The organism is Atribacter laminatus, assembly GCF_015775515.1.
Lineage (GTDB): Bacteria > Atribacterota > Atribacteria > Atribacterales > Atribacteraceae > Atribacter > Atribacter laminatus.
Genome location: NZ_CP065383.1, coordinates 692,057 through 1,153,429 on the forward strand (window position 1 = coordinate 692,057; position 461,373 = coordinate 1,153,429).

General features: G+C 38.2%; 398 protein-coding genes, 12 tRNA genes, 1 rRNA gene, 1 other RNA gene, 4 pseudogenes, 2 riboswitches and 1 other annotated feature. Of the genes and pseudogenes, 135 read left to right on the plus strand and 281 right to left on the minus strand.

All coding sequences use genetic code 11. The features are described 5' to 3' along the window. Positions 1 to 398 precede the first annotated feature (398 nt). The 32 genes from RT761_RS03345 to RT761_RS03500 all read right to left on the minus strand — a co-directional run bounded on the left by RT761_RS03345 (position 399) and on the right by RT761_RS03500 (position 37,763). Entirely contained in the window at positions 399 to 1,091 is a 693-nt protein-coding gene (locus tag RT761_RS03345; protein ID WP_218112670.1) for an L-ribulose-5-phosphate 4-epimerase, read from the minus strand. A 32-nt stretch (positions 1,092 to 1,123) separates the two neighbouring features. Next, positions 1,124 to 2,077, minus strand: a complete 954-nt coding sequence (locus tag RT761_RS03350; protein ID WP_218112671.1) for a sugar-binding transcriptional regulator — start codon at positions 2,075 to 2,077, stop codon at positions 1,124 to 1,126. A 3-nt stretch (positions 2,078 to 2,080) separates the two neighbouring features. Next, positions 2,081 to 3,064 (minus strand): alpha-ketoacid dehydrogenase subunit beta, encoded by a 984-nt coding sequence (locus RT761_RS03355; protein ID WP_218112672.1) that lies wholly within the window; start codon positions 3,062 to 3,064, stop codon positions 2,081 to 2,083. After that, positions 3,057 to 3,974: a thiamine pyrophosphate-dependent dehydrogenase E1 component subunit alpha gene (locus RT761_RS03360; RefSeq protein ID WP_343073769.1), complete on the minus strand. Its 918-nt coding sequence runs from the start codon at positions 3,972 to 3,974 to the stop codon at positions 3,057 to 3,059. The genes RT761_RS03355 and RT761_RS03360 overlap by 8 nt, the downstream gene beginning before the upstream one ends. A 1,024-nt stretch (positions 3,975 to 4,998) precedes the next feature. Further along, positions 4,999 to 5,394 carry a DUF1667 domain-containing protein gene (locus tag RT761_RS03365; RefSeq protein ID WP_218112674.1) on the minus strand — a complete coding sequence of 132 codons (396 nt, stop codon included), beginning with the start codon at positions 5,392 to 5,394 and terminating at the stop codon, positions 4,999 to 5,001. Then, complete coding sequence (locus RT761_RS03370) at positions 5,357 to 6,613, minus strand: NAD(P)/FAD-dependent oxidoreductase (RefSeq protein ID WP_218112675.1); 1,257 nt, start codon at positions 6,611 to 6,613, stop codon at positions 5,357 to 5,359. Before RT761_RS03370 ends, RT761_RS03365 begins: the two co-directional genes overlap by 38 nt. Next, entirely contained in the window at positions 6,597 to 8,051 is a 1,455-nt protein-coding gene (locus RT761_RS03375) for an NAD(P)/FAD-dependent oxidoreductase (RefSeq protein WP_218112676.1), read from the minus strand. Before RT761_RS03375 ends, RT761_RS03370 begins: the two co-directional genes overlap by 17 nt. 208 nt (positions 8,052 to 8,259) lie before the next feature. Further along, positions 8,260 to 9,036 (minus strand): HAD-IIA family hydrolase, encoded by a 777-nt coding sequence (locus RT761_RS03380; RefSeq protein WP_218112677.1) that lies wholly within the window; start codon positions 9,034 to 9,036, stop codon positions 8,260 to 8,262. Between the two features lie 398 nt (positions 9,037 to 9,434). Beyond that, a complete protein-coding gene (locus RT761_RS03385; RefSeq protein ID WP_218112678.1) occupies positions 9,435 to 10,427 on the minus strand; it encodes a LacI family DNA-binding transcriptional regulator in 993 nt (330 codons plus the stop codon). Positions 10,428 to 10,504: 77 nt separating this feature from the next. Next, complete coding sequence (locus RT761_RS03390) at positions 10,505 to 11,548, minus strand: zinc-dependent alcohol dehydrogenase (protein WP_218112679.1); 1,044 nt, start codon at positions 11,546 to 11,548, stop codon at positions 10,505 to 10,507. Positions 11,549 to 11,550: 2 nt separating this feature from the next. Then, the gene (locus RT761_RS03395) at positions 11,551 to 12,681 is read right to left on the minus strand and encodes a (Fe-S)-binding protein (protein ID WP_218112680.1); all 1,131 of its coding nucleotides are present in this window, start codon (positions 12,679 to 12,681) and stop codon (positions 11,551 to 11,553) included. 3 nt (positions 12,682 to 12,684) lie between these two features. Further along, entirely contained in the window at positions 12,685 to 14,127 is a 1,443-nt protein-coding gene (locus RT761_RS03400) for an FAD-binding oxidoreductase (RefSeq protein ID WP_218112681.1), read from the minus strand. Positions 14,128 to 14,146: 19 nt separating this feature from the next. Then, positions 14,147 to 15,148 carry a Gfo/Idh/MocA family protein gene (locus RT761_RS03405; RefSeq protein ID WP_246465287.1) on the minus strand — a complete coding sequence of 334 codons (1,002 nt, stop codon included), beginning with the start codon at positions 15,146 to 15,148 and terminating at the stop codon, positions 14,147 to 14,149. Beyond that, positions 15,141 to 16,670, minus strand: coding sequence for a xylulokinase (gene xylB / locus RT761_RS03410; protein ID WP_218112683.1), 1,530 nt, complete (start codon positions 16,668 to 16,670; stop codon positions 15,141 to 15,143). The genes RT761_RS03405 and xylB overlap by 8 nt, the downstream gene beginning before the upstream one ends. Positions 16,671 to 16,680: 10 nt before the next feature. After that, positions 16,681 to 17,514, minus strand: a complete 834-nt coding sequence (locus tag RT761_RS03415) for a carbohydrate ABC transporter permease (RefSeq protein WP_218112684.1) — start codon at positions 17,512 to 17,514, stop codon at positions 16,681 to 16,683. Beyond that, positions 17,514 to 18,416 carry a carbohydrate ABC transporter permease gene (locus tag RT761_RS03420; protein ID WP_218112685.1) on the minus strand — a complete coding sequence of 301 codons (903 nt, stop codon included), beginning with the start codon at positions 18,414 to 18,416 and terminating at the stop codon, positions 17,514 to 17,516. The genes RT761_RS03415 and RT761_RS03420 overlap by 1 nt, the downstream gene beginning before the upstream one ends. A gap of 48 nt (positions 18,417 to 18,464) precedes the next feature. After that, positions 18,465 to 19,805: an ABC transporter substrate-binding protein gene (locus RT761_RS03425; protein ID WP_218112686.1), complete on the minus strand. Its 1,341-nt coding sequence runs from the start codon at positions 19,803 to 19,805 to the stop codon at positions 18,465 to 18,467. A 505-nt stretch (positions 19,806 to 20,310) separates the two neighbouring features. Further along, entirely contained in the window at positions 20,311 to 20,940 is a 630-nt protein-coding gene (locus RT761_RS03430) for a C-GCAxxG-C-C family (seleno)protein (RefSeq protein ID WP_218112687.1), read from the minus strand. Positions 20,941 to 20,991: 51 nt separating this feature from the next. After that, positions 20,992 to 21,642 carry a C-GCAxxG-C-C family protein gene (locus tag RT761_RS03435; RefSeq protein WP_218112688.1) on the minus strand — a complete coding sequence of 217 codons (651 nt, stop codon included), beginning with the start codon at positions 21,640 to 21,642 and terminating at the stop codon, positions 20,992 to 20,994. A 53-nt stretch (positions 21,643 to 21,695) separates the two neighbouring features. After that, positions 21,696 to 23,363, minus strand: a complete 1,668-nt coding sequence (gene ilvD / locus RT761_RS03440; protein ID WP_218112689.1) for a dihydroxy-acid dehydratase — start codon at positions 23,361 to 23,363, stop codon at positions 21,696 to 21,698. Between the two features lie 15 nt (positions 23,364 to 23,378). Continuing rightward, on the minus strand, positions 23,379 to 24,155 hold the full coding sequence (locus tag RT761_RS03445; RefSeq protein WP_218112690.1) for an SDR family NAD(P)-dependent oxidoreductase: 777 nt from the start codon (positions 24,153 to 24,155) through the stop codon (positions 23,379 to 23,381). 93 nt (positions 24,156 to 24,248) lie between these two features. Next, the gene (locus RT761_RS03450) at positions 24,249 to 25,400 is read right to left on the minus strand and encodes a sugar ABC transporter substrate-binding protein (protein ID WP_218112691.1); all 1,152 of its coding nucleotides are present in this window, start codon (positions 25,398 to 25,400) and stop codon (positions 24,249 to 24,251) included. Positions 25,401 to 25,505: 105 nt separating this feature from the next. Continuing rightward, positions 25,506 to 26,477, minus strand: a complete 972-nt coding sequence (locus RT761_RS03455) for an ABC transporter permease (RefSeq protein WP_218112692.1) — start codon at positions 26,475 to 26,477, stop codon at positions 25,506 to 25,508. A gap of 11 nt (positions 26,478 to 26,488) precedes the next feature. Then, entirely contained in the window at positions 26,489 to 28,051 is a 1,563-nt protein-coding gene (locus RT761_RS03460) for a sugar ABC transporter ATP-binding protein (protein ID WP_218112693.1), read from the minus strand. A gap of 46 nt (positions 28,052 to 28,097) precedes the next feature. Continuing rightward, the gene (locus RT761_RS03465) at positions 28,098 to 28,760 is read right to left on the minus strand and encodes a cyclase family protein (RefSeq protein WP_218112694.1); all 663 of its coding nucleotides are present in this window, start codon (positions 28,758 to 28,760) and stop codon (positions 28,098 to 28,100) included. A 19-nt stretch (positions 28,761 to 28,779) separates the two neighbouring features. Then, positions 28,780 to 29,805, minus strand: coding sequence for a 4-hydroxy-2-oxovalerate aldolase (gene dmpG / locus RT761_RS03470; protein WP_218112695.1), 1,026 nt, complete (start codon positions 29,803 to 29,805; stop codon positions 28,780 to 28,782). Beyond that, entirely contained in the window at positions 29,802 to 30,692 is an 891-nt protein-coding gene (locus tag RT761_RS03475; protein ID WP_246465227.1) for an acetaldehyde dehydrogenase (acetylating), read from the minus strand. Before RT761_RS03475 ends, dmpG begins: the two co-directional genes overlap by 4 nt. A gap of 50 nt (positions 30,693 to 30,742) precedes the next feature. Further along, positions 30,743 to 31,525, minus strand: a complete 783-nt coding sequence (locus RT761_RS03480; RefSeq protein WP_218112696.1) for a 2-keto-4-pentenoate hydratase — start codon at positions 31,523 to 31,525, stop codon at positions 30,743 to 30,745. A gap of 324 nt (positions 31,526 to 31,849) precedes the next feature. After that, positions 31,850 to 32,521 (minus strand): response regulator, encoded by a 672-nt coding sequence (locus tag RT761_RS03485; RefSeq protein WP_218112697.1) that lies wholly within the window; start codon positions 32,519 to 32,521, stop codon positions 31,850 to 31,852. Between the two features lie 15 nt (positions 32,522 to 32,536). Beyond that, positions 32,537 to 34,630 carry an ABC transporter substrate binding protein gene (locus RT761_RS03490; RefSeq protein ID WP_218112698.1) on the minus strand — a complete coding sequence of 698 codons (2,094 nt, stop codon included), beginning with the start codon at positions 34,628 to 34,630 and terminating at the stop codon, positions 32,537 to 32,539. 473 nt (positions 34,631 to 35,103) lie between these two features. Then, positions 35,104 to 36,426 (minus strand): hypothetical protein, encoded by a 1,323-nt coding sequence (locus RT761_RS03495; protein WP_218112699.1) that lies wholly within the window; start codon positions 36,424 to 36,426, stop codon positions 35,104 to 35,106. Between the two features lie 722 nt (positions 36,427 to 37,148). Further along, a complete protein-coding gene (locus tag RT761_RS03500) occupies positions 37,149 to 37,763 on the minus strand; it encodes a C-GCAxxG-C-C family protein (RefSeq protein ID WP_218112700.1) in 615 nt (204 codons plus the stop codon). Between the two features lie 342 nt (positions 37,764 to 38,105). On the opposite strand from RT761_RS03500, the gene RT761_RS03505 reads away from it, so the two are divergent. Beyond that, complete coding sequence (locus RT761_RS03505) at positions 38,106 to 38,756, plus strand: peroxiredoxin (RefSeq protein WP_218112701.1); 651 nt, start codon at positions 38,106 to 38,108, stop codon at positions 38,754 to 38,756. 95 nt (positions 38,757 to 38,851) lie between these two features. On the opposite strand, the gene RT761_RS03510 is transcribed toward RT761_RS03505, so the two are convergent. Together RT761_RS03510 and RT761_RS03515 are read right to left on the minus strand one after the other, a co-directional pair. Beyond that, positions 38,852 to 39,367, minus strand: coding sequence for a DUF2284 domain-containing protein (locus tag RT761_RS03510; RefSeq protein ID WP_218112702.1), 516 nt, complete (start codon positions 39,365 to 39,367; stop codon positions 38,852 to 38,854). Positions 39,368 to 39,842: 475 nt separating this feature from the next. Then, the gene (locus tag RT761_RS03515) at positions 39,843 to 41,813 is read right to left on the minus strand and encodes an HD domain-containing phosphohydrolase (RefSeq protein WP_218112703.1); all 1,971 of its coding nucleotides are present in this window, start codon (positions 41,811 to 41,813) and stop codon (positions 39,843 to 39,845) included. Positions 41,814 to 42,078: 265 nt separating this feature from the next. On the opposite strand from RT761_RS03515, the gene RT761_RS03520 reads away from it, so the two are divergent. Further along, a complete protein-coding gene (locus RT761_RS03520; RefSeq protein ID WP_218112704.1) occupies positions 42,079 to 42,774 on the plus strand; it encodes a response regulator in 696 nt (231 codons plus the stop codon). A gap of 414 nt (positions 42,775 to 43,188) precedes the next feature. On the opposite strand, the gene RT761_RS03525 is transcribed toward RT761_RS03520, so the two are convergent. After that, the gene (locus RT761_RS03525) at positions 43,189 to 46,788 is read right to left on the minus strand and encodes a hypothetical protein (protein ID WP_218112705.1); all 3,600 of its coding nucleotides are present in this window, start codon (positions 46,786 to 46,788) and stop codon (positions 43,189 to 43,191) included. 382 nt (positions 46,789 to 47,170) lie between these two features. Between RT761_RS03525 and RT761_RS03530 the strand changes: the two genes are divergently transcribed. The 4 genes from RT761_RS03530 to RT761_RS03545 are packed head-to-tail and all read left to right on the plus strand — an operon-like array spanning position 47,171 to position 50,654. Then, a complete protein-coding gene (locus RT761_RS03530) occupies positions 47,171 to 47,794 on the plus strand; it encodes a zinc metalloprotease (RefSeq protein WP_218112706.1) in 624 nt (207 codons plus the stop codon). Between the two features lie 46 nt (positions 47,795 to 47,840). Beyond that, complete coding sequence (locus tag RT761_RS03535; protein WP_218112707.1) at positions 47,841 to 48,602, plus strand: SDR family oxidoreductase; 762 nt, start codon at positions 47,841 to 47,843, stop codon at positions 48,600 to 48,602. A 59-nt stretch (positions 48,603 to 48,661) separates the two neighbouring features. Continuing rightward, the gene (locus RT761_RS03540) at positions 48,662 to 49,294 is read left to right on the plus strand and encodes a cyclase family protein (RefSeq protein ID WP_218112708.1); all 633 of its coding nucleotides are present in this window, start codon (positions 48,662 to 48,664) and stop codon (positions 49,292 to 49,294) included. Next, entirely contained in the window at positions 49,284 to 50,654 is a 1,371-nt protein-coding gene (locus tag RT761_RS03545) for a glucose-6-phosphate dehydrogenase (protein ID WP_218112709.1), read from the plus strand. Before RT761_RS03540 ends, RT761_RS03545 begins: the two co-directional genes overlap by 11 nt. A 16-nt stretch (positions 50,655 to 50,670) precedes the next feature. Here RT761_RS03545 and lptC read toward each other — a convergent pair whose 3' ends face one another. The 3 genes from lptC to RT761_RS03560 all read right to left on the minus strand — a co-directional run bounded on the left by lptC (position 50,671) and on the right by RT761_RS03560 (position 53,482). After that, positions 50,671 to 51,261 (minus strand): LPS export ABC transporter periplasmic protein LptC, encoded by a 591-nt coding sequence (gene lptC, locus RT761_RS03550; protein WP_218112710.1) that lies wholly within the window; start codon positions 51,259 to 51,261, stop codon positions 50,671 to 50,673. Positions 51,262 to 51,443: 182 nt separating this feature from the next. Then, the gene (locus RT761_RS03555; protein ID WP_218112711.1) at positions 51,444 to 53,162 is read right to left on the minus strand and encodes an FAD-dependent oxidoreductase; all 1,719 of its coding nucleotides are present in this window, start codon (positions 53,160 to 53,162) and stop codon (positions 51,444 to 51,446) included. A 44-nt stretch (positions 53,163 to 53,206) separates the two neighbouring features. Next, complete coding sequence (locus RT761_RS03560) at positions 53,207 to 53,482, minus strand: hypothetical protein (RefSeq protein ID WP_218112712.1); 276 nt, start codon at positions 53,480 to 53,482, stop codon at positions 53,207 to 53,209. Positions 53,483 to 54,028: 546 nt separating this feature from the next. Here RT761_RS03560 and RT761_RS03565 point away from each other — a divergent pair. The 5 genes from RT761_RS03565 (at position 54,029) to RT761_RS03585 (ending at position 59,667) form a co-directional block, all read left to right on the plus strand. Continuing rightward, complete coding sequence (locus RT761_RS03565; RefSeq protein ID WP_218112713.1) at positions 54,029 to 55,075, plus strand: substrate-binding domain-containing protein; 1,047 nt, start codon at positions 54,029 to 54,031, stop codon at positions 55,073 to 55,075. A 68-nt stretch (positions 55,076 to 55,143) separates the two neighbouring features. Then, entirely contained in the window at positions 55,144 to 56,658 is a 1,515-nt protein-coding gene (locus RT761_RS03570) for a sugar ABC transporter ATP-binding protein (RefSeq protein ID WP_218112714.1), read from the plus strand. A gap of 41 nt (positions 56,659 to 56,699) precedes the next feature. Then, entirely contained in the window at positions 56,700 to 57,662 is a 963-nt protein-coding gene (locus RT761_RS03575; protein WP_218112715.1) for an ABC transporter permease, read from the plus strand. Between the two features lie 18 nt (positions 57,663 to 57,680). Beyond that, a complete protein-coding gene (locus RT761_RS03580; RefSeq protein WP_218112716.1) occupies positions 57,681 to 58,667 on the plus strand; it encodes an ABC transporter permease in 987 nt (328 codons plus the stop codon). 37 nt (positions 58,668 to 58,704) lie between these two features. Next, positions 58,705 to 59,667, plus strand: a complete 963-nt coding sequence (locus tag RT761_RS03585) for a sugar phosphate isomerase/epimerase family protein (RefSeq protein ID WP_218112717.1) — start codon at positions 58,705 to 58,707, stop codon at positions 59,665 to 59,667. A gap of 46 nt (positions 59,668 to 59,713) precedes the next feature. On the opposite strand, the gene RT761_RS03590 is transcribed toward RT761_RS03585, so the two are convergent. From RT761_RS03590 to RT761_RS03645, 12 genes are all read right to left on the minus strand, one after another. After that, positions 59,714 to 60,619: a PfkB family carbohydrate kinase gene (locus RT761_RS03590; protein WP_218112718.1), complete on the minus strand. Its 906-nt coding sequence runs from the start codon at positions 60,617 to 60,619 to the stop codon at positions 59,714 to 59,716. Positions 60,620 to 60,673: 54 nt separating this feature from the next. Then, entirely contained in the window at positions 60,674 to 61,816 is a 1,143-nt protein-coding gene (locus RT761_RS03595; RefSeq protein WP_218112719.1) for a uroporphyrinogen decarboxylase family protein, read from the minus strand. Between the two features lie 40 nt (positions 61,817 to 61,856). Beyond that, positions 61,857 to 62,837: an ABC transporter permease gene (locus RT761_RS03600; protein WP_218112720.1), complete on the minus strand. Its 981-nt coding sequence runs from the start codon at positions 62,835 to 62,837 to the stop codon at positions 61,857 to 61,859. A gap of 24 nt (positions 62,838 to 62,861) precedes the next feature. Beyond that, positions 62,862 to 64,376 (minus strand): sugar ABC transporter ATP-binding protein, encoded by a 1,515-nt coding sequence (locus RT761_RS03605; protein ID WP_218112721.1) that lies wholly within the window; start codon positions 64,374 to 64,376, stop codon positions 62,862 to 62,864. 135 nt (positions 64,377 to 64,511) lie between these two features. Beyond that, positions 64,512 to 65,483 (minus strand): substrate-binding domain-containing protein, encoded by a 972-nt coding sequence (locus RT761_RS03610; RefSeq protein WP_218112722.1) that lies wholly within the window; start codon positions 65,481 to 65,483, stop codon positions 64,512 to 64,514. A gap of 172 nt (positions 65,484 to 65,655) precedes the next feature. After that, entirely contained in the window at positions 65,656 to 66,921 is a 1,266-nt protein-coding gene (locus RT761_RS03615) for a uroporphyrinogen decarboxylase family protein (protein ID WP_218112723.1), read from the minus strand. Positions 66,922 to 66,965: 44 nt separating this feature from the next. Beyond that, positions 66,966 to 68,030: a hypothetical protein gene (locus RT761_RS03620; RefSeq protein WP_218112724.1), complete on the minus strand. Its 1,065-nt coding sequence runs from the start codon at positions 68,028 to 68,030 to the stop codon at positions 66,966 to 66,968. A gap of 279 nt (positions 68,031 to 68,309) precedes the next feature. Continuing rightward, positions 68,310 to 68,750 (minus strand): type II toxin-antitoxin system RatA family toxin, encoded by a 441-nt coding sequence (locus RT761_RS03625; RefSeq protein WP_218112725.1) that lies wholly within the window; start codon positions 68,748 to 68,750, stop codon positions 68,310 to 68,312. Positions 68,751 to 68,755: 5 nt separating this feature from the next. Continuing rightward, on the minus strand, positions 68,756 to 70,018 hold the full coding sequence (locus tag RT761_RS03630; protein ID WP_218112726.1) for an aminotransferase class III-fold pyridoxal phosphate-dependent enzyme: 1,263 nt from the start codon (positions 70,016 to 70,018) through the stop codon (positions 68,756 to 68,758). Between the two features lie 54 nt (positions 70,019 to 70,072). Further along, entirely contained in the window at positions 70,073 to 70,978 is a 906-nt protein-coding gene (locus RT761_RS03635; protein WP_218112727.1) for a hypothetical protein, read from the minus strand. Next, positions 70,968 to 71,327: a bactofilin family protein gene (locus tag RT761_RS03640; RefSeq protein ID WP_218112728.1), complete on the minus strand. Its 360-nt coding sequence runs from the start codon at positions 71,325 to 71,327 to the stop codon at positions 70,968 to 70,970. The genes RT761_RS03635 and RT761_RS03640 overlap by 11 nt, the downstream gene beginning before the upstream one ends. Continuing rightward, positions 71,305 to 72,072, minus strand: coding sequence for a type III pantothenate kinase (locus tag RT761_RS03645; RefSeq protein ID WP_343073770.1), 768 nt, complete (start codon positions 72,070 to 72,072; stop codon positions 71,305 to 71,307). The genes RT761_RS03640 and RT761_RS03645 overlap by 23 nt, the downstream gene beginning before the upstream one ends. Positions 72,073 to 72,806: 734 nt before the next feature. Here RT761_RS03645 and RT761_RS03650 point away from each other — a divergent pair. Continuing rightward, entirely contained in the window at positions 72,807 to 73,973 is a 1,167-nt protein-coding gene (locus tag RT761_RS03650) for an IS481 family transposase (RefSeq protein ID WP_218110800.1), read from the plus strand. Positions 73,974 to 74,244: 271 nt separating this feature from the next. Here the strand turns inward: RT761_RS03650 and RT761_RS03655 are convergent, their stop codons facing one another. The 13 genes from RT761_RS03655 to RT761_RS03715 all read right to left on the minus strand — a co-directional run bounded on the left by RT761_RS03655 (position 74,245) and on the right by RT761_RS03715 (position 86,934). Then, on the minus strand, positions 74,245 to 74,757 hold the full coding sequence (locus tag RT761_RS03655) for an ECF transporter S component (RefSeq protein ID WP_218112730.1): 513 nt from the start codon (positions 74,755 to 74,757) through the stop codon (positions 74,245 to 74,247). 161 nt (positions 74,758 to 74,918) lie between these two features. Further along, positions 74,919 to 75,842, minus strand: a complete 924-nt coding sequence (locus tag RT761_RS03660) for a P1 family peptidase (RefSeq protein WP_218112731.1) — start codon at positions 75,840 to 75,842, stop codon at positions 74,919 to 74,921. Positions 75,843 to 76,022: 180 nt separating this feature from the next. After that, positions 76,023 to 76,649 (minus strand): zinc ribbon domain-containing protein, encoded by a 627-nt coding sequence (locus RT761_RS03665; protein ID WP_218112732.1) that lies wholly within the window; start codon positions 76,647 to 76,649, stop codon positions 76,023 to 76,025. A 1-nt stretch (position 76,650) separates the two neighbouring features. After that, positions 76,651 to 76,944, minus strand: a complete 294-nt coding sequence (locus tag RT761_RS03670) for an FmdB family zinc ribbon protein (RefSeq protein WP_218112733.1) — start codon at positions 76,942 to 76,944, stop codon at positions 76,651 to 76,653. An 88-nt stretch (positions 76,945 to 77,032) separates the two neighbouring features. After that, entirely contained in the window at positions 77,033 to 78,661 is a 1,629-nt protein-coding gene (gene groL, locus RT761_RS03675) for a chaperonin GroEL (RefSeq protein ID WP_218113395.1), read from the minus strand. 17 nt (positions 78,662 to 78,678) lie between these two features. After that, complete coding sequence (gene groES, locus RT761_RS03680) at positions 78,679 to 78,969, minus strand: co-chaperone GroES (protein ID WP_218112734.1); 291 nt, start codon at positions 78,967 to 78,969, stop codon at positions 78,679 to 78,681. A gap of 462 nt (positions 78,970 to 79,431) precedes the next feature. After that, positions 79,432 to 80,751: a sigma-54-dependent transcriptional regulator gene (locus RT761_RS03685; RefSeq protein ID WP_218112735.1), complete on the minus strand. Its 1,320-nt coding sequence runs from the start codon at positions 80,749 to 80,751 to the stop codon at positions 79,432 to 79,434. A 145-nt stretch (positions 80,752 to 80,896) separates the two neighbouring features. Further along, positions 80,897 to 81,901, minus strand: coding sequence for a Gfo/Idh/MocA family protein (locus tag RT761_RS03690; protein ID WP_218112736.1), 1,005 nt, complete (start codon positions 81,899 to 81,901; stop codon positions 80,897 to 80,899). Then, positions 81,898 to 82,776, minus strand: a complete 879-nt coding sequence (locus tag RT761_RS03695; RefSeq protein ID WP_218112737.1) for a PIG-L family deacetylase — start codon at positions 82,774 to 82,776, stop codon at positions 81,898 to 81,900. Before RT761_RS03695 ends, RT761_RS03690 begins: the two co-directional genes overlap by 4 nt. A 12-nt stretch (positions 82,777 to 82,788) precedes the next feature. Continuing rightward, entirely contained in the window at positions 82,789 to 83,583 is a 795-nt protein-coding gene (locus RT761_RS03700; RefSeq protein WP_218112738.1) for a sugar phosphate isomerase/epimerase family protein, read from the minus strand. A gap of 55 nt (positions 83,584 to 83,638) precedes the next feature. Further along, positions 83,639 to 84,808, minus strand: coding sequence for a M24 family metallopeptidase (locus RT761_RS03705; protein ID WP_218112739.1), 1,170 nt, complete (start codon positions 84,806 to 84,808; stop codon positions 83,639 to 83,641). A gap of 18 nt (positions 84,809 to 84,826) precedes the next feature. Beyond that, positions 84,827 to 85,855, minus strand: a complete 1,029-nt coding sequence (locus RT761_RS03710; RefSeq protein WP_246465289.1) for a phosphotriesterase family protein — start codon at positions 85,853 to 85,855, stop codon at positions 84,827 to 84,829. 62 nt (positions 85,856 to 85,917) lie between these two features. After that, positions 85,918 to 86,934: a LacI family DNA-binding transcriptional regulator gene (locus RT761_RS03715; protein ID WP_218112741.1), complete on the minus strand. Its 1,017-nt coding sequence runs from the start codon at positions 86,932 to 86,934 to the stop codon at positions 85,918 to 85,920. A 406-nt stretch (positions 86,935 to 87,340) separates the two neighbouring features. On the opposite strand from RT761_RS03715, the gene tpx reads away from it, so the two are divergent. Further along, positions 87,341 to 87,880 carry a thiol peroxidase gene (gene tpx / locus RT761_RS03720; protein ID WP_343073771.1) on the plus strand — a complete coding sequence of 180 codons (540 nt, stop codon included), beginning with the start codon at positions 87,341 to 87,343 and terminating at the stop codon, positions 87,878 to 87,880. 1,295 nt (positions 87,881 to 89,175) lie between these two features. Here the strand turns inward: tpx and RT761_RS03725 are convergent. Next, positions 89,176 to 89,769 (minus strand): fasciclin domain-containing protein, encoded by a 594-nt coding sequence (locus RT761_RS03725; RefSeq protein ID WP_218110978.1) that lies wholly within the window; start codon positions 89,767 to 89,769, stop codon positions 89,176 to 89,178. Between the two features lie 489 nt (positions 89,770 to 90,258). On the opposite strand from RT761_RS03725, the gene RT761_RS03730 reads away from it, so the two are divergent. Both RT761_RS03730 and RT761_RS03735 read left to right on the plus strand, forming a co-directional pair. Beyond that, positions 90,259 to 91,548, plus strand: a complete 1,290-nt coding sequence (locus RT761_RS03730; RefSeq protein ID WP_218112743.1) for an efflux RND transporter periplasmic adaptor subunit — start codon at positions 90,259 to 90,261, stop codon at positions 91,546 to 91,548. Between the two features lie 4 nt (positions 91,549 to 91,552). Then, on the plus strand, positions 91,553 to 92,764 hold the full coding sequence (locus RT761_RS03735) for an ABC transporter permease (RefSeq protein WP_218112744.1): 1,212 nt from the start codon (positions 91,553 to 91,555) through the stop codon (positions 92,762 to 92,764). 56 nt (positions 92,765 to 92,820) lie between these two features. On the opposite strand, the gene RT761_RS03740 is transcribed toward RT761_RS03735, so the two are convergent. Further along, positions 92,821 to 93,645, minus strand: coding sequence for a hypothetical protein (locus tag RT761_RS03740; protein ID WP_218112745.1), 825 nt, complete (start codon positions 93,643 to 93,645; stop codon positions 92,821 to 92,823). A 540-nt stretch (positions 93,646 to 94,185) separates the two neighbouring features. Here RT761_RS03740 and RT761_RS03745 point away from each other — a divergent pair. Both RT761_RS03745 and RT761_RS03750 read left to right on the plus strand, forming a co-directional pair. After that, positions 94,186 to 94,434 carry a glutaredoxin family protein gene (locus RT761_RS03745; RefSeq protein ID WP_218112746.1) on the plus strand — a complete coding sequence of 83 codons (249 nt, stop codon included), beginning with the start codon at positions 94,186 to 94,188 and terminating at the stop codon, positions 94,432 to 94,434. Further along, complete coding sequence (locus tag RT761_RS03750) at positions 94,431 to 94,832, plus strand: ferredoxin-thioredoxin reductase catalytic domain-containing protein (RefSeq protein ID WP_218112747.1); 402 nt, start codon at positions 94,431 to 94,433, stop codon at positions 94,830 to 94,832. Before RT761_RS03745 ends, RT761_RS03750 begins: the two co-directional genes overlap by 4 nt. 39 nt (positions 94,833 to 94,871) lie before the next feature. Here RT761_RS03750 and nifS read toward each other — a convergent pair whose 3' ends face one another. Beyond that, the gene (gene nifS / locus RT761_RS03755; RefSeq protein ID WP_218112748.1) at positions 94,872 to 96,056 is read right to left on the minus strand and encodes a cysteine desulfurase NifS; all 1,185 of its coding nucleotides are present in this window, start codon (positions 96,054 to 96,056) and stop codon (positions 94,872 to 94,874) included. Then, a complete protein-coding gene (gene nifU, locus RT761_RS03760) occupies positions 96,053 to 96,889 on the minus strand; it encodes a Fe-S cluster assembly protein NifU (RefSeq protein WP_218112749.1) in 837 nt (278 codons plus the stop codon). Before nifU ends, nifS begins: the two co-directional genes overlap by 4 nt. Positions 96,890 to 97,295: 406 nt before the next feature. Between nifU and RT761_RS03765 the strand changes: the two genes are divergently transcribed. Then, a complete protein-coding gene (locus tag RT761_RS03765) occupies positions 97,296 to 98,594 on the plus strand; it encodes a class II D-tagatose-bisphosphate aldolase non-catalytic subunit (RefSeq protein WP_218112750.1) in 1,299 nt (432 codons plus the stop codon). 366 nt (positions 98,595 to 98,960) lie between these two features. Here RT761_RS03765 and RT761_RS03770 read toward each other — a convergent pair whose 3' ends face one another. The 6 genes from RT761_RS03770 to RT761_RS03795 form a co-directional block, all read right to left on the minus strand. Next, the gene (locus RT761_RS03770) at positions 98,961 to 99,914 is read right to left on the minus strand and encodes a 1-phosphofructokinase family hexose kinase (RefSeq protein ID WP_218112751.1); all 954 of its coding nucleotides are present in this window, start codon (positions 99,912 to 99,914) and stop codon (positions 98,961 to 98,963) included. After that, positions 99,905 to 101,245, minus strand: coding sequence for a hypothetical protein (locus RT761_RS03775; protein WP_218112752.1), 1,341 nt, complete (start codon positions 101,243 to 101,245; stop codon positions 99,905 to 99,907). The genes RT761_RS03770 and RT761_RS03775 overlap by 10 nt, the downstream gene beginning before the upstream one ends. Positions 101,246 to 101,430: 185 nt before the next feature. Further along, entirely contained in the window at positions 101,431 to 102,279 is an 849-nt protein-coding gene (locus RT761_RS03780; RefSeq protein WP_218112753.1) for a phosphatase PAP2 family protein, read from the minus strand. Between the two features lie 97 nt (positions 102,280 to 102,376). Beyond that, positions 102,377 to 104,086: a ferrous iron transporter B gene (locus tag RT761_RS03785; RefSeq protein WP_218112754.1), complete on the minus strand. Its 1,710-nt coding sequence runs from the start codon at positions 104,084 to 104,086 to the stop codon at positions 102,377 to 102,379. Next, positions 104,083 to 104,355 carry a FeoA family protein gene (locus RT761_RS03790; protein ID WP_218112755.1) on the minus strand — a complete coding sequence of 91 codons (273 nt, stop codon included), beginning with the start codon at positions 104,353 to 104,355 and terminating at the stop codon, positions 104,083 to 104,085. The genes RT761_RS03785 and RT761_RS03790 overlap by 4 nt, the downstream gene beginning before the upstream one ends. A 28-nt stretch (positions 104,356 to 104,383) precedes the next feature. Then, the gene (locus RT761_RS03795; protein WP_218112756.1) at positions 104,384 to 104,818 is read right to left on the minus strand and encodes a Fur family transcriptional regulator; all 435 of its coding nucleotides are present in this window, start codon (positions 104,816 to 104,818) and stop codon (positions 104,384 to 104,386) included. Between the two features lie 389 nt (positions 104,819 to 105,207). Further along, positions 105,208 to 105,462 (plus strand) — a binding site (T-box leader). An 86-nt stretch (positions 105,463 to 105,548) separates the two neighbouring features. Here RT761_RS03795 and ilvD (RT761_RS03800) point away from each other — a divergent pair. From ilvD (RT761_RS03800) to leuD, 7 genes and pseudogenes are all read left to right on the plus strand, one after another. After that, positions 105,549 to 107,204 carry a dihydroxy-acid dehydratase gene (ilvD, locus tag RT761_RS03800; RefSeq protein ID WP_218112757.1) on the plus strand — a complete coding sequence of 552 codons (1,656 nt, stop codon included), beginning with the start codon at positions 105,549 to 105,551 and terminating at the stop codon, positions 107,202 to 107,204. Positions 107,205 to 107,220: 16 nt separating this feature from the next. After that, positions 107,221 to 108,888: a biosynthetic-type acetolactate synthase large subunit gene (gene ilvB, locus RT761_RS03805; RefSeq protein ID WP_218112758.1), complete on the plus strand. Its 1,668-nt coding sequence runs from the start codon at positions 107,221 to 107,223 to the stop codon at positions 108,886 to 108,888. Between the two features lie 20 nt (positions 108,889 to 108,908). Then, positions 108,909 to 109,394 (plus strand): acetolactate synthase small subunit, encoded by a 486-nt coding sequence (ilvN, locus tag RT761_RS03810; protein ID WP_218112759.1) that lies wholly within the window; start codon positions 108,909 to 108,911, stop codon positions 109,392 to 109,394. A 55-nt stretch (positions 109,395 to 109,449) separates the two neighbouring features. Then, the gene (gene ilvC / locus RT761_RS03815; protein WP_218112760.1) at positions 109,450 to 110,442 is read left to right on the plus strand and encodes a ketol-acid reductoisomerase; all 993 of its coding nucleotides are present in this window, start codon (positions 109,450 to 109,452) and stop codon (positions 110,440 to 110,442) included. Between the two features lie 13 nt (positions 110,443 to 110,455). Next, a pseudogene (locus RT761_RS03820) lies at positions 110,456 to 111,991 on the plus strand (2-isopropylmalate synthase); the annotation flags it as partial. A gap of 99 nt (positions 111,992 to 112,090) precedes the next feature. Then, a complete protein-coding gene (gene leuC / locus RT761_RS03825) occupies positions 112,091 to 113,356 on the plus strand; it encodes a 3-isopropylmalate dehydratase large subunit (RefSeq protein ID WP_218112762.1) in 1,266 nt (421 codons plus the stop codon). A gap of 99 nt (positions 113,357 to 113,455) precedes the next feature. After that, positions 113,456 to 113,950 carry a 3-isopropylmalate dehydratase small subunit gene (gene leuD / locus RT761_RS03830; protein WP_218112763.1) on the plus strand — a complete coding sequence of 165 codons (495 nt, stop codon included), beginning with the start codon at positions 113,456 to 113,458 and terminating at the stop codon, positions 113,948 to 113,950. 64 nt (positions 113,951 to 114,014) lie between these two features. Here leuD and RT761_RS03835 read toward each other — a convergent pair whose 3' ends face one another. The 7 genes from RT761_RS03835 to RT761_RS03865 all read right to left on the minus strand — a co-directional run bounded on the left by RT761_RS03835 (position 114,015) and on the right by RT761_RS03865 (position 119,714). Beyond that, positions 114,015 to 114,305, minus strand: a complete 291-nt coding sequence (locus RT761_RS03835) for a substrate-binding domain-containing protein (RefSeq protein WP_281388059.1) — start codon at positions 114,303 to 114,305, stop codon at positions 114,015 to 114,017. Between the two features lie 14 nt (positions 114,306 to 114,319). Further along, positions 114,320 to 115,039 (minus strand): LacI family DNA-binding transcriptional regulator, encoded by a 720-nt coding sequence (locus RT761_RS03840; protein WP_218112764.1) that lies wholly within the window; start codon positions 115,037 to 115,039, stop codon positions 114,320 to 114,322. A gap of 133 nt (positions 115,040 to 115,172) precedes the next feature. Further along, a complete protein-coding gene (locus RT761_RS03845) occupies positions 115,173 to 115,688 on the minus strand; it encodes an SAM-dependent methyltransferase (RefSeq protein ID WP_218112765.1) in 516 nt (171 codons plus the stop codon). 483 nt (positions 115,689 to 116,171) lie between these two features. Next, positions 116,172 to 116,265: transfer RNA gene (locus tag RT761_RS03850), tRNA-Ser, on the minus strand. Between the two features lie 102 nt (positions 116,266 to 116,367). Then, entirely contained in the window at positions 116,368 to 117,150 is a 783-nt protein-coding gene (locus RT761_RS03855) for a FliA/WhiG family RNA polymerase sigma factor (RefSeq protein WP_218112766.1), read from the minus strand. Between the two features lie 102 nt (positions 117,151 to 117,252). Beyond that, positions 117,253 to 118,491, minus strand: coding sequence for an ROK family protein (locus RT761_RS03860; RefSeq protein WP_218112767.1), 1,239 nt, complete (start codon positions 118,489 to 118,491; stop codon positions 117,253 to 117,255). A 287-nt stretch (positions 118,492 to 118,778) separates the two neighbouring features. After that, the gene (locus RT761_RS03865; protein ID WP_218112768.1) at positions 118,779 to 119,714 is read right to left on the minus strand and encodes an NAD-dependent epimerase/dehydratase family protein; all 936 of its coding nucleotides are present in this window, start codon (positions 119,712 to 119,714) and stop codon (positions 118,779 to 118,781) included. Positions 119,715 to 119,878: 164 nt separating this feature from the next. On the opposite strand from RT761_RS03865, the gene RT761_RS03870 reads away from it, so the two are divergent. Then, positions 119,879 to 120,937 carry a 3-isopropylmalate dehydrogenase gene (locus RT761_RS03870; RefSeq protein WP_218112769.1) on the plus strand — a complete coding sequence of 353 codons (1,059 nt, stop codon included), beginning with the start codon at positions 119,879 to 119,881 and terminating at the stop codon, positions 120,935 to 120,937. Positions 120,938 to 120,992: 55 nt separating this feature from the next. On the opposite strand, the gene RT761_RS03875 is transcribed toward RT761_RS03870, so the two are convergent. The 8 genes from RT761_RS03875 to RT761_RS03910 form a co-directional block, all read right to left on the minus strand. Further along, positions 120,993 to 121,856: a hypothetical protein gene (locus RT761_RS03875; protein ID WP_218112770.1), complete on the minus strand. Its 864-nt coding sequence runs from the start codon at positions 121,854 to 121,856 to the stop codon at positions 120,993 to 120,995. A gap of 2 nt (positions 121,857 to 121,858) precedes the next feature. Further along, positions 121,859 to 122,362 (minus strand): glycogen-binding domain-containing protein, encoded by a 504-nt coding sequence (locus tag RT761_RS03880; RefSeq protein WP_218112771.1) that lies wholly within the window; start codon positions 122,360 to 122,362, stop codon positions 121,859 to 121,861. A gap of 102 nt (positions 122,363 to 122,464) precedes the next feature. Next, positions 122,465 to 123,043: an RNA polymerase sigma factor gene (locus tag RT761_RS03885; RefSeq protein ID WP_218112772.1), complete on the minus strand. Its 579-nt coding sequence runs from the start codon at positions 123,041 to 123,043 to the stop codon at positions 122,465 to 122,467. Positions 123,044 to 123,049: 6 nt separating this feature from the next. Next, positions 123,050 to 124,246 carry a tetratricopeptide repeat protein gene (locus tag RT761_RS03890; protein WP_218112773.1) on the minus strand — a complete coding sequence of 399 codons (1,197 nt, stop codon included), beginning with the start codon at positions 124,244 to 124,246 and terminating at the stop codon, positions 123,050 to 123,052. After that, on the minus strand, positions 124,243 to 124,932 hold the full coding sequence (locus tag RT761_RS03895; RefSeq protein WP_218112774.1) for a tetratricopeptide repeat protein: 690 nt from the start codon (positions 124,930 to 124,932) through the stop codon (positions 124,243 to 124,245). Before RT761_RS03895 ends, RT761_RS03890 begins: the two co-directional genes overlap by 4 nt. Before the next feature lie 8 nt (positions 124,933 to 124,940). Beyond that, positions 124,941 to 126,023 (minus strand): LptF/LptG family permease, encoded by a 1,083-nt coding sequence (locus RT761_RS03900; RefSeq protein ID WP_218112775.1) that lies wholly within the window; start codon positions 126,021 to 126,023, stop codon positions 124,941 to 124,943. Positions 126,024 to 126,514: 491 nt separating this feature from the next. After that, positions 126,515 to 127,036 (minus strand): chromate transporter, encoded by a 522-nt coding sequence (locus RT761_RS03905; RefSeq protein ID WP_218112776.1) that lies wholly within the window; start codon positions 127,034 to 127,036, stop codon positions 126,515 to 126,517. Beyond that, positions 127,033 to 127,581, minus strand: a complete 549-nt coding sequence (locus RT761_RS03910; protein ID WP_218112777.1) for a chromate transporter — start codon at positions 127,579 to 127,581, stop codon at positions 127,033 to 127,035. The genes RT761_RS03905 and RT761_RS03910 overlap by 4 nt, the downstream gene beginning before the upstream one ends. A 27-nt stretch (positions 127,582 to 127,608) precedes the next feature. Here RT761_RS03910 and RT761_RS03915 point away from each other — a divergent pair, with 27 nt between their 5' ends. After that, on the plus strand, positions 127,609 to 128,262 hold the full coding sequence (locus RT761_RS03915; RefSeq protein WP_218112778.1) for an IMPACT family protein: 654 nt from the start codon (positions 127,609 to 127,611) through the stop codon (positions 128,260 to 128,262). A gap of 43 nt (positions 128,263 to 128,305) precedes the next feature. Here RT761_RS03915 and RT761_RS03920 read toward each other — a convergent pair whose 3' ends face one another. The 41 genes from RT761_RS03920 to RT761_RS04120 all read right to left on the minus strand — a co-directional run bounded on the left by RT761_RS03920 (position 128,306) and on the right by RT761_RS04120 (position 173,981). Next, on the minus strand, positions 128,306 to 129,589 hold the full coding sequence (locus tag RT761_RS03920; protein ID WP_218112779.1) for a HAMP domain-containing sensor histidine kinase: 1,284 nt from the start codon (positions 129,587 to 129,589) through the stop codon (positions 128,306 to 128,308). 8 nt (positions 129,590 to 129,597) lie between these two features. Beyond that, complete coding sequence (locus tag RT761_RS03925) at positions 129,598 to 130,296, minus strand: response regulator transcription factor (protein ID WP_218112780.1); 699 nt, start codon at positions 130,294 to 130,296, stop codon at positions 129,598 to 129,600. Positions 130,297 to 130,300: 4 nt separating this feature from the next. Continuing rightward, on the minus strand, positions 130,301 to 131,050 hold the full coding sequence (locus tag RT761_RS03930; RefSeq protein ID WP_218112781.1) for a ZIP family metal transporter: 750 nt from the start codon (positions 131,048 to 131,050) through the stop codon (positions 130,301 to 130,303). 95 nt (positions 131,051 to 131,145) lie between these two features. Further along, positions 131,146 to 131,658, minus strand: coding sequence for a biotin transporter BioY (locus RT761_RS03935; RefSeq protein WP_218112782.1), 513 nt, complete (start codon positions 131,656 to 131,658; stop codon positions 131,146 to 131,148). Positions 131,659 to 131,693: 35 nt separating this feature from the next. Next, on the minus strand, positions 131,694 to 132,500 hold the full coding sequence (locus tag RT761_RS03940; RefSeq protein WP_218112783.1) for a biotin--[acetyl-CoA-carboxylase] ligase: 807 nt from the start codon (positions 132,498 to 132,500) through the stop codon (positions 131,694 to 131,696). 251 nt (positions 132,501 to 132,751) lie between these two features. Further along, positions 132,752 to 133,807, minus strand: a complete 1,056-nt coding sequence (locus RT761_RS03945; RefSeq protein ID WP_218112784.1) for a lysylphosphatidylglycerol synthase transmembrane domain-containing protein — start codon at positions 133,805 to 133,807, stop codon at positions 132,752 to 132,754. 44 nt (positions 133,808 to 133,851) lie between these two features. Continuing rightward, positions 133,852 to 134,967, minus strand: a complete 1,116-nt coding sequence (locus RT761_RS03950; RefSeq protein WP_218112785.1) for a lysylphosphatidylglycerol synthase transmembrane domain-containing protein — start codon at positions 134,965 to 134,967, stop codon at positions 133,852 to 133,854. A 284-nt stretch (positions 134,968 to 135,251) separates the two neighbouring features. Further along, positions 135,252 to 136,214: an adenosylcobinamide-phosphate synthase CbiB gene (cbiB, locus tag RT761_RS03955; RefSeq protein WP_218112786.1), complete on the minus strand. Its 963-nt coding sequence runs from the start codon at positions 136,212 to 136,214 to the stop codon at positions 135,252 to 135,254. Next, a complete protein-coding gene (cobC, locus tag RT761_RS03960; protein WP_218112787.1) occupies positions 136,211 to 136,807 on the minus strand; it encodes an alpha-ribazole phosphatase in 597 nt (198 codons plus the stop codon). The genes cbiB and cobC overlap by 4 nt, the downstream gene beginning before the upstream one ends. Next, positions 136,804 to 137,691 (minus strand): GHMP family kinase ATP-binding protein, encoded by an 888-nt coding sequence (locus tag RT761_RS03965; RefSeq protein ID WP_218112788.1) that lies wholly within the window; start codon positions 137,689 to 137,691, stop codon positions 136,804 to 136,806. The genes cobC and RT761_RS03965 overlap by 4 nt, the downstream gene beginning before the upstream one ends. 6 nt (positions 137,692 to 137,697) lie before the next feature. Next, positions 137,698 to 138,459 carry an adenosylcobinamide-GDP ribazoletransferase gene (gene cobS / locus RT761_RS03970; RefSeq protein ID WP_218112789.1) on the minus strand — a complete coding sequence of 254 codons (762 nt, stop codon included), beginning with the start codon at positions 138,457 to 138,459 and terminating at the stop codon, positions 137,698 to 137,700. Beyond that, positions 138,459 to 139,004 (minus strand): bifunctional adenosylcobinamide kinase/adenosylcobinamide-phosphate guanylyltransferase, encoded by a 546-nt coding sequence (gene cobU, locus RT761_RS03975; protein ID WP_218112790.1) that lies wholly within the window; start codon positions 139,002 to 139,004, stop codon positions 138,459 to 138,461. The genes cobS and cobU overlap by 1 nt, the downstream gene beginning before the upstream one ends. Next, the gene (locus RT761_RS03980; protein ID WP_218112791.1) at positions 138,988 to 140,019 is read right to left on the minus strand and encodes a pyridoxal phosphate-dependent aminotransferase; all 1,032 of its coding nucleotides are present in this window, start codon (positions 140,017 to 140,019) and stop codon (positions 138,988 to 138,990) included. Before RT761_RS03980 ends, cobU begins: the two co-directional genes overlap by 17 nt. A gap of 35 nt (positions 140,020 to 140,054) precedes the next feature. Continuing rightward, positions 140,055 to 142,475 (minus strand): DNA gyrase subunit A, encoded by a 2,421-nt coding sequence (gene gyrA, locus RT761_RS03985; protein WP_218112792.1) that lies wholly within the window; start codon positions 142,473 to 142,475, stop codon positions 140,055 to 140,057. A gap of 30 nt (positions 142,476 to 142,505) precedes the next feature. Beyond that, positions 142,506 to 144,413 (minus strand): DNA topoisomerase (ATP-hydrolyzing) subunit B, encoded by a 1,908-nt coding sequence (gene gyrB / locus RT761_RS03990; protein WP_246465300.1) that lies wholly within the window; start codon positions 144,411 to 144,413, stop codon positions 142,506 to 142,508. 87 nt (positions 144,414 to 144,500) lie between these two features. Continuing rightward, the gene (locus RT761_RS03995) at positions 144,501 to 144,818 is read right to left on the minus strand and encodes a DciA family protein (RefSeq protein ID WP_218112793.1); all 318 of its coding nucleotides are present in this window, start codon (positions 144,816 to 144,818) and stop codon (positions 144,501 to 144,503) included. Next, positions 144,811 to 145,905 (minus strand): DNA replication/repair protein RecF, encoded by a 1,095-nt coding sequence (gene recF / locus RT761_RS04000; RefSeq protein ID WP_218112794.1) that lies wholly within the window; start codon positions 145,903 to 145,905, stop codon positions 144,811 to 144,813. The genes RT761_RS03995 and recF overlap by 8 nt, the downstream gene beginning before the upstream one ends. A gap of 3 nt (positions 145,906 to 145,908) precedes the next feature. After that, positions 145,909 to 147,021 carry a DNA polymerase III subunit beta gene (gene dnaN / locus RT761_RS04005; protein ID WP_218112795.1) on the minus strand — a complete coding sequence of 371 codons (1,113 nt, stop codon included), beginning with the start codon at positions 147,019 to 147,021 and terminating at the stop codon, positions 145,909 to 145,911. 191 nt (positions 147,022 to 147,212) lie between these two features. Further along, on the minus strand, positions 147,213 to 148,571 hold the full coding sequence (gene dnaA, locus RT761_RS04010; RefSeq protein ID WP_218112796.1) for a chromosomal replication initiator protein DnaA: 1,359 nt from the start codon (positions 148,569 to 148,571) through the stop codon (positions 147,213 to 147,215). Positions 148,572 to 149,352: 781 nt separating this feature from the next. Further along, a complete protein-coding gene (locus RT761_RS04015) occupies positions 149,353 to 150,186 on the minus strand; it encodes a carbohydrate ABC transporter permease (protein ID WP_218112797.1) in 834 nt (277 codons plus the stop codon). Continuing rightward, complete coding sequence (locus tag RT761_RS04020) at positions 150,183 to 151,055, minus strand: carbohydrate ABC transporter permease (protein WP_218112798.1); 873 nt, start codon at positions 151,053 to 151,055, stop codon at positions 150,183 to 150,185. Before RT761_RS04020 ends, RT761_RS04015 begins: the two co-directional genes overlap by 4 nt. Positions 151,056 to 151,278: 223 nt before the next feature. Further along, positions 151,279 to 152,541, minus strand: a complete 1,263-nt coding sequence (locus tag RT761_RS04025; protein WP_218112799.1) for an ABC transporter substrate-binding protein — start codon at positions 152,539 to 152,541, stop codon at positions 151,279 to 151,281. A 57-nt stretch (positions 152,542 to 152,598) separates the two neighbouring features. Beyond that, a complete protein-coding gene (locus tag RT761_RS04030) occupies positions 152,599 to 153,744 on the minus strand; it encodes a uroporphyrinogen decarboxylase family protein (RefSeq protein ID WP_218112800.1) in 1,146 nt (381 codons plus the stop codon). A 9-nt stretch (positions 153,745 to 153,753) separates the two neighbouring features. Next, entirely contained in the window at positions 153,754 to 154,926 is a 1,173-nt protein-coding gene (locus RT761_RS04035; RefSeq protein WP_218112801.1) for an ROK family transcriptional regulator, read from the minus strand. A gap of 420 nt (positions 154,927 to 155,346) precedes the next feature. Next, positions 155,347 to 156,324 carry an alpha-ketoacid dehydrogenase subunit beta gene (locus tag RT761_RS04040; RefSeq protein ID WP_218112802.1) on the minus strand — a complete coding sequence of 326 codons (978 nt, stop codon included), beginning with the start codon at positions 156,322 to 156,324 and terminating at the stop codon, positions 155,347 to 155,349. 14 nt (positions 156,325 to 156,338) lie between these two features. Continuing rightward, on the minus strand, positions 156,339 to 157,298 hold the full coding sequence (locus tag RT761_RS04045; RefSeq protein WP_218112803.1) for a thiamine pyrophosphate-dependent dehydrogenase E1 component subunit alpha: 960 nt from the start codon (positions 157,296 to 157,298) through the stop codon (positions 156,339 to 156,341). Between the two features lie 314 nt (positions 157,299 to 157,612). Further along, a complete protein-coding gene (locus tag RT761_RS04050) occupies positions 157,613 to 158,074 on the minus strand; it encodes a pyridoxamine 5'-phosphate oxidase family protein (RefSeq protein ID WP_218112804.1) in 462 nt (153 codons plus the stop codon). A 211-nt stretch (positions 158,075 to 158,285) separates the two neighbouring features. Continuing rightward, positions 158,286 to 158,459: a hypothetical protein gene (locus RT761_RS04055; protein ID WP_218112805.1), complete on the minus strand. Its 174-nt coding sequence runs from the start codon at positions 158,457 to 158,459 to the stop codon at positions 158,286 to 158,288. Between the two features lie 17 nt (positions 158,460 to 158,476). Then, positions 158,477 to 159,664 carry a uroporphyrinogen decarboxylase family protein gene (locus RT761_RS04060; RefSeq protein WP_218112806.1) on the minus strand — a complete coding sequence of 396 codons (1,188 nt, stop codon included), beginning with the start codon at positions 159,662 to 159,664 and terminating at the stop codon, positions 158,477 to 158,479. A 272-nt stretch (positions 159,665 to 159,936) separates the two neighbouring features. After that, a complete protein-coding gene (locus RT761_RS04065) occupies positions 159,937 to 160,806 on the minus strand; it encodes an NAD(P)-dependent oxidoreductase (RefSeq protein WP_218112807.1) in 870 nt (289 codons plus the stop codon). A gap of 619 nt (positions 160,807 to 161,425) precedes the next feature. Then, positions 161,426 to 161,501: transfer RNA gene (locus RT761_RS04070), tRNA-Ala, on the minus strand. Positions 161,502 to 161,583: 82 nt separating this feature from the next. After that, positions 161,584 to 163,157 (minus strand): 16S ribosomal RNA (locus RT761_RS04075). A 661-nt stretch (positions 163,158 to 163,818) separates the two neighbouring features. After that, on the minus strand, positions 163,819 to 164,814 hold the full coding sequence (locus RT761_RS04080; protein WP_218112808.1) for a dihydroorotate dehydrogenase-like protein: 996 nt from the start codon (positions 164,812 to 164,814) through the stop codon (positions 163,819 to 163,821). A 355-nt stretch (positions 164,815 to 165,169) separates the two neighbouring features. Then, positions 165,170 to 168,733, minus strand: a complete 3,564-nt coding sequence (nifJ, locus tag RT761_RS04085; RefSeq protein ID WP_218112809.1) for a pyruvate:ferredoxin (flavodoxin) oxidoreductase — start codon at positions 168,731 to 168,733, stop codon at positions 165,170 to 165,172. A gap of 116 nt (positions 168,734 to 168,849) precedes the next feature. After that, positions 168,850 to 169,461: a recombination mediator RecR gene (gene recR / locus RT761_RS04090; RefSeq protein ID WP_218112810.1), complete on the minus strand. Its 612-nt coding sequence runs from the start codon at positions 169,459 to 169,461 to the stop codon at positions 168,850 to 168,852. 169 nt (positions 169,462 to 169,630) lie between these two features. Further along, the gene (locus RT761_RS04095) at positions 169,631 to 169,903 is read right to left on the minus strand and encodes a YbaB/EbfC family nucleoid-associated protein (RefSeq protein WP_343073772.1); all 273 of its coding nucleotides are present in this window, start codon (positions 169,901 to 169,903) and stop codon (positions 169,631 to 169,633) included. Next, on the minus strand, positions 169,893 to 171,608 hold the full coding sequence (gene dnaX, locus RT761_RS04100; protein ID WP_218112811.1) for a DNA polymerase III subunit gamma/tau: 1,716 nt from the start codon (positions 171,606 to 171,608) through the stop codon (positions 169,893 to 169,895). Before dnaX ends, RT761_RS04095 begins: the two co-directional genes overlap by 11 nt. A 112-nt stretch (positions 171,609 to 171,720) precedes the next feature. Beyond that, an RNA gene (ffs, locus tag RT761_RS04105) (signal recognition particle sRNA large type) lies at positions 171,721 to 171,984 on the minus strand. A 15-nt stretch (positions 171,985 to 171,999) separates the two neighbouring features. Next, a tRNA-Ser gene (locus RT761_RS04110) sits at positions 172,000 to 172,094 on the minus strand. Between the two features lie 304 nt (positions 172,095 to 172,398). Beyond that, positions 172,399 to 172,749 carry a NusG domain II-containing protein gene (locus RT761_RS04115; RefSeq protein ID WP_218112812.1) on the minus strand — a complete coding sequence of 117 codons (351 nt, stop codon included), beginning with the start codon at positions 172,747 to 172,749 and terminating at the stop codon, positions 172,399 to 172,401. Positions 172,750 to 172,754: 5 nt separating this feature from the next. After that, the gene (locus tag RT761_RS04120; RefSeq protein WP_218112813.1) at positions 172,755 to 173,981 is read right to left on the minus strand and encodes an ROK family transcriptional regulator; all 1,227 of its coding nucleotides are present in this window, start codon (positions 173,979 to 173,981) and stop codon (positions 172,755 to 172,757) included. Positions 173,982 to 175,128: 1,147 nt separating this feature from the next. Here RT761_RS04120 and yvcK point away from each other — a divergent pair. The 4 genes from yvcK (at position 175,129) to RT761_RS04140 (ending at position 180,236) form a co-directional block, all read left to right on the plus strand. Further along, on the plus strand, positions 175,129 to 176,553 hold the full coding sequence (gene yvcK / locus RT761_RS04125) for a YvcK family protein (protein WP_246465230.1): 1,425 nt from the start codon (positions 175,129 to 175,131) through the stop codon (positions 176,551 to 176,553). Positions 176,554 to 176,909: 356 nt separating this feature from the next. Next, positions 176,910 to 177,761: a carbohydrate ABC transporter permease gene (locus RT761_RS04130; protein WP_218112814.1), complete on the plus strand. Its 852-nt coding sequence runs from the start codon at positions 176,910 to 176,912 to the stop codon at positions 177,759 to 177,761. A 12-nt stretch (positions 177,762 to 177,773) separates the two neighbouring features. Further along, positions 177,774 to 178,625, plus strand: a complete 852-nt coding sequence (locus tag RT761_RS04135; RefSeq protein WP_218112815.1) for a carbohydrate ABC transporter permease — start codon at positions 177,774 to 177,776, stop codon at positions 178,623 to 178,625. Between the two features lie 243 nt (positions 178,626 to 178,868). Further along, a complete protein-coding gene (locus tag RT761_RS04140; RefSeq protein WP_218112816.1) occupies positions 178,869 to 180,236 on the plus strand; it encodes an ABC transporter substrate-binding protein in 1,368 nt (455 codons plus the stop codon). Between the two features lie 154 nt (positions 180,237 to 180,390). Here RT761_RS04140 and RT761_RS04145 read toward each other — a convergent pair whose 3' ends face one another. The 4 genes from RT761_RS04145 to RT761_RS04160 form a co-directional block, all read right to left on the minus strand. Further along, entirely contained in the window at positions 180,391 to 180,705 is a 315-nt protein-coding gene (locus tag RT761_RS04145) for a cupin domain-containing protein (RefSeq protein ID WP_218112817.1), read from the minus strand. A gap of 84 nt (positions 180,706 to 180,789) precedes the next feature. Further along, positions 180,790 to 182,433, minus strand: coding sequence for a hydroxylamine reductase (gene hcp / locus RT761_RS04150; protein ID WP_218112818.1), 1,644 nt, complete (start codon positions 182,431 to 182,433; stop codon positions 180,790 to 180,792). Between the two features lie 119 nt (positions 182,434 to 182,552). Further along, the gene (locus RT761_RS04155) at positions 182,553 to 182,972 is read right to left on the minus strand and encodes an RrF2 family transcriptional regulator (protein WP_218112819.1); all 420 of its coding nucleotides are present in this window, start codon (positions 182,970 to 182,972) and stop codon (positions 182,553 to 182,555) included. Positions 182,973 to 183,982: 1,010 nt separating this feature from the next. Beyond that, positions 183,983 to 184,058, minus strand: a tRNA-Lys gene (locus RT761_RS04160). Between the two features lie 205 nt (positions 184,059 to 184,263). Between RT761_RS04160 and RT761_RS04165 the strand changes: the two genes are divergently transcribed. Together RT761_RS04165 and RT761_RS04170 are read left to right on the plus strand one after the other, a co-directional pair. Further along, positions 184,264 to 184,352: transfer RNA gene (locus tag RT761_RS04165), tRNA-Leu, on the plus strand. 12 nt (positions 184,353 to 184,364) lie between these two features. After that, positions 184,365 to 184,441, plus strand: a tRNA-Met gene (locus RT761_RS04170). Positions 184,442 to 184,682: 241 nt separating this feature from the next. On the opposite strand, the gene RT761_RS04175 is transcribed toward RT761_RS04170, so the two are convergent. The 6 genes from RT761_RS04175 to RT761_RS04200 form a co-directional block, all read right to left on the minus strand. Beyond that, entirely contained in the window at positions 184,683 to 185,567 is an 885-nt protein-coding gene (locus RT761_RS04175) for a hypothetical protein (protein WP_218112820.1), read from the minus strand. A 2-nt stretch (positions 185,568 to 185,569) separates the two neighbouring features. Beyond that, positions 185,570 to 186,553, minus strand: coding sequence for an ABC transporter permease (locus RT761_RS04180; RefSeq protein ID WP_218112821.1), 984 nt, complete (start codon positions 186,551 to 186,553; stop codon positions 185,570 to 185,572). Further along, a complete protein-coding gene (locus RT761_RS04185) occupies positions 186,550 to 187,500 on the minus strand; it encodes an ABC transporter permease (RefSeq protein ID WP_218112822.1) in 951 nt (316 codons plus the stop codon). The genes RT761_RS04180 and RT761_RS04185 overlap by 4 nt, the downstream gene beginning before the upstream one ends. After that, complete coding sequence (locus tag RT761_RS04190) at positions 187,497 to 189,032, minus strand: sugar ABC transporter ATP-binding protein (RefSeq protein ID WP_218112823.1); 1,536 nt, start codon at positions 189,030 to 189,032, stop codon at positions 187,497 to 187,499. The genes RT761_RS04185 and RT761_RS04190 overlap by 4 nt, the downstream gene beginning before the upstream one ends. Positions 189,033 to 189,205: 173 nt before the next feature. Continuing rightward, positions 189,206 to 190,195: an autoinducer 2 ABC transporter substrate-binding protein gene (locus RT761_RS04195; protein ID WP_218112824.1), complete on the minus strand. Its 990-nt coding sequence runs from the start codon at positions 190,193 to 190,195 to the stop codon at positions 189,206 to 189,208. 466 nt (positions 190,196 to 190,661) lie between these two features. Beyond that, a tRNA-Arg gene (locus RT761_RS04200) sits at positions 190,662 to 190,738 on the minus strand. Between the two features lie 143 nt (positions 190,739 to 190,881). Here RT761_RS04200 and RT761_RS04205 point away from each other — a divergent pair. The 6 genes from RT761_RS04205 (at position 190,882) to RT761_RS04230 (ending at position 196,847) form a co-directional block, all read left to right on the plus strand. After that, positions 190,882 to 191,763, plus strand: coding sequence for a GerW family sporulation protein (locus RT761_RS04205; RefSeq protein WP_218112825.1), 882 nt, complete (start codon positions 190,882 to 190,884; stop codon positions 191,761 to 191,763). A 103-nt stretch (positions 191,764 to 191,866) separates the two neighbouring features. Then, positions 191,867 to 192,370: a GerW family sporulation protein gene (locus RT761_RS04210; protein ID WP_218112826.1), complete on the plus strand. Its 504-nt coding sequence runs from the start codon at positions 191,867 to 191,869 to the stop codon at positions 192,368 to 192,370. A gap of 218 nt (positions 192,371 to 192,588) precedes the next feature. Then, positions 192,589 to 193,830, plus strand: coding sequence for a M16 family metallopeptidase (locus RT761_RS04215; RefSeq protein WP_218112827.1), 1,242 nt, complete (start codon positions 192,589 to 192,591; stop codon positions 193,828 to 193,830). Beyond that, positions 193,827 to 195,074, plus strand: a complete 1,248-nt coding sequence (locus RT761_RS04220; protein WP_218112828.1) for a M16 family metallopeptidase — start codon at positions 193,827 to 193,829, stop codon at positions 195,072 to 195,074. Before RT761_RS04215 ends, RT761_RS04220 begins: the two co-directional genes overlap by 4 nt. 238 nt (positions 195,075 to 195,312) lie before the next feature. After that, positions 195,313 to 195,391 (plus strand) — tRNA-Pro (locus RT761_RS04225). A 298-nt stretch (positions 195,392 to 195,689) separates the two neighbouring features. Then, positions 195,690 to 196,847 (plus strand): IS256 family transposase, encoded by a 1,158-nt coding sequence (locus tag RT761_RS04230; protein WP_218112829.1) that lies wholly within the window; start codon positions 195,690 to 195,692, stop codon positions 196,845 to 196,847. A 548-nt stretch (positions 196,848 to 197,395) separates the two neighbouring features. On the opposite strand, the gene RT761_RS04235 is transcribed toward RT761_RS04230, so the two are convergent. The 17 genes from RT761_RS04235 to RT761_RS04315 form a co-directional block, all read right to left on the minus strand. After that, entirely contained in the window at positions 197,396 to 199,330 is a 1,935-nt protein-coding gene (locus RT761_RS04235; protein WP_218112830.1) for a right-handed parallel beta-helix repeat-containing protein, read from the minus strand. A gap of 88 nt (positions 199,331 to 199,418) precedes the next feature. Continuing rightward, complete coding sequence (locus RT761_RS04240; protein WP_425491261.1) at positions 199,419 to 200,357, minus strand: IS4 family transposase; 939 nt, start codon at positions 200,355 to 200,357, stop codon at positions 199,419 to 199,421. A 2-nt stretch (positions 200,358 to 200,359) separates the two neighbouring features. Beyond that, complete coding sequence (locus RT761_RS04245; protein WP_218112832.1) at positions 200,360 to 200,875, minus strand: transposase; 516 nt, start codon at positions 200,873 to 200,875, stop codon at positions 200,360 to 200,362. Positions 200,876 to 201,432: 557 nt separating this feature from the next. Next, on the minus strand, positions 201,433 to 202,833 hold the full coding sequence (locus RT761_RS04250; RefSeq protein ID WP_218112833.1) for an FAD-binding oxidoreductase: 1,401 nt from the start codon (positions 202,831 to 202,833) through the stop codon (positions 201,433 to 201,435). Beyond that, on the minus strand, positions 202,823 to 204,022 hold the full coding sequence (locus RT761_RS04255; protein WP_218112834.1) for an electron transfer flavoprotein subunit alpha: 1,200 nt from the start codon (positions 204,020 to 204,022) through the stop codon (positions 202,823 to 202,825). Before RT761_RS04255 ends, RT761_RS04250 begins: the two co-directional genes overlap by 11 nt. Positions 204,023 to 204,034: 12 nt before the next feature. Then, positions 204,035 to 204,823: an electron transfer flavoprotein subunit beta/FixA family protein gene (locus RT761_RS04260; protein WP_343073773.1), complete on the minus strand. Its 789-nt coding sequence runs from the start codon at positions 204,821 to 204,823 to the stop codon at positions 204,035 to 204,037. Between the two features lie 66 nt (positions 204,824 to 204,889). Continuing rightward, on the minus strand, positions 204,890 to 205,717 hold the full coding sequence (locus RT761_RS04265) for a carbohydrate ABC transporter permease (RefSeq protein WP_218112836.1): 828 nt from the start codon (positions 205,715 to 205,717) through the stop codon (positions 204,890 to 204,892). A 6-nt stretch (positions 205,718 to 205,723) separates the two neighbouring features. Continuing rightward, positions 205,724 to 206,635 carry a carbohydrate ABC transporter permease gene (locus RT761_RS04270; RefSeq protein ID WP_218112837.1) on the minus strand — a complete coding sequence of 304 codons (912 nt, stop codon included), beginning with the start codon at positions 206,633 to 206,635 and terminating at the stop codon, positions 205,724 to 205,726. Between the two features lie 89 nt (positions 206,636 to 206,724). Continuing rightward, complete coding sequence (locus RT761_RS04275) at positions 206,725 to 207,981, minus strand: ABC transporter substrate-binding protein (RefSeq protein ID WP_218112838.1); 1,257 nt, start codon at positions 207,979 to 207,981, stop codon at positions 206,725 to 206,727. A 289-nt stretch (positions 207,982 to 208,270) separates the two neighbouring features. Next, positions 208,271 to 209,068 carry a class I fructose-bisphosphate aldolase gene (locus tag RT761_RS04280; RefSeq protein WP_218112839.1) on the minus strand — a complete coding sequence of 266 codons (798 nt, stop codon included), beginning with the start codon at positions 209,066 to 209,068 and terminating at the stop codon, positions 208,271 to 208,273. A 31-nt stretch (positions 209,069 to 209,099) separates the two neighbouring features. Further along, positions 209,100 to 210,074 carry a zinc-binding dehydrogenase gene (locus RT761_RS04285; RefSeq protein ID WP_246465302.1) on the minus strand — a complete coding sequence of 325 codons (975 nt, stop codon included), beginning with the start codon at positions 210,072 to 210,074 and terminating at the stop codon, positions 209,100 to 209,102. Positions 210,075 to 210,120: 46 nt separating this feature from the next. Next, a complete protein-coding gene (locus tag RT761_RS04290) occupies positions 210,121 to 211,599 on the minus strand; it encodes an FGGY-family carbohydrate kinase (RefSeq protein ID WP_218112841.1) in 1,479 nt (492 codons plus the stop codon). Between the two features lie 37 nt (positions 211,600 to 211,636). Continuing rightward, positions 211,637 to 212,830 carry a family 10 glycosylhydrolase gene (locus RT761_RS04295; RefSeq protein WP_218112842.1) on the minus strand — a complete coding sequence of 398 codons (1,194 nt, stop codon included), beginning with the start codon at positions 212,828 to 212,830 and terminating at the stop codon, positions 211,637 to 211,639. 117 nt (positions 212,831 to 212,947) lie between these two features. Continuing rightward, on the minus strand, positions 212,948 to 213,676 hold the full coding sequence (locus RT761_RS04300) for a GntR family transcriptional regulator (protein WP_218112843.1): 729 nt from the start codon (positions 213,674 to 213,676) through the stop codon (positions 212,948 to 212,950). A gap of 1,401 nt (positions 213,677 to 215,077) precedes the next feature. Continuing rightward, positions 215,078 to 215,422 (minus strand): SHOCT domain-containing protein, encoded by a 345-nt coding sequence (locus tag RT761_RS04305; protein ID WP_218112844.1) that lies wholly within the window; start codon positions 215,420 to 215,422, stop codon positions 215,078 to 215,080. 75 nt (positions 215,423 to 215,497) lie between these two features. Beyond that, positions 215,498 to 216,082 carry a DUF305 domain-containing protein gene (locus RT761_RS04310; RefSeq protein ID WP_218112845.1) on the minus strand — a complete coding sequence of 195 codons (585 nt, stop codon included), beginning with the start codon at positions 216,080 to 216,082 and terminating at the stop codon, positions 215,498 to 215,500. Positions 216,083 to 216,988: 906 nt separating this feature from the next. Further along, positions 216,989 to 219,466, minus strand: a complete 2,478-nt coding sequence (locus RT761_RS04315; protein ID WP_218112846.1) for a right-handed parallel beta-helix repeat-containing protein — start codon at positions 219,464 to 219,466, stop codon at positions 216,989 to 216,991. Between the two features lie 780 nt (positions 219,467 to 220,246). Here RT761_RS04315 and RT761_RS04320 point away from each other — a divergent pair. The 3 genes from RT761_RS04320 to RT761_RS04330 all read left to right on the plus strand — a co-directional run bounded on the left by RT761_RS04320 (position 220,247) and on the right by RT761_RS04330 (position 230,960). After that, positions 220,247 to 220,323: transfer RNA gene (locus RT761_RS04320), tRNA-OTHER, on the plus strand. Positions 220,324 to 221,981: 1,658 nt separating this feature from the next. Further along, on the plus strand, positions 221,982 to 230,711 hold the full coding sequence (locus RT761_RS04325; protein WP_218112847.1) for a GH36-type glycosyl hydrolase domain-containing protein: 8,730 nt from the start codon (positions 221,982 to 221,984) through the stop codon (positions 230,709 to 230,711). A 170-nt stretch (positions 230,712 to 230,881) separates the two neighbouring features. Further along, a tRNA-Pro gene (locus RT761_RS04330) sits at positions 230,882 to 230,960 on the plus strand. Positions 230,961 to 231,081: 121 nt separating this feature from the next. On the opposite strand, the gene RT761_RS04335 is transcribed toward RT761_RS04330, so the two are convergent. Further along, positions 231,082 to 232,197, minus strand: coding sequence for a DUF362 domain-containing protein (locus RT761_RS04335; protein WP_218112848.1), 1,116 nt, complete (start codon positions 232,195 to 232,197; stop codon positions 231,082 to 231,084). Between the two features lie 557 nt (positions 232,198 to 232,754). Between RT761_RS04335 and RT761_RS04340 the strand changes: the two genes are divergently transcribed. The 3 genes from RT761_RS04340 to RT761_RS04350 all read left to right on the plus strand — a co-directional run bounded on the left by RT761_RS04340 (position 232,755) and on the right by RT761_RS04350 (position 234,672). Beyond that, positions 232,755 to 233,147, plus strand: coding sequence for a secondary thiamine-phosphate synthase enzyme YjbQ (locus RT761_RS04340; protein WP_218112849.1), 393 nt, complete (start codon positions 232,755 to 232,757; stop codon positions 233,145 to 233,147). Further along, complete coding sequence (locus tag RT761_RS04345) at positions 233,144 to 233,422, plus strand: metal-sensing transcriptional repressor (RefSeq protein ID WP_218112850.1); 279 nt, start codon at positions 233,144 to 233,146, stop codon at positions 233,420 to 233,422. Before RT761_RS04340 ends, RT761_RS04345 begins: the two co-directional genes overlap by 4 nt. A gap of 203 nt (positions 233,423 to 233,625) precedes the next feature. Further along, positions 233,626 to 234,672: a uroporphyrinogen decarboxylase family protein gene (locus tag RT761_RS04350; RefSeq protein ID WP_218112851.1), complete on the plus strand. Its 1,047-nt coding sequence runs from the start codon at positions 233,626 to 233,628 to the stop codon at positions 234,670 to 234,672. Here the strand turns inward: RT761_RS04350 and RT761_RS04355 are convergent. From RT761_RS04355 to RT761_RS04370, 4 genes are all read right to left on the minus strand, one after another. After that, a complete protein-coding gene (locus RT761_RS04355; RefSeq protein ID WP_218112852.1) occupies positions 234,669 to 235,160 on the minus strand; it encodes a hypothetical protein in 492 nt (163 codons plus the stop codon). The genes RT761_RS04350 and RT761_RS04355 overlap by 4 nt on opposite strands. Before the next feature lie 135 nt (positions 235,161 to 235,295). Then, positions 235,296 to 236,162 (minus strand): class II fructose-bisphosphate aldolase, encoded by an 867-nt coding sequence (locus tag RT761_RS04360; RefSeq protein WP_218112853.1) that lies wholly within the window; start codon positions 236,160 to 236,162, stop codon positions 235,296 to 235,298. A gap of 149 nt (positions 236,163 to 236,311) precedes the next feature. Further along, positions 236,312 to 237,547, minus strand: a complete 1,236-nt coding sequence (locus tag RT761_RS04365) for a homocitrate synthase/isopropylmalate synthase family protein (protein ID WP_218112854.1) — start codon at positions 237,545 to 237,547, stop codon at positions 236,312 to 236,314. A 17-nt stretch (positions 237,548 to 237,564) separates the two neighbouring features. Further along, on the minus strand, positions 237,565 to 238,755 hold the full coding sequence (locus RT761_RS04370; RefSeq protein ID WP_218112855.1) for a pyridoxal phosphate-dependent aminotransferase: 1,191 nt from the start codon (positions 238,753 to 238,755) through the stop codon (positions 237,565 to 237,567). A 597-nt stretch (positions 238,756 to 239,352) separates the two neighbouring features. On the opposite strand from RT761_RS04370, the gene RT761_RS04375 reads away from it, so the two are divergent. The 3 genes from RT761_RS04375 (at position 239,353) to RT761_RS04385 (ending at position 241,418) form a co-directional block, all read left to right on the plus strand. Beyond that, the gene (locus RT761_RS04375; RefSeq protein ID WP_218112856.1) at positions 239,353 to 240,651 is read left to right on the plus strand and encodes an ammonium transporter; all 1,299 of its coding nucleotides are present in this window, start codon (positions 239,353 to 239,355) and stop codon (positions 240,649 to 240,651) included. Between the two features lie 13 nt (positions 240,652 to 240,664). Further along, the gene (locus RT761_RS04380; protein WP_218112857.1) at positions 240,665 to 241,003 is read left to right on the plus strand and encodes a P-II family nitrogen regulator; all 339 of its coding nucleotides are present in this window, start codon (positions 240,665 to 240,667) and stop codon (positions 241,001 to 241,003) included. A 238-nt stretch (positions 241,004 to 241,241) separates the two neighbouring features. Continuing rightward, positions 241,242 to 241,418 (plus strand): hypothetical protein, encoded by a 177-nt coding sequence (locus RT761_RS04385; protein ID WP_218112858.1) that lies wholly within the window; start codon positions 241,242 to 241,244, stop codon positions 241,416 to 241,418. A 477-nt stretch (positions 241,419 to 241,895) separates the two neighbouring features. On the opposite strand, the gene rdgB is transcribed toward RT761_RS04385, so the two are convergent. The 6 genes from rdgB to RT761_RS04415 all read right to left on the minus strand — a co-directional run bounded on the left by rdgB (position 241,896) and on the right by RT761_RS04415 (position 247,111). Next, a complete protein-coding gene (rdgB, locus tag RT761_RS04390; protein WP_218112859.1) occupies positions 241,896 to 242,498 on the minus strand; it encodes an RdgB/HAM1 family non-canonical purine NTP pyrophosphatase in 603 nt (200 codons plus the stop codon). Beyond that, entirely contained in the window at positions 242,495 to 243,226 is a 732-nt protein-coding gene (gene rph / locus RT761_RS04395; RefSeq protein WP_218113400.1) for a ribonuclease PH, read from the minus strand. The genes rdgB and rph overlap by 4 nt, the downstream gene beginning before the upstream one ends. 49 nt (positions 243,227 to 243,275) lie before the next feature. After that, positions 243,276 to 243,881 (minus strand): GerMN domain-containing protein, encoded by a 606-nt coding sequence (locus RT761_RS04400; RefSeq protein ID WP_218112860.1) that lies wholly within the window; start codon positions 243,879 to 243,881, stop codon positions 243,276 to 243,278. Positions 243,882 to 243,887: 6 nt separating this feature from the next. Continuing rightward, positions 243,888 to 245,546, minus strand: coding sequence for an N-acetylmuramoyl-L-alanine amidase (locus RT761_RS04405; RefSeq protein ID WP_218112861.1), 1,659 nt, complete (start codon positions 245,544 to 245,546; stop codon positions 243,888 to 243,890). Continuing rightward, entirely contained in the window at positions 245,530 to 246,018 is a 489-nt protein-coding gene (locus RT761_RS04410; RefSeq protein WP_218112862.1) for a single-stranded DNA-binding protein, read from the minus strand. Before RT761_RS04410 ends, RT761_RS04405 begins: the two co-directional genes overlap by 17 nt. A 223-nt stretch (positions 246,019 to 246,241) precedes the next feature. Continuing rightward, positions 246,242 to 247,111, minus strand: a complete 870-nt coding sequence (locus RT761_RS04415) for a carbon-nitrogen hydrolase family protein (RefSeq protein WP_218112863.1) — start codon at positions 247,109 to 247,111, stop codon at positions 246,242 to 246,244. A gap of 158 nt (positions 247,112 to 247,269) precedes the next feature. Between RT761_RS04415 and RT761_RS04420 the strand changes: the two genes are divergently transcribed. From RT761_RS04420 to RT761_RS04435, 4 genes are all read left to right on the plus strand, one after another. Beyond that, positions 247,270 to 247,431 carry a hypothetical protein gene (locus tag RT761_RS04420; RefSeq protein ID WP_218112864.1) on the plus strand — a complete coding sequence of 54 codons (162 nt, stop codon included), beginning with the start codon at positions 247,270 to 247,272 and terminating at the stop codon, positions 247,429 to 247,431. Between the two features lie 12 nt (positions 247,432 to 247,443). After that, complete coding sequence (locus tag RT761_RS04425; RefSeq protein ID WP_218112865.1) at positions 247,444 to 247,743, plus strand: hypothetical protein; 300 nt, start codon at positions 247,444 to 247,446, stop codon at positions 247,741 to 247,743. Positions 247,744 to 247,869: 126 nt separating this feature from the next. Then, positions 247,870 to 248,730 (plus strand): carboxylating nicotinate-nucleotide diphosphorylase, encoded by an 861-nt coding sequence (gene nadC, locus RT761_RS04430; protein WP_218112866.1) that lies wholly within the window; start codon positions 247,870 to 247,872, stop codon positions 248,728 to 248,730. Beyond that, positions 248,720 to 250,285 carry an L-aspartate oxidase gene (locus tag RT761_RS04435; RefSeq protein ID WP_218112867.1) on the plus strand — a complete coding sequence of 522 codons (1,566 nt, stop codon included), beginning with the start codon at positions 248,720 to 248,722 and terminating at the stop codon, positions 250,283 to 250,285. Before nadC ends, RT761_RS04435 begins: the two co-directional genes overlap by 11 nt. Positions 250,286 to 250,307: 22 nt before the next feature. Here the strand turns inward: RT761_RS04435 and RT761_RS04440 are convergent, their stop codons facing one another. The 11 genes from RT761_RS04440 to RT761_RS04490 form a co-directional block, all read right to left on the minus strand. Continuing rightward, positions 250,308 to 251,915, minus strand: coding sequence for an LPS-assembly protein LptD (locus RT761_RS04440; protein ID WP_218112868.1), 1,608 nt, complete (start codon positions 251,913 to 251,915; stop codon positions 250,308 to 250,310). Further along, on the minus strand, positions 251,912 to 252,694 hold the full coding sequence (locus RT761_RS04445; RefSeq protein ID WP_218112869.1) for a hypothetical protein: 783 nt from the start codon (positions 252,692 to 252,694) through the stop codon (positions 251,912 to 251,914). The genes RT761_RS04440 and RT761_RS04445 overlap by 4 nt, the downstream gene beginning before the upstream one ends. A 3-nt stretch (positions 252,695 to 252,697) precedes the next feature. After that, positions 252,698 to 253,882 carry a hypothetical protein gene (locus RT761_RS04450; RefSeq protein ID WP_218112870.1) on the minus strand — a complete coding sequence of 395 codons (1,185 nt, stop codon included), beginning with the start codon at positions 253,880 to 253,882 and terminating at the stop codon, positions 252,698 to 252,700. A gap of 104 nt (positions 253,883 to 253,986) precedes the next feature. Next, positions 253,987 to 254,949, minus strand: a complete 963-nt coding sequence (locus RT761_RS04455) for an ABC transporter ATP-binding protein (protein ID WP_218112871.1) — start codon at positions 254,947 to 254,949, stop codon at positions 253,987 to 253,989. Beyond that, positions 254,946 to 255,935 carry an ABC transporter ATP-binding protein gene (locus RT761_RS04460; RefSeq protein WP_218112872.1) on the minus strand — a complete coding sequence of 330 codons (990 nt, stop codon included), beginning with the start codon at positions 255,933 to 255,935 and terminating at the stop codon, positions 254,946 to 254,948. Before RT761_RS04460 ends, RT761_RS04455 begins: the two co-directional genes overlap by 4 nt. Before the next feature lie 2 nt (positions 255,936 to 255,937). Continuing rightward, positions 255,938 to 256,813 (minus strand): ABC transporter permease, encoded by an 876-nt coding sequence (locus RT761_RS04465; protein ID WP_218112873.1) that lies wholly within the window; start codon positions 256,811 to 256,813, stop codon positions 255,938 to 255,940. 5 nt (positions 256,814 to 256,818) lie between these two features. Beyond that, positions 256,819 to 257,844: an ABC transporter permease gene (locus RT761_RS04470; RefSeq protein ID WP_218112874.1), complete on the minus strand. Its 1,026-nt coding sequence runs from the start codon at positions 257,842 to 257,844 to the stop codon at positions 256,819 to 256,821. Positions 257,845 to 258,160: 316 nt separating this feature from the next. Next, positions 258,161 to 259,804: an ABC transporter substrate-binding protein gene (locus RT761_RS04475; protein WP_218112875.1), complete on the minus strand. Its 1,644-nt coding sequence runs from the start codon at positions 259,802 to 259,804 to the stop codon at positions 258,161 to 258,163. Between the two features lie 80 nt (positions 259,805 to 259,884). Next, positions 259,885 to 260,856 (minus strand): aminopeptidase, encoded by a 972-nt coding sequence (locus RT761_RS04480; RefSeq protein WP_218112876.1) that lies wholly within the window; start codon positions 260,854 to 260,856, stop codon positions 259,885 to 259,887. Positions 260,857 to 260,869: 13 nt separating this feature from the next. Beyond that, on the minus strand, positions 260,870 to 261,916 hold the full coding sequence (locus tag RT761_RS04485) for a 2,5-dihydroxypyridine 5,6-dioxygenase NicX family protein (RefSeq protein WP_218112877.1): 1,047 nt from the start codon (positions 261,914 to 261,916) through the stop codon (positions 260,870 to 260,872). Between the two features lie 621 nt (positions 261,917 to 262,537). Continuing rightward, the gene (locus RT761_RS04490; protein WP_218112878.1) at positions 262,538 to 263,959 is read right to left on the minus strand and encodes a hypothetical protein; all 1,422 of its coding nucleotides are present in this window, start codon (positions 263,957 to 263,959) and stop codon (positions 262,538 to 262,540) included. A gap of 83 nt (positions 263,960 to 264,042) precedes the next feature. Further along, positions 264,043 to 264,130: riboswitch (cyclic di-GMP riboswitch) on the minus strand. Positions 264,131 to 264,642: 512 nt separating this feature from the next. Between RT761_RS04490 and RT761_RS04495 the strand changes: the two genes are divergently transcribed. Beyond that, complete coding sequence (locus RT761_RS04495) at positions 264,643 to 265,542, plus strand: GNAT family N-acetyltransferase (RefSeq protein ID WP_218112879.1); 900 nt, start codon at positions 264,643 to 264,645, stop codon at positions 265,540 to 265,542. Between the two features lie 61 nt (positions 265,543 to 265,603). After that, positions 265,604 to 266,245, plus strand: coding sequence for a class I SAM-dependent methyltransferase (locus RT761_RS04500; protein WP_218112880.1), 642 nt, complete (start codon positions 265,604 to 265,606; stop codon positions 266,243 to 266,245). 300 nt (positions 266,246 to 266,545) lie between these two features. Here RT761_RS04500 and RT761_RS04505 read toward each other — a convergent pair whose 3' ends face one another. From RT761_RS04505 to RT761_RS04525, 5 genes are all read right to left on the minus strand, one after another. Further along, on the minus strand, positions 266,546 to 267,982 hold the full coding sequence (locus RT761_RS04505) for a PIG-L deacetylase family protein (protein ID WP_218112881.1): 1,437 nt from the start codon (positions 267,980 to 267,982) through the stop codon (positions 266,546 to 266,548). A gap of 119 nt (positions 267,983 to 268,101) precedes the next feature. Next, positions 268,102 to 268,554, minus strand: a complete 453-nt coding sequence (locus RT761_RS04510) for a hypothetical protein (protein WP_218112882.1) — start codon at positions 268,552 to 268,554, stop codon at positions 268,102 to 268,104. 198 nt (positions 268,555 to 268,752) lie between these two features. Continuing rightward, a complete protein-coding gene (locus RT761_RS04515) occupies positions 268,753 to 269,295 on the minus strand; it encodes a hypothetical protein (RefSeq protein ID WP_218112883.1) in 543 nt (180 codons plus the stop codon). A 159-nt stretch (positions 269,296 to 269,454) separates the two neighbouring features. Next, positions 269,455 to 270,258, minus strand: a complete 804-nt coding sequence (locus RT761_RS04520) for a hypothetical protein (protein ID WP_218112884.1) — start codon at positions 270,256 to 270,258, stop codon at positions 269,455 to 269,457. A 466-nt stretch (positions 270,259 to 270,724) separates the two neighbouring features. Next, on the minus strand, positions 270,725 to 271,294 hold the full coding sequence (locus RT761_RS04525; RefSeq protein WP_218112885.1) for a hypothetical protein: 570 nt from the start codon (positions 271,292 to 271,294) through the stop codon (positions 270,725 to 270,727). Positions 271,295 to 271,446: 152 nt separating this feature from the next. On the opposite strand from RT761_RS04525, the gene RT761_RS04530 reads away from it, so the two are divergent. Together RT761_RS04530 and amaP are read left to right on the plus strand one after the other, a co-directional pair. Continuing rightward, positions 271,447 to 271,947, plus strand: coding sequence for a GNAT family N-acetyltransferase (locus RT761_RS04530; RefSeq protein ID WP_218112886.1), 501 nt, complete (start codon positions 271,447 to 271,449; stop codon positions 271,945 to 271,947). Positions 271,948 to 272,934: 987 nt separating this feature from the next. Beyond that, complete coding sequence (gene amaP, locus RT761_RS04535; protein ID WP_218112887.1) at positions 272,935 to 273,483, plus strand: alkaline shock response membrane anchor protein AmaP; 549 nt, start codon at positions 272,935 to 272,937, stop codon at positions 273,481 to 273,483. Here the strand turns inward: amaP and RT761_RS04540 are convergent. The 8 genes from RT761_RS04540 to RT761_RS04575 form a co-directional block, all read right to left on the minus strand. Beyond that, positions 273,448 to 274,065 carry a methyltransferase family protein gene (locus tag RT761_RS04540; RefSeq protein ID WP_218112888.1) on the minus strand — a complete coding sequence of 206 codons (618 nt, stop codon included), beginning with the start codon at positions 274,063 to 274,065 and terminating at the stop codon, positions 273,448 to 273,450. The two genes, amaP and RT761_RS04540, sit on opposite strands and share 36 nt — an antisense overlap. Positions 274,066 to 274,714: 649 nt before the next feature. Beyond that, a complete protein-coding gene (locus tag RT761_RS04545) occupies positions 274,715 to 275,716 on the minus strand; it encodes an AIR synthase family protein (RefSeq protein ID WP_218112889.1) in 1,002 nt (333 codons plus the stop codon). A gap of 535 nt (positions 275,717 to 276,251) precedes the next feature. Beyond that, entirely contained in the window at positions 276,252 to 276,698 is a 447-nt protein-coding gene (locus RT761_RS04550) for a bactofilin family protein (RefSeq protein ID WP_218112890.1), read from the minus strand. A 145-nt stretch (positions 276,699 to 276,843) separates the two neighbouring features. Further along, positions 276,844 to 278,571: an S-layer homology domain-containing protein gene (locus tag RT761_RS04555; protein ID WP_218112891.1), complete on the minus strand. Its 1,728-nt coding sequence runs from the start codon at positions 278,569 to 278,571 to the stop codon at positions 276,844 to 276,846. A 428-nt stretch (positions 278,572 to 278,999) separates the two neighbouring features. Next, the gene (locus RT761_RS04560) at positions 279,000 to 280,214 is read right to left on the minus strand and encodes a clostripain-related cysteine peptidase (protein WP_218112892.1); all 1,215 of its coding nucleotides are present in this window, start codon (positions 280,212 to 280,214) and stop codon (positions 279,000 to 279,002) included. Between the two features lie 425 nt (positions 280,215 to 280,639). Then, a complete protein-coding gene (locus tag RT761_RS04565; RefSeq protein ID WP_218112893.1) occupies positions 280,640 to 281,185 on the minus strand; it encodes a hypothetical protein in 546 nt (181 codons plus the stop codon). Positions 281,186 to 281,365: 180 nt separating this feature from the next. Further along, on the minus strand, positions 281,366 to 283,351 hold the full coding sequence (locus RT761_RS04570) for an LPS-assembly protein LptD (RefSeq protein WP_218112894.1): 1,986 nt from the start codon (positions 283,349 to 283,351) through the stop codon (positions 281,366 to 281,368). A gap of 6 nt (positions 283,352 to 283,357) precedes the next feature. Beyond that, positions 283,358 to 284,053, minus strand: a complete 696-nt coding sequence (locus RT761_RS04575) for a hypothetical protein (protein WP_218112895.1) — start codon at positions 284,051 to 284,053, stop codon at positions 283,358 to 283,360. A 462-nt stretch (positions 284,054 to 284,515) separates the two neighbouring features. Here RT761_RS04575 and nth point away from each other — a divergent pair, with 462 nt between their 5' ends. Beyond that, positions 284,516 to 285,157 (plus strand): endonuclease III, encoded by a 642-nt coding sequence (gene nth, locus RT761_RS04580; protein ID WP_218112896.1) that lies wholly within the window; start codon positions 284,516 to 284,518, stop codon positions 285,155 to 285,157. Here nth and RT761_RS04585 read toward each other — a convergent pair. The 8 genes from RT761_RS04585 to RT761_RS04620 form a co-directional block, all read right to left on the minus strand. After that, positions 285,144 to 286,664, minus strand: coding sequence for a hypothetical protein (locus RT761_RS04585; protein ID WP_218112897.1), 1,521 nt, complete (start codon positions 286,662 to 286,664; stop codon positions 285,144 to 285,146). The two genes, nth and RT761_RS04585, sit on opposite strands and share 14 nt — an antisense overlap. 249 nt (positions 286,665 to 286,913) lie before the next feature. Next, complete coding sequence (locus RT761_RS04590) at positions 286,914 to 288,455, minus strand: Ig-like domain-containing protein (RefSeq protein WP_218112898.1); 1,542 nt, start codon at positions 288,453 to 288,455, stop codon at positions 286,914 to 286,916. A 486-nt stretch (positions 288,456 to 288,941) separates the two neighbouring features. Next, on the minus strand, positions 288,942 to 290,204 hold the full coding sequence (locus tag RT761_RS04595; RefSeq protein ID WP_218112899.1) for an ABC transporter ATP-binding protein: 1,263 nt from the start codon (positions 290,202 to 290,204) through the stop codon (positions 288,942 to 288,944). Next, positions 290,198 to 291,193, minus strand: a complete 996-nt coding sequence (locus RT761_RS04600) for a FecCD family ABC transporter permease (protein ID WP_218112900.1) — start codon at positions 291,191 to 291,193, stop codon at positions 290,198 to 290,200. Before RT761_RS04600 ends, RT761_RS04595 begins: the two co-directional genes overlap by 7 nt. Positions 291,194 to 291,200: 7 nt before the next feature. Then, on the minus strand, positions 291,201 to 292,127 hold the full coding sequence (locus tag RT761_RS04605) for an ABC transporter substrate-binding protein (RefSeq protein WP_218112901.1): 927 nt from the start codon (positions 292,125 to 292,127) through the stop codon (positions 291,201 to 291,203). 125 nt (positions 292,128 to 292,252) lie between these two features. Then, a riboswitch (cobalamin riboswitch) is annotated at positions 292,253 to 292,424 on the minus strand. Between the two features lie 892 nt (positions 292,425 to 293,316). Beyond that, positions 293,317 to 294,516, minus strand: coding sequence for a DUF401 family protein (locus RT761_RS04610; protein ID WP_218112902.1), 1,200 nt, complete (start codon positions 294,514 to 294,516; stop codon positions 293,317 to 293,319). 4 nt (positions 294,517 to 294,520) lie between these two features. After that, complete coding sequence (locus tag RT761_RS04615) at positions 294,521 to 295,456, minus strand: alpha/beta fold hydrolase (RefSeq protein WP_218112903.1); 936 nt, start codon at positions 295,454 to 295,456, stop codon at positions 294,521 to 294,523. Positions 295,457 to 295,462: 6 nt separating this feature from the next. Then, a complete protein-coding gene (locus RT761_RS04620) occupies positions 295,463 to 295,690 on the minus strand; it encodes a putative signal transducing protein (protein ID WP_218112904.1) in 228 nt (75 codons plus the stop codon). Between the two features lie 151 nt (positions 295,691 to 295,841). Here RT761_RS04620 and RT761_RS04625 point away from each other — a divergent pair, with 151 nt between their 5' ends. From RT761_RS04625 to RT761_RS04655, 7 genes are all read left to right on the plus strand, one after another. Beyond that, a complete protein-coding gene (locus RT761_RS04625) occupies positions 295,842 to 296,573 on the plus strand; it encodes a SagB/ThcOx family dehydrogenase (protein WP_218112905.1) in 732 nt (243 codons plus the stop codon). A 53-nt stretch (positions 296,574 to 296,626) separates the two neighbouring features. Next, positions 296,627 to 298,210, plus strand: a complete 1,584-nt coding sequence (locus tag RT761_RS04630; protein WP_218112906.1) for an ABC transporter substrate-binding protein — start codon at positions 296,627 to 296,629, stop codon at positions 298,208 to 298,210. Between the two features lie 592 nt (positions 298,211 to 298,802). Next, a complete protein-coding gene (locus tag RT761_RS04635) occupies positions 298,803 to 299,750 on the plus strand; it encodes an ABC transporter permease (protein WP_218112907.1) in 948 nt (315 codons plus the stop codon). Continuing rightward, on the plus strand, positions 299,747 to 300,598 hold the full coding sequence (locus RT761_RS04640) for an ABC transporter permease (RefSeq protein ID WP_218112908.1): 852 nt from the start codon (positions 299,747 to 299,749) through the stop codon (positions 300,596 to 300,598). The genes RT761_RS04635 and RT761_RS04640 overlap by 4 nt, the downstream gene beginning before the upstream one ends. Next, positions 300,579 to 301,517 carry an ABC transporter ATP-binding protein gene (locus RT761_RS04645; RefSeq protein WP_218112909.1) on the plus strand — a complete coding sequence of 313 codons (939 nt, stop codon included), beginning with the start codon at positions 300,579 to 300,581 and terminating at the stop codon, positions 301,515 to 301,517. The genes RT761_RS04640 and RT761_RS04645 overlap by 20 nt, the downstream gene beginning before the upstream one ends. Beyond that, positions 301,510 to 302,205, plus strand: coding sequence for an ABC transporter ATP-binding protein (locus tag RT761_RS04650; RefSeq protein ID WP_218112910.1), 696 nt, complete (start codon positions 301,510 to 301,512; stop codon positions 302,203 to 302,205). The genes RT761_RS04645 and RT761_RS04650 overlap by 8 nt, the downstream gene beginning before the upstream one ends. Positions 302,206 to 302,209: 4 nt before the next feature. Continuing rightward, entirely contained in the window at positions 302,210 to 302,830 is a 621-nt protein-coding gene (locus tag RT761_RS04655) for an HAD-IA family hydrolase (RefSeq protein ID WP_218112911.1), read from the plus strand. A 168-nt stretch (positions 302,831 to 302,998) separates the two neighbouring features. Here the strand turns inward: RT761_RS04655 and RT761_RS04660 are convergent, their stop codons facing one another. From RT761_RS04660 to pepF, 6 genes are all read right to left on the minus strand, one after another. Continuing rightward, complete coding sequence (locus tag RT761_RS04660; protein ID WP_218112912.1) at positions 302,999 to 303,754, minus strand: alpha/beta fold hydrolase; 756 nt, start codon at positions 303,752 to 303,754, stop codon at positions 302,999 to 303,001. 143 nt (positions 303,755 to 303,897) lie between these two features. Continuing rightward, the gene (locus RT761_RS04665) at positions 303,898 to 305,505 is read right to left on the minus strand and encodes a sodium:solute symporter family protein (protein ID WP_218112913.1); all 1,608 of its coding nucleotides are present in this window, start codon (positions 305,503 to 305,505) and stop codon (positions 303,898 to 303,900) included. A gap of 30 nt (positions 305,506 to 305,535) precedes the next feature. After that, on the minus strand, positions 305,536 to 305,712 hold the full coding sequence (locus RT761_RS04670; RefSeq protein ID WP_218112914.1) for a symporter small accessory protein: 177 nt from the start codon (positions 305,710 to 305,712) through the stop codon (positions 305,536 to 305,538). Positions 305,713 to 305,828: 116 nt separating this feature from the next. Beyond that, positions 305,829 to 306,074 (minus strand): exodeoxyribonuclease VII small subunit, encoded by a 246-nt coding sequence (xseB, locus tag RT761_RS04675; RefSeq protein ID WP_218112915.1) that lies wholly within the window; start codon positions 306,072 to 306,074, stop codon positions 305,829 to 305,831. Continuing rightward, positions 306,071 to 307,390 (minus strand): exodeoxyribonuclease VII large subunit, encoded by a 1,320-nt coding sequence (gene xseA, locus RT761_RS04680; RefSeq protein ID WP_218112916.1) that lies wholly within the window; start codon positions 307,388 to 307,390, stop codon positions 306,071 to 306,073. The genes xseB and xseA overlap by 4 nt, the downstream gene beginning before the upstream one ends. A 64-nt stretch (positions 307,391 to 307,454) precedes the next feature. Beyond that, positions 307,455 to 309,350: an oligoendopeptidase F gene (pepF, locus tag RT761_RS04685; RefSeq protein ID WP_246465304.1), complete on the minus strand. Its 1,896-nt coding sequence runs from the start codon at positions 309,348 to 309,350 to the stop codon at positions 307,455 to 307,457. Positions 309,351 to 309,778: 428 nt separating this feature from the next. Between pepF and RT761_RS04690 the strand changes: the two genes are divergently transcribed. After that, positions 309,779 to 310,183 carry a hypothetical protein gene (locus RT761_RS04690; RefSeq protein ID WP_218112918.1) on the plus strand — a complete coding sequence of 135 codons (405 nt, stop codon included), beginning with the start codon at positions 309,779 to 309,781 and terminating at the stop codon, positions 310,181 to 310,183. A 125-nt stretch (positions 310,184 to 310,308) separates the two neighbouring features. Here RT761_RS04690 and RT761_RS04695 read toward each other — a convergent pair whose 3' ends face one another. After that, positions 310,309 to 311,163, minus strand: a complete 855-nt coding sequence (locus RT761_RS04695; protein ID WP_218112919.1) for a hypothetical protein — start codon at positions 311,161 to 311,163, stop codon at positions 310,309 to 310,311. Positions 311,164 to 311,177: 14 nt separating this feature from the next. Then, positions 311,178 to 311,819 (minus strand): tetratricopeptide repeat protein, encoded by a 642-nt coding sequence (locus tag RT761_RS04700; RefSeq protein ID WP_218112920.1) that lies wholly within the window; start codon positions 311,817 to 311,819, stop codon positions 311,178 to 311,180. Between the two features lie 317 nt (positions 311,820 to 312,136). Here RT761_RS04700 and RT761_RS04705 point away from each other — a divergent pair, with 317 nt between their 5' ends. Next, the gene (locus tag RT761_RS04705) at positions 312,137 to 312,532 is read left to right on the plus strand and encodes a hypothetical protein (protein ID WP_218112921.1); all 396 of its coding nucleotides are present in this window, start codon (positions 312,137 to 312,139) and stop codon (positions 312,530 to 312,532) included. Between the two features lie 385 nt (positions 312,533 to 312,917). On the opposite strand, the gene RT761_RS04710 is transcribed toward RT761_RS04705, so the two are convergent. The 3 genes from RT761_RS04710 to RT761_RS04720 all read right to left on the minus strand — a co-directional run bounded on the left by RT761_RS04710 (position 312,918) and on the right by RT761_RS04720 (position 317,914). After that, positions 312,918 to 313,328: an RNase H family protein gene (locus tag RT761_RS04710; protein ID WP_218112922.1), complete on the minus strand. Its 411-nt coding sequence runs from the start codon at positions 313,326 to 313,328 to the stop codon at positions 312,918 to 312,920. Between the two features lie 62 nt (positions 313,329 to 313,390). After that, entirely contained in the window at positions 313,391 to 316,606 is a 3,216-nt protein-coding gene (locus RT761_RS04715; protein WP_218112923.1) for an AAA family ATPase, read from the minus strand. A 27-nt stretch (positions 316,607 to 316,633) separates the two neighbouring features. Continuing rightward, positions 316,634 to 317,914: a metallophosphoesterase family protein gene (locus tag RT761_RS04720; RefSeq protein ID WP_218112925.1), complete on the minus strand. Its 1,281-nt coding sequence runs from the start codon at positions 317,912 to 317,914 to the stop codon at positions 316,634 to 316,636. A gap of 626 nt (positions 317,915 to 318,540) precedes the next feature. On the opposite strand from RT761_RS04720, the gene RT761_RS04725 reads away from it, so the two are divergent. Next, the gene (locus RT761_RS04725) at positions 318,541 to 319,569 is read left to right on the plus strand and encodes a CapA family protein (protein WP_218112926.1); all 1,029 of its coding nucleotides are present in this window, start codon (positions 318,541 to 318,543) and stop codon (positions 319,567 to 319,569) included. A gap of 23 nt (positions 319,570 to 319,592) precedes the next feature. Here the strand turns inward: RT761_RS04725 and RT761_RS04730 are convergent, their stop codons facing one another. From RT761_RS04730 to RT761_RS04740, 3 genes and pseudogenes are all read right to left on the minus strand, one after another. Beyond that, positions 319,593 to 320,045, minus strand: a complete 453-nt coding sequence (locus RT761_RS04730; RefSeq protein WP_218112927.1) for a pyridoxamine 5'-phosphate oxidase family protein — start codon at positions 320,043 to 320,045, stop codon at positions 319,593 to 319,595. 246 nt (positions 320,046 to 320,291) lie between these two features. Then, positions 320,292 to 320,714 carry a CpXC domain-containing protein gene (locus RT761_RS04735; protein ID WP_218112928.1) on the minus strand — a complete coding sequence of 141 codons (423 nt, stop codon included), beginning with the start codon at positions 320,712 to 320,714 and terminating at the stop codon, positions 320,292 to 320,294. 36 nt (positions 320,715 to 320,750) lie between these two features. Further along, positions 320,751 to 322,568: pseudogene (locus RT761_RS04740) on the minus strand (bifunctional 3'-5' exonuclease/DNA polymerase); the annotation flags it as partial. Between the two features lie 852 nt (positions 322,569 to 323,420). Here RT761_RS04740 and ddlA point away from each other — a divergent pair. Next, positions 323,421 to 324,530, plus strand: a complete 1,110-nt coding sequence (ddlA, locus tag RT761_RS04745; protein ID WP_218112929.1) for a D-alanine--D-alanine ligase — start codon at positions 323,421 to 323,423, stop codon at positions 324,528 to 324,530. Between the two features lie 10 nt (positions 324,531 to 324,540). On the opposite strand, the gene RT761_RS04750 is transcribed toward ddlA, so the two are convergent. From RT761_RS04750 to RT761_RS04795, 10 genes are all read right to left on the minus strand, one after another. Then, complete coding sequence (locus RT761_RS04750; RefSeq protein ID WP_218112930.1) at positions 324,541 to 325,899, minus strand: sensor histidine kinase; 1,359 nt, start codon at positions 325,897 to 325,899, stop codon at positions 324,541 to 324,543. After that, positions 325,896 to 326,573, minus strand: coding sequence for a response regulator transcription factor (locus RT761_RS04755; RefSeq protein WP_218112931.1), 678 nt, complete (start codon positions 326,571 to 326,573; stop codon positions 325,896 to 325,898). Before RT761_RS04755 ends, RT761_RS04750 begins: the two co-directional genes overlap by 4 nt. 79 nt (positions 326,574 to 326,652) lie before the next feature. Next, positions 326,653 to 327,801 carry a TolC family protein gene (locus tag RT761_RS04760; RefSeq protein ID WP_218112932.1) on the minus strand — a complete coding sequence of 383 codons (1,149 nt, stop codon included), beginning with the start codon at positions 327,799 to 327,801 and terminating at the stop codon, positions 326,653 to 326,655. Positions 327,802 to 328,001: 200 nt separating this feature from the next. Further along, a complete protein-coding gene (locus RT761_RS04765) occupies positions 328,002 to 329,426 on the minus strand; it encodes a TolC family protein (RefSeq protein WP_218112933.1) in 1,425 nt (474 codons plus the stop codon). A gap of 116 nt (positions 329,427 to 329,542) precedes the next feature. Next, positions 329,543 to 330,760 (minus strand): ABC transporter permease, encoded by a 1,218-nt coding sequence (locus tag RT761_RS04770; protein ID WP_218112934.1) that lies wholly within the window; start codon positions 330,758 to 330,760, stop codon positions 329,543 to 329,545. A 5-nt stretch (positions 330,761 to 330,765) separates the two neighbouring features. Then, on the minus strand, positions 330,766 to 331,524 hold the full coding sequence (locus RT761_RS04775; RefSeq protein WP_218112935.1) for an ABC transporter ATP-binding protein: 759 nt from the start codon (positions 331,522 to 331,524) through the stop codon (positions 330,766 to 330,768). A gap of 30 nt (positions 331,525 to 331,554) precedes the next feature. Continuing rightward, the gene (locus RT761_RS04780) at positions 331,555 to 332,835 is read right to left on the minus strand and encodes an efflux RND transporter periplasmic adaptor subunit (RefSeq protein WP_218112936.1); all 1,281 of its coding nucleotides are present in this window, start codon (positions 332,833 to 332,835) and stop codon (positions 331,555 to 331,557) included. A gap of 182 nt (positions 332,836 to 333,017) precedes the next feature. After that, positions 333,018 to 333,647, minus strand: coding sequence for a hypothetical protein (locus RT761_RS04785; protein ID WP_218112937.1), 630 nt, complete (start codon positions 333,645 to 333,647; stop codon positions 333,018 to 333,020). Between the two features lie 263 nt (positions 333,648 to 333,910). Then, positions 333,911 to 334,717 carry a hypothetical protein gene (locus RT761_RS04790; RefSeq protein ID WP_218112938.1) on the minus strand — a complete coding sequence of 269 codons (807 nt, stop codon included), beginning with the start codon at positions 334,715 to 334,717 and terminating at the stop codon, positions 333,911 to 333,913. 843 nt (positions 334,718 to 335,560) lie between these two features. After that, entirely contained in the window at positions 335,561 to 336,727 is a 1,167-nt protein-coding gene (locus RT761_RS04795; protein ID WP_218110800.1) for an IS481 family transposase, read from the minus strand. Between the two features lie 244 nt (positions 336,728 to 336,971). Here RT761_RS04795 and RT761_RS04800 point away from each other — a divergent pair, with 244 nt between their 5' ends. Further along, positions 336,972 to 338,465 carry a cobyric acid synthase gene (locus tag RT761_RS04800; RefSeq protein WP_218112939.1) on the plus strand — a complete coding sequence of 498 codons (1,494 nt, stop codon included), beginning with the start codon at positions 336,972 to 336,974 and terminating at the stop codon, positions 338,463 to 338,465. 19 nt (positions 338,466 to 338,484) lie between these two features. Further along, complete coding sequence (locus tag RT761_RS04805) at positions 338,485 to 338,844, plus strand: cupin domain-containing protein (protein ID WP_218112940.1); 360 nt, start codon at positions 338,485 to 338,487, stop codon at positions 338,842 to 338,844. Positions 338,845 to 338,864: 20 nt separating this feature from the next. Here RT761_RS04805 and nadA read toward each other — a convergent pair whose 3' ends face one another. The 5 genes from nadA to RT761_RS04830 form a co-directional block, all read right to left on the minus strand. After that, positions 338,865 to 339,776, minus strand: coding sequence for a quinolinate synthase NadA (gene nadA, locus RT761_RS04810; RefSeq protein WP_218112941.1), 912 nt, complete (start codon positions 339,774 to 339,776; stop codon positions 338,865 to 338,867). Next, a complete protein-coding gene (gene mnmA / locus RT761_RS04815) occupies positions 339,773 to 340,834 on the minus strand; it encodes a tRNA 2-thiouridine(34) synthase MnmA (RefSeq protein WP_218112942.1) in 1,062 nt (353 codons plus the stop codon). Before mnmA ends, nadA begins: the two co-directional genes overlap by 4 nt. Next, a complete protein-coding gene (gene larE / locus RT761_RS04820) occupies positions 340,831 to 341,658 on the minus strand; it encodes an ATP-dependent sacrificial sulfur transferase LarE (RefSeq protein WP_218112943.1) in 828 nt (275 codons plus the stop codon). Before larE ends, mnmA begins: the two co-directional genes overlap by 4 nt. A gap of 8 nt (positions 341,659 to 341,666) precedes the next feature. Next, the gene (gene cysK, locus RT761_RS04825; protein WP_218112944.1) at positions 341,667 to 342,578 is read right to left on the minus strand and encodes a cysteine synthase A; all 912 of its coding nucleotides are present in this window, start codon (positions 342,576 to 342,578) and stop codon (positions 341,667 to 341,669) included. 72 nt (positions 342,579 to 342,650) lie between these two features. After that, complete coding sequence (locus tag RT761_RS04830) at positions 342,651 to 343,700, minus strand: 7-cyano-7-deazaguanine synthase (protein WP_218112945.1); 1,050 nt, start codon at positions 343,698 to 343,700, stop codon at positions 342,651 to 342,653. Positions 343,701 to 344,103: 403 nt separating this feature from the next. Between RT761_RS04830 and radC the strand changes: the two genes are divergently transcribed. Both radC and RT761_RS04840 read left to right on the plus strand, forming a co-directional pair. Further along, complete coding sequence (gene radC / locus RT761_RS04835) at positions 344,104 to 344,775, plus strand: RadC family protein (protein ID WP_218112946.1); 672 nt, start codon at positions 344,104 to 344,106, stop codon at positions 344,773 to 344,775. A gap of 48 nt (positions 344,776 to 344,823) precedes the next feature. Continuing rightward, a complete protein-coding gene (locus RT761_RS04840; protein WP_218112947.1) occupies positions 344,824 to 345,303 on the plus strand; it encodes a SoxR reducing system RseC family protein in 480 nt (159 codons plus the stop codon). Positions 345,304 to 345,309: 6 nt separating this feature from the next. On the opposite strand, the gene RT761_RS04845 is transcribed toward RT761_RS04840, so the two are convergent. From RT761_RS04845 to RT761_RS04890, 10 genes are all read right to left on the minus strand, one after another. Next, the gene (locus RT761_RS04845; protein WP_218112948.1) at positions 345,310 to 346,125 is read right to left on the minus strand and encodes an ABC transporter permease; all 816 of its coding nucleotides are present in this window, start codon (positions 346,123 to 346,125) and stop codon (positions 345,310 to 345,312) included. Continuing rightward, positions 346,125 to 347,018, minus strand: a complete 894-nt coding sequence (locus RT761_RS04850) for an ABC transporter permease (protein WP_218112949.1) — start codon at positions 347,016 to 347,018, stop codon at positions 346,125 to 346,127. Before RT761_RS04850 ends, RT761_RS04845 begins: the two co-directional genes overlap by 1 nt. Then, a complete protein-coding gene (locus RT761_RS04855; protein ID WP_218112950.1) occupies positions 346,996 to 348,132 on the minus strand; it encodes an ABC transporter ATP-binding protein in 1,137 nt (378 codons plus the stop codon). Before RT761_RS04855 ends, RT761_RS04850 begins: the two co-directional genes overlap by 23 nt. 217 nt (positions 348,133 to 348,349) lie before the next feature. After that, positions 348,350 to 349,417 carry an ABC transporter substrate-binding protein gene (locus tag RT761_RS04860; RefSeq protein ID WP_218112951.1) on the minus strand — a complete coding sequence of 356 codons (1,068 nt, stop codon included), beginning with the start codon at positions 349,415 to 349,417 and terminating at the stop codon, positions 348,350 to 348,352. An 82-nt stretch (positions 349,418 to 349,499) separates the two neighbouring features. Then, on the minus strand, positions 349,500 to 350,801 hold the full coding sequence (locus tag RT761_RS04865) for a hypothetical protein (protein ID WP_218112952.1): 1,302 nt from the start codon (positions 350,799 to 350,801) through the stop codon (positions 349,500 to 349,502). 46 nt (positions 350,802 to 350,847) lie between these two features. Next, on the minus strand, positions 350,848 to 352,287 hold the full coding sequence (locus RT761_RS04870; protein ID WP_218112953.1) for a trimethylamine methyltransferase family protein: 1,440 nt from the start codon (positions 352,285 to 352,287) through the stop codon (positions 350,848 to 350,850). 204 nt (positions 352,288 to 352,491) lie between these two features. Then, a complete protein-coding gene (locus RT761_RS04875) occupies positions 352,492 to 353,760 on the minus strand; it encodes a Glu/Leu/Phe/Val family dehydrogenase (RefSeq protein WP_218112954.1) in 1,269 nt (422 codons plus the stop codon). 882 nt (positions 353,761 to 354,642) lie between these two features. Further along, positions 354,643 to 355,440 carry an aldo/keto reductase gene (locus RT761_RS04880; protein WP_218112955.1) on the minus strand — a complete coding sequence of 266 codons (798 nt, stop codon included), beginning with the start codon at positions 355,438 to 355,440 and terminating at the stop codon, positions 354,643 to 354,645. Between the two features lie 82 nt (positions 355,441 to 355,522). Further along, positions 355,523 to 355,723, minus strand: coding sequence for a heavy-metal-associated domain-containing protein (locus RT761_RS04885; RefSeq protein ID WP_246465241.1), 201 nt, complete (start codon positions 355,721 to 355,723; stop codon positions 355,523 to 355,525). A 53-nt stretch (positions 355,724 to 355,776) separates the two neighbouring features. Then, on the minus strand, positions 355,777 to 356,928 hold the full coding sequence (locus RT761_RS04890; RefSeq protein ID WP_218112957.1) for a trypsin-like peptidase domain-containing protein: 1,152 nt from the start codon (positions 356,926 to 356,928) through the stop codon (positions 355,777 to 355,779). 258 nt (positions 356,929 to 357,186) lie between these two features. On the opposite strand from RT761_RS04890, the gene RT761_RS04895 reads away from it, so the two are divergent. From RT761_RS04895 to RT761_RS04910, 4 genes are all read left to right on the plus strand, one after another. Next, a complete protein-coding gene (locus RT761_RS04895; RefSeq protein WP_218112958.1) occupies positions 357,187 to 358,611 on the plus strand; it encodes a TolC family protein in 1,425 nt (474 codons plus the stop codon). A 71-nt stretch (positions 358,612 to 358,682) separates the two neighbouring features. Beyond that, complete coding sequence (locus tag RT761_RS04900; protein ID WP_281388043.1) at positions 358,683 to 359,477, plus strand: ABC transporter ATP-binding protein; 795 nt, start codon at positions 358,683 to 358,685, stop codon at positions 359,475 to 359,477. Between the two features lie 464 nt (positions 359,478 to 359,941). Next, positions 359,942 to 361,114, plus strand: coding sequence for a TolC family protein (locus tag RT761_RS04905; protein ID WP_218112959.1), 1,173 nt, complete (start codon positions 359,942 to 359,944; stop codon positions 361,112 to 361,114). 24 nt (positions 361,115 to 361,138) lie between these two features. After that, positions 361,139 to 362,482: an asparagine synthase-related protein gene (locus RT761_RS04910; protein ID WP_218112960.1), complete on the plus strand. Its 1,344-nt coding sequence runs from the start codon at positions 361,139 to 361,141 to the stop codon at positions 362,480 to 362,482. A gap of 751 nt (positions 362,483 to 363,233) precedes the next feature. On the opposite strand, the gene RT761_RS04915 is transcribed toward RT761_RS04910, so the two are convergent. Beyond that, positions 363,234 to 364,400, minus strand: coding sequence for an IS481 family transposase (locus RT761_RS04915; protein WP_218110800.1), 1,167 nt, complete (start codon positions 364,398 to 364,400; stop codon positions 363,234 to 363,236). Positions 364,401 to 365,319: 919 nt separating this feature from the next. On the opposite strand from RT761_RS04915, the gene corA reads away from it, so the two are divergent. The 3 genes from corA (at position 365,320) to RT761_RS04930 (ending at position 369,480) form a co-directional block, all read left to right on the plus strand. Continuing rightward, complete coding sequence (gene corA / locus RT761_RS04920) at positions 365,320 to 366,387, plus strand: magnesium/cobalt transporter CorA (protein WP_218112961.1); 1,068 nt, start codon at positions 365,320 to 365,322, stop codon at positions 366,385 to 366,387. Positions 366,388 to 366,540: 153 nt separating this feature from the next. After that, a complete protein-coding gene (locus tag RT761_RS04925) occupies positions 366,541 to 368,481 on the plus strand; it encodes a methyltransferase domain-containing protein (protein WP_218112962.1) in 1,941 nt (646 codons plus the stop codon). Positions 368,482 to 368,505: 24 nt separating this feature from the next. Then, the gene (locus tag RT761_RS04930; RefSeq protein WP_218112963.1) at positions 368,506 to 369,480 is read left to right on the plus strand and encodes an aldo/keto reductase; all 975 of its coding nucleotides are present in this window, start codon (positions 368,506 to 368,508) and stop codon (positions 369,478 to 369,480) included. 665 nt (positions 369,481 to 370,145) lie between these two features. Here the strand turns inward: RT761_RS04930 and RT761_RS04935 are convergent. After that, positions 370,146 to 371,189 (minus strand): uroporphyrinogen decarboxylase family protein, encoded by a 1,044-nt coding sequence (locus RT761_RS04935; RefSeq protein WP_218112964.1) that lies wholly within the window; start codon positions 371,187 to 371,189, stop codon positions 370,146 to 370,148. Next, positions 371,186 to 372,103 carry an ROK family protein gene (locus tag RT761_RS04940; protein ID WP_218112965.1) on the minus strand — a complete coding sequence of 306 codons (918 nt, stop codon included), beginning with the start codon at positions 372,101 to 372,103 and terminating at the stop codon, positions 371,186 to 371,188. The genes RT761_RS04935 and RT761_RS04940 overlap by 4 nt, the downstream gene beginning before the upstream one ends. Before the next feature lie 503 nt (positions 372,104 to 372,606). On the opposite strand from RT761_RS04940, the gene nagA reads away from it, so the two are divergent. Continuing rightward, positions 372,607 to 373,764 carry an N-acetylglucosamine-6-phosphate deacetylase gene (gene nagA / locus RT761_RS04945; protein ID WP_218112966.1) on the plus strand — a complete coding sequence of 386 codons (1,158 nt, stop codon included), beginning with the start codon at positions 372,607 to 372,609 and terminating at the stop codon, positions 373,762 to 373,764. Positions 373,765 to 373,784: 20 nt separating this feature from the next. Here the strand turns inward: nagA and RT761_RS04950 are convergent, their stop codons facing one another. Beyond that, positions 373,785 to 375,245: an FGGY-family carbohydrate kinase gene (locus RT761_RS04950; RefSeq protein WP_218112967.1), complete on the minus strand. Its 1,461-nt coding sequence runs from the start codon at positions 375,243 to 375,245 to the stop codon at positions 373,785 to 373,787. An 807-nt stretch (positions 375,246 to 376,052) separates the two neighbouring features. Here RT761_RS04950 and rpmH point away from each other — a divergent pair. From rpmH to mnmE, 6 genes are read left to right on the plus strand one after another with little or no spacing between them, the layout of a single operon-like run. After that, positions 376,053 to 376,187: a 50S ribosomal protein L34 gene (gene rpmH / locus RT761_RS04955; RefSeq protein ID WP_218112968.1), complete on the plus strand. Its 135-nt coding sequence runs from the start codon at positions 376,053 to 376,055 to the stop codon at positions 376,185 to 376,187. A 10-nt stretch (positions 376,188 to 376,197) separates the two neighbouring features. Beyond that, the gene (gene rnpA, locus RT761_RS14270; RefSeq protein ID WP_218112969.1) at positions 376,198 to 376,548 is read left to right on the plus strand and encodes a ribonuclease P protein component; all 351 of its coding nucleotides are present in this window, start codon (positions 376,198 to 376,200) and stop codon (positions 376,546 to 376,548) included. Next, on the plus strand, positions 376,538 to 376,765 hold the full coding sequence (yidD, locus tag RT761_RS04965; RefSeq protein WP_246465316.1) for a membrane protein insertion efficiency factor YidD: 228 nt from the start codon (positions 376,538 to 376,540) through the stop codon (positions 376,763 to 376,765). The genes rnpA and yidD overlap by 11 nt, the downstream gene beginning before the upstream one ends. A 17-nt stretch (positions 376,766 to 376,782) precedes the next feature. Further along, positions 376,783 to 377,568, plus strand: coding sequence for a YidC/Oxa1 family membrane protein insertase (locus RT761_RS04970; RefSeq protein ID WP_218112971.1), 786 nt, complete (start codon positions 376,783 to 376,785; stop codon positions 377,566 to 377,568). Beyond that, positions 377,552 to 378,364 carry an RNA-binding cell elongation regulator Jag/EloR gene (jag, locus tag RT761_RS04975; RefSeq protein ID WP_218112972.1) on the plus strand — a complete coding sequence of 271 codons (813 nt, stop codon included), beginning with the start codon at positions 377,552 to 377,554 and terminating at the stop codon, positions 378,362 to 378,364. The genes RT761_RS04970 and jag overlap by 17 nt, the downstream gene beginning before the upstream one ends. Beyond that, on the plus strand, positions 378,297 to 379,733 hold the full coding sequence (gene mnmE, locus RT761_RS04980; RefSeq protein WP_218112973.1) for a tRNA uridine-5-carboxymethylaminomethyl(34) synthesis GTPase MnmE: 1,437 nt from the start codon (positions 378,297 to 378,299) through the stop codon (positions 379,731 to 379,733). The genes jag and mnmE overlap by 68 nt, the downstream gene beginning before the upstream one ends. 151 nt (positions 379,734 to 379,884) lie before the next feature. On the opposite strand, the gene rsmG is transcribed toward mnmE, so the two are convergent. Then, positions 379,885 to 380,610 carry a 16S rRNA (guanine(527)-N(7))-methyltransferase RsmG gene (rsmG, locus tag RT761_RS04985; protein ID WP_218112974.1) on the minus strand — a complete coding sequence of 242 codons (726 nt, stop codon included), beginning with the start codon at positions 380,608 to 380,610 and terminating at the stop codon, positions 379,885 to 379,887. Between the two features lie 996 nt (positions 380,611 to 381,606). Here rsmG and RT761_RS04990 point away from each other — a divergent pair. The 11 genes from RT761_RS04990 (at position 381,607) to RT761_RS05040 (ending at position 395,988) form a co-directional block, all read left to right on the plus strand. Next, positions 381,607 to 382,377 (plus strand): tRNA (adenine-N1)-methyltransferase, encoded by a 771-nt coding sequence (locus tag RT761_RS04990; protein WP_218112975.1) that lies wholly within the window; start codon positions 381,607 to 381,609, stop codon positions 382,375 to 382,377. A gap of 1,618 nt (positions 382,378 to 383,995) precedes the next feature. Beyond that, positions 383,996 to 384,784, plus strand: coding sequence for a ParA family protein (locus RT761_RS04995; RefSeq protein ID WP_218112976.1), 789 nt, complete (start codon positions 383,996 to 383,998; stop codon positions 384,782 to 384,784). Next, positions 384,762 to 385,631 (plus strand): ParB/RepB/Spo0J family partition protein, encoded by an 870-nt coding sequence (locus tag RT761_RS05000; protein ID WP_218112977.1) that lies wholly within the window; start codon positions 384,762 to 384,764, stop codon positions 385,629 to 385,631. The genes RT761_RS04995 and RT761_RS05000 overlap by 23 nt, the downstream gene beginning before the upstream one ends. A gap of 10 nt (positions 385,632 to 385,641) precedes the next feature. Next, a complete protein-coding gene (locus RT761_RS05005) occupies positions 385,642 to 386,703 on the plus strand; it encodes a peptidoglycan DD-metalloendopeptidase family protein (RefSeq protein WP_218112978.1) in 1,062 nt (353 codons plus the stop codon). Between the two features lie 1,106 nt (positions 386,704 to 387,809). After that, on the plus strand, positions 387,810 to 388,292 hold the full coding sequence (locus RT761_RS05010) for a hypothetical protein (RefSeq protein WP_218112979.1): 483 nt from the start codon (positions 387,810 to 387,812) through the stop codon (positions 388,290 to 388,292). A gap of 544 nt (positions 388,293 to 388,836) precedes the next feature. Continuing rightward, the gene (locus RT761_RS05015; RefSeq protein WP_246465318.1) at positions 388,837 to 389,883 is read left to right on the plus strand and encodes an SIS domain-containing protein; all 1,047 of its coding nucleotides are present in this window, start codon (positions 388,837 to 388,839) and stop codon (positions 389,881 to 389,883) included. A 3-nt stretch (positions 389,884 to 389,886) separates the two neighbouring features. Then, entirely contained in the window at positions 389,887 to 390,828 is a 942-nt protein-coding gene (locus RT761_RS05020) for a carbohydrate kinase family protein (RefSeq protein ID WP_218112981.1), read from the plus strand. Positions 390,829 to 390,963: 135 nt separating this feature from the next. After that, on the plus strand, positions 390,964 to 392,613 hold the full coding sequence (locus RT761_RS05025; RefSeq protein WP_218112982.1) for an ABC1 kinase family protein: 1,650 nt from the start codon (positions 390,964 to 390,966) through the stop codon (positions 392,611 to 392,613). A gap of 819 nt (positions 392,614 to 393,432) precedes the next feature. Then, positions 393,433 to 393,993: a YbhB/YbcL family Raf kinase inhibitor-like protein gene (locus RT761_RS05030; protein WP_218112983.1), complete on the plus strand. Its 561-nt coding sequence runs from the start codon at positions 393,433 to 393,435 to the stop codon at positions 393,991 to 393,993. Between the two features lie 49 nt (positions 393,994 to 394,042). Further along, positions 394,043 to 395,005 carry a TIM barrel protein gene (locus RT761_RS05035; protein WP_218112984.1) on the plus strand — a complete coding sequence of 321 codons (963 nt, stop codon included), beginning with the start codon at positions 394,043 to 394,045 and terminating at the stop codon, positions 395,003 to 395,005. Then, positions 395,002 to 395,988: a 2-hydroxyacid dehydrogenase gene (locus tag RT761_RS05040; RefSeq protein WP_218112985.1), complete on the plus strand. Its 987-nt coding sequence runs from the start codon at positions 395,002 to 395,004 to the stop codon at positions 395,986 to 395,988. The genes RT761_RS05035 and RT761_RS05040 overlap by 4 nt, the downstream gene beginning before the upstream one ends. A gap of 441 nt (positions 395,989 to 396,429) precedes the next feature. Here RT761_RS05040 and RT761_RS05045 read toward each other — a convergent pair whose 3' ends face one another. The 4 genes from RT761_RS05045 to RT761_RS05060 are packed head-to-tail and all read right to left on the minus strand — an operon-like array spanning position 396,430 to position 398,395. Beyond that, the gene (locus RT761_RS05045) at positions 396,430 to 396,585 is read right to left on the minus strand and encodes a hypothetical protein (protein WP_218112986.1); all 156 of its coding nucleotides are present in this window, start codon (positions 396,583 to 396,585) and stop codon (positions 396,430 to 396,432) included. Beyond that, a complete protein-coding gene (locus RT761_RS05050; protein WP_218112987.1) occupies positions 396,564 to 397,442 on the minus strand; it encodes a cation diffusion facilitator family transporter in 879 nt (292 codons plus the stop codon). The genes RT761_RS05045 and RT761_RS05050 overlap by 22 nt, the downstream gene beginning before the upstream one ends. 39 nt (positions 397,443 to 397,481) lie before the next feature. Beyond that, the gene (locus tag RT761_RS05055; RefSeq protein WP_218112988.1) at positions 397,482 to 397,880 is read right to left on the minus strand and encodes a class II SORL domain-containing protein; all 399 of its coding nucleotides are present in this window, start codon (positions 397,878 to 397,880) and stop codon (positions 397,482 to 397,484) included. An 11-nt stretch (positions 397,881 to 397,891) separates the two neighbouring features. Next, positions 397,892 to 398,395: a rubrerythrin family protein gene (locus RT761_RS05060; RefSeq protein ID WP_218112989.1), complete on the minus strand. Its 504-nt coding sequence runs from the start codon at positions 398,393 to 398,395 to the stop codon at positions 397,892 to 397,894. Positions 398,396 to 398,694: 299 nt separating this feature from the next. Between RT761_RS05060 and RT761_RS05065 the strand changes: the two genes are divergently transcribed. Next, positions 398,695 to 399,363 (plus strand): CPBP family glutamic-type intramembrane protease, encoded by a 669-nt coding sequence (locus RT761_RS05065; protein WP_218112990.1) that lies wholly within the window; start codon positions 398,695 to 398,697, stop codon positions 399,361 to 399,363. 1,323 nt (positions 399,364 to 400,686) lie between these two features. Here the strand turns inward: RT761_RS05065 and RT761_RS05070 are convergent. Continuing rightward, the gene (locus RT761_RS05070; protein ID WP_218112991.1) at positions 400,687 to 401,838 is read right to left on the minus strand and encodes a baeRF7 domain-containing protein; all 1,152 of its coding nucleotides are present in this window, start codon (positions 401,836 to 401,838) and stop codon (positions 400,687 to 400,689) included. 164 nt (positions 401,839 to 402,002) lie between these two features. Between RT761_RS05070 and RT761_RS05075 the strand changes: the two genes are divergently transcribed. The 5 genes from RT761_RS05075 to RT761_RS05095 all read left to right on the plus strand — a co-directional run bounded on the left by RT761_RS05075 (position 402,003) and on the right by RT761_RS05095 (position 407,513). Beyond that, positions 402,003 to 403,097 (plus strand): uroporphyrinogen decarboxylase family protein, encoded by a 1,095-nt coding sequence (locus tag RT761_RS05075; protein WP_218112992.1) that lies wholly within the window; start codon positions 402,003 to 402,005, stop codon positions 403,095 to 403,097. Positions 403,098 to 403,262: 165 nt separating this feature from the next. Next, a complete protein-coding gene (locus tag RT761_RS05080) occupies positions 403,263 to 404,576 on the plus strand; it encodes an ABC transporter substrate-binding protein (protein WP_218112993.1) in 1,314 nt (437 codons plus the stop codon). Positions 404,577 to 404,660: 84 nt separating this feature from the next. Further along, positions 404,661 to 405,515 carry a carbohydrate ABC transporter permease gene (locus RT761_RS05085; RefSeq protein WP_218112994.1) on the plus strand — a complete coding sequence of 285 codons (855 nt, stop codon included), beginning with the start codon at positions 404,661 to 404,663 and terminating at the stop codon, positions 405,513 to 405,515. After that, complete coding sequence (locus RT761_RS05090) at positions 405,508 to 406,356, plus strand: carbohydrate ABC transporter permease (protein WP_218112995.1); 849 nt, start codon at positions 405,508 to 405,510, stop codon at positions 406,354 to 406,356. The genes RT761_RS05085 and RT761_RS05090 overlap by 8 nt, the downstream gene beginning before the upstream one ends. A gap of 155 nt (positions 406,357 to 406,511) precedes the next feature. Then, positions 406,512 to 407,513, plus strand: coding sequence for a uroporphyrinogen decarboxylase family protein (locus tag RT761_RS05095; RefSeq protein ID WP_218112996.1), 1,002 nt, complete (start codon positions 406,512 to 406,514; stop codon positions 407,511 to 407,513). A 131-nt stretch (positions 407,514 to 407,644) separates the two neighbouring features. Here the strand turns inward: RT761_RS05095 and RT761_RS05100 are convergent, their stop codons facing one another. Together RT761_RS05100 and RT761_RS05105 are read right to left on the minus strand one after the other, a co-directional pair. Then, complete coding sequence (locus tag RT761_RS05100) at positions 407,645 to 408,184, minus strand: hypothetical protein (RefSeq protein ID WP_218112997.1); 540 nt, start codon at positions 408,182 to 408,184, stop codon at positions 407,645 to 407,647. A gap of 315 nt (positions 408,185 to 408,499) precedes the next feature. Beyond that, on the minus strand, positions 408,500 to 408,829 hold the full coding sequence (locus RT761_RS05105) for a hypothetical protein (protein WP_218112998.1): 330 nt from the start codon (positions 408,827 to 408,829) through the stop codon (positions 408,500 to 408,502). 164 nt (positions 408,830 to 408,993) lie between these two features. Between RT761_RS05105 and RT761_RS05110 the strand changes: the two genes are divergently transcribed. From RT761_RS05110 to RT761_RS05125, 4 genes are all read left to right on the plus strand, one after another. Continuing rightward, positions 408,994 to 409,070 (plus strand) — tRNA-His (locus RT761_RS05110). A gap of 93 nt (positions 409,071 to 409,163) precedes the next feature. After that, entirely contained in the window at positions 409,164 to 410,096 is a 933-nt protein-coding gene (locus RT761_RS05115; protein ID WP_218112999.1) for a tyrosine-type recombinase/integrase, read from the plus strand. Between the two features lie 17 nt (positions 410,097 to 410,113). After that, the gene (locus RT761_RS05120) at positions 410,114 to 410,422 is read left to right on the plus strand and encodes a hypothetical protein (RefSeq protein ID WP_218113000.1); all 309 of its coding nucleotides are present in this window, start codon (positions 410,114 to 410,116) and stop codon (positions 410,420 to 410,422) included. A gap of 13 nt (positions 410,423 to 410,435) precedes the next feature. Next, on the plus strand, positions 410,436 to 410,597 hold the full coding sequence (locus tag RT761_RS05125; RefSeq protein ID WP_218113001.1) for a hypothetical protein: 162 nt from the start codon (positions 410,436 to 410,438) through the stop codon (positions 410,595 to 410,597). Positions 410,598 to 410,628: 31 nt separating this feature from the next. Here RT761_RS05125 and RT761_RS05130 read toward each other — a convergent pair whose 3' ends face one another. The 10 genes from RT761_RS05130 to RT761_RS05175 all read right to left on the minus strand — a co-directional run bounded on the left by RT761_RS05130 (position 410,629) and on the right by RT761_RS05175 (position 417,253). Beyond that, positions 410,629 to 410,835 (minus strand): helix-turn-helix domain-containing protein, encoded by a 207-nt coding sequence (locus RT761_RS05130; protein WP_218113002.1) that lies wholly within the window; start codon positions 410,833 to 410,835, stop codon positions 410,629 to 410,631. Positions 410,836 to 411,351: 516 nt separating this feature from the next. Continuing rightward, on the minus strand, positions 411,352 to 411,600 hold the full coding sequence (locus tag RT761_RS05135) for a hypothetical protein (RefSeq protein WP_218113003.1): 249 nt from the start codon (positions 411,598 to 411,600) through the stop codon (positions 411,352 to 411,354). After that, on the minus strand, positions 411,590 to 411,751 hold the full coding sequence (locus RT761_RS05140) for a hypothetical protein (RefSeq protein ID WP_218113004.1): 162 nt from the start codon (positions 411,749 to 411,751) through the stop codon (positions 411,590 to 411,592). The genes RT761_RS05135 and RT761_RS05140 overlap by 11 nt, the downstream gene beginning before the upstream one ends. 47 nt (positions 411,752 to 411,798) lie before the next feature. After that, entirely contained in the window at positions 411,799 to 411,978 is a 180-nt protein-coding gene (locus RT761_RS05145; RefSeq protein ID WP_218113005.1) for a hypothetical protein, read from the minus strand. 200 nt (positions 411,979 to 412,178) lie between these two features. Beyond that, complete coding sequence (locus RT761_RS05150; RefSeq protein WP_218113006.1) at positions 412,179 to 412,565, minus strand: phBC6A51 family helix-turn-helix protein; 387 nt, start codon at positions 412,563 to 412,565, stop codon at positions 412,179 to 412,181. Positions 412,566 to 412,571: 6 nt separating this feature from the next. After that, on the minus strand, positions 412,572 to 412,883 hold the full coding sequence (locus tag RT761_RS05155) for a TubC N-terminal docking domain-related protein (protein WP_218113007.1): 312 nt from the start codon (positions 412,881 to 412,883) through the stop codon (positions 412,572 to 412,574). Continuing rightward, on the minus strand, positions 412,883 to 415,216 hold the full coding sequence (locus RT761_RS05160; RefSeq protein ID WP_218113008.1) for an AAA family ATPase: 2,334 nt from the start codon (positions 415,214 to 415,216) through the stop codon (positions 412,883 to 412,885). Before RT761_RS05160 ends, RT761_RS05155 begins: the two co-directional genes overlap by 1 nt. A gap of 8 nt (positions 415,217 to 415,224) precedes the next feature. Next, the gene (locus tag RT761_RS14105) at positions 415,225 to 415,629 is read right to left on the minus strand and encodes a hypothetical protein (protein ID WP_246465243.1); all 405 of its coding nucleotides are present in this window, start codon (positions 415,627 to 415,629) and stop codon (positions 415,225 to 415,227) included. A 46-nt stretch (positions 415,630 to 415,675) separates the two neighbouring features. Further along, the gene (locus RT761_RS05170) at positions 415,676 to 415,852 is read right to left on the minus strand and encodes a helix-turn-helix domain-containing protein (protein ID WP_218113010.1); all 177 of its coding nucleotides are present in this window, start codon (positions 415,850 to 415,852) and stop codon (positions 415,676 to 415,678) included. A 465-nt stretch (positions 415,853 to 416,317) separates the two neighbouring features. Then, positions 416,318 to 417,253, minus strand: a complete 936-nt coding sequence (locus RT761_RS05175; RefSeq protein ID WP_218113011.1) for a hypothetical protein — start codon at positions 417,251 to 417,253, stop codon at positions 416,318 to 416,320. A 181-nt stretch (positions 417,254 to 417,434) separates the two neighbouring features. On the opposite strand from RT761_RS05175, the gene RT761_RS05180 reads away from it, so the two are divergent. Then, positions 417,435 to 417,493: transfer RNA gene (locus RT761_RS05180), tRNA-His, on the plus strand. Between the two features lie 343 nt (positions 417,494 to 417,836). Next, positions 417,837 to 418,388 carry a hypothetical protein gene (locus RT761_RS05185; protein ID WP_218113012.1) on the plus strand — a complete coding sequence of 184 codons (552 nt, stop codon included), beginning with the start codon at positions 417,837 to 417,839 and terminating at the stop codon, positions 418,386 to 418,388. A gap of 85 nt (positions 418,389 to 418,473) precedes the next feature. Here the strand turns inward: RT761_RS05185 and RT761_RS05190 are convergent, their stop codons facing one another. Next, the gene (locus RT761_RS05190) at positions 418,474 to 418,668 is read right to left on the minus strand and encodes a type II toxin-antitoxin system HicB family antitoxin (protein WP_218113013.1); all 195 of its coding nucleotides are present in this window, start codon (positions 418,666 to 418,668) and stop codon (positions 418,474 to 418,476) included. 186 nt (positions 418,669 to 418,854) lie between these two features. On the opposite strand from RT761_RS05190, the gene mntA reads away from it, so the two are divergent. Both mntA and hepT read left to right on the plus strand, forming a co-directional pair. Next, complete coding sequence (gene mntA, locus RT761_RS05195) at positions 418,855 to 419,247, plus strand: type VII toxin-antitoxin system MntA family adenylyltransferase antitoxin (protein WP_218113014.1); 393 nt, start codon at positions 418,855 to 418,857, stop codon at positions 419,245 to 419,247. Further along, a complete protein-coding gene (gene hepT, locus RT761_RS05200) occupies positions 419,244 to 419,690 on the plus strand; it encodes a type VII toxin-antitoxin system HepT family RNase toxin (RefSeq protein WP_218113015.1) in 447 nt (148 codons plus the stop codon). Before mntA ends, hepT begins: the two co-directional genes overlap by 4 nt. Positions 419,691 to 420,303: 613 nt before the next feature. Here the strand turns inward: hepT and RT761_RS05205 are convergent. After that, a complete protein-coding gene (locus tag RT761_RS05205; RefSeq protein ID WP_218113016.1) occupies positions 420,304 to 421,110 on the minus strand; it encodes a transporter substrate-binding domain-containing protein in 807 nt (268 codons plus the stop codon). An 877-nt stretch (positions 421,111 to 421,987) separates the two neighbouring features. Between RT761_RS05205 and RT761_RS05210 the strand changes: the two are divergent. The 11 genes and pseudogenes from RT761_RS05210 to istB all read left to right on the plus strand — a co-directional run bounded on the left by RT761_RS05210 (position 421,988) and on the right by istB (position 433,916). Beyond that, positions 421,988 to 423,149 (plus strand): annotated as a pseudogene (locus RT761_RS05210) (IS256 family transposase). A 437-nt stretch (positions 423,150 to 423,586) separates the two neighbouring features. Continuing rightward, complete coding sequence (locus RT761_RS05215) at positions 423,587 to 424,693, plus strand: LacI family DNA-binding transcriptional regulator (protein WP_218113018.1); 1,107 nt, start codon at positions 423,587 to 423,589, stop codon at positions 424,691 to 424,693. 54 nt (positions 424,694 to 424,747) lie between these two features. Next, positions 424,748 to 425,581, plus strand: coding sequence for a sugar phosphate isomerase/epimerase family protein (locus tag RT761_RS05220; protein WP_218113019.1), 834 nt, complete (start codon positions 424,748 to 424,750; stop codon positions 425,579 to 425,581). Positions 425,582 to 425,597: 16 nt separating this feature from the next. Then, a complete protein-coding gene (locus tag RT761_RS05225) occupies positions 425,598 to 426,683 on the plus strand; it encodes a Gfo/Idh/MocA family protein (protein WP_218113020.1) in 1,086 nt (361 codons plus the stop codon). Positions 426,684 to 426,698: 15 nt separating this feature from the next. Beyond that, entirely contained in the window at positions 426,699 to 427,058 is a 360-nt protein-coding gene (locus tag RT761_RS05230; RefSeq protein ID WP_218113021.1) for a cupin domain-containing protein, read from the plus strand. Positions 427,059 to 427,083: 25 nt separating this feature from the next. Further along, positions 427,084 to 427,830 (plus strand): SDR family NAD(P)-dependent oxidoreductase, encoded by a 747-nt coding sequence (locus RT761_RS05235; RefSeq protein ID WP_218113022.1) that lies wholly within the window; start codon positions 427,084 to 427,086, stop codon positions 427,828 to 427,830. 36 nt (positions 427,831 to 427,866) lie between these two features. Beyond that, positions 427,867 to 428,751, plus strand: coding sequence for a carbohydrate ABC transporter permease (locus RT761_RS05240; protein WP_218113023.1), 885 nt, complete (start codon positions 427,867 to 427,869; stop codon positions 428,749 to 428,751). Then, on the plus strand, positions 428,748 to 429,563 hold the full coding sequence (locus RT761_RS05245; RefSeq protein ID WP_218113024.1) for a carbohydrate ABC transporter permease: 816 nt from the start codon (positions 428,748 to 428,750) through the stop codon (positions 429,561 to 429,563). Before RT761_RS05240 ends, RT761_RS05245 begins: the two co-directional genes overlap by 4 nt. 35 nt (positions 429,564 to 429,598) lie before the next feature. Continuing rightward, on the plus strand, positions 429,599 to 430,993 hold the full coding sequence (locus RT761_RS05250; RefSeq protein ID WP_218113025.1) for an extracellular solute-binding protein: 1,395 nt from the start codon (positions 429,599 to 429,601) through the stop codon (positions 430,991 to 430,993). A 627-nt stretch (positions 430,994 to 431,620) separates the two neighbouring features. Next, the gene (gene istA, locus RT761_RS05255) at positions 431,621 to 433,180 is read left to right on the plus strand and encodes an IS21 family transposase (RefSeq protein WP_218113026.1); all 1,560 of its coding nucleotides are present in this window, start codon (positions 431,621 to 431,623) and stop codon (positions 433,178 to 433,180) included. Continuing rightward, a complete protein-coding gene (istB, locus tag RT761_RS05260; protein ID WP_218110943.1) occupies positions 433,173 to 433,916 on the plus strand; it encodes an IS21-like element helper ATPase IstB in 744 nt (247 codons plus the stop codon). The genes istA and istB overlap by 8 nt, the downstream gene beginning before the upstream one ends. 778 nt (positions 433,917 to 434,694) lie before the next feature. Here the strand turns inward: istB and RT761_RS05265 are convergent. The 5 genes from RT761_RS05265 to RT761_RS05285 form a co-directional block, all read right to left on the minus strand. Further along, entirely contained in the window at positions 434,695 to 434,955 is a 261-nt protein-coding gene (locus tag RT761_RS05265) for a hypothetical protein (protein ID WP_218113027.1), read from the minus strand. Between the two features lie 2 nt (positions 434,956 to 434,957). Next, complete coding sequence (locus tag RT761_RS05270; protein WP_218113028.1) at positions 434,958 to 435,242, minus strand: AbrB/MazE/SpoVT family DNA-binding domain-containing protein; 285 nt, start codon at positions 435,240 to 435,242, stop codon at positions 434,958 to 434,960. Between the two features lie 308 nt (positions 435,243 to 435,550). Further along, positions 435,551 to 437,671 (minus strand): oxidoreductase, encoded by a 2,121-nt coding sequence (locus RT761_RS05275; protein ID WP_218113029.1) that lies wholly within the window; start codon positions 437,669 to 437,671, stop codon positions 435,551 to 435,553. Between the two features lie 386 nt (positions 437,672 to 438,057). Further along, entirely contained in the window at positions 438,058 to 438,402 is a 345-nt protein-coding gene (locus tag RT761_RS05280) for a type II toxin-antitoxin system PemK/MazF family toxin (RefSeq protein WP_218113030.1), read from the minus strand. Next, complete coding sequence (locus RT761_RS05285) at positions 438,387 to 438,623, minus strand: AbrB/MazE/SpoVT family DNA-binding domain-containing protein (protein ID WP_218113031.1); 237 nt, start codon at positions 438,621 to 438,623, stop codon at positions 438,387 to 438,389. The genes RT761_RS05280 and RT761_RS05285 overlap by 16 nt, the downstream gene beginning before the upstream one ends. 920 nt (positions 438,624 to 439,543) lie before the next feature. Between RT761_RS05285 and RT761_RS05290 the strand changes: the two genes are divergently transcribed. After that, on the plus strand, positions 439,544 to 439,810 hold the full coding sequence (locus tag RT761_RS05290; RefSeq protein ID WP_218113032.1) for a type II toxin-antitoxin system HicB family antitoxin: 267 nt from the start codon (positions 439,544 to 439,546) through the stop codon (positions 439,808 to 439,810). Positions 439,811 to 439,812: 2 nt separating this feature from the next. Further along, the gene (locus RT761_RS05295; RefSeq protein WP_218113033.1) at positions 439,813 to 440,043 is read left to right on the plus strand and encodes a type II toxin-antitoxin system HicA family toxin; all 231 of its coding nucleotides are present in this window, start codon (positions 439,813 to 439,815) and stop codon (positions 440,041 to 440,043) included. Positions 440,044 to 440,881: 838 nt separating this feature from the next. Here the strand turns inward: RT761_RS05295 and RT761_RS05300 are convergent. The 4 genes from RT761_RS05300 to RT761_RS05315 all read right to left on the minus strand — a co-directional run bounded on the left by RT761_RS05300 (position 440,882) and on the right by RT761_RS05315 (position 444,705). Next, positions 440,882 to 441,571 (minus strand): NYN domain-containing protein, encoded by a 690-nt coding sequence (locus RT761_RS05300; RefSeq protein WP_218113034.1) that lies wholly within the window; start codon positions 441,569 to 441,571, stop codon positions 440,882 to 440,884. A gap of 267 nt (positions 441,572 to 441,838) precedes the next feature. Next, positions 441,839 to 442,075 (minus strand): hypothetical protein, encoded by a 237-nt coding sequence (locus tag RT761_RS05305; RefSeq protein WP_218113035.1) that lies wholly within the window; start codon positions 442,073 to 442,075, stop codon positions 441,839 to 441,841. Positions 442,076 to 442,981: 906 nt separating this feature from the next. Then, positions 442,982 to 443,611 (minus strand): DUF3226 domain-containing protein, encoded by a 630-nt coding sequence (locus RT761_RS05310; RefSeq protein ID WP_218113036.1) that lies wholly within the window; start codon positions 443,609 to 443,611, stop codon positions 442,982 to 442,984. Beyond that, a complete protein-coding gene (locus tag RT761_RS05315) occupies positions 443,608 to 444,705 on the minus strand; it encodes an AAA family ATPase (RefSeq protein ID WP_218113037.1) in 1,098 nt (365 codons plus the stop codon). Before RT761_RS05315 ends, RT761_RS05310 begins: the two co-directional genes overlap by 4 nt. A 429-nt stretch (positions 444,706 to 445,134) precedes the next feature. Between RT761_RS05315 and RT761_RS05320 the strand changes: the two genes are divergently transcribed. Both RT761_RS05320 and RT761_RS05325 read left to right on the plus strand, forming a co-directional pair. Beyond that, the gene (locus RT761_RS05320; RefSeq protein ID WP_218113038.1) at positions 445,135 to 445,329 is read left to right on the plus strand and encodes a hypothetical protein; all 195 of its coding nucleotides are present in this window, start codon (positions 445,135 to 445,137) and stop codon (positions 445,327 to 445,329) included. Between the two features lie 10 nt (positions 445,330 to 445,339). Continuing rightward, on the plus strand, positions 445,340 to 445,594 hold the full coding sequence (locus RT761_RS05325; protein WP_218113039.1) for a type II toxin-antitoxin system RelE family toxin: 255 nt from the start codon (positions 445,340 to 445,342) through the stop codon (positions 445,592 to 445,594). Between the two features lie 608 nt (positions 445,595 to 446,202). On the opposite strand, the pseudogene RT761_RS14275 reads toward RT761_RS05325, so the two are convergent. The 8 genes and pseudogenes from RT761_RS14275 to RT761_RS05365 form a co-directional block, all read right to left on the minus strand. Further along, positions 446,203 to 446,355 (minus strand): annotated as a pseudogene (locus RT761_RS14275) (type II toxin-antitoxin system HicA family toxin); the annotation flags it as partial. 77 nt (positions 446,356 to 446,432) lie between these two features. Beyond that, positions 446,433 to 446,651, minus strand: coding sequence for a type II toxin-antitoxin system HicB family antitoxin (locus RT761_RS05335; protein ID WP_218113040.1), 219 nt, complete (start codon positions 446,649 to 446,651; stop codon positions 446,433 to 446,435). Positions 446,652 to 446,874: 223 nt separating this feature from the next. Beyond that, positions 446,875 to 447,258, minus strand: coding sequence for a HEPN domain-containing protein (locus RT761_RS05340; protein ID WP_218113041.1), 384 nt, complete (start codon positions 447,256 to 447,258; stop codon positions 446,875 to 446,877). Then, on the minus strand, positions 447,242 to 447,616 hold the full coding sequence (locus RT761_RS05345) for a nucleotidyltransferase domain-containing protein (protein ID WP_218113042.1): 375 nt from the start codon (positions 447,614 to 447,616) through the stop codon (positions 447,242 to 447,244). Before RT761_RS05345 ends, RT761_RS05340 begins: the two co-directional genes overlap by 17 nt. A gap of 341 nt (positions 447,617 to 447,957) precedes the next feature. Then, positions 447,958 to 448,572, minus strand: a complete 615-nt coding sequence (locus RT761_RS05350; RefSeq protein WP_218113043.1) for a transposase — start codon at positions 448,570 to 448,572, stop codon at positions 447,958 to 447,960. 291 nt (positions 448,573 to 448,863) lie between these two features. Continuing rightward, complete coding sequence (locus RT761_RS05355) at positions 448,864 to 449,109, minus strand: hypothetical protein (RefSeq protein ID WP_218110911.1); 246 nt, start codon at positions 449,107 to 449,109, stop codon at positions 448,864 to 448,866. Further along, positions 449,093 to 449,260 carry a hypothetical protein gene (locus RT761_RS05360; RefSeq protein ID WP_218110910.1) on the minus strand — a complete coding sequence of 56 codons (168 nt, stop codon included), beginning with the start codon at positions 449,258 to 449,260 and terminating at the stop codon, positions 449,093 to 449,095. The genes RT761_RS05355 and RT761_RS05360 overlap by 17 nt, the downstream gene beginning before the upstream one ends. A gap of 190 nt (positions 449,261 to 449,450) precedes the next feature. Beyond that, a complete protein-coding gene (locus tag RT761_RS05365) occupies positions 449,451 to 449,816 on the minus strand; it encodes a hypothetical protein (RefSeq protein WP_218113044.1) in 366 nt (121 codons plus the stop codon). A 233-nt stretch (positions 449,817 to 450,049) separates the two neighbouring features. On the opposite strand from RT761_RS05365, the gene RT761_RS05370 reads away from it, so the two are divergent. From RT761_RS05370 to RT761_RS05400, 7 genes are all read left to right on the plus strand, one after another. Further along, a complete protein-coding gene (locus RT761_RS05370) occupies positions 450,050 to 451,060 on the plus strand; it encodes a LacI family DNA-binding transcriptional regulator (protein WP_218113045.1) in 1,011 nt (336 codons plus the stop codon). Positions 451,061 to 451,176: 116 nt separating this feature from the next. Next, positions 451,177 to 452,649, plus strand: a complete 1,473-nt coding sequence (locus RT761_RS05375; RefSeq protein WP_218113046.1) for an ABC transporter substrate-binding protein — start codon at positions 451,177 to 451,179, stop codon at positions 452,647 to 452,649. 82 nt (positions 452,650 to 452,731) lie between these two features. Then, on the plus strand, positions 452,732 to 453,613 hold the full coding sequence (locus RT761_RS05380) for a carbohydrate ABC transporter permease (protein WP_218113047.1): 882 nt from the start codon (positions 452,732 to 452,734) through the stop codon (positions 453,611 to 453,613). A 152-nt stretch (positions 453,614 to 453,765) separates the two neighbouring features. Beyond that, positions 453,766 to 454,527, plus strand: coding sequence for a carbohydrate ABC transporter permease (locus RT761_RS05385; protein ID WP_218113048.1), 762 nt, complete (start codon positions 453,766 to 453,768; stop codon positions 454,525 to 454,527). Between the two features lie 190 nt (positions 454,528 to 454,717). Then, complete coding sequence (locus RT761_RS05390; protein WP_218113049.1) at positions 454,718 to 455,695, plus strand: nucleoside hydrolase; 978 nt, start codon at positions 454,718 to 454,720, stop codon at positions 455,693 to 455,695. Between the two features lie 31 nt (positions 455,696 to 455,726). Then, positions 455,727 to 456,719, plus strand: coding sequence for a nucleoside hydrolase (locus tag RT761_RS05395; RefSeq protein ID WP_218113050.1), 993 nt, complete (start codon positions 455,727 to 455,729; stop codon positions 456,717 to 456,719). A gap of 77 nt (positions 456,720 to 456,796) precedes the next feature. After that, entirely contained in the window at positions 456,797 to 457,582 is a 786-nt protein-coding gene (locus RT761_RS05400; RefSeq protein ID WP_218113051.1) for an ankyrin repeat domain-containing protein, read from the plus strand. A 167-nt stretch (positions 457,583 to 457,749) separates the two neighbouring features. Here the strand turns inward: RT761_RS05400 and RT761_RS05405 are convergent, their stop codons facing one another. Beyond that, positions 457,750 to 458,097 carry a hypothetical protein gene (locus RT761_RS05405; protein ID WP_218113052.1) on the minus strand — a complete coding sequence of 116 codons (348 nt, stop codon included), beginning with the start codon at positions 458,095 to 458,097 and terminating at the stop codon, positions 457,750 to 457,752. After that, on the minus strand, positions 458,045 to 459,202 hold the full coding sequence (locus tag RT761_RS05410) for an IS4 family transposase (RefSeq protein ID WP_218113053.1): 1,158 nt from the start codon (positions 459,200 to 459,202) through the stop codon (positions 458,045 to 458,047). The genes RT761_RS05405 and RT761_RS05410 overlap by 53 nt, the downstream gene beginning before the upstream one ends. Before the next feature lie 125 nt (positions 459,203 to 459,327). On the opposite strand from RT761_RS05410, the gene rbsK reads away from it, so the two are divergent. Further along, positions 459,328 to 460,287 (plus strand): ribokinase, encoded by a 960-nt coding sequence (rbsK, locus tag RT761_RS05415; RefSeq protein WP_218113054.1) that lies wholly within the window; start codon positions 459,328 to 459,330, stop codon positions 460,285 to 460,287. A 66-nt stretch (positions 460,288 to 460,353) separates the two neighbouring features. Then, positions 460,354 to 461,325 (plus strand): sugar phosphate isomerase/epimerase family protein, encoded by a 972-nt coding sequence (locus tag RT761_RS05420; RefSeq protein ID WP_218113055.1) that lies wholly within the window; start codon positions 460,354 to 460,356, stop codon positions 461,323 to 461,325. The last annotated feature ends 48 nt before the right edge of the window (positions 461,326 to 461,373 follow it).

The following is a 461,373-nucleotide window of genomic DNA, read 5'->3' on the forward strand; positions in this document are numbered from 1 at the left end:
CTTTCTGTTCATTATCAGTTAATCAAAATTTCAATCAAAGATGTCCAACTTGAAGAGTTTGCTTTTCTTTTTCCCATATCACTCCTTTAAAAATTCATCCCAGGATTCCCTAAAAACCATCCTACAAAAATGTTTTGAGGATAATCATATACGACTTCAAGTTTATCATATTCACACTTTCCCCTTGCTTAAAAATTACTTAGATTTATATAATAACACCTCATTTTATATTAAAAAACCTCTCTTTTTCTTTTAAAAATAATTATTAGTATTATTGAATACAATATTTTATATTAGGTTAAATCGTAATATTTCATTATATAAATTAGAGTACAATTTGTAGTTTCTGCCAGATGTTTACCTTCAATTTACGAATTTCATCAAAATAATTATTTTATTTATATAATCTGCCCATAGGTCGCATCTTTCCCGTGCTTTCTCAAGTAACGCTTTTCTAATAAACTTTGTGGTATGCTTTGAATTTCTGGATTGATTTGTATGGTAAACAATGCCATGCGAGCCAACTCTTCAAGAACTACCGCATTAAAAACTGCTTGGTGACAATCTTTCCCCCAAGAGAATGGTCCATGACTGGCCACTAATACTCCGGGAACATCAAGAGGTTTTTTGGTTGCAAAACATTCGGCAATCACTTTTCCGGTTTCTCCTTCAAAAGATTCTTCAACCTCTTGTTCGGTAAGTGGCCTGGTACAAGGGACCTCGCCAAAAAAATAATCGGCATGAGTCCCACCGAAACATGGAATACTCTTTTGGGCCTGCGCCCATGCCGTTGCATAAGTTGAGTGAGTATGAACAATCCCACCCAATTCGGGAAAAGCCTTATATAAGTCCAAATGAATTTTGGTGTCCACTGATGGTCGATAATTTCCTTCAATTATCTGTCCATTAAGATCGACAACCACCATCATTTCTGAAGTCAGTTTTTCGTAAGGAACACCGCTGGGCTTAATAATGACTAATTTTTTTTTCTGATCTATTTCACTGGCATTTCCCCAGGTATAGATAACCAAACCTTTTTTTTGAAGCTCAATATTCGCTTCATACACCTTTTTTTTCAAATCCATTAACATAAGCTCACCCTACTTTCTCGTTGAGAATTCCATTATTTTTCATGGTTGATCAATTGTGAGGCAGTCAGGTCATCGGTTATCAAAGCTTGAATGAATCTTCCCTTGAGTGCTCCCAGAATGGGAAGAAACTTATTCTTCCCCCCAGCTACCCCAATTACCAATGGTATTTCTTGTAAGTCTTGAAGGCTTATACTGATTCTTCTTTTATCAGCTAAGGTTTCAATAATAGCTCCAGTTTCATCGTAAAAATTGCCACAAATATTCCCAACGACTTTTTTCTTTCGTAATTCTTCAATTTCATGATCATACAAATCCCCGGTATCAAGAAGGGTTGAAGTCTCCAAAACTCCTCCAATTCCTACCAAAGCTATATCAACTTTTTTTGACATATCGAGAACTTTAAAAACACCTTCATTACTTAAAATCGCATCTCGAGTGGCTTGATCCTTGGCAAATGCCGGAGCCATCAAATAAACAACCTGACCATCAAAATTTTCAGCAATCCGACGGGCCAATTCAACTGCCATGACGTCCCCTTTTAATTTTCCATAACCCCCCATAATTTGAACCACTCTTAAACCGGGTATTTTTTTAGGAGTGAGATAGTGGATTATTTCAAAAATGGTTTTCCCATAAGCCACTCCTAAGGTTGAATAGGGATCTAAGCGATTTCTTAAATAAGAGGCTGCAACTTGGGCAACTCTTTTTAAAAGTATTTTGTCGTTTTCTTGAAAGGATAGTGTAATCTTAACTTCCTTTAAACCAAATTTTTCCTTAAGCTGATTTTCATTTTCCAATTCCTTATCTGAAGGTTCTATAATTTTAATTTGGACAATACCCTCTTCTTTAGCTTTTTTAAGCACTCTCCAAACTTTTTGACGAGAAAGGCCAACAATTTCTCCTATCTGATCTTGAGTTAAATCTTCGTAGTAATATAATTTAGCCACTTCTCGCATTAGATCCTGATGAAAGGTATCGGACTTCATTTCTTATCCTTTCATTAACTTTCTAACCCCATTAACGATATCTTCCACTTGAGGGACTAATTGCTTTTCTAAACGAGGATTATAGGGTGGGGGCATTTCAAGACCCCCCAAGCGCATAACAGGAGAATCAAGGTCATCAAAACATTTCTCTCCAATAAATGCTGCCACCTCAGCACCGAACCCTCCCAATTGAGGAGCTTCATAAACCACCAACGCTCGATGGGTCTTTTGTATAGATTTAGTAATGGCTTCGGTATCCAGTGGACGAAGGGAACGAAGATCCAAAACCTCTACATCAATCCCTTCTTGAGCCAATTTTTCCGCTGCTTGTAAGCTTTTGGGAATGAGATTAGAATAGCCAATAATAGTGAGATCAGCGCCAGTTCTTTTCACATCTGCCTTCCCTAATGGAATTAAATATTCTTCTTCTGGAACCACTCCCTTGGTTTTGTATAACAATTTATGCTCTAAAAAAATAACCGGGTTATCATCTCGTATAGCGCTTTTTAAAAGCCCTTTGGCATCAGCAGGATTTGAAGGTAAAACTACTTTTAATCCTGGCACGTGAGCATACCAGGCTTCCTGGCTTTGAGAATGTTGAGCTGCTGCTCCAGTACCCGAACCAATGGGAGCCCTAACCACCATAGGTACCGACGCTTTCCCGCCAAACATAAAACGGATTTTTGCCGCCTGGTTGACCAATTGATCCATGCCAATGGCAATAAAATCTGAAAATTGGATTTCGGCGACTGTTCGCATTCCCACCAAAGAAGCCCCGGCAGCTGCACCAATTATGGCTGCTTCCGAAATTGGAGTATCAATGACCCGTTCTGGACCAAACTCTTCATATAAACCAAGGGTTACGGCAAAAGCACCACCATAAATACCAATATCTTCCCCCATTAAAAAAACCTGAGGATCATTTTTTAGCTCTTCACGCAATGCTTCCCGGATGGCTTCAGAATAAGTAATCACTCGATCAGGCATAAACCATCCTCCTCACCGCTTCTAAATCTGGTTCTGGACTTTGCTCAGCAAATCGAACCGATTCTTGGATAAGCTTTTCAACTTCGACATCGATGTTTCTCAAAATATCTTCTTTAATACCTTCATCGTTGATGAGGTGCTGACGAAAGGACTGGATAGGACAACGAGCTTTCCAACTTTTTATCTCTTCTTTAGTCCGATAAACATTTTTATCGCTTTTGGAATGACCTTTCCAGCGATAGGTTTTCGCTTCAATAAGAGTTGGACCTTTCCCTTCCCGAGCTCGTTCAACAGCCAAACTTACTGCCTCATACACCTCAAGAACTTTATTTCCATTTATGGTCACTCCAGGAATCCCGTAAGCTTTGGAACGTTCGGAAATATCATCAATCGCCACAGAATATTTAATCGAAGTTGACATTGCATATTGATTATTTTCACATAAATACACTACTGGAAGTTTGAAAGCCGCTCCCATATTTATCGATTCATGAAAAGTACCAGTATTTGAGGCTCCGTCTCCGAAAAAACAGATAACAACTTTCCCATTTTTTTGCAGCTTACACCCTAATGCCGCACCGGTAGCAATAGGAATACCACCACCTACCACACCGTTGGCACCTAAATTTCCCTTTTCTACATCGGCAATATGCATCGAACCTCCAACTCCATGGCAATATCCAGTATCTTTAGCCATTAATTCTGCCATCATTCGTTTTACATCGGCCCCCTTTGCAATACAATGCCCATGGCCTCGGTGGGTAGAAGTAATAAAATCGTCAGGCTGCAAAGCGGCGCAAGTGCCAACCGCTACCGCCTCTTCACCAACATAAAGATGGAAAGTCCCAAATATCTTTCCTTCAATGTACAACAATTCCGCCTGTTCCTCGAATAAGCGAATCGTAATCATTTGCCGGTAGATATCTAACTTTTTATCAAGAGTAAGCAAATTAGAATTGACCTCCTTTACTATCCTGAAAATATCGAAACGTTTTTAGGTAATTCTTTCAAAGCAACCAACCTTAATCTCATTCTTGGTTTTCACCCTCATCCTCACCTTCTCCCATCAAGGGAGAAGGAACTCTGAATTCTTTTGTTCTTTTTTCCCTCGCCCCTCGGTGGGAGAAGGTCAGGGTGAGGGGGCAACTTATTTTCATATTCATCTGGTGCTGCGAAAGCAGCATGAAGGTCTATCCTGAAAATACCAATATTGGTGAAAAAAGAATAAACAAAAAAAGACTAGGCACACCCCCCTTAAATCCCCCCTCAATGGGGGAATGAATTCAACAATTCCCCTCCTTGGAGGGGTGCCGCTTTCGCGGCGGGGAGGGTGTCTTTATATCTTTATAGAGTATTTTTTAGAAAATAAAAAAAGAAATAGGAATGAAAGATGGGATTCTCACGTCGCATAATACGTTCCTCAGAATGACAAATTAAATATTGCTGTCATCCTGAGTGGTGCTTTCCCACGTGAGGATCTCATCTTTACATTATTTTAAAAAAATTACGAAATGAGATTGCCACGTCGCAGAGCTCATCGTAATGACGGATTGAGATAGCTATTTTCATCTTTATCCAGTGCTGCGAACGTAACAAAAAGTTCTTTTCTTATATTAAGACTTTTTAGGGGAGATATATTCATTACAAATTGAGAAATTTCTCGATATCATTTTCTCAATAACTATAATCAATTTATATCGTATGTTTTTTCATCTGTCAAATTACAAAATGAACATTTTTAAAAAATAAAAATATGAAGAAATAGTGAGAAATGACTTATGATTGGGGAATTATTCATAACAGCATTATAAGGATTGATATTTAATCCTGAATTAGGGCAAATTAAATTGGAAAAAGAGCTGGGATTTTCTCTCCATCAGCTTAATGATTATCTCCAATTTCTTTTTTTAACTTTAAGGTAATGAAAATTTCCATCATTTGGATCGTTTCAAAACCGTTCGAGTAGCTATTATATCAACACCTTCTCCTAAACTATTGGTTGCAATAACTTGACCAACATGAACTGGTGCCTCGGCTTCTATAGTCGAAAGAAATTGTATCAATTCTGAGATACGTCGAAGGGGAAAGGGGTTTTTAGTTCGAACTGGAAGCCGTCGGATTTCCCCGTTCATAACAACAACTGTTGTTGTCACTGTTCTTTTTGGATTAAGCATTTCATCTTGTGCGTACTGACTTCCCCGTTTGCATTTTGCACCAGTAACCACTATTTTTTCTCCATCTTTTTCAACTCGAAGAGAACATCCCATAGGACAGGAAGTACAAATAAGTTGTTTAGATTCCTTCGATTGAGCTTCCGACAATTTCAACAATGATTTCTCCTCCTTCTTCAGGCCAATGTATATTTTTAAGGTCATAGCGAACCATCTCACTAGGACGACAGACGGCTACCCTTTTTTGATCAAATACTTTTCCTTGAGTTATAAATTGAACTTTCCCATCACGGAAACTTTGGTCAGGACGAATAAATAACCAACCATCATCAACTTGCCGAACTCGTTGTGGGATAACTAAACCTACACCTGATCCAGGATTCAATTGATACTTTATTGGTTTTTTAACTCTATTTTCAGCCGCCGACTGACCGGCTTTTTGTGACACGAAAGTGACATAATCGACTAAATCGAAAACTGAAGCGACATTCCCACAGGCATATATCCCATCAAGGTCAGTAGAGAAATTTTCATCAACAAAAGGCCCATGGCTAAAATGACATAGCGAAACACCAGCTTTTCGAGATAGTTCATTTTCCGGAAGGAGTCCTACCGAAAGAAGAAGCGTGTCACAGTTTAATAACCTTTCGGTTCTTGGAATTGGTTGCCAAGATTGATCAACCCGACTAATTTCCACTCCCTCGACTCGTTCTTTACCAAAAATGTTGGTTACTGTGTGAGAAAGTAATAGAGGAAGCTCAAAGTCAAGCAAACACTGCACATAATTCCGGATAAGACCGCTTAATGAAGGCCGTACCTCTACCACCGCTTCTACTTTGACACCTTCAAGGGTTAACCTGCGGGCCATAATTAAGCCAATATCTCCTGATCCTAAAATAACCACTTTCTTTCCCGGCAAATAACCTTCAATATTGACCAGATACTGAGCTAAGCCTGCAGTATAGATTCCAGCTGGACGAAATCCAGGAATAAAAATCATCCCTCTGGTTTTTTCCCGACATCCCATACTGAGTATGACTGATTCACTATAGAATTCCCAAACACCTTTTGGGTTAACCGCAGTTATTTTTTTATTTGTGGTAAGGTCAAGAACAGTTGTTTCAGTCATTACCTCTATTGAGGTTTTGGCTAATTGATCAATATATCGGGCAGCATATTCAGGACCAGTCAGTTCTTCTCCAAATACTTGCAAACCAAAGCCGGGATGAATACACTGATTCAATATTCCTCCCAAGTAATCATTTCTTTCTAAGATAAATATTTTCCGGGCACCGTGGTTCCAAGCAGATAGCGCTGAAGCCATACCTGCTGGACCTCCCCCAATAACGACGACATCACAATCAATGTGATGTGGCATGAGCATTAACCACCTTTTTCGTTTCACCAACAAAGAGATTCGAATTTTTATCCGATTTTAATAAGTCTTGAATACCGATATTTAATAGATTCATAACAATGGAAGGAAGATGCATTTGACAAAAACTTCCCTGACAGCGTCCAGCTGTAACCCTGATTCTTCGCTTTAAACCGTCCATGGTTCGAGCCGGAGGGTTCATGTTTAAGGCATACTTAACTTCCGCCAGGGTGACTTCTTCACACCGACAGACAATCTGACCCCAATCGGGATCTTGAGCAATAAGTTCCTCACGTTTTTCCCAATCACAATCATGAAATACAGGAAAAGCTTTTCTAAAAATTATCTGGTCTTTTTCTTTCAATGATAATCCTTGCTGAATCAGTAATTCTCCCACATATTCTGCTATTCCTGGAGAAGCTGTAAGACCTGGTGATTCAATCCCACACAGGTGAATTAAGCCTGGATGCTTTTTTGAAACAAAGATAAGAAAATCTCTTTCGGGTAAGGTAGGCCGTATTCCAGCAAATATCTGAATAGTTTGATTAAAAGGAAATCGTGGAACCAGCTTTTGAGCACCAGCTCTGACTTCATTCAACCCTTGAGGGGTGGTCGAGGTATCATCAACACAACTCGATTCAAAGTTTGGCCCAGCTAAAATATTGCCTTCTGGAGTTGGAGAAACAAGGATACCCTTACTTACTGAGTTGGGAACTGGATAGAGAATTTTTTTTACCAAACCTTGGCTTTCTTTATCAAGCAAAAAATATTCACCTTTAAATGCAGAAAGATCCGGAACCTGGTCTCCTGATTTTTGAGCCATTTTTACCGATGATAGACCAGCAGCATTTACAACATATGAAGCTTCATAATTTTCATTAGGAGTATGTACGATGATCTTTTTACCTTGAAGATCAAAACCCTCTACAGAGCTATCAAAATGAAATTCAACTCCATTTAAAGCCGCCCCTTCAGCAAAGGCTAAGGTAAGACGAAATGGAGACACGACCGCGGCGTGAGGATCATAATAAGTAGCAACTGTTCGATCTGATAGGTTTGGCTCGAGGATTCGAGATTCTTGTGGACTTAGGATATCTGCATCATCATATCTTCCGATTTTTTTTAAAGATTTTAAGTAGTTTAGGTCATCCTGGTTAAACGCAACAGTTAATGCTCCGGTAACTGAAGGATGAAAATCCAGTTCTTTTTCAATTTTAGGAAACCATGATAAAGCTCCTTGATGGAGCTTCCCTTTCACGGTTCCTGGAGTAAGATAGCTACCAGAATGAATAATACCTGTATTAGCCTTACTTACTCCACAACAAACATCGAGCTCTCTCTCGAGAAGAAGTGTTTTTAGGTCAAAGTGAGAAAGAAACCAGGCAATTGCACAACCTACAACTCCTCCTCCAACAATGATTACATCATAAGTCTTTTTCACGTTGATGTTCTCCTTGATTTACTCAATAAAAAAATTTTGAAACAGAAAATAACTGTAAACATTAAGAAAGTGTAATAAAACAAAAAAGCCTTTCGAGACAAATAAAGAATTGTCTCGAAAGGCTTTCTCCCATTCTCCAAGCCTAATGCTCTTTAATTTAATATAACATAATATTCTTTGTTAAACAACAGTCAATACAATATGAATATCAGTTAAAATCAATATCATTAAGGGAAGAAAAGACATAATCCGGTTGCCATGGAGACTCTTTAACATCATCTTTTTGGGTTTCACCGGTCAAAACTAAAATTGTAGTAATACCTGATTTTTTACCCATGGCAATATCAGTGTACAAACGATCGCCAATCATAACGATTTCGTTTTGAGTGGTTTTGGTTCGATACGCTACATATTCAATAACTTCAGGATAAGGTTTCCCAAAAATTTTAGGTGATATCCCGGTTGATTCTTCTAACATTTTGATCATCGAACCAGTGTCTGGTATAGGACCATCCTCAGTTGGACAGTTAATATCTGGGTGAGTAGCAAAGAATGGAATCCCTTGCCGTATAAAATAACAAGCTTTTTCCAGTTTATGATAGGTGAGGGTTTTGTCAAAACCGAGCACAATAAAATCTGGATCATTATTGACGCTAATAAGACCAACCTTGAGCAGATCACGTTCTAATTCTTTGGTTCCCAAAAGATACACTTTCCCATTTGGTTTTATCTTTTGTAGATACCAGGCACAAATTTCACCAGAGGTAATAATCTGGGATTTATGAATAGTTTTCAAACCCATTTTAGAAAGCTTTGAAGCATAAAAATTTGCATCCCGAGAAGAATTGTTGGTAAGAAAATAAAAAGATTTTCCGTTTTTTTCTAATCGATCAATAAAATCTAAAGAACCCGGAATAATCCTATTTCCTAAATAAAACGTTCCATCCATATCCATAAGGAATACTTTTTTTGCTTTCAAATCCATCGATTGCTTTCCTTTCCTATTTAATATTACCAATACCCATTTCTTCTACTATTATGTTTACATATTTTTTGAAGGTTTGGAAGAACTGAATTCCAGAGAGAAGGAATGAAGAACCAAAAAATAAGATTCTTAATTTTCATCAATTATACTAAGTTCATTCTGTTTCCAAAAAACCCTCACGTCTTCTCGAAAAGAACATTTTAAATTAATACCAGCTTTTTTGGATAATTGAAAGTAATCGGCTCTTTTGCAAAACCAAATGTTAACCTAACAGGTGTTCCACTTTGTAAAAATGTGTATCTATTAATTAATATAAAATTACCAAAAAGAATTAAATTTGTTTCTGAATTCAATTCTTTAAAACCGAGAACCATATATAAATCAAATTAATATATATTCTATGATGAATCCCTTATGACCAGTTCATCTTCCAGAACAATATGTTCTGGAAGTCTTTTTTCTTTCGCTTCGATTCTATCGAGTAGCATTTGGGCGGCCATAATGCCCATCTGATGGGTATTTTCTGAAATAACAGTTAGGGGAGTTTGCAATAGCGATGACCAGGGAGTATCATCAAAACCAACTACTGCAACCTCTTCAGGAATCCTCATTTTTTTCTCATTCAAAATGCTCAGGGCAACATTGGTTTTGGTTTGAGTCGTACAAATCAATCCATCAATATTATTAGAATTGATGAATGTTTTAAAATTTTCTCTAAAATTTTGGAAATTATGTTCCTGTATTTGAATGGTCAAATTTGGAAGTTTATATTCTTTGAGAGCAGTATCATATCCGGTTTTTTTCTCATAATTTGCCAGTGATCCTGGATCATAACCAAATAAGGCAATCTTTTTTCGCCCTCTATCGATAAGATGTCGAGTCGCATTATAAGCCGCTTGGAAATTATTTGATACTACCGAATCAATATCCAAATCAGCAATTTTTCTATTCACTTGTACTATCGGAATCCCATTTTGGTAAATCTGTTGTAAAAAAGAACGATTTTGATAAGAGCAAGGAACCACCAAAATTCCACTGATTCTTTTCGCTAAAAATACTCTTAATATTTCTTTTTCACGGTTAGAATCTTCTTCGCTGGAAGCTAATAAAAAACTAAAGGACTTTTGGTGAGCACATTCATTCACGGCTCGAATCATAGGATTATAAAAATTACTCACAATTGGAATTATTAAACCAATAGTTTTTGCATCATTCATTTTGAGAGCGCGAGCCAACGGGTCTGGTATATAGTTTAATTCTTTAATTGCCTGTTCTATTCTCCTCTGAAGTTCAGGCGAAACATAACGACTTCGATTCAAATAGGCCGAAACTGTCGCTCGAGAGACTCCTGCCCGCAAAGCAACATCTTCGCTTGATGGTCTATTTTTCATTTTCTTGTCTCATTTATTAATTTTTTAATTATTATCATCATAAAATGCAATTACTTTTCGAGTAAGTTATTTTCATCCTAATCGAAACCAAGTTCATTTTCATTAATGTCAATGAATACCTTTATAAAAGAATTATTCGGGTCTTCGATAAACCTATAAGCTTCAACCCATTGTTGGAAAGGGAAATGATGAGTTTGAAGAGGTTTAAGAATGATTTTTTTTAACATTATTAATTCAGCTGCTTTTTTAAATTCTTGAAAAGAATACATTAAGCTTCCCAACATGTTGATTTCTTTATCTTGAACGAATACCATATCCACTCGAGGAGGATTTTCATAGACTCCAGCTACGATAACAAAGCCTCCCCTTTCAACTAAATGAATACAAGTATTGAGAGGATTTTCCTTTCCTACACATTCAAAAGCCACTGATGGTGAGGACTTCATAATATCCTTCACTTGATTTTCAAGTCGATCATCAGGAAATATAATTTTAAATCCTAAAATAGAAGCCACTTGACTTCGAAATGGTAACATTTCGGAAATAATAATCTCTTTTGCTCCTCGTAACCGACATACTTGGGCAATTAATAAGCCTATTGTACCTCCTCCAGCAATAAAAACTTTTTGATCTTTGATATTTGGAACTCTATTTACAGTATGAATTGCCACTGCTAATGGTTCAGTCATGGCTGCATCATCTAAACTCACCTCAGAACTATACCGAACTATATAATCTGGATCCACCCGTAGATACTGGTTCCCACCTCCAGGGAGATTTCCGCCAATAAATTGTAATTGATCACATTGAGCAATCAACCCTTGTTGACATTTTGGACACTTGCCACAACCTATTGCCGGTTCAATGGTAACGAAGTCTCCTATTTTATAATCATTTACTCCCTCGCCTACTTCAACAATAAATCCACTTAATTCATGCCCTTGTATCAAAGGGAAAGAAACCAGAGGGTGTTTCCCTTTAAATGCGTGAATATCCGAACCGCAAATTCCTATGCGAACTATTTTAACAACGACTTTCCCAGGAGCTATGACCGGCCTATTGATTTCTCGAAATTGAAGTTGATGGGCTTGAGGAATATAAGCCTGACAAGCTTTATCCATTGTTATTCTCCTCCTTCAAATTCTAAATTAGCTAACTCTACAATATCCATAACCTGCATTGAGGGAAAATCTTTTTCTATAAAAGACTGAAATACCGTTTTACAATTTTGGCAAGCAGTAATTAAAACCTGTGATTTTTCTTCTAAAACACTGTTCATTCTAACTTTTACTATTTTTTGAGAAAGTTCTGAATCGATAAAAAACTGAATTGAACCAGCACCACAACATTCTGCTTTTTCTCGGGAATGGAAAAGTTCAGTGGGCGCTTGACCAACAATGTCTCGAACAACGAAACGAGGTGCATCAAAAATTCCTAATTTCCTTCCGAGCTGACAGGGATCATGATAACTTACTGATTTTAAAGATACTTTATGATGAAAAATCAAGCTACGGTCTAAAATTTTTTCTTGTAGAAATTGTGAAACGTGAAGAATTTGTATATCTTTTGGAAAAGATAACTGCCAATTGGGGTAAATTTCACGGAAATTGCGAAGACAGTGTGGGCATCCGGTGAGAATTATCCTCGGATGAATCTCCACTAACTTGTCATAGGTTTTTTTGGCTTGTTGCTTTGCTTCCTGAGTATAACCCAAATCATAAAGCGGCATCCCACAACATTCCTCATTCTCCATTCGCATCCAACTGACTCTGCAGTGTTCAAGCATATTCTCAGTTGCACTTATAATCTCAGGATGATAATAACGGGTTGAACATCCAGGAAAATAAACAATTTCAGGATGATGTTGATTTTCTGGCCGAGAATTCAATTTATTATCCGAATCATTTCCGAAGGGCGATCCAGTCACTTGAATTGATTGAAGAACATTTTTCACTTTTTGAGGTTCTCGGTTTTTTTCAACTATGTCTTCACGTGCATGGCGAACTAATTCATCTTCCGGCCAGTGAAATTCACAATCTTCTCGACATAATCCACACTGTGAACATTGATAGAATTTCTTTACAAAGTCATCTGTCCAGTCTCGAATCCCATCTGATATTTCAGAAAGCATCAAAGCATAGCCACGAGGAGTATGAGAATCGAGCTTGGTTGCCAAAAAAGTTGGACAAGCATGTCGACACATGAAACAAAAACGGCAATTTTTAATAACTTCTCTTACATGATCTATACCCATTTGTTATTCTCCTAAACCTAATTTTCCCGGATTGAGTAAAGATTCAGGATCTAAAGCTTTTTTAATAATTTGAGAAAAATTATAATTTTCTTCTGAAACATCTTGCATAAACCGGCTGAACCGCATGCCAATTCCATGATGTTCATTCACCACTCCACCATTTTGAATGGATGCTTGTACACAAATATCTAAAATTTGGTTATAAAGACGAATTGCCTTATGAGGATTGCTGGGAAAATCTTTCAAAAGAAAGGTCGGATAAAAACTGGTTCCCCAATCATACCAATGGGAAAAATGAGCGTGGAAGATCGCATTCCATGGCTTGAACCCTTCTTCAACTCCTTTTTTCATCTCCCAATAAATAGTTTCAATTTTTTCATAAGGGGCAACGGTATCCATGACGGCTGTCATCCAAGGTTCGCAAATATAGTCTAAGGGAGGATAATAAGAACGATAACGGTTATTCCACCAGTTTATTGCTAACTTTTCTCCTAAATCTTCTCCTTCATTTTGTTCAAGTATTAAATAAGAGACTTCCTCTTGAGCTTCAACAATTTTTTTCATTCCATCAAATCCAATAATGAGGACACATCCTTCTTTTTCTAAACCATACTGTTTTTGAAGAATATGCCTGGTATCGTATTCATCGTATAAACGCAACAGACATGGATTAAGTCCTTTAACCATAATTTGTCTTCCGGCTTCGATCCCCTTCTGCAGGTTGGAGAGAAGAAAAGCCCGGAAAGATCGTTTCTCAGGAAGATAATAGATTTTACAGAGGGCTTCGGTTATGATTCCTAAAGTTCCTTCGGCTCCAAAAAAAAGTCTTGAATAATCGGGGCCAGTAGAGTGTAAACGTACTGGTAAGCTTTTAAATAAATTTCCATTGGGAAGGACTACTTCTAATTGATGAACCATATCACTCATCTTTCCATATTTTGAGGAAAGAACACCAGTCCCATTGGTACTAATAAAACCGCCTAAGGTAGAAGTATTAAATGAAGCTGGGAAATGATTCATAGTATACCCTTTGCGATTAAGAAACTCTTCTAAATGTTTCTGTAGAATTCCAGTTTGAACCCGTACAGTCATGGAGCGTTCATTAAGTTCGATAATTTTATCCATTCGTTTTAAATCGATCACTAATCCTCCATACAGAGGTATTGATCCACCCCCATCTCCTGCTCCCCCACCTCGAGCCAGATAAGGAATTTTATTTATTAGACAAAATTGAACTATCTTCTTGACTTGTTCAGTGTTTTCTGGAAAGACAATCACCGAGGGCTGGGGAAAATTATTTTGTTGGAAAAAGCAATAACGAGTCATCCACCAAACATCGATAGACTGTACATCTTTTTCTGATTGATCGGTTATCACATATTCTGAACCAACTATTTTTTCCAATTCATACCATTGATTTTTTTCTAAACATCCACTTTTTTTCATGATTCAGGCTCCTGATATTTTATAAAGCGCTCGATATAAATTCCCAGTCAGTTGGTATCCCAGCTTTCTTAGCTATGGTAAACATCCACTCCATAGTTTCGACTTCTTCTTCAATAGAAGGATTGGGTTTCTTCCCAAATTTTACACAATCGATGAAATGTCTTAAGCCACCAATATATCCATTCAAAACATGACTTTGATTGGGACTAATCGGATTCCAATCTGGTGCCCAGGTTTCACCAGTTTCAACATTACAGAGAGTTACTTCCCGAGCATTGTTAACAATAACACTTTTCCCCTGGTCGCCAAGGATTTCCATCCGTTCTGAAAATTGACCTGGGCCGCCAAAAGTTCCCCACCCAACAATACCAAGTGCACCACTATTAAAACCGACCATAATCGTAAGGGCTCCATGTCTTTCATTTATTCTGTGCGACCATGATTCGATTTTCTGGATTGGACCACCAAAATATTGAATAAGGTCAAGATTGTGGCTTTGCCACTCCAACATACAGGTAAAAAAAGTAGGAAAAACTGGAAATCCGTGTTGCTTGGTCTCGATTTGAACAATGTTTCCAAAATTTTCAACATTTTCAACATGTTTCTTAGCTAGCTTGTATGCTGAGCTGTGCCTTTTCTGATGATCAACCTGAACAATACACCCACTCTCTTTAGCGGCTTCGGCAATTTGATAGGTTCCTTCCAAATCGATGGCAATCGCCTTTTCCAAAAAAACTGGAACTCCCATCCGTAACACCTTGGGTACGACTAAGGGATGGATCTTTGACCCTAAACAAATGACACATCCATTTAAGTTTTCTTGACCAATCATTTCTTGAAAATCTGTGTAGATATTCTTCCAACCATATTTCGAAGCCAAACGTTCAGCTCTTTTCAAACGGAGATCGCAAACAGCAACCCTTTGAACATCATCAAAAAAATGAGTTGAAAGACTTGGAAAAATATTCGCCTCAGCAAATATACCACATCCGATAACCCCCAAACGGAATGGTTCACCCATTTTTTCCACTCTTATCCCCTCCTTTTTCTTCATCCATTTGTGAGACATATCGAATCAATTGAGTGATTTTTTTGTACTTTTTGTAAAAATACTTATAAGAATTGTGTATCTCTGGTGAAAAATCAATGGTTTTTTCAATACGAACACACTTTCCTATGGCTTCTTCGAGAGAAGAGAAAATCCCCGATCCAATTCCAGCAACCATCGCAGCTCCAAAAGCAGCATCGGTATGGGTTGGAATCAATCCTTTCACTCCAAATACATCAACTACTATTGAAAGCCATAAATGATTTTTTACTCCTCCTCCAACGAAAATATATTCTTGAAAACCCTGGGTAATTTCCCCAAAAACTGAAAAAGCATCCATCAGTGCATAGGCTGTTCCCTCATAAATAGCCCGAATTATATCTGATCGTTGATGAGAAACATTGAGACCAAAAAGATTTCCTTGCAACCTTGAATCCCAATAAGGTGCATCTTCTCCTAATAAATAAGGATGAAAGATCAACCCCTTTGAACCAACTGGAGATATTTTTGCTTCATCCATCATAATTTGGTAAATTGACGAATAATCAGCAGGGTTTTGCTGGAAAAAAAGATCCTTGCCCCATTGAACTGACTGAGCGCAAGAACGGGTATTGAGATCGATCATCCATCGGTTGGGCATAAGGTACGACCAACAATAATACTGGTGTGAACCAGTAAGGTGATCAACTATAGTTGATAAGGCGCCAGAAGTACCGAGTCGTATTTTACATTGTTTGTCATTATATAAACCAATCGCTAAGGTTTCGATGGTTGAGTCACTACCTCCCATAACAACTGGTAAATCCTTAGGAAGACCAGTATCTATAGATGCTTTGGAACTCACCGTTCCTAATAACCTAGTAGATGGAACAATCTCGGGACATAACTGGATGGGAAGATGATAAAAATTGAGTATTTCTTCAGACCACTCTTGTTTTTGAATGTCGTAAAAGGATGATCCCGAAGCATCACTTCGGTCGGTACAAGTGCGGTTAGTCAAACGAAAATTTATATAATCTTTTGGAAATATCAGTGCTTTGGTTGATTTAAGTATTTCCGGTTCATGTTTTTGAACCCAAAGCAGCTTCGGGAGAGTGCACATCGTGTTTATTGGATTTCCAGTTATCAATTCCACCATTGCTTGGTTGGTTGATAGTATATAGGCTACTTCCTCTCTGCATCGTCTATCATTCCATAATATTGAGGGACGAACCGGTTGATAATTGAATCCAATCAGGGTTAAGCCACGCATCTGACCGGCAATTGATATAGCAGCTAGCCTATCTTTTTGAAAAGATCCGTTTATTTTCATTTTCTGCATTAAAGCAATGAACGCTTGATACCAGTTATCTGGATTCTGTTCCACCCAGTCGGGTTGAGAAGAAAAAGAGGAATATTCAATGCTTACCGAGTCTACCATCTGACCTGATTGATCGATAATACACGCTTTTCCACTACTGGTTCCAATATCAATACCGATAAGAAGGTCTTTCATCAGTAGCTTTTCACCCCTTCACCGCCCCCATGGTTAAACCACGGATAATATATTTTTGGGTTAGGGCAATTATAATGATCACTGGGATGATGGCAATAACCGCAGAACTCGATAATTTTGCCCAGTCTAACTGATAATATCCAAGAGAATTATAAATCTCAATAGGAAGTGTTCGTGTGTTTCGACCAGTGTTAAGCAAGGCAAACATAAATTCATTCCAAACAAAGATGAAAGAGAGAGTAGCTGAAGCCATTATACCTGGTATAACCGTTGGTATTAAAACATATCTAAGAGTTTGCCATCGTGTACATCCATCTACCATTGCTGCTTCTTCGATCTCGTAAGGAATTTCAGCAAAAAAACTACGAATCATCCAAATCAGGAGAGGAAGGACTAATGTCACATACATGGTAATCATTGAAAAATAAGTATCAGCTAATTTTAAAGATCGCCAAATTAAAAAATAAGGAATAACAAAAGTAATAGGAGGAACAATTCGCAAAGCTAATATAAAATATGAAAAAGCCTTATCGCCCTTAAAATGAAACCGGGTTAATGTGTAGGAAGTTGTAATCCCTAATCCGGTTGCAGCTATAGTAGCTCCCACTCCAATTATGAGACTATTTTTTATTGATTTGAGAAAATCAATACTAGTAATCAATTTTTGATAGTTTTGAAGGGTGGGAGTAAAGAACCATTTTGGTGGCATTGCCAGAGCATCGACAGTGGTCTTGATAGATGTTAATACGATGAGGATAAAAGGTATAAGTCCGATAAAAGCAACCACTGCCAAAAAAAGATATTTTAGAAAACGACGGAGACTTCTTGCTTGACGAACCTTCATTAGGCCATTCCCTCCTCGAACTTTGACCACTTTAAAAAACTCATTATCAGCACTAAGACAACAATTAAAAAAATGAAGGCTGAAGCAGCAGCATAACCCATTCGAAAATATTCAAATCCATATCGAACAGCAAAAATTGAAGCATTTTCAGTAATATACCCTGGTCCACCACCAGTTATCACATATATCTCATCGAACATTTTCAGAGCATCCATGAACCGAAAAGCAAAAGCGACGACGATGATTGGTTTAATAATGGGAAGGGTTAAAAGATACATTCTTTTCCACCACGAAACTCCATCAATTGCCCCAGCATCAAATATTGAAGCATCAATTGAGGAAATCCCGGCAAACAATATGAGAGTTACAAATGGAGTTCTTAAGATTACTTCCATGACCAAAATACCTATTGGAGCATTATATATTCCCTGACTGAGATCAAAAACCGGAAGATGAACCAATTGTAAAAAATAGTTCAAATATCCAAATGTTACATCGTAAATGAGGGTTTTATAAGTATAGGAAACCACTACCGGGGCTACAACAAAAGGGATTAAGATGAGAGTCCGAATAAAAGATGAATATCTTGTAGTTACTTCTTCATCGGCTAAAACAGAAGCCACTAAAAAACCTATCACGATTTCGATCGTTACTGCTCCCACTGCAAAAAGAATAGTAAAAAGGAGTGCATGGATAAATCGTGGATTGTTCATTAAGAGATCGCTATAATTCTCTAAACCAATATAAACACCAGGTGGCTTGATAAGCTGGTAATCCTTTAAAGAAAGGATAAAGGTATAGAGAACTGGCACTCCCCCGACTAGCACTACGGCAAAGAGTGATGGAAGAATTGACCATATAATAAAACGACGATCTTCTTGAGTTGTCCGCTGTATTCTCATAAGATTAGATAACCCTCCATGGCTTGAAACCATGGAGGGTTAAATGATTTATTGTACTGATGTTTTAAATCCAATCTTTACTAAGGCCGCTTCAGCATCTTGACAGGCTTGTTCTACGGTTTTGATACCAGCAACAACTGCATTCATTTCCTTAGAAACTAAATCGGCAACCTCTCCATACATAGGGGTGAGTAGAAATTGAGTATCAGGATCAATACCATTTTCCATCATCCAAAGCTGGGAGTCGATGAATTCCTGGCTCGGCATCGCTTCGATATATTCAGGAAGTAAATAAACTGATTTTCGCGCCGGACACCCATAAAGTGGTGCCATTTCAGTAATTAAATTCGGGGAAGTTAACCATTGTACCAAAAGCCAAGCCGCCTCTTTATTTTTTGATTTGGCATTAATTGCCCATCCCCAAATCCATAAAGGATCTTTTCCATTTTCCATTGGTGGAGGGACATAACCCATTTTCCCGGCAACCTTTGAAGTATTTTTGTCTTCAAGGTAAGCATAAGACGCATTTCCTCCTACAACCATTGCAAGTTTCCCTTGAGCGGCGGCGGCTCCAATATCAGTCCAGGTCCAATTGGCTGAACCGGGTGGTCCATATTGTTTACATAACTCGGTATAAAAACTCATAATTTCGATACCCATGGGTGTATTGGTATAGGAAACCATGTCCTTAAAATCAACAAAATCGAATCCCAATCGATGAGCCGTACAAAAGAGATTCCACCCTCCTTCACTGGCTCCGGACATAGTCCGTTCAATAAATGCAAATTCTTCTATTTTCCCATCTTTTCGTGCTGCCTCAAGCTTCGCAGCAATATCTTTTAGTTCGGTCGGTGTCTTAGGGGGAGTTAGATTTAACAGACTAAAAATATCTTTCCGATACCAAAGTAAAAAGTATTCTGCGGTGAAGGGAATCATCACCAGTTTGTCCCCGGATATTCCCCCTGCCAAAACGTCTTTGGGATAATCGTCAATTTTATACCAGTCTTTATCCGTCAGTTTGGGGTTGTCTAAGTAAGGTTGGAGCGATTCCATATAACCAGGTTGGGCGAATTCTTCTCGGTTGGAGAATCCAACATTGGCGACATCATACTCACCCATACCAGAAGCATAATCGACTAATTGTTTTTTCTTGCGGTCAACATCGTTTAATAATTCGAAATTTACTTTTATTCCAGTAAGTTCTTCAAACTCAGCAATTTTACTTTTATAAACTTCTGAGACCGGCATTGATGTAGCCAAAACATTGAGTTGGGTTCCTTTGAATTGCATCCAATCAATGTTTCCCCAATTTGATTCATCCGCAGCCGATACTTGACAAATTAACAATATTCCGAATATGAATAGAACTAAACCTCCAAATTTCTTCACTTTTCCATCCTCCTTTTTATAACTCCTTAAAATTTACAACTTAAAAAAAATTAACCTGTTGATATAGGTTTACTTTAAAAATTGAATTTCACCCCCTTAAAATTGTATTTCCTGATAAGAGAAAACATGTCGAATTGTTAGGTCGAAGTTTTTTATCCTATATTTTACACGTGTAAACTACACGTGTAAAATATAGGATATTTACTACACAGTTGTCAAGAGGATTTTTGTTTTTTTAATTAACTAATGGAATAATATTCAAATAGTGCTTTTGATCATTGTTTGAGGATTTTTGCGAGAAAAACCTAATTCTAAAGGAGTCCTAAGGGTATAATTTTAAAAAAGTAAAGTTTGTCTGAGCATCATCTATAATTTATTATTATCTAAAATATTGATAAAAGATAAATTGAAACATTAAACATAGGATGAGGAGCGCATCAATTAAAGAGGTTTTGTTCCAATGCAATGAATTGAATTGCTCCTCATTCGATATTCTATTTTTGTTTTATTTAAGGGAACATTTCGTTGTTGATTGTTTTAAACCTTCTTCAAAATCTTTTTTTGCTTGCTCTAAAGTTCGGGGGTTATTTAGAATATCAATAATGTACTCCACTGCCCAACCAGCTGCCAAAGCAATAGTACATATATCAGCTGATAGGCAGCCTCTTTCTCTTTCTTCTTTTGCAAACAAAGCTTTGGCGCGAGGGTTCCATGAATCATACCATTTGCCCCACCGTTTCCAAGTTACGTCTCGGCAACGAACGCCTCCGAATTCATCAAGGAATCTTTGCCCTATGGTGAGAGCCGCATTATCAAAGGCAATCCGACGATTCTCTTTGTCTTCCAACTGTTTTTCTCGACCAACGTCAGACACATAGCTTATTGCAAAAGCTGCTCCAGCAATAGCACCACAATTACCCCATCCAATGTTACCCGTTCCACCAGATAGGCCTACCAATCCCTTAAAAGCAGCTTCTTGAACTTCAGGGGTCATGATTTCTATGCCAACAGATTTCAAACCATCAACTATCCCCATAAAAGATGATTGAGCGCATCCCCAATAGGTTTGAACATATTTAGCGGTTATTTCACGCGTCTTTTGAACACAATTTCTTTTTACTTCATCAGAAATCATCTCAGTTAATCCTCCTCGGTTTTTTTCTTCAATTTATTAAGGAGCACACTATTAAGCATTTTTCCATTTTGGATCATCAGGATGTTCAATCATATCTAGCAGATTCGCTATGGTTGTTTCTTCATCAATGCCTATCCATTTTAATTCTTTAGGATTTTCAATAATATCCAAAATGGTTTGGGTTGCCAGCGCTGCAGCATTAGCTATTGTACATCGAGAAGCATTACGGCATTTAAGACGCTGCGCCTCTTCAAATAATGCTTTATTATTGGCGGGCATTCGAGAATTTATCGCAATACCAAATATCTTTAACTGGGTCTCGCGGCAGGTTATTCCGCCATATTTTTCCATCCAAGGCTTTAATAAACCTTCTTTTACATAATAATATGGAATCCATCGAAGGGCTTTATTTGGAGCAAGTTCTTTCGGTCCGATATTACAAGCCAAGCTGATTGCAAAACTTGCACCTGAAACAGCCCCACAGGTTCCAACGCCAAGATTTCCAATGCCTCCAGTTAAACCCAATACTCCTTTAAAAAGTTCTTCCTCTATTTCTTCTGGAACTAATTCGATTCCTTCCATACGCAGGGCATCTAAGGCAGCCGCAAAAGAACAATGACCACAACCAACCAGGGTACCCTGATATTCAACAGCTAATTCTCTTGCTTTTTGAATGCATCTTTCTCTTTTTGTCGAGTCCATTCTTTATCTCCTCAAAATTTTAGATTTTTCTATTCAAAGAATGTTTTAAAGTATTATCTTTTGAAAACCGCACCGCTCATTGCTGAACTAGCTAACTTTGAATATACATTCAAATATCCACTGCTCACCTTAGGTTTTGGCTTAACCCAAGATTTTTTCCTTTCTTTCATTACAGCTTCTGGTATTAATACGTTAATTGTCTTACCTTCTATATCAATTTCAATTGGATCTCCATCTTGTAACAACGCTATAGTTCCTCCGTCCATGGCTTCTGGTGAAACATGACCAATGGCTGGACCACGTGTTGCACCCGAAAAACGGCCATCGGTTATCATTGCAACCTTTTCATCTAAACCCATTCCAACCAGAGCCGACATGGCAATATGCATCTCACGCATTCCTGGACCACCCTTAGGACCTTCGTAACGAATTACGACAATATTTCCTTCCTTGATTTCCTTTTGAAAAATCGCCTTTTCTGCTTCTTCTTCAGAATCAAATACCCTGGCAGTTCCTTCAAACTTCCACATCTTTTGAGAAACTGCTGTCCTTTTTACTACAGCACCATCAGGAGCAAGATTACCCCTTAAAATTGCAATACCGCCTTTATGGTGATAAGGGTTTTCTATGTTTCGAATAGTTTGAGGATTTAAAATTCGGTATTTATTGATATTTTCAAAAATTGAATTCCCATTTACAGTCATTAGCTCTCCATTGATTAAATTTAGCCTACTTAGTTCTTTCATAACAGCCTGAACTCCACCGGCTTCATATAAATCTTGTAAATGGGATGGGCCAGCAGGACTCATATTACAAAGGTGGGGTGTTTTTTCACTTATTTCATCAAATTCATCTATACTTAAATCAACTCCGGCTTCATAAGCAATGGCCGGCAAATGCAAGACAGTATTCGTTGAGCCTCCTAATGCCATGTCAACTGCAATAGCATTCATAAAAGCTTTTTTAGTGAGGATATCTCGGGGCTTTATATTTTTTTTCAATAAAGACATGATATGTATACCTGCGTATTTAGCCAATCGATATCGCTCAGCATAAACCGCTGGAATTGTCCCGTTACCTGGTAAAGCAATTCCTAAAGCTTCTGACAAACAATTCATGGTATTTGCAGTAAACATTCCGGCACACGAACCTACTGTAGGGCAACCCTTTTCTTCGTACATTTTTAATGTATCTTCATCTACACTACCAACAGCATGTTTTCCCTGTACTTCACCAACTGAACTGATATCAATATCCTGACCCTGATATTTCCCTGCCAACATTGGCCCACCACTAATCATAATCGCCGGTATGTTTAATCGAGCCGCTGCTATTAACATTCCTGGAATGATTTTGTCACAATTGGTAATTAAAACTAATGCATCGAATCGATGACCATTGGCCATTATTTCTACAGCATCGGCAATATGCTCACGACTGGGTAAAGGATATTTCATTCCTTCATGAGCCATAGCAATTCCATCACAAACACCTACAGTATTAAACTCAAAAGGTGTTCCTCCGGCCATCCTCACACCAGCTTTTACCGCATCAGCAATCATTTTAAGGTGATAATGACCTGGCAAAACTTCGTTTTGAGCATTTGCTATACCAATCCATGGCCTTTCTAACTCTTCATCAATATACCCCATCGATTTAAGAAGAGCTCGATGCCAAGCTCTTTCTGGTCCAGATTTTACTTGAAGACTTCTTAAATCCAACTTATTCCCTTCTTTCTAGGCTTTTCCAGCGGTAAATCCACCATCAACCGTATACATCGCTCCGGTTACAAAAGATGCTTCTTCAGAGGCTAAAAATAAAACCACATTAGCTGTTTCTTCTGGAGTTCCGAGCCTTTTAATTGGTTCTGATTCAGTAAAAGCCTGAACGGTTTTTTTAGGATCAACAGTTGTTGCAGCAAAGTCAAAAACCATTGGAGTTTCAATTGTTCCTGGACATACAGCGTTGATACGAATATTCTTTTCAGCGTACTCTAAAGCTAAAGAACGAACCATATTGCATATTGCTGCCTTAGTTGAACAATATAAACTCATATTTGGATGACCTAATAATCCAGACATTGAAGACATAGCTACAATATTCCCGTGTTTCTGCTTGCTCATTTGCTCTAATGACTTTCTCAATTGGTAATAATTTCCTTTTATATTAATATCAACCAATCTGTTAATATCTTCATCAGTTGTTTCTAAAATTGGCGCTGGTTTATTTATTGATGCATTTGCTACAAACACATCAAGAACTCCAAATTTTTCAACCGTTTTATCAACAAGTTGGTTTACTTCAAAGGATTTACTAACATCTGTAATGATAAAATCTGCAGTTCCACCATTTTTCTGAATTTCTTTAACAGTTTCTACCAGTGGTTTCTCTCTTCGGCCGGCAATGACCACCTTTGCTCCTTCTTGAGCAAAGCACATCGCACAGGCTTTCCCTATTCCGGTACCGCCCCCAGTTATAATTACTACTTTATCTATAAACCTTTGCTTCAACATAATTCACTTGACCCCCTGTCTCTCTTTTTAAATAAACAATCCTTGTTTCCCTCACAGGCTTTTATCATTCCTATGAGGGAAACAGCAGTTTATTTAGAAGCCCCAGTCTTTAATGCCTTTAATAATATTTGACCAAATTGAAGGGTCATCAACATTGGTATCATCAACTATGGTGTAATTGGTTTTTAGCCAGATATGACCGTTTTCTTCAGTTTTATCAATAACTTCAATTGGTGCCCAGCTATCGGATGGGACAACAGCATCAACACCGGTTACGGGGACTTTGGTTTTTACATCAAGATCTGCTGGATTTATAATCGTTCCAGGTTGAGGGAGAGAGTCTTTCCCATTTTCTAAATACTTTAAAAGATAATATCCAGCTATCGCATTATAGGCCAAAACCGGTTGATCGATTGCCCAATCAACAATCCCTTCTTTTATGGCTGGGTTAATTATTTGAGGTGCAGAGTCAATACCTACACAAATAATATGGCCTTCTTGACCTTTTGGAACTGCCATATTTTCTCTTTTAAGAGCATTAATCATGCCCATGAACTCAAGCATGCCAACCGATACGATCGCATCAACATCAGGGAGGGTTCTTAATAACTGACCACAACGAGTTACAGCTAACCCAGCATCCATATCAGAAATAAATTCATGAATCTGGATATCTGGATATTTTTTAAAGACACTCCGAAATGCTTCGGCTCGAAGTATATGCTCTGAATTTCTTACATCACCCAAACCTAAAATAATTGTACCTTTTGGTGATCCATTCTTATCTATAATCATCTGTACAATTTTAACCGCCGATTCAGCCGGGCCCATTTGGCTATCGTAAGAAACTGAGAAAATTGCTTCAGGGCATTTTCCGGCCTCATTGTTGGTCAAAACGACAACTTTACCTGCTTTTTCTAATGTCCGAATACCAGGTAAAACCTGCTCAGCTCCTACAGGAGCAACAATCACTGCATCTACCTCAGGGTCTCCTGCCCAAACACCGAGTATGGTGTTCATTTTTTTACTATCCCATTCAGCATTTTGAACCAAAACTTCACAGCCTTTTGCTTCTAAAAACCACTTTCCCCCAGCTGTAAATGGATTAAACCAGTCATTCCCTGTTGAAAAAGGCATAATTCCAATTTTGTATTGGCCATCTGCATTTTTAGCAAAAACTACTGAAGAACTGATAATTATCAGAAAACTAATTAATAAAATGCTCAAAACTTTAACTTTCTTCATCGTAAATCCCTCCATTCATTTTTTTGCAGTTACTTTAAAATTGCTAACTATATATTAGGTAGATTTTTCGCCTCCTTTCAACAAAATCAGTTCATTTTTATTTATTTATCGGGCTAGAACTATCCCTTTCCATTTTGCTTGGTAAGTATTAATCAAGATAGCAGCAACTAAAACCAAACCATTCATTGCTTGCCTCCAAGTAGCAGGAACACGGAGAATTGTTAAACCTATTTCAAGAATTCCCAGTAATAAAATCCCACCAAAAACACCACTGATTTTTCCCCGACCTCCCGTTAAAGCAACTCCACCAATAATTGCTCCAGCAAAGGAGGAAAACAAATCATTCTGAGCCATATCCATAGTGACACAACTCATATAACCAGTGTAAATAAGACCACCTATAGAAGAAAGCAATCCACTTAAAATGAAAACGCTCATTATGGTTTTTTCCACGTTGATACCACAAGCACGAGATGCTTCCTTGTTACTTCCAACTGCGTAAATTTTTCTCCCTAATGGGGTAAGCGATAATAAATAATGAACTAAAATTGCTATGATGATTAAAAAGGGCACTGCAATTGGTACAAAGCTTTTGCCTACCATACCTCCCCCGGGTGTGATGATTCCAGAAGGGATGGTAAATAATGTTCCGCCACCCAAAATGAGCATCAATCCATAGAATAGTATGTTAGTGCCTAAGGTTTGCAAAAAAGGGTTAATGTTTAGCTTTGCGATGAAGAACCCATTATAAAAACCTACAGCTACTCCAACAAATAACATAATTAATATCAATAAAGGAGCAGGGAGACCGGGGATCCATCTCTCAAAAGTAAGAGCTGCAATTACCGAAGAAAATCCAGCAATCGCCCCAACGGATAAGTCAAAATTGCCACTAATTAAAACTATAGCCTGAGCCAAAACTAAAAATCCGAGCATGGAAACTGAATAGATCATTGATATAAGATTTTTTGGCATAATCAACGTTGGTTGAATTGACACAAAGGCTATGATGAGACCAATATCAATAAACCAAATGAGATTATCGAGAAAAAATAATAAAAAATTCTTTTTCTTCATTGTTTTATCCCTCAGCCTTCTTTTTCAGTAATTGAGTCCACTGCTCCATCAGCGTAATGTAAAAGCTTTTCTTTTGTGGCTTCTTTTTTTAATAAAATTTGCGCTATTTTTCCTTCATGCAAAACCATTATTCGATCTGAAATGTGAATAATCTCTTCCAAATCGGAAGAAGTAAAAATTACCGATGTACCTCCAGCAACCAGCTGTCTGATTATCTTATATATTTCATTTTTTGCTCCTATATCTATACCTTTTGTTCCTTCATCGACTAAGTAAAGTTGTGAGTGAGCAGCAAGGCAGCGACCAAACATTACTTTTTGTTTATTTCCACCGCTTAAATAATCAATTTCTGCTTTGGGTGAATGAGCTTTTATCTGAAATTTTTCGGCAACTTCCTCAAATATCCTCTTTTCTTGAATTCGATCAATAAACAAATTAGAGGGCTTCAAGTGTTTTTGAGTAGATGAAATAAGTAAGTTTTCATCTACTGGCCTCCCAAGAAATAAACCTTCGCTCCTGTCTTCAGGAACAAAGCCAATACCCTTATTGATCAAATCATTCGTAGAGGAGAATACTATATTTTGCCCCTTGAACATGATGCATCCTTCTTGCACCGGAAGGAGTCCATAAATAGTTTTTAACAATTCAGTTCGTCCAGATGCTCTTAAACCATATATTCCCAAAACTTCCCCCTGATATAAATTAAAATGAATGTTTTTCAATTTTGTATTGGATACATTGTTCAGGCAAAGTACTGATTCGCTTGATTGTTTTTCATCAAAATTGACATTGACATCCAGTTCATCAGACTTCTGTTTTTCCTCAATATCTTTTCCTACAATGGCTTTTTTAAGATCATTATGGTTGATATCATCAATACTTTCAGACAAAACCACTTCTCCATCACGAATGACTGTTACTGAGTCACAGATTTGAAATATTTCATCAATTTCGTGGGATATATAAATGAATGATTGGCCTATCTTTTTTTGTTTTCGCATCACATCATAAAGGAGACGAATTTCATCCAGAGAGAGGGAAACAGTAACTTCATCTAATGCAATAATTTTTGCACCGGTTGAAAATATTTCTCGAATTATTAAAAGCATTTGTTTTTCTGCTATGGTTAAATACCTTACTTCAAGTTTAGGATCCCAAGTGAGATTAAATATTTCCAAACGTTCCTTAGCAAACTTATATAATGATTTCCAGTTTACCCTTTTAATTGAGCCATGCAGTTCCTTTTCCCTGAATACAATATTTTCTGCAATACTTAAATCTTCCATCAATGCCGGCTCTTGCGAAATAAAGCGAAATCCAAGTCTTTCAGAATCCTGAACGCTTCTTATTTCTGATTTTTCTCCAAAATAAAAAAGTTCTCCACTGGTCTTTTCTTCTAATCCGGAAATTATTTTAATAAAAGTACTCTTCCCTGCTCCATTTTTTCCTAAAAGACCCCGAACTTCTCCTGGTTTGAGATCGAAATTAATCCCCTTAAGTGCTTCTACGCCCGGATATTTTTTTATGATCTTTTTGGCTTCCAAAACCGGTGCTGTACCACCATTATTGCCCAAACTAATAGCCCTCCCAATTTATTTTTTCTATAACCTCTCTTCACAATTATTCTTCAACGGCAACAACTCTCGCTAGACAACCACCAGCGTCTTTAAGCAAAATTGGCAGACAGATAAAGGTAAATCTTTGCGTTGCAGCAGAAAATAAAGGTTCTAAAAATAATTCTTCGAGAATTAAAATTTCTGCTCCCAACAGGGTTCTATGAACCAGTGGGCCTTCTGGAAAACCATAGGTTTCAACACCAAGGGTATCAACACCAAGGATATTAATCTGCCGATCAACAAGCCATTGTGCTGCTTTCCCATTAATTGCCGGAAAATTTTTTAAATATTTGTGATTAAAACCACGAGCTTTCCCAAACCCAGTCGCTAACATAACAATATCGCCTTTTTTTATTTTGGAACCAACTTTTTCTAAATCTTCCACCGTAATAAATTCATTTTCTTTTTTAAATCGGAGGTCAAGGACAATACCTTCTCCAATAAATCTTTCGACTGGTATTTGATCAAGAGTCTTTCCGTCAGGGAGAAAATGATAGGGAGCATCAATATGAGTGGCAGTGTGAGTGTTAAATTCCATTGTTTCGACATTACAAATATCTTTTGGGATATATAGCATTCTTTCAACTTTTGGAGGCGCAAAATCCGGCCAACCTGGGCAATTATGATAGAAAGGTTGAGTTAAATCATAAACTTTTTTAAATTTCATAGTTTTTTCCTCCTACTTCTCATTTTTTATTCATTTTTTTATATAAATCATAAGCTACATTAATAATGATATCTTCCTGGCCCCCAACAATCTTTTGTTTACCAATTTCAACAATAATATCCCGAGGATCAAGTTGGTATTTTTGTGCTGCACGAAGGGTATGAAGAAGAAAACTGGAGTATACCCCAGCATAGCCTAACATTAATGAATCGTTTTTTATAACTTGAGGGCGCTTCATAAATGGTTCAAGAACTTTCTCGGCGGTATCCATTATGGAATAAAAATTTACACCGCTTGAATACCCGCTTTTTTCAAAAACTGCAACTAAAACTTCTATTTGAGCATTTCCACTTCCCGCACCTAAACCCCTGAGTGTGCCATCTATATAGGACGCTCCTGAATCAACCGCAACCAGTGAATTTGCAATAGCCAATCCTAGGTTATTATGCCCATGGAAACCAACTTGGATTTTTAATCCTTCGCAAAGTTTTTTAACTCTTTCTTTTACGCCAGACGGAAGAAGGGCTCCGGCAGAATCAACAATGTAAACCACGTCTGCGCCATAACTCTGCATCAGCAAAGCCTGCTCTAACAATTTTTCAGGAGAAACCATATGTGCCATCATGAGAAAACAGGCTACTTCCATACCTAAATTCTTAGCTAAACCAATATGTTGCTCGGAAATATCCGCCTCAGTACAATGAGTTGCAATCCGAGCCATTCTAACACCATGCTCTGCGGCAATTTTTAAATCATCTCTTGTTCCTATCCCCGGTAATAACAAAATTGCCAATCTTGATTGTTCTATATTGGGTTTTGCTACTTCTAGCATTTCACTATCACTTAAAAGAGAGAAGCCATACTGAAGACTCGAACCACCCATGCCATCCCCATGACTCACTTCTATTGCATAAACATTCGCTTCGTCTAATCCTTTAACGATTTTCGATATCATTTCTTCATTAAATTGATGACTCATTGCATGACTTCCATCACGGAGCGTGGTATCAACAATTTTTATCGTTCCCATATTTTCGGCTTTCATGGTCTTCCTTCCTTACTCATTTTCTTTGCGAACTCCTCCGCTACAGCTACTGCAGCTGAAGTCATAATATCTAAATTACCCGAATATTTTGGTAGGAAATCACCAGCTCCCTCTACTTCAACCATAACTGTCACTTTATTGCCATCAAATTGTGGAGGTACTTTTAAACGGTATCCCGGAACGTAAGTTTGTAGCCTCTTGGTCATATTTTCAACTGAGGCTTCAATTTGTTCTTTTTTATCATTCAAATCCTCATCAACCAAACAATAAATAGTGGCTCGGCTAATAATCGGTGGCTCGGCTGGATTCAATATAATAATTGCCTTCCCCCTTTGCGCTCCTCCCAAACTTTCAATTGCACGTGCCGTAGTTTGTGTAAATTCATCAATATTTTGTCTGGTCCCTGGTCCCGCACTAAGGCTAGCAATGGTACATATTACCTCACTATAGGGAATCTCGACGACCTGAGAAACCGCCTTAACAATAGGGATACTCATTTGACCACCACAAGTGACCATGTTGATATTTAATTCATCTAAATTTTCACTCAAGTTAATCACCGGAATTACCTTTGGACCAAGGGCTGCCGGAGTTAAATCTATAACCTTTTTCCCCAATTCTCTAAATAATGGTGCATTTTTTATATGAACACTTGCACTCGTTGCATCTATTACAATGGGTGATAAATCCTGGATAATACCCTCTGCTCCCAGCAAGCTCACCGGAACTCCTTTTTCTTGAGCTAAAAGAATCCCGGTTGAATCTTTTTTAACACCAGCAACCAAACCAACCCGGATATATCTACTTCGTTCAATTTTATAAATGAGGTCGGTTCCAATGTTCCCCGGACCGATTATTGCTACTGGAACTTTGTTATTTATGGCCAAAGAAAGCTCACCACCGTTTTTCTATATTTAGAAAATTAGATTCCTTCATTTTAAATAAAACCAATGGAGATTTCGCCAAAATCGCCATAATCGCCAGTTACCCAATCATTTTGATTTACACTCACTGCTTTGGTGATAGCTCCGGAAAGCACAACTTCTCCTGCTTTGATCGAACTTCCATATTCAGCTAATTTATTGGCTAACCATGAAATTGAATAAACTGGATCCCCCGTCACATTAGCTCCAATGCCAGTATCAAAAATTTGACCATTTTTCTTAAAAATTAGAGGAATATATTTTAAATCAATAAAATCAATAATTCTTTTAACTCCACCAATCACAACTCCCGATGCTGAAGCATTGTCGGCAATGGTATCGTAAATTTGTATTTTCCAATCCTTTATTCTTGAATCAATCAGTTCCAATATCGGAAAAACAAAATCGGTGGCTTGGAGGACTTTGACCGGAGTTACCCCCGGTCCAACCAGATCATCTTTAAACACAAAGGCAATCTCTGCTTCTACCTTGGGAGAGATAAATTGATCAATTTTTAAAGTATCTCCATCGTTAAAAACCATATTGTCAAGGATCACCCCGTAGTCTGGTTCATAAACTCCAAACATCCCTTGCATCGCTTTGCTAGTTAATCCAATTTTCTTTCCAATGACTTTAAAACCTAAGTTCATTTCCCGATCCAGGTTGAGGGACTGTATTTTATAGGCATCACTAAAAACTATTTCCGGATATTCAGATGTAATTGGTTCTATTGGTTTACGATCTTTTTTCGCATGATAAAGACGATCGCTTATTTCTTGAAGAATTTTTAAATCCACCTTAACCCACCTCCAGCAGAAAGGACCAACACCAAACTTTATTTATTTTTAATAAAAATCAGCTTTTTGTCTATCGGGTTTATTTTGAGCTTTTTTTATCAAATTCCCCGATAGGCGTGTAAGGGTTTTCCCTGATAAGGAGCAAAAAAGTGTATTGAACCTACCAAAAAGAGGATTTTCCATTGGAAAGCGAAGAGTTAAATATAAGAATAAATAGAAAATGAGGAAGTATATAAAAAAGGCTTTTAGAAATATTCATATTTCTCAGTGTTGGATTTGTTGATTTATAAAAGTTATTTAGCCATTAAGCTATTGAAAAGAACTTCAGTCACCCGAAACCGCGTGGACCCATTGAATTGCAAATTGTAAAAGCTCGTTCGATGAACTTAAATTTAACTTCGTTTTAATTCTCGCACGGTATGTTTCAATAGTTTTTATACTTAAAAACATGGATTCTGCAATTTGTCGGCTGCTTAATCCTTTCCCTATCATTTCAAATATTTCGAGCTCTCGTTCGCTCAAAGTCTTAATACCAGAAAAATTATTTTTCTTAATATCTTGAGAGGCAAATTGTTCAATTATAATCTTCTTCATTTTATCGCTTAAATATATATTCCCTTTTAGAATCTCTTGGATTGCTAATATAACTTTTTCTGGTGCTTCTTGTTTCATAATAAAACCCCGGGCTCCTGCATGAAGAGATCTTTCAGCATAGAGGTTTTCGTCATGCATTGATAATACCAACACTGGGATTTCAAGAGCGTTGTTTTTTAGTTCCTTGAAAAACTCAAGTCCGTTCAAATCTTTCAATGAAATATCAAGAATTATTAAATCTGGTTTAAGCTTTTTAATCTCATCAATAACATCCTTTGTATCAACTGAGCTTCCACAAACACATAATTCTTTTTCTTGATCAATAAGGTTCGAGAGTCCTCTTATAACAACCGGATGGTCGTCGATGATAAAAATTCGATATTTATTTATTGGATTTGCCATTATTACACCAACTTATTAATTATTAAAAATACAAGACACGATAGTCCCTTCATCTGCTCCTTTTTTTATATTAAGCTGAGCTCCAATCAACTCTGCTCGATATTTCATGCTTTGTAATCCCAATCCTTCTTGAGCATCACTCGGTATTCCAATTCCATTATCTCGTATTTCAAGTATTACTTTCCCATTTGATGAATATAAAGAAATTGAAACATTGGTGGCTTTCCCATGTTGTATTGAGTTGTGCAAGGCTTCCTGTGCAATATAATAAAGTTGTGTTATGACCAAATTATCTGCAACAAGTACTGATTGATTCCATTTAAAAGAGTATTCAACTCCAAAAGTTTCTGATGTCATCGATAGTAATTTTTCTAATATAAAGGGTAAATTTTCTGACTCAGAATCATTAGGGCAAAGTCCTCGAGCTAAATTTTTGGTTTTTAAAATCGCTTGTTTTACCAAAGAAGATATCGTTGAAATATCACCAACTTCTTGAGCTGACTTGGACAACAGCTTTTTTTCTAGTGCTTTCGCCAAAAAAGCTATTCCAGTTAGATCTTGTCCCAATCCATCATGAAGGTCTTGACCAATTTTCCTCCTTTCATTTCGACTCACTTCTAAAACTTTTCTTTCCAATAACTTCCTTTCGGTTATATCCAATTGAATACCGGTCATTCTTACTGGAACATTTTGAGAATCGTAATCAACTACTTTCCCGGCAGCAAAAATCCACTGCCATTGTGCTGATTTTGAAAGAATTCTAAATTCAGCACGATAATCATCAGAATACCCTAATAGGTGCATCTTAATATTATTAATAATCTGCTCCCGATCTTCGGGATGAATCGATTTCTCCCAATCGTCATATTGGATGGTTCTTTCCATATCATTATCAATAAATGTTAAATTCCCATTGATTATGTCCCAATCCCATAATACAGTATTACTAACCTCTAACGCTATTTTTAAACGATCTTCATTCTGACGAATAAGAGCTTCTGCCCGGGATTTGGTTCTTATTCCAAGAACGAGAAAAAAAATGGTGATAATAAAAAAACTCAATATTAAGATAGTCGCCCAAACCCATTTTCTATATTGAACATAAAAAGGAACTGGTTTATTAATTATAAGGCTCCCTTCTGGAAGCCTATTCAAGGAGATATTGAGGCGTTCAAGTTGATTATAATCAAAAATAAGAGAATTGATACTCATAGTAATAACTGGCAAGTCTTCAACGGGCTTTCCCTGAAGAATACTCAAGGCCATATTGGCTGCAGCCTTCCCCTCAGAAAACCCATCTGCAAAAATACCGCCTACTATTCCATAACCAAGAAAGGAATCCCACATACTAAAAACAGGAATTGTTGAGTAATGAGTAATCATATCTGTACTTCTTTGGATTGGGATTAAACTCCCCGATAATTCTAAGTAAGGATTCATAAGAAGGACAATGCTATTTTCAGGCAATGCAGTGATACATCCAAAAACTGTAGCAAAATCATTGGTTTCTAAAACATTAAAAATGAGTCGGTCCTCAAATTGATGAATTGTCTCGTCCAAAAGAGATCGAATAATTTGTCCAGTTCTGGTACTGCGATCCACAAGTACCAAAACATGTTGGGTATTTGGTTGGATTGTAAGAGCAGCATTTAATGTTCCTTTTATATCTATATTCTCTGCTACCCCAGTATAGAGAGAATAATCCTTCAATAATCCGTCTTCATAGTTATTCACACCACAAAAAACTACCGGCGTTCCAGGAAATAGCAAATCACGATAGTGGAATAAAAATTCCAAGGCTTCGTTGTCTGTAGCGATAATTACATCAAATTGTGTATCCTCGAAATTATGTTGATAGAGTTCATATAATTTTTGGTAATGAAGATTCCCAGTTTTTCTTTCAGAACCCATATATTCAATTACCAGATCAATTTCATCTCCTAAAACCGACAGGACTCCAGGAACGATCTGCTTACTCCAATTGTAACCAGGATGATAAGAACTTAAAAGAAGAATATGCCGTGGGCTTTTTGCCATACCCAAGGAAGTAGCTAACCAAACAAATGATAGTAAAATCAAGAAAAATAGAAAGGCTTTACATTTCTTCATATTTTCATTTGTATTTATCTTTAAATATCGTTATAAACATTCATTTCTCTCAGTGGGCTGGAAAGTATTGAAAATGCTCAACACAAAGCCAAATCATTATCTTCAGGAAAATAGTGAAGTAACCATCAGTTCTTACCAAATATTTTTTATGAAATAAATATGAGATCCTCACCCGGGAAAGCACTACTTAGGTTGACCTAATCGCTCATGCTCCTTTGATGGAAAAGGTTAAGATAAGTGAAAAAATAACACCCATCACAAGTCTTTGCACTTACCGAATTAACCTTCGCTAAACTCTAGTTATTTATGATTTTTGTTGCACTAAACAGCACATTTTTTATTTGATAGATTATAAAAAAATGAAATAAACTATTAATTATCTTCAAAGGTCTTTTTATAATCAACTTGTCCTCGGTACCGGTTATTAAATCTATTTTAAAATAAATAATCAGATCTCACATTGGCATTGGCAATCATCCCATAATTCTTTCAGCTTCCTCACGAGCAATTCGGCACCATCGAATAACATTGTCCGGATTACGACCGATAGTATGATTATCTTTCATAATCAGCTCAACATGGCATCCCCGTGCCGCTTCCAGAGTTTCACGCAAACCTTTTCGAATATATTCTTCATCAATTTTGGGATAACTGAGGTCAGAAGGATTTGGTTTTCGTGAAAAAACATAATTTTTCCCTAATTTTTCAGCAAGATCTCTCACATTCGCCCAGGCTGATACTGACACTCTGCGCAATCGAGGCGTTTGACTTACAATATGCCATCTTTTATCAATCGGCTCACAACAGCCATAGCAATTAAGACCAAAACGTTCTAAAATTGGAAATTGATACGGAAAAATAAACTCGGCAAAAAGGTTGGGTGAAACTAAAACAGTTTCCTGGCTTTCTGAAAATCCCCACATATCCTGTGTTCTTACTTTGGCTCCATTATAATCCTTTTGGGGAAGTTGATGAGTATAGCCAAATCCACCCGAGCCAACATAGGTTCCCTGATTATTTAAACTCAATAAATTATTCATTTCAAGAAAATCTAATAGAGATAATGCTTCATCCCGCAAAAAAGCCATCAACTGATGAAGTTCCTGAGGATGATCATACATATCAAGCATGACTTGTTGGATACCACGTAAATTTACCAATGACCAAGTTAATCCAAAAGACCACCACCAATATCCTTCTAATTCCACTTTTAAAATATCAGCAAAAATTTCTCGAGCTAAATTGTAAAGTCGACCAGTACGTTCGAAGTCAACTTCAATCTTCTGAAAATGAAGTGATTCCAATTTTGAATAATCCTTGAGTGGGGCATCCCAACAATAAGACCCATTATCAGCACCACCAATAATACTTTCCTGCATTCCTCGGTTGATTTCTTGAAAGGCATATTGAACCTTAAAAATTGGTTCAATCACCCGATCATCGTTCATTTTTTCTCCCCAGAAAATCTCCTTCCGAAGCTTAAATTCCCATATCCGCGCTAAATCTCCTTCGCAAAGCAGTTGATGGTGAGGGATTATTTCATACCAACCATTTTCTGGGTCACAAAATATCAAAGGTCGAGTATCTTCCAAATCATTGTGCTGATACCATAATTTTCTTTTTTCTGATTCAATTGGCCGATCAGCAATTTCTGCAACTTCCTTTGCCAGAGTCCGAAGGATTTCCTTATCCTGATCGGAAACCACAAATTCAACAGAATTTACCACTTTTGATGCTGAGTAAGTTAAAGATAGTCCCAATGAATCTCCTAATCCTTTTCCCAATCTTTCAACCATTTTTCTTATCCCCCTCAAGGAAATCTAACTTTCAAAAGTTCTTTCTGTTTCTTCAGTTCTGATTAATAATATCGCTATCAACAATAAAAAGGATAGATTGTCTGGCTTCTATAGACTGCGATTAGGCAAAATAACGTTATTTTGAGCGATGCTTCCCCGTGTAAAAATTCTTTTTTTTTAGGTTTTGTTTTTGATAAATATGTAAAATTGACAAGACACTCATCTCGCAAAATACACCCTATTTAACGATAGAATAATGGAACTTTTTTCATCTAAATTTGGTTCCACAAAATGGTATGAAAAGTTTTTAAATTCCTATTAAAAAGTAATTGGTGCGGGGTGAACTGTGATCAGCAATTAATTCATATTTATTTAATCCGATTAGGAAAACCACAGGTTTGATAAATCAGGTTTCTACAAAATTTTTAAAAGATTGTTGGAGAGAAATGAATTGCGCCTGACTGCTAAACTAGTATTCTCAATCTATGCTCGAAAATATCAAAGGTGTTTATTAAAAAATTCCAATAATAGCATCCTTTCTTTATTCTTTAGTAAATTTGATGACTATTAAATATATGACTCTCAGGTTTCATCAATAGTTTAAAAACATCACCAATTTAACTCAATTCTATTAATCCATGATGATTTCTTTCTTTACTTACTGCAACTCAAAACTTTTAAAAAGGGAAGTTTTTATGCTTTTGATTTTCTCTTTTTATTATTTAAAGATTCTTAATCTTGTCTGTTAGCATTTTTTCTGCTTCACCCATTGAGGGGATATCAGTCAAATCAATATCCTGGTCCTTAGGGAGTTCATCCCATAATATTTCTACTGCCCAGGCAGCTCCACGACCTACAATTGTTGGAGCTACGATTTCATGGCCTCCATTTAATTCAAATTTTTTCAAAGCTTCTTTATCTAATTTTCCGTCTTTAATAAACTGAGTCTTAAACCCTAAACAATGACTTTGGATATCTTTGCATATTGCTGAACCATATGTTTCATGGAATTTCTTCAAAAGCTTTTCTCCAAGAATAGAAGCCTTTAAATCCGTTCCCCTTTTTTCCCAAAGAGAGTAATCTCTTCCAAAAAACATTCCAAAAACTACTAATGGACCGCAAAAAGCTCCACATGAATTCAGGCTTGAATCAGCTCCCCCACCTTGCAAAGGGGATAGAGCCTTAAAAATAATAGGATTCCTATATCCCAACACTGTGGTTATGGCATGGAATGAAGACTGAGAACAAGAGGTCCGATTCTTTTCACTTTCAAATCCTAACTTAAAAGCTAAAGCAATCGCTTCTTCTTTAGTGTGCCCATTGATGGTTTTTTCCATAGTATTCTCCTTTATTTATTTATTTTCTCGAAAATCAACATAATCAGTAATAAAATAAGACTTTATTGCTTAAAAATCAAACATAACGTTATTTATTTATTTCCCTTTTTTCTTTTAGTTTAACCGCAAGTATGAAGGATTATTCTTCCGTTAGGAAATTCTGTCAAGGTTATTTTTCTTAAATATATTTTTAAATAAATAGCATGGTATAAAAATTTTTCTATTCTTATGATTACTTTTTTTCTTAAAATAGAGATAAAAAAATTTATGGGAATAATTAAAAAAGGTCTTGGTTTATAACTGTGTAGATAAAATAATTTGTTGATTGAGGAGGTAATAATAATGGAAGAAATGGTAAAAGAGGTCTGTCATCATCCTCGTTTGAACGAAAAAGCACCGAATTTTGAAGCGGTTACCACCCACGGCAAAATTAAACTCTCTGACTATGCGAATAAATGGGTCGTTATGTTCTCCCATCCAGCTGATTTTACACCAGTTTGTACTACTGAATTCGTAGCTTTTAGTAAAGCCAATGAAGAATTTAAAAAAAGAAATACTCAGCTCATCGGATTAAGCATCGACAGTATTCATGCTCATTTGGGGTGGGTTGCAAGCATTGAGAAAAACTTCGGAGTAAAAGTTCCTTTCCCAATCATAGCCGACTTAGATATGAAAGTTGCCAATCTTTACGGAATGGTTCATCCAGCCGCTGGAAGCACTGCAGCAGTTCGTTCGGTTTTTATAATTGACGATGAAGGAATCTTAAAAGCTTTAATTCACTACCCAATGAGTAATGGACGGAATATTGATGAGGTCATTCGTCTTTTGGACGCTCTCCAAACCAGCAAAAAGAACGGCGTTGCCACTCCAGCTAACTGGAAGCCTGGAGAAAAAGTAATTGTTCCGCCACCACAAACCCAAGACGATATGTACAAACGGAAAGATATGGGGTATGAATACATCGATTGGTATCTCTCTTACAAGAACTTGTAATTTTTTTGTTTTTCGCTACTATATTTTTCTTTAGAATTAAAATGAGCGGGTTCCATTACTCAAAAGAGACAAAGGACCCGTTCATTTTTTATTATTTAGTCAATGAGTATTAACCCATAATAATTACCCTTACAACTATAATCTTTCAAAACCTCAATTGGAAAATCGTTTTGACGAGCCGTTGCATAAACATCAATACCGCAGGCTTCCATTGATGGTCGAGCTTCATTTGGATATAAACACCTTTCCAGGTTACATGGATCACATAGGTTGCAAGAACCGGCACCAAACCCCAATGCTTTATAATAGCCAGAAAGAAAAATCTCTCGCTCCAATTTCCTGATGATTTCAGTCACACTCGTGCCTGGTTGACAATGAATAAGTAGTCCGTTTTGATAGTCATTCAGGGTTTCCCTAAACTCTTGAGGAGTCGGTGTATAAGGTGGGCAACAAAGACCTGAGCCAAATCCATCACATCCATACTGGCACTTCATCCGAACCCATCCAGCTGTTTTAACCGTGGAAGAAGGAATAATCCTGGCTTCAGATGCACCAAATTCTTTAGCTAATTCTATAAATTTTTTAAAATCTTTCTCGCTGATTTTAATCACTCCATCCTTGACTCATTTTTAACTGCAAACTCGACACAAGGAGTTTTTTGGTACCGAAAGTCATACAATCCAGCTTAAATAATGATTCTAAGGCAACAAAAATCTTAAAAAAATTCATTTCCTATACTCAATAAATTCTATCGGAGCACCCTTTTCAATTATAAAAGCAACCAAAACATCTTCTGAAGGAGAATTGAGTTCAATTAAGACTTCTTTCCCCTGAGAACATCTTCGTCTTCAAAAGCAATATGAGGTATTTTTTAGACTATCTCAGGTGATTTTGAATCTTCTTCAAACCTCATCCACTCTATATGAAATTCATTTTGTTCAAAATCTGGAACTAACATTTTTAAATTTTTCAACGTATTCCTCATTATCTCTCTTTTCATGAGTAGGAATACCCGGGTGATTATATTTAAATTTTTATAATCTACTTTATGACTCTTATTTTAATTTTTAAAAAATTGATAAAAACTTAATCAAGATCTTTTTGATCCTCTCTTATAATCTCTAAAAACAATTTAACCAAAATTGGATCAAATTGAGTACCAGCATTTTTTTGAAGTTCATTTAATGCTTCCTCAGACGTCATCGGGTTTTTGTAGGGCCGGCCACTGACCATTACATCATAAGCATCAATAATGGTTATAATTCGGGCGTTGAGGGGTATTTCTTCTCCTTTTATTCCCCGAGGATATCCAGACCCATCCCATCTTTCATGATGGACTAAAATTGATTCTCCAATAGAAATCAAGTCAGGTGAAGATTGAGCTATTCGATAACCAATTTCGGGATGTTGCTTCACCTTTTCCCATTCTTCAGGGCTGAGCGGACCCGGTTTATTTAAAATATTCTGCGGTATGGCTATTTTACCTAAGTCATGCAATCGAGCCAGAAGGTCTAATTCTATCAATTGATGAAAAGAAAGATGGAGGGCTTGACCCATTTGTTGAGCCATTTCTTGAAGTCGTTTTGAATGTTCTTTTGTTTCTTGTGTGGTTGCTTGAAGTGATTCTTCTAAAAAAGTTATCAATGCGTGATGTATGCTTCGACTTTCGTTTAATTTCTGACGATACATATTTTCTTCTGCCTGATTGATAACCACCTCTAAGCTTATGTCGGGTGTTTCTTTGGTTGCTAAACCTAAAGCCAAACTAATTGGAATTGTTGTATTTTCAGCAGCCTTACAAAGATTTTGAATCCTTTGTATTACCTGAAGTACTGACTTGGTTGTGGTTTTTGGAAACAATATTAAAAATTCATCCCCTCCCCAACGGGCAACAACATCGTCTTGCCGGCAACTTTCTTTTAATATTTTAGCAATATAGATTAAAAGCTCATCCCCTTGTTTGTGCCCAAAAGCATCGTTAACCAGTTTTAATCCGTTAATATCTCCCATAATAACTGAAAGGGGTAATTGACGAGGAGTATCAAGCCGACGCATCTCTTCTTCTAAATATGCACGATTATATAATCCGGTCAATGAATCATGGTAGGATAAAAAAACAATCCTTTCTTCTGATTTTTTTCTCTCGGTGATATCAATGCCTACTCCAAAAAAGTATAGGGTATTCCCTTGCTCATCAACAATTGAACGACCATGCCATTCAACCAGTAAAATCCGACCCTCTTTTGTTAGAACTTGGTTTTCATTCAGGGTCGATTCTCGAGAAGAAACCAAGGTATTAAAGATTTCTTTGACTTTAGACCTCTCGGTTTCAGGTATGATGAAGCTAAGGTAGTCTTTACCCAGAACCTCTCCCAGATTATATCCAAGAGCATTAAGCATACAAGGATTCATCATTAATATTTTGACATTAGAATCCATAGCAACAAAAAAAGCCGGGGAAGCTTGGATTAGTTGTTCATTAAAATCTTTTTCTCGCTGGAGTAAATTTAAAGCATTTTGCTTTTGTTTTTCTTTTTCCATTACCTCTAAGGCAAAAGAAATATCTTTTGATAACCCTTGAAGGAGTTGAATTTCTTCTTGATCAAAATAATTCACTTCTGAAGAATAAAATAAAATAACCCCGATAATTTTTCCATTGGTTATAAGGGGAAAATCAGCTAAGGATCGATAACCTCTTTCCAAAGCTGCATCCCTCCAAGGAAGCATTCGTGGATCGTTCTCAATATCAACACTCACTACATAGTTTCCGGTGGTTATGGTGATTCCAGCTGGTCCCCTTCCTTCTGGAATGTTCTGGGTGGATATGAAAATATTTCGTAAATAACCTTCTTCATACCCCGACCAACTTACTGGTCTAATTATTTTCTCTTCCTGGTTAATCAAGCCAATCCAGACTAAGCGGAATCCCCCATCTTCTACGGCTATCCTACAGATTTCATCAAATAGCTGTTGACGATCTTCTACTCTAACAATAATTTGATTCACTTGACTGAGCAATCGATACAAACGATTAACTTGCTTAATTTTTTTCCCCATTCGTTTTCCCCAGCTTGAATTTTAAATATGGAAAATCCTAATTAATAATATAATAATGAAAAATATCAAAGCGTAACCTTATTAATAACTCTTACACCTATTATGAAAATTATAGAACAGGTTTAAAAAAAGACAATGAAAAAAATATTTTTAGTTAAAATTGAAACTTAAATGAGTAGAATAAAAAATATGTTTTATTATGTTCAATAATTCATCGGTCCATTGGGATATAGTAAAAAGTGCAAGAAAGGTTGATTGAAAAAAGATGTCAGAAACCAAAGGATTGATTTTTTATGTAGAAGATGAAAAAGATTTATCAGAAATGGTAACCCTCTATCTTGAAAAAGAAGGGTATTCAGTTAATCATTTTTTTAGTGGCGAAGCCTTCCTTGATAAAATTTTTTCCCAACACCCAGACCTTATTTTGTTGGATTTAATGCTTCCAGGAATTGATGGAATGGAACTCTGTCGTTACCTGAAAAGAGACCCTGAGCTCAAAAAAGTCCCAATTATAATTTTAACTGCAAAAGACGATCCAATTGATGTCGTTCTCGGATTAGAAACCGGAGCAGATGATTATATAGTTAAACCCTTTCATCCCCGTGAATTATTAGCTCGAATAAAATCAGTTTTACGAAGGAGCTTGTCTGAACCCATAACTGATCATTCTTTTTATAAAATAGGATCTCTTGTCCTTAATGCCGATAGCCTTACTCTCACAATTGGCGAAGATTGTATTCCCCTTTCTTGGAAAGAATATCGAATCTTAGAATTTTTAACAAAAAATAAAGGTAAAATTGTCTCCCGGGACCAGATTTTAAATTATGCCTGGGGAACTGACGAATTCATTACTGATAGATCTGTTGATGTGTATATTGCCAATATTAGAAAAAAATTAGGCCAACACGGCGAAAGAATAGTAACTGTTCGCGGGGCAGGATATAAATTCGATGCTGAATGACTGATTTCTCAGTATCCTCACAGTATGGGTTCTCATGCCGTATTTCAGAAACAGATAAGGATGAAAAAGCTATCTAAATCCGTCATTGCGAGGAGGTCAACCGTTTTTTGGTTGGACGACGTGGCAATCTCATTTATTCGAATCAATGAGTAGTAATAAGTGAAATGTGAACCGAATAAAAGAAGCAGCAAGTGTTGATAAAAACGACAATCCAGTGTTTCTTTTCCCAAAGACCTGAAGATCTCATTTTGAAAATAATTTTGAATTAAAAAAAGAAAAAATATGACATCCTCACACCCTCGAAAAACCAGGGCTCAGGATGACAGATTAAAGAATTCATTTTATGGTCTTTTCAGAATAGATTGGTTTAAGCACTTAGAAGAACCATATAACTAAAGGTTTTCCTAACTATAACTATTGAACAGAGATAGCTGGTATCTTTACTGCCTGAATAATATTTGGATTAGAAATATGGCGAACTAAAACCAACCCCTCGCTTTTTCCTTGGTAGGTTCCCTCAACTTCTAGCACCATTTCTCGTGCACCACGAAATGGTGCTGTTATCATTTGCATTTTTACTCCACCTAATGTCTTCTGACCATAAATAATTTGCCCTTTATAATCCGAAAGGAGATCGGTTGTTTGACGTATCGAAAGTACTGAGGGAGCCACAACCAACGCATAATATTCAGAAGGGTCTTTATCATAATCAAGTTCAATTCGAATTGTACCTTCCTCACCCACTGAGAAATAATTCCTACTAGTTGTTACCGAGAAAAACGGCTTTTCATCAGTGAGATAATGAAAGAGGCTAATAGATTCATTGCGATCTGCCTGATAAATTACATAATTTGGCGATGTTAATTTAACGGGAACCTCTATTGGTTCCAATACAAAGGGTTTATCTCCCAAAGAGGTTGTTTGAGTTTTGCCATCCATTTCCAAATGAAGAACTGGATTGGCCAAAATATCATTTTTTTCCATCATCAAAAGGAGTAACTCTAAGAATTTAACCATGGTATTTGGCGAGGAATAGACTCCTCCTAAAAGGGCAGGTCCTTGTATCATTCCCGGATCTTGGGTGAGAATCATTCCTTTGGCAATTGTCTTGAATACTTCATAAAAGCGTGGATCATTCTGTAAAAACAAAGCTTTGGCATTTAACAAGAGATAATAATAAACTCCGCTTCGCTCAAAAGCTCGGAGAAATCGGTAGGTATCGTAAGCAGTTATGAATTTTAAATTTATATCCCGCATATTCTTTACTGGAGCATCGAAATATACTGGCCAAATTTTTTCCACAAACCAATGAACGACAGCCTTATCGGTGATGGTTTTATAAACTACCTTCCCATCAATTTCAATTGGAATCAAGTCGTTTTGATTTTCTTCAGGATCAAAATAACCTTCTTCTTTGATTGGATAATGTCTTTTCTTCAACTCCGCGATGATTATGTTTACAAGGTTTTGGGCTTTATCAAGGGTTGGTTCAAGTTCTTCCATCAATTTTGAAGAATTTTTCAAGGCAGAAATCATAATGGATAAATTTTTCATTACCCAAATACTCCAAAGTGGTTCTCCTTTTAAACCAGGATATGGTGCTATTAAATTTGAAGAGGTATCCATAAAAACACTATCAAGGTCATTAACCCCCTTTATTACTTCAGAAATGAGAGTTTTTGCCATTCCTTCGTCGTCAATCAAATTTTTCTCTATAGCAGTTAAAAGCAATGCCCTTAATGCACATGAGGCGCTAACTGCTTCAGCATGACCAAACCAGGAATAAATATTGGTTTCTATCGTAGTAACCATTCCTCGCAGAAGCTGAGCCGGATTGGAGAAGGCAGCTATCCTCCGATGTGGTTCAATAAGAACTGGATTCCCTTCTGAGACGAAAATATCGGTAAATGTCGTGGGGAAAGACTCTACATTATGAATTTCAACAACTCGTTGATCAAAAATTTTTCCCTGGGTGCCAAGAAGTTCGAAGAGAAGCGAACCATAATTTTCCCCGGTCATTTGAAAGGATGGATTTGTGGTTCCTGGCTCAATGGTAAAGGTAACTGGTTTGGCTAGTCCTGCTCCTGAAATTTTCAAAATTAAGCTATTTAGCTCAGTATTAACCACCTGAATTTGGGGATTCAGCATTGCACCTGGTATTATAATATTAGGGAAATCCACCTCAATATAGTTCTTTTTTTGTACGTCAATCATTTGAGTTTTTTCTTGATAATCAAATTGATCAATGACTACTACTCTAGCGGTACAACGACCTATTTGTGGTGGTAATTCGACCAGAATTTTTGCTTTTCCTCTTTGATCGGTTTGAAATATCCCGCAATAAACAACCTTCTTTTCTCCTTCCCGAATTGTCTCTTGAGGTACAGATTCAGTCGTTATATTTATTTCTTCGCTAGCTGAAAGTGCTGATAAAGGAGTTTCCATTTTATAGTCATCAGCAGTTGATGATGGAGCTGCAGCATCTTTACTCATAAATAAAGTAGCAATTTGATTTAGCAATCCTTTTGCGGGCCTCTCTTCTCGAATGATTCCGGTCCAATCTCTCCAAGAAACCAGATAATTAGAAAGATTTCGGAATGAATCGCCTAAAGCAGAAATTAAAGGCTCCCGTGGACTTTTGGAAGCAACACGATTATCGAAAACCTCTAAAATACCATAAGCCAAAAGGGGATGATGATTAAAGCGATCAAAAATACTAATTTCGATAATGCTTTTTTGCAGGGGATGACCTTCGTTGGGAATCTTTATTCCAATATCGAAAGTCGTTTCAGTAAATATCATCGCCCACCCTTCAAAAATTTCAGCTTGGTTCTCAATAAAACCACCTATGGCTATAAAAGTCATTGGAGATTGAACATCTAATAGAATTTTTTGGCCCTTATCCAGTGTTTCATTAATTTTTACCTCTTCAACTTGAAAATTTCCTTTTTTATCAGGAAAAAGAAGAAATAAACGGGAATTGATAATTTTTTGTTTGATTTGTAATTCTAATTTTTGGTTTTGGTTGGTAATAACCGATGGCAATTCAACAGGATCCTGATCCTGGTGTTCCCCTTCTATTACATAAAGTCCTCTCCCCAATAGAGGTGTCGATTCCTGATAAGGAGCTAATGAAACACTAAAACTATTTGTTAATCTTGAAGAAACTGGTATGGCCTGCCGTTCAATATGACCCGAACGGCTAAATAAATATCGGATAGTCCCCTTTTCAGTAATAACCTCAATTTCAAAAGGACCAGAATGCCCACCAACATCAAGGACTGTTTCAAGCTGACCCTTTTTTATATCAATATATACCGGTGGTCCTGCTTCAATGCCATCACAACCGGGAAGATAACACCTGCTTTTTATAACCGCTTCACCCTCAAAGGGTTGATTGAAAATTCGTATTTCATTCTTGACATTCAAACCATTACCCCAGCGCAATCCGGCTCCGGCAGCATTTCCTAAAAACCAAGCCCCCAAGGTGCTACCTAATTCTTCCGCACTGGTCACTTCTTTAAAATCATGAGCAAAGGATACTGCTCCCAAAGCACCTTCAACCACTGAAAATGATGCATATCCACTTAAAGAACCATCTTCTGAATGAACTTCAATACGATATTCACCGGCTTCAAGCTTTTTTTCCTTTCCACTCAGAATGGTTTCAACTAATATCCCAGCTTCATTAAGAGTCACGGGTCCAATTTCCTGTGGGGTTGAATCCTTTTTTTGAAGTAGGAGATTAAAAGATGAATGTGGTCGAATAGGGCATATCAGCTTTAAATGAACCTCTTCATTAGTCCAATAGATGGGCTGGTCGGTTGTAACTGAGATAAAATTTAAAGCAAGAGAAGAAACTACATCTTTTTTCAATGAAATAATTTTCTGAGTTTCCGCATTTATTTCAAAAAGAGCTGTTTCCTTTGATGAATCCTTTTTAGCCCAAGCTTCTTGCAAAATGAAAAGATAAAAGACCAAAAAAACTATAATCCCAATGAGCTTCATATTCATAAATAAATTCTCCTCCTTGAAAATAGGTTATGCAATACTAATCAAGAGTAATCAAAAGTGTAAGTGGCTGTGAGACTAAATGCGATTAATACGATATGATTGTATATCCTTGTGGTATAAAAGTGGTTTCATAAGAAGTTGTTTTCGATATAATATGAGCATAAATATTCAATTAAAAATATTGTAATAAGCTGAATACGCTGAAAATAAAATCAAAAAATCATTTTTTTGGCTGATGGAATAACAAGTATTCGAGGTCTAAGACCACTCATTCTGTTCTAATTCTTAGCTTTATTTCTCTAGGTCTCGATGGAATGTAACTATTAATTGGAATTAAAATAACAACAGCCGTTAAAGTGAACGGTTTTGGGGATGGAATAATATGAAGAACCGATTATTAAAATATCTTCCTTGGCTCACTCTCGTTTTTCTTTCTTTCATTATTTCCTCCTGCATACCAAGCTTATTCCAGTTTGAAAATCTTCCAGCCTACTTTTTACCAAACCTTCCACCAATTGACACCGATGCTGATGCTTTGGTTAAAAAATATGGTTGGGATGAAAATTATGTTACCCGTTGGCCTAATGGCATTGTTGAAGTTTTTGACATGTCTGGATATCCTTATATTCAAGAGATTCTTAACATATGGAATGAGGTGATTGGAGGGCCAACCTCTTTTTACCTCAGTCTCAATCCCTTAAGCCCAATTATCATAACCGTTGATTATAGTCTTAATTTATTCCAAAATTGTGGATATGCTGAAGTTTATATTGGGAATGATTCAATGATATACGGAGCAACAATTTTCATTTTACCTGACATAAATTTATGTCCTACCTATGCTACTCTGCTTCATGAATTTGGTCATGTAGTTGGTTTTGGAGGACATACCAATGATGGATGCGTTATGGATCCAATAAATCTCGGGAATACTCATTTAAGCGAGTCAGTTCTTTCTATGGTTCATCGTTTGTATCAACTTCCAATCGGAAGTTATTTACCTTAACCTGGTTTAAGTATTAAAACAATTTTCATAAAAAGAGGAAATTCCAATGAATTTTAAAAATAAAACGGTGGTAGTTACCGGTGGAGCACAGGGGATTGGAAAGGCAATCTCTAAAATGTTTCTTACCAAAGGAGCTTGGGTTTCGTCTTGGGACATAGATCAAGGAGCCCTGATGGAATGTAAAAATGAATGGCGAAGTTTCCAGTTTTTTTTACCCTTTCAATGCGATGTATCCAATCCCGAAAATATAAAAAACACTTTAGGTCTTTTGAGGCAAGAGCGCCAATCTATTGACATATTAATTAATAATGCCGGGATTTTGGATAATAAACCTATCGAGGAGCTTAAACCCGAAGAATGGGATCGGGTATTAAACGTTAATTTAAAAAGTATATATTTAATGGTCCATTTCTGCCTTCCTTATATATTACCCGGTTCAGTTATTATTAACATGGCATCAACTCGAGCTTTTATGTCTGAGTCAAACACTGAAGCCTACTCTGCTTCAAAAGGAGGAGTGATTTCCCTCACCCATTCCTTAGCAATCTCACTTGCTCCTAAAAAAGTTCGGGTAAATTCCATAAGTCCCGGATGGATTGAAACCAGGGATTGGAAAAAAGAAAGTCAGAGAGAAAAACCAATTTTAACTACTATTGACCATCAACAACATCCAGCTGGACGAGTAGGTGTTCCCGAAGATATTGCTCATGCCTGTTTATTCCTTTCTTCCTCAGAAGCCAGTTTTATTACTGGAGCCAATCTAATTGTAGATGGTGGCATGACGATAAAAATGATTTATGCGGATTAAGATTGAGTTGAAGTATTTAGAAAAAATAAGATTAATTGGTTAAAAGGAGGAATTCTTCCGTGGACATTATCGATATTTCGATGGTGATATCACCAGAAATGCCCACCTATAAAGGGATAATAGAGAGAAAGCCAGCAATAGAAGTTACCAATACCATCGATCGAGGATCTAATGAATCACGCCTTTCTATTTTATATCATACCGGTACTCATGTTGATGCGCCCTTTCATATGCTTTCTCAAGGAAAAACAATCGATCTTTATCCTTTACATCATTTCGAAGGGAAGGCTCTGGTTTTAGAACTTTTAAATTTGGAAAAAATTGAAGCCGAAAACCTTCTCCCCCATGAAGCCAAAATAGCAACTATTGACTTCCTATTATTTAAGACGGACAATTCAGCTCAAAAGCTTCATCCAAAAAAATTTGTTTTCCTCGGTGAATCAGGCGCACGTTTTCTTTCCAAAAAAATTTTAAAAGGTGTTGGTATCGATTCTCTCGGCATTGAACGAGATCAGCCTCACCACCCTACTCATCGTCTCTTATTAGAAAAAGATATTCTTATCTATGAAGGATTGGTATTGTCTCATGTGATTTCCGGTTTTTATTGGTTTTCCGGGTATCCTTTAAATATTAAATCCGCTGATGGTTCGCCCATCCGTGCTCTTCTTAGGACAATCTCAAATGAAAAGTGAAAAGTTGTTCATTTTCTTTGGTGCGACTGGGAATCTATTTACCGAAAAAATTTTCCCGGCTTTTTACCACCTTATCCGTCGTAGGAAAATAGATAACTTTCGAATATTGGCAATTGGTCGGCGCTTTAGAGATGATCAATCCTATAAATCTTCCCTTCATCAATCTCTTTCAAATAAAATTCCCAATTTCGATTCCTCTGTTTTGGATGGTCTTTTTCTTAAAACTGACTATTATCAAGGAGATATCTATGACCCTCAATCCTTCTTATCCTTTTTAAATGAATATCATCTCAAAAACTATCAAGAAATTCTCTTCTATCTGTCTACACTTCCCTCGATTTATACCCGTGTTCTTCGGTTGATCGAAAAAATTAACCAACAAATACCTTCAAATATACCCAAAAAAATTATTATCGAAAAACCCTTTGGTTTTAATAAAGATAGCTTTATTCATTTAAACCAACTTTTTAATAAGTTAGCACCGGAGAGAAATATTTATTATGTAGACCATTACTTGGGAAAAGATACTGTTCAAAATATTATTGTTTTAAAAGCCGAGAATTGGTTTATTGAAAACTTATTATCAGCACGTTATGTAAAAGAAATTCGTATTGTTGTTAGCGAAAAGGAAGGAGTTGGTTCGCGGGGTCAATTTTATGAAGAAACCGGAACAATTCGTGATATTTTCCAAAATCACATATTGCAACTCCTTTCATTGATTGCCATGGACATCCCACCTCTTTGCCAAGAAGATAAAATTGAGTGTTCTTCCTTTATCGGTTCAATGCAACAGAAAAAAAGAGAAGTTATTCAAAATTTAAAACTTCCAGATACCAAAAAGATTTACCTTGGACAATATCAAAGCTACATTCAAGATATCTCCAATCCTTTAAGCAAAACCGAAACTTTAATCCGACTTCCTCTCTACATTTCCAGTCAACGTTGGTCGGGTGTTCCTTTTTGGATTATTACCGGGAAAAGGTTGGCTAAAAAAATCTCCTATATCGAGATTATTTTTCATTCAACCACCTCCAATGAAAATCGAATGATCATTGAAATTCAACCTGAAGAAAAAATTGATCTGGTTATTCAAGTCAAAATACCCGGTAAAAGTTTGTTGTCCTCCCCGGTCCGTCTTAATTTTAATTCATTAGGGACTTTCGGAATTAATAGCCCTGAAGCTTATGAAAATATACTTATTGATTGTTATCGAGGAGACAAAACCCTCTTTCCTGATTCCCAATTTATTCTCCATTCTTGGGAAATCGTAGATAAGCTAAGAAACCTAATTAACAAAGAACAAATCAAGGTGGAAAAATATGCGGATAACTATTATTATGCTGAAGACTTTTTAATTTAAAAAAAATAAAGGAAAATTATTGACTGACAGTTTTTTCTCCAATAACAAATTTTCCCTTTTGAACTATCTCAAAAACTGGATTTTCGAAATCAAGATCACTAATGAATTTTTGGCATTCTATGTAGTTTTCATCAAAGAAAATTTTCGATAGAGCAAATCCCTCAATGGTCTTATTATTATCACGATAGATAATACCGAGCGACTCAATCCGATTCCCATTTGTCGAAAGCACTTCAACAGTATCAACTAGCTGGAAGTCTTTATTATCGAGATTAATAAAACCCTTATTGCCTTTTAAGGTGGACTTGATTTCCCCTTTTTCGTCAAAAACTACCAATTCTACCCCATTCGGACAAGTTGCACGTGATGACTGTTTATTCAACCTCATTTCATCCGCTTCAAGAGTCCAAGAAAGAAGCCCTTTTTCCCAACCTCTTAAAACACCATCAGTTATAATAACCGGGGGATCTTCAGGTACTTCAACGTTCTCTTCAATCTTTTCTGAAGTCTCTGCCTCTTCCTGAGGAGGTTGAGACCGAACTAAATTAAAAACAATAAAAAAGGCAATGGTTAATATTAAAGCAATAATAACCAGTTTAATCCACATGTTTTATCGAGAGAACCTGAAAATAATCATTTTCTCTTTTAATCCTTCCAGTTTTTATAATCCAGTAAAATTTATTGAGCTTCATTTCGTTCTTCTTCCTATGATTTTTTATCAAGAAAAAAAATAAAAATCTACCCCCCCATCTTTCAGGATGGAGGGTAGATTTACTAAGATACCATGGGTTATTTTTCTAACTCATACGGCCAACAAGCCAAACCACCATCCATCACCTTTACACCCTCAAATCCATTGGATTTCAATATTATTGAAGCCTCATAACCCCTTAAGCTCGCTGAGCAAAAGGTAACTATCTCTTTATCTCGTGGTAATTCGTCTAATTTTTGCTTAATAACGCCCAAAGGCATCAGAGTGCTCCCTGGGATTCTAACCTGCTGATATTCTTTAGGTGTCCTTACATCTAAAAGGATAAAATCTTCATTCCTTTTCCTTTTCTTTTCCACTTCTAAAGCCGATATTCCTATCATGGATCTATTCAATTTGTTCCGTATAACATTTGCTGCAACACAAACATTATTATCAATAGCCGAGGCATAAGGAGGGGCATATGGTATATCAAGCATCGATAGGTCTTCAATGGTTCCTCCATAGTAGAGAGCCGTTGCAACAGTATTTACACTCTTCATAATTTCTCCTGTTCCAACAAACTGGCCTCCCAATAGTTTCCCGTTGCGCTTATCAACAATAATTTTGGTAATCACACGCTTGGCACCGGGATAATAATGAGCCTTATCCGGAGCGGGTACCAAGGTATACTCAGCATCAAAACCCAAATCCTTAGCTTGTTTCATCCCTAAACCAGTTCGTGATACCGTGTAATCGAATAGCTTAAAAACAACTGAATTTAATCCACCTCGAAATACTTCCTGTCCTCCAGCGATATTAATAGCCACTGCCCTTCCTTGTTTATTAGCAAGAGAACCCATAGGCATATAAGCATTCTTCATACAAACTAAATTTTCTATTTCAACACAATCTCCTGCAGCATAAATAAATGAATCACTGGTCTTCATAAATAAATCAACTTTTATCCCACCGGTTTCTCCAATTTCTATGCCTGATTTTTTCGCTAAATCGGAATTGGGACGAAATCCAGTTGCAATAATAACCGCATCAGTATCATATACACCTTTGTCGGTAACAACTTTTTTAACGATCCCACTTTCTCCCTCCAGTCGGAGTATTTTCTCTTCAACTCTCACATTAACCCCTTTTTCCTGACAATAACGTCGTACTAAAATTCCAAGATCATCATCAATAATGGGAAGAATTTCCGGTAACATTTCTATGACAGTAACCAATAGACCACTTTTCACCAAACTCTCAGTCATTTCCATTCCGATCAAGCCGCCACCAATGATCACCGCTTTTTTTGCCATTTTTTCTTTTATGGTCCATCGAATCGCTTCGGCGTCTTCAATTCCATGAAGAGTATAAACATGGGACAAATCCATGCATCCCAATTCCATACCAGGTTGATCGACATCTATTGCTTTTATTGGTGGTATCATTACTTTTGCACCAGTAGCAAAGACTAGATAGTCGTAAGGCAAGGTTTTTATCTGATTGGTATCGAGGTTTTTTATTTCGACTTCTTTTTTTAACCGATCTACTTTTATAGCTTCGGTTCGATTGTACACTTTGACATTTTTGGTTTTCTCAAAAAATTCAGGATCACGCAATACTCCTACTGGAGTTTCCATTAATTCTCGCTGTTCTTTTATGTCTTCACAAATATAATAAGGTAAGCCGCAACCGGCATAGGATAAAAATTTACCTTTTTCAATAATAGTTATTTCTGCCTCATGATCTAACCTTCTTAGTTTTGCGGCTATTTTTGGACCAGCAGCAACTCCACCAATAATTACGATTCTTTTTGCCATCTTTTACCACCCCTATTTTTTATAAAACCTGTGAACGACATCTATCATAAACGAGCTTTAATATCCATTACGCTGTTATAAATGGCACCCAAACAATAAACAGCTACACCTCCAATAATGATTACTAAACCACCAATCACTCCACCAATATTTCCAATTATTGCTGAACTCATCCCGGGCATCATTGCATTCGATTCGTTGGATACATAGGGTGAATTTAGAAAACTCAAAAATCTACTCATTCCAAATAACGTAAAAACTATAACAATAATTCCAAAAACCAAAATTATAATCCCAAATATTTTTAAAAATATGCCCATTTTACCCCTCCTAAAATTTTCTTTTTTTAATTGTATCAAAATGCATGCCCCCGTAGCGAAGAACCATCCTCTATATTGAAAAAAGTAGAATTCACTCTCATCCTGACCTTCTTTGTAGGAACAGGGAGAAATTAGTATTTAAAGGCATCTTGGCGAGGAGCATAGCATCGTGGTAATCTCTCATATTCCATTTTATTATTCATATCCCTATGGTTTAAAAGAGATGAAGTTGGAATCGGTTTTGGTATAATAGTGGTATTAATTGACTTTCGATTCTTTCTATACTATAAAGTATTTAAAAATAAAATGAAGTAATCCTTTTTCAATTCACAGTAATAATTTATATAAGACTTCTTAGTTTTATAAATCTTCTATCCTTTAATACATGTATAAAAAAAAGAAAAAATGGGTTCATTTATAACAATTGAATACCTAATCAAAGCAAATTATTCGAGAAATTTAAGGAGGTGATATTATACAAAAAACCAAGTTCCCTAAATATTAAACTTTTGGAAAATTGTAAGGGAATTTTTGGGAGGGATAAACATGAAAAAAAATAGAATAGTATTGTTATTCATTACTCTGATTTTTGTTCTCTCTTTTACTCTCGGAGTATTTGCCAAGCATGGTGAGCCCCCGTACACGGTCGGGTTAAGCAATGGACCGTTTACCCATAGCTGGCGGGTACAGATGATTGAAAGTATTCAACAGGAATTCGAGTTTTACAAAGAACAAGGATTGGTTGATAAGCTTATTATTCAAAACGCCGGTCCTGATGTTAATACCCAGATTGCCCAAATTCGTAATCTTATTGCCTCTGATGTTGATCTTCTGCTCGTTAATCCCAATTCTTCAACCGCACTAAACCCAGTTATGGAAGAAGCCCAAGAAGCAGGAATTACAGTTATTGTTTATGACATGCCAATTGATAACGAAAAAGTCCTGGATGTTTTTATGAATCAAGATTGGTGGATGGCTCCTCTTACTGAATGGTTTTGTGAAAAGTTAGATGGAAAAGGAAATATTGTATATATAAGTGGAATTGCCGATCAACCTGGGAACATCGAAAGAGACGTATCTGCCGATAAAATACTGGCCAAATATCCGGATATTAAACTTTTAGCGAAAGCTAATGGTAACTGGGACCAGGCAGCTGCACAACAAGTTATGAGCGATCTCCTGGCATCCTTCCCCCAAATAGACGGTGTTCTTACCCAAGATGGAATGACTTTGGGAATTATCCGAGCTTTCGAAGCCGCCGGGAGAGAAATTCCGGTGGTCACTGGTGAAACCCAAATAGCTTTTATTAAAAAGTGGAAAGAAATGAAAGACGCTGTTGGTTTTGATACGGTTGGAATCGTTAATCCACCAGGTTATGTTAATAATGCACTTGGCATAGGTTTGCGACTTTTACAGGGGAAAAAGCTGAAAGACGATGTCTTAGTCAACGGTCACATTATTTATGTTAAACCCAATCTGATTGTCGATAATAATAATATCGATGAGATTTATGAACAATATAAGGACTGGGCGGATTCCTATTACGTGAATTCCTGGTATAGCCAAGAAGAACTTGACGCTCTCTTTGAGTAACAATCTATAAAAGTTTCAGTCCAGGGCTGTTTAAAAACAGCCCTGGACTGAAACTCTGGGTCTAATGAATGTCATTCATTCTTGAAGCAAGAAACATAAAAAAAAGTTTTGACGGGGTAGTGGCTCTTTCTGACGCTAATTTTACCCTCAACCAAGGAGAAATTTGTGGTTTAGTCGGAGCGAATGGTTCCGGCAAAACTACCTTTGCTCGAATAATCAGTGGTCTTATCCGTCCTGATTCCGGTCGGCTCTACCTTTATGGATCTCAAATTCATTTAAAATCTCACCATGAAGCCGAAAAACTTGAGATCTCGATGGTCCATCAGAATCTCAGCCTGATACCGGAAATGACGGTTTGGGAAAATATCAATTTGGGACGAGAGTCGGCAACGCCCTTAGGGATTCTCAAAAAAGAAGAAGCTCTAAATAGAGCAGAAGAAGCTCTTCAAGAACTTAAGGTAAATATTTCTCTTTATGACAGAGTATCTCAATTAGCACCTTCAGATAAACAACTCTTAGAAATCGTTAAAGCTCTATCTCGTAGTCCAAAAATTTTAATTCTTGATGAGCCGACTGCTTCTTTGGGATTCAAACAAGTTGAAATACTATTTGAAAAACTGAATCAATTAAAAAACAACCGGGTATCAGTAATCTTTATCTCCCACCGGATTTGGGAAATAACCAGAATCTGCGATCGGTTAGTTGCTTTCCGCAATGGGAAAACCGTGGGTGAAGTTGACTTTCGTCAACAGCCAAGAGACGAAAGGCTGATTATTCCCCTTATTACCGGGAAAAAAGAAAATGAGGACGATAAAAGCATTCACGAAAAACGACCTTATCAAAGCTTTGATACCCATCAAATTGTTTTAGAAGTTGATAATCTTTCAAAAAAAGAAAAACTTTATAATGTTTCTTTTAAAATTCGAGAGGGAGAAATCGTCGGGTTGGGAGGTTTGAATGGCCAAGGTCAAGAAGAAATCCTCCTCATCCTATCCGGTTATCTGAGAAAAACCTCTGGGAAAGTTAAAATTAATAATCAAGAAGTATTTATAAAAAACTCTGGACAAGCAATCGAGCGTGGAATTTTTTTAGTGCCAGGCGATCGTCAAAAGGAAGGACTCTTTCTCAATCATAATGTTTTCACCAATCTTATTTACCCTCAGGTCGCACTGAAACAGCAGAGGTTTCTTCTGTCTTTAAAAGAGATGCGTCAAGCAGTTAATGCAACGATCAAAACCATATCATTAATCCCTCCGGATCCAAGAAAATTAGTCTCTCATCTCAGTGGTGGCAACCAACAAAAAGTTGTCATTGGCAAATGGTTATCCCTTTCTCCAAAAATATTATTACTTAATGACCCGACCAAGGGGGTAGATGTTGAAACCAGAAGAAATCTTTATAAAATAATTGCGGATTTATCCAGTCAAGGGGTTTCAGTCTTACTTTATGCCAGTGATAATGAAGAACTGATTGCGAATTGCGATCGAGTTTTAATCGTTTTTGAAGGGCAAATTGTTGAAGAAATATGTGGTGAAGGAATTTGCGAGGAAAATTTGATTGCCTGTTCGTTGCGAATACAGTAATGCCTTAAAAAAAGAAATTTATTGGAGAATAGTTGGTAAAAATGAAAAATCGATTAAATTGGAAAAGTATATATCAAAACCCTTCTTTCCCAAGTTTTCTCATTTTAATTGCTATTATTATCCTTAATGCTTTTCTTCAACACAACTTCTTTACCTACCGAGCTTTTAAATCAAATTTACTTACCTTTACACCTCTTATTTTAACCAGTATTGCTCAAGGATTAGTCATTTTAGTAGGCTGTGTGGATCTTTCACTAGGTGCTACCATCTCTTTGATAACGGTACTCATGGCTTCTCTTATGGGCGATTCATTATTGAGTATGGTTTTAGTTGTGTTTATCGGAACAGGATTGGCGCTTTTAATGAGCTTTATCAATGGTTTTATTATCAGTTATTTCGGCCCTCCTCCTCTTTTAACCACCTATGCTACTTCAGTGCTATGGTTTGGGATTGCTCTTTTTTTTATGCCAACGCCAGGGGGATATATACCAAGTCATTTTAGCAAAATGTATCGAAGCGATCTCTTTCCAAGCTTTCCAGTCGTGCTTCTTTTTCTCATCGGAGCTTTTTTCTTTCTCTTTTTCATGAGTAAAACCAGGTTTTTTAAACATATTTATGCTGTAGGAGGGAACGAAGAAGCTGCCTATGCCAATGGTGTGAACGTATTTCTCACTAAAATCAAGGTTTTTTTGCTGAGCGGGATTTTTATTGCTCTAGCGGCTATTTGTGTAGTAGCTCAAACTGCTACCGGTGATGCTCGTAGTGGATTAAGTTTTAGTCTTAACTCGGTTGCTGCTTCCATTATTGGAGGGCTTTCGTTCTCCGGTGGAAAGGGGAGCATTATCGGACCGATTATGGGAGGATTAATTCTTGGACTTCTCATTAATGTTCTTTATTTTGCCAACATAACCTCTTTTTACCAGGAATTTATGAAAGGAATTATCATAATTTTCTCCCTTGCGGTAGGAGCTATTCCAAAATATCTGAAAACCCGATCACTTTAAAGTGAGGGCAGGTAAACAATGAACAACAACAATTCTCCAATATTGATATCAGACAAAATAAAACCAAAAGAATTTTTATTTTCTAAATTGGCCATATCTTTTTATGCAATCATTCTTTTGTTTGTTTTTGGAGAAATTATTCTTCCCGGTTTCATTAGTTTTTCTCATGTGATGTCAGTTCTTCGGCTTTCAGTTTTTTTGGGTATTGTCGCTTTAGGACAAACCTTGGTTGTCTTATCGGGTAATGAAGGAATCGATTTATCGGTTGGATCAATCCTCTCTATTGGTGTTGTTTTGTCCGCATTTTTCCTTAATGGACAAAATATGAATATTCCTAAAGCTCTCCTTTTTACCCCTGCAGTTGGTTTAGCATTTGGATTGATTAGCGGGTTAGCTATCTCATACATTGAAATTCCTCCTATTATTATGACCTTGGCCATGGCCAGCGTTGTAGAAGGTACATCACTAATCATAACTAAAGGATTTCCAACCGGGAATGCTCCGCCTTTTTTGGAAACCATTGGGAGTGGAAAAATATTTAATATACCTTTTTTGATATTATTGTGGATTTTATTAATAATCATTGCTTCGTTCGTTCTTAAAAAAACCAAATGGGGAACCCTTCTTTATGGAGTTGGATCCAATAGCTTGACTGCGGAGCTGAGTGGAGTTAGGGTTAGACGTTTCCGTGTATTTGTTTATGGAATTTGTGGTGCTATTGCTGCTTTAGCCGGTCTTTTCCTACTAAGTTACACAGGAACTCCTTACCTCAATCTTGGAGCAACTTACACCATGCCCTCAATAGCTTCTCTGGCCATCGGGGGAATATCCCTTGCTGGAGGAAGCGGAAATTATATTGGCGCGGTGACTGGCTGTATCATTCTCACTACCCTCAATAGTATCCTGGTTGCCCTCCGAACCACCGAAGCTGTCCGACAGATTACTTTGGGCTTACTCCTCTTAATATTAGTAATTGCCTATACCGGACGAAGAAAAAGATGGTGAAAATAAAGATACAGATGATTAAAGGAGATGAATTTTAATGAGAATTGGTATTTTTACCAATTTATTTCAAGAAAAACCTCTTGAAGAGGTAGCCCAATATGTTTCTTCTTTAGGATATCAAATGGTTGAACTACCTGCCTGGGAAGGAAATACTCATCTAAATGTTGAAAAAGTGTTAAAGGGAGACCGCTCAGTTAAGAAAATGCTCAATAAATATAATCTTGATATTTCTGCCTTAAATTGTGGAATGCCAGGTCAATTGGTTTTAGGACCGCATGACGAATCAACCGACGAATTTGCCCCGTTACCTGATACGAACGAAAAAATAAAATATGCGATTTCAATGATGAAAAAAGCCGCACAGGCTGCTTCTGAATTAGAGGTTCCTGTAATTTGTGGGTTTGTCGGTTCCCATGTCTGGGACAAATGGTATATCTTCCCCCCTAAGAATGAAGAGTTATATGAAAAAGGATGGGAAGTATTCGCTGACCGTTGGGGAGATATTTTAGATACCTTTAAAAAATATGGGGTGAAATTTGCTCTTGAAGTTCATCCCAATGAGATTGCCTATAATATTGAAACCGCTCAACGAGCAATTCAAGCTTTAGAAAGCCGAGATAACTTTGGTTTTAACTTTGATCCGAGCCATCTAATATGGCAACTTATTGATCCAGTAGTTTTTATTAAAATCTTCAAAGAAAGGATTTTTCATGCTCACGCCAAAGATTCAGAGATACAGGAAGACGAAGTCCGGCGCTCAGGAGTTATCCCCACCGGTTCCTGGATGAGACCGGATCGTGGTTTTCGCTTTCGGGTGCCCGGTTGGGGTGACGTGAAGTGGAAAAAGGTTATGAGTGCCTTATTGAGTGTTGGGTATGATTATGTTCTTTCTTTTGAGCATGAAGACCCGGTGATGTCAAGGGAAGATGGTTGTGAAAAAGCCATTGAATTTCTCAAACCATTAATCATAAAAGCTCCACTTCTTAAGGTATGGTGGTAAATTTCGATAAAAAACCTACTTAAGGCATTTAACCTGTATTTTTATATTATTTCATTTTTTCCATAAATTCTTGAGTTTGCGTAAGATTGGGAATTCCCGTACGTCCTCCTAATTTTGTGCACTTCAGAGCAGCAACTGCATTGGCAAAACGAGCAGTGTAAACCATATCCCAATTTTTCAAAAGACCAAATACGAAGGCACCATGAAAAACATCACCACAACCAGTGGTATCAACAACATCTACTTGGTATCCTGGAACTTGAAAGTTTTCATTTCCAGCTTTACCCAAACATCCTCTTTCTCCCTGGGTTAAAATAACTACCTTTGGACCTAAGGCAGCAACTTTTTCTATGGCAATATTTGGATTTGAAGAATGAAAATTTCTAGCAAAAGTTTCTGAACCGATTAAAACATCAGTTAAGGCCACTAAATTTTCTCTTTGTTTATCCCAGTTATCTATATCCAAGACAATTCTTCTTCCTTCAGTATGTTCACGAAAGTATCGGGCAGCTTCATAAGCGGTTTCCGGTTCATGGGCATCTAAATGAAGGATTTTCCCTTGGCAAAGAAAATCGGGATCAATTTCATTCAGCCTTAAAGGAGTTAAATTTTTATACCAAAAAATAGTTCTTTTTCCACTCTTTTGATCAATGATACAAAAGGCAGTCAGGCTCATTTTTCCCTTTTCCTTAACTAGCTGGCTAATATCTACTCCTTCTTGAAAAAATTCCTTAGAGAGAAATTCTCCTGACTCATCATCGCCCACTTTCCCAACGAAAGAGACTTTTGCGCCTAAACGAGCTAAGGTTACCAGAGCAGTAGCCACCTCTCCACCACCCTGACGAAGAAAATCTTTTAGGCGAATCCGCTGATCAAGCTGGGGGTAAGATTCAACAATTCCTAAGTTATCAAGAGCGACATGCCCAACTCCTACTACATCAAATTGCGGCATTTATTTCTCCTTTTAATAAATAATTCAATTTTTCTAAAAATTGATAATAAAATTTTATTTCGAATTATTAAATTTCTGAATCGATCGTTCAATCCGCTTCCCAATGCCCGGGTCACGACGTGCGTCTACATATTGACCCTCTTGGAGAGAGAGAGCCGGAGCAATATATGATATCACTATGAGCCCTTGCGAGCCCATTTTTTGAAACAATTGTTGGTAATAATGATCAATTCGATTATCCTCAAGATTAAAATCGCCAACCATATAAACCAGTTTTTTTTCGGCAAGAGCATGCCGAAGACGAGCAGCCTCATCGAGATGGTCTAAATTGAGGTTATGGATAGCTATCAATCCGCGAGTCGATAGAAAATTTTCAATGTGTTGATTTGCACAGCCACAAAAATGAATAACTCCTCCCCCAAAAGCTTCAAGAATCTGACTATTATAAGGAACTACGAATTCACGATAAAGATCTTTTCCAAAAATAACCGAATCATCATCGGAAATCCAAACGCCCCCAAGGCTTCCGGGGATTTTTACACCTAAAACATAGGCATCATCATCCAGGCTCTGACCGGCAACTTCTTTTTGAACACCAATCCATTCAATCAAAGAATCGGTAACCAGCTGCATTAAATCATGGATCATCTCGGGATGATCATGCATCCAGTAAATCATTTTATCGTATCCGACAATCTGCAAAGCGGTCGTCAATGGCCCCTGGCAATCGGTAACCCCCACGGGAAAATCAGTGTTTTCTCGCATATATCGAATGGTGTTGAGAACCCGAGGCATGAGCCCATCTTTCAAAGGATTCGGCTTTTTTAAATCTCGTATTTGCTGAACATCTCGAATGGTCGGCAAATCAACAGCCGGATCCATTTTGTCCAGGAATTTTACATCAATCCCAAAACCCGAGGCAAGAACTCCTGTTCCAAACCAGGGCATTAAAAAAGGAATATAAACATCATGGTACTCTCGCATATGGGTTTCAATTTTTTGAGCTTGGTAATTGGTCATGATTGAAGGATCTTCGCTACAATATCCATCGGGAATTTCCTCCGATAAAGCACCGAACAACCAATAATTTACATCGTAAATGATATAAGGTGCTTCTTGGTTTTTAAATTGAAATGCTTCTCTGATACGATTTTCCGATTGAATATTTCTCTCCCGATATCTTTCTGAAGTATTCATTTGTACTCTCCTTAAAGTTTGCTATTTTTCCATAAATTTTTTATAAAAGACCCTTTCTCTTTTTGCTTAACGTATCAATCATTACTGCAACTAAAAGAGTTGTCCCAATAACAAAAGTATTCCAATAAACATCAACCCCTAAAAGGGTAAGAGAATTTTGAATTAAAGCCATCAAAAGGGTTCCCAAAAAAGCTCCCGCAACCGTTCCTTCTCCGCCCTGTAAACTTGCACCACCAATAATAACCGCAGAAATAACCCTGAGCTCCAAACCAGTACCTGCCGATACCGATGCCGCTCCTAAGCGAGCCGTCATAATGATACCAGCAAATGCTGCTAATCCACCGGCAAGGGCATAATTAAATACTTTCATTTTACTAACATTAATTCCCGATAACAAAGCCGCTCTTTCATTACCACCAATATAATAATTTTGCCGAAAAAATTGGGATTTTCGCAGTAAAAAATCTCCTATAATAACCAAAATAATGGCAATTAGAATTGGATACTGAACATTAAAAAACTTACCTTGACCTAACATTTTAAAAGAATCAGGAAGACCGGTAATATTTTTCCCTTTGGTTATCACCAACAAGAGACCCCGAACTAAATTAAGCATTCCTAATGTGGTAATGAATGGATTTATCCCAATTTTTGATACTATCAAACCATTACCCATACCAATTAAAACTCCTAAGCCAATTCCTACCATAATTGCTAAAATAACTGGTATTCCCCTGGACATCAACATTGCTGCCATTGCTCCGGTAAAACCAACGGTTGAACCCACAGACATGTCGAATCCACCTGAAACCATTAAAACTGTCATTCCAATAGCAATGATACTTTCAATCGATAGACTTAAGAGAGTGGCTAGAATATTCCCCGAGGTAAAGAAAATCGGTGACAATATAGTCATAAGAACTACGGCACCAATAATAATGAATAAAATCATGAATTCATGTATTTCAGTTAAGCTTCGCCATAGGTTTCGATGATTTTTGGTTTGCTCTCGTTGACTCATTCGATTTCTCCTTTAAGAGTTTTCTCAAGTTAGCGTGTTCATTTTTCTGACGCCTGTTGCACAAGTAATGACTCTTTCTTCGGTTGCTTCATTTTGATTAAATTCTCCAACGATTCGTCCACCCCTCATTACTAGGATACGATCACTTACACCTAATATCTCAGGCAAATCAGATGATATCATTACAATACCAATTCCTGATAAGGTTAAATCACGCAAAATTTTATAAATTTCCCTTCGGGCTCCCACATCGACTCCTCGGGTTGGCTCATCAACAATTAAGACGTTTGGGTTAATCCCCACCCACATGGATAACAATACTTTCTGCTGATTTCCACCCGATAGGTTTCTGACTTTTTGAAAAACTGTCGGAGTAATAATTTTAAATTGCTCTTGTGATTGTTCAGCAAAAGAAGTAATTTTATTTTCATCAAGAATATTCATTCTCTTTATAAATCTTTTCATATCAGGTGCTATCAAGTCTTCTCGATAACTCATCTTTAAAAAAAGCCCTTGTTGTTTTCTATCCTCTGTTAAGTAGGCAATTCCTTCTTGGATGGCATCGCCGGGGGAATGTATTGATAGAAATTTCCCATTGAGCTTTATGCTTCCCTCAGAAAATGGCTCTAATCCAAATATTGCTCTGGCTAATTCTGTTCTTCCCGCTCCAACTAACCCAGCTATTCCTAATATTTCTCCTCTTTTCAGAGAAAAAGATACTTTGGTGAAGATTCCATCTTGAGAGAGGTTTTCAACCTGAAAATATTCCTCACCAATTTTTGAATTCCGTTCTCCATACATATTTTGAATTTCTCGGCCTACCATGAGCTTTACAATCTGTTCCTCATTTACTTCAGAAATGTTATGAGTATCTATATATTTCCCGTCCCTAAAAATAGTTACCCGATCAGCAATTTCAAATATTTCTTGAAGATGATGAGAAATATAAACAAATGATACTCCTTTTTCTTTTAAGAGCTTAATGTTCTTAAATAGAAGTTTGGTTTCTATCTGGGTTAACGAAGAAGTTGGCTCATCCAGTATGAGAACTTTTGGATTATAGGAAATTGCTTTAAGAATTTCAACGACTTGCTGCTCAGCAACCGACAGTCCTTTTACTGGAGTTCGAGGGTCAACCTCCATATTAAAATATTTTAAAACCTCTGATGTTTTTTGATACAAAAGATTCCAATCAACCAATTTCATGCGCTTAAGAGGTTGACGATTGGCAAAAATATTTTCAGCGATAGAAAGATTTTGTACTAAACTCAATTCCTGATAAACAACGCTTATTCCCTCCTGAGATGCATGGTAAGGGTTTTGTAATTTAACTTTTTTTCCTTCTATGAATACATCTCCACTATCAGGTTTATACACTCCTCCTAAGATGTGCATTAAAGTACTTTTCCCAGCTCCATTTTCACCCACCAGGGCATGGACTTCACCCTTCTGTAGTTGAAGCTGAACTCCATCAAGAGCTCGAACTCCGGGAAAGTTTTTTACGATATCTCGTGCTTCTAAAATTATTGATTTATTCATGAATTCCTCCAATAACGCTGAGTATCACTGATATTCCTGCACTCTTTCCTCAATCGAATAAATAACCAATAATCATAAAGGAGCGTGATAATGGATACACGCTCCTTTATGATTATTAATTTATCTTTGGTTAGATTAATCTCTCATAAAATATTCATAATTCGATTCATCTACAATAACAACACCAGTATCTATAACAGCTGGGGTTCCTGAGATCTTAGCTTTTACATTGTCGCTGGAAATTGGAATGTCATAATTATAAAGATTAAATAGAATCTGAGTACCGTAAAATGGCATTAAAGCGGTCTGCTGAGCGACCGACGCTGAAATGATCCCGTCTTTAATGTATTCTAAAACATCATTTCCTCGATCCATGGAAACAATCTTAACCTGACCTGCTTTCCCGGCTTCATTAACCGCGGTAGCAGCCCCAGCCCCACCAGCAGCTTCAACACAACCAATACCAGCTAAGTCTGGGTACTTTTGAAGAAGAGCTGCAGCAGCTTGAGCGGCAACCGTTGGGTCTGACTGAGTATCAGCAATCTGTACTATTTCAATATCAGGATATTGAGCTAAAGCATCTTTATATCCAACAATTCGTTCTTCAAGGTTTGATTGGCCTGGTCTGGTCATTATTGCAACTTTCCCTTTTTCACCAACGAGAGAAGCAAGCTTTTTGCCTCCCTCAAAACCTGCTTGATAGTTGCCCGTTCCAACAAAGGCAATTCTTTTTGAACCTGGTAAATCGGCATCAAGTGTAACAACTGGGATACCTGCATCAATGGCTTTATCGACTATCGCGTCGAGTGAAGGTTCAAAACCGACTACCAATATCCCCTGGGGTTTTTTGGCAATTGCCTGTTCAAATGCGGTGATCATGGCTGCCATATCAAAATCAGCCGGTCCAACATACTCAGTTTTTACTCCCAAATATTTTCCAGCTAATTCCATTCCTAATTTATGGTCATAAAAATAATCTAAACTTCCTAATGCTGAAACTTCAATATAAAGTTGTTCAGAAATTGGTAATTTTTCTTCAGCAAACGCCGGAATTATGAAACTGAAAACACATACTGCTACCATGATAAAAATCATCATCTTTTTCATTTTTTTCCACCTCGATTTATTTTTTTCTAAAACTGCACTTCATAAATTATTCAGATTTCACCTCCCAACCCTATTTTTATCATAACCATAAATATAAATTAATGATTTGCAAATTATTTATATTTTAAGAACAATAATATTGCTTATTGAATTTTTCATTCAGTTAAATTTTTTAACGGTTTTCTTGAAAGGTCTCAAAAAAAGCGAGTAAATTTTCTACCGGAATTTTTGCTTGAATATTATGGACATTAGCAAAAACAAACCCTCCATTGGGCTTAAAAGTATTCATCAAATATCCGACTTCTTGACGAACCTCCTCAGGAGAACCAAAGGGAAGAGTTGATTGGGGATTCACTCCCCCTCCCCAAAACGTAAAGTCTGAACCAAAATGTTCTTTAAGTTCTTTCGGGTCCATTTTGGCTGCAGAAACTTGCACCGGATTAAGAATATCAAAACCCGCTTCTTTTAAATCAGGGAGAAGATCAAATACTGAGCCACAGGTATGGATGAAGACTTTCCACTGAGTATTTTGGTGTATCCATTCATTCATTGCTTGGTGATAAGGTTTAAAGAGTTCTCGATAAAGAGCTGGTGAAATAAATGGACTATTCTGGGATCCAAAATCAGTCCCCGATAGGACGATAACCTGAATTCTCTCACCAACAGCTTCATAGAATAATTTAAGATTCTTTAAACCAATTTCAGTCATCCGAGAAAATACCTCTTTTAAAAAATCCTTACGAGTCATGAGGGAAACATACCACTCCTCAACTTCTCTAATCCCTTGAGGATTTTTCATACCTGGTCCTGGAACCAAAGCAATATCACCTAAGTTAGTTCCAGGTACTCCACCAAAAACCACAGCGCGGTCGGTTTCCTCGTAGAGTCTTTTTGCCTCTTTTTCATAGTAAGCCAGGTCTTCTCCGTTCATAATCGAATATTCTTCAACTTGGTCTTCCACTTTCAGCTTCGATTCATCAACAATTGGCTTTTGCCGCATAATAGAATCGTGATAAAAGCCGTCTTTCGGCATTCTCATTGAGGCAGGTACCGAACGATCACCTTCAGGATACTGAAGAATATCACCATTCGGTTCTGGTATAGTATTAAATTTCTCCGGAACCAAAACTGGTGTTCCATCAAAAAAAGTCCACGGTTTCCAATTTTCATTTTTAAAGCCGAAGAAATTTTTGATAGATGGTAATGGAACTGTATCAATTCCCAATACATCCCGGAGATCATCGTCTACTTCTCCAAGCATTTGAAAGGGATCAAACACTTTTACTGGGTCATTTTCCCCGGTTAACCCCAAAGCAACTTTTAACTTATGAAGACTACTTACATGAATACCACTAATGAGTGTTGACCCCAAATCCAAAGGAACTTTATCCGGAGTTTGGTGGTTGATTGCAGCTAAAACTCTCTCTCGAGAAGTCATATTATATATCCCCTTTCTCAATCCTTCTATTATTCATTAATAAATTAAATAGATTTTTTAATCCTCTCAATTTCATCATCGGTCAATTCCTTATCAAAACTACGAATTCCTGATACCTTAAAGCCGTGTTTTAAGGCAAGGGTACTTATTTCTTTCACACGTTCAACTTGCACTTCTTTCCCAAGAGTAAAATCTTCAAATCGGCCTTCTAAGGTCAAGATCATCGTTTCCGACATACAAGCATAAGCTTTACCTGGTGGATATCCAAAATTCATTCCAAATACAGGCTCTCCAGGCACATCGACAATTCCGCCTTCAATAACTAAAATATCCTTTCGGGACTGCATGATTTCTTTAGCTACATTTCGAGGTCTTGACACATCACAAACCACGGCTCCACGTTCAATCCAATGACTCTGAATTATGGTCTCAATAGCCGAAGTAACGGTTAAAATCATTCGACATCCTTTGATCCCTTGTTCGATATCGGTAAATTTTTTCACTGGGTGAGAAGAAAATTGTTCAACTTCCTGCTGGACATTCTGAACTTTTTCATGATCACGCCCAATAATCCTAACTTTCTTTTTTTCTCGTGCTAAAATGAGAGCACAGGCCCTCCCAATTGAACCAGTAGCCCCTACTATTGCGTACTCTTCATTGGCAAAGTCGATTGACATCTTTTGGGCTGCAATCATAGTTGCTTCCAAAGCAGTTGCTACAGTATAACTATTACCGGTAGTAACGGCAATATTCAAGCCTTTTTTTGGTGTAATCCCCCCATCACCGGCTACTGATGTGAAAGCACCTAAACCAATAATTTGAGCTCCGAGTTTTTCTGCCAATAAACCGCACTTATGGATTTGCTTCGATACAAAAGGAAATGGGTATTCAATGAGAACCCTTGAAGTCATAGGTAGACCCACGAACCACCCTTTGATTTCCTTCCCAGTCGCCCGTGAGCGAATCCCGGTTACATGGGATAAAACGAACGGCGATATGTGAGAGGCAAGATACTCAACTGACCGGTTTGGTAAAAAACGGAGAATTTTCTTATGATCCTTGATGTCTTGAGCGTTCATTGCGTGGATTATAAAAGCAAAGCTATCCAAGAAACTCACCTTCAACCTTTCAATACAGTGATAAGTCAAAAATCTCAAAACATAAACTAAAACGATAAAATGCAAACACCTTCATGCTCATTCACCTTTTGAATCGGAAGAAATTATTTTTTTAAAGCTCTATTTGCTTCTCTCTTCAAATTCCCTTTTCCTCTCTTGTTTTGCAGGATATTTTAAAATTCATGATAAATTGCCTCATTTTCACTTAATTTATTGAATCAATTTAAAATTCTATTCTATCTCCTTCACAATTTCATCATTAGGCTGGATTTACTCTTGATCGATCATTTGTTTTAAAGCTTTTAACATTGCTTGAGCATTTTCTAACATCTTCTTTTTAAGAAAAGCATTAATCAAAGCCCCTACCAGAGGAAGTCCTAAATCATATTCAATCTCGAGCTCCACTCTTGTCTCCTTATTGGACAAGGGAATAAATTTCCATATGCCTTGGTAGACCTTAAAATCTCCTTCTAGAATAAAAAAACGACATTCTTTTTTTGTACCATCCCATATATCTCGTTCAGTCCACTTCACTTCTCTCCCTTGAAAGCTGCCTTTCCAAAAACTATCAACTTCGTTCTGATTTTTTTGGAGAACTCTCACCTCTTGAAGGTCTGGAAGAAATTTTGCTAATTGCTCGATATCCTGAGCTTCGAGGAACACTTTTTCGGCTGACTGTTGAATGGTAATAACATCATTGACTTTTCCCATAGCCTTTATTCTCCTCCTATCTCATCTAATAATGCTTGCACTGAAACCAGAGATTCGGCAAATCTGGATAAAACTATATCTATCTCCTCGTAAGATATTGTCAGTGGTGGCTCAATACGAATCACCGTTGGATTGTTAAGAGTATAAGCCACTAAAACATGGCGTTGAGCCATCTCCATTGCTAGCAAAGATGCGATGTCAGAATCACCAAATTGGATACCAATCAACAAACCCATCCCTCTCACTTCTTGAATCATTCCTTCTGACCCAGCTTGAATCTCTCTAAGACGTTGTAAAACTTCCTGACCTTTGATCCAGGTTAACTCGGGTATTTTTTCTTCTTGAAGGACTTTTAAGGTTTCTATACCAGCTACGCAACTAAGAGGATTCCCTCCCAATGTAGAAGAATGAATAAAGGGATTCTCTTCAAATACTTTCCAAATCTCAGCTGTACTGATGAATGCTCCAATAGGGAGCACGCCCCCTCCTAATCCCTTTGCAAGAGTCATAATGTCTGGCACAACATTAAAATGCTCGCAAGCAAACATCTTTCCCGTTCGTCCCAATCCGGTTTGGATTTCATCCAAAATAAGTAAAGCTCCCTGTTCTTCACAAATTGATTTTACTTGCTTTAAGTAACTAGGAGAGGGAATAATGATACCTCCTTCTCCCTGTATCGGTTCTAAAATAACCGCAGCGGTTTTTTTATCTATTGATTTTTTTAAGGCATCGATATCATTAAACGGAACTTGATATATTTCTGGCAAACCAGGCAAAAAAGGCTTTTTATAAACTTCTCGCCCCGACAGACTTAAGGAACCCATAGTTTTACCGTGAAAGCTATTTTCTGCCGAAATCAATTTTTCCCGACCAGTATAAAAACGAGCCAGCTTTAAGGCACCCTCAACTGCTTCTGTTCCACTGTTCCCAAAAAATGAGTATTGAAGATTACCCGGGGTTATCTTGGCTAACATTTCGGCTAAATCAGCTTGATGTTTATTAAACAAGGTACGAGTAGAAAGCGGGAGTCGCTCTAATTGTTCCTTAACAGCTTGAACAATTCGGGGATGGTTCCTCCCAACATTGAAAACTCCAAATCCCCCTAAACAATCAATATATTCATTACCATAAACATCCCATACCTTGGAACCGGCGCTAGTCCATTCTACCGTATCAAGTTGAGCAAATTTATAGTAACGCGCCAAGCCAGGATTAATATATTTAGCATATTTCTCAATAGTCTCTTCAACAAGCTTTTTTTTGTCCACTTCTATTTCCCTCCGTGGATTTTTTTAATTACTCTAAAATATAAATGAGACTCTCTATAAATAGAGTAGCCGAGGTTGAATATTTAAGGTATTCATTAATTGTAAATATTCCTCGGGTAAAATATTATCAGGATGTTTCTCGAGTATTGATACAAAAATTGCTTGTAAAACATTCGCACCAAAAGAACGCCCGTTCATCTCAGGAGTAGTTGTGATGAGCATTTTGACTCCGGACTTCCGAAGAACCTCGATATCATTATTCGTAACAGTATTGGTAATAATAACCTTCCCAACCATATCGTCCGGCATAAATCGATTGATATATAAAAAGTCACCGGCTACGATGTCAGCTCTTTTAAAAAGATGAGGAGATCGAGTTACTCGTGCTTCTTGACTTTTTCCGGTTGGATATAAAACTTTCAAAGGAAGACGTCTAAGCACCGGCATCATTATAATGGATAGAAAGCGAAGGGTAGAAAGCCGGGTTAGGGGAATGGGTATTCCTAATGCAAATGGCATATCTCCAATCAAAAGCCGACAACCTTGCTGAGAAAGCCCCTCTGCTAACCCATAACGATCCATCCCACTCATAAAAAGGGCGGTTTTCCCTTGTAAATTTAATTTATCTTTTTCAACTAAAATTTGTGGAACCTTTCTTTCCCAAGTTTCTTTAAGCTCTCCACCATCAACAATTGGTGTTTTTTTCAAAACTGAAACCATTTTAGCAATATCAACCACTCGGTATTTATATCGGCCAGCACGGAGGTAAAGGTCAGCACCCCCCAAACCAAAGGCATCAACTTTACCATCCAATTCTCTTAAGATTTGCATAAACTTTTTTCTATCACCATCAACACCTATTCTTTTAATTTTAATGTTCAAACCCATTAATTCAACTTCAGCTTGGTGGTTACGAAGCGAAGAACCCAAACTCACACTAACGACTGTTTTACTTTTCACCACTATCACCAGTCTGGGGGAATGTCAATCCACCCTCAAACGTTGTTCCAGGTTCTATGGCAATTCCATTTGACATAATTATTCCCGTTATTCGACACGAACTACGACAGATAACTTTTTCTGTATGGGTAAAACCTGCTAAAGTTCCCCAAATCTCTAAGTTTTTTGCCTGGATAAAGGCTTTTGATTGACCATGTCGGGTAATAATGACATTCACTGAATCAATAGATCCACTAAATTCACCTTGAATCATGACCGTTCCCTCGCCTTGATAATGACCATCAAGACGAGTTTGATCCCCCAATATTGCGACATCTTTTACACTTTCATGACTTTTGATTAAGCTCATTAATAATTCTCAAACCTTCAAGAGTAAGTGTTGGATTAAAAAAATCAATAAAATCACAATAATTATGTAGAAATATTCCCCATCCTCCCGTTGCAACGACTCGTGCTTTTGGGGCAAATTCTTTCTTCATATTTATAACAATCTCTCTGCATAATCCGATGTATCCATAGAAAATGCCTGAATGCATTGCCTCAACCGTATTACGCCCAATACATTTATCCGGGATTTCAACATCAATTCGAGGTAAACGAGCAGTTTTTTCATAAAGAGCTTCTTGGGAAATTCCTATTCCTGGAGCAATTGACCCTCCCAAGTATTCACGATTCGCATTAATTGCACAAAAGGTAGTTGCTGTTCCAAAATCGATAATCACTAAGTCACCACCATAAATATGCGCAGCTGCTACAGCATTAACAATTCGATCAGCGCCGGTTTCTTTTGGTTCCGCTCTTATTGATAAACCAGTACGAACTCCTGGACCGATCACCATTAATACATTTATCCATTTCTTCTCAAACAGTTCACGAAGATTATTGAGGACTGGCGGCACAACGCAGGATATCGCCACTTGATTTATATTTTTTTCCTCAATGCCTTGATCGGCTATGAGTTCTTTTAGTATATATCCCCATTCATCACTCGTTCGACGCGACGAAGTCGAAACTCTCCAATCAGCTAGAAGCTTTTCGCTATGAAAAACTCCGAAAGTGGTATGGGTATTTCCAACATCTATGGTTAAAAGCATATTCTTATCCAATTCACCACCTTGGCATGATACCTAGCATTATAATCCAATAATGTCATCTCTAAAATACCATGTAATAATCATATAAGCTATTCCGCAAATCCATTTGTGAGTTTGATGTATCAAGCTCTTAAAAAGGATTAAAAACGAAGGAGTGATAATTTTTTGCACTCAGTCTTTATTTGAAGTAGTGAAAAGCTATGGTAGGTCTAATTTTGGGCTTTCATCACCTTCTATTTTGTAAATATTGTGATATTTGAGTTTTGAGTATTGATTAATTAAATTTTATCCCTATCCTTACTTTCTCCCATCAAGTGAGAAGGAGCGATAGAGATGCCTCGTCCTGGGGATTCACATTTCAAATCCGTAAGGATCTCATCTCATAAACCTTTCTTCAAAATACTTTAAAGGATTGGATTCTCACGTTGCGCAAGACGCTCCTCAGAATAACCGAGAAAGTTAATGAGATTGCCACGTCTTTGTACTTTTAACAATAACGGATTAGTGAAACCGTACTTTTATCACCCTCCTATCATACAATGGTAGGAGGATCTATTCTGAAAATACTGGAATGATTTTTTATAGGTAATCATATTGAGCAACTAACCAGGATCTCATTCTGGGCTTTCACCCTCATCCTCACCTTCTCGGTATGATCCGGACACATAGGTAACAGAAAGTTCCTGACACATAGGTAACACTTTGTATACTACTGGCATAAGGAGGAATGCCTTATGCCATGGACGGAGGTACACAAAGTGGATCTCAGACAAGAATTGATTTATCGTTATCTCAACAAGGAAAAGGTGACAGATTTGTGTCGAGAATATGGAATCTCTCGAAAAACCGCCTATAAGTTTATTCATCGTTTTCAAGCCTTTGGTTTGGATGGACTTAAAGATCAATCCCGACGTCCTCATCACCTGGCGGGTCAAACTGATGCCCTGACCGAGCAAATGATTCTGGATACCAAATTCAAGCATCCCAGTTGGGGAGCTAAAAAGCTCAAGCCCGCCTTGGAAAGACAGTATCCCGATATTGTCTTTCCAGCAATCAGTACCATCAGTGCCATCTTATCTCGCCATGGACTGGTGAGATCACACCCTCGTCGATTGAGAAGAAGTGTGCCAACCAGTCAACTTCGAACCAGCCATGAACCCAATGAGATCTGGTGTGTCGACTTTAAAGGACAATTTCGAACCCAAGATCGGAAATACTGTTATCCTTTAACCATCACCGATCACTATAGCCGGTATCTCCTTGCCTGTGAAGCTCTTTCCTCTCCCAGCATTCAAGAATCCCTTCCGGTCTTCAAAGAGTGCTTTTCCACATATGGTCTTCCCCAGGTGATCCGCAGTGATAACGGGAGTCCCTTTGCTTCTCTTCACTCTCCCTTTGGACTCACTCAACTCTCGGTGTGGTTAGTGAAACTCGGCATCATCTTAGAGCGCATTGATCCGGGACATCCAGAACAAAATAGCCGTCATGAACGGATGCACCGCACCTTAAAAGAAGAGGCCTGTCAAAAACCAGCCACCAATCTTTTCACCCAACAAGACCGCTTTGAAACCTTTAAAACCATCTATAACACCGTACGACCCCATGAAGCAATCAACCAAGAAACCCCAGCTTCCTGGTACCACAAAAGTGACCGGCCCTATCCAAAAACCTTAAGTGATTGTGAATATCCTCATCATACGCTCACTCGTAAAGTCGATTCCTCAGGACGGATTTCTCTTTATGGCAACCGTCTGATCAGAATCAGTAAAGTCTTTGCTGGTGAACTTCTCGGATTCAAAGACTATACTCATTCCTGGTTAGTTAGTTTCTCTACCTATGATATTGGTATAATTGATAAAAAGACCCTTACTTTTGAATCAACGGAGATTCAAGATGATTAAAAAGTGTTACCTATGTCCTTAGACTAAAGTGTAACCTATGTCCCCGTTCGTACACTCCCATCAAGGGAGAAGGAACGATTAATTCTTTTGTTCTTTTTCCCTCGCCCCTTCGTGGGAGGCTTTTTTCTTTTTTCCTCTCCCCTGGTGGGAGAGGATTAAGGTGAGGGGGTAACTCATTTTCATACTCATCTGGTGCTGCGAAGCAGCATGAGGGTTTATCCTGTAAAGATAGTAAAAAGTTAATGGCATTAAAAGCAAAACTAAAAAATTCTCATTTTGAAGGGAACTGGTGCTGCAATATTTTGACCAAAGGAAGAACAATTATCGCTGAAAAAATGAGTTCTAATGTTCCATTTAAAGCAATAATTGGAGCTATCTGTTGTAGGGTAAAATTCCCAAATAAAACAGCTAAACCTAAGACTCCTATTGTATTAACAAAAGTAGCTCCCAAGCTTGATGCAACGATACCAACATTTCCTTTCTTCAAACCAGTCCAAATATAAAAAGCAACTACACCAATCAATATTCGAGGAACAAAACAGGCAACAAGATTAACCCCCATGGCGAAGAACAAATTCATTGTAGAAAAAGCAAGGATAAGACCAACTAAAGCGCCAACCAAAGGACCACCAATTATACCAGCAACTATAGCTGGTATATGCATCGTCGTTGCTGATCCTGAGAGATTTGGTACCGGGATTAATCCAATAGGAGTTACACTGAGGATAATAGAAATTGCCCCTAACACACCAGCTAATACTATCTTTTTTGTTTGTAATTTCACGCTTTTCCCTCCGTTCCAGTTCTCTGCTGAGATACCAGACGGATAAAGTTTTCTTTATCCATCTCTCGCCGCCTTTTTGGTCGACGGTTTAGACTAAATTCGTCCCTATTTTCGATAAGCTAAAACATCCTTCTTTCAGTCTAAATTTTAACTTTATCAGTTTATTTTATTATATCACTTCGTGAAGGAAGCATAGGTAACCCTTCAGCGAATAAAATTGAATGGATAACAGCTTCGGCAACACTTTCATATAACCCCTGAAGTATGCTCAGATAGTTGGGACGTCGATCACCCATTGAAACCATAAAAATGGTATCCCCATCAAAAAGAGTTGCATAGGGTCGAATGCAAGTTGATAAAGCAGAATGAACAACATGAGAAAGCATTAAAAGGTCTTCTCTTGAAAAAAAATAGTCCAGAACAACCAAAGTCAAGGTGGTATTATAATAAGATGTAAAACCAGTATCATTTTGAATATTTTTCAAAAAGCCTTCAATTTCCCCGCTTTTGTTTCTTCTACCAGCTAATAATTGTCCATTTCTAGGATCATAAATGTCGCCTAATGCGTTGGTAACAATAAAAGTATGGATACCGTCTCGATGCTGAGGAGATTTTCCCCATCCAAAACCACTTTTCATAGCAAATCGAATTCCCGAGCTTTTTCCTACTGAAGCCCCAGTCCCAGCTCCTACCGTTCCTTCTTTTGGTTTCTCGGTTGCGTTCTCACAAGCAGTATAAACCCATTCTGAATGAGGAGCAGCATTTTTTCCAACTTCTAAATCATAGATAACTGCACCAGCGACAATTGGAATATTGGCGGCTTTGGTTTTATATCCAACTCCTTTTTGGCGTAGATACTCAACTGCTCCTGACATACTATCAATTCCAAATGAACTACCTCCAGAGAATACCAAAGCATCAATATTTTCAACCAATTGCCCCGGAGAAAGAGCATTGAGCTCCCTACTTCCCGGTGCACCACCACGAACTGAGGCTATAGCGCGGTTTTTTCTTTCAAAAAGAAATACTGTACTCCCGGTATAAACACTTAAATCTGTATAATGCCCAATTTTCAACCCTTTCATGAATTAACTTTTAAATCCTTTCTCATGGTTTTATTGTTAAATTATAACTTTAAATATAATACTAGTATGATAATAGTTAAATATTTAATAATTACTCAATACCACATAATCTTTTTTATTTTTTTAGAGAAAAAATGAGTGAAATGAGGATGGACAAGTCGTCATTATAATTGACTATTTCTATGATAAGCGGCAACCACAATATGGGCAGAGCTTAAAATCAGGAGATACTTTTTTCCCGCATTTAGGACACACGCCAATTTTTTCTTCTTCTACATCAGGAACATAATTATCTAAAGCAGTTTTTATGGCTTGATGCCATTGTGAAAGGTCAACCATGCTGTCAAAAAATAATTCTTTTTCTCTTCCCCATTCATCTATATAACTCACCGAAAGATATTCTGGCTTTCGATTGACACGTCTTACATTCATACTAGGATGAAGTATGCCTTGAGAGATAAGTTCTTTTTCGGGGATTGTTTTGGTTTGACCAATCCGGGAGAGTGGAATTCGAAAAATGACTTTTTCGAAAGGAAAAGCAAATCCAAAAATATTTGCACCTTTTTCAAAATTCTCGAACCACAAACTTTTTGACATTAAAAAAAGGAGGCCTTCCGTTGTCGTTTCAAAACGGGCATGGCCTCCTAAATAACGGGCAAAAGATGAAAGGATTCTTTTTTCTGAATATTCACTTTCTTTTTCTTGCCAAAAATCAGAAACCGAGATCGTCTTTTTTCTCTTCAAACCCCAGACAATCGCTCCAATTATTAAAACTGCAAAAATTAAAATATATGAAAAGCCGCCCATGTTATTCCTTCGTCTTTAAAGCCGGGGCCTTTGAGTTTGATGAACTTCCACAGGTCGAACAATTCCCAGTGCTACAACCACTTGAACAATTTGAATGGGCAGGTGAAGAATGAGAAGAACGATAATCGGTACAGTAAAAACCGCTTCCCTTAAAAGATAAGCCCACACCCTTGCTTACTAGTTTTCTAACTCTCCCTTTACAGAGAGGACATTGAGTTATTGGTTTATCAGAGAATGATTGCAACTCTTCAAACACATTCCCACACTCTGTGCACTGGTATTCATAAATTGGCATTTTTGCTACCTCCCAGACCTATCAACTGCATCCCAATATAGCCCGGAGAAATCATCCCTCCGGGCTATATTATAGCATTTTTTATTTTTTAATAACCCATATCAGGGTTTGGTGGCATCATTGGGGGTGTTTTTTCCTTTTCAGGTATCTCAGTCACGACTGATTCGGTAGTCAACATTATGGAGGCGACACTAGCCGCATTTTGTAATGCTGCACGGGTTACTTTGGTAGGATCAATAATTCCTGCTTCATACATATCAACAAATTCATTGGTTAGTGCATTGTACCCAAAGGTTGGTTTCTCCGAACTTTTGATTTTCTCTACAATGATTGAACCTTCTTCTCCAGCATTTTCAGCAATCATTCGAGCTGGCTCTTCTAAAGCCTTTTTTATTATATTAGAGCCAATTTTTTCATCTCCGGTCAATGGCAAACTATCGATTGCTGAAGCACAGCGAATTAATGCAACTCCACCACCGGGAACTATTCCTTCTTCTACTGCAGCACGGGTAGCATGAAGGGCATCTTCAACCCGAGCTTTCTTTTCTTTCATTTCAGCTTCGGTCGCGGCTCCAACATGAATAACTGCGACACCACCGGCAATTTTTGCCAATCGTTCTTGTAATTTCTCACGATCATAATCAGAAGTGGTTTCTTCAACCTGACGCTTGATCTGGTTCATTCGGGCAACAATCTTATCTTTAGTGCCTTTTCCTTCAATGATAGTGGTGTTTTCCTTGTCAATTACTACTTTGCTGGCCTCTCCTAAATCATCAAGGGTTAGGTTTTCTAATTTAATTCCTAAGTCTTCGGATATAAAAGTACCATTCGTCATAATAGCGATATCCTCTAACATAGCTTTTCTGCGATCACCAAAACCTGGTGCCTTAACCGCTGCTCCATTAATGACACCCTTAAGCTTATTGACTACTAAAGTAGCAAGAGCTTCACCTTCAACTTCTTCAGCAATAATAAGCAAAGGCCTCCCTCGTTGAACAACTTTTTCTAATAGAGGAAGTAAGTCTTTAATAGCCGAGATCTTCTTCTCATAAATAAGGATATAGGGACTTTCTAAAACAACTTCCATGCGATCGGGGTCAGTGATAAAGTAAGGCGAGAGATATCCTCTATCAAATTGAAGCCCTTCAACAACTTCTAAGGTAGTTTCCAATCCTTTGGCTTCTTCAACAGTGATAACTCCATCTTTTCCTACCTTTTCCATCGCATCAGATATAATATTTCCGATAGATTCATCATTATTGGAAGCAATGGTAGCAACCTGCGCAATTTCTTTTCTTTCACCAACTTCTCTACTCATTTCTTTTAACTTTTTAACGACTTCATCAACTGCTTTATCAATACCCCTTTTTAATAACATCGGGTTGGAACCAGCTGCAACGTTTCGCAAGCCATCACGATAAATTCTTTCAGCAAGAATAGTTGCTGTTGTCGTTCCATCTCCGGCATCATCGCTGGTTTTAGAAGCAACTTCTTTTACCAGTTGAGCACCAACGTTTTCTTTGGGGTCGGCTAATTCAACTTCTTTAGCAACGGTTACTCCGTCTTTGGTAATTGTTGGTGATCCAAATTTCTTTTCAATAACAACATTTCTTCCTTTTGGACCTAAAGTCACTTTGACTGCTTCAGACAGAATTTTTACTCCTCTTAAAATTGACTGTCTGGCTTCTTCTTCAAAAATGATTGATTTCGCCATTATCGTGTACCTCCCTTCTACTACTCTTCGATAATTCCGAGAATGTCATCCTCTCGCATAATGAGATACTCTTCGTCGCCAATCTTTACTTCCGAGCCAGCATATTTCCCGAAAAGTACTCGATCACCTGCTTTTACTTCAAGAGGCATACGATTTCCATCTTCGTTTACTTTGCCACTACCAACAGCAACAATTGAACCTTGTTGTGGTTTTTCCTTTGCGGTATCGGGAATAATAATGCCGCCTTTATGAACTTCTTCTTCTTCGATCCTTTTTACAAGGATGCGATCTCCGAGTGGTTTAATATTCACTCGACATTCACCCCTTTCGGAAGTATTTATTTAATTTATCGTATCTCATTTTAACCATTTTTTTGAAAATTGCAAGAGGGTTAAAGTCAATCAAAATCAATTTCCTGTCAAATTGACAAGTATTAATATTAAAAATCGGTTATTTATGCAACATTTCTCTTGATAGTGTGCCAAATTAACATATTTGACAAAATGAAAGAGGAAAATTTTCTTAGTTTTATTGGTTTACTGTAGTGAGATAAAAGCTTTAACGAGAAATTTATTCAAGGATTCGAATTCAGTAAAAAAAAGGGGCATCTCTATTAATATCCTCAATAAGAAAATTAAGTTATTTTATTATTTAAAACATCCTTTCAATCACCCTTTTTTAGAAGACGAACACACAATGACGGGAAATCATTTTATCGTTTTTCCTTACAATCTCATTCCTCAAAATGGCATGAGCAGCTTTTAAATATACCTCTATTGTTTATCAAGATTATACTGTTCGATTTTACGATAAAGGGTACGAAGACCGATTCCAAGAATTTGGGCACTCTTACTCTTGTTAAAACGATTTGCTTTCAGGGTTTCCCAAATTAAAATTTTTTCTGCTTGTTCCAAAGGCATTCCAACTTCTATTTGAAGCGATCGAACAGTCCCGATACCGCTTTTAATGTGAACAGGGATGTCTTCAGGGAGAATCAGCTCACTTTCACTTAAAATAACCATACCTTCCAAGGTATTTTTTAACTCAGTAATATTACCAGGCCAATGATATTCTAATAACAAATTCAAAGCTTCTTTGCTAATTTTAATTGTTTTTTTATTGGTTCCTTCTTCAATTTCCTTTAAAAAAACATCGATTAGAAAAGGAATATCCTCCATCCTTTCTCGTAGAGAGGGTACTTCGATTTTTACTGCATTGAGAAAATAAAAGAGATCATTACGAAACATTCCCCGGGCTACTTCTTCTTCAAGAGGAACTTCGGTTGAAGTAATTATATGTAAATCTTTATCGCCTCGACTAAAACGATTTTCCTCAAGAAAATCTATGAATTCGATCTGAAGAGGGTAGGGTAAAAGATGGATATCCTCAAAATAAATCGTTCCGGATAGCAACTGATCAAGAGCATCCTTTTTTGATGAAACATCAATATCGCGATAAAATATTTTTCCTTTAAGGGCACCAGGTGGTAAATTGCTACAGAGTATTTTGTAAAAACCTTTTTCATCAGGAAAGGCATATTTATGAATGGCTCGTGCTATCATTTCCTTTCCAGTGCCCGATTCCCCCAAAAGTAAAATCGGTCGTTTTATTTGTGAAACTTGAAGTATTAAAGAAAAAACTTTCTGCATTTTTTCTGATACCCCAGTAATTCCAGCAAAAGAATAACGATAGTCAATTCGGCGCTTTAAGTCTTTGTTTTCTTCCAGAAGAGTTATCCTCTCCTCTGTTCTTTTAATTGAGGAAAGTACTCTTGAAGGAGTAAGGGGTTGTGATAAGTATTCATAAATTCCTTTAGTGAGAAGACCCCGGACTCGATACGCATTCTCGTTTTCACCGAAGGCAATTATAACTATATTAGACCAGCGTTGTTTGGCAACTGATAAGAGTTCAAAACCATTTTCTTGAATAATTTTCTCAGCTATAATCATTATTTCAATTGATTCTCTTTCTAAACAATTGATGGCCACGCTTCGATCTTTTACAGCAATAACATAATACCCCTCATCACGGAGTAAATTTGATAGCCTTTCTCGGATTAAAATATCTTCTTCAACAATTAAAATCTTACGCATGTTTTTTTCTTTAATGAGCACTCACTTCATTTTCATTCATTTTCATATCACCCTAAAAAAAGAAATTTTACTTCTAAAAAAACCCCCTGCCCAACTTAAACCATCTAACAAAAAACCCTTCTCATTTCAACAAATTAAAATCTAGTTATAATCTTACTATGATACCTTTTTCCATTGATTCCAGAGCTGCAGTAGCTATTCGAACGGCAGTAATTCCGTGGTCTGGAGTTGCTTGCTCGATGGTTCGATGGTTTTCAATACAATCAAAGAAATATTTTAGTTCTAGATAATAAGCATCATCATCTTGAGCGTTAATTTTTTCTTCTTTTTCACCCTCTCGATAGATAATTATAGGATTCGCATCTCCTCTTTGCTCAATATTTACTCCGGCACGGAATTCCCATTCAATAACACCTTCTGTTCCCAAAATCCGGTACCCCATTGTAAAAGGAAATTCTCCCTTCATCATCCAGCCGCCTTCGATATTTGCTATTATTCCATCACTATAACGAATGCTAGTTTGAGCATGATCCCAGGAACCATTAACCGACTGAACTCCTCGTGAAAATACTTCTATAGGCTTTCCCCCAACCCAGTTCGCAAAATCCAAGTCATGAATATGAAGGTCTAACGCAGCTCCGCCACTTAAATTTTGCTGAAGAATCCAGCTAACCACCGACCAAGTGGGCGAAACGCTGAGTCGGTAAGCATCCAAGGAGAGTATTTTCCCAATTTTTCCCTGTGTAACCAATTCTTTAGCTTTCTTATATTCTCCCCAAAACCGGAGCGCATGACCAATCATAAGCTCAACACCATTCAGTTGACAGGCATTTTTCATTGCTACAGCATCTTCGACATTTAAAGCCATTGGCTTTTCACAGATGATGTGTTTCCCGGCTTGAGCAGATTGCAAAACATAATCCCGATGCAAAAAGGTTGGCAAACAAACATCTACAATATCAACTTCCTTCTCCTCCAATAAACGAGGCAACGAAGAATAGTGAGGTATTGAATATTTTTCTTGAAAATTTAGGGCTTTTTCGGGTACTATCTCAAAAAAAGCAACTATATTAGCCCCTGTGATTCTTTTCCAACCTTCCATATGGACCCCTGCAATAAATCCAGAACCTAACAATGCAATATTTTTCATTGAGATTGACCCCCAGAATTATCTATCTTTTCTATTTGATGAATGTATTTTTTATACTCACACCGAGGACGTGGTTCAAAAGAAAGAAAGACTTCGGCCACCTGATTATTTGAAATTATTCTTTCTTCTCGAGCTTTTAATAGTCCAGATATAATTTTTGCTTGGGTTTGATATTCTTCCATGGCTTTAAGGATATTCTTTTCCGCTTCTATAGGAGCCTTCAATGCCCGATTAGCTCGGATTTTGACGTCTACGCCCTCAACCATTGCATCTTCAGGAGAAAAATCACTCCATACCGCATATTGTAGAATCGAGCGAATGGGTTCAGTTTGGCCCCAGTCTGCCATTACTGGATCACCAATTTGAGGAGTGTCAAAAGATCCAACCATATAAGTAGCTGTATGATCAAGATGTTCTCTATATCCATTGGGGACTAAAACCCGGGTGATCTTTAACTGACGAAGTAGAGGCATAATTTTCTTAAATGTACCCTCCTCGCCTCCGGGAAGCTTAAAACCAATAAAGGGGAAAACGCTATAATCATCGTATTCAAGGCGGTGGATTTTCTCTTCCTTAATCCCCAAAATGTTATAAGCTCGAGCTGTTTCTCGGGAGCGAAGGGCAGTGATAATATATTTCTGTTCTATAACACTATACCCACCAGAACCATTACAAAATATAATAATATGGACGTCACCTCCAAAGAGGGGAATGCCCTGAATAAGCGATCCTGGCCCAAGAATCCCATCGTCATCATGGGGCGAAAACACTGCAACCCTTTCATCTTCCGGTTTCCAACCGGGGAAAATAATATTGATATCATTACCCTTTTGACCCGACCGAAGATTATAGAAAATGAAGTCTCCCTTACGCATAATGTCTGCCTCCTAAACGATTATTTTTTGAAGATAATCATAGGATTTTTTCACGCATTCATCAACATAAGTAACTGGATGGTCAAATGAACCACTGTATTCAATTTCAACACTTAATGGTACATCAATCTTTTTCTCTCTCAAGATACTAATAATCTTTTTAAAATCAACCTTCCCCTCACCTAAGGTTGGAAAGTTCCATACTTTATAACCACCTATTTTATCCTTTAGATGGATATGAAGAATCCAGGGAAGACAATGAATGATATCTTCCTCGGGTAAACTATCACCATAAAAAATACAGTTCCCAGTATCATAATTAATTCCAATAGCTGGATGATTAATAGTTTCCATGATTTTCTTTGCTGCTTGTCCATTTTTTAGAACATCACCATGGATCTCAAGCCCTACCTTAATTCCTTTATTAAGTGCGTACTTACCTAAATCTGGAATATATTGATAAAATACCGCTAAGTCGCTTTCTTTTTCAACCGATCCAGTATTGACAACCTTAACACCAAGCATTACTGCTAAATCAACTGCCTTTTTTAGATTCTCAAAGCCTTCGGGCTGAGATAAATCGGAATGACCGCTCAGGCTACTTATCTTTAAGTTGTATAGGTCACATTTTTCTTTTAATTTTCTTATATCTGCCTCGGAAAAACCTTGTAATGAAAAATGCTCAGTCCAGCCCCGAACACATGCCAACTCTAAATATTGAAAACCAGCCTGGCTTATGCCTTTTAAAGCATCGTCAAGGGAAAAATTATGGTAAGTATTGGTTGAAACGGCTAAAACCTGAAACATAACACAACCTCCTTCAGGTAAAAATTTAATTTTCTCAAAATCTTTTATTTTAACATCATAAAATAATGATTTCTCGGCGATATGGGTTAAATTCTCGAATCCCTTTTTCTGTAACTACGATTCCATCTTCATACCTCATTCCTACCTCACCATCAGCAAGCCATATATCAATATTAAACACCATGTTCGGTTGAATAACAAAGGGGCTATTTTCAGATAGCCAAAGACCTTCGACTTCGGAAACTCCCGTCCCATGCGCAGGTCCATAAAGAGTAAATTTTTCCCATCCATATTTTGCTAGATGATTATGATATTTTTTAAAAACATCAGTAGAAAGAACACCTGGCCGCATTATTTCCAGAGCATCTTCCATCGATTGGAGGGCAACCAACATCATTTTTTTTACTTTTGGGTCGGGCTCTCCAATGGAAAAAACCCGACACATGTTTCCACAATATCCCTGATATCGAGCACCAAAAGTAATTTGCACTAATTCGTTTGCCTGAATAAGTTTATCGGTTGACCTACATAAACTTCGAGAAGTGTTTTTTCCCGAACAAACCCATATAGGATAAGATGTTCCTTCCGCCCCCAAATCAAGCATTACTTTCCGACCTTCATTTTCTAAAAAACGTTCACTCACGCCTATTTGTGCAACTTCTAAAGCACGTTTTACTGACTCCTCAGTAATACGATAGGCTTCAGCAATAACCTCAATTTCTTCTTTCGACTTAATTTGACGAACTCGAAGCAGCATTTCATCACCAGACACGACCTCAGCATTAGGAAGATTTTTTACCAAATCTTGAAATATAAGGTATGGAAAAGTATTCCATTGACTAATGGCTATTTTTTTTGGATGAATCCTTCCTATAACCTGGGGAATTATAGCCGAAAAATCTAAAATTTCAGTATCAGGAACCCATTCAGGTGCTGAAGTTTCAACAAACAAACCATGAATAAGAATTTTTTTAATCCGGGAAAATTCTTTAGCCATCTCATACGATTCCGGTCCACCGGTGAGTAAAACTGCTTCACCTTCTCTGGGTACCATAACACCAGCAAAATCAAAAAAAGGCTGAAATCCTGCTAAATACAAAGATATCGAGGCTTCACTTTCACTTGAATAACCCACCCATAAGTCAACATTTTCTTTTTTCATTTCTTCTTGTAACCGTTTTACTCGATGTTGAAAGTCTTGATCGCTAATTTTTCGGTTTTTCATAGCAAACCTCCTCAATTTTTATCCTATAAAAAGTTGCTGTGGATTCTTTTTTACTATGTCCCAAACTATTTTTTCTTCAACTCCAACATCTATGAGCATTGGAACAATATTGGAAAGAATATGATCATAACCCCATCCTCCATAAGCGTGAAGCATTGCTTTCAAACAGATATCATTGGTTATAAGAAGCCGATTTTGATAACCAAGATCGACCAACCTACGGATAACCTGGACTCGGTCTCGATCGGTAGCAAAATTTCCTCCAGCAAAATTCCTTTTTTCAACAGGAATCCAAAATTCTTTCCCAAAATTATCAAACTCGATAAATGCACCTCTTTTCATTATTGTAATCATATAATTGGGATTCATATCTACATCTGAGTGGCAGATAACCACCTGGGAAAGATTTGCACCTTCACTTTCTAAAATATTCAATACTTCTATTCCATTTTCCGACCAAGGATAGATATGTATAAAAATTGGAACCCTGCTTTGGGATTGAGCTTTCCCCACTGCTTGAAGAACCTTTTTTTCATTCAGATGGATCTGCCGACTGGTTCCAATTTCGCCAATGACGCCAGAACGAACTTGAGTCTGATCCATTCCAATCAACAAGTCATTCATGATTAATTCAGTTATATCTTCAACCGATTTCTTCTCAATATCAGCCGGGTGAGTATCATGAGTGTAAAAACCACATCCCGCTATAATATTTACCCCTGTTTCATCCATAAGTTTTTGCAATTGTTTTGGCTCACGATCAATCCCAATTGGAGTGACATCAATAATAGTTTGGCCTCCACATTCTTTAAAGGCCATTAATTCATCGCGAGCAATATCGTATTCAGAGAGAATTAAATTATCTTTTACCACATAGGGATCTCGACGAAGATATCCCAAGTTACTCATAGCAATCTTCTGATAAGCTAACCTTTTCTCAAATGGGGTTATGGGTTCGGTAAATTGATTACTAATATCGATAAATATTTGTTCATGCGGTAGGATGACACCTAATTCTTCAATTTTTTTCTCACCACAAACTGTCATTACCTTCAACTTCCCCTACCTCCCCTTTTTTAAAACATTATATTTTTAATAATTTAAATGTATCAAACCGATAGTATGGTAGACGATCGAATAGTTAATGTTGGCTCAATAGATAAATTACCCGCTTTAATGTTATCTAATCGAATGGCTTCTAATAACAGTTCTGAAGCAGTTTCAACCATTTTCTTCTTATTTGGGTCAATAGTGGTTAGTGGAATGGGAAGCAAAGAGCTTATGTTAATATTATCGAATCCCACTATTGAAATATCGCGTGGAATCGTTAAACCCACATCTATTACTGCCTTCATTACGCTTATGGCTAAAATATCGCAGAATACAATGACAGCTGTTACTTTTCCCGATTGGTAAAAAAACTTTTTTGTTTTTTGATAAACATCATCTAGATCAAAGCTGGCATGAATCAGTAAAGATTCATCGTAATCTATACCAAATTCTCTTAAGGCTTTTTGGTAACCTAAAAAGCGATCATGGGCACTGGAAATGTGATGAAAAACATTAATAAAAAGAATTTTATGATGCCCTAGTTCAAGGAGATGTTGGGTTGCTAAATATCCTCCCCGTTCATCGTTTGAGGTAACGCTCGGTGCTATTGGCTCATCAAAATGTCTCCCTAATAAAACTATTGGAACTCGGTTTTTTAAAATTTCCTGAAGATTTTCTCCATTTCTTCCAACTGGTGTTAAAAGTATCCCATCTACTCTTTTGTTGATTAAAGTTTCGATAGAATGCTTTTCTTGGTCAAAATTTTCCTGAGTATTACAAAGAATAAGATTATATCCACGAGAACGGAAAAAAACTTCAGCATCTTTCACCATTTCTCCAAAAAAAGGATCAGAAATGTCGCTCATTACCATTCCAATAGTACGTGTTGATCTTTGAACCAAAGCACGAGCAATTGCATTAGGAGTATAGTTCAGTAACTGAGCGGTTTTGATAATGTTTTTTTTGGTTTCGGGACTCACATCGGGTTTATTGTTCAATGCTCGTGAAACGGTATTTACCGAAACACCAACTAACCGCGCTATTTCCCGAATTGTTGGAGGGTTACTCTTTTTCACCTTAACCACCATGAACGTTAACGGTATCGTTCACAATGAATATAACATATTGTGACTTTCACATCAAACTAAGTTTTTAGAAAAGAAGTATTTATGATATGCTAACCAATCCAGTTTTTTTAGAAATAACGTATTCTTTTTTTGTTATTAAGGAAAAACTCGGTTCACCTCGTTGGCAAAGTACTATTAAGGTTTGCTTATCTAAATTATAAAAAGTACGTTTTGATTATTCAGTCTTAAAAAACATTAAATTTTTGGAATAAATAATCGCTATGAGGTTTAAAATAAGTGTTAATTCGCTTAAGAAAGGAAGGAAACTTAAATGAAAAAATATATCGTATTCTTAATGACAACCTTTCTTCTTTTTTCCTTTTCAGTTATGGGAATAACACAAACCAACGAAATTATTGAAAGAGCTCAAGTAGTGACACTAAAAGGAAAACCAATTACTTTAATAGGACCCGAACTTACGGTTGGTGATTTCGCTCCAGATTTTCAAGTCGTTGCTCAGGCTTCTTTAGTCGATGAAGAAATGAAAATTATGAGTTTAAATGATTTCGCTGGAAAAATTAAGGTTATTTCAGTCACACCCTCTCTGGATACTCCTGTTTGTGATCTTCAAATTCATAATTTTAATGAGGAAGCTTCCACCTTCCCAGACGATGTGGCCGTAATCAACATCAGCATGGATCTTCCCTTTGCTATTCATCGGTTTTGCGCTACCTCAGGAATTGATAAAGTGATAGCTCTTTCTGATTATCGTTTTGCATCCTTTGGGACCAATTGGGGAGTATTAATTAAAGAGTTGCGCTTATTAACTCGAGCCCTTTTTATTGTTGATAAGGAAAATGTCATTCAATACATAGAAATCGTTCCTGATACCACTCAAGCACCTGATTATGAGCGCGCCTTAAATGCTTTAAAGCAATTAATCCATAATGAATAATATAGTTCTAACCTGTAAATACCTTCAAATGAATTCTTTAATCGGTCATCCTGAGCCCTCGCTTTTTGAGGGTTTGAGGATCTCATCCTTTCAGTATTTTTAAAATATTTCTAAATGAGATTGCCACGTCGCCTAGGACGCTCCTCGCAATCAGGCTGTGTCACAATACACCAAGAAGAGTTTGAAAGTGGAGGATACATTCTATTTATCTTCAGTTTTTTGGTTATCTATTCCCAATATTCCTGTAAAATATTAACATAAGTGGTGGTAAAAAATTTATAGAATAATTATGACACAGCCTGAATGACCGAGCAGGAAAAAATTCAAATCCCCCTAACCCCCTTTGCTAAAGGGGGAAACGATTCCTGGGTAAGTATTTTCATCATCATCTGGTGCTGCGAAAGCAGCATGACGGTCTATCCTGAAAATACCATCTTATAAATTCCCCCATTGAGGGGGGATAAAGGGGGGTGTGCCTTTAATCGGTCATCCTGAGCCCTCGCTTTTTGAGGGCGTGAGGATCTCATCTTTTAATTTTTTTCTTCATAAATACTTTAAATGATGAGATTCTTACGTCGTCCGGCAAAAACACCGGACTCCTCAGAATGACTAAGTGGATGGTAGAGATTGCCACGTCGCCTAGGACGCTCCTCGCAATGACGGATTTAGATAGGTATTTTCATCCTCATCTGGTGCTGCAAAGCAGCATGACGGTCTATCTTGAAAATACTTGAATGTTTTTTAAAGTAACTCTTTTATAGCAACTAATCAGGATCTCATTCTGGGCTTTCACCCTCATCCTCACCTTCTCCCATCAAGGGAGAAGGAACTTTGAGTCGTCATTGCGAGGAGCGAAGCGACGTGGCAATCTCTCATGCTCAATCTTTATTATTTTCTCTCTTTATATAAAGGGAAATTAAGAGGGATTCAATTAGTTACTAAAAAACTCAAATCCCCCTAACCCCCCCCCCTTTTTTTGCTAAAGGGGGAAACGATTCCTGGGTAAGTATTTTCATCATCATCTGGTGCCACAATGTGGCATGAGGAAAGGGTCTATTTTGAAAATATATTGAGTAATGTAGGAATATAATAATCTATTTCCTTCCCCCCTCAAGGGAGAAGGAAACTAAAACCGTCACTGCTGGTAAGGCAATAATGCGGATATCTTTTGAGCTCAATTTTTTCTCCTTTGATGATAGGGAGTGACCAAGGAGTTTCTCTAAAACAAAAACCCCACCGTTGTTATAACGGTGGGATTTTTTTGAAATTACTTTTTTCGATTGCTTACTGAGTTATCAATTCAACAAATCAACCGAACACGCCTTCCAGGGAGTAAGAACAGTATCAATCACATAGATGTTTCCATTGGTGGCTTCAATCATGTTCTTGTCGGCGACGATTCCCTTGACTTCACACGACCCCGGAGCACCGTTCATGATGTTCACGGTTCCTTCTCCTCCCACTCGGAGATACAGAGGATAGTTATCAAACAGAGTCCGCAAGGTTAAGGTGTTCACTAAGTCTCGGGCATTGACTCGGAAAGGAACCACATGGTAGGAAAGAATCTGAACCAAGAGGTCTTGATTTTCCGGTTTCAGGAGTCCATCGACAAAACCAGCCGGTAAGGCAGCAAAGGCAGCATCATTGGGAGCAAACACCGTGATGTTTTGGGTATTGGCTAAGATATCGGCCAGACCTGCTGCTTGGGCAGCTGCTAAGAGAGTGGTAAAGATACCCGCCCCTTGGGCAGTATCAACGATATTCTTATCACTGGTGACGGTGACGATATCAGCACTGGATGCCACTCCACTCATGAAAGCGATCAAAAGAACTACACTTACGAGAAGAAACGTTTTTCTACTCAGAATCATCGAGGTTAATCCGTTCATGGTCTTTCACTCCTTTAGTTTTCATTCAGTATCATTAGTAAATTACTAAACTTACTCATATTATATTCTCTTCTTTTTCTTTGTCAAGAGGTGAAAGAGTAAATTTTAAAAAATATTTTTAAAATCAGGGTTTGGATTTGACTGTTCAACTTTCATACCCTTGACAATCATACTTTGAAAGTTTTAGTATTCGTTTTTAAACATAAACTAAGTTCTGCAGAAAAAAGAGAACATATTTATAAAAAATGAAATAACAATACAATATATAAAACGAAGTTATTATATAAAATTAGCTTCATAAGAGTTCAATCAGCATTTTTTAGTTCAAAAGAAAGTGCATAAAAATTCCAATCTGGTTTTTTAAATTTCCACAGATAATCCTTACAATCACTTAGAAAAACCGATTTATTTAAAACCGGAGAGGATAAAACTTTTTAAAGGATTTATAATTGTTCATTATTAAGAAATCGGTTGAGGAGGATAATTCCTTTGTCAAAAAAGGGAAGAAAAATAATTATTTTATTATTTATTTTAGGAGTCGTCTTTGTAGCAATTTGGTTTTTGTTTCTAAAAAATAATGTTCCTTCAAGTCAAAAAGAAAACGCCGTTACTTATAAAACCATTCCAGTAGAAAAAGGTACGATCAGCAATTCAATTTCTGTGGTTGGAACGGTTGAATCCCTTACTCGTGCAGAAGTAAAGTCAGAAATTGGTGAAAAAGTTACTCAAATTTTTGTCAAATCAGGTGATTTAGTCACTAAAAACAAACCTCTTTTCCAACTAGATACTCGCGAACTGGAAATTAGTCGTCAAAAAATAGAATCTCAACTGTTATCCGCTCAAGCAGAACTCGATAAGCTTCTTCAACAACCAAGTGAGGTTGACCTTCAACAAGCCGAAGCCAATTATCAGGAGGCTTTGATAGCATTAGAAAATGCCCAACGAACTCTTGAGCGGCATCGGGAATTATTTATATCTGGTGGGTTATCACAAGAACAATTAGAACAAAGCGAGGATCAGGTCATCCTAAAGAAACAAGCAGTTAATGTTTCTAAAGCAAAATTAGATGATCTTAAAGAACAACCCAAAAAAGAAGACGTCGAAATCAGGCGTGCCCATATTACTGAGATCAAAGCGAGCTTAGAATCAATAAAAAACCAGTTAGAAACATCCCTAGTAAAATCACCAATTGCTGGAACTGTGATTGACATGAATGTCAAAGTAGGAGATATTATTCAAACTGGAAGTACAACAACTACTAATATAACTGCAACTATTGATGATATGAGCACTATGAAAGTAGTCGTCCCGATCAATGAAATTGATGTTCCCCGTATTAAAGAAGGCATGAAGGCCAGAGTTATTCTTGATGCTCTTCCTGACAATCCCTTTGATGGAGAAGTTGATTCTATCTCTTTTCTGGGAAAAATAACAGAAAATGTAGTTACTTACGACGCTACTGTTCTTATCCCAAATCCCGATCGCATTATTCGTCCAGAAATGACTGCTGATGTAGAAATAACCACTCAATATAAAGAGAATGCCACCATTATTCCTCTCGATGCTCTTATTGAAAAAGAGGGAAAGGGTTTTGTACTTATTGCTAACCAGGAAGGTGAACCAATTGAAAGGGAAGTAAAGCTTGGAATTCGTAATGATAGCCAAGTTGAAATCATTGAGGGCATTGAGGCAGGAGAGCAGATTGCTCTTCCTTTATTGGCAAACCGACGCACTCCCCCCGTTTCTATGGGTGGTCCTTTTGGTGGCGGAGGAAGGTAGCCTCATGAATGCTTATGAAAGTTTGAGAACGTCAATCTCCAGTCTGGTATCCAATAAACTTCGTTCCTTTCTTACCATGCTCGGTATTATTATCGGTGTATCCGCTGTTGTTTCTATGATTTCACTGGGCACTGGGGTTAGAACCTCTATAGTAGATCAGATTGGAAGTTTAGGTTCAAATCTCTTAACTGTGGTTGGAGGAACTACACGGCAACGGCCAGGCGCACCAATCATGATGAGAGGAATGTCGAATATTTTAAAAATTGAACATTTTAGAGATATTCAAGCCACCTCTATTCCAGGTGTTCAATCCATTATCGCTGAATCTACTCTACGAAAGACAGTTGTCTATGGAAGAAATAATACATCGGTATCAATCGTTGGAACAACTGCCAATTATCCAACAGTTCGTAATTTCAGCCCTTCTTTGGGTCGCTTTTTTAGCAATTATGACTATATTAATTTAAATAATTATGCGGTAATTGGTGACACTGTTGCAATCGACCTTTTTGGAGATATTAATAAAGCAATTGGCAATAGAATCAGGATCGGTCGAGTGAGTTTTGAAGTAATTGGTGTTATGGAAAAGAAATCAATGGGCCCTCAAGATTTAGGAAATCAAATCTTTGTTCCTCTCACAACCCTTCAAAAAAGATTAACTGGCTCAAGATATATACAAAGCATCACCATACAATCCGACTCTTCCGAGGATATGGATACTATTTCTCAATCAGTGGAAAAGTTTTTTCTTCGAAAATTAGGTGATATTGATCGATTTACCATTATGAATCAGCAAGATATTCTTGATACTATTAATCAGGTCACTGGAACCATAACCCTTTTTCTAGGAGCCATAACTGGCATCTCCTTGCTCGTAGGAGGTATCGGTATCATGAATATTATGTTGGTTTCGGTTACAGAAAGAACCCGAGAAATTGGCCTTCGAAAAGCAATCGGTGCTCGTCCAAGTGATATTCTTTTTCAATTCATGGTTGAATCATCAGTGCTGAGTTGTTTGGGAGGAGTTCTTGGGATTATTTTTGGAGCAATCGGCGCTCGTTTAATAGGGAATTTTACCCAATGGGTTACTAAAGTCAGCTTGGGCTCTATCGTTATATCTTTTGGGGTCTCGCTGGCTGTCGGTTTATTCTTTGGTATACTCCCCGCCCGACGAGCCAGTAAGCTCGATCCAATCACGGCTTTAAGGTATGAATAAAAGCCTTATATTCTTTTAATTTCCAACAACATAATAGGAATTTTATAGAACTAAGCTTACTCACCGGTTATACTTTCTTCATCACCCCTTCCCTCAATCACATCAACAATCCTTTGAACTAGCAAGGGTGCAACCCTTTCAGCAAAATCATAATTGGGATGAGAATCATCGCTGGAAGCAGCATATTGATCTTTTAAGTAAATTCCCCCCTCGGTTTCCAACTCGAAAAAATCCCAGACAAAAATATTGTCTCCGGACTGATCCCACTCCTCTTTAACCCACTTAAAAAATTTTTGTGCTCTTTGGGCATTCTCCTTAGAAGTAGCGCCTCTTACTTGAGCCGCTCCTGTCCAAACTAGAAAAAGTGTTTCAGGAAATTCATGCATTTTCCCCTTAAGAGCCGAATATTGAAGTTGATAATTTTTAATGGATTTAACATCGGAGCTCACGTCTGATCCTCCACTATTTTCCTCAATATCACTTACCGGGAAACAATGTTTCCAAATAATCATTTGATAATTCTGGGTAAGTATTTCTAGAGTCGGTTCATCCATAAACGGCTCTTCTCCAGCATTTTCAACCCAGATATTCCAATAATCATAGGGATAGTTACTCCATCCATATGGATAATCCTTGGGAAATTCCTGGGCTTCGATATAATATGAGGTACCGTTAGTGTTGTTATGTTGATCAATTAAATCGGGAACACCGCCTTCCCAAATAACTTGACCGGTACTATGGTGTAGAAAAAGGATATTTATTTCTTGGGCAAAAGCTGAAGAGTTAAACAAACCTCTATGGTTTGGATAAGCTTGAGAAAACAGAATGAACATCACTAAACCAAAAACTAGTAATTTAAGAAATAAATCTTTAAATCTCATTTTCATTCCCCTCCCGTTTTTTACCTTCATTTGGCAATATTTGTACAAATATTGCCAAATCATGACTTTTGATAAAATTGGTTTAATAATACTGTTGATGGTAATCTCTCTAAAAATATTTTACTCCAAATAAATAAATACAACCCCTTTATTGAGTATAATTTTTAAATTTTTTTTGAATAAATTTATAAAAAATGAGTTTAAGATATAATAGAGTGAAGCTCCTAATTTTATAAATGGAAGGATGAAGCTAAAAACCACGGTTATTATTCATCTTCAGGAAGAATCATAAGACTTCACTAAAAGAGGCTGTTTTTTTCATTGTCTTTAGAAGCGAAAATTGAACGGGATGCTCGTCGTGATTTTTTTTCTGAAAATGTTGGTTTCATATACTTTATAGTACGTACCTATTAGCTTATTGTATCCTTTATTGTTCAATCGATATCTTAGGAATGATCAGAAAATTTTCCCGTTTAGCGATCAATTGTTTATCACACAACTGAAATCATGAGTAAACATGAAGAGGAGGAATTAAAAGAAATGAAAAAAATTATGTTGTATGCGTTGAGCACCTGCCCTTTTTGTACCATGGCAAAGAAATATTTTACCAACCATCAGATTGCCTATGAATCAGTAGACGTGGATCTCCTCAAAGAGGAAGAAAAAGAAAAAGCCATTAGTGAAGTTCAAAAAATTTCTGGACGTCGAGCGTTCCCAGTTATTGTTATTGATGATGAAGTCATCGTTGGATACGATGAACTACGCATCAAGGAGGTCTTGGAACGATGAATGCCCAGAGAAAAATCCTCTGCCCTGTTTGCCAGGTCAACTTTATTTTAAAAGAAACCAAAGAGCCTGGGGAAAAGGTCATTTGTCCAGTCTGTGGTGCAGTTTTAATAATGGTTTTAAAACAAGATCAAATAGGTTTAGAACGACCTAAGGACATTTCCTTGGAAGATGAAATAAGGCAAAGAATGGATAATTTTGCTCGGTTTCGGGGGTATCGCTTCAATGAAATGAAGGAAGCTCTCGTCGAAGGATTGCTTAAAAAGCATCAGCGATTTGGAGATTTCTATTGCCCGTGTCGAATTGACAATATTCAAGAGAATGTTTGCCCGTGTATTTACACTCGTCAGGGGGATGTTGAAATAAATAATCGGTGCCATTGTGGTTTATTCTGGAAATAAAAAAGGGCGATCGTAAGATCGTCCTTTTTTATTTCCTTTTCAAGATGCATATCCCTTCCCCGTTAATCTTTCCTGGCCGAATGGTGAAATGAGTCGAAGGTTTTTAATAATTTCCGGCATGACTTCGATTACCTTATCAACTTCTCTCTCCTGATTATACCTACTCAAAGAAAACCTTACTGAACCATGGATAGCAGTGTTGCGAACCCCCATAGCTCGTAATACATGACTTGGCTCTAATGATCCTGATGTACAGGCCGAACCTGATGATGCACAAATGCCATATTCATTCAGTAGAAGAAGGATCGCTTCTCCTTCAACGAACTCAAAACTAATATTAGACGTATTTGGGAGCCGGTTTTCTTTGTCGCCGTTGATACTGGCATCCGGGCAGTTGCTTAATAAGCTATTTTCAAGCTTATCTCTAAGGTGTTTCACGAAGCCAACTTCTTTTTGTATACTCTTTGCTGCTATCTCACAAGCTTTTCCTAATCCAATTATGAAGGCAACATTCTCTGTTCCTGCTCGACGTCCGTTTTCCTGATGACCACCAATGAGATAAGGATAAAACCGGGTTCCTTTTCTTACATATAAAGCTCCAATCCCCTTAGGCGCGTGGATTTTATGTCCAGAAAGAGTAAGCATATCAACTGGAAGGTCCTTTACATTTATGGGTAATTTACCTACAATTTGAACAGCATCGGTGTGAAAAACCACTTTTCTTTCCTTAAGAATATGCCCAATCTTTTCTATGGGAAAAATAACTCCGGTTTCATTATTCGCATGCATAATTGAAACCAATGCCAAATCATCATCAATAACCTGCAAAAGTGAGTCAATTTCTAATCTCCCCTTACTGTCAACCGGTAAATAGGTCACTCGATATCCTTTACGGCTCAGATGTTTACAGAAATTTAAAACTGCCGGATGTTCCACTTTAGTAGTAATAACGTGCTTTTTTGTTGGATTGGTTTCTATCGCGCTCATGATTGCCGTATTGTTACTTTCGGTCCCACAACTCGTGAAAATGATTTCATCTGGATCTGATCCAATGAGTAATGCAACTTGTTCCCGGGCTTCTTCAATCTTACGATAGATCTGTCCTCCGAATGTATGCATGCTGGAGGGGTTTCCATAAAATTCCCGAAAATAAGGAAGCATGCTGTCTAATACTTCTTGGGCAACTTGGGTTGTAGCATTATTATCAAAATAAAGAGTTTTCATTCTTCGACTACCATTATTTCTTCTCCAACAACTTCTTTGAGTTTATCTTCAATACTTTTTAGCGTTATCCCACCCATAGGGCAGGAAACACACATCGCACGAAAACCTACTATAACTTTGTTTCCCTCAATATCAATCAACTCAATATCGCCTCCGTCGGCTTGTAAACTTGGTCGAATTTCTCGCTCTAAAATATCTTGGATGAGGGCGATTTTTTGCAAATTAGTGCGTTTTTTAATTGATCTTGCTTCAATTTTAATTGGTTCTTTTGTTGACCAAACATCCTTAAGAATAGTTTCAATCTCTCCAAGGCAAGAACCGCAAGCACCTCCGGCTTTGGTAAAATTGGTAATTTCTTCAACTGTCTTAAGGTGATTTTCTTGAGCAACTTTACGGATTTTTTCCTCGGAAACATTAAAACATTTGCAGATAATTCTTCCCTGAGGTTCAATGGGTTGCTTTTCTCCTTTATAATTTTTTATGGCTTCTTCCAGTGCTTCTTTACCCATAACCGAGCAGTGCATTTTCTCTTCTGGAAGTCCCCCCAAATAATCAGCAATATCTTGATTGGTAATTTTTTGTGCTTCTTCAATGGTTTTTCCCTTTAATAACTCAGTTAAAACTGATGAGCTAGCTATCGCTGATGCACAACCAAAAGTTTGAAACTTAACATCAATAATTCGGTTTGTTTTCCGATCCACCTTAAAGGTGAGTTTTAAAGCATCACCACACACAATATTTCCTATAATACCTACAGCATCAGGATTTTCAATTTCCCCCACATTTCGAGGGTGAAGAAAATGATCTTTAACTTTTTCAGTATAGTCCCACATGGCATTTTACCAAACCTTTATTAGTTATTCGATATATTTAGTATATTATACTACCGTTGTTTAAAAATTAAATTGCTAAAAAAGAAACTATCCGATTATTATACACCAGAATTTAGGTGTCCTTTTTTAATCAATCAACTGTATTTATTAATATCCATAGTTTGCCAATTTAATTAAACCACCCTTATGATTTCCAGTGTCTTTATAAAAACACAATTCGCTATTCTTTTTCCTTCTTTGAAAAACATTAATAAAAAGGATATCCTTTTCAGTGTTTAAAGAAGATAGTGTTCTATCCACACAATTTTCTAAATTGAATGATAAACTAACTGGTAGATCCAATTGTTAAAAAAATGTTTAATTCTTTTTTCGAATTTAATTGTTGAATATAGAAAAGGAGGATTTTATGCTGGAACGAAAATACATTGACAATAGTCTAATCCGTGAGCGAGCAAAAAAGCTTGGTATACCAACTTGTGATTTGTTAATGAGAAAAATGATGGAATTAAGCATTTTGAAAAACACTCCCCGGACGCTTTTTGCTGCCTGTCCCAATTCTGAAACGGTGATAAAAGCTGCCCTGAGATCGGCTCAAAGGGCTAATGCCCCTATAAAATTTGCTGCTACTCTCAATCAAGTCGACTTAGACGGTGGATATACCGGGATGAACCAGTTTGAATTTGTAAAAATGGTAAAGCTTGAAGCAGAAGCTATTCATTATAATGGACCAATTATCATTGCTATCGACCATGGTGGTCCTTGGCTAAAAGATATACAAAGCCAAGAAAATTGGCCTCTAATAAAATGCATGGAATGGATAAAAAAATCCTTCGAGGCCGCCATCGAAGCTGGTTATGACCTCATTCATGTCGATCCAACTGTAGACAGGACTCTCCCTTCTGGTTCAGTTATACCTATCGATTTGGTAATCACCAGAACTGTGGAATTAATCGAACACGCTGAGAAGTTCCGTAGAGACCACCAATTCCCACCGATATCCTATGAAGTTGGAACAGAAGAAGTCCATGGAGGTTTAGCTGACCTATCAGTCTTTGAGAATTTTCTTAAAGGCTTAAAAAATCAGCTTCAAAATCGAGGATTATCTGATGTATGGCCAATTTTTGTTGTAGGGAAAGTTGGAACCGATCTTCATACCACTACCTTTGACCCTCAAGTAGCCCAAAAATTGGTTCAAATAGCTAAAAACTACGGATCATATATCAAAGGCCATTATACTGATTATGTCGAAAATCCGGCCGACTACCCCCTATCAGGCATGGGTGGTGCTAATGTTGGCCCTGAGTTTACTGAAGAAGAATATAACTCACTTCTCGAGTGTGAAAAAATTGAAATTGATCTGGATAAACAAGGAGGAATTGCCAAAAAATCCAACATAATGGAAAGCCTAGAACAAGCAGTTTATCAAAGTGGTCGTTGGAAAAAATGGCTCCAAACCGAAGAAAAAGGAATTGATTTTTTCTCTCTAACTCCCGAAAGAAAAGCCTGGCTAACTAAAACCGGTTGCCGTTACATATGGTCGAAACCAGAAGTGATAAAATCTCGATTTAGTTTATATCAAAATTTACTTAAAAACGGCTATCAAGCGGAAACTATTGTTCTCTCAGCCATAGAAAAAAGCATGGGTAAGTATTTTCACGCCTTCCAGCTAATTGATTTAAACCAAAAAATTCAAAAGGTTCTTTAATTCTGCCTAAAAACATTTACGGGGGACCGATTTTGGTGTCGGTCCCCCGTAAATGCAAGGAGGGGAAAGATCCTTTATATTTTTATTAAATTCCCTTTAATTTTCTGCTTCACTTTTTTTATATAAACTTTTCAGCTCATTAATTATCATGATATCGTTGTCTTTATATATTCTGCAAAACCCTAAAAAGTTTCAATTCAAAACGAATATTTTCAACTTACTAAACTAAAAAACTTAAAGTGAACTCCTGCTTTCTATAACAATTAAGGGAAAGAAATTATTCCATTCAGCCAAAATGCCCATTTTAACTTATTATTTAATCATAAAGGGTGAAATTCCTTCTTTTTCTCGTTTATTTTTCATTTATTAATAATTTTCTAAAAAGCTATTCCCACTTTCAACCTCCACTTCAGGCAAAAGGAGCTGGATATCATCCCAGGTTATCGCTGCAGCTTCCCAGATTTGAGCGTTAGCAGCACCCGAGGCAATACCGAGACGCAAGCACTCATTCCATTCTTTTCCATTAACCAGGCCAAAAATAAATGCAGCTAAAAAAGAATCACCGGAGCCTACTGGATTAATCGAGTTCACTTTGGGGGGGCAACCAAACCAAGATATTCCTTTCCCTCGAAACCAAGCTCCCTTTTCTCCCAAAGTGAGAATAAGATATTCAATTCCTTTATTATTGAGAAATTCATAAAATTTGTTTAAGTCATCACCACAGCTAATTTTTTTCTCCCAGGTCTCTTCCGCTTCTTCACGATTCATTTTTACTATCCAAGGCTGGGTTTTTAAGGCTTCGATCAGCGGTACCCCACGGCTGTCGATGATGGTTTTTATCCTATTTTTTTTTGCAATCTGAATCATTCGATAATAAATGTCATGAGCACTTTGATCAGAAACACTTCCACAAAAAACGATCAACTCCGCTGATGGAATAATCTTTTCAAATGTTAATAATACTTGATCCATTTCATGTGGAAAAATGACCGGTCCTGGCTCAAAATAAGCAACTTGTTGCCAACTCCGATCAACGATAGTCGTAACAACTCGGGTTAATTGAGAAATCCAAGCAGGATAAACCAAGACTCCATCTAATTCCATTAAGTTTTTTACTCTTTGCCCAGTATGCCCCCCTAAAATAATGAAGTGCCCAACTTCAACGCCAAGCCGATGCAATACTCGACTCACGTTGGAACCTTTTCCACCAGCTATTTCTTTAACTTTTTCCACCTTAATTTTTGCTTTTGGAACAATACTTTCAACAAAAAGAGTCTTATCAATGCATGGATTGGGAGTTACAATCAAAATCATGCCCATCGCTTTATCAATTCCTCAGTTGAAAGTGATCCTATTTGTTCTAATTGATCTCTATCTGCGGGAATAACTTGACCAATTTGATAGTAAAATCGGTTTTTTGCTTTCCGATCTTGAAAAGTCTTTGCTGCCCATTTGCTGGTATATCCACGTTGTGAAGATCTTTCCATGATAATGTGACCCCAAAGCATCCATGCACTTCTCAAGAAATATGGCGCTATTGGAGCTAATGCCGCAGATTCGAATTCATCAACAAATTTTTGCCCAAATTTATTCAATTCCGTCCCTACAAATATGGGGAATTCTCTCCGTTTTGCTTCCTCAACAATTTCATAGAGCTTGGCAAGTTTTAATCGTCTTTCTTCTTGATCAGGGAGGTCCCAATTTCGGTCAGGAACAATAAATAAAGTTTCAATGCCTTTCGCTTCACAGAAATCCAATAATTCTTTTGGATCTTTTTCACCACTTCGAGTACCATCAAGCCAAGAAAAGGATGGAATCGCTCCCAAGTCCAGTATCATATCAGTTACCTGCTCAAGAGTCGGAAAGTCGCCCACATCGGGTTTGACGTATCCGACACCTCCATGCTTCATTAATTTAGACCGAATAAAATCATAAAAATCGGGTTTATGATTTAAAAAATCTTCAACCTTCTCTGGGAAAATTTCCAATTTCTCTGACCAGAATTTCACTCTCTCTCTTTGGTCAGGGAAAATTTGGTCTGCCTTTATATCATAGGCCATGACCAGATGCCGCTCGGTAGGATTCCCTGAAGGTGTTAATGGAAGAACATCTTTTTCTAAATCGATCGTAACCGGCTGTAAGTATGAATTCACCCTTTTTAAAACGCTTCTATTCCTTTTTTGGGCGATTTCTTTTAAATATCTTAAAGTTTTACCTGTTTTTGTCTCTAATTCAGGAAGCTGAGTAAAACCATTTCCCATAAAATAAGCTACTCCGGGCTCTTTGGGAGAACTCAACTCTCGATCTTGAAATTCGGGTAAATACACTCGAGTTTCAATACCACTGGATACCGGTAAGTTCACTTCGAACCCACCCCAAAGAAATTCTTCCATAGCGTCCAAAACATCAAAATCTACACTGCCAGCCATGGCTAATCCTTCTTTTCGAGCTCGCCAGATAATGTGCAAAGGAGAATATCCATAAGCGTTAAAGGAAAAAAAAGTATGATAGTGAAGGTTCACTCTTGATGAAGAGTTGGGTAAAAGAACTTTTTTCTGATCTACCAACGATTTCAGCTCTAAAAAAGCTTTTTTTCTTTCTTCTACATTAAAATTATCGAGCTCCCTTTCTATTTTTCCCAGTGAATTCACAATTTTTATTCCTCCTTTTTATAGGATAGATGGTTAAGCCGATTTACAGCACCAGATGAGAATGAAAATTCCTATCTAAAAACGTCATTGCGGAGCCCAACCATTCTTTGGTTGGACGACGGAATAACTCTTATATCACTTCCCTAACGCCCAATGGGAATGAAAAAAACCTCACCATTATTCAATTAAATCTCTTTTTTTAAAGCCTTATAAAAAATCAAAGGTGTGACGAAAACAATCCAAAAATTAAGAAAAAAGTACCGCATAAAATAAGCCCAGAGCGAGATCGGAAAAATGACTTTCATCCCAAGGTATAGAGCAATTACCATAACCATACCTAATCCATAATGCGCTAACCGATCCTTAAAGCTCAATGGTAAAACAAAATTGATAAGGGTGCTTTCGAGAACTGTACCACATAAGATTCCAGTAAGAGATCCGGCAACGCGAGCCGATAAAGGATCGGAAGAAAAATAGTAGAGCAACCCTCCCACTAGTAAACTCAAGAAAAAAGCTCTTACGGGAATAAATTTTAACCTTAATCTCTCAAACCGATTAAATAAATACCAGAAAAAAAGAGCAAATACAAATCCTAAAATTGCACCAACAATAACATCGCGCGGATAATGAACCCCCAAGTAAATCCGAGAAATTGCAACGATAGAACTCAGAATAATTGCTAAAAGGAAATATATGTTTTTAGGATAAGACCATGCTAAAAAAAAGGTAACAGTTGCAACCGATTGAGCATGACCACTCGGAAAAGATTTCCCTTCGGGATTCTCCAAAACCCGTAGTTCCGGGTGTTGAGGTCGAGGAAGATTAAATAATTCCTTTAAAGTAAAATTAATATACATTGAAAAAAAGATAACAATACCAAGTTGGATGGCAATCTTCTTGTTCAAGCATAAATAGATAAAAGAAAGAAAAAACAAGTAAAATAATTCCGATCCAAAAAAGGAAAAAAAATGAAAGAGAAAATCAAAAACTGGATTAGAAAACTGCTGCAAAACAAGAATGAATCCTTCGCTCACATTAAATAACCCCTTCTTTTCTCAAAATTTCCAATCTTTCCTTGAGACTCTATAAAGGGGAGTAAAAACAAATCTTTAACCTTTATTGGTTGTCAAATTATAAAACCAAATTCAAGATTAATCCAGTAAGAGTTGATGCAAAAAGCATAATTATCGTTCCTTGAATCAGTTTTTTTGCTCCAAGTTCTTTTAAAATTACCATAAAAGTTGCCACACAGGGAAAAAACATGGCTAACATTACCGAAGAGATAATCAACTGTTTCACCGTGAGTTGTAAGGGGGCGAGCAAGCCCATAGCTATATCTTTCCGAAGAAAACCTAGTACTAATACCAAGGAAACTTCACTGGGGAGACCTAAAAATCTTTGAAAAAAAGGGCCAACAATTTGTGCAATATAAGGGAAAAGATTGGTCATAAATAAAAGATTAACCGCCAGAATTCCCAAAGAAACAACGGGAAGAGCTTCTTTTAAAAAACCTTTTACGCGTAACCATAATTTAGGAAGAAGTGTTTTCCAATAGGGAAAACGGTAAGGAGGTATTTCCAGAATAAGAGCTGGACGATAACCTTTTACGGTATATTTTAATATAACCCCCAAGATAATCCACACCAAGAGAAGAATAAAATAAACCAACATGACCGGCATCGTACCGTGTTTCCCTAAAACACCAAAAATCAGGGCTTGTTGTGAAGCACAGGGGACAGCAATCGAAATCAAAACTGAAATGATAAATCGTTCGGTTTTACTTTCCAATATTCTTGTAGACATTATTCCCGGAACGTTGCATCCCAAACCCAATAAAGTGGGTACTATTGCATAACCATGTAAACCTACCCGGTGAAAAAAACCATCTAACAAAACCGCTAAACGAGGAAGGTAACCAGTATCTTCCAGTAGCCCAAGAATAAAATAAAAAGATATAATATAGGGAAGAACAACCCCCAATTCAACATAAATCCCCGTGGAAAGCAAACCAAGTGATTGTTCAAAATCGATTTTTCCGTCGACCAGATGTCCTATTAAAATTGTCCTTAAAAAAGGAGAAAAAGTTAAATACCTATCAAGACTCAGCAAGAGAGGATAATAAAGTCGATAAAGAATTGGGTCAAGAATATAATTTATAAGCCCTTCCCCAATAAACCGAACTACCCAAAATACTCCATATAAAACCCCCAAACCAATAAGAAACCCACTGAAAGGTAACAGGGTGGCTTCTTTTAAACGATCAACCCAAGTTGGTTTTTTATAAGAAAATGATTGTACGGCTTGAATAACCTGTCCAATTTCATGCCATCGTTCCTGATGAGAACTTGGTTCGACAATTGGAATTCGAGCATGGTCAAGGTCTTGGAGAAGTTGCTTCATCCCCTCTCCAGTAGTAGCAACTACCGGAATAACCGGTATACCTAAAATCTTCGAAAGAGTCGGAATATCTATTTTGACTCCCCTTCGCTGTACCTCATCCCACATGTTTAGAGCAATTACCATTGGTTTCTTTTTTTCTAAAAGTTCAAAAGTAAGATATAGGTTTCGCTCGAGGTTGCCAGCATCAATTACATTGACAACAATATCAGCTTCATCAATCAGTTTTCCAGCAATTCTTTCGGCTTCGGCATCGGCTTCTAAAGCGTAAGTTCCAGGAGCATCAATTAACTCAAATTTCACTCCATCACGACTTATTTGACTCCGAGATATCTCAACTGTTGTTCCCGGATAGTTTGATGAAACCGCATAAATCCCGCTTAACCGAGTAAAAAAAACGCTTTTCCCGACATTTGGATTTCCTGCTAAGACGACTTTTTTCATTTCTCTATTTTAACTTTAATCCGACTTGCAATCCCACGCCCCAAGGCAAGGTCATGATCATCGATACGAATTACGATTGGTCCGCCAACCAAGATTTGGCTAATTTTCATTACTTTTTTTCCAGGTATAATACCCATCACACATAGTTTTCTCACCAACCCATGGCCATGATCGATCTCAGTAATTGTTCCAGTCTGACCAGGAAGCATATCAATTAATGTAGTACATGAATCAGCTGATTTTGGAACTATGCATCGTTTTAGGATCAAGAAAACCATCCCCTTAAGTTTTTAGATCTCATCGACATTTATCACAGAGTCCATAAAAATAAATTTGGTGGGATTCAATTTTAAAACCATATCGCTGAGTTAATTCTTTTTCTAAATAGGAAACGAACTCACTTTCTCCCATAATCTCACTGTAATCAACAACTCTGCCGCATTTATTGCAAACCAAATGGTGGTGATGAATGGGTCTTTGAGTGATTTCAAAATGATCCTTTCCGTCTCCAAAATTGACTCGATGTAATATTCCCACTTTGGTTAGTAAATCAAGATTACGATAAACTGTGGCAATTCCTGCTTTTTGATTCCTTTTTTTTAGAAATTCATGAACTTCTTCCGCAGAAAGATGTTTTCGATTTTCTTCAAACAACTCAACTATAGCCATTCGAGACGAAGTAACCTTAATATTATGTTTTTTTAAAACCTTTTCCCATTCATGATTAGACATTTTTCTACCAACTTATAATGATAATCATTCTCATTAACAATTATAATTCCTCAAACCTTAAACTTCAAGATAAATTTAATTTATTAAAACTTTTTTATACGAACTAGAAAAACGCTTAAGAACTATACTGTAAATTCACCAACCGGTTTGTTTTATCAAACACCGACAAAAATTTAAAAAATTATTGAGGCACAACTAATCGTGCCCGTTTTAAGGAACTTTTGTCTTCATTTGACTCCTTCAAGAATGGAAAGGCCGATTAAATCTTTTTGACCCTTCTACTCTTTTATTTCAATATTTTTTTAGGTTTTCTTGCAATTTCATGTTGAGTGTGGTATATTTCTGCTACTTTTATAGTATAGCCTGGGATGCAAATAAACACTAGGCGGATAAAAACTATGAAGGGGCTCAGTAGGTATCGAAGGGGTTACAGAGAGCTTGCTCCTTGCTGAAAGTAAGCACCCAAAAGAAATACCGAAACTCACCCTGGAGTTACAGGCTGAACGAGAACCTAGTAAGCCGAGTCGGGAACTCCCGTTATAGAGGATGGTATAGGCTCATGCCCGTACCTGTAATGAGTTGGCCGATATGTTGGCAAGTCGGGTGGTACCGCGGGGAAGTTCTTAGAACCCCTCGTCCCTGTGAGGACGAGGGGTTTTTTGTTATTCTGATTTCCCTAATATTCCTAGTTTTTATAGATAGCCATGAATATCCACAAAGGAGGAGTTTTATGAAAAGTGAATTAGTTAAAAAAGGATCCGATCGTTGTCCACACCGTTCCTTGCTTTTTTCTACTGGAATATCACGCTCTGCAATGGAGAGACCCTTTGTCGGTATAGCTAGTTCCTATTCTGATTTGGTTCCCGGACATATCCATATGCGAGAATTAGAGCGCTTTATCGAAAGAGGCATTGAAGCTGGAGGCGGAACCCCTTTTATTTTTGGAATTCCAGGAATATGTGATGGCATTTCTATGGGCCATGAAGGTATGCGATATTCCTTACCCAGCCGCGATGTGGTTGCTGATAGTATTGAAGCGGTTGCCAAGGGACATGCTCTTGATGGTCTGGTACTCCTCACCAACTGTGATAAAATTACTCCGGGAATGCTTATGGCTGCAGCCCGCTTAAACATTCCTGCTATAGTTGTAACAGCCGGGCCCATGCTTTCCGGCCGGTATCAGGGAAGGAAGCTTTCCTTCGTTCGAGACACTTTTGAAGCAGTGGGAAAGTACCACGCTGGCCTTATCGATGAAAAAGAATTATATGCTTTAGAGATGGAAGCTTGCCCCGGTGGAGGATCCTGTCAAGGACTTTATACTGCAAATACCATGGCTTGTTTGACTGAAACTATGGGAATGAGTCTACCAGGATGTGGAACTGCACCAGCGGTACTGGCAGAAAAACGAAGAATTAGTTATGAAAGTGGCAAACAAATTAATCATTTGATAAAACAAGGTTTAACCCCTCGGGCAATTCTTAACTCGGTATCCCTAAGAAACGCTATTACAATGGATTTAGCTTTGGGTGGTTCTACTAACACCGTCCTTCATCTATTAGCTTTGGCTAATGAGTTAGGTTTGAAGGAAATCAACCTCGACACTTTCAACCAACTCTCACTGAAGGTTCCACACTTAGTGCTCCTGCGTCCCGCGGGTGAGCTTTTTATGGAAGATCTTCATTTTGCTGGCGGCATTCCCGCTGTTGAAAAAATTCTCGGTGATTTAATTGAAAACAATCCTACGGTGAGTGGATTTTCAATTAGAGAAATACAAGACTCTGTCCAGTATTTTGATCATGAGATTATTCGATCTCGTGATAATCCTCATTCTCAAGAGGGTGGTATTGCAATATTAAAGGGTTCGTTAGCTCCTGAAGGAGCTGTTGTCAAACAATCTGGAGTTAGTCCAGATACGAAAGTTTTTCGTGGTAAAGCAATCTGTTTTGATAGTGAAGAAGATGCTATGGCAAAAATTACCAAGGGTGAAATTTCGAAGGGCAGTGTTATTGTGATCCGTTACGAAGGGCCAAAGGGAGGTCCAGGGATGAGAGAAATGTTAGCTCCAACCTCAGCTATAGTTGGAATGGGTCTTAGCCATGATGTTGCCTTGGTTACTGATGGTCGTTTTTCCGGTGGAACTCGAGGACCTTGTATAGGTCACATTGCCCCCGAGGCCTACGACCGGGGACCGATTGCACTGGTCAAGGACGGTGACGAAATTATCATTGATATTCCATCCAGAAAATTAGAATTATTGATAAGTGATGAAGAAAAACAAAAACGGCAAGAACAATTGGTTCTCCCGCCACCCAAATATACCCACGGCCTCCTCGGCCGCTATATTGAAAGAGCCCGGCCCACGAACCAAGGGGCGGCAATGAAGTGATTGTGAGGTGAATGCATTGAAAATGAAAGGTGCTCAAATTTTAATCGAACTCTTGAAAAAAGAGGGGGTTACTACGATATTTGGTTATCCAGGTGGCTCAGTAATCGATATATATGATGCTTTGTATCAAGCTCCTGAAATAAAGCATATTTTGGTTCGCCACGAACAGGCTGCAGCCCACGCTGCTGATGGCTATGCTCGAACTACCGGCAAGGTAGGAATTTGTATGGCAACTTCCGGGCCGGGATCAACCAACCTGGTTACTGGTTTAGCCAACGCCTATATGGATTCAATTCCTATTATTGCTATCACCGGCCAAGTGGGCACGCGTCTTATTGGAAAGGATGCGTTTCAAGAAGCTGATACAACCGGTATCACCATGCCAATTACAAAACATAACTTTCTAATAAAGAGTATTCATGAACTGCCGTTAATAGTCAGAGAGGCTTTTTTAATTGCTTCTACAGGTCGTCCTGGACCAATCCTAATTGATATTCCAAAAGATGTTCAGACTGCCGAGGTTGATTTTAACTATCCAGAAAAGTTTGAAATCCCTGGTTATAAACCAACCTATCGTGGCCACATCAATCAGATCAATATGACAGCTCAGGCTATAAAGGAAGCAAAAAAACCACTCCTTTATGTCGGCGGTGGCGTTATTGCCTCTGGAGCATCAGATATTCTTCTTGAGTTTGCAGAAAAAACCGACATTCCTGTTACCTATACCCTCATGGCAAAAGGGGCCATTCCCGAGGATCATCGACTTTCATTAGGATGGCTCGGAATGCATGGTTCCTACCATGCTAATAAGGCTATTATGAATTGTGATCTTTTAATTGCTGTTGGTACCCGCTTTGATGATCGGGTTACTGGAAATACTGCCACCTTTGCCAATCGAGCTAAAATCGTCCACATTGATATTGATCCAGCTGAAATAGGTAAAAATGTCAAGATCCAGATCCCCATTGTTGGTGACGCTCGTAACATTCTCAACGAGCTCAACAAAAGAACTGAGACAAAAAAGCATGATGAATGGTTACAAACCATTGAAAAATGGAAAAAAGAATATACACCAAAACCATCCGCTAACAATGAACTGGTAGCCCAGACTATCATCGAATCGGTTTATCGGGCTACTCAGGGTGATGCCATTTTGGTTACCGATGTTGGCCAGCATCAAATGTGGGCGGCAAAACATTTTCTCTGTCATCAACCACGCAAATGGGCTAGCTCAGGTGGTCTTGGAACTATGGGATTTGGTCTTCCAGCCGCAATTGGTGCTCAGGTTGGTAATCCCGATCAAACAGTTGTTCTTTTTAGCGGTGACGGAAGCATTATGATGAAAATACAAGAACTGGTTACCGCGGTCAATAATTGTCTTCCTCTTAAAATTTTCGTTTTGAACAATAACTATCTCGGCATGGTACGACAGTGGCAGGAATGTTTCTTTGATTGTCGATATTCATCAACCCATATTATCAATCCCGACCTTGCCAACCTTGCTCAAGCTTTTGGTGCTGAAGGTATCCCGGTTCAAAACCAAGAGGAACTCGACAAGGCCATACAAAGAGCTTTGGAAGTGAAAGATCATCCGGTTCTCGTTGATTGTCGTATCAGTAAAGAAACGAATGTGTATCCTTTTGTACCTCCGGGAAAATCATTAGACGAAATGATTTTAGAATAATTTTGATAAGGAGATGTGCCATGCAACATATAATATCGGTTCTGGTGGAGAATAAACCACGGGTTCTGGCACGAGTGGCGTCCCTTTTCGCCAGGCGGGGATACAATATCGAAAGTCTTGCCGTCGGTCATACCCAGGACCCTGATGTTTCACGAATCACCTTAGTGGTTCGTGGTGATGAAGACATTCTTGAACAAATCACCAAACAACTTTACAAATTAATAGAAGTTATTAAGGTTGGTGATTTTACAGAGAGTAGTTATGTTGATCGAGAGCTTTCTCTGATTAAGGTGAATGCTCCTTCCAATCTTCGTGGTGAGATTGTGCAAACCGCTGAAATATTTCGTGCGAGAATTGTTGATGTCAGCGAAAAAAGCCTTCTTATTGAAGTTACTGGAACATCAGATAAAATAGATGCCCTTGAACAACTCATGAAAAAATATGGAATCATTGAAATGACTCGAACCGGTAAAATTGCTTTAGCCCGGGGAAGTCAATCCTTATAATTTCCTAAAAATTATATAAAACTTAATCAATTTATACTTTTGGGAGGTTAACATTATGGCTCAAATTTTTTATGATCAAGACGCTCAATTGGAATTGTTGCAAGGAAAAAAAGTATCAATAATTGGATTTGGAAGCCAAGGAAGCGCACAAGGCCAAAATCTTAGAGACAGCGGAATCGAGGTCATCATTGCTGAGTTACCGGGTACTCCCGGTTATGAAAAGGCAAAAAAGGTTGGATTCTCTCCGGTTACTGCCGACGAAGCGGCTCAAAAGGGAGATATTATACAAATGTTAGTACCAGATCAATTTCAACCGATGGTTTACCAACAATCGATTGCAAAAAATCTTTCCTCCGGGAATGCTTTGATGTTCTCTCACGGTTTTAATATTCATTTCCACCAAATCGTTCCACCACCTTCGGTCGACGTAATCATGGTAGCACCCAAGGGACCAGGCGATTTGGTCAGAAGAATGTATCAGGAAGACAAAGGGGTTCCTTCCTTGATCGCTGTTTACCAAAATGCTTCAGGTCAAGCCAAAGAACTCGCTATGGCTTATGCTCGTGGAATCGGTGCTACCCGAGCAGGAGTTTTAGAAACCACCTTCGAAGAGGAAACCGAAACTGACCTCTTCGGTGAACAAGCGGTTTTATGCGGAGGATTAACTGCGTTAATAAAAGCTGGCTTTGAAACTCTCTTGGAAGCAGGTTATCAACCTGAAGTTGCTTACTTTGAATGCCTCCATGAAATGAAACTTATAGTTGATCTGGTATATGAAGGAGGCCTTAGTTTAATGCGTCAGGTAGTGAGTGATACTGCTGAATTTGGTGACTTGACCCGTGGTCCAAGAGTAGTAAATCAAGAAACTAAAAAAGAAATGAAGAAGATTTTAAGCGAAATACAAGACGGGAGTTTTGCCCGGGAATGGATTTTAGAAAACCAGGCTAACCGACCTACCTATCACGCTTTAAGAGAAAAAGACTTTCAACATACCATTGAAAAAGTTGGTAAACAACTGCGTGATATGATGCCCTGGTTAAAAAAATAACAGGGAGGGAAACAGCGTGAAAAAAGTTCGAATTCTCGACACCACGCTAAGAGATGGGGAGCAATCCCCAGGAGTATCATTAAATGTTCAAGAGAAATTAGAAATAGCTAGACAGTTAGCCCGTCTCAATGTTGATGTTATTGAGGCTGGTTTTGCCGTTGCTTCTCTTGGTGATGCACTGGCAGTAAAAACCATTGCTCAAGAGGTAAAAGGACCAATTATCAGTTCTCTTGCTCGTTCTAAAGAAAAAGATATTGATATTGCTTGGGAATCTGTTAGATTTTCTGAACAACCAGCGATTCATACTTTTATTGCTACTTCCGATATCCACCTCAAATACAAGCTTCGAATGAGTCGCGAGCAGGCTCTTGAACAAGCAGTTTGGGCAGTTAAACGTGCTCGCAGCTATGTGGATGAAGTTGAGTTTTCCGCCGAAGATGCAACCCGTTCTGACTGGGATTATCTTTGCCAAGTATACTCAGCGGTTATAAAGGCTGGCGCAAGAATTTTAAACGTACCTGATACGGTTGGTTATACTACCCCCGAAGAGATGAAAGCCTTAATTCAGCATCTTTATAAACACACCGATGGGATAGAAAAAGTAATAGTGAGCATTCACTGTCATAATGACCTGGGATTAGCAGTTTCAAATTCTCTTTCGGCAATGTTGGGTGGCGCAGGTCAAATTGAATGCACTATCAATGGAATTGGAGAGCGAGCAGGAAATGCTTCTTTGGAAGAAATCGTTATGGGTTTACATGTTCGAAAAGATTTCTACCAAGCAGAGACCGGTATTAATTATTCTGAAATTTATCGGACCAGTCGTTTGGTCAGTCAACTCACTGGTATGTTAGTCCAACCCAACAAAGCGGTAGTTGGTCAAAATGCTTTTGCTCATGAATCAGGAATCCATCAAGATGGTGTATTGAAAGAAAAAAGTACTTATGAAATCATGGATGCGAAGCTAATCGGACGCGAGGAAAAAGTCTTAGTGTTGGGGAAACATTCTGGTCGGCATGCCTTCAACAAAAAATTAGAGGAACTTGGGTATCACCTTTCCGAGGAAGAGCTCAATCAAGCTTTTGAACGCTTTAAGGATTTAGCCGATCAGAAAAAACAGATTGCCGAAGCTGACATTCAATTTATCGCTGCAGATGAAGCTACTCGAACCGAAGAAGTTTACCGCTTAGATTTTGTTCATGTTTGTTGTGGAAACAACATCCTACCAACTGCCACGGTAAGGCTCGTCCAGGAAAATGGATCTACCTTACAAGGAGTCGCCACTGGTGTTGGTCCAGTTGATGCTGCTTATAAAGCAATTGGTCAAATGGTTGGACTGTCTTCAAGTTTGGTGAACTTTACCCTTCAATCGATATCGGGAGGAACTGAAGCATTAGGGGAAGTTGTGGTTCGAATTTTTACTGATGACACTGTCTATGTGGGGAGAGGTTCTCATCAGGATGTTGTGGTTGCCAGTGTCATTGCTTATCTTTCAGCTATAAACAAAATGACCCAACAGAAAAAATTGAATCCTCAGACACAGATATAAAATGAATGGGGACCTTAAAATATTAAATAATTAGGACGAGTGAATCTTTTAATGGATTCACCGTCCTTCATTATACTTTTTACAATAGGAGTCTTAACCATGGGAATGACAATTACTGAGAAGATAATTGCTGCTCATAGCGGCAAAGAAAGGGTATCGGCAGGTGAGTTAGTACAGGTTTCTGTTGATTTAGCCCTTGCTAATGATATCACCGCTCCATTGAGCATAAAGGAATTAGAGAAACAACGAATTAATTCGATGTTTAATCCAAACCAAATTGTTTTAGTTGCTGATCATAATACTCCAGCCAAAGATATCGCTTCAGCCCAAAATTTAAAATTAATGAGAGAGTTTGCTCAAAAAAACCAAATAAAAAACTTTTTCGAAGGAGGTTCAGTAGGTATTGAGCACGTTCTCCTCCCAGAAAAAGGATTAGTCTTGCCTGGTGACCTGATTATTGGAGCTGACTCTCATACTTGCACCTATGGGGCATTGGGCGCTTTTTCCACTGGGATGGGAAGTACTGATATTGCAGCTGCTTGGGCATTAGGAGAAACTTGGCTTAAAGTCCCGGAATCAATTAAATTTATCTATAGCGGCCAACCCAACCGGTTTGTTACCGGAAAGGACTTTATCCTTTTTATCATCGGAGAAATAGGAGTTGAGGGAGCTCGTTACTGCGCCATGGAATTTACCGGATCGGGAATCTCTACTCTTTCGATGGATGGACGTTTTACAATGGCTAACATGGCAGTTGAAGCCGGAGCAAAGAATGGTATCATGGAAGCTGATACGCTTACTTTATCTATGTTATCGAATATTCCTCTATCGAGAAAACCAAAGATATATCGTTCAGATTCTGACGCGGAATGGAAAGATGTTATCGAAGTAAACGTTTCATCAATTGAACCTCAAATAGCTCTTCCCCACCTTCCTGAGAATACCCAATCGGTTTTTTCATTACCACGCATCTCAATTAATCAATCAGTTATTGGTTCATGTACCAATGGCCGAATTGAAGACTTAAGACAGGCTGCTGAAGTTTTGAGAAACCGCAAAGTCCATGTTGGGGTTAGGCTCTATATTTTTCCTGGGACTCCCGCCATTCTTTTGCAAGCAGAAAAAGAAGGCTTAGTACAAATCTTTTTAGAATCAGGTGCAGTTCTCTGCCCTCCTTCCTGTGGACCTTGTCTTGGTGGACATTTAGGGGTTTTAGCCGAGGGAGAGCGTTGCGTCTCAACCACTAATCGTAATTTTGTTGGGAGAATGGGACATACCAAAAGCGAAGTTTACTTAGCAAATCCCTATATAGCTGCCAGCTCCGCTATTGCTGGATATATTATTACTCCCGACCAGCTCATGTGATAAGAAGTTAGTTAAAAATATTTTCAAACAAAAGAATTTAGCGTATTTCAAGTTAGATGTTTTTTAAGAATTTTCATTTTTAAATTTGGAGTTGATTTTATGATAATACAAGGAAAGGTTATCCAATATGGTGACAATGTTGATACTGATGTAATTATCCCAGCTCGGTATCTAACTGCAACAGATCCTTTGGAATTAGCAAAGCATTGTATGGAAGACATAGATCCTGATTTTCAAAAAAAGCGAAATAATCATTCAATCATCGTTGCAGGAAAAAACTTTGGCTGCGGCTCTTCCCGAGAACATGCTCCCCTAGCCATTAAAGGGTCGGGGATAAAGGCAATTATTGCTTCTTCTTTTGCAAGAATTTTTTATCGGAACGCTATCAATGTTGGGCTTCCCATATTAGAACTGGAAGAAGCAGATACACGTTTGCTCTCCGGGGATGAAGTCGAAATAAACATTCAAAAGGGAACCATTACCAACCTAACTCAAAATAAAGTTTACCAAGCTCAGCCCTTCCCTCAGTTTATACAAGAGATAATGGCTCGTGGAGGCTTGATGAATCTGGTTAAGGAAAGAATTTCATCTTAGTTTGTTAACAGGGGGAATGATTCATCTCCCTGTTAACAAAAAAATATTTTAATAACCAAGCCTCTTATCTTTTAATTCCACAAGAATCGCGAACCATGAATTCAGTAGTAATGGTTCGACCGGATATAATATTTTCTCGCCCTTCAATTATTTTAACCAGCAGCATAACTGCTTGTTCTCCTAATTCTTTGGCTTTCCAATCTATTCCAGAAAGAGCCGGCTCAAAAAAATTCGTTGCCTGGTTTTCCAGCATGCTTACTATCGATAGATCACCAGGAATACTTCTTCCAAGATTTTTTGCAGCTATCATAGCTCCTTTAGCTAAAATTTGGCTTTCGGTGAAGAGAGCTGTAATGTTTGGGCTTTTTTTTAAACATTTTTAACTACCAACTCGGTTCGGTAAGAATCTGGTTCCAGATGTATAATTATCAGATCCTTCTTGGTTTTCCCCTCTTTCTCTAAAGCTTTTTCAAAACCTCTTTGAGTTTGAAGAGTTAAAATCCTTTTGTCTTCTAATCCCAAAAAAGCTATATGTTGATGGCCATTATTTATAAGTTTACGAATTGCCTTTTCTACCATGGCTGTCAAATCTATTGATACCCAGCTTACCTCTCGAGTATCTTGAACTTCTGGTTTTCCTATCGTGACGAATGGTTTACTACCTTGAATAAAACGCTTTAGACGACTATCTCTTTTCAGTAATTCTAAGATTAGAAATCCATCTCCCAATTCGGTGTTGAGCATTTCATCATAGATCATGGTTGGATGAAAATCCTGTCCTGAAGTAGCAATTATTAGCTGATAATTTAATTGTTGGGCAGCAAAAGCAATTCCCTCAAGTATTTCTTGATATAGGGGGAAATTTAAAAACCGGCGTAAAAAATGGGGATAAAGAACATTGATAATATTCAATTTTGGAAAAACATGTCCTTTCCTTGCCCGGTGAGACCGATATCCTAATTCATCTATGAGTTGTTCAACTCGGGCCTTTGTATAGGCGCTTACTCTTTCATCCCGATTATTTAAAACATTTGATACAGTACTTTTTGATACACCAGCGCTTAGGGCTATTTCATCTAAGGTAATCATTCTTAAATGCCTCCCAAATCATTAAAAAGGAGAAGCCGATGATACCCAAATTTCCTTTTTCAGCTTAAAATTTTCATTTATTAATTAGCACATTTATTATAATTTTTTAAATTTCACTAGTTCCTGACGGGCATTATCGAGTGTATTTATAAAGACGATATTCCTGATCTACCAAATCCGGATCCCAGTCTTTTAATATCCATACATATGAAACAATTCTTGAGCCCGGTTTAAGTTCTTTTAAGAATTTATCTCTCAAGAGATCATTTACATTTTGGAATAGAAAAATTGTCACGACATCGGCATTTTGTAACGATATATCATGAATGTTTTTTAGCTCAACCCTAATCTGGCGATGTAAACCGAGAAAATAAATCCGAATCCAGGACAAAGCAAAGAGCCAGGGATTAATTTCTATACCTACTGCTTTAGCACGGTAGTTTCGAGCAGCATAAATAAGAATTCTCCCATCTCCGCAGCCCAAATCATAAAGAGTTTCATCGGGTTTAAGGTCTGCCATTTCCAACATGCGCTTCACCCTTTTCATATCGGTTGGTTGCCAGGGAATTCCATGGAAAAATAGGGGAAAAATCCACCAGAAAAAAAGAAACAGTATTCCTATAAGTATAAAAATAAAAAATAAACTCACGGACCACTCTCCCAAATTTAATAGCCGAGCAACTCTGGTAAACTCCCTAATTATACCCCAGGAAAAAATTTTAACATAATTTAAAAAGTGTAATTCTTCGTGACGAATATTGTTATCATAAAATAATTCGCAGCACTTTATTTAAAATTATAAAAATAAATTGATTTCCCTACTATAACACTATCCCTCATCAAAATACCGAGGTATTCTGGGTAAAAAACTATTTTTCAACTGGCTTTGAGTTTACTTTCAGCTAAGAAAAGCTGCGAATATTTGATAGTGCTTCTCCTATTATGAGGTGTTCTTTGTTATCATTGCTTTTTATAGTAATAATTCAATTATTTACAAGTATAAAAAATAATTCCTGGTATTTATTTAGAATATTGTAGTCTAATAAAGAAGTTGAATTTGCCTGGTTTTTCATAATTTTCTAATAGCAGAATTAAAAAAGCAGGTCTTGCAAAAAAGTCCCCGTGTTTGAACTGGCGGAGAGGGTGGGATTCGAACCCACGAGACGGGTTTAAGCCCGCCTAATCGCTTAGCAGGCGACTGCCTTCAGCCACTCGGCCACCTCTCCGTTTTTTAAAATCGGCAATCTGCAGCTAAAAAGTATACCATCTTTCTTTTTATTACTCAACTTTTTATGGTTTGGAATAACAATCTTCCTGAGAATAAAGAACTAAGTATCTTTTTGTTGCTCTCCCCAGCTACCCATTCTTGATCGAAGTTTGATTATGGTCTGTGATAAGATTTGAGAAACTCTGGGTTCTCCCACTCCCAAAACTCGACCAATTTCTTTCAAGGTCAAGCCTTCATAATAGTACAAAGAAATACATAACTTTTCTCTGTCTGGCAACTCATCTATTTTCTTCCCTAAGAATTCCAATAGTTCTCTATTTTCAAGAATATCTTGAGGATTAACATCAGTCCGTTCATCGGCAATATTATCACCTAACTCTCGTCCTTCTTCACCTTTTTGCTGATCTAATGAAAAGAAAATTCCAGTTCGGTTTTGTTCAATAATCCAGCTGATATCTTGAACCGAAATGCCCATTTCGTTGGATATTTCTTCTAAGGTCGGTTCTTTCCCTTTTTCTGATTGGAGCTGATGCCAAGTTCCCATTACTTCTTTAAATTTTCTTCTTTGACCACGAGTCATTGGGTCCAAACTACGAAGGTAATCTAATGCTGCTCCGCGAATTCGAGATAATGCATACGTTTCAAATTTTAAACCTTTTTCTGGTTGATACCGTTCAAATGCTTGCATAAGACCGATAATTCCATAACCTTCTAAATCATCTCTTTCAATGAATGAAGGAAGGTTATATATAAACCGTCCTAGAGCAATTCTAACCAAATAAAGATAATGATTAATAAGCCTTTCACGATAATCAGCATCACTAGTTTGTAAATATAATTTCCATAATTCTTCAATATTCTCTTCTTTTCTGATGTTAATCATTCCCCCAATGATCTCCTTTACACAAAACCTGACGGTTTTTCCTATCACGGATGCCTATCTTTGGGAATTAATTCATTATAATTTTATACGAGAAATAATTTTTTATCGCACTCTATATTCTCTTTGATGTCTTAGTTCTGGTATGCCAAACACTTCATCGAGAACGACTGCTGCCATACCGATGGCAGCTGCTTCTTCTCCAACCTCGGCTATCACTATACCCACATCTTTGGTATTATAACTTAATGCCTGTCTCCTCACCATTCCTCGAATTGGATTCAAAATATAATCTCCAAAGGCCAGCAAATCACCTGTTAATATCACTATTTCAGGATTTAAAAGATTGATCGAATTGGCAATTGCCTCTCCAATAAACCTCCCAGTTTCCTCAATTATCTGCAAAGATAGCTTATCACCATCCTCAGTTGCTTGAGAAATCATATTTATGTCTATTTTTGATATATCACCACGACAAACCTTCGATAAACTGGAAGCCGCACCTGACTTGATCGCCTCTTGGAGCTTTCTAATGATCGCTTTTGATGACGCAATCGCTTCTAAACAACCACGACTACCGCAATTACAATAGGGACCGTTCTCGAGTATCATCATATGCCCCAACTCCCCTGCCGAGCCTCTGCTCCCTCGAAAAAGCCTTCCTTCACTCATAATTCCAGCTCCGATTCCCGAAGAAAGTTCCACCATTAAAATATCGTTTTTCATTTTACCAGCTCCTAAATGCTTTTCAGCAATTAGTCGACAGCGGGTATCGCTTTCAAGGAAAGTTGGGCAACCAAATTCGCTTTCCATAATGTCTTTTATTGGAACATTTTCCCAACCTTTCATCTGAGTGGCTAAAATTGATATTCCGGCATTTTCATCAACAATCCCTGGATCAGCAACCCCTATTCCCAGGACTGGTGCAATTTTTACTGATGGTGATTCGATAATTTCGTATAAAATATCTTTCATAATTTGTATAATTTTGTCTTTATCCGAGTTATTTGGAATAATCCGGCGAGATCGGTAATTTATTCCCAGCTTAAGATCTGCTCCAAGTCCTAAAATTCGATTGGAATTAAAATCTAAAGTTGCTACTCGACCAGCATCTCGATTAATATCTAATAGTACTTTCCTTCGTCCCCTTTTGGAACATTCAAATCCGATTTCCTTAATAAAGTCTTCTTTTAAAAGTTCTTTCGTGACATCTGTAACACTAGCCAGTCTCATACCGGTTAACTTGTTCAGCGCAATTCTGGAAATTGGTCCATCGGTCCGAATTAAATTTTTTACCAAAGCCTTATAATAACTTCTTACACTATTGTTTTTTTTTCTGGGCACAAGGCTCATCTCCCAAAAATTCCACACTTTTCAATTCTAACACAAAAAATTACCTATTTTTCTTTTGCTCACCTCTTCTGTTTTTTTGATTATTATTCTATTCTCTGCCATCTATTTATTGCCGTAAATCTCTTTTAACTTAATTTTTTAAATAAAAAACGAGAAACCCTTTCTTCCGTCCTTCTCCGGTCCTTGAAATTTCATAAAATATTTAAAGTCTGATTTTCAATTTTTTATGTCAAACGCTTTACAAAAAAGACCATTCTTATCCAAACATCCTAATGGTTTCAACATTTTTTTTTATAATGTTCTTGTTGATACCACTGAAATACCTCCTCTATTCCTTGGTTTAGGGGGATGGTTATTTCCCAGCCTAAAAGCTCGTTTGCTTTCTTTGAGTGAAGAGCAATATGTTCGATTTCACCTTTCCGGTCTTGGTCGTGGATAATTGAAATTTTTTGGTTAGTAACTTTTTGCAGCATATTGATCAATTGGTTAACGCTGGTTTCAATTCCAGTCCCAAGATTGTAAATATCAGCTGGAGAGTTTAGCGCCAGTAAATTCGCCGAAGCAATATCATGAACTGATACGTAATCCCTTGTTTTATAACCATCCCCAAAAACAATACAAGGATCGCCTTTGAGGATATTATTACAAAAAATGGATATGACTCCCGCCTCACCCTGAGGATCCTGGCGAGGGCCATATACATTTCCATAGCGAAGGATAATTCTTTCCAAATTCCAAACTTGGTAATAATACTCTAGATATTGTTCAACTGATAGCTTAGCAATTCCATAGGGCGAAAGAGGCTTGGTTGGAGCTTTCTCATCCACAGGAATTTGCTTTGGCACACCATAAATTGCTCCCCCAGATGAGGCAAAAATACATTTTTTAACTTCGTATTTTCGGCACAGCTCAAAAAGGTTAAGGCTACCAATAATATTTACTTCAGCATCAAAAGCTGGTTCATCTATTGATTTTCTAAGATTAATTTGTGCTGCGTGATGACTCACCACATCAAAAACATGCCTTTGAAAGACTGATTCTATTTCTTTAGAAGAACAAATGTCGAGCGGATAAAACATTGCTGCGCGATGAACATTGGATTTTTTTCCTGTAGATAGGTTATCAACCACAACAACTTGATGTCCTTCTTGAAGGTAGGCATCTACTATATGCGATCCTATAAAGCCAGCTCCTCCGGTAACTAATATTTGCATGACTTTCTCCTTTTCAATTTTGGCTGAGAAATTATAATACTATAGTAAAGCACTATTATTTTACTTTGAATTAAATATAAAAATCAAAAGGAAAAAAAATTTATAACAAAAAAATGATCATATCTTGTTATAATACCTTAAGTATCCTAATGAGGAGGTATTTTATGAAAAAATTCAAAATAGCAGTAATACCTGGGGATGGCACAGGTCCAGAGGTTGTCCGGGAAGGGCTAAAAGTATTACAAGTTACCTCGAAAAAATACAACTTTTCCTACGAAACTACTTTCTTCCCCTTTGGTGGTGACCATTATAAAAAGACCGGTGAAACCCTATCTGTTGCGAATGTTGAAGAACTAAAAAAGTATGATGCAATTTACTTGGGTGCTATTGGTCACCCTGAAGTAAAACCAGGAATTTTAGAACAGGGGATACTTCTCAAGCTTCGTTTTTCGCTCGACCAATACATCAATTTACGGCCGGTGAAACTTTATCCCAATGTTGATACACCTTTAAAAGATAAAAAGCCTGAAGATATTGACTTTGTGGTGGTTAGAGAAAATACTGAGGGTCTTTATGCAGGAGTTGGAGGATTTTTAAGAAAAGGAACTGCCGATGAGGTCGCTACTCAGGAATCAATAAATACTCGCAAAGGCGTGGAACGTTGCCTACGGTATGCTTTCAAATACACTCAAAAGCGAAATAAAAGAAAAAAACTAACTCTTTGCGGGAAAACTAACGTTTTAACTTATGCCTTTGATTTGTGGGAAAGAACTTTCAATGAAATTGCGGTTGATTATCCTGATGTTAAAACTGATTACGCTCATGTTGATGCTACTACCATGTGGATGGTAAAAAACCCAGAGTGGTTTGATGTTATCGTTACTGACAATCTGTTTGGTGATATCATCACTGATCTCGGTGCAATGATTCAGGGCGGTATGGGGATAGCTGCTGGGGGAAATGTGAATCCTTCGGGGGTTTCAATGTTTGAACCTATCGGTGGATCGGCACCAAAATATACTAATTTAAACATAATCAATCCCTTGGCAGCAATATGTGCTGTTCAAATGATGCTCGATGTATTGGGTGAGGTTGATGCTGCTCAAGGCTTAGAAAAAGCAGTTATTTCTTCTTTACAAAGTGGAAAAATTAAAAGTATGAGCGCTGGAAAAATGGGTTTATCAACTCAAGAAGTAGGCGATTTAGTTGCTTCTCTAATTTAAGCAAGATTCATATCAATAAGTTCTTAACTTTAAAAGGTGCTTTTAAGGAGTGGTTTTACTCTAAAGGAGAGCCGCCTTCCTGGGATGGAACATTGGAACCTGATGCAGGAGTCTCGCTAGCCGGGGACAAGGAAGTCCCTCCTTCGCTCCCCGGAACCCCACCTGAAGTAATTCCAGGTGAACTTATCACCACTCCCTGACCAGATTTAACAGTTGGTTTTTGTTTAATATCAGCAATAAAACCCTGGACTTCCATTTCAACCATAGCAATACTATTCGTTTTACCGAGTGCTTCTTCGATTTTAGATGCAACCCTTTGGGGGTCTATCCCCTCTAGCCTAGCTCGTTCAATAATTTTAGTTAGGCTATTGAGGTCTTTCGACTGATTGCTTTTTTGGGCAAACTGGTCAACAATTACTCCCGCTTGCTGAGGTTGTACTCCCATTTCTATCAACGCAGTAAGGGAATCAACAATTTTTATAGCATTTTTATCTTCTTTTGCAACGTTTTGTTGAAGGGCGCTTTTAACCAAATCGGTTGGCACAGAATGCTCAATCGAAGAAGCAATATTTTTAAGCGTCTCTTCATCACTAATTCCTGGAGCGTTTATCTCTTCCAAAATTGCCTGGGCTTCCAAAAGAGAATCTTTTTTCTTCTCAAGGCTTTTAACGATATTATAAGGTCGTACTTTTTTATGTAATCCCTCTTTTAGTTTTAATACTATGGAATCGGTTGCCAGCCCCTTCTGCTGAAGTTCATTGACTAATTCTCCAACCCGGTCCAACAAATATTCTTGATCCTCAGGGGGATAACTTGCAGAGTCTTTTATTAACGAAGAAACTTCATCTTGGGCAAAGGCTGCCGTAGCAAAAAGTAGAGTAGTTAAGATGAAGAAGATGAAGAATAACCAATTTTTCATTTCTACCCGCCATTAACAACCAAAACAGAATTAACCCCTCCAAATCCGTCTTCTATTCGCCGATAAGAACCTGGGTCCGGAATCCATTCTTCATCATTAATTACAAAGGAATACTGATACTTTCCAGGCTTTACCTTCAAGGTTATAACCCAAGAATTATTATCTTTCTTCTCCATCTGCAATGTATTCCAATCACTAAAATCGCCAGCTACCGCAACGGTTTTTGGGTTTTCGCTCAAAGCAAAAAACTTTAGCTCAACTCGCCGATATCCAGAAAGCCCGGATATGTTAAACTGGGGAAATAAAGGGAGGTCAGTAAAAAAAATCATAGTCAAAAATACCAATGATAAAGAGACGATTGCTAATTTCTTAAAATTAACTAACCAATACCCTCTTTGTTGTTTTGCTTCTATTCTATCCATCACCCGAAAAGAAAAACCGGTCGGTACCGTCGTATGAGGAAGTTGTTCTAAATAATGAATTAATTTTTTTTCTTTCCTATCCATATCAATCGCCTCAACAATATATACGGAAAAAACCTTCCGATGTTTCAATCCAGGTTAAAATTCGAATTTCCTGAAACCCTTTCAAATCATAAGTTTTTATAACTATTCTAAAAATTCACCAAGTTCGTCCTGAAGCTTTTTTCTGGCTCGGTGCAAATACGTTTTAACAGTCCCTACCGGAAGGCCGGTAACTGTAGAAATTTCATCATAAGACAGCCCTTCTAAATGTCGGAGTACGATTACCTCTCGAAACTTTATTGGTAATTCGCTGATCGCTTTCTCTAAGTTTGATCTTAATTCTTGATTGAGTAAAACATCATCCGGGTTATGAAAGGAGTCTTGGGGAATAAAATCTTCTAATTCACTTTCTTCTTCATCCCCAATTGGAGCGGAAAGAGAAAAGAAAAAAATCTTTTTTTTCCGAAAATAATCGCGACAGACATTCAAAGCAATTCGGTATATCCAGGTTGAAAACTCATATGAGTCATCGTATTTATTTAATGCAGAAAATGCTTTTACAAAGGTATCTTGAGCTAAATCTTCAGCATCGGGTTTTGAGCGAACCATACGGAAAATATAATTAAAAATTGGCCTTTCATACTTTTTCACTAAAAAACAAAAAAAATCCCGATTTCCGTTCAGGACTTCAAAAATGATCTCCCGATCGGTTTTCTCTGTCATTTTGCCTTACAGAACCGTATCTTTGAGCAATTCAATACGGTATTGAGCGTTTTCTATTAGAGAAGTTCCATCTGCCCACTTGGCTCCCGGGTATTTCCGAATAATGTCCAAATAGACTTGATAAGCATCCGAATAACGACCCAGCTTTTCCAAACAAAGACCTTTGTTAAACATGGAAGCCGGGGCAATGAGGATACCATTGTACCAAGTTCCTTCTGGATATTGATTTATTGATTTATCAAATGCTTCTAATGCTTGTTGATAATCATTACGTTGATACCATGATGCACCTTCAAAATATTGAGCATCATCAGCAAATTCATCGTTTGGATACTTTTGGACATATTCGGCAAAAAGAGAAGCTGATCTATAAAAAAGCTCTAATTTATAGTAGCAATGAGCTAAACCATAGATTGATTTTTTCTCAATTTCTCCTCCAAAAATTCTTGCTTGATCATAGGCAGTTGACGCATTTGAATAGGATTCTAATATGTAATAACAATCACCCATTTCATAATAAGCAACTCCAACAAATTCGCTCTGTGGATAATTCTGGATAAGGTTTTTGTATTCATTTATTGCGTCCCACCATTGGCTCAAGCCCTGGCCGAGGCACCGAGCCAACAAGTATTGTCCGTCATCAGCTAATTCATTATCAGGATAAATCTGAATCAAATCTTTCAAAATAGATCTCGATATCTGATAATCTCCGAGATAATATGCCGAGGCCCCCTTTATAAATAAAACGTTGGGAATGAGGTTGCTCCCGGTAAATTTTATTAGATATTCTTCTGATTCAAGAAAACTTCGTTCATAAAAACTAAGCTGGTAGAGTGATACAAGATACTCGTAATCATTACTATCAGACGATAAAGATAGCGTAACACTCCCATCGGGTGATATGGGAACTTCATTCCCCTTAATCACGTTAACCTTAACTAAAGTACCAGCATATCCTTCACAAGAAAAAAAGATGTATTGTGTTCCAGAGGAAACGTTTTCTAAAAGAAAATCGCCAGAATCATTCGTATAAGCAACCTGATCACCCGTTTCCACGCGTACGCCTTGCAGAGGACCATTATCTCCGAATACTCTTCCCCGAACAGTGCCTTTTTCTCCGATATTCATTGACATACAACCAGCAAGAACTATTAAAAATAATGCACTTAAAACACTAAGGAGAAAGGGGTAGTTTTTCTTCATTGAGTTCCTCCTCCTATTTTCTTTAATTCTTTTTCTGCCCACTGATAATAGCTATTATTTTGGTTGGCATTATCAAGAACATATTGAAAATGTTGTTTGGCGTTTTCTTTGTCTTGCCTCTCGAGATAGTTCATGGCAAGATAATAATGAGCATCAATATAATCTGAGTATCTATTTACCAAATTGAGCAAAACCTTTTCGGCTTCTTCTCTTTCCCCTATTTTATAATATACGTAACCAAGATGCAGCAGGTATTGAGGATTTTCTAAAGAAATTTCCAAAGCTTTTTGAAGAGCCTCAATGGCTTTCTTCCACTCATTTACTCCTGGTGCAAGGCTTCTATTTTCATAAACATAAGCCAATCGAAACCATGCATTATCATCATTAGGATTAAGATTTAGATACTCTTGGAAAGCTTTGACGGCCTTGCCAGAAATTCGGTAAGCTTGTGACCATTTTTCTTTTTCTAATAGGATAAGTCCCATTTCGAAATAGGCATCGTGAGGTCGTATATCCTGTTCAGCAGCTTGTTCATACAAGCGATAAGCAGAATCCGTGTCGCCTTGTTGACGAGCTTTTTGGGCTTGAGTAAACAAATCAGCTTCCTGAGCTAATACCAACCCGGATAAAAATAAAACTAAGCATACCACCAATACCGAATTAATCATCCCAATTTTTCTCAACAACGCATACCTCACTTTCTCTCAATGCCTAAAAACAGAAACAATCCCATTGAACCAAAAATTATGTTAGGCATCCAAGCAGCTAACCAGGGTTCCATGATACCACCCCGTCCCAATGAGCGAAATATTGATAGCATCATATAAAAAACAAAAGCTAAAATAACAGTTACTATAACACCCAATGCTCTTGTATCTCGGCCTCTTTGAATACCAAAAGGTAGTCCTATCAAAATAAACATTAAAGCTGAAAAGGGAAGGGAATACTTCAGGAAATAAGCGGTTTCGAATTCATCAACTTGAGCTCCTGACTGTTTCAAAATTTCAATCTGTTTACGCAGCTCTCTTGTTGACATCTCTTCAGGGGCTCGTTGGTTTTCAAAAAACTCCTGCAATTCTTCTTTCATGTCAATCTCCATCTCATTGAATTCTATTTCCTGGAGAAGGTATCCGGTATCATTATATCGATGAACTACTCCTTCTTTCAACAACCAGCGATCTTCCAACCAAAAAGCACTTTTAGAAGTGATGACATCGGGAAACTCTTTTTGATCCTTTAAATCATAAATAATCACTTTTTTCATTTCCCAGGTTTCATTGTCCAATTCATTCACATAAAAATAACGGTTTTCAGCATCTCTAAAAAAAACATTTTGTTGGATTTTCGGTGGTCCTTTTTTATAAACATACTCACGCATCAGAATCTGTGCTTTGTGGTTCGATTCAGGGACTATAATATCATTAAAAAAATAAGAGCCGATACTGACTAAAATCGAAACTATCAAATAGGGAAGCAGTATCCTTTTTAGACTAACCCCACATGCTTCAATGGCTACCATCTCGCTTTCTCTCCCCAGCCTTCCTAAATGAAGTTCAGAAGCCAAAAGATAAGAGATTGGGAAAGTAAGAACCATTTGGGCCGGGATATATAATAACAATATTTCTAATGTAATCAAGAGAGGAACCTGTTTGTTGACAAAAAAGTCAGCCAATTCAAACAAAATTCCCACCAACATAACAATGGTTACTGCGCCTACCCAGGTAAACATGCCAGTGAGGCTTTCTCGGGCTAAATAGCGATCCATAATTTTAACCATCAGCATTCTTCACCTATTTCGATTGGATTTAATGGGGTAACCTTTTATGGCTAGATCATCATCTTTCCTTGCAGATTGAATTAACAACGTGTGGATCACAATCTCCCATGGTAAAAATATGAAAACTTTTTTATCCTTTTGAAATAGCAAATTAAACGAATGTTCCAAATACAGAGAGTAATTTTCTCGGCAACTTATTGTATCTTTTTTAAAGGGATTTGTCAGCAAAAAGGCATAAACCCAATAGCTCCTAATACCCATAGCTCTTCTATCTGGTTCCTTTTTATTCAATTTTTAATATTACCGCATATTGATTAAATAAAGCTAAATCCTCCTGTTAGATCCGATATAAGGAAGAGATAATGAAATGTTTCGGGTTTTTCTCTTGTTTTTTTTAGCTACTTCAATTTCAACCATCCAATATGCTTATAAATTTATTAAAAAATTACTTCATTTCACTTGATCGGTACTTTAATCTTCTGAGTAGGTTTTTAGCGGTAATAAAATATTCCGGCTATTCCAGCTAAAATCAGCATCATAATTGGATCGATCATTTTTTTCCAAACAAGAACAAAGGAAATAACACATAATCCGACAGCAAACCAGTCCATTATTCCGTTTTGAGCAATCGTAAAACCTGCTAATGACATAAGCGCTATGACCGAAGGCCGAAGGCCTTTCATTATTTTCTGAACTTTTTCATTGCCTTCAAATAGACTTAGAAACTTTGATATTAGTAGAATAAAACCAATTGAAGGAAGGCAAAAGCTCCCGGTTGAAATTACTGCACCAAAAACTCCCCCAAGTTTATATCCAACAAAAGTAGCAGAATTAATAGCTATTGGGCCTGGGGTAAGCTCGGAAAGTGTGACTAAATCCAGAAATTGTGCAGTGCTTAACCATTGGTAGGTATCAACAATTTCTTTCTGGACCAAAGGTAGAACGGCAATCCCTCCTCCAAAAGCCAGAAAACCAATACGAATAAAGGCCAGAAAAAGATGTAAATAAATCAAGATTTCCTCACTAAACCTGTCAGGGCACCAATCAAAATTATCCAAAAGGGATGAAAATCAAATAAAAATAAAAAAATAAAAAATCCGCTGGAAATGATAAGATCGAAACGTTGCTTGAAGGCTTTTTTTGCAATTGAAAAAATACCAGTTGCAATGAGTGCGACAATAGCTGGTGTTGCTCCTCGAAAAAACCGTTGTACTAAGACTAAGTCGCCATAATGAAATAAAAGAGTTGCTGCCAAAATCATTATTGTAAATGAAGGAATAACCGAACCTAAAATTGCTACCAATAATCCTCGAAACCCAGCAAGCCGGTTCCCTACTAAACCAGCAGTATTAATAGCAATAGCTCCTGGAAAGCTTTGAGCTATTGATAAAATGTTTATAAAATCATCGTCGTTCATGAGTTCTTTTTTTTGAACCAACTCTCTCTGAATCAAAGGAACCATTGCATACCCCCCTCCCCAGGTAAAAGCTCCGATTCGGAAAAAGCTCACGAATAAAATCCAAAGTATTCCTTTTTTTCGCTTTATTAAAACGTCCATGGCCTTCTCCGCAAAAATATTGAAAGTATGATACCATTTATCTTGGCCATGGAAAAGGAAATTCATACATATCTAACAATTGAAAATGAATGTGTCTCTGAGCTGGTTATCAAACGGTCAAAATTTATTGCTCATAGTTTTTCAGTAACCTACCAAGAAATGGTTCGAGAAAAACTACTCAAGATTCAATCTCTCTATCCCAACGCCAGTCACTGGTGTTATGCTTGGCGGATTGGCTACAACCCGCCACTTGATTTTTTTGCCGATGCTGGCGAACCACATGGTACAGCCGGTCGTCCAATTTTAGGGTCAATTTTAACTCGCAACCTTACCAATCTTCTGGTTATTGTCACTCGATATTTTGGGGGAAAAAAGTTAGGGGTACGGGGTCTTATCAATGCTTATCAACAAGCCGCTGAAATGGTTTTAGAAAATTCTGGTGCCATAGAAAAGGAACTTTTAGCTGAATTTATCCTCAAAATCAATCCAACTGATTTTCAGCTTATGGTAAATCAACTCATTTATTTCTGTCGCGGGAAAAAATACCTTGACATTCTTCCAAACTATGGTGAAATTCGGTTTCGAATTCTTTTGCAAAGACTCCAAGAGACCTTATCATTTCTTGAATTAAAACAAAGGGAAGGATTCATTCTCAATTGGGAGCGTTGCGATACTTTATAAATAATACTTCAATGGTATAAAAAGAGACAAGTTTTTACCACTCTTAATCGGAATCGCTGGCTTGGTTTGGAGAAAAATCAATCAAAACTTGTAAGCCTGGATCTGGTGTTGTATTTTCGAAAACTAGTTCCCAACCAAACTTATCAGCAATTTCAAAAGCCAGAGAAAGACCAACTCCCCACCCTGGCTTTTTAAAGGTATTTCGACCTCGAAGAAACCGCTCGCCCAATCGCCTTTGGATCTCTTCGGGAATTCCAGGACCATAATCTCTAACAATTATATTTTTTCCGTTAATAGTGATATCAATCTGCTTCTCAGAATATTTCAGGGCATTGTCTAGCAAAACATCCATTAAAATTTTCAAATGGTCTTCTGAAATTTTAAGACGTGGGGATGCATTAACAAAAAGACGAAATAATCGATGAGGATTCTTGGTCTGCCATTGATCTACAATTGATTTAATAACCACATCCAAAGCAATATCTTTTGTTTCTGTAATCCGACCGGCACGACTGAGAGAAAGCAAGTTTTCGGTTAATTCTTTCATCTCCTGAGCAGTTTTTTCTATGGCATCGATTGCTTCTTTGCGTATCTCTGGATTTTCGTCTCCCCATCTTTGTAGCATTTGAATATAACCAATAATTGAACTCAAGGGAGTTCTTAGTTGATGGGAAACGTTGGAAACAAACCTTTTCTGAATTAAATATCCTTGTTCAAAGGAATGTAACATTTTGTTCAGTGCCAACTTTAATTCTTCTATTTCATCCAGTGTTGAAGCCACTGAAAAGCGAGAGGATAAATTTTCTGAGCTCATTTTATAGAGGGCTCGGTTCAACTCCCGTAATGGTTTTAACCAGTATTCGGTTAAAAAATAGCCAACAAATAATACTATTCCTGCTAAAATTGGTATTAAGTACCAGGCAGCTATTCGGATTCGCTCTAAAGAACGAATCGAAGTGCTGATGTTTTTCCCGAGTAAATGTTCTTCCCCAGATCGATCAATTGAAACAAAAAGAAAATGCTCCCCGTCTCTCATAACCATGCCTTCCTTCCATAACTGTGGATCAAGATCCCAGGGATTTTGTATAATCTTAAGTATTTGATTATCCCACGTTCCAACCAGAAAATCACCAGGAAATGCTCTTCCCCGTGCCATCAAACCATGCATCATCCTCATGCCGCCAGCCTGAGAGCGACGAAAAAGATCTTCTTTTTCTGAAGTCAATATGCTTGTTCGAGAAAAGCCATATAAAACTGAAAAAGCCATTAAAGTCAATGCAAATAAGCAAATAAAATTAAACAACGTCATTCGAACTGAAAGTTTCATCTTTTTGCTCAATCCTTCACAAAGGTATAACCAACCCCTCGAACGGTCTTAATCCTTTTTCCCTCTCCACTCAGTTTCTTTCTGAGATAATTCATATATACTTCAACAACCCCTGGAGTACCAAAAAAATCCGGTCCCCAGACGTTTTGTAAAATTTTCTCTCGGGATAGAACAATTCCTGTGTTACGGACCAAAAAAAGAAGTAAATCAAATTCGGTTTTAGTTAAGATAACTTCCTGATTCCCAAGATGAACTTGATAGGATTGGGGATTGATATGTAAATTTCCAATTTGAAAGGTCTCTCTGGTAGTATGTCCGGCCCGTCGAAATAAAGCATTTATTCGAGCCAAGAGTTCTTCAATTGCAAAAGGTTTTACTAAATAATCATCTGCACCCGATTGTAATCCCCTCACACGATCATCAATTTCTCCTCTTGCAGTTAGCATCAGAATAAGAACCGTCTCTGAAAGGAGGCGTATCCTTTTGGCAACCTCCCAGCCATCAATATCAGGAAGCATGATATCTAAAATTATCAAATCGGGTTGGAAAGAGTAAAAAACGTCAACCGCTGGTTCACCCATACTTGAACGATGAATTTGAAATCCTTCGTGTTCAAGTTCCAGCTCTAATAATCGAGAAATCTTCGGATCGTCTTCAATAATTAAAATTCGAGCTCCTTTTTTGGGTTTTTCGGTTTGACCCTCCATTTTTCTACCCGAAAAGGTTATCTAAAGTCATCATAACAATAAAACCAATCATCAAAGCATATGTAGAAAGACGGGAATGAGCCCTATGGTGGGTTTCGGGAATAACCTCATCGCTGATAACAAATAACATGGCACCACCAGCTAAAGCCATCCCCAAAGGAAGAAACCAATGCATAAAGGTAACCAAAGTTATTCCCAAAAGCCCTCCGATCGGCTCAACCAAACCAGTAAGAAGAGCATATCCAAAAGCAGCGGTTCGATTATATCCTACGCCAATTAGGGATATCGCTACCGCCATGCCCTCAGGAATATTTTGCAGACCAATGGCAGTAGCAACCGTAAGTCCATTAGAAATATTCTCAGTTCCAAAACTCACTCCAACCGCCATACCCTCAGGAAAATTATGAATTGTAACTGCCAAGACAAAGAGCCAAATACGTCGAAGGTTCGTGCTCCCCCCTTCTCGACCCATCTCAAAATGCTCATGAGGGATGACTTTATCAACACCATCTAAAAGAAGAGCTCCAATTATAACCCCAATTACAGCAATCCATACCCCACCAATATCAATAGCCGGAACCAACAAGCTGAAAGCAGTTGCAGCTAGCATCACTCCTGCTGCAAACCCCAAAAGAAGGTCTTTTAAGCGATGAGAAAAATTTTGTTTCCGAAAAAATAGAACCGGAATGGCTCCAATTCCTGTTGCACAGCCAGCAATAAGACTAGCAAGAAAACCAAGAGTGATGTGATTCAAACCAATCCCTCCCTAGGACTATCTCCCAACAATATATTAATATTTATCAATCAATTAACATTATATTATCAGATATTTATTATCAAAACTTTTTCTCACTTACCTTGCAATGGTTTCGCTTTCCACGCGATTAAAAATACAACAATAGCCTTTAAAATATCCCCTCCGATAAAGGGGAAAAATCCGGTTTTTAGTATATATCCAAATGAAATTTGCGCTTGTACAACGAATTTCATAATCACCCACAAATAAATGAGACCTGGCACATAAGGCAAGCTTACTGCAGCAAAACTTAAGAAAAGTATATAATAAAAACTTGCCTTTCTTCTTTTTTGTACAATCCAGGAAAACAAAGGAGAAAGAAACAAATAACCCAGGAGGAAACCAAAGGTAGGTTTCAAGATGTAACTAGGGCCACCATAAGGTGGGATAGCAAATACCGGAACACCCATTAATCCTAATAGAATATAAACCATCCATCCGAAACCATTTTCAAGGGGCGTAAACACAAGGGTTCCCAATACATATATTCCCGGAAGCAGGCTAAATGGGACGATCGACGAACCAAATCGTATCAATTGGGTTGTAACCACTGCAATGGAACACAAAAAAGCACTCCTTACGAGATTACGAGGAGAAAGATTCACCGTGTTTCTCCCCCATCCAAATGGAAGTTCAATCCTGCCTGAAAATTACTATAAGAGGCAATTGAAACTTCGCCCCAGGATAATCGATACCTTTCTTTTTGGTTTATCACCCAAATCCCTCCATTTTCATCAAATCTTTCTACCCATCCTTGACACCTCCTCCCCTTTTTTTCATAGGTTATTAAACACCCCAAAAGAATGGAGCGTTTGGTGTATTCTTCAAGCAGGTGTTGCATTTTATCATTATTAATCCAACTACAGTACCAAGAAGAAAAAATTATTAAAAATTTCTGTAGAAAAAAATCGTGAGTAATTTTCTTTTTCCCTTCTATGAGAAGAGAGGTTGCTTGGTCTCTCAGCTCTTGAGAAAAGTGATTTTTTGTAACGTTCAAATTAACACCAATACCGGCTATTATCCACTGTATTTGATTAGATCGAAATGCATTTTCTAATAATATACCGGCTATTTTCTTACCATGTAAATAGACATCGTTAGGCCATTTGAGTTGTGGCTTAAAGCCCATATTTTCCATAGTTTGAGCAAGGGTTAATCCAAGAATCAAGGCAAGTTGCGGACATTGCTCTGGATTCTTTTTTATTGGCCTGAGCAACAATGAAAAGGTTAAACTTTCGCCTGGGACCGAGAACCAGTCTTTTCCACTCCTTCCTTTTCCAGCGACTTGTTGATCGGCTACTATTAACAACCCTTCCGGCTCCCCCTGCTCAGCGAATTGTCGAGCCAATTGATTTGTCGAACCAACTGTTTCGTAATGAAGAATTCGAAAATTTTTACTCGTTTCCACTTATTACCCGACTCCATAATTTTTTATTTTTTTAACCTTTCGTAATATTACCGGATATAAACTATTTTATTTAATCATTAAAACTTAGAAAATACTATCGACTCCATCTTAATTCCGAATCACGCCCCCGATAAGCATAAAAGAGTGAGTAAGTCTCTGAAGACCTCGGCGGGAAAGCGGATTTGAGAGTTATTAATTCTGATTGATTGGTGCTGGTCGCTTCTTCAGAATTTTTAAACTCTTCACTAGCTTTATTTTGCTTTGGGAAAAGCGGTTGATCTGGGTTTTAATACGGTTTGAAAAAAATTAATCCCACCTATAATAAGTGGAAAATAAAACGTTATTATCCTCCATAAAATGACAAATATTCCAATTCGCTGAGATGTTGTGTAAGACAAAAAAATCGAAGCAATTGATGCCTCAACTCCACCACTGGAACCTGGTGTGGGCATTAAAGAAAAAATGTAATTTAATGGTATTTGGATACCGATAACTTTAATCGGATGTACCAATATCCCTAGAGACCATAAAACCCAAAATGCCACCATAAATATGGCTATGTAGCGTAAATTATAAAAAATAATATTCCAGGCTAAATACTGAGGTTTTTTAAGAAATAGAATGGAAAATCCTCTTCGGAAGTCATCAAAAAATTCTTCAACCCAGGTACGAACCGCTGCTTCAGAAAACTTTGCCCTTCGGAAGTATCGTTTTACAAAGTTAATCCCCCAATTGGTGAGACGGTACAGAACTTGAGGACGGTATAGAAAGTAAAACAACAAGAACATGATGATCGAGTAAAATATTGCAAAGGTATAGAGGAGTTTAAGAAGAATGCCCTGAAGGGCAACTCGAATATCAAAGAGAAAAATAAAGACAACAATTAATAATAGGAGGCTGACTTGATAGAGAATACCACATACTACCACTAGGCTTCCGGCTTCTCCCCAGGTAAGACCCGAACGGCTAAGAACATACATTTGGGCAGGACCCCCGCCTAACATAAAGGGTGTTATTGAAGACATAAAATACGCCGAAAGAACCGAATTTAATGAATCACGAAACAGAATGACCTTCCCCCAAGCTCGGACTGTAATAAAGATTCTCAATGAATCAAAAATCCACGCTCCGATTATGCAAAACGCACCAGCTATCAGTGGTATTATTTTAAATGACAAGTCCGGTACGGTAGTATCTCGATAGGAAAAATATGAAAAAATGAAAACCATTGTTCCTAGGCTGATAACAATCGAGTAGCAGACTTTTTTGGTTATTTTATTTTTTTCGAAGGCTGGTTGAATTTTCACCTATTTTCCCTTTTTATAATGTAAATTCCCACTAATTAAAATTCTTATTCGTTCTTTTCTTCGTCTGGTAATCGAGAATGATATTTTTTCATTGAAGGCTTTTTCTGACCGGTAATAATTCGAAAAAAAGCATAACCTCCAAGAAAGAGCGGAAAATAAAAGGTGGCAACTCGCCATAATAAAACGTACATTCCTACTTTTTGAGGTCCAGTAAAACGAAGAAAAACTGAAGTCACAGTGAGCTCTACGCCACCACTCGCTCCTGGAGTAGGAATAAAACCAAATATATAGTATAGTGGAATTTGAGCGCTGATAACTCTTAAATAGGGAGAATTCGCTCCTAAAGCCTTAAGGATGCAGAAACCCACCGAGAAAAATAGTATAAAATAAATAATATAACAGCCGAGATTCCAGGCTAAATACTGAGGTTTTTTAAGAAATAGAATGGAAAATCCTCTTCGGAAGTCATCAAAAAATTCTTCAACCCAGGTACGAACCGCTGCTTCAGAAAACTTTGCCCTTCGGAAGTATCGTTTTACAAAGTTAATCCCCCAATTGGTGAGACGGTACAGAACTTGAGGACGGTATAGAAAGTAAAACAACAAGAACATGATGATCGAGTAAAATATTGCAAAGGTATAGAGGAGTTTAAGAAGAATGCCCTGAAGGGCGACTCGAATATCAAAGAGAAAAATAAAGACAACAATTAATAATAGGAGGCTGACTTGATAGAGAATACCACATACTACCACTAGGCTTCCGGCTTCTCCCCAGGTAAGACCCGAACGGCTAAGAACATACATTTGGGCAGGGGTACCCCCGGTCGCCGATGGAGTAATGGTTGACATAAAATAACCAGAAAGAACTGTTTTCAGCGCCTGTTCAAAGGTTATGGTCTTATTCCAAGCTCTCGAGCTAAGATACACTCGCACTCCATCAACAATCCAGGCTAATATTAGGAATATAATTCCATATACTAACCATTCCAAGCGAAAAACCGATAGGTCAATTGAAATCCCCCGAAAAGAAATAATTGAGAAGATAAAAATCGTGGTTCCCAAGCTGATTAAAATAGATATAATAACCTGTTTTTTTATATTACTAGGCTCATACCGTTCGTGTTCGTACATCAAGCCATCTCTTCTCTTGTTATTTTCCATATCAGCTTAAGTCCTCATTCTTAGTGGTATCAAACTAGAAAAATATTTTATTAGTCTTTCTTCCTGGTGTTAGTAGATCTTAAAATTTTTTTCATTATAGAAGCCTTCATTATATCTCTTTAGCTAAAGAGATATGTTATTTATTTTTTAAATTGATTTTGGCTTTTCACTCGTTTGGTTTTGGTTAATAATGAATTCTCTAATAGAATAGACCGATTATACAACAAATTCATAAATGTTATTATCAAAAAACCTTGGTTCCCTCTTTTTTTAAAAGGGGGGAATTAAAGCAACCATATTATTATTGAAAACAAGCTGCAAACTAAAACTCCCACGTAAGTTGAAAATCGAATGACAATGAGAGCTTCATCAATGCGTGTCGGATTGAGTTCTAAAAGCGGTTCTCCCAAAAACGGGTACTCTTCACGCTTACCCCCATAATAATTTGCTCCCCCTAATTGGACGCCCAAAGCCCCGGCTAAAGCGCTTTCTGGCCAACCGGCATTTGGGCTTGGATGCTTTCTTGCGTCACGCAAGGAATATTGGAAAACCCCCTTCCAAAATTTACCCAAAATCATGGCAGAAATCCCAATCAGAACAACGCTGAGCCGAGAGGGAATAATATTCATTAAATCATCAAATCGGGCAGAGGCAAAGCCAAAAAAGTAATACCGGGAACTTTTATATCCTAACATCGAATCCAAGGTATTAGAAATTTTATAAACTAACCCTCCCAAAGCGCCAAAAAGCGCAGTATAAAAAAGCGGTGCAAGAATCCCATCGCTAAAGCTTTCGGCAAGCGATTCTATCCCGGCTCGAACTATCTCTTTCTCAGAAAAATGTTCGGTATCTCTTCCAACTAAATGCTTTAAATCCTGACGAGCTGTCTCAATATTATCTTGCTCCAATGCTAGCTTCACATTGTTTACTCTTGTCATTAAAGTCCGATAGGCTGTAAAGCTAAAAATTAAATATATTTCTAACACCCAGAAGCCTAGCAAAAAGTATTGCCGTAACCATCGGCCAAGAAAATAATACAGTATCCCTATTCCTCCAGCAATGAGAATAACGAGTACAAAACCCATAATAAATTCCCTTTTAAAGTTTCTTTTCTTCGGAAAAAATAACCTTTCCAAGCCATTAATTATTTTACCGATCAGAATAACTGGATGCCATTCCCCCTGCGGATCTCCAAACAACCCATCAAGAGCAAAACCACATATTAGTCGAATCGCATTCAGCATCATAAATCCTTATGGTTTATAATCCCTGTTACCTGGAAAAATCCTGAATCATCACGAACTTTTATTATTACTCCGGGATCCAATAGCAAATGAAAGCTATTTTCAAATGCCATCCCGGTTAGAAGAACCAACAAGCATCGAATGACACCAGCATGGGTTACTACTAAATAGTTTCCGTTGCTTTTATCTTGAAGTGTTTGCCAAAACCTTTTTACTCTGATCAAAACATCTTCAAAGCTTTCTCCCAATGGTGGGGTAAACTCCAAAGGGCTATCTTTCCACTTTTTGGCTTGGTCGGGAAAATCTTTCTCAAGCGCTTCCCAATTCATTCCTTCCCATTCACCAAAAGATCTTTCTTTTATGTCCTCGGTGTATTGAATCGAGTAATTAGAATTAACAACTATCTGAGCTGTCTGTCTTGTCCGAACGAGGGGACTCGACCAAATTTCTAAATACTCATTATTGTTAAGTATTTCTTTTGCTGCTCGGATCCTTTTCTCGCCTTTTTTAGTAAGTGGAATATCACTCCATCCAGCAAAATATCGATTTTCAGTTGCATCGGTATCTCCATGTCTTAAAAGAATAATTTCCTTCATAAATACACCACCTTCGCTCCTCCAGAAACGACCTTATTATAAAAAACATCCACTTTTTCTTTTCCCAAAGCATCTTTTACTCGTTGAACCATTTTTTTCGGTGAATTTACTCGAACATCAAATAGTATTCCAAATGCTTTTCCTGTATGAGCTCGGTTTACGCCCAAACCACCAATGGAAGAACAGATTTCAATTAGATTTTCAAAAATAGGTTCTGAAATAAATGACTGAGCAATCCAACTACTCAGGGTCGCTGCTCTCCCCAAAAGGGATAAATCGTTTTCCTCTAGTCCTCGTTGAGCAAAACCAAAAGCCTTTGAAAGGTCTTTTTGGTACTTTCCCCACTGAGCTCTCATTCTCCAGCGATCTACCGAGAGAGTTTCGAGAACACCGGGCAATTCTATGCCTACAACCCCCAAATGCCTCGGAACTGGAAAACGCACTAAAACTGATCCATCCAAGTGGTCAAAAATACACATTTTTGAAAAAATGATACCGTCCGATGGTTCAATCTTTAAAGCAATCCGAGCGATGTCCTCTTCATGCAAATCCCGTTCCACAAGAATTGCTAAAGCTGCTAAAAGGGCAGCAATGTCAGCTGTGCTTGAGGCATAACCCTTCCCTTCTGGAATTGAGCGACGCCTTTGAAACACAATTTTTTCTGCTAATCCATTCAATCCCCATTCTTGAAGCATCAACTCCATGGCTTGCTTGCTCTTCCAGAGCGTTTCCATGTGTTCGCTCCTTTTTTGATCAACTCTTTCAACCAAATCAACTTCTATTTCTGAGTAACGATCAACTGTCAAAGATATGAGCACTTCTTTTCCTTCCCAAGTCCCTTGAACTAATTCTCCAAGACTACCCGGACACCACGCGCGTTTCATTTTTTTTTATATCCTCCCTAAATATAAAAAAAGGGTTTCAACAAGCTCAATAATTGCCCCTACGGCATCTCCACTAAGTCCTCGAAAACCCCTTTCCATCATTTTACTGAATAACCAGCCAACGAAAAAAATCAAGGCTGCCTTGATAGGATAGTAATTCCATCCCAAAAAAAAGGGAAACAATATTATAACCCCAAGCCAAATCCCCATTACCCACCATGGGATCTGACCAATAAATTCTTCTCCAAGACTCTTTTTTTCACGATGAAAGGGATGAAAAAGTCCCCCAATGATTAATGCAGCGATTCTTCCTGCCATTGGGGCAATGATTAAAAAAATTGGTTGAAAATTTCCCCCCAGTGCTATTATCTTAAAGCCTAATAAAAGAAATACTCCGGTTACACCAAACGTTCCCAGCCGACTGTCTTTGAGGATTTCTCGCCTTTTTTCCAAATCCTGCGTTGAAAAAAGCGCATCGCAAACATCAGCCCATCCATCGAGGTGCAATCCTCGAGTTAAAATTAATGAGGTAGCTACTAACGCCAAAGCGACTAACCAATTCCCAGCGTTTATAAACCGAAGGAAGTAATATAAACCGCAATTGAATATTCCTATCAATCCACCAACAATGGGGAAAAAAATGGCCGCTCGGGAAAGATCTCCCTTTTGATAACTGAATTTAGGAACAGGAATACAGGTTAAAAAACTCATAGCGACCAACCAATACCGCCATATCTTGGGTTTAATCGCTGGAGGACTAGATTCCACTATGCCTCTCCCTTTATCTTTACTGGAATACCGGCCACTACGAGGTAGACTAAGTTTACTTTGGTCGCCAACCATTGGTTAATGCGACCTTGGAGATCACGAAAGGTTCTCGCCTGAGGGTACTCGGGCACAATCCCCATTCCGGTCTCGTTGCTCACCATTAAAAAATAAAAACCCTCCTGTTGGTGCTTTTCAAAAAGATAGTTGAATTCATCAAGAAGTTGGTGATATGCTGCTTCTTCTTTGTTCTCACGTAATAACAGATTATTAACCAGAAATGTAACGCAATCCAGCAAAATTGCTTTTCCAGTCCAGTTTTCACTTATATGACTGAAACCACAGGGAGTCTCTCTGGTTAACCAGGATTGAGGACGAGAATTCCGATGCTTTTGAATTCTTTCCTTCATTTCCGTATCGGTAACCACTCCGGTTGCTAAATAAATTACTGGTAAGCCACTATCTCGAGCCATTTGATGTGCAAGAGAACTTTTTCCGCTCCTGGCCCCTCCCAATATCAGAACTGTTTTTTTATAAGGTTCGGGCATATTCATTTATCACCTGAATTAATTTTATATTCTCTTCATGTGTCCGAACTGAAAACCGGAAAAAATCATTAGTCATTCCCCAAAAATCACCTAAAAAGCGCACAATGAGCTTTTGGTTTTGAAGGAAAGAATAGAAGCAACTTGTCTGGGCTTTGATTCTCACCGTATAAAAATTTACTACTGAAGGTTGAAGTTCAAAAAGGTTGACGAGTTTTCCCAAATTCTCTTCAATATAAAGTTTTTCTCTTCGTAGTTCCTTCAGCGTAAGAGAATGAAAATCTTTAAGGTCGGTATTGGCAAGCACGTTTAAAGTTACAGCAAGAAGGGTATTTATACTCCAGGGTTCAAGAACTTGTTTCCATTCCTCAACCAAGGAGGGGTTGGCTACTATAAAGCCTCCTCTCAATCCAGCTAAGGAATAATATTTTGTAAGAGAGCGAATGATGATTAGGCATTGGTCCTCGTTGTTTAATTGTGGGACAAAAGAGGTTTTTTCCTGAGTAAACTCTTGGAATGCTTCGTCAACCAACAGAGTAATCTTTTGTTCTCGACACCAACGGTATAAACTGAGCCTCTCTTCCTTTGACAGACATTGACCTAAGGGATTACCGGGATTCCCTAATACAATCAGATCCGGTCTTTCCCTTTCTATGCGAGACATAATGCTGTCGAATCCTTCTTGGAACAAAGGATTACTATGTACTACCTTTTTCCCTTCCAAATGAAAAGCTCGAGCATATTCAGTAAAACATGGTTCCAAGATAAAGATTTTTTTTGCCTGATGACGACGGGCAATAAAATAAATACCCTGTGTTGCGCCATTGAAAGGAATAACTGAGTTTTTATCCAAATTATAAAGCAGCGCTATTCTTTTTTGATAAAATTCCCAATCAAGAGGGGGATAATAGGAAACATACCGAAACCAATCATTCCAGTGTTCCTTTAGTATTTGAGGCGGACCCCACGGATTTAAGTTAACACTGAAATCCGTGGGGCTTTTGCCTCTCAATTCCATCTCTATTAGTCGACCACCATGGATGGGTATGTTCATCATTCAACCAGTGCAAATGAGGAGATTAAATCACCTTTGTGTAATCTTACCAAGGTTACACCCCGGGTTGCACGTCCTTGAACTGAAACTTCATTACAATTGATCCGAATTAGGGTACCATTTTGCGATGATATCAATATCTCTTCCTGTCCAGAAACGAGCTGAACTCCAATAACTTCGTTTTCTGGTTGGCCAAATTTCATTAAGATAATGCCCTTCCCACCTCGATGGTGAACAGGAAATTTCTTCATTTTTACTCGCTTACCCATACCCTTAGAGGAAATAATCAAAAGATCTAAATTATTGTTGAGGGATGAAGCACCGACAACCCGGTCTTTCACTCGAAGCGTTATCCCCTTCACACCTCGACTAACTCTCCCCATTGAGCGAACTTCCTCTTCAGAAAAGGAAATTCCATAACCCTTTGCTGTGGCGATCAGAACTTTTTCCTGTCCATTGGTTACAAACACTGTCGAGAGCTCGTCTCCATCATCGAGATTAATTGCTCTTATGCCTCGTCTGGTAATAGAAACAAACTCGAGAAGATCGCTTTTTTTAACGATGCCCCGCGTTGTAACAAAAAATAAGTACTTCCCTTCGCCAAAATCCTTAAGGGGTATCATATTAATCACCCGCTCTCCCTCTTCGAGTTGGAGTAGATTTACTAAATGAATTCCCTTGGCTTGGCGCTGCATTTCAACCAGTTGGTAAGCGGGATGTTGGAATACTCGTCCTCGGCTGGTAAAAAATAGAATTTTATGAAGAGTCGTCGTAACCGCAATTTGACTAACCAAATCTTCTTCTTTAGTAGTAATGCCCGTTACTCCTCGACCACCTCGTCCTTGGCGTCGATAGGAAGACAGGAGAACTCTTTTGACATAACCATCCCGAGTAAGGGTAATAACAACGTCCTCTTCGGCAATGAGGTCGGTTAAATCAAGAGGCTCCGCTTCATCAACAATACGGGTTCGACGAGCATCGCCAAATCTTCTTTTTACATCTAAAAGCTCTCTTTTAATTAAGTTCATTAAACTCTTTTCGTGGTTTAATATATCCTTCAAAGAAGCAATTCTTTTTTCTAATTCTCGATATTCCTCTTGGATTTTTTCCCTTTCCAAGGCCACCAACCTCTGCAGCCTCATTTCTAAAATTGCTTGAGCCTGGGCATCTGAGAACTGGAACTGCTGCATTAAACGATCTTTTGCTTCAGCTACGTTTTGAGATGACCGAATAGTATGAATTACCTCGTCAATCATGTCTAATGCCCGAAGGAAACCTTCCAAAATGTGCAATCTTTCTTCGGCGTTTTTTAATTCATATTTACTGCGCCGGATCACTACTTCTTTACGATATTCAATAAAATGGCGAAGCACGTCAGGAACACCCATTACCTCCGGTCGTCCGTTGATCAGCGCTAAAAGAATAACACCAAAGGTAGTTTGAAGAGCGGTATGACGATAAAGATAATTCAAAACAAAGCTTGGATTCGTAGCATTTTTTTTCAGCTCTAAAACCACCCTAATTCCATCTCGGTCTGATTCATCACGAACTTCGCTAACATCAGCAATTTTTTTGTCCATAATGAGTCGAGCAATTTCTTCGACCAGAGAAGCTTTGTTGACTTGGTAAGGAATTTCCCGGATAATTATTGCTTTTCGGTGTCGATCCAAGTCTTCAATCCGAGCATCTCCCCGTAAGATTAATTTTCCCCTTCCTTCTCGAAAATAATCATGAATTCCCTTTGTCCCGTTGATTAATCCATATGTAGGAAAATCAGGTCCTGGAATGTATTCCAATAACTCCTTCCAAGTTGATTGCGGATTATCAATAAGATATATAGTTGCATCGATTAATTCCGAAAGGTTGTGAGGCGGAATGTTGGTCGCCATTCCAACTGCAATACCGGTTGCGCCATTGGCTAAAAGTTGTGGAAAGTTTGCCGGTAAAACTAATGGTTCCTGCATCGATTCATCGAAATTTGGTATAAAATCGACCGTATTTTTTTCGATATCCAAGAGCATTTCTTCGGCAATCTGGTTCATTCTTACTTCAGTGTATCTCATGGCTGCTGGTGGATCACCGTCGATAGATCCAAAATTTCCGTGTCCATCAACCAAAGAGTAGCGATAAGTAAAGGGTTGCGCCATTCGAACTAAGGTATCATATATGGCCATATCACCATGAGGATGATACTTTCCCAGAACATCTCCAACAACACGCGCGCTTTTTTTGTAAGGCAAATTATGCCTGATACCCATTTCGTTCATCGCAAACAGAATTCGCCGTTGCACGGGTTTCAGTCCATCCCGAGCATCAGGCAATGCTCTCCCGACAATAACACTCATGGCATAATTTAAATATGCGTCCTTCATTTCATCTTTTACATCTACAGGAATTATATTTCCTTTATCTTCCGGCATTTAATTCCTCCAAAAATTTTCTCTATCTCATTAAATATCTATGTTTACTACTTCATGAGCATGTTCACGGATAAACTCACGACGTGGATCGACAGCATCTCCCATTAAGACACTAAATATTTCCTCGGCTTCAATGGCATCCTCAATAGAAACCTGCTTGAGAGTCCTAGTTTTGGGATCCATCGCCGTCTCCCATAGCTGTTCTGGGTTCATCTCTCCTAAGCCCTTATACCGTTGAATTGTGTATTTTTTATTTTTAAAGTCTTTTAAAATTCTTTCCAATTCATTATCACTATATGCATAAGCCTCTTGTTTGTTGCTCCTTATTCGATAAAGCGGTGGAAGGGCAATGTAAATTTTTCCGTTTTCTATGAGTGGCTTCATATATCGGTAAAAAAAGGTTAATAATAAAGTTCGTATATGGGCACCATCCACATCGGCATCGGTCATTATTATCACTTTATAGTAACGTAATTTGTCAATAATAAAGTCAAATCCTATCCCACATCCTAAAGCAGCAACAATGTTACGAATTTCAGCGTTGGAAAGAATTTTATGAAGGTTTGCTTTCTCGACGTTGAGAATTTTCCCTCTCAAGGGTAGAATTGCCTGAAAACGACGGTCTCTACCCTGCTTTGCTGAACCTCCTGCAGAGTCTCCCTCAACTATAAATAATTCCGATTCTTCGGGATCCCGGCTAGAACAATCGGCTAATTTCCCTGGGAGACTTGATGAATCGATGCTATTCTTTTTTCGAGCTAATTCACGAGCTTTACGAGCTGCTTCACGTGCTCTCGCCGCTTGAACTATTTTTTCGCAAATAGCTTTGGCCACATCAGGGTTTTCTTCTAAAAAGGAAGAAAGATAATCGTGAGTTATTTCCTCCACAATGCCTTTGACTTCTGTGTTTCCAAGCTTGGTTTTAGTCTGTCCTTCAAACTGTGGTTCAGGAACAAGGACACTAATTACTGCACATAGCCCCTCTCGAATGTCGTTTCCGGTCGGCATCTCTTCTTTATCTTTTATAAGTTGATAGCGTTCAATGTATTCTGAGAATGATTTGCTTATTGCCAGCTTAAAACCATTAACATGACTACCACCTTCAATAGTGTTGATATTATTGGTAAAAGAAATGAGGTTTTCTAGGTAACTATCGTTATATTGAAAAGCAACCTCAACTTTTACCTCATCCTTTTCCCCTTTAAGAAAAATCGGTTCGTTGTGAACAACATTTTTACCTCGGTTTAAATAGCTAACTAGGGATTTTATTCCTCCGTGGTAACAGTATTCTTTTTCTTTTTCGTTGCGTTCGTCCTTTAAACAAATTTTTAGACCTTCATTAAGAAACGCGAGTTCTTTTAATCTTTGCGCTAAAATATCAAAATGAAAGTTGCGATCTGGGAATATTTCGGAATCTGGAATAAAACGAATTACTGTTCCGGTGTGGTTGGTAAAACCGGCATCTACCAAATCATTTATCGGCTTACCCCGCTCATACCTTTGCCGCCAAATTTTTTGGTTTTGGTGAATTTCAACTTCTAACCACTCAGATAATGCATTTACAACTGAAACTCCTACCCCATGGAGACCCCCGGATATTTTATAAGAGTATCGGTCAAACTTCCCTCCGGCATGGAGTTTGGTGAGGACTACTTCCACTGCTGAGCGGCCAACTTTTTGATGAACACCAACTGGAATTCCCCTTCCATTGTCTTGTACCATTACACTGCCATCATTTTGAATAGTGACTTTTATTTCGTCACAATATCCCATAAGCGCTTCATCAACACTATTATCTACAACTTCAAACACAAGATGATGGAGACCTTCAATTGATGTATTCCCGATATACATTGATGGGCGTTTTCTAACTGCCTCTAATCCCTCTAAAACCTGTATCTGCTCTGCTCCGTAATTTTTTATATCATTTTTTCTTATTTCTTCCAAAATCTTTCACCTCATAAATCTTTGGTATTATGAATTGGTTGATATCCTAATAAAAAGAAGGAAAACCTGATTTTTTTTCTATTTTTTCCTTATCCCACGGATTTTTACTTTCTTTACCATTAACCCTTTCTCTTGATATATTCTGCAAATGTCTGGTATGAATTTTTGCACTTCATGATTAAATATTGGATCGGTTATGCTTAAAAATAAGACATTATTACGATATCCTTCACACTGACAAAAATCTTTCAAATTGGGAAAGAATTCTCCAAACAACCCAATAAGCTGTTGATTTTTAATTGGCTCAACTAAGCCTTCTTTCTCTAAATAATCTTCTAGTATCTCACCAATTAAAGTTGGTTTTCCCCAAAAACAACGAACCACCTTGTCATTCATTGCCTTTCCCCATAAGTATTTTTCCTTTTTCAACATTTAAAACTGTCACTCGGTTTCTTCGCTTTCTCGCCCATTCATCGTTTTCGCGAGTCGTGGATATGAACACTTGCCCCTGGTTTAAAATTTCTTCTAACAATAAGTCTTGATGGTGCTGATCAAGCTCTGAAAAAACATCGTCAAAAACCATAATTACTTTACTTTTCTTGATCAATTGTATCACAGACATCTCTGCTAATTTAACTGATAAAGTGAGTGATTTTTTCTCTCCTTGGGATCCAAAGGTTCGAAACTCCTTCCCATTCTTCTCAAAAACAATTTCATCGCGGTGTGGTCCAATTATGGTAATCTCTCTTTCTCTTTCTTCTTCTTTAACCTTTTCGAAGCCTTTTTCCAAATGAATAATGCCCTCTTTATTCAAATGATAACCAAACGGTTGATACCTTAGTGAAAGCATTTGATTATTTATACCCAACCGAGCATAAAACTCTTTTACTAAAGGGGTATAGAGCCTTAAATATTCGAGCCTCCCCTGAATAATTTTTTTTCCAACATGAATGAGTTTTTCCGTATAGGTCTCTATAAGGTCTTCATTTGCATGTTCTCGGAGTAAATAATTTCTACGCGATAGCAATCCTTCATACTGGCTTACCAAAGCAGCATGAGCAGAATATATAAATCCTATCGCTTCATCTATGTATTCTCTCCTACTTTGGGGTGGTCCTTCTACTATTTCATGATCGTTAGGGAAATACCCAACCAACCATATCCCTTTTTTCCCCGATCCAGGATGACCATTTAATTTCCACTCTTTTTTTTGACCTGGCTGTATTGACACTTCCTTCCAGAAGTAATTTCCGTTCTCATCAATCTTTGCACCTAGGTAACTATAACTTTCTCCCCAGGTAATCATTTCCTGGTCTTTGGCTCTTCTAAACGAACGCCCTCTTGATAAAAAATATATAGCTTCTAGTAGGTTGGTTTTTCCTTGGGCATTTTTTCCCTGTAAAATGACTAAATGGTTGGAGAAACTCAGGTTTAATTTTTCAAGATTTCTCCAATTAATACATTTTAATTCTTGAATCAACATGCCCTAAACTTCTTCTCGAACCTTTAGAGGCATGATTAAATGTCGAAATTCATCATTATCACCGAATATCAAAACCGGCGCCACTTCGCCGTTAATGCCAAGAGAAATATTTTCCCATGGCGCTACTCGAATACATTCGGTCAAAAACCGCGAATTAAATGCTATGTTAACAGCTTGCCCCTCTATGGTAACTTCCATTTCTTCTCTTGCTGTCCCCATCCCCTGACTCTCACAGGTCATGATCAATTTCCCGTCACTAAATTGCAAGTAGATAGTTTCCTCTTCGGGTGTTGTAACTAGCGCTACTCTCTCAATACCCTCAAATAATTCTTTACGATTCACAGTTGCAGTTGTTGTAAAATCAGTTGGCAAAACTGATTCATACTCGGGAAATTCCCCTTCTATAAGTCGGCTGTATATTATCACTGAGTCCATATCGAACATAATTTCCCCTTGACCAGGAATAACATTTACTCTTTCTCCTACCATCGCTCTTATAATTGCCGCTGCTACTTTCGAAGGAACAATAAAACGTATTTTTTCTCCCACTTGATCGTTTATCTTTTCAATTTTGTGTAAACTCAACCTATGACCATCGGTTGCTGCCAGATACAAAAACGATTCCTTTCCTTCTAAAAGAACACCGGTAAGTGGACCTCGGGTTTCATCATTAGAAGTAGCAAAAGCAGTTTTGTTATAACCAATTCGCAGCTGCTCACTCTTAACCGTAAAATATTTATCTTTTTGAAAAGGAGGAAATACTGGAAAATTCTCTGGAGGGTAACCAGTTAACTTAAAAATACTCTTTCCACACCTTAACTCAGTCACCATACTATCTGACAATGAATTAATGGTTACCGTTTCTCCTACCATTCCTCTCGTTATTCCAATCAACAATTTTCCAGGAAGCACAACACTGGTACTTTCTTCAACGTTTGCCTGGCATTTGGCAATTATACCCATTTCCATATCATTTGATAGCATTTTAATTGTTTCTTTATTTTCAGCTTCAATCAATAATCCTGTCAAAACAGGAATTGAGCTTCGAGAGGGAACACAAACAGAAACATGATCAATCGCTTTTTTTAAGTCTCTTAATTTAACTGTAGCTTTCATGGAATTATCCTCCTGTTTGGTAATTATCCACATTCTTATTATTACTCCTATTTTTATATATTAAAAAATAGGAGAAGGAGTAGTAGTAGAGAATAAACCTGTGGATATCTCCCAATTTTCCCATTATATTGATAAAAATAGTCATTAAATACCAGGTTTTATTCTGTGAAGTTTGTGTGGAAAGAATGTTATTAACTTCCTTCCCTCTGGATTTTTTCTATGATTCCACTAATTTCTTGAGAAAGCTGTGGATTATTTTCAAGGTCGGTTTTAATCTTTTCATAAGCGTGGAGAACAGTTGTATGATCTCTTCCACCAAACTCTTCTCCTATAGCAGGAAGAGAATAATTAGTAAGGGAACGTGTAATGTACATGGCCACTTGCCTGGGGAACGCAACCTCTCTGGTTCTCTTCTTGGCACGCATTAATCCTGGTTTTATTGAATAATGTTCTGATACGACTCTTTGGATAGTGCTCACGCTAATTTTCTTTGTTACAGTTTTGGGTAAGATGTCTTTCAAGATTTCCTCAGCAATCTCAGGATTGGGGCTAATTTGATTTAAGGTGCAGTATGCTTTTATACGAACGAGAGCGCCTTCCAATTCTCTAATATTCGAAGGAATACGGTCAGCGATGAAGAGAATAACTTCATCAGGAATATCAATGTGTTCAGTTTCCGCCTTTTTTCTAAGTATAGCAATGCGGGTCTCCAAGTCTGGTGGTTGGATATCAGCCAACAATCCCCATTCAAAGCGAGAACGCAAGCGGTCTTCAAGGGTAGGGATTTCCTTAGGTGGGCGGTCACTGGTGAGAACAATTTGTTTTAAAGCATCATGAAGGGAGTTAAAAGTATGAAAAAATTCTTCTTGAGTTCTCTCTTTTCCAGCTAAAAACTGAATATCATCAATAAGAAGAACATCAACATTGCGGTATTTTTGACGAAAATCCTCAGTCTTATCATCTCTTATGGAATTGATCAGCTCATTGGTGAACTTTTCGGAGGAAGAGTAAACGATGCGAGCCGACTGATTTTTTTTTAACACTTGGTGCCCAATAGCATGCATCAAATGTGTTTTCCCCAAACCGACCCCTCCATAGATGAAAAGGGGATTATATGACTTAGCCGGGCTTTCTGCAACGGCTACTGCTGCTGCGTGGGCAAACTTATTGCTGTTACCGACAACGAAAGAGGAAAAACTGTAACGAGGATTTAGGTTGGGTTTTTCCCAATCATTAGATTGAGGAATAAGAATAGGAGAAGGACTTAGAGAAATCGTTGAATTCGAATCCACGGATAGAATAACTTTTAAATCAGAAGCATCTTTCCCAACAGTTTTTGAGAAAGTAGTGCGAAGCAAATCCAGGTATTTTTGTTCAACCTTCTCCCGTGCCAAACTGGAAGGAACTCCAAGAATTAATTCGTTGTCACTAAAGGAAATAGGATGAATTGTTTCAATCCAGGCCGCATATTCTGGAACCGATAATTGTTTCTCTAAAAAAGAGATGGTTTTTATCCACAACCCATCTAATGTGCTTGATACATCATTCATAAAAAGCCACCCCAACTTATTTAATTGTAATTCACAAGGATATCCACAAGGTATTCTAACCCCCTGGATGAGGGCAATAGAAATTTGCTAAAGCGCATGACAAGGGGTTATATGAGTTAGGAAAGAACAATGAAATGTTTTTTTTAAAATATTGCTCTCGTCCTATTAAACCATAAAGGAAGGGTTCTTGGCAAGTTATCCACAAGTTATCAACAGGTGTGGATAACTTAATTGTTGTAACTTTTCCCTCGGTATTGAATAGTATATCATGTGGAAGCTATTAAACGAAAAATAAATAGATATTAATCGGAGAGAAAAGCTTGAGGAAAAATCAAAATGTATGTCCCGTCTGTTTAATAGAATGATAGTCAGATAACAAATTTTTGTTTCATAAAAAAATGAGAAAAAAGACTTTTCCACAGCCAAAATTGAGATATCCACAGATTCTTGTGGATATCTATCCTGAAAATATCGAAACGTTTTTAGGTAATTCTTTCAAAGCAACCAACCTTAATCTCATTCTTGGTTTTCACCCTCATCCTCACCTTCTCCCATCAAGGGAGAAGGAACTCTGAATTCTTTTGTTCTTTTTTCCCTCGCCCCTTCGTGGGAGAGGGCCAGGGTGAGGGGGCAACTTATTTTCATATTCATCTGGTGCTGCGAAAGCAGCATGAAGGTCTATTCTGTAAAGACGAAGAGAAACAAAACCCCAAGAGATTAAAACGATAATTCTTGGCTTCATCTTTTCCCGAAAGAACAGGAACAGAAGTTCCATTTTGCTTTATCCTTTCACCGCTCCTTGAGTGAGACCTCCGACCAATTGTTTTTGTACAAAGAGAAAGAGAATGAATACCGGAATACAGATGAGAACCGAGGCAGCCATTAAGTTACCCCAATTGGTTTCATATTGACCAACAAAGTCAAATATACCGACAGGAAGTGTTCTTTTGTCTTGGCTGGTTATGAATGTGAGAGCAAACATGAACTCCTGCCAAGTGAGAAAAAGAATATAGGCAGCCGTTGCACCAATACCTGGACGCACCAAAGGGACGACTATCTTCCAAAAGGCTTGTAGTTGAGAACAACCGTCGATCTGGGCGGCTTCCTCCAGCTCTTTTGGAATGCCAACAAAAAACCCTCTTAATAGCCAAACTCCAACTGGTACCGAAAAGGCAAGATATCCAATAATAAGCGACGCAAAGGTATCAATAAGGCCAGCCTGACCCATGATTCGGTAAAGAGGAACAATGATGGCAGCAAGAGGAAACAGTTGGCTAAGAAGGAGCAAGTTAAAGAAAAACTTTTTTCCTGGGAATTGTAGTCGAGCATATCCATAAGAAGAAAAAAGAGCTACGAAAATAACAACAACAGTTGTACCCAAGGCAACCGTAAAACTATTTATAAAATAACGAACAAACATCGATCCCCTTCCGAAAACATGAAGGTAGTTATCTCCAGTAGGACGTTTTGGGATTAAATAGGGTGGAGACGTAAATTGTTCGTCAGGTGCCTTAAGAGACACGGAAAGCATGACTGAAAAGGGGAAAAGAACGAAAACTAAAAGGAGAAGCACCTGAATAGCAGTAATAACATGTCCGCTCCAATGAGTTTTCATTGTTCTGCTCCTTTCTGACGCTGGCTAAGCCAAACATAAAAGAGGCTAAATATCAGAAGGAATAAAAAATCAAAAATCGCGAACCTTGAAGCATCACCGAAACGAAATCTCTTGAAAGCTAAATCATAGACATAGGTGGGGAAAATATGGGTACTTTCAGCTGGTCCACCACCGGTCATTACATAAATTAATTCGAAATAATTAAATGTCCAAATAAAGGTAAGCAAGAAAGTGATGGTGATGATTGGTTGCATGGAGGGAAGAGTGACATAGCGAAATTGTTTCCACTTCCCAGCGCCATCAATATTGGCAGCCTCATACAGCTCGGTAGACACTCCTTGTAACCCAGCTAAATACATAAGCATAGAAAAAGGAAAACCCTTCCAGATTGCAGAAAATATCACAGCATATATTGCTGAACCTGGAACACTCAGCCATGTTAAATATTGATCTATAAGCCCAAGGCTTTTCAAATAATGATTAAGAAGACCAAGCTGAGGATCGTAGATTAACCTCCAAACCATACCAGCAACCACGCCGGGCATAACCCAGGGGAGAATCATAATACCACGTACCAGAGAACGACCCCAAAAAGGCTTATTTAAAACTATTGCCGATCCCAATCCCAAAAGAAGCTGGAAAAAAACCACCAGAACCGTCCAGATAATCGAATTTTTAAAAACCAACGGCAACATTTTATTGCCAAAGAGTTTGTTATAGGCAGTCCAGCCGAGATAACGAGAAGAGGTTAGTGACATATCGCTTAAGCTATAATTTAGGGTGAGAAATAAGGGATAAATAACCAGGATTACTAATAAAATTATTGATGGCAGGGTGAAAAAATACCCAGTAAGCCAGTCTTTTTTCATGGAATCCTCCAGATAATAGCATTATAAGGCTTAAAACCATCAAAACTAACAATATTCTGAAACAATAGGCAATCGATGTATATATAATTGAAAAGTATCATAATAATCAAATGAAAATTAGAAATAAAGACAAGTAACCATATTTATTTAACCAAAAATTCCGTAAAAAATGAATTAAAAGTAGTTCTGGGCAAAGAATTTTGCCCAGAACTATGATTATTCTTTAATTAGTGCCATAGTAATCTGCAAGCAGAGCGTTTATTTCCTCGGTCGCTGTTTTTAGTGCACTTTCAACATCTTCCGTTCCTGTGAGAATTGCAGTCGTAGCATTGCGCTGTATTTCGGCAAGGTCTGGATATTTTGGGAATATTGGACGATAAAGGGCTAGAACAAGCTGTTCAAAAATGATATCGGGGAACCTTCTTTTTTCATTTAAGAACGCTTTTGCAGCTTCGATGTTAGCAGGAGTGAGAGAGGAAACCTTTTCATTAACTTCTTTGCTTGTCCAATATTCAATAAACTTCCAAGCCGCATCTTTGTTGGGAGCGTTTTTATAAATGACCATGTTCCAACCACCAAGGGTAGTGATGGATTCACCATCAGCAGGTTTGGGGAAATAGGTTAAAGCCCAATCCATTTCCGGTGCTCTAGCATTCACCGTATCTTGTCCCCATTCACCATACCAGAACATACCCACTTTTCCAGCGGTAAAGAGTTGGAATGAATCTTCTTCGGTTCGGCTCACTTCTCCAGGAGGATTAATTTCTTGGAGTTTCTTGTAGTACTCCAATGCTTCAATGGCTGGTGCTTGATCAAGCACACATTGGCTAAAGTCTTCATTTAAAACCGATCCACCGTTGGAGAAAATAAGTGCATCAACTACACATTGTACTGCATCGCCTTGACCAACCCAGAGAGCAGTGCCCCATTTTTCGCTAGAGGTCATTTTCTTCCCTGTTTCATAAAATTCATCCCAAGTTACCGGAGGTTTTTCCGGATCAAGGCCGGCATCGGTGAAAAATGCCTTGTTGTAATAGTTAAATGCCCAATCGCCTACATCAAAAGGAATACCATATAGCTTCCCTTGGTAAAGAGCTGAATCCCAAGCACCCGGCAAGTAGAATTCTTTATTGACACTTTCAGATTGAGCAACATAATCATCCAGTGGCAAGATAAAACCAGCGGCAGAAAATTCTGGATTCCAAATTTGGTCAACAACGGAAATATCCGGCGGGTTTCCGGCAGCAGCAGCAATTAATAACTTGTCACGATATTCATTATAGGGAAAAACTGTGAACTTCACATCAATATCGGGATAGAGCTTTTTGAATTCTACCAGCGCATCTTCCTGGGCTTTTAAGAGATTGACATCAGCTTGTACCATCAACCATACATTCAAAGTAATTTTCTGAGTAAAAGCGCTCCCTGACAACAGAGCAACCAGCATGATAATAAGTAGACTGAAAAAAATCCACTTTTTAGTCATATACATCCCTCCAAAATTATTTCAAACCGATCAAAAAATTGAATAACAATACTCAACTTATTTTTTCTTACTCTCACCTCCCCCCTTGTGTTTTTCCATTAATTTTGATACGAATCGAACTTTTTCGATATCCCCTTGGGGAGAAATCTCATCGGATATCCCCAAAATGAGGCGCGGTGAAAAAAGCGAAAGCACTTTTTTGGTGAAAGATTCTAATTCTTCTATGGAATATTCCGGGAGAAAAAGGAGCATTGGGATACCATCGATAAGAATCATTTCTCCCATTGCCTCTTTTAACTCTTCTAAAGAAACATCTCCTTGTGGTTGAGGGGTAGCCCCCTCAATCCCATCAAATCCCGAATCTCGGAGGTAGGGTAATAGGGGTTTGAGTGAACCATCCATATGAATATGACAAAACTTACCTGATTTATGTAACTGTTGAACTCGTTTCTGGTAATAAGGGACAAGAAACTGATTAAAAATACGAGGAGAATTAAACCGGCCATCAATATTTTCACCAAAATTTAGGATATTTACCGGACAAGAAGCTAAAATTTCAAAAAGTGAATCCTCGGCTTCCTCGGCTTTTTTCAAATACTCTTGAAGCCGATTAGGATAGTCATAGATGAGCTGGATCGTATTTTCAATACCTGCATATTGCAAGAAGAGACGTTGAAAAGGCGATCTTTCCCAATAAAATTGAATTTCTCCCCATTCACCAACAGCCTCTTTTGCCTCTAAATAAAAGTCATTATCAAAACGATAACGTATCGAGGTAACAATATCTTCTAAAATTCTAAGGTCTTCAACGCTTTTAACCGGGTGTTCGACATAGTGCCAGGAACATCCCCATTCACCCAAACGTTTTTTGCCGATCAACTCTTCACCCTTGGCTGACCGAAAAATCACTTTAATATCATCTTTCTGTTGGATTTCAAAGACACCGGCACCGGATGGATAATCGAAATGAATAAAGGTATTCGGTGATGAAATATCTTGAGTCTCGCCATAATAGTATCGTACCGAGCAATTCAAGTTTTTATATAAATCGAGTAGCTTCATTGATTGATAAGGTTCGACGAGCTGATTTCGAGCTCGGTTAACATTAAACCAATGCTCTAAACGTGGTTGCCAAGGAATATTATCAATGTTTTTGCCTTGAAAAACTGTAAGAACTTTTTCTTGGAAAGAAGGTAGTTTCATTATTTTTTGCTATTCCTCCCTCTTGATTGGTGGATTTCCGTTAATAAATCTACTGATAACTTCACTAGCCATTCCCATAGCAACCGCCTCTTCTCCAAGCTGACTAGTAATAACCGGGGTTTTTCGGGCTTCTAAAGAAAAGACGGCACCGTGAGCTTGCACTATTGCCGACTGAATGTAAATGGGACATTTGCGAGCAATTTCTCCTCCAATAATAATGGCTTCTGGATTGAGCAGGTTAATAATATTAGCCACTCCTTTTCCTAAAATTTCTCCAGATTTTTCAATAAGAGCAATAATTTTTGAATCACCGAGTTGGAAGGCGTTCATGACCGAGTCAAAATCTTTAATATTTTTATTAATGGATCTTGCTTCTCGAACTATTGCATCAGTAGAAGTGTATTGCTCAAGACAACCAAGGTTCCCACAATAACAAGGAACTCCATTTTGTTCAATGATAGTGTGACCAAATTCTCCAGCGTTGCCATTTATTCCACGATATAAAGCTCCGCCAGTAAAAAACCCTCCTCCTACACCCCAGTCGGTAAAGATATAAAAAAAGTTATCAAATTGTTTTCCATAACCGTACATTTTTTCTGCGATAGCCGAAGCCTTTGCGACATTTTCAACTATCACTGGATAGGGAAAGGACTTCTCAAATATCTCAACGGCATTAATGCTGTTCCAACCAAAAAAGGGTGATTGGCTAATGAGGGGTCCAGCTTTGAAAAGAAAACCCGGGGTTCCAATGCCTACTCCAGCAATTTTGTTTGGTAATAAATTCAATGAATGGCTAAGCTGGGTGATTTTCTTCGAAAGTTGGTTAGCAATGGATAAAGGACCTTGGGAAGGATCGGGAAAATATTGTTCACGCCTTAAAACTTTACCGGTTAAATTGCAGAGTATAATTTGTCCTTTTCGGGAAATCTCCACCCCAAAAACATACTGGTGGTCGCTGTTGATGTCTATTAAAAGAGGCTTCTTCCCCCGCAGCGACTTACCCTTTCCAATTTCTTTTAAGATGCCTTCTTGAATGAGAGAATCAATAATTCGCGAAACCGAAGGCAAAGAAAGACCGCTGATCCGTGAAATCTCCGATCGAGAAAGAGATCCCCGTTTCTGGATCAATCCGATAATATTGGAACGATTAATTTTTCGAATTAAACCGGGAGTTCCCCTCATATTTATTACTAACCTTTAGTAATAAATATATATTAGAAAGATAGACTCTCTCTGTCAAGAGACAAGCTGAGCCATTTATACTGAAAATACAGTAATGAATAAAAAAATGGCGCCATTCTGAGCGATGCATTTCCGCTTGAGAATCACATCTGACGCTGCAGACGTCATCCTGAGGTATCGTTTTTCGAAGCCGTGAGGATCTCACCTGCTCATTTTTATAAAAATATTTTTCTCAACTTTCTCCCCCTTTTCCCTCTCCCCTGGTGGGAGAGGGAAAACCTGAGGGGGGAGCTAGTTTATTTCCTTCAAGCTTTATATTTTAAAACGTTAAACCAGGCTTACAATCAGAGGTTTCACCCCCTTCCTCATCTCTCTCAACAAGAAAAAAGGATGATGTTGCTGATATCCCGGTTTTAAGCCTTAAAAATTAATCACTGATCGAACGGCTTTTTCAATATCATCTTCTTGGGGAATGACATAATTTTCCAAATGCGGAGCCATTGGGATCGGGACGTCTTTAGCACCAACTCGCTTTATTGGAGCATCGAGATGATCAAAAGCTTCATCAGCAAGGCGAGCGGCAATTTCCGCACCGGGACCGTAGCTTAAGTGGGCTTCATGAACAATGACCGCCCGATGGGTTTTCTTAATTGAATGAACCAAGGTTTCGATATCCAATGGAACCAGAGTGCGAGGATCGACAACTTCAATACTTACTCCTTCGTTTTGTAAGCGTTCAGCCACCCGTAATGACTTGTGCATTGTTTCTGCGGTGGCAATAATCGTTACATCGCTCCCGGTTCTTTTAACATCTGCGACTCCAAAAGGAATGGAATACATCTCTTTTGGGACATCACCTTTGAGATTGTATAGTCCTTTATGCTCATAAAAGAGCACCGGATTATTGTCTTCAATAGCAGTTTTAAGGAGACCCTTTACATCAAAGGGGGTCGAAGGAACGACGGTTATAAAACCTGGGATGTGGGCTAACATCCCCTCTAAGGATTGAGAGTGTTGGGCTGCTGCGGACTGACCGGCGCCAATAGTAGTTCGAATTACCAAAGGAAGTTGACATTGGTCGCCAAACATGAACCGCATCTTCGGTGTCTGATTAATTAATTGGTCACCAGCAACAAAAAGGAAGTCGCAGAACATAATTTCAGCTACCGGTCGCTTGCCCACCGAGGCAGCGCCGGTGGCAGCACCCACAATTGCTACTTCAGACAAGGGAGTGTTCCGGACGCGCTCGTTTCCAAATTTTTCCCATAACCCTTTAGTAACGCTAAATGCCCCACCCAGAGGTCCAATGTCTTCTCCTAATAAAAAAACATCGGGATTGGTTTCAAGTTCATAATCTAAAACCTCATGGATGGCTTCACGGTAGGTAATTTGTCGCATGATTCAATCTCCTTTTAGTGTATATAAAGTGTGGAGAGACAGATCTGTGGATCGGCATAAGGCGAGGTACGACCGAATTCAATGGCATCATTAATTTCCTTGGCAATCTCCTCAGTTATAGTTTCAATTTCATCGGAAGTAATGAGTTTTTGGTTGAGGAGAAATCTTTCAAAGTTTGCAATGGGGTCTTTCTTTTTCCATTCCTCGATGTCAGCTTTGGTCCGGTATGGCTGAGGATCACCTTCCCAATGCCCGCGATATCGATAGGTTTTAGCCTCCAATAAGGTCGGTCCTTTCCCTGATCGAGCCCTTTCAATGGCTTTTTGAGCATCTTTATAGACCGACACGACATCCATGCCATCGGTAGTTACTCCCGGTATTCCGTAACCTGCAGCCCGGTCGGCAATATTGCGGATTGCCTGGTGATCGGCTTGCGGAGTGGTTTCAGCAAAAAGATTGTTTTCGCATACATATACAATGGGGAGTTTCCAGGCTGAAGCTAAATTGAGGGATTCATGAAAAGCACCTTGATTCGAGGCTCCATCACCGAAGAAACACACAGTAACCTTGCTGTCTTTTTTCATCTGACTTCCCAAAGCCGCACCAGTGGCAATGGGAATGCCCCCTCCTACGATTCCATTGGCACCCAGCATTCCCAGGGAAAAATCAGCTATGTGCATGGATCCTCCCCTTCCCTTGCAGTAGCCGGTTTCTTTGCCATATAATTCGGCCATCATTTTCCGGAGAGACACCCCTTTGGCAATACAGTGACCATGGCCCCGATGGGTACTGGCGATATAATCTCCAGGGTTTAGCGCCAAACAAACTCCCGCAGCGACAGCCTCTTCCCCGATATAACTATGAAGCCAACCCGGTAATTCATGAGCAGCAAACAATTTAACTGCTTCCTCCTCAAAGATCCGGATCTTTTTCATGGTTACGAGAAGGTTCCGAGCCAAATCTTTTTCAATCATAAATGATATTCTCCTTTACTTGAAATACGATTGGGTTTTTATTTTAGATTAATTTTTTAAACAGATTATTGACCTCATGCCATTTGACAACATCGGACGAGGATAAAAAAATAGGGATAAAAACTATCACTTAATCCTTTAAAAATGAAAACAATTGAATTGGAAAGCATATAATTAGTCAATTATTTTCTCAACACCAAAAGCATGTCTCAGAACAAAAAGGAAACTTCATTCCCAATTCCACGCAATTTATTAGACTAGAATTTTTATCTAAAATATTCTTGTTCTAAAAAAATCTTGAAAAATCTTCATTATTACTGTTTGTCTAGAGGAGTTGGATAGAGCTCGGTGACGATTTTAAACTGCTGAACCACATAATACTTTTCAACTTCGACTAAAATGAGCGCACAATTTGGGGAATCGGTGAATTCAACTAGTGAAGGGTGTTTGATGAGATGATGAAGAAGGAAGGGCGCCTTTTCCTCGAAAGCAAGTTCCCGGGCGTTCCCAAAAACGGTTATTGCAACCGCCTGATGGTGGTCGTTTTCTTGGTTTGACCGATTATCAACGAGAAGAGAAACACGACGATTATTTTTCAGATTCGCATATTTTCGAGTATCACGATATGTTGCAAAAACAATCGAATGTAAATCATCGGTGGCCGAAAAATTAACAATACTACAATGGGGGGTATCTCCATTGGAGGTACCTAACACTGCCAGATTTTGAGTTTGCATTAATTTTTGGACTACGGAGATAACGGATGAATTTTCCATTTTAATTTATCACAATCTCGATGATTTTAAATCCCTTTTTATTCATTTTAACACAACCAGACAATCATAAAAGGATTTTTGAAGAAAACCAGGTAAATACAATGGACCGAATTACTCGAGGATAAAATTTGGCAACTCAGCTGATTTTCACCAATAAAATGCCCCCTAGAAACTTTTAATTCTAAAAATTTAAAAAATTAATCGGTTGGAATTAAAATGAAACCAGAATTTGCCAAATAAAAGTCCAGGCAAGATGATCGGTATTTTCCCAAATTTCTCGCACTATTGCTTCGTTGCCGGTAATTTGAGGAATTCTTTTTCTTTCTTCTTCCCAAGGAAGAAAAACTCCTGGGATTCGACCAGATTTCGTATTTTTATTTTCCATTGCGAATCACCTTTTAGTCAATACTGCCCGTATTCACGAGTGATTTCGGTGAGGGCTTGGATGCAGTCGACCCGAGCATCATTTTGAATAATAGCCCCGGCATCCATAATATACCCTCCGTCTCGAGCGACACCATCGATTACTTTTTTACAATAATCTTTCACTTCTTCGGGTTCTCGATGGAAAAGATCATTGGGGATTCCTCCGCTTAAGCAAAACTTATCACCCAAAATCTGATGAGCTAAAAAAATATCACCCCGGTCAACATGGTAGACAACGCTTCCAGCGGGCAGTTCTCGGAATGTCTCTAAATGACGATCCCAATTTCCTTCAGCATAAAAGAGAACTTGATTTCCGTGTTTCCAAATTTCTTCAACGATTGGTTTAAGGGTCGGCCAAAAAATGTTTTGAAAATGATCAAGTGATATGAGCGGCACACAACTGCGATGCATCCAGAAGCCGATGGGTACTTGTTTCTGTGGGTCGGCACTATCGAGGGCGACTTGCATAAGATGGGGCATCATCGCTTCACAAGCTTCTAATACCTTTTTAGGTTGATAACAGAGGTCATTAGCCAGTCCATAATATCCTCTTAATTTGTCGGCAAGGATATCTAGAGGAGCCTTAAGAATGCCGCAGATCGCCGACACAGTTCCACATTCGGTTCGCAAAGATTGGGCAAGATTCCCTAGAACGCTAAAATACTCGGTCATAGCCATGCCGCCCTTAAGAAGGGCCAAGTTATGGCGCTCACTAATCGGTTGACCGGGGCGTTGGATATCATTAGAAACGCGAGGCAACCAAACATTAAATAAATATCCAGTCGGATCGGAAATCAATAAATCATAGTCTTCGGGGGGCATGAAAGCTTTTTCTTCGGGAGGTTCTTTATACTGGAAGCCTACTTGGGGTGGTAAATCAATCCCAGGAATACCATAATAAGTAAGTCCTATTGCCTGCACTAAGCCTGTCCAACAATAGATCATGTTGGCAGGGATTGCATCCCAGTCAAAATCACGAGCGCATTTCAAATAAGCTTTTACTGCATAGCGATAATCATGAGTTGCTTGCTGGGCGGTATAACCAGCATATTGAGAAGCGAATTCAGCAACAAAAGGACGGATGGGAATCATGTCCGGTTTGCCGTTTTTCATAGTAGTAATATATCTCTTAAGTCGGCTTTGATAAAGTTCTTCGGTGGTCATTGAAACTCCTCCTTGTAAAATAGATCCTGCTCCTCCATTTTATCATTCTTCCTAATACCCTCAAAAAATAATAAAAATTCCCCAAGCATATGAATTAAAACGAGCTTCCAGCAAAAATAAGAAAAGAAAGTAATTAGTAAGAGGAAAAGAAATAAAAAAATAAAACAATAAATAAAAAGAATAGAAGAATAATCCAACCGATGCCAACCAAAAGGTCAAGGCGTAAGTCAGTGCTTTTGTGTTGAGGTCGACATCGGTTAGTTTGGGTAGATTTAATCTAATCCTACGTATTCATACATGGTATTTCCGGCATGACTGAAATCCAACTCCTTGCCTTTGCCTTCTTTAAGCGCGACTCGGCAGAGGTCAATGGCGCCATCCAATAAAAAACCAGGAATATTTAGGTCATCACACAGTTTTTTCATATAATTTAAATCTTTAAGTCCGAGTTCAAGAGCAAAGTCCATATGATAATTCTTTTTTATGTATTTTTCGCTATAAAACTGGAAGACCCAGTTAGAAAAAACTTCATTGTTAAGGGATTTATAAAGTTCCTGGGGATTAATACCGTATTTGGCAATAATTGGATAGAGCTGGGCATAGATAAGCGCTTGAGAAAGCCCAGCAAAATTTTGAGCAATTTTAATTAAGTGTCCGTTGCCCGATGGCCCCACATAGTCGTAATGCTTACAGTAGCAGCGGAGAAGGTCATCAACTTTGTCAATATCTTCTTTGTCTCCAGCAGCGACAGCAATTAATTCTCCCCTGTCAGCTTCGGCGGGACCGGCGATTAAGGGAGAATCAACTAAGCCTCCTCCGGCAGCTTTAATTTTGGCATGGAGTGAACGAGTCGACATGGGATAGCTGGTTGATGTATCGACAAATATCTTCCCCCGGACTCCCTCGTTGAGGAATTCATTCATAATTTTTTCAACGACGGTAGAGTTAGGAAGAGAGAGAAAAATAACTTCGCTATTTTTTAAGACTTCCAAAGGAGAAGGAGCTAATGTAGCCTTTCCTTTAAAGAGTTGCATAGCATCCTGATTGACGTCAAAAACGGTTAATTGGTTTCCCTTCAGAATCAAATTCTTACACATACCCTTCCCCATATTACCTAATCCAATAAAACCAACTTTTCTCATTGTATTCTGATCCTCCTTTTAATAAATTAGACATAGCAAAAAAATTAACCTTTATTGCTTCTATTATATGTCACCGGAGATAAAGGTAAAACCATAATGAATCGGGCTGTGTTCAGTAAAGTTGAGGCACGCTCCATGCGATTATCAAAAAAAGTGAACGGAAATCTCCCATTAAATTAATAAAATATTATTTCCACTGATGTTCATTTCCCCAAATTTTGCAGTTTAAAAACGAGGGCATCATGTAGGAATATACCGCTCAGGGTAAAACGATATTGTCCAAAAAGAGATCATTTCAACCTCAAAAAGCGAAATCTGGTAAATTCGGCAAAAATTTCTGATTTTAAGCGCTGAGAAGCTTTTAATGATATCTATTGGAATGCCTTTTGGGAAAAAAGTGGTATCACCTGTCTATAATTTTTTTCGGTTATGCCTTTTTTTTCAAAATGAACCAATTAAAGTAAGCCTGGTAGCTCAGATTTCGATATATTGTGACAATTTCCGGCAAATGACTCACCTCGCTGATTACGAGGAAGTGAAAATAAGAGCGCCGGACTCGGAGATTTTTGCAGGTTTTTGTTTGAAAGTCGATAAGAAGAAAATCGCTCTATAAAGCTAATGGTGGAGATGACGGGATTCGAACCCGTGGCCTCCGGCTTGCAAAGCCGGCGCTCTCCCAGCTGAGCTACATCCCCGTTCATTGAAGACTAAAAAGAATGGGGCGGATTGAGGTCCGCCCCATAAGGTACTCCGCCTACTCCCAACAGTTCTCCTTAGAAAGGAGGTGATCCAGCCGCAGGTTCCCCTACGGCTACCTTGTTACGACTTCACCCCAATCACCGACCCTACCTTCGGCACCTGCCTCCCTTGCGGGTTAGCTCAGTGACTTCAGGTAAAATCGACTTTCGTGGTGTGACGGGCGGTGTGTACAAGGCCCGGGAACGCATTCACCGCGCCGTAGCTGATACGCGATTACTAGCGATTCCGCGTTCATGCAGGCGAGTTGCAGCCTGCAATCCCAACTGGGGCCAGCTTTTTGGGATTGGCTCCCCCTCGCGGGTTCGCAACCCTCTGTACTGGCCATTGTAGCACGTGTGTCGCCCAGGACATAAGGGCCATGCGGATTTGACGTCATCCCCACCTTCCTCCGGTTTGTCACCGGCAGTCCCCTTAGAGTGCTCAAGCATAACCTGGTCGCAACTAAGGGTAAGGGTTGCGCTCGTTGCGGGACTTAACCCAACATCTCACGACACGAGCTGACGACAACCATGCAGCACCTGTGCTGGCTCCCTCGGAAAACCGAAGGTCGTCACCCTTTCAGGCTTCTACCACCAGCATGTCAAACCCTGGTAAGGTTCTTCGCGTTGCATCGAATTAAACCACATGCTCCACCGCTTGTGCGGGCCCCCGTCAATTCCTTTGAGTTTCAACCTTGCGGCCGTACTCCCCAGGCGGGATACTTAATGCGTTAGCTGCGGCACGGAAGGGGTCGAACCTCCCACACCTAGTATCCATCGTTTACGGCCAGGACTACCCGGGTATCTAATCCGGTTCGCTCCCCTGGCTTTCGCTCCTCAGCGTCAGCAACAGACCAGAAAGCCGTCTTCACCACTGGTGTTCCTCCCGATATCTACGCATTTCACCGCTACACCGGGAATTCCACTTTCCTTTTCTGTCCTCAAGCCGGCCGGTTTCCCGCGACCCTCCCCGGTTGAGCCGGGGGATTTTACGCGAGACCTGATCGGCCGCCTACGAGCTCTTTACGCCCAGTAAATCCGGACAACGCTTGCTCCTTACGTATTACCGCGGCTGCTGGCACGTAATTAGCCGGAGCTTTCTCCTGGGGTACCGTCAGCGGGATGAATTATTCACGCACCCCGTTTTCTTCCCCCAGAACAGGAGTTTACGACCCGAAGGCCTTCATCCTCCACGCGGCGTCGCTGGGTCAGGCTTTCGCCCATTGCCCAAAATTCCTCACTGCTGCCTCCCGTAGGAGTCTGGGCCGTGTCTCAGTCCCAGTGTGGCTGACCATCCTCTCAGACCAGCTACCCGTCATTGCCTTGGTGAGCCATTACCTCGCCAACCAGCTGATGGGGCGCGAGCCTCTCTTCTGGTGTGAGCTTCTTACGAAGCCCACTTTTCTCACTGACCCGGCGGTCAGGGAGCATATGGGGTATTAGCCACCCTTTCGGACAGTTATCCCCCACCGGAAGGTGAGTTACTCACGTGTTACTCACCCGTTCGCCACTCAAGTGTCACCTTTCTTACGAAAAAAGACACTCGCGTTCGACTTGCATGTGTTAGGCACGCCGCCAGCGTTCGTCCTGAGCCAGGATCAAACCCTCCGTGACACATCTGTATCACAATCTTTTCTCCTATTTGAAAAAAAGATGTGGGTTTCAATCTCGGCCCGAATGTGGACCGCTTGTTACTTGGAAACTTCTTTTGGAAGTAGGCGGAATATTTACTTTTCAAGGTATTTTTTTGAATTCAATCAACTAATTTAGACTGAATAAAACCCTCATTAATTATGCTACCGGATTTTGAGGGCAAAAGATACTCTAACATAGCCCTTGTTGAAAGTCAACAGAATTAAAAGGAAAAAATAATGTCTAACCTGAAAATACAAAAAAGATTAAAAAATAACGTCATCCTGAGATTTCGTATTGAGAAGCCGTTAAAATCTCATCTAATGATTATTTTGAAAAAATTGACTCAATGAGATTGCCACGTCGTTCAACCAAGGAACAGTTGAGCTCTTGGCTATAGTGGATTTAGATAACTATTTTATTCTTTATCTGGTACTGCAGGAGCGTGAGGGTTTATCTTAAAAAATACAGGAGTGGATGATAAGTGATCAAAATATAATGAGAAAGAATGGATTCAACAATTTCCCTCCGGTGGAGGGAAATTGTTGAAAAAGCATTAATATTCTATTTTTTTAGTTCCCCGCTCAAGAGTTTTCTTCCCCTTTCCCCACCTACCAGGGAAAAAAGAGTAATTGGAGGAAATTTATAGCAAGTATGAACTTAAAACTCGAACATAATTTGCCCGTTCAAAGCGCTCTGGTTCTTTTACCGATTTTTGACTCATGCTTCCCTGCATTTGTTGAATAGACTGATACTCGTGTTCTTCCATCCAAGTTACCAAGTCATTGAGCATGGATTCAAGATAAGGGATGCCTTTTTCAAAAAGAACTGATGCCATCATAGCAACTTTAGCACCGGCCATCATGGCTTTGAGTACATCAACATGAGAGTGAATACCACCGGTTATTGCCAAATCAGCTTTAATATTGTTGTATAGAATTGCGACCCAGCGAAGCCGGAGGCGGAGTGACTCGGATCGGCTAAGATTTAAATTGGGGACTACTTCGAGATTTTCAATATCAAAATCAGGTTGATAGAATCGGTTGAAAAGCACTAATCCGTTGGCCCCAGCTGCTTCAATTTTTTTAGCCATATTTCCCATTGAACTAAAATAAGGACCTACTTTCACTGACAAGGGAAATTTGGTATTCGATCTCACCGATTTGATTAAATCGATGTAATTTTTTTCTACCATCTCTCCAGTATTATCAAAATGAGTGGGGAGATAATAGATATTCAACTCTAAGGCATCAGCTCCGGCATCTTCGATTTGTTTGGCATACTTGACCCAAGTGCCCTCGGAGGTTCCATTAAGGCTAGCTATCAATGGTATATTAAGTGTTTTTTTAGCTTTTTGGATGTATTCCAAATAGTTTTCTGGGCCGAGATTATAATGATTTAAATCTGGTAAATAAGTAATTGCCTCGGCGTAGCTTTCAGTCCCCTGGGTTAAACGGGTATCGAGTTCTATGGATTCTAAGGTAAGCTGTTCTTCGAAGAGAGAATGGAGGACGATTGCAGCCGCCCCTTTCTCTTCCATGAGTTTTAAGTTGTCAAGTTTTTCATTCAAAGGTGATGCTGAAACAACCAACGGATTTTTAAGGGTTAAGCCTAAATAAGAGGTTGATAGATCTATCATTGAAGGTCACCTTCCTTTCAATTTTCAAAACAACCTATAGTTTTTTATAAATCACTGAATTTAATCCAAGATATTCCCCATATTTAATATTTAAACCCTTCTTTATGCCTTTTATTTCGTTTTGTTTTTTCTAATAGGTTGTAAATTTAAATAGGAGGAACTGAAAACAAAATCTTAACTAAGCTGTCAATTGAGAAAAAAAGTGAAGATAAGCATAAAAAAGGATGGGAATTTTTTCGGCACAAAGAGCATTATTCCGAAGTTTACCAATTTTTTATATATTTTTTCATTTTATATCGAATAAGATAAAAAAAGGGAGAGGCAAGATTCCTTGTCTCTCCCTTTAATGTGCTGATTACTCTTTAGTTTCTGGTTCCATTGCTGCTAAATGTTGATAAAGTTTCCAGCGTGAAGCCACATCTTTTTCAGCAAGATTAAGCAATTTTTGAGCCTGCTCCGGATTGCTGAGTTTAAGCATAGAATAACGAGTTTCATTATAGATGTACTGGTCAAGTGGAAGACTTGGAGCTTTAGAATCGATCTGAAGAGGATTCTTATTTTCTTTCACTAAATCGGGATTGTAGCGAATAAGCGGCCAATACCCTGATTGAACGGCTTTTTTCTGTTGATCCATACCATTAACCAAGTCGAAACCGTGATTGATGCAGTGACAATAGGCAATAATAATTGAGGGTCCATCGTAGGCTTCGGCTTCGAGGAAAGCTTTGATGGTTTGAATGTCATCAGCACCCATTGCAACCCGAGCAACATAAATATTTCCATAGGTTATGGAGATCAAGGCAAGATCCTTTTTGCGGAGACCCTTTCCTGCAGCAGCAAACTTCGCTACCGCGCCTCGGGGAGTAGCTTTTGACATTTGACCACCAGTATTGGAGTAAACTTCGGTATCCAAAACAAGGACATTAACATTACGACCGGAAGCTAAAACATGATCTAATCCACCATAACCGATGTCATAAGCCCAGCCATCTCCTCCTAGAATCCATACGCTTTTTTTAACCAGAGAATCGGCAACGGTCAACAGCAGTTTTGCGTCAGGCATATCAAGCGTTGAAAGTTTTGCTTTTAGTTGGCTTACTAATTCGCGCATGGTTTTAATTCCTTCTTCGTTCGATTGATCAGTAGAAAGAAGTGCATCAACCAGCTCAGTACCCACCGAAGAAGCCACTTTCAGTAATAGTTCCCGAGCAAACTCTTTTTGTTTGTCAATAGCGAGTCGCATACCCAAACCAAACTCGGCGTTATCTTCAAAAAGTGAGTTTGACCAAGCCGGACCCTTACCGTTGCTGTTTATGGCATAAGGGGTTGTTGGAAGGTTTCCTCCGTAAATGGAACTGCATCCAGTGGCGTTGGCAATTATTGCCCGATCACCAAAGAGTTGGCTCATTAATTTAACATAAGGAGTTTCACCGCATCCAGCACAAGCACCGGAAAATTCAAACAGAGGTCGGAGCAACATCACGTCTCGAGTGCGGCTCAGGTTAAGCTTGTCTCGGTCGGGGTCGGGAAGGTTTTTGAAAAATTTCCAATTCTCGGTTTCTTGTTGGCGAAGTGGAATTTGGGGAGCAAAATTAAGCGCTTTTAAGCTGGAGTCTTTTTTGTTTTTAGCTGGACACGCTTTTATGCAGGCTCCGCAACCGGTACAATCTTCGGGTGACACTTGGATAGTAAACGCAAAATTTGGAAATTCTTTCCATCGAGCAGCAGTTCGTTTGAAAGTCGGAGGAAATTCACCAGCTTTTTCCGGATCGTATATTTTTCCTCGAATAACCGCATGAGGGCAAACTAAGGTACATTTTCCACACTGGATGCAAACCTCCGGATCCCACACTGGAATTTGGAGAGCAATATTTCTTCTTTCCCATTGGGTAGTTGCACTGGGAAAGGTTCCATCAATAGGCATATCGCTTACTGGTATGCTATCGCCTTCGTTAGCAATAATTTTGGCAGTCACTTTCTGAACGAATTCTGGAGCTTCGAGAGGAACAGAACGGCGCATTTCATATTGGCTATTAGCCGAGGAAGGAACCTTAACTTCATGAAGATGCCCCAGTGCAGCGTCAACGGCTGCGAAGTTTTTCTTTACTACCGCCTCTCCTCTCTTACCATAGGTTTTTTGAATTGATTCTTTTATTTTTTGAATAGCTAAGTCTCGAGGCAAAACACCACTGATAGCAAAAAAACAAGTTTGAAGAATGGTGTTTATTCTTCCACCCATTCCGGTTTCTTGTGCGACCTTATACCCATCGATCACAAAAAAGCGCAGCTTTTTATTGATAATTTGCTCTTGGACCTTTTTTGGAAGATGTTCCCAGGTTTCATCAGGGCCAAAGGGACTATTGAGGAGAAAAATGGCACCATCTTCGGCGTTTTTGAGCATATCGAATCTTTCTAGGAAGGTAAACTGATGACAGGCTAAAAAGTTAGCGCGATTAATTAGATAAGGGGAATGAATCGGTTTAGGACCAAATCGGAGATGGGAAACTGTCACCGCACCAGCTTTTTTTGAGTCATAGACAAAATAGCCCTGAGCGTAATTGTCGGTTTCTAAACCGATGATTTTAATTGAGTTTTTATTGGCGCCGACAGTGCCATCTGAACCAAGACCATAAAACAGAGCCCGGACAGTTTTGGGATCTTCGGTAGAAAAGGTTGGATCGTACTCAAGGCTGGTATGAGTCACATCATCGTCAATGCCTATGGTAAAGTGATTTTTTGGTTCTTCTTTTTTAGCTTCGTCAAATACCGCCTTGACCATTGCTGGAGTGAATTCCTTCGATGAGAGTCCATATCGACCACCTAAAATTCTTGGTACTTTCTCAAAAGAAACAAGTTCTTTTTCCATGGCTTCGGAAAGAGCTGTTTTGACATCAATGTACATCGGCTCACCAACCGATCCGGGTTCTTTAGTTCGATCGAGAACAATGATGGTTTTCACCGTTTTAGGGAGTGCTGCTACAAAGTGGGTTATTGAAAAAGGTCGATACAGCCGGGTTTTAATCACACCCAGCTTCTCTCCTCGCTGATTGAGATATTCAACCGTCTCTTGCGTGGTTTCGGCACCTGATCCCATAATCACAATGACTGATTCTGCATCAGGAGCACCATAGTAATCGAATAGGTGGTATTTTCTGCCCACTACTTTTTCAAATCTTTCCATAACTTTTTCGACCACATTTGGACAATTGAGATAAAAAGGGTTACAAGCTTCCCGGGACTGGAAGAACACGTCCGGATTTTGGGCAGTACCCCGTATAAAAGGTTGGTCTGGAGATAGTTTTCGGTTACGAAAAGCCTCAACTGAACGATTATCAATCATCGCTCTCATATCATCAAGCGACAGAAGCTCGACCTTTGCAATTTCAGAAGATGTCCGAAACCCATCAAAGAAATGAAGAAAAGGAACTCGAGATTCCAAAGTAGCCGCTTGGGAAATTAATGCGAAATCCATGGCTTCCTGGGGAGAGTTTGATGATATCAAAGCAAAGCCGGTTTCACGGGTGGTCATAACATCGCTGTGGTCACAGAAGATTGATAAGGCATGGGTTGCAATGGTACGAGCAGCAACATTAATTAATGCCGGGGTAAGCTCACCGGCAATCTTATACATGTTCGGTATCATTAGCAATAGCCCTTGAGAATTTGTAAAAGTAGTACCAAGAGCACCAGCTTGCACAGCACCGTGGAGAGCTCCAGAGGCTCCTCCTTCGCTTTGCATTTCAATAACATGGGGAATTGTTCCCCAAATATTAGGTTTTTTCTCCGCTGCCCATTGATCGGCTAATTCTCCCATCGTAGAAGATGGGGTGATGGGATAAATGGCAATTACTTCGTTGACATGGTAAGCTGAATACGTGGTTGCTTCATTCCCATCGATCATGACCAATTCTCGTGTCATATCTTATCTCACCTTTCTTGTTGGATTATTTCCCAATTCGTTTTATAGGTAAAAAACATTTTTCACATAGAAATTATTGTAACATTATAATTGGGCTCTCTTCAAAATATTGACAATCAAGTATCTAAATGAATATCTCTTCTTCCTTCAAAGGCTTGAGTAAGGGTAATTTCATCAGCGAACTCCATATCTCCACCTAAAGGTAAACCACGAGCAATTATGGTGACCCGAGTCGAAAAAGAACGTAGCTTGCGGGCAATAAAATAAGCAGTTGCTTCACCGTCAAGAGAAGGATTGGTAGCCAAGATTACCTCTTTAAATTTTTCAGTTACAATCCGTTTCATGAGTTGGTTGATGGTTAAATCTTCTGGACCGACACCTGAAAGAGGGGACAGTACGCCCTGGAGAACATGGTAGAGACCGCGGTAACCGGTTTTTTCAATAGAAAGAACATCCTGGGGTCGTTCAACAACACAAATTATAGTTGATTCCCGGGTAGAATCCTGACAAATAGAACATAACTCATTTTCTGCATAAAAACCGCAGCGGGAACAAAAATGAATTTTTTGTTTCACCTCGGCAAGAGAATTGATTAACCCCTCTACCTCATCCGGTGATGATTTTATTAGAAAAAAAGATAATCTTTGAGCAGTTTTGGGGCCAATACCAGGGAGACGCGAAAACGAGGCGATTAAATTTTTTAATGCCTCCGGATAAGAGTCACTCAAACAGCTTCCACCTCACAAATAGTTTATTACATAAAGATTTCAGTTTAAAACCTTAAATTAACCCCAACATCCCTTCTTCGTGTGAGGAAAAGATCGAAGGGGAGACGGCGCGGTGGAGTGAAGGAAAAGGCAAACAGCTTTCTAAAAAATGACCAACACCCCTACACGTTTACATTAATCCTGGAATGTTAAGTCCTCCGGTTATTTTTGCCATTTCTTCTTGAGCCATTTCTCGAGAACGATTTAGGGCTTCATTAACAGCAGCTAAAACTAAGTCTTGAAGCATTTCAATGTCGTTTTCTTCCAACAGCGATGGCTCAATTATTATTTCAAGAATTTCTTGTTGGCCATTGCTAGTTACTTTAACCATTCCACCCCCGCTTGATGCTTCAACTTGTTTGGTTTTTAATTCCTCTTGCATTTTCGCCATTTTAGCCTGCATTTTCTGGGCTTCCTTCATCAGATTTTTCAAAGTCAGTCTCCTCCCATCCGGCTCTTAAATGATCATCAATGGCCGAATATTCAACAACAAAACCGCCAAAAATCTCGACCGCGGCTATAAAAGGTTTTAATTGACTATTATCGTTTTCAAATTTATTGGTTAAAATTTTATCATTATCATTATAATTATCCGGAACTACATGAACAGGTTCATCACTTGGTACTTGCTCTGATTCATCAAGGTTATTCGAATTATCAATAATACACTCCAGCTGGCATTTCTTGCCTCTGATTTCCTGGAGAACATCGATAATTATCTGAAAGTTTTCCTTTCTTTCAACACTTTCTTTGTGAAAACGGCTGTTTGGTCCAAACGCTAAAATTAGCTTTGAATTAGTAGCCTCTCGTAATTCGGCTTCTTGCAAAAAAGCATAAAGAGATATCTTTCTTTTTTTTAAACATTGTAAAATAGTTTGCCATTCGTTATCAGCCCTATTGACTGATTGGGTATTCGGTACCGCTGAGTCAGGACTCGGACTTTTCTTTTCGGGAATGAGCATCTCCTTTGAAAGAGCTTTTTCTGGAGAAGTGGTTAAATCTATTGACTTGTGCTGTTGGTTCGCTAGAAAATCTATTATATCTAATAGGGCTAATTCAAGCAATATTTGTGGATGAGAAGACCGTCTTATTTCTAATTCAAGTCCCTGGAGGCGCTGCAAAGTTTTTCTTAAGTCAATTACTGAACAAAGCTCGACCATTTCTTGCAAAGTTTTCATTCTTTGGGGAGCAACACCCGAGGGAGGAGCAGATTCTATGAGAGATAGTATAAGGAGAGAGCGAAAATATTGACTGAGAGAATGAGCGATGTCTTCGGGTTCTAAGCCTCTCATAATCCACTCGTTTGCCTTTAGCAACACCTTACCACAATCTCCCTTGCCGAGAAGAACAAAAAGAGCATCAAGGTCGGATTGGTCAACTTCTCTAAGAACTAAAGTAGCTTGTTCATATGTAATGTTTTTTTCTTCCCAGGACATAAGTTGTTCCAGGAAACTTACCGCATCACGGAGAGAACCAGCAGATTTCTGGGCTATAAGGTATAAAGCCGCCTCTTCAATTGAAAAACCCTCTTGATTGGTAATTTTACGAAGGTGTTGAACTATAGCTTCATTTTCTATAGCATTGAAGTTTATCCGAAGGCACCGAGATAAAATGGTGTCAGGAAGTCGATGAGGTTCAGTAGTGGCTAATATAAAAATGGCATGATCGGGTGGTTCTTCCAAGGTTTTCAATAGAGCATTAAAGGCTTCAGTAGTAAGCATGTGCACTTCATCAATAATATAAACCTTAAAACGTGATTCGATTGGAGAGTATTTTACTTTTTCCCGTAAGTCTCGAATATCATCAATCCCACGGTGAGAAGCGGCATCGATTTCAATACAATCGAGAGAATTTCCTTCAAGGATACGAAGACAGGAAGAACAAACCCCGCATGGTTGTGCCGTAATTCCCTGAACACAATTGACTGAACGAGCCAGAATACGAGCGGTTGTAGTCTTTCCCACGCCTCGGGGACCACAAAACAAGTACGCGTGATTTATCTGGCCGCTTTTTAAGGCATTGGTTAACAATCGAGAAGCGACCTCTTGCCCGACAATCTCTTCGAAAACCTGAGGACGCCATTTACGATAAAGGGAACGGTAGGTCAATTGGTTCTACACCTTCAATAAAAAGATACCATCAGATCCCTCTTGAGAGGGATATCGCGGATAGACGGTGTGGATTAAAAAAACAGAATCCAACGAAATTCATTGCCTCCAATCGTGCACCGAAATTCGATATTTCCACCTGGCTGTATCCAAGACAGTTAACTCAAATCAGGCACCCTCACGGCACCCAAAGAGCCCCACGTACCGTTGCTTCCTCCCGGATCTGGCGGGGTTTATGGGGATTTGTCGCGCAAGACCCAATCTTCAACGCCACTTTTCTTGGTCGACACCAAAAGAAAAACACCTGGTTTCGGAATTCGACCCTGCTGTAGCGGATTGCAGGTACAGGGCACCGCTAACTCCCCATCTAGCACGATTAGAGGCATAACTCTGGCGGAGAGGGTGGGATTTGAACCCACGAGACAAGTTCTACACCTGCCTACTCGCTCTCCAGGCGAGCGCTTTCGTCCACTCAGCCACCTCTCCAAATATACTCAGCCTCATAACTTCCGAAAACATTATATAAATGACTGCCTTATTTTACAAGTGTGGGATTAAATGAAGGGCCTTATCTCTTGTGTACCTATTTACGGGTAGGATAGGTTCTACACCAGAAAAAATAAATAAGTGAGGAAGGATATTTTTTTTATATTGATTGAGAAAAGTTCATTTTCGTATGGAGTTACCATGTTTTACGTTTAATGAATCTCTCTTTTTTTGGAGGTATAATACCGAACACTAAGTGAATTTATAAGACGGTGAACCGAGAAATAATGTCACTCTTTTATTCTCATGGAAACAGTGCTCGGATGATTACCCGGTTGGGAAGGCAAGCAATAAAACCTCCATTATCCGGTATTTTTCCCATATGAATACATACTTTATCCGGGCATGGAGAGTCAGACACCCATACCTTTCCCTGCTGGATGTGGACTTCGGTATTCCCCAGAGGACCTTCAATCATAAGAATGCTATTGGTCGCATTATTCACGAGCATTTCTTGCTGGTTTTTATAGTTTTTAATAATTAAACGATAGGATTTAATTGCCTTGGAGTGAGAATGAGAAAAAACTATTATTCCAACCAGAGCGATACCTAATAATAGTAGAATGAGAAAGCGGTTTTTCCAGAAAGGTTTCAAGGGTGTTAAAATCTCCCCAACTCACCAGCCATAAAATGGTCAAGGACTACCGAGGCAGCTCCCAGTAAACGTATGTCTTCACCCCATTGGGAATAATGGATATGAGGCGTAATATAGTCCCGATACAACAAACGTTCTTCAATTCCCCGCCTTATTGGTTCTTCTATAAATTCCTTTGCTAAAGCAGCTTCCCCACCGATGACAACTACTTCAGGATCAAAAACGTTGAGAATATTGACAATCCCAACACCGATGTATTGACCGAGCTGTTTTAAGATATTCTGACAGGTTATATCGTTTTTTTTGGCTCCCTCGATAAGATGGTGGAATTTAAGCTCATCCCGTTTTTCGGTAAGAAGTTGGTGGAGGAACTGACTTTCACCAAACCAAGCAGCTTCACGAGCTTTATCTAAAATTTTTTCCGTATTACAATACATTTCTAAACAACCTTGATTTCCACAAACACACCGAGGCCCAAAAATATTAACACTGGTATGACCAATTTCACCGGCTTTTTTATTTTTACCTTCATAGAGTTTCCCGTCGATTAAAATGCCGGCACCAACTCCCTCTCCAGCCATAAAATAAACCATATTGGGTATTTCTTTAGCCACCCCATTCCAGGTTTCATGAAGGCAGGCAGCATCAGCGTTGTTGGCCATGAAGATAGGTAAATCATATTCTTTGAGATGAGAACGAAGGTCGAGAGATTTATGGTTTAAAAAAATTGGATGAGCAAGAATGGTATAAGTCTCGGCATCAACTGGACCAGGCACGCTCACTCCAATGCCCAAAATCAATCGAAGCGATTGGGTTGCATATTCAAGGACATGAATGAATTCTTTTTGCAGTTCAAGGAGAGCAATTTCAGTATTTTCTTGAAGTTCATAATCGGAATCACGACGAAATAAAATATTTGGAGTTAAGTCGGTGAGGGCTACAGAAAAGCCGTGCCGGCTAAAGCTAATGGCAATGGTGTAAAAAGCTCTGTTATTAAATGAGAGCAAAATTGGCTTCCGGCCAGCCTTGGTATCGGAAGTCCCTACCTCTTGAAGAAGATTGGAGGTGATTAATTCATTAACGATATTGGTAATGGTCGGTTGAGTAAGACCGGTGATACGGGCTAATTCGATACGGGATAAAAGCCCTCTTTTTTTAACCAGGCTTAACACTAATGCCCGATTTTTTACCTTAACATCGGTAAGGTTATCCCCGATTCTCTGTTCGTTCATGGCTTCCTCATAGAAAATAACTAATTATTAATTCCTCTATAGTTTTGATTATATATATCAAGGATAGTTTTGCAACTTAAATTTATTTTACTTTTAGGACTAAGTTTTTTAGAAATTAAATCTTTATGCTATCTATTATATACTATTCAAAGAATTTTCTGATGATTTAAGCAGTATTTTGTGATATTTAAAAAAAAATTCATTGTGATAAAATAAATCAAAGAGAATTCAAAGATCTTTTTCAATTATTGATTACTTACTGGAATTATCTCCATGCCAATTTCATGGTACAAATTGGGGGGATGAAGATCTCTTCTTATCCTAATCTTTCTAATGATGAGTTGATGAAAAACGATTCCTATAAATTTTAATTAGTTCTTTCCTGCTCGGAAGAAAAAGCAAGGTTAAGGTTAAAAAAATTGTTCCTTTTTTAGAAAACAATTTAAAAGATTCTCATAACCATAAAGAATGATTTTATTGATTATAAACATTTATGAAAAGTTACGATAAACGTCGTCAACTTATTTTAACTTGAAGTCGTTTAAAATAAAAAATAATCTAAGAAAATGATATAGAGTGATTTATTACTAAACATGAACCTACCCACAAAAAAATTTATCAAATGAATCTATATAATCAAGAATAGGGTTGAAAATTCTCAAATTATGTTATTAAATGGATGTTCTTGGGTTTTAAAGATGAAGTAAAGAATTTAAAAAGATTAATTTGTTTTAATCAACAAGTTAAGGTTCTTAAATACTTAAGTAAATTCAAGCCAAGGATGAATCTAAAAATTATTTCCGTCCTAATCCAGTCTTATCGTTTTTCTGATATGGGAATTTATTGGATGAATTCACTGTTGTTTTAACTATCAGCTGAGCGGTATCAAATGAAACTGGAAAGGCCTTTTCTTGGTGTCTTTTTACGAGGCATACGCAACGTATCAACTCTATTATTTTTAAAGGAATAATGACCAAGATAAATGAAGACCTTCTTGTATTCAATAAGCAAATACTCTGAGTAATTTTTCTTATCAATGCGCGCTCTTTCTTCGTTTCTGCGCAAAGAAAATAGAAAAGCGATTTGGGAGGTTAAAATGGAAGACGAGTCACGTTTTCGCAGGAGATTGCGGTGGCTTTATCCGGGAATGAAGGTTAAGAGGTGGTTATTTGTAGCAATAATTGGGGTTTTATTTATCTCAATTGGTTTAAGTCTCATTGTATCAACCCCTTATTTTAGGGGCATCTATCGAACCTGGAGTTCTATTGTTTATCAATTAGTAAGAAACTATTGGTTATCAGTAAGTTTTGGGATTATCTGGTTAGCGGTAGGAATCTTTTTCATTGTATATGGGCTTCAACACATGAACCGTTCCATTTTTAGCGTAATAATGCCCGCTCCCGAAGATGATGTAGCAAAAAAGATATTTCAAAAGAGACAACTTGAGCGAGGACCGAATATAGTGGCTATTGGGGGAGGGCATGGATTGCACGTCTTTTTACAAGGAATAAAAAAATATACCTCTAATACTACGGCGATTGTAACGGTTTTCGATGATGGTGGGAGCTCTGGTTTACTTCGTCAAGAAATGGGAGTTCTTCCTCCGGGGGATATTCGTAATTGTCTTATTGCCCTTGCTGATACTGAGCCTTTGATGGCTAAGCTTTTTCAACATCGTTTTGAAAATGATAGCACCCTCCACGGACATAATTTTGGTAATTTGTTTATTACCGCTCTTACGCAAGTAACTGGTGATTTTCAAAAAGCAATAGGAGAATCAAGCAAAGTCTTGGCAGTAAGAGGTCGGGTTCTTCCTACTACGCTCCTTAACGTTGTTTTAAAAGCTGAGTGCGATGATGGGAATATTATTAGTGGTGAATCAAATGTCGGTGTTTGTGGAAAAAGAATTAAGAGAATTTTCCTCGATCCAGAACAAGTAGTATCTACTCCAGAAGTTATTAAAGCCATTGATGAGGCCGATATTATTATTTTAGGGCCAGGCAGTCTTTATACAAGTGTCTTATGTAATTTGGTGGTAAACGAAGTGAGAGAAGCGGTATTGCATTCCCCCGCTCCGGTTGTTTTTGTTTGTAATGTGACAACCCAACCGGGCGAAACTGACCATTATAAGTTTGCTGATCATTTGAAGGCAATCTTTCAATTTATTCCACCAGAACGATTAAATTATATTTTAGTCAACAATGAAAAACCCGACTCTGATAGGATGAATGAACTAAATCAGAAAGGAATTGAAATGGTTAACATTGCAGAAATCAACACCTATGATTCAATAAAAATTTATGAAGCCCCCCTACTTTCTCTTGAGCAGCCAACACGTCATGATTCGGATAAATTAGCCCGGGCACTCATACAGATCTTAACCAATGAAAAGCCTTCCTGGAAATTTTATTTTACTCTTTATACAGAAGACGGATTTAAGAATTTAAAATTAGTTCAAATGATGAATAAATATAAAAAAAAGAAAATATTAGACCAAGAAATTATGTTGCAAGTTGAAAAAAATCAGACTGGTAATATGAAAGAAAATATATTTGCAGAAAAAAAGAAATAAGATTTTTTGCGAGGCTTTGAGTGAATTCTTATCAAAAGCTTAGGATAAAAAAAAATTTTAAATTTTTTTAAAAAGACACTTCCAAGAAAAATGATAAAGTTTTTTATAAATTATAATTGGATAATTTGGATATGTAATCACAGGATGGAAATTTATACCCAATTACAACCAAGGTTATTATTTTGAAAACTCAATAATTTGTGATAATATTGAGGTTGAGATGAAAAGAGGTATCGTCATAAGAAAATTCCAAAGCCATTCTTTCAAGATAAAGTTTTCGATAAATTGCTGAAAATATTGATTAATTATTTTTCCAAGCATTTATCAAAGAATTGAACGAAGGGGACAGGTGAACAATGCGATACTTTTTTTATTATTTACTGTTTGCAATCATTGTTATAGTTATTCTTTTCCCAATGTTGTGGACCTTTTCTCTTTCTATTAAAACCCATGGCGATATTACTTCTTCGGTACCAAAATTTATTTTTGAACCTACTACGAACAATTATCGGGGTTTATTTACCGGAGAAACAGGTACAACATCACTTCCTTCTTCAAAACCAAATTTTCCACGTTATTTCCTAAATGGAATCGTCATCAGCGGAGGAGCGACTTTACTTGCGTTGTTATTGGGCATTCCTGCAGCCTATGCATTGACCCGGGCTCGTTTTAAAAAGGAATCCTCACGAGAAAACATTGCTTTTACCATATTAAGTTTTTGGTTTGGCCCAGAATTGGCGATTGTTCTCCCCCTCTATCAAATCTACCAGCGAGCAGGGCTCATCGATACCTATTGGGGGCTGATTTTGGTTTATCAATTAATCGCTGTTCCTTTCGTGGTTTGGATGTGTCGAAGTTACTTTCTTGATATCCCGGTATCAATTGAAGAAGCATCAAGAGTAGATGGGTGCAGTCAACCCCAAACCTTTTTTCGGGTTGTTCTTCCTTTGGCCAAGGGAGGTATAGCTGCCACCGCCCTCCTTGCATTTATCTTTTGCTGGAATAGCTTTGTTTTCGCTTTGGTGGTTGGTGGAGAAAAAACCATGCCAGTCACTACCGGATCCTTAGGATTTATCCGTTATCAAGCGGTATTATGGGGACAAATGAGCGCAGCGATTATTATATCTGCCCTTCCCGCCATTGTGCTGGCCATTTTACTTCAAAAACATATTGTTCGTGGATTGACTTTCGGTTCGGTAAAAGAATAAAGGGGGACTATAATGAAAAAATGGATTATTGCTCCAGCAATCATTATACCAATCTTAGTTGGCGTCATTCCTTTTGGGTATGGAGTTTATCTTTCTTTTACCAATTGGCGGTTGGCCAATCCCGGGATCAGTTTTATTGGACTCGAGAATTATTTCTTTTTATTTAAAGACGGGAATTTTTGGAAGGCAGTTGTTATTTCTTTTGAATATGTCGGATTGGCGATTTCGATCGAGCTTCTTTTAGGAAGCTTAATTGCTTACTTGCTCACGAAAAATCGGCGTGGTCAGTGGTTTTTTCGCTCAATTATTATCATTCCTCTAACGGTTGCCCCAATTCTTTTAGCTTTGATGTGGAAACTGATGCTTTCTACCTCGGGCGGAGTAGTGAACTATTTGTTGGGTTTCCTTGGTGTACCGCAAATTGCCTGGTTGGCTGATCCAAGATTTGCACTGACAACTTTAGCCTTTATTGATGCCTATATTTATACCCCGTTTGTTGCTTTAATCCTATTTGCTGGACTCCAAAGTCTCCCTCGCGATCCCTATGAAGCGGCTATGGTTGATGGAGCATCCGGTTTTGACAATTTTCGATATATTACCTGGCCTCTGATGAGACCCTTGGTTTTAGTATCGGTCATGTTTCGATTGGTGATTTCTTTTAAAATTTTTGATACCATTTATGCAACGACAAGCGGTGGACCTGGAACTGCCACGACCAACCTTCACCTCTGGGTTTATCTAAACGCGTTCCGTTATGGAGACATGGCTTATGCTATGGCCGGAGCGGTTATTCTTTTTGTTATTATCTATATTTTAGTGTTCGTCTTTGTCCGAATGTGGAAAAATGCTACAGCATATATTTAATACTCCAATATTTATTTTTAAAAAGGCAATGGAAATTATTTTCTAGAATGCGTTTTTAAAAGGCTAAACCGAAGAAAAAAATTCAAAAAACTTTCCTAATAGAATTTAAGTCGATTTTCTAAGACAAAGAGTAATGATATGTAATATTGAGGATTAGAAATAATCAATTGGAGGTGATAGTTAAATTCTTTTGGTGTTAAGAAAATTATATTTAAAAAATTTACAAAGTGAGGTGGCAAGTTTATGATGAAAAAACCGTATTTTGCAATCGTTACTTTTGTGGTCGTTTTGTTTATGTTTTTGGGAGTTGCTTTTGCCCAAGCATTTGAAAATACCAGTGTAAATTGGAAACAATTTGAAGGCGAGTCTATTAATCTTCTTCTCTGTAATCACCCGATGCAGGCAACATTTGAAGCCCTGATTGATGATTTTGAAGCGTTAACCGGGATCGATGTGAATGTTCTGACTCTTCCTGAACAACAATTTTTTGAAAGACAAACCGTGGTTCTAACTGGAAAATCCCCGGAATTCGATATTGTCATGTCTTCACCAATGCTCAATTGGAAATTCATCCCTGGTGGATTTTTAGAACCTCTTAATGCTTACCTTGAGGATCCAGCTTTAACTGATGCTGAATTTTATGATATCGACGACTTCTTCCCTATGACCATCGAAGCCAGTAAGGTTGCCGGAAAACTGTATGCAATACCATACCAGGTTGAAGCCTATACTCTTTATTATCGTTCTGACTTTTTAGACAAATATGGTGTAGCGGAACCAAAAACCCTTGATGAATTATATGAAGCTGCTAAAAAAGTCAAAGCTGGTTTTGATGCCGATGGTATCACCGATATCCTTCCTTTCACCTGCCGTGGTATCAAGGGAGCTGGAACTGCGAACTCAGCATATATCAGCCTAGTTGCATCCTATGGTGCCAAAGATTTTGACGAAGAAGGCAATCCTGCAATGTATACCCCAGAAATTGTTGCCATGTCCGACCTCTGGACCAAGCTTATTCGTGATTTCGGACCGAAAGACTGGTCAGCCTTAGACTGGTACGACGTGAAGGACGCTTTCATAGCTGGAAGGGCAGCCATGATCATTGATGCCGACCATTGGGGCGCCGAACTTGATGATCCAGCTATTGCCCAAGAGATTATTGGAAAATGGAAAGCCGTTCACGTTCCAGAAGGACCTGCTGGAATCAAGTCCAATATCTGGGCTTGGTCAATTGCTATGAACGCTGCTTCTGAAAACAAGAAGCCGGCCTGGTTATTCATGGAATGGGCTTCCAGCAAACCAATTATGTTAGAAGCTTCCTTGAAATACAATAATCAGACTCCAGTACGTAATTCAGTATGGAATAACGAAGAAATTATAAAACGGACTTCAGAGTGGGGTCAGGGAACTTGTCGTCCACTGGTTACCAAAAACTTAGAAGAATATGCTGCATTACAATGGACTCCAAATCCCAATACTTTCGCTCTGAGTGAATTATGGCAGGAACAACTCCAGAGAATTTGGACCCAGGAAGTCTCAGCTGATGATGCTATTAAAGAAGTACAGAATCGTGCGATGAGACTTATGCCTCCCAAAGATTGGTTGCAATAATAAAAAAAGCCATAACCATAAACCATAAATAAGATTAAAAAAGGGAGCTCTGCTTTGGCAGGGCTCCCTTTTTTTTGTGGGTGGCTATAATTAATTTATCTCCATTTAAGAACAATCGCAGCTAAATATGGGATATTGTATTTTAATTAATGAGTTATTTGGGCATTTTAATAACTAAAAACTTAAAAGGTTTGTCAGTGTTATTGATGAGACGGTGAGGGATATCTTTAGGACTCTCGATGCAAGTACTTGAATTTACTGGAACGTTTTCGTCACCAATTTCAACTAATCCACTTCCTTCAAGAATGTAGAAAGCGACATCAACCGGAGTGGTGTGTGGTTTTAAAGACTCACCTGGGTGTAAAGTCATATGGATAATCTGGGCATGGTTGTAGTCATATATCCTGCGAGCATCGATATTATGGTTATTAACAAAGGGTTGGGTTTTATCAACTTCCAAAATTTTCATTACAGTCCTCCCTTAAATTTTATATAACTGGGGATGGCAGGTATTCAGGGGAGGGTTTACCAACCCTCCCTCATTTAGAGTTTACTATCCAAGAATAGCCTGAAGGTCGGCTTCAGGAGTAGTTATGGTCATAAGATTGAAATTGTCTTGGAGAACTTTTAACGCTGCTGGAGTAACAAAAGCAGGCAAGCTGGGGCCGAGCCTCATGTTTTTAATTCCTAGGCATAGAAGAGAAAGGAGAATGCAAACCGCTTTTTGCTCATACCAGGAAAGGATAAAAGAGAGGGGCAAACCGTTAACATCGGTGTTAAAAGCGTTAGCAAGAGCAACTGCTATCTGTATTGCCGAATAGGCATCGTTACATTGTCCAACATCAAGCAAACGAGGAATACCTCCAATATCACCAAATTCAAGCTTATTGAAACGATATTTCCCACAAGCTAAGGTAAGAATAACCGAGTCTTGTGGTACCATTTGGGCTAATTGGGTGTAGTAATTTCTTCCTGTCTTTGCACCGTCACAGCCGCCAATGAGGAAGAAATGGCGTATGGCACCCGACTTAACTGCATTGATTACCTGATCTGCGACTCCCATTACAGCATTATGACCAAAACCTACCATGATAGTTTTTTCTGGTTCGTCTTCTGGGAATCCCGGGGCAGCTAAAGCAGCTTCAATAACCGGTGCAAAATTACGATCGGAAATATGGGTTACTCCTGGCCAGGCCACTAAACCAGATGTGAAGATTCGATTCTTATAGCTTTCTTTCGGTTTTTGAATACAATTCGTGGTCATGAGAATGGCACCAGGAAACGCATCGAATTCTTTTTGTTGATCCTGCCAGGCACCACCATAATTCCCAACGAAGTGAGGATATTTTTTCAGTTCTGGATAGGCATGGGTCGGAAGCATCTCCCCATGAGTGTAAATATTAATTCCTTTGCCCTCGGTTTGTTTTAAAAGCTCATCTAAATCTTTTAGGTCATGACCGGAAACAACAATTGCCTTTCCTTTTTTGGCAGTTATTGGAACTGCAGTTGGAACCGGATGACCATAAGTGCCAGTATTGGCTTTATCAAGGAGCTCCATAATCCGAATATTAACCTCACCGCATTTTAAGGCAGTTTTCAGCAGTTCATCAAGAGTAAATTGTCCTTTGGTAAGAAAATTAAGAGTTTCATGGAAAAAGGCATAAACGTTGTCATCTTCTTGGCCAAGGATTTGAGCATGGTCTACATAGGCAGCCATTCCTTTTAGACCATAAAGGATGAGATGCATCAAACCAGCTATATCTTCACCATATTCTTTAATGTTGTTTTCAAGAGATACTGCTTCTCCTTGACGTACCAGTTCGTCTAAACTGGTAGCTGGTTTCCAGGTTGCTGGACCACTCAACTCTTCTGGGGTTTTTTCCGATTGACGGCAGGCATCGAGGTATTGCTGTTTAACCTTTTCTTTGATGTTGTAGGCTTTATGAAGTAAAGATTTTAAGCGTTCAGGATCAAAATCAACATTGGTAATTGTAGTAAAAAGAGCTTCAGTAACAAAGATATCGGCATCATGGTTTTTAGAGCCAAATTGACGTGCCCGATGGGCATATTGGCCAATTCCCAAGGTGGCATAAATTAATAGATCTTGAAGTGCGGAAGTTTCTGGATCTTTACCGCACACTCCAAAGGCAGTACAACCAGTTCCTTTGGCAGTTTGTTCACATTGATAACAGAACATATAATGAACCCCCTTTTTTAATAATTATTGTTATAAACCAACGTTTAGTTCTTACAAAAAGAACTTGAATGGTTTGAAAGTTGTTTATTCAATAAAATTTCAGTTCTTTGCTTGGTCTATCAATCTGATTGCGATGTTTCAACTAAATCTTTCAAAGTTTTTGAAGACAAATATTGTTTAAACTCGTGTCGCATCTTGTCGATAAGTCCTCCAAAAATGCATTTTTTAAAAGGACAAATCCCATTTTTATTGAAACAAATGCCTTCTTCCAGGGGACCCTCGATGGCTTGGTAAATGTCCAAAAGCGTAACTAACTCAATGGGATTTTTTAAGAAAAAACCACCATTGGGACCTCGAATGGAGTCAACCAAATTAATTTTAGCTAGCCTTTGCATTACTTTTGATAGATGAGCTTCTGAGGATGCAGTTTTTTCTGCCATTTGTTTTATAGTTAAAGGCTCACGGTCATGTTGAGCCAAAAGGACCATACTGTGTAAGGCCAATAAACTAGCTTCGGACAGATTCACTATACCCTTCAATTGTTTCACCTCTTTATATAGGTATTACGATACCAAAATACCATATATATGTCAAGAGAAAAACTTTATAATCTTTTTATTTTTAAAGAAAAAAAAGCTATGTCCTGAAAATACCGGAATGGTTTTTAAGATGATTCTTTTAGAGCAACTAACCAAAATATCATTATGGCTTTCACCCTCAGCCTCACCTTCTCCCATCAAGGAAGAAGGAACTCTGACTCGTCATTGCGAGGAACGAAGTGACGTGGCAATCTCATGAGTTTAATCTTTTTTATTCCTCTCTCTTTAGAGAAATGAAGTTTGATAAGGATTGGTTTTTTTTAGTACTTTCAAATTCCTCCAACCCCCTTTTCTAAAGGGGGAGATTGGTTTTTGAGTATATATTTTCATCCTCATCAGGCGCCGTTTATCGGTATGGCGGTCTCCCTATCAAATTATCATTGTTATTTGAAATTTCATTATTTTCATTCTCAAATGGGCGGACACACAGTTCTGCCCGTCTATGATCGCCCAACTGATTTTTTCCATATTCTTATGGATGGGATCAATTTCACCAATTTTTTCATTTTTTTAATTCTGCTATCATCCTTTTTTGAGGTATTCATTTCCTTTTGTCGGAACGAAACCATATATGATCTATTTTTGTATGTTTGTTTCGTTTTTATTGGTTGGGTTTCCATCCATATTGTTACAATAGATTCTGAATCTGTCCTGAAACCAATTTGCGGGCTTGATAAATCAAGTCCCTACAAAAGAATATTATCCATGGGAGCCAATAAATTGCACCACAGTAACGACAAGTCATGTCAAGCCCATTGCCTCATTTACGTCCTCTTCGTGTCTGCCATGCAGCAAGGGGGTTTAGCCTGCAAATACAGCAAATGGTAAGTTGCGAATAGTAATGAGAGTAAAAACTAAGATTTTATAGAATCTGAGAAATCAGGGTTAAAAAAAAATAGAGAAATACAAGGAAAGTAAACGATAAGGATTTTAAAACGAGGGGGAATGGCTGGTAGGCCGTGAGGGAATCGAACCCGCAACCTACTGATTAAGAGTCAGTTGCTCTGCCAATTGAGCTAACGGCCCACCTTATTGCAGTGAAAATATACAATGAAACACCAATAATTGTCAAGGTATGAATTTATATGTGGCAAGGACCTACACCTATGTAAATGACACCTCTATTCTTGGTTTTTTATTCTACCTTGCATTAATACGCTAAAATGCTTGACTCTACGGATTTTCCTGCTAAAATAAATAAGGCGTGGTCAGAAAGGTTTCCTTTCGCCGTGCCGGAGTGGCGGAACAGGAAGACGCAACGGACTTAAAATCCGTTGGGGTGTAAGCCCCGTGCCGGTTCGATTCCGGCCTTCGGCACCAGTTTATAAATATCGCGGGGTGGAGCAGTCAGGAAGCTCGTCGGGCTCATAACCCGGAGGTCGTCGGTTCGAATCCGGCCCCCGCTACCAAGTTTGCTATATTTTCCCCTCTAATCAGAGAATTTCAGCTTAGTCTGGTTTTCTGAAGAGGGGTTTTTTATTTTCTGAGCCTTTATTGAGGAAACTCGTTTTTCCTTTTTAAGCATTGATTCTTCGCGAAATAAAAAGCTACGATTTATAAAAAAGCATGAATGGGAATAATCTTGAATTGGAATACCTTCTCTCTCAACTATATCCGCCTACATAAAATATTCATCCCTATCGGTTTTTTTTATTGAGTTTGATCATTTCCACACATAAAACAACGACCAAGGACTTCATAAGCATCAGATTCTGAGAGAGAATTGGGGAGGATAAGAAGGGGGGTAAGAGTTAGAGCGGATTTGTTGGCATTATTGGAGAGAAAATCCGAGATTTGAGCAGCAAGCCGTGAAGGCTTGAAGTCAATAGCGGCTAAGACATGACCGGCTTGTATTTCAGACAAGGTTAAAGTAGAGGAATCAAAACAAATAATATCATGAGAATAGGACAGGTATTCTTTCATAATATCTTCATGACTGGTAAGATAAACCATTTGAGAAGATGGTGAATGGTAAGGCTTATTGTCATCAAAAATCAATTGATATTGAAGATGGTTCTGTGAGGACATAAGAAAGTCTTGAATATAGGATTCATTGCGATGGACAATAAAAACCGGCGATTGATAACCAGACAGGAGGGATTGAAGTTTTTTCGACACCAGTTCCCAGTGAATGATAATCGGAACTGGATGAAAATAATTAGGAAATTTGGTTAGGGCGCAATTCCAAGTTATAAGAAAAGGTGTTTCTTGAAATTCGATATTTTTACACTTTTGAAAAAAAACATCGGTTAATTCTTCGGAAAAATCCATTATGATGATGATTCGAGCTAGGCTCATTTTTGAATTAATGTTTTTTTCGAGTTCGCCAGGATGTTTGGAATAGAGATTGATGGTTTGAAGCTGCGAAACCGATAATATTCTTTTTAAATGAATTTCAAAAAAAGCCGGGAAGTAACGCTCAGGCTGAGCAGCAAAAAGCCAGACTGCCGGTCCCTCTTCAATAGAACAAGAGGGACCGGAGGAAAAAAGGAGGATAACTAATACTACAATGCATTTTAATAAATTTCTTTCCATAGCTAAAATTTACGACGGTTGTATAAAATTTGATTCAGCAGGACGCTTCCCACCAAAACCAAACCAAGAGAGCCCAACTGCCAGATCTGGTGAATTCCTGCGAGCTGCATTCCATTATAGAGCATGGTGATGATGGCGATACTTAATACCACCCCGCCGGCTGTCCCTTCTCCGCCCTTGATGCTGACACCTCCTAATACAGCTATGGTGATGGCTTGGAGTTCATAGCCCGTACCAATATCAGGGCGAGCACTGGCAATCCGCGAGGTTATTACCCAACCAGCTAAGGCGCTCAGGAGGCCGGAAAGAGTGTAAACGATAACTCGAATTTTTTTGACGTTAATCCCAGAAAATATCGCCGCTGTTTCATTGCTCCCCACACCATAGAGATGTCTTCCAAGCACGGTTCGATTCATGAGGAACATGAGGATTAAAACCACTGGGATAAAAATGAACAGCACCTGAAAGGGTAAGCCGCCGATGCGATGTTGTCCGATATAATAGAAAGACTCAGGAAAGTTGGAAACTGGCATCGGATTAGGGCCAAAACGAGGATCAACCGAAATAATCATGGCTAATGATTTGTAGACGTAAAGGCTGGCAAGAGTGACTATAAAAGGAGGGATCTTGGGATAAGCAACCAGGAAACCATTGGCATATCCCATCGCACTGCCGGCGATAAGTCCAATGATGATGGCAAAAGACGGGCTAAAACCAGCTCGGCCGATAAGAACTCCAATAATCATAGCGACAATGGTCAGCATGGAACCAACGGAAAGGTCAATGCCGGCACCTCCCGATAGGATAACCAGCATTTCTGCTAAGGCTAATAGCCCCAGCTCCACACCGTATTGGGTCATATTGGTGAGATTATAGAAAGTAAAGAAACCTTTTACGGAAAAAGCAAACACCCCAAAGAGGATGAGGAATAATACCAAAAGAAAAAGTACCCGATTTTCAACAATGTGACTACCTATGTTTTTCATAGCGATTCTCCCCTGGATCGGACGAGGTCAATCATAACCGAAATCAAAATCAGTACTCCAATAACCAAACCTTCGCTGAGGGCGGGAACATTCATGAGAACCATCCCATTTTTAATGATTCCTACCAAAACTGCCCCCAGTAAGCTCCCAATCGCCGTTCCTTTTCCTCCAAAGACACTGGTGCCACCCAACATTACTGCCGCGATGACTTCGAGTTCGAAACCAGAACCAGTATTGGTTTGTACAATTCCGGTGCGGGCTACGTAAATGAGCCCGGCAAAACCAACCAAAAGACCAGTTAGGGAATAGACAATTATGATGGTTCGTGAGAGGCTTACACCAGAAACTCGGGCAGCTTCAGGATTGTTTCCAATGGCATAAATTGCCCGTCCGGTTGGTCGGGAACTGAGAAAATAGCTGAAAAGGATGATCAAGACAGCGGTAATCCACATTGACAAGGGGATACCCAGCCATTTTCCTAAGCCAATGATCCGTATATCAGGTGGAATTCCCGAGACCCACCGACCACCAAGCACTTGATACATTAAAGCTCGCATCATGCTCATCATCCCTAAGGTGACAATTATGGGCGGGACATTCCCATAAGAGATGATGATCCCATTGAGAATACCAATCCCAAAACCGGTAGCAATTGCCGAAAGGATAACGATAATAAAGGATGAACCAGCCATGAGAAGTTTTCCGGCAACCACTGAAGCCATACCTAAGATTGAACCCACCGAAACATCGATACCACCGGTAATGATGACCATAGTCATTCCAATAGCCGATATGGCGACTCCGGAAAGCTGTAAGAGCAAATTGGAAAGGTTACTGACTGACATAAATTTCTCAGTACCCAGAGAAAAAATGACCATTAATACCACGATAAGACCCAAAACTGTAAATTCTCTGCGTTTCATTATAATTTGGAGGTTCGCAGTCATAGGTTTTTCTCCTCAATTGATAAGCCCTTGGTTTTCAACATTCTCTCTCCAGTTGCGGCACGAATCAGGTTTTCTGAGGTGATATCTTGATCTTCAAAAGCCCCGGTGATACGACCTTCATGCATAACAATCACTCGGTCAGCTAGTTTCAGGATTTCAGGAAGTTCACTGGAGATGATGATCACTGCGATCCCTTTCTCAGCTAAAGAAGCAATCATATGGTGGATTTCTGATTTAGAGGCAACATCTACTCCCCGAGTGGGTTCATCGAGCATGAGAATTTGTGGGTTTACCCCCAACCACTTGGCTAAGACTACTTTTTGCTGGTTGCCCCCGCTAAGGCTAAAGACTTTTGAATCAAGGCTAGGAGTCTTAATGGCCAGCTCTTTCACATACTTCTTTCCCAGCTCTTTTTCTTGTTGGTTATGAACAATACCCATTCTTGAAGAAATTTCTTTGAGCACGGTTACGCTCATATTAAAAGCGGTACTTAAAATGGGAAAAAGACCTTGGGCTTTTCGATCTTCAGGAAGATAGGCAATTCCATTGGCCATAGCCTCCTCAGAAGAAGAAAAGCTTACCTTTTTCCCTTGGTAAATAATCTCACCACTGTCGGGCTTAATCAGTCCGAAGAGGGTTTGAGCGATGTCAGTTCGCCCTGATCCAACCAACCCAGAAAAACCTAAAATTTCTCCAGGGTAAACATCAAAATGAATATCGTAATAGCGACCTTTCCGGGTAAGGTTTTTGAGGGTGAGTACCGGTTTTTCTCCTTTTTTTCCCAGATGATTGATTTCTTCCACCAACAATCGTCCGGCCATGAGTTCGATTATTTTATTACGATTAATTTCACCGATGGGATATTCACCAACCACTTCACCATCTCGCATAATAGTAACCCGATCAGCAATACGGAATATTTCTTCTAAGCGATGGCTAATGTAGATAATGCCAACCTTTCTCTCCTTTAATTTCTGAATAATTTCAAAAAGTCTTTCGGTTTCATGTTCGGTCAGGATCGCGGTTGGTTCGTCAAAGATAATCAGCTTGGCTTCGTAAACCAAGGCTTTGGCGATGAGTGCCAACTGTTGCAGCCCAACACTGAGGTCTCGCATGGGTTGTTTAATAAAATGAGGAGATATTTGAAGGGATTCAAATAACGATCGAGCCTTTTTTTCTTCTTCAGCCCAATCGATATTACCTCTCCGGGTTTTTATTTCCCGGCCTAAGAAAATATTTTCTAAGACACTCAATTCTCTATAAATGAGTGGTTCTTGATAGACAGTAGATATGCCTATATCTTGAGCTTTTCTTGGAGAACCAATGATAACTGGTTTTTCAAGATAGAAGATTTCGCCTCGATCCTGAGATAGGGCTCCAGAAATAATTTTTATGAGAGTTGATTTCCCTGCTCCATTTTCGCCAACCAAGGCATGAACTTCCCCAGGATTTAAAGAAAAATTAACTTTTTTTAAGGCATGAACTCCTCCAAAAGATTTTTCTATTCCACGACATTCGAGAATGGTATCCATGGTGAGCTCCTAACTCTTGACCCTCCCTATAGAGGTTAGGGAATAATTGGTACAAAACTAATACTTACCATTTAAGAATATTTTAAAAACAACGTATATATTCAACTTCATGTATAAAATATTATAGATAAATAAAGAAAAAGGCGTCCCGAAGGACGCCTTAGAGAAAATTTTTAGAAATTGAATTGATCGACATTGCTGGCGTCGAAAACCTTAGGAGGACCAAGAACCAGCATTTTGTCTTGTGCTAAAAATACCGGTTTGGTTTCTATCCCTGAAACATCATATTCTTTCCCATCTTCGAAAGTATTTTTATCCAGCAGGTATTTTGCCGCCCAAACAGTTAGATAGCCTAAGTCAACTGGGTTCCAGAGAACAAAGGACTTCACTGCGCCACTCTTCACATATTTTGCCATCATCGAGGGAACGGAAATACCAGTAGCAAAGATTTGGTCAATTTTCCCAGCTTGTTCGACAGCTTCTGCAACTCCAGGCGCCGAAGTGCTGCACTGACCGATAACTCCTTTTAAGTTGGGGAAAGCATTGATCAAATCAAGCATGACATTAATAGCCATTTGAACATCTTCTTCGGCGTAACGAATGGTTACTAATTTCATATTGGGATATTCGGCTAACTTTTGCAGTTCATAGAGAATCCAGGTATTCAAATTCCAAGCAGTAGGACCGCAAGAAACAATAGCGAATTCACCCTCATAATTCATGGCCTTGGCTAATTCATCTAAGGTGGTGTACCCAATAGCATCTTGGAGAGCTTGGTTGACGAATACCTCTCGTACATCCTGAGCTCCATCAGTATCGCTGGTTAATACTATGATACCTTTTTCTTGAGCCTTTTTGAGTACTGGAGTGATGGCAGCTGGGTCGTTAGGAGCAACAGCAATGGCATCTACCCCCTGAGTGATGAGGTTATCAACGATTTCACTTTGTTTGGCAACATCAGCCGTTACCGGACCTGTGTAAATAAATTCAACATCCAAGTCCTCAGCTGCTTTTTTCCCACCTTCTTCCATGGCATTGAAATAAGGAATTCCAATTAGTTTGGGAACAAAAGCTATTTTGTACTTTGCTTCAGCAAAGGCTGGAACTAGAAGAACCGCTACCATTAACAACACCATTACTGCTAAAATATAGGTTTTTTTCATATTAACCCCTCCAAAATATAATTTATATTAGAGATTATAATTAAATATTACCTATTTCAAGTATTAAATTCAAGTTTCTTTTGGAAAAATGATGAATTTTAAATAAAAGAGGAACAAAAAGGTATTACAATAATATAAATAACCGAATAGGTAAATTAATTGGAGGTAACACTTTAAAAGGCAGGTTCATCGGAAAGATAAGAAGAAGAAAGAGAATAAAAATAATATCATCTCACCCCCGCTGTGGTTGAGAAATTAAGCAAAGACGAGTCGCAGGGCTATAATGATGAGAATATTTTCTTTTCACGAGGATAGTATTTATAAATTAGATGTAATCATTGGTGAATGTAACGGCTAATGAATTAGCTATTAATAGTTCATAAAAAAAACAAACCGGTTGTTTATGAGCAACAGACTCGTCAACTTTTACACCGGATTTAAAAGCAGGAATCGCTCTATAAGGCGGTGGCGCGCCCGGAGGGATTCGAACCCCCAACCGACAGATCCGTAGTCTGTTGCTCTATCCAATTGAGCCACGGGCGCATAAAAGAATGCGATACTATTTTAAGGAGTAATTTAGTGCTCGTCAAGGCATGATTTAAATTCGGGAGGGTTATCTTGTTTCCAATAAACTGGGCTCTTAAATTTTTTGAAAAAAGAGTATAATTATGGAAGGAGGTGAGAGATTGAAAAAAGTTGTATTTATAGTAGTTTTGCTTGTGTTGGTTTTGTCTTTACCGGTTTGTGCTGAAGAAAGAATAGAAATAATTCATTCTGAAATAGCTCGAATTGCTTCTGCTTTAAAAGGTGAATATGCCCTGGGAAAACCTGTTATTATTGGGGAACTGACAATTATCCCAGTAGTAAAAACCAATGTCTTGTCTTTTGGCAGCGATAAAAGCTCTTCTTTTCAAATGATTTTTGGTGGAATAAGTCTTGAACCAGTTGCTATATTAGTGATTAAAGACGGGAAATTTCAGATTTATAATATTGGTGAGCCCGATGCCGGTGTTGGTGAAATATTTGAAACTCTTCCAGGGTTATTACCCCAAACTCAAACCCTTTCTGAGGATGCGAAACAGGAATTGATTAAAAAAGGGAGGGAAAGTCTTCAAAAAAAGGATTTTGAGAAAGCAAAAAAAATTTTTGAAGATCTTCTAGAAAATAATCCAGAACTTGCCGATGCTCATGCTCTCTTAGGACAAGCATTAGGAGAACTTGCTCAGTCTACCGCAGATCTTAACAAGAAAATTCAATATGGGATGGAAGCCTTTCGGGAGTTTGCTCGTGCCTTAGAAATTGAACCAGATAATCCTTATGCTTTAGTTGCCAGGGGATATGCTCGATTGATGGTTCCCCCTCCTTTGGGGGGAGTTGATGCTGCCATCGAAGATTTTAATCTGGTGATCAATAGTCACCCTGAATTTATTGACGCCTATATTGGTTTAGCTAAAGCGTATAGCAAAAAGGGAGATCAGAATAAAGCCAAGGAATATTTTAATAAAGTCCTTGAACTAGACCCCGAGAATGCTCAAGCTATTGAGGGTTTGTCAAGAGTGGGTGAGTAAAGGATAATTATTTGAAAAAATTCATAGATTGAAAACAACTTTATTATAAAAAAATGATACGTTAAATGGATTCTAATTAGAAAGTAATTTGGAGGTGATAGGTGTGAGAAAAGCAGTTTTAATAAGTTTAATTGGGTTGATGGTTTTGGTTTTGGGAAGTTTGGGATGGTCTCAAGAAAGCGTATCTAACGATATCATAACTTTAATGGATGCGGTATTATCAAAAATGACTCAAATGGTTCAACCCAATACCCTCATTGGAGCACCAATTCAAGTGGGAGACGTGACAGTGGTACCAGTGATTAAGGTTGATGTTGGATTTGGTGGAGGTGGTGGCCTTGGTATGCCAGCTGGTCAACCTTCCGGTGGAGGGACTGGTGGGGGCATTACCATGGAACCAGTTTCATTTTTAGTTATTCAAGAAGGCAAAGTTACTCTGCTTTCAGCAACTACTCCGGTTTCGCCCTGGAAGGACATTATTGAAACAGCAATGCCCATGATAATGCAGGGCGTACAGGGAATGTCTGGGATGTCAGCGGCGGATATGTATGATTATGAATATGAACCAACAGAAGAACCGATAATGAGTCCAGTACCAGAAGAATAATAACTCTTTGATAAACTTAACAAACTTAGAAGCTTAAAGTGTTATTGTGGCGGGTATGTAATACCCGCCATCCTTTTTTTGTTCCAAGTTAATTTTTAAAATCTTCCTATAATCCCCTTTTAAGAAGAGGATTGATTCCAAAGTAAGTATTTTTAAAAGTCATCTAAAATGACGAAAATAGTATGGAGATCTTTCCTGATTAGGAGCACAAAATCAAGATGAATTTGTCTTATACAAAAAAAGTATTTCCATCGGGCTTGAAAGTCGTATTTCGTCGGATGAAATCACCTTTAGTGACTTTGAATCTTTGGGCAAGAGTTGGAGTTAAGGATGAAGAACCAGTGCAAATTGGAATCTCTCATTTTTTTGAGCATATGGTTTTTAAGGGTACGACCAATTACCCGGGATTAGAACTATCAAGGCAGGTTCAAGCCATTGGTGGCAATATTAATGCTGGCACTTCCTTGGACACCACGGATTTTTATATTGTTGTCCCTTATAATCATTGGGAGAAATCATTAGAGCTAATTATCGATTTAGTTCGCAATCCACTTTTTGATCCTATTGAAATCGAACGTGAGAAAAAAGTAATCATTCAGGAAATACATATAGATGAAGACGACCCGGAAGAAAAACTCGCTATCACTCTTTATCATGAAGTTTTTTCCGGAACTCCTTATGAACGTTCAATATTGGGGTCAAAGGATACCATTGCTCACTTGAAAAGGGAGAACTTCATATGCCACCAGGAATCCTTTTACCACCCCTCAAATCTTACCTTGGTAGTCTGTGGAGACCTATCTGAAAACCAGTTGTTCGAGAAAATAGATCTATTTTTCAAAAATGGGGGAAAACCACTACAGAATTTGTTTAACTCCTTTCCTCCCCTTCCTAAGGTACAAAGAAAAAGAATCGAAATCAACATGGACATTCACCATCATTATGGAGCTATTGGATTTTTAGGCCCAGGTATTCGGCAAGATGATTTTTGCCTGCTCAAACTTTTATCGATTATCCTTGGAGATGGAATCGACTCCCGTCTCAATGCCCGACTGAGGGAAAGAGAACAGTTGGTTGACTCAATTCATACCAACTTTTCTTTTTATCAAGAATCTGGAATTTTCAGCATCATATTCACCTTTGCCAATAGCGACCCAAAAATAATTGAAGCAACAATTCAAGAAGAATGTGAGCTGTTATTAAATTATACCCCTCAAGATATTGAAATAAATCGAGCTAAAAACCTTTTATTGAGCGGCTTTTATCATTCTATTGAAACGACCTTAGGAAGCGCCGAATTATTGGGACGTTTAGATACTATTGATACCATTGATACCATTTTTCGGTATTTGAAGAATATACAAAATATTCAGACCAAACAGATAATTGATGTTTTAAAAAAGTATCTTGATTTTAATTTTGCAATCAGTGTTATTATCAATCCCGAGGATCATCGATGAACGAATTACAACAGCAGGTAGAAAAAGTGCGCTTGAAAAACGGTTTAACCCTCTTATTTCTCTCTATTCCTGATTCTTTGTTGTGCTCAATCCATCTTTGCTTGGCTATGGGAAATTTATTCGAAAACGAAAAAGAAAGAGGCCTTTCAGCGCTTTTACAGGAAGCATTTGTAAAAGGGACCCTAACTAAAGATGCGATTACTTTCAATCGTGAAATTGAATCTCTTGGCGCATCAATAGAAAGCTCATCAAATAGTTTTGTTGGAAAGATTGCCATTGAAGGACCAAACGAGCAAATATTTGCTATTCTTGCTCTTTTCTTCGAATTAATTAAGAGTCCAGCTCTGAGAAAAGAGGAAATAGAAAAAGAAAAAAGATTTTTAATCGAGCAGCTTGCTGCTCTTGACGACGATCCTCTCAAGGCGGCTCTTCTCCGCTTCAAAAAAGGTTTTTATGGAACTCACCCTTATGGATCATCAACCCTTGGAGAACCTGATTGTCTGAAAACCTTTACTGAAAAAAAAGTATTGGATTGGCATCGTCGCTGGTATGTTCCCAATAATATGGTTATTGCAGTAGTAGGTAATTTTGATCTTAGCAAGATGAAGGATGTATTTCTGCATCAAATGGGAGATCTCATACCTCAAGAGATAAAGTCTTTCAAGGAAGAAAACTTTTATCCTTTATCTTTACGAATTGTAGAACAAAAGGATATTCAGGATAATTGGATGGTTATTGGTTACCGAGCACCTTCCCTTTTTGATGTTCGGGGAAGAATAGCTTTTGAACTTTTGTCGAACTGCTTAGGAGGAAGCATGTATTCCCGGCTTTTTTTAAAAGTTCGCGAAGAATTAGGGTTAAGTTACCAAGTCGGTTCAGTTTATGTTCCTTTTATTGGGCCTTCATTTATTTGCGCTTACGCCGGCTTTTCTTATCCACACTTTGAAGAGATTGTTCAGATTTTGCGAAAGGAGTTCCATAATTTAATGTTTATGAATTCAATAGAACTGGAAGAAACAAAAAATTACACACTTGGTATGTATTTGAGTCGTTTTGAAACTGTATATTCACTCTCTTCAATGATATCTTTTTTTGAAAGAATTGGTTTAGGATGGGATTTTCCTTTTAAATATCAAGAATTAATACAGAGTATGTCCCTGGAAGAGGCCTTAAGTATATATAATAAGTATGAGGGTGAGGGAGAAACCTTGGGAGCAGTGGTTTCTTCTCGATTGGAAAAATAATTTAAAATATTTTTAGAAGAGCCCTTGACTTTCTTTAAAATAATTATATAATGCTTTTTGGAACAAGGCCGAGAAATCATAAATTAAAAAATAAAGATTTAAAAATATAAAGAATCTTTCCCCTCCTTGCACTTATGGGGAGTTGGACGCCAGTCCAACTCCCCATAAGTGTTTTTAGGGCTTTTTTTCTTCAACATTATTGTTATTCACGTCAGATTTTGTTATAATCCATGATTGTCGGGGCGTAGCGCAGTTTGGTTTAGCGCACCTGCCTTGGGCGCAGGGGGCCGGAGGTTCAAATCCTCTCGCCCCGACCAGGTTTAAAAAAGCCTTCATAGAGCGATTTCTTCTCTTAATAAAAGAATTATAACGTAACTTCCTTTGTATTTTTTTAAAAAAAATACTTCCTATTAATAGCCTCAAAACCCTATATACCTCTCAATATTCTATTTCGATTTGAGAAGAAATCATGGATAACGTATACTAAAGTTCGCAATTTCGCACCTTGAAAAAAGCCACCGGAGACTCCAAAATGAAGGTTGCATATAATACAAAACTTCATCGAGGAGGAATATCCGATGGCTCAAAATAATCATACACCATATCTTTTAAAAAATGCTCATTGGTTTCATGACTGAACCTGATCCACTCTATGCCATGTTAGAATGGCTGACCAATGAACTCATGAAACTGGAAGCTGAAAACAAAGTTGGAGCTCACAAGGGAGAACATTGTCCCACCCGAACCACTCATTTCTCTGGAACCCGAGTCAGACGATTTGATACGAGGTTAGGAACCATCTACCTTCTAGTTCCAAAACTCCGTAAAGGAGGCTATATTCCTTTTTTTGTGACCGAAAGGAAACGCTCGGAGCAAGCCCTCCTCCAGGTGGTTCAAGAAGCCTTTATCAATGGTGTCTCCACCCGAAAGATGGAGCGCCTTGCTCAAAGCTTAGGGATTGAGTCCCTCTCTGCTGGTCAAGTATCAGAAATCACCAAAGACCTCAATGAACAAGTGGAATGGTTCCGTACCCGTCCTCTGGAAAAAGAGTACCCAGTCATTTGGGTTGATGCCCTCTACGAAAAGGTTCGCTGTGAAAGACACATCATCAGCATGGCCATTGCTGTCGTTCAGGGTCTGACAAGTGAGGGAAACCGAGAGATCCTGGCGGTCGAACCCATGTTTGCTGAATCAGAAGACACCTACACTCATCTCTTTGAACAGCTTAAAAGACGAGGAGTGGAAACAGTCTGGCTGTGCATCTCCGATGCTCATACTGGACTGAAAAATGCCATTCAGAAATGTTTCCTAGGATCAAGTTGGCAACGGTGTAAAGTACACTTTATGCGAAATATATTAGTCCATATCCCTCATAAAGAAAAAGAATCTTTTGCCGCGAAACTGAAACAAATATGGTACCAGCCTGACCAAGAGTGTGCCAAGCAATATGCCCATTTAATCATCCAGGAATACCAAGACCGTTTCCCCCAGGCCATTGCTCTTTTAGAGGAAGGACTGGAAGACTCGTTACAATTCCTGGCTTTCCCTCACCTTGACCAACGAAAGATCTCTTCAACCAATTCGCTCGAACGAGTTCATAAAGAGATTCGTCGCCGCACCCGAGTGGTAGGGATCTTTCCTACCACTGATTCCTATCTCCGGTTGGTCACCAGTTATCTCATTGAGTATACTGAAGATTGGGTGAGTAGTAAAAAGTATATCAGCTCTGAGGCGATTACCGAGCAACAAGCAGAGCTTCTAAAGATAGCCTAAGGAAAAAAAGAAAGTCAAAAGAAAAAAAGAGGCTGTGGATAGATGGACAACCCTGCGGGTTGACCACGGATCCACAGCCCGACGACTCATGAATAGTTATTCACTAAAATACCAGAAAGAATTGACCAAATAGAAAGATTGTATTCTTCTCTTTGTTTATTTTCCATATTCATAAAAAGGAGGTGAATAAATCGAGTCATTTTTCAAAGAGAGATGGCTTTTCATTCAAGTAAGGTCATCTCTGTGTTTAAAAAGAGTCTCCGGTGTTTGCTAAGAGTAAATTGCGAACATTATTTGACACATACAAATCATGCCAGTTTATATTCTTTAAATAGCTTTCTCATGGCTTTTTATTAGTTAAAGGAAGAATCCGTTCAACCACAATAAAATTACTGAATCCTAAGACCCAAGGTTAAATCTTTAATGATTTACTATGAGGGGTATCTTGGGGTGAATTGATAGATATTGCAAGAGAAAGGAAATCAGTGAGTCATTTCTCTTCCTGCTAAGTTTTATGGGTAGGGAAATGACTCACTGATTTATCGAACCTAATTCACAAAATAGACATTTGCACCGTTATTTTCGTCACCACCACCATGAATATTTCCAGAGATAGTGTTGCCAGCTATGGGTGATACATCAGGAGGTAAGTTCTCACGACCAACTCCCCAGCCTCCAGGTCGAACATCATTTGGTAGAAGATTGCAGTTAGGGATTACGAAAATCCCACCACCTAACCCAGCTGTTATGTTGTTGTTGATGAAGTTATTCATAATTAATGGGTTAGAGTTATTATAAACTCGAATTCCACCGCCACCATTAATATTACTCGCTATGTTGTTGCTAATTACGTTGGACTCGATTATGGGGTTGCAACAATTATTTACATCAATCCCACCACCGCCACCATTTATTGCTGTGTTGCCCGTGATGGTATTGTTAGAAATTAATGGAGAACAAACATAATAAACTCGAATTCCACCGCCAGATCGTGCTGTGTTGTCTGTGATGGTGTTATAAGAAATAGTTGGAGAACAAGAACCATAATAACCATCCATACCGATTCCCCCTCCCCCTCCCCCGGCAGATCCATTTGCACTGTTACCAGTGATAGTATTATTTTTAATATCTGGGTGGGAATAATTCTTAACGAAAATCCCGCCACCACTATCTGTTGCTGTATTATTTATAATTTTGTTGTTTTCGATAGTGGGGGAACTAGCATTAACATAAATCCCACCACCATTATCTGCAGATCCATTTTGAATGGTAAATCCTTGCAGGGATGAGGTATCACCTCCGGTGAACTGAACGACAGAACCACTATTACCACCATCGATAATCGTAGCAGTAACAATAGTAGGGTTAGAAGGATCAGTGCTTCGAAGGGTAATGTTTTTATTATTAATTATGAGGTTTTCAGAGTAGGTTCCCGGACAGACGATGATGGTATCCCCGGTTGATGCAGCATCAATAGCCGCCTGGATGGTATCGTAATCGGTACCTGTAGTAGCATTGTATGCTTTTCTTGCTGAAAAATTAGCTGTTACCGTTTTATCGCCATCCATGGTGATCGTGGTAGAAGAAATGTTGGGATTAGCCGCTTCACCGGTCCAGTCAACAAACTGGTAACAACCTGCCGGAGTGGCATTGATGTCGACAACGGTATTCTCATCATAGGTATGGTCACCTACAGCGGGAGTGGTTGTCCCTCCTCCTTGGGGGTTCACCGCCATCGTGAGGGTGTACTGGGTTGGTGGTGTTGGAGTCGGAGTCGGTGTCGGTGTTGGAGTCGGAGTCGGTGTCGGTGTTGGAGTCGGAGTTGGAGTCGGTGTCGGTGTTGGTGTAACAATTACACTTGGAGCAATGGGAATATGAAAATGAATTTTGACATAATTCTTTGCCAGTTGGATGACTGCACTATCTTTTTGGGCATCTCGACAGTTAGAAAGAACAGCTTTCACCGCATCGAGGAGATTTTGAGGAATGGTCTCAATGGGAATGGCAGTCAAGATATCTTTGATGGGGATCAAACCGGATTGTAAGGATTCAACAACTTCCCAGATAATCACTTGAGTGGTGGTTATGGAGTTGGTTTCCCCTCCATCACTGGTAGTTGGGGAGATGGCTATCTTGATCCAAACCTCTCCACGGTTAGCATAGAGAAGATAAGCCTCATCGGTGAGTCCAGAGATCTCATATTCACCTTGGCAGTTGGTTTTGCCGGTGAGGATTTGGCCATTATTGCCTTTGAGAAGAATATCGGCATTGGGAAGAGGCTCTCCTTCGGTGATTGAGGAATTATTACAAATATCGGTGAAGCATTCATTATCAGGGGTTACCACGACTCCTTTGATGGTGAAGGTGTTATCGGTTGTTCCGGTTGATGAAGTTCCAGAATGAAAACCTCTGGTACAGCTACTAATGAAAACTATCAAAACGAGTACGGTCAAAACTACCAGCCAAATCCTAAACCTTTTCAAAATAGTCCCTCCCTTATTATAAAAACCAATTTTTCCTATTATAGTTAATAAAATTACAAATAGAAAAGTAGAAAGAAGATTATTTAACTCAACTTTCGCAGTTCAATACTAGCACTTTTCCTTTCAACCATGCTGGAAGACTATTTACAAAATAGATGAGTAGCTCTTTGACTTTTTCTTCTGAAAGGACGAAAACCTGTTTCATGGTTGATTTGAAAAGCTCAAGAAGTAACGCCAGAGCTTCCATGAGTGTCATATCCTGAATTTCATCATAGCAGGCATAGAAAAGCTCGCCAAAAGTTCGGGGATCGGTGTTCCTTCGGGCAATGACTGCGAGCATGATATACCGGATAAAAACGATACTGGTATGAGATACCAAAGCGTCATAGGATCGAACCTGGAATTCCCGAGTGAGTTTTAAGACCGATTTCACCATCTTGAAGAAGACTTCAATATCCCAGCGTTTTCCATAGAGGGTGACGATCTCTTCTTCCGAAAGAGTGAGATCGGTTGAAAGAAGCGCCAACCATTGAGATTTTTGTTTTTCACTTCGGACAAAAACAATCCGGGCATAGAGAGGTTTCCCGGTGAGATTGAGATTCACGACACCTGATCCAATGATGTTGCCGCAGGGTCTTTTCTGAATTCGGTTGAAAAGAGAGGAAAGAGCACGAGCTTTTCCACCGAATGAGTAGTAAATCTTGGGCGTGTTTTTGAGCATGCACACCACCGATAGACCCCGATGAGCACATTGGCGGATGAGGGCTGGAAAACTAAACCAGCTATCAAAAAGAATAGTTGAGATCAAAGGACAGTGTTTTAAGGCTCCATCCAGTAGGTTGAAGAAGACTTCTGGAGTTTTTTCTTGGGATTCTTTCCGAAGGTGAGCTCTTTTGCTCCGCCCATCAACGGAGGCATCCATGGGACAGAGCTGGTTTTCTTTGCGGTGAGAACTTAACAATGAAAAAGCAAAGGGAATGAAGGTAGCACCATCGGTGAGTCCTAAAGTGAGCATTCTGAAACCCACGACTAAAATCGTCCTTGGGCGTGATCATAGAATCGAGAGAGCCCTTCAACTTTCAAGCTCCGAGGTCGTTCATAGGGGGAATCATCCACCACCCAGGTGTAGCGTTTCAAACTGGTAAAAGGAAGGAGCGCTTCAGAGACTACTTTGGTACTCAAAAGAAAGAGCAATTTTCGCCAGCTCCCACTGGTCTTGTGGAGGAAACGGTAAAGAGTGTCTTTCTTTCCTTGGAAAAGGGGATGTCGAGATTGGAGAAGACCAGCAACGTTTTTCTGAGTAAAGACTAGGAGAAAGATCATCTGAAAGACGTCTTTGACTGGGAACCCTTTCTTTTTGTTCATATGGCATTTTCGAAACAGTTGGTTCACTTTAAACTCCTTCATAAAGGAGGAAAACATGGGTAACAAGGTCCTTTCATTTTTCAAATTTTCTGGTAGGATAGTCATGAAGACACCTCTCTCTTTGTGGTGATTGGTTTTTTTCCTTAAGTCAATTCTACCAGAAAGGAGGGGTGTTTTCATTAAAAAACCCTTTAAAATCAAGGTTTTTCAGCATTTATTTTAGTGCGAAAGTTGAGTTAATAATTTATTCTATATCACTGTAATTACTCTCTTTCTTCCAATCTTTACTGGGGATGAACTGTGCTTCATCGCCTATTTTTAATTCAACAATAACATTTAAAAAATGGTAACTACTTTTCTGATCCCAAATTACTTCCTTTAAGATTTTATAGAGAATTAAATATAAAGATATAATTTATTCAACTTTCTTGCTATATATTACCAAAAGAGAATGGAGTGAGGGTTAGCTTAATCCTCTTTTAAAAGTCTTTCATCGTTTATTCTACTCAGGGATGTTCTAGCCTTGCCTCAATACTTCTTCTGAAGCTTATGTTGTATGATATATTGGATATATTGAGGAACCGACAAACTCTCACAAACCTTTCTTTCTTTTAACATTGAAGCTTAACTACTTCGTTCAAACACTCTATATTTTTAATTAATAATTAAATAGTGAGTTAATACCAGCAATCTGTTGCAGACATAATATTTAATTAAAATTCTATTTTTATTCAACGCTAATAACAAACCTTGCCAGGATTTAGAATATTCTTAGGATCAAATACTTTTTTGATAGACTTATTCAACTCCATGGATCTGTTTCCAAGTGATTCAGCCAAAAAAGCTCTTTTTGCATGCCCAATTCCGTGTTCACCAGATACCTGACCACCGAGCTCAAGTGCTTTTTTATACATTTTTTGCATGACTTTATCTTTTTTTATCTGCCATTCATCATTTGATAAAGAGTCTTTACATAAGTAAATATGGATATTACCATCACCTGCATGACCAAAATTTACAATTCTGATTTTTTCCTTATCATCTAATCGATCAACGTAATTTATAAACTCTCTCATCTGGTCTAGTGGCACTACTACATCACACTCATCTATTTGGGAGGTTGAAGTTTTGATTGCTTCCAAAAAAGCTCCCCTTGCTGTCCAAATTGCATCTAACCGTTCTTCCGTATCAGCAATGAAAACATCGATTGCTTTTTCATTGAGAAGAACTTGAGCTGCCTGGTCAGAAGAATTTTCAACCTCTCCAATTGCATTACCGTCGAAGGAAAGTAATAGATAGGAATCGGCCGATTTATCGGGGAAAAATTTTCCTAAATATTTTTCTGTTGCTTCAATAATTTCTTTTTGCATTAATTCTATCGCTGTCGGAATGATCTTAGCTTTAAATAAGATTGGAATAATATTAAGGCAGTCGTTTAATGATTGGAAAGGTGCTAATAGGCTAATAGTTTTCTTTGGTAAAGGAAGTAATTTTAGCGTTATTTTGGTGGCAATCCCTAAAGTTCCTTCTGAGCCAATAAACAGATCCTTTAAACTATATCCAGAGGAATTTTTCGCGATTTTTCCTCCTACTTTAATCATTTCTCCATCGGGCAATACTATATCCATTCCTCGTACATAATCACGTGTCACCCCATACTTAACCGCTCGCATTCCTCCAGCGTTGGTCATAACATTCCCGCCAATTGTAGCAGTCTTTTCTCCTGGATCTGGAGGATAAAAAAGCTCTTTTCCAGCTAATGCCTTCACCAAATCCATTAATAGAACACCAGGCTCAACTGTAACAGTTAAATTAGTTTCATCAATCTCTAAAATCTGATTCATTTTTGCTAAAGAGATCAATATCCCTCCATACAGAGCCACAGATCCTCCGCATAATCCAGTCCCAGAGCCTCTTGGAGTTACAGGTATGTTTTTTTCATAGGCATAGCGCATGATTAAAGAAATTTCATGGCTATTAATAACTTCTATCACTGCTTCTGGGGAAAATTTTCCATACTCCATCATCTCATCATGGGTAAAGTCATCATTAATATCTTGATTTGTATAAACTCGTTCAGGTGCGGTAGTTTTCTTTAAAAATGTTATGTCATTTTCGGATATTTTTTTATATGCCATTTGTATCCCTCGTTTTTTTAATCTTTTCTATTAATAAAGGGACCACTTCATAGATATCTCCAATTACTGCATAATGAGCTTGACCGAATATTGGGGCATTTCGATCCTTATTGATTGCAATAATGCATTCAGAAGCACTCATTCCTGCCATGAATTGTACAGCTCCTGATATTCCGCAAGTAATAATTAATTTCGGTTTTACAGTTCTTCCTGAAAGTCCAATTTGTTTTGAATAATGAACCCAACCCATTTCTACTAACGGTCTAGTGGTAGCCAATTGACCCCCTAGCAAAGTTGCTAATTCTTCAAATAATGATAAATCTTTTAATCCTCGCACTCCCCTACCTGCAGCTATTAATACCTCAACGTCTGAAATGCTGGGTAGTTCTTCTTTAATCATTACTTTACGAATTGTGATCTTTGAATTGAGCTTTTCAGGTGTGACAAAGCACCTTTCAACTTTTCCTAAAGGAAAATCCGCCTGCTTGGTTGGAGTCATGACTTTATGCCTAACCGTTGCAATCTGAGGTCTTGAATAAGGAGTAATTATCTGAGCCATTATATTCCCACCAAAAGCCGGACGTATTTGAACAAGATCAGTATTTTCTCTAACTTCGAGCGATGTACAATCAGCAGTTAAACCAGTTCTGAAGCGGGCAGCTACACGTGGTGCTAAGGATCTTCCAATTAAAGTAGCACCAACTAATATAACAGAAGGTTTAACAGTACGGATACAATCTTCAAAAATGTTTGTATAGGTATCAACACGAAAATGTTTTAATTCTTTGTCTTCATAGAGGAAAACTTTATTTACTGGATATTTTAATAATTTATTAGTTTGATGGCTAATCTGATCTCCAATAATCAGACAATAAATTGGATGATTGATAGATTTAGCTATCTCATTAGCTTTCCCGATTAATTCAAAAGTTACTGGATGGATATTGCCTTCAAAATTCTCAACAAATACCAAGATACCTTTCCATTCTTCTTTATTAACCACTGTTCTTTTTTTATCAATAAAGTCGATTGCTTGTTCAGGGCAGTTTTTCGAACAAAGCTTGCACATTTTACAACCAGCGCTTATCTCAATCTTACCGCCATGCATTGATATGGCATTAAATGGACAAACTGTTATACATTTTCCACATAAATTACATCTGTTATGGTTTATTACTAGTTCTGCCAATGCTGCCACCTCTTAGATAAAATTTTTCCTCTTAACTAGTGTATAAATTTTCTCTGCTATTATTGGTACTTCATCATCCCAAAAAATCTGGTCCTTGCAAACTGTTGGTGGAAATATTCTTTCCACCTGCGTTGCTGAACCTTTCAAACCATATTTCTGTTCATCATTATCGATAAAATCGAGTAGGGTAAACTTTTTAACTTGTTGATTGGCTGTTTGCATTTTTCGGCGATATGAAGGGAGCCTTGGCTGGTAAATATTCTTTTCTACTGTTATCAGTGCAGGTAAAGGTAACTCCAGAACTACCGAGCTATTCCCCAGATCCTGTTCTACAACTATACTTTTTTCAGTAACCTCTGCAATTTCTTTTACCCAGGTTACATGAGGTATCTCTAAAAACTCAGCCAGTTCTGGTCCAATCTGTGCTGTATCACCATCAGTTGTTTGTTTGCCACAAATAATTAAATCAAAATTTCCAAGTAGTCTAATTCCTTGTGATAAGGTAAAAGCAGTGGCTAATACATCCGAACCAGCAAATTTTCTGTCTGAGAAAATATAACCCTCATCGGCACCCAAAGCAAAGGATTCCTTGATCACTGATTCAGCTTGTGGTGGTCCCATGGTTATCGTGGTTAGGTTCCCTCCATTTTTTTCCTTTAATCGCATGGCGGTTTCTAGAGCATATAAATCGTAAGGATTCATTTTGCTTTCCACGCCTTCTCGCTTTAATACCCCAGTAATAGAATCAATTTCTACATTGCTTGTTGCAGGGACTTGCTTAATGCAGACAATTATTTTCAGTTGAGACACACCTATAATAAACCTCCTTAAAGTGGATTATCAAATTGTCAATTTAACATTTATTATTTATCCTTTGATTGAACCTGCGGTAAGGCCACTGACCAAATGTTTTTGGATGAACATGAAAAGCACTGTTGGTGGAATAGTAAACAAAACTGTAGCAGCCATTAAGTCTGTCCATTGGAGAGTAAATTCTTCCTTAAATGAGCTTAATCCGATCGACATTACCCAGGTACCTTCACTACTAATAAGCGTTCTCGCAAAGAAAAACTCATCCCAAGCGAGTATAAAACTGAAAATTGACATCGCAACTATTCCTGGAATTATGAGCGGTAATACAATCCTATAAAATGTTTGAAATACATTACACCCATCAATCATTGCTGCTTCATCTAGTTCTTTTGGAATTCCATCAAAGAAGCCCTTCAATACCCATATACTAAAAGGAAGAGTAAAAGCCATGTTTGCAACTATTAATCCACTCAGTTTATTTAATAACCCTGTTTGCCTAAAAAGCACATATATTGGTATCGCTAATAGAGACGCTGAAAGCATTTGGGTTGATAAAATAGCAAGCTCAGTAATAGAATTAAGTTTTGTTTTAAAACGAGAAAGACTAAAAGCTGCCGCGCATGCAATTGGCATAGATAGAACAAGACAACCAATAGCAACCAAAAGAGTGTTAATAAACCACTGACCAATTGGTTTTGCTTCAATTATCCGGATATATGAATTCAATGAAGGATCCTTAGGTAACAAGCTAGGGTTATTCGTAAACATGCTTTCTCCAGTAACTGATTGTACGAACATCCAATATATTGGGAAATTGAGAACAATAACCACAAGTGTCGCAATTATTAAAATTAAAAAACCATTAAGCTTAGAAATACGCATGTTATTCTAAGCCTCCCCTCTTGTAACCATTTTTGAATAAATGAATGTAATTACTAATGTTAATATTAAAGATAAAATTCCAACCGCAGAAGCTGAACCTAAACGAAAATATTTAAAAGCCTCAAGATATGTAGTCACTGGGAGTATTTCTGTTGCTCTAGCAGGACCTCCTCCAGTGAGAAGATATACAATAGTTACTCTTTTAAATGTATACAATATCAACATCATTATAAGTACAATATTAACCGACTTAAGTCCTGGTATTGTTATATTAAAAAATTTTTGAAATGAGTTTGCACCATCAACCTCTGCAGCTTCATAACGCTCTATTGGAATGGCTTGCAAACCAGCAAGTATTATTACAGTTGCAAGAGGAAACTGTTTCCAAATAGTTACAACTGTAACTGTCCAAGGTGCGGCAGCTGCATCAAGAACCCAACCTATCGGAGAGCTTAGCAAGCTATTGACAATTCCAAACTGGTAATCAAACATCCAATTCCAAACCATTACAGCAGCTACTTCGGGCACAGCCCATGGGATTAATATTAATCCTCGTAAAATAGCTCGACCTGGAAAATTTAAATTTAATAGTAATGCTGTTAATAAGCCGATTATATATGAACCAATAGTAACGCCAAAAGTATAAAGCAAAGTAATCCAGAACGATCGCCAAAAATCCAAATTCATTAACCAATTTGAATAATTGAACATACCCACAAAGGATGGCTTGCTAAGAGAAACTAATGGAGCATCTGTAAAACTCATTAAAACAGTTGTGATTATCGGATAAATTACAACTATACCCATAATGATAGTAGCAGGAATTATTAAAACAGCTGATGATGATTTTATCGATAAAGTTGACCTTTTATTTCTAAATCCGACAATCTTATTAGTTAAACTATTTTCCCTGCTCACGAAGAGTTGCCTCCTAAAATATAATTAAAGAAGGGAAAGGGTAGAGAAAATAACAAGGACTAAAGTTCTACCCTTTCCAAAAATTATTTCTAACGCTTTAATGTAGAAGTCCAGTCCATCATTCTTTTCTGAACATCATTCATGGCTTCTTCCACAGTAGTCTGTCCACCCCACACACGAGCTATTCCGTCAACAACCATTCGTTGGACCTCACCTGCTTGTTCTTCAAATCCTGGAGCAGCATATCCAAAGCCTGCTGGATACTTAGCAGCTACATCTACCATATCATTAATCCAAGGATGCTTTTGAAGAAATTCAGAACTAGCTTCTACTGCTTGTCCTGGGATTTGAAGTAGTTCTTCAAGCCATCTACGTTGCATTTCTGTTTGGTTGTAAATTGAAATGAGTGCAAATGCTTCTTTCTTATTTTTGGCATTGACTGGAATGGTATAAAAAGCACCACCTGTGATTGCGGCATGGGTTGGTGTTGGTGGGGCTGCAAATCCAATATAGGGGTAAAGTTCCGGAACTTCTCCTTGAACATATGTCATAGCCCAAGGTCCATCAATTAACATGGCAATTTTCTCTTCAACGAACATCTTCCGAAGCATAGGACCATCAAGGCCTTTTGGAGTCAGGTCTTCATCGTAAAAACGCTTTAGAAATGTGAGCCCTTCAATTGTTTTAGGATCATTAGCTGTAGGTACTCCGTCCTTTGAGAAATCACCACCAAATCCAATTGCCCATTGCATTAATGGTATATATGCTTCAAGAACATCTGCTGTTCTTGTTGCAAATCCATAACCAAACTCACCCGTAACTTCTTTAATCTTCTTTGCTGCAAGATACATCTCCTCAGGAGTAGTAGGAACTCCAACTCCAGCTTTTTCGAGAAGTTTCTTATTATAAATTAATCCGTTTGGTGAAGCAGTCAGTGGAATGCCGTAGATTTTACCTTCATATTGCGCAACACTTTTAACCGGTAGTAAATTATTTGCCCATTCAACATTTGCAAGGTAATCATCTAATGGTTCCAGCAAGCCAAGCCGAATTAATTTGGGCATCATATTGGTAAACACTGGAGCGAGATCTGGTGCACCCCCACCTGCCATATCAATGAGAAGTTTTTCCTCGTATTGTCCAGCGGGAATAAGCGTATCTACCACTTTTATATCAGTAAATTGAGTTTCAAATTGAGCAACACCATCTTTAAACCAATCACCAGTTCCAACTTCACCCCACATCCAACTAGGAAATTGTATTTCTTTTTCAGCACTATTTGCAACACCAATAGGAGTGAGAATTAGAATAGCTAATAGAATATTAACAAATATTATTCGTTTCATAAATTTAAATTACCTCCTTTAATTTGTTTCTTTACTGGCTTGGGAACTAAATTTTTTATTTCTTTAAGCATTTAATTTTTACACGATTAATTATGTTTACTTCTAGTATTAGTTCTAAGCTAGAAACTTTTAATAAATTTTGTTTCTTATTAAGCCTTTTCTAAATCATCACATCACCTCTTTTCTTTTCAAATTACTTTATTGTTTAAGGATTACAAAAATTTTTATTAGTAGAAATGGCACATTTGTTAATAAGCTAAGTCGAAAATAGACTGTTTAAAAATCTTTGTTATGAGCTATGGACTGCAATTTGTAGAGCTTTTACAGCTTCTTTCAGATCGTCTCGCTGCCAAACATTTCTACCGAACACAATGCCACAGGCTCCTGCTTTAATTGTTTTTTTAACACCTTCAATCACGCATTTGAAATCAGGATGAGTTTGACCTCCTAAAACTGTTACAGGAACTGGTGACCATTGAATCATTTGTGCCATTTCTTCATAGGTTCCCAATGAAGGTAATTTCAAAATATCTGCTCCCAACTCTACAGCTATCCGCATCATATCTCGAAGTACTTGTATGCTCCCGAGCTCTTCTTTAGTTGAAGTTATGCCCCATAGTACCGTTTCTAACATCACGGGTAATCCGAAACAACGATGTGCTTTTTGTATTGCAGCGGCTACGATTTCCAGGTTGTATGCATAAAGTTTCAGGTCACGCTGACCAAAAACCAAGATCATTTTTATGGCGTCCGCACCAAGTTGTATTGCATCCTCTATTTCTAAAATCTTACGATATTCTTCTGCTTCCGCTTTTCTACCTGGAACGGTTGTAGATATAAAATAGTCAGCAGCTAGTATGACTCCAGGATCATTCCTACGTTTCCAGAATTTACATACACGTCTAAATAAGCCTGGATTAAGTAACAAAGCATCAATTCCCGATTGTAAAAGTTCTTCAGTTTTTGCCATTGGATCCTCAAGACCCTTAGGAACACCCTCGATTCCGTGGTCGATTGCAATAATTACTGATTTACCAGTATCAGCATTAAACAGTCTGCTCATCCGAAGTTTAATCCCTGCATCCATTCACTTATTGACCCCCTTTTGACACGTTGTATTATTGTTTATTCATTTGAAGAATGACTTTCATGGCTTGTCCACTCATTATTAATTTATAGGCATTATGTATCTCGTTCATTGGAAAACGATGTGAAATTAATTGGTTCACAGAGATTTTTCCTTCGGATATCCACTCAGTAGCGATTCGATATAAATCTTTCTCTTCTTTTCCGCCTACACCAATCCACTCGCTACCTATAACCGATATTTCTTTATAATGGATCCAATTTGGGTCTATATTTATGGTTTGCCCAGCACCACCACCACCAAAAAGCACAACTCTTCCGCGCTCTCCAACCAGCTTTATACATGATTCTATAACATGGGGTATTCCCACTGTAGCAAGGCACACATCGGCTCTTCGACCATTTGTCCAAGCTAAAACTGAATTCTCTATTGAATCAGAATTAGGATCAATAACCACTTCAGCTCCAAATTCATGGGCAAAATTACGTCTTATTTTGACTGGTTCTATCGCCATAACATTGCCTCCAGAGCGTGCGGCTACCGCTATTATGCTTAGCCCCATCGGGCCAGCTCCCACAACAACCACTTTGTCTCCCGCTATAACTTTGGCACGCTCTCTAACCGCATGAAGGCAATCTGCAAGAGGCTCAACAAAAGTTCCTTCTTCGTAACTGACATTATCTGGCAATTGTTGAGTATATTTAAGGTTTGAAGCTGTAATCTTGGCAAATTCTGCATATCCGCCTTCACCTTCTGCAACTATACGCGAACCAACCTTGAAATCCTCAACCTTAGATCCAACTTCAACAATATCTCCTGTCCATTCATGGCCAGGATTTACTGGGAAAGGAATTGGTTTATAGTTAGGCGTTGTAAATTTTCTTATTTCAGTTGGACATATTCCACATGCACGAACCCTTACGAGGATTTCATCAGGTTCGATAATTGGAATAGGTGATTCGACTATTCGTAAGTCTTTTATTCCAAAAAGCTTTACTTCCTTCATGGTCACTTCAAAACCACTCCTCAAAAAATTAATTGGTTTTTAATTATTAAATATTTTGAGCTAGAAGACCCAAGTATTTCATAAACAGACCATAAGAATGATCATAAATATCCGCCATATTTTTTTGAACTCTTATTGTTTTTTGGTAAGTTACCCATTTTTTTAAGTTTTCAGACGAAAATATTCCCACAGCTTTTCCAGCTAAAAATGCTGATCCGATTGGGGCTTGTACTGATCCAGAAATAAGTTTTTGCTCACGTCGACATACGTTGGTAACTATTTGTGTCCAAAGTTCGCTCTTACTGCCCCCACCTCCAGCAACAATCTCATAATCCTTAAGCAATCCTGCTTTTTCTAGTTTAGAAAGACTATAGCGTAGAGCAAATGCCATTCCTTCCAGTGATGCGCGGTATAAATGTCCAAAGGTATGGCTTTGATTGATTCCTAGGATCGCACCAAACATGTTAGGATTTACTTCAGGGCTTCTCTGTCCAGTCAAATAGGGGATGATTATCAAATCATTACTACCAGGCTTAACAAGCATAGCTTCATTTTCTAATAAATCATAATCAGGTACACGATCATTCCAATTGAGAACATTTCTCAACCATTCGATTAATGCACATCCAGTTCCGAGTACACTACTTACAAAATAATTATCTGGTTCTAACCCTGGTGTTAATATGAAACCCGAAGAAACATATGGTTTCCGTACCGAGGACATCGTCACCAAAGAAGAACCATACAAAAGTACGAGGGATCCATCTTCTATGACTCCTGTGCTTACCATTTCAGCTGCTGCATCCCCAACGCCAGCAATAACAGGAGTTCCTTCTGGTAAACCTGTTTCACGAGCGGCATCACTTATTACGGTACCAACCAATTCTGTAGACCAACGCAATTGTGGAAGTAAGGAGAAGTCAATGCCCATTCTGTTGAGAGCATCGACATCCCACTTACAATTACTAAAATCATACCCATAGCCGCCATCACCAGCAGAGAAGTGATCCCAACAAGCCACTCCAGTTAAACGCAAAACAACATAACCATTTGTCCCTAAGAACCATTTTGTTCTTTTGTATAACTGAGGTTCATGACGCATTAACCACAACATTTTTGGCCCAATACATTGAGTGGATAAAACATTGCCACTACTTTCTAAGATTTCCTTTGGACCAACTTTTGAATTAATCTCATTGATTTCTTCAATAGCACGGCGATCAATACTATAGAGAATTCCTGGACGAAGTGGTTTTCCGTTGTAATCTACGGGTAACAGTGTAGGGCATGTTCCGCTAACACCTATACCGGCAATTTTCGATCGCTTAGGAGCTTGAGACATAAGAGAACGCACAACAGCTACAAAACCACCCCACCAAACTTGATCGGCGTCCTGTTCCGCCCAAGTCGGTTGAGGTCTATTTACACTATGGAATACAAGATGAGATGCAATTATTCTTCCACTTTCGTCAACCAAGACTCCCTTGGTTGACGATGTGCCTATGTCTACTCCAATCAGAAGCAAGTGCCCAATCCTCCCTTATAAATGTGAAATAATATATTCAGTTAGCGTGAGCCGGTATCGCCTTTTCAACAAATCGCTGACGGAGTAATTGGAGATCGCCAACCACAGGGGTTCCCCATTTTTTTCCCGTATAAGCTCCGGGTTTATGATCAAAAATTGTGCCATATTGGAAAATTGCAATCCCAGGTGTATTAACTTCACGAGCAATATCAATTAGTTTGGCTACATAATTCATATCTGGTGCTTTTGATAGAAAATTAATATTTTCTCCCGCTAAAGGATGTGGTATGCCAAGTGCAGATATCCCTGGATACAATTTAGTTCTTTCGGGTATTGAAGCTCGGAGTCTTTCAATTGTTTGTCTATAATATTCTGGTGAGTACCAATAAACCATTGGACACACGAAATCAAGAAACTTCGAGAATCCAATCCAGTCACAGTAAACTTGGCTTGGAGCAGTTCTAGGATTTGGGAATACTGCAGCAGATAATTTAACATTAATTGAATTAGCTTTAACCACATTATGAAGGTATTCCACAGTATCATGAACATTCTGGTTGTAATAATTAATTACCGATCCAGCCCTATCTAAAGCAGTTGCCAAAGCCTCAGGATCCAAGGAGTCAAAACCTTTAGCATTAAGCAAATCAACCGTCTGGTCCATGGTTAGGTTGAATCGCTCTTTAATGTTTTTCCTGCAGTTGTCACAGAAACATACTGAACGAGGATAACGAATGAAGTCAATATTAATTCCATCAACTGGGTACTTTTCGATGACTTCCTGAACGAGTGAACCAAGATATTCACGATATCCCAAATGACTTGCACAAACGAACTCGCTACGACGTCCTTTTCTATCTACGACAGCCCATTCAGGGTGCTGGGCTAATTGAGGTAATTTGCCCCTTACGGCTTTTGCCCCAATATCACCCTCGGTAAATATTGAAAAATAAGCGTGAACCTCAATTCCAACATCATGTGACATCTTAATTACATCACCAAAGCTGTCGTAATCATAACAGGCTTCATGACTTAAACCGATTTCGCTAGGATACCATAACGCAGGAGCGGTGTTTGCCATACGAGCTTTTACAAGCCAGAGGAGCATATTTACTCCCAAGTATTTTGAGTCATCAACAATCTGCTTTACGCCTTTAGCATTAAAGCCTCCTTTTAAAATTTCATCTTGCTGTGTTTCAACCCATAAAGCTCGTCCTTCTTTAAGTGACATAAAATTTCCATCTCCTTTCAAAATAATTAGTCGTAAAAATATTCTTAGGTGAGATAATTTTACTTAATGGCCAGTCTTTTATCCCAATTAAAATCATTCCAATTCACTTGTGTTTATTTAAAGAAATCTATTAATATGAAAACTAATAACATCACTACGGTGAAATGTACGAGAATACCAAATAGGTCGTCCGTTCTGAGTATAATAAGTATGTTCTATTAGCATTACATGATTTCCAATTGGAATATTAAGTTTTTCACTTATCATTTCATCAGCTGTGTGGGAATATAAATATGCTAACGCACGGACTATCGGTCCATGTTTTAATGAAAGGTATTGAAGCAGAGATTCAGTAAATTTATTTTTATCCTTTTCATTAATGTACTTATTTGGGATAAAATTTATATCATAGCAAATACGAATGTCATTAGCTGTACGGACTCTTTCGATCACAGTAATTTCATCCCCAACATTAATCTTTAACATCTGCGCAATCAAATTGTTCGCAGGCTCACATCTCCAGTGTCTAAAAGCAGTACCAGGTTCCATTCCGGCACTTTCTATAATTTGAGTTATGGAGTTTAATCTTTCGAGTCCAGCATCTAAGTTTAGTCTTTTAGCTAAAACTATTGTGCCCACCTTTCGTCGCCTAGATATATAGCCTTCTGATTCTAGGCGTAAAAGAGCTTCTCTTAGAGCAGTTCTACTAACACCAAGCTGTTTTGCCAGAACCATCTCCGGAGGAAGCTTGTCTCCAACAATGTCTTCCTCGGAAATAAATTCCAGAATTCGCTCATACACACGAGTTGAGACTGGTTGATTTAGTAAAGGTTTCATTTTCTTCATAAAAATCTTTCATCCCCTTCTAATTGTTAAAATAAATGATAATACGTATTACCATATGTAAAACATAACTTATCCTATTTAGATTACATCTACAAATCAATATTTTTATATTGGATGTAACTTTTGAATTATATGGTATTACGTATAACCATTTATAAAACACAAACCAACCTTGTACGAAAACATGTTGGTTTAAACTAAGCTATCATAAAATACTTAATTTATCAATACTTAAAATTAATTTATTAAATCTCAATTAAAATTAGATCATACGTTGAGATAAAATTTTTGCTTTTTATTGTTCATCACTAATAAAGGATCCATCTTTTAAATGATGGATATGGCTAAAATCCATTCTAATAGTTAGACTAACCTGGTGAATTCTCTAAAAAACTATCAACAATAATTTCTTGTAATTTTCACCCTATTTTCCTTAAAAGATTAATAATATAAGCGTTTTTTTGCTAACATTTTAAGCAATCACACGCTAAAAGTATTCTGTTTTTGAAATACTTTCTCTGGCTGTAAATTATGTGAATCTTACTAAACAGAACAAGCTTATTCATGATAAGCTTCAAAAATAATTGTATTCGGTTTAAAGACCAGATGAGGCTTGAAATGTATTTTATTAACGATAAAAGATAATGTGATAAAACCTGGTAATCAAGTAAGGGAATTTAATTTTTTTAATAAATTACTCAATATCTCTGTATTTACTCTCTTTCTTCCAATCTTTGCTAGGGATGAAATGTACTTCATCTCTCCATATTGAGCTAACAACTGCATTATTACAATAGCAACATTCAAGAATAAGCTGGATTGAGATGTTATTCCAAGATCATGCTAATTAGTTATGTGGATTGTATTAACGGATCAAAAACATAGAGATCCCTCAAATTATTTCTTCCTGTAAATGATGGACAATTAATTCCAGGTATTAAAAGCAGACGCGATAATGTAAAACTAATTCAATTTTGTTGTATATAAGAAAGGTATTTAACAATTGAATTTGTTTTATGTCTAACTATATCTGTGAGACTTTGTTATATATAGGTTATGAGTTATGTAATTAGTTCATCAATTGTGCTCTGAATTTATTCAATAACCCTTTCTTCTCTTCTGCTAGTCCAGGGGTAATCCAAAATTGTGCTTTTTGTGCATTGTACAAGCATTACCCTCTTGTATATATCTACTATAAAACTTATTGAAACTATTACAGCCAAAAGGGTTTAAGTATTAAAGTACTTCATAAACTGGTATTGGTGTTTTTGCAGGAAGTTTCGCAATTACCGAGTATATAAATGAGTAAATAAACCCGTATTGCCAGCAAGAATTATCTTGTAATTGTTGGATATGTATGACGTATATGCTGGTCTTTTATCAAGACACCAGACTAACCCTCTATTCTTTCAAATCCTCTTTTATCTTCAGAAATTCGTCCCGTGAAATTTCTCCTTTGGCATACCGTTTCTGTAAAACCTCCATAGGGGTATCACCCGTTCGTTTCACCGGCTCGGGTGAAATCCGATAACGTTGAAACACCACGAATATCAAAGCTAAGATAACGATCAATGCTAATAGTCCTATTCCAAACATGCCACCCCACCTCCAACTCATCCAATCCCAGGACATCATATGTGGCCAACCCCATCCTGGATATCGGTATCTGTCATAAGCAAAAGCTTCTCTGGGGATTATTCCGGAGATTACAAACATTAACGCTAACCATATTATTTTATATCTCATGTCATTCACCCGCTTTTAATCAATAGAATTTTTCATCAAGTAAAACTATGAAACGTCATCAAGTGGTATCTCCTCTCAATAGTTGTTCAGTTTGATAAGCCAAAGTCGGAACTGGTAGATCTCCTCGGTTTGGGTAGCTATGATATCCCGGGCTAAATTGAGAAGTTTTGGATCCTCCCCCTGCATAAGGATTGGAATTGCCATCTCAATCGCACTCAGATGGTGATCGACCATGAGTTCAACGAAAGCACGCTCAGGATTGGTAGCTTCTTGAAGGAGTTTGAGCATGGTTTCCATTTCATGTGCCATTGTTGTTTGAGCTGAGGTATCATTTGCAACCCATTCAGTAATCCAACTCTTCATGAGGGCGATTTCTTCTTTCTGATTATTAATAATCGACTCTGCCCAGCTGAGAACCTGCGGGTCTTTAGCAAGAGGAATAACATACTGGCTCATTTCCACTGCTCCCTCATGATGGGCGATCATCATCGATAAAAACTTTACATTCAACTCTTCTCCGGGAATATTAACCATCATACCGGTTCCATGTTCCATCTCTTCATCGCCATGATTGGTTTGGGCAAAAGCTCCACCAATGAGAAGAAAAACCAAGAAAATGCTTAATAATAGAGAAATAAATTTATTTTTAATCTTCATCATTATCACCTCACTCATATTACTAATATAACATTTGTCTGATAGAAGTTATTCCTTAATGGAAAATGGCAAGGGATTTATTTATATTAATGGTTCGGGGATAATTTTTCTTAGTCTTTAACAAAGAAAATCCACATCGAATAAAGGCGGATCTCATTGGAAAAGAAGGGAGAGGTACGAGTCGAAAATCGCTGGAGAAAGAATATACAATGAAAACCAAGGAGCTTAACGAACCTTTTTTCTACAGGATATAGATTCTTACTTCGAATCCCTTAGCCTTTAAGTTTCTCAGATTCCTTGGCAATTATTATATTTCCGACACTTTTTTCATTTGTTATGATGAGCAAAGACGATAAAATATTTATCTGTGAAGTGTTCTTAGAAAATTCGATTTTAGTAATAACAGAAAAATGAGTAATTCCATTTAAGGTCTTGATACGAAAATTCTCTCGATTTACTATCTTTCTTCCAATCTTTGCTAGGGATGAAATGTAGTTCATCACTTCATATTGTTCTAATGACAGTATTTTCAACAATAGCAAGCTCCTTTCTACTTCTTAATTACTTCCTTTGTAGCTTTAAAGATAGTAAATACCAGGAACACTTCCTACTGATGACCTTTTAATTCTATTCACCAGTTTAAAAATTCTATTTCGATTTGAGAAGAAATCATGCCAGTTTATATTCTTTAAATAGCTTTCTCATGGCTCAACAGTAGCTGAGAGAAAACCGTTTAGTAACTCTAAGATTACTGAATCCTCAGAACTTTAGGTTAAATCTCAAGTGATTTACTATGAGGGTCTCTTGGGGTGAATTAATATCTATTACAAGAGAAAGAAAATCTGTGAGTCATTCCCATGCCCACTAGACAAGGCAGGAAGGGGGAATGACTCACAGATTTATTGAACTTTATTGGAAAAAGACGTGAGCACCTTCGGTATATGCTGGGGGAGAACCATGTCGATTTCCTAGTAATTCATTGCCAGCAATGTTATATGATACTCCTTCTGCTGGATCCAGCGGACTTCCGGTTGGTATATCATTTGTACTCCAGTCGCTTACAGGCAGAAGACTGCTGTTCGAAATCACCCAAATTCCTCCACCGAAGTAATCCGCAGTGTTATAAATAATTTCATTATTTGTAATAGTAGGAAAACTATAATTATTAACAGCAATTCCACCACCGTTACTGTTGTTATCACCAGATACTATGTTGTAGCTAATAGTATTGCCGGAAACGTTGAGATAAGTCGCCCCAAATGACATACCGGCAATACTAATCCCGCCGCCGTTACTATTTTTTGCTTCGTTGTAGCTGATATCGTTATTTGTGATTTCATTGCCACTTACATTCCCAGATGAATTAACATAAATCCCACCACCACCACTACCAGAACCATCTACTGTGTTATATTCTATAGTGTTACCGGTAACGATAAAAATCCTATTAAATATGTAAATTCCGCCCCCACAGACTGCCGTGTTCCCGGTGATTGTGTTGTTTCTAATGGTAGTGATCTCATCAGGACTACCATTATTAAGCAGACAAATCCCTCCGCCAAAATAGCTTGTTGTGCTATTCCCGCTGATGGTATTTCCAGTGATAATGGCAGAGCAATAATTCCCAACATAAATCCCTCCCCCCATCATCCCCCAATTGAATGCCGTGTTCCCAGTGATAGTATTTCCGGTAATGGTGGTGACGGTATAAGGATAATTGCCCTCAACACTAATTCCAGCACCTGTGCTAGTTGCTGTATTATTTATGATTTTGTTGTTTTCGATAAAGGGAGAACTTTCGAAAACATATATACCTCCACCATCATTTGCAGATCCATTTTGAATGGTAAATCCTTGCAGGGATGAGGTATCACGTCCGGTAAACTGAACGACAGAACCACTATTTCCACCATCGATAATTGTGGCAGCAACAATACTCAAGTTTGAAGGATCAGTGCTTCGAAGGGTAATGTTTTTATTATTAATTATGAGGTTTTCAGGGTAGGTTCCCGGACAGACGATGATGGTATCCTCGGTTGATGCAGCATCAATAGCCGCCTGGATGGTATCGTAATCGGTACCAGTAGTAGCATTGTATGCTTTTTTAGCTGTGAAATGAGCTGTTACCGTTTTATCGCCATCCATGGTGACAGTAGTCGTGGCGCTGTTGGGATCAGCCACATCACCGGCCCAGTTCTCGAACTTGTAACAATTCAATGGAGTGGCAGTGATCGTGACTGGAGGAGTACCATCATCATAGAGGTGATCACCCACTGCGGGGCTGGTCGTCCCTCCTCCTTGCGGGCTCACTTCCATTGTCAGAGTATGCTTCTGGACGTAGGTCACGGTGACGGTCACATCGCTGGCTGGCATAGCACCGGAAACCGTCGCCTGGTCGGGAGTGAATCCAGGAATGGTTGGTGAAGTGACATTATAGGAAGCGCCTTCAGCAAGGGTATCCGTGTGACTGGGAGCCGCTTCGCCACCACCTTGATAGACATAGTTAATGGTCAGAGTATACAGCGTTGGTGTCGGAGTCGGGGTTGGTGTCGGGGTTGGTGTTGGTGTTGGTGTCGGAGTTGGTGTTGGTGTCGGGGTTGGTGTTGGAGCAATGGGAATATGAAAATGAGTTTTGGCATAGTTCTTTGCCAGTTGGATGACTACACTATCTTTTTGGGCATCTCGACAGTCGGAAAGAACGACTTTCACCGTATCGAGGAGCTCTTGAGGAATGGTCTCAATGGGAATGGAGATTAATATATCTTTAATGGGGATCAAGCCTGACTGCAAGGATTCAACCACTTCCCAGAGAATCACCTGAGCGGTGGTGATAGAGTTGGCTTCCCCTCCATCGCTGGTAGTTGGAGAGATGGCTATCTTGATCCAAACCTCTCCATGGTTAGCATAGAGAAGATAAGCCTCATCGGTGAGTCCGGAGATCTCGTACTCACCCTGGCAGTTGGTTTTGCCGGTGAGGATTTGGCCATTATTGCCTTTGAGAAGAATATCGGCATTGGGAAAAGGTTCTCCATCAGTGATTGAAGAATTATTACAAACATCGGTGAAACATTCATTATCTGGGATTACCACGACTCCTTTGAGAGTGAAGGTGTTATCGGTTGTTCCGGTTGATGAAGTTCCTGAATGAAAACCCCTGGTACAGCTACTGATGAAAACAATCAAAACGAGTACGGTCAAAACTTCCAGCCAAATCCTAAACCTTTTCAAAATAGTCCCTCCCATATTATAAAAACCAATTTCTACTATTATAGTTAATAAAATTACAAATAGAAAAGTAGAAAGAAGATTATTTAAGCAAATCAGAAGGATTAATTTCTGATCAATAATATCTAAGGATGATACAATTGTCATGACTTTGTGGTTCATTTTATTCTCTGATGAGTTATTTATGTCTTTTGATACAACAAATTCGAAGCTCTTGTTGGTTATCTCCTCGCTTTCATTCCAATAAAAATGGTGGGCTTTCAACAATTTTTAGATATAGTTTTGCGGTTAAGGAAGAAATATCAACAGTCCAAGAGACTTTGGTTTTAGCTATTTTCTTTCTGATCATTGCCTCCATGTCGAGAAAGTTTATATCGTTGGGGAATAATTGGTAAGGCTTCTTGGGACAGATGCCGGCATCTAGAGTTAAGAGAATGAAGCAAGAATTGAGAAGACCGATAAAGGTTTTTTTATCAGGCAAGATGAGAAGTTTTTGATAAGCTCTTCTGTTAGATTTTTATCTTTTCCTTCATCCTTTCTCTAGAAAAAGTGAATAGGATTCCTGGAAAGGACTCCTGTTTTTACCAAGCAAGAGAAGAATGAAATCAAATAGGTTCTCTGGACGTTAAGGGGAGCTGGGGGCAATTTCTGAAGTTGAGAAATACTCGTTGACCCTTTCCCAGAGTGATAGCTCGTCGTCAATATCATCTTGGTAACTTTGGAAAAAGAGGTTGATATGTAATTTACAATCCCGAATGGTTCTTTTCTCGTAATCCTTGAATTTTCTTATCTGTAGTAAAATCTGAGAGACATTTATTCCAGTTTATTGTATTTAAGAGTTGAATGGCTCTTGCCATTTATAAAAACCTCTTTCTGAAGAACGCTGGATTCAAAATTTTTATTAAAAGGAAGAGTTTAAAATATGGCTTTATAAAGCGAATAAGCTTAATAGGTCAGAGCGCTGGACTGTGGACTGTGGCTCCAGGGGTTGGGGGTTCAAGTCTCCTTCACGAACCCCACTTGTTATTCAGCTTCATAGAGCTAAATATACGTTTATTTTTATTCGTATTGCACACTCCAAAACTTACGAATCCATGATAGCCTCTTCAAATGATTCGTGATATTCGAACGCTAAGTATATAATTCAGCTAACCAAATTAAATGCCTTCATAGGGTCATTAATTGAGAATTAACATATAAATAGCCTCCATTCTAAGAGATATTAAACAAAGAGAGTTTTAGGAAAGTAATGTTAAATCATAATCTATAAAACCATAGAATTATTGACATCAAGATTGATTAGTTAAGGTAACTGTAGGAGTGGATTAAGGTTTGAGATGATTGCATTAGGATGGTTGGCCGGTTTAAAGATGAAAAATGTGGGAAAAGTTAATTCGTCTCATCCATTTAAACCAACGAAGACATTGTCCTAAAATATATTGAGATAAAGGAAAAGGAAGATTCAGGAGGAGTGTAATTTAAATTATTTCAAGTATCCTGCAGGTTAATGCAGCGGGTATCTATTCATGCAGAACTCATTTTCAAGGGACAATTTAATTGAATAAGAACCATATAGTAGTGTATAGTATAATAAATTTGAGATAAGAAGGGCTGTTTTGCTGGATGATTTTGGTTCAAAAGCTATCTTTTAGACGAAAATATCCACACTTGTTTACTAAACATTTGAATATTAGGTTTTGGTTCTTTGGTGTGGGTCATATCTCCATTAAATCAGACAAAAATGCTTATGTTTTACCAGATGAAATCACTAACAAGATTTAGAAATTTATTGTTTTGGGTTCTCGTAAAGCCGGATTTTTTAATAAAGAATTGGTATGTTCACGATTTGCTTATCTCTAGATGTGTTTTGCAAAAGAACTTCTTTCAAAAAGTTCATTTCTAAAAAACCATCCTTTGGGATTGAATTTCCAAATGATTAACGATATGAAACTATGATTCAAGTTTTGTAATCTTTAATAGATAATTTGAAGGTATAACATAGCACTCCTCAGTTTTTTAGGTATGAAAAATTTAATGTTGGCATTTTAAATGATACTCATTACCATGGTATAAAAGTTCAATCAACTTTGAGAAGATATCTCGTTTTAGATATTGCCGTAATTATAGAGTTGAACACTTAGAATTAATCAATAAACGAAAATACGAAATGAAGATTTCAATACATGGTTAATTGTTAACGAGTGAAATATAGATACAATTTAGAAAATAATTACTGAGTAGATGAAAAGAATTGTATAATTTTACTTAGTCCCTTGATCGTGTGATTTGTAAAGAAAGGTATCTCATTCTGATTATCAAGATTTTAGAACTCATTCGGTTTAAAGATCTCATATACCAGCAGGTGTTGCTCATAACAACCATGCCTCGGTGTTTAATGAGTTCCCCCATGGCTTCCTTCCTATTTTTTAAGATATTTTCAAAGTTAAAAACGGAAACTGTACCAACACCTTTTATAAAAAGCAGTTCATGAGCAGCCACTTTTGCCAACGGTTAATCTACTCCATAACAGCGGGTAATGGCAATATATTAGAGATTATTGTAGAGAAAGGATTGGCTTGAGCCCTTAATCAACGCGTTTACTTTTTAGATAAACGGACATTTTTATATATAAATAAAACAGGCTAATCGAAATGACCTTATAAAAAGGAGATTGAAAATGAAGGTGGGTAATAAAGCAAACCGGTCATCCTTTCGCCGTCTAAGGGATCGTTTTTTGGATAAAGGTCTGACGAGAAAAACCATCGGCGAAGAAGTGCCATTACGATCTGAATTACTCAGCAGTGATCAAATGAAACAGCATGGCAAAAGACTCGCCGCCTCACACACTATAAGTCCAGAACGAATTCCTGACCAGCATCTGAAACGCTTAGCCGAAAATGAAAGGGTCCTGATTGAGACATATAATCTGCTGGTAGCAGCGGTCAAGAAAAATCCCCGGATTGCTCCCGCCGAGGAATGGCTCCTCGATAATTTCTATCTCATTGAAGAACAGATTCGTACCGCCAAAAAATATTTACCCAAAAAATATAGCCAAGAATTACCACGCTTGCTCAATGGTCCATCGGCTAGGCTTCCTCGGGTGTACGATATTGCTTTGGAAATCATCCTACATGGCGATGGACGGGTAGACATGGAAAGTCTCGTTAATTTCGTCACTGCCTACCAGACCGTTAATGAATTATATTTAGGCGAGTTATGGGCAATTCCTATAATGCTTCGTCTGACCTTGATCGAGAATCTACGACGAGTTGCGGCTCGAATCAGCGCTCGTAGGATCAACCTGGATCTGGCAAATTATTGGGCTGACCGCATGATGGAGATTTCGGAGAAAGATCCGAAGAATCTAATTCTGGTGATCGCAGATATGGCTCGGTCGAACCCACCGATGGATAGCTCTTTTGTCGCGGAATTCACTCATCGATTGCAAGGCCAAAGCCCCGCTCTCGCATTGCCTCTCACCTGGATTGAACAACGGCTTACTGAATCTGGGTTAACTATAGAGCTGTTAGTGCGATCAGAAAATCAACAACAAGCCGCTGACCAGGTGTCTATGAGTAACAGCATTGGTTCTCTACGATTGTTAGGAGCAATGGACTGGCGCGAGTTCGTCGAGACTATGAGTATAGTAGATCGGGTGTTGTGGGAGGATCCGAGTGGAGTCTATGGAAAAATGGACTTTAACACCCGCGATCATTACCGTCATGTCGTGGAGAAGATTGCTAAAAGCAGCCATTGCTCCGAGAGCGAGGTGGCGCGCAAAACAATACAACTGGCACAAAAGGGTGCTTCCAAGAAAGATAAAGACGATCAAACGGCTCATGTTGGGTACTACTTAATCGATAAGGGGTTACCGCAGCTCGAACGGATAATGGGAGTGCACTTATCCCTCCCGGTAGTTTTTGGGCGGATAATCCGTCGGTTTTCGTTATTCTTCTATCTTGGAACCATCATCCTAATGACAGGAATTTTTACCTGGTGCTTATTGTATCTTACACATGCCAATGTACTAACCGGCTGGCTCCTTTCGTTGACCGGAGTTCTCTCTCTCTTGGGCACCAGTCAACTCGGGATAGCCTTGACGAACTGGTTAATTTCCTTGCTGGTGAAGCCCCATTCATTACCACGAATGGATTTTTCGAAAGGAATCCCACCGGAATCATGTACTCTGGTGGTTATTCCCACCATGCTCACTAGCGTCCACAATATCGAGGATCTCATCGAGGCACTCGAGGTCCGATATTTAGCCAACTTTGACCAAAATATTCACTTTTGTCTGTTAACCGATTTTCTTGACGCAAAAGAGGAAACCATGCCGGATGATAAAGCGTTGCTGCAAGCAGCTCGGCAGGGAATCGAAGCATTGATTGAAAAATATCGTGATACAAAAGGCGGTCACTTTTTCCTTCTCCATCGCCCCCGACGGTGGAATCCTACTGAAAAGATATGGATGGGTTACGAACGGAAACGGGGGAAGCTCATAGCATTGAACTCGTTTCTGCGAGGTGGAGCAAAAGACCGTTTCTCAATGATTATTGGTAGAATTGAAATCTTACATAAAATAAAATATGTCATTACCCTTGACACTGATACCCAACTCCCTCGCGATTCGGCACGACAGTATGTAGGTACTATGACACATCCACTGAATTGTGCCCAATACAATGAAGAAAGACGGCTTATCACCAGGGGGTACGGAGTTCTTCAACCGCGGGTAGATCCAAGTTTGCCTGGTTCGAGTCGGTCATGGTATGCGCGATTCTGCTCCAGCGAACCGGGTATTGATCCCTATACTCGTGTTGTTTCCGACATTTACCAAGATTTGTTCGGTGAAGGCTCATTCATTGGCAAGGGGATCTATGATGTCGATGTGTTCAATCAAGTGTTCGATGGTCGCTTTCCTGAAAACCGGATTCTGAGCCACGACCTCTTAGAAGGTTGCTACGCGCGGGCGGGTTTATTAAGTGATGTGCAGTTGTATGAAGAATATCCATCACGCTATAGCTCGGACGTGAGCCGGCGGCATCGTTGGATTCGTGGCGATTGGCAGATTGCCTCGTGGCTGCTGCCACACGTCCCCAGCTTCGGCAACCACCGAGAGAAAAATCCGCTCTCGAGACTTTCCCGGTGGAAAATCCTCGACAATCTTCGTCGCAGTCTCATCCCCTCAACCATGATGCTGTTATTCCTTCTTGGCTGGACAGTCTTGTCGCTATCCTGGTTTTGGTCTTTGGCAATTATCGGGATTTTTTTAATTCCGTCTTTGGTTTCATCGGTTTTTGAAATATTCCGAAAACCAAAGGATGTGCTCTTTCTGCAGCATCTCATTTCCACCTTCTATTTGACTGTTAAACGCTTCACCCAGGCAACATTTACATTCATTTTTTTACCATACGAAGCTTTTTTCAGTCTGGATGCGATTTTACGTACTGCCTGGCGGTTGCTGGTCACCCATCAAAAGCTCCTTGAATGGAATCCATCGAGCAATCCACATCTCAATACGTCAAATCTAACTAGCCATTACCGGGAAATGTGGGTCGCTCCGATCAGTGCCTTTGCCATAGCGACCTACCTGGTGCTTTCTAAGCCAACTATGTTGTTAGTAGCCGGGCCTATACTGACACTCTGGTTTGTTTCCCCGATTATTGCCTGGTGGATCAGCCAACCTTTTGTTCCCCGCTCACATCAGCTCACAACCAAACAAACCTTATTTCTCCGAAAGCTTTCTAGAAAAACCTGGGCGTTTTTCGAAAATTACGTTGGTATTGAAGATCATTGGCTACCGCCAGATAATTATCAGGAGCATCTCACTGCGGAGGTTGCACACCGCACATCACCAACCAACATAGGGCTCGCACTTCTTGCGAATTTAGCCGCATATGACTTTGGTTATCTTCCGACTGGGCAACTCATAGGCCGTATAGAAAGCACTTTCATCACCATGGAATCCCTGGAACGTTACCGGGGTCACTTTTATAACTGGTACGACACCCTGTCCCTTCAACCACTTCCTCCACTCTATATTTCAACCGTTGATAGTGGAAACCTCGCTGGTCATCTATTGACGTTGCGTTCAGGCCTATCCACTCTTCCCGATCATAAGATACTAAGCACCCAATGGTTAGATGGTCTCAATGACACGCTCAATGTTTTAATGGACATCGGGGGTGAGTTGGTCTCCCATCAGTTTACAGAATTTAAGGGGAATTTAACCTCAGTGTCTGATCTATCAACCATGACGCTCACATCAGCTTGGCATTGTATTGATCGACTGGCGGAATCAGCGACTGAGGCAATTAATCATTTGGAGATAGACTCAGAAAACGAGATAATGTGGTGGGCAAATGCTTTAGTCCGTCAATGTCGAAACCTCCTTGATGAGTTGACATATTTTGTTCCCTGGATATTGATTCCGTCAGTATTCAAAAAGTTTAGCAACATTTCTGGTTTGAATGAAATCCCAACACTTCGTGAATTAACCAGCTTCCCGGCAAAGTATTCGAAAGCAATCGAAAACCAATACGTCTTGATTAACACTCTCGAGGAACGTAAATGGCTTGATGAGCTTCAAAGGCTCATAATAGAATCAAGCGAACGTGCTAGGGCAAGAATGAATAGTATTGATCGTCTGGTTCGACAATCCAGCGAGCTCGCCCACATGGAATATGACTTCCTGTACGACAAGGACCGGCATTTATTAGCAATTGGGTATAGTGTAAGCGAACATCGACAGGATTCGAGTTTTTATGATCTGCTGGCTTCTGAAGCCAGATTGGGAAATTTCGTGGCAATTGCCCAGGGACAATTGCCACAGGAGAGCTGGTTCGCTCTGGGACGCCTTCTTACTAACACCGGAAGAGAACCGGTTCTCGTTTCATGGAGTGGTTCAATGTTCGAATACCTCATGCCGCTCCTGGTTATGCCGACTTATGAAAACACCTTACTCGACCAAACCTACCGGGGAGCCGTTGAAAGACAAATTCAATATGGAAAAAAACGGGGAGTTCCATGGGGTATTTCGGAGTCATGTTACAATTCAATTGACGCTCGTCTCAACTATCAGTACCGTGCGTTTGGTGTCCCCGGTCTGGGTCTCAAGCGTGGTCTCGTTGATGATTTGGTTATTGCACCCTATGCATCTATTCTTGCGTTAATGGTTGCACCAGAGGAGGCTTGTCTGAACCTCGAGCAGCTCGCTACCAAAGGGTTTTTAGGAAAATTCGGTTTTTATGAAGCCATCGACTACACACCTTCTCGTCAACATCCCGGTCAATCAAGTACCGCAGTCCGTTCCTTCATGACCCATCATCTGGGTATGAGTATCCTCTCTCTGTCCAATACACTCCTCGATCGTCCGATGCAGAAGCGATTTGAGTCGGACCCAATGTTCCAGGCCACAATGCTTCTGCTCCAAGAACGTGTTCCAAAGGCCTCAGCTGTCTATAGCCATACCACCGGCTTATCCGATTTATTAGCAACCTCCAGTAGCATGGAAGCACCGATACGTGTTTTTGATAGTCCCGATACACCATTTCCAGAAGTGCAGTTGTTGTCGAACGGCAGATACCATGTGATGGTTACCAATGCCGGTGGCGGTTACAGCCGCTGGAATGACATAACCGTCACCCGCTGGCGTGAAGACGTCACCCGCGATAATTGGGGTACGTTCTGCTACATCCGTGATGTAGCCAGTGGAGATTTCTGGTCAGCTACCTTTCAACCGACACTGAAACGAGCGAAGAATTATGAAGTTATTTTTTCTGATGCCCGGGCAGAGTTCCGCTGCCTTAATCGAACTTTCGAAACCCATACTGAAATCACAGTTTCACCGGAGGATGATATCGAGCTGAGACGAATCCGCATCACCAACCGTTCCCGGATGCGAAAATCAATCGATGTCACCAGTTATGCTGAGGTTGTTCTCGCGTCGGCTGCAGCTGATGAGTTGCACCCGGCATTTAGTAATCTTTTTGTTCAGACAGAGATTAACCACCCACAGCAAGCTATTTTATGTACACGGAGACCTCGCTCAACCGACGAACATCCTCCCTGGATGTTTCACCTGATGGTCGTACATGGGGCAGAAGTCGGAGATATATCCTATGAAACCGATCGTATGCGATTTATTGGACGTGGAAACACCATCGTTGATCCAGCGGCGATGCACGATTTATCGGCACTTTCGAATAGCCAGGGTTCTGTCATCGACCCGATTGTCGCAATCCGGCATGGGATTATGCTCGATCCAGGAGAATCGGTAATGATATATATTATAACTGGAGTCGGGGAAACCCGTGATGAAGTTTTAAGCTTGGTAGAAAAATACCAGGACCAGTCTCTCGCCGACCGTGCTTTTGACCTTGCCTGGACCCATAGTCAGGTGGTTCTGCGGCAAATCAATGCTACTGAGTCCGACGCTCAAATTTATGGGCACCTTGCCAGCTCCATAATCTACGCTAATTCCTCCTTACGTGCCGATCCGAGCATTCTCAGCAAAAATCACCGCGGTCAATCCGGTTTGTGGGGTTACTCCATATCCGGGGATTTACCCATTGTGCTAGTACGGATTGGAGATCCGGCACATATTGAACTGGTACGTCAACTTGTCCAAGCCCATGCGTATTGGCGATTAAAGGGATTAGTAGTGGATCTGGTGATCTGGAATGAAGATCACTCTGGTTACCGGCAACTGCTTCACGATCAGATCATGGGTCTGATTGCTGCCGGTCTCGAAGCTAATTTAACCGATCGTCCGGGTGGTATTTTTGTTAGAATCACCGACCAATTATCGAATGAAGATCGTATCATGTTCCAAACGGTTGCTCGCGTTATTATCAACGATGATCGTGGGACACTGGCAGAGCAAATCAACCGTTACCGATTTGTAGAATCGATCATTCCTCCATTCTCGAGAGTGAAACGACCTACCGTCAAATCCTCTCCATCGGCTGAATTGCCTCACCGAGATCTGATCTTCTTCAATGGGTTTGGAGGGTTCACTCCCGATGGTCGCGAATATATTATTACCACCAAGCATAAACGATTAACACCAGCACCTTGGGTGAATGTACTGTCAAATCCCACTTTTGGAACTGTTATTTCCGAAAGTGGTTCATCCTATACCTGGGGCGAGAACGCTCATGAATTTCGGCTCAGTCCCTGGCACAACGATCCGGTGGTTGATGCAAGTGGAGAAGCCTGGTATATTCGTGATGAAGAAAGCGGACGCTTCTGGTCACCCACACCACTTCCCAGTCGGGGCACTAGACCGTATATCAGCCGTCATGGTTTTGGTTACTGTGTCTTCGAACATATTGAAAGAGGCATCCACTCCGAGATGTGGGTTTACGTGGCGCTGAATGCACCAATCAAGTTCACGGTGTTGAAAATTCGGAACAAATCAGGTCGAAACCGGCGTCTTTCTGCTACCGGATTTGTAGAATGGGTTTTGGGAGATCTGAAGACGAAAACGACCATGCATCTGATCACTGAAGTTGATCCCAGTAGCGGAGCACTCTTTGCCCGTAACCCTTACCATACCGAGTTCGCTGAACGAGTTGCCTTTTTCAGTGTGGACGATTCATCTCGGACATTTACTTGTGATCGTAATGAATTTCTGGGACGGAATGGTACCTATCAAAATCCTGCAGCCATGAACCGAAAAAGACTTTCTGGAAAAGTGGGAGCTGCACTGGATCCATGTGCTGCTATTCAGGTAACTTTCGAGCTGATAGACGGACAAGAGCGTGAATTTGTCTTCACATTGGGAATGGGACAGGATGCCAATGATGCCAGCCAATTAGTACAACGTTTTCGGGAATCTGACGCTGCACGAGGCGAACTCGAATCAGTATGGCAGTATTGGAATCACACTCTGGGAGCAATTAACGTAAATACGCCTGATCCAGCTCTCAATATCCTGACTAATGGCTGGCTCTTATACCAGACCGTAGCTTGTCGGTTATGGGCGCGTACCGGTTATTATCAGTCAGGGGGAGCCTTTGGCTTTCGTGATCAACTCCAGGATGTGATGGCGCTCATTCACACTGAGCCAGGTTTGGTTCGTGAACACTTGCTTCGTTGTGCGGCTCGACAATTCCGGGAGGGAGATGTCCAGCACTGGTGGCACCCCCCCTCAGGCCGAGGTGTTCGAACCCATTGTTCAGACGATTATCTCTGGTTACCACTGGTAACCAGCCGTTATGTTTTGAACACGGGAGACATAGGCGTGCTGGATGAATCTCTCCCCTTCATCGAAGGCCGCCCAGTAAAAGATGAGGAAGATTCCTATTATGATCTGCCCGAACGATCTGAGGAAACCGCCAGCCTATACGAACATTGTGTGCGAGCTATCCTGAGAGGTTTACGTTTTGGTGAACATGGATTACCACTGATTGGTTCCGGTGATTGGAACGATGGCATGAACCTAGTAGGTATTCAAGGGAAAGGTGAAAGCGTCTGGCTCGGATTTTTTCTATATGATGTGCTCACTCAGTTCGCCGAGGTTGCCCGCAGGCATAACGACATCTCCTTTGCCGAACGTTGTAGGAGCGAGGCGATTCGTGTACGTTTGAATATCGAACAACATGGCTGGGATGGACAATGGTACCGTCGTGCATTCTTTGACGATGGAACAGTGCTTGGTTCATCAAACAGCCTTGAATGCCAGATTGATTCGATTGCACAAAGTTGGTCTGTTCTCTCTGGAGCGGGTGATGTTGAGCGGTCACAGACTGCTATGAAATCGGTAAACCAGCGTCTGGTTCACCGTGACCAAGCTCTGATACAACTTTTGAACCCCCCGTTTGATAAATCGAATTTAAATCCTGGTTACATAAAAGGGTACGTTCCGGGAGTGAGGGAAAATGGCGGGCAATACACTCATGGAGCAATCTGGGTGGTTATGGCATTCGCTGCCATGGGTGACCAACAACATACTTGGGAATTATTTTCTATCATCAATCCCATAAACCACGGAAAAACTCAGGATGAAATAAATATATACAAAGTAGAACCTTATGCGGTAGCTGCTGACGTTTATGCGCTCCCACCTCATGCTGGCCGAGGGGGTTGGTCGTGGTACACGGGTTCAGCAGGTTGGATGTATCAGTTGATAGTGGAGTCAATCTTAGGGTTGAGGCTTGATGCGGATAAACTTCGCTTTGTACCCTGTTTCCCGGTAGATTGGAAACAATTTATAGTCCATTATAGGTATCGAGAAACGGTTTATCATATCACCATAATATGTTCTTCAGGCGAAATGAGGGTGATAGTTGACGGTATTGAGCAACCCGACCAATTTATTCTCTTGATTGACGACCACCAAGAGCATTCGGTTGAGGTAATGGTTCCCGGATCAAAAGATAGAGAAGATTGCACTATCCAATAAGCATGATGAAAATTAGTCGTGAAGAATAAATGAATAGCAGGTTACGTTTATATTCAAATTACTATTTGTTTTGCTATTATTAAGTGTGATTTTTTAACGGGTATTCTGAAAATATTTTATAGAGACAGGGGAACAATTCTCTATATAAAACTCAAGAAATCCATGATTGTCGGGGCGTAGCGCAGTTTGGTTTAGCGCACCTGCCTTGGGCGCAGGGGGCCGGAGGTTCAAATCCTCTCGCCCCGACCAGGTTTCTTAAGATACGGATTAATGTCGTCAGGCTAAAATGAAAATCTACAGATATAAAACGGTATACCATTCTTTTATGCAGTTCGAAAAGGTCGAAAAGGAATCTCATAGAGACTCCCCCCTATTTTACTTCCTTCAACGAATAATCGGTGCTCCCTAAACCAATAGACTGAGCATAATCAATCTGAGTCCGCCAATTCGCAATAGGGTGGACGTCGAGGAACTTATCCTGACCACCTTGAAATGCATGGCTAAGCGATGAATCTCGAAGTCCTATCGAGCGGTTAATGAGATCGGCTGAAGCCAGATCGATAGCCACCAAATCATGACTCCCTAAAATACCGATATCGGGAACCAAACTAGCATCATGCCAATCACAGCAATCACAATCGGGGCTAATATCAGTTAAAAAATTAATAAAGAGACACTTGGTCATTTTATCTTTTAAGACCCCAAAGGCATGCTCAACCATTCTTTCTTGCAAAAGAGATGCTGACGATGTCCAGGAGATAGCGATGGCACCAGTTGGACAGTAAACAACACATTCAGCACAACCAATACAAAGGTCTTTTTGAACTTTTGCTTTATGATTTTTATCAAGGGAAAGAGCTTGGGTTGGACAATGAGTGATACAGCGCCGACACCCAATGCATTTTTGCGGATCGGGATCAGGAATGAAAGTTTCTCCATGTTGCATCTGCTTTCCGGAACGAGCAACACAACCCATCCCGATGTTCTTGATGGATCCACCTAATCCGGCTTCAACATGTCCTTTTACATGGGTTACAACCAGCAAAAAATCAGCTTCATGGACTGCCGAAGCAATCTTAACTTTTTTAAAGAGTTTTTGATTAATTTCAATTTCAGAATAATCACTTCCGCGGAGACCGTCAGCGATGATAAGGGGAGCAGGAACTGTTGCATAATGGAATCCATGAAATGTTGCAGTTTCCAGGTGATCAACCGCATTATGACGAAAACCGGTATAAAGAGTATTGGTATCGGTAAGGAAAGGCTTCCCTCCCCTTTCTTTCACTTCTTCAACTATATAGCGTAAAAAAACCGGTTGGATAAAACCATGGTTTCCTCTTTCTCCAAAATGGAGCTTAACAGCAACCAAATCACCAGAATTTAAGCGTTTATCAAGGAGCTGACCGGTCATTTTCTTGACTTTCTTGAGAACCGAATTTCTTTCATTATCAGCTCTTAAACTAACAAACAGAACGGGAGACGACATTGAAACACCTCCAAGGATAATAGAACAGTAATCATCACTTTTTTCAGTATAACAGAAGGAACATTGATAAAAAACAATTTTCATCATTAATTTCATGTTGACTTATTTTGAGATATGATAGAATGAAAACCGATGTTTATTATTGATCCGAACGAACTCGTCGGTTTTGGTTTGCCGTTGCTTAAAATTTAAACTCGGTCTTTTTAAAATCAAGCCAAGAAACCAATTGCCAAAAAACACAAAATATATACTTTAGAGTTAGTCAGATAAGAAAAATTTGTTAAACTAATATTCATGCCATTAAGCTTAAACCATACTGGTTTTAGAAGGCTCTCAGATTTTTTAAGTTAAAATTCATGAGATGTTTTTCTTTTTTTTAATTCCTTATTAGAGGATCAAATTGTTAAGAATTTTGTCATTAACTATAAATAGAAAATGAACTGGTTAATTCGTTTTTTTCCTTGATTTAGTGAGTATTTTGTGTATGAGCAATTTTAAAAAATCTAAATGGAAAGCAGATACATCAATTAGTTAAAGCAAGAGAAAGGAGAAGCAGGGTGTTTACCGAAATTCAACTGCAAACTCAGAGGCAAGAAGAATTTGTTTCCATAACAAGATTATTACGTGAAGTAGTAAAAAATTCGGGAACTAAAGAGGGCATAGCAATTATTCAGATTCCCCACACAACAGCGGGAGTAACCATTAATGAAAGTGCCGACCCTGATGTAGTGAATGATATTGTAAGAACGCTAAAAGTTATGGTTCCTGATCGCTTCGATTATTTACATCGAGAAGGAAATTCTCCAGCACACATAAAAGCCTCTTTAATGGGGTCTTCAGCGCTGGTTATTATAAAGGAGGGCGATTTAATGCTTGGAACTTGGCAAGGAGTATTTTTCTGTGAATTTGATGGTCCTCGTTCAAGGAAAATTTGGGTGAAAATAATATGACAGGACGAAGAGCCACACCTAATAAAAGTTTAAAATTATTGAATAATGCGCGAGGGCAACTCGATGCTGTTGTTCGTCTTATTCATGACGATGCAGCTCATGTTGATATTTTAAAACAAATATTGGCAACTATTTCACTGCTCCGTCGTTCTCACACTGAAATTTTAAAAAAATACCTGGAGGAATGTCTAGACGAAGATAACCCGAAGGGAAACGGTGAAAACCGAGCTAAAGTTTTGGCAGAAATTATGAAATACATGGAAAAGAATTTTTGATTCAATTGATATATATAAATGTTTAATAAATATATTCTAATAGGAAAAATGGCATATTTTATCCAAACAAAAAAGAGAAAATAATAAATGCCTTTATAGAGCAAATTAAATAATAAATAAATAATTTATATAATTGTTGACAAAATCGTTAGCCGAGTATATAGTATAAATATAGTTTATTGAATTATATATATGAGGTGAAGATGATGTCAAAAAGAATGCAGGAGCGTTTCTCTCTATCATCGCTAACCAAAACGCTTTATGAACAAGGAAGGCGACCAATTGTTCCTTTAATTGGTTATCCAGGTCTTCAATTAACTAAAACCACCATTAAACAGAATCAGTTTAATCATATCGTCCAATTTCAGTCACTTAGCCGACTTTATGATCGTTTTCAACCAGATGCTATGTTTTTTATGATGGATCTTTCCGTTGAAGCAAGTGCGCTGGGGTTAGCTGTCCGTTTCCCCTTGGAGGAAACTCCATCGGTTGAACATCATCCGGTAAAAAACCATGAAGACTTAAAAGGGTTTCGTAAAATAGATATTTTAGGTGATGGTCGAGTTTCAGTGTTTATTGAGACACTCCACCATATGCGGAGCGCATTCCCCTGCCCGGTTGGAGCCTATGTTATTGGACCACTTACTCTGGCAGGCTTACTTATTGGAGCTAATGAATTAGCGCTTAAAAGCCTCATTGAACCTGAGCTGTTTCGCGAAACTGTCGAATTTTCTTTCCATGTTGTAATGAAGTATGTACAAGCTCTCCGGGATGCTGGTGCCGATATGATTATGGTATTAGAACCAACAGCAGTCATTTTTGGACCGGAACAATTCCGTCACAATTTAACCAGTCTATATAGGGAAATGGTAGGGATTTTTGATGATATTGAAATTATTCTCCATGTTTGTGGAGATAGTACCCATTTATTAAAAGTAATGGCTGATACAGGTATTACCGGTTTGAGTTTAGACAGTATGGTTAATCTTAAAAAGGCAGCAGAAATTGTTGGGCCACAAGTGATGTTAATGGGCAATCTGAGCCCCATAGAAATGCTTACTGCCAACCCCAACGAGGTTTACATCCAAACCATGAAAATTTTAGAGAATACGAAAAACCATCCACCCTTTGTTCTCAGCACAGGATGCGATCTTCCTCAGGATGTTCCTTTTGAAAATATTGATGCCTTTATCAAAGCAGGAAAAGACTGGAGACAAGAACCCATTTTAAAGAAAGTAAAAGCCAATTAGAGGGCTTTTTTGATATTAATGAGGAAGATCAATAAGAGAGTCAAGCCGGTGAGAAAATTCATTATCATTCCGAGACGAGAATTAAGAATTCCATGCCAGGAAGGTAAATGGGAAGGGAAATAAACCCCTTTCCATTTACTATAGTAGCGAAACGCAACTTCGACATCTGGAAGAGTTGAAAAAAGAACTGACCAGACAAAAACAAAAGGAAGAGAAAAAACCTTCAGGCAAAAAAGTGAGATAGTAGCCGCAATTATAATGTCAATTATCACTTGACTGACGGTTGTCAAGTCTCGATGAGGAATTGCATCGAGGAGGATGTGCCCTCCTAACCCTCCTAAAAGCAAAAAAATAATATTATGAGTTTGAGTTGCTAATGTTAAACCCCAAAGACTATGAACGATGATCAGCATATTTCGTCCTAAAAATTTAGTGAATAGCGAGTCGTGAATGGTAAAAATTCCACCCTCGTCTTCACCTTTTCCCATCAAGGGGAAAGGCCCTATTTGATTCTTTTAATTGGTTTTTCCCCTCGCCCCTCCGTAAAAGAGGGACAGGGCGAGGGGAAACTCATTTTCATCCTTATTGAAAGTCACTTCCAAGTACCTGAATCTATTCTGATGTTATGCCTTCCCGATTGATAGAGAAGATTCCATACATTCTCGAGCAGCAGCTTTTAGACTAGGAGAAATATCTCGGAATATTTTAGGTAAAAAGAGCTCATCAGGATGCAAATCAGTATACTCACGAATACTTTTTAAGAAAGCCACACGCAATGTAGTGCTAAAGTTGATTTTTCTCACGCCAGCGTGAACTGCTTGTTGAAGCTGATTAACGGGAGTTCCGCTTCCACCATGAATGACTAAGGGTATATGCGCTTGTTTTTTTATTTCTCGTATACGATCAAATTGGAGTCGAGGAACCATACCATTATAAAGTCCGTGACGGGTTCCGACGGCAACCGCTAACATATCAACACCAGTTTTATTAGCGAAAAAAGCAGCTTCTTCTGGAAGGGTGAAGAAATCATCAGATTCCGGATTCACTTCCCACTGTTCATCTCCTTCCAGGCCCCCTACTCGGCCAATTTCTCCTTCAACCATGACATCGGCAAGGTGAGAAATTTCAACCACTTTTTTGGTAATCTCTATATTTTTCTCAATTGGGTGTCTTGACCCATCGATCATGACCGAAGAAAAGCGATTGAGTATAGCATCCATGACTTCCTTGATTTCATGACTGTGATCAAGATGGAGAGAAAATGGAACCGAAAATTTTCGAGAAAGGGCATGGAGGGCTTCAGAAAGGGCAGCTATATCTAAAAAATAATGTTCTACCGGAGCGAACTGAATCATGACTGGTGAACGTAATTCTTCCGCCTCTTCCAATATCCAAGTCATGAATTCTAAATGGGGAGAATTAAAAGCAGGAAGTGCAAATTCCTTTTTTTCCGCTAATTCAATAAGATATTTCGTTGAAACCAGTGACAATTGTGATTACTCCTTCCTTTTAAGAGAAAAAATATAGTATTTTTGCAAACGGATATATAATACGAAGATAGAGAGAAAAATACAAGTCAATTGTTAAAAAATAAAATTGAGCGGGATTAAAGGTTCAAACCCCGCTCTCAGTGGTTTTATTAGGGGGCCAGGGTGAGAATTTTTCTTGCTTGTTCTGGATAGGAGGCTATAAATAACAACTCTTCTTCAACCAAGGGCTTTTGCTTTTCAACATTAGCAAATCGAGTTAGCTCGAGAATCTTCCTCGCTTCTTCCTCGTTTTTAAATTCAACTGCCAAATTATCATAAACATTGCGAAAACCACGAATACCGCTATATTCACCTACAACAATTTGACGACCAGTTTCAATCAATTCCGGCTCTCCACGCCCTAATTCTTCATAATCATAAAGTTCATAATTTTTCCGATCTTTGATGACTCCATCAGCATGGATCCCAGAAGCATGGGCAAAAGCATTAGCCCCAACTCCTGGTTGAGTTATTGGGATGGGAACCTTAAATGCATATGAAGCGTATTTACAAGTTTTCCAAGCGGCTTTGAGGTTTACATTTTCAAGAAATGAGTAATTCTCATTGTCAAAATAGTTAGCATATTTAATCGCCAAAATGACAGTAATTAGATCGGCATTGCCAGCTCTCTCTCCTATTCCATTAATAGTTGTGTTAATATAGACATCACATTCAGCATCTATTGCTGCTTTGGCTCCACTAATCGAATTGGCGACCGCCATTCCCAAATCGTTGTGACAATGAAGTTCGATAGGCATTTTAGAGGCCTCGGCAATTTTGAGAATTCTATCATAAATACTAAAAGGGCTATCATAACCAAGAGTGTCACAATAACGAAATCTCTCAGCCCCGGCTTCTTTTCCAGCTATGGCAAAATCGATAAGAAATTCAACATCGGTTCGGGAGGCATCTTCAGCATTCACTCCTACCCCGATAGCACCTAATTGTATTGCAGTTTGTGCAGCTTCAGTCATAGAATGAATAATATCATCACGAGTCATTCGACCTTGAAATTTTCCGGAAAGCATTTGATCCGATGTAGAAATGGATAGGTTGAGATATTTTAACTTTGGGACGAGTTGGTATGCCGTTTCGACATCTGCCTTTATTGCCCTCATCCATCCGCTCAAACGGATAGGAGTCAGAACTCCCATTTCGGCTAATTCAAGATTGGCATTCAAATAATTGGTTTCATGATGGGTGGTTGGGAAACCAAATTCGCTTTGGGTAACACCCATCTCATTGAGATACATATTAACTATAGTTTTTTCTATTTTAGCTAATCCTAAATGTGCAGTTTGCACCCCATCACGATTCGTTACATCAATTAAAAAGATTTTTGGCATGTCGAACGATACCCCCTTTATGAAATGTTTTGTAAAAAATTTTTCAGTTGAACCATTCCTTTTTCTATATTTTGCTCAGAAGTAGCATAAGAAAAACGTAGATATCCTTCCATTCCAAAAGCGCTGCCAGGTACAGCAGCAATAAGTGCTTTTTCTAGAAGGATCTCGGCAAGCTGAAGCGAAGTGTCTATTCGTTGGTTCTCAAATTTTTTCCCAATATAAGGAGAAAAGTCAGCGAAAACATAAAATGCACCTTGAGGAATTGGAAAAGTAACATCAGGAATTTTATTTAAGAGTTGCGTCATTAGTAATCTTCTTTGGTTGAAGGCATTTACCATATTTTGAATGATTTGCTGATCACACTGCAAGGCAGCAAGGGTAGCCTTTTGGCTAATAGATGTTGGATTGGATGTAGAGTGGTCTTGTAAACGTCCCATGGATTGTATGGCTGCTTTTGGACCAGCCGCGTAACCAATCCTCCATCCTGTCATGGAGAAAGTTTTGGAAACACCATTAATAACGATGGTTTGCGATTGAACTTCTGGTGAAAAGGAGGCAATGCTTTTTATTTGAGCTCCATCGTATACCAAATTTTCGTAAATCTCATCGGAAATAATCATAATATTTTTTTCAACAGCAAGATCGGCTATTTTTTTCAAGATTTCAATGTCCCAGACTATTCCGCTAGGATTGGAAGGATTATTTAAAATGAATAATCGAGTTTTATCAGTTACTTTGTTGAGAATATCTTCCCAACTTATCCGGAGTGTTTTTGGTTCACAATGAATAAAAACCGGTTTCCCGCCTGCTAAACGGATTTGTTCGACATAGGTTACCCAATAGGGAACAGGAAGAAGGACTTCATCGCCTGCATCACATAGAGTGAGGATAGCATTAAAAAGTGAATGTTTGGCACCACAAGAAACAATCACTTCATCAGGATGGTAGGATAAACCATTCTCTTTGTTTAATTTACTACAAATCGCTTCTTTTAATTCGAGGGTTCCTGATGTCGGAGTATATTTGGTAAATCCCTGATCAATAGCTAATTTAGCTGCATCCTTAATACATTGGGGGGTATCAAAATCAGGTTCTCCAGCACTAAAGGATAGGACATCCAATCCGTTTTTCTTCATGGCTTTTGCTCGAGCTGATATCGTTAGAGTTGCCGATGGCTCAATCTGGTTGACTTTTTGAGATATTTTCACTGTGTACCCCCTATTTTTAGTTTAAATTTTTAGCGAGTGGTGGGTCACACTGGCATCGGAATCAAAAATAAAATTTATATTGATTCCACGAAATCCATTTGGAGTTATTCTTTTCGGTGAATAAAAGCTGGATATTTTATTACGGGTTGGAAAGAACAAAAATCTGTTTAACCAGTTTTTCACTTTGAAAAGATTTTATTCACTCTTATATAGTAGTAAAAGGGAATTGTCAAGAACCTGAATATTTTTTTATTGAGAATCTTGAGGATATAAACCTTTATAAAGAAAAAAAATTCCTAGTTTTAAATTGTTTATATCGTTCAACTCCTTGACATGAATTGATAGAATATGGTAGAAATTTTGTCATAGCAATGAAGCTCTTCCTACGATGTCGTGGGAGGAGCTTTTTTAGTTTTTCAATTTAATCAAGGTAACGCAATGTTGAGTTACCAGATTAGCAGCTTCTTTTCTTCAAGGCTTGGAAGAAAAAGCTTCCTCACACCGCAGTGATTGTATTTATTCTTAAATTTTCTCAGCGAAGAGATTTTTAACTTTCCTATTATCTATTATTTTAAACATCGGCAGGGGGATTTAAGAATGGATTATAAGGTTATGCTGGATACTATTTGGGTAATCGTTGCTTCAATGTTGGTATTTTTCATGAATCTGGGATTCGCCATGGTAGAATCGGGTTTTAACCGGTCGAAAAATACTGTTAATATTCTTTCCAAAAATTTTATTGTTTTTGCGGTTTCAACTTTAGGGTATCTTATGCTTGGTTGGGGTTTAATGTTTGGAGATGGCAACGCTTTTGTTGGACTTAAGGGTTGGTTTTTTCTAAATGGTTTAGATAATTCGCCGGCGGTTGGCCAGAGTTATCTAGGGGTTTATTCAGCGCTTTCCTGGGCAAGTGTACCATTGTTGGCAAAGTTTTTTTTCCAATTAGTATTTTGTGGAACCGCTGCAACGATTGTTTCTGGTGCAGTTGCAGAAAGAATTAAATACCTTTCTTTTATTTTATTTTCATTTATTATGACTATTTTTATTTATCCAATTACTGGACATTGGATTTGGGGAGCAGGATGGTTGCAGAAGTTAGGAATGCTTGATTTTGCCGGATCAACAGTTGTACATTCCGTAGGCGGTTGGGCGGCAATGGCTGGAATAATGGTTTTAGGCCCTCGTTTTGGGAAGTATGGAAATAACGGAAAGATCACCCCTATTCCTGGGCATAATCTTTCTATCGCAACCATGGGTACATTTGTGCTTTGGTTTGGTTGGTTTGGCTTCAACCCTGGTTCAACCATGGCCGCTGATTTTAATGCTATTAGCCATATAGCAGTGACTACCAATACTGCTGCAGCAACAGCTACTTTAAGTGCAACTATAGCCTCTTGGGTAATTTTAGGGAAACCAGATTTAGGGATGACTCTCAATGGTTGTTTAGCAGGTTTAGTGGCAATAACAGCTGGTTGTGCTTATGTAAGTATTTCTAGCTCACTTATTATTGGATTGATATCGGGTCTTTTGGTTGTTTTATCAGTAATAGGTTTTGATCGGCTGAAATTGGACGATCCGGTAGGAGCTTTATCGGTTCATCTATTAAATGGAATATTTGGAACACTGGCAGTTGGTTTATTTGCTCAAGATAAAATAGGAGGCTTTTCTTCTCCAAATGGTTTATTTTACGGTGGTGGTGTAAAGCTTTTTTTAGCGCAACTAGCCGGAGTGTTCACGGTTGGGGCTTACGTTTTCACAATCTCGTATGTTGTTTGGTTGGTTTTAAAAATAACTTTAGGAATTCGAGTAAGCTTACAGGAAGAAATACAAGGTTTGGATATTGGGGAGCATGGTAACTATGCTTACCCAGAATTCCTTATTCGTAAAAATTATTAAGGAGATGGATAACATGAAAAAGATAGTAGCCATCATTCGCCCAGAAAAATTAAAAGCAATTATTAAAGCTTTGGAAGATGTAGGGTATTCTGGGTTAATGATTACAGAAATTGAAGGCCATGGAAAACAGCGAGGGATTGTTCAACAATGGCGAGGAGAAAAATACAAAGTTGAGTTTCTTCCGAAAAGGAAAATTGAAATTATTTGCAAAGAAGATGATACCGAAAAGATTGTTCAGACTCTCATCCAATCGGCTCGAACTGGTGAGATTGGTGATGGAAAGATATTTATTTCCGAAGTTATCGACGCTATCCGAATTCGTACCGGAGAAAGAGGAGACTCAGTATTATGATAAATTGGTTAATAATTCAAAGAAAACTTATTTTTTTAGGATTGGCTTTCATACTGCATGACAACACCAGATGAGGATGAAAACCAAGATTCGACATATGCCATGGCATGTCGCTACCTTAATAAAAGAAAGAGCACAATACATTGTACCCCTCCAATTTTAATTCTTTGATAGGGGCTTGATTTTTCGTGCCCGGGTATTTTCAGGTTAGACCCTCATGACACTTTGGTGGTACCAGATGAAGATGAAAATATATACTCAAAAACCAACCTCCCCCTTTAGCAAAGGGGGATTTGAGTTTTTCCTGCTCCGTCATTGCGAGGAGGTCAACCGTTTTTTGGTTGGACGACGTGGCAATCTCTGCCACCCAGTTTGTCATTCTGAGGAGTCCGATGTTTTCTACCGGACGACGTGAGAATCTCATCCTTTCCGATTCCACAGTTCCACAATTCATCAATCCAACAAATTATAAAGGATGAGATCCTCACGCGGGAAAGCACCGCTCAGGATGACGCTGGTGGTGTCAGATGAGATCCTCACGCGGGAAAGCACCGCTCAGGATGACGCTGGTGGTGTCAGATGAGATCCTCACGCGGGAAAGCACCGCTCAGGATGACGCTGGTGGTGTCAGATGAGATCCTCACGGCTTCGAAATACGAAGCCTCAGGATGACGGAGAAGGCTTGTGAGATTGCCACGTCACTTCGTTCCTCGCAATGATGTAAAATATTCCTTCCTTAAGAACTTTATAGCTTTTCCTTCTCCCCCTCACCCCATCGCCCCCTCTCCCCCTCAGTCTTTCTTGATGGGAAAAGGTGAGGATGAGGGTGAAAATCCAGGATGGCGGCATTTTTTAGCGCTAGTTTATTTTCAGGATAGAGGCAGGCTTTACCTTACATTTCAGACAGAAGATATTCTGCAAGCTGGCGAAAAGCAATTGCTCGGTGACTAAAGCGGTTTTTTATATTTTCACCTAACTCGGCAAAAGTTTTCTGATAGGAGGGGAGTATAAAGATGGGGTCATAGCCAAAACCAGAGCTTCCACGGCTTTCCGGAGAAATAAAACCCGGACAACGACCTTCAAAAATTTTTTCACTATTTTCCCCTACTAAGGCGACTATACAGACAAAACAAGCTGATCTTTTTTCTTGAGGTACTTCTTTAAGAAGCTCAAGGATTTGTTTATTTTTTTCTTTTGGATTTAAGGTTTCTCCACCAAAACGGGCCGAAAAAAGGCCAGGAGCCCCATCGAGAGCATCAATTTCTAAACCAGAATCTTCCCCAATGCAAAGATTTCTACTGATTTCAAAACCACAACGGGCTTTTAAAAGGGCATTTTCAGCATAACTCGATCCGTTTTCGACGACTTCCATAGGAGAATAATCTTGGTACAGGCTTCTAATGCTAATAGAATAAGGAGATAAAATGGTGTTGATTTCTTTGATTTTTCCCGGATTTTTAGAAAGAATATAAACCAACCGGGAGGAGAGTTTCAAGGAAGGCCTCTTTCTAACAAAACCTTTTTTTGTATGGCAATAATGTCTTTGATTCCCTTTTGGGCTAAGGCAAGAAGCCGGTTCAGGGTTTCTTGGCTAAAGGGGTCTCCCTCAGCAGTACCCTGAATTTCAACAAACTGACCCTTTCCGGTCATTACAACATTCATATCGACCTGAGCCATTGAATCCTCTTCAAAATTAAGGTCGAGGAGATCTTTGCCGTTGACTACTCCCACACTAACCGCAGCCAAATAATCTTTTAATAGGTTTCCTGGTTGAAGAAGGCCACGATCTACATAGTTCCAAAGAGCATCAACCAAGGCAATGAAAGATCCATTAATTGCCAGGGTGCGGGTTCCTCCGTCAGCTTGAATAACATCACAATCTAAAAGAATAGTTCGTTCACCAATAAGGTCCATATTCATTACTGAACGAAGGGCACGACCAATAAGCCGTTGGATTTCATGGGTGCGGCCTCCAACTCGGCCTTTGATAGATTCACGAACATTTCTTGTCGATGTAGCTCGAGGAATCATAGCATACTCGGCAGTAATCCATCCTTGATTGGATCCTCGCAGAAAGAGAGGGACTTTATCTTCTATTGTTGCCGAACAGACAATGCGATTGTTACCTTCCTCAATTAGAACTGAGCCTTCAGCTGCTCTAAGATAATTTCTGGTAATCATGAGAGAACGAATCTCATCGTAATTTCGACCATCGTTTCTTATATGAGTATCATCACGTTCTTTTTTTAAAAAAGAGTTCAAATCTTGAAAACTATTGAATTTCTGCAATGAGTTTTTCATCCCTTTCCAATGGCTCTGATATATCAATGTGTCCGCAAAGAGTGGTTTCTTCTTTTCCATCGATTAATAATTTAATGCGTTTAACATCGGGAAGTGATGTTAAAGTATCAACAATACTAAAAATACTGAGAAGTTCTTGGGTGGTCCCGCCCGATTGTCCGTCTTTCATTTCATGACTGAGGTCAACATAAACAATACCGCTTTCGGTGAAAACACCGTTTAATCGCGTTGATTCAGGAAATGGACTAAAATGAGACGAAAGCCTAGGCCCTCTTAATAATTCTTGAAGAACCGACTCAAGCATATTATGACTTTTTTCGATTAGTCTTTTTTCTTCAATCAAACCGCTAAACTCCTCATCGGTATAGTACAGAACGACTTCTACGGCTGAATCGCTGATTGCTGAAGGGGCTTGTCCAGCAGAGAGAAAGCCCGAATCATCAGAGGTCCTTGTATTCTTTTTTCCTCCAGGGATCAAGTATTCACCAGCATAGACAATTGCAAAAAAAACTGCCATTCCGATAAGGATATATAGTATTGGTTGAAGAAAAGCGAATCTTTTTTTTCTTCTTTTCATCCGGTTTTATTCCTCAAGAAATTTTTTTAATTCAGAGCTTAACATAAATTGTTTAATTCCAACTACTATTCCTCGTACGAGCTTATTCTGAAAGGCTTCATTCGCCAAATTCTTTGCTTCAGTGGGATTGCTCAAAAAGCCGATTTCAATCAAACACGAGGGGAAATACATTCCTTTAAGAAGAATAAGGGGTGCTTCTTTGAGCCCTCTTGAAACTTGGCTGGTCTCTTTGACAATATTATTTTCGATTAAAGAACCGAGTTTCATGCTCACGAAGCGACTTCCTAAATAATAAGAATCAAGAATGGTGGAGTTAATTTTTCCATTTTGTTCTTCAGTATATCCTTCAGAAATAAAGCGTTGATTTTCCCGACTAGCAACATCTGCAGCTCCTTCGCCTTGAATCTGTGCGCTACCCACAAAAACTTCAACCCCAGTGGCTTTTTTATTCGGTGCAGCATTGGCATGAATGCTTAACAAAACAACTGGTTGTTTATTGTTAGCAACAGCAGAGCGTTCCTTTAGACCAGGGTAAGTATCACCTTCACGGGTCAAATATACTTCATAGCCTTGCTGAATGAGAGCATCTTTCAGTTTTTTGCACACCTGGAGGACAATGTTTTTTTCCTGGTATCCATTTGCCACACAACCGGGATCTTTCCCACCGTGACCAGGATCGATAACAATTACTCTTGGGTTAATTTTGTCGTAAGGTATTGCAGACGTCGTCGGTTGAACTGGTGGTTTGGTTGTAGGTGTAGGAACAACAGGTGTAGGAGTAGCCGTAAGCGCTGGCGTTGTAGTGGGTTGTATTGCTGGAGATGGACTTACGGGAACAACCGTTACATCGGGAGAGGTTAATAAAGTTGAAGCCGTTATATCTAAATAAATACGAGGATTCTCCCCGCCCAATTGGTTTTTTTGGATTGAGGCTGGAGTCTTTAAATAAATGATAGCTTCGATGCCACTGTCTTTTTTATTGAGCACAACTCTATCTACTCGAGTATCGTTTAGAGAATACGTTCCAGGTGTTCCTGGGGCTAGAGTGACATTGTTAAAAGTTAGAATAATTCGGTTGTTGGCTTGGTCGGTCTGCATGGAATGGGTTGGTAAGTTGTTCCCAAAATCAAAAGTCACTCTTGAGCGATTTTCATCACCGTAGGGATGCGATCGAACGTTAAGAAGTGATGCACTTCCAGCAGGAAGAGTAACTGGTGAGACAGTTGGAGGTGTTATTGTTGGTGAGGGGACCTGGGTTGTGGCAGTTGAGCTGGTATCAACAGAAATTCCAAAGAGCTGATTAAGAAATTGAGGCGAAACATAAACAGAATTTTCTTGAATGACTATCGAACGTCCCAAGGGAATTTCTTCGCCGCTTTCAGCTATGGCTGTTCCTTTGTCAAGCGATAAAACCCAATTTTTTCCTCCAAAAAATAAATTGACTTTTTTCATAATGGGAGAATAATATTCTACCCCTCCTATTTGTTTGAAAAGATTTTCAACAGAGATATAATCACTCCCATTGACTTTTATAGTAGGGAGTTCAAGGGAATAGACCTGTCCTTGATATTCAACGGTCATTTTAGAATAGGCGGGTTGAGAAAAAACCAAGCAAAATAGAAGGAAAAAAAACCATATATGTAAAAAGTTAGAATGGCGCAACATCGTTGTTTCCTTCCGGAGAAATATCTTCTAACTCTCCTAAGGCATTTTCCATATTCTGGGAGTCAAAGCTAAAAGGTTCAATCTCGGCTTCAGACGAAAAGTCCTCACCGATTCCCCGAATTTCTTCGTTAGCTTTTTGAGGGGGGGAAAGAAATTGTACGTTCATTGCACGGATTTCATATGAAGTGCGTTTTATCCCATTTCGATCTTCCCAATTATTAGCGAGAAGTTCACCAACCACAGCTACTCTGCTCCCTTTATGAAGAAAACGTGCACAATTTTCACCGAGCTTACTCCAAGCTGTTATTCGTAGGAAAGTGGTATCTTTCGTTTGTTGGCCATTTTTATTTTGATAAGAACGATTCATAGCTATATCAAATCGACATACAGGTGTCCCCTGGGGAGTATAGCGAAGATCAGGGTCACGCGTGAGATTTCCAATGCCAAAAAAATAGTTAATATCTCCAGCCATTTCTGTTCCCCCATATAAATTAAGAAATTCTAAATAAATAATTTCTTTTAGTTTAGCATATTCTAAACCATAAATACAGTGACGAGAGATGATTAAAGCATTTGTCATCCTGAGAATTTGTCTTATGAGTTCGTGAGGATTTCATCTTTTCCTATTATACTCCTCCTACTAAGACTCCCTGTTCTTTTTGCTAAAGAAGGGAATTGATTCCTGAGGTGATTATTTAAATTGCCTCCCCTTTTTGATCTTTTAATGAATTACCTAATTTTTCATCAGGATTTATTGCGTATAGATCAAGTCGGCGATGCTTTAACAAGGGAAGCCGTTGACGGGTTAGATCAACCAAAGATAGGTCAATATCTTTTATTATTATTGCTTCTTCATTTCCAAGCTGTTCTAGTACTCTGCCCATTGGATCCACAATAAGGCTATGGCCATAAGCTTGATAAAATGCATTTGGGTATGGAGCTGGTGATGCACCTAAAAGATAAACTTGATTATCTATTGCCCGTGCCCGGAAGAGAACCTCCCAATGCAGAGGTCCGGTAATCGGGTTGAAGGCAGCAGGAACTGCAACCATAAATGCCCCCCGCAAGGCATAAAGACGAATAAGCTCTGGAAAACGCAGATCGTAACAAATTAAAATTCCAATTTTTCCCCAAGGAGTATCAATTAATAGAGGGGTATTTCCAGGGTTGAGAACTGCTGATTCTTGAAAATGAAGATTTTCAAAGTCAACATCGAAAAGATGAGTTTTCCTATAAATACCTATGATCTCTCCGCAGGGGTTGTAAACAATAGAAGTATTATAATAGCGATTTCCTTTTTTTTCCGGTATTGAACCGCCAACCAAGAAAGTTCCATATTCACGAGCGAGATTCGATAAAAAGAGACTTGTTTCGCCAGTAGGGATATCTTCAGCGAAAATTGAGAATGATTCCAGATTGTAAGGACATTGAAACATTTCCGGAAGGAGTACCAAACTTACTCGGCTTTTCTCAATTGAAGCAAAAAGCTCGGCAGTTTTTAACAAATTCGATGATTTATCTGGACCTGTTTGAATCTGAATAATCGCAACTTTTAGGTTATTCATAGCTTTATCTCTAAGAATTCTTTCAAAAAAGCAAGGGGTCTGCTCAGATAAGTTAAATAACTTATTCTCAGCCTTTTCAATAATATAGTACAATAATTACAGCGTTGGCAAGAGCACATTAGAAAGCTTATAAAATCTCTATAAGTGAGGGGAAAATTTTGAAATGTTTTCTATCCATTCCAGAAAATCTCAAAATTATTCCTGATTTTGCAGATATTATGAACGATTACTATTTGATGGTAATCCCTCCTGGTCAAAAAACTATGCAACAAATAGCTACCATAGGAAATCAAATGGGATGGAATTTGTCAAAAAGTTAAGAAGGAGAAATATTGGAAGGATATCTCTGGAAAACCCCGTATTATATTAATTTAACACTTTTTCAGAGCGAAACTTTGGCTCGATCCGATCTTGTTTTATCAATGGAAGATATTTACACTATTCAAGCGATTGGTATAAAGAAAAAAGTCGTTCCACTGGATAGGTATCATCCTCAAGAAATGTTTAAGAATTTAAAAAATACCAACTATTTTAATGATTACAACAGTTTTTTAAAAAACCGATTTGGAACATCAGGAGCCAACCAAAGGATAACCGTTTATCTCTTTTGGGGAATTGTTGAAGATAAATGACTTCTAAGGAGCAAATCTACACCGGAATGAAAAAATCACATTCATGAATGAAAGGAAAGAAAGAGTAGGCAATACGTGATAAAATAAATAGAATTTATTTTTTAAGACGGGAAGGATGATGAACGAGTGCGAGGTTTGGTTCCATGGGATGTCGATCGAAGGTTACAAATCTTTTTAGAAGAAGATTTAGGTTTTGATGATATCACTACTCAAGGTTTGGGAGACCTAAGCTTAAAACCAGTGCGGGCAAGAATTATTGCCAGAGAAAAAGGAATAATGTCAGGCGGTCCCTTCGCAATTCGCCTTTTTAATCTCATAGACCCTCAAGTGAAAGAAAAGATTCATATTGAAGAAGGTGAAGCATTTAAAAATGGTGACTGTGTTATGGAAGTTGTTGGGCAAACCCGGGCAATATTGATGGGAGAAAGGGTTGCGCTTAATCTGTTACAAAGACTGTGTGGAATTGCTACAAAAACCCGAGAGTTTGTTGAAGTGGTTAAAGGTCTACCAGTAAAAATAGCTGATACAAGAAAGACCAGCCCTGGTTTAAGAATTTTTGAAAAGTATGCAGTCCGTTGTGGGGGTGGGGTTAATCACCGACTTGGTTTATATGATTGTGCTCTTATCAAAGACAACCATATTTCGATTTGTGGATCGGTGAAGAATGCCATTCAAAGAGTAAGGCCAGCAATCCCCTTTACAGCACGAATCGTGGTGGAATGCGAAAATTTGAAGCAAGTGAGTGAGGCAATCGAAGAAAAAGCTGATGTTATTATGCTGGATAATATGAATACTAAACAAATTAGGGAAGCAGTTAAGATGATCGATAAAAGGTCGATTGTTGAGGCTTCAGGAGGTGTAAATTTAGAAACAGTAAGGGAAATTGCAGAACAAGGAGTTGATATCATTTCTACTGGATATATTACCCATCATGCCATTTGGTTGGACTTGAATTTGGAGGTAGAAGAAGTCGCAGATGTACTATGATGCTTTGATTATCGGAAATGGAATTGCTGGAAGTAGTGCCGCCCTTTTTCTGGCGGAAAAATCTCAACGAGTTTTATTGGTCAGTAAAGGTCAATCTCTTGAAGAAACCAACACCGAAAAAGCCCAGGGAGGGATTGTATATCGAGGTAAAAACGATTCTTGGAAAACTCTCAAACAAGATATTCTTAATGCTTCAGATGGAAGTGCTTTAGAAAAAAGTGCGAAAGTATTAGCCAAGATTGGTCCTTCACTGGTTAAAAGGTTATTTATTCAAAAACTTCGGGTTCCATTTGAGAAAGATGAACAGGGAGAATGGGATCTTTTCCAAGAAGCAGCGCATTCCCGACGGCGGGTTCTTCATGTTAAGGACTGTACCGGTAGAGTTATTCAAAAAGCTCTTCATGAAGGAATCCTCAAGGAGCATCTGATTGAGGTTAAAAAAAACACCCAAGCTGTTGGTTTGATTCTTTCCAACCGCTACCAGCTCTCACCCCAATCACGTTATGAAGCTCCGGAGTGTCTCGGTGTTTATTTACTGGACCTTCGTAAAGGGACTATTACACCCTTTTTTGCTCGGGCTACAATTTTTGCTACTGGTGGTTTAAACTCTCTCTATCAATATTCAACCGGAGGACCTTGGAATACCGGTGATGGCTACGCCTTGGCCCATCGAGCCGGAGCTATTCTCCAAAATATGGAATATGTTCAATTCCACCCTACTCTTCTATATAGCCCAGAACATTCCCAGACTTTTCTCATTTCCGAAACGGTTCGAGGCGAGGGAGCTGAGCTAATTAACCATGAGGGCAAAGCTTTTATGCATAAGTACCATCATTTGGGGAGTTTAGCGCCTCGTGATGTGGTTTCCCGAGCGATCTTCGAAGAAATGCTCAACCAGAATGCCCACTGTGTATTTCTTGACCTTTGTCATGCGATTTCACCGGAAAAAATAAAGGCAATTTTCCCGACTATCTATGAAGAGTGTTTATATCGAGGAATCGATATTACCCAAGAACCAATACCAGTAGCGCCAGGAGCACATTTTTGCTGTGGGGGGGTACTTACCGATAGTTTTGGTCATACCTCGATCAAGCGTCTCTATGCTATAGGTGAAGTGGCTTGCACTGGTGTGCATGGTGCCAATCGCTTGGCTTCTACAAGTCTTTTAGAAGGATTAACCTTTGCTTTCCGAGCTTCTCACGATATTATAAAAAACCCTGCTCCAAAGGAACAACCCCGAATAATTCCATTTGAGTATGCATACGGAAATCCTCCGTCTGAGGCGATTTTAGAGAGTATGCGGAAAATTATTCAAGATACCATGTGGAAATTCGCTGGACTCATTCGGAATCAATTGGGATTAAAGTATGCCTTGGAAGTACTCAATGGTTTAAAACAACAGGCAGTTCAATTGAAAAATCAATTAGGCGCATCTGGCCCTCTTCTTGAATTTGAAAATAGTATTGATGCCAGTTTGTTGGTTGTCGAAGGAGCTTTAAGAAATCCAATCTCATTGGGAACTCATTATCGTTCCGATTCTTCGATGGTTCAATAGTTATCAATTGATTTATCGTTTTTTAATTCTCACGGTCAAGGTTAAAGAGATCGTACTCTTCTTGTTTCTCAAACAAGCTCTCGATGTGTTTTTTCTGATCAAGCCCAGCCAGATTAACACTAACAAAAAAGGTTTGGTCAGATTCCCAGTAGGAAGCTTCAATATCAATACATTCTTCTAACTGTTTTCGAACGTAATAACGACGTTCTTCCCAGCTTTGGTTGGGAAAAGAATAAATAGTTTCCATCCCTACAGAAAATTCTTTGCTCCCCAATCCAATACCGGCGATAATATCACCGACGCTTCCAATATTTAGATCGTACTCTCCTCGAAGTCGAAGATAAGTTTGATCAAGATCGCCATAAACCAACTCTAAACCAAAAATATTGGTATCTTTGGGATCAAAGAAAAAATAAGTTTCTCCGTTAACTTGAGTGTATTCATAATATATTCCTGCGCTAAAGCGAGAAGAAAATTCTTTTTCCGCCCAAACCTTTCCTCCCCAGGCAATTGCATCATCAAGTGTGGAAAGGTTAATATTTTGATAGAAAATTTCCCCCCCAAAGCTCTTTTTTTCCAATCCAGCACTTAAAAAAATATCATTTCGCCAAGTATTTATGTCTCCCTGAGAAAATTTCCCATAGCTAAGATTCGCTTCAATAAAAAATCCACTTTCAGATTCGGTGCGGTAAGAAGCAATGAATTGGGGCAGACGACTGATGATTTCATCATTAAATCGTTCGTTTTCAATACCTAACATCCAGAGAGATAATCCATTTTTTTGATAATGAGCATACCCCCCAAAGGTAGATTTTTCATTTTGCCAAAGATCAATAAATATTCGTGCTTCTATATAGGAATACTGGAGGGTTATATCACCACTTATCCGACTGCTTTGTCGGGTTGAATAATACAGATTAGCTTGGAATAATAAATTTTCTGAAAAGAGATATTCATAGTTTCCCTCAACAAAGAGCCCTCTTTTTCTTTGGTAACCCAAACTCGGGATAAAATTCCCACCGTGATTGTTAAGAAGCCGTGAATATGCAGGAAGTTGAATAATCCTGTTTTCTTTGATGTAGAATCCTAACCCGCTAATTAGAATCCGATCTTGAGGATAGATTAAAACTTCTTTGGCGCGAACACTGTATAAGGGAGGCGAATGCGGGCATCCAGTAACCAATAAATCCAAACCCGCCCATTTCCCCTTTTGGTATTCGATCTTTGAACCACGAAAGAAAAGTTTTCCTCCTTCGTTTAATTCATACACCAATTCAGCACTTTCAAACCAACCATTTCTGGTTTGAAAGTTGTAGTACATTTTTTCTGCACTGATTTGATAATCACCAAAACGAGCTTTAATAAAACCTGGAACAAAAGCTTCTGAAGTATCAAATCGGAAAAGCAGCTGATTGGTTGCGAAAGAAACATTCTTCCATGATAGTTGGACATTTCCAACAGCCTCAACTTGTGAACCAACATCGTCATAAAGAAGCGTGTCGGCATTGATGCGGATGCCTTCTTTTGCTTCGATGTTCGTTGTTAAAGCGATAGAGAATAATATCAAAAAAAAAGCGAACAATACGAGATTTTTCATCGCTTTTATAATAAAGAGATGAAGTTGCTTCATTGTTTTATGTTCAATTGAAGCTCCTCTATTTTATTTTTTACATTTTCGATTTCTGATTCAATCAATTTTTGATTTTCGATCAGCTCTTTCTTATTTGCTTCCAATAGAATGACTCTTTCTTGCAAACGGAGGATTTCCTCTTCCAACTCTGGTTGCCAACTCGCCTGGGTATAATCAGGAGGAACATAAGGATCTTTCCAGGTGAGCTCTATTTCTTGAGCGACATAGGAAGGTTCGATTGATAAATGGGAGAAACGAAGAGTAATTTTTTTGGTCTCGGGTCCGACTATTGGTTGATCGTCTTTTCCTATTCGGCTGAAATACATTTTCCCTGAAACTTTATCAAAAATTTTATCATCAAATTCTCGAGGAAACTCAAGAGGATAATATTTATTGCCTTTATCATCGATTAGATAAGTGTTTTTAGTAAAATTTAAGGGGAAAAGAGCAGGTCCCTTAAGTTTCTCGATGGTTACATCAAAAACTAAATACCGTTGAAAGCGCTCTCTTTGGATAAAATCCCGATGATAAGCTGTTTGTTCATCTATAGAAAGGAGGTTTTCTGCTCCATATTTAGCTACCCAAGCTTGAACCAATTCAGGATTCCAAAATACTGCTTTAACTGAGAAAACATCCCCGATGGTTTGGCTATTCGTCCATTTTTTTTCGATTTGAGAATAAATTTTATCGGAATCGGATTTTGCCCATAATGCAAAACTAACCGATAAAACCAAAATACAAGGAATGAGGAGCAAGAGGATAAGATTTTTTTTATTCATTATCTAAAAATCTCCTTCCTGGTAAGGTTTGATTTCGATATCTATTCCAGAAGTGGGTGAAGGTTGTGTTGGTTGGATTGGAATTGGTGTGGCAATGCTGGTGACATCAACTGTCCCTTCGATATCTTCCTCATAATCCCAACTTTCAACAGGCTTAACCTCAATTTCTACTTCCGGGATATTTTGGTCCTCATAATTATAAGAGGGTTGGTAAGTATCGATTCCGGTTGTTGAATAGTTTTGATCTTCATAAGTTTGGTATGGAACCGCAGAAGCAATTGGACCGGATACGACCAATTCCTGAGCGGTTTCAACAAAAAGTTGGCTACCTGGTTCTACTTTAGCTGGTTCTCCATTGATTAAAAATCCAGCCACGGCTCCGATTGGGCCAAGGGCGACCAGACCGACAATACTGGTCCCAATTGCATACGCAAATGCTTTATTTTCTTGAATGGATTTATCGCCTAAGGAGAGAAGAATAGGAGTTCCATCAAGACTAGTGATTGAGCCAAAATCAATCTGAATCATGCCAGACCTTCCAAAGTTTCCTTTACGGCGAATTTTGCTGATCCATCCTTCTCCTTCGGTACCGGCTGGAGCGATGAGAATATCATTGACAATAAAATCTTCAGCTAAAACATAAGGAACTGGGTCACCAAGGTTATTTTTTTCTGAATTCAAATTTGCTTGGATGCTTACTTTAACTAAAGATTCAGCAGGAACGGTAACTTGGAAATTTGTTGAATAAGAAGGATTTACTACGGTTCTGTAAAGTTTATCTACTCGGACACCAATCGGTTCAGCACTAGGAACGCCAAAAATGAGCTGTTCAAATTCGTCGAGTTGAGCGGTTAAAATTCCAGTTTTCTGGTCAGCGGTATTGAGAGAAAGTCGAATGGATTTGAGTTTGAAATCTAAAGAAGGTTCTTCAGGTGTACCGGTTAAAATAAAGGTTTTCAGAGTATTTATTCTTTCCATTAGAGTTCCTGACAGAGTATCTCCAATTAAATCTCTTTCAAGATTTTCGGTACGGATTAATACACTCCCAGTTTTTGGAATACCATAAAGTATTTGTTCCATATTTTCCAAGTCTTTTGCCAAAGGTGATGCTACCTGGTCTTGGCCATATGCTGGAAAAACCAACGCCAATAACAATATGCTTATACATAAAACGGAAGCCATCTTCATAGCAATCACTCCTTCATATTTCTTCTTATCATTATACCGTAGAGTTGTTCCATCTTTACGGTATTTAGTTAAAAATTTTCATTGATTTTATGAATAGAAATCAATTATTTCTTTGGAGACCAGAGATGGCATTTTACCCAGTGGCCTGGTTTTATCTCAAAATCGGTTGGTTCCTCTTGATCGCAAATCGGCATCCGATTCGCGCAACGGGGATGAAATACACAACCAGCGGGCATATTTACTGGACTTGGTATTTCCCCAGTAGAAGGAATTTTTCCAGGTTTTAATTTTTCTTCTTCTGAGGATACTACCGGAATTGAGGATATTAACATTCGGGTATAAGGATGGTAGGGAGTTTCAAAAAACTGCTGAGCTGGTGCTATTTCAACAATACGACCCAGGTACATGATGGCGACGCGATGAGCAATATTTCTCATTAAGCTTAAATCATGAGTAATGAATAGATACCCCAAGTTTTTTTCTTGTTGGATTTCGATAAGTTTATGGATGATTTTTGCCTGAATTGATACGTCCAGAGCGGAAGTTGGCTCATCTAAAACAATGAGCGAAGGATTGGTTGCAAGAGCTCTGGCAATAGCCACCATCTGTTTTTCTCCACCCCCAAGGGAACGGGGATATTTTTCCATATATTCGACCGGAAGTTCCACCAAGGACAAAATTTCTTGCACTTTTTCAGCAATTCCTTTTTTATAATCCATATCATGAAGACGGATAGGCAGGGTTAAAATGTTTTCTATGGTTTGCCTTGGGTTAAGTGAAGATCCCGGGTCCTGAAAAACGATTTGAAGTTCTTTTTTTAAAACCCGTTTTCTTTTGTGGTGGGAAAGGGCAATATCTTGCCCTTGGAAAAGAATCTGTCCACCACTTGGTTGATAGAGTCCCATAACAGTATAGGCAACCGTGCTTTTTCCTGAGCCTGATTCCCCAACCAGTCCGAGAGTTTCTCCTGGTGTGATATTAAAACTGACATCATTGACTGCTTTTACAATTCCTTTAGTCGTTGAGAAATATTTTTTTAGTTTTTTTACTTCGAGTACGGCGTTCACTGGTTTGCCTCCTGGTATAAATAACATGCCACTTGATGAGTATCGTTGACGCGATATAGAGCAGGTTTTTTTTCCGAGCACAAAGCAAAGGCACGGGGACAACGAGGATGAAAACGACAACCGGTCGGAGGATTAAAATAATCGGGAATTCTCCCCGGTATGCCCTCGGCGGTTCCTCCGCCGGTTAACCTGGGGACGCAATCCATTAATGCTTGAGTATAAGGATGGAGGGGATGGGAAAATAACTCTTCAGTTGTTGATTCTTCAACAATTGATCCAGCATACATAACATAAACCTGATTCGTCCATTCACGAATAACTCCAAGGGAATGGGAAATTAAAATGATTGCCATTTGTTTCTCTGCGGCAATTTGGTTAAGCAACCTTAAAATCTGGTCTTGAATGGTTACATCTAAGGAGGTACCAGGTTCATCGGCGATAAGTAATTGTTTTGATCTGGCAATAGCAAGAGCAATACAGACTCGTTGCCGCATTCCGCCACTTAATTGTAAGGGATAATTGTCTAATATCCGTTTTGGGTCAGGGAGAGAAACGTCTTGGAGAGCTCGCACCGAGACTTGATGGGCAGAAAGTCGAGATTGACCATCATCGCTTGACTGAGAATGTTGCACTACATCATGAAGTTGTTGTCCGATGGTAAAAACCGGATTGAGGGCAGCGGTTGGGTCTTGAAATATCATTGATATACCAGTTTGACGCATTTTTTCGACCTCGGATTTTTTCATGGTAAGAACGTTTTTTCCATGGAAAAAAATTTCGCCCTGGACTATTTTTCCTGGAGGCTGAGGAAGGATACCCATGACGGTTTTCATGGTGGTGGTTTTTCCACAACCGGTTTCACCAACCAGGCCTACTTTCTCTCCTTGTGCAACGGAAAAATTAACTTCGTTCAAGACTTTTAAATATCCACCATAAACACGGAAGTTAACAGTTAGATTTTTGATATCAAGAATAAGTTGAGACATATTTAGGCTTCCTCCATAGAAAATAAATCGCTGATGCCGTCACCAAGGAGGTTGAATCCTAAAACAATCAGCATGATTGCTAAACCTGGAAAAACCGAGATCCACCAATATTCGGGAAGATATTTTGCTCCATCGGCAACCATGGATCCCAGAGCGGCTTTAGGGGCTTGCTCTCCTAATCCAACAAATGATAATGATGCCCCGATAAGAATAACCCAACCCATATCGAGGGTCATTTTAGTTAAAATAGTTGAAAGGCAATTGGGGAGTATTTCTTTAAAAAGAACATGAAACTTGCTCGCCCCTAACAACTCTGCTGATTGAACGAAATATTCATTCCGTAAAGACGTAGCCATTCCATAAACCAAACGGGTATACCATGGCCACCACATTACTGAAACGGCTAACATAGCATTAGTTAAATTGGGTTTAAGGACTGATGTAATAGCTAGGGCGAGAATCAGAGGAGGTACTGAAAGAAATATGTCGGTTATTCTCATTATGAAGATATCAATCCAAGTTTCTTTGAAATATCCAGCCAAAAGCCCTAAAGTGACTCCAATTGGTACAACAATCATGAGAACAACAATCCCCATAATCAATGATGAGCGAAAGGCATAAATGGTTCGGGTAAAAACATCACGTCCAAAAACATCGGTACCAAATAGGTGATGAGCCGATGGGGAAAGATTGGCTTCCTCATAATTTACATACTTTCCAGAATGAGCCGGATAGGGAGTTACCCAGGGAGCAAGCAAAGCGCTAAAAATTACAAAAAGGACAATCACTAAACCCACAACCGAGAGGGGATTTCGAGAGAATTTATACCAAGCTTTACCGCTTTTGGTTCTTTTGGGATTTTTTTTGGATAGAATCATGGCAATTAATCTCCTCTTTCAACTAATCGGATTCGTGGATCGAGATAGGCAACAATAATATCGACAATAATGTTGATAAGAGTGAAAACAATTCCCAAGACCATAATTACCGCGATTATGGCATCGACATCTTTGCGAAGCATAACATTAATCCCATAACGGGAAATACCTGGCCAGTTAAAAAGAAGTTCTACTAAAAAAGCATTTCCCATTAATGATGCAAAATCTAAGCCTAGGATAGAAACGGTTGGGATAATGGATGGTTTGAAAAGGTATTTAAAAATTACCGTTCTTTCCGGGATACCATAGGAACGGGCAGCTGAGACATAGTCTTTTTTTGAGTTTTCCAGCATGCTGGAACGAGTGATGCGAGCTTCTTGAAACATTCCTCCCAAAGCAAGGCTAAAAGCGGGAAGCATTAAATGTTTTAAGGCATCAAAAAAAGCAGTTAGATTTCCGGTGAGCAAACTGTCAAGGGTTATTAAACCGGTAATTTTAGTCGGGGCATCAACCCACTGGCTGAGCCTGCCAATGGTAGGAAATACCTGGTAATACATACCAAAGACCAGCAAAAGGATAATAGCAACGACAAATGCAGGAGTTGCTATCCCAATATAAGCAAAAATCCTTATTAGATTATCAATCCAAGTATTACTGTGTCGTGCTGAGAGTATTCCTAAGAGGATTCCAAAAAAAGCCATAAATAATCCGGAAAAAAGAGCCAATTCAAGAGTGGCGGGTAAAAATTCTTTAATATCTTCGATGACCGGACGTCGTGTTAACAAAGATTCACCCAAATCACCCTGAAAAACTGATTTTATCCAATAAGCATATTGAACAACTAACGATTCATCAAGATGAAGTTTATCTCGAAGTTTGTCAACTGCCTCCTGAGAGGCTCGAGGTCCAAGAGCTGCCCGGGCAGGATCTCCTGGTACCATTCGAGCTATGATAAAGACCACTATCGATAACCCGATGAGAACAAATATTGAATATCCCAAGCGTCGAGTGAGAAAGCGTGAAAAATTCATACCCTGGTTCTACCCTTTCCTTTTATCCTTTAAAGACAATGATGAATGATGAGCAACGGCGATCAGTAATGAAACCAATAATCACTAAAATAGGTACTCCCAAATTTCAGTTTTCTCCAACCCAGGAGAATGCAATTACGACTCGTTAACTATCCTGAAAAAATCGGAACGATTAATAAAGGTGTCATCCTGAGCCCTCGCTTTTTGAGGGCGTTTGGATCTCATCTTTTTTCATTATTTCCTCTCCCTTTGGATAAAAGGAGAGCGAGAGGGATTCGATTTTTTCTAATTCTTTCAAATCCCTCTCGATTTTTTCTTACTTCACTAATTCGTCACGTTTATCCGGATACACTTTTATATCGAGCATATACTGATTGTAACCCATAACTGGGTTGACTTTTTCTCCGCGTTCAGCTCGATCAGCAGGAACCCAGTCTACATAAGCATCTTGATAGGCATAGTTTTCTGGTTGGTCGATCAAGAAAAGAGAAGGGCACAGGTCAACAAGGTATTCTTGAATTTTGCCGTACTTCTCAAAACGGGCATCTTTATCGATGGTATCAATGGCATCTTCAATCATGCTATCCAGTTGTTCGTCTTGAAGCCATTCGGATTGTTCCCAAGTCCCGCTGGAGGAGGAATGGTATTTTGATTGGATCATTGATCCGGCTTCGGCATAATGCGGCGAAACAAAAATGAGATACATAGTTGCAGTGGTTTCTGGAGTGGCAACTTCTTCGATAATCTTCATCCAAGGATCTTTTATAACATTGACCTGAATTCCAATATCAGCTGCATTGGCTTGAATAAGAAGAGCAACTTTTTCTTCATCAGGAACTTCAGCACACCATACTAAGTCGACGGGATATTCATCGAGTTTATCAGCATAAGGGGAAAGAGCTAATTCTTCTTTGGCTTTTTCCAGGTCACGCTTGTATTGGAAAACATTGGGGTTGTGGCCAGGAAGAATAAAGGAAACCGGACCTTGACACTGATGTGAACCGGGGAAAATGTGATTGGCAATCGCATCATAGTCTATTGAATAGGCAAGAGCTTTTCTAAAATGCACATCATCAGTCGGGGCTTTCTTGGTGTGCATCATGGTAAAGAGAGTGCTTCCACCAAAAAGCTTGGCTACATTAATACCGTCTACTTTAGCAACATTGTCGTAAAATTCCGCTGGTTGTCGGAAATCGGAGATTTCCAGCTCTCTTTTTTGAATCAGCGTTCGAACGGTTGCAGTTTCGGTAGTTCCAATATTTCTGAATGAATCTGGGGCATTCGGGTCAAAAGGTTTCCAATAGTCGGCAAAACGAACAGCATGAAGGTATTCTTCTAACTTCATTTCTTGAACCTGATAAGGTCCAGAACCAGCATCGTTGGTGAGAAGCCATCTTTTCCCATAGTCTCCTAATTCGCCGAATTCATCATTTTGTTCAATATGAGCCATGGTCAAGTCCTTATTCAGCACATAGAGACGAACGAGTGAGTATAAAAAGGGACCAAAAGTCTTTTTAAGCTTAAAGGTCACGGTGTAATCATCATTGGCTTCGACACTGTCGATAACCGGTTTGAAGATATAGCTATAACCTTGCCCAATTGCTAGTAATCGATCCATGGAAAATTTAACATCTTCAGCCTTCAGCTCACTGCCATCATGAAATTTTACTCCTGATCGTAATTTGAAAACATAGGTCAAACCATCTTCAGAGATTGTCCATGATTCAGCTAAATGAGGCACGACTTCTCCATCATGGGTCGGAAACACCAATGTATCATACAGATTTGCCACTGAAACCGAGCTGGCAAAGTCAGCAGCAATAGCCGGGTCAATATAGCAAGGCCAGGCATTGGTCAGACGAATGGTTTTTTCAGAAGTTGAAGCAGCTAATGCAACACCTGAAAAAACAAAAAAACATAAAACCACAGATAAAATCCAGATAGTATAACGATTTTTCATTCAATTCCCTCCCAAAATATTCAGTTAAAGTATTTTCAAGGATACCTTAATCGGCAAGATTTCTCAACTATTATTCTTTTTTATATCACAAAATTCCCATGTTCCATAATGATTTTGCCATCAAATTTAACCGTTGGATTAGTGACAATACCGTCGTCGTGAGTTTTCGATTCGATTTTTCCTCCCATATCGGTGTTCATTCCAAAGGCAATATGAATGGTACGGAAGGCTTTTTCGTCTTCTAAAATATTACCGGTTACCCGAGCTTTTTCATTGGTTCCAATGCCAAGTTCTGCAACCCAGTAAGCATTGGGATCATTCAGAGATTGGAGATGTCGTTCAAATTGGGTAGCTTCGGTTCCCCCCTCGAACTTGATGGCCTTACCGTCCTGTATGGTTATACGGATGGGGGTTGATAACAATCCTAATGGCGACTGAGAACCATCAATAACCGCTACCCCATTGACCGATTCCTCAACCGGTGCTATGTAGGCTTCTCCAGCAGGTAAATTTCCCCAGCGTCCTTTTTCCCGATAGATACCATCATCGGGAGGGATACCGGGTTTTCTCCCTTTTAAGCTCATTACCAGGTGGGTTCCCAGCTCGGTGGTAATTTCGACTTCCTGAGTTGATTCCATTAGTTTAGTCAGTTTCCAGCTCAATTCAGATATTTTTTGATAATCGGCAGTCATGGCTCCTATAGTCATAATATCTTCGGTAATCCCTGGTAAACTGGCGATTCGAACTCCCTGGTTGGTTGCATCAACTCGGGCATGAGTGTGGGTTAAACTTTTGGTAGTGACCAGGAGAGCAATATCACTGGAAAGCATAGCTGCCCGTACTTCTGAAGGTGGCTCTTGGGCGTGATGATCTCTTGGTGTCATTACCATCAGAGTGGCATCAATTCCTAAGGAATGAAAAGCATATAGAAAGCTTTCGGCAATGGCCAATTTTCCGGTATCGGTAACAACCAGCGCATTCTCACCCGGTTGAGCGCCCATGCAGTCACGAACGGCTATCATGGCGGCTTTCATAAGAGGAGTTAGATTCATATTTTGCCTCACTTTAGCTTTTGCCCAATTTTTGGGCGAGTGATTTCAGTTCGGGGTCGATAATTTGTCCTTTGTCAATAATAAGTGTTCCATCTAACCAAACTGAAGTGTTGAGACAGATCCCATCGGAATGAGATGGTGCTGGAATACCATTTGGCGGAAGCAATATCGCTCCAATGTTTCCAATTCCCCATTCAGTACAGCCCCAAACTCGTTCATCTTCTAAAATGTCTCCGGTCAACTTAGCACCCGGATTAAACCCATAACAGACATGGGCTAAGGCGTTCATACGAGGGTGATTAAAGCTTTTCATCCAAGCTTCATATTCAGCGGCTTGGCTTCCCCCCTCGACTTTCACGATAACTCCCTTTTCAATATGTAAGTGAATCGGCTGTTTGAGTAAGCCTAAGGGTGGAACTACTGACCCATCAAATACGATTATGCCATTGATAGTTTCCAGTTTTGGAGTCCAGGCGACTTGACCTGACATCATGTGAGAACCGGGAGTATCGGCATACCCTAGCTCACAATTAACCGGATGGTTAGAGTCGTTTTCGAAAGATACATCTTCACCGGCAGGTGTAGTCATTCTCACTTTTTTGGCTTTACGAGTTTTTTCAGCCAGCTTTTCCTCTAATTCTTTTAACGTCGGATAGTCGACACGACCGATGCATCGGATCATCATGTCAACATTCATTCCCACTAAGCACATATGACGTAGTTGAGGGTTTTCTTGGACAGCAATATCGTAAGGAGTAGAATACAAAAGCCATTGATTATTAAATTCTGCCCAGGCATCAGCTTCTTTTAAAACAGCGGTAAGGGCTTTCTGGGGCAGCATTGGATCAGCTGCTTTTCCAACCCCCAGAGGAGATGGCGTCCAGACAACCATGGGCTTGGCACCAGCGGCAAAAGCAGCTCGAGCAGTCGCATCAACAACCCGGGAATCGCTCTCGGTGTCAGCGGTGATAACAAAAGTTTCATCTTCTTTGAGTTTAAATAACTCATTCACTAAAATATCGGCAGCTTTCCCTAACTCGTATTCATAAAGCTTTGGCAACAAAAAACACCCCTTTCTAAAAAATTAATTATTGATCTTCTTGGTTATTATAACATTATAAATAAATTAAAAGGTTAGCAGAGGTATTTTACTCTCTCCTACACAGCTTTTTTCCTTATATTTTACCCTGTAAATACAATGAGAAGTGAGTTGTGAATGGTGAATGGTGAATTGTTAAAATAACCACCCTCATCTTGACCTTCTCCCATCAAGGGAGAAGGAATTATAGCCTTTTGTCATCCTGAGACCTCGCATTTCGAGGGCGTGAGGATCTCATCTTTTTAATTCTTTTTATTTCCAAATTATTTTTAAGTTTGAAATCTTTATGTTTTTAGGAAAAGAAACACCGGATTGTTGTTTTTATCATCAATTGTTTTTTCTTTTATTCGACTCACATCTCACTTCTCACGGCTCACTGATTCCAGTAAATGAGATTGCCACGTCGCATAGGACGCTCCTCGCAATGACGGAACGGTATGGAATTCAAATCCCTCTTCATCCCCCTTTGCTAAAGGGGAAACTTTTCCATCGCCCCTTTAGGAGAGAATGAAGAAGAAGTGAAATAAAAAAGGCCTCCCAAATTTTGGGAGGCCTCAAATTTAAATAAACAAGAGTAATATTTTAACGATTCACCAAAGGAATAACCATCATTCCATCTTTGGGTACATTATTATAAGGTGATTTAGCCAAGGCATAACCTATGGGCAGATTATAAAGTCCATTTATAACCGACCGGGTAGTTGAAGAAATTGTCGTGCTTCCATTGGCAATGGCATCCATGACGCTTCCATCATTAGTATGACCAGCAAAACCGACTACATGCCCTAACTCATGAAGATAGAGCTCATATTTCGGCTTGATTGGATATCCGTACCAATTTCCTTCAGGAAGGATTCGAACCTCTGCTTTAATGAGCTGATAATTTGACCACCAAACCGTGGCATAACCCCAAACCCCATTTCCCTGAGAGGTGATTGATGCGGCATCATAAAAAATGGTTATTGGACTGGTACTATCGGTTGATAACTGGAAGGTGGTAGTTCCTCCAATGATTGAGTTCCACTGGTTTAAAACATCCTGTACATTGATTCCAGGGTAATTGGTGGAATCCTTAACCTTAATGATCCCATCCCTCCACCGTACCACATTATTCTTTCCATAGCTATACTGGGAAATGAGTTGGTAATTAATAGGTGAGCTTGGTGTTGGTGATGAACCTGCTAATGGCGTCGGTGTCGGTGTTGGATTTAAAGCACCATTCTGTACCACTACCTGATTACTGGTTGCTAATTTGGTATAACTCCCATTTCTAAAAAGCCGGAATTCATACTGACCGATAGTATTTGGAGCCTTGAAAATTAACGAACCATTTTTTTGCCCTCTTAAATATTGATAGCTGATTCGGGAATAATTATTTGAACCAACTTTAAAAAGACCGATCCAATCCCGGTAATACCCTGGTGCTCCAGTAAAATTGACAGTAATATTTCCTCCCGGGACTATAACACTTGGGCTTGCTGAAAGTGGTGAATTATTGTTTGTACTAGGAGGTGTTGGAGTCGGTGTTGGTGTTGGTGATGAACCTGCTAATGGCGTCGGTGTCGGTGTTGGATTTAAAGCACCATTCTGTACCACTACCTGATTACTGGTTGCTAATTTGGTATAACTCCCATTTCTAAAAAGCCGGAATTCATACTGACCGATAGTATTTGGAGCCTTGAAAATTAACGAACCATTTTTTTGCCCTCTTAAATATTGATAGCTGATTCGGGAATAATTATTTGAACCAACTTTAAAAAGACCGATCCAATCCCGGTAATACCCTGGTGCTCCAGTAAAATTGACAGTAATATTTCCTCCCGGGACTATAACACTTGGGCTTGCTGAAAGTGAAGTTCCGGCGATTTCAATAACAGAAACGCCTGAAGCATCGTTAAGTTCTTTTTCAACTGAAGGTGTCATGGGTACATTAGTACAACCGGAAATGAAAGTAATGAGGAGAAGTCCGAGGATGGCGATAAAAAATACTTTATTGCGCTTCACTACTTATTCCTCCTTCAGGACTTTCTCCGAAGAAAAGAGGTTTTAAGAGTGACGCACCCTTTTGAGTTTAAACTCAAAAAAGACTTGGCAACCCGACTACCATTGCGTATTTGACGCAGTAGGTTCGTAGCTTTGCGCCCTCACCTTTCGGAGAGTTTGCCCTTTCATTCTAAAAGTTCATTTTTACTTACTCAATTTATCGGATAAAAAAGAAGTAACTTTAGTGGATTTATTCCAATTTGATCTTGATATTTATTTTTAAAAAAGGAGATATTTACTCTGTAAATGTAGTGAGAAGTAAGTGGTGAGTAGTGAGTTGTAAAAAATTATTACCTTCATCCTGACCTTCTTCCATCAAGGGAGAAGGGACTCTGACTCGTCATTGCGAGGAACGTAGTGACGTGGCAATCTCATGAGCTTAATCTTTTTATTCCTCTCCCTTTGGCTAAAGAGAGATTAAGAGGGATTCGATTGGTTCTCAAAAAACTCAAATCCCCCTAACCCCCTTTTCTAAAGGGGGAGATTGATTTCTGAATAGTTATTTTCATCCTCATTTGGTGCAGCTAGGTAGCATGAACGTCTATCTTTTAAACCTCAAAATAAAATATTGACGAAAAACTTCAAAATAGAATTCTTTAATACAGTATAATTGGTATAAAAAAATAAGAATAAGGGTTCTTTGCATGGAAATAATTCGTGAAACCTATACCACCTTTTCGGAAAATGCCGAATTCTTAAAAAAGATCTTTCCACAAGATGATGAAAAATACTATTATGACTTCCTTAAATATGACCCATTTTTCCACCCCAATAATATTTATTCAATCAAAAATAGAAATCAAACTATTGCAACCCTTTGGTGCCTTCCTCGTCTCTTTATAGACAGTAAAAGAACGATTCTTGCGGCTGGGATTGCTAACGTTGCGACTAATCCAAGTTTTCGAGGACAGGGATTGGCTGGTCAACTGATGGAAAAGGCTTTAAAAAAAGCCGAAGTCCAAAATTTCGAATTCATTATTTTAGTAACCAAGATTCCTGAATATTATAAAAGATGGGGATTTCAAAAGATAGGTAAATATGAGGGAGTTATTGAGCCTTCAACCACTGGCAAATACCCTATTACTTGCCAGAATATACCTTATGAAAACATACTCGATTTATATATATCTTTCTACCAGGATTTTCAGGCTATTGCTCCCCTCCGTAACTTGGCTTATATGAAGGGTATGAAGGAATGGAACCAGTGGAGTTCGATGTTTAATTATAATGGGAAAAAAGCGGATTGGTTTCTCTTGAGGAATGAAATTGGTCAATCGGCGATTTTCTATGGATTGGATAGAGAGGAAAATTTTAAGGTTTTTGAAATAATTTGGGATAAAAATATTGATAAAAAAGACTTGTTAGCGCTTCTCCATAATTGGGCTTATCAACTCGGAAAAAATATTCATCTCGATTTGCCTTTGCCGGTGATTAATTATTTAAGGTTGGAAGCCAACAAGGATGATAAAGATACTGTGATGGTTAAACCTTACGAGGATATTGATATAAATCGTCTCTATCTTCCCGTTCCAGATTATTTTTAAGAATAAGCAATATAAAATTACTTAAATACATATGAATGAAGAAAGGAAGAACAAGTAAAAAATGAAATTTAACGACCTATTGCGGCGTACCAAATCAAATTTGGAGAATTTAGGATGGAGACTGCTTACTCCCTTTCTTCAGCTTTATTTTAATGAAAAACATTTCGAAGAACTTTATAAAAAGAAACCAGATCCATGGAATTATGAAAACTACGAATTTGAAAAAGAAAAATACCAAAAAACCCTTGAGTTAATTCCCAGTGATGTCCAAACGATTTGGGAAGTAGGATGTAGCGAAGGGTTATTTACTCAGCTTCTTTTAAGCAAAGGTAAAGAAGTTTTTGGTGTTGATATTTCGGAAACCGCTTTATTGAGAGCCCAGGAGAGATTCAAAGACTTTGGTGATAAAATTCATCTGCAAAAACTGGATATCACTCGAGAGGATATAGATGGAACCTTTGACCTGGTTTTAGCTTCGGAGATTCTCTATTACCTGGGTGGGAAAAATATTCTCTTGCCACTGGAGGAAAAGTTTTACCGCCATTTACGACCAGGAGGTTACCTTCTCCTCTGTCATTTTTATCCTTCTGGAAAAATCATCCATGATATTTTCCGAGAGAATAACAGATTTCAAGAAGTATCTGAGAAAGTCACTCACCATCCCCACCGGGATTACATAATTACTCTTCTGAAAAGGCAGTGAGTTGTGAGCAATAAACAGAAAAATTCACCCTCATCCTCACCTTCTCCCATCAAGAAAGACTGAGGGGGAGAAGGAAAAGCTATAAAGTTCTTAAGGAAGGAATATTTTTACATCATGGCGAAAAATGGAGTGACGTGGCAATCTCACAAGCCTTCTCCGTCATCCTGAGCGGTGTTTTCCCGCGTGAGGATCTCATCTTTTAAGGTTTTTTTATTCTTCATAAATATTATAAAGGATGAGATTCTCACGTCGCACACTACGCTCCTCAGAATGACTGAAAAAAGTATCCCTCATCGGTTTTTATTCCACATTCTCCATGATGACCATGCTCCAGGGGAGGCGGTCAAGCATTAAATTGGTGGGGATAGACGATTCGGCACAGAGGAAAAGAGATTCCGGGAAAGGACGGTGATCGAAATCGAAGGTTAAAGCCACCCACCCTCTCCCATTGGTGACTATTGGCAAAGAGGATAGATAATCACCTTGAATACGAACTGGGCGTTTTTTGTCAAAGAGCATATAACTTTCTCGAAAAACTACCTCACCCTCACTGTACCCGATCAAGAAAAAACGATACCGAACCCGTAGCGGTATACCAGAGTCATAATGAAGTTTGAGAACGATACTATTCTCTTTTCGGACAACCTCCATTTGTTTGATATCTCCACCTCCAACCAGTTTGGGGAGAGCAAACTCGCCTCTTTCATCTAAAATTGTTGCCTTTCCATTTTGAGGTAGATAATAATCAGTATCGATAGCATAAACCTCATTGATTTTGACAAAGGCCAGAAGAGATTCTCTAATTTCCTTTTGGCTCTGATATTGATCAAGAGCCTTCTTTTTGCTACTGATTTCTTCCTGAGTTAGTTCAAAACCAGTCCATTGGCGAGTTGACATTAATTGAGAAGGAGGGTAAAGCCGGAGATGAGGTGCATACCCCCAGAGTGGAGGCCATTTCATTCGGCCGAAATGGACCAGATAGAGATAGATTTTGGCATCATCAATCCAGCTGGAACCTTTTTGCCGTAGACGCTCAAAAGCTTCCTTAACGAAATTATAATTAGCCCGATGATCAGTATGGAGGTCCGAAGCGTGAGGAAGATAAATAGTTTGAGGCTGGAAGGTTTCCAAAATATCCTGTATGTCACTTATGACCTGATCACCACAGTAAGATGCTGAAAGGGTATAACTTGATAAATAGGGCGATTTGTCGGTTTGAGTATAGGGCGAACGGAAACTATGTTCATAATCTCGATAAATCCACCACATTCTCTCTAAACCGCGATCAGGATACCCTAAAAAAATGACGTTTTCTTTCGCTAACCCCAAAATTGCAGTTGCTTCTAAGGCTTCTTTTTGACGGAGGTAACCAAGGGTCACACCTTTAGGAGAATCTTTGGATGTATGGATCATTTCATAATCATTACCAAAGCTATCTCCCGAAGTAACAAAAACCACCTTTACGGTTTTCCCTTGAGAGAGTGCTTTTTGAATGGTTCCCCCACAGCTTAAAGTTTCATCATCGGGATGAGGGGCAAAAATGAGAATCCGCTCGGAATCTTCAATCAAGGGTTCAATTAGTTTGGTGTAGACTTTAGAATAAACGCGAAAAAAAGGAGAAAAAACCGAATTAAAAGGAAGGATTTTAACCAGAAAGAATGAACCGATTAAGATGCAGATCATTGTTATGACCGCTTTGACGACTCGACGTAAACGACTCTTCGGCTTTCCACTCATTGGTTTATAGCTTCAATGTTCAGCATGGAAAAAATTATAGCATGTAAAAAAACTGAGATAAACAAACGTACTTGAAAAAAATCTATAATCGGAGGTTAAATATAATCTTGATAAAAGATTTAACTGGCTAACGGAGCTGTATCAAGTAGCCAGATTTCATTAATTTTCTTGAGAGCAAATTCACCATTAAAGGTTGGTGAAGACATTTCGTCAAACCCGATCAATCGGAATGAATAATTCAAATTAACCTTTGCCGAATCACCGTTTATGGTTATGGATTTTATTTCATAAGAATATACATATTGAGTATTTTTTTGTTCAGCTATGGGGACTTTGTTATCAAAGAACATATTTGTTGCTTCATAAGCTGCTTCATTAGGAATCGTGCAACTCAATGCATTTTCTCGATCGACATTATTGATCGCCTGGAAGTACTGTTTGATGACCTGGGTAATCAAGCCTCCATCAGTTGTCGGAACAAATGAAGTACAGCCGGGAATAAGAAAAAGTATTAAAAGAAAGCCCATGATTGAAGTAAAATAGCATTTTTTTTCATAAATTTTTATGCTCATAATTGACCCTCCGTGAATGAGATTTTTACTGGTTATTTTAATAAAGAGCTTGCTTTTTTGTGGATATCCATTGCAATAAAAGAGTTGTTTTGCTCTTTTATTGGTCTTGGCTTTTTTGTTTTTTAAAACAAAAATTTAATTTTTCCCCACTCTTTCTTAGTATTATTCTCTTCTTTGCTTTTAACCATGTTTATTAAATTAGTACAAAGGACAGGATGTTGAAGAAGTTGGACAAGAAGGAGGATAAATAATATCACAGGTTATATCACTATACCCACAACACCAGTTAGAATAGACATCAGAAATAGCACATAGATTAGACAATCGCCATTGTATTGGATAACTTTCCGAATGGGAGATATTAACAAATAGAATTATTTTTTTACCCTCTAATACGACTTTAGCCACATCACCAAAGACTTCACCATCTGGATAGGGGATGCTTACTTTCCAATTACACGGATTGAAAATGCAGCCACTGCTGGTTTCATCGATTTCTTCATCAAAGTTTATGAATACCATGAGATTGGCGTCATAATCAGGACTATAAATAGCCATAGCTGTTGTGGATTGTATTTCGGGACAATCGATGTCAATTGTTTGTGGGGCTATAGTTTCAGGTGTTGGAGTAATAGGTGGGGTTGTGGTTGGTTGAGATAAAAAGGGCAATTCACAACCGGGAATTAAAATTAAAAAAGAAAAAAACAGAAGACATAAAAATATTTTGATTTGGACGTTCATAAAAATTACTCCAATATTTTATGATTGTTTTAGAAAATGGCTCTTAATTAATCAGGAGCAAAAATGAAACAAAATGAAAGTACGAACTTAAAAGTTTAATGAATAAAAAAAACCTGGGTTTCAAAACCCAGGTTTTTTTGATAAAAAGCTAAGCAAACCTTACAAGCAAGCAGATGATCCGATTGGGCAAGGTTCACAGGTTTCACAGATCGGTTCTACACAGCAATCCGAACCGCTGAAACCACAGCACCAATTTCCAAGTTCGTCACTGACAACACAGCCACCACTGAGTTCCCAAACAATTTCATCTGCAACGGTTGGAGCCGCAACTAAGCCGTACGGAGCTGCTGTTCTTAGACCATTAACAGTATTTGCGTAGCAAGCAGCTTCTTCAAGGTTGCAAATTAAACCACAGAAGTAATAATCAAATACTACTGGTTCACAAGTATTGCACCAATCAGGAATTTCTCTTGTTCCACATTCAAGAACAGAAGCATCTACGATGATTTTATTGCCATCAACTTCAACATTATATGGAGATGCAATAAGTTCACTTACAAGACGTCCTGAATTTTTAACTTTGATTGTCCAGTTAGAAGGATTGTAAACACATGAACTTGCTAATGGGTCGATGTTTTCGTCAAAAGTGATAACGATCTTGAAAGTACCAGTACTTGCATCACATGTTGGCACTACACCTTCTTCACCGATTTCGCACCAACAGTTTGAATAAACATTACCAGTTACTGTTTCTCCATTGCATGCAGCACATGGATCAGGATTAGAACAAGTTCCACAGGCGGTACAACCGCTATCACACCCTGTAGCATCATAAGTTGTGTATACATCAGTGCTGACTACTTTCGGGCAATCGGCATCGGTTGGTGGTGTGGTTGGTTGTGTGGTTGGAGTTGGAGTTGGGGTTGGGGTTGGTTTCGGCGCACAACCGGCGATGACAAACATGGCGATTAAAGCTGCAAGTGCTAAAAGAATCCATAAATTCTTTTTCATTTGGTTTGAAAACCTCCTTCAAATTTGTATTTCGAAGTAACGAAATATTGGGAAACCTCTCGGAATAAGCCTTCTCCTCGGTTGAGGCGGAGGAGCTTTCCTAAGTTTCGCTCCACCCGGCTTACCAGACGATCCTAACACCAAACGGGCAAATAAGTGCTGATAATTCGCTTCTTACCCTTCCCTGTCGACCTCAGGGTTACTTGAGTTGCTCACGTCCTTCCCCACAAGTGATTCAATTATATACTACGAAAGGGAGAAAGGAAAGTTTCAAGAGAAAATAATTTATTCAGGTAAAATAATGAAATTTTTAAAAGATAGACCTTCATAACACTTTATGAAACCAGATAAGAATGAAATACTGGAATTCGACATGCCATGGCATGTCGCTGTGCTATAGAATGATGCTACATACAATTCACTTCTTGAAAGGCAGGTTAAAACTGGCTTTTTTATCGGAAAATTTATCACGACAAATGATTTCTACGATATAGTCTCCCGGTTCAAGGTCGAAGTCAAGTGTGGTGACTAAAAAGACCTCAAAAACCGGGCTGGAGGTTACATAGCGGAAATCAGAAAAAGCTTCCTGACCACCAATGAAGTTACCTTCGGTGCCATAAACGTTAAAATCTACGGTGAAATAAATATGGAAAGCTCCACCCTCTTCACGGATAGTATAATTTTTTGGTTCAACATAAACAAATAAGCTTTCATCAGCGGCAAAGAAGTTGGAGAGCCTTTTGGTATAATAGCCGTAACTTTGGGCCTCCCCATCGGTAAAAACCGGGTTGACCATTTTCATCGGAGCTTCATTCCAGAGCAACAAGCGGGCTTTTTCAAGGGCTTCCTGTGATGCGTTGAGGTCGCCGGCTTGATAAGAGCTGAGGGCTGATTGAAGTAATTCTTCTTCGTTCTGAGCCAAAGCCGTAAGAGAAAAAAGGAAAATCATTGAAATTAAAACTAATGAAATAACAGAAGTTTTTTTCATTTTTTCCTCCTTTTATATATGGGATCATGAATATATTATAGGGGAAAGTTATATCTCAGGCTATAAGAGGACACAGAAAAAAAGAAAAAATACAGGATTTAGACGATTGGCATTGTATTTTTTTTAAAAAAAAGAATACAATATTCTGCGATATGGACAAAAAAACGATAATCATACGAAATGCCCGGGTTGATGACCTTCCCGGGATAACTGAAATTTATAACGAGGCTGTAGTTAACACTTTCTCGACTTTTCATCTCTATCCAAGGTCGCTTGATGACCAGAAGAAATGGTTTGAAAAACATGGAGAAAAATACCCTCTTCTTATTGCTGAGGAAGATGAATCAATAGTTGCTTGGGCGAGTCTTTCTCCTTATTCGGAAAGGGAAGGTTATCAATATACTGTTTCCGATTCAATTTATGTCCGCCAGGGATATCGGCAAAGAGGAATTGGATATGACCTGCTTCATGGTCTGGTCAGTGAAGCACAAGCCTTAAAATACCATTCCATAATAGCTACCATTGCCAGGGTGAATATTCCCAGTATAAAGCTTCATGAAAAACTAGGCTTTGTTTGTCGTGGGATTCTGCCCGAAGCTGGATATAAATTTAGTAAATGGGTCGATATCTGTATTTATCAGAAAATATTGTGATTAGAAAAACCTCACCGAACATGAATCTGATATAAAAGCCTACAAGCATATTGAATCAATCCCCCAAAAAAAATTTTTAATGTAACGACATGCCATGGCATGTCGAATTCGCCTTCATCTCAGCCTAATTCCATTACTTTTTTATTTTCCTCTCCCCTGGTGGGAGAGGATTAAGGTGAGGGGGAAATTGGATATTGCCTTCATGTCATAATTTTAAAAATACCAAACTTGGATTTCAATCCAGACTCTCACCCTCATCCTTACCTTCTCCCATTAAGGGAGAAGGAACTTTGAGTCGTCATTGCGAGACCTGATTTTTTGAGGTCGTGGCAATCTCATGATTCATCTTTTATTATTTGTAGGAATTAGAAATTGTGGAATCGGAATGAATGAGATTCTTATAATATTTGGCAAAAAAACACCGGACTCCTCAGAATAACGAATTAGCTAAATGAGATTGCCACGTCACTTCGTTCCTCGCAATGACGGAGTAGTAACAACTCAAATCCCCCTCACCCCCTTTTCTAAAGGGGGAAATTCATTGCTAAATAGCTATTTTTATTGTTATCTATTCTGAAAATACACTAATTAATATTTAAAAAGTCGTCATCCTGAGCCCTCGTTTTTGAGGGCGTGAGGATCTCATCCTTTTAAGTTTTTTTATTCTTTACAAATACTTTAAAAGATGGGATTCTTACGTCGCATAATACGCTCCTCAGAATGACAGAGTAATGAGATTGCCAGGTCGCTTTACTCCTCATAAAGACGGATTAAATAGGTATTTTCATCCTCATCTGGTGCTGCGAAAGCAGCATGAGGGTCTATTCTGAAAATCTACGGGCATAAAAAACCAAGCCCCTACAAAAGATAATTATTTACGGCAGAGAGGCATTTATTTTGCCCGTTAAAGTGTGAACTGCTTATTTATCACTCACTTGGTTTTAAGGTATAATAAATATTGATAGAAAGGCAAGGGAGGTGTATAGAGTGTTTTGGGGAAAATTATTTGCCCTGATTTTAGCAATAATATCCTTACTGGTGGCGTTTTTTGTAGTGGTCATGATTTTCAATGTGATATCTCTCATTACTATCCAGCAATGGCTTTTATCTTTTTATCTTTTCTTTACCCAAAATATTTTCTTTAAAATATTGGGAATATTGGTGGCCGTTTTATTCGTATTTTTGGCATGTGCTTTGCTCCGTTTCCTACTCCCAAAAATGGATAACTCGATAGTTTACGAAACGCCCGAGGGAGAAATTAAAATATCCTTCAATTCATTAAAAGCCTTAACCAAAGAAGCATTGCGTAATGTTGATGAGGTTGTGAGCGTTGAACCTGAAATAACCAAAGCAGGCAATGAAGCTCAAATCCTTCTTCACCTTCAAGTCAAATCAGATACATCAGTACCAGATTTGTCATCGATGGTTCAGAACAAGGTTCGAGAAAAGATAGAAAGACAAACTGGTATTATTGTAAAAAATATCAAGCTCTTTGTGGATTTAAAATCCCAGGAAAAGCCGGTCGAGAATCCTTAAAAACCCATACCCTCTCAAGTAAAATAAAACTGATATGATTAATAAGGTTGTTATTGTGTGGATTTCTTTTATTAATATAACATTCCAGGAAAAGCTCCCTAAAGGGTGAGGATAAGGACGAAATATTGGTAAGTATCGTGGTACTTTTTGATAGTAATTGATGTACTCTTCCTTAAATTTATTGGCGAGGAATTGTTCTTCGGCGCATATGATTGGGTGATAAAGAAGAAGAAAAAGTAAAAAGAACAAAGGAATCATAAAAATATAACCAGAAAAAAGCGATATTCCAGTTCCAATGATTCCATTAGCAAGATAGAGTGGATTCCGGACAAAGGCATAGGGACCGGCTGTAGTGAGTTCAGCAACCTCAAACATTGGACCACGGTAATTTTTTATGTAACCAACACCCCAAATTCGGAAAATTTCTCCAATAGCGAGGGTCAATAAACCGGATATGAAAAAAGTGGTTTTTACTTGTGCAAAAAGAAAAACCAGAAGCCCTGTAATTCCCCAAATCATACCTCGATAAGGGAAAAGAAAGGCTCCCAACTTTTCTGCTGATGCGGAAAGACTGCGTTCCATATATAACCTCCAATTTTATTGCTATCTGAGAAACCCAATAATTTGTAAAATCCTGACCCCTCCCGTCGCCAGCGACACTCCTCGTCATTCTATGGAGCGCCTTATGCGACGTGAGGATCTCTCAATGTCAATCTATTTCCTTATTTTTTAATATTTTTACTAAATGAGATTGCCACGTCGTCTAACCAAAAGACGGTTAGCCTCCACTCAATGACCGAGCAGGAAAAAACTCAAATCCCCCTAACCCCCTTTGCTAAAGGGGGAAATTCATTTATGGATAGGTATTTTCATTGTCATCTGGTACCAACGTTTGGTATCAATGTCTCTCCTGAAAATACCAATATTGGTGAAAAAAGAATAAACAAAAAAAGAAAAAGGCACACCCCCCTTAAATCCCCCCTCAATGGGGGAATGAATTCAACAATTCCCCTCCTTGGAGGGGTGCCGTTTATACGGCGGGGAGGGTGCTTTTCATTCGTCATCCGGATTGGTGCTTTCCCGCGTGAGGATCTCGTCTTTGAGGTTTTTTTCAAAATGAGATTCTCACGTCGCATAATACGCTCCTTACTATGACGATTATAGATAGATATTTCATCTCACCATCTGATATCGTAGGGCAGCATGATGGTCTACCATCGCATCTAATAATTTAGATTGTAACATTGGTTGATTTTTCGGTAATCCTCCAGAGTTCATCCTGAGGACAGGATTCAATAATTTCATTTTCACCATTGGCACGAACTAAAATTTTATCCTTCAAATCGGTAATTGTTCCGATCTGGAAAGCTGGAATTGATTCTTTTTCAAGGTCTTCAAGCAAAGGGTCAGGATGAGGCGTAAAGAGGATCAATGTCCCACTTGATATGAGCCGCAGAGGGTCAATCTGGAAAAATTCACTTATTGTTTTGGTTTCTGGACGAAGCGGAACTGATTTTTCTTCAACCATAAAACCAAGATTCTGACCTGCACAGACTTCCCAAAGGGCACCGAGCAAGCCTCCTTCTGTGGCATCATGCAAACAATGGGGGTTGTGTTTTAAGGCAATCTTTCCCTCAGGAACTACACTAAGCAATGAAATGAAGTCTTGAGCTTTTTGAACAAAGCTTTGATCGAATTGAATGGTGAGTTGTTCATGGTAAAGGTTGGCCAAAATAGCTGTGCCTTCAATGCCGGCTCCTTTGGTGATGATTATTGTATCTCCTGGCCGTACCTTTTCGACATCAGGGATATTATTACGCTTGACTCGACCAATGCCGAAACAATGGATCAAGGTCCGATTGACCACGTCAGAAATTTCAGTATGTCCTCCCAAAACAGCTATACCTATTTTTTTACTTGTTAAATCAACATCTTTCATTATTGATTGGATTTGATTTTCATCGGAATTTGGAGGCAAAACGATACTGATCAATAAACCAACCGGTTCGGCTCCAGCACAAATTAAATCATTAGCTACAACATGAACAGCGAATGAGCCGATATGAGTACTGGTACCGGTAATGGGATCACAGGTGAGTGCGATGAGGTCTTCATCACAGTCTACAACCCCACAATCACGACCTAAGGAGGCATTATAGATAACTTCTTTTCTTTTTTTCCCTTGATAAGGGAAAACCAGTTCTAATAGTTTTTCTGGACTAATTTTTCCCAATTTAAATCACACTTTCTCTCCTATAAATATTGTGATGATCCATATATGCTCTCTTCACACAGATCCTTATCTCCTCCCATTTTTCTTTTTTCCTCTCCCCTGGTGGGAGAGGATTAAGGTGAGGGGAAAAATTGAATATTACCTTCAAGCTTTCATTTATTAAAACCAAATTTGGTTCTAAATCTGGGTTTTCACCCTCATCCTCACCTTCTCCCATCAAGGGAGAAGGAATTATTGTGATACGTCATCTTGAGCGGTGCTTTCCCGCGTGAGGATCTAGCCTTTTTATTATTATAAAAAATTACTAAATGAGATTGCCACGTCGCTACGCTCCTCGCAATGACGGAACAGGAAAAAATTCAAATCCCCCTTACCCCCCCCTTTTTTTTCTAAAGGGGGAGATTGGTTCTTGAGTATAAATTTTTATCCTCATCTGGTGCTACTAAGCAGCATGAAGGCCTATCCTCATTTACTGCTAAAAACTAACTTGAGGGTATATTCCGAATATAAATAAATTTTTATAAAGAAAGCTGGATTATAGATTTTCAGAAGGTGTGACTAAATCGGATTGGGGTGGATTGTCTCCTTTTTCAATAGTAACCTTGGATTGCATCCGTGCGCCTTCTTCGACGAAGATACAGTTCGTTTTAATGTTACCTTCACATCGACCCAGTTTAGATAAGTAGAGAAAAGAGACTCGAGCAATCCCACGAAAATGTCCTTCAATATAAAGGCAATTAGCCTCAATTTCTGCAGTCACCAAAGCGTTTTCAGCAATAATAACAATGGGACATTGAATTTTTCCATTGACCTTTCCTTCTAAACGAATCAAGCCCTCAACATGAATAGATCCTTCAAAAAAAGTATCTTCCGGTAGATAGAGTTCAACCGGATGTTTTTTTAAAACAGTTTCAATAAAATGTTGATTTGATTGGGAGCGGATTTTATCGCTCCAAGTACAGATTAAATTGTTCCAGTCCATGAGAGAGATTTTAGCATAATAACGGCATTGATTCCATGGATTATGACTCTATAAGGAAGATAAAATAATTAAAAGGGAGAAGAAAATAAAAAACCCCTGGGGGGTTACCCCCCCAGGGGTTTTGAAGTTACTGGAAATACTAGGTTTAGAAGCTGACAGAAAGTTCGGCGGTAAGAGTACCAGCATTATCAACAATATTCCCGGTCCAATTATCGTCATATTCATCTTCCCAGGTCCCGATTTCGTAAGACAAGGTCAGATTGGTTTTGTCAGCCATTTCCCAGGCTACTTCAGCCATTGCGCTCCAGGGCTGGACATCAGCAGGAGTGACGCTGTCGTAACGACCTTCAACAGTAAGGGTGGTCTTTTCTTCGATCCATTCATACGCCAAAGCACCCACTGCGGTGATTTCAGCATTGGCTGAATCGTATTGACCTCTCACGCTGAAGTAGGCTTCATTGTTTTCACTATCAAGATCGAGTGGGTAATTCAAGTAAGCACCATAGACCTTGAAGCTACTATCCATCAAGTCATACAAACCGTGAATGATTCCGGTTTCACCCTTGGCCGCTTCAAAGGGCACATAGGTCACAGTTCCTTCTACAGCATTGGTGACCATGTCGCCAGTAGTAATAGCTGCTGCCCAGTCGTAGGACAGATCCAAGGTCCAGCTGTCGTCGCCTTCTTCATCTCCGGAGAGAATGAAGCTGGCACCGACCCCAAAGCCCATTTCATCATCAGCAAAGGCGCTGGTGGTCACGGCTGAATCAGCCGGAGTGAACCCATCGACAACGTAGTGACCGTCAACGGTGATGGTGGCATCATCTGAGGCTTTGATTTCAATTTCTCCAGCCACACCATAAGCCCCGGACAGAGCCGCATAGGCACCTTCAACGGTGAGCATGACATCGGAATCATCAAAGTCGGTCCAGACATCAGCACTGACCACCAGATCGCTATCGACGTTATAGAACTCAGTGCCTTCTGGCATCCAGGTGGCCATCACACCAACGTGTTCCCATTCAGCCCGAACCGCATAGAACTCGTTGAGGTCGCCTAAAGCTTTCCACAACACATCGCTATCTTCTGGGGTATAGCTGACATAGAATCCTTCGTAATCGAGGTCATAATCCCGATCATCATCAGGATCATCCGGTTGGTAATCACCGAGCACCAAACCGAGACCAATCATGTTCTGACGAATTTCACCCGCTTGAATGAACCACTCGTCTTTCTGGTAGATCAACCAGAAATTATTGGCCGTGACGTTTGGAGCATCACCATAGCCGAGTGAATTAGCTGCAGTTAAGGTGATTCCAGCAGTGGTGTAGTCATTGATGGTGGCGGCGATGTAGAGATTGGTTTCATCTTCCCAAGCAGCATCGGTTTTGTCAGTATCAGTTGGGAAATAGGCAGTGTAAGTAGCAGTGAAATCACCAGTCACTTTCACTGGTTCAGCGTATTTTTCCAGAAGAGCAACTCGGTCTTCCAAGGCTTTGATGGCCTGGCTGTTTTCACCCAGAGCTCTTTTGAGGTCTTCAACGGTGACCCCGAGGTTCTTCAGTTCATCAGCGAATTCCTGGATCAGTTTCTCGAGCATGGCAATGTCTTCTTGAGTGGCCAAACCAGCTTCATCAACATACTGTTCCATATAGGCCAAGCAACGAGCCACAGCTTGAGCAAATTCATACCGGGTCAGAGCCCGATTACCACCAAAGGTCCCATCGGGATATCCGATGACACAGCCTTTGGCTGCTAGAACTTGGACGGCATCATATGCCCAGTGATTCAAGGGCACATCGACAAAGGGATTGGCCAAAGCTGGAATAGCTAAAGCCAAAACGAGTACAAATGCAATGAGCAGTTTCTTCATGATATTGCCTCCTTGGTAGTTATCTTAGATTGTATTGAGCTGTCTGCCCTTCCAAGGAGGGGTCATTCAAGAGTCTCCATGTTTCCTCTTTCGATCCCTCTTGTTTTTCAGGCTTTCAGCTACTCTCTTCGTCTCCTCTCCTGGGCCTACCAATTCGTTGCACCTCCTTTCATTGCCCTTTGGAGTTTGGGACGAGATCGTCTTATTTCATGCATACACAAATAATATACGATAAAAAAGCAAAAAAGACTACAACTTTATAAAAAAAAGTTAAAAAAAAGCAAAAAAACGAGAAAAAGCAAATAACAAAAAAACAACTAACGCTTTATATTCAGTTTTGCAACAATGAAAAACTACCTTTTTAAAATACCATAGCAAATTATTGAAAAAATGAAAAGCCCCTCATACAAATTTAATAAAAAATACATTTATTTTTTTAAGACGGATAATTTTTGAATAACTTGATTCCATGACGTTTCCCGATTGAAGGCGAGGAATTCGTATTGTGGATTATAAGAATCATAAGGAAAATAAAGGCTCAGACCATGAGAATTTACGACATAAGGGCCATTGGTTCTATTATAGAGTACAACTTGTGAGAGGAGGTTGCTAACTAAAAAAGCTGCAGTTTTTGTCTCAGATGATTGAACCCGGTTATCCGAAGTAAGAAGCATAGAAAAATCGCCTAAATCGATAAGATCAAAATCGCTAAAATATTGGCTTGAATCTCCGATATCAGTATAAATTTGTGAAGAGGTATGATTATCAAATAAAATTGCTCTGGATAGTTGCCCAATGCCCGCCGCTAATTCATCCATTCTATTGAGATCAGAGACAGAAATGTTGACATTTTGAGAAGGAAATTGATTGATAAAACTATCGGCAATGATTTGTGCAAGCTGGATTTCATTCATGGTTGGGTTAGTGATCAAACTATCCAGGAAGGTGGTATAATCCCACCCCTCGCCGGGTACGCTTTCCTGAGAAGCAACCAAAATATTTGAACTATTTCGGACTTCATAGGCTACTTCTACCATAGCCATCAAGCAGGCATCCATACCAAGAAGATTGATTGGTTTATTTAGGATAGATTTTGCATTCATTAAAGCTTGACCCAGTTCTGGGATTGAAATTGAATCGTTCAATGAAGTTTCATCAAAGGAAATATTTTTTCCTTTGAAACCAGATCCATGATTCCAAAGGATGAGGGCATATTTATCGGCTGGATAATTTAGTGCACAATAGCGAATAAATTCAACTAAGTTATTCGCATCGCCCATGTTAATTTCACCTAACTGTTGAAGAACCTCGGAGTTAATTTGAATAGGATTGGTGTCTTTTCGAACGAGATAACGGATAGCCGGTCCCCGTAGTGAGTCATGTTCAACAATAATTTTTACTTTATCGGATGAGCCCACCATTTCCATCGAATTTAGATCGGCTAAGGCATAGTTATCAAGGTCATTATCACCATTGAGAAATACCATAACCGTCCAGTTTGCTTTGATTTTTTCCTGATAAGGAGATGGAACGACTGACCCAATACAACCATTGAGGATAAAGGCGAGAAAAACAAGGTTAAAAGTAACAATAAACCAGTAATAAATATTAGGTTTTAGTGTTTTTTGTTTATGAATATTCAAAAAAACCTCCTGGTATTTGCTAAGCTTTATATAGCATAGTTCTTTATTCCGCATATTGGCGTCTTTTAATGACGAAAATGTCTTTTCACAAATGAATTTCCCCCTTTAGAAAAGGGGGTTAGGGGGATTTGAAAGACTGAGTAAAAATCGAATCCCTCTCATTCTCCCTTTGGACAAAGGGAGAAGAAAAAAAATTGAGCTCAATAGATTGCCGCGTCACTTCGTTCCTCTCAATGACGAGTCAGAGTTCCTTCTCCCTTGATGGGAGAAGTTGAGGATGAGGGTGAAAACCCAAGATTCGACATGCCATGGCATGTCGCTACATTATATAAAGATCGGGCGCAATACATTGCATCCCTCCAATTTTTAATTCTTTTGTAGGAGCTTGATGAAGCCCGCAAATGGATTTACAAGATAGGATACAATTAAAACTGTACTTCAACTTCTACACGTGAAATATCAGCGCCTGCTTCGCTAGTTTCGCCTGTCGTATCAGTGAAAGAAAAAAACCTCTGGTATTGTATTTTGAGAACTCTATAGTTACTAAGCGAGTCAAGAACATTTCCCTGTATATCAGTCGTTACTGCCATGAATTCAATTGAATTTGGGCTATTGAGCTCTTCTAAATTGATTGTCATTGTTACTGTGGTGTCAATGGTATTGGCATCATTGATGAAAATTTGAGTTCCATCAGGCTTTTTTAAGTAAAAATTGCCTCCGTCATAACGGGCAACATAATATTTATCCCAGGTGTTCGGATCGGCTTTGGGACCAGTGAGAATATTGCCGTCAGTATCGAAAACAAAATAATAGATATATTGCGACGAAGCCAATCCTTTCATAACCCCTCTAACGGTCAAGGTTTTTCCTATTTCTCCCCAACTTGGCTGGTCACCACGGGCGCAGCCGGTGGTCATAATGTTTAATGCCAAGACAGCTAATATTAATATGAATAGTAACTTTCCTTTCATAATTTTTCTCCTTAATAAACAATTAATTGGATAGACGTTCATGCTATAGTGTAGCATCAGAAAAAGATGAAAATCCATTTTTCAGCATGCTATGGCATGCTGCTCCATTCATCTCGAGCAATAAATAGTCGTCCCTGCGGAAAACAAAATCAGCAAGCGGGTGACTTTTAATGGTTTTCTTTATCCTCCCAAAGTGACTTTTTGTGAAGGAAAAGCTTTTATGGTATATTCGAGCCAGAAAGTATCTCGGGGTTTGTCGTAAAAAAAAGTAATTTCTCGGCAATGAAGATCACGTGTTACCCCAACTTCTAAGCCCTGGAGATTCCCGTTGGTAAGATTCCAGGTTCCATCAACCGACAACTTCCAATCTTTATTGATTCTCCAAGTTGTGTCAATTGCCAAGCCCAACCAATCTCCAGTGTCAAAATCATAGCTTCCCTTTAAAGCGATGGAATGCTCGTCATTTTCATAATATTTCAAACTAAATATGGTATCGGTAAAATCTTCATTCATAAAGTCGTAGCCAGACTCAATTCCGATTTCCCAGTAATTGCTTTTGTAGCTGGCGCTTAGACTAGCATAATTGGTTTCTCTGGTGGTGTAATCGGTTTTAAATGGTGTCGCTCCGTCATAACCACTTCGGTTATAATTAAGAGAAATCTTTCCTTGGTCAGAAAGCGATTGAGTCAACGAAATGTTTCCTTCCCAGATATAACGAGCGAAGCCATTTCCATAAAAATCCTGAATGAAATTTATCGTAGGTTTTAAGGTGGTATTTTCTCCAAATTGGTTAGTTCCATCTAACTGAAGTTGAAACCGGTAACGCTCATCGCGGACATTAGTTTCTTCTTCGTAATAGTGTCCTCCAATAAAACTGGCTTTATAATAAAAATCAGATTTCCCAATTCGGGTTCGGTTTCCCGCAATTTCTAATTCAGGAGTTTTAAAAAAATATCTGCCAGGATCACCGGTGAATAAATCGCCTTCTGGATCGGCATGCCCATCATAGCGGAGGGTGTAAACCATGCTTCCCGAGGATTTTTGCAATGATGCCTGATATTTAAGGTCTTCGTCTATATAATTTCCCCATTGGGAAAGCCTTTTATAATCCAATATCAAATTTCCTATTAATTTATCTCCAAAGTCATAGGTGTAATTGAGATATGAAGCTAAGTTTGAATTTTCATTGTTGGCATTTGAATTATAAGAAAGGTTGAGCCGGGTGGTTGACCTTCCTTTTTTGTGAAGTATGGCCAACTGACTGGAGATGGTATCTTTTTGGTCATCAAGGAGAAGATTATAATCGGTGTTGAAAGTCAGATCGGTGTATTGGTCAAGTTTTTTTTGGTATTGAAGATTGGCTTTCAGTGTGCTCTGGGATTCACTTGGATCCCTATAGTAGACATAAAGTTGGCCTTTTTCATAGGGGTCCTGACGTTCAATGTAGTGACGAACTCCGATTCCCCAACCATCTTTTTGGTACCAATCGAGATAAACTGTTCCATAGGAATCGTAGTTAACGAAATAATTGAAAAAAAGATTGACATAAAAACCATATGAAGAGGATTGTCCAATAATAGGGATAAATGGGAGTTGTTCTTTTCTATCGAGAAATATCACATAGTACGGAAGAGTAAAGATTTTAAATCCAAAATCCCAATAAGATATCCCGTGAAGAATGACTCTCTTATCCGGAATAATTTCAATTTTTTGAGCATCGATATGGTAATGGGGTTTTTCTAAATCACAAGAAGTCATGAATGCATCATCTACAGTGGTTAGATCTGGTTCACGAGTAAGATTTTTTCCCCGAAAAAAAACTTTTCCAACGATTGATCTTCCAGTAAATTCTGATGAAGCATCGAAGAATTCCCATTTCTCGGTATCCCAATTGAAATTAGCTTGACTGGCATGAAATTGTTCTTTATTTTCAGTGACTACAACATCTCCGGAAGCTTCTAATTGCTTTTTCTGAAGGAAGATGTGAATTTTTTGCCCTTCCAAAATAGTATCCTGATAGATCAATTTTCCGTTGATGGCGATTATTTCTTCTCCATCACCGTGATAAGTCAGGCGTTCCCCAGTCAGTTCAATAGCTTTTTCTTCGGCATTAACTGAAAATGGAAGACAAATCAAAAAGAAGAAAACCAAGATCAAACGACGCATTTGGGATTAATCCCCAAGGATAAATTTAGCTTTAATGATTTTTTCTGCTTCTAAAGTTTCAGAATCAAGATAATAGACAGCTTTTCCTACTTGAAGTTCTCGTTCTTTTTCAGTTATTAATATTTCCCCTTCCATTTCAATTCGTTCTAATTGATTTTTTTCTTCATCTTTAGGGAAATAGACAGCTTTGTCAGTTTTTATAGTGGTTTCTTTCCAAGCAATTTCAGAACCATTCTCGCTCCTGGCCTCTTCGGTTTCTCCGTTAAAAGTTAAAGTTGGTGTTTTCCAGATAATTGTTGATGTGCCGCTTTCTTCTTCCCGCTCTTTATTTAAAATGACATCACCGGTGAATAGGTAGAGTTCTTCGTCAAAATCTCCTTCCATCGATGTGGCAATGATCTCAGTTTTATCACGGGTAACAGAAACATTACCTTCAAAAACTCCAGTATTGTCTTTTAAATTAAAATTCAGCTCCTGACATTGAATACGATTTTTTCCTTGAATAGCAATAACCTGGCCACTAGCTACAAAAGTTTCTCCTTTAGAATCATAAGTGATTCTATCAGCACTTTCTAATAGAACCTCTTTTTTTTCAGGAGTGTTTTCCTCAGGTGTTATGGTTGGCTCCTGAGCACCAAGACTCTGACCAACCAATAACAAAAAAAATGCAACGAATACGACAAGAACAACATGTTTTTTCAAGGGTATTCCCCCCTTCGGAGCGAATTAAATGTATTATATCATTATAAAGCAGGTTCGGTTCATTTTATCAAAAGAGGCATAATTCTAAAGTTTTATTTAATATAAAAGTCCTTTTAATAGTATGATGAGATTCGATGATCAATATTGAGGGGTTAGAAAACCTTCCATTATCCAAAGGGAGAGGAATAAAAAAGATTGGGCTCATCCACCCAGTCAGTCATTCTGAGGAGTCCGGTATTTTTCCCGGACGACGTGAGAATCTCATTCTTAAAAGTATTTATGAAGGAAGAATAAAAAAACCCAAAAAGATGAGATCCTCACGCGGAAAAGCACCGCTCAGGATGACGAATAACTACAGCATTATTTTCTCCCTTGATGGGAGAAGGTAAAAACACAATATAACCAAGGGAGACGATTTAAAATTATTCTAAGAGTCTAAAATTTAGTAGTGAGAGGTAAAATATGATACAAGAAACAGCGATGAAAATCATCGATATCCTCGAAAGACAATTCCCAGATGCTCGATTGCTCCTCAACTATAGGAATGTTTTTGAATTATTAGTCGTAACAATTTTAGCTGCCCAGGCTCCTGATGAAAGGGTCAATCAGGTTAGCCCTTCCTTATTCCAAAAGTATCCAAATCCAGCTGCTATGGCTGAAGCAAACGACGAGGACATGGATAAAATGATTCAAAGTATTAGCTTCTATCGGCAAAAAGGACGTAATATCAGAGCTATGAGCAAAAAATTATTGGAGGATTTTCAAGGAGAAGTTCCCAAAACCGTTGAAGAACTCATTGAACTCAATGGTGTAGGGAGGAAAACTGCGAATATTGTTTTAGCCAATGGATTTGGCATCCCAGCAATACCGGTCGATACTCACGTAGCAAGAGTTTCTCAAAGACTGGGCTGGTCTGAATTTTCAAGTCCGGATCAAATTGAGTCGGATCTTGCCAAGATTTTCCCTCGAGAGAAATGGATACAGGTAACACACCTCTTCGGATTTTTAGGCCGATATATCTGTCAAGCAAAGAAACCAAAATGCTGGGAATGTCCAGTTGCTAATTGGTGTCCTTATCCGGGAAAAGCCATTAGTAAGGATTAAAAGAATTTAATTGATGGTAAGAATTTGCCGTGATGATCATTTCGGTATCCAGGTCAATCTGACCATAAATATCCCTGGAACTTTGTATGATAAGGTCATTACTTTTTTCTTCAAAAAAACGACCTTCTAACTTCAATTGAAGATGGTAATCTGAAAATGGACCTTCACCCTGAAGATTTAGCTGCCCCAGGAAAAACTGCATGCAATCCAGATTGAGTGTACCTAAAGATCGATAACTGAGAATGAGTATTGTGTCAGATAAGTCCATATTGGAGAAAAGCCGATAATGACTTCGATTCCGATAGGAAATAATTTCAGAAAAGGGTTTGCTATAACCAATTTCAACGACACTATTGGGTGGTGTACTAATCTGAAATTTTGCCCATAATTTTTTTATCTTTTCCCAGGTTTGAGAATCGATAGAAAGTTCTTCCGGTGTTTCAATCGGTCCCCAGAGAAATGAATGATCTTGGGGAAAGTAGATATTGAGTTCCAGCTCATGAAATCCTTCACGCAGAATAAAGCGCGGGATCTTCATTTTCTTAACAAATTCCAAATTCATTTCAGACTCGAAACTCTTTTCTATAGCTCCTTTCATTAGGAGGTCAATTTTAAGATCGGATAGCTGAATGATTTTTTTTCCATGAGTTACATTGCGAGCTGTAACCATTGGGCCTTCCTGTCGGCCAACAAATCGATGCTTTACCAATCGAGGTTTGATGGGAATACGGAAACAATGGGGCGGAGAGAGAGCTAAAAAACCTTTTTGGGTTTGAACCTCCAGATAGTATACGTATCCTTCAAATTCTTGAGGGGAAGACAGACTATAAAAGCCTCTTTTTTTATATTCGGGAAATTCAACCTGTCGAAAATGCCGAGATCGAAAGGAGCGATAAAAGAGCCTCACTTGGCAGGGTTCCCGAGTTTCCCAGCTCCATAATAGGTTTTCACCCTTTTGATCTATTTCAGTATTAAAAGAAGTAATGAGCTGAAAGGGATCATACTTAGGAATATTAACTTTATCCTGATTAACTTGGGCACCATAGAGTTTGTGAAGGCTTATCCCATTTTTCCAGCAATACTCTATCTGAGGATAAATTTTTTCCAGAAGGATTGGTGATAAAGAATGGTCTTGAATAGTTAAGTACTTTTTTTTAAACAATATTGCTTCTGCAGTACTTTCGATATCCAAAGAACTAACTTTCATTTCTCTTCTTTCACTTACCTGAATGTGTTTCATCAGGATCAATTTTTGGTTCAAGGAAACCTCAATAAAACAATTTATTCCTGATGGAACTCGAAGATAAAACTCGCCCTCATCACTCGATAATCCTCGACAAACCAAGTCAGAGCTTCCTGCTATAAGGACCTTGATTTCAGCATCGCTTAGTGGAACAGTGGTATCTCCTTCGATTTGGGAGGTGATTGATGAGATATAGTCCCAAGGATTTTTTTGAATAAAAGGGGCATTGCTTGGAACGAAAATTGATCCTTTTAAATATGTCATATTTCACCTTTATTCTGTTCTTCTTCCATCAAGGGAGAAGGAGTTTTGAAATGTCGTTGCGAGGAACGAAGTGAAGTGGTAATCTCATGAATTCAATCTTTATTATTCCTCTCTCTTTGATAAGAAGGGGGAGATTGTTTTCTGAATAAGTATTTTCATCCTCATCTGATTTTGAGAATTTATCCTTTAAAATAAAATACTCCATACCGAATATTATAAAAGGTATGGAGTATTTTATTAATAATAACTTTAGAAGACGATAACGATCCTTTGAATGTGTATTGCTCTTCTTCTCGCTGAGTCGCCCTCAACTCGTAACCGATTATTGCCTTCAATTAAGCTCTGTATAGGAATATTAACAACTTTTGGACTATCAGGTTCGATAATACCACTATCCACATTTATATTTAATGGATTTCTATTATTAAAAGTCACGCGGACTCTTGCTCCAGAATCTCCTTGAGCCCAGATATAAAGAGTCGCTTTTTCTGGGATTGATCCTGGTGAGAAGGTTAAATCAATATTATTTCCACCGAGAATCTCAAGTGAATAGGTATCGCTTAGTGAATAACCGTTGACCAAGTTCCCAGTATATCTCATGGTTAAGAAATTGTATTCTGCAGCTCCGTTTCCAAAATCAAAATAATAAAGTGTATTCGTTGGCGTGAAGGGGATCATTGGTTCAATAATTCCTGAGATGGTGGTTATTGTTGTTGCCACGCCGGTTGCTCCTCGAAATTCTGCGGTAACAGAAACTGTTGTTATGTCGCTAACTTCTGGAGCATAATATGTAACGGTTGCTCGACCTGATGAATCAGTAGCGACCGATGTTTTATTAAAGCTTCCCAGATCGGTCGTCCAATATAGGGTTCTTCCATGTATTGGATTGCCATTGACATCCCGTAAAATTGCAGTAAGACGTATTTCGTCTCCTGGTTTTGCTGAAAAGGATGACGGATTAATAATGATCTCAGTCGGTCGGGTTCGACTGATGATGTTCACCGTTGATTGGGCACTGCTGGGAGATGCTCCTCCTCCTCCAGAAAAATGGACATTGATTACAGCTGTGCTTGGTCGAGTGGTATTAGGTGCATAATAGTCAACCGAAGACCTGCCATTCATATCGGTCGTTGTGTTATTCGATGACAAACTCCCATTATCAGTTGACCAATTAAGATTTGCTCCTCTTAAGGGTCTCCCGTTAGGATCAGTAACCTGAGCAGTCATCGTATAGCTGGAGCCTGGTTCTATAGTAAAGGAGGAGGGTTCAAGCGATAAAATGGTGGATTGAGCACGAGCAACTACATTAAAATGAGTTCGGTTTGCCGCTGAAAGAGGGAATTGGCGTCCACTTTGATGGGGAGATTCGATAAATCTCTGAAGTTGATTATCTCCAACTGGTTTTGGGGTGTATAGAATAACTAAACGTTCGACACCAGCTGGTCCATTGACCGTACTGTTGAGTGTAAGATTACCACCGGAATTGATTCTTTGATCACGAACTAAAATAATAACCCCGCCATCGGAAGTATAGTCGAATATGTTGATATAACCAGCATTTGAAGCTCCGTATCGAATTGTAATCGGATCTCCGATATAATAAGTTCCATCTTCGCCCCGATCGACAGAAATGTTTACCGATGGAGATCGAGGGATAGAAATATACACATTGGGGTTAAGGTTGAAGCGGAATGTAATTCTTGGTTGAGCGCCTACTGATACTGCTGAGAACATCATTATCCCCAAAACCATGAGCAAAAAACCAATAAAAACCGCTTTTTTTCTTATCATGGAAACTCCTCCTCTTTTCTTTTTAATCTTATAAAGCAAACTTTAAATAAACTGAATAGGGTGTTTTTTAATAAAATTATTGTTTTTAATTATATCATACAGAGTTGTTTGGAATTTGGTTCCCAATAATAGATGAAGCAGTTTTAATAATGATTCTTGAGGATAAAAATTAGTGAGGATCTGAAAGAATTTAGGAAATAATCCAATCCCGATTCATCTCCCTTTGTCCAAAAAGAGAAGAATTAATAAAGATTGAACTCAAGAGATTGCTACGACCTCAAAAAACGAGGTCTCGCAATGACGACTCAAGGTTTCATCTCACTTGATGGGAGAAGGTAAGGATGAGGATGAAAACCCAAAGATTCGACATGCCATGGCATGTCGCTACATTAAACGTGTTCAAAAGATTGTCACCCTCCACATTTTTAAATTCTTTTGTAGGGGCTTGATCTATCATGCCCGTTGCTTTTCAGGCTAGAATCGAGATTATTTTAAGCAATCTTTTTTAATTCTATCAATTACTTCCGAAATTGTGGAAAAAACCTCAGCATGATTTTTAACCAGTATATTAAGTTTATTGATGGCTTGCCCTTCGGTATAATCCCAATTCTGGTCAAGAGAATCTTGAAGGAAGAAAATCCTTTTCCCTCTTTCTTGTAGAGAGATGGCTAAATCTAAATTTAACAAGTTTCCTCTCCCCCAATATCCAGGAGCTATAAAAATATAATCAGATTGAGCAGCTAAATTCATAGCTTTTTGAAAGTTATCATCGGAAATAGGAGAAAAAGGTTTTTCGATAATAACCGTTATTCCTAATTTTGAAGCCATCTCTTGGTCAGAGTCGAATTGATTCACAATTCCTACACTTACTGAAAAACTAGCTTCAAGAAATTCTTTCATGAAATTACTTCCGCTTCCTCCGCCACAGATGAGATGAATGGAGGCACTCGGAGACTCCATTTTCTTGGTTATTCCCAACGGCATAAAAAAAGGTCGCAGGGAATAAGGATGAATTTCCTCTAAAAACTCAACATCAAATAATTCTTCAACCTGAGGAGCATGAAGAGATTTTCCCACTAAACCGCGATGAACAATTTCTCCTTTTTTTAAAAACATTACCTGGTTGCAAAATTGAGAAACTAAATTAATATCATGGAAAACTCCTAATATGGTTATGTCTTTCTTTTGAAGTCGATAAAGAATGCGCATAATATCAAGTTGATGAAGAATATCTAAATGGCTGGTTGGTTCATCAAGGAGGAGAATGTTGGGTTTCTGTGCTAAGGCACGTGCTATCATGACTCGTTGTTTCTCGCCACCGGATAATTCCCGAAAAGGGCGATTCGCAAACTGCTGAGTGTTGGTAATTTGTAAAGCATTTAGAACAGAGTCAATATCTTGTTGGTTTTCTTTTTGCCATCGTCGCCAGTGGGGGAATCTTCCCATCATGATGATGTCGTAACATTCAAGGTCAAGGTTTAAATTGGTTTCTTGGAAAACGATAGCAATTTCCTGAGACCAATTTTTACGAGAGAGCTCCTTGGTATTTTTTCCTGAAATAAAGATAGTTCCTGTGTCGGGTATGAGAAGTCCCGATAAGAGGTGAAGCAAGGTACTCTTCCCCGATCCATTTGGTCCTAAAATGCCAACGAAATCACCCTTCTGGATTTTAAAGGTAACATTGTGAAGAACCTTACGGTCTCCATAGGAAAAGAAAAGGTTTTGTGCTGATAGTGAAAAGTTTACCACCCTTTCTTTTTCCTCCTTAAAAGATAGATAAAAAAGGGTGCACCCATTAAGCTGGTTAACACCCCAACCGGCAATTCAACCGGATGGAGAAGGGTTCGGGAAAATATATCAGCCCAGAGCAAAACACTACTTCCTAAAAAGAGAGATGCAGGAAGAAGCTGGCGATGATCCTCACCAATGATAATTCGAATAATGTGAGGCACGACTAACCCAACAAAACCAATAACTCCGCTTACTGAAACTGATGCAGCAACCAAGAGCGACGTAACTATTAAGAGAATTTTTTTGGTTTTTTCTACTTCGACCCCCATGCTTTCAGCGACTTTTTCTCCCAATAGAAAGGTATTTAACTCTCGAGAATAGGAAAAAATTAACGGGAACCCAATTAAAAAGAATGGCAGGAGAGTATAGATTTTATTCCAACTACTATTCCAGAAGCCACCCATAATCCAAAATACCATTTGATGCAAATTTTCTCCAGCCAAGAACATTCCCAATGAAATGAGAGCAGAAAAGAAAAAGCCGATAGCCACTCCGGCGAGAAGCATGATTTCTAAAGGCATTTTATGCCCTATCTGACCTAAACGAAGAACCAGAAAAGTAGTTGCCAGTGCGAATAGGAAAGAAAAAAGAGGGAGAGTGATAAAACCCAATGAAATACCACTTAAAATTGCTACAATGGCTCCAACAGCACCACCCGAGCTAATTCCTAAAACATAGGGGTCCACTAAAGGATTTTGAAATAGACCTTGAAGAACCGCACCGCTTAATGAAAGAGCAGCGCCCACTAAAACTGAAAGGATTAAGCGGGGCAATCGAATTTCAAAAAATATAGTCTTTTCTGAAGGTGAGAGTGACTGGGGGCGCAAGAAAGATAATAAATCTGAGATCTGAAAACGACCACCACCAATTCCCAAAGAAAACACCATACTCAAAACAAGAATAATAATGAGAATAAAAATAATTCGCCTTCCCTTAAGTGATTTCATTTTGCCTCTATTCTTGAATTTTACATTCTCCAAAGATTTCCGGGTGGATGATTTGGGCAAAGTATTGAAGTGCTGAAATAACTCGAGGCCCTGGCCGGGAAACTAAATTAGAATCAATTAAATAGACTTGATCATTTTTTACTGCATCTACTGTCTGAAGCCGGTTATCAGTTGTAACAAACTGATAGAGTTGATTTTCCTCATTTTTCCCATGATTTTCAATAACTGTAATGATCGAAGGATTCCTTTTTAAAATTTCTTCGAAGTCTATTGTTGAATAGCCTTGAATATCTACAGCTAAATTTTTACCACCAGCTAAAGTAATAAATTCGTTGATGAAAGTACCGTTTCCAGCTGTCCAAATGGGATCGTGCCAAATAATGTGGAATACCAGTGGTTTTTGATGATCTGGAATTGATTGAGCAAAATCATTTATTTTTTTAAGTTGATCCTTCATGGTTTTTACCAGTTTTGAACCAGAAATTTCCACCCCGGATAAGACCGCAACTTTGGTTATATCTTCAATGACCTGCTCAATGGTTTCAGATTTAAGAGTAAAAACCGGAAGATTGAGTTCATGAAGGCGGACAACGGTCTCTTCAGGGGTTAAGGAACTCGCTAAAATTAGGTCAGGTTGTAGGGTGAGGATTTTTTCCAAGTCAATTTCAGTAACATTCCCAATTTTTTCTTTTTCTAAGGCTTCTGTAGGTTCATCACAATAGGTAGTCACTCCAACGATTTTATCATTTAAGCCAAGCGCGAAAAGAATTTCAGTATTTCCTGGAGCAAGAGAAATAATCCGATTTGGTGGTTGAGAAAGATTAAGAGTAAATCCGGTTGCATCGGTGGCACTGAGTGGCTGAGAATACGATATTGTTGAAGAAAAAACGAATATCAAGATGCTTAAAATAGCAATAATTTTAAATTTACTCATTTTACTCTCCTTGTTTGGTATGAGCCTGATTGTTTCTACGTGGAAAGAAGAGGGAGACGAGGGAGGGTTTCCCAAGATTCTGGTGGCGGCCCAGAAGCTTTTCCCACCTCCTCTTTCCGCGAAGAGTGGCAAGGATGTTTTGGTCGGGTTTCCTGACTTCTGAATGTAGTCATCTAGTTGTGCCTTCCCAGTTATCACCAGTGGCATAAACAACCAGCATTTTCAGTTACAGTGGCGGGACCGCGCCGGACTCACACCGGACTTCCCCGATTAAATAACCAAAACAACATTGCGGTGAGTATATCATATTCCAATCCTATCAACAACATTTTCAGATCTTTTCTTGGAAATGAATATCCCCTTTAGCAAAGGGGGTTAGTGGGATTTGAGTTTTTTCCTGCTCGGTCATTGCGAGGAACGTCTTGTGCGACGTGGCAATCTCATTTCGTAATTTTTTTAAAATAATGTAAAGATGAGATCCTCACGTGGGAAAGCACCACTCAGGATGACAGCAATATTTAATTTGTCATTCTGAGGAACGTATTATGCGACGTGAGAATCCCATCTTTCATTCCTATTTCTTTTTTTATTTTCTAAAAAATACTCTATAAAGATATAAAGACACCCTCCCCGCCGCGAAAGCGGCACCCCTCCAAGGAGGGGAATTGTTGAATTCATTCCCCCATTGAGGGGGGATTTAAGGGGGGTGTGCCTAGTCTTTTTTTGTTTATTCTTTTTTCACCAATATTGGTATTTTCAGGATAGACCTTCATGCTGCTTTCGCAGCACCAGATGAATATGAAAATAAGTTGCCCCCTCACCTTAGCCCTCTCCCACCGAGGGGCGAGGGAAAAAAGAACAAAAGAATTCAGAGTTCCTTCTCCTTTGATGGGAGAAGGTCAGGATGAGGGCGAAAGCCCAGGATGAGATCCTGGTAAGTTACTCAATATGAGTTACCTATAAAAATCATTCTGGTATTTTCAGGATAGACCTTCATGCCACTTGTGTAGACATCAGGAGTAGATGAAAACAAAGATTCGACATGCCATGGCATGTCGCTACAATAATTGGGCGAAATTAATTATTCACCTACGTAAAAAATTCTTTTGCAGGGGCTTGATCTATCAAGTCGGTAATTTTCTAATTAATCAAATAACAGCGACTCCTTATTAATGTTCTTGTTGAGCTATTATCGAGCCAGGAAAAACCAGATTACTCCCCAAGAAAATACCAATAGGAACGGGAAAAAGAGCAACCGGTATGTGGAAATAAGATCACTTTTAAAATGACGGCAGGTGAGAATTAAACAAAGATGAGCTGGTGAAAAAGTGATTCCTGCATAGCCAGATATGAATATTAAAGGAAAAATCTGTTGGATGGAATATTCACTAAACAATGGAAGAATAATAGGGAAAGCAATACCGATAAAAGCTGACGAATAACCACTGATGAGAGCGATTAGGAAGGGAACGGCCATCCCGATAATCAGTATCGGAAAATGACTCGAAAGGAAAGAATCTACTAAGATAGGGATACTCCCGCTTTCAATGATTACGGTTTTAAAAAATATGACCCCGACGACATCCAGCATCATAGCCCAGGAAAACCGATGAAACATCAATCGTGATAAGGTAGAAAGATTCATACGGTGGAAAAAAACACAAAAGACTATTCCCATTGCAGCTCCCAACCAAACCGGTTGGTTAAGGAGCACGACGAAAACCGGAATAAGGATGGGTATAAATAATCGAAGGAAGGTTTTCAAAGGCATCGGTTCAGTTTTTGTCTTGGCATTTGGCACTGGTTTTTGGTTTTTTATGACCAACCAACCACCGATTAAAGCCAATATAGTAAAAGGGAGATGGTGAATAATAATCCAGGCTAGAGATAATCCTGTAATAGTAGAAGCCATTAATATGACAGGATAGAGCGGGAGGAAATACTCCCATACATGTCGATACCAATAATTAATAAAGGTAAGCAGTTGGCTTGATAATGAGTTGGATGAATAGGAAGCTTCAATTAGAGGGGCAGAAAAAAGCGCACCACCGGGCATAGGAAGAAACCCGATTAGAGCAGATAAAGCTGGGGATACCAATCGGGAATCACGAATTCGTTCTTCAATGCCCTGCACGAGCTTAACAAGTTCCCCATTGTTGGATAGTAAATTTCCTAACAACATAATAGAAAAAACACTAAGCAACAAATTGGTATTTTCGTAAGCAAAAAATCCTAAAGGGAAAATCGAGAAGAATTTCGATAAGGGAATTTGAAATAAAATCCAAAAAAGGAAAGAAGCCAATAGAAGACTTAGACCGATATTCAACTTCTTTTTGATAAGGACCAGGATAAAGGCAAAAATGATTAATATTTTTATCAGAACCGGCATGGTTTTATTGGGAATGAAGATTGATAAATTTGGTCATTTGTTCGACGATATCATTTGGTTTTTCTTCCTGGGGCATATGACCACATTGATGAATTTCCAAGAAGTCGGCGTTTTTGAAGGAAGCAGTTAATCGTCTTATTTCGGAGATTTTTACCCAAGCATCTTCTTTTCCGCTCATAATAAAAATTGGCAAAGTAAGACTTTTTAGATCAGGAAAAACATGGTTTCGAGAAGAATCTCGTAAATAATAGTAAAGTGCCAAGCCACTTCTGGGATTTTGAAGAATTGGGTCGGCTACTCGATTGAATAGATCTTGGTCGATTATATTCTTATCAAAAACTGCATCCTGGAGGGTTTTTGTCAGTTTAATTTCGGACCGCAGTGTCTTATTGGCAATAGATATAATACCAGTTCTCAAGAGAGGATTGGCAAAAATGAAACCTGACAAGGGAACTCCGCGAACCGAAAATACCGCGGGACTAATAAGAAATAAAGCTTGTACTCTCTCGGGATGAAGCAAAGCCATTCGGATAGCGAGAGTTCCACCTAAGGAATGACCGATAATGATAACTTTTTTGACTGAAAGAATATCGAGGAGTTCGATAAGCTGTTGAGCAAGATGACGATGAGAGTATTTCCCCATCCGCTGAGCAGTTGATTGTCCATGGCCTGGAAGATCAACCAAAATAAACCGATATTTTTCTTGCGGAAGACGATTCAAAATTTTTTGCCAAGTCAGGAGATTTTCTCCTAATCCATGGATCATTAATAAGGGAAAATTATCTGTTTTTCCAGAATCAATATAATGGATCATATTTTTACCAATTTTAACCTGGTTGGAATAAGCAAAACCTCTTGGTGAGAAAGTTATTATAAATAGAAAAATCAAGGTAAAAACCGAAAGTTTTAAATGATAGTTGGTATCGGTTGGTTTCGACACTGATTATCACTCAACCGGTTTTATTTCCATATCATGGATAATCGATTTTGCCTGGAGCACTTGGTTCTCTTTAACTTGAACTTCTATTGGGCCGGTATCACCAAAATAGGCGATTCCACCATAAGGTTGAGTTGATGGCTTTAAAATTACGTTGATACCCTCAGCCTCTAAAAAGCCTTTAATAAGTTCAGCTTCTATATTATTTTGAGCTAGTTTTACAGTCTGGTAATCCATGTCGATCCCGCCTTAAAAAGTTTTCTTCAATTATTATTATAACTATTCTTTTTTATAAATACAGCGAGGAAGAAAATAATGACAATGATGAATTACGAGCAAATCAATTATAATAATAAAAAAGATAAATTGCAGGAGGAGGGATTTATTTATGTTGGAAGGATTAGGGGACCGCTTTCAGCGAGAAAGCAAATATATTCGAGGAGAAAGCCTGGTAGGTGGAATGAGTTGGGAAAACTTACCAGAACCTTATAAATTTTATACCAATGTTCAAGTTGTAAACTTACCAAAACCAAAAGATTTAGGTGGAATGAGCCTTGACCAAGTTCTTCGGGAAAGGAAAAGTATACGAGAATATTCTTTGGAACCAATTCAGTTGGATCAGATTTCTTATATTTTATGGGCAGCCAATGGGATTCGTAGTCGAGAAGAAAACCAGGAATTTCGTACCGCCCCTTCGGCAGGCGCCCTTTACCCAATTGAGACCTATCTTGTGGTCAGCAATGTTTCAGACCTTACCCCTGGGATTTATCATTATTCGGTTCAAAAACATGGATTAGAAACCTTAAAATTAGGAAAGTTTACCCGTGAAATGGTCAGGGCAGGGATGGGACAGGAGATGCTGGGGAAAGCGGCGGTTACTTTCGTATGGACGGCAATCTTTGAACGTTCGAAATGGAAATATCGACAACGAGCATATCGTTATGTTTATCTGGATGCTGGTCATATTGCTGAAAACCTTGCTCTGGCAGCAACCTCCCTTGGATTAGGAAGTTGCCAGATTGGAGCTTTGTATGATGATGAAGTAAATCTGATTATTGGTATTGATGGGGTCGAAGAAAGTGTTCTTTACATGAGTACGGTTGGACAACCAGCAGATTGAAAAAGACCGTGTTAAGTGAAGAGCGATTAAAAGGAAATAAAAGGAGGTTTGTCATGATTCACCATAAAAAAAAGATTTTAATAGTTCTTCTAACGGTTTTTAGCCTTTTCTTTTTAATGACTTTTGTTTCGCATGGTGAGGAAGTTGTTTTGCGAATTGGTTCACCAAATATGGTTAGTACAGCTAATTTGGTTTTTGATGATTATTTGCCGGTTTTTGCCCATATTTCCAATCCTCCTCTAACCAAAATGAGCACCGAGGGACAAATTGTAGGTCAGAGTGCAAAATTAATCGAAGTGAGTTCGGATAATACAATTTGGACTTTTCATCTCGATGATTCACTGTATTGGAGTGATGGTCAAAAAGTAACTCCCCAGGATGTCAAATTTACTATTGAATTTATTGCTCAAAATGTTCCCTGGGCAGGTTGGCTGAAAGAGGGACTTCAAGATATTTCTATTCAAGAACCAAATGCAGTGGTATTGAAATTTAAGAAGCCTCATACTCAAATTAACCGAGATTTATCCAGCTATAATTTACTTCCCAGGCACATTTGGGAAAAAATCGAATCACCCCAGGACTACTCAAATCCCGGAGAAAATATCGGCTGCGGACCTTTCTATATCAAAAAGGTAGATCTAAACGCTGGAATTATAACAATGGAAAAAAATCCTTACTGGAAAGGTCAAACGCCTCAAATTGGTAAAATTGAAATTCATTTATATAACAATGTTGATGTTTTATCATTAGCATTGGAAAAAGGGGATGTTGATACCTATTATCGCTATGCTTCGTCTTATCCCTATCAGAATATTGAGAGATTAAAGAAAACCGAACGTTTTGATTTTGTTGAAAAGCTCAACATAGGACTCTACTTCTTAGCCTTTAATTTAAAACGAACTCCAATGTCTGACTTTCAATTTCGGGAAGCAATTTCTTATGCTATCAACTACCCTGAAATTTTAAAGCTTGATGGTTTAGGATATGGTAACATTCCAACTCGAGGTTTTGTTCCCAACAGTATGGATCATTTTATTGAAACCGAATTATTAACCTATGATTTAGAAAAAGCAAATAGATTGTTAGAGGGAGCTGGTTATTTTGATAGTGATAAGAATGGCATACGGGAAGATTTAGCAGGGAAAGATATTGACCTTACTATGCTTGTTGAACCTGATTATGTTCGCCGTTCAGAGCTGATCAAGTACTACTTGGAAGAGGTTGGTATTAAAGTTTCCATGAAAAATGTTGATGAATCAACCTGGATTGCTCTCAAAGACCAATATGAATATGATATTACCGTTACTCGGACTACCCCATGGGGAATGATGGTCCATGGGAGCTGGGGAACGGCTTATTTCGATTCCCGAAGAACTGGTGAGGGTGTTTTGCATATTGTTGATGATCCAATCTTTCTTGGGTTGGTTGATGGATTGCTTTCGACAACTGATCCAGAAAAAATAAAAGAACTTGCCCACTCGGTTCAAAGCTATTATGCTGATACTTTACCGGCAATTGCCCTTTATTGGAATATGATTATTACACCTTTTAACCGAGAATTCACTGGTTGGCAACCTGATCCTCTCTTTGGAATTTATAACATCGATAATTTTGTTAATCTGAAGAAAGTATTATAGTTATTTAATCTCATCTTTTAAAAAAGGGGGACAGGAGGGGTTTGAATTTTTTGGGAATGGATCGAATCCCAAACTATCTCCATTTATCCAAGGGGAAAAGAATAAAAAAGATTGAGCTCAAGAGATTGCCACGTCACTCCGTTCCTCGCAATGACGAGTCAGAGTTCCTTCTCCCTTGATGGGAGAAGGTGAGGATGAGGGTGGAACCTCTGATTGAAACCCAGGTTTGGTGTTTTAAAATTAAGGTTTGAGGTGAATATCCAAGCTCCCCCCTCACCTTAATCCTCTCCCACGGAGGGGCGAGGAAAAAAAGAACAATAAGAATTCAGAGTTCCTTCTCCCTTGATGGGAGAAGGTGAGGATGAGGGTGGAACCTCTGATTGAAACCCAGGTTTGGTGTTTTAAAATTAAGGTTTGAGGTGAATATCCAAGCTCCCCCCTCACCTTAATCCTCTCCCACGGAGGGGCGAGGAAAAAAAGAAAAACAAGAGAAGGTAAGGGTGAGGGTGAAAGCTCAGGATGGCATCCTGGTTGGTTGCGCTAAATTGGTTGTTTAAAACTTGTTTTTAACCGATATGATTACGGAGATTATATGGTTTTTTCAGCTAAAAAAGTATTACGTTATATATTCGCCCTTTTTTTTATCATTACATTAAACTTTTTTCTCCCCCGTGCTATGCCCGGTGATCCAGTAATTAATCTTCTTGGAGAGGATTTTATTGCTGGAAAAGAAGCAGTTGAGAAAATTCGAGAAGAATTGGGACTGAACAGGCCAATATTAGTTCAATATGCCAGTTATTGGGCAAAATTGTTACGGTTTGATTTCGGATATTCTTATCATTTCCGAGCTCGAGTTTCTTCTCTAATCATTTCACGTTTAAAATGGACTTTTATCTTGGTTGCTCCTTCGTTGATTCTTGGAACGATTATAGGAGCATTGGCTGGTTCTCTTGCTGGATGGAAAAGGAAAAGCAAAGGGAATACCTTTTCCTTCCTTTTCTTTTTATTTATTTACTGCTCTCCTCCTTTTTTTATTTCTCTCTTGTTTCTCTATTTTTTTGGATTTCAACTCGGCCTTTTCCCTCTAAAAGGCTTTTATACGACAGGAAATTGGATTGATATTCTGAAACACCTTTTTTTACCGGTTTTAATTATGACCTTATTTTCTGCTTCTCGAAATTATATGGTGATGAGGGGGAGCGTTCTCCAAGAGAAAGAGAAGTTATATGTATGGTATGCTCGAGCCAAAGGTCATTTGGATGATAGTATATTGTTTCAGCATGTTTTTAAAAATGCTTCACTGCCGGTCATAACCCTTTTTGCTCTTGATTTTGGATTTTTATTTGCCGGAGTGCTATTCATTGAAATCGTTTTTTCACTTAATGGAATGGGCACTCTCATTTACCAGTCGATACTATCTCGAGATTATCCAGTTCTTCAGGGAACTTTTTTGATCATTTCTTTTATGGTTATTATTGCCAATTACCTTACTGATTGGATTTATAATTGGATTGATCCTCGTGTGAGAGCAAACCGATGAAAGACTTGATTTTTCAACGAAAAAAATATTTCACTCGAATAGGTGGATTTCTCTTTATCCTTTTTTTATTGATTGCTATATTTTCTCATTTTATTGCCCCTTTTCAACTCAGGGATCGTTTTGATCCCTTCTTGCCCCCAGGGTTAAAACATCTTTTGGGGACCAACGATATTGGGAATGACCTCTTCACTGAATTTATCTACGGGTCAAGGACGACACTACTAGTTGGATTGTTAACCGGGGCTTTTGCGGTATCAATTGGGGTATTGGTAGGTCTTTTTGCCGGTTATCACGGAGGAGTCATTGATGAATTACTGATGGGTATTACTGATGTTGTCTTAATGATCCCAAGGATACCCTTAATAATCGTTCTTTCGGCTTTTTTACGTCCCAGTGTAGGATTGATGATCCTGGTGATGAGTGTTTTGTGGTGGACCTCAACCGCTCGGGTAATCCGCTCTCGGACAATGCAGATCCGTACAATGGGTTTTGTTGAAAGTGCTCGTTGTTTGGGATTTTCAAATTGGCATATTCTTTTTTATGAAATCTTGCCGAACATTGTTATGATCATCATTCCAGAATTTCTTATCACGGTAGCTTCTGCCATGATATCAGAAGCCTCATTGTCTTTTTTAGGTTTGGGAGATCCTACGCTAAAAAGTTGGGGAATGATGATTCATCATGCTTTTCAGAGAGGTGGATTCCTGAATGGAATGTGGTGGTGGTACATTCCACCAGGTATGGGTATTACATTATTTGTTTTATCAATGGTATTTTTAAGTTTTGCCTTTGAAGAAACAGAAATTGGAATGGGAGAGGAAGTCGCCATTGTCCCTTTTAACCGTTGAAAGACTCAATGTTGTTTTTACCACTCACCAAGGGAAAGTTAAAGCAGTAAAAAATGTATCGATGACGATTCCCCACCAGGAAACGCTGGCTTTAATCGGTGAAACCGGTTGCGGTAAGTCGGTGATAGCTCAATCGATTTTAAGGCTTCTTCCCAGCAATGCTCAAATCAATGGAAGAATACTTTTCCAAGGTCGTGATTTGCTTCTGGTTGACGAAAAAACTATGGCTTCGATTCGCGGGAAAGAGATTGCGATAATTTTTCAGAATCCATCTTTGGCTTTAAATCCAGTTTATTCTATTGGATGGCAGGTTGGAGAACCCTTTCGAATCCACCAAAGCGCTAACCGAAACCAGTCAATTCAGGAGTCGGTTCGTCTTCTCTCCTACATGAAGCTTGATAAACCAGAGTCGGCGGTAAAAATGTATCCTTTTGAGTTTTCAGGAGGCATGAACCAAAGAGCACTAATCGCTTCTGCTCTGGCTCTTCATCCCAATCTCATCATTGCTGACGAGCCAACTCAAGGGTTGGATAGAACATTGATTAAACAAATAATTGAACAGCTTGATCGAGCTCGAAAAATTCATTCATCATCGATGTTGCTTATTACCCATGATTTAACGGTAGCTCGGTCAATATCAGATTGGATTATGGTTATGTATGCTGGAGAAATAGTTGAGCAAGTCCCCACTTTGGACTTTTTTCAATCACCGATGCACCCCTATTCTCAAGGTCTGCTTCAAAGTCTTCCAGAGAATGGATTTCATCCCATACCTGGGCAGTCTCCTTCGATGATTGAAAATCTTTCAGGATGCCAGTTCCATCCCCGTTGTCAGTGGGCAAGAGAACAATGCCGTTGGGAAAGGCCTGGACTATTGCCTATCAATGGGCGGATGGTAAGGTGTTTTTTATATGATTGAACTTCAAAATGTTTCTTATGAATATTCCAAAGGCTGGCCAAGAAAACAACACCAAATCGTTCTGAGCGATATTTCGGTTAAACTCTGTATGGGAAAAACCTTTGGGCTTATGGGACATTCTGGAACCGGTAAAACAACTTTAGGTAAAATTGTTGTCGGTTTAATGAAATCCTATTCGGGAAAGATTTCCTTTCACGGAAAGGATATATCACAACTGAAATCCCCAGATTGGCTCTTTTTTCGTCGCAAGGTTCAAATGCTTTTTCAAGACCCTCAAGGATCGTTAAATCCTAAAAAAAGGATAGACGCTTCCTTGCGTGATGTCCTCAAAATTACCAAAATTCCTTTTAATCAGCAGAAACAAGCCATTGAAGATGTTCTAAAAACCGTTGGTCTTTCAACCGACTTTTTATTGCGCTATCCAGCTCAACTTTCTGGAGGTCAGAATCAACGAATTTCTTTAGCTCGGATTTTGTTGTTGAAACCCGAGTTTATCGTTTTAGATGAACCGACTTCAGCATTAGATATATCGGTTCAAGCTCAAATACTTTTTCTTCTTGGTGAGCTTCAAAAGAATCATGGTTTGGGATTTCTTTTTATTTCTCATGATCCTGAAGTCATTCAATTTATGTCCCACTCAATAGGAATACTTAAAGATGGAAGCTTGGATATCATTCAAGAGGGATAAATAAATGAAATATACTGAATATATATGGGATTTTGACGGTACCCTGTTTGATACCTATCCGGTTATGGTAAAAGCCTTCCAAAGAGCTTTGAGAGAACTAGGAATAGAAGAAAAACCTGATACTTTACTTCTCTTTATGAAAAAATCAATAGCTGAGACGATTGATTATTACCAAAGTCGTTACCAACTGGAAGAGTTGTTCTTCAAAAGGTATTTAGAAATTCGTCGTTCCTATTCTCTGGATGAACAACCACCTTACTCTGGAGCAATGAAGGTTTGTTGCCAGATTGTCCAACAGGGAGGAAGGAACTTTATCGTCAGCCATCGGGAATCTTCTTCTCTCTATGCCCTTCTTGATCATTATGGAATGAGGCAACTTTTTACTGAAATTATAACCGGCGATGATGGATTTGAAAGAAAACCAAGCCCGGAAGCCTTTCTTTATCTGATTAAAAAAAATCAGTTAAAAAAGGAATCGACCTTGGCAATTGGGGATCGAATCCTCGACATACAGGCCGGTCGAGAAGCTGGAATTAAAACGGTTTTCATTAATTTGAATGATGATTTAGATTGCGATTTGGCTGATTTTAAGATTCATTCTCTCGAAGAAGCATTGAGCTTGTAGGATAGACCTTCTTGATACCTATCAGCATCAGATGAGAATGAAAACCAAGATTCGACATGCCATGGCAGGTCGCTACATTAATTACTGAATGGGCACAATGTATTGTGCCCATTCATTTTTATATTCTTTGGTAGAGGCTTAATGTTATCAAAAATCGGCCAGTGATATTTAAAATAAATCATCATTTAAGAATTTCATAGCAATTTGGCGAAATTCCTTGTTGCGGCTTATGAGGAAGGGATGATATCCATTGGGAAAAAGGAGAACCAATGACTTTTTTATCTGAAGAGCTAATTTTGAAACCTTTTCTTCAATGTGCGAAATAGCTTCATCCCTTAAGCTTCCAGTAAAAAGAACTGGTCCAGAAATTTTAGACAAATCCCCATTCAGAAGAGGGAGATTGTTTTCAGCGACCCGTTCTAACATCGCAGTATCGAGATCGATCACTCTTTCCCAATCTGCTCCATGGATATTCTTCCAATAATCAGCCATCGGCGTTTTTTTGGAATGCTCTCTTCCAGCTTTAATTGCCGATACTTCATTTTGAATCAGGCAATTTCCAGGAGAACTATCAGCGATAATGTGATCAACCAGGTCAGGTTTCTGCATGGTTAAATTTAAAGCCACCGTTGATCCACCGCTGGTCCCAATGATATCAATTTGGGAAAGTTTTAAAGCTTGGCATAAGAATAAGGCTACTTGCGAATTATAGTACCAGAAGTCGTCCCTTAAGGAAGACAATCGATCAGACTTTCCAAATCCTGGAGAATCAATGGCAATAACCAGGCGATTTTTGGAAAAAAAGGTGATATCTTGGCTAAACATCTCTGAGGAAACGGTATTTCCATGGAGAAGCAAAAGTGGTTTTCCTGAACCTTCAATCCGATAAAAGACTTTCAAACCATCATACTCAAAAAAAGGCATGGAATTCCTCCTGATTTGAAAATGTTTCAGTTTCTTCAAGTAATGGGTTCAATTAAAAATATCGGGCAACATTACAATAAAGAACAATGTAAATCATCGCCCGATATTTAAATAATATCATATTTTAAGCTGATTGAAGATATTTATTTCTCTTTCTTTATAACTCCATTAAAACAGAGTTGGTGATGAGATTCGTCAATTTTTTTGGTAAAAAGACTAATAAGAATAGTCACCACAGCTGAAATAGGTAGTGCGATAACGATGGGATCTACTACATTCCAGGGATGACCCCAGAGCGCTGGTTTTCCAAAAAGTGCAGCAACCAATCCAATCACCTTTGATTCACTTTCATGAACGAATAGGAACCAAAAGATGCTAATGAAAAACCCACTCAACATTCCGGCGATAGCTCCAGCTTTAGTTATTTTGCGAGAGTAGAGTCCACCTACATACATCGGGAGGAGGGCAGAGGCACATAAACCCATGAAGAGCGATGTTCCTCGAGCAATGATTGCAGTTCCGGCTTCAAAGAAACGTGGGAGTGCCCAGGCAAGGAAAGTGCTGATTAATATTCCAATTGAGGTTCCCAATCGACTCAAGCTCATGGAGGTTTTTCTCTTCAGTAGCGTTTCAACAATATCCCGACTTAAAGAGGTCCCCATGGTATGATATTGACCACTCAGGGTTGACATGGCAGCCGAAAAGAGAGTAACCAGGAAAATAATTCCAAACCAACCTGGCATGACTTTTTGAATAAAAAGAGGAATAATCGCATCCACGTTTTTGTTGGCGGATAAAAAGGAGATTTGCTGCTGAGATTGGAAGAAGTAAACATTTGAGAGAGCGCCAACAACGAAAGCGACACCAGTCATAAAAAGAATGAAGATTCCACCAATTAATGTTGCCCGATTTAACTCGCGGGTGCTTTTTACTGTCATAAAACGGACTACCAGCTGAGGTTGGGCAAGTACACCAATGCCGACTCCTAAAACAATAGTGGAAACAACCGTCCACCAGAGATTGCTTCCCAGGGCAGGCATGGAAGTGAAACCGAGATGCCCTCGAGCACCAAAAATTTCAGTAATTTGTGGATTTAATGAGGCTAATGATTCATGGGCATTCACAATCCCTCCCAACCGGGAATAGGTCACGCCAATCAAAATAATCATTGCCAGGAGCATAATTGATCCTTGAAAAGCGTTGGTATACATGACACCTTTCAAGCCACCCATGATGACGTAAATAGCTACGATTGCAGAAAAAACAAAAAGACCGACGTCATAATTAATGTTAAAATTAACCACCAGAATTTGGACGGCTCCCATGAGAACAGCGGCGATGTAAATCGGCAAAAACACGAATATCATAATACCACTAAAAATTTCGATGAATCGCGATTGATATCTTTTTCCTAAAAATTCTGGGAAGGTATGGCAATCCAAATTAACACCCATAGCGCGAGTTCGATGACCAAAAAACACAAAGGCGATAAAAATTCCTACAAAAATATTGAGAAAAGTAAGCCAGAGCATGCTCAATCCATAAAGGGCAGCTGCTCCGCCAAAACCTACAATTGCTGATGTACTAATGAAGGTAGCGCCATAAGACATTGCCATTAAATATGGGTGGGCGCTTCTTCCTGCTAGCAAATAATCTGTTGCATTTTGAGTTCGGCGATATCCAAGATATCCTAAATAACCAGTCAATAGCATATAAACTAATACTGATAGAATTAAAACGATTTGATTCATCTTAGTTCTTCCCCTTCCTGAATTTTCAAGTTACAGCTCTTCTTCCAACTCCTTTTCTTCTTTCTGCCACTCAACCAATTTGACCGGTTCGATCGGTTTTTCACCGCCTTGATTCCAGTATAAAATGCCATAAATTACACATAGTAAGGAACTAGCAATGCAGAGAATATAGAGGAGAGCAATGGTAAAGTCATGTAAACCCAGCATATTTCCCACTCCTTCGGTTAAAATTTAAATTGTGACAATTGTAGCAAAAGAAGGTGAAAAAACAATAGAAAATTTAAAAAAAAGAGATAATTTTTAGTTATGATAAATAGCTTACATTACGAGGATGGTTCAGGGTCGGTATCTTGTTGTTCATTCTCTTCTTTTTCAATTTCACTTAATAATTTATCAAGCTCTTCTTGAGTTTTTCTCAATTTGCTCTTACAAATTTGGCTCAAGACTGTCGCACGTTTTACCTTTTCGGCTAAAAGATCAACATCAATTTCTCCATTTTCAATTTCATCGACTATTTTCTCTAATTCCTCAAGAGCTTGTTTATAGCTTATATGATCCTTTTTATTCATGATTTATCCTCCACTTTGCTCAATATTAATCCATCGAGAAGCTGTGTTGTAATAATTTGGCCTGATTTCGCTTGTTTAACACTGGTAAGAAGGTTTCCATTCATTCGGGCAATACTAAACCCTCGTTTCATGAGATTTATTGGATTAAAATGATACATAAATTGTTCAAGGAGCAAATGTTTGTTCTTGGCTTCTTGGAATTTTTGCCGAAAAACCGCATTCACTTTTTGTAAGATTAGAGACAAGCGATTTTGATGGTCAGAAAAATATTTACGACTTGCCAGGCAAAAACGAATTGCTAAAAGTTGATATGTTGAAAAAGTATGTGACAAAATATTTTTCAAAGCGTGGTTCAAATTGTTGAGATTTTCTTGGAGTGAAAAGCGTGAATTTTCTAATAATCGGTCAGAGTAACGAATTATACTGTTTTGTAATTCTTCAATCTGAGTTTCAAAAAGACGAATTCCAGAGATTAAAAAATCAGCAACTGCAGTTGGGGTTTTTTTCTTGGTATGAGCAACCATGTCAACCACGGTGTCATCGCGCTCATGTCCGATGCCAGTCACTACTGGTAAGGGAAAGCGAGCAATTTCTGCAGAAAGTTCATAATCATCAAAACAACTTAGGTCAATTTGAGAGCCACCACCTCGAATAATCACCACCAAATCGAATAAATCAATTTGTTTTTTAATTTTTTGAAGGGCAGCTATTATCGAGAATGATGCCTCTTCTCCCTGCATTAAGGCTTGGAATAAACTGAGAGAGAACTGATATCCATAAGAATTTTCCTGGAGGTGGGTCATAAAATCGCCATAACCAGCAGCTGTCGGGGAGGATATAATGGCAATGCGCTGGGGAACTAAAGGAAGGAGAAGAGATTTATTCAATTCTAATAGGTTTTCTCGTAAAAGGCGTTCCACCGTCTCTCTTTTTTTTCGGGCCATCTCTCCGGTCGAATAGGTAGGATCAATATCTTTAATATTGAGACTCAATCCATATACTTCATGGTATTGAACCTGAGCACTAAAGAGGATTTTCATGCCTCTTTTAAGGGTTTCTCCAGTTGCTTTTTCAAATTTATAGGAAAGAGATCGGTAATTATAAGCCCAGATCGTAGCTCTGGCTTGAGCGATGACCTTCTCCTCATTTTTATCGACTAATTCTAAATAACAATGACCATTTTGATTTTCTTTAATGTTGGCGATTTCTGCTACAATCCATATATATTCCGGAAAGTTATCCCCAACAACTTTCCGGATGAGAACGCATAAATCATATAGACTGATAAATTGTGAAGCAATCATTTGATTAACCATTAATTTTTTCCGATTCTAAAATATGTAATCGCTTGGTTGAATAGATCAATAAAAATTGACTCAACTACTCTATAATTCCTTTCTTTTTAAAAGTTTCTTCCATATCTTTGACTAAATCTCCAAATTTTTTGAGAAGATGATCAACTGGTTGGGTTGAAATCATATCTACCCCAGCTGCCTTGAGTATTTCCACGGGATAATCAGAGCTTCCTGCTTTTAGAAAACTCAGATATTTATCAATAGCATCTGGTTGATCAGTAAGGATATTATTGAGAAGTTCATTGGATGCGGCAAGAGAGGTTGCATATTTAAAGACATAAAAATTCATATAAAAATGGGGAATACGAGACCAGCCGCGACTGGCTAATTCTTCAACGATAAAATCCGGACCGTAGTATTTTCCCAATAGCTCTTTCCAAGCATCACTGAGATATTTATAAGAAAGCGCTTCGCCTTTTTCTATTCTTTCATGGATTATTTGCTCAAATTCTGAATACATAACCTGGGTATAGACCGTGCCCCGAATGTTTTCGATCAGTTTGTCTAAAAAATATAATTTTTCATCATCATTTTTTGCGTTTTTGATGAGGTATTCTAACATGAGGTTTTCATTCATGGTTGAAGCGACTTCAGCAGTGAAAATTGGTGTTTGAGAATTTACATATTTTTGACTGCTATTGGTGTAATGAGAATTCAGAGCATGACCCATTTCGTGAGCAAGGGTTAGCATGGAATCGGCAGTATTGTCATAATTCATTAAAATATAAGGATGAGTATCATACGCGCCCCAGCTGTAACCACCGGTTGCTTTGTTTTCGGTTTCATACACATCAATCCATCGGTTCTCAAACCCTTTTTTTAACATATCCAAATATTCTGGTCCCAAAGGTTTTAGTCCTTCTAAAAGCTTTTGTTGGGCTTTTTCATAAGAGACCGTAAGTGTATAATCTGCCACCAGGGGGACATACATATCAAAAATTTGAACCTGGTCCAGTTGAAAGACCTTTTTTCGCAATTGAACATATTGATGGAGATAAGAAAGATTATTATTCACCGCTTGAATGAGGTTATCGTAAACTTCTCTTGGAATATTTTCGCTAAAAAGTGAAGCTTCAAGCGAAGAATCATATTTTCGAGCCTGGGAATAAAACCAGTTCTTTTTAACTTCTGAATTTAAAGTAGCAGCTAAAGTATTTTTGGATTTATCATAGGAATTTAGAATTCCTTCATAAACCCGCTTGCGGAATTCTCGGTCAGGGCTTTGTAAGTATCGATAAAAAACTCCCTCGGAGAGTTGAACTTCTTTACCTTTATCATCCAGAACCTTTGGGAAAATCATATCCGCCTCAGTTACTTTATCGAATATTACTGAAGGAGCACTTGCCATATCTGATGCTTTGGCTAACAATTCTTCTTCAGGTTTAGAAAGAGTGTGAGGTTTTAATTTTAACAAGGCATCTAAAGTATGACGATAATCGCTAAAAGCTGGATCCTCCATATATCCTTTGAGAACTGATTCTGGTTGGCTTAATAATTCTGGCCTTATAAAAGATACCGTTGCTGCAGCTTGGGAATAAAGAGTTTCAGCTCGAGAACTCATTTCTGAAGCAACGCTATCATCCTGGTTTTCATCGGCTTTCATATAGGCATAAACGTATAATTTTTCTATTAATCGGAAGAGTTCGTCGTTGAATTGTAAACAGGCGAGAACGTTTTCAGCCTGGCTTAATTTATCACGGAATTCCTCCATCTTGGGAAGGTATTCATTTTGAATCTTGGCAAAATCTATTTCCCATTCTTTTTGGTTGGAATAAATATCACCCAAGTTCCATTGGTATTTTTCTTCAATCTGTCCTCTTGACACAGGTCCCTCCGCTGCTAATGCATTAAAATGTATTGTACCGAGAATAAGAAATGAACCAATAAGGCAATAGATAAGGGAAAGTAATTTTTTATTCATATTCAATTGGCTCTTCGCCTCCGCCTCCTTTTTTAAGGAACTAATTTATGCTAATTTATTTTAAACAATTAATCAATGCTGAAAATGGGGTAGCTGAATAATCCTGGATCTTATAATTTTAAAAATATCTCCAAGCATGACTATTTTAGACAAATCTCCAATAGAGCTTAAAAATATGTTTTAAGATTGCTTAAGGTACTGTTATGTAGTAAATTGAATTTAATTAAGCAAATCAAAAAAGGAATTATTTTAAAAATTGGTACAAAAGGCTATTGATAAAAGAGAATTGTTTTCGTAACCTATTAGAGTGTTAATTATCTTAAAATTCTTTGCAGGTCTAATGATACATCAATAGAAAGATATTTATAATTATTTTATGAGTTTAACCGATATAATATAAATAGTAATTATATTTAGGAGGTGATTTAATGTTACAAAAAAGTCGTATTATTTTTCTTATCGTTAGTTTAGTAGCAATTTTTACATTATTGCTGGGGTGTACTCCACCCTCACCAACACCAACACCGACACCGCCTGATGATATTGACAGGGCTCGGGACCTGGCTATTGCGAAAGCAAATGATGCCGGGAATGAGGTTCCAACCAATATTACTAACTGGACCAGGCAAACCATACCAGCAACAATGCCTGGAGGGACTATGTTGGTGAAATACTCTGGAGTTTCAAATGGAAACTGGTATATTGATATTTCCTATACCTCGGGATTGTCATTGGAAAATACTGATTATTCTGTAACGATTCAGTTTGATGGTATGCCAGCTATTTGGACTGGGACAATAACCTATGAAGAGTTGTATCCAATAGTATATTAATAAAAGAGTCTTTCATTTTTTCCTTTTCAATGAATAGACATTTTATTCTATTGAATGCATAGAAAATTAATAAAGCCCGGATTGTTTCACCCGGGCTTTATTAATTAAGGTTGTACGCAAATAGATTAGTGCTTTTTTAGATACTGATACACAGCACAGTTATTAAGCTGCCCCTCAACTTTTTGACGAATCTCTTCTTTATCTTTTAGCAGATAATTTTGATCAAAAAATGACCAAGCGTTTTCTTCTTGATTTACGTAAATATATGGAATAACAACCTGCAGAACGCTCGATAGATATTCTCCAGTGCTATCGTCATAAGAATCTGGGTTGGCTTTTACTTTGGATGTATATTCTTGGCAATATTGAATATTCTCTTCAATATCCTTTAATAGATAATCGGCAAAACGGGTATTGGCAGGAACGAATTGATTTGAAGATTCGTCAAAAGCAAAAACTACTGCTGGTAAAGGTGAATAGGCATGGGGCATGCGATCAAAATAATCGAAGGTTAACAAGGTTTGAATAAACTCAGAATTCCCATCCTTATTAATATCTTCTATCACTATTCCATATCCAACCGGATATTTTTGACTATCGTAAAGAATGGTTATTGGAGAAGATAGCTCAATAATCCAATCACTCCAACAGCAATGGGCGCCACCAGAAAACTGCTCGATAACCAATTGTTTATCCCGGTTAACAATGAATGGGTAAAGACCGAAAATGGTCATATCTTCAAGGTAACCGTTTTCAAAGCGCATAATCACTTCATTGTTTCTTTTCAGGACCGCACTCCATTGTTCATCTTGGGGTCCAGGGATTTTTTCAATGGAATAATCATTAATGGAAAGCGATTTTGTATTATGAAATATCTTATCGAGAGTATTTATCTCCTGTCCAAAAACGATTTCTCCCAAGAACCCCATGGAAACATAAAGGAATAAAACAGAAATCAATATTAATAGATTTTTTTTCATCTATGTTCTCCTTGTTACTTCTTGCCTTTTTTAGCCTGATTAAGCCAATATTGAGCATTTTTATCTTGGGGTTGCAAGGTCAGATATTTTTCCAAACTTTTCACCGCTGCAGCATAATCCTCATTTTTCAATTGGCTTATTCCAAGCCAATAATAAGCGACCTCTAAATTGGGATTTTCTCTAATTGCAGCCTCAAAAAGTTGAATGGCTGGTATATATTGATTTTGAAGATAGGCATTTTGGGCTTGTTCATATATGTCCCAGGCTTCTTTCCCGTATAATCTCCAATTTTGCATTTTGTTGAGGAAGTACTGAGCTTGAGTATTGCTTGGATCAAGCTGAATTACCTTTTTCCAAGCCCAAATGGCTTCATCAACCATGTTATTCTCCTGATAGGTTCGAGCTAACCAATACCATGCCTTAGTAAAATTTGGCTTAGCTGAAGTTGCATCAATAAAAAATTGAATAGCATCACCATAGCGACCAGCTTGGTACAGATTATATCCTTGATCAAACATGGTTTGAGCATAACCATCAACAGTATTCTGATCTCCATAATCTATTTCAACCGTATCAAGAGCATAAACCGACCCGGAGAAAATAAAAAACAACAAGAATAGACTTAACAGAAAGCACGTACTCATATTTTTATTCATGATATTCAACCTCCTTTCAAAGGATATATTGGAATATTAACATATTTTATAGTTTTGAAACAAAAAAATACATTTTTGTGTATTTATTTCTAAGATTAAGATTGTTTTTACCTTCTGATTTTTTATTAACCATTTTCTTTTAACTTTGTTCCTGAGAGATTGTTTTAGATCAATTCTAATTTTTATATAACCAAAGAAAAGATAATAGAAAAAAAATTTAACTTGACTTTAAAAGAAAATTAAATATGATTTGAATTTGAATGTTCCTATAAAAATGTTATTATTAAAGTGGTTTAATAAAATAGGAGGTCGTTTGAATGAAAAGAACTTATTGGATTGTTATGGTCATTTCAGTTTTATTACTTACTCTTACTATGTCTGGTTGCTTATGGAAGGCTCTCAGCAGTGGCTCAGGTAGCGCAACCCCGACTCCGTCCCCCACTCCAACACCAACGCCAACTCCAACACCAACCCCAACCCCGACTCCAACTCCAAACTCTGGCCTAACCTGTACAACCTGTGATACCTGTGCTACATGTACTCCAACTCCAAGTCCAACCTGTACAACCTGTGATACCTGTAATACTTGCCCAACACCAACACCAACCTGTAATCCTTGCACAACCTGTAATCCTTGCCCAACCCCAACCTGTGATCCTTGCCAGACCTGTGATCCTTGCCAGACCTGTGATCCGTGTTGTAATCCTTGTTAAAACTGTAGCCTGTAATAATTGTATTTTGGACTAGAAAAAACTAAATAACTAGTTAATAAATAAATAGGATAGGCTACCCTAATGCATAGTTATAGTGACTACAAAAATTATGGTGACCTATCTTTTTTATTTAAAATGTTCTCAATATTTATGCTGAATGTTATTCTTTGACAATTTTTTATGAGTTGACCTTGTTAATAGATTTCGGTATTCAGTGATAATGAAAATGGTTGCCCCCTCACCCTAACTCTCTCCCACCAAGGGGCGAGGGGAAAATTCCTTACTTCAACCGTTCTCCATTCTTAATTTTTATCTTACTCACGATTCGCTATTCACAGTTTTTAGGATTGAGATTCCCATTTTATTTTGCTCCTCACAAAGATATTCAACCAATACCATTAGCTCCTTTTTTTGCTAATTCATCAGCACGCTGGTTCCATAGATTACCAGAGTGACTTTTTACTTTTTGCCAATGAATTTGAATTGGAGAATGGTTAATAAAATCAGTGTAATTTTTTGTCAAGCTTATATTGGTTTTCCAATCTCCAGTAACCCATTTCTGAATGCCCCAATAATCAAAATATATAGTAATTTTTGTTATGTTTTCTTTTTGGCACCATTTGACCACTTGGATGACAGCAAAAAGTTCTCCTCCTACTTGGCGGGAATGACTAAATTCTTCAGGTACCGAACCAAACAATTCGCTTTTAACCTTATTTTTATGAATAATAACTGCTCCGTATCCAACCTTATGGTTATAATACGACCCATCGACGTAAGCTTCCCATTCATTCATTGAAAAATTCCTCACTCTTTTAAATTTGTTCATTTATCAATGTTCTATTTCCTTGAATATCTTTAAATTAAATCAGGTGTAATTATTCCATCTTTAATATGATAAAAAGTAACCGGTATGGATTCTAAATTAAATAAAGACTTTGCTTTTTGGATGATATTAACGGTTTCAGGATGACAAGAGAAAAGAAATATTTGATTTTCTTCAGAAAATTGAAGAATAATTTTTGTAGTATTAACTTGTCTGGATGGGTCATAATTTACCAAAATATCATCTAAGAGAATGGGGAGTGGTTCGTTCTTTTGACCAAAATCCAATGCCAGACCGAAACGGATAGATAAATAAACTTGATCAGCCAAACCGCTACTCCATTCTTTTTCTTTTTTTCTCCGATGGTTCTGCTCTTCCAAGTAGATTGTTTGGTTATCAACTGAGCTGAATAGATGGTAACGATGATTGGTTATCTGTTGAATAAAATGCTGAGCTTCTTGGATAACACGTGGTTGTCGACTTTGTTCATAAATATTTTGGGTTTGTTTTAAGAAATGGCGAGCCAAAACTAAGGTTGTCCATCGCTTTAGATAATTGTTCAGCTTTTCACGGTGAAGACGCTCTTCGAAAAGAAGTTCTCCCTGAGTTTGGTTGTTTTCCAAATAGGTCATTCTTTCAATAATAGCTCCTTTTTCCTGCTCATCTTGACCAATCTTTTGAATGAGGTTATTGAGTTCCTGCTCGAGGGATCTTTTTTCTTCATGAAGTTGGAGAACATCGGTTTTCTGTAGCTCTTTGATCAATGAATTGAGCTTTTCTGGTTTTTCAGCAATGAGCAGAAGACTTTCCTTTGTTTCAATCATTTCTTTTTGAGCAGCGAGCCATTTTTCGTGAGCAGCGGCAAAAAGTAGAAAATTTACTTCATCATTAACCTTTATCAAATTATAAAGATCTGAAATTTCCTTTCTCTTCGATAAAAGTTGTTCTTCAATTATTTTCTCTTCCAGTTTTTTTTGCTCGATTTGCTCTCTTAGTAAAAGATATTTTCTTTTTCTTTCTATAGCTTCAGCATAATAGGAATGAAGACGATCAAAGCTGGAAATATCCACTTCGTTTTTGGTGGGTAAATCTTCGCATAATTGAAGAAGACTTAATAGTGAAGACCGAGCTTTTTCTAAATAATTAGAGTTCTGAATTTCTCGCTCTTCTTCGCTGAGCAGATGGAGTTCTTGTTTTTGAGCGTTTTCAATTAATTGCTGGAAAGCCTGGAAATCATCCGGTTGGATAACGGTTGGGAATCCGTTGTCAAATAACCAAGCTAACCAATTCTCCCTCATTTGTTTTTTTTCTTTTTCAGCTTCAGCAAGGCTTTGCCATAAATCATTTATCATTTGCTGGGTTTCTTGTTGTTTTAAAATTAGGCTATCCTGTTCTTTTTTGAGCTCTTGACGTTTCAAGAAGTCCTCTAATTCTTTTTCAAATTGGATTTCGAAGCTTTCCAATTCGTTATAGCTGAAAAATTTCTTGGAAAAATACTTTTGACTCACTTCATCAATTTGACGGTTAATTTGCCTAGATTGCTTATGAAGCCTGATAATTTCTTCATGAATTTGATCTATTTCATCCTCATATTTATTTAAATTGGATAATAAACGTTTTCTCAAATAGTGTTGTTTATTATGATAATTATAGAAAGTGATAAAAATCATTATTGAACCGCTTAAACTGAGAAGCAGTAGCCATTCTTTAGGTATTTGTTGGTTGATTGAGGGAGAAATAAAGTAAATTAGCATTAATGGTAAAAATGAAATGGCTACCTTTAACCAAAGAGAAAAAGGTTTTGATATCTCTTGAGATTTACCCAGTATTTCTTCATAATGATTTTTGTGCTCTTTATCTTTTATTTTCAATTGAGTCATAAGAAATTGATTTTTATCTAACTCTCGGAAAAGGGAATGAAGTTTTTTTAAAGCTTGTTTTTTAATTTGAAGATCATCTGAGTTTATAAAAAGGGGAATCGTCGGTCGAAATATCCTTTTATTAATTAAATTAATATGATGAAAGAAGTTTTTCTTTAGTTCTGTTTTTGTATTCAATTCGTTTTGAAGGTACTGAATTTTTTCATTTATTTTTAAAAAAGATTTTTTGTAAAGTTCAACGGTTTTTTGAGTTTCAGGAGTGATTATGGTTTTTTTGAGTTTATCACGATTCCATTCGAGACCAAGGCTTGATAGTTTTTGCACAAGGTCGTTTTTTAAAAGCAGGTTTTGTTTTTTTAAGCGAGCATGTTCTTCAAGGAAGGAGAGGTACTTTTCTTTTTCTCCAATACAAAGCTCTATTTCATTTTGGTGTTGGATAATTTTTTCAAAACCAAGTGATTTTTCTATTTCAATTTTAATATTTTCTATAGCTTGATTCACATTTCTCTTTTTTAATTCCAACCCTTCAATATCGCTTTTAATCTTTTCTAACTTTTTCAAACCTTGATCTGGGAAAAATTGAGCGAATCTAAATTTTTCTTCATTTTGTTCGGCTTTTTTGAATCGAATCCAAAAATTTCTGGTTTGTTCTAAATTATTAATAAGCAACAAACGTTCTCGAATAGACTGTTCTTCCTGGCGGTTTCCCTTAATTGTTGCTTCGATGATTTCCAATTTTTTTTGATTTTCAACATATTGAGATGTTTGTTCGCGTAAGGATTTAATCTTGTAGTTAATTTCATTCAGATTTTGCAATGTTTGGTTAATAATGGGGATTCGTCCTTTTTTGGTAAGGAGATTGTCGAGTTCTCGATCAATTTTTTTTAAAAGTACAGGAAAAGAGGTTGCTCCCAACCCGGTACCTGCAGAAAAAAGACGGCTTTTAATATTTTCTTCTGACAAAATATCAAGACCTTGTAAGTCTTTTAAACCAATTGCAAAGATGCGTTCATAGGTTTGACGATCGATATTTCCCAATGAATTTTTAAAGATACTGGAATCAATAGTATTCTCGTGTTTATCTTTTATTGTCCATTTTGAACGATTCCATCCAATATAAAACTCACGACCATCTTTCATTACAACAATCAAACGACCACCATGCGTACCGTTTCCAACAGGCAAATATTCTTTCCGTTGTTGCTTATGGGAAGAAAAACCAAAGAGGCTCGTGCGAAGAAATTCCATAAGGGTGGTTTTTCCACTTTCATTATTCCCAATTATTACAATTAGACCCTTGAGCAGGTTATCCATCCCTTGCTGGTTTATTATGCCAAAACCGTCACAATATATACTTCGAATTTTCATATTGTTTTCACAAAATTTTCCATTAGTTTAGTATTTTTCATTACGCAGTAATTCTTCCAAGCCGAATAATTCGGCTTCTTTAAGAAGATCGAGACTATTATTATTTAAAATAGCCTCCATTTCATGACGAATAGTATTCCATTCTGGTCTGTGGGCAAGTATTGTTTTTAAAGTTTTTTTAAGGTCAGGTTCTTTCCTGGTCTTATCAATGGTCCGCAAGAAGTCACCAATAAAATCATCAATCAAGCGTCTTTGTTCGATATTGATCGGGGGTTGAGTTTGAATGAGGACAGATTCTATCCAAACGAACGAATTTTTTTCATTTTCTCCTTCACGAAGATGGGCAGTTAAATCTTTATCGGTATCAATTTTTTGCCGCAGAATCAGATCGAGTTCTCCCATCCCTTTTAGTGCTAAACGGAGTATGGCATGCCGACCATCAGCCTGTCGGCGGGTGTCTTCACGCTGTTCAATCAATAGAGTCAACAAATCATCCAGATGATTTAGATTAGAAATATCGATTTCTTTTTGAAACCAGCGAACAATATCGGTTGGATAAAAATCGTATTCAACATCTTGGTTTTCATAAACTTGAACCAGATAACAGCCTCTCGGGCCGTTTTCATTTATATTACGCCCCTGAGTATTTCCAGGATAAAGAATAACCGGATGATGTTTTCGTATAATCGTAGGTGTATGGATATGTCCTAATGCCCAATAATCAAGTCTGGTATTGACCAGGTCGTCAATTGAACAGGGGGCATAGTTATCATGGTTGGGCATCCCTCCGACGTTACAATGAAGAATACCAATCGAGAATACTTGATTGGATGACTTTTGATACAATTTTGCCAGGTTGTTCATATTGGCTTTTTCTTGAAAACTAATTCCGTAAAGGTGGGCAATTTCTCGATGGTTTTTGATAAAAGGAATTAAACTGACTTTATCCCCAGGGAAACGGTAAATTCCTTGGGGTAAGGTAATTTCTGGTTCCCAACCCGAAAGTGGGTCATGGTTTCCATGAACTAAGTAGCACTTTATTTGAGCTTTATTAAGTTGCTTCAACATTTCTCGAAATCGAAGTTTGGCATAGAGGCTGCGATCGACACTGTCGTATATGTCTCCTGAAATGATGACAAAATCACACTTTTTTTGAATTGCAGTATTAACAACCCCTTGGAAAGCTTCAAAGGTCGCTTTACGAAGAATATCAGCTACCCAAGGTTCAACTGAGTGAATTCCTTCAAATGGACTGTCTAAATGCAAATCGGAACAATGTATAAAACGAAAGAGTGGTTGTCTTCCCATTTCCAGCCTCTTTTCTAAACATGACTTTCTCTAATGGTAAAATATTAATACAAATGGTATTCATTCAACTCGCCGGTTATCAATTTACTTTGGAATTGTTATGAAGTCAAATGACTCACTTTTTGTTAATTAATATCGTTGCTTGCGTTGTTTTACAATACTGGATGATGATGGAAAAGTTAGGGGGATTTGAGTTTTTTCCCTCTCCGTCATTCAGGCTGTGGCACAATCCCGTTCATACACTAAGAATAGCTTAAAAGTAGAGGATACAGTACATTTATCTTCAGTTTTTGGTAATCTATTTCCAATATTACTGTAAAATATCAACATAAGTGGGGGTAAATAATTTATAAAATAATTATGACACAGTCTGATTGCGAGGAGCGCAGCGACGTGGCAATCTCATCCACCTGCTCCGTCATTGCGAGGAGCGCAGCGACGTGGCAATCTCATTTAGTAATTTTTTTTAAAAAATGAAAAGATGAGATCCTCACGCCCTCGAAAAGCGAGGGCTCAGGATGACACCGGCGGGGTCAGATGAGATCTTCAAGGCTTCGAAAAACGAAGCCTCGGGATGAGAGCGTTAAGATGTTTATGGTAAATTTGTATTAACAGGATTGAAACAAATGGTATACAGGAAATTTACAATTTTTTTATTTATTTTCATAATAATCAATCAATTATCTCTAACTGCTTTTTCGGTTGAAAAAGCAGTTCGATTTTCAGCGGTGGGGGATATTCTTCTTGACCGTGGGATACGAATGATTATTGAAAAAAAGGGGCAAGATTATCCTTTAAAAGGAATAGACTTATATTTATTAAACCGAGATTTGGTGCTTGGCAACCTGGAAGGCCCTCTTTCTGAGCGGGGTGAAGCATTAAAGAAAAAGTTTATATTTCGAGGTAACCCTTCTTATGTTGCTGTGCTTGAAAAAGCAGGCATAAACCTCGTTTCTTTAGCTAACAACCATATAATGGATTATGGTAATCTTGCTTTAATAGATACTATTGATAATCTTAAAAATGCCGGATTGTATCCTTTCGGTGCTGGAGAGAATCAAGAAGAAGCCCTAAAACCGGTTATAATTTATAAAAATGGATTAACTTTATCTTTCTTTGCATTCCTTGGTTATCCTCTTCAAATCGAGAAAGTTGATCCGAAGTCTTCAGGCCCATGTCAAGTTGGATTGGATGAATTTATTTCTGCCCTTCAAGACATCCGCGATCAGGTGGACTTTATCATCGTCTCTCTCCACTGGGGGTTGGAGTATGAATCTCTCCCCCACCCCCATCAAGTCGAAATTGCTCATCAGCTTATTGATAACGGTGTTGATCTGATTATTGGACATCATCCCCATGTTATTCAAGGAATCGAAAAATATCGAGGGAAGTATATTTTATATAGCTTGGGAAATTTTCTTTTTGATCAGCATGGAGATCGAGAGAAAGAAAGCTTTATTTTTAATTGTGATTTCAAAGAAGAAGGCGTGCTATTTCCTTATATTATAATGTTTGAAATTAGCAAATGTCAGACAAAACCAGCTTCTGAAGAAAAAGCCGAAAAAATTATTGCCAAAATCCATCTGGTTTCAGACCAGGGAATAATGTTTTTTCAGGAAAATGACGATAAATATTATATTAAAGAAATAGAATAACTCCCATATTATAACTTCCTTTTTTAATAATTTGCCTTGCCAGAGATAGTTTCGATACGTATATCAATAATAGCAACCTTCTGAATATCATCAGAATCCATGGGAGCTAAATTGTCATCATGGTTGTATTTTTTGATGAAGAGCCTCAGAGCTGCTATTTTTAAATTTAAGTCATCAAGGATGCTTGCCTGACCAAAAACCAAAACACTCCAGTAATGAACTCCAAATTGACAGGGTTTTTTCCCGGGGAGAAGCTGGATGGGGTGACTAACCTCGAAACAAACTCGAGAGTTTGCCCGAATATTTTCGAGTTTTTGTCCTTGAAGTGCGGAATGGATATAGAGATGATTTTGATGAAAAACATAATTAACTGGGACCAGATAAGGCCGATTATTACTCACGGTCGCAAGATGACCATAAAAAGCTTCATTGAGGTATTTGATTGAATCATCTCGGGTAAGCCATTTCTTAGCCATAATCTATTTTCTCCTTTAAGTATTATTGGTGGGTAATTCATCTCAAAATTGTCGGCACAATACCAATTAATCTTGACTTTTTATGAAATTTGATATTTAATATTGTTACCGCAGGTTCCGAGAAATTGGAAAGCTTTAAGAACTGAGGGTTAAAGCCTGATGTTCCTACGGGGAATTGGAGAGCTCGAATTCCCTGAAGAAAAAATTAAAGTTGGAAGGTTTGTTGGAATCTGTGGTTTTTTATTTTCACCTATTTTTACCAGCCTGCAGAACTTTTTCCAAAAAAATGATGTATCGAATCATTTCATTCATATTAAAAGTAATTTGGAAATTCTGAAGGTAAGCTGGAAGATTTAAAATATCCTTTTGAAGGTCAAAAACCACATTTCCATCTTGGAAGCGAAAACGTTGGATGAATTTATCGTCAAGTACCCATTCAAAAGGAAAAAACTGAACGCAAAATTGATTGCCAACATCGTGGTAAAGCAAATCCACTGGAAGGCTTCCTTCGAAGTCACACTCAAGACAGTGAAAAACGTTAACTCTTCCCTCAAAAAGTTCTTTTTTCAATTCAGGGTTTTCTTGAGTATTAATTGATCTCCAGATCTCAACTGTTTGCGATGAGTTGCAACTGGGGCATTGAAATTCAATATGCTCACAAACCGACATTTTCTTTCTCCTTCTTCTTAAAAATTCTTCTTAGAATTACTTTTCAGACCAATTTTTTGCGATAACAATGTCTACCTCTATGGGGACTTGTTGAATATATATTTTTCCAGCCTTTATCATTGTTTCTTTCAAGAAATGGAAGATTTCTTGGGCTTTTTCTTGAGGTGATTCAAGGATAATTTCATCGTGGACAGTTCCAATGAGATGAATATCATTGCTATTTAAATAAGGAAAAGATAGAGCCAAGGCTTTTTTAATTATATCGGCAGCTGTTCCTTGTATTGGAGTATTAAAGAGTTCTGTAATCCGGGGTTTATCCTCCCACAGTCTTAATCGTCCGTTAAGGGTTCGAATTTCCTTAAGACGACTGTTACTGAGTTCTTTTTGCCAGGAAGCTATCCCTTGATATACTTCAAAAAAACGCTTACGGAAATCAATTGCCTGTTGGTCGGTCATCTCGACCCCATAAGAATTTTGAGCATAGAGCTTTAAGCCTCGAGCTCCCATGGCATATAAAAGGCCAAAATTAACTGCTTTTGCGGCTTGCCTTTCTTCTTTGGTAACTTTATCGAAATCTTTTCCAATTAAAAGGGAGGCAGTCAAGCAATGGATATCTTGGTTTTGCTGAAAAGCATCGGTCATTCTTTGATCATGGCTGATTTCTGCTGCAACACGAAGTTCGATTTGAGAGTAATCGCCGATTATAAGGAGATTACCTTCTGATGGAATAAAACATTCTCGAAAAATCTGATCTCGAGGGATTTGTTGCAGGTTGGGATTTCGACAGGAAAAACGCCCAGTAGCAGTTCCAATTTGCCAGTAATCAGGATGAATTCGATTGGTTACCGGATGGATATATTTAGGGAGAGCACTGGCAAAAGATTGAAGCACTTTGGTTACTTTGCGATAATCGATTAGAGCTTGAATAACTGGAAATTGACGGCTTAATTGAGACAGTTCTTCGTGAGAGGTGGTTTTTAAGGGAATACCCAACTGCTGTAAGGCTTCCAACATTTGTTTAGGGCTATCTAAGTTAAGAGGCGGCCGCTCAGTGGTTTGATCCTCCATAAATGGGAGTCGTTGAATTCTCTTAAATCCTTCACTAAGTTTTTGACGAAGAGTCGCCGCTAAATCGTTTTGGTTTTTTTCCAGTTCTTTGGTTAATGTTTCCCATTTTTCGGTGTGAAGCAGCATGCCACTGAGTTCCATTTCTACGACAGCTGGGAGACACTCAAATTCTAATTTTGAAGTTGAAAATAAGTTTGATTTTTCCAGTTTTGAAAGAAGACAAGGGTAAATTTCCAGCAATACTTGAGCATCACGAGCCGCGTAATTTAATTGTTCATTACTTAATTCATTACTCCAATCACTGTTTTGTAACTCCTTAGGAAGGTCAATATTTAATTCCTCACGAGCCAAGTCTGATAACTTAAAACCATGGCTTTTTTGGCCGGCTGACAAAATCTGCGCGGCTAACATGGTGTCAAAATAAGGGCCACAAACAATGAATCCAGATTTTATTAAGAACTTGAGATCAAACTTGGCATTGTGAAAAATTTTTAGAGTTGGTGAAGCAAAAATTTTATTCAAAGAGGCAATAATATCATGAGATGCTTTCCAAAAATCTATTAAGAATACTGGTTGATTAATGGATGCAATTTGGATCAACCGAACTCGGTTTTGAAAAGGATCAAGCCCGGTCGTTTCGGTATCAATTGCAATGATTGAGTTTTCATTCAAAGATGATAAAAGTGGGTGAATATCATTAATTGTTTTTATTAAGCGATACTCGGTGTGCATCAAGACTATATTTATCCTTTCTTCTTTTCGGTTTAATTTGGACCTATGGATATTGTATCTTTTTTTTGGCTTTTATGAAAATGCAAAATATTGATACACTCTATCCTATAGGAGCACGAAGTAACAATGAAATTACTAATATACTTTTTAAATAATCGAATCTCAAACCTTCTCCCTTTATCCAAAGGGAGAGGAATAAAAAAGATTGAGCTCATGAGATCGCCACGTCACTCCGTTCCTCGCAATGACGATTCAGAGTTCTTTCTCCCTTGATGGGAGTGTGCGAAAGGGGATGAGGGTGAAAGTCCAGGATTCGACATGCCATGGCATGTCGCTACTTTAATCGGGAGCAATAAATTGTCGCCCCTACAATTTTAAATCTTTTGTAGGGGCTTGATTTATCATGCCCGTGTTTTTTCAGGATAGACCCTCATGCTCCTTTGCAACACCAGATGAGGATGAAAATATATACTCATGAACCAATCTCCCCCTTTAGCAAAGGGGGTTAGGGGGATTTGGATTTTTTCCTGCTCCGTCATTCAGACTGTGTCACAATCCCTTTCATACACCAAGAAGAGCTTGAAAGTGGAGGATACATTCTATTTATCTTCAGTTTTTTGGTTATCTATTCCCAATATTACTGTAAAATATTAACATAAGAGGTGGTAAAAAATTTACAGAATAATTATGACACAGCCTGATTGCGAGGAGCGTCCTATGCGACGTGGTAATCTCATTTAGTATTTTTTATAATGATGAAAAGATGAGATCCTCACGCGGGAAAGCACCGCTCAGGATGACGGTAACGTAAAACGATGTTATATTTACATGATTGATAATTCGTTTCCATAATATGATATATAATTCATTGAATACTTTTTGATTATTAAAGGAGCTAATACCCAATTGAAATCTAAAATTAAAGTAGGAATATTATTTGGTGGTCAGTCGGTTGAGCATGAAATATCAATTTTATCAGCACAGAGCATATATGAATCTATTGATAAGGAAAAATACGATGTTGTACTGATTGGTATTGACAAACAAGGTGGATGGCACTTCAGTGATGAACAAATCTTTCTTGAATATAATGCAAGCCGTCGATTGAAATCTCTTACCAATAAGATCGATCAACAACTCGCGTTGATACCTGGCCGAAAGGTCGATTTTTTATACCAACTATCAACCCAGGAAAAAACAAAACCTGTTGATGTCGTATTTCCGGTATTACATGGTACCAACGGTGAGGATGGTTCAATTCAAGGTTTTTTAAAGTTATCCGGAATTCCCTTTGTTGGTGCCGGAATACTGGGATCAGCCATTGGTATGGATAAAGAGGTAACCAAACGCCTGCTTCGTGATGCTGATATTCCTATCCCTCATTATCAAGTTGTTCGTCAGGTAGATAGCAATAGAATTGATCCACTTCAAATCCAAGCCGAGTTCGGTCTTCCTCTTTTTATAAAACCAGCTAATCTGGGATCTTCAGTGGGAATTAGCAAAGTGAAAGTTGTTGATGAAATTAAGCCAGCCATCGATATAGCCTTTCTTTATGATCAAAAAATATTAATAGAAGAATGTATACTGGGCAGAGAAATCGAATGTTCAGTACTAGGAAACGAACATCCGGAAGCGTCCCTTCCGGGTGAAATTAAACCCAACCACGAATTTTATTCTTACCAAGCAAAATATCTGGATGAGAATGGTGCAAATCTTGAGGTTCCAGCCAAGTTGCCTGATAATTTAATAAAAAAAATTCAAGAAGCGGCGTTAAAAGTCTTCCAAGTACTAGAAATCGAAGGAATGGCACGTGTTGACTTTTTCTTGCAGGAGGATGGAAAACTCTTGGTAAATGAGGTGAACACTATTCCAGGGTTTACCCAGATCAGTATGTATCCCAAGCTTTGGGAAGCAAGTGGTTTATCTTATAAAGACTTAATAACTCGTCTCATCGAGTTAGCTATTGAGCGGGCAGAACGGGATCAAAAATTAAAAACCACCTATGAAGAGTATTAAAATTCACTCGTCATGATTTTTGAGCTGGAATTAAAATAGAGAAGGCAACACCCTTTTCCTGATTAGCAACCGATATGGTACCACCATGGAGTTTAATGATCCTTGCAGTTATAGATAGACCGAGTCCAAACTCGCCTTTCATGCCAGGATGGAATTTCTCAAAAAGTGTTTTCATAGTCTTTTCTTCGATTGGAGGTCCATCATTTCCAACCTGGATGAGAATTTGGGAGTTGGGCTGAGCCTTGAGTGAAATTGATATGGTATTATGAGCATATCGGACTTGATTATCCAATAAATTTTCCAGGGCCACAGTCCACTGTTCATAATCACCGGAATAGTTCGTATCCTCAAGATCAGTAATCCACTTGATATCCTTTCTTCTTACTTGGAAACGGTTCATGACATCTATGATCAGTTCATCAAGTCGATACTGGTCTTGAGATTGATTAATAGTGTTAAGGACGTCAAGTTTAGTTAGATATAAAAGATCCCGATTTCTTTTTTGTAAACGCTCAGCTTCTTGGTCGATTACTAAAACCGAAGCCTCCAGATTTCCTTTAGGAAAGATTCCATCAAGAATTGACTGAGCGTAGCTCCTTATGACCATTACCGGAGTTTTGAGGGCGTGGGAAATGTTTTGCAAGGAATTTTGTTGTATCTCATTTTGTCTAATTAAACGATTTCTTAAAACATCGATTGACTTCGCCAGGCGACCAATTTCATCCTCTCGTTGAATGACGACTGGCTCTTCCCAGTTTTGTTTGGCTATTTGACTGACATGTTTTTCCAAAAAAACCAAAGGTTTAGTGAGATATTGGGCTAATATAATGGCCGGAATCCAGCTTAGAACAAATACCATCCCCATCACCCAAGAAAGCTGACGGAACAGGGTACGGACCAAGTTTTGGCGATAACTATCCCACATATAGGAAAGTAAATAAAAATTACCCGTTGGTGAGGAAATTCGGCGTATTACGTAAAACATGCGGTTTCCTCTTATGACTTCTTGATATCGTTGTAAATCCATTTCTTGTGATTGAGCTATTTTTATAAAGTTTTCTAATACCGATCTTGGTAGTGGATTGGGCGGGAATATTTGTTTATCGTTGTTAAACAAAAGGTGTCGTACCGTTCGAATGTTTTGGTCGGCTTCATCATTTACAATAGGAGGTAAATTTCTGGGAAATTGCCAAATTTCTCCTGATTGAAAAGTATCCTGACCGTTCTCAATGTTGGCATAAATTTCATTAATAAAAAAACGATCCAATGAAAAAGGAATAATTAAAAGCAAAGCTACTGTTACAACAATGATTAAAAGGGCAAAAATCAACCAAATTTGAATGGCGAGTGGCAGGTTTTTCATCATCATGATGATACCAATCGATAACCGAATCCGTATATTGTTTCAATTCGGATTTCAGGGGTTTTTTTGCGAAGGCGCCGCAGTAAGTCATCAACAACTCGATCGGTTCCGTAATAATCAATCCCCCAAACCTGCTCAATGATTTGCTCACGAGTAAAAGCCTTTCCAGGATTTTCGGCAAAAATACACAGGAGATCAAATTCCTTCGAAGTCAACTCGATGAGTTGTTTTTCTTTATGAACGCTTCTGGTGTCAGTATTAATGGTATAAGGAGGGAGATGGATATAGTTTTCTGATGTTGCATTGAGGCTTTTTTCATAAGTTCTTTCTAAAATTTTTCGACATCGAATCACCAATTCCCGAGGAAGAAAAGGCTTGGGAAGGTAATCATCGCTCCCCATTTCTAACCCAACTATTCGGTCAAGATCGGCATCGCGAGCAGAAATGAAAATAACCGGTATATCCGGGGAAAAAGCTTTGATTTCTCGAATAATTTGATAGCCGTCGATATCAGGTAACATAATATCCAGTATCCACAGGTGAGGTTTTTTGGTGATATTATTATGGGCTTCGCTTCCGTTAAGAAATGAATAGACTTCCCATCCCTCTTTTTTTAGGTAGGAAGTTAAAAGTTGGTTCAGATTTTCTTCATCTTCGACTAAATAAATAATATACTTCATGTTGACATCCATTTCCTTTTTGGTTTTAAATCCTTAAAGTTCTAACTGATAATTCTTGCTGATTAAATTATGGCATTCCTTATTCTGTTGGTTGTTCCTGAGAAGCTGGTTTTGATCCGTCATAAGGGAATGCCTTCATCCGTTCTTCAAGAGACATTCCTAAAGAATTATAAAATTTCGACATGGCTACATTGTAATCAAAAACCGCTTGTAAATAGGCATTTTCGGCTTCATAGGCATCATTTCGAGCATCGATGAGTTCGATGCTGGTAATGGCTCCGGCATCGAAACGAGCTTCAGCGATTTTAAGATATTCGTTAGCTTTGGTTAAATTCTTTTCTTGCAAAGGAACATTGCGTTCGGTAGTTTTTAACGATTCGTAATTTTGCTGTAATTCGATAAGTATGTTATTTTGAATGCTTTTTAGGCTTACTTTCGAAATTTCTAAATCAACTTGTGATTTCTTTTGGTTAAGAAGAGGAGTATAGTCATTGGTATTAACTTGGACTTCCTTGGTTTTTAAAGCAACTTCATCTTCGGCTTTTTTTATCTCTAAACGGTGGGTTAGGGCGTAGTCTGTGCTTTGTTTCAAATCAACGACTGAGGGATTAAATGTCAACTCACTGGTTAATTCAACCGGAATGTTTAAATCTCTTCCTAAAAGCTGGTTAAAATTCATTTTGGCAATTTGTAAATTACTTTCTGCATTCAAGCGATCGGATTGAGCTTTTGACAATTCATATTCCGCCGAGATGACATCAATTTGGGCAACCATTCCTAATGAATATTTAGCTCTTACATTTTCTAATTGTTTTTGAGAACGGTTAATGTTTTCTTGAGCTAAGGCAACCAACCTTTGGAGTTTGAGGATATTGTAATAAGCTTCTTCTACGACTTGTACCTGACTGGAACGAGTGATTTCATAGTTGCGTTGAGCAACCAAAAGTGCGGTTTGATTGGATAGCTCGCTTAAAATAGATGGATTTAGAAGTAAATCTGCTTTGGTTTGTTGATAGGTCAATTCACTCTTTTTTAGCTCAAATAGAGCTTTTTTCATATCATTTCCATTCTCTAAGGCAATTTTAACTGCTTCTGAAAGAGTCAGAGGGGTTTTTTTAGTTTCATTGGCAAAGGTTATTAAAGTCATAAGCAAAATGAAAGACAAGATTACCATTCCAAACATGAAAGGGCGATACGGTTTTTTCTTATTCTTATTTTTTGAAGACATATTCCTAACCTCCAGTTTTATTCTTTTTTAAATATCCTATCAGGTATCATTGTGAAGAAAAATCTTTTTTGTATAAAACAAAATACGGTCCTATTATTTCTTCTTCATTTTTTATGAAAAATCTTTCTTTGAAAATGAAAGTAAGCAATTTTAATTGATAGAGAATCATTTATCAACTCCCAAACTCTCTTTATCTATATCTACAACTCTTCAACCACAATCTCCCTCCCAGCCACCTTGAAGAGCTGCGCCTTCGAGAGGATAAACCCATAGACCGCCTTCTGGTAATTGAGTTTGGCATTCTCCAGAGCCAATTCACTCTCCTTGAGGGTTCGGTCGGTGATAAAACCAGCCTGATACTGCTGGGATTGGAGTCGGTAGGTTTCTTCAGCGATTTGCATTTCTAACTGAGCGGTGAGAGTGTCCTGATCGGATTGGATGAAGAGCTGGTAGGCATCCAATACCTCAAGGGTGATGGAATCAGGCAGAGCCTGCAGCTTTCTCTCGATTTGGGCCAGGATGATTTCCTGTTGTAGTTTTCGTTCTCGGGAGATCCCCCCATCAAAGGGAATCCAGGTTACTTCTAACCCCAGTCCCCAGCCGGATGCCGAAGGAGTAAAAGGGTCTTGATTGATGGCGCTGGTTGAGAAGGTATCCTCCCCTTCTGAGAGCTGACCGGTGACCTTCCAATCCAGGACCCAATCGGGGCTTTGTAGGTCAAACCGGACCGCATAGTTTTCTTCAACATAGGATCCAATGAGATGAACTTTGGCTTGACGGTTCCGTTCAATCTGCTTCAAGGTGATGGTCTCGATTTCTTTTTGCCAGAGCAAGTCCTTGAGGTCAGTATGGTCAGATTGAGCGTGGGTGGTTAACTGATCCAATTCTTCATCCAGTGGCTGGTAGGGAAAATCCTTCTCGAGAGTGATTGGGGTGTCGAGAGGGTACCCGATCATTTGATTGAGCTGCTGTTTCTTGAAAAGCAAACTTTGGTTGGATTGCTCGAGGTTGATCCGGGCCCTTTCTCCGGTTTGTTTGGCCTTGAGCAGATCCACCGATGAGGCCATTCCTAATTGGTACTGGTTTTCTATATCAGCCTGGAGAGTGTGAGCTTGTTCAAGGGTTCGCTGGGCCATCTCGGCGGTCCATTCAGCTTTGAGAACTTCCAGGTAAGCGGTGATGGCTTTCAGTTTGGTATTCTCTTCGGCATTCTTGAGAGCATTCTGGGCTTGGCTGAGGGCAAGGTCAGCTTGCTCCAATTGGTTGGCAAGATCACTGGAGGTCTCATTCAAGGCAATCGAATCACTGATTGAAACCTGAGCATTTGATTCTGCCTCTCCAACCAAGGCTACATCTCCAGTGACTTGAACGGTGGGGTTGAACCCTTTTTCCTTTTGAGCAAGACGGCGATTCGACTGGGCAATTTTATAGTTATCCTGGGCATCCAGGATCTGGCTATCAGTAGCAAGGGCGAATTCGACTACCTGGGATAGGGTCAAGCTGATTTCCTTTTCTCCAGTATCACTGGCATTGGCATCAAAAGGAGAAAAGACCAGAAAATATCCGATGAAAACCAAAAGAGCAATGAAGCTATTCCTCTTTTTGCTGAGTCCTCGGTATGTCATGATTGATCATCACCTCATTGGGGGAAACAAGTTCTATGTCGATAAATAATCACGAATCATTAATGAATGCTTCTTCTAAAAACTGGTAGTTCTCCATGAATATAATCTAAAATGATTTATTCAAAACGTAAAGCGGTAATTGGATTGAGTTGACTGGCACGGCGTGCCGGATATATTCCGAAAAATAGCCCGACGGCAACGGAAATGCCAAGAGCATATATTATCGAAGCCCAGGAAATGGTGGTACTCCAGCTGGATACTTTGGATACAATGAAAGAACTCAGTATTCCTAAAATTATTCCAATTAATCCACCGGTAAGACTCAAGACTGAAGCTTCAATCATAAACTGGGAGAGGATATCAGTGGTCTTCGCTCCGATGGCTTTTCGCAATCCTATCTCCCGAGTCCGCTCGGTTACCGAAACCAACATGATATTCATGATACCGATGCCACCAACTAAGAGAGATATTCCCGAAATAATAACTAAAAAAAGGGTAATGCTACCGGTCACGTTAGTAACGGTATCTAAAATATCTTGTGAGTTCATAATATCAAATTTATCCGGATCGTTATCGAATTTTCGTAGAAAATAGGCTTCCAAATAATCACTTACACTATCCATATCTTCTATAGTGTTCGTTTCTACGGTTATGGTTTGTAGGTATTTACTTCCCGTAATTCTTTTTTGGGCTGTTGTAATAGGAATAAACACCTGATCACCACGATCCATGCCCATGCTGGTTTTTTTCTCCATTATTCCAATAACTGTAAAGCTAACATTTCCAATTTTTACTTTTTTGCCAATATTGGAACTGTCATCATTGCCAAAAAGGTCTTCAGCAACCGTTTGACCCAATACAACGACTCTGGTCATATGATCCAGGTCATATTGGCTAAAAAAACGCCCCTTAGCTGGTTTAAAATTTTCAAGCACAGGATAATTTGGAGTAGTTCCTATAATGCTGGTTCTGGTGCTTTCCTTCCCAAAGGTAACAACCTTGTTGGTTGACGCTTGGGCCCCAATATTTTTTATTCCTCTAACTGGGGAATTTCCTAATCCTAAATAGTGGTCGTAAGTGAGGATATTCATGCCTCCTCTTTGCATGACTCCCATTCCAGGGGGTACCCTTTGGAAACCAGGTCTTACTGTTAAACGATTAGACCCCAGACTTTGAATTTGGGAAGTAATATTGGTTCTCATTCCTTGACCGACCGAAACCATGGTGATAACTGCTGCGACTCCGATAATAATGCCCAACATGGTAAGAAAAGAACGAAGTTTGTTGGATAAAACATTCGAAATAGCACTTTGAAGTTTTTCAAATATGTTCATAACGATTATATTGCCTCCAAGTTTTCTTTTGCCATCTGGAGAACTTCTTCTGCTTGAGTCGGATCATCAACGGATTCTTCCTTTTCTAGTTGCCCATCACAAAATCGGAGTATCCGTTTGGAATGAAAAGCAACATCCGGTTCGTGAGTGACTAATATAATGGTCTTTCCTTGTTCATTTAAATTTTGAAAAACTTCCAAAACTTCTTCCCCGGATCGAGTATCCAAGTTACCGGTTGGTTCATCGGCAAGGACGATTGATGGATTATTAGCCAGAGCACGAGCGATTGCAACTCGTTGAATTTGGCCTCCAGAAAGTTGATTCGGACGATGAAATTTTCTTTGGCTAAGCCCCACCTTTTCCAAGAGAGGATTCACTATTTCGCATCTTTTGGTTTTAGGGATGCCGGCATAAAGGAGTGGAAGTTCAACATTTTGAAAAGCGTTTAATTTTGGCAAAAGATTGAAACTCTGAAAAACAAAACCGATTTTACGATTACGAATCATTGCCAACTGGTTTTCTTCAAGGTGGGATACCTCTTCCTGATCAAGAAAATATTGGCCACTGGTGGGTGTATCTAGACATCCTAAAATATTCATCAGGGTTGATTTTCCTGAACCAGAAGGTCCCATTATTGAGATAAAATCACCCGGATAAATCTGGAATGTAACATTGGTTAAGCCATTGACTTGAATTGATTCCAAAAAGTAGATTTTCCCTAATTTCCTAACGTCAATAACTGGTGAATTGGTTTTTTCGTTCATGAAATTTCTCCTAATAGCTGTTATTTGCTTTTACATTCCAGTGGGGGGTGGACCACCCATACCCATCAGTCCTCGATTGGGTAAAGAATTTTGAATATTTACAGAAGGAATCATTACTTCCTGATCTTTTTTAAGACCTTCTAATATCTCAAAAAATTCATCATTTCTTAAACCAACTTTTATAAAGATTTTGCCAGGTTCTTTCTGTGATCCTGGAATAAGAACAAAGGTTTTTCCTTCTTCCTCTATCAGTACTTCTAAGGGGAGCAATAAGGTGTTTTCACTTTGATTTACAATGATAGTTGCATCGACAGTCATTCCTGGATAGAGCCTTCTATCTGAATTGGGGATTATAATTTCTCCTTCATAGGTTACGATATTATCAATAACTTGTGACTTCAAGGAAATGAAAGACACCTCTCCCTTGATTATTTCACCAGGAAAAGCATCGAGAGTAATTTCTGCTTTTGCACCGGTTTTTATTTTGGGAATATCAATTTCATTGAATGCTACCAGTGCTTTCATTTGATCTAAATTTCCAATCGTAATTAGGGTCTTAGCTTGGGTAACAACATCCTCTTTCTCTACTGAAACATCTATGGCAACACCGTCAATCGGCGAGGTAATGGTTCCATATTCAATCTTTTTTTGGGCATCAACAACGTTAGCTTCTGCTTGGGCTAACTGAGCTCGGGCAACTTTAATATCGTCTTGATCTGAACCATCTAAAAGATTATCAAGTTGTTTTTGAGCAGATATAACGTTTTGTTTATAAATTTCCATTTGGTTTTGACTTTCGTTAAGCTCTCGTTGTGAAACGGCGCCACTCTCGAAAAGTTTTTGGTTTCTTTCGAATTGGATTTGAGCATTTTCATGATTTAATTGAGCTTGTTCAAGAGTCGTTTTTGCCTGGGTGATTTCTAATTCGGTAGCTCCCTCTATAAGTTTTTTGAGTTTAGTCTGAGCTGATAAGAGCTCGGCCTCGGCTCTTTTTAGATTGGCTTCATAATCGCTAACATCAAGCTTTACTAGCTCTTGTCCTTTAGTGACCGAATCTCCTTCTCCAATCAAGACAACTTCAACCTTGTAACCATCCTCTTTTGATTTTACATTTACTGTTTCAGAGGGAGCCAAACTACCCTCGGCTTCAATGGTTTCTCGTATTGTTCCTTCGATTACCTGAATGGTGGGGATGCTTATGTCTTGGGCCTGAGTAGAATGAGACTTATTGAAAATGAAAAGGGAAATAATTAATGTGAGTATAAAAATAAGTACAATGGAAACCAGAACCATTTTTTTACTTTTATTCATTTTTCCACGTTCCTTTTTCCTGATTATTAAAAAGATGATTTCTAGATAAAAAGGAAGAGGATCCTTCGAAAAAAATACATTTTAATCCGGAAGGTCCCCTTCCTTTTATTAAGTAATCTCCTCCTTTCGAACTAAATTAGCCAAGGAGGGGTAACAGAAAGGAGGAGAAATGAGAGTAAGTTCTATTCCTCATTCCTATTTTTTAAAATTTCAAGATGTTCTTCCAATTGTTGGTTACTCTCTTGGAGTTGTTGAAAAAGCAAGGGAAGTATGGATTTAATTTGAACTTCATCACCAATTTCAACGGCTTCAGTGAATTTCTTAAATAGTTCTCGGTTTTTTTCCATCGCAACTCCTTGGTTTTTAAAGAATAATTGGTTTTTCTGGTCTAAAAATCTTTGTTGGGGAAACCTCGGTCCTTTTCTAAAATTAGGTTTTTCCTTTTCAAGATGCATTTTTTCTTCATCCATTTCAGGTCCGACTGGCGTTTTTCTTTTATCAATTTTTTCTTCTAAAATTTTGAGTCGGTTTTTAATTTCTTCCAAATTTTCAAGGATTCGATTTATTGGTTCTTTATTTTTGTGGAGTTGGATAATTTCTCCCCTAAGGGCATCACGTCGATTCAATTCAGTTTCCCAATCACTGGTCAATTCTGGGGTAAATTTTTCTGAAAGAAGAAGCATGTACATTTTTTGATGGATTCTCATTTCATTGATAAATACTGGACCATTTCTTCCTTCGGCAAAAGAAACTCCAGTTAAGGTGATGAACAAAATCACCAGGACACTTCCAATAGCTATGAATTTTTTCATTAATTTACCATTCCTTTCAGTGGAGGAATTTTTAATGGATTGTACCTTACAATGTAAATGAAGTATAAACTCCGATTTTGGAGGAATTATCAAAAAAATATGGGAAATTATGGGAAGGAGTTTAAATTGAATTGGTAAAAAGTAATTGTTGCCGGGTTGCCATCTTTTTATTATGGCAACCCGGAGAGGTTTTTGCGAATTCGTTATGAGTTCATAGTTAGTTCAGAAGCAAGTAGATAAGTAATTTTTAAAATTTACTACAATTAAGGTTTTCTGGTTGGCCACGGTGTCGGGGTTGGTGTTGGATAAATATCAGACTTTTCACAGCGGATGGTAGCTAGGAAACAGGCAGATTTTGCTGAATAGGTATAGGTTCCTCCTAAGCCAGACGGATCAAAACGCCAACGTCCAGCAAGTGGGGTGAAGTTGGCTGATCCATCATCACTGGTGATATTAAAATAGATTGGTTTGGAGCCATCCCAATTGGATTTCTTACAGCCCCAATTTTCCCAATATTCTGAGACGCCGGCACACTGAGCTGACCGTATTGCCGCTACAATTAAATTCTTGGATACGCTTTTGGGGTTGATGTCACAGAAAAATCCAATATCGATATTGCCATTAGCCACAATGGTATAAGGTTCTTCGCCTTTGATAACACGAACGTTAATTGATTTATTAAAAGTACAACCGCCTCCAGTAAATTGGACATTCCAGTCTCCCGAGGTTCGAGGTGTAACAGTAGCATGCCCTTCGGAAATGGGGAAATCAAAACTTTCCCCACCCGGACCAGTGATGTGGACATTACTGGTTAATGAAGCATCAGCTTTCCAGTAGAGTTCAATCTGGTCCCCATCACAGATGGTTAATGAAGTTGGACAATCTTCCAGAGCGGGTTGTACTGCAGAAGGTGCCAGTTCTTTAATAATTGCGCAAAACTTGGTATTATCAGTACAAGATGTACCGATTGTACCCTCACAACAAGTCATAATTGCTATTAATATACTAATTGACAATCCTGAAACGATACAGAGAACAACTTGGTTTTGAAGTTTTTTCTTTCCCCACATCGGTTTTCCCTCCTAAAGAAAAAAATTAAAAAATCAACCGCAGTTTTTTGGAAAGAATGAGCGTAATATGAGGTGTTAGTTTGCTGGGATAGTTAATTGTTGTTTGTTATTATACTCTTTTCTATAACAAAAATTTTAAAAGTTTGCTGATTTAATAACGTTACTTTCTTCCATTAAGGGGTGAGGGGAAACTCTCCCCTTTAGAAAAAGGAGATGAAGGGGATTTGAATTTTTCACTGCTCCGTCATTCCAAGGAACGCAGTGACGTGGCAATCTCATCCATCTGCTCCGTCATTGCGAGGAGCGCAGTGACGTGGCAATCTCATTTAGTAATTTTTTTAAAATAATGTAAAGATGAGATCCTCACGCCCTCGAAAAGCGAGGGCTCAGGATGACACCGGCAGTGTCAGATGAGATCCTCACGCGGGAAAGCACCAATCCGGATGACCGATTAAAGAATTCATTTGAAAGTATTTACAGGTTAAACCCGTATGCTGCTTTCGCAGCACCAGATGATGATTAAAAAACCCAAGATTCGACATGCCATGGCATGTCGCTACATTAATTAAAGAATGGGCATAATACATTGTGCCCTTGGAATTTTAAATTCTTTTGTAGGGGCTTGATTTATCATGCCCACATATAGATTTTCAGGATAGACCTTCATGCTGCTTTCGCAGCACCAGATGAATATGAAAATAAGTTGCCCCCTCACCCTGACCCTCTCCCACCGAGGGGCGAGGGAAAAAAGAACAAAAGAATTCAGAGTTCCTTCTCCCTTGATGGGAGTGTACGAACGGGGACATAGGTTACACTTTAGTCTAAGGACATAGGTAACACTTTTTAATCATCTTGAATCTCCGTTGATTCAAAAGTAAGGGTCTTTTTATCAATTATACCAATATCATAGGTAGAGAAACTAACTAACCAGGAATGAGTATAGTCTTTGAATCCGAGAAGTTCACCAGCAAAGACTTTACTGATTCTGATCAGACGGTTGCCATAAAGAGAAATCCGTCCTGAGGAATCGACTTTACGAGTGAGCGTATGATGAGGATATTCACAATCACTTAAGGTTTTTGGATAGGGCCGGTCACTTTTGTGGTACCAGGAAGCTGGGGTTTCTTGGTTGATTGCTTCATGGGGTCGTACGGTGTTATAGATGGTTTTAAAGGTTTCAAAGCGGTCTTGTTGGGTGAAAAGATTGGTGGCTGGTTTTTGACAGGCCTCTTCTTTTAAGGTGCGGTGCATCCGTTCATGACGGCTATTTTGTTCTGGATGTCCCGGATCAATGCGCTCTAAGATGATGCCGAGTTTCACTAACCACACCGAGAGTTGAGTGAGTCCAAAGGGAGAGTGAAGAGAAGCAAAGGGACTCCCGTTATCACTGCGGATCACCTGGGGAAGACCATATGTGGAAAAGCACTCTTTGAAGACCGGAAGGGATTCTTGAATGCTGGGAGAGGAAAGAGCTTCACAGGCAAGGAGATACCGGCTATAGTGATCGGTGATGGTTAAAGGATAACAGTATTTCCGATCTTGGGTTCGAAATTGTCCTTTAAAGTCGACACACCAGATCTCATTGGGTTCATGGCTGGTTCGAAGTTGACTGGTTGGCACACTTCTTCTCAATCGACGAGGGTGTGATCTCACCAGTCCATGGCGAGATAAGATGGCACTGATGGTACTGATTGCTGGAAAGACAATATCGGGATACTGTCTTTCCAAGGCGGGCTTGAGCTTTTTAGCTCCCCAACTGGGATGCTTGAATTTGGTATCCAGAATCATTTGCTCGGTCAGGGCATCAGTTTGACCCGCCAGGTGATGAGGACGTCGGGATTGATCTTTAAGTCCATCCAAACCAAAGGCTTGAAAACGATGAATAAACTTATAGGCGGTTTTTCGAGAGATTCCATATTCTCGACACAAATCTGTCACCTTTTCCTTGTTGAGATAACGATAAATCAATTCTTGTCTGAGATCCACTTTGTGTACCTCCGTCCATGGCATAAGGCATTCCTCCTTATGCCAGTAGTATACAAAGTGTTACCTATGTGTCAGGAACTTTCTGTTACCTATGTGTCCGGATCATACCGAGAAGGTGAGGATGAGGGTGAAAGCCCAGAACAGAGTGAAATCCTGGTGAGTTGCTCTAAAAGAATTACCTTAAAAAACGTTCTGGTATTTTCAGGATAGGCTGAAATTCTCTTCCCTATGATAAAATTTGAAACAGTATATTTTCGAGGAGTGGTTTATGGCACGCTATATTATGTTTCAAGGAACTGGATCTGGAGTTGGAAAAAGCCTAATTACAGCAGGTTTTTGTCGAATGTTTGCGCGAAAAGGCATAAGAGTTGCTCCGTTTAAAGCGCAAAATATGTCTTTAAACTCGGGGGTGACACCATTTGGTGAGGAGATAGGCAGAGCACAGATGCTGCAAGCTCGAGCAGCTCTGATTGATCCTGATTCTCGAATGAATCCAATTTTACTGAAACCCCAGGGAGACTGCATGAGCCAGGTGATCGTTCGTGGAAAAATCTGGGAGACTCATGAAGCCTATGAGTATTATCAGTATAAAAAATTTCTCTGGGAAAAGGTCGTCGAAAGTATGAATTCACTTGCTGAAGAATATGACCTCATCTGCATTGAAGGAGCTGGTAGTCCAGCAGAGATAAATTTACGAGAACAGGACATAGTTAACATGTCAGTAGCTCGATATGCACAGGTACCAGTATTTCTCATTGGTGATATTGAAAAAGGTGGAGTTTTTGCACAACTTTATGGAACCTGGGCACTTATGATTCAAGAGGAAAGAGAATTGCTGAGGGGCTTTATTATCAATAAATTCAGAGGGAATTATGCTATTTTAGAACCAGGATTGAAAGAAATTGAAAAATTAACTCAAATTCCAGTTGTGGGTGTTGTTCCTTATTCTCGCTTTCAGCTGGAAGATGAAGATAGTATGACGGAAAAAATTGAAAACTCGTATAAGTTACCCAAAACCGCTGATATTCAAGTCGGTATTATTCGTCTTCCCCATATTTCAAATTTCACCGATTTTGATCCATTAACGAATGAGCCTGATGTGGAAATCCAATACATTTTTCCCGATGAAAATCTTAGCAAGTTTGATGTAATAATGCTTCCCGGAAGTAAAAATACTACTCGAGACCTTCAATGGCTGCAAAAATTTAATTTTCAAGAGCGTTTGGAAAGTTATATCAACAATGGTGGCGTGCTGTTAGGAGTATGTGGTGGTTATCAGATGCTGGGAGAATCTATAATAGATATCGATGGGAATGAAGACTACCAAGGTGAAATGGATGGATTGAGAATTATTCCAATGAAAACCTTTTTTGAGAAAGAAAAGACCCTTAAAACCTTGCAAGGATGTTTGGCGAAAGCTGAACACATTTCTGTGAAAGGATATGAAATTCATCAGGGGAAAGGCTTTATCCAACAAGCCTACGAACCGCTTTTTAATCTCAATTTGGGGAACAGAATCGAACCTGAAGGTATAGTAATCAATAATCAGATATTCGGAACCTACCTTCATGGTTTGTTTGATGATGGATCGTTTAGAAGATATTTTGTCAATTTGCTTCGCAAAAGAAAAGGGTTAGGAACCATTTCCGCGGTTTCCCCATCCTGGCAGGAAATGGTAGAAGAAGAGCTTGACCGTTTGGCAGACTTTCTTGAAACCTGCCTCGATATTGAAAGGATAGAAAGCTTGATGGAGAATTTTTAAATACAACAGGAGGATCTTTATGCTACTCCGAAGACTGGAAGACTGTGATGAATTCATAGCTGGTGATTTAACCAGACTTCGTGAAATACTCCATCCGGATAAATTAGGAATTGATATCCATTATAGCCTTGCCCATGCTACTCTTCCGCCCGGGCGCGCATCTCAGCCTCATTACCTCTATTCATCTGAGGTATATTATATTTTATCTGGTAAAGGGATTATGCACATAAATAGTCAAAACGAGCAGGTGGAGGAGGGTTCGACCATTTTCATTCCGCCAAAATCCATACAGTACATTGAAAACACCGGGAGCCAAGACTTGGTATTTCTTTGTATTGTTGATCCAGCCTGGAAAAAAGAAGATGAAATTGTTCTTTGATTACGAGAGATAAGTTCGAGTTAAGATTTATACTCTAACATACGCTGAATGCTTCGTTCGGCTCGCTGGCGAATCGTCTCGGGTAGGTTAATCTCCCCGTAACCAATACGGAGAGAATAAAGGACCTTTTCCAGAGTTATTTTTTTCATGTCGGGACAAATGGCCTGTGCTGAAGCTGGATAAAAGTTTTTCTCAGGATTTTCTTTACGAAGACGATAGAGTATGCCAGCCTCAGTCCCAATGATAAATTCGCTTTTTTTGGATTGACCAATAAATCGCGACATTCCTTCAGTTGATTGAACCTCATCAGCTAAATCAATCACTTCAGGAAGACATTCAGGGTGAACAACAACCAACGCATCGGGATGGAGTTTTTTTTGAAAATGGACATGTTCAGGAAGAATATGAGCGTGAATTGGACAATCGCCATCCCAGAGTATAAATTGACGCCCAGTTTTTCTCGAAACATAATTGGCTAAATTTTTATCAGGAATAAAAATAATTTCTTTGGCATCTTTTAATCCATCAGTAACGATCTTTAGGGCGTTGGCCGATGTACAGCAAATGTCACATTCAGCCTTAACATCTGCAGTTGTATTCACATAGGCAAGCACCGTTGCTTTGGGATGTTCTGATTTAAGCTTTTTAACTTCTTGAACGGTAATGGTATCTGCCATTGGGCAACCAGCATTTTTCTCGGGAAGGAGCACAACTTTATTCGGAGAAAGAATTTTGGCGGTTTCTGCCATAAAACGAACACCACAAAAAACGATGATATCAGCATCAGTTTGGCTGGCTTCGATGCTCAAACCCAAAGAATCCCCTAAAAAATCCGCAATATCCTGTATGTCTGGGGGTTGATAGTTGTGAACTAAAATAATTGCATTTTTCATTTTTTTTAATTCTTGAATTTGTTGGATGATCGCATTCATCGCAAAACCTCCTTAATGATTCCTCCTCCGATTGCGATTCCTTCACGAGTGTACCATACAACTGATTGGCCAGGGGTTATATTTTCCAATTTATCATAAAAAATGACCTTTATTTCATGGTTTATTTTTTCTAACATGCACTGATGTTCTTTCTGGGAATAACGCGTAACAGCAAAAATTTCCTGGTCAGGGATTCCATCGACTAAATAATTCACCTGAGTAGCGATCAGAGCCATGGCTTGTAAATCTTTTTTTTCACCAACTATTACGGCATTTCGAGAAAGATCGATATCGACAACATAAAGAGGATGCGAATTACTGAGTCCTAATCCTTTTCTTTGGCCGATAGTATATAGATATATTCCATCGTGGTGTCCAAGCACTTTTCCTTGGAGATTAACGATTGGACCTGATAAATCCAGATGAGAACGGTTTTTAAGGAAATCACCATAACCACCCTGAGGAAGAAAACAAATATCCTGGCTCTCGGATTTTTCATCCATTTGTAAATCAAGTTGATCAGAAAGAGATTTAACCTCTTCTTTGGTGAGATGAGCTAATGGGAAAAGAATTCTATCAAGGGTTTCCCGAGGGATGCCGTATAAAAAATAAGTTTGATCTTTTGAACGGTCCCGGGGTTTCCGTAAAAAAAATTGATTGTTGATAAAATCAATTTGAGCATAGTGTCCGGTGGCAAAATAGTCAAAACCGTTTTTCATGGCATAATTAAACAGAAAACCAAATTTTATCAACCGATTACAGATTACACACGGGTTGGGAGTTCTTCCTGATAAATATTCTTTTATAAAAGGCTTTACGACTTCCTTTTCAAATTCGGTGCTTATTTCAAGGGTTTGATGAGGAATCTCAAGAATTTCACATATCCTTTTCGCATCAATTAACCCCGAACCAGAACGTGGATCGTTAGACGAGCCGTGAATAACTTTAAAAGACATGGTCATCCCATGAACCTGATATCCTTGTTTTTTTAAGAGGAAAGCAGCAACCGAAGAATCGACTCCCCCACTCATAGCAATTAATATTTTTTTTGTTTTCACGTTAACTCCCTGATTTTAGGTTCTTCATTCATACTGCCAGAACGATATCCCTCAAGGTCTAAGGTAACCCATTGATATCCTAAGGATTTCAATCTTTCGACGATTTGGCGACGATAGTCACAAATTCGAGCAAAATTTTTATTGGACAAGAGTATTTCAATTCGAGCAATTGGATAATGATCCCTTACCCGGAATTGGGAAAAACCCAGTTGGTTAAGGAATAATTCTGCTTTTTCGATTCGACTCAAATGTTCAGAAGTTATATCTGTTCCATAAGGAATGCGGGTAGCTAGACAAGAAAACGAGGATTTATCCCAGGTTGGTAAGTTCTTTTCTTTCGATATTTGACGAATTTCTTCCTTGGTAAAACCAGCATCCACCAAGGGGCTTTTAATTCCCATTTCTTGAATAGCTTTTATTCCCGGACGAAAATCATTTAGGTCGTCGGTGTTTGAGCCTTCGATGATGAGTTGAAAATTTTTCTGATTGGCCACTTCTTGAATAGTTTCAAAGAGTATTTTTTTACAAAAATAACAACGGTTTGGTTGATTTCGAATAATTGAAGAATATTGAAGAAGGTTTATCTCTTGAACTATTAAGGGAAGATTCAGTTGGCTGGCGGTCTTGAGAGCGCAGCTTTTTTCGCTTTTTGGCAAAAAGGGGGTATCGATAAGAATTCCACTGGTTTTGTCTCCCAACACTTCATAACTAGCAAAGAGCAAAAAAGCACTATCAACACCACCGGAATAGGCAACCAAACAATTCTCGAGGTCATTTAAAATTTGTAGTAAATTATCGTATTTAGTTTTAATAATATTATCCATGAATCTCTTTACCAAACTGATAAATATCGTTCTCCAGTGTCAGGAAAAATAGCCACAATCAACTTCCCTTGATTTCCCTTTCGTTTTGCCAATTGAAGTGCTGCCCAACCGGCAGCCCCGCTTGAAATGCCAACATGGATACCTTCGACTTGAGCAATGCTTTTTGCCGTTGAAAAGGCGTCTTCATCTTCAACGGGAATAATTTCATCGATTAATTCTCGGCGTAGCACTTCAGGGATGAAGCCGGCTCCAATACCCTGGATTCGATGAGAAGCTGGGGCTCCTCCTGATAATACTGCTGATTTTTTTGGTTCAACAGCAACTACCCTGAGGGACGGCTTTCGATTTTTTAAAACTTCAGCGGTTCCCGTGAGGGTTCCTCCGGTTCCTACTCCGCAAACCAAGATATCAATAAGCCCATCGGTATCAGTCCAGATTTCTTCAGCAGTTGTTTCCCGATGAATTTTTGGATTGGCAGGATTTTTAAATTGCATTGGCAAAAAAGAATTAGCATTCCCTTTTGCCAATTCTTCAGCTTTTTTGATCGATCCTTGCATTCCTTCTTCTGAGGGAGTGAGAACGAGTTTAGCACCGAACCAGGAAAGAATTTTTCTTCTTTCGACGGATACGCTTTCAGGCATGGTGAGTATTAATTTATATCCTCGTTGAGCACAGACAAAAGCCAAGGCGATACCAGTATTCCCGCTAGTTGGTTCGACTATCAAGGTATCTTTACTTATAGAACCATTTTTTTCAGCTTCGTTTATCATTGATACTCCAATACGATCTTTCACGCTTCCACATGGGTTAAAGTATTCGAGTTTGGCAACTACCTCCCCGGGGAGATAGGCGCCCAATTTAGAAAGACGAACTAAAGGAGTATTTCCTATGAGCTGAGTAATATTTTGGGCAATTTTCATACAACTCTTCCTTTCCATCAAGTGGATAATCTACCATAATGGTATCACTCTGAACTAAGATTGGTGAACAAGCTATTTTTGAGGAGTTTTTTGAGTATTTTGGCGAATAAGTTTAATAGGAAAATTTTCAATCCGGTATTTTTCTATTTGATTTAGTGATAAGGTTATGGGTTGAACCATTTTTGGCGATGAATAGTTTTGATGCTGTATTTTAATATTAAGTGGTTCGATAAGAGAAGAAGAATAATAAGCGATAATGCCTGAAGCAAGTTGTTCAGTATAGAAGTCGATTATTCCCTTTCCCAGGCCAGTTGGTCCTTTAGTATGGGAAGGAGTAAAAACATAGTCTTCTGGTTTAGCTTGGCTAAGTAAAGCCAAATTATCTTTTTCATTCCGGCCAACTAAAAGCTTGAATTGGTTACTCAGTCGAAAATATCTCCCTAATTTTAAAAGTTCTATATTTTCCATCGTCAGTTCATCATGGATAAGCAGGTCATAAACTCTTCGAGCAAAAATCGGATCGGTGAGAAGACATCCACCGGCTGGGGCTGGATAATCATTAATTCCCAATTTTTGAGCTAAGGCAAATTGAGGTCCACGAATGCGGCCGGAAAAGTTATATAGCTTATCCCGATCAACCCACCCTTTTTGTTCGGGAATGGTTTCTTGTAATAATTTCGCTGAAAGGGGCCTTAAAATTAAGCCTTTTAAATGAGAATCTCGGTCGATGATACTCAACCCCCATAAGAATTGAGATTTTGGTCTCTGAGAGAGGACCTCGCCAGTTACAATAAATGAAGCCCTTTTTTCCTTCATGACTTCATGAGCTTGGGTAATCATTAAAATTTTACAATCGATACATGGATTCAAATTTTTACCAAAATCATATTTTGGGTTTCGAAGAAGGTCTAAAAAGTTTTCTTTCAGTTCTATTTCCACCAATTCAATGCCCATTTTTTGAGACATGGTACGGGCATAGTATTGTTTTTCTTTCATTTTTTTATTATTGGCAAAGGGATTAATGAAGTTAACAGCAATGACTTCGATGCCTTGATCCATAATGATTTGAGTTGCAAGTAAGCTATCAAGGCCTCCTGAAAATAACGAAACCGCTTTAGTCATAAAATAACACCTCAAAAGAATGGAATGTTTAATTCGAATTGATAAAATACTCGTTGATTCAAAAATATTCGGATGCATAAGACAAATAAAAGTTGCCCCCTCACCCTGACCCTCTCCCACGGAGGGGCGAGGAAAAAAGAATAAAAGAATTCATAGTTCCTTCTCCCTTGATGGGAGAAGGTGAGGATGAGGGTGAAAGCCCAGAATAAGATCCTGGTTAGTTGTTCTAAATGAGTTATTTATAAAAAATCGTTCATGAATTTTTAGGATAGATGTTACTAATATTATAAAAACACTAATATTATAGGTTTTATACTAAGGTTGTCAAGAAAGACGGTTGGGAAACGGGTGAATATTGTCTATAATATGATTAAAAAAATGAGTAAATGGAGCAGATCATGACATGAAAATTAAAGAACTTCCTGATTTTGATCGACCTCGTGAAAAATTAGAAAAATTAGGACCCAAGGCTTTATCAAATCTTGAACTCATTGCCGTACTTCTTGGGAAAGGAACTCGGGCGAAAGATGTGTATCAGCTTTCTAAAGAAGTTCTTGAGTGTGTGGAAAATGATTTTGAAAAATTAAACTTTACGACACTGATGAGAATAAATGGGTTAGGAAAAACTCATGCTTGCCAAATTCTCGCTGCATTTGAGCTCTCTCAAAGATATTTATTTCAAGATGGCATAAAAATACAAAATGCGAGTGATGTTTATAAATTGGCAAGCGATTTAAAAGAGAAAAAGCAAGAGTATTTTGTTACGCTTACTTTAGACGGAGCCGCTCGACTTATCCAAAAAAGAGTGGTTTTCATTGGAACATTGAACCAAAGCTTGGTTCATCCTCGGGAAGTATTTGCCGATGCCATTGCAGATCGTGCTGCTGGGGTTATTTGTGTTCATAATCATCCATCCGGTAATATTCAACCCAGCCGTGAAGATATAGCTGTTACCAAAAAACTTGTTGAAGCGGGAAAAATTATCGGTATTCGGATAATGGATCATGTTATTATTGGAAAAACAACTTATTTTAGTTTCCAAGCCGGCGGTCTATTAAATAATGGAGAGCATTAAAGCTAAAAAATAGAGAAATTTTTAATTTGCCCATTTTGGAGGAACAGTATGTTAAAACCAGGTAAAGTTGAAGAGATTGAAGGAGAAAAAGCTTGGGTTCGAATGCAAAAAGGAACGAGCTGTGGAGAACATCATTGTCCTTTGAGTTCAACGTTATTGAATGACTCAGGAACTGATTTTTATAAGGTATTAGCAAAAAACGAAATATCGGCTTCGATAGGTTCCAGTGTCATGGTCGAGGTAAAGGACGCCCTTGCCTTAAAAATATCTTTTCTGATTTATCTCATGCCAATTCTTCTGGTTTTAGGTACGTATCTTATAGCCAAAGCTTTAACCTCTCAAGTTATGTTGATCGGGGCTGTTACCATAATAGCCATATTTATCTCAATCATAATATTGAAAAAGGCTGATAAACTTATTCAACCAGAGTATTCAATAACCGGTTATCTTCGAGATGATGATTGTTCCCAATGCCCATTTAAGAGCAAAAGAACCAAAGAAGAGGAAAAAGATACGCAAGGTCAGTAAATCTGATTAGCGAATAACGACGGTTTCCTCACTACTTCCTGTATATTTTGCCATGAGAACAATTAACAGGATGGACAAACCGAGTACAACAGTCGAAATCGCATAAACTTCAGGAGAAAGACCAAAACGAAGCATGCCATAAAGATAGATGGGAAGAGTATTGAAGGTACTGGTAAGGAAATAAGTTATGATGATTTCATCAAAAGACATAGTAAAAGCCAGTAGTGCCCCCCCAATCACTGCTCTTTTGATCATGGGAAAGGTGACATATATAAAAGCTTGAAATGGATTGGCGCCTAAATCCATGGCAGCATTTTCTAAATTCCTGGAAAGACGCGCTAAACGAGCTAAAACCTGAAACATAACAACTGGGGTGGTAAAACTCATATGCCCAAGGATGACCGTCCACATTGACAGCTGAAGCTTCAAATTGAGAAAAAATATCAATAAAGAAAGCCCAACAATTATTCCAGGGAGGATGATAGGAAGCATAGCCAGAGTGCGGAAAAAGTCTTTTCCCTTAAATTCAATTCGGTTGAGAAAAAGCGCCCCAGATGTTCCCACGATTACTGCAAAAAGAACTGCCAACCCTGAAACTTGAAGAGAGTGAAAAAGCGAGTTTAATAGATCTTTGTTTTGGAAGAGTCTCATATACCAATCAAAAGTTACTCCTTCAAACTTCATGGTTGATCGAGAGGAGTTGAGTGAATAAACAAAAACCACCAACAAAGGAAAATAGAGATAAAAATACACAAAAGCTCCGTAAATACCCAAAAAGGGAAAAGGTTTACCTTTTCTTTTTAAAGTCGATGTTTTGTTCATTATTCTAAGAATCCTTCTGATGAGCCGAATTTTTGTGAAACCAGCAGGATAAACACTGCAACTGTAAACATGATAAAGCCCAATGCTGCTCCTAAAGGCCAGTTATAAGCATAACCAAACTGAGTGACAATGAGATTACCGAACATCATTCCATTCAATCCACCAAGTTGTTGGGGAATAATATAATCACCAAGTGCAATAACAAAAGCAAGAGTAAAACCACTGATTACTCCAGGCATAGAAAGTGGGAGAATGACATGAAGAAAGGTATGAAAACTATTAGCGCCCAGGTCGGCAGAAGCATCTAAAAGATTTTTGGGGATTTTTTCCAAAGAATTAAAAATTGAAATAAATACATAGGGTAAGGCAATATAAATGAGAGCGACATAGACAGCAAAGGGACTGTAGATAAAAATGGAGAGTGGTTCATCGATAATTTTTAATGAAAGGAGGATAGTATTGAGGACACCCACTCGTCCTAATATTGTTCTCCAGGCAACGATCCGTACCAGATAACTTACCCATAAAGGGACAATGACCAACATATAGAGTTGGTTTCGAAAGTGTTTTACTTTTCTTGAAACCAAATAAGCCAAAGGGTATCCCAATAAAATTGAAGTAAGAGACACTAAAAGCGCTAAGAGGAGGGTTCGAAAGAAGATAGGAAGGTAGATTGGATTTATAAAAAATTCTAAATAGTTTGCCAGACTAATTTTTTTAACCACCACAGAGCCTTCTTTGATATAGAAACTGGTAATCAACATGATACAGATTGGAATGATGATTAATAAAAACAGCCAGGTGGTTATAGGGACACCTATCCAGATTTTGGAAAAAAAGGAAGATTGCCATCTTGTTTTTGCATTCGATTTAGTTGTCAAGGTTGGTTTCATAATCACATACCTTTTTACATTCCTTTAAATAAGTAATCACATCATCTTTCTGAAAACCAATAAAAAGCTGATCACCTATTTTTTTATTATTAAATTCCGAAGCGCTTTCTATCAAGCGAATTTCAGACTGTCCAAATTTGAGGGTGATTTCATAATCAGTTCCCCGGAAAACAATTCTATGGATTGAAGCTTGGAAATGATTTTCGAATTTATTCTGAAACTCACTATCGCACACTTTATCTAAGCATATTTTTTCCGGCCGAATGCAGGCAACAACTGAATCCCCTTTTGAAAAAGTTCCCTCAAAACGTGTACTGAGAATCGGCTTGCCATCTACATCGATAGTGACTGAATTTTCTCCTTTTTGGACCACTTGACCTTCAAGAAAGTTCATATCACCAATAAAACTGGCAACAAAAGTGGATGCAGGAGAATTGTAAATTTCATCAGGAGTACCAATTTGGTGGATTAATCCGTCTTTCATGACACAGATTCGATCCGACATGGTGATTGCTTCAGTTTGATCGTGAGTTACATAAATAAAGGTGATATCCACATTTTTTTGTATATCTTTTAGGACTTTTTGCATAGCAATTCGAAGTTTAAAATCTAAGGCCCCCAAAGGTTCGTCGAGTAAAAGTGCGCGAGGACGATTAACCAAAGACCGTGCCAAGGCGATACGCTGACGTTGTCCCCCAGAAAGTTGTTGAGGATAACGCTTGCCAAACCCGGTCATATTTACCAAAGAAAGAGCTTCTTCAATCATTGCTTGAGCGCTGGAATATTTCACCTTTTTCATTTTCAATGGGAAGTAGATATTTTCTTCAACGGTCATATGAGGAAAAAGAGCATAATCCTGGAAGACCGTGTTCACATTGCGCAAATGAGCAGGTTTATAAGTAACATCTTCTCCGGCTAAGCAAATTTGTCCTTCAGTGGGTTCTTCTAGCCCGGCGATCATACGTAATGTGGTGGTTTTCCCACAACCAGATGGTCCAAGCAAGGAAAAAAACTCTCCATGATGGATCTCTAAATTAACATTTTGAACAGCAGCAAAATTACCAAATTTCTTGGTAATCTGAATAAGTTGTATCTCTGTCTCTTGGTTGTTCATTCTAAACCTCGATTGAGAAAATGTTTGGTTTATCTGTTTATTGAGTTTACTTTTTACGCAATCCAGGAATTGACCAGAAAATTTCAATTTACTAAATAAATCTATTTTTTTAATTTATCAATTCGAAAAAGCAATGAAATTTTTGCTTAAAAGGCCGAAAGAAGGGAACAGTGAATATTTTCTGATTTCTTTCCACTGTTCCCTTGCCCCTAATTGTTTACTGGGTAGCCTTGACTTCATTCCAGAGGTTTACCCGAGCTTCAAAATCCTCTGGGCTTTTCATTAAAAAGACCGGAACTGGAACGTTATCGATATCATCATAGTTACACATTTTAACGATATCAGGGTCGATAACTTCTTTGGCTGCAGAAGTAACCGCTCCAAATCCCATATACTTAGCTAGTTCTTTTTGAGCGAAGTCTGATAACATGAAGTCAATCCACTTATGTGCTAAATCTGGATTTTTTGAATCTTTTAAGATAACCCAGCCATCAGCCCAAACATAAATGCCTTCTTTTGGGGTAAGACGACCTACGTTCATTTTTAGCTCATCTCGAAGGTAAAGGACAAGACCGGAATCATATCCCGATACGCTCAGGTTGGTTTCACCAGAACCAAGAACACTTTTCTCTGAATCAAATCCAACGGTTAATGTACGCAAGTTTCTTTTAATTTCTATTAGTTTTTCTTTAACTTGCTTAAATTGATCTTCGGTAAGGTTGTAAGGATCGGGGAAACCAAGAGCTATAGCTGCAACGACAACATTGTTATTCGCTTCATCGGTGATTGAAACTTGACCTTTGTATTTGGGGTCCCATAAGACTGACCAAGTACTGGGCAATTCACCCACAGCATCTTTATTATAAACAACGTTATTCGAACCCCAAACGAACGAAACATGATATGGTTTTCCATCGAATACAATGAAGTCGATATCTTTGAATTTTTGACTTACCTTATCCCAATTAGAAATTTTGCTCAAATCGATTGGTTGAAGAAGATTATTTTCGTAATATCTTTGAACTGAACCACAATCAATGGAGACTAAGTCATACTGCCCACCACCAGCCGCAGCTTTGGTGAACATTTCTTCAACCATGCCAGAATAGGTAGCGTTTACTTTAGCGCCAGTTTGTCTTTCAAATTCCTTGACCCAAGCATCTTCGGTGTAACCTTGGAAACAAAGAATGTTCAAAGTTTCCTGGGCTTGGACTAAGTTGAATAGTAGGCTGACTGCGAGAAAAACCGTGATTAAAAAAAGAGTAAAAAACTTTTGTTTAAACATTAAATTTCCCTCCTGTTTAGAAAATATTTTAAACATATTAAACACCTAATAAATTTTAAAAGATACCCACTCCCTCATTTTACTACATTGAATAATATTGAATCTTATTCAATGAACAGAAATATTCAAGCTCCTTACGAACATCACCATAGCCGGCCATCCAATGATGTCCGATCCCTTGAGATGCAATTTCTTCATTCAAATCTTCTAAAGAACGTTGAAAGCGCACTTTAAGAGGATTTCCAGGAAATTCCATCCCACACTCTATTGCCTCTCCGGTTAGCGCTGACATTCGAAAAGTTCCCCTCCTCCCTACTAAATTAACCAGAGTGACAACACCTACCCGAGCTGGAAATAAAGCACACACTCCCTGATTGAGCAAGCGAACTGGTGAAAGCTGTATTTGAGAAGGATCATTTGCAATGCTAAAACCTCCTGAACCACAATGAGAAAATAAAATTGTTTGAGAAATTGGATCTGGATATAGGAAATCAGTATTGTGAACCGGTTTTCCGGTTAAGTTAAAAAGGATTTTCATAGTTACAGTGTTATTGACGTCTCCTTCACAACCGCCAACTATTCCCTCTTCGGCAAGGAGCGAATAGGCCAGGCAAATTTTTCCCATATATCGTGGGTAGCATTTTATACATATACCTTCTAAACCATATTCATCAATTAATTTTTTTAAGCCGAGATAATAACTGAGAGCCTCAATACCAGCTTGATTATGAACCGTTATTTTCCCGACTTTTTCCCCAATTGCCGTCCAAAGTTTAGAAGCGGTAAGTTGGTCGGTATTTTTAACTGATTCAATAAGCTCATCTTCATCTAAGTTCACGATACGAACACCAGTTCGAGCCTTAATTTCTAGCTCATCGTAAGCAATTTCGGTCATTCCCTTTACCCGTCCGCCAATGACTCCAATACGAGAATGTCGAAGATGATTTCTCAGGGTTACCGCCATTCCAATTTCTCGAATTTTTTGATGGACTTTGACGTCCTCTGGCTCTCCGTAAACGAAAAAATAGGGTTTTTCTAATTCTTTTAAAACACAACAAATTTGCTGAACGCCACATAATGAACCAGTCTCAACAGCCGGTAAAGCCCAAAGAACCACTGGTCGATTATAATATTCCAAAAAATCAAGCAGATGATGATCTTCGCTCCAAGTTCCTACTCCTACGCAGAGGAGATCGAAATCATGATTGGCGAAAAACTCAACAGCATTTTGAACGGTATGGAGGTCATAGAGAATATCCAGATTGGTTATAACAGGAGCAATAGTTTCCAGTTGGTTTTTCATTCTTTGCAGAATCGATGGAGTTTCTGAAAAACCAACTTCTAAGGGTCCTGCTATTCCAATTAATCCAATCCGGGGCGTCATAGTTTTCTCTCCTTTTTTATTTAATAATGAAATTAAACAATGCTAACTACTGGAGGCCTAATTTTTTTTCATACTGGTTGATAATAGATTGAATTGCTTTTTGTTTATCTTGAGGCAGTGGATTTTGACAGCCACCGAGAAGGATGGAAGATACCAAATCAGAGGCTTTTTCAGTTGAATTTTTTGATCCTTTTTGCTTCCAAACTTCATAATTTGCTCCATTTGAGACATCTAGAGGGACATGTTCCCCACTTCGTAGATGATGAAGGGTGTGCTCCGAAGTGAGATATTCACCTCGTGGTCCGACTTGAAGAATAGTGTCAAGAGCAAGCGTATCTTTACTTATTTCGATTCCTTGACGGAAACGTTTGGCAATTCGACACATCTCATTGTCCATAACCAGCTGCTCCAGGCTGATAGACATTCCTGTTCCAAACATTCCTAAATTGACAATCATGTCGTTAGCGCCGATGATACCGGCAAGGGTTGAAAGCATTTTTTCCCACGCAGCCTGTTCGTCATGTAAATTGGCATCGTTGTCCGGTGCGGTTGTATGACTGGGAATGTTGTAATAGTGTGCCATTTGGGCACCAGCAATCCTAAGCAGAGAGGACTCGGGCCGCCCAATGAGGACGTTGGCTTGCTTCATTTCATAAGTTGTCCACGCTGCACCATAAATAACTGGGGTTCCAGGATGAATCAATTGCGATATTACTACTCCAGAAAGGACCTCGGTATTATGAATTGTTAACAACCCAGCTAAAGTGTAAGGAGCTGTTACCCCCGCAATAGGTTGAGGAAGAAGGTCGAGGGGAACTCCCTCCTGAGCAACGATGTAAAGAGCTTCCACTGCTCCCTTTTCCCAATAAAGAGGACTGGTGGTTGAGAGTTGGCTAATCATTGGAGAACAACCCTTCAAATTCGTTTTGCCGGTTATAACTTTACCCATTTCGATAACTGCCTGATTGATTATTTCGCTTTCAGAAGAAAAAAAGATCGGTTTTTTGGAATTTTCAAGAATTGCTTGAATGGCATAAAGGAGGGTGGTTTGTGGGGTTACATCTTGAGGCATAACCGGCACTCCCACCATATCAACTTCGGAAAGTTTATCAGAAAGGATGGCAAAACTCTCAACGTCTTTAACGGTTGAATTACGACGTTCTCCGGTTTCGTTTACCAGGACGAAAACTGCGTTATGACCACTAACGCAATACTGTTTTCCATCCCCTAAAATAAAAGCAAGATCACCATCTCGCTGGAAAATGGGGATTTGGTTAGGGAGGGCTGATAAACACTTCTCGATTAAAGAAGAAGGGAATTTTACTCGTTCATGTTCAAAGTCAACCAGACAACCTTTTTTTTGCAATAAGTCAAGAATTTTTTTACTTTCGACACGAAGACCAACCGATTCAAGAATAGCCAAGGAATTTTCATGAATTGCCAAAATTTCATTTTCAGAAAGAACCTTTAAATCGGTTAATTGCATAAATTCTCCTTTGAATTAATTTTTTTAGAAAAATATCTGACCTTTCTGCTCACGGGTTTTACCGCTTATTGATAAATGGTTAAATTATTATGTCGCAATTCCCCTCCTTCCAAACATGGAAAAGTTTATCGACAAATTTTCTTTATTAATCTTTTTGACAAGAAAAAAAACTGTTTATTTTTAAAGTTGGTTTTAAAACTATCATCAAGGAAAAATTCCCCTCATTTTTTTAGCTTTTACTACTCGATTAAGAGCCAACATATAAGCTGCCATTCGTAAAGAACTATGGTATTTCATATGGAGACTCCAAACCTCATTAAAAGCTTTATTCATAATTTTTAGGAGAAGATCATTCACTTCATTTTCATCCCACATCAAAGATTGGATATTTTGAACCCATTCAAAGTAAGATACGACAACTCCTCCTGCATTGGCCAAGATATCTGGAACAACAATGATATTTCTTTCATTTAAAATGGTATCAGCGTTGAAAGTTGTTGGTCCATTCGCAGCTTCAACGATGGCCTTGGCTTGAATCTTTCCTGCATTTTCAGAAGTAATTTGATTTTCTTTTGCTGCTGGAATGAGAAAATCGACTTTGAGACTTAAAAGGTCTTGGTTGTTTATAGTAGTTATTCCAGGGGCTTGGTAACCTTCAAGAAGATGATGGGGATGATGGTTGGTATATTCAATCATGTCTTGAATATTTAGGCCTTCTTCTCTATAAAAAGAGCCACTTATATCACTAATCGCCACAATTCGACAGCCTTCTTTATTTAAAAGGTAGGCTGCAGCTTGGCCTACATTCCCAAACCCTTGAATTGCTGCTGATGATTGGGTTAAATCAATATTCATTTTTTTGGCGATTTCATTTGTAACGAAAGCCACGCCACTTCCGGTTGCTTCCCTTCTTCCTAATGAACCACCAATTTCAATGGGTTTACCGGTTACAACCCCAGGTACACAGAAACCCTTGAACATGCTATAGGTGTCCATGATCCACCCCATAACATCGGCGTTGGTGTTGAGGTCAGGGGCTGGAATATCTTTTTCTGGACCAATTAAAGGAAGAATCATAGCGGTATAACGACGGGTTATTTGCATAAGTTCTTTTTTTGTTAACTTTGAAGGGTCACACCGAACAGCTCCCTTTGCTCCGCCATAAGGAATATTAACAACAGCACACTTCCAAGTCATCCAGGCAGCCAAAGCCTTCACTTCATCAATCGTTACATCGGGTGCATATCGAAGCCCTCCTTTGCAGGGACCTCTGCTGCTGGAATGTTGAACTCGATAACCAGTAAACATTTCGATATGACCATCATCCATTTCAACTGGGAATGAAACGGTAAGTTCTCTTTCGGGAGAACGAAGGGAGATATAATCATCAGGGCTCAAACCAAGTTGGTCAGCAGCAGAATCGAGTAATTGTAACATGTTTTCGTATGGATTGTAGCTTTGACTCGTTGTCATGAATAACCTCCAAATACTGTATTATAATTGCAGCTAAAACATAATATATAATAGCAAAAAATGATACTAAATTTCATCATTTATTTATTAATTTCAGTTGGTGTTTTACTTTAATGATAATCAGGTTTTTTCCAGAATATATAAAAAAGCACTTTACCAATCTCTCTTTTCCAGCTTAATCAAGGGGAATTGATGTATTTGATGTGTCTATCTTGAAAATTCCGGAATAAGTAAAAAGGAATTAAAAAAAAATAAAGGCACACCCCCCTGAATCCCCCCTCAATGGGGGAATGAATTCAATAATTATAAGGGATGAGATTCTCATGTCGTATAATAGGTTCCTCAGAATGAAAGAATGGCTAAATGAGATTGCCACGTCGCTGCGCTCCTCGCAATGACGGAACAGGTGGATGAGATTGCCACGTCGCTGCGCTCCTCGCAATGACGGAGCAGTAAAAATCAAATCCCCTCTTCCCCACCTTCTAAAGGAGGGCGGAGTTCAACTTCTGAGTATATATTTTCATCCTCATCTGGTGCCACCAAAGTGGCATGAAGGTCTATTTTAAAAACCTACGGGCAAGATAAATTAAGCCCCTACCAAGGATTATTTTAAAATTGCAGAGCCACAATTTATTGTACCTGATTAATGTAGCGACATGCCATGGCATGTCGAATCCTGGACTTTCACCCCATCCTGATGTAACCAATCAGTGAAAGTGTTTATCCAAAAAACTCGATTTATTAAATGTTTTTTTAAAATAATTTTAGAGAACTCTTCTTTAATATAAAAGTTGTTGCAATTTTCCTAGCGTTTCTCCCAGTTTTATTGATAGGACTTGTTTGTGATCAGCCATACTGAATTCTTCAAATTGGAACCGACGATTATCCTTTCACCAACCTTTGGTTTCGGTTTAACTGAAAAATGGTGCTCATTTCATCGGAAGAAAGTTGAAAATCAAAAATATCAAAATTTAACCTCTGATGATCTGCGCTTTTTGCTTTAGGGATGGCGACTACGTTTTTTTGCTGGATTAACCAGCGAAGCATAACTTGGGGAACAGTTTTCTTATGTTTGCTGGCAATTTTTTCCAAGGTCGGATTATTAAGTTCACGACCTCGGGCCAGGGGACAGTATGCAGTTAATGAAATATTATTTTTTTGGCAGTAACTCAAAATGTCTTTTTGGTCAAGAAAGGGGTGGTATTCAACCTGGACATTCAGAATAGGCAAAGAAGACATTTGTTGGGCTTTCATAAGAAGATCTTTATTAAAATTGCTAACTCCAATGAATTTTAACATCTCCATATTTTTTAGGTAGCTCATCGCTCTCAAGGTATCGGATAAGGGGATATTTAGGTTCGGCCAATGGATGAGTAATAAGTCAACATAGTCGGTTTTCAGTTTTTTTAGACTGGTTTCTAAAGAACGGATTACCTCTTGGTATTGAAGATGAGTTGACCAAACTTTGGTAGTTAGAAATATTTCATCACGTGGAACCAAAGATTGAGTTATGGCTTCCCCAATCTCACTTTCATTTTCATACATTTCAGCAGTGTCGATATGTCGGTATCCAATCTCAAGGGCAGAAAGGGTTGCTTCAAAGCATTCCTTCCCTCTTAAATTCCAAGTTCCAAGACCAATCACTGGCATTTTCATTTCTAAAATTTCAATAAATTCCATACTATTTCCTCCTATTTACTCAATTTTTTCTGGCATGGTCTTGCCAAGAAAGGTGATGGTCTATCAATTTTTTACTGTGGCTTTATAAAACTTTGGATTCATAACCGGCATTTTTAATTGCTGCTATTAATGCTTGAGTGAAAACTCCCTCTTTGATAGTTACGTCGGCTTCTCCTTTATTCAAATCAACACGAACAGCCAAAACGCCAGGAACTTCTTGAAGCGCTTTCTGCACTCTCATGACACAATGTTGGCAACTCATACCTTCGACTTTTAATTTCATTATTAACACCTCAGAGTTTTAATATAAGAGATTTTGGATAAAATGAAAAATTGTTAAAAATTTCCATTCAATCGAAATCGATCCATTATTTGTTGAAAAATTGGTTGATAAGCCTGGTACCTATCAGATTCTGCAGTGAAGGTTAAAATATAACCAGTATTTTCTTGAACGAAAAATACTTGTGAAAAAGTCAGATTTATTCCACCTTGAGAACGGCTATAAATTAGTATTTTACTAGGAACACCCGAAACAAAACCATCATAATTCCCTAAAAATTGGATGTCGGGAAAAGATTTTAATTGATTGATATTCCATTGATAGTAATCATTTAATAAAATTGGAGATTGATAGGTTTCAACTATAACATTAAGATTCTCACGGAAATGATCATTTTGACTGTCAATTGGTGCAAGAAAGCCCTTAATGACCTGGTTTTGATAATTCTGAGTTACCAGTTCCCATTGAGAAGGATAGCTTACTGAAAATTTATGCGAAGAATCCTCAAAAATTTTAAAATCCTCGATTGATAATTGAGCTAAAGTAACCGGGTTAGATCTTTTATTGTTGATGATATCTATCACTCTTTGGCTTGGAATAGCAAAATTCAAATTTTCCCCATGAAAATAGACATAAAAAGCAACGGCGATTACTTCACCCTGCATATTCATTACTGGACTCCCACTGGAACCAGGAGAAACCGGAGCGGTTATTTGTATGACTTCTCCATTCGAGTATTCGGGAATCATCCTTATTGCAGCAATAATTCCATCAGATACGCTAAACTCAAGGGCCAAAGGATTTCCCATAACCAATACCCTTTCACCAATTTCAGGGATTGAATGAGAAATTGGAAGGCCTTGCACTGAATCATTTCGGGAATCTATTGAAAGCAAAGCCAAGTCACTTTCTTTGCTTCCTCCTAGAACCTCTTTTACTAAATAGGAATTCCCTTCAAAGGTCTTTACCACAGCGCTATGAGCATTTTCAATAACATGCCAATTGGTGATAACGTCTCCTTGATTATTTATAAAGAAACCACTTCCTTGCATTAAGCTTTGACCCTGATTATTAAAGGTATAGATAGCTACAATAGTGGGTTTTACTTTTTTTACCAAAGAAACCAGATCCACTTGGGAAAAGGATATATTTGAAAAAATGAACAGGGTAATTACAATGAATATTATTTGAAATAAATATTTTTTCACGATTTCACCCCCCTGTATTCCATGACTGAATACTTATAATTGTATTATAGAGGATTGATTTGTAGATTGCTTATTTGTAATACATGTTTTCATGTGATATTCTCATGTGTTATCAAATTATAAATTTTATCTTAGGAGTCGTTGGAAAATAAAGAAGATTTGGAATTTCTTTTTAAGAACTGAGATAAATAAATTAGTTTGTCCTTAAATAACGTTCCAATTCAGAACTTGTTTCCCCCAATGAGGTGATGATCAATCATGACATACCGAGGACTCAGCAAAAAGAGGAATAGCTTCATTGCTCTTTTGGTTTTCATCGGATATTTTCTGGTCTTTTCTCCTTTTGATGCCAATGCCAGTGATACTGGAGAAAAGGAAATCAGCTTGACCCTATCCCAGGTAGTCGAATTCGCCCTTGCTACTGATAGCCAGATCCTGGATGCCCAGGATAACTATAAAATTGCCCAGTCGAATCGCCGTCTTGCTCAAAAGGAAAAAGGGTTCAACCCCACCGTTCAAGTCACTGGAGATGTAGCCTTGGTTGGGGAGGCAGAATCAAATGCTCAGGTTTCAATCAGTGATTCGATTGCCTTGAATGAGACCTCCAGTGATCTTGCCAACCAATTGGAGCAAGCTGACCTTGCCCTCAGCCAAGCCCAGAATGCTCTCAAGAATGCCGAAGAGAATACCAAACTGAAAGCCATCACCGCTTACCTGGAAGTTCTCAAAGCTGAATGGACCGCCGAGATGGCCCAGCGAACCCTTGAACAAGCTCACACTCTCCAGGCTGATATAGAAAACCAGTACCAATTAGGAATGGCCTCATCGGTGGATCTGCTCAAGGCCAAACAAACCGGAGAAAGGGCCCGGATCAACCTCGAGCAATCCAACCAAAGTTTGCTTTTCAAGAAACAGCAGCTCAATCAAATGATCGGGTACCCTCTCGACACCCCAATCACTCTCGAGAAGGATTTTCCCTACCAGCCACTGGGGGAGGAATTGGATCAGTTAACCAGCCACGCTCAATCTGACCATACTGACCTCAAGGACTTGCTCTGGCAAAAAGAAATCGAGACCATCACCTTGAAGCAGATTGAACGGAACCGTCAGGCCAAAGTTCATCTCATTGGATCCTATGTTGAAGAAAACTATGCGGTCCGGTTTGATCTGCAAAGCCCTAATTGGGTCTTAGATTGGAAGGTCACCGGTCAGCTCTCAGAAGGGGAGGATACCTTCTCAACCAGCGCCATCAATCAAGACCCTTTTACTCCTTCGGCATCCGGCTGGGGACTGGGATTAGAAGTAACCTGGATTCCCTTTGATGGGGGGATCTCCCGAGAACGAAAACTACAACAGGAAATCATCCTGGCCCAAATCGAGAGAAAGCTGCAGGCTCTGCCTGATTCCATCACCCTTGAGGTATTGGATGCCTACCAGCTCTTCATCCAATCCGATCAGGACACTCTCACCGCTCAGTTAGAAATGCAAATCGCTGAAGAAACCTACCGACTCCAATCCCAGCAGTATCAGGCTGGTTTTATCACCGACCGAACCCTCAAGGAGAGTGAATTGGCTCTGGAGAATGCCAAACTCAATTACCAGAAGGCGGTCTATGGGTTTATCCTCTCGAAGGCGCAGCTCTTCAGGGTGGCTGGGAGGGAGATTGTGGTTGAAGAGTTGTAGATATAGATAAAGAAAAGTTATTAAGTCATTGAAAATGATCAAAATCAATTTTTTTACATTGAGGTTTAAAGATGTTGAATAGCGAAATGAATAAACCGATTATTGTAGTTGAAGAACTAACTAAGATTTATAAGATGGAAACCTTTGAGTTGAAAGCCCTTCAGAATGTTACTTTTAAAATTTATCCTGGAGAGTTTGTATCGGTTATGGGTCCTTCTGGTTCGGGAAAATCAACCTTGATGAATCTTTTAGGATGCCTTGATACCCCAACCAGTGGTCGTTACTTCCTTGACCAACAAGATGTGTCAATGTTGAAAGATAACACTCTGGCAACCTTTCGAAATAAAAAAATAGGTTTTGTTTTTCAAAGTTTTAATTTACTGCCAAGATTAGATGCTTTTCAAAATGTGGAATTACCATTGATTTATGCTGGCGTTTCGAGGGTTGAAAGAAATGAGATGGTTAAAAAATTCTTAGCAAAGGTGGGATTAGAAGATCGAATGCACCATCGGCCTAACCAGCTCTCTGGTGGGCAAACCCAGCGGGTTGCTATTGCGCGGGCTTTGGTTAACGATCCGTCTATCATCCTTGCCGATGAGCCAACCGGGAATCTTGACACTCGATCTGGTGAAGAGATCATGCACATTTTTCAAACCCTTAATGATGAAGGAAAAACCATTATTTTGGTCACTCATGAGCATGATATATCACTTCATACCAAAAGAATCCTCCTTTTTCGTGATGGTCAATTAGTAGGAGATGAAAAAGTAGAAAATCCGGTTCGAGCCGAAGATACTCTCAAGGATGATGAAAACCAAAAGGAAAACCATGAATCTGAAAAAAGTCAACTGTCTGCCAAAAATTAAAGCAGAATAGTGTTCTTGTGTTTTAAGAATAGAACATCGTGTCAATTTAGTGACACTGGTTAAAATTAAAATACCTATTTAAAACCGCCGCTGCGAAGAGTCCAACCGTTCTTGGTTGGACGACGTGGTAAGCTCATTCTCATTGAGCCATTCTTTCATTCTGAGCAGGGCTGCGTTTTTACCGGACATGATAAGCGTCTCATTTATTCCAATTCCACAATATCACAAAAAATAAAAGATGACTCAAGAGATTGCCACGACCTCAAAAAATGAGGTCTCGCAATGACGATTCAAAGTTCCTTCTCCCTTGATGGGAGAAGGTGAGGATGAGGGTGAAAGCCCAGGATGAGACTCCAGGAAGAGATCCTGGTTCGTTACTTAGTATGATTTACCAAGTAAAATCATTCCGGTATTTTCAGTATAGGATAAAATATTAATGAGCTACTATTAGGAGGTGTGAAAAAATGTTTGATGGTCACCAATCAAGGAAGCAATTTAAACAATTATTTTTAGGAAGTGTACTTTTTTTAGGGCTGGTAATTTTGTTTACATTTGGAGTTTTTGCTGAAGAAACAAATAATCCACCACTTACCCTTTCTGAAGCAGTCAATATTGCATTAGAAAACGGAAACGAAATGAAAAAAGCACAATTTGATTTACAACAGAACGAATTAAATTATAAAAAAACGAAAGCGGATTTGCTTCTAGCTCCTTCTATTTTGAGTGAACTTTCTAATGAAACTGCATTATTAGTTGCCCAACGGAATTATGAAATTACTCGTTCCAATCAAATCCAGGTGGTCGAAGAAGCTTATTACAATATTCTCAAACTCCAACGGTCAGTAGTTTTAGCTCAAGAAAATATTAGTCGTTCTCAAAAACAATTAGAAAATGTAAAAGCTAAATATTCATTAGGAATGGTTGCCCAGATTGATGTGATCTCGGCAGAATATGAATTATCAAAAGCCCAATCAGACCTTTTAAATGCGGAAAGCAATTTACAAGTAGCCAAAATGAATTTGAATCAACTTTTGGGAAAAGATTTAAACGCTCCTGTAGAATTAGCGAGCGAATTGGTTTTTAATCCCTCAAAAATCGATTTGGAAAAAAGCATTGAATATGCCTTGGAGCATCGTCTTGAAATTAAAAAAGCCGAGGACGAAGTGATCCTAAAAACCAAAGAGGTTCAGGTTAATACCAATGATTACACGCCAGTTATCAACCAGCAGTTATCTCAAGTTGGATTACAGATTTCATTGGTTAATCTTGAAAATATTAAAAATAATATCCAAATTGAACTGAAACAAATCTTTGAGGCATTCAATACTGCTGAACGGGCTGTCCCGCTCCAGGAAAAAAGCTTAATCCGCGCTAATGAGTACCTGAAAATTGCTGAAGCGCGATATGATGCAGGGGTTATTACCAGTATTGAACTTATCGATGCTCGAAATGAAGCATATCAAACAGAAAACGCCTATTTACAAGCGGTATTTGATTATAATGTTGCAAAATCAAAGTTTTATAATTCTTTAGGAATGTCATTAGAAGAGCGGGTGAAGGTATTTTCTGATGAGGGATCAGGAACAGTTCGTGAAAAACAAGACACTGAAGAAGAGGGAGAAACGCCCACTAATTAAAAATTAAGAGAATGGAGGAAAAATATGGCAGGTATTGTCGGAATATATCAAGGAAATCAAATCTCTCTGATTGAAAAACTTTTACCAGAAATTGCTTATCGAGGTCAATCAGGGAAGACACTTTTCCAAGATGATCATTGTTCTCTCGGAATGGTATGGACTGATGCCCAGGCACCTCCCTTGCGATCGGAGAAAAATAAAATAATTTATGAAGACCAGGGTGGCGATGGTCGTTTAGCGAAAATAATCCTAAGCAAGGAAAATATCTTTCTAACTCGTGACTTCCTTGGAATTGCACCACTCTACTATGGTTGGAAAGATAATGAGGTTTTAATGTTCGCTTCAGAGGTAAAGCCTTTGTTAAAAATTGTACCGGAAATCAATGAGCTTTTGCCTGGATATGTATTTAATGGAAAAGACTTGGTTTACCAAGTGAAATTACCACAACAATCAGCCTTAAAAGACGACCCCAACCAGATTGCCCATAAGCTTTATAAAATATTATCGGAAGCGGTTCAAAACTGCATATCTACTCAGGAAATTGGATCTTTGTTATCGGGTGGTTTAGATTCCAGTGCCATATCAGCTATTGCCCGCCATGATATAAAAACATTTCATACTTTTGCCGCAGGGATAGCTACAGCTCCAGACCTTTTGTATGCTCGTGAGGTTGCGGAACATATCGGTTCCATTCACCACGAAATGGTTGTTACCCAACAAGATTTAATAGCAATATTACCAGAGGTTATCTATCATTTGGAATCCTTTGATCCGTTATTGGTTCGATCAAGTGCAACCAATTATTTAGTTGCCCGCTTAGCGGCTGAATATGTCCCTGCGGTTTTTTCCGGTGAAGGTGGGGATGAATTGTTTGCCGGTTATGATTATTTAAAATCAATTCCCACTGAAAAGTTGCCCGATGAATTAAGGGATATCATGCTTCGTCTTCACAATACAGCTTTGCAGAGGGTAGATCGTTGTGCTTCTGCCTTTGGTATTGTAGCCTATGTACCCTTTCTTCACCCCGATGTTGTCAGTTTCGCTTTAAGCATCCCTCCTCAGTATAAAATAAAGAATCAAGAAGAGAAGTGGATTTTGCGATGCGCATTGGAAAATGAACTCCCAAATCGAGTTCTTCATAGAAAGAAAGCCAAATTTTGGGAGGGAGCTGGAGTCAATGAAATTTTAGCTTCCTATGCGGAAGAGAAAATTGCAGCATCAGAATATGAAAAAGAGCGTATTCTCCCGAATGGATGGAAACTGCATTCTCGGGAAGAATATCTTTATTATAAAATTTTTAAAGATTGTTTTGGCAAAGTAAATCGTCTTGACTGGATGGGCCGGACGAAAACCTATTCAGAAAATTAACTGTTTTTAAGAATAATGTTTTCCCAATTAAGATGTAGTAAATTTCTTCAAGGAGAACAATTAAAGCTACCATTCTATCCTGAAAATACCGTGAACCGTGAAGCGTGAATTGTGAGCAGTTTAAAAATCCACCCTCATCCTCACCTTCTCCCATCAAGGGAGAAGGAATGATATAATTTTTTTCCCTCGCCCCTTCGTGGGAGAGGGTCAGGGTGAGGGGGATACCTATTTTCATCCTTACCTAGTTCTTCTAGACATCATGAGGGTCTATCCAGAAAATACCATCTTATAAATTCCCCCATTGAGGGGGGATAAAGGGGGGTGTGCCTTTAATCGGTCATCCTGAGCCCTCGCTTTTCGAGGGCGTGAGGATCTCATCTTTTAAGTTTTTTCTTCATAAATACTTTAAATGATGAGATTCTTACGTCGTCCGGCAAAAACACCGGACTCCTCAGAATGACTAAGTGGATGGTAGAGATTGCCACGTCGCACAAGACGCTCCTCGCAATGACCGAGCAGGAAAAAAACTCAAATCCCCCTTACCCCCTTTGCTAAAGGGGGAAACGATTCCTGGGAAGGCATTTTCATCCTCATGTGGTGCTGCATAAGCAGCATGAGGGTCTATCCTGAAAATATCGTGAATCGTGAAGCGTGAACTGTGAGCAGTTTAAAAATCCACCCTCATCCTCACCTTCTCTGTACGAACGGGGACATAGGTTACACTTTAGTCTAAGGACATAGGTAACACTTTTTAATCATCTTGAATCTCCGTTGATTCAAAAGTAAGGGTCTTTTTATCAATTATACCAATATCATAGGTAGAGAAACTAACTAACCAGGAATGAGTATAGTCTTTGAATCCGAGAAGTTCACCAGCAAAGACTTTACTGATTCTGATCAGACGGTTGCCATAAAGAGAAATCCGTCCTGAGGAATCGACTTTACGAGTGAGCGTATGATGAGGATATTCACAATCACTTAAGGTTTTTGGATAGGGCCGGTCACTTTTGTGGTACCAGGAAGCTGGGGTTTCTTGGTTGATTGCTTCATGGGGTCGTACGGTGTTATAGATGGTTTTAAAGGTTTCAAAGCGGTCTTGTTGGGTGAAAAGATTGGTGGCTGGTTTTTGACAGGCCTCTTCTTTTAAGGTGCGGTGCATCCGTTCATGACGGCTATTTTGTTCTGGATGTCCCGGATCAATGCGCTCTAAGATGATGCCGAGTTTCACTAACCACACCGAGAGTTGAGTGAGTCCAAAGGGAGAGTGAAGAGAAGCAAAGGGACTCCCGTTATCACTGCGGATCACCTGGGGAAGACCATATGTGGAAAAGCACTCTTTGAAGACCGGAAGGGATTCTTGAATGCTGGGAGAGGAAAGAGCTTCACAGGCAAGGAGATACCGGCTATAGTGATCGGTGATGGTTAAAGGATAACAGTATTTCCGATCTTGGGTTCGAAATTGTCCTTTAAAGTCGACACACCAGATCTCATTGGGTTCATGGCTGGTTCGAAGTTGACTGGTTGGCACACTTCTTCTCAATCGACGAGGGTGTGATCTCACCAGTCCATGGCGAGATAAGATGGCACTGATGGTACTGATTGCTGGAAAGACAATATCGGGATACTGTCTTTCCAAGGCGGGCTTGAGCTTTTTAGCTCCCCAACTGGGATGCTTGAATTTGGTATCCAGAATCATTTGCTCGGTCAGGGCATCAGTTTGACCCGCCAGGTGATGAGGACGTCGGGATTGATCTTTAAGTCCATCCAAACCAAAGGCTTGAAAACGATGAATAAACTTATAGGCGGTTTTTCGAGAGATTCCATATTCTCGACACAAATCTGTCACCTTTTCCTTGTTGAGATAACGATAAATCAATTCTTGTCTGAGATCCACTTTGTGTACCTCCGTCCATGGCATAAGGCATTCCTCCTTATGCCAGTAGTATACAAAGTGTTACCTATGTGTCAGGAACTTTCTGTTACCTATGTGTCCGGATCATACCCTCCCATCAAGGGAGAAGGAATGATATAATTTTTTTCCCTCGCCCCTTCGTGGGAGAGGGTCAGGGTGAGGGGGATACCTATTTTCATCCTCATATGGTGCTGCTAGACATCATGAGGGTCTATCCAGAAAATACCATCTTATAAATTCCCCCATTGAGGAGGGTTAGGGGGTGTGTGTCTTTCATCAGTCATACTGAGCCCTCGTTTTTCGAGGGCGTGAGGATCTCATCTTTTAAGTTTTTTCTTCATAAATACTTTAAATGATGAGATTCTTACGTCGTCCGGCAAAAACACCGGACTCCTCAGAATGACTAAGTGGATGGTAGAGATTGCCACGTCGCACAAGACGCTCCTCGCAATGACGGATTTAGATAGGTATTTTCATCCTCATCTGGTGCTGCCAAGAGCGACATGAGGGTCTATCCTGAAAACCCACAGGCATGGTAAATCAAGCCCCTACCAAAGAATATAAAATGTAGGGGCGCAATTTATTACGCCCTTTCTTTTAATGTAGCGACATGCCATGGCATGTCGAATTCTTGATTTTTCATATTCATCTGGTGCTTTAAAGGAGCATGAGGGCTTAGACTGAATGCAATTTAACTTATGGAGGGGCATATAAGAGCAAATAAAAATTTTTTATTGCTATTAAAAATAACGAAAAGATATAATGATTTATGCTTCTAAAAATAAGAATTTTATTTGTTGAAACCTTCGCTCGCTATGAATTCCTTCTCAAAAAGACTTATGACCAATAAAAAATCAAATAGATAATATTTAAGAAAGTGGTAATATGATTCATAAAATTTCATTAATATTACGGAGAAATATCTATGACCAATACCGATAGCAAGAAGAATGAGTTCGGTAATTTTCTACAAGATGATGAAGATCATGTTGATTCAAATGATAAAGAAAGAAAGTTATTTCATATATTTAAATATAACGATAATCAATATCAAGAGATACAAACTGAGTTTATCGATGATGTAATCAATTTGAGAGACAGTCAGTCGATAACCTGGATTAATGTTGATGGTATCTGTCAGGAAAATATATTATCCAAAATAGGATCGATATTTGGCATTCACCATCTCGTTTTAGAAGATATTCTCGATACTACCCAACGCCCAAAAGTCGAAGATTATGAAAATTATCTCTATATTGTTGTAAAAATGGTATATAGCCAGAGTCAGTTAAATGAAATCATCTCAGAACAGGTCAGTCTTATATTAGGAGACAAATTTGTTATCTCTTTTCAGGAAGAAAAAAAAGGAGATGTTTTCGAAGAAATAAGGAATCGCATTCGTCTCGGTAAAGGTCGGTTGAGAAAAGCAGGAGCCGATTATTTGATTTATGCTCTGCTGGATGCGATCGTCGATAATTATTTTCTTATGGTGGAACAAATTGGGGATCAATTAGAAGAATTAGAAGATGAACTGGTTGATCATTCTTCTTCAAAAATTTTACCGAGGATTCATTTTCTAAAAAGGAATATGATATATTTTCGAACCTCTATTTGGCCCATGCGGGAAGTGATTGGTTCTTTAGAAAGACGCGAGTTTCCTTTTATTGAAAAAGCCACCGTTGTGTATTTACGGGACATCTATGACCATATTACTCAACTTATCGATACCATTGAAACTGATCGAGAATTAATTTCCAGCATGATCGATATTTACCTCTCGAGTATCAATAATCGTTTAAATGAGGTGATGAAAGTTCTAACCATGATTGCTACCATTTTTATGCCCCTTTCTTTTATTGCAGGAATCTATGGTATGAATTTTCGTTTTATGCCTGAATTGTATTGGAAATGGGGATATCCAATCACCTTGTTCGCCATGGGAGGAATAGCGTTGATTATGATATTTTTCTTTAAAAAAAAGAAATGGTTATGAGCGATTTATTCTTTTTTCTTTTGGATCATAAGAAATGGTTTTTAATAAAATTTTAAATAAAAATTTATGATTTGTGAGGAGGGTCTATTATTTATGAATGAAGAGTCATCAAAAGGGACTCCCCCTTTAATCCGGAAAAAAGGTGGGAGTAAAATGAAAAAATCTTTAGGACCGGTTGTGAATTTAGAGGAGCACGTTTACCCTGATTGGTGGCGAAGAATATTTAATTCAATTTATTTAAAAACCGATGCCGATATTGTCGAAGACAAGGAAATAACCCGCAAAGAGGTTGATTTATTTACCGAAGCTGTTTCACTATCTCCCGATGACAAAATATTAGATCTTTGTTGTGGTCAGGGAAGGCACTCTATAGAGCTGGCACGACGAAACGTGAGAAATATCTATGCGTTAGACCGTTCTCATTACTTAATACAGAAAGCTAAAATTCAGACAAAAAAAGAAGGTTTATGTATCCAGTTTCGAGAAGGAGATGCGAGAAAACTTCCCTATTCAAGCGATTTTTTTGATGTGGTTCTTATATTAGGTAATAGTTTTGGATATTTTGAAACTGTTCAAGATGATATGAAAATATTAAAAGAAATTTTCCGGGTTTTGAAGCCTTGGGGACGATTGTTAATTGATGTCGCCGATGGTGAGTTTTTAGCTGCCCATTATGAGCCCCGGTCATGGGAATGGATTGACAAAAAATATTTTGTTTGTCGAGAACGATCCCTTTCGGCTGATGGACATCGACTGATATCTCGAGAAATAGTCAATCATGTGGATCGAGGAGTCATAGTTGACCAATTTTATGGAGAAAGACTCTATACAGAAGATGAACTTGGCCAACTCCTAAAAAATACTGGTTATAATAATGTTGTTTTTCATGGAAAGTTATTATCACATTCCCAAAGAAACCAAGATTTAGGCATGATGCAACAAAGAATTATCGTCAGTTCTCGAGTAAAAAAACCATGGACTACAATTAAAAAAAAGCTGCCACCAAGCATTCGACGAGTTGCTGTTGTATTCGGTGATCCAGGAAAGCCTGACATTTTAAAACCATCCTCAGTTTTTGATGATGATGATTTTTATACCATAGATCAATTAAAATCTGCTTTAAAAGAATTAAGAGAATATAGCTTTATTTATTTGGATAATCATCAAAAATTGATAAATGATCTCATTTCCCAAAAGGGGAAAATTGACTTGGTTTTTAACTTGTGTGATGAGGGTTTTAACAATGATCCTCGAAAGGAATTGCATATCCCATCTTTCTTAGAAATGATGGGAATTCCGTATACCGGATCCGGACCTCAGTGTTTAGCCTATTGTTATGATAAATCATTGGTAAGAGGAATGGCTCGGGAAATGAACATTCCGGTTCCAAAAGCCTATTTTATTAAACCGGAAGACACCATATTTGATCTCATGATAAATTTTCCAGTCATAGTAAAGCCAAATTTTGGTGATGCCAGTTTTGGAATCACTCAAAAAAGTGTTGCTTATAAAATTGAAGAATTGATGAATGCTATATCCGATATCCGTAGCCAATTTGGTTATGATAAACCAATTTTAGTTGAAGAATTTATAACTGGTTCAGATCTTAGCCTGGGAATTATTGGAAATTCCCCCGAATCGTATATGGTACTTCCATTGTTGGAAGAAGATTACTCAGAACTACCGGCGGAATTACCAAAAATTTGTGGATACGAAGCAAAGTGGCTTCCTGGCTCGCCCTATTGGAAAATTAAGTCAATTAAAGCTAAAATACCTGAAGAGACTAAGAAATTTATCATAGGAAGTTCGTTGAAACTTTTTGTGAGACTGGAATGTCGAGATTATGTTCGTTTTGATTGGCGTTTGGATGATCAAGGGAATCCGCGACTATTAGAAGTGAACCCTAACCCTGGTTGGTGTTGGGACGGGCATTTAGCTAAAATGGCAAAATTGGCTGGAATATCATATGCTGAATTGTTAGAATCAATATTAAAAGCTGCTGACATTCGCTTAGGTTTTCGGACTATAAATGGGATAAAGAAAACATACAATAATGAACATCAAACAACTGATCAAGAAATTCTTATAAAATAAATTAATATCAGGAGGTAGGTCATTATGAGGACTCGTCGATTAGGGAAAACCGATCTCGAACTAACGGTGATTGGATTTGGATCTTGGGCAATTGGTGGTGGAGGATGGAGACACGCCTGGGGCCCTCAAGATGACTCTGAGTCTATTAAAGCCATAAAGAATGCTTTGGATCTCGGGATAAATTGGATTGATACCGCTGCAATTTATGGTCTTGGTCATTCAGAAGAGATTGTTGGGAAAGCTATCAAGGATTTTCCCAAAAAACCAATCATAGCAACAAAATGTGGTTTAGTATGGGATGAAATGAAAAATATTTCTAACCGACTTAAAAGAGAAAGCATTAAAGCTGAGGTTGAAGCAAGTTTGAGGAGATTAGAAATCGATACCATTGATCTCTATCAAATTCACTGGCCGATCCCCGATGAAGATATCGAGGAAGGTTGGGAAACAATGGCTCAATTGGTAAAGGAAGGGAAAGTGAGATATATTGGGGTATCGAATTTTAATATATCCCAAATGAAACGAGCCCAATCAATTTATCCAGTTGCTTCGCTGCAACCTCCTTACAGTATGCTGAAAAGAGATGTAGAAGAAAACACCCTCCCCTACTGTAGCCAAAATTCTATTGGCGTTGTTGTTTATAGTCCAATGCAAAAAGGATTACTGACCGGCAAAATGACTCGGGAACGGATATCACGTTTTCCGACTGACGATCACCGAAGAAACGATCTCGAGTTTAATGAGCCATTGGTTAGCTATAATCTCGAATTCGTTAATCAACTGATTCCAATAGCTAAAAAACATAATAAAACTCTTGCGCAATTGGCAATTGCTTGGGTTTTGAGGCGTCCTGAAGTAACCTCAGCAATTGTGGGAGCTCGACGTCCGGATCAAATAGCTGAAACAGCTTTAGCGGGAGATTGGACACTTCCTCACGAGGATATCGATACTATTGAGGATTTACTTTATCAGCGAAAACAAAAAGCAATGAACAAATAATTACTCACCATAGAGGGTGAAAGCTTAACAATTTATTTAATAATTCTGCTTCACCCTCTATCCTGAATAAACCGAATATTTTTAAAGTCATTTTTTTAGAGCAATGAACCAGGATCTCATTTTGGACTTTCACCCTCACCTTCTCCCATCAAGGGAGAAGGAACTCTGACTCGTCATTCAGGCTATGTCATGATTATTTTGTAAATATTTACCACCACTTAGGTTAATATTTTACAGTTATATTGGGAATAGATAACCAAAAAACTGAAGATAAATAGAATGTATCCTCCACTTTCAAGCTCTTCTTGGTGTATGAAAGGGATTGTGACACAGTCTGATTGACGGAACAGTTAAAAATTCAAATCCCCCTAACCCCCTTTGCTAAAGGGGAATTTTTCCCTCGCCCCTTGGTGGGAGAGGGTCAGGGTGAGGGGGGTAACTCATTTTCATCCTCAACTGGTGCCACCAAAGTGGTATGTAAGTCTATCCTGAAAATCCACGGGCATGATAAATCAAGCCCCTGCCAAAGAATTAAAATTGGAGAGGCACAATGTATTATGCCCATTCTATAATTATTGTAGCGACATGCCATGGCATGTCGAATCTTGGATTTTCATACTCATCTAATACTACGCAACCTTATTAGCATGAGGATCTATCAGTTTTTATAATTTTTCCAGTAATGGGATATCACTCCCATTGGTTTTTTTCATTTCATGAAAGAAAGCGATTAAATTATTCATTGGGCAATCCGATCCAATTTCGTGAGAAGCTGAAATTACATAATTATTTTTTGACCCTAAAACTTCAATACATTTTCTTACTTCCGATTGAACGTCGGTAGGGGTACCAAAAGGTAAGGTTTTTTGGGTACTTATCCCTCCCATAAAAGTGAGATGATCGCCAAAACGGTTCTGAAGAAGTTGAATATCCATGGCTTGTGGCTGGACTGGTATAAGAACGTTGAGTCCAATTTCAACCATATCATCCAAAATATCCAAGACATTTCCACAGGAGTGATGGAAAACCGGTATCCCCTCTTTTTTGGCGACATCCCAAATTCTTCTCAACCTTGGTTTAAGAAGGTCTTGCCAGGTTTTTCGGGCAATCAATAAACCCCGTTGAGTTCCATAATCATCCCCAGTATAGATTCCATCTACGCCCAGTTGGATCAAATGACGAAGAACCTCAATTTGGTAATCAGTGATGAGATCCAAAAGTCTTTCTAATTCGGTTCGATTATCAATAAGGTCAATCATGAAATTCTCAAAACCTCTCAATAGCCAGGCTCTTTCCATAAGAACCCAACCCTGAGTTGAGAGAATAAAGTATTCTTTTTTCTGCCCATCCTGAAGGGGAAAGAAATCCTGATATAGAATTGGATTCTGGGGATCGGGGAATTGAAAGGAATGAAAGTTATTCCAATCAGTTAACGGATGAAAACAAGGGAGATACCCTTCCGATTTAACAAGATCCCACCCAACTCCAAAAACATCATAATCAGTCCCCTTTTCTTCGTCTAATTTTACTTTTTTATGGGTATCAATATAGAGAAAATGGTTTCCTAAAAGCTCTGGTAGCTCTTTCTCCTGGATTTGAAAATGGCTGAGAAATTCTTTTTTCATTCTCCAGGTAAAATCGATTTGGTGAGGAAGACGATCGCTTCTTCGGTGATGGATAGCATGATTGACTCTTTCTTTTTTGGTCAAAGTAAGCCCTCCTTTTTCAGAAATGGGAGCCCAGCTGCTCCCATAACACTCGCTTTTCCTTTGAAAGCCCCAAGTTTCAAATCAGGAAGAGAAAACGACCAAAATTGATGTTTAACATAATAAGATTCAACAAGCTTGAGCCAGAAATCACCAGACTCGGAAACCCCACCTCCTAAAATGATGGCTTCTGGGTCAAAGATTTGAGCAATATTTGCCAAACCAATTCCAAAATAATAAGCAGCTTGATGAACGATATTGGTAAAAGGGGAAATATTTTCCTGAGCTTTTTGCATAATGGTAGCACCGCTCACCGGTTTTTTAGTCAAATGATAAGCTTCTCTTTCCATGGCACTTCCCGAAGAGAGAGCCTCGAGACAGCCGGCATTGCCGCATCGACAAAGAGGCCCACCAGGTTCAACAATAATGTGGCCTAATTCGGCTGAAATGCCTCTTGCGCCACGAATGAATTGCCTTTCCCAGATTAATGTTCCAGAAATTCCAGTACCAACACTTACATAGACCAAATTCTGGTATTCTTTCCCGGCTCCGAAAAATACTTCAGCGATGGCACCGCTCCGGACATCATGTTCTAAGTAAAACGGGTGATTGAGTTTCTCAGAAAGGATCTGAACTACCGGAACGTTTCGCCAGTTGAGATTTTCTGAATAAACCATAATGCCATGGTCTATATCAACCAATCCTGGACAAGCAATTCCCATTCCAACTAACTCATTCTGGTTTTTCAATTTTTTCTGAAGTAATTGTGTTAAAGAAACAATATCGTTTAAGACTTTTTCTACCCGTCTCTTTGGTTCTACTGGTATTTTTTCGTAGGCAAGAATATCCAGTTGTTCATTTACTAATACTCCAGCTATTTTAGTTCCTCCTAAATCTATTCCAATTGAGTACGCCAAAACTTATCTTCCTCCCTGGTTATCATTTTTGATTATAATTAAGAAAGAAATGGATTGGATTACACTTCATCATACAGACCCATTATATTTTTAATGGTGTATCCGGTTGAATATTATGAGTAACTCCTAAAAGTATAATACCAGTAAGAGTAATAGGTATAATTATATAGTAACAATTTAAATGATAACGATTATTCAATACCTTTATGGCTGTTTTTCCTTTATTTAGTTGGAAATACCTTGATAAAATTTGGCAAAAACTCAGTAATAAAAGAAGATAAAAACCCTATAAACGAGGACTAAGCTGTACTATTGCTAGTTAAGATCCAAAAAAATGAAAATTAGAAAAAATTTAGTGATGATTAGCATTAATATATCATATTATATAAGAAAGTTTTGATATCCCAATCAGGCTTTAAAATAAGGTATTTTCAATTTTGACAATATTTTCTCTTGAAAACTTTGGAATTGAATTTTAAGAAAGAAAAAAGGATGATTTGAAAATGAGTCGAATTAGTATTTTTGGGAATATTGTTACCCCTCAACTGGTAATTGAAAATTCAACCCTCCTCATTGAAGATAATCGAATCGCAAGGATAATTGAATTAAAAGAACCAGAGCCAGAAGTTGATACCAAATATGATTTTTCAGGTAAATATATTTATCCTGGTTTGATTGACCTTCATCTCCATGGTGCCTTAGGCCAAGATGCTACCGATGGCGATTCCAATGGCTTAGAAGAAATTGCCAAACATTTTGCAACCTGTGGTGTGACAGGTTTTTTAGCTACAACAGTCTCTGAAAGCTACTCCCGTCTAAAAAAAGCCATTAAAACAGTCTCAATATTTAAAAAAGATCATATCACTGCTGCTCAAATTTTGGGTATCCATTTAGAGGGACCATATTTGTCTGAAGGACGAAGAGGTGCACATAATCTAAAAAACCTAAGAATGCCAGATCCTTTAGAGATGGAAGAATTTTTAAATATCGATCCTGGTTTGATTAAAAGAGTTACCTTGGCCCCAGAACTTCCAGGGAGTTTAGAGCTCATAGAATTTTTAAGTAAACAAGGTGTTTGTGTATCTTTAGGGCACAGTCAAGCCGATCAGGAAACCTGTAATTTGGCTTATCGGAAAGGAGCACGCTTAGTAACTCATTTATTTAACGGTATGGATCCACTGAATCACCGAAAGCCTAATTTACTTTCTTTTGCCCTTGGTTTTGATGATATTACTGTTGAACTCATTGCTGATATGATTCACGTTCATCCGGATATCATTAAAATCGCCTTCAAATGTAAAGACGAAGATCACTTTATAGCGGTAAGCGATGCGGTTAGACCAACTGGCTTTAAGGATGGTGAATATGAATTTGGTGGGGAATTGATGATAGTTGAGAATGGAATAGCTCGAATGAAATCAACCATGAGTTTAGCCGGCAGTACCTCTCCCCTCAACCATTGCCTTGCCAATTTACGAGCACATTTTCAAATTTCTCATCCACGATTAGCTAAAATTGGGAGCTTTATTCCAGCTCAACTTATTGGGATGGATCACCAAATAGGAAGCCTTGAAATCAATAAAAATGCCGATATTGCAATTTTTGATGACGAATTGAATTGCCATGCTACCTTTATTAATGGCGAGCAGATTTTTAATTAAATAAGAGCCTGGTCATAATATTAATGGACATATCCTCTTTTTTGGCATTCATCAAGAAATTGATGGTATTTTTCTTGGTATTGAGAAGATATTGATTTTATAGGCTCATAAATCTTATTTATTTTCACCATTTTTTCACAAGCAAGAGATAACCCTCCAAATAAATGAGAGGCAGCTATAATGCAGGCACCCATCGCGGATTCAGTTGTTTTCGGCAGAAATATTGGTTTTGATAAGATGTTGGACCGAATTTGGCACCAAATAGGGCTGTTTGAACCGCTTCCTGAAGAATAAATTCTTTGGATCGATGAAGACCCTAACTTTTCTAATACCTGATAACTAAATTTTTCTATATATCCTACTCCTTCAAGACAAGCAGTATAAAACTCGAGCCGACTCGATTCTTTCCGGTTTTGGAAAAACTCAGCCTCGGGTGATGCAAAAGGAAGCCGCTCCCCTTTTCTTGTCAATGGATACAGAATTAATGAGGTGGGGACAGCCATTTTTAATACCTGGTTGTCCCACTCTTTCAAATTTTCATTGGGGAAAAATTTTTGTAAGCACTCACCACCAGTATTACTGGCACCACCGGGTAACCAGTAGCCAGCTGGATGAAGATGACAATAAATTCTTCCTTTGATATCTTTGATCAAATTCTCGGAGATGCCTCGAATTACTAAAGTTGTACCAATTGTACTTGAAATATCGCCCGGTAGCCTTGCTCCTGATGCAAAAAAAGAGGCTGTTCCATCAGTTGCACCTGCTATAACATTTAAAGAAGTTGAAAGATGGAATTTTTTGGCAATTGATTTGGAAATAACTCCAGATTTTTCTCCGGTTTTTATTACTGAAGGAAGTTTTTGGATGTCGATTCCCAATTGATCCTGGATAAAGCATGGCCATTTCATTTCCAAAAGATCAAAACCCATTTTAAGTGAATTGGAAATATCCGATAAGATGAGGTCGGTTAATTTCATCTGCAAAAAATCACCAGCATGTAAAAACACTTTTGTTTTATCATATATTTGAGGGAGATGATTTTTAAGCCAAAACACTTTACACAGAGCGAAAGAAGGACCAAATTGATAACCTATTTTTTCTGTAAAATCTTTAGCAACATGGTTGATATAAATGGAATCCTCTTTTGCCCGGCTGTCATTATACATAATAGCGGGACCAAGAGGATGATTATTTTCACCAATGGGTATGATGGTTCCAGAGGTTGAATCAATAGACAAACAATGTATATCAGATGGAGAGTATCCATTTTTTTCTAAATCGAAAAGGGTTTTTTGAATACAAATTTGGGTTTTTGACCACCATTCATTGGGATCTTGTTCAAACCGATCGCCGAACTTATTTGAAGAAAGAATTTTTTCTTGAGCATCAGCAATAATATTTCCCTCAAGGTCTGAAACTAAACATCGTATACCTTGAGTACCACAGTCGATACCTAGAACCAAAGCGTTATCTTTACTCATCTTTAATGCCACCTTTAATACCACATTTTATCTTTTCTCGGATTTTATTAAGGTAAAATGCCTTCTTTTAAACTAGGTCACTTTAATAGATAACCATATTCTATCCTGAAAATAACAACAAATAAATTCTTTAGTCCGTCATCCTGAGGCTTCGTATTTAGAAGCCGTGAGGATCTCATCTTTTCATCATTATAAAAAAAATACTAAATGAGATTGCCACGTCGCCTAGGACGCTCCTCGCAATGACCGAGCAGGAAAAAACTCAAATCCGCCTAGCTCCCTTTGATAAAGGGGGAAGCGATTCATGGGTAAGTATTTTCATCATCAACTGGTGCCACAATGTGGCATGAAGGTCTATCCTGAAAATACCGGAATGATTTTTAAAGGTAACTCATATTAAATAACTCACCAGAATCTCATCCAGGGCTTTCACCCTCATCCTCACCTTCTCCCATAAAGGAGAAGGAACTTTTAATCGTCATTGCGAGGAACGAAGTGACGTGGCAATCTCTCATGTTCAATCTTTATTATTTTCTCTCTTTTTATAAAGGGAGATTAAGAGGGATTCAATTAGTTACTAAAAAAATCAAATCCCCCTCACCCCCTTTGCTAAAGGGGGAAATTGATTTCCGAATCGTTATTTTTCATTATCATCTGATGCCACAATGTGCCATAAACCTCTATCAATATAATACCGAATAATACAGAATTTTTCTTTAGTTGACCTTCTTGGATAGACTAGATATAATGTAAACCGCAAACTTGATAAATTTTTAAATCGAAGCAAAGAAAGGAGAAAACTCAAGCATGAAAATGACTTACCAGCCTCACAATTTAAGAAAAAAACGTACTCATGGTTTTTTAAAAAGAATGAGTACCCAAGGGGGAAGAGATGTTATAAAAAGAAGGAGAGCAAAAGGCAGAAAACGTTTGTGTGTTTAAAAGTAATTAAATGGAAACCATTTCATCCTCAAAAGACTTCAAGCTGATTTTTAAAAGCGGAAAAAAAGTTGACAGCGGTCCTATACGCTTATGGTACCTCGAAAAAAAAGTTGCAAATATGAGGATATGTTTTATTGGGAGAAGCAAGAAAGCGATTTATAGAAATCGAATTCGGAGAAGGCTCAAGGAAGGTTTTAGGGTATATTTTTACCCTTTTCTATGTGACTCAAATTATGATTTAATTTTTATGAGTGATGAAAGACTCATAAGTGCTGATTTCCGTGAAATTATTCGATGGATGAGAGAGTTGCTCGAGAAGTCAGGCGTAGCGAATGGAGCTGTTTTTGGTAGTGAAAATTAGGGATTTTTTAGTTAATGCCATTGATAGGATTCTCAATTTTTACCAAATTTATATATCTCCATCATTACCTTCAAGTTGCCGCTTTGAGCCAACCTGTTCTCAGTATGCACGTGACGCTATTCGGAAATATGGAATTTTAAAAGGCGGGATAATGGCGCTATGGAGAATATTACGGTGTCATCCTTATTCCCGTGGTGGTTATGACCCAGTTCGATAAAAATAGGTGATAAAACTATGTGGACTCAAATTTGGAATGGATTAGCAGCTGCTATGGAATGGATCCTTCGGTTATTTTATGGATGGACCCATAATTATGGAATTTCAATAATTCTTTTAACTGCTGTTATTCGTATAGCTCTTTATCCAGTGATTCATAAACAAAACTTGTCAACAAAGGCCATGCAGGAGTTACAACCAGAAATAAAGAAACTGCAGGAGAAACATAAGAGTGATCCTCAAAAACTCAATCAAGAAATTATGAGCCTTTATAAAGAAAAAGGAGTTAGCCCCTTGGGAGGATGCCTTCCTTTATTGATTCAGCTCCCATTTCTGTTCGTTCTTTATAGAGTCTTAGTGAATTATGATTATGGTCAAGCAGGATTTCTCTGGTTGCCCAGCCTTTCGGCTGCTGATCCCTATTTTATTTTACCGTTATCAATGGGATTTACGACCTTTTTGCAACAGAGAATGACTGTGCCAGCTGCCGGGGCTGAAGGTTCACAGCAAAATATGATCATGATGATCGTTATGCCAATTTTTTTGGTATTTATTAGCTGGAGCCTTCCTTCAGGAGTGCTCCTGTATTGGTTTGTTTCAAATTTATTCTATATTTTCCAGCAATATATAGTAAATATAAAAACCCAAAAACCAACAGTCTCAACAACCTCAGATCCCATAATTGAAGCCAACCCAAAAGAAACCCTTGCCGTTGTAGAAGAAGAGGAAAAGAAGGTTGCTTCACGAGTTTCTTCTCCAAAGACAAAGAAAAAAGGGGGTAAGAAACATGCGAAGAAGCGTTGAAGTTTCTGGGAAGACTGTTGAAGAAATACTCGAAAGAGCTTCGCGATATTTTGATGTGCCAAAAGAAAACCTTTCTTATGAAGTACTGTCTGAAAGCCGGGGATTTCTCGGATTACTGGTCCCTCGGACGGTAAGAGTTCGAGTATGGGTTGAAAGTAGCGATAAACAAGCTGAAAAATCAGAACCAATTGGAGAAATTAAAAAAGAACAAGGAACAGAATTAGAAAGTAAGAATTCTGACCAAAAGTCAGAAATTTCGGATGATGAGGATTTTCAAGACTTGGAAAAAGCACGAGAAGAAATCCGAAAATTTTTTGAAAATCTTATCGAAAAAATGAACATTAATATTGAATACCATGTTCGAGAAAATGGAAGAAAAGTATTCCTTGACATTGATGGTGTAGACGCTGGGTTACTTATTGGAAAACACGGAGAAACCTTAGAAGCCTTAGAATCATTCTTAAAGATTCTTCTGGTAAAAAATGGATATGCGCATATAGGTTTAGATGTTGATGTATCAGGTTATAAAAAGCGTCGGGAAGAAACCCTCACTAAATTAGCATGTAAAATGGCTACAAAAGTGATACAAGGTCGGCGCCGGTTCAAATTTGAACCAATGAATGCAAGAGAAAGAAGAATTATTCATACTACACTGAAAGATCACCCGAGAATTATAACCTATAGCATTGGTGAAGAACCAGAAAGAAGAGTTGTAGTCGACTTAAAAAATGAAAAACGAAAAGAATCAAACCCAAGAAAACATCCAACGACAAGAAAGAATCCAAAAAGTAAGTAAAACAATCGTTGCAGCCTCTACTCCACTGGGAGTGGGCGCCGTTGGTATTGTAAAACTCAGTGGAAATGATTCAATTGAAATAGCATCAAAAGTATGTCGTTTAAGATCAGGAAAGGAAATAAAAAAGCTTCCTAGTTTTAAATTAGCACTCTGTGATGTGATTGATAATAACAATAAGGCTCTTGATGAGGGTTTAGTTGTCCTCATGCGAGAGCCTTTTTCTTATACTCGAGAAAATGTTGTAGAAATTCAAGTTCATAGTAGCCCTTTAATAATACAAAAAATAATTCAAATTTGCATTAATAAGGGTGCCCGATTGGCAGAACCCGGAGAATTCACTAAAAGAGCTTTTTTAAATGGAAGAATATCTCTCAATCAAGCGGAATCAGTAGCTGAGATAGTTAAAGTGCAATCAGAAAAGGCTCTATATAGCTTATATAAAAATTTACGAGGGATGTTTGGAGAAAAAATTTCCGAATGGCAGAAAGGCTTAGCTTTCATTCAAGCAAAAATTCAAGTGGAGTGTGACTTTTCTGATCGGATTGGGACCACAGATTTGCAAGCTACCTTTGCCAAAGAGATAAATACCATTAGGCAAAATATAAGAAAACAATATGACAGAAGTAAAAAATTTCAAAATTTGCAAAATGGTCTTTTAGTTGTAATTTGTGGGAAACCAAATGTTGGGAAATCGAGCTTGTTAAATGCGATTATTGGAAAGGAAAGATCGATCGTCACACCGATTCCTGGAACTACCCGTGATGCTATTGAAGAATTATTTCTCATTGAAGGTTTCCCCTTTCGCTTTGTTGACACAGCTGGCATAAGAGAAAGTCAGAGCTATATTGAGAAAATTGGAATTGATAAAACCAAAAAATATTTAGAAGAAGCGCACTTAGTCATTGTAATCTTTGATCAAAGCCAAGAAATAAATAAAGAAGATTATACATTAGTTGATTTGGTTAGAAAAAAGCCCCATATAATAGTATTAAATAAGAGTGACCTACCTTCAAAGATAGAAATAAAAGATGTCAATGAGCTTTATCCGCAAGAGAAAATAATTAAAATTTCAGCACTTTCAGGAAAAGGTATTGATAGACTATTGGATCAAATTGTTGAGAAGGTTCAGCTAATTAAAGATAACTATGACGAAGACTATTTAGCATTTAACTTTAGACAACAAAACGAACTCTTTAAGGCTTCTACATTTTTAGAACAAGCACAAAAATCATTAGAGGAAGGATTCCCAATTGATGTTGTTAGTATTGATATAGACGAAGCTCTTCGATGTTTAAAGAGAATAAACGGTGAAGACATAGATGAAAAAGTTGTTGATAGCATATTCAATAATTTTTGTGTTGGTAAATAAAAGATATTCGAGTGTTTAACCACCATCATTCCACAGAAAATCAGCAAAGGAAAAAGAAACTGACTCAGTGATTTTTAATTCGATAAAGCAAAAATGCAATCTTATTATTTAATTTTCTCAAGAGAAAAGAAATAATGACCACTCGTCGATTTTATAAAGGTTTTTTTTGAGGAATGCCAATTCGTCTTGGATAAATTGCTGGTGTTGAGGCTGATTTCGAGATAAATAAAAAATGATTGGTTCGGTTTGATAAGGGAATTGGAATAGGTATAATCGAATCTAACTGACAATTCAGTAGGGAAAGTGAGTTGGAAGCAAGAGAAATTTCTTTTTGATAGGAAATCCCTTTAAAAAAGACTGCCCTACCCTTCACTTTAATAAACGGAGTAACTAATTCTATATTGGTTGCTAAAGTACTCAAAGCACGAGTCATAGCAAAATCAAATTTTTCTCGGTATAAAGAGCTATGACCTAAAGATTCAGCTCTATCGCATAAAAAAAAGGATTGGTCGAGATTAAGATGGTTTGAAACAATTTTTAAAAAATCGATCTTTTTATGATTTGAATCAAGATAATAAAAGTGGATGTTAGGGAATAAAATATTCAGTGGCATACCAGGAATACCAGCTCCGGTACCAACATCAATAGCCGTATTGATTTCATTAAAAGGAAAATTGGTTTTTAATAAAGAGAAACTATCAAAAATAAGTTCAACTAATATAGATTCATGCGTTTTAAAACCGGTTAAATTAAAAAGACGATTATTCATTTCTATCATATTTAAAAAATAAATTATTTGATCTTTCTGAGATGAATTAATTGAAATATTCAGTTCTTTAAGTCCTTTTTCGAGGAGAAAATGAATGCGATTATCCACAAGTTATCAACAATCCCTTTTTATTAACGAAAAACTTAGATTTTTAAAATTGAAAGAAAAAAATTTAAAGAAAACCGAAAAATGCCTTATATATCGACAAAAATTTGATATATTGTTAATATAATGAAGTTTTAAAAACAAAATGGAAAAAATATGAGAAAGATATTAGAAAGTTATCCACAAGTTAAATAGGTAAAAATAAAAATGTTCCACGTGGAACATTTTTAAAAAGAACAATAAGATTATTTCACCAACGATGAATATATTAAAAGATAAAATGAAAATGGTAAAGAGTTAATTTTGACGATGGATAATATGAATGGATATTATGAAATAATTCAATACTCATAAAGTATAAAATTTACCTGAAGAAAATTGATTTCAAGAAATCTCCATTTCGATACCACAAATTATTCTATATTTAACTGAATAGCCTATCGTGACGTATAATAGCGCCAAAAAAGGATGAAAAACCCCATTGGCATACAAGAGTAATCTACAATAAGAAATTGGGGCAATGAGTTTTAACAGGTAGGATATTGAACTATATTGTAGTGACTGAGAAAGGCAGATATATCAGTTCAGAATTAAAAATTCGCCCTTCAACAAGAGGAAAAAAGAGCTATGGATTATTTGGTAACAAATCGCATCACTCATCATTTCCCTTTATCCCAAAGGAGAGGACGATATTAAAGAAATATGCATGCAGCAGTATTATCAGAAAAATCCACATGCTCATAACCAAAACTCAATGGAGATGAAAATAGTTTATCAATCGTCTTTGCTCTCTCCGATGAAGGAGTGAGGGAAGCAATAAAAAAAGATAAAATAGCCACTTCTCCTCAATGGGAGTAGTTGAAAATGAGGGGAATAGGCAAGTTTGAGAACCAGGGTAATTGCTCTGATCAAGTTCCCTTTTATCATTCCAATAGCTACAAGATACTTTGAGGATCTGAAAATGAACGAATTATCATAGATTAAGGAGAATAATAATTTATGCCGATCCATTACGGAGATAGGATTTATATCTATATAGATGATGGTAGAGATTATATTTTGACTGTTCAAGAGGGAAAACAATTTAGTACCCATCGGGGAAATATAATGCACGATGAAATAGCGGGGAAAAATTATGGAGAGAATGTATTGACGACGAAAGGCAATAAGGTATATTTATTGCCAGTTGGTATAATAGAAAATATTTACCACATGAGAAGATGCTCTCAAATTGTATATCCCAAAGATCTTGGATTTATTTTGCTTATGTTAGATATAAGGGAGGGAAACCGTGTAATAGATGTGGGATTAGGAAGTGGATCGATGTCAGCTGCCATGGCACGGTTGGTTGGAAATACAGGAATGGTATATGCTTACGAAAGAAGAGAAGACATGATATCATTGGCGACTCAGAATCTTATTGTTTGGAAATTAATTGATAGAGTTACAATTCAGCAAAGAGATATAGAAGTTGGTTTTGATGAAAAAGAGATAGATGCTATATTTCTTGATGTGCCTCAACCATGGGATTATCTGAAGCAATGTTGGGATGCCCTGGCCGGTGGTGGAAGGTTGGGAATTGTCTCACCTACAGCAGGACAGGTTATGGAGGTCTTACGTTCTTTAAACAAGTTACCATTTATTATAATAGAAGTCTGGGAGAATATGTTTCGTCAATATAAACCAGACCCCTATACCTTTCGACCTTATGATCGGATGGTTGCTCATACTACCTATATGATTTTTGCTAGAAAAGTTAACGATATTTAGAATTGACCACCATGCTGCTTTTGCAACACCAGATGAGGATGAAAATAGGTATCCAGGAATCGATTCCCCCTTTAGCAAAGGGGTTAGGGGATTTGAATTTTTTACTGCTCCGTCATTGCGAGAAGCCCAACCGTTCTTTGGTTGGGCGACGTGGCAATCTCATTGAGCCATTCTTTCATTCTGAGCAGGGTGGCGTTTTTACCAGACATGATAAGCATCTCATTTATTCCAATTCCACAATTCCACACAAAATAAAAGACGACTCAAGAGATTGCTACCACCTCAAAAAACCAGGTCTCGCAATGACGATTCAAAGTTCCTTCTCCCTTGATGGGAGAAGGTGAGGATGAGGGTGAAAGTCCAAAATGAAATTATGGTTGGTTGCTATCAATACATTACTTACAAAAATCATTCATATATTTTCAAGATAGACCTTCATGCTACATTCGCAGCACCAGATGAATATGAAAATAAGTTGCCCCCTCACCCTGGCCCTCTCCCACGAAGGGGCGAGGGAAAAAAGAACAAAAGAATTCAGAGTTCCTTCTCCCTTGATGGGAGAAGGTGAGGATGAGGGTGAAAGCCCAGAAAGAGACCATGGTTGGTTGCTCAATATGAGTTACCTATAAAAAATCATTCCTGGATTTTCAGGATAGACCGTCATGCTGCTTTGCAGCACCACATGAGGATGAAAATGCCTTCCCAGGAATCGTTTCCCCCTTTAGCAAAGGGGTTAGGGGATTTGAATTTTTTACTGCTCCGTCATTGCGAGGAGCGTCTTGTGCGACGTGGCAATCTCTACCATCCACTTAGTCATTCTGAGGAGTCCGGTGTTTTTGCCGGACGACGTAAGAATCTCATCATTTAAAGTATTTATGAAGAAAAAACTTAAAAGATAAGATCCTCACGCCCTCAAAAAGCGAGGGCTCAGGATGACCGATTAAAGGCACACCCCCCCTTTATCCCCCCTCAATGGGGGAATTTATAAGATGGTATTTCCAGGATAGACCATCAAACTGGGAAGCACCACTCAGGATGACGCCTGCGTTATAAAATGAGATCTTCAACCCTCACTTGGTAAGGGCTGAAGATGAGGTTATTTTTTTATTCATTCTATTTACTGGATAGATTTTGAAAAAAAGACTTCCCGTTCCTTTTTGGGTGCAGTTATCGTGATAAAATTATAAATAATAACTGAGAAATAAAACGTAATAATATAAAATCCATTAAAAAACTAATATAGAGGTTTTAACCAGCTTTTTCGAGTAGAATTGACTAAAAGTAAAAGAAAATTTTTTATCAATAAATGATTTTTGCTAATCCTATGGAGGTAAAGCTGGATTATACTGAAACTTAAATAAGAGTATTTATTTTCAATGATTGTTTTTCTAGTAAATATTTAATACAATAAAATAAGTTAAGAAAAGAAAATAGGAGGGGCAGAAAAACTCCTTGTTGCCTCATGATTATTAACTCACAGTTTATCAATTAAATCTTAATCTTCAGATTGTTTAGTTTTAAAGAGATTTTTTTTGGCAATGGTTTTGAAAGAATAAGTTTAAATTAATCTATTAAAGTGTATTTAAAGCTAATATATATGTTAAAATGATTTTTGTTTATGGGAAAAGTGATTGCTATAGCTAACCAAAAAGGGGGAGTTGGGAAAACCACTACCTCGATTAATCTAGGCTCATGTTTAGCTCAAATGGGTCTAAAAATATTGTTGGTTGATTCTGACCCCCAGGGGAATACTACCAGTGGTTTGGGGATTGATCGTTCGGTTCTCAAAAGATGTTTATATGATTTATTAATACCGACTGAATCTGGGTATTCCTTGAATGATGTAATACAAGCGTCATCGGTTTCAAATTTATGGTTGGTACCCACAACCATAAGGCTTGCCGGAGCAGAAGTAGAATTAGTCACGGTAATAGGGAGGGAGTATCGTTTAAAAGAAACACTAAAAGATGTTATTAATGAGTATGATTATATTTTTGTTGATTGTCCACCTTCTCTTGGTTTGTTAACAATTAATGCCTTAAGTTGTGCGAACGCAATGCTCATACCAATTCAGTGCGAATATTATGCCTTGGAAGGCTTAGGGCAACTTTTAAATACTCTTAAAGCAGTGAAAAATTTACTTAATTCTCAACTTGAAATATTTGGAGTTTTATTAACCATGTATGATGTGAGAACCAACTTGTCTCAGCAAGTAGCTCAAGAGATACAAAGAGTTTTTGGAGATAAAGTCTTTAAAACTATAATTCCAAGAAATGTTCGATTAAGTGAAGCTCCAAGTTTTGGGCAGCCGGTAATTACCTATGATCGTTACTCAACTGGTGCCGAAGCATATCTTAATTTAGCCAAGGAAGTGTTAGCAAGAGATGGCAAGAAAAAGTCTTGGTAAAGGGCTTGATGCTCTAATCCCTGGGGTTGGAAATCTTGGCGCCCGGTCAATTCAGGAAGTTGATATTCAAGTTATTCATAGTAATCCTTTCCAACCCCGGCTTCAAATGAACGATGAGGGTTTAGAAGAGCTTGCCGAGTCGATTCGTATTCATGGTGTATTACAGCCGATTATCTTAAGAAGCGACGGGACAGGGTATGAAATAGTTGCAGGGGAGAGAAGATGGAGAGCAGCACAAAAAGCGGGCTTGTCAACTATTCCTGCCATAGTTGAAGAAGTTAATGAACAAAAAAGATTAGAAATTGCTTTAATTGAAAACTTACAGAGGGAAGATTTAAACCCCTTAGACTTAGCTAAGGGAATTCACCGATTGATGCTTAATTTTGAACTTACCCAAGAGGATATTTCAAAAAGATTGGGGAAAAAGAGACCTACCATTGCTAATTTACTCCGCCTTCTTGACTTACCCCAAGAAATACAGAAATTGATTGAAAATAACAACATTTCATTTGGCCATGCTCGAGCATTGCTTGGCGTTGAAAGTCAAGATTTAAAGATTCAATTATCAGAAAAAATTATCCGAGAAAATTTGTCGGTTCGTGACATCGAAAAAATAATACGCAACATGAAAGCCAAAGGACCCACTCTTTCAGTAAATCGTCAAGAAAAAAAAGAAGTTACAAATGAGTATCAAGAATCCGAAGTTTCTTTTGTTGAAGAGAATTTGATGAGATATTTAGCTACAAAAGTAAAAATAGTGAAAAAAAGAATAACTATTGAATATTATGGGGATGAAGACCTTCATCGCATTTATAATTTAATAACAGGTAAAGAAGAACCGTTTTAGGGGTGGAAATATGCCTTCAAGAGAACCAAAAGACTTAACGGTATTTTGGATTAATCCCTTAAAGGGACAGATGAAAAAAATGAACCTCCGATGGAAAACGATTCTATTTGGCTTATTGTTGGTAATTTTAGGAATTGGATTCGGTGTTGGCGGAATTCTTTGGTATAACAATAAGATTAAGTGCGAATTGGGATGTATGGTTACCCATCTACAAGAGACGAAAAGTGAATTGGCTTCCCTGGAGGTCAAGAAAAAAGAGCAAGAACAAAAATTGGAAGAATTAGCCAAAAAGGCCGATCAAGTTGTTCAAGAAATGAATCAACTACGGGAATTAGACCAAAAGGTCAGGAGTTTGTTAGAAAAGGATTTACAATCACAATTAAAAAAGTATGGGATTGACCTCGGTTTTTCTGCAGCCGCGAACGAATTATACATACCGGTACAAATGTTTATTAATCCTAATTTGGATGCCTTCCCCTTTGGAATGGGTGGACCAAACTATATGTCGTTATCAGGTGTTCCAGTTTCTTCGCAGCCGCTTCGACCAGCTGTTGATCCAGAATTTTATAATAAGGCAAAAAACATAGAAGATAATCTTTCGTGGCTTCGTGCAGAAATGATGGTCAGAGAAAAATCTTTTAATGAAATAATTCAAGTAATTGAAAAAAAAGACAAATTGATTACTATGGTTCCGATGCGTTGGCCGACTTGGGGAAGGGTTTCCTCGAGTTATGGTTGGAGAAAGGATCCTTTTACCGGTCGTAAAGCATGGCACACTGGTGTGGATATTGCTGCACCAGCTGGTAGAAACATAGTCGCGACTGCGGCAGGGAAGGTGATCTTTTCGGGTTGGAATGGAAATTATGGAAGATGTGTAATCATTAGGCATCAATTTGGATATGAAACCGTTTACGGCCATTTATCAAAAATACTTGTTGAAAACGGTGAAGAAGTTAAAAAAGAAACCATAATTGGGAAGGTTGGTTCTTCTGGACGAAGCACCGGTCCTCACTTACATTATGAAGTACGAAAGTACGGTAATGTCATAAATCCATGGCCTTATTTGCCATAAATCGTGATAGTTTAAGAAATATTCAGTTAGTAAAAAGTTTATTAATAACTTAGTTTTATTTTACAAGCCAGTAAGTGTATTTAACACAATTTTAAACTCTGCTAAGTAACTTCTTGATAATACAGTTTTTTTAAGCTTCTAAAAAGTTAGGTAAATTGAAATTTTAACGACTAAGCCTTCTTTGATATAAAGACAATTTTAATAAAGTGGTTAGAAAACAATTATAGATAGAATAGACGTCCATTCCATTTGGTTGCACGAGATAAGGAAGAAAATATCGATTCAGGAATCAATTTCCCATCGTAGCCAAGGGGAGAGGAAAAAAAAGATTAAACTCATGAGATAGCCAAGACCTGAAAAAACGAGGTCTCGCAATGACGATCCAGAGTTCCTTCTCCCTTGATGGGAGAAGGTGAGGATGAGGGTGAAAGCCCAGAAAGAGACCATGGTTGGTTGCTCAATATGAGTTACCTATAAAAAATCATTCCTGGATTTTCAGGATCGACCTTCATGCTGCTTTCGCAGCACCAGATGAATATGAAAATAAGTTGCCCCCTCACCCTGGCCCTCTCCCACGAAGGGGCGAGGGAAAAAAGAACAAAAGAATTCAGAGTTCCTTCTCCCTTGATGGGAGAAGGTGAGGATGAGGGTGAAAGTTCAGAATGAGACCATGGTTGGTTGCTCAATATGAGTTACCTATAAAAAATCATTCCTGGATTTTCAGGATAGACCCTCATGCTGCTTTCGCAGCACCAGATGAGGATGAAAATACCTATCTAAATCCGTCATTGCGAGGAGCGTCTTATGCGACGTGGCAATCTCTACCATCCACTTAGTCATTCTGAGGAGTCCGGTGTTTTTGCCGGACGACGTAAGAATCTCATCATTTAAAGTATTTATGAAGAAAAAACTTAAAAGATGAGATCCTCACGCCCTCAAAAAGCGAGGGCTCAGGATGACCGATTAAAGACACACCCCCCTTTATCCCCCCTCAATGGGGGAATTTATAAGATGGTATTTTCAGGATAGAAAAAATTATTATAATGGGAACAAATAGATCCAAAATGAAAATATGATAAATAAAACTTTAATAAGGAGTGAAAAAGATGAAGTATGGTGTAAGCTGGGCTTTTATTCTTCTACTTATTTTTTCTTTGGTTATGCCAGTCTGGGCAGATATTCAAAAAGCGGAAATTACAACTGTTAAATACGAAGGAGTTGGAGAAAATGCCTCTATTACTATCGAGGGACTAATCAACTCAGACCAGACCGGTATTGGATACTTAGAAGCTTTTATCACCTTTGAAGGCAAGGATTATAAAACTCAAGCTGTCGAAATTGAATCGAGAATTCCAGAACAAAACTATCGATATTCATTCCGTTTGGATGATTTTCGCTACATTGATCACCAAAAAAATCAAGTTGAAATCCTCTCCATTTTTCAGCCTGGACAAACTATTATAGTTTATCTCTATGAAGAAAAAATAACTGACGGGGAAAATCTTACTGTTGATGCTCAAAATGAACTTAATCAAAGAGGCTATGCTTTGAGAGGAATATTGGCTAAAAAGACCTTTAAACTACCTTAAAAGAATTAATTGAAAAGTGATTTGTTAGAAGACTTTCATGCTGCATAGCAGCATCAAATGAGGGTGAAAATCCAGAACGAGACCCCTGTTTAGTTGCTATAAATGAATTACATATAAAAAAATCGTTCATGTATTTTCAGAATAGACCTTCATGCCACTTTGGTGGCGCCAGATGATGATGAAAATTACTCATTCAGAAATGAATCTCCCCCTTTAGAAAAGGGGGTTAGGGGGATTTGAATTTTTGGAAACCAATCGAATCCCAAACCCTCTCCCTTTATCCAAAGAGAGAAGAATAAAAAAGATTAAGCTCAAGAGATTGCCACGCCACTCCGTTCGCAATGACGAATCAGAGTTCCTTCTCCCTTGATGGGAGAAGGTGAGGATGAGGGTGAAAGCCCAGGATGAGATCCTGGTTGGTTGTTTAATATGAGTTACCTATTAAAATCGTTCCAGTATTTTCAGAATAGAAAATAAAAATAGGTCATTCAATCATCCGATTCAAATCTTGGAAGGATGATGAGGAGGCATTCCTTTGAACAGGATGCTAAAAGAAATTAAGGAACAACCTGAAATTTTAAAAAAAATATCACAAGAATACGTTATTGATGGTAAATTATTCAGCTGGAATGCACCGAAAAAAGGAAAAATCATTATAACTGGCATGGGAAGTTCTTTGTTTGCTGCTTATCCAGCCTATTTGAGACTTATGGACTATGGTTATCCCGTTGTCTGGATTGATGCATCTGAATTGTTGCACTATGGGTTAAATAGTATTAAAAAAGAAGATACGCTTATCAGCATATCTCAATCAGGTGAATCATTTGAAGTTGTTGAAGTTATTAAAAGATATCCAAATTTTAATCGTATTATTGGTTTTACAGCGCAAACGAGGAGTACTATGGGTGGATTGTGTTCGGAAACCATTGATATCCTTTCAGGCACAGAAGAATCAATAACCTCTACTAAAGCATACACTGCAACCTTAGCGCTTTTGAATCTCATGTCTTTATCTTGGATCTATGCACAAAATGAAATAAGCGGATTACGTTCTTTATTGGATCAACTAGCTGATGAAATCGAAGAAGTTATTGAAAATTCGGAGAGCTGGTGTAATGACCTCCTTGATGAATTGAATATCATCCAACCATCGCATCATAAGGTAATCATTGCCCGCGGGCCAGCTCTGAGTTCGGCATGGCATGGGAATCTATGTTTTTCGGAATGCACCAAGGAGCTTTTTGCCGTTTTTTCCGCAGGTCAATTTCGTCATGGACCTTATGAACTTGCTGTCAATCCTTTGCTGGCTATAATTCTTTCTCTTCATGGTAAAACGCAAAAACTTACCTCCTCTCTTGCTCAAGAGCTTATCCAAAAGGAAGCGCAAGTTCTTTTGATTGGAGAAAAAGAATTTTCACCTCCAGGAAAAAAACAACGATTTAAATTTCTTCCAATTCAATGTAGTGATGAGTATTTTGCTCCAATGGTAGCCATTGTTTATCTTCAAATTATTGCCTACTATACAGCAATACGAAAAGGTATTGAACCGGGTACTGCACAAATTGTAAGCAAAATGACGCTTAAGGAGTAAATCATGAAGAAAGTTTTTGTAGGAGGTAATATTAGCCTCGATCTTGTTTTAGGTGAAATTGATACTTTTCCTGGCTGGGGTGTAGAGTTGCTCATCCCTGGATATACCATGCGACCTGGTGGTCAAGCTAGCAATGCCGTGTTGGCTTTGGGTAGTTTGAAAGTTCCAGTTTATGTAATAGGAACGATAGGCATAGACAATGTTGGACAAGACATTCGGAATTCCTATCAAAAGTGGGGAGTCAATAGTGACTTTTTGTTTGCGCTTCCCAATATACCAACTGGTTTATCGGTTGCAGTAACCAATAGAGCAACCCACGAAAGAACCTTTTTGACTGAACTTGGTGCTCAAAAAGAATTTTCATATATCCATTTAGAAAAAGTATATTCTCATATTCAAGATGGCGATTATTTTTTAATATGTGGATATTTTCTCAGTAATTCCCTCAGAAATGATAATTTTGTTCATTTCTTACACAAGGTAAAAAAAGAAAAACCTAAAACAATTTTTTTACTGGATACCGGTTGGCCACCAGAGGGTTGGACAAATCAGATTAAAGATGAAGTATTAAATCTTCTCCCTTACTTTGACTACTTTTTTCCCAATGAAATTGAAGTTGCCCATTTAACCAATGACCAACCGACTAAGATTTTCAATAAATGGTCTGGTACTCTGGTGGTAAAAACCGGTAAAGATGGAAGTAGGATAATGACTCGTGAAAATGCATATCTTATCCCCACCATTCCAGTTGAGGTAAAAGATACTATTGGCGCCGGAGATTATTTTAATGCCGGGTTCATTTGGGGACTATGGAAAGGATATGATCTTCTGCAATCCGCTCGGGTTGCTAATATTATTGCCTCCCTGAACATTTCCTTAGATGCTCAACGGTTAAAATTATCCAATCCCACAGATGTTGATAAAGTTTTAGAAAAGTTCGATTGAGGAATTTAAAACTCTGATAAGTTATTGACTCAAAAATCCAACTTATATCATCATTTCTAGTCCTTCATTTAATAATGTATAATAAAAAGATGTTAGGTTACTCTCCAATAAAAGGGGAAGCGAGGAGAAAAGAGATTGTTGATCTTTCAGCACCCGATGTACCGCAACTTCAAGCGCTTTCGAGAAATAATACGAGTATTCAATAAATATGGTTTTGCTCTTCATCGTTTGGTTTTTTTTGAACGCTGGACTTTCCCCCCGATTTCCAAACAAATCTTAACTAATCCTCCTCAGCTCAACCTCAGAATGGCTTTAGAAGAACTCGGAACAACCTTTATTAAAATTGGTCAAATCCTAAGCACTCGGATTGACCTTTTATCCGAAGATTATTGTCGCGAGCTTAAAAAACTTCAGGATGACACCACGCCGGTTCCTTTTGAAGAAATACGTGAGGTTGTCGAGTTAGAATTAAAAGCAAAAATAGAAGAGCTCTTTTTAGAGTTCGATCCAATTCCTATTGCTTCAGCGTCAATAGCTCAAGTCCATCGAGCAGTATTAAAAAGCGGTGAAAAAGTGGCTGTTAAGGTGCAAAAACCAAATATTGAAAAGAAGGTAAATGCTGATTTAGAGATTTTATCCTATATTGCAGGATTTTCAGATCGTTTAAAGATTTTTTCTGAGAACATTTCTTTTAGTGAATTGGTCGCAGAATTTAGAAAGAATTTGACCCGAGAAATTGATTTTTTGTATGAGTCGGTTAATGCCATGAAATTTAGGGAAAATTTTAAAGCACAGGAAGGCATATATATACCACAAGTTTTCCCCAGGTATTCAACTCGGAAAGTTTTAATCATGGAACTCATAGAAGGTGTTCGACTTACTCGTATTCATGATTGCCATATCCAAGGGCTTGATTGCCAATTATTAGCCGAAAGAGGAGCTTTGGCAGTATTAAAGATGATATTTGAGGATGGATTCTTTCATGCTGATCCTCATCCAGGAAATATTATGGTAAAAGAACCCAATGGGGAGCTGGTATTTCTTGATTTTGGAATGGTGGGTGCAATTGATAGTGAAACCCGGGTCAGTATTGTTAAAATTTTGTTGGCAGCTTTGGAGAAAGACGCTTCACGGGTCGTATCTTATATTGAGGAAGATATACTAACTGTCCCAATAAAATCACCAGTTGGGTTAAGGCTCGATCTCAATGAAGTTTTAGAAAGATATATAACGGCTGATTTAAAAGAGATGAATTTGAACAATTTAGTTACCGATTTTTTCTATATTCTTCGTAAACACAACCTTCGGTTTCCTGCTCATTTTGCCTCAATTTTAAGAGCCTTGGTGGTTGCAGAGGGGACAGGTATGATGCTGAATCCCCATTTTACCATAACTCCCTACTTGGAAAAAACCTTAAGAAAGTTATTTGCTCGTGCTATGGATTATGAGAATGTTAGTAAGAAAGCCTTTCATTATTTGTTTGATTGGAAAAAATTGATCGAGGAATTTCCGGGTAAAGGCCATGAAATCCTGACGAAGCTATCATCCGGTCGGTTTAATATTAAATTTGAAAATAAAGAGTTGGAAGAAATTGGGAAAAAAATTGATTCAATAAGTAATCGAGTTTCTCTGAGTATCATTTTAGCCGCTTTTTTAATTGGTTCTTCGCTCATATATACTAATTATCAGTATCTTAAATCATTAAGTATACTCGGTATTCTGGGTTATATTATTGCTGCCTTTTTGGGTATTATGCTGATATTTGAAATGCTTCGTCATCGATAAACAGGTTGTTTCTATAATGAAAACCCATGGGCATGATAAATCAAGCCCCTACCAGAGAATATAAAATTGTAGGGGCACAATGTATTGTGCCCATTCTTTAATTAATGTAGCGACATGCCATGGTATATCGAATCTTGGATTTTCATCCATAGCTGGTGCCACGAAAGTGGCATGAAAGTCTATCCTGAAAATGCAGTGAGAAGTGTGTGGTGAGTAGTGAGTTGTAAAAAAAATTACAACCCGATTTCCTGTCTTTTTCTCATCAAGAGAGAAGGAACTCTGAATTCTTTTGTTCTTTTTTCCCTCGCCCCTTGGTGGGAGAGGGTCAGGGTGAGGGGGCAACTCATTTTCATCCTCATCTGGTGCTGCTAGGTAGCATACGGGTCCAACCTGAAAATACCTGAACACGTGAAAAGGAATCATAAAAAGTGGAAAAAAGGCACACCCCACCTGAATCCCCCCTCAATGGGGGAATAAATTAAATAATTCTCCTCCTTGGAGGGATGCCGCTTTACGGCGGGGAGGGTGTCTTTCGCTTTTCCCTCGTTATCCTGAGAAAAGGCTAAAGAAATACGAATAAAAGATGAGATCCTCACGGCTTCTAAATACGAAGCCTCAAGATGACGCCGATAGCATGAGATGAGATTCTCACGTCGCGCAATACGCTCCTTAGAATGACGGAGAGGATGGATGAGATTGCCACGTCGTCCAACCTAAATACGGTTGAACTCCTCACAATGGCAGATTTAATTGGTATTTTTCATTTTTACCTGTTGCAGAAAAGCAACATAAAGACTTAAATAAGGAGGGGAGTAGTTGATGAGTATAAGTATGTTTTTTGTGATTCTTATTCTATTAATTTTGGTATTTACATTTTTTAATTTTGTCGAGAGAGCTTTTGCAATAAATACAGACCAATTTATATTAAAAAGTCCATCCTTTAGCCAAGGAAGCATAATTCCAAAAAAGTTTACTTGTGAAGGAGAGAACATTTCTCCAGAATTAATCTGGGAGAACCTTCCAGAGAGCACGGTTAGTCTAGTCCTTATCTGTGAAGACCCTGATGCTCCGGTTGGGATATGGACTCACTGGGTTCTATACAATATTCCTACGGGGTTGCATTCGATTCCGGAAAACCTAAATAGTCATGAAGATTTGATTACTCAAGAGAAAATTTTAGTTGGAATGAATGATTTTAAAAAATTGGGATATGGGGGTCCTTGCCCACCTCCGGGTAAACCACATCGCTATTTTTTCCGCCTGTTGGCTTTAAATGCAAAACTTGACCAGAAAAGTGGATTAAATCGAGATCAAGTGTTGGCAGCTATCAAAGGACAGGTTATAAAAGAAGCACAACTTGTTGGATTATACGGTCGTTGAAAAATAAAAAAACATAATCAATAAAAATCAAAACTGGAGGATAGATAATATGTATCCGTGGCACGCAACTTTTCACATGGGTATTGTCCATTTTATGGCTTACCCTCAGGTTAAAACCGAGAACGAAATCTTAGAATCGGTCCATAAAATTTTAAATGATGACTTTTTCCAAGCAATTGAAGTGAATGTGTCGTATGAAGACATCATTTTAGAAAAAATTTCAGCTCTATGTGAAACAGCTGATGTTGAATTTTTACTCGGAGCACAACCATTTCTTTTATCAAAAAAGATCAATCTCAATGCAGGAGATGATGAAGAAAGACAACAAGCTCTTGAATTGTGCAAGCTGCAAATTGAGCGTTCATATCGGTGCCGGGCTCGCGCTTTAACCTTTTTATCGGGCCAGTATGATTTTATAGAAAAAAAAGAGGAATTAAAACAAAATTTGATTCATTCTTTAAAAGAATTGTGTCATTATTCCCAAGAAATAGGCAATACAGCAGGATATCAATTGGGGATCGACCTCGAAATATTTGATCATACTATTGATAAGAAAGTATTAATCGGTCCGGCTCCCGATGCCTTTGATATAGCAAAGAATGTAAAAGCTGATTATCCAGCCTTTTCTTTAACTGTTGACCTTTCTCATATACCTTTAACCTTTGAGGATCCATACTACGTATTGAAACTATTGGCTCCCTTTATTGGCCATGTCCATATAGGAAATGGTATCCTGGATAAGAAAAATCCTTTTTATGGAGATCATCATCCACGTTTTGGGATTGCCGGCGGCTGTAATGATTATCAAGAGGTAGCCAACTTTTTAATTGCGCTGGAAAAAATTGATTATTTTCACCAAAGGGTTATGACCAAAAAACCAGTCATTTCTTTTGAAGTGAAACCATTGCCTCATGAGGATTCGGATTTAGTCGTGGCTAATTCAAAAAGAAAATTTTTAGCGGCTTTAGATAAAGTTCACATCGATCATAAAGAATTGGAAAATAAGATATGACAAAACCTCGAATATTTGTAACTCGACTGATTCCCCAAGAGGGTTTGGAGATCTTAAAAGAATGTTGTCATATAGAAGTGAGTGATCATGATGGAGTAATTCCCCGTTCTCTTCTCCCGGAAAAAGTAAAAGATTCCGATGGTTTATTAGTTCTTCTTACTGATATGATCGATAAAGAAGTAATGATTGCGGCAGGAAAGAAACTGCGAGTTATTTCTAATTATGCAGTTGGATATAACAATATTGATGTAGTTGAAGCAACCAAAAGAGGGATAATGGTTACCAACACCCCTGGGGTTCTTACCGAAACAACAGCGGATTTAGCTTGGGCACTTCTGATGAGTATTGCTCGTCGAATTGTTGAAGGAGACAAGTTGGTTCGAGCTGGAAAATTCCGAGGATGGGAACCAATGTTGTTGTTAGGGACTGATATCTATGAAGCAACTTTAGGTCTCATTGGGTTTGGTAGGATAGGCCAAGCCGTAGCTCGGCGAGCCACGGGATTTAATCTCAAAGTAATCTATTACGATAAGGAACCGGTTTCTCCTAATATAGAAAAGGAATTGAAAGTAAGTTGTGTAAATTTGGATGAGCTCCTTCGAAAGAGCGATTTTATTTCAGTACATGTTCCGCTGACTGAGGAAACTTTTCATCTCATTGGTCAGGAAGAATTAAATATGATGAAAAAAGAAAGTTATTTAATCAATACTGCCCGAGGACCAATAATTGACGAAAAGGCTTTGGTTAAAGCGCTAAAAGATGGTGTCATTCGTGGGGCAGCACTGGATGTTTTTGAAAACGAACCAGCGATTGAGCAGGAATTAATGGCTTTGGACAATGTCGTCATAGTTCCCCATATTGGTTCGGCTTCCTATCGGACGAGAACAAAAATGGCAATCATGGCTGCGAAAAATTTAATCAGTGCTTTAAAGGGAGAAAGGCCAGAATTTTTAGTCAATCCAGAGGTCTTAGATAAAAATTGATATAAACTAAAAAACTTCCTATTCTGAAAATACACTAATGCTTAAAAATGCCGTCATCCTGAGCCTTCGCCTTTCGAGGGCGTGGGGATCTCATCTGACGCTGAGGCGTCATCCTGAGCGGTGCTTTCCCGCGTGAGGATCTCATCTTATCAGCTTTTTTTATTTCCTCTCCACTGGTGGGAGAGGATGAAGGTGAGGGGGAACCCTAATTATCTCTAACTGGTTTAGCCTAAAAACACCAAACCTGGATCTCAACCCAGTATTTTCACCCTCAGCCTCACCTTCTCCCATCAAGGGAGAAGGAACTCTGACTCGTCATTGCGAGGAACGAAGTGACGTGGCAATCTCATGAGTTCAATCTTTTTTATTCCTCTTTTTAGAGAAATGAAGTTTAAGAAGGATTCGTTTCTTCCGGTTCTTTCAAATCCCCCTTACCTCCTTTTATAAAGATGGAAGCTTTTTTTCATGGGTTTCTCGCCACCAAAGCTCATCAAAACTTAGTATTTTATTCGACTCACGATTCACGATTTTGAGAATGAGATTGCCAAACAGTCCAACCAAAGAACGGTTGTTAATCAAATATTGGTAATTTTGCATTTTTCACCCTCAAATTGGATAGTGGTATGATTAATTTGAAATTCATTCCTTAATACCCTATTAATTTGATCGCGGAGTTGATCCATTTCGTTTAGTGTTTGACAGTTAATCAAAGCATGAAGTTCGGAGTAGCGTTCATTTTCATTCAAAGACCAGACATGAATATGATGGATGTTTTCAACTCCTGGTATTGATTCAAGCCGAGATTTAATCTGAGAAAGATCAATATCGGCTGGTGTCCCTTGCATTAAAATGTGAACAACCTCTCGGAAAATTGTATATCCTTCTTTTAATACATAGGTAATTACAATCAAGCTAAGAACTGGGTCAATGTAAAACCAACCAGTATAATGAATAATAAGTCCTCCAACAATGACAATTACAGATGAAATCGTATCAATAACGATGTGCAAAAAAGTACTTTTAAGGTTCATGCTTTTTTGAGATTCTTTAAATAGCAGAACTGCTGAGAAAAAGTTTCCGAGAAGACCAATAAAAGCAACTGGAAGCATGATTATTGAACTCACTTCTTGAGGGTGAATTAATCTTTGTATGGATTCATAAAAAATGTAGACTAAGGTAATAAAAAGAAGTATAGAATTGATTAAAGCTGCAATAATCTCTGCCCGCTTAAATCCATAAGTATTTTTTGAAGACTTTTCTCTATTGGCAACTCGAAGAGAAAAAAGACTAATGAACATCGAGGCGGAGTCGCTCAGGTTATGGAGGGCGTCAGAAATTAAAGATAAACTTCCCGACAATATACCACCTATAATTTCGAAGATGGAGATGGTGAGGTTCAAAATTATAGTTATAATCAGTTTATTTTCACTTTTTGATCGTTTAAGGTCGTTCATAAATAATGAGGAATGATGCGGCTTTTAAGCCGCATCATTTTAATCGTGCAAAGAAATTGCTTTTTCGCTTTTCCAAAGTCCATGAATATTACAATAAGATGTAGCGTAAAAAACACCTGGTTTTTCCAGTTTCACTGTGAAACAAGAATAGGGTGAAGTGTAAACTGGTCCTTGGTTGGCACCTTCAGTTGATTCACCGTGAGCGGTATAATCAAAACGAGCTACCTGAAAAGGAAACTTTGCACCTTCTGGAAGAAAATAAATCTCAATCCAACGAATATGGTGTTCAGTGGTATTAGGATGTGGTATTTCTTTTCCTACTGATACTGAATAATTGGCAAAATCTCCTTTTTTTACCGAATCGGGACCGTCAATAACCGGGGAATGTTTCTCTTGTTTCCAATCGGCCGACTGAAATAACTCTCCAAATTCTTTCATGTGATTACCTCCTAAAAAGTCTTAAAGAGCTCTTTTTTTGTGTTACAAACCGGACAATAATTGGGAAGCTCTCCTTCAATCGTATACCCACACACTGGACAAATGAATATTTTTTCAACGTCAATATCTTTTCCTTTTTTGGCAGCTTCTTTGGCTTCTTTATACATTTTTTCGTGGACTTTTTCCGTTTCCCAGGCATAATGAGTTGATCGAACCGCACCTTTTTCGTTTTGAAATGAGGCGGTATTGTTGTAAACTGGATACATTTCTTCAACTTCAAAGTTTTCTCCAGCAATTGCCATGTCTAAATTTTTGACACTTTCATTAATATTACCCAACTCCCGAAAATGATTAGTGGCATGGACTTGTTCAGCATAGGCAATTGCTTTAAAAAGTCTTGCTAAATTGTGTTTTCCTTCTTTTTCTGCAACTTCAGCAAAGATGAGATATCTCATATGAGCCTGAGATTCACCCGCAAAAGCATCTTCAAGATTGTGTTGTGTCATTTTACGCATAAAGAAATCCTCCTATTAATTTAATTCTATTAAACATCCAATTAAGCATAAGTATTCCTGATTTCTGGTTATTTTTCAATATTCTCTCATCTACATATAGCTTAAATGGATATATTTGATATAAAAATTACTTTTTTTTGTAATGCTCAGAATCCTTTTTTAATTAAATTTCCGAGCAAGTTATTGGATTTGGTCAATGAAATAATTGACAATAAATTATTGGAAATATGAACCAAGATCGATTAAATGTTAAAATTATTTTAAAGAAAAGCTCACCATAAAGAGAAAGGACCAAGAGAATGAAAACTATAAAAGCTCTTTTCCCAGTATATTGGCAGTTAGTATCCAGTCGAGAAGGTATCATTTTGATCACCGGTATTCTGGCAGTGGTGTTTTACGATACATTTTATCTTCAATTGGTTCGAATTTTTCCTAATTATTCAATGCAGCTTTTTCTTTTAACTGGCATTCTTTGGCTTTTTGTTTTTCCTTCCTTGGTTAATCGTTTTTTTATGAAAATTCCATATCATGAATTGGGAGGAAGTATTGGTTCCATTCGAAACTGGGGGAAATGGTTGCTCTTTTTGCTTGCTCTGGGCATCGGGTGGGCATATATTGTTTCAAGAAATCCATCCTATCGTTCTTTTTACCCCATGTTTCCAGCTGCACGCACTTCAATCGTACAATTTGTATATTACCAATGCATGGTTGCTCTATATATGTATTCTTGGGAATATTTTTGTAGAGGTTTTCTTCTTTTTGGATTAAAAAACAAATGGGGGCGTTATGCTATTCTCATTCAACTGATAATTTTTACCCTTCTTCACCAAGGGAAACCTGAATATTTGGTTTCTATCATTGGTGGTTTGGGAATGGGTATATTTGCTTACGAAGCTGGGACTTTTTTACCGGTATTTCTCCTTCATTTTATTACTGCTTTATTTTTAGATATTTTTTGCGTTATCTAAATTCAAAGTTAAAAGGATAACCAGCAGTATTTTGATATCTCTATTCCAAGTATGATAATTCAATTTGTTCTTGCTCCCTGTAAATTTTTTACCACCACTTAGGTTAATATTTTACAGGAATATTGGGAATAGATAACCAAAAAACTGAAGATAAATATAATGTATCCTCTACTTCTAAGCTCTTCTTGGTGTATGAAGGGGATTGTAACACAGTCTGATTGCGAGGAACGCAGTGTGACGTGGCAATCTCAGCCAACCCCTCTGTCATTCAGGCTGTGTCATAATTATTCTGTAAATTTTTTACCACCTCTTATGTTAATATTTTACAGTAATATTGGGAATAGATAACCAAAAAACTGAAGATAAATAGTATGTATCCTCCACTTTCAAGCTCTTCTTGGTGTATGAAAGGGATTGTGACACAGTCTGATTGCGAGGAACGCAGTGACGTGGCAATCTCATCCAACCCCTCCGTCATTGCGAGGAACGCAGTGACGTGGCAATCTCATCCAACCCCTCCGTCATTGCGAGGAACGCAGTGACGTGGCAATCTCATCTTTTTAAATATTTATAAAGAAAGAACCTAAAAGACGAGATCCTCACGGCCTCTGAATACGAAGCCCCAGGATGACACCTCAGCGTCAGATGGAGATCCTCACGCGGGAAAACACCGCTCAGGATGACCGATTAGAATTCATTCAATGATATTCTCGGGATAGACCCTCATGCTGCTTTCGCAGCACCAAGTGAGGATGAAAATGAGTTACCCCCTCACCCTGACCCTCTTGTACAAAGGGGCGAGGAAAAAAAGAACAAAAGAATTCAGAGTTCCTTCTCCTTTGATGGGAGAAGGTAAGGATGAGGGTTGATTTTTAAACTGTTCACGGTTTACACTTCACAGTTCACGGTATTTTCAGGATAGACCTTCATGCTGCTTTCGCAGCACCAGATGAGGATGAAAATACCTATCTAAATCCGTCATTGCGAGGAGCGTCTTGTGCGACGTGGCAATCTCTACCATCCACTTAGTCATTCTGAGGAGTCCGGTGTTTTTGCCGGACGACGTAAGAATCTCATCATTTAAAGTATTTATGAAGAAAAAACTTAAAAGATGAGATCCTCACGCCCTCAAAAAGCGAGGGCTCAGGATGACCGATTAAAGGCACACCCCCCTTTATCCCCCCTCAATGGGGGAATTTATAAGATGGTATTTTCAGGATAGAACAGCGTTAACTTTACCAGAATTCAAAGTTGAAAAGATTGCTGCATTTTGTATAAGGAATGAATAAAGGGAATTATTGCTATTGGAAAATGTATTAATATTTAATACCTAAATACCGATGCAATGATTGACTTACCTGGAATATTGTCGGCTTTCAAAGCAAAAACTGATCCACTATGTCTTAAAACTTGATTGGCACAAAAATCAAGTAAATCGGTATCACCAGGTTCATTTTTTTCATGAATAATGATTTGGTTGTTATCTGGATTAAAACGCCCCCATTTTTCAATTCCTATGGCAACAAAAAGAGTATCAATTCGTCCGTGATAAGCAGCTGGAATAATATCTTCAAGTTTAATTGACGCGGTTCTTTCGCCTTTTTGAAGGAGGGCTTCACATTTTTCGAGAGCTTCTCTCTGAGCTTGGTAAAAAATTGGTTCGACAATTTTCCAAACTTTTTCATGGAGTTTGTCTTTAGTGAGGTTTTCTGGATTTCCTTCAATTCCTTCTTCCAACAAATACGGGTAGGTATTTACTTCCCGATAAATTGGGAGCAGATAATCTACACCAGCAAGAACCAGAGGGATTTTTTCGTTCCGTAGGTATTCATGAAGGGATTTATTAACCACTTGAAAATATCGTTGAATTATCTCTTTGGTATTGTAACCAGCCCCATGACCAAAAAATATCGCTGAACGATCTCCTCTGGTAGTTGGGGTACCAGTATGAAACTGTAAAAGTTTTTCCATTCCCTCTTGACGAATGACACTGGCTAACCCTTCGGGAACTCCTTCAAGATCAATCTCATTTACTGTATATCGAGTACCTTGCATAAGTTTAATAGAATTTTGACTAATCGCTAAAATGAAAAAACGGCCATCACCCACTAAAAGGGGGAGAAGTGGTTTAATATGAAAGTGATCGGCAACAAAAACCAGCTCTTTAAAGCGATAGGGTTGACGGTAGGAATGGAAAAAATTTTTTGAAAGAAATACAGCTAAACCATCACTTTGATGTTCCCAGAAAAGACTATCTTGCTGAAATTTTTTTACTGGCGAAAGATAATCTTTTAACTCATTTTCCCGAAAACCTCGATCAATAAGATGTTTCTCGGCAATAGATAAGAGGTTTTTAAATCGAATCGGGTTTTGTTGAGTATCACCGCTTTTTTCCATAGGAGAATAAAGGGAAACACATACGCCTTCTTGTTTCTTAAGAAGGTTTTGAATATCCTCCCTGGTAATTATGTTCATAACCATTCCCTCCTATTTAAAAAATTGGGGAAAAAATCTAAAAAACCATTTACATTGATGGATAATATAGGATATTTTAGTTGATGTGAATTTATACTTTTTGCGCTTTTCATTATTTTAACATGAGTTATGAAAATGGGAATTTAATGATGGAGGGAATATAAATGACAGGCTATGAAAGAATTGTTGCAGCTTTGGAAGGGAAAAAAACTGATATTCTTCCTTATATTGATGGATTTGACTGTCTTGAAGCTCGCTTAGCATTTTTTGGTCCACAAGTTATGTCTGGAACGTGGGATGAAATCGCCTTATTGGAAGCTGAGCTTTTTCATTCCGATTGGGTAATTGTACCCGCACCTCTCAATATTCCAGGAGGAGCTGGTATATTCTGCGACGTCTTAACTGAGGACGAAACACATTTATTAATAAAAACCTTTTTTGGAGGAATTTGGTATTGGCGTAAAAAGCCCTATTATGCAAAGGCATTTTATAATCCAGTAAAAGATATTGAAGATTTGGAAAAGATACCTGAACCCAATTGGGAGGAGCTAAGGAAGCGTGTAAAATCGATTAAAGAGCCGATAAAAAGGTTAAAAGATCGAGGGTATTTTGTAACCATGGAAGGAAAGGGTTCTTTTGAAGCAACTTGGATGCTCTTTCGAGGTTTAGAGAATACCTGGATGGACATCGCTTCGGAACCAGATCTGGTTAAGAAAATGTCGAGACGAGCGGTAGATGCAGTTATTAAACTGGCATTAATGGTAGTTGATGAGTGTGAGGTTGATGGACTTTGGATAACCAACGATATGGGAACCCAGACAGCAGCATATTTTAGTCCAAAAAGCTATCAAGAATTGTTTAAAGAAAACGATAGGAGAATTGTCCAGGCATTACATTCGCGAGGGAAAAAGGTTATGTTTCACTCTCATGGAAATGTTATGTCACTTTTTGAAGACTTTGTTGAAGCTGGTTTTGATTCCATCGATCCACTTGATGCTTATGATGGAATGGATTTTCAATTTATTAAAGAAAAGTTTGGTAAAAAGGTTGCCCTCAAGGGGGGTATTAGTTGTACAATTGGACAGATGAAGAAAGAGGATTTATTGAAGCACATTCAAGACATAGTTACCATTGGTGGCGAGGAAAGGTTTATTCTTTCTGGTGCTGGGGGAGTTCCTCCAGAAATGAGTTTGGAAAATTTTAATGCTTATCGTGATTATATTCATCGAGCAAGAAGAGGTGATTATAAAAAATCCTAATTAATATAAAAATAAATAAGTTAATTATCTAATTTCTTTGTTATAATGAATTCCATACTATTGAAAGGAGGTTTGCTGGTAAGTATTCTGTAATGATTAAAACCCTTAGATTCGCTCAATGAGGGTGAAGAATGATAAGAGGATTTTTTAAGGAGGAAAGCAGGAATGAAAAGAATCATAGTTCTAAGTTTAATCGTCATTAGTGTTTTGTTAATTGCTATTGTACCGGCTTTTGCAGCAGAAAAGCGATTTGATGGTGTAACCTTAAAAGTCTTTGCCAACTCCCACGATCCCATGCTAAAGGCAGTAAAATGGTCAATCCCAGTAGTGAAGGAGAAATTCGGGATTGACATTTTAATGGACGAAGCCCCTTATGGAACTCAATTTGATAAAGCCATGTCGGCATTTGTAGCCCATACCGGTCAATATGATGTCATTGTTGGTGCTCATCAGTGGACGGGAGCCTGGGCAGATGGTGGTTATGTAATTCCACTGGATGATTACATAAAGAATGATCCAGAATTTGATCCATCAATTTATGTAGAAAAAGCATACCAAATAAATTCAGAGTGGAAAGGAATACAATATGCCCTTCCTTTCAACATGGAAGGCCGTTTAATGTTCTACCGGAAAGACATCTTTGAGAAAGAAGGATTTAAAGTACCGACGAATCTCGAAGAATGGCTGAACATCGTTCAGTCAATTAATAATAACCCAGAATACAAGGAAAAAGGAATCTGGGGAGCCGTTTACATGTATGCAACTGAACAGGGCATATCCTATCCTTTTGAAACTTATTTCCAAATGTTTGATTGGGATAGCGTAAAAACTGAAAATGGTTTTTGGGATGATAATTTCCAAGTCTGCATTGATAAACCAAAAATGGTTGAAGCCTTCCAATACTGGCAAGATCGTTTAAACGATATGCCTCCTGGAGTTGAAAGTTACAATCTCCCCGAAGCCTATCAATTTTATCTCGATGGAAAAGCAGCAATGACCGAGGTATGGCCGCTTACCCTTTATGGTATGCTTCTTGATCCGGCTAATGCAGATTTAAGAGCAAAAACCGGTACTGCTGATATTGCCATTGGTTATCCAATGTCAGGTGGATGGGGAATATTTATATGCGCAGACTCTAAAGTCCAGGATGCTGCTTGGGAATATATTAAATTCATGACCAATGCCGAAAATGACCTCTTTTTCTTCAAAGAATTTGGTAAAGGACCAAGCGCAAAAGCAACTTATACCGACGATTCTTTAAAGGAAACCTACGGTGATTGGCTCGAAGGACAGTCGGAAGCTATATCAAAAGCGGTTTGCTTTGGAAAAATTGCTACTATGTCAGAATTCTATGGTGGAAATTATGCAGTAATTACCAACCAGATAATGACCGGTAAGTTACCAGCTGAAGAAGGTGTCGATAAACTGATTGAAGAACTGAAAGGAATTCTTGAAAGAGCTGGTTATCCTCAGCAATAAACCCAATTCTCCAATTTAAAAAAAATAACTACGGGGAGAGAATTTTAGTTATTCTCCCCGTAGTTATTGATTAGAGGACTGCTTATGATTGAAAAAAGATTAAAATACTATTTAATATTGCCCGCTTTAATAATATTCCTGGGTTTAGCTATTTATCCGTTATTTTTTGCTTTGAGGGGAAGTTTTTTTATTTGGCGCTATGGGATGCCTGCTCAATTCGTGGGTTTAAAAAATTATATTGATCTTTTTAAATCCAGTTTTGCCTGGAATGCCTTACAAAATACCATTATATATGTTGTCCTTGCAGTCTTTTTAGAGTTGATAATTGGTTTGGTATTGGCCGTTCTTATGAATCGAGAGCTTGGTTTTTTCCGTCCGGTTGTTCGAACTGCTCTTACTATACCAATGTTTGTATCACCAATCGTGGTAGGCATTATCTGGAGGATGATTTACAATCCCCATTATGGTTTATTCAACTGGCTTTTGGGGACTCAGGGATTTGCCCCGACCGGAAATGAGTATGCTCTCTTTTTTGTTGTATTAGCTGATGTCTGGCAATGGACGCCCTTTATGTATGTTATTATTTTAGCTGCACTCCAAAGCATACCGCCTGAAATCTTAGAAGCAGGTGAAATCGATGGAACAACCGGTTGGCAAAAGTTTATTCATATTACTCTTCCCTCCATTTCTTATGCTATTGTTATTGCCCTGACACTGCGTTTTATGGATGCCACCAAAGCATTAGACCTCATTTACACCTTAACTTATGGAGGTCCAGGTGGTGGAACCGAAACCATTGGATTTCTCATCTTCCGCACGGCTTTCAACGATTTAAATATTGGATCTGCAACATCTTTTGCAATAATTTTTACCGTCGTTATGGGAATTCTTATTACCAGGTTCCTAGGATGGTTGAATAGGAGGTTCGAAATTGTTTAGACCTCGTAAAAAATCAAAAAAACAAATGGTTAATACTGCAATTATCTTAGTTATTGCCGTTTTTACCATTTTATACCTCCTACCTATTTATTGGATGGGCATCACCTCTTTTCGGCCGGAAGCAAAATCAATGTCATGGCCCCCCAACTTTTCGCCAACAGGATTAGTCTTGGATAATTATCGAGTTGTTTTTGAGCAAAAGTCGATTTTTTGGTATATCAGAAACAGTTTGATCGCATCAATAATTTCGGTTATTTTTTCGCTGGTTATTGGGTGCATAGCAGCGTTTTCTTTTGCCTTCATGCGTTGGAAGGCAAAAACCAAAACCTCTTTGCTGATATGGATCATCAGCCTGCGAATTATGCCTCCAATAGCTGCTGCCATACCTCTCTTTTTAATATTTGCCAGGCTTCGAATGATCGATACCTTTCCAGCGCTCATTCTCGCCTACACTTTTTTTAATCTCTCCTTTGTGATTTGGTTGGTTTATGGATTCTTTAAGGAGCTTCCACGGGAGATAGTCGAGGCTGGATTGATTGATGGATGTAGTTATGCCAAGCTGTTCACTCGAGTTGTTATTCCACTCACAACTCCAGGGATAATGACGGTTACTTTGTTGACTTTTATTGCGTCCTGGAACGAGTTTTTGTTCGCTGTTAAGCTCACTGCTTTTAATACTCGAACAATCCCGGTTCTTATATCTGGTTTTATGATTGACCGGGGTTTGCTCTGGGGACAGGTTAGCGCGGTTGGTTTGATTTCGATCATTCCGGTTATCATAGTCGCTCTCTTTATCCAGAGATATATTGTTTCCGGATTGACCTTCGGGGCAATTAAGTAACTTTTAAGAAGATTCTTATTTTAAAATTCCAAATACGGAGTATGATTTTCTTTTTTTATATTTATAATACTTTAAATTAATCAAGGTGGTGAAAGGACTAATTTAAAATAATTGGAATAAATGGTTATAAATATTAGGATTTGAGGAGATATTGAATGAACTCAAAAGAAAGAATTTATGCACTTTTAAATGGACAAACCATCGACAGAATTCCGGTAACACCAATATTAATGGCTTTTGCCGCTCGATTCATTGGGAAGACTTATCGTGATTATTATCTCGATTATCAAGTTTTAGTTGATAGTTACCTTGCCTGTCAAAAAGAATTTCATTTCGACATGGTGATGGCTATTTCTGATCCTTTTCGTGAAACCGAAGGGTATGGAGCGGTTTTTAGCTACCCCGATAACGGTATCCCGGTAATGAAAGAACCCCTCTTAAAAACCTTGGAGGATAGAGAAGTCAATTCTCTTCCGGTTTTGGATCCTCATCAAGCTTCAAGAATGAAAGATCGATTATTAGCCGTTAATGCTTTTCATCAAAGAGTTTCAGAGGATATTCCGATTCTTGGCTGGGTGGAGGGTCCGTTTGCCGAAGCGGCTGATTTGCGAGGAGTCCAAAATTTAATGATGGATATTATCGACCAACCGGAACAAGTGGAATCCTTGTTAAAAATAGTACTAGAAACAGAAAAAAAATTTGCTGAGGAGCAGATTAAAGCTGGAGCGGATATTATTGGGGTTGGTGATGCAGCTGCTTCGTTGCTTTCACCGAGTCTCTATAAAAAATACGTTTTACCTTTTGAACAGGAACTTTTTAGCTCTATTCATCAGTTAGGTGCCAAGGTGAAACTCCATATATGCGGAAATACTTCAGGACTTTTGCCTTACATGGCACATACCGGAGCGGATATTATTGATTTGGATTTTATGGTTAATTTGAAAGAAGCCAGGCAATATTTTGGTTCTCAAGTTTGTATATGTGGTAATGTCGATCCAGTAAGTGTCATGTTAGAAGGAACACCTGAAGATGTCCGAGAAGCGAGCCTTCGCTGTATTGAAGATGCTGGTATGCCTTTTATACTAAGTGCTGGATGTGAAATTCCGGTTGCAACTCCACCGGAAAACCTGCTGGCCCTATGTCAAGCAGTATTGTAAAACAAAAAAAATTAATCTTTATTATATCTATCGATTTATTTAAGTCATGTGAAAAAAACGCTGGAGCATCTACCTCAGGAAGATATATCGGGCATAGAAGACGCTCCAGCCACTTTATACCAATTATTAAATTAATAAATGAGCCACTGGCCGTTCACTTTTTTTAGAAGAAGCGATTCGTCATCGACCAGAAAAGTATTTTCAAAACAAACCCATTGGTTAAAAGGAGAGACACCTGACCCTCCCTGAGCTGGTGCATTAACAGCATAATCAACGAGAGGTATGGGAGGATAAGGAATCCAATAGGTGTTTTCGCAGAATCCGCAAACCTGACGACTCTCTAAAGTCACATTCGCCCATTCACCGTCAACCTTAATCTGTCCGGTATTCACTCCATATATGGGTATACTACAATTTTGACCGGTATATTCTGGTTGAGTAGTGAGAATGTCTAAGATAATTTGGTATTTGAGTTCAAAATTTTGATCGCTTGGACCGCCAGGAACCAAACAGGATTTAGCTAGGTCATGATTTTGAATTAAAAGGGCATTCCCATATCTTTCAATGAGGGCTTCAATTTCTACTCGTTCATAATCGGGAACAGTAGGAACGCAGCCAGTGGCAACAAAGATGAAACCTAAAATAGTAAGAATTATTAGAGCTCTTTTCATTTTTCTCCTCCTGAAAAATCATTCTTCTTTTTATTAATACGATTAATTATGGTTTTCGTTATCAACTTCCCTAAATAACTTCAAAGATTAGATGTTTATACATTTTTAATGCATCCATGATGGTAAAATTGATATCCTTCGAACTTTCGCCACCTACCAGAAGCGAGGAAAAGATTTAAAAATTTTAGTTGTTCCTTCTTACTTGATAGGAAAAGGTTAGGATGAGAATGAAAGTGGGACGAAGGAAAAACCTTTTTTTAAAGAAGGATAAAAAAAATCTATTCTCAGTTTTTCCAATAACCAGGGCTAACATTATTAGCCCTGGTTATTGGTATTTATCGCTTCGATTTGTAAAATCTCGATAATTCTTCCCCACATATGGAAACCAGCTAAATCATCTCGATATTGAGCTGTAAAAGCGACTTGAAGTCCATCTTGTTGAAATTCATCGGGAAGATTGATTGGATCATAATCCTCCTGATTATCACCGATAATTCCATAAAACCCACCTTCAAGGTCAATATAAGTAACCGTTCCGGTGCCGGAAAATTGATTTGGTGAACTTCCCGGCACACATCCAGTAAAAAGAAATGAAACAACCAGAATACCTATTAATACAAAAAACGAAATACTTCTTTTACCCAACAACGACAACCTCCTTTACCATATTGTCTCTTATATATACTTTGTTGAAAAAGTAAAGTTTCAAAAAGGCCTGCCGAATTGGCAGTCCAATTTTAAAACGACAGTTGATTTGCCAGGGTAATATGATAAAATAGTCTGCGCAGAGTTTAAGAAAACCATTTATGGTGAGTGTAGCTCAATTGGTCAGAGCACTGGACTGTGGCTCCAGGGGTTGGGGGTTCAAGTCCCCTCACTCACCCCAAAAGTTTTTTTAGAGCCTAAATATTAACTTCCTCTCTTTGAATTTTTCCCATAAAAACCTCTGAGTCCGTTGCTCTTAGAAAGGGGTTTTAAAATGGGAAAAACATTAAAATTACTCACCATCTTAACCTGGGAAGAGTACCTATCAGAGTTTTTTATTGAAAAGAGGGTACAAGGGTGTAGGGAAAGAACTATTCAAGACTATAAACTTCATCTTGACCTCTTTTTTCGAACTTATCAAGGTGATATCGATAATTATCATTTGTTGTGTAATAAGGTGAAGGAATATTTCTCAACTTCTACTATCGCTCCGGCAACTTTCAACATTCGAAGAGCTTACCTCAAGTCCTTTTTTTCTTATCTGGTAAATGTTGGAGTTCTTCCTAAAAACCCCATTGACTTTTCCAAGAGAAAGGATGAGGGAAGGGCCCGGAATGTTTCCCAGGATGTTTTAATTGAGCTTTTAAAACTCCCCGATAAGAAAACCTTTGCCGGTCTTCGGGACTATTGCCTTATCCTCTTAACTTTGGATACTGGAATACGCCCCCAAGAGGCTTTATCACTCCTTCCCAAGGATATAAACCTTTCCGGCCTGGAAGTTACCATTAGAAAAGAAATAGCCAAGACTAAAACCACTCGAACCGTTCCCATTTCACCACTTACCGCAACTCATATTCAAAAATTATTGAAAGTACGCCTTTCTACTTGGCATGATAATATACCGGTTTTTTGTTCCTATGAGGGAAAACCCTTTCTTGAGTCTTCCTGGGCTCACCGGTTGAAAAAGTACAGTTATCAACTTGGCCATTCCATAACTCCGTATTCCTTGCGCCATTCTTTTGCTCTTTTGTATCTCCGGAATGGTGGGAATGTGTTTACACTTCAAAGAACCATGGGGCACGCTGACTTGAACATGACCAAAAGGTATTTAGCATTAACTGGAGAAGACTTGAAGAGAGAGCATAAAACTGCTTCACCAATAAATTTATTTAATAAAAAAAGGGTTAAGAATATAAACCCGAAATAAAAAGGGAGGTAAAGAAAATGAAAAGAGTTGTTAATGGGAAGGTTTTTGATACTGGAACCGCTAAGTTATTGAGTTCTTTTTACTTTGGTTCTCCAGGTGATATTAATTTTATTGACGAAAGCCTCTACCGGACTAAAAGAGGGGCTTACTTTCTTGCTGGTGAAGGTGGGGCCAATACGAAATATTCACGCCAGGTTGATAATAACTCCTGGTCGGGTGGAAAGGCTATCTTTCCATTAACCATTGAGGACGCCTTAGAATGGGCTGAAACCCATGACACAGAAAGTGAAGTTATAGAAAGATATTTTAAATTAGAGAAAGCATGAGGAGGGAAATATTATGGATATATTAGCCATTACCAAGTTTAGTAACCACCTTCATTTATTTCTTGAGGATAAAGAGCTTATAGAACAATATGATAAGCTTAACCCTCAAGAATTAATGAACCAGGTAAAAGCCAGGATACAAAAAATTGATGTTTCGCAGTTTATAAAGGGTTAAAATACTGGGAGGGATAACGTGCTGCCCTCCCTCACTTCTTCCTTTTATTCTTTGGCTCTGTTTTCATTTTTAAAAACTGCTCTATATCCTCCTGGGTGGAATACCAAGCATTCCCAAGTTTAACCCCTCTCATCCGGCCAGTTGAAAAATAGGTTCTAATGGTTACATCAGTAATACCTAACATTTCTGATATTTCTTTAATATTGTAATATTCCTTCTTAAAAACAACTTTAGGCATACCCTCACCCCATATCATTTAAAATATGTTATAATTATTTTATCATACTATTCTAAAACTTATAAATATTCTTCTTTTTCCCCTCCACCACCTTCTTTTTTTTTACATAATACAGCTTATGGGAACCAGTGTAAAATAATTACCATCCACTTTATAGTGTTTTATAAATGAATAATTGCCAATAACATTGATGTATAGCTCTTATTTAGGTGGTGAATATTTATACTTTTTAACCATAATGAGGGTTGGTGTAATTATAGAATTATACCATTTTACCCTATTTTTGAAAAGTATTTTCATAGTTTTATAATTTTCATAATTTGTGGAGGAAAAAAAATGGAGGGTTATTATCTAAAATTGAAAGCCTTCATTCTTTATAGTTTATCGTATAGCCAGGTATTAACCCTCCACTACAATTCATTTAAAGGCCGTTTGAGCTCTTTTATTTTCCCCAAAGGTATAAACACCTTACCCGAAAAAGAAAGAGGGCTCCTGTGGCGTCTCATAGCGTGTAAATTACAATACAATGGCTATTTTTTGCCCGGGTTTCAACTTAACATCATTAAAGTGTGGCCCGGGTGGCTCCGGTTCTTCTTCTTTTCTTAAAAGCCTTACTCTTATAATTACCGTTTCTCCGGCTGCTTCTTGTCGTGCCAATTCCTCGAATTCCTCGGGTATGCTGCTCCAGTCATATATTTTGACCTTGCTCCAGTCAAGGGGGGTGCTTTGGTTTTCCAGCTTTTTTATTCGTTCATTAATTCTCATGGCTTTCTATCCTTTCCTTTAAGGTATCTAATTGTTCCAATAGCTCTATAATTTCTTTTCCTCTTTGGGTAATTTCAAACTCGGCCAGGGTATTTTTTTCACCTATTTTGGTTTTTTTCTCCATTTGTTTTATTCTTTGTTTCAATGTCATTATTCTCACTCCGTTTAAAAGGCCAGGGGTTAACCCGGCCAGGGATATTAGACTTTATCTACAAATGATACCCGGTAAACCTTAAACCCTTGAGCGCTCATTTCTTCGCTTTTGCTTTGGAGTTCTTCCCGAGTGGGAAAGTCACTTTCAAATAGAACTACCGGTTTAAATTCCCTTCCTATTTTGGTTTTATTTTCCAGGCTCTTTATTCTATGCTTATAGTTCATGGTTCACCTTTGATATTTCTTCATTCCAAGTGTTTATAAGTTCCTGGGGTAGGTCTTCCCCCGGGTGCTTTGTTAAAAATTCTCGGGCTTTAAAGGCCATGGAAACCAAAACCGGAGAAGTAAAAATAAATGAGGGGAATACATCATTCTCTTTAGAGGGTGAAGGGGTTAGGAATACCTCCAGGCGTTTTATTCTTTGTTCAATGGCGCTCATCATCCATCATCCTCTTTTCCAGGGCTTCTAAGCGTTCCTCCAGGTCTTCAATTTCAACCGCTCTTATGGCTAATTCTAAAATAGTCTTGGCTGCCGATACCTTGGCACTTTCCACCACCCCATTACCCATGACATCAAGCAAGGTTTCAACCGCTTTGGTTACTGACTTTTGAACCTGGGTAAGAGCATGACCAACTATTTCTTTTTTAGCTTTCCGGAAGACTGCTTGAAATTCTGAGTCATTCAACCATCGAAACATGGTACTTTGAGATATCCCAGCTTCTTGAGCGGCCAGGGTAATAGTTGGTTGGGTGATAAGACAAGCGATAGCCTTTTCCTTTTTTCGTAACATTTTTTTACTGGTTTCTACCATTTCGGTTTACTCACTTTCAATTTTTATAGTCTTTAAAACGTCCTGGGCATATTTCATTCTTTTAATATTTTCTTGTCGTTCCGCTTCGTCAAAAACCCCTTCCCAAAACCAACGGGCATATTTACGCCATTCTTTCATGTCGTTATCCATTGCTCTTTCAGTAAGGAAGGTTATTAATTCCTGTTTATACTCCTTCACCAGGTTAATTAAGTCGGGGGTGAGTTTTTCTTCCTCACCCCTCAGCTTTATATCACCATCTTTGAGGTAAATTTCAATGTTGCGCTTTTCGAGTTCCTCGAGAAGTTCAAAGGTATTCATTAAATTGTAAACTCCTTTCTCGTTATACCATCGCAACATTTAACATACTCACTTTTTAAAGGGCGTTCAGGAACTTTGGGTTCTTCCTCTTGCTCAAAATTAAAAGGCTCGATATCATCCAGGACTAATTCATTCTCGTTATGTTTAAAATTGAAGGGTTCAATGTCTGGTTTTTCTTCTTGCTCAAAATTAGGGGGTAGGTCTTCATCCTCGGGGTTGTTGTCCAAAATTAGATGTTGTTTTTTATCGGTCCTTTCCCTATGATGGGGAGATATATGGTCCGATAAGTCGGAAACGGGCATGGTTGAGCGAATTATATCGGACCTGGTATGGTCCGATAAATTAGGACTATGGTCCGATATATTTATTTTATCGGACCTAAAACCAGGATATCGGACCATGGTACTACCCGATATATTTTGCTCTACTAAGCTATTTATATTGGTATCGGGTAGTAAATTGCCCCCCACCATAGAAGGGTCCGATATATTTCTATTCCAAACTGAATAAATGGTACTTTTATTTTTACCCCTAACTTTGAGCTTCTTTTCCTTTTTCAGGCTTGACAACATTCTTCTTAGATATCGTTCATTGGTTGAAAAGGGTAATAAATTTTCAATATCTGCCCGGGTAAACTCAACACCTTGAAAATTATTTAAGATGGTTTGCCAAAGTGCTTCTTTGTAGTTCTTTCCATCGGGGTTCTTATCAATGGTCATGGTTGTAAACTCTTGGTCGTAGTCATCATATTCATCCTCGAGGGTGAATGAGAATTGAGGGAATTCTTTCACCCATCCGGCCAGGTAATGAACCAAGTGTTTTTTCTCCCCGGTCTTCTCATTTACTTTGAGTTCAACCCCTATTGAAGAACCGGCAAACCTCATTAATACCCCACTTCCTGAAATATCATGTTGGCTCATGGTCAAACCCTCTTGCTCTTTTCTGGGTTTCCTGGAATGGTAGAGAGTTACTAAAGCTATTTGGTACTTTTCGGCTAATTGGTTCAAATACAAGGCGATAGGCTTGGCGTTCTCTTCCTTGATAAGGTCGCTCAAGGTTAGGGAACTTAAAGAGTCCAGGAATACCAATTGAGCTTTAGAACTTTGGATGAACTTTTCAAGACGGGCTCTTCCTTTTTCGGTTGCTAAGTCAACATCAAGGCCGTCTTTGGCTAATTCGTTTTGGTAGAGGAAAAGAATGTTATCAGGGTTGTAATTCCATCTGGTTTTCCGCAACCGGCTCATGGGTTGGGTTTTGCTGGTATCGGCTAACACGTAGAGAATTCTTAAAGGGTGTTCCAGGTCGCTCACCCCATCAAGAACCGGACCACCCAAGGATACATCGCAGGCTATTTTCAAACTCAACCATGACTTACCGGTTTTAGGATACCCTACCAACCAAGTTAAATACCCTCTTGGGATAAGTCCGGGTATAGTCCAGGTAATTTCATCTTTCTCATTGGGGCTTGGTTTCCTGAAAAACTCAAGAGGGTTAAAGGTGAAAGTCTCTTTCTCTTTCCCAATGCCTAACCACTCCAAGGCTTTGTCTATTGCTTCTGGGTTCATGAGTTCTTTTAGCTTGGGAATTCCGGTAATGGGTTCTTTATCGCTTTTCTGGGAGGTATTCTTCACCTGGGCAAGCCTCATTCCTACTTCTTCATCTTGGGCTGCTGTGCATACCGCCTCAAGAAAAGTTCTGGTTTCCTCAATGGTGAACCCATGCTTTAGAAGAGTTCCGGCTAATGCCATAGAGGCCTCTTGTCTTGTACCTTGAGAAGGCCAATGCCAGGAGAAGAGAACCGCAGCGGCTAACATTGAAACCCGTCTTTTGAGGTCATCAGGGGCAAGAGTTACCGGTTCAAGGTTATTTACCCACTTATACTCTTCACCGTTAGGATGAATTGATGGTGGGAAAACTGTCTGTCTTCCTGTGCTTCGAAGTTCTACTATCATAACGCTTTCTTTGTCGTCTTCTCTTTCATCAATAGGAACCAATTCTTTTCTTATCGGGAACTGTTTAGTTTCAACTCCTGGGCAAGTATAGAGCTTGTGGCTTACTTTTTTTATGCCTTCACCATGACCAAAGGCCAGGGTATCGGGTAAAAAGAATTTTGCTATTTTAACCGCTGCTTTGGTATCAAGGTCAACGTCTACCAGGCCTTGAGAAGGAGAACCCAGGAGAACTCCAACGTTTGAGTTATTGTGGAAATGCTCCGGAATGTCACTTTCGCTAATACGTAAATTTTGCCAGTTATCCAATATCGCTTTTTTGCTTCGAGGGGGGATGGGAATTATCTCCCACCCCCGGGAAATGTAATTAATTAGATGGTTCATTTCTCCTCCTAAAACAAACTTAATTGCTGTTTGTTCTCGACTTTAGGTTTATTTTTAATTGTGAATAATAGGGGTAAAGGCTGCTTTTCTACGGTTAATTCTCGAGGAATTTCCTTACTCTTGGAGGTTATCCAATAATTTAGAGGGAGGGCCAATTGCCGGCCATGCCCTCGGTCTGTGAAAATGTTTTTCTTCTTGAATTGCTCCACTGTGGTTGAATAGTACATTTTTTCTTCACGCTCAAATATTTGCAGGTATTTAATGCCTTCTTCAACCGCTTCATTAAAAATATCCTCATCAATGGCAATACCTGGGGGGGTTGTCAAGAAATGCTTACTTTTTGAACACCGCTTGAATAAAATATCGCCATCGTGTATAATACGGTATCCATATAGTTTAGAATTTACATTCATTATTATTCTCCTTTAGCCTTCGGCTCTGCTAAGTCGTAGGCTTTTTTTATTCGCTCCATTCGTTAATGGCCTTCTTGAGTAACATTTCAATTTCATCACTCATTTCAACTCTTCCGGTTTCCATAGCCGATAAATAAGCAGGGGTTATTCCAACTCTTTGCGCTAATTTCCATTGTGGAATGTTCCTGGTTATTCGGAGTATCTTAATTGCTCTTCCAGTCACCTCTTAACCTCCTTTCTCTTTATTTGATGAATATTTGTTTATTTTTTAGGGCAAATAAAAAAGCCAGCACTCAACTTGAGCGCCGGCTCTGTCAGAGGATGGTATGAACCACCCGGGCTAAATTTACCCTTCACTATATAGGGAAAAATGTGACGAAAAATGTGACATTTTCATTCATAGAGAAAAATTTACCTTCTACTATATAGGGAAAAATACGCCTAAAAAAACGCCTAAAATGGTTAAATATTTACCTCCTCACTAAATACATGGCTTTTAAGTGGGGGTTTTGATAACCTCACCATTTAAATACTTCTCCTCATATATATGTGTCATTTCCTTGGGGTTTTGGTCACCTCGCCTAATTGTTATTTTGGCATAGTGATATTATTATTCAAAAAAAAGGTTAAAGATGAAGTCTTAATGAGGTGTTAATAATTTATCCCTATATAATAGAAGTAACCATTTTTAACTTCTACTTCCATCATCTTTAAAAAAATTTAAATTTTTTATTCTTCTCTTCAATTTTTTATAAGTACTCCATTCCAAATTATTTATTTTTCGCGCTTCGTTCCAAGCGTTAGGGTACAAGTGAATATTTAGAAAGGTATTAAATAGCTTTTTCTCATCATCCGTACCATCTTTGTACACCACGTTAAATATTTCACTCAAGGCCCCTTTTTGAAGAATTATATTAAGAGGGTCTTTTTTAGCGCATTTAGTATACTCTGAAAGGGTACCCCTGAGCTGGTGGGGTTCTATTCCATCCTTATATTCCATGAAGTCCTCATTGAATTTGTAATTATGACTTTTCGTTTTAAAAAGTTCCTCATCATTGACAATATTTTCAAGGGTTTTTTTGGTTGCTTTATGAATATAAGCTAATAAGGTATGAAAGTTATATTCTTTTATGGTTCTCCAGGTTTTTCTTTTTCTTTCTCTGAATTTTTTTATAACTTCTGAGGGGTCACCGGAACATTCCTCAAAGAGAAAAAGGAAAAGAGCTATTCTTAAAAGGTGTAAAGCGTCTTTTTGGTTGGTAATGTTTCCTTTAAAGCCATATCTATATAAGGGGAATTTTTTAATTAAACCCAATGGTTTATAAAACTTGAGCTCATGGGTAATGAAATAGTCAATGTTCTTCACTAAATTATTTTTATAAGACAACACAATATAGTCAATTATTCTATATATACCTTCCCCACGGCCTATATAATAATTGAGAATATCTGTGGTGCTATAGTCGTTAGTATCTAATAAATAGGTGGTAGTCTTATTATTGGAAATATGCGTTAGAAGTATTTCTCCAGGTCGTAGAACTTTCAATTCTACTGTATTTTCTACTTTTCTTTTATTTCTTTTTTTCTTTTCCTCATCATTATTTTTTTCGTTTAATTCTTCCATAAAATAAGTATAACATTTATAAAAATTCTATGGTATAATTTTGAAGAATAGGAATACCCAAGAGTCCGTTGCTCTCAACTCAAAATTTCATGAGTCCGTTGTCCTTGGAAGGGTAAAAAAGAGGTTGGGAAAAATAAGAGAGGAAACCTTGGCTTAACAAAGGGTTTTTTTTAAACCCCATAGCTCAATTGGTCAGAGCACTGGACTGTGGCTCCAGGGGTTGGGGGTTCAAGTCCCCTCACTCACCCCAAAAGTTTTTTTAGAGCCTAAATATTAATCCTTTCCCCCTTGATGACCTCTCTAATTCAAGAATCAAGACCTGGCCCCCCAGATTACACGCTGCAAGTGTCGTCATCCTGAGGCTTCGCATTTTGAAGCCGTGAGGATCTCATCTTTTATTTATTCCCAATATCCCAATTTCCAACTTCCCCAGTCTTTTATCATTTCCTGAATCAAGCCTTAACCCCAAGAATTTCGCAGATTCTCATTCTTTTTTATATTTTATCTGTGAAAAAGAACCATGAATGAATATAATAAAAAAGAACATTGCTCTTAGACGAAGGGATTACCGAGGAGGGCTACTGTGATAAAACCATGTTTCAAAATGTTATTTTTCGGGTTTTGTATCCTCTTTCTTCTTTTTACCTTTTCTTCATGCCTGGTAACCCAGGAGCTAACCACGGTTTCGTTCTTCTCTCAAGGTGATTATATTCATGGGTGGTATTGGTTAAGAGATCCAAACTTTAATAACCATGCTGAGTGGGTTTTTACATCTCTTCCCCAAGGGAACAAAGATTTTATATGCAAATTCGAGGTTTTAGCAACCAACACTTTCGATGGTCAACCGGGAGTTGATGCTGAGTTTTTTCTATCCTACGGAATTCCACCAATGGGAAATATGGGAGGTCTTTTTCTGGGACGATTAAAAGTAAAGCTGAAAAATACCCATGATCCGAATGACGCTACTGGATATTCATGCCGAGGAACGGTTGTTATTCCAAGAAAAGGATTAGAGAATAGCAAAGGCTTATGGTTGATGGCAAAGAGAAGTGATGATTTAAATGAGTTTTCACCATTTCCCAATCATATTGCCTTTCGAAGCGAGAGCGTTCAATTGTTCAGCATTAAGCAATGAAATGAAGTTGGATGGGAATTCTCAAGAGTTAGTATAGCCTTTAAAGCCTTGTTAGGATAATTTTTGACGACAACCTCAAAATCTTCTATAAGTCTTTCAATCGGAGTGAGTTCACCAAATACTTGGCGAGCTTCAATATGAGTTGAATAGCGTCTTTAAGACTCTGTAAAGCTTCTTCGACAGTATCACCTTGGGAATAACATCCTTTTAGAGCAGGGCAGGAAGCAATATATATACCGTTTTCATCTTTTTCAATGAGAATTCGATATTTATAATTCAATTTCTTCAACTCACACAATACCTATTACCAGATTCACAACAGTACCAATAAATATCTTAAGAAGGCTTACAAAGGCTCCATATACCAAAATCAAGAATAAATGAATGAGATTGAATTGAGTAAAATTCAAGAATCAAGACCCAGCCCCCACAACACATCATATGATCAGTACTGTATAATAAAACTATGTTCAAAAAAGATACTCGTAAAATACTTAAAAAATTGAACATTTCCCTTATTTATCTTTTTGGCTCATCGATCATTGGTATCCAAAGAGCAGAAAGTGATATTGATATTGGTGTGGTTTTTGAAAAACCAGAAGGCATAAAAAATACTATGATTCTCTTTGAAGAATTATATCAATCCTTAAGTCAAGATTTCCCTGATCGAGATCTTGATATCGTGTTTTTAGATTTTGCTCCTCTTACTCTCCAATTTGAAGTGGTTACCACAGGTAAAGTAATCTACCGAGTTTCTCGTGAGTTTGAATACGATTATAAGGAAAAGATTATCAAAGAATATATCGATTTTAAACCATTATTGGATGTTCAAGATCAAATTTTATTGGAAAGAATATGAAGAAAATACCAATTAATCAAGAAGTCATTTTCTCGAGAATGAGAGAAATTGAGAAGAATATTGATAAACTAACGATATTTAAGGGTATTTCCTTAGAGAATTTTAAAAAAGGTGAAAATTATGCTATTGGCGAACACTATTTGAGAAGGGCTTTGGAAGCTGTCTTTGATATTGGAACACATATCGGTTCGAGGTTTCCCGGAGAAAGACTTTCAACTTATAAAGATGTTGCTCTTTTTTTGGGAAAAGAGGGAATTGTTCCTCAAAATTTTGCTAAGGAAAAATTACTCAAAATGGCTGGATACCGGAACCGATTGGTTCATTTTTATGCTGAAGTTTCAGTCAATGAGTTATATGAGATCATCCAAAATCGTCTCGAAGACTTTACCGAATTTCTTCAGTATTTAAAGCTATTTTTAACTGATAAGGATGTTGGGTATTAAAAAGATATAAACCCTGATGCCAAATAGCGGTATATAAAAAAAGGGATAGACCCTCATGCTGCTTAGCAGCACCAGATGAGGATGAGAATATATGGTCAAGAATCAATTTCCCCCTTTAGAAAAAGAGGTTAGGAGGGTTTGAGTTTTTTACCTGCTCCGTCATTGCGAGGAACGAAGTGACGTGGCAATCTCATCCACCCAATCAGTCATTCTGAGGAGTCCGGAGTTTTTGCCGGACGACGTGAGAACTCATCCTTTATAATATTTATGAAGAATAAAAAACCTTAAAAGACGAGATCCTCACGCCCTCAAAAACCAGAGCTCAGGATGACGTCTTTATTAATCGTTCAGGTCTTTTCAGAATAAGCTCCTTTTAATAATCTTTTATCCTCATCACCAAATAAAGACCAGATTGATCTTCTCCTGATTTTGTGGAGAGTAAGGAAAGAAAATATATTAAATCGGTTGAAAATCAGCTTGCTCCTGAGTGTAATAAACAGGGATGGGAATCCAGCGTTTTTTAGTCTAAGATGATTCACGGCTAAATTCCTGACACAAAAATACTGAATACCAAATTGACCCAAATAGTATGTGCCCGAGTAGTTGAATATTTTTAGAGTTGCCAATCTTTACCCCATTTTTGCGAATGAAGAGAAACGAGATTTTCTATGGTTTGATCTTCTATCAACTTTTCAAGTATGGCATCGATTTGAGGCATTAATGAGACAAAGGGAGACTTAAGAGAAATTGCTATATGCCATTGAACGACTGAAACATAGGGAGATAGGGGGAGAATTTGGTCGCTTACATTATAGAGAGACGCCGCGTAGAGACCTGGATAAAGAGCAAAAACGAAGTATTCAGCCTTTTTATCAATCAGTTTTTGGAAACACTCTTCGACTGTTTTGAGCCTCTTAATGGTGAGTTTTTCTTCAGCGAAGGTGTCAAACTCTTCTCCGTAAATGTCTCCCAGGGTCGATACTCCTTTTTTACCGATGAGTGTTTCCCAGTTTACAAAAGGGAACTCATGCCCGGAGAGCACGAAGATAGCTACCGGATCCTCAGCGAAAGGGATTGAATACTGGTAATATTGTGCCCGTTCTTCACTATAATATAGTGCTACCAGGCCGTCTATTTCACCCAAACGGGCTTTATTCTGAACCTCTTCCCAATTTCCCAGATACGGTGTTTCAATCTGTATTCCAAGCTCCTGGCTTAACAATTGAAATATGTCGGGACCCACTCCTTCAATGACGTGACCCTCTCGCCACATAAAGGGAGGGTACTCGGGATGTCCTGACACAACCATGGTTTTCTCGGCTGCCGATACTTGGGGAGTAAAAACTCCAAAAAACGCTACCAGCATGACAAATACAAGAGTAATGAATGAATTTGTAGAAAACGGCTTCTCTTTTTTCATAGCTTTCAAAAACCTCCTTATTTTTTATACTAAAACCCTGCCCCCCTGTAAAAAAGTATAGCCTTCAAACCTACTTTACTGCAACATCTCGAATTGAATCATCTAAAATCTTGATAAACTCCTATCGTTGCCTCATCTAAAAATCTTGATATGGATTAGTCTGCATCGAGGTGATAAAGCCATACCGGCAGAACTTAAAATTCAAGCGGTTCAGAATAGGATAAAAAAATGGGTCTTTGAAGTTTTATGACAGATCCGAGATAGGTTTCCCTTCCCACTTTTAGGGATTGATTCCGATAAAGCTGGAGAATTAAGCAATCATTAGCCCTTGTAGTATTGTCAAACCGAAAAATCACCTTTACACGATTTCGAGCTTCCAAAAAAGATAACTGCTTTATTAAACAAAAGAACTAGACCATAGTAAGAAAAGCGGTTGTTTACCCTTCCGAAACTGAAGAAGACTTCTCCTTCTTAACCAACTCTATGCTGTTCTTCGTCTGTCTACCAATTTCTTCCAACCAACAACCATTGATATTAGATGTCGAATCCGTTTTATCATGATTTTTAGGTGAGGCATCAGGGTCTAACCACCAAGACTTGGGAATGCCTCGTTATCCACTTTAAATTGTATGATAGACTTCGCAGAATTTATGAAAGAGTTATTCCAATATTTTATAAATAGTATTCCACTATTGTTAAAAAGAATAGTGGAATTATCGAACTGCGAATGTAGAGATAGCGTATACTAAAGTTCGCAATTTCGCACCTTGAAAAAAGCCACCGGAGACTCCAAAATGAAGGTTGCATATAATACAAAACTTCATCGAGGAGGAATATCCGATGGCTCAAAATAATCATACACCATATCTTTTAAAAAATGCTCATTGGTTTCATGACTGAACCTGATCCACTCTATGCCATGTTAGAATGGCTGACCAATGAACTCATGAAACTGGAAGCTGAAAACAAAGTTGGAGCTCACAAGGGAGAACATTGTCCCACCCGAACCACTCATTTCTCTGGAACCCGAGTCAGACGATTTGATACGAGGTTAGGAACCATCTACCTTCTAGTTCCAAAACTCCGTAAAGGAGGCTATATTCCTTTTTTTGTGACCGAAAGGAAACGCTCGGAGCAAGCCCTCCTCCAGGTGGTTCAAGAAGCCTTCATCAATGGTGTCTCCACCCGAAAGATGGAGCGCCTTGCTCAAAGCTTAGGGATTGAGTCCCTCTCTGCTGGTCAAGTATCAGAAATCACCAAAGACCTCAATGAACAAGTGGAATGGTTCCGTACCCGTCCTTTAGAAAAAGAATATCCAGTCATTTGGGTTGATGCCCTCTACGAAAAGGTTCGCTGTGAAAGACACATCATCAGCATGGCCATTGCTGTCGTTCAGGGTCTGACAAGTGAGGGAAACCGAGAGATCCTGGCGGTCGAACCCATGTATGCCGAATCAGAAGACACCTACACTCATCTCTTTGAACAGCTTAAAAGACGAGGAGTGGAAACAGTCTGGCTGTGCATCTCCGATGCTCATACTGGACTGAAAAATGCCATTCAGAAATGTTTCCTAGGATCAAGTTGGCAACGGTGTAAAGTACACTTTATGCGAAATATATTAGTCCATATCCCTCATAAAGAAAAAGAATCTTTTGCCGCGAAACTGAAACAAATATGGTACCAGCCTGACCAAGAGTGTGCCAAGCAATATGCCCATTTAATCATCCAGGAATACCGAGATCGCTTTCCTCAAGCCATTGCTCTTTTAGAGGAAGGACTGGAAGACTCGTTACAATTCCTGGCTTTCCCTCACCTTGACCAACGAAAGATCTCCTCGACCAATTCGCTCGAGCGAGTTCATAAAGAGATTCGTCGCCGCACCCGAGTGGTAGAGGGATCTTTCCTACCACTGATTCCTATCTCCGGTTGGTCACCAGTTATCTCATTGAGTATACGAAAAGATTTGGATGAAGAGTAAAAAATATATCAACTCTGAGGCGATTACCAAGCAACAAGTAGAGCTTCTAAAGATAGCCTAAGGAAAAAAAGAAAGTCAAAAGAAAAAAAGAGGCTGTGGATAGATGGACAACCCTGTGGGTTGACCACGGATCCACAGCCCGACGACTCATGAATAGTTATTCACTAAAATACCAGAAAGAATTGACCAAATAGAAAGATTGTATTCTTCTCTTTGTTTATTTTCCATATTCATAAAAAGGAGGTGAATAAATCGAGTCATTTTTCAAAGAGAGATGGCTTTTCATTCAAGTAAGGTCATCTCTGTGTTTAAAAAGAGTCTCCGGTGTTTGCTAAGAGTAAATTGCGAACATTATTTGACACATACAATGTAGAGACATTAATTATTTTATCTTCTAAATTCCTTCACTATTTTAGGATATTAGTTCAAACAAAATTTTTAATATAATCAAAAAAACGATTTATTTGAAAAAAAACCAAAAATATTTATGTTTAACTATTGACATTTATAAAATATATATACTATTATGAAAACGTATTCATTATAAAATTAATTGAAAGACAAATTTCAAACAAAATGAGAGAAAAACAAGATTATACATTACCGAAAAAAGGTCCAACAATGAAAGATGTGGCAAAGAAGGCTGGAGTATCTTTGTCAACTGTATCAAGATCGATTAATAGTCCTCATGAATTAAAGCAGGAAACGCTAATGGTAGTTAGAAAAGCAATGAAAGAATTAAATTTCTCCGCTAATGAAATAGCAAGAAGCTTAAAAAATAGAAAAAGTCAAACAATTGGAATAATAATACCTAATATATTAAATCCTTTTTTTGCGAGGATTGTTAGAAGTGCAGAGCATTATTTGTTTGAAAATAAATACACACCGATAATCTACGATTCAGAAGAAGATGCAGTTAAAGAAGAAAAATACTTACAAAGTTTACTCGAAAGAAGAGTAGATGGTGTCTTATTTGTTCCTTCCAAAGAGAATAAAAGAATTCCTGAATTTATAAAACAAAAATCTATTCCAACAGTTTTTATTGACCGATATTTTAGTAAAGATTTTGATTTTGTTAAAGGCAATAATTATAGTGGGATAGCCCTGATTATATCGTTTCTTGTTAGTAGGGGTTACGAGAAAATTGGTATGATTGCAGGATCACAAGAGACAGTATCAGGGAAGGAAAGATACCTAGCTTTTTTAAAGGCCATTACTATGCATAACTTAAAGGTTGAAAAAAAATATGTAAAATTTGGAAGTTACTCTATTGAAAGCGGATACTTTAGAATGAATGAGCTATTAAATACCGGTGAATACCCTGAAGTGATAATATCGGCAAATAATTTTATAGGAATTGGTGCTTTTCAAGCTATCAAGGAGAGAGGTTATAAAATTCCGGATGATATTGGAATTGTAATATATGATGAAGTATATCTTGCCGATTTTGTTGATCCTCCTTTAACTGTGGTAGTTCAACCGGCTGAGGAATTGGGGAGAAGCGCAGCTGAACTATTGTTGGAAAGAATTGATAGTCAAGGTATTTTGCCTCCAAGAGAATTAGTTATTGAACCGAAGTTAATAGTTAGAAATTCAACAAAATAGTCATTAACCAATACATATTGAAGTTAAATTATAAAAAAATAGGGAGGAATATTGATGAAATTTAGTGTATGTAGTGGAAATTATGGCAGGGAACCATTAGAAAAAATTATTAATAGAGCTGCGGAATTGGAATTTGATGGTGTCGAATTAACTGTAGCATTTCATACTCACCCTAGTATTTCTTTTAAGGAAAGGCAGAAAATAAATGGTTATTTTGCAAATGCAGGTATCAAATGTAGTTCGTTACATTTTATTTTTGATAAGACTGTTAAACTTTCAAGCCAAAACTTTGAAGACATAAAACAAAATATTCTTTATTTTAAGGCAGTTATCGATCTTGCATCAGATTTTAATACATCAACTATAGTTGTTGGTGGGGGTGGTTCAAGGTCTATAAAAGCTGATCAGACGAGGAGCGAAGTTGAAGATAATTTTGAAAAAATGTTAAGTGAAGTTGCTGATTATGCTTCTGAAAAAAAGGTAACTCTTTGTTTAGAAGCGCTAAACAGATATGAAACTAATTTCTTAAAAACATTGAAAGAATGTAGTGATATTTCATCAAGAATAAAATCACCATATGTAAAAATTATGGGTGATACATATCATATGAATATAGAAGAAGTATCAATAGAAAAAGCAATAATTGAATCAAAAAATGATCTGGTTCATTTACATTTTGCTGATTCCAATAGAATGTCTCCAGGCGAAGGGCATATTAACTTTTTGGAGGTACTTAAAGCTTTAAAAACAATAAAATTTGATGGCTATTGTGCTTTTGAAATATTTGCATTAACACCTGAAAAATTATGTTTTGATTCATTTGAAGAAGCTGATAAACATATGGTTCTAGGAAAGAAATATATAGATAATTTAGTTACATCAATATAAAAAGGATTATGCAGAGATGAATAACAAAAAGTTTAAAGTTGGTATCGTAGGTTGTGGGACGATTGCACCTTACCATGTTGAAGCTTTTCAAACATTAGAAAATGTTGAGGTTGTTGGTGTTTCTGATGTTAATGAGATGAAGGCTAAAGAACTCTGTAGTAAATATAATATTAATTTTTGGACCACTGATTACAGAAAATTACATGATTTAAACTTAGATGTAATTAGCATATGTGTACCCTCTGGTCTACATTATGAAGTTTCAATTGATGCTATGAAAAAGAAGAAGCATGTCATTGTAGAAAAGCCTTTAGCAATTAATCTTAAACAAGCAGATGAAATGATATTAACATCTGGAAAAGAAGGAGTGAAGTTAGCAACTATTTTTGATCATAGATTTGACTTACCAAGCAGAATGATTAAAGATGCGCTAAATAAAGATCTCTTTGGGAAATTAATTTTAGTTGATGCCCACATTAAATGGTATAGAACGCAAGATTATTATGCAAATGGATGGAGGGGTACTTGGAATCTGGATGGGGGTGGAATTTTAGCAAATCAAGCTATTCATTGGTTGGACTTGATTCAATGGTTTGCTGGACCATTAAAAAGTGTGTATGGAAAAATAAAAACATTTACGCATGAAATAGAAGCAGCCGATACAGCGATTGCTATCCTCGAGTTCTTTAATGGATCTTTAGGGGTAATTGAAGCTAGTACTTCTATTTATCCAGGCAGGCAAAAAGGCGGTTTTGTTTATAATAACTTACCAGAAAGTATTGGGATATATGGAGAAAAGGGGAGTGTAGTTGTTGAAGGTTCAAAAAATATTAAACTATGGGAATTTGCAGAGAATGGAAGCCATGAATTAATTAAAGAAAATAAGATAAAAAATGGAACATCAAGTCATAAAGAATTAATAAAAGCAATTATTGATTCTTTAAGAGAAGATAAAGAAGTTCCAATTGATGGGAAAGAAGGAAGAAAATCGTTAGAACTGATGAGAGCTATATATTATTCATCTTTTATAAACAAAAAAGTAGATTTCCCATTTATAAAAGACGACGAATTAGAAAAAATTATTATAGATAAAATTAAATAAAAAAGGAGTATAAAGATGAAAATACTTAAGTTAAAAGAAGGTAAAAGTTTTGACATGGGGAAAGGGAAAACAATTAATGTATTATCTCCAGAAATTGGTTCAAAATATGTTACTCTAAATTATTCTGAGTTTGAGCCTAAACAAGCGTTTACTCAACATATACATAAAAATTCAGAAGACGTCATTATAATCCTAAAAGGTAGTGGATATATTCGCGTAGAAGGTAAGGATTATGAAATAAAAGAGGGAGATGTTGTTTATATTCCTGCTGGTGAAATGCATGGGACAATAGCAGGTGATGAACCGATGATTGCTATTAGCTGTCAAGCGCCCCCTGATATGGACTTATATACAGGAGTTTATAATAAAAAATAAAGAAAGAGCATTAAGGTGATAAAAAATGAGATTTAAAGACAAGGTAGCCCTAGTAACCGGTGGTAAGAATGGTATGGGTAAAGCAGTTGCTATGAGGTTGTTAGAAGAAGGAGCATATGTTGCAGTTGGAGATATCGACGAACTTAATATAGAAAGATATTTATCAGATTTTGCAAGTAAAAAAGATAGATTTATATTTGTCAAGCTGGATGTAACAAATAATGACAGCATTAGAAAGTGCGTAGGTAATGTAATAGATAGCTTTGGAAAGATCGATATATTAATAAATTGTGCAGGTATCATGGGTCCTGTAAAACCCACTTGGGAAATAACAGAAAATGAATGGGATCAATTAATGAATATTCATTTAAAAGGTACTTTTCTTTGCTGTAAAGAAGTTATTTCGTACATGATTAAACAAAGTTATGGAAAAATTGTGAACGTTTCATCAGTTTCGGCTAAAGAAGGAAATCCAAATTTTTCTGCATATTCAGCAGCAAAGGCAGGGATTATTGCATTTACTAAATCATTAGCAAAAGAAGTTGCAACAAAAAATATTAATGTTAACTGTATTTCTCCTGCTTTAATTGAAACCCGTTTTTTAATGGAAATGAGCGAAGAGCAAAAAGCCGTTCTTCTAAATAAGATTCCTATGGGAAGAGTTGGTAAAACAGAGGAAGTAGCAGCATTAATAGCGTTTCTTGTTTCTGATGAGGCAAATTTTATTACCGCACAATGTTACGACATTAGCGGAGGTAGATCTGTATATTAATTTTCCTTATAAGTAAAAAGGGGGATTTAACGGCTAGTGAGAAAAAGAATAGGTACTAGCAATGTGCTAGATAAGAATTTTAAATATATTTTTAATTTACCTTTATATGTTGTATTAGGAATTGTGGTAATATTTCCTCTCGTCTATGTTTTCTCTTTGAGTTTTTTTGATTGGCAATTAACAACTAATAGAATTGTTTTTAATAAAATAGATAATTATCTTGAACTATTTAAAGATGCCAGATTTATAAATGCAATTTGGAGAAATTTTTATTTTGCATTTTTTTCTGTTTTATTACAAATAATTTTAGGTTTCGGAATTGCTTTAATTCTAAATGCAAAAATTAAAGGAGTAAAAATATATAGACTCCTTCTCATGATACCAATGATGTCTTCTCCAATTGTTGTAGCTTTAACATGGAGATTTATGTTAAATAGATCGTTTGGAATTGTAAACCATTTTCTTGAGAAGTTTGGTTTTCAAGCTTTAAGTTTTTTAGGTGATAAAAGTTTAGTGTTACCATCTATTATATTAGTTGATACTTGGCAGTGGACTCCGTATGTTATCATTTTGCTTTTAGCCGGACTACAATCTTTGCCACCTGAACCCTTAGAAGCGGCTCATATTGATGGAGCAAATCCAATCCAGCGCTTTTTCCTTATCACCCTCCCTTTAATGAAAACCCATTTGGGATCAGCAGTAATTTTAAGAACTGTTATGGCATTTAAAATATTTGACATTATTTGGGGAATGACAAGAGGGGGTCCTGCGTTTGCTTCTGAAACTCTGTATCCATATATATTTTCGCAGAGTTTCCTTTACTTTAGAATTGGTTATTCGTGTGCAGCAGCTGTTGTATTTTTAATGATAAATCTTGGTTTAAGTTTAATACTAAACCATTTCAAGGCAGATAAACAATGAATAAAAATAAAAAAGTAAAAACGTTTCTTTATCACGTTATTAATGTATTAATAGCTTTTGTATTTATATTTCCAATCTACTATATCATTATTACGTCTTTTAAGACTGAAAGAGAAATAGGAACTAATGTTTCAATATGGTTATCCCAACCTATTGTAACCAACTATTATGAAGCTTTCACAAAATATAACATTGGTCCAGCATTATACTCAAGTATGGTAGTAGCAATATTTGCTACGATCATTGGAGTAATAATAGGTTCAATGTCAGCATATGTAATTAATCGGTATGATCAAAAGAAATTAGCTTTTACTATATTGACAACCATGATGATACCTTACGTGGTATGTGCAATTCCACTGTTTATATTATTTCAGAAAATAGGTTGGTTTGATACCTATTCTGGTCTTATATTGTCGCACTTAATTATAACAGTGCCTCAATCTGTTTGGATATTGGTAGGCTTTGTCAAAGCTATACCTAAAGAAATAGAAGAAGCAGCATTAGTTGATGGATGCACAAAATTTGGGTTGTTTTACAAAATTGTATTTCCTTTGTTAAAGGGAGGAATCGTTGCCGCTGCTACATTGGGTTTTATTATGTCTTGGAATAATTTTAGTTTAGCACTAATGTTGGGTGGTTCTAAAACTGTACCAGCCCCCTTAGCTTTGTTTAATTTTGTTGGAGAAGCTGCTATTAATTGGGGAGGCCTTGCTGCAAGTGCCACACTGATGTTAATACCAACAATTGTGTTTACTTTATGGGTACAGAAACATTTAACTCAGGGTTTAATGGTTGGAGCAATCCAATAAATCTATATTTTTAAATTAGAAAAGGGGGTTATTTCATGTTTACAAAAAATATTAAAAAAGCAATAATGTTAATACTAAGTGTTATGATCTTTATTTCAATTTCAACTTTTAGTTATGCAGAAGTAAATTGGACAAAATATAGTGGTACAGAGATAACCGTGATGTGTTGGACAAGACCGGAATTAGAAGCAGCACGATTGCTTATCCCGGAGTTTGAGGCAAAGACAGGAATAAAAGTTAATTGGATAGTTATGGATGCCTGGGAATTAAGAGCCAAAATTGCCCGAGAATATGCATTAGGACAACCAACAATGGATGGTTGGTTTTACCATCCAAGCCAGCAGGAATTGGCAATTCAAGTTGGGAATTTTCAAGTTGATCAAATGGAATATATTAATAACCCAGAATTAACACCTGAAGATTGGGATTTTGATGATTTTTTACCAGTCGGAAAAGAAGGGAATACAGTATTTTCTAAAAACGGAGGATATTCATTATCTTTCACATCGCAACCTACTGGTTTGTGGTATAGAAAAGACCTCCTTGAAGAAAACGGTTTGCTGGTTCCAAAAACATTTGAAGAAGCTGAGGTTGCTGCTAAAAAGTTAACAATTGATTCAGATGGAGATGAAAAAATTGATTTGTATGGCTGGATTGGTAGAGGTCAAGGATTTCAAACGATAACAAGAATAGGTGGTTTTTTGTTTGGTTATGGAGGAGCTTGGTGGACTCATGATCGAAAATCAGCTATTGATAAACCAGAAACATTACGTGGTATTAATGAGTATGCCAGAATGTTAACAACTTATGGGCCTCCATCTCCTCTCGAATTAGGATGGCTTGAAGTTGCTAAACTTTTTGCTGATGGTAAAGCAGCAATGATGCCAGAATCAGGTGAACATGCATTTATGTTTGAAGATCCAACAAAATCATCTGTACAAGGAAAAATAGGTATGGCACCATATCCATCGGGCCCAGCAGGTATTGCAATCCCTACAGAGTTATTATCGTATGGAATACCAATAGATGCAAAGAACAAAGAAGCTTCGTGGCTATTTGCTCAATGGTTGGCTAATAAAGAAAATATGAAAAAAATGCTAATAGGTGGAGGAGCAGTTGTAAGAGCTTCATCATGGGATGATCCAGAAATTGTACCTGTTAATAAAGAATGGGCTGATTATGTAAAGTACTCTTTACAGTTTGGAAGTGATTACTTTGTTAATTTAGCCTGTGTTCCCCTCACGGAAGTAAGAGAAAAATGGGGAGAAGTTGTTGATTACGCTATGAGTGGTGAAGCTGATCTAGAAAATTTTGCTAAAACAAAAGCAGAAGAAATCAATGCAATTATAACAAGAGATGAAACTGGATTAGACATTTATATGGATCCACGATTTAGCTATATGCCTTATGATGTATATAGAAGCAAATAATTAGTAATAGATTTGGCTAAGAAATATCTATATCAAAAAGGCAATTTTCTTTAAGAAAATTGCCTTTTTGATATATGGCAAAACATTAAAATAGTAAATGATAAGCTATACAGCAGTGAGTTGCCTGATAATAAGAGGAATTTTTTCTAACTCCCCATAAAAGTCGTCCACTCTTTTAGATGGTACGCATTATAAATAAATTTGAGGGGAGAAAAAAAGAAAGAGCGTTCACAATGATTGGAGTGTATCTGTCAACTCTAATATCCAGCATTTGGCAAAATAAAACTCCAGCACCTTGCATAAGATTAATAGTTTAGACTTGAATGTTCCAAACGATAAATCTTTCCATTAAATACCAAAAGATGACAGCAATGGACCAACTGGCGAAGATTAGGACTGGTGTCACGTCATCTATGAATTTCCCATTCATTTTGCTGTATTGTTTTGCTATAAACTAGTAAATTAACCCAAACTGAGTAATATTTTGGGATAGACCCACTCGTATACTCAAAAAGGTCCACCATGAGTATCAAATAGGCCCACCTTGGTCATGGAGAGATCCACCTGACATATAATGAGGAAATACACTGTAAAGTGTAAATCTTCATTAGGAGGCTGATCAAATAAATGATCAAGTATCGAGAAATTCTTCGGCTTCACAGCCAAGGTGTGAGTCAACGTGGCATTGCTGCCAGTTGCCAGTGCTCACGGACCACAATCCGTAATGTGGTTGAACGGGCAGAAAGGCATGAGATTTCATGGCCTTTCGATAAAAACATGTCGGATGCAGATCTTCAGGAACTCCTTTTTCCGGAAAAAAGGAGTCAGTCCAATCGAAAAATACCGGATTGCGAATATGTTCATAAAGAAATGGCCAAAAGTGGTGTCACCTTAAGTTTGTTGTGGCATGAGTACCATGAACAATGCCGCTTCAATGGTGAAATCCCACTCATGTACAGCCAATTCTGTCGGTATTATCATAAGTATGCCAATACCACCAAAGCCACTATGCGCATTAAGCGCAAACCCGGTGAAATGCTGGAAGTGGACTGGGCTGGAAAGACTGGTTTTATTGTTGATAATCTAACCGGTGAACTTATTCCAGCCTATATCTTCGTAGCGAGCCTATCTTGCAGCCAGTATGCCTATGTAGAAGCCTTCCTGTCAATGGATATGGAAAGCTGGGTCAATGCTCATGTTCATGCGTTCAAATACTTTGGTGGAGTGGCCAGAATCCTCGTGCCAGACAATTTAAAAACCAGTGTAGATAAAGCCTCTCGACCAGATCCCAAGATTAATAGAACCTATCAAGAAATGGCCGAGCATTACGGGACAGCAGTCATTCCAGCCCGAGTCAGGCGCCCCAAAGACAAGCCCCATGCCGAAAGTACGGTGGGTATTATTTCCACCTGGATCATTGCCTCTTTGCGAAACCAACAGTTCTTTTCATTACACGAACTGAATAGCGCCATCCGTCTTAAGCTGGAAGAATTCAACCAGAAACCTTTTCAAAAGAAGCCGGGAAGCAGGAAAAGCGCCTTCCTAGAAGAGGAAAAAGCACTGCTTTTGCCTTTGCCTTTGCCTACTTCCCCATACGAGCTTGCCACCTGGTCAACGGCGTCCGTACAGTACGATTATCACATAATTGTGGATAAAAATCACTACTCAGTGCCCTATGAGTACATCCGGCATCAAGTGGAGGTACGTATAACCAGCAAAACTGTTGAAGTTTTTTACCACAATCATCGCATTGCTTCCCATATTCGGATTCGCGGTCAGGAAGGCCAGATTGTCACGGTACCGGATCACATGCCAGAGAAACATAAACAGTACCTGGCTGTAAATGCTGATCATTTTAGGAATTGGGCTGCTTCCATTGGACCTCATGCCGTCATTGTGGTGAATGCTCTTTTGTCAGCATCAAGAGTTGAGAAACAAGGTTACCGTTCTTGTACATCGCTTATGAAACTCGCTGACAAGTATTCTTTATCCCGCTTTGAAGAAGCGTGCCAGCGGGCACTTTGTTACACGCCCAGTCCGAGTTTCAAAATCATCCAGACCATCCTCAAAACCGGTCAGGATAGAATATCAGTCCAATCAGATCGACAAAAAGCGACAAAAGACAATCCCAACATCTACGGATTTGTCCGGGGTGCCGGCTACTATGGAGGAAAAGACAATGATTAATTCTACGACCATGAACAAGCTGCATGACATGCGACTCTCCGCTATGGCGGATGCTTTCAAACGCCAACTGTCTGATGAGAAATATCAGGAGCTATCGTTTGAAGAACGGGTTGGTATTCTTGTTGATGTGGAATGGGCTAAACGCAGAAGCAATAAACTGCTCCATCTCATTAAAAAAGCAGATTTCCGCTATCCTCAGGCTAGCATTGAAGATATTGAATACCATGCCGACAGGAAACTAGATAAGGCACAAATCCTACGGCTATCTGGGTGCGCTTACATCCAGGAGAAACGCAACCTCATCATCATGGGTGCCTCTGGAAACGGGAAATCTTATGTTGCCTGTGCTTTTGGTATGGCGGCTTGTCGCAACTATTATACCGTTAAGTATATCCGACTACCGGATCTTCTGGATGAACTGGCAGTGGCTCGAGGTGAAGGTGTCTATCAGATGGTGATGAAGAAGTACAAAAAGGTTGGCTTACTCATTTTGGATGAATGGCTCTTAACTCCACTTAAAGACACCCAGGCAATGGATCTCCTTGAGATCGTTGAAGCAAGACATCAGAATGCTTCTACTATTTTTTGCACCCAATTTGCTCCACGTGGGTGGCATGAAAAGATCGGCGAAGATACACTAGCAGATGCCATTCTTGATCGTATTGTCCATGATTCCTATACCATCCTTATTGACGGCAAAGTGTCAATGAGGGAACGACATGGGATTAAAAATTGAGCCAGAACTAAGTAATTAAGAGTGTATTTATGTCTGCCGGTTAAAGAGGCTGATGGATAGTACCGACCTCTTGTGGACAACCCTCCGCTTCGTGGACGACCAAAACACGTTGTTCACGCTCTCCACAGCCTCGGCATCTGGTGTTCTATAGAAATCTTAATCTTGTTCCTTCAAACTACCCATCAAAGAGTACTATTCTCAGAACAGTAAAACTCATGATTCGGAAAAGTGGGCTTATAGCTATTGTGGTTCATTTAAACCGTCATATATAGCTATGGAGTTAACGTATGCACCTAGTGGATTTATTTGGTGCACTCGATGGGTCTAAAACATCATACTACTGGGTTTATCATAAGACAATAAACACAAACTGATAGGAATTCATACCAGGTCTTTCCTGAAGTTGACTTTATACAATTACCAGAACAAGCAGTTCAATCAACCCCTCAAATGCTTGGATTGATATCCGTCCCAACTTCTGATGACGGCTATCAATGTGTTGCATCAAAAAAATCAAAAGTATTTCATAAAAAATCTTGTGAGCATGTAGCAACCATCAAGGAAGACAATCTTTTTTATTTTCATAGCCTTAAAGAAGCCCTAACTTCAGGGAGAAGAGGGTACAAGACTTGTAAATCGGAGGAGTCATTCCATTATTTCTAAAGCGAAATCGAATGAGAAAGTTGCTTTAAGGAAAAAATTAATGAGAGATCTAAATTGTCAAAAGAGGGGAGAAATAGGTCTAAAATTCAAGAATCAAGACCTAACCCTCAAGAATTCATGGCCTTTTTAATACCTTATCATGTTCTACAACATTACGCATGATGATAGTATCTCCGACCATCTCAAAAGTCGTTCGTAATCTCTTTGAAGGACGAGCTTCCCAAATGTCCTGTGTTCTTTCCATTTTCTTGACATGAAGACTGGGGTATTTTGGGTTCGCATCCAGCAGAGCAAGGGCTTTACAAACACTCCGTTTCTCGGTATGAGTGAGTCTTTCATAAGCCTGCTCAAATTGCTCAGTGAAAAGAATCTCCATAGTTAGGCTTTGTCCTCAAGATACCTTACTGCATCAGCCGTCGACTTGAATCTTTTAACCCGTCCATTTTTTATGTCCTCGTCTGCCTTGCGTTCCCCTTTTTGCCACTCTTCAGTCCAGAAGTAAGCTTGATTAGCATTCACTAGTTTCTTGGGAGTCAATATGATTCGTCCTTCCTCATCAAGCTGAACCTCAACAAAATCACCGGGTTGCATATTGGTTTTAACTCTGATTTCTTTAGGAAGAGTAACCTGACCGCCACTGGTTAGTCTGGTTAAAGTACTCATTAAGATTACCTCCATTATTGGCCCAATATACCATTGATACAATAATATTTTACCGGGGATAAGTTGCCTCGTCAAGAGATGAGAATGAGAAAAAAAACTCAGAGTCAGTTTCATTAAAACAAGACAAAAAAACCAGGGTGGCATTTCAAGAGCTCGAGCGAATCCAGTTGCCCGGATAACCAACCCCTGCTAGCCATAACCCCGTCTCAAATAGCATGACTCATTTTTAATCGGAGATGTCTCGTTATCCTCTTTAAATTGTATAATAGGCCCCTTCATGAACGGTTTTTGAAAATTCAGTCTGACCATCAAGGCTTTAAAATTTGACCAACTACATCAATTGGGAGGTCATTAATTGGATTGCCATTGGGATTAAAGAGGTTATGTTCCTCGATAGTTAAACCAATAGTAGTACCGTCTTTAACTGCCGCATGCAGATTTCGTGGTTTCACCGAGTCCCCTATATTCACTACATCAATCCCGGCTGCTTTAATTTGTTGATATAAATCGATATTAGGCTTGGTCCAGCAAGTAACCACATGATCATAAGGTATATTTACCTGGTTAAAGCTTTTATCGACTAAAAAAAGTTCGTTTTCCTTTATTTCATTGATTTTGCTGTTGGTATAGATTTTCACGGGATATTTGAAAGGTTTCGAACTGAGTGCTTCAGCATCGGTTTGTTGAAATCTCTTGAAAAGAACATATTTATGAATAACTTCAATTTTTGAGCCGAATTCTTTTTGATCGGTTATGATAGTCACTTCTTTCCCAATGGAAGCTAAATAAGCAGCGGTATCGGCTGCAGCATAATGGTCACCCCATATGATAATCTTGGTGCCCTTCAATGGTAGGGATTTGCGATCTTGAGGATGAAATTCACAAGCTACTTTCGGACAGGTCATCACTTTCTCAAAAGGGATGACAACCTCTTTTAAACCATGAACTTCTGGTACATATGATTGTGCTCCAGTGGCATTAATGACCAGATCAAAGGAACTGAGCTCTTCAATGCTAGGCGATGTTCTGAGCTGAACTTCAATGCCCAAAACAGCAATCTGGTACCTGATCCAATCGGCATACCATTTCATCTTTTCTTTTCCATTGACCAGACAACAGCCAAGAATCGCTCCACCAAGTTCTCCGCTTTTTTCAAAGAGAGTCACGAAATGACCTCGTTCGTGCGCAACTCGGGCGGCTTCTAAACCAGCTGGTCCTCCGCCAACAACGGCAATATGGACAGGAGCAGTGGTTTTTTTCTTTATTTCAAGATGTAGATTATTACAGGAAGGATTGATGGCACAAGTCACTTCTTTTTTGGCTAAGATTGAATCCGACCAACAGCCAGTCAAACAGGATATGCACCGACGAATGGCTCGGGTTTTCCCATATTTCGTTTTGAGCGGCCAATAGGGATCGGCTAATAACTGACGAGAAAGGCCGATTAGGTCAGTTTTTCCTTCAGCTAATATTTGCTCGCAGTATTCCGGATTCCGAAGAGAATGACTGTTAATAACCGGAATTTTGACCTGCTTTTTTATCTCTTCTGAAGCATATATTGTCCAACCTTCTGGATAATACATCGGATCAAAACCAGCTCCTGGCTTTTCCTGGACACTTTGGCTCAAATCGAGTGCAGCTACTCCCGCGTTTTCAAATTCCTTCGCAATTTTAACCGATTCAGTGAGGTCTCGACCTTCTGGAACCCATTCGTCAACCGAGTAACGAATAAGAACTGGGAAGCCTTTTCCGCATTTCTTTTGAATTGAATCCACAATAGCTAATGGCAAGCGGAGACGATTTTCAAAACTTCCTCCAAAACGGTCATTTCGTTTATTGAAATAAGGGCTTAAAAATTGTGATAAAAGGTAGCCATGCGCGGCATGGAGCTCTACCGCGTCAAAGCCGGCTTGCATTACTCTCCAGGCTGCTTCGGAAAAAAGACCTACCAAGCCTATCACTTCGTCGGCTGATAATGCCTGAACTGTTTTGTTAATCGCAATGGCATCTGCATTAAAAATTGTTTGATTTTGTGACCAAGGAATCAGACCTTCACAATCATTGGAAACAATATTATCTTGTTTTGACAGTGAAACCTGTCTCCCCGGGTGCTGAAGCTGAACAGCACATTTTGCCCCGTAACGGTGCATTGATTCCGCCAACCATGCCAACCCAGGTATATAATGGTCCTCGTCTACAACCATATTGGATCCCGTTGAACGACAGCTTTTTTCATCAACAGAAGTTCCTCCTACCACGATAAAACCGGTACCGCCTTTTGCTATTGTCGAATAATGATTAATATTTTTTTCACTCACCGAACCGTCGATATGGGATGAACTGGTTATGGTGGGAACGTGACAAATCCGGTTGGGAACCAAAATTTCGCCGATCAAGATGGGTTCAAAAAGGCAATGGAACTTTTCCATATTGAAAGTCCTCCCTAGAGTAGGTACCCCCCCAAGTCTGTTAAGATAAAGATATCGATTTATATAATTTTCATTATTGTGGGGGTCTTTCGGTAAAAACTCAAGGCCTGTTTCATTAAAACGAGATAAATAAAACCAGGGCGGCATTTCAAGAGCCCGAGCGAATCCAGTTACCCGGATAATGTACCCCAACACCCACAACCCCGTCTCAAATAGCATGACACATTTTTAATCGGAGATGCCTCGTTATCCTCTTTAATTTTTATAATAGACCTCGAAAATTTCACACCCAAGGTGTCATCCTGAGCGGTGCTTTCCCGCGTGAGGATCTCATCTTTTGTCTTTTTCCAGTATCCCAATTTCCCAAAAATTCAAGAATCAACGCCTTACCCCGCCGATGGTCCAGTGATAATCATAATGATTTTCTTGATGACTTCTTCAATTTTATTCTGATGAACTGACCCAACCCTTTTGATAATAATGCGGATATCACTGGTAAACAAACGGTTAGGGCGGATATAACTCGGTTGTTTCAAGCTACCGGTAACAAAATCTTTTTCTTCCAGGAGAACTGAATAGAGATCGGAATGAGCAACCGTGGTAATCTGGCAAAGAATCACATCATCACCCTGCAATGGAGCAACAACAAAAGCCGGTCGCTTTTTGCTTTGGCTCAGATCAGAAAAGGGAAAGGGGAGAACAACCACATCTCCTCTTACAAGTCTTTCCATGCTTCATCCTCTTCGGGAGTGTCCCAATCTCGGCTCAATATTTTTTCTGAAGCTTGCATCATTTGGAATGAAGAGGAAATTGCAATTTTCTCGCAAACTAACCTTGCTTCTTCTTCCCTAATAAGAAAGACATCTCCCTCCTTCACGCCCATTTTCTTTCGAATTGATCCTGGAATAGTCAGACGGCCCCGACGGTCTACAACTGATACCTTCTGATTCATAAGTATCCTCCTAAGTAGGAATTACCCACAAAATATTATAGCATTTTTCCATTTTTTAAAAAAAGAGATAAAAAATCATATCTTTCCAATCATAACTGTTTTTTTGAACTATCTGTTTAAAGTGAGATAACGCATAGCCACGCTAAGTTAAGGAGATGAAAATATAAACATGACCAGTTAAGCGAACAGTTCAATGGACTTTTAAGATTAGCAAGGAGATAAAAGATTAAAAATAAAACATGAGGGACATACAGAGGAGATTACAAATGGAAGAGATTCACAAATATCCTCTGTGAAAAATCGTTCAATGCAAAAAAACCCATAAAGGACAAACCTAAGAGTATGCCAATATTTCTAAAAATGTTCACGAAAAAGTACCCACCGAATTTTCGGTAAATTAAAAAATAAAAGAGAAAAGAAAAGAGGAGAAGATATACGTTGTAATACAAGAGAATCCCATTTGGTGCTGTTGGCGTCATCCTGAGGCTTCGTTTTTTGAATCGGTGAGGATCTCATCAACTCAATTCGTCATTGCGAGACCTGGTTTTTTGAGGTCGTGGCAATCTCATGAGGTTAATCTTTATTAGTTGCTTTCTTATAAACTTGCAGACAGGATAATTCAAGCCCCTACAATAAATTTTAAAAATTCTGTCATCATAAGTCCGTATCTCTAAAATTCCCTGATTGAGGGGGTTAGGGGGGTGTGCCTTTAATCGGTCATCCTGAGGCTTCGTTTTTTGAAGCCGTGAGGATCTCATCTTTTCATCTATTTCCATAATCCCAATTCCCCGAAATTCAAGAATCAAGACCTAATCCCCACAGGTGTGACAAAATTTGTATTATTCAAGAAAAGATGTAAAATAGAGTCAAAATACTGTCAAGAAAGTTAAATTATAAGTATTTGGGGTAGGTAATATACGGTGAAATTGCATATTACAATAGAAGTGTGGAAAAAAGGTCATTGGTATCTCGCAAGAACGCCCGAATTAGATTTTATTTCACAAGGGAGAACAAAACAAGAAGCAAAGGATAATCTTTTAGAAGTGTTACGGATACAGTTTGCAGAAATGAAAGATATGAACACCTTGGAAGATTATCTTATGGAATGTGGAATTCACATGAAAGACGATGATCTCATTTCTCCGCTGGAAGTAGTGGAGTGTGAAAAGTCAATAGTATCAATATAGCAATGCCGCGCATTACTCCAGTTGACTACAAAACCCTCTTAAAAGTGTTCCAATTATATGGGTGTCAATATAAACGAAAAGAAGGATCCCATCATGTCCTCATTTATCCAGGTGCCAAAAGAGCAATTGTTATTCCAGAATATGATGAAATTGATGTTGAAATTATTAAAAACAATATGCGTACTGTGGGTATGAGCAGAGATCAATATTTTGAATTGCTTAAAAAAGTATAGAATAATAGCTCATGCAATTTGTATTAGCAAATACTTTTTCATCCCTACATTCGTTATTAAATAATCAATATCTGAAAGAGTTAATGACATTCATAAAGGCAAACAAGGAAGTAAGTATGATTTCTTTTGACTTCATCAATAATCTGTATAGCTATATATAGTCCAACCTGGGATGTTCCAGAGGTTCCGGGTCATAGTACCCCCAGGTTTTTTATTTTCACCCTCTGTTTTATACCCTCTACAAAAAGTGGTTAAAGGTAAGATAATCCGGCTCTCCAAAAATAGTATATTCGTCATGATGCATTTCCTGAACTTGGATAACAACTCTTTCAACACCAATAGTATAAGCCAGATAAAGCTACCGAGGGAAAACATTCTGAGAGGAGTCAGGTGGTTTCTATCGGACGACGTGAGAATCCCATTTGGTGCTGTTGGCGTCATCCTGAGGATTCGTATTTCGAATCCGTGAGGATCTCATCAACTCAATTCGTCATTGCGAGACCTGGTTTTTTGAGGTCGTGGCAATCTCATGAGGTTAATCTTTATTATTTATTCTCTTTTAAACCTGCGGACAGGATAATTCTAACCCCTACAATAAATTTAAAATATTGTCATCATAAGTCCGTATCTCTAAAATTCCCTCATTGAGAGAGGTTAGGGGGGTATGCCTTTCATCGGTCATCCTGAGGATTCGTATTTTGAATCGGTGAGGATCTCATCTTTTCATCTATTTCCAGTATCACAATTCCTCAAAAATTCAAGAATCAAGACCTAACCCCGGGGATTTCGCATACTTAAAAATCAATACTTGAACCCAAGGATTTTCATAAATCTTTTTTTATCTCCATTTATCTGGTCTTTTGAGTATATAACCATCATTTTTAATTATCTCATTAGGGAACAAACTTTTTCTAAGGTTTGCTTCGCCTATTATGAAAGAGGCGTGTGCAATATGTTTAAGGCGAGCAGATATTCTTGATGGAGGGAAAGCGATTATATTTTTTTTATTTGGATAGATTTCTCGGATTGCCTGAATTGGAGGGGCAAGATCACTATCGCCAGAAATAATGAGAGCTGTATCAAATTTATTTTTATATGCATCAATAAGGAGTTCAGTAGCTATGCATACATCTGTCATTTTCTCTTCATAAGTAATCCAGATATGGCCACAATTATTACATGTAATAGTTTTAAAAAGGTAGTGTCCAAAAAAGATTTTCATTCCATCGAGGGTATTAAGTGCCTCAAGGTAGGTTAATTGCCTTTTTCTTTTTTCCTTCATTTTTTTCTGCAACCATGGTGGAGAAGATTCATTACCAGCGGAAATATTAGAGGTAAAATACTTTACCATTTCAAGGGATTGACGAGGTTTTAAAAGTTTCTCAGTTAAACATTTCAGATTAAGCCAGTAGTATTTTTTCCAACCTTTTTCTCTTAACCCAAAGTAGAGATTAAATCCGCCTATATAGCAAATAATCCTTTCAGTGTCCATTCCAATTCTCCAAAAATATTGTTTACAATTTTTCAAAAATATGTTATTAATTATTGTGTAACCTCTCCGGAGATAGCATCTCCGGACCGACGCCTCTCGTATAAGAGGCGTTTCTTTTTTTTTAAGCAAAAAATATTTTTATATACCCTCAAAATAATCAATGATATCCTTGGGTAAAAAGAGTCACTTGCAAAAAAGACCTTAATTTGGAACATTCTCAATTGCCATCCGCTATTAATAATCATGCAAAAAACACTGCTTTACTTAAAATAGAACACTTTACGCCGGGGATTTTGTTAATTATTATTCAACGGGCTTTCTTTTAAAAAGAATGAAATCTTCTCGGTCAGCTTGGATTTTCTCCTCAGGGGTTCGATCCATATATACGTATTCTGCATAAGGAAAATATTCTTTTATGCAAGCTTTTTTCTCTTTACTTTCCTTTTCAGATGATGAAAATATATTTTGATAAATAAAAGAAGCATATTCGGCAGTACTTTTAGTATAATTGGCCATTTCGCTGGTATAGTTTTTAATCATCCATAACCACTCTAAAACCACGATAAGGATAATTGAAGTGATAATCCCCACGATAAATAAAAAGATTATGAGCATATCTCAGTCATACTTTTTGACCCTCCTATTTTAAGTTTCGATATGAACATTCCTATTTTCTTATTCTTCTTCGGTAACAAATGCATCAGCTAAAAGCTTTTAATTCATAGGGGAGTTACCCTGAGCAGTTTAGCTAATTCATTTTTCCTTCAAAGCTAACTGACACCACAGCTTAATAATTTTTTAAATCTCATTGCCGATATTATAATTTGTGGAGTATTTATATTTCAATTATTTAAAAAATGTAATAAATATTAATGTGATAAAATAAACTTGCAGTAACTTATAGTAAATCTATTAAAACTAACTTAACTTAAGAGGGGAGTATTTACCAGAAATTAGGAGAGAAGAAGGGATGGAAGGCTGCCAATCTTCAATGGGAAAAATCAGTTAAGAAAGCTAACCTTTTGAGAGATTTATCGATCAGAGATACCAAGATTTCTCCAATTCATCAATTCCCTAAACATAAATAATTCAAGAATCAAGACCTGACCCCAATAATTCTAGCCACACCCCCGTCTCAAATAGCAGAATATATTTATCTGGTGATCCCTGATTATCTTCTTAAAATTGTATGATAGGCCTATAGTCGTTATTGGCGAAAGACGCCGAGGGAGAGATGGCGTGGGGGAAGAGTGGACGAATGTGTGAAATTTTCGCCGTTATTTTCAGGAATCCGGTGTTTTTTACCGGACGACGTGAGGATCTCATCTTTTATTTTTCCCTATTGCCCCAATTCCCCCGAAATTCAAGAATCAAGACCTGACCCCATAGGTCGAAATTCAAGAATCAAGACCTGACCCCATAGGTTGCAGAAATAAAAAAACAGCTCTATAAAAGCAAATTAATAAACTTCTTAATATCATTGAAAGCTGGATCGCCTAAGGGAAAGTATCCTTTTTCAGAAGCTAAACCAACTTGTATCCCCCCTTCACCTTTACTGGAAAGGAAAGCTTGGACTTTAGCTTTTTCAATATTATGAGGTGGATTTAAGTCAGTTTTATTATTTAAAAGGCAGTCAATGAAAGAGTTAACACATTCCATTACTGGCAGCTTTTTAACGGAATTTAAAATTATATTTTCAATTGCCCCCTTCTTATTTTGAGAAGGGCATATGTAAACTGCAACACGTGGTTTAGAGTCGGTGATTGTCATAGGAGCAGTGGGTGCATTTAGCCCTGCACTTTTAAGAGAATGACAAATACTTTGAAATGCTCCCTGAGGGTTATCATCAGCATCTCTAACTATGCCTATAGACTTAACTTGATGAAAATATTGGCTAATTACAACAGCCCTAATTCTATTTTTAAATTGGGTTTTACCCCCGATATCTATAACTTGGATATCTGATATATTATGATATTTAAAAAAGGCATTAAAAAATCGAAATTCATCCTGGCCTTCAACAATCATTAAATGATTCTTTTTTATTTCAATAGTTTTTTCTTTTTGAGTTGTCATCTCATTTCTATGTTAATATCTAAAGCTGCTTCAAGCGTTTCTGAATCATAAATAAACGGTTGAATAATACCATCAACTTTATCCAAACGATAGTATTGAAACTCATTTTTGGCGATTTCTTTAAAAGCTTCATGTGCGGCGTTTATACATTCTCTGCTGTGGGTTGTAGCAATGATCTGGGTATTAAATTCACAGGAGGCTTTATAAATCACTTTCCAGAAATCCCTTAATATTGTGTGATGTAAACCATTTTCTACCTCATCAATTAAAATAACGCCATTTTCTGCGTTTCCAATAGCTAAAATTAAACTCGCTATTCGAGTCATACCTTCTCCCATAAGAGGTAAAGGGAAAAGCCTTTTTTCCCCTGTATCAGCATGAATAACTGATATGCCTCCTGACTTAATGAGAGAAAGACTAACTAATTTTGGTTCTATAATTTTTAAAGCATTAATTAAAAGTACATCCTTCCCAACAATTTTTAAATTTGAGAAACGTTCTTCTTCTTCCTCTAACGGAATAAGAACTCTTGAAGCTAAAAATATTGCTGGAAAAGGAGGCAGGGGAGGAGGTGGTATGATTCGTAGTCCATCTGGTTCTGGTTGAATATAAGAAATATCGATATTATTTCCATGATGAGTTTCCATTTCAAGAATAGTAATAGATTGGGTGGAAGAAGATATCTTTTTTGAATTGCTATCTAATGTTTGGGACATAACCCCAGGGGGTGTATTACTTATTTTCGATATATCTCTTGGTTTTTTTACAAGACGAATAAAAACAGTACGAGATTCTCCAATATCGAACGCTCCTTCGAGCTTAATCTCTTTGTTGAGTTCAAAATTATAGAAATCGGAACTACATAAAACATCTGCCCATTTATTTGCATCAATTAATTTTGGTTGAATCCCTCGAAATGCGTTAACTCTCAAAATTAAATCGGGATTAAAAGCACCACAATGAATAAAAAAAGCTTCTAATAATGAAGTCTTCCCAACGTTATTTTTCCCAGAAATAAGATTAACCCGTTTAAGAGAATTTAAGGTTAGATTCTTAAAACCTCTAAAATTATCAATTGTAAATTTATAATACATTTCATACTCCCTGGGATCTGCTTTATGTCAAAAAGTTTTTTTGGCCACAATAATTTTCTTTCCTATATCATAATTATAATCATATATATAAATTCAGTCCATTACCAAGTTAGAACCCGAGTGAACCCAGTTTCCTGGATAACCAATCTCAACAGCCACACCCCTGTCTCAAATAGCAAAACATATTTTAAACGGGGATGCCTCGTTATCCTCTTTAATTTTTATAATAGACCCCCAGGTTGAAATCACTGAATTTTTTTAGGTTATAATATTATTACAAAACATATAAATATATCGTTATTATTAGGTTGGAAAATATAAATATATCCATCGATAATAATGGAGCTCATTTTTGATTATTTTAAAAGGAAAACAATATACCGGTTTTAGTGTTTCATTTTTTCTTTTTTGAAGAGAGGAGGAAGACTAATGAGCCTCATTCGGGAAAAAATATTAGAGGCAATTGAAAAATTGAAAGATGAAGAATTAGAAGGCGTTTTGGCTTATATCAAACTTATTCAAGAGCCAGAAGAAATTGAACCAACCCAGGAGGAAAAAGAAGCTATAAAGCAAGGTCGTGAAGATTTCCAAAAAGGTGACTTTATAATATGGAAGGGTTGCTAGATTTCTTAAAATGTTTAAGGTATACCTCACTAAGAAAGCCAATAATACCTATCAACGACTCACTCCGAAGCTTAAAAAAGGGGTTGATCGTTGTATTTCGTATATTTCTGAAAATCCAAACTTTGGAGCAAATATAAAAAGACTCAAGGGAGAACCAGGATGTTATCGATACCAAGTTGGAGGCTGGCGGATTTGTTATGAAATCTTAGAGGAGAAAAAAGAAGTAAGGATCTACCTTATTCGACCTCGCGGAGATGCCTATTAAGCAAAAATAAGATTATAAATTAATGAGCGAAAAGAAATTTTTAAACTTTTTTAAAGCATGATCGAACATCTCCCTTTACTCTTAAGACCAATTGTAAGGAAAATAAATTAGACTGTTTGTTTAAAAGATTGTTTGGCTAAGAAAATTCAAGAATCAAGACCTGAACATCCCACTCCAAATTTCAAACCACTTTCAAAATATTCTCTTGGTTTCTTCCCAAATTTCATAAAAGCGGTTTTCTTTTATGAATGACCAAATAATCATGACCAGATGTCTCCCCAATGATCGGATAGCTTGATTATGCTTTTTCCCTTCTAATCCCAGGAGTGGATGAGCGGAGCCTCCGTATATGATAGATTGAGGATGTATTTTATTGTCCTTTTATTGCGTTTATTCATAGAACCACATTTACATGACAAACACCATCCCAGCAAATGTGACGGGACAATAAAAAAAACAGGGCGGCATTTCTGAGTCGAGTGAATCCAATTGTCAGGATAACGAACCCCGCTAGCCACACCCCAGTCTTAAATAGCATTACACGTTTTAACCGGGGATGATGCCTCGTTATTCTCTTTCAATTGGATAATAGGCCTACGGGGATTTCGTTAGAGTTCCTCTAATAACTTTCTAAACTGTTCAGGTATCAATTCAATTTCACGGAGAATTTCTCTGATTAAAGGGCGGGCAAGATTTCTTCCTGAATGGTAAGGGAGAGTAGTGGTTCTCCTATCGGAATGACGATTAAAGACGTGGCTTCCTTTTTGCCGAAATTTTTAAAAACCGAGAGAAAACAGAAGTTTTTCCATGACCTTGAAGTGAACGACTGGTAACTGAGTCACACTGCAACCTCAATTTGTTGAAGCCCTACAAAATGGGGAAAATCTTCAATTTTATCTTTAAACTCCTCAAGACATAATTCCAGGACTTCCTTAAGGTTCTTTTGTAATTCATCTAATGTGATTCCCTGAGTATGGGCACCGGGTATTCCAGGGATGATTCCTACATACATATTGGTTTCCGGATCCCATTCAATGTAAGCAGTAAAAGTTCTCATTGTTCACCTCCGTTCCAAAAAACACTCTCTATTCATATTCTTATTTTAAAATATTGTTGGCTCAATAAATTATTTTCTCAATTATAGTGATAGAAAAACATTCCTTCATCAACTTCATTCAAATAAATGGAGCTGATTAAATAAAGGAATAAGCAAGAAGATAAAATATATAAAAATTCAAGAATCAAGTCCTGACCCCGAGAATTCTTTTATTTAATTAAAATTAAAACCCACTTTTTATTGCTTGCCAACATAAACGAGCTAAGGCAATTGCTTCCTCTGCCTCTTCTTTCCCAGGTAAACTTTCATCCAAAATCCCAGGTAAGGCATCCGGATAACGGGTAGGAATATAAAAGATATCCATTTGGCTCAATCGCCCTCTCAATTCAAAAAGAAAATCTTGAGGAATTAAACTGAAGAGGTCGACTATCGAATGGGTTCGAGGTGGTGTTTTCCCTTGATTGGCTAAAATACCCTTAAGACATTTTTCAATGCATTGCTGGCTATGAAAACAAACCTGATTATAGATTCCTTCTTGGTAAGCAAGCTCCGCCATTTGTAAATCTTGCTGGGCAAAAATGAACCATCGGTTACTTGCTTTGTTCATAAATAATCTTTCCTTTAGTAATGATTTCTTCTCTAAAGAAAGGGCTCCTCGCTTGGAGCTGATCAAATTCTTCAGGGGTATACACGACAATATCTAACCCGACTTGTGGCTGAATTAATTCTCTAATCTTACGTAGCCTCTGATAAAAAGGTAAATCGCTTTTTTCGACAACCACAAGATCAATATCCGACCATTCATGGAGCTCTCCTTGAGCGAGAGTTCCGAAAAGAATCAATTTCTCAGGAGAACCGTGTTTGGTCAACAAGCGAATGTAGCGTTTTAACTCCTGATTCAATAGCTTCTTTCGATTATTGAGCTCAATTGAGACTTTTAATGGTTTTTTTCTTCTTTCATTCATCAATAAACCCTATTTGGACCAAGTCCAATATCCTGATATGAATTCATTATAACACTGTCTCTTTTATTCATTATAAAGAACATATTAAACCTGTAAACTATGAAGAGAAATGGAGTTCACTTTTTTGTGTCGTACGACGTGAGGCTCTCATCAACTCCTGCCGTCATTTTGAGGAGTCCGGTTTTCTTTGCGGGACGACGGTGAGGATCTCATCTGGTACTGTTGGCGTAATCCTGAGGATTCGTTTTTCGAATCAGTGAGGATCTCATTTTTTAACTTCTCAAAGTATCCCAATTTCCCAAAAATTCAAGAATCAAGACCTGAACATCCCACTACAAATTTCAAGCCATTTTTAAAATATTTCTCTCGTTTTCTTCTCGGATTTCATAGAAGCGCTTTTCTTTTATGAGTGACCAAATAACCCTGACCAGATGTCTCCCCAGTGATCGGATAGCCTGATTATGCTTTTTCCCTTCTAATCGTTTTTTCTCATAGTATCGCTTTGATTCTTCGACTTGCCAAGAATGATGAGCCACCGCAACCATCATTGCTGCTTTAGTTCGAGTATTCACTGATTTGGCAACTTTACAGCCTTCTTTTTTCCCTGAACTATTATCAAGTGGTGCCATTCCTAGGTACAAAGCTAAGCTCATATCTTGCGGAAAACGACTGAGATCGTCAATTTCACCAGCTAGTTCAGCTGAAGAAATTGGTCCAAAACCAGGAATACTTCCGATGATTCCGGCAAGATCTGATTGTTCGCAGAGAGGCTCGAATTCGTTTTCAATGGTTGCAATGGCTTCCATAAGCGCTAGTATGCGTTTGGCATCCTCAATGATCATGGAGCTGACCAAGTCAACATCAGTAGAAAAATGAGCTTCTTTTTGCCAGGAAGCGATTACTGCAGCATACTTTTTCCCGACTCCTTTAATCTTGAGGAGACTCTCTTTCCGCATGGTAGCGAGACTTCGCAGTGAAGGACGGCAGGTGAGAAAAGGAGATACCAACGGCTATCAACATTTTTCACCAAATCAACTAACCCCGGAGCGACTGATTGAAAGGAGAGCCTTGCATTCGATTCTGGATGCTGATCTTTTCATTCACCAACTGTCGACGTCGTCGAGTGAGCCGTTTGAGGGTCTGATTCACTCCGTTTCCTGGTTTGATTTTGAGTGATGGCTCAACGCTCTCCTTGGAAAGAAGGAGCAATCCGCATGAACTCGACAATCTTTTAGGGCACAATCACATCAGTTTTTGCAGGACCTTAAGAACAGCTCTTTGAATCGAGCCAGTTTTAAATTATTGATGTTATACAGGATATAGCCTTTCTGTTGAATCAATTGATCAAGAGGTCGAGCATACCCATTAAACCCTTCCATTCCGATTATGACTGGACATTTCAAAGTTGATTCATAATGATTAATTTCAGAAAAAAGAGAGTTAAAACCACTGGCATTATGAGAAATCCCAAATTCTTTAAAGATGTGTGCCATTTGATTCTGCAATGGCAACCTGATGTGAATGACATCCAACATCGATGCCAACCAGAAGGTGTTCGTTCATGAGCGGAGCCTCCAAGCTTGATATATTGAGGATGTATTCTTTATTGTCCCACATCGCGTCTATTAACAGAGCCACAGTCACACGACCGGCACCATCCCAGCAGATGTTACGGGACAATAAAAAAACGAGGGCGGCATTTCAAGAGCCCGAGTGAACCCAGTTTCCTGGATAACGAACCCCAACAGCCACACCCCCGTCTCAAATAGCATAGCATATTTTAAACGGGGGTGTCTCATTATCCTCTTTAAATTGTATAATAGACCCCAGAAATTTACTCATGCTTTTCCAGTTTTTCGATCATCCAAGGAAGTGAGGGAGCGAGTCTTTTCCCACAGGGACAGTCAAAGATGAGCCAGATCTTTTTTAAAGAAGAAAGGACTTCCTCATCATAGATCTTTTTTCGGTTCCTTTTTACCTTGGTGATGGATCCAATGATTCGATATTTTTTGCCGTCTTGTCCGGTGAGATAGACTTTCCGTCCATGATGAGAAAGGAGCCAGGAGGCATACGTTCGGGTGTATCCAGTGAGATGGACGAGTTCATTTAAGATCTTTCTTTTTTCTTTCTTAGTGGCTTTTTGATACTCGGGTGCCATTTTCTTAATGATTTCCCTTCTGGTATTCATGGTGAGCTCCATTTTGTTACCTCCTGTTTTAAAAAAATCACCTGGAGGTAGAATAGTTTATATCAAGATTTTTAGGTGAGGCAACGATAGGAGTTCATCAAGATTTTAAGTGATTCAATTCGACATATTGACATCTTACTATAAATATGTTTAAAATGGTTTATCGTTTTCCTTACACGTTTTCCTAAAATGATTAACTTAACTTATTTCTTAACTTATTTTTAAAAAGGAAAGATTAAGATTTTATGAGTAAAATAACAATCAAAGAAGTAGCAAAAAAGGCTGGGGTTTCTACTACAACAGTTTCAAGAGTATTGAATGGCAATAATGAAGGTCATATGAAAGATGAAACTAAGCAAAAGATACTGAAAGCTATAGAGGAACTCAATTATATTCCTAATAAGCACGCAAGATCCATAAGAAGCAATAAAACAGGGATAATTGGTGTAATAATTCCAGATATTTCAAATCCTTTTTTCTCATTAATGGTTAGAGGTATTCAGTTAGTAACAATGAAAAAGCAATTTTCATTAATTATTTGTGATTCGATGAACTCATTAAAAAAAGAAGTTATATGTTTAGATACTTTATTAAAAGAAAGAGTTGATGGTGTAATACTGGTTTCATCAGGTATAGTCAATCATGAAGTTGAAAATCTTGTAAATGAAGGAATAAGAGTTGTTTTAGCAGATCGAAAATTAAAAAATGTTGATTTATCTTTTGTTGGTTCAGATGCTTTTTATGATGGATACTTAATAACAAAATACTTAATAGATATTGGATACAAAGAAATAGGCTTTATAAAAGGGCCAACACAAACTTCTACAAATAATAAACGTTTTGAAGCATACATAAGGACTATGAGGAAATATGGTTTGCAAATTAATAAATCATATATTTTTCTAGGTGACAGTACTTTTGATGATGGATTCAGGATAGGTAAAAACCTTTTAGAAAAATTGAAAAAACTACCTCAAGTATTAATCGTCTCTAATGATATTATGGCTATAGGAGTAATAAGAGCTTTTGAAGAAGAAGGGATTGAAATACCAAAAAAAATTGGAATATCGAGCTTTGATAATATATTTAGCTTTATGAAGCCAACACTTACTACTGTACATATTCCAGCTAAAGAAATTGGGAAAGAAGCTGCATTAATGTTAATAAATGATTTAAAAAGAAAGAACAGCAAAAAAGAATCAAAATTTGTCGAAACAAAATTAGTTATAGGACAGACAACCAAGCAAGTAGAATAAAAATTTAAGTTGAAAAAACGCTAATTTTGAAAACATTATCTAAGGGGGTGGTGTTTAGGTTAAACGATAAACTTATATGAAATAATGTATAAAAAAAATGGAGGAGGAGTGGACTCATGATAAAGCGAATATTAATTATTATGTTAAGTTTATTTTTATTGGCAATGATTTCTGTTGTTGGTATGGCTCAAAATGATTTTGGTAATTATGAAGGTGTAACTGTAAGAATAGGAGCAGGTGCATTTTCAACAAAAAGTATTATTGATGCTGCTGAAAAATGGGAAAAGCTAACTGGTGGAAAAATTGAGATGACGGAGGTTCCTTATGGTGATATATATGAAAAGATGCTTTCGTCATTTATGATGGGCGTTGATGCTTGGGATATAGTTTACTATTGTTCAAATTGGACATTAGAGTTTGCTGAAGGAGAATATATTCAGAACTTAGAAAAGTATTTCGCTAATAAGACCGATACATGGGATGTACTTCCTATGTTTCAAAAACTCCAATATTATGAGGGAGAAAGATATACACTCATGATTGATGGAGATGTAATTATTGGATATTACAGAAAAGATGCACTTGAAAATCCTGAATATCAAGCTAAATTCGCCTCTGAATATGGATACCCAATGCCAGTTCCTCCTAAAACATGGGACCAGTGGTTAGACGTTGCAAAGTTTTTCAATGGGTGGGATTGGGATAATGATGGAGAGTTGGAATATGGAACTTTAAATGTATATCAACCAAAGAATTGTTTTTGGGGATTTTACTTTGCGTTAGCTGCACCTTTTGCAGCTCATCCAGATTATCCAGGATATTTCTATTTTGATCCTAATACAATGGAGCCACTTATTGATACTGAGCCATGGGTTAAGGCGCTAGAGATATACATCGCACTTAAAGATTTTGGACCACCAGGTGTTATGAATTATGGCTGCGGAGAAGTGCGCGGTAATTATCCAGCTGGAAACGCTGCCCTAACTATGGATTGGGGCGATGTTGGAATAATGGCCCAAGATCCTGAGAAATCTACCATTAAGGGTAAAATTGGTTATGCATTAACACCAGGAAGTTATGAAGTATGGAACCCAATAGAAAAAAAGTGGGATAAATATTCTGAGATTCAATATGCACCACATTTAGCATGGGGTGGTTGGTGTGCAGCAATACCTTCGACATCAAACGTCGCAGATGCTGCTTGGAGTTTTATGAATTTTATGGATACAATTGAAAATTCAATGGTTGGTGTTACGACACCAGGTGCTGCAAGAAATCCTTATCGCGCAAGCCATTTGGTCAATCCTGATGCTTGGGTAAATGGTACGATAAGTTATGAAGATCCAATTCCGTATTTACAGGTTAACCTATTGGGCTATGTTCATCCTAATGCTCAGCCAGATATGATGATCCCTAAGGCAGGCGAATATACCGCGGCTCTTGATAGGTGGTGTATGAGAGCAATAGCTGGAGAAATCAGTGCTGAGGAGGCTTTAAAAGAAGCAGCGAAAGAATGGGAAAAGATTACAGATAATTATGGTCGTGAAACTCAAAAAAGACTGTATCGTCAAATTTATGGTTTAAAGTAAATAATGGAATCCCTTGGATAGATCAAGTTTTAGTTTATCCAAGGGATTGCTCCTTAAGATAGAATTAGGAGGATAATAAACATTGAATAAAAGTGAACGTTTTGGAGAAAATATGTTTCTTGCACCGAGTCTGATAATATTTATTGTCCTTTCAATTTCGTCTCTGATTTTTGTTCTAGTGATGAGTTTTGGTCGTTTAAATCTTGGTAAATTTTCTTTTATATTTACAGGCTTAAGTAATTGGATAGACTTGTTTAAAGACCCTTTTTTTCGAATAAGCATTCGTAATGTATTTGTCATTGTTATATGTAGTGTTATGGCTCAATATTGGATAGGGCTTGGTTTAGCCCATTTAGTCAATCGTATAGCTTTTGGACAGCGATGGATAAGACTTGTAATATTATTACCCATGATGTGTTCTCCTGTAGTCGTTGGGTTTATGTGGAAAATGCTTTTTCTTGAAGCTTATGGACCGCTTAATTATTTTCTAAATGCTATTGGATTGCCATCTGTAAGTTGGCTATCTAATCCAAAGTTAGCTATGATGTCGGTTATTATTGCAGAAGTATGGGAATGGACTCCTTTTGTTTTTATATTTATGCTTGCTGCTCTAAAATCACTTTCCCCAGAACCGTTTGAAGCTGCACATATTGATGGGGCAACTAAATGGGAAATATTTCGACATATTACCTTACCATTATTAGCCCCTATATCTTCAGCAATAATTTTATTCAGGTGTATTGAAACATTTAAATCTTTCGACATCGTATTTATACTCACGGCTGGTGGACCTGGAACGGCAACTTTAGTTCCAACCCTTTATGCGTATTCGAGGGGATTAAGGGGTTTTGATCTGGGATTTGCAAGTGCGAACTCAATAACATTGTTTATTATAATAACCATTTTCGCAATTATTTTTTTAGGTGCTGGAAAAAAGGTTTCTCCTGATTTAAGCGGGAACTAATAAGCCCAAGAGTTAAAAAGAATTCTTAATCGTTATTAAATGAGGTGTTTTCTATGATTGGGAGTCGACTTTATAAATCTCAGAGAATCTTTTCAAACTTGCTTCTTTTTTTATGGATATTGTTTGCTTTATTCCCAATTTATTGGATGGTGATGGCTTCTTTTAAGGCTCCTTTGGCAATTCATTCAGGAGGAAAGATTTTACCTTTTATTAATTTCAAACCTACATTAGAAACCTGGAAATCGTTGTTATTTGGAGCAAATCAAAATGTTTTTTTAAGTAGATTTACGAATAGCTTAATTGTGACTATTAGCAGCTCTGTTCTAGCATTAATTTTTGGTGCCTTAGGAGCATATGGGCTAGAAAGATTTCGATACCGCTATGGTCCACTCAAGAATGAAAACCTATCCCTTTTGATTATTTCACAAAGAATGATGCCGCCCATTGTTGCTTCTATTGCTGTTTTTGTTTTTTTTAGATATTTTAAATTATTGGATACTAGACAAGGGTTAATAATTAGTTATTTATGGTTTAATTTACCGCTCGCAGTTTTTCTTTTAATGGGTTTTTTTCGAGACATACCAAAAGAAATTGAGGATGCAGCATCTATAGACGGTTGTGGAAAATTTAAGCAATTCTGGCTTATTGCATTACCCTTAACTTTTCCTGGATTGGTAGCAACCTTTTTAGTGTGTTTTATCTTTGCTTGGAATGAATTTTTACTTGCACTAATATTAACTTTTAATAAAGCAATGACTTTACCAATAATGGTTTCCAGCTTGGATGCAGAAATGGAACCAATGTATTGGCTAATTGGTGCCGTAGGTGTTGTTGTTATACTTCCATCAATATTTGTTTCGTTGGTTTTAGATAAGTACTTAGTTGGAGGCCTACGAATAGGGGGAATTAAGTAATAGATATCAAACTATATAATGATGTGTGCAGCAATTACAAATTAGAATAATAGATTTAAGTAAATTATATTATTATAAAAAATGAGTGATACTTACCAATAAGGATTTATTGGAGGTGATAATTTTTGTAAATATAATTATTAAAGGATCTATTAACTAAAAAAATAATTTTAATTAGGAGGTAGTTAAAATGGCAGAAAGAATAATATTGGATACAGATATAGGAACTTATTACGATGATGCGTTTGCAGTTTTATTTGCTACAAAATGCCCGGAAATAAAACTAGAAGGTGTCACGACAGTTTATGGAGATACTGACTTAAGATCAAAAATAGCTGCAAAATTACTAAAAGTTGCTGGAAAACCTAATGTGCCAGTTTGTAAAGGAGTAGGCGTTCCTCTTAAGGGTAATGCATTAATGTTTGGTTTTGAAGGTGAGAATATTCTTGAAGAGGATGAAAGAGAAAGTATTAAATATTCAGATCAACCTGCAGATGATTTTATTATAGAAAAAATTATGCAGAATCCTGGTGAAATTTCTGTTGTAACCTTGGGAGCAGTTAGTAATGTAGCAGTAGCTATGGTAAAAGAACCAAGAATAATTGAAAATATTAAACAATTGGTAATGATGGCTGCTGTGGTAATTCCTGTTTTAGATCCAAAAAGTGTTATGCGTTCTCCTAGAGAAGAATATAACTTTAATAATGATCCAGTAGCTGCTGAGATTGTTATGAACTCTGGTATTCCAAAAGAACGTTTAGTATTAGTTCCTTGTGATGTTACTTTGAGGACACCGTTACTGGATCAAGATTGGGAAAGAATAAAAAAATCTAATGACCCTGTTGCAAAACAGGTAAAATCTATAATTGATGTATGGCCACCACAAGAATTCCAAATTTATATTTCTGTAGGAATACCAACTGAATTTACTCAAGTATGGCTACATGACCCTCTAGCTCTTACCTGTGCATTTGATAAAAGGTTTGTTAAATTTTACCCTATGCATATAGCAACAGAATATTCCGTAACTCCTATTCCAAGGGATATGGTTATAGCTACTGATATTTTAAGAACTGTACCTAAGAAAAAAGAACCAAACATGATGGTGGGTTTACAAGTTGACGCAGAACGATTTAGCAATTACTTTACAGACAAAATAATTAGTTAGTTTTTTTAATAAGAAATGAGGCAACAATAGTATGGAGAAGAAAAGAGTAATATTAGATTGTGATCCAGGAGTTGGAATTATAGGTATAGATGCTGATGATCCTCTTGCGATTCTTTTGGCTCTTGGAAGTAAAGAGCTTTTGATAGAGGGGATTACAACCGTTTATGGAAATGTTGAAGTGAATCTAGCTACGAGATCCGCTCTAAAAGTACTTGAAGTAATAGGAAGATCTGACATACCAGTTGCAAAAGGTATGTCCTTACCATTATCCGGTTTTCATCATCCAGAAATTGAAAGACAATATAATGGAAATAGAGGAAAAGTGGGTCTTATTAGCTTACCCGAGATAAAGGATAAGATCCTAAATATTCATGCAGTTGACTTTATTATTTCAAAAGTATTGGAAAATCCTAATGAATTGAGCATAATTACAATAGGACCTCAAACGAATGTTGCATGTGCAATTATTAAAGAGCCTTCCATTAGAAACAAAGTCAAAGAAATCATAATGATGGGAGGAGCATTAGGCTTGGACCCAAATTTTGGGAAAGGAAATATTACACCAGTTGCAGAGTTAAATATATGGCATGATCCACAAGCGGCTAATATTGTGTTTAGTTCAGGAATACCAATAACAATGGTGAGTTTAGATGTTACTAATCCTGCTAAGGGAACAGTGCTTTATAAAGAAACATTAAAAGAAATTGAAATTAAAAAAACAAGAGTTACTGATTTTATTTACGATATATGCAAGACGTATATCGATAAACCTATGTTTAATTGGATAAAGAAAGCAGGTTGCATTTTATATGACCCATTGGCAGTTGCTGTTGCAGCCTTACCAAGCTTAGCGAAAACTGTAAAGATGTGTGTACAAGTTGAAACAAAAGGTGAATATACATTTGGGCAAACTATTGCTGATATAAGGAAAGTAGATGGAAAAAACGAAAATATAGATGTATGTATTGATGTTGAAAGCGATAATTTTATAAGGATGTTTGTTGAAAGGTTGTGTTCTCTATAATTATTAAAAAACCCTCCTCAATAAAGGGGAGGGTTTTTTAATAATTAATAATAATTTATTTATAGAGGATTTATAATATGAAGCAAATAGTAATTTTAATGTTATTAATAATATTTTTTTGTTTTCAAATTGATGGATATTCCAAAAATATTAATTTTAATTTATACCGTAATGGATCCCATGAAACTATTTTAGATACCCTTAATTCTGGAGCAGATGTCAATGCTAAAAGTGAGTATGATAGGACACCTCTTATGTATGCGGCTTGGGAAAACCAAAACCCTGAAGTAATAAAACTCCTTATTCATTCTGGAGCAGATGTCAATGCGAAGGATCGCTTTGATAGGACACCTCTTATGTATGCGGCTTGGGAAAACCAAAACCCTGAAGTAATAAAACTCCTTATTCATTCTGGAGCAGATGTCAATGCTAAAAGTGAGTATGATAGGACACCTCTTATGTATGCGGCTTGGGAAAACCAAAACCCTGAAGTAATAAAACTCCTTATTCATTCTGGAGCAGATGTCAATGCGAAGGACAGTCTTTATAGAAGCCCTTTAACATATGCAGCAAAATATAACCAAAACCCTGAAGTAATAAAACTCCTTATTCATTCTGGAGCAGATGTCAATGCTAAAAGTGAGTATGGTAAAACACCTCTTATGTATGCGGCTTGGGAAAACCAAAACCCTGAAGTAATAAAACTCCTTATTCATTCTGGAGCAGATGTCAATGCTAAAAGTGAGTATGGTAAAACACCTCTCAACTATGCATTATATAATATTAATAATGAGATCGTCGAAGTATTGTTAGATAATGGGGCAGACGCTCGTGTTATGGATGAGTGTGGGTGCGAAAGATAAATAATTATTTTATTTAAATTTTCATAAAGTTATTGACTTTTTTATTCAAAACTTCAACTTTTAATTGTAAAAATATTAAGAAATTGTAGAAATTAATTTAAATAAAGTTATTAATTTATTATGAATAATTTTCCATTAATTTAAAGTAAAAAATTATATTAAATAACTCAACTTTCGCAGTTCAATAATAGCATTTTTTCTTTCAACCATGCTGGGAGACTATTTACAAAATAGAAGAGTAGCTCTTTGACTTTTTCTTCTGAAAGGACTAAAACCTGTTTTATGGTAGACTTCAGGAGCTCAAGAAGGAGAGTCAGTGCTTCCATAAGAGTGATATCCTGAATTTCATCATAGCAGGCATAGAAAAGCTCTCCAATGGTGCGGGGATCGGTGTTCCTTCGGGCAGCAACAGAGAGCATAATATACCGGATAAAGACGATACTAGTATGAGTCACCAGGGCATCATAAGACCTGACATGAAACTCCCGAGCCAGTTTCAAGACCGATTTCACCATCTTGAAGAAGACATCCATCCCAGCGTTTCCCATAGAGGGTGACGATCTCGTCTTCAGAAAGAGACAGATCAGTTGAAAGAAGTGCCAACCATTGAGATTTTTGTTTTTCACTTCGGACAAAGACAATCCGAGCTAAAAGTGGTTTCCCAGTGAGATTGAGATTCACGACACCCGATCCAATGATATTGCCGTGTGGTCTTTTCTGAATTCTGGTGAATAGAGAGGAAAGAGCAAGAGCCTTTCCACCAAAAGAGGAGTAAATCTTTGGGGTGTTTTTGAGCATGCATACCACTGATAATCCTCGAGTAGCACATTTCCGGATGAGGGTGGGAAAGCTGAACCAACTATCAAAGAGAATGGTTGAGACCAAAGGACAGTGTTTTACGGCTCCATCAAGGAGCTTCAAGAGTACATCAGGAGTCTTCTCCTGGGATTCTTTCCGAAGACGAGCTCTTTTGCTTCGTCCATCAACGGAAGCATCCATCGGACAGAGCTGGTTTTCTTTTCGGTGGGAACTTAATAACGAAAAGGAAAAAGGAATGAAAGTGGCTCCATCAGTGAGCCCGAGGGTGAGCATCCGAAACCCACGGCTGAAGCGCTTGGTAGAATGGTCATAGAAACGAGAGAGACCTTCAACTTTCGAACTCCGAGGTCGTTCATAGGGAGAATCATCCACTACCCAGGCGTAGCGCTTCAGATTGCTAAAAGGAAAGAGGACTTCTGAGACTACTGTGGCACTCAAGAGGAAGAGGAATTTTCGCCAGCTGCCACTGGTCTGGTGGAGGAAACGGTAAAAAGTATCTTTCTTTCCCTCGAAAATGAGATTTTTAGAGCACAAGATACCAGAGATGTTTTTTCCGGTAAAGACCAGCAGAAAGATCATCTGGAAGATGTCTTTAACAGGGATTCCTTTTTCTTTGCGGATGGAACATTTTCGAAACAGTTGGTTCAATTTGAACTCCTTTACAAAGGAGGAAAACATGGGTAATAGAGTCCTTTCATTTTCCAAATTTTCTGGTAGGATAGTCATGAAGACACCTCTCTCTTTTTGGTGATTGGTTTTTTTCTCTAAGTCAATTCTACCAAAAAAGAGGGGTGTTTTCATTAAAAATCCCTTTAAAATCAAGGTTTCTCACCATTTATTTTAGTGCGAAAGTTGAGTTATATAATATAAAAAATGTTAGAAATATATAATATGTGTATGGATATTTTATATTTGGGGGTTAGTAAATGATGTTTATACCTAAAATCTTGATAGTTGGAAGTTTAAATATTGATATGATTATAAAAACTAATTATATGCCTAAAATTGGAGAAAATATTTTAATACAAGAATTCTCAATGCTTCAAGGTGGTAAAGGAAGCAACCAAGCTATTGCTTGTTCGCGTCTTGGGCTGGAAGTTTATATGGTTGGCAAGATAGGTGACGATGAGTTTGGTAATCAAATACATGCTAATTTAAAAAAGGAACAAATTAATTATAGGTTTGTAACTAAAAACACTGATAGCCATACCGGATTAGCATTTATATTTATTGACAATAAAGGCGAAAACCGGATATTAGTTGCTCCAGGAGCAAATATGAAGTTATCAGTCGGGGACTTAAGTGATGTTTTACCACTTTTTAAAATATGTAAATATTTGTTACTACAATTAGAAATACCTCAAAAAGTAGTAAAAAGTGCGATACAAATGGCACATCAAATTGGACTTAGAACCATTCTAAACCCTGCACCAGCACAACATTTTGAAATAGAAACACTTTCAAAGGAGGATATTTTAACGCCAAATCAACATGAAGCAGAAATATTGAGTGGAATTAAAATCAATACAATAATTGATGCGATTAAGGCAATTCAATTATTAAAAAAACGTTGTGAGTCACGGATTGTTTTTACATTAGGAAAGATGGGAGCGATAGCAAGTGATTCCACAAACCGTATTATTCACCTTCTTCCTAGAAATGTTGATGTGAAAGATACCACAGCAGCTGGTGATTCATTCAATGCGGGATTACTTTATGGTTTAACGCAAGGGAAAGATTGGTTAGAGGCTCTAATGTTAGCGAATACCGCAGGTGCATTTGCCTGTACTAAATTAGGCGCACATAATTCATTACCCAATATAAATGATATTAATGATTTTTATAATATTCATGGTAAAGGAAATATTATCTATTACAATGTTTAAATTTTGATTTTAGACAAATTAATTTTATATGTAGAATATTTGATGTAAAAAAGGAGATGAATTTGATTGAATTATAAGGGATATTCAACTGGAATATGGGTTTTTGGTAAAACTCCAGATCGATTTTGTGTTAGTGGTTATAAAGTTGATAGAAGCATTGAAAAGTCTCTCGATCGAATTGCATCAGTTCCAGAACTTACTGGTGTCATGATGCATTATCCTCAACCAATTAACGAAAATAATATTAATAATATAAAAAAAATGTTACAAGATCGAGGTTTAAAACTTGCAAGTTGTGATGTTGATTTGTTTAGCGATCCAATTTTCAATTGTGGTAGTTTAATGTCAGAAAATAACACCTTGAGGAAAAAAGCCATTGAATATTCTAAAAAAGCAATGGATATCGCAGAATATTTAGGCGCTAGGGATATGAATCTCTGGCCTGGCCAAGATGGTTTTGATTATCCTTTCCAAATTAACTATTCTGTACAATGGGATTTGTTGATAACGTCTTTAACAGAAATTGCTAATTACAATCCAAGAGTTAATCTTAGTTTGGAATATAAATTAAGAGAACCAAGAACACATTCGACTATCTATTCTTCTGGTGTTGCTCTTTATTTAGCTCATAAAACTGGTTGTTCAAATGTTGGAGTAACACTCGACTTAGGACACTCTTTCAATTGTAAGGAATCTCCAGCAAATGTTTTAGCACTTTTAGATAAATTCAATAAACTTTTTATTTTGCATCTTAATGATAATTATCGAGATTGGGATGATGATATGGCTGTGGGTACTGTCCATTTTTGGGAAACGATTGAATTCATTTATTATTTGAATATTTCTAAATATGATGGATGGTTGGGTTTGGATATTTTCCCTTATAGAGAAGATGCTGCTGAGGTCTGCGATTTTAGTATTAAAAACATCCAAACTATGTTAAAGATCGTTAATCGTATTAATCTCAACCAACTTCATAGAATTCAAAAAGAAGCCAATGCTATTGAAGCAATTAAATATATACAAAGTTTAATGTAGAAAAAATTATTTTTTGTTGGTAAATAATTCTTAAATATGAATACTCGC

What these genes read in the sequence shown, in the direction of transcription:
- RT761_RS03345 (WP_218112670.1), bottom strand. Translation starts at nt 1,091, where the DNA reads ATGTTAATGGATTTGAAAAAAAAGGTGTATGAAGCGAATATTGAGCTT.
- RT761_RS03350 (WP_218112671.1), bottom strand. Translation starts at nt 2,077, where the DNA reads ATGAAGTCCGATACCTTTCATCAGGATCTAATGCGAGAAGTGGCTAAA.
- RT761_RS03355 (WP_218112672.1), bottom strand. Translation starts at nt 3,064, where the DNA reads ATGCCTGATCGAGTGATTACTTATTCTGAAGCCATCCGGGAAGCATTG.
- RT761_RS03360 (WP_343073769.1), bottom strand. Translation starts at nt 3,974, where the DNA reads ATGATTACGATTCGCTTATTCGAGGAACAGGCGGAATTGTTGTACATT.
- RT761_RS03370 (WP_218112675.1), bottom strand. Translation starts at nt 6,613, where the DNA reads ATGCCACATCACATTGATTGTGATGTCGTCGTTATTGGGGGAGGTCCA.
- RT761_RS03380 (WP_218112677.1), bottom strand. Translation starts at nt 9,036, where the DNA reads ATGGATTTGAAAGCAAAAAAAGTATTCCTTATGGATATGGATGGAACG.
- RT761_RS03385 (WP_218112678.1), bottom strand. Translation starts at nt 10,427, where the DNA reads ATGAAAAATAGACCATCAAGCGAAGATGTTGCTTTGCGGGCAGGAGTC.
- RT761_RS03390 (WP_218112679.1), bottom strand. Translation starts at nt 11,548, where the DNA reads ATGGATAAAGCTTGTCAGGCTTATATTCCTCAAGCCCATCAACTTCAA.
- RT761_RS03395 (WP_218112680.1), bottom strand. Translation starts at nt 12,681, where the DNA reads ATGGGTATAGATCATGTAAGAGAAGTTATTAAAAATTGCCGTTTTTGT.
- RT761_RS03400 (WP_218112681.1), bottom strand. Translation starts at nt 14,127, where the DNA reads ATGAAAAAAAGTGGATGTTTAGAAAAAAATCAATGGTATGAATTGGAA.
- RT761_RS03405 (WP_246465287.1), bottom strand. Translation starts at nt 15,148, where the DNA reads ATGGGTGAACCATTCCGTTTGGGGGTTATCGGATGTGGTATATTTGCT.
- xylB (WP_218112683.1), bottom strand. Translation starts at nt 16,670, where the DNA reads ATGAAAGACCTTCTTATCGGTATTGATATTGGAACCAGTAGTGGAAAA.
- RT761_RS03415 (WP_218112684.1), bottom strand. Translation starts at nt 17,514, where the DNA reads ATGAAGGTTCGTCAAGCAAGAAGTCTCCGTCGTTTTCTAAAATATCTT.
- RT761_RS03420 (WP_218112685.1), bottom strand. Translation starts at nt 18,416, where the DNA reads ATGAGAATACAGCGGACAACTCAAGAAGATCGTCGTTTTATTATATGG.
- RT761_RS03430 (WP_218112687.1), bottom strand. Translation starts at nt 20,940, where the DNA reads ATGATTTCTGATGAAGTAAAAAGAAATTGTGTTCAAAAGACGCGTGAA.
- RT761_RS03435 (WP_218112688.1), bottom strand. Translation starts at nt 21,642, where the DNA reads ATGGACTCGACAAAAAGAGAAAGATGCATTCAAAAAGCAAGAGAATTA.
- RT761_RS03445 (WP_218112690.1), bottom strand. Translation starts at nt 24,155, where the DNA reads ATGTTGAAGCAAAGGTTTATAGATAAAGTAGTAATTATAACTGGGGGC.
- RT761_RS03450 (WP_218112691.1), bottom strand. Translation starts at nt 25,400, where the DNA reads ATGAAGAAAGTTAAAGTTTTGAGCATTTTATTAATTAGTTTTCTGATA.
- RT761_RS03455 (WP_218112692.1), bottom strand. Translation starts at nt 26,477, where the DNA reads ATGAAGAAAAAGAATTTTTTATTATTTTTTCTCGATAATCTCATTTGG.
- RT761_RS03465 (WP_218112694.1), bottom strand. Translation starts at nt 28,760, where the DNA reads ATGAAATTTAAAAAAGTTTATGATTTAACTCAACCTTTCTATCATAAT.
- dmpG (WP_218112695.1), bottom strand. Translation starts at nt 29,805, where the DNA reads ATGAAAGCCGAAAATATGGGAACGATAAAAATTGTTGATACCACGCTC.
- RT761_RS03485 (WP_218112697.1), bottom strand. Translation starts at nt 32,521, where the DNA reads ATGGCAAATCCAATAAATAAATATCGAATTTTTATCATCGACGACCAT.
- RT761_RS03490 (WP_218112698.1), bottom strand. Translation starts at nt 34,630, where the DNA reads ATGAAGAAATGTAAAGCCTTTCTATTTTTCTTGATTTTACTATCATTT.
- RT761_RS03495 (WP_218112699.1), bottom strand. Translation starts at nt 36,426, where the DNA reads ATGGTTGAAAGATTGGGAAAAGGATTAGGAGATTCATTGGGACTATCT.
- RT761_RS03500 (WP_218112700.1), bottom strand. Translation starts at nt 37,763, where the DNA reads ATGGAAAAAACCATCAATGGGCACACTAAAGAAGAAGCGATTGCTTTA.
- RT761_RS03505 (WP_218112701.1), top strand. Translation starts at nt 38,106, where the DNA reads ATGGAAGAAATGGTAAAAGAGGTCTGTCATCATCCTCGTTTGAACGAA.
- RT761_RS03515 (WP_218112703.1), bottom strand. Translation starts at nt 41,813, where the DNA reads ATGGGGAAAAAAATTAAGCAAGTTAATCGTTTGTATCGATTGCTCAGT.
- RT761_RS03520 (WP_218112704.1), top strand. Translation starts at nt 42,079, where the DNA reads ATGTCAGAAACCAAAGGATTGATTTTTTATGTAGAAGATGAAAAAGAT.
- RT761_RS03525 (WP_218112705.1), bottom strand. Translation starts at nt 46,788, where the DNA reads ATGAATATGAAGCTCATTGGGATTATAGTTTTTTTGGTCTTTTATCTT.
- RT761_RS03530 (WP_218112706.1), top strand. Translation starts at nt 47,171, where the DNA reads ATGAAGAACCGATTATTAAAATATCTTCCTTGGCTCACTCTCGTTTTT.
- RT761_RS03535 (WP_218112707.1), top strand. Translation starts at nt 47,841, where the DNA reads ATGAATTTTAAAAATAAAACGGTGGTAGTTACCGGTGGAGCACAGGGG.
- RT761_RS03545 (WP_218112709.1), top strand. Translation starts at nt 49,284, where the DNA reads ATGAAAAGTGAAAAGTTGTTCATTTTCTTTGGTGCGACTGGGAATCTA.
- lptC (WP_218112710.1), bottom strand. Translation starts at nt 51,261, where the DNA reads ATGTGGATTAAACTGGTTATTATTGCTTTAATATTAACCATTGCCTTT.
- RT761_RS03555 (WP_218112711.1), bottom strand. Translation starts at nt 53,162, where the DNA reads ATGGCAAAAAGAATCGTAATTATTGGTGGAGTTGCTGCTGGTCCAAAA.
- RT761_RS03560 (WP_218112712.1), bottom strand. Translation starts at nt 53,482, where the DNA reads ATGGGCATATTTTTAAAAATATTTGGGATTATAATTTTGGTTTTTGGA.
- RT761_RS03565 (WP_218112713.1), top strand. Translation starts at nt 54,029, where the DNA reads ATGAAAAAAAATAGAATAGTATTGTTATTCATTACTCTGATTTTTGTT.
- RT761_RS03570 (WP_218112714.1), top strand. Translation starts at nt 55,144, where the DNA reads ATGTCATTCATTCTTGAAGCAAGAAACATAAAAAAAAGTTTTGACGGG.
- RT761_RS03575 (WP_218112715.1), top strand. Translation starts at nt 56,700, where the DNA reads ATGAAAAATCGATTAAATTGGAAAAGTATATATCAAAACCCTTCTTTC.
- RT761_RS03580 (WP_218112716.1), top strand. Translation starts at nt 57,681, where the DNA reads ATGAACAACAACAATTCTCCAATATTGATATCAGACAAAATAAAACCA.
- RT761_RS03585 (WP_218112717.1), top strand. Translation starts at nt 58,705, where the DNA reads ATGAGAATTGGTATTTTTACCAATTTATTTCAAGAAAAACCTCTTGAA.
- RT761_RS03590 (WP_218112718.1), bottom strand. Translation starts at nt 60,619, where the DNA reads ATGCCGCAATTTGATGTAGTAGGAGTTGGGCATGTCGCTCTTGATAAC.
- RT761_RS03595 (WP_218112719.1), bottom strand. Translation starts at nt 61,816, where the DNA reads ATGAATACTTCAGAAAGATATCGGGAGAGAAATATTCAATCGGAAAAT.
- RT761_RS03600 (WP_218112720.1), bottom strand. Translation starts at nt 62,837, where the DNA reads ATGAGTCAACGAGAGCAAACCAAAAATCATCGAAACCTATGGCGAAGC.
- RT761_RS03605 (WP_218112721.1), bottom strand. Translation starts at nt 64,376, where the DNA reads ATGAATAAATCAATAATTTTAGAAGCACGAGATATCGTAAAAAACTTT.
- RT761_RS03610 (WP_218112722.1), bottom strand. Translation starts at nt 65,483, where the DNA reads ATGAAAAAGATGATGATTTTTATCATGGTAGCAGTATGTGTTTTCAGT.
- RT761_RS03615 (WP_218112723.1), bottom strand. Translation starts at nt 66,921, where the DNA reads ATGACTTCTCGAGAGAGAGTTTTAGCTGCAATCAACCACCAAACTCCG.
- RT761_RS03625 (WP_218112725.1), bottom strand. Translation starts at nt 68,750, where the DNA reads ATGGGAAAAGTCAATGATGTTATTACCATTCAACAGTCAGCCGAAAAA.
- RT761_RS03640 (WP_218112728.1), bottom strand. Translation starts at nt 71,327, where the DNA reads ATGAGCTTAATCAAAAGTCATGAAAGTGTAAAAGATGTCGCAATATTG.
- RT761_RS03645 (WP_343073770.1), bottom strand. Translation starts at nt 72,072, where the DNA reads ATGCTTTTAACCATAGATGTTGGAAATACCCATACCACTTTCGGAGTT.
- RT761_RS03650 (WP_218110800.1), top strand. Translation starts at nt 72,807, where the DNA reads ATGCCATGGACGGAGGTACACAAAGTGGATCTCAGACAAGAATTGATT.
- RT761_RS03660 (WP_218112731.1), bottom strand. Translation starts at nt 75,842, where the DNA reads ATGAAAGGGTTGAAAATTGGGCATTATACAGATTTAAGTGTTTATACC.
- RT761_RS03665 (WP_218112732.1), bottom strand. Translation starts at nt 76,649, where the DNA reads ATGGGCGGCTTTTCATATATTTTAATTTTTGCAGTTTTAATAATTGGA.
- RT761_RS03670 (WP_218112733.1), bottom strand. Translation starts at nt 76,944, where the DNA reads ATGCCAATTTATGAATACCAGTGCACAGAGTGTGGGAATGTGTTTGAA.
- RT761_RS03685 (WP_218112735.1), bottom strand. Translation starts at nt 80,751, where the DNA reads ATGCGTAAGATTTTAATTGTTGAAGAAGATATTTTAATCCGAGAAAGG.
- RT761_RS03690 (WP_218112736.1), bottom strand. Translation starts at nt 81,901, where the DNA reads ATGAAAAATATTGCATTGTTAGGTTCTGGATTTATTGCAGGGGTCCAT.
- RT761_RS03695 (WP_218112737.1), bottom strand. Translation starts at nt 82,776, where the DNA reads ATGCGTAAGGGAGACTTCATTTTCTATAATCTTCGGTCGGGTCAAAAG.
- RT761_RS03700 (WP_218112738.1), bottom strand. Translation starts at nt 83,583, where the DNA reads ATGTTTCAGGTTTTAGCCGTTTCAACCAATACTTACCATAATTTTTCC.
- RT761_RS03705 (WP_218112739.1), bottom strand. Translation starts at nt 84,808, where the DNA reads ATGAAAAACCGAAAAATTAGCGATCAAGACTTTCAACATCGAGTAAAA.
- RT761_RS03710 (WP_246465289.1), bottom strand. Translation starts at nt 85,855, where the DNA reads ATGACAGTTTGTGGTGAGAAAAAAATTGAAGAATTAGGTGTCATCCTA.
- RT761_RS03725 (WP_218110978.1), bottom strand. Translation starts at nt 89,769, where the DNA reads ATGAACGGATTAACCTCGATGATTCTGAGTAGAAAAACGTTTCTTCTC.
- RT761_RS03735 (WP_218112744.1), top strand. Translation starts at nt 91,553, where the DNA reads ATGAATGCTTATGAAAGTTTGAGAACGTCAATCTCCAGTCTGGTATCC.
- RT761_RS03740 (WP_218112745.1), bottom strand. Translation starts at nt 93,645, where the DNA reads ATGAGATTTAAAGATTTATTTCTTAAATTACTAGTTTTTGGTTTAGTG.
- RT761_RS03745 (WP_218112746.1), top strand. Translation starts at nt 94,186, where the DNA reads ATGAAAAAAATTATGTTGTATGCGTTGAGCACCTGCCCTTTTTGTACC.
- RT761_RS03750 (WP_218112747.1), top strand. Translation starts at nt 94,431, where the DNA reads ATGAATGCCCAGAGAAAAATCCTCTGCCCTGTTTGCCAGGTCAACTTT.
- nifS (WP_218112748.1), bottom strand. Translation starts at nt 96,056, where the DNA reads ATGAAAACTCTTTATTTTGATAATAATGCTACAACCCAAGTTGCCCAA.
- nifU (WP_218112749.1), bottom strand. Translation starts at nt 96,889, where the DNA reads ATGTGGGACTATACTGAAAAAGTTAAAGATCATTTTCTTCACCCTCGA.
- RT761_RS03765 (WP_218112750.1), top strand. Translation starts at nt 97,296, where the DNA reads ATGCTGGAACGAAAATACATTGACAATAGTCTAATCCGTGAGCGAGCA.
- RT761_RS03770 (WP_218112751.1), bottom strand. Translation starts at nt 99,914, where the DNA reads ATGGGCATGATTTTGATTGTAACTCCCAATCCATGCATTGATAAGACT.
- RT761_RS03785 (WP_218112754.1), bottom strand. Translation starts at nt 104,086, where the DNA reads ATGAAAAAAGTCGTCTTAGCAGGAAATCCAAATGTCGGGAAAAGCGTT.
- RT761_RS03795 (WP_218112756.1), bottom strand. Translation starts at nt 104,818, where the DNA reads ATGTCTAATCATGAATGGGAAAAGGTTTTAAAAAAACATAATATTAAG.
- ilvD (WP_218112757.1), top strand. Translation starts at nt 105,549, where the DNA reads ATGAAAAGTGAATTAGTTAAAAAAGGATCCGATCGTTGTCCACACCGT.
- ilvN (WP_218112759.1), top strand. Translation starts at nt 108,909, where the DNA reads ATGCAACATATAATATCGGTTCTGGTGGAGAATAAACCACGGGTTCTG.
- ilvC (WP_218112760.1), top strand. Translation starts at nt 109,450, where the DNA reads ATGGCTCAAATTTTTTATGATCAAGACGCTCAATTGGAATTGTTGCAA.
- leuC (WP_218112762.1), top strand. Translation starts at nt 112,091, where the DNA reads ATGGGAATGACAATTACTGAGAAGATAATTGCTGCTCATAGCGGCAAA.
- leuD (WP_218112763.1), top strand. Translation starts at nt 113,456, where the DNA reads ATGATAATACAAGGAAAGGTTATCCAATATGGTGACAATGTTGATACT.
- RT761_RS03840 (WP_218112764.1), bottom strand. Translation starts at nt 115,039, where the DNA reads ATGATTACCTTAGATGAAATAGCCCTAAGCGCTGGTGTATCAAAAAGT.
- RT761_RS03855 (WP_218112766.1), bottom strand. Translation starts at nt 117,150, where the DNA reads ATGATTAACATCAGAAAAGAAGAGAATATTGAAGAATTATGGAAATTA.
- RT761_RS03865 (WP_218112768.1), bottom strand. Translation starts at nt 119,714, where the DNA reads ATGCAAATATTAGTTACCGGAGGAGCTGGCTTTATAGGATCGCATATA.
- RT761_RS03870 (WP_218112769.1), top strand. Translation starts at nt 119,879, where the DNA reads ATGAAAAAATTCAAAATAGCAGTAATACCTGGGGATGGCACAGGTCCA.
- RT761_RS03875 (WP_218112770.1), bottom strand. Translation starts at nt 121,856, where the DNA reads ATGAAAAATTGGTTATTCTTCATCTTCTTCATCTTAACTACTCTACTT.
- RT761_RS03880 (WP_218112771.1), bottom strand. Translation starts at nt 122,362, where the DNA reads ATGGATAGGAAAGAAAAAAAATTAATTCATTATTTAGAACAACTTCCT.
- RT761_RS03885 (WP_218112772.1), bottom strand. Translation starts at nt 123,043, where the DNA reads ATGACAGAGAAAACCGATCGGGAGATCATTTTTGAAGTCCTGAACGGA.
- RT761_RS03890 (WP_218112773.1), bottom strand. Translation starts at nt 124,246, where the DNA reads ATGAAGAAAAACTACCCCTTTCTCCTTAGTGTTTTAAGTGCATTATTT.
- RT761_RS03900 (WP_218112775.1), bottom strand. Translation starts at nt 126,023, where the DNA reads ATGGTTAAAATTATGGATCGCTATTTAGCCCGAGAAAGCCTCACTGGC.
- RT761_RS03910 (WP_218112777.1), bottom strand. Translation starts at nt 127,581, where the DNA reads ATGGACGTTTTAATAAAGCGAAAAAAAGGAATACTTTGGATTTTATTC.
- RT761_RS03915 (WP_218112778.1), top strand. Translation starts at nt 127,609, where the DNA reads ATGATACCATTTATCTTGGCCATGGAAAAGGAAATTCATACATATCTA.
- RT761_RS03920 (WP_218112779.1), bottom strand. Translation starts at nt 129,589, where the DNA reads ATGAAACTTTCAGTTCGAATGACGTTGTTTAATTTTATTTGCTTATTT.
- RT761_RS03925 (WP_218112780.1), bottom strand. Translation starts at nt 130,296, where the DNA reads ATGGAGGGTCAAACCGAAAAACCCAAAAAAGGAGCTCGAATTTTAATT.
- RT761_RS03950 (WP_218112785.1), bottom strand. Translation starts at nt 134,967, where the DNA reads ATGGAAAATAACAAGAGAAGAGATGGCTTGATGTACGAACACGAACGG.
- cbiB (WP_218112786.1), bottom strand. Translation starts at nt 136,214, where the DNA reads ATGATGCTGAATGCGATTCGACTAATATGTGGTTTTGCTCTTGATGGG.
- cobC (WP_218112787.1), bottom strand. Translation starts at nt 136,807, where the DNA reads ATGAAGGAAATTATTCTTTTAAGACATGGAGATACCGATGCAACTGAA.
- RT761_RS03965 (WP_218112788.1), bottom strand. Translation starts at nt 137,691, where the DNA reads ATGAAACGCGCGTGGTGTCCGGGTAGTCTTGGAGAATTAGTTCAAGGG.
- cobU (WP_218112790.1), bottom strand. Translation starts at nt 139,004, where the DNA reads ATGCCCGAACCTTATAAAAAAACAGTTCTGATATTGGGAGGGGCCAGG.
- RT761_RS03980 (WP_218112791.1), bottom strand. Translation starts at nt 140,019, where the DNA reads ATGGAATTGAGAGGCAAAAGCCCCACGGATTTCAGTGTTAACTTAAAT.
- gyrA (WP_218112792.1), bottom strand. Translation starts at nt 142,475, where the DNA reads ATGCCGGAAGATAAAGGAAATATAATTCCTGTAGATGTAAAAGATGAA.
- RT761_RS03995 (WP_218112793.1), bottom strand. Translation starts at nt 144,818, where the DNA reads ATGAATGACAAGGTGGTTCGTTGTTTTTGGGGAAAACCAACTTTAATT.
- recF (WP_218112794.1), bottom strand. Translation starts at nt 145,905, where the DNA reads ATGTTGATTCAAGAATTAAAATGTATTAATTGGAGAAATCTTGAAAAA.
- dnaN (WP_218112795.1), bottom strand. Translation starts at nt 147,021, where the DNA reads ATGAAAGCTACAGTTAAATTAAGAGACTTAAAAAAAGCGATTGATCAT.
- dnaA (WP_218112796.1), bottom strand. Translation starts at nt 148,571, where the DNA reads ATGAATGATGTATCAAGCACATTAGATGGGTTGTGGATAAAAACCATC.
- RT761_RS04015 (WP_218112797.1), bottom strand. Translation starts at nt 150,186, where the DNA reads ATGAAAACTCATTGGAGCGGACATGTTATTACTGCTATTCAGGTGCTT.
- RT761_RS04020 (WP_218112798.1), bottom strand. Translation starts at nt 151,055, where the DNA reads ATGAAAAAAGACTGGCTTACTGGGTATTTTTTCACCCTGCCATCAATA.
- RT761_RS04025 (WP_218112799.1), bottom strand. Translation starts at nt 152,541, where the DNA reads ATGACTAAAAAGTGGATTTTTTTCAGTCTACTTATTATCATGCTGGTT.
- RT761_RS04030 (WP_218112800.1), bottom strand. Translation starts at nt 153,744, where the DNA reads ATGAAACTACCTTCTTTCCAAGAAAAAGTTCTTACAGTTTTTCAAGGC.
- RT761_RS04035 (WP_218112801.1), bottom strand. Translation starts at nt 154,926, where the DNA reads ATGAGGGGAACTCCCGGTTTAATTCGAAAAATTAATCGTTCCAATATT.
- RT761_RS04040 (WP_218112802.1), bottom strand. Translation starts at nt 156,324, where the DNA reads ATGCGACAAATTACCTACCGTGAAGCCATCCATGAGGTTTTAGATTAT.
- RT761_RS04045 (WP_218112803.1), bottom strand. Translation starts at nt 157,298, where the DNA reads ATGATTGAAAAAGATTTGGCTCGGAACCTTCTCGTAACCATGAAAAAG.
- RT761_RS04050 (WP_218112804.1), bottom strand. Translation starts at nt 158,074, where the DNA reads ATGGAAAATTCATCCGTTATCTCCGTAGTCCAAAAATTAATGCAAACT.
- RT761_RS04055 (WP_218112805.1), bottom strand. Translation starts at nt 158,459, where the DNA reads ATGGAAAATAAAAATACGAAATCTGGTCGAATCCCAGGAGTTTTTCTT.
- RT761_RS04060 (WP_218112806.1), bottom strand. Translation starts at nt 159,664, where the DNA reads ATGACCACCGAAGAACTTTATCAAAGCCGACTTAAGAGATATATTACT.
- RT761_RS04065 (WP_218112807.1), bottom strand. Translation starts at nt 160,806, where the DNA reads ATGAGAAAAGTTGGTTTTATTGGATTAGGTAATATGGGGAAGGGTATG.
- RT761_RS04080 (WP_218112808.1), bottom strand. Translation starts at nt 164,814, where the DNA reads ATGATAGATCTATCAACCTCTTATTTAGGCTTAACCCTTAAAAATCCG.
- nifJ (WP_218112809.1), bottom strand. Translation starts at nt 168,733, where the DNA reads ATGACACGAGAATTGGTCATGATCGATGGGAATGAAGCAACCACGTAT.
- RT761_RS04095 (WP_343073772.1), bottom strand. Translation starts at nt 169,903, where the DNA reads ATGCAGGCTAAAATGGCGAAAATGCAAGAGGAATTAAAAACCAAACAA.
- RT761_RS04120 (WP_218112813.1), bottom strand. Translation starts at nt 173,981, where the DNA reads ATGAACGAACAGAGAATCGGGGATAACCTTACCGATGTTAAGGTAAAA.
- yvcK (WP_246465230.1), top strand. Translation starts at nt 175,129, where the DNA reads ATGAAGGTTAAGAGGTGGTTATTTGTAGCAATAATTGGGGTTTTATTT.
- RT761_RS04130 (WP_218112814.1), top strand. Translation starts at nt 176,910, where the DNA reads ATGCGATACTTTTTTTATTATTTACTGTTTGCAATCATTGTTATAGTT.
- RT761_RS04135 (WP_218112815.1), top strand. Translation starts at nt 177,774, where the DNA reads ATGAAAAAATGGATTATTGCTCCAGCAATCATTATACCAATCTTAGTT.
- RT761_RS04140 (WP_218112816.1), top strand. Translation starts at nt 178,869, where the DNA reads ATGATGAAAAAACCGTATTTTGCAATCGTTACTTTTGTGGTCGTTTTG.
- RT761_RS04145 (WP_218112817.1), bottom strand. Translation starts at nt 180,705, where the DNA reads ATGAAAATTTTGGAAGTTGATAAAACCCAACCCTTTGTTAATAACCAT.
- hcp (WP_218112818.1), bottom strand. Translation starts at nt 182,433, where the DNA reads ATGTTCTGTTATCAATGTGAACAAACTGCCAAAGGAACTGGTTGTACT.
- RT761_RS04175 (WP_218112820.1), bottom strand. Translation starts at nt 185,567, where the DNA reads ATGGAAAGAAATTTATTAAAATGCATTGTAGTATTAGTTATCCTCCTT.
- RT761_RS04180 (WP_218112821.1), bottom strand. Translation starts at nt 186,553, where the DNA reads ATGAAAAACATAGGTAGTCACATTGTTGAAAATCGGGTACTTTTTCTT.
- RT761_RS04185 (WP_218112822.1), bottom strand. Translation starts at nt 187,500, where the DNA reads ATGACTGCGAACCTCCAAATTATAATGAAACGCAGAGAATTTACAGTT.
- RT761_RS04190 (WP_218112823.1), bottom strand. Translation starts at nt 189,032, where the DNA reads ATGGATACCATTCTCGAATGTCGTGGAATAGAAAAATCTTTTGGAGGA.
- RT761_RS04195 (WP_218112824.1), bottom strand. Translation starts at nt 190,195, where the DNA reads ATGAAAAAAACCTATATTTTAGCAGTAATGGTGTTGTTAATGGTAGCG.
- RT761_RS04215 (WP_218112827.1), top strand. Translation starts at nt 192,589, where the DNA reads ATGAATTTGTCTTATACAAAAAAAGTATTTCCATCGGGCTTGAAAGTC.
- RT761_RS04220 (WP_218112828.1), top strand. Translation starts at nt 193,827, where the DNA reads ATGAACGAATTACAACAGCAGGTAGAAAAAGTGCGCTTGAAAAACGGT.
- RT761_RS04230 (WP_218112829.1), top strand. Translation starts at nt 195,690, where the DNA reads ATGCTCATTGGTTTCATGACTGAACCTGATCCACTCTATGCCATGTTA.
- RT761_RS04245 (WP_218112832.1), bottom strand. Translation starts at nt 200,875, where the DNA reads ATGAAAACACCCCTCCTTTCTGGTAGAATTGACTTAAGGAAAAAAACC.
- RT761_RS04250 (WP_218112833.1), bottom strand. Translation starts at nt 202,833, where the DNA reads ATGGCATATAAAAAAATATCCGAAAATGACATAACATTTTTAAAGAAA.
- RT761_RS04265 (WP_218112836.1), bottom strand. Translation starts at nt 205,717, where the DNA reads ATGCGTATTTCTAAGCTTAATGGTTTTTTAATTTTAATAATTGCGACA.
- RT761_RS04275 (WP_218112838.1), bottom strand. Translation starts at nt 207,981, where the DNA reads ATGAAACGAATAATATTTGTTAATATTCTATTAGCTATTCTAATTCTC.
- RT761_RS04280 (WP_218112839.1), bottom strand. Translation starts at nt 209,068, where the DNA reads ATGGATGCAGGGATTAAACTTCGGATGAGCAGACTGTTTAATGCTGAT.
- RT761_RS04285 (WP_246465302.1), bottom strand. Translation starts at nt 210,074, where the DNA reads ATGAAGGAAGTAAAGCTTTTTGGAATAAAAGACTTACGAATAGTCGAA.
- RT761_RS04295 (WP_218112842.1), bottom strand. Translation starts at nt 212,830, where the DNA reads ATGTCACTTAAAGAAGGACGAGCTTTATGGGTTGAAACACAGCAAGAT.
- RT761_RS04300 (WP_218112843.1), bottom strand. Translation starts at nt 213,676, where the DNA reads ATGAAGAAAATGAAACCTTTACTAAATCAACCAGTCTCAACTCGTGTG.
- RT761_RS04305 (WP_218112844.1), bottom strand. Translation starts at nt 215,422, where the DNA reads ATGAGATATAAAATAATATGGTTAGCGTTAATGTTTGTAATCTCCGGA.
- RT761_RS04310 (WP_218112845.1), bottom strand. Translation starts at nt 216,082, where the DNA reads ATGATGAAGATTAAAAATAAATTTATTTCTCTATTATTAAGCATTTTC.
- RT761_RS04315 (WP_218112846.1), bottom strand. Translation starts at nt 219,466, where the DNA reads ATGAACCACAAAGTCATGACAATTGTATCATCCTTAGATATTATTGAT.
- RT761_RS04325 (WP_218112847.1), top strand. Translation starts at nt 221,982, where the DNA reads ATGAAGGTGGGTAATAAAGCAAACCGGTCATCCTTTCGCCGTCTAAGG.
- RT761_RS04335 (WP_218112848.1), bottom strand. Translation starts at nt 232,197, where the DNA reads ATGTCGTCTCCCGTTCTGTTTGTTAGTTTAAGAGCTGATAATGAAAGA.
- RT761_RS04345 (WP_218112850.1), top strand. Translation starts at nt 233,144, where the DNA reads ATGACAGGACGAAGAGCCACACCTAATAAAAGTTTAAAATTATTGAAT.
- RT761_RS04350 (WP_218112851.1), top strand. Translation starts at nt 233,626, where the DNA reads ATGATGTCAAAAAGAATGCAGGAGCGTTTCTCTCTATCATCGCTAACC.
- RT761_RS04355 (WP_218112852.1), bottom strand. Translation starts at nt 235,160, where the DNA reads ATGGGAAAAGGTGAAGACGAGGGTGGAATTTTTACCATTCACGACTCG.
- RT761_RS04365 (WP_218112854.1), bottom strand. Translation starts at nt 237,547, where the DNA reads ATGCCAAAAATCTTTTTAATTGATGTAACGAATCGTGATGGGGTGCAA.
- RT761_RS04375 (WP_218112856.1), top strand. Translation starts at nt 239,353, where the DNA reads ATGGATTATAAGGTTATGCTGGATACTATTTGGGTAATCGTTGCTTCA.
- RT761_RS04380 (WP_218112857.1), top strand. Translation starts at nt 240,665, where the DNA reads ATGAAAAAGATAGTAGCCATCATTCGCCCAGAAAAATTAAAAGCAATT.
- RT761_RS04385 (WP_218112858.1), top strand. Translation starts at nt 241,242, where the DNA reads ATGAAGATGAAAATATATACTCAAAAACCAACCTCCCCCTTTAGCAAA.
- RT761_RS04400 (WP_218112860.1), bottom strand. Translation starts at nt 243,881, where the DNA reads ATGAAAAGAAGAAAAAAAAGATTCGCTTTTCTTCAACCAATACTATAT.
- RT761_RS04405 (WP_218112861.1), bottom strand. Translation starts at nt 245,546, where the DNA reads ATGTTGCGCCATTCTAACTTTTTACATATATGGTTTTTTTTCCTTCTA.
- RT761_RS04410 (WP_218112862.1), bottom strand. Translation starts at nt 246,018, where the DNA reads ATGGCTGGAGATATTAACTATTTTTTTGGCATTGGAAATCTCACGCGT.
- RT761_RS04415 (WP_218112863.1), bottom strand. Translation starts at nt 247,111, where the DNA reads ATGAATAACCTAAAAGTTGCGATTATTCAGATTCAAACAGGTCCAGAT.
- RT761_RS04435 (WP_218112867.1), top strand. Translation starts at nt 248,720, where the DNA reads ATGTACTATGATGCTTTGATTATCGGAAATGGAATTGCTGGAAGTAGT.
- RT761_RS04440 (WP_218112868.1), bottom strand. Translation starts at nt 251,915, where the DNA reads ATGAAGCAACTTCATCTCTTTATTATAAAAGCGATGAAAAATCTCGTA.
- RT761_RS04445 (WP_218112869.1), bottom strand. Translation starts at nt 252,694, where the DNA reads ATGAATAAAAAAAATCTTATCCTCTTGCTCCTCATTCCTTGTATTTTG.
- RT761_RS04450 (WP_218112870.1), bottom strand. Translation starts at nt 253,882, where the DNA reads ATGAAGATGGCTTCCGTTTTATGTATAAGCATATTGTTATTGGCGTTG.
- RT761_RS04460 (WP_218112872.1), bottom strand. Translation starts at nt 255,935, where the DNA reads ATGTCTCAACTTATTCTTGATATCAAAAATCTAACTGTTAACTTCCGT.
- RT761_RS04465 (WP_218112873.1), bottom strand. Translation starts at nt 256,813, where the DNA reads ATGATTCTATCCAAAAAAAATCCCAAAAGAACCAAAAGCGGTAAAGCT.
- RT761_RS04470 (WP_218112874.1), bottom strand. Translation starts at nt 257,844, where the DNA reads ATGAATTTTTCACGCTTTCTCACTCGACGCTTGGGATATTCAATATTT.
- RT761_RS04475 (WP_218112875.1), bottom strand. Translation starts at nt 259,804, where the DNA reads ATGAAAAATCGTTATACTATCTGGATTTTATCTGTGGTTTTATGTTTT.
- RT761_RS04480 (WP_218112876.1), bottom strand. Translation starts at nt 260,856, where the DNA reads ATGAATCTAACTCCTCTTATGAAAGCCGCCATGATAGCCGTTCGTGAC.
- RT761_RS04495 (WP_218112879.1), top strand. Translation starts at nt 264,643, where the DNA reads ATGGAAATAATTCGTGAAACCTATACCACCTTTTCGGAAAATGCCGAA.
- RT761_RS04500 (WP_218112880.1), top strand. Translation starts at nt 265,604, where the DNA reads ATGAAATTTAACGACCTATTGCGGCGTACCAAATCAAATTTGGAGAAT.
- RT761_RS04505 (WP_218112881.1), bottom strand. Translation starts at nt 267,982, where the DNA reads ATGAGTGGAAAGCCGAAGAGTCGTTTACGTCGAGTCGTCAAAGCGGTC.
- RT761_RS04510 (WP_218112882.1), bottom strand. Translation starts at nt 268,554, where the DNA reads ATGAGCATAAAAATTTATGAAAAAAAATGCTATTTTACTTCAATCATG.
- RT761_RS04515 (WP_218112883.1), bottom strand. Translation starts at nt 269,295, where the DNA reads ATGAACGTCCAAATCAAAATATTTTTATGTCTTCTGTTTTTTTCTTTT.
- RT761_RS04520 (WP_218112884.1), bottom strand. Translation starts at nt 270,258, where the DNA reads ATGTTTGTCATCGCCGGTTGTGCGCCGAAACCAACCCCAACCCCAACT.
- RT761_RS04525 (WP_218112885.1), bottom strand. Translation starts at nt 271,294, where the DNA reads ATGAAAAAAACTTCTGTTATTTCATTAGTTTTAATTTCAATGATTTTC.
- RT761_RS04530 (WP_218112886.1), top strand. Translation starts at nt 271,447, where the DNA reads ATGGACAAAAAAACGATAATCATACGAAATGCCCGGGTTGATGACCTT.
- RT761_RS04540 (WP_218112888.1), bottom strand. Translation starts at nt 274,065, where the DNA reads ATGGAACGCAGTCTTTCCGCATCAGCAGAAAAGTTGGGAGCCTTTCTT.
- RT761_RS04550 (WP_218112890.1), bottom strand. Translation starts at nt 276,698, where the DNA reads ATGGACTGGAACAATTTAATCTGTACTTGGAGCGATAAAATCCGCTCC.
- RT761_RS04555 (WP_218112891.1), bottom strand. Translation starts at nt 278,571, where the DNA reads ATGAAGAAACTGCTCATTGCATTTGTACTCGTTTTGGCTTTAGCTATT.
- RT761_RS04565 (WP_218112893.1), bottom strand. Translation starts at nt 281,185, where the DNA reads ATGAAAGGAAAGTTACTATTCATATTAATATTAGCTGTCTTGGCATTA.
- RT761_RS04570 (WP_218112894.1), bottom strand. Translation starts at nt 283,351, where the DNA reads ATGCGTCGTTTGATCTTGGTTTTCTTCTTTTTGATTTGTCTTCCATTT.
- nth (WP_218112896.1), top strand. Translation starts at nt 284,516, where the DNA reads ATGATACAAGAAACAGCGATGAAAATCATCGATATCCTCGAAAGACAA.
- RT761_RS04585 (WP_218112897.1), bottom strand. Translation starts at nt 286,664, where the DNA reads ATGACATATTTAAAAGGATCAATTTTCGTTCCAAGCAATGCCCCTTTT.
- RT761_RS04590 (WP_218112898.1), bottom strand. Translation starts at nt 288,455, where the DNA reads ATGATAAGAAAAAAAGCGGTTTTTATTGGTTTTTTGCTCATGGTTTTG.
- RT761_RS04600 (WP_218112900.1), bottom strand. Translation starts at nt 291,193, where the DNA reads ATGAAATCACTTAAGGGAAGGCGAATTATTTTTATTCTCATTATTATT.
- RT761_RS04605 (WP_218112901.1), bottom strand. Translation starts at nt 292,127, where the DNA reads ATGAGTAAATTTAAAATTATTGCTATTTTAAGCATCTTGATATTCGTT.
- RT761_RS04610 (WP_218112902.1), bottom strand. Translation starts at nt 294,516, where the DNA reads ATGCCGGTTCTGATAAAAATATTAATCATTTTTGCCTTTATCCTGGTC.
- RT761_RS04620 (WP_218112904.1), bottom strand. Translation starts at nt 295,690, where the DNA reads ATGGATTACCAGACTGTAAAACTAGCTCAAAATAATATAGAAGCTGAA.
- RT761_RS04625 (WP_218112905.1), top strand. Translation starts at nt 295,842, where the DNA reads ATGTTGGAAGGATTAGGGGACCGCTTTCAGCGAGAAAGCAAATATATT.
- RT761_RS04630 (WP_218112906.1), top strand. Translation starts at nt 296,627, where the DNA reads ATGATTCACCATAAAAAAAAGATTTTAATAGTTCTTCTAACGGTTTTT.
- RT761_RS04635 (WP_218112907.1), top strand. Translation starts at nt 298,803, where the DNA reads ATGGTTTTTTCAGCTAAAAAAGTATTACGTTATATATTCGCCCTTTTT.
- RT761_RS04640 (WP_218112908.1), top strand. Translation starts at nt 299,747, where the DNA reads ATGAAAGACTTGATTTTTCAACGAAAAAAATATTTCACTCGAATAGGT.
- RT761_RS04650 (WP_218112910.1), top strand. Translation starts at nt 301,510, where the DNA reads ATGATTGAACTTCAAAATGTTTCTTATGAATATTCCAAAGGCTGGCCA.
- RT761_RS04655 (WP_218112911.1), top strand. Translation starts at nt 302,210, where the DNA reads ATGAAATATACTGAATATATATGGGATTTTGACGGTACCCTGTTTGAT.
- RT761_RS04660 (WP_218112912.1), bottom strand. Translation starts at nt 303,754, where the DNA reads ATGCCTTTTTTTGAGTATGATGGTTTGAAAGTCTTTTATCGGATTGAA.
- RT761_RS04665 (WP_218112913.1), bottom strand. Translation starts at nt 305,505, where the DNA reads ATGAATCAAATCGTTTTAATTCTATCAGTATTAGTTTATATGCTATTG.
- RT761_RS04670 (WP_218112914.1), bottom strand. Translation starts at nt 305,712, where the DNA reads ATGCTGGGTTTACATGACTTTACCATTGCTCTCCTCTATATTCTCTGC.
- xseB (WP_218112915.1), bottom strand. Translation starts at nt 306,074, where the DNA reads ATGAATAAAAAGGATCATATAAGCTATAAACAAGCTCTTGAGGAATTA.
- xseA (WP_218112916.1), bottom strand. Translation starts at nt 307,390, where the DNA reads ATGGTTAATCAAATGATTGCTTCACAATTTATCAGTCTATATGATTTA.
- pepF (WP_246465304.1), bottom strand. Translation starts at nt 309,350, where the DNA reads ATGAATAAAAAATTACTTTCCCTTATCTATTGCCTTATTGGTTCATTT.
- RT761_RS04690 (WP_218112918.1), top strand. Translation starts at nt 309,779, where the DNA reads ATGTTACAAAAAAGTCGTATTATTTTTCTTATCGTTAGTTTAGTAGCA.
- RT761_RS04695 (WP_218112919.1), bottom strand. Translation starts at nt 311,163, where the DNA reads ATGAAAAAAAATCTATTAATATTGATTTCTGTTTTATTCCTTTATGTT.
- RT761_RS04700 (WP_218112920.1), bottom strand. Translation starts at nt 311,819, where the DNA reads ATGAATAAAAATATGAGTACGTGCTTTCTGTTAAGTCTATTCTTGTTG.
- RT761_RS04705 (WP_218112921.1), top strand. Translation starts at nt 312,137, where the DNA reads ATGAAAAGAACTTATTGGATTGTTATGGTCATTTCAGTTTTATTACTT.
- RT761_RS04710 (WP_218112922.1), bottom strand. Translation starts at nt 313,328, where the DNA reads ATGAATGAATGGGAAGCTTACGTCGATGGGTCGTATTATAACCATAAG.
- RT761_RS04715 (WP_218112923.1), bottom strand. Translation starts at nt 316,606, where the DNA reads ATGAAAATTCGAAGTATATATTGTGACGGTTTTGGCATAATAAACCAG.
- RT761_RS04720 (WP_218112925.1), bottom strand. Translation starts at nt 317,914, where the DNA reads ATGGGAAGACAACCACTCTTTCGTTTTATACATTGTTCCGATTTGCAT.
- RT761_RS04725 (WP_218112926.1), top strand. Translation starts at nt 318,541, where the DNA reads ATGGTATACAGGAAATTTACAATTTTTTTATTTATTTTCATAATAATC.
- RT761_RS04730 (WP_218112927.1), bottom strand. Translation starts at nt 320,045, where the DNA reads ATGGCTAAGAAATGGCTTACCCGAGATGATTCAATCAAATACCTCAAT.
- RT761_RS04735 (WP_218112928.1), bottom strand. Translation starts at nt 320,714, where the DNA reads ATGTCGGTTTGTGAGCATATTGAATTTCAATGCCCCAGTTGCAACTCA.
- RT761_RS04750 (WP_218112930.1), bottom strand. Translation starts at nt 325,899, where the DNA reads ATGATGATGAAAAACCTGCCACTCGCCATTCAAATTTGGTTGATTTTT.
- RT761_RS04755 (WP_218112931.1), bottom strand. Translation starts at nt 326,573, where the DNA reads ATGAAGTATATTATTTATTTAGTCGAAGATGAAGAAAATCTGAACCAA.
- RT761_RS04760 (WP_218112932.1), bottom strand. Translation starts at nt 327,801, where the DNA reads ATGTCTTCAAAAAATAAGAATAAGAAAAAACCGTATCGCCCTTTCATG.
- RT761_RS04765 (WP_218112933.1), bottom strand. Translation starts at nt 329,426, where the DNA reads ATGACATACCGAGGACTCAGCAAAAAGAGGAATAGCTTCATTGCTCTT.
- RT761_RS04770 (WP_218112934.1), bottom strand. Translation starts at nt 330,760, where the DNA reads ATGAACATATTTGAAAAACTTCAAAGTGCTATTTCGAATGTTTTATCC.
- RT761_RS04775 (WP_218112935.1), bottom strand. Translation starts at nt 331,524, where the DNA reads ATGAACGAAAAAACCAATTCACCAGTTATTGACGTTAGGAAATTAGGG.
- RT761_RS04780 (WP_218112936.1), bottom strand. Translation starts at nt 332,835, where the DNA reads ATGAATAAAAGTAAAAAAATGGTTCTGGTTTCCATTGTACTTATTTTT.
- RT761_RS04785 (WP_218112937.1), bottom strand. Translation starts at nt 333,647, where the DNA reads ATGAAAAAATTCATAGCTATTGGAAGTGTCCTGGTGATTTTGTTCATC.
- RT761_RS04790 (WP_218112938.1), bottom strand. Translation starts at nt 334,717, where the DNA reads ATGTGGGGAAAGAAAAAACTTCAAAACCAAGTTGTTCTCTGTATCGTT.
- RT761_RS04795 (WP_218110800.1), bottom strand. Translation starts at nt 336,727, where the DNA reads ATGCCATGGACGGAGGTACACAAAGTGGATCTCAGACAAGAATTGATT.
- RT761_RS04800 (WP_218112939.1), top strand. Translation starts at nt 336,972, where the DNA reads ATGGCACGCTATATTATGTTTCAAGGAACTGGATCTGGAGTTGGAAAA.
- RT761_RS04805 (WP_218112940.1), top strand. Translation starts at nt 338,485, where the DNA reads ATGCTACTCCGAAGACTGGAAGACTGTGATGAATTCATAGCTGGTGAT.
- nadA (WP_218112941.1), bottom strand. Translation starts at nt 339,776, where the DNA reads ATGAATGCGATCATCCAACAAATTCAAGAATTAAAAAAAATGAAAAAT.
- larE (WP_218112943.1), bottom strand. Translation starts at nt 341,658, where the DNA reads ATGGATAATATTATTAAAACTAAATACGATAATTTACTACAAATTTTA.
- cysK (WP_218112944.1), bottom strand. Translation starts at nt 342,578, where the DNA reads ATGAAAATTGCCCAAAATATTACTCAGCTCATAGGAAATACTCCTTTA.
- RT761_RS04830 (WP_218112945.1), bottom strand. Translation starts at nt 343,700, where the DNA reads ATGACTAAAGCGGTTTCGTTATTTTCAGGAGGCCTTGATAGCTTACTT.
- radC (WP_218112946.1), top strand. Translation starts at nt 344,104, where the DNA reads ATGAAAATTAAAGAACTTCCTGATTTTGATCGACCTCGTGAAAAATTA.
- RT761_RS04840 (WP_218112947.1), top strand. Translation starts at nt 344,824, where the DNA reads ATGTTAAAACCAGGTAAAGTTGAAGAGATTGAAGGAGAAAAAGCTTGG.
- RT761_RS04845 (WP_218112948.1), bottom strand. Translation starts at nt 346,125, where the DNA reads ATGAACAAAACATCGACTTTAAAAAGAAAAGGTAAACCTTTTCCCTTT.
- RT761_RS04850 (WP_218112949.1), bottom strand. Translation starts at nt 347,018, where the DNA reads ATGAAACCAACCTTGACAACTAAATCGAATGCAAAAACAAGATGGCAA.
- RT761_RS04855 (WP_218112950.1), bottom strand. Translation starts at nt 348,132, where the DNA reads ATGAACAACCAAGAGACAGAGATACAACTTATTCAGATTACCAAGAAA.
- RT761_RS04860 (WP_218112951.1), bottom strand. Translation starts at nt 349,417, where the DNA reads ATGTTTAAACAAAAGTTTTTTACTCTTTTTTTAATCACGGTTTTTCTC.
- RT761_RS04865 (WP_218112952.1), bottom strand. Translation starts at nt 350,801, where the DNA reads ATGACGCCCCGGATTGGATTAATTGGAATAGCAGGACCCTTAGAAGTT.
- RT761_RS04870 (WP_218112953.1), bottom strand. Translation starts at nt 352,287, where the DNA reads ATGCAATTAACCGATTTAAAGGTTCTTTCTGAAAATGAAATTTTGGCA.
- RT761_RS04875 (WP_218112954.1), bottom strand. Translation starts at nt 353,760, where the DNA reads ATGACAACGAGTCAAAGCTACAATCCATACGAAAACATGTTACAATTA.
- RT761_RS04880 (WP_218112955.1), bottom strand. Translation starts at nt 355,440, where the DNA reads ATGGAATTTATTGAAATTTTAGAAATGAAAATGCCAGTGATTGGTCTT.
- RT761_RS04885 (WP_246465241.1), bottom strand. Translation starts at nt 355,723, where the DNA reads ATGAAATTAAAAGTCGAAGGTATGAGTTGCCAACATTGTGTCATGAGA.
- RT761_RS04895 (WP_218112958.1), top strand. Translation starts at nt 357,187, where the DNA reads ATGACATACCGAGGACTCAGCAAAAAGAGGAATAGCTTCATTGCTCTT.
- RT761_RS04900 (WP_281388043.1), top strand. Translation starts at nt 358,683, where the DNA reads ATGTTGAATAGCGAAATGAATAAACCGATTATTGTAGTTGAAGAACTA.
- RT761_RS04905 (WP_218112959.1), top strand. Translation starts at nt 359,942, where the DNA reads ATGTTTGATGGTCACCAATCAAGGAAGCAATTTAAACAATTATTTTTA.
- RT761_RS04910 (WP_218112960.1), top strand. Translation starts at nt 361,139, where the DNA reads ATGGCAGGTATTGTCGGAATATATCAAGGAAATCAAATCTCTCTGATT.
- RT761_RS04915 (WP_218110800.1), bottom strand. Translation starts at nt 364,400, where the DNA reads ATGCCATGGACGGAGGTACACAAAGTGGATCTCAGACAAGAATTGATT.
- corA (WP_218112961.1), top strand. Translation starts at nt 365,320, where the DNA reads ATGACCAATACCGATAGCAAGAAGAATGAGTTCGGTAATTTTCTACAA.
- RT761_RS04925 (WP_218112962.1), top strand. Translation starts at nt 366,541, where the DNA reads ATGAAAAAATCTTTAGGACCGGTTGTGAATTTAGAGGAGCACGTTTAC.
- RT761_RS04930 (WP_218112963.1), top strand. Translation starts at nt 368,506, where the DNA reads ATGAGGACTCGTCGATTAGGGAAAACCGATCTCGAACTAACGGTGATT.
- nagA (WP_218112966.1), top strand. Translation starts at nt 372,607, where the DNA reads ATGAGTCGAATTAGTATTTTTGGGAATATTGTTACCCCTCAACTGGTA.
- RT761_RS04950 (WP_218112967.1), bottom strand. Translation starts at nt 375,245, where the DNA reads ATGAGTAAAGATAACGCTTTGGTTCTAGGTATCGACTGTGGTACTCAA.
- rpmH (WP_218112968.1), top strand. Translation starts at nt 376,053, where the DNA reads ATGAAAATGACTTACCAGCCTCACAATTTAAGAAAAAAACGTACTCAT.
- rnpA (WP_218112969.1), top strand. Translation starts at nt 376,198, where the DNA reads ATGGAAACCATTTCATCCTCAAAAGACTTCAAGCTGATTTTTAAAAGC.
- RT761_RS04970 (WP_218112971.1), top strand. Translation starts at nt 376,783, where the DNA reads ATGTGGACTCAAATTTGGAATGGATTAGCAGCTGCTATGGAATGGATC.
- jag (WP_218112972.1), top strand. Translation starts at nt 377,552, where the DNA reads ATGCGAAGAAGCGTTGAAGTTTCTGGGAAGACTGTTGAAGAAATACTC.
- mnmE (WP_218112973.1), top strand. Translation starts at nt 378,297, where the DNA reads ATGAAAAACGAAAAGAATCAAACCCAAGAAAACATCCAACGACAAGAA.
- RT761_RS04990 (WP_218112975.1), top strand. Translation starts at nt 381,607, where the DNA reads ATGCCGATCCATTACGGAGATAGGATTTATATCTATATAGATGATGGT.
- RT761_RS04995 (WP_218112976.1), top strand. Translation starts at nt 383,996, where the DNA reads ATGGGAAAAGTGATTGCTATAGCTAACCAAAAAGGGGGAGTTGGGAAA.
- RT761_RS05000 (WP_218112977.1), top strand. Translation starts at nt 384,762, where the DNA reads ATGGCAAGAAAAAGTCTTGGTAAAGGGCTTGATGCTCTAATCCCTGGG.
- RT761_RS05005 (WP_218112978.1), top strand. Translation starts at nt 385,642, where the DNA reads ATGCCTTCAAGAGAACCAAAAGACTTAACGGTATTTTGGATTAATCCC.
- RT761_RS05010 (WP_218112979.1), top strand. Translation starts at nt 387,810, where the DNA reads ATGAAGTATGGTGTAAGCTGGGCTTTTATTCTTCTACTTATTTTTTCT.
- RT761_RS05015 (WP_246465318.1), top strand. Translation starts at nt 388,837, where the DNA reads ATGCTAAAAGAAATTAAGGAACAACCTGAAATTTTAAAAAAAATATCA.
- RT761_RS05020 (WP_218112981.1), top strand. Translation starts at nt 389,887, where the DNA reads ATGAAGAAAGTTTTTGTAGGAGGTAATATTAGCCTCGATCTTGTTTTA.
- RT761_RS05030 (WP_218112983.1), top strand. Translation starts at nt 393,433, where the DNA reads ATGAGTATAAGTATGTTTTTTGTGATTCTTATTCTATTAATTTTGGTA.
- RT761_RS05035 (WP_218112984.1), top strand. Translation starts at nt 394,043, where the DNA reads ATGTATCCGTGGCACGCAACTTTTCACATGGGTATTGTCCATTTTATG.
- RT761_RS05040 (WP_218112985.1), top strand. Translation starts at nt 395,002, where the DNA reads ATGACAAAACCTCGAATATTTGTAACTCGACTGATTCCCCAAGAGGGT.
- RT761_RS05045 (WP_218112986.1), bottom strand. Translation starts at nt 396,585, where the DNA reads ATGCAAAATTACCAATATTTGATTAACAACCGTTCTTTGGTTGGACTG.
- RT761_RS05050 (WP_218112987.1), bottom strand. Translation starts at nt 397,442, where the DNA reads ATGAACGACCTTAAACGATCAAAAAGTGAAAATAAACTGATTATAACT.
- RT761_RS05055 (WP_218112988.1), bottom strand. Translation starts at nt 397,880, where the DNA reads ATGAAAGAATTTGGAGAGTTATTTCAGTCGGCCGATTGGAAACAAGAG.
- RT761_RS05060 (WP_218112989.1), bottom strand. Translation starts at nt 398,395, where the DNA reads ATGCGTAAAATGACACAACACAATCTTGAAGATGCTTTTGCGGGTGAA.
- RT761_RS05065 (WP_218112990.1), top strand. Translation starts at nt 398,695, where the DNA reads ATGAAAACTATAAAAGCTCTTTTCCCAGTATATTGGCAGTTAGTATCC.
- RT761_RS05070 (WP_218112991.1), bottom strand. Translation starts at nt 401,838, where the DNA reads ATGAACATAATTACCAGGGAGGATATTCAAAACCTTCTTAAGAAACAA.
- RT761_RS05075 (WP_218112992.1), top strand. Translation starts at nt 402,003, where the DNA reads ATGACAGGCTATGAAAGAATTGTTGCAGCTTTGGAAGGGAAAAAAACT.
- RT761_RS05080 (WP_218112993.1), top strand. Translation starts at nt 403,263, where the DNA reads ATGAAAAGAATCATAGTTCTAAGTTTAATCGTCATTAGTGTTTTGTTA.
- RT761_RS05085 (WP_218112994.1), top strand. Translation starts at nt 404,661, where the DNA reads ATGATTGAAAAAAGATTAAAATACTATTTAATATTGCCCGCTTTAATA.
- RT761_RS05095 (WP_218112996.1), top strand. Translation starts at nt 406,512, where the DNA reads ATGAACTCAAAAGAAAGAATTTATGCACTTTTAAATGGACAAACCATC.
- RT761_RS05100 (WP_218112997.1), bottom strand. Translation starts at nt 408,184, where the DNA reads ATGAAAAGAGCTCTAATAATTCTTACTATTTTAGGTTTCATCTTTGTT.
- RT761_RS05115 (WP_218112999.1), top strand. Translation starts at nt 409,164, where the DNA reads ATGGGAAAAACATTAAAATTACTCACCATCTTAACCTGGGAAGAGTAC.
- RT761_RS05120 (WP_218113000.1), top strand. Translation starts at nt 410,114, where the DNA reads ATGAAAAGAGTTGTTAATGGGAAGGTTTTTGATACTGGAACCGCTAAG.
- RT761_RS05125 (WP_218113001.1), top strand. Translation starts at nt 410,436, where the DNA reads ATGGATATATTAGCCATTACCAAGTTTAGTAACCACCTTCATTTATTT.
- RT761_RS05130 (WP_218113002.1), bottom strand. Translation starts at nt 410,835, where the DNA reads ATGCCTAAAGTTGTTTTTAAGAAGGAATATTACAATATTAAAGAAATA.
- RT761_RS05135 (WP_218113003.1), bottom strand. Translation starts at nt 411,600, where the DNA reads ATGAGAATTAATGAACGAATAAAAAAGCTGGAAAACCAAAGCACCCCC.
- RT761_RS05140 (WP_218113004.1), bottom strand. Translation starts at nt 411,751, where the DNA reads ATGACATTGAAACAAAGAATAAAACAAATGGAGAAAAAAACCAAAATA.
- RT761_RS05145 (WP_218113005.1), bottom strand. Translation starts at nt 411,978, where the DNA reads ATGAACTATAAGCATAGAATAAAGAGCCTGGAAAATAAAACCAAAATA.
- RT761_RS05150 (WP_218113006.1), bottom strand. Translation starts at nt 412,565, where the DNA reads ATGGTAGAAACCAGTAAAAAAATGTTACGAAAAAAGGAAAAGGCTATC.
- RT761_RS05155 (WP_218113007.1), bottom strand. Translation starts at nt 412,883, where the DNA reads ATGAATACCTTTGAACTTCTCGAGGAACTCGAAAAGCGCAACATTGAA.
- RT761_RS05160 (WP_218113008.1), bottom strand. Translation starts at nt 415,216, where the DNA reads ATGAACCATCTAATTAATTACATTTCCCGGGGGTGGGAGATAATTCCC.
- RT761_RS14105 (WP_246465243.1), bottom strand. Translation starts at nt 415,629, where the DNA reads ATGAATGTAAATTCTAAACTATATGGATACCGTATTATACACGATGGC.
- RT761_RS05175 (WP_218113011.1), bottom strand. Translation starts at nt 417,253, where the DNA reads ATGGAAGAATTAAACGAAAAAAATAATGATGAGGAAAAGAAAAAAAGA.
- mntA (WP_218113014.1), top strand. Translation starts at nt 418,855, where the DNA reads ATGTTCAAAAAAGATACTCGTAAAATACTTAAAAAATTGAACATTTCC.
- hepT (WP_218113015.1), top strand. Translation starts at nt 419,244, where the DNA reads ATGAAGAAAATACCAATTAATCAAGAAGTCATTTTCTCGAGAATGAGA.
- RT761_RS05205 (WP_218113016.1), bottom strand. Translation starts at nt 421,110, where the DNA reads ATGAAAAAAGAGAAGCCGTTTTCTACAAATTCATTCATTACTCTTGTA.
- RT761_RS05220 (WP_218113019.1), top strand. Translation starts at nt 424,748, where the DNA reads ATGAAATTTAGTGTATGTAGTGGAAATTATGGCAGGGAACCATTAGAA.
- RT761_RS05225 (WP_218113020.1), top strand. Translation starts at nt 425,598, where the DNA reads ATGAATAACAAAAAGTTTAAAGTTGGTATCGTAGGTTGTGGGACGATT.
- RT761_RS05230 (WP_218113021.1), top strand. Translation starts at nt 426,699, where the DNA reads ATGAAAATACTTAAGTTAAAAGAAGGTAAAAGTTTTGACATGGGGAAA.
- RT761_RS05235 (WP_218113022.1), top strand. Translation starts at nt 427,084, where the DNA reads ATGAGATTTAAAGACAAGGTAGCCCTAGTAACCGGTGGTAAGAATGGT.
- RT761_RS05245 (WP_218113024.1), top strand. Translation starts at nt 428,748, where the DNA reads ATGAATAAAAATAAAAAAGTAAAAACGTTTCTTTATCACGTTATTAAT.
- RT761_RS05250 (WP_218113025.1), top strand. Translation starts at nt 429,599, where the DNA reads ATGTTTACAAAAAATATTAAAAAAGCAATAATGTTAATACTAAGTGTT.
- istA (WP_218113026.1), top strand. Translation starts at nt 431,621, where the DNA reads ATGATCAAGTATCGAGAAATTCTTCGGCTTCACAGCCAAGGTGTGAGT.
- istB (WP_218110943.1), top strand. Translation starts at nt 433,173, where the DNA reads ATGATTAATTCTACGACCATGAACAAGCTGCATGACATGCGACTCTCC.
- RT761_RS05265 (WP_218113027.1), bottom strand. Translation starts at nt 434,955, where the DNA reads ATGGAGATTCTTTTCACTGAGCAATTTGAGCAGGCTTATGAAAGACTC.
- RT761_RS05270 (WP_218113028.1), bottom strand. Translation starts at nt 435,242, where the DNA reads ATGAGTACTTTAACCAGACTAACCAGTGGCGGTCAGGTTACTCTTCCT.
- RT761_RS05275 (WP_218113029.1), bottom strand. Translation starts at nt 437,671, where the DNA reads ATGGAAAAGTTCCATTGCCTTTTTGAACCCATCTTGATCGGCGAAATT.
- RT761_RS05280 (WP_218113030.1), bottom strand. Translation starts at nt 438,402, where the DNA reads ATGGAAAGACTTGTAAGAGGAGATGTGGTTGTTCTCCCCTTTCCCTTT.
- RT761_RS05285 (WP_218113031.1), bottom strand. Translation starts at nt 438,623, where the DNA reads ATGAATCAGAAGGTATCAGTTGTAGACCGTCGGGGCCGTCTGACTATT.
- RT761_RS05295 (WP_218113033.1), top strand. Translation starts at nt 439,813, where the DNA reads ATGCCGCGCATTACTCCAGTTGACTACAAAACCCTCTTAAAAGTGTTC.
- RT761_RS05305 (WP_218113035.1), bottom strand. Translation starts at nt 442,075, where the DNA reads ATGATTAAAAACTATACCAGCGAAATGGCCAATTATACTAAAAGTACT.
- RT761_RS05310 (WP_218113036.1), bottom strand. Translation starts at nt 443,611, where the DNA reads ATGACAACTCAAAAAGAAAAAACTATTGAAATAAAAAAGAATCATTTA.
- RT761_RS05315 (WP_218113037.1), bottom strand. Translation starts at nt 444,705, where the DNA reads ATGTATTATAAATTTACAATTGATAATTTTAGAGGTTTTAAGAATCTA.
- RT761_RS05320 (WP_218113038.1), top strand. Translation starts at nt 445,135, where the DNA reads ATGAGCCTCATTCGGGAAAAAATATTAGAGGCAATTGAAAAATTGAAA.
- RT761_RS05325 (WP_218113039.1), top strand. Translation starts at nt 445,340, where the DNA reads ATGTTTAAGGTATACCTCACTAAGAAAGCCAATAATACCTATCAACGA.
- RT761_RS05335 (WP_218113040.1), bottom strand. Translation starts at nt 446,651, where the DNA reads ATGAGAACTTTTACTGCTTACATTGAATGGGATCCGGAAACCAATATG.
- RT761_RS05340 (WP_218113041.1), bottom strand. Translation starts at nt 447,258, where the DNA reads ATGAACAAAGCAAGTAACCGATGGTTCATTTTTGCCCAGCAAGATTTA.
- RT761_RS05345 (WP_218113042.1), bottom strand. Translation starts at nt 447,616, where the DNA reads ATGAATGAAAGAAGAAAAAAACCATTAAAAGTCTCAATTGAGCTCAAT.
- RT761_RS05350 (WP_218113043.1), bottom strand. Translation starts at nt 448,572, where the DNA reads ATGCGGAAAGAGAGTCTCCTCAAGATTAAAGGAGTCGGGAAAAAGTAT.
- RT761_RS05355 (WP_218110911.1), bottom strand. Translation starts at nt 449,109, where the DNA reads ATGGCACACATCTTTAAAGAATTTGGGATTTCTCATAATGCCAGTGGT.
- RT761_RS05365 (WP_218113044.1), bottom strand. Translation starts at nt 449,816, where the DNA reads ATGGAGCTCACCATGAATACCAGAAGGGAAATCATTAAGAAAATGGCA.
- RT761_RS05370 (WP_218113045.1), top strand. Translation starts at nt 450,050, where the DNA reads ATGAGTAAAATAACAATCAAAGAAGTAGCAAAAAAGGCTGGGGTTTCT.
- RT761_RS05375 (WP_218113046.1), top strand. Translation starts at nt 451,177, where the DNA reads ATGATAAAGCGAATATTAATTATTATGTTAAGTTTATTTTTATTGGCA.
- RT761_RS05385 (WP_218113048.1), top strand. Translation starts at nt 453,766, where the DNA reads ATGGCTTCTTTTAAGGCTCCTTTGGCAATTCATTCAGGAGGAAAGATT.
- RT761_RS05390 (WP_218113049.1), top strand. Translation starts at nt 454,718, where the DNA reads ATGGCAGAAAGAATAATATTGGATACAGATATAGGAACTTATTACGAT.
- RT761_RS05395 (WP_218113050.1), top strand. Translation starts at nt 455,727, where the DNA reads ATGGAGAAGAAAAGAGTAATATTAGATTGTGATCCAGGAGTTGGAATT.
- RT761_RS05400 (WP_218113051.1), top strand. Translation starts at nt 456,797, where the DNA reads ATGAAGCAAATAGTAATTTTAATGTTATTAATAATATTTTTTTGTTTT.
- RT761_RS05405 (WP_218113052.1), bottom strand. Translation starts at nt 458,097, where the DNA reads ATGGTGAAATCGGTCTTGAAACTGGCTCGGGAGTTTCATGTCAGGTCT.
- RT761_RS05410 (WP_218113053.1), bottom strand. Translation starts at nt 459,202, where the DNA reads ATGAAAACACCCCTCTTTTTTGGTAGAATTGACTTAGAGAAAAAAACC.
- rbsK (WP_218113054.1), top strand. Translation starts at nt 459,328, where the DNA reads ATGATGTTTATACCTAAAATCTTGATAGTTGGAAGTTTAAATATTGAT.